Annotated in this window: 425 protein-coding genes, 8 tRNA genes, 1 rRNA gene, 16 pseudogenes, 1 riboswitch and 1 other annotated feature (1 of these 452 only partly in view); of the genes and pseudogenes, 167 read left to right on the top strand and 283 right to left on the bottom strand. The window is 50.9% G+C overall.

Annotated features, from left to right (window positions below; translation table 11 throughout):
• Positions 1–183, bottom strand: the 5' end (the start) of a protein-coding gene (locus On2M_RS04410; RefSeq protein ID WP_210904429.1) for a sugar efflux transporter. It extends 996 nt beyond the left edge of the window; only the first 183 of its 1,179 coding nucleotides appear in the window; the start codon lies at positions 181–183; the stop codon falls past the left edge of the window.
• A 108-nt stretch (positions 184–291) separates the two neighbouring features.
• Positions 292–420 carry a glucose uptake inhibitor SgrT gene (gene sgrT, locus On2M_RS04405; protein ID WP_003018817.1) on the bottom strand — a complete coding sequence of 43 codons (129 nt, stop codon included), beginning with the start codon at positions 418–420 and terminating at the stop codon, positions 292–294.
• A 99-nt stretch (positions 421–519) separates the two neighbouring features.
• On the opposite strand from sgrT, the gene sgrR reads away from it, so the two are divergent.
• The 4 genes from sgrR (at position 520) to thiQ (ending at position 5,617) form a co-directional block, all read left to right on the top strand.
• Positions 520–2,175 (top strand): HTH-type transcriptional regulator SgrR, encoded by a 1,656-nt coding sequence (sgrR, locus tag On2M_RS04400; RefSeq protein ID WP_151224546.1) that lies wholly within the window; start codon positions 520–522, stop codon positions 2,173–2,175.
• Between the two features lie 33 nt (positions 2,176–2,208).
• Positions 2,209–2,332, top strand: a riboswitch (TPP riboswitch).
• A 30-nt stretch (positions 2,333–2,362) separates the two neighbouring features.
• Entirely contained in the window at positions 2,363–3,346 is a 984-nt protein-coding gene (gene thiB, locus On2M_RS04395) for a thiamine ABC transporter substrate binding subunit (protein ID WP_210904428.1), read from the top strand.
• Positions 3,322–4,932 (top strand): thiamine/thiamine pyrophosphate ABC transporter permease ThiP, encoded by a 1,611-nt coding sequence (thiP, locus tag On2M_RS04390; protein WP_210904427.1) that lies wholly within the window; start codon positions 3,322–3,324, stop codon positions 4,930–4,932. Before thiB ends, thiP begins: the two co-directional genes overlap by 25 nt.
• Positions 4,916–5,617, top strand: a complete 702-nt coding sequence (gene thiQ, locus On2M_RS04385; RefSeq protein ID WP_187259108.1) for a thiamine ABC transporter ATP-binding protein ThiQ — start codon at positions 4,916–4,918, stop codon at positions 5,615–5,617. The genes thiP and thiQ overlap by 17 nt, the downstream gene beginning before the upstream one ends.
• A gap of 57 nt (positions 5,618–5,674) precedes the next feature.
• Here the strand turns inward: thiQ and On2M_RS04380 are convergent, their stop codons facing one another.
• A complete protein-coding gene (locus On2M_RS04380) occupies positions 5,675–6,442 on the bottom strand; it encodes a DedA family protein (RefSeq protein WP_151224543.1) in 768 nt (255 codons plus the stop codon).
• 119 nt (positions 6,443–6,561) lie between these two features.
• On the bottom strand, positions 6,562–7,407 hold the full coding sequence (araC, locus tag On2M_RS04375) for an arabinose operon transcriptional regulator AraC (RefSeq protein WP_151216725.1): 846 nt from the start codon (positions 7,405–7,407) through the stop codon (positions 6,562–6,564).
• Positions 7,408–7,747: 340 nt separating this feature from the next.
• Between araC and araB the strand changes: the two genes are divergently transcribed.
• From araB to rluA, 6 genes are all read left to right on the top strand, one after another.
• Positions 7,748–9,457, top strand: a complete 1,710-nt coding sequence (gene araB / locus On2M_RS04370; RefSeq protein WP_210904426.1) for a ribulokinase — start codon at positions 7,748–7,750, stop codon at positions 9,455–9,457.
• 10 nt (positions 9,458–9,467) lie between these two features.
• Positions 9,468–10,970, top strand: a complete 1,503-nt coding sequence (gene araA / locus On2M_RS04365; RefSeq protein WP_151224542.1) for an L-arabinose isomerase — start codon at positions 9,468–9,470, stop codon at positions 10,968–10,970.
• A gap of 97 nt (positions 10,971–11,067) precedes the next feature.
• On the top strand, positions 11,068–11,763 hold the full coding sequence (gene araD / locus On2M_RS04360; RefSeq protein ID WP_151216723.1) for an L-ribulose-5-phosphate 4-epimerase: 696 nt from the start codon (positions 11,068–11,070) through the stop codon (positions 11,761–11,763).
• Positions 11,764–11,854: 91 nt separating this feature from the next.
• Entirely contained in the window at positions 11,855–14,206 is a 2,352-nt protein-coding gene (gene polB, locus On2M_RS04355; RefSeq protein ID WP_210904425.1) for a DNA polymerase II, read from the top strand.
• 131 nt (positions 14,207–14,337) lie between these two features.
• Positions 14,338–17,244 (top strand): RNA polymerase-associated protein RapA, encoded by a 2,907-nt coding sequence (gene rapA / locus On2M_RS04350; RefSeq protein ID WP_151224541.1) that lies wholly within the window; start codon positions 14,338–14,340, stop codon positions 17,242–17,244.
• An 11-nt stretch (positions 17,245–17,255) separates the two neighbouring features.
• A complete protein-coding gene (gene rluA / locus On2M_RS04345; protein WP_187259111.1) occupies positions 17,256–17,915 on the top strand; it encodes a bifunctional tRNA pseudouridine(32) synthase/23S rRNA pseudouridine(746) synthase RluA in 660 nt (219 codons plus the stop codon).
• Between the two features lie 159 nt (positions 17,916–18,074).
• On the opposite strand, the gene djlA is transcribed toward rluA, so the two are convergent.
• Positions 18,075–18,890: a co-chaperone DjlA gene (djlA, locus tag On2M_RS04340; RefSeq protein WP_005124510.1), complete on the bottom strand. Its 816-nt coding sequence runs from the start codon at positions 18,888–18,890 to the stop codon at positions 18,075–18,077.
• Positions 18,891–19,144: 254 nt separating this feature from the next.
• Here djlA and lptD point away from each other — a divergent pair, with 254 nt between their 5' ends.
• The 6 genes from lptD to apaH are packed head-to-tail and all read left to right on the top strand — an operon-like array spanning position 19,145 to position 25,891.
• Positions 19,145–21,505 carry an LPS assembly protein LptD gene (gene lptD, locus On2M_RS04335; protein ID WP_151216721.1) on the top strand — a complete coding sequence of 787 codons (2,361 nt, stop codon included), beginning with the start codon at positions 19,145–19,147 and terminating at the stop codon, positions 21,503–21,505.
• Between the two features lie 54 nt (positions 21,506–21,559).
• The gene (gene surA / locus On2M_RS04330) at positions 21,560–22,846 is read left to right on the top strand and encodes a peptidylprolyl isomerase SurA (protein ID WP_187253711.1); all 1,287 of its coding nucleotides are present in this window, start codon (positions 21,560–21,562) and stop codon (positions 22,844–22,846) included.
• A complete protein-coding gene (gene pdxA / locus On2M_RS04325; RefSeq protein ID WP_151216720.1) occupies positions 22,846–23,838 on the top strand; it encodes a 4-hydroxythreonine-4-phosphate dehydrogenase PdxA in 993 nt (330 codons plus the stop codon). Before surA ends, pdxA begins: the two co-directional genes overlap by 1 nt.
• The gene (rsmA, locus tag On2M_RS04320) at positions 23,831–24,652 is read left to right on the top strand and encodes a 16S rRNA (adenine(1518)-N(6)/adenine(1519)-N(6))-dimethyltransferase RsmA (RefSeq protein ID WP_210904424.1); all 822 of its coding nucleotides are present in this window, start codon (positions 23,831–23,833) and stop codon (positions 24,650–24,652) included. Before pdxA ends, rsmA begins: the two co-directional genes overlap by 8 nt.
• 2 nt (positions 24,653–24,654) lie before the next feature.
• Positions 24,655–25,032, top strand: coding sequence for a Co2+/Mg2+ efflux protein ApaG (gene apaG, locus On2M_RS04315; protein ID WP_003018867.1), 378 nt, complete (start codon positions 24,655–24,657; stop codon positions 25,030–25,032).
• A gap of 10 nt (positions 25,033–25,042) precedes the next feature.
• The gene (gene apaH / locus On2M_RS04310) at positions 25,043–25,891 is read left to right on the top strand and encodes a bis(5'-nucleosyl)-tetraphosphatase (symmetrical) ApaH (RefSeq protein ID WP_151216718.1); all 849 of its coding nucleotides are present in this window, start codon (positions 25,043–25,045) and stop codon (positions 25,889–25,891) included.
• A gap of 110 nt (positions 25,892–26,001) precedes the next feature.
• On the opposite strand, the gene folA is transcribed toward apaH, so the two are convergent.
• From folA to On2M_RS04265, 9 genes are all read right to left on the bottom strand, one after another.
• Positions 26,002–26,481 (bottom strand): type 3 dihydrofolate reductase, encoded by a 480-nt coding sequence (folA, locus tag On2M_RS04305; RefSeq protein ID WP_003018873.1) that lies wholly within the window; start codon positions 26,479–26,481, stop codon positions 26,002–26,004.
• Between the two features lie 198 nt (positions 26,482–26,679).
• Positions 26,680–28,542: a glutathione-regulated potassium-efflux system protein KefC gene (gene kefC / locus On2M_RS04300; protein WP_210904423.1), complete on the bottom strand. Its 1,863-nt coding sequence runs from the start codon at positions 28,540–28,542 to the stop codon at positions 26,680–26,682.
• A complete protein-coding gene (gene kefF / locus On2M_RS04295; protein WP_151216716.1) occupies positions 28,535–29,065 on the bottom strand; it encodes a glutathione-regulated potassium-efflux system oxidoreductase KefF in 531 nt (176 codons plus the stop codon). The genes kefC and kefF overlap by 8 nt, the downstream gene beginning before the upstream one ends.
• 103 nt (positions 29,066–29,168) lie before the next feature.
• The gene (locus On2M_RS04290; RefSeq protein ID WP_003018880.1) at positions 29,169–29,402 is read right to left on the bottom strand and encodes a YgdI/YgdR family lipoprotein; all 234 of its coding nucleotides are present in this window, start codon (positions 29,400–29,402) and stop codon (positions 29,169–29,171) included.
• Positions 29,403–29,492: 90 nt separating this feature from the next.
• Complete coding sequence (locus On2M_RS04285; protein ID WP_210904422.1) at positions 29,493–30,836, bottom strand: MFS transporter; 1,344 nt, start codon at positions 30,834–30,836, stop codon at positions 29,493–29,495.
• A gap of 104 nt (positions 30,837–30,940) precedes the next feature.
• The gene (fixX, locus tag On2M_RS04280) at positions 30,941–31,228 is read right to left on the bottom strand and encodes a ferredoxin-like protein FixX (protein WP_000203736.1); all 288 of its coding nucleotides are present in this window, start codon (positions 31,226–31,228) and stop codon (positions 30,941–30,943) included.
• On the bottom strand, positions 31,225–32,511 hold the full coding sequence (locus tag On2M_RS04275; protein ID WP_187253709.1) for an FAD-dependent oxidoreductase: 1,287 nt from the start codon (positions 32,509–32,511) through the stop codon (positions 31,225–31,227). The genes fixX and On2M_RS04275 overlap by 4 nt, the downstream gene beginning before the upstream one ends.
• Before the next feature lie 49 nt (positions 32,512–32,560).
• Positions 32,561–33,502 (bottom strand): electron transfer flavoprotein subunit alpha/FixB family protein, encoded by a 942-nt coding sequence (locus tag On2M_RS04270; RefSeq protein ID WP_151216714.1) that lies wholly within the window; start codon positions 33,500–33,502, stop codon positions 32,561–32,563.
• A 15-nt stretch (positions 33,503–33,517) separates the two neighbouring features.
• Positions 33,518–34,288 carry an electron transfer flavoprotein FixA gene (locus tag On2M_RS04265; protein WP_151224538.1) on the bottom strand — a complete coding sequence of 257 codons (771 nt, stop codon included), beginning with the start codon at positions 34,286–34,288 and terminating at the stop codon, positions 33,518–33,520.
• 481 nt (positions 34,289–34,769) lie between these two features.
• Here On2M_RS04265 and caiT point away from each other — a divergent pair, with 481 nt between their 5' ends.
• The 6 genes from caiT to caiE all read left to right on the top strand — a co-directional run bounded on the left by caiT (position 34,770) and on the right by caiE (position 41,846).
• Complete coding sequence (gene caiT / locus On2M_RS04260; RefSeq protein WP_151216712.1) at positions 34,770–36,287, top strand: L-carnitine/gamma-butyrobetaine antiporter; 1,518 nt, start codon at positions 34,770–34,772, stop codon at positions 36,285–36,287.
• A gap of 34 nt (positions 36,288–36,321) precedes the next feature.
• Complete coding sequence (gene caiA, locus On2M_RS04255) at positions 36,322–37,464, top strand: crotonobetainyl-CoA dehydrogenase (RefSeq protein WP_005124373.1); 1,143 nt, start codon at positions 36,322–36,324, stop codon at positions 37,462–37,464.
• A 105-nt stretch (positions 37,465–37,569) separates the two neighbouring features.
• On the top strand, positions 37,570–38,787 hold the full coding sequence (caiB, locus tag On2M_RS04250; RefSeq protein ID WP_151216711.1) for an L-carnitine CoA-transferase: 1,218 nt from the start codon (positions 37,570–37,572) through the stop codon (positions 38,785–38,787).
• A 62-nt stretch (positions 38,788–38,849) separates the two neighbouring features.
• Positions 38,850–40,403 carry a crotonobetaine/carnitine-CoA ligase gene (caiC, locus tag On2M_RS04245; protein ID WP_210904421.1) on the top strand — a complete coding sequence of 518 codons (1,554 nt, stop codon included), beginning with the start codon at positions 38,850–38,852 and terminating at the stop codon, positions 40,401–40,403.
• A gap of 54 nt (positions 40,404–40,457) precedes the next feature.
• Positions 40,458–41,243 (top strand): crotonobetainyl-CoA hydratase, encoded by a 786-nt coding sequence (caiD, locus tag On2M_RS04240; protein WP_116360653.1) that lies wholly within the window; start codon positions 40,458–40,460, stop codon positions 41,241–41,243.
• 6 nt (positions 41,244–41,249) lie between these two features.
• Entirely contained in the window at positions 41,250–41,846 is a 597-nt protein-coding gene (caiE, locus tag On2M_RS04235) for a carnitine operon protein CaiE (protein ID WP_151216709.1), read from the top strand.
• A gap of 76 nt (positions 41,847–41,922) precedes the next feature.
• Here caiE and caiF read toward each other — a convergent pair whose 3' ends face one another.
• From caiF to On2M_RS04210, 5 genes are all read right to left on the bottom strand, one after another.
• A complete protein-coding gene (gene caiF / locus On2M_RS04230) occupies positions 41,923–42,318 on the bottom strand; it encodes a carnitine metabolism transcriptional regulator CaiF (protein WP_151216708.1) in 396 nt (131 codons plus the stop codon).
• 272 nt (positions 42,319–42,590) lie between these two features.
• Positions 42,591–45,818 carry a carbamoyl-phosphate synthase large subunit gene (gene carB / locus On2M_RS04225; RefSeq protein ID WP_210904420.1) on the bottom strand — a complete coding sequence of 1,076 codons (3,228 nt, stop codon included), beginning with the start codon at positions 45,816–45,818 and terminating at the stop codon, positions 42,591–42,593.
• Positions 45,819–45,835: 17 nt separating this feature from the next.
• Positions 45,836–46,984, bottom strand: coding sequence for a glutamine-hydrolyzing carbamoyl-phosphate synthase small subunit (gene carA, locus On2M_RS04220; protein ID WP_187253708.1), 1,149 nt, complete (start codon positions 46,982–46,984; stop codon positions 45,836–45,838).
• 455 nt (positions 46,985–47,439) lie between these two features.
• Complete coding sequence (gene dapB / locus On2M_RS04215; protein WP_210904419.1) at positions 47,440–48,261, bottom strand: 4-hydroxy-tetrahydrodipicolinate reductase; 822 nt, start codon at positions 48,259–48,261, stop codon at positions 47,440–47,442.
• 133 nt (positions 48,262–48,394) lie between these two features.
• A complete protein-coding gene (locus On2M_RS04210) occupies positions 48,395–49,402 on the bottom strand; it encodes a LacI family DNA-binding transcriptional regulator (protein ID WP_151216705.1) in 1,008 nt (335 codons plus the stop codon).
• A gap of 187 nt (positions 49,403–49,589) precedes the next feature.
• Here On2M_RS04210 and On2M_RS04205 point away from each other — a divergent pair, with 187 nt between their 5' ends.
• Genes On2M_RS04205 through On2M_RS04185 form a run of 5 tightly spaced genes read left to right on the top strand, consistent with a single transcriptional unit; the run spans position 49,590 to position 53,903 of the window.
• The gene (locus On2M_RS04205) at positions 49,590–51,335 is read left to right on the top strand and encodes a class I mannose-6-phosphate isomerase (protein ID WP_151216704.1); all 1,746 of its coding nucleotides are present in this window, start codon (positions 49,590–49,592) and stop codon (positions 51,333–51,335) included.
• A 4-nt stretch (positions 51,336–51,339) separates the two neighbouring features.
• Positions 51,340–51,768 (top strand): PTS fructose transporter subunit IIA, encoded by a 429-nt coding sequence (locus On2M_RS04200; RefSeq protein WP_151216703.1) that lies wholly within the window; start codon positions 51,340–51,342, stop codon positions 51,766–51,768.
• An 11-nt stretch (positions 51,769–51,779) separates the two neighbouring features.
• Entirely contained in the window at positions 51,780–52,274 is a 495-nt protein-coding gene (locus On2M_RS04195; protein WP_151216702.1) for a PTS sugar transporter subunit IIB, read from the top strand.
• Between the two features lie 10 nt (positions 52,275–52,284).
• Complete coding sequence (locus On2M_RS04190) at positions 52,285–53,085, top strand: PTS sugar transporter subunit IIC (protein ID WP_151224535.1); 801 nt, start codon at positions 52,285–52,287, stop codon at positions 53,083–53,085.
• Positions 53,085–53,903 (top strand): PTS system mannose/fructose/sorbose family transporter subunit IID, encoded by an 819-nt coding sequence (locus On2M_RS04185; protein ID WP_151216700.1) that lies wholly within the window; start codon positions 53,085–53,087, stop codon positions 53,901–53,903. Before On2M_RS04190 ends, On2M_RS04185 begins: the two co-directional genes overlap by 1 nt.
• 40 nt (positions 53,904–53,943) lie before the next feature.
• On the opposite strand, the gene On2M_RS04180 is transcribed toward On2M_RS04185, so the two are convergent.
• From On2M_RS04180 to On2M_RS24170, 9 genes and pseudogenes are all read right to left on the bottom strand, one after another.
• Positions 53,944–54,726 carry a glucose-6-phosphate isomerase family protein gene (locus tag On2M_RS04180; RefSeq protein ID WP_151216699.1) on the bottom strand — a complete coding sequence of 261 codons (783 nt, stop codon included), beginning with the start codon at positions 54,724–54,726 and terminating at the stop codon, positions 53,944–53,946.
• Complete coding sequence (locus On2M_RS04175) at positions 54,719–55,282, bottom strand: glucose-6-phosphate isomerase family protein (RefSeq protein WP_151224534.1); 564 nt, start codon at positions 55,280–55,282, stop codon at positions 54,719–54,721. The genes On2M_RS04180 and On2M_RS04175 overlap by 8 nt, the downstream gene beginning before the upstream one ends.
• A gap of 97 nt (positions 55,283–55,379) precedes the next feature.
• Positions 55,380–56,294, bottom strand: coding sequence for a ribonucleoside hydrolase RihC (gene rihC / locus On2M_RS04170; RefSeq protein WP_210904418.1), 915 nt, complete (start codon positions 56,292–56,294; stop codon positions 55,380–55,382).
• 66 nt (positions 56,295–56,360) lie between these two features.
• The gene (gene ispH, locus On2M_RS04165) at positions 56,361–57,311 is read right to left on the bottom strand and encodes a 4-hydroxy-3-methylbut-2-enyl diphosphate reductase (protein ID WP_151216696.1); all 951 of its coding nucleotides are present in this window, start codon (positions 57,309–57,311) and stop codon (positions 56,361–56,363) included.
• Between the two features lies 1 nt (position 57,312).
• Complete coding sequence (fkpB, locus tag On2M_RS04160) at positions 57,313–57,762, bottom strand: FKBP-type peptidyl-prolyl cis-trans isomerase (RefSeq protein ID WP_003018929.1); 450 nt, start codon at positions 57,760–57,762, stop codon at positions 57,313–57,315.
• Between the two features lie 117 nt (positions 57,763–57,879).
• On the bottom strand, positions 57,880–58,377 hold the full coding sequence (gene lspA, locus On2M_RS04155) for a signal peptidase II (protein WP_003018932.1): 498 nt from the start codon (positions 58,375–58,377) through the stop codon (positions 57,880–57,882).
• Positions 58,377–61,193, bottom strand: coding sequence for an isoleucine--tRNA ligase (gene ileS / locus On2M_RS04150; protein ID WP_187253706.1), 2,817 nt, complete (start codon positions 61,191–61,193; stop codon positions 58,377–58,379). Before ileS ends, lspA begins: the two co-directional genes overlap by 1 nt.
• A 37-nt stretch (positions 61,194–61,230) precedes the next feature.
• Positions 61,231–62,169, bottom strand: coding sequence for a bifunctional riboflavin kinase/FAD synthetase (gene ribF, locus On2M_RS04145; protein ID WP_151216695.1), 939 nt, complete (start codon positions 62,167–62,169; stop codon positions 61,231–61,233).
• Positions 62,170–62,176: 7 nt separating this feature from the next.
• Positions 62,177–62,380 (bottom strand): annotated as a pseudogene (locus On2M_RS24170) (DUF2575 domain-containing protein).
• A 117-nt stretch (positions 62,381–62,497) separates the two neighbouring features.
• Here On2M_RS24170 and rpsT point away from each other — a divergent pair.
• On the top strand, positions 62,498–62,761 hold the full coding sequence (rpsT, locus tag On2M_RS04140; protein ID WP_038637070.1) for a 30S ribosomal protein S20: 264 nt from the start codon (positions 62,498–62,500) through the stop codon (positions 62,759–62,761).
• Between the two features lie 159 nt (positions 62,762–62,920).
• Here rpsT and nhaR read toward each other — a convergent pair whose 3' ends face one another.
• The 4 genes from nhaR to dnaK form a co-directional block, all read right to left on the bottom strand.
• Complete coding sequence (gene nhaR, locus On2M_RS04135; RefSeq protein ID WP_151216694.1) at positions 62,921–63,814, bottom strand: transcriptional activator NhaR; 894 nt, start codon at positions 63,812–63,814, stop codon at positions 62,921–62,923.
• 36 nt (positions 63,815–63,850) lie between these two features.
• Complete coding sequence (nhaA, locus tag On2M_RS04130; RefSeq protein ID WP_187253705.1) at positions 63,851–65,017, bottom strand: Na+/H+ antiporter NhaA; 1,167 nt, start codon at positions 65,015–65,017, stop codon at positions 63,851–63,853.
• A gap of 205 nt (positions 65,018–65,222) precedes the next feature.
• Positions 65,223–66,356, bottom strand: coding sequence for a molecular chaperone DnaJ (gene dnaJ / locus On2M_RS04125; protein ID WP_008786151.1), 1,134 nt, complete (start codon positions 66,354–66,356; stop codon positions 65,223–65,225).
• A gap of 87 nt (positions 66,357–66,443) precedes the next feature.
• Positions 66,444–68,366 (bottom strand): molecular chaperone DnaK, encoded by a 1,923-nt coding sequence (gene dnaK / locus On2M_RS04120; RefSeq protein WP_151216692.1) that lies wholly within the window; start codon positions 68,364–68,366, stop codon positions 66,444–66,446.
• A gap of 383 nt (positions 68,367–68,749) precedes the next feature.
• On the opposite strand from dnaK, the gene On2M_RS04115 reads away from it, so the two are divergent.
• The 3 genes and pseudogenes from On2M_RS04115 (at position 68,750) to satP (ending at position 70,128) form a co-directional block, all read left to right on the top strand.
• Positions 68,750–69,154, top strand: coding sequence for a DUF2541 family protein (locus On2M_RS04115; RefSeq protein WP_210904417.1), 405 nt, complete (start codon positions 68,750–68,752; stop codon positions 69,152–69,154).
• A 72-nt stretch (positions 69,155–69,226) separates the two neighbouring features.
• Positions 69,227–69,413, top strand: a pseudogene (locus On2M_RS04110) (hypothetical protein); the annotation flags it as partial.
• Between the two features lie 148 nt (positions 69,414–69,561).
• The gene (gene satP / locus On2M_RS04105) at positions 69,562–70,128 is read left to right on the top strand and encodes an acetate uptake transporter (protein ID WP_187253704.1); all 567 of its coding nucleotides are present in this window, start codon (positions 69,562–69,564) and stop codon (positions 70,126–70,128) included.
• A gap of 34 nt (positions 70,129–70,162) precedes the next feature.
• Here satP and On2M_RS04100 read toward each other — a convergent pair whose 3' ends face one another.
• From On2M_RS04100 to tal, 3 genes are all read right to left on the bottom strand, one after another.
• A complete protein-coding gene (locus On2M_RS04100) occupies positions 70,163–71,470 on the bottom strand; it encodes an MFS transporter (RefSeq protein ID WP_151216689.1) in 1,308 nt (435 codons plus the stop codon).
• 124 nt (positions 71,471–71,594) lie between these two features.
• Positions 71,595–72,182 carry a molybdopterin adenylyltransferase gene (gene mog / locus On2M_RS04095; RefSeq protein WP_151216688.1) on the bottom strand — a complete coding sequence of 196 codons (588 nt, stop codon included), beginning with the start codon at positions 72,180–72,182 and terminating at the stop codon, positions 71,595–71,597.
• A gap of 110 nt (positions 72,183–72,292) precedes the next feature.
• The gene (tal, locus tag On2M_RS04090; protein WP_151216687.1) at positions 72,293–73,246 is read right to left on the bottom strand and encodes a transaldolase; all 954 of its coding nucleotides are present in this window, start codon (positions 73,244–73,246) and stop codon (positions 72,293–72,295) included.
• Positions 73,247–73,520: 274 nt separating this feature from the next.
• On the opposite strand from tal, the gene On2M_RS04085 reads away from it, so the two are divergent.
• Together On2M_RS04085 and yaaA are read left to right on the top strand one after the other, a co-directional pair.
• On the top strand, positions 73,521–74,951 hold the full coding sequence (locus On2M_RS04085; protein WP_151216686.1) for a sodium:alanine symporter family protein: 1,431 nt from the start codon (positions 73,521–73,523) through the stop codon (positions 74,949–74,951).
• Between the two features lie 77 nt (positions 74,952–75,028).
• The gene (gene yaaA, locus On2M_RS04080; protein ID WP_187253702.1) at positions 75,029–75,802 is read left to right on the top strand and encodes a peroxide stress protein YaaA; all 774 of its coding nucleotides are present in this window, start codon (positions 75,029–75,031) and stop codon (positions 75,800–75,802) included.
• A gap of 43 nt (positions 75,803–75,845) precedes the next feature.
• Here the strand turns inward: yaaA and thrC are convergent, their stop codons facing one another.
• The 6 genes from thrC to yjjY all read right to left on the bottom strand — a co-directional run bounded on the left by thrC (position 75,846) and on the right by yjjY (position 82,111).
• Positions 75,846–77,132 (bottom strand): threonine synthase, encoded by a 1,287-nt coding sequence (gene thrC, locus On2M_RS04075; protein WP_151224531.1) that lies wholly within the window; start codon positions 77,130–77,132, stop codon positions 75,846–75,848.
• A gap of 3 nt (positions 77,133–77,135) precedes the next feature.
• A complete protein-coding gene (gene thrB, locus On2M_RS04070) occupies positions 77,136–78,065 on the bottom strand; it encodes a homoserine kinase (RefSeq protein WP_151216685.1) in 930 nt (309 codons plus the stop codon).
• A 1-nt stretch (position 78,066) separates the two neighbouring features.
• Positions 78,067–80,529, bottom strand: a complete 2,463-nt coding sequence (thrA, locus tag On2M_RS04065; protein ID WP_187259125.1) for a bifunctional aspartate kinase/homoserine dehydrogenase I — start codon at positions 80,527–80,529, stop codon at positions 78,067–78,069.
• 23 nt (positions 80,530–80,552) lie between these two features.
• Positions 80,553–80,679 (bottom strand) — a sequence feature (Thr leader region).
• Positions 80,609–80,674, bottom strand: coding sequence for a thr operon leader peptide (thrL, locus tag On2M_RS04060; protein ID WP_032337689.1), 66 nt, complete (start codon positions 80,672–80,674; stop codon positions 80,609–80,611). Its footprint overlaps the feature before it by 66 nt.
• Before the next feature lie 206 nt (positions 80,680–80,885).
• Entirely contained in the window at positions 80,886–81,572 is a 687-nt protein-coding gene (locus On2M_RS04055; RefSeq protein WP_210904416.1) for a tRNA/rRNA methyltransferase, read from the bottom strand.
• A gap of 398 nt (positions 81,573–81,970) precedes the next feature.
• Complete coding sequence (gene yjjY / locus On2M_RS04050; protein ID WP_042998021.1) at positions 81,971–82,111, bottom strand: protein YjjY; 141 nt, start codon at positions 82,109–82,111, stop codon at positions 81,971–81,973.
• A 95-nt stretch (positions 82,112–82,206) separates the two neighbouring features.
• On the opposite strand from yjjY, the gene arcA (On2M_RS04045) reads away from it, so the two are divergent.
• Complete coding sequence (gene arcA / locus On2M_RS04045; protein WP_001194359.1) at positions 82,207–82,923, top strand: two-component system response regulator ArcA; 717 nt, start codon at positions 82,207–82,209, stop codon at positions 82,921–82,923.
• Between the two features lie 67 nt (positions 82,924–82,990).
• On the opposite strand, the gene creD is transcribed toward arcA (On2M_RS04045), so the two are convergent.
• Genes creD through creA form a run of 4 tightly spaced genes read right to left on the bottom strand, consistent with a single transcriptional unit; the run spans position 82,991 to position 87,012 of the window.
• Positions 82,991–84,355: a cell envelope integrity protein CreD gene (gene creD / locus On2M_RS04040; RefSeq protein WP_151216683.1), complete on the bottom strand. Its 1,365-nt coding sequence runs from the start codon at positions 84,353–84,355 to the stop codon at positions 82,991–82,993.
• Positions 84,356–84,412: 57 nt separating this feature from the next.
• Complete coding sequence (gene creC, locus On2M_RS04035) at positions 84,413–85,837, bottom strand: two-component system sensor histidine kinase CreC (RefSeq protein WP_151216682.1); 1,425 nt, start codon at positions 85,835–85,837, stop codon at positions 84,413–84,415.
• Complete coding sequence (gene creB, locus On2M_RS04030; protein WP_151216681.1) at positions 85,837–86,526, bottom strand: two-component system response regulator CreB; 690 nt, start codon at positions 86,524–86,526, stop codon at positions 85,837–85,839. The genes creC and creB overlap by 1 nt, the downstream gene beginning before the upstream one ends.
• A gap of 12 nt (positions 86,527–86,538) precedes the next feature.
• Positions 86,539–87,012: a protein CreA gene (creA, locus tag On2M_RS04025; protein ID WP_151216680.1), complete on the bottom strand. Its 474-nt coding sequence runs from the start codon at positions 87,010–87,012 to the stop codon at positions 86,539–86,541.
• A 211-nt stretch (positions 87,013–87,223) separates the two neighbouring features.
• Here creA and robA point away from each other — a divergent pair, with 211 nt between their 5' ends.
• Complete coding sequence (robA, locus tag On2M_RS04020) at positions 87,224–88,093, top strand: MDR efflux pump AcrAB transcriptional activator RobA (RefSeq protein WP_151216679.1); 870 nt, start codon at positions 87,224–87,226, stop codon at positions 88,091–88,093.
• On the opposite strand, the gene gpmB is transcribed toward robA, so the two are convergent.
• Positions 88,090–88,737, bottom strand: coding sequence for a 2,3-diphosphoglycerate-dependent phosphoglycerate mutase GpmB (gene gpmB / locus On2M_RS04015; RefSeq protein ID WP_151216678.1), 648 nt, complete (start codon positions 88,735–88,737; stop codon positions 88,090–88,092). The two genes, robA and gpmB, sit on opposite strands and share 4 nt — an antisense overlap.
• A gap of 174 nt (positions 88,738–88,911) precedes the next feature.
• On the opposite strand from gpmB, the gene yjjX reads away from it, so the two are divergent.
• Entirely contained in the window at positions 88,912–89,427 is a 516-nt protein-coding gene (gene yjjX / locus On2M_RS04010; RefSeq protein ID WP_038637026.1) for an inosine/xanthosine triphosphatase, read from the top strand.
• Between the two features lie 55 nt (positions 89,428–89,482).
• Here the strand turns inward: yjjX and trpR are convergent, their stop codons facing one another.
• Positions 89,483–89,809, bottom strand: coding sequence for a trp operon repressor (trpR, locus tag On2M_RS04005; RefSeq protein ID WP_005123945.1), 327 nt, complete (start codon positions 89,807–89,809; stop codon positions 89,483–89,485).
• 89 nt (positions 89,810–89,898) lie between these two features.
• Positions 89,899–91,836, bottom strand: coding sequence for a murein transglycosylase (sltY, locus tag On2M_RS04000; RefSeq protein ID WP_187253700.1), 1,938 nt, complete (start codon positions 91,834–91,836; stop codon positions 89,899–89,901).
• Positions 91,837–92,167: 331 nt separating this feature from the next.
• Between sltY and ettA the strand changes: the two genes are divergently transcribed.
• Positions 92,168–93,835, top strand: coding sequence for an energy-dependent translational throttle protein EttA (gene ettA, locus On2M_RS03995; RefSeq protein ID WP_003019019.1), 1,668 nt, complete (start codon positions 92,168–92,170; stop codon positions 93,833–93,835).
• 99 nt (positions 93,836–93,934) lie between these two features.
• Here ettA and nadR read toward each other — a convergent pair whose 3' ends face one another.
• The 3 genes from nadR to serB all read right to left on the bottom strand — a co-directional run bounded on the left by nadR (position 93,935) and on the right by serB (position 97,592).
• Complete coding sequence (gene nadR, locus On2M_RS03990; protein WP_126319332.1) at positions 93,935–95,164, bottom strand: multifunctional transcriptional regulator/nicotinamide-nucleotide adenylyltransferase/ribosylnicotinamide kinase NadR; 1,230 nt, start codon at positions 95,162–95,164, stop codon at positions 93,935–93,937.
• Positions 95,165–95,229: 65 nt separating this feature from the next.
• Positions 95,230–96,612, bottom strand: a complete 1,383-nt coding sequence (gene radA / locus On2M_RS03985) for a DNA repair protein RadA (RefSeq protein WP_001728171.1) — start codon at positions 96,610–96,612, stop codon at positions 95,230–95,232.
• Positions 96,613–96,623: 11 nt separating this feature from the next.
• Positions 96,624–97,592 carry a phosphoserine phosphatase gene (gene serB, locus On2M_RS03980; protein WP_003019027.1) on the bottom strand — a complete coding sequence of 323 codons (969 nt, stop codon included), beginning with the start codon at positions 97,590–97,592 and terminating at the stop codon, positions 96,624–96,626.
• A gap of 115 nt (positions 97,593–97,707) precedes the next feature.
• Here serB and On2M_RS03975 point away from each other — a divergent pair, with 115 nt between their 5' ends.
• Entirely contained in the window at positions 97,708–98,340 is a 633-nt protein-coding gene (locus On2M_RS03975; RefSeq protein ID WP_151216676.1) for a YtjB family periplasmic protein, read from the top strand.
• 18 nt (positions 98,341–98,358) lie between these two features.
• The gene (gene lplA / locus On2M_RS03970) at positions 98,359–99,375 is read left to right on the top strand and encodes a lipoate--protein ligase A (RefSeq protein WP_210904415.1); all 1,017 of its coding nucleotides are present in this window, start codon (positions 98,359–98,361) and stop codon (positions 99,373–99,375) included.
• Positions 99,376–99,473: 98 nt separating this feature from the next.
• Here lplA and deoD read toward each other — a convergent pair whose 3' ends face one another.
• From deoD to deoC, 4 genes are all read right to left on the bottom strand, one after another.
• Entirely contained in the window at positions 99,474–100,193 is a 720-nt protein-coding gene (gene deoD, locus On2M_RS03965) for a purine-nucleoside phosphorylase (RefSeq protein ID WP_000224864.1), read from the bottom strand.
• A 153-nt stretch (positions 100,194–100,346) separates the two neighbouring features.
• Positions 100,347–101,570, bottom strand: a complete 1,224-nt coding sequence (gene deoB / locus On2M_RS03960) for a phosphopentomutase (protein WP_003019037.1) — start codon at positions 101,568–101,570, stop codon at positions 100,347–100,349.
• A gap of 51 nt (positions 101,571–101,621) precedes the next feature.
• Entirely contained in the window at positions 101,622–102,944 is a 1,323-nt protein-coding gene (gene deoA, locus On2M_RS03955; protein WP_187253697.1) for a thymidine phosphorylase, read from the bottom strand.
• A gap of 107 nt (positions 102,945–103,051) precedes the next feature.
• A complete protein-coding gene (gene deoC, locus On2M_RS03950) occupies positions 103,052–103,831 on the bottom strand; it encodes a deoxyribose-phosphate aldolase (RefSeq protein ID WP_210904414.1) in 780 nt (259 codons plus the stop codon).
• A 261-nt stretch (positions 103,832–104,092) separates the two neighbouring features.
• On the opposite strand from deoC, the gene On2M_RS03945 reads away from it, so the two are divergent.
• Positions 104,093–105,643: a YjjI family glycine radical enzyme gene (locus On2M_RS03945; RefSeq protein WP_210904413.1), complete on the top strand. Its 1,551-nt coding sequence runs from the start codon at positions 104,093–104,095 to the stop codon at positions 105,641–105,643.
• On the top strand, positions 105,615–106,478 hold the full coding sequence (locus On2M_RS03940; RefSeq protein WP_210904412.1) for a YjjW family glycine radical enzyme activase: 864 nt from the start codon (positions 105,615–105,617) through the stop codon (positions 106,476–106,478). The genes On2M_RS03945 and On2M_RS03940 overlap by 29 nt, the downstream gene beginning before the upstream one ends.
• Positions 106,479–106,515: 37 nt before the next feature.
• Here the strand turns inward: On2M_RS03940 and On2M_RS03935 are convergent, their stop codons facing one another.
• The 8 genes from On2M_RS03935 to holD form a co-directional block, all read right to left on the bottom strand.
• Positions 106,516–107,292 carry a metal-dependent hydrolase gene (locus tag On2M_RS03935; RefSeq protein ID WP_210904411.1) on the bottom strand — a complete coding sequence of 259 codons (777 nt, stop codon included), beginning with the start codon at positions 107,290–107,292 and terminating at the stop codon, positions 106,516–106,518.
• Complete coding sequence (locus On2M_RS03930) at positions 107,289–108,362, bottom strand: patatin family protein (RefSeq protein ID WP_187259132.1); 1,074 nt, start codon at positions 108,360–108,362, stop codon at positions 107,289–107,291. Before On2M_RS03930 ends, On2M_RS03935 begins: the two co-directional genes overlap by 4 nt.
• Positions 108,363–108,495: 133 nt before the next feature.
• Positions 108,496–108,657 (bottom strand): DUF1328 family protein, encoded by a 162-nt coding sequence (locus On2M_RS03925; protein WP_003019081.1) that lies wholly within the window; start codon positions 108,655–108,657, stop codon positions 108,496–108,498.
• 127 nt (positions 108,658–108,784) lie between these two features.
• The gene (gene osmY / locus On2M_RS03920) at positions 108,785–109,402 is read right to left on the bottom strand and encodes a molecular chaperone OsmY (protein WP_151216671.1); all 618 of its coding nucleotides are present in this window, start codon (positions 109,400–109,402) and stop codon (positions 108,785–108,787) included.
• 307 nt (positions 109,403–109,709) lie between these two features.
• Positions 109,710–111,299 carry a peptide chain release factor 3 gene (prfC, locus tag On2M_RS03915; protein WP_016151601.1) on the bottom strand — a complete coding sequence of 530 codons (1,590 nt, stop codon included), beginning with the start codon at positions 111,297–111,299 and terminating at the stop codon, positions 109,710–109,712.
• Between the two features lie 92 nt (positions 111,300–111,391).
• Positions 111,392–112,072 carry a pyrimidine 5'-nucleotidase gene (yjjG, locus tag On2M_RS03910; RefSeq protein ID WP_061067189.1) on the bottom strand — a complete coding sequence of 227 codons (681 nt, stop codon included), beginning with the start codon at positions 112,070–112,072 and terminating at the stop codon, positions 111,392–111,394.
• A gap of 14 nt (positions 112,073–112,086) precedes the next feature.
• Positions 112,087–112,533: a ribosomal protein S18-alanine N-acetyltransferase gene (gene rimI, locus On2M_RS03905; RefSeq protein ID WP_151216670.1), complete on the bottom strand. Its 447-nt coding sequence runs from the start codon at positions 112,531–112,533 to the stop codon at positions 112,087–112,089.
• Positions 112,502–112,915 carry a DNA polymerase III subunit psi gene (gene holD, locus On2M_RS03900; RefSeq protein WP_005123886.1) on the bottom strand — a complete coding sequence of 138 codons (414 nt, stop codon included), beginning with the start codon at positions 112,913–112,915 and terminating at the stop codon, positions 112,502–112,504. Before holD ends, rimI begins: the two co-directional genes overlap by 32 nt.
• Before the next feature lie 102 nt (positions 112,916–113,017).
• Here holD and rsmC point away from each other — a divergent pair, with 102 nt between their 5' ends.
• The 4 genes from rsmC to On2M_RS03880 all read left to right on the top strand — a co-directional run bounded on the left by rsmC (position 113,018) and on the right by On2M_RS03880 (position 114,506).
• Positions 113,018–114,049 (top strand): 16S rRNA (guanine(1207)-N(2))-methyltransferase RsmC, encoded by a 1,032-nt coding sequence (gene rsmC / locus On2M_RS03895; protein ID WP_151216669.1) that lies wholly within the window; start codon positions 113,018–113,020, stop codon positions 114,047–114,049.
• Between the two features lie 139 nt (positions 114,050–114,188).
• Positions 114,189–114,275 (top strand) — tRNA-Leu (locus On2M_RS03890).
• A gap of 28 nt (positions 114,276–114,303) precedes the next feature.
• Positions 114,304–114,389: transfer RNA gene (locus tag On2M_RS03885), tRNA-Leu, on the top strand.
• Positions 114,390–114,420: 31 nt separating this feature from the next.
• A tRNA-Leu gene (locus On2M_RS03880) sits at positions 114,421–114,506 on the top strand.
• A gap of 39 nt (positions 114,507–114,545) precedes the next feature.
• Here On2M_RS03880 and On2M_RS03875 read toward each other — a convergent pair.
• Positions 114,546–114,782: a DUF1435 domain-containing protein gene (locus On2M_RS03875; protein WP_151216668.1), complete on the bottom strand. Its 237-nt coding sequence runs from the start codon at positions 114,780–114,782 to the stop codon at positions 114,546–114,548.
• 255 nt (positions 114,783–115,037) lie between these two features.
• Between On2M_RS03875 and On2M_RS03870 the strand changes: the two genes are divergently transcribed.
• Positions 115,038–116,114 (top strand): diguanylate cyclase, encoded by a 1,077-nt coding sequence (locus On2M_RS03870; RefSeq protein WP_151216667.1) that lies wholly within the window; start codon positions 115,038–115,040, stop codon positions 116,112–116,114.
• 108 nt (positions 116,115–116,222) lie between these two features.
• Positions 116,223–117,011 carry a siderophore-iron reductase FhuF gene (gene fhuF, locus On2M_RS03865; RefSeq protein WP_210904409.1) on the top strand — a complete coding sequence of 263 codons (789 nt, stop codon included), beginning with the start codon at positions 116,223–116,225 and terminating at the stop codon, positions 117,009–117,011.
• Between the two features lie 29 nt (positions 117,012–117,040).
• On the opposite strand, the gene On2M_RS03860 is transcribed toward fhuF, so the two are convergent.
• The gene (locus On2M_RS03860) at positions 117,041–118,384 is read right to left on the bottom strand and encodes a PTS sugar transporter subunit IIC (RefSeq protein ID WP_210904408.1); all 1,344 of its coding nucleotides are present in this window, start codon (positions 118,382–118,384) and stop codon (positions 117,041–117,043) included.
• 365 nt (positions 118,385–118,749) lie between these two features.
• Between On2M_RS03860 and On2M_RS03855 the strand changes: the two genes are divergently transcribed.
• Positions 118,750–119,208, top strand: coding sequence for a YbaK/EbsC family protein (locus On2M_RS03855; RefSeq protein ID WP_151216664.1), 459 nt, complete (start codon positions 118,750–118,752; stop codon positions 119,206–119,208).
• Positions 119,209–119,252: 44 nt separating this feature from the next.
• On the opposite strand, the gene bglJ is transcribed toward On2M_RS03855, so the two are convergent.
• A complete protein-coding gene (gene bglJ, locus On2M_RS03850) occupies positions 119,253–119,930 on the bottom strand; it encodes a DNA-binding transcriptional activator BglJ (protein WP_151216663.1) in 678 nt (225 codons plus the stop codon).
• Positions 119,891–120,616 carry a response regulator transcription factor gene (locus tag On2M_RS03845; RefSeq protein ID WP_151216662.1) on the bottom strand — a complete coding sequence of 242 codons (726 nt, stop codon included), beginning with the start codon at positions 120,614–120,616 and terminating at the stop codon, positions 119,891–119,893. Before On2M_RS03845 ends, bglJ begins: the two co-directional genes overlap by 40 nt.
• A gap of 464 nt (positions 120,617–121,080) precedes the next feature.
• On the opposite strand from On2M_RS03845, the gene On2M_RS03840 reads away from it, so the two are divergent.
• The 6 genes from On2M_RS03840 to opgB all read left to right on the top strand — a co-directional run bounded on the left by On2M_RS03840 (position 121,081) and on the right by opgB (position 126,790).
• Positions 121,081–121,857: a threonine/serine exporter ThrE family protein gene (locus tag On2M_RS03840; protein WP_187253686.1), complete on the top strand. Its 777-nt coding sequence runs from the start codon at positions 121,081–121,083 to the stop codon at positions 121,855–121,857.
• A complete protein-coding gene (locus tag On2M_RS03835) occupies positions 121,848–122,321 on the top strand; it encodes a threonine/serine exporter (protein ID WP_151216661.1) in 474 nt (157 codons plus the stop codon). The genes On2M_RS03840 and On2M_RS03835 overlap by 10 nt, the downstream gene beginning before the upstream one ends.
• Before the next feature lie 107 nt (positions 122,322–122,428).
• Complete coding sequence (dnaT, locus tag On2M_RS03830) at positions 122,429–122,968, top strand: primosomal protein DnaT (RefSeq protein WP_210904407.1); 540 nt, start codon at positions 122,429–122,431, stop codon at positions 122,966–122,968.
• A gap of 2 nt (positions 122,969–122,970) precedes the next feature.
• Positions 122,971–123,708, top strand: coding sequence for a DNA replication protein DnaC (gene dnaC, locus On2M_RS03825; protein ID WP_061067183.1), 738 nt, complete (start codon positions 122,971–122,973; stop codon positions 123,706–123,708).
• A 69-nt stretch (positions 123,709–123,777) separates the two neighbouring features.
• Positions 123,778–124,269 carry a DUF2501 domain-containing protein gene (locus On2M_RS03820; protein ID WP_210904406.1) on the top strand — a complete coding sequence of 164 codons (492 nt, stop codon included), beginning with the start codon at positions 123,778–123,780 and terminating at the stop codon, positions 124,267–124,269.
• Between the two features lie 229 nt (positions 124,270–124,498).
• A complete protein-coding gene (gene opgB, locus On2M_RS03815; RefSeq protein ID WP_210904405.1) occupies positions 124,499–126,790 on the top strand; it encodes a phosphatidylglycerol--membrane-oligosaccharide glycerophosphotransferase in 2,292 nt (763 codons plus the stop codon).
• Between the two features lie 42 nt (positions 126,791–126,832).
• Here the strand turns inward: opgB and On2M_RS03810 are convergent, their stop codons facing one another.
• Together On2M_RS03810 and On2M_RS03805 are read right to left on the bottom strand one after the other, a co-directional pair.
• A complete protein-coding gene (locus On2M_RS03810) occupies positions 126,833–128,278 on the bottom strand; it encodes a tagaturonate reductase (protein ID WP_210904404.1) in 1,446 nt (481 codons plus the stop codon).
• A gap of 13 nt (positions 128,279–128,291) precedes the next feature.
• Positions 128,292–129,314, bottom strand: coding sequence for a zinc-binding alcohol dehydrogenase family protein (locus On2M_RS03805; protein WP_151224518.1), 1,023 nt, complete (start codon positions 129,312–129,314; stop codon positions 128,292–128,294).
• A 137-nt stretch (positions 129,315–129,451) separates the two neighbouring features.
• Between On2M_RS03805 and On2M_RS03800 the strand changes: the two genes are divergently transcribed.
• From On2M_RS03800 to On2M_RS03790, 3 genes are all read left to right on the top strand, one after another.
• A complete protein-coding gene (locus tag On2M_RS03800; RefSeq protein ID WP_086550806.1) occupies positions 129,452–130,366 on the top strand; it encodes a GntR family transcriptional regulator in 915 nt (304 codons plus the stop codon).
• Between the two features lie 213 nt (positions 130,367–130,579).
• Positions 130,580–131,941 (top strand): MFS transporter, encoded by a 1,362-nt coding sequence (locus On2M_RS03795; RefSeq protein WP_151216654.1) that lies wholly within the window; start codon positions 130,580–130,582, stop codon positions 131,939–131,941.
• Between the two features lie 52 nt (positions 131,942–131,993).
• The gene (locus On2M_RS03790; RefSeq protein ID WP_171862075.1) at positions 131,994–132,509 is read left to right on the top strand and encodes a GNAT family N-acetyltransferase; all 516 of its coding nucleotides are present in this window, start codon (positions 131,994–131,996) and stop codon (positions 132,507–132,509) included.
• Here the strand turns inward: On2M_RS03790 and tsr are convergent.
• A complete protein-coding gene (gene tsr / locus On2M_RS03785) occupies positions 132,506–134,167 on the bottom strand; it encodes a methyl-accepting chemotaxis protein (protein WP_187253681.1) in 1,662 nt (553 codons plus the stop codon). The genes On2M_RS03790 and tsr overlap by 4 nt on opposite strands.
• A 191-nt stretch (positions 134,168–134,358) precedes the next feature.
• Here tsr and On2M_RS03780 point away from each other — a divergent pair, with 191 nt between their 5' ends.
• From On2M_RS03780 to yjiA, 4 genes are all read left to right on the top strand, one after another.
• Positions 134,359–134,901: a hypothetical protein gene (locus On2M_RS03780; RefSeq protein WP_187253680.1), complete on the top strand. Its 543-nt coding sequence runs from the start codon at positions 134,359–134,361 to the stop codon at positions 134,899–134,901.
• A 289-nt stretch (positions 134,902–135,190) separates the two neighbouring features.
• Positions 135,191–137,341, top strand: a complete 2,151-nt coding sequence (btsT, locus tag On2M_RS03775; RefSeq protein WP_210904403.1) for a carbon starvation CstA family protein — start codon at positions 135,191–135,193, stop codon at positions 137,339–137,341.
• Positions 137,342–137,543: 202 nt separating this feature from the next.
• Positions 137,544–137,738 carry a YbdD/YjiX family protein gene (locus On2M_RS03770; protein WP_003830038.1) on the top strand — a complete coding sequence of 65 codons (195 nt, stop codon included), beginning with the start codon at positions 137,544–137,546 and terminating at the stop codon, positions 137,736–137,738.
• Between the two features lie 12 nt (positions 137,739–137,750).
• Positions 137,751–138,707: a GTPase gene (yjiA, locus tag On2M_RS03765; protein WP_210904402.1), complete on the top strand. Its 957-nt coding sequence runs from the start codon at positions 137,751–137,753 to the stop codon at positions 138,705–138,707.
• A gap of 63 nt (positions 138,708–138,770) precedes the next feature.
• On the opposite strand, the gene On2M_RS03760 is transcribed toward yjiA, so the two are convergent.
• Positions 138,771–139,073, bottom strand: a complete 303-nt coding sequence (locus On2M_RS03760) for a BrnA antitoxin family protein (protein WP_210904401.1) — start codon at positions 139,071–139,073, stop codon at positions 138,771–138,773.
• A gap of 415 nt (positions 139,074–139,488) precedes the next feature.
• On the opposite strand from On2M_RS03760, the gene On2M_RS03755 reads away from it, so the two are divergent.
• The 4 genes from On2M_RS03755 to symE (On2M_RS03740) all read left to right on the top strand — a co-directional run bounded on the left by On2M_RS03755 (position 139,489) and on the right by symE (On2M_RS03740) (position 146,441).
• Positions 139,489–141,108: a class I SAM-dependent DNA methyltransferase gene (locus tag On2M_RS03755; RefSeq protein WP_210904400.1), complete on the top strand. Its 1,620-nt coding sequence runs from the start codon at positions 139,489–139,491 to the stop codon at positions 141,106–141,108.
• A complete protein-coding gene (locus tag On2M_RS03750) occupies positions 141,098–142,513 on the top strand; it encodes a restriction endonuclease subunit S (RefSeq protein WP_210904399.1) in 1,416 nt (471 codons plus the stop codon). Before On2M_RS03755 ends, On2M_RS03750 begins: the two co-directional genes overlap by 11 nt.
• Positions 142,514–142,606: 93 nt before the next feature.
• Positions 142,607–145,873, top strand: a complete 3,267-nt coding sequence (locus On2M_RS03745) for a type I restriction endonuclease subunit R (RefSeq protein WP_210904398.1) — start codon at positions 142,607–142,609, stop codon at positions 145,871–145,873.
• Positions 145,874–146,096: 223 nt separating this feature from the next.
• On the top strand, positions 146,097–146,441 hold the full coding sequence (gene symE, locus On2M_RS03740) for an endoribonuclease SymE (RefSeq protein WP_210904397.1): 345 nt from the start codon (positions 146,097–146,099) through the stop codon (positions 146,439–146,441).
• Positions 146,442–146,529: 88 nt separating this feature from the next.
• On the opposite strand, the gene On2M_RS03735 is transcribed toward symE (On2M_RS03740), so the two are convergent.
• The 4 genes from On2M_RS03735 to On2M_RS03720 form a co-directional block, all read right to left on the bottom strand.
• Complete coding sequence (locus On2M_RS03735; protein WP_210904396.1) at positions 146,530–147,594, bottom strand: DUF2955 domain-containing protein; 1,065 nt, start codon at positions 147,592–147,594, stop codon at positions 146,530–146,532.
• Positions 147,584–148,651: an HlyD family secretion protein gene (locus On2M_RS03730; RefSeq protein WP_210904395.1), complete on the bottom strand. Its 1,068-nt coding sequence runs from the start codon at positions 148,649–148,651 to the stop codon at positions 147,584–147,586. Before On2M_RS03730 ends, On2M_RS03735 begins: the two co-directional genes overlap by 11 nt.
• 6 nt (positions 148,652–148,657) lie before the next feature.
• The gene (locus On2M_RS03725; RefSeq protein ID WP_151224511.1) at positions 148,658–149,122 is read right to left on the bottom strand and encodes a MarR family transcriptional regulator; all 465 of its coding nucleotides are present in this window, start codon (positions 149,120–149,122) and stop codon (positions 148,658–148,660) included.
• A gap of 146 nt (positions 149,123–149,268) precedes the next feature.
• Positions 149,269–149,433 (bottom strand): DUF1127 domain-containing protein, encoded by a 165-nt coding sequence (locus tag On2M_RS03720; RefSeq protein ID WP_151224510.1) that lies wholly within the window; start codon positions 149,431–149,433, stop codon positions 149,269–149,271.
• Between the two features lie 177 nt (positions 149,434–149,610).
• On the opposite strand from On2M_RS03720, the gene On2M_RS03715 reads away from it, so the two are divergent.
• The gene (locus tag On2M_RS03715; RefSeq protein WP_187253678.1) at positions 149,611–151,023 is read left to right on the top strand and encodes a PLP-dependent aminotransferase family protein; all 1,413 of its coding nucleotides are present in this window, start codon (positions 149,611–149,613) and stop codon (positions 151,021–151,023) included.
• A gap of 26 nt (positions 151,024–151,049) precedes the next feature.
• On the opposite strand, the gene On2M_RS03710 is transcribed toward On2M_RS03715, so the two are convergent.
• Positions 151,050–152,012, bottom strand: coding sequence for an Rpn family recombination-promoting nuclease/putative transposase (locus tag On2M_RS03710; protein ID WP_210904394.1), 963 nt, complete (start codon positions 152,010–152,012; stop codon positions 151,050–151,052).
• A gap of 231 nt (positions 152,013–152,243) precedes the next feature.
• Here On2M_RS03710 and On2M_RS03705 point away from each other — a divergent pair, with 231 nt between their 5' ends.
• From On2M_RS03705 to mdtM, 3 genes are all read left to right on the top strand, one after another.
• Positions 152,244–153,059: an AraC family transcriptional regulator gene (locus tag On2M_RS03705; protein WP_187253677.1), complete on the top strand. Its 816-nt coding sequence runs from the start codon at positions 152,244–152,246 to the stop codon at positions 153,057–153,059.
• A gap of 48 nt (positions 153,060–153,107) precedes the next feature.
• Entirely contained in the window at positions 153,108–153,758 is a 651-nt protein-coding gene (locus tag On2M_RS03700; protein ID WP_210904393.1) for a LysE family translocator, read from the top strand.
• A 323-nt stretch (positions 153,759–154,081) separates the two neighbouring features.
• Positions 154,082–155,323: a multidrug efflux MFS transporter MdtM gene (gene mdtM, locus On2M_RS03695; RefSeq protein WP_151216641.1), complete on the top strand. Its 1,242-nt coding sequence runs from the start codon at positions 154,082–154,084 to the stop codon at positions 155,321–155,323.
• 92 nt (positions 155,324–155,415) lie between these two features.
• On the opposite strand, the gene metC is transcribed toward mdtM, so the two are convergent.
• Both metC and On2M_RS03685 read right to left on the bottom strand, forming a co-directional pair.
• The gene (gene metC / locus On2M_RS03690; protein ID WP_210904392.1) at positions 155,416–156,606 is read right to left on the bottom strand and encodes a cystathionine beta-lyase; all 1,191 of its coding nucleotides are present in this window, start codon (positions 156,604–156,606) and stop codon (positions 155,416–155,418) included.
• 31 nt (positions 156,607–156,637) lie between these two features.
• Positions 156,638–157,870: a dicarboxylate/amino acid:cation symporter gene (locus On2M_RS03685; protein ID WP_151216639.1), complete on the bottom strand. Its 1,233-nt coding sequence runs from the start codon at positions 157,868–157,870 to the stop codon at positions 156,638–156,640.
• Between the two features lie 219 nt (positions 157,871–158,089).
• On the opposite strand from On2M_RS03685, the gene On2M_RS03680 reads away from it, so the two are divergent.
• The 3 genes from On2M_RS03680 to On2M_RS03670 all read left to right on the top strand — a co-directional run bounded on the left by On2M_RS03680 (position 158,090) and on the right by On2M_RS03670 (position 161,659).
• The gene (locus On2M_RS03680) at positions 158,090–159,016 is read left to right on the top strand and encodes a LysR family transcriptional regulator (RefSeq protein WP_187253674.1); all 927 of its coding nucleotides are present in this window, start codon (positions 158,090–158,092) and stop codon (positions 159,014–159,016) included.
• A gap of 75 nt (positions 159,017–159,091) precedes the next feature.
• Positions 159,092–160,372, top strand: a complete 1,281-nt coding sequence (locus tag On2M_RS03675) for a DUF445 domain-containing protein (RefSeq protein ID WP_210904391.1) — start codon at positions 159,092–159,094, stop codon at positions 160,370–160,372.
• Positions 160,373–160,471: 99 nt separating this feature from the next.
• Positions 160,472–161,659: an MFS transporter gene (locus On2M_RS03670; protein WP_187259156.1), complete on the top strand. Its 1,188-nt coding sequence runs from the start codon at positions 160,472–160,474 to the stop codon at positions 161,657–161,659.
• 206 nt (positions 161,660–161,865) lie between these two features.
• Here the strand turns inward: On2M_RS03670 and On2M_RS03665 are convergent, their stop codons facing one another.
• The 4 genes from On2M_RS03665 to uxuA all read right to left on the bottom strand — a co-directional run bounded on the left by On2M_RS03665 (position 161,866) and on the right by uxuA (position 166,361).
• Positions 161,866–162,069, bottom strand: coding sequence for a hypothetical protein (locus On2M_RS03665; RefSeq protein WP_151216636.1), 204 nt, complete (start codon positions 162,067–162,069; stop codon positions 161,866–161,868).
• 647 nt (positions 162,070–162,716) lie between these two features.
• Positions 162,717–163,490 (bottom strand): Uxu operon transcriptional regulator, encoded by a 774-nt coding sequence (gene uxuR / locus On2M_RS03660; RefSeq protein ID WP_210904390.1) that lies wholly within the window; start codon positions 163,488–163,490, stop codon positions 162,717–162,719.
• Positions 163,491–163,622: 132 nt separating this feature from the next.
• Entirely contained in the window at positions 163,623–165,098 is a 1,476-nt protein-coding gene (locus On2M_RS03655; RefSeq protein WP_210904389.1) for a fructuronate reductase, read from the bottom strand.
• 78 nt (positions 165,099–165,176) lie between these two features.
• Positions 165,177–166,361 carry a mannonate dehydratase gene (uxuA, locus tag On2M_RS03650; RefSeq protein WP_210904388.1) on the bottom strand — a complete coding sequence of 395 codons (1,185 nt, stop codon included), beginning with the start codon at positions 166,359–166,361 and terminating at the stop codon, positions 165,177–165,179.
• A 204-nt stretch (positions 166,362–166,565) separates the two neighbouring features.
• Here uxuA and On2M_RS03645 point away from each other — a divergent pair.
• Positions 166,566–167,066: pseudogene (locus On2M_RS03645) on the top strand (hypothetical protein).
• A gap of 168 nt (positions 167,067–167,234) precedes the next feature.
• Here the strand turns inward: On2M_RS03645 and On2M_RS03640 are convergent.
• Genes On2M_RS03640 through On2M_RS03630 form a run of 3 tightly spaced genes read right to left on the bottom strand, consistent with a single transcriptional unit; the run spans position 167,235 to position 170,077 of the window.
• The gene (locus tag On2M_RS03640) at positions 167,235–167,927 is read right to left on the bottom strand and encodes a lactate utilization protein C (RefSeq protein ID WP_210904387.1); all 693 of its coding nucleotides are present in this window, start codon (positions 167,925–167,927) and stop codon (positions 167,235–167,237) included.
• Entirely contained in the window at positions 167,920–169,347 is a 1,428-nt protein-coding gene (locus On2M_RS03635) for a LutB/LldF family L-lactate oxidation iron-sulfur protein (protein WP_210904386.1), read from the bottom strand. The genes On2M_RS03640 and On2M_RS03635 overlap by 8 nt, the downstream gene beginning before the upstream one ends.
• A gap of 10 nt (positions 169,348–169,357) precedes the next feature.
• Entirely contained in the window at positions 169,358–170,077 is a 720-nt protein-coding gene (locus tag On2M_RS03630) for a (Fe-S)-binding protein (RefSeq protein ID WP_151216632.1), read from the bottom strand.
• Between the two features lie 556 nt (positions 170,078–170,633).
• Between On2M_RS03630 and On2M_RS03625 the strand changes: the two genes are divergently transcribed.
• Positions 170,634–172,187: an L-lactate permease gene (locus On2M_RS03625; RefSeq protein WP_210904385.1), complete on the top strand. Its 1,554-nt coding sequence runs from the start codon at positions 170,634–170,636 to the stop codon at positions 172,185–172,187.
• Between the two features lie 250 nt (positions 172,188–172,437).
• Here On2M_RS03625 and On2M_RS24365 read toward each other — a convergent pair whose 3' ends face one another.
• The 3 genes from On2M_RS24365 to On2M_RS03615 form a co-directional block, all read right to left on the bottom strand.
• A complete protein-coding gene (locus On2M_RS24365) occupies positions 172,438–172,572 on the bottom strand; it encodes a hypothetical protein (RefSeq protein ID WP_255588889.1) in 135 nt (44 codons plus the stop codon).
• A gap of 12 nt (positions 172,573–172,584) precedes the next feature.
• Complete coding sequence (locus On2M_RS03620; protein WP_187259160.1) at positions 172,585–173,850, bottom strand: aromatic amino acid transporter; 1,266 nt, start codon at positions 173,848–173,850, stop codon at positions 172,585–172,587.
• Between the two features lie 189 nt (positions 173,851–174,039).
• Positions 174,040–175,410, bottom strand: coding sequence for a tyrosine phenol-lyase (locus On2M_RS03615; protein ID WP_151216629.1), 1,371 nt, complete (start codon positions 175,408–175,410; stop codon positions 174,040–174,042).
• A gap of 778 nt (positions 175,411–176,188) precedes the next feature.
• Here On2M_RS03615 and symE (On2M_RS03610) point away from each other — a divergent pair.
• Positions 176,189–176,551, top strand: coding sequence for an endoribonuclease SymE (gene symE / locus On2M_RS03610; protein ID WP_210904384.1), 363 nt, complete (start codon positions 176,189–176,191; stop codon positions 176,549–176,551).
• A gap of 100 nt (positions 176,552–176,651) precedes the next feature.
• Here the strand turns inward: symE (On2M_RS03610) and On2M_RS03605 are convergent, their stop codons facing one another.
• Entirely contained in the window at positions 176,652–176,885 is a 234-nt protein-coding gene (locus tag On2M_RS03605; protein ID WP_196614805.1) for a hypothetical protein, read from the bottom strand.
• Positions 176,886–176,939: 54 nt separating this feature from the next.
• The gene (locus On2M_RS03600; RefSeq protein ID WP_196614804.1) at positions 176,940–177,266 is read right to left on the bottom strand and encodes a helix-turn-helix transcriptional regulator; all 327 of its coding nucleotides are present in this window, start codon (positions 177,264–177,266) and stop codon (positions 176,940–176,942) included.
• A gap of 196 nt (positions 177,267–177,462) precedes the next feature.
• Between On2M_RS03600 and On2M_RS03595 the strand changes: the two genes are divergently transcribed.
• From On2M_RS03595 to dndE, 5 genes are all read left to right on the top strand, one after another.
• A complete protein-coding gene (locus On2M_RS03595) occupies positions 177,463–177,723 on the top strand; it encodes a helix-turn-helix transcriptional regulator (RefSeq protein ID WP_196614803.1) in 261 nt (86 codons plus the stop codon).
• Between the two features lie 144 nt (positions 177,724–177,867).
• A complete protein-coding gene (gene dndB, locus On2M_RS03590; RefSeq protein ID WP_196614802.1) occupies positions 177,868–178,953 on the top strand; it encodes a DNA sulfur modification protein DndB in 1,086 nt (361 codons plus the stop codon).
• Positions 178,950–180,584: a DNA phosphorothioation system sulfurtransferase DndC gene (dndC, locus tag On2M_RS03585; RefSeq protein ID WP_196614801.1), complete on the top strand. Its 1,635-nt coding sequence runs from the start codon at positions 178,950–178,952 to the stop codon at positions 180,582–180,584. The genes dndB and dndC overlap by 4 nt, the downstream gene beginning before the upstream one ends.
• The gene (dndD, locus tag On2M_RS03580) at positions 180,574–182,574 is read left to right on the top strand and encodes a DNA sulfur modification protein DndD (protein ID WP_196614800.1); all 2,001 of its coding nucleotides are present in this window, start codon (positions 180,574–180,576) and stop codon (positions 182,572–182,574) included. The genes dndC and dndD overlap by 11 nt, the downstream gene beginning before the upstream one ends.
• Positions 182,574–182,927 (top strand): DNA sulfur modification protein DndE, encoded by a 354-nt coding sequence (dndE, locus tag On2M_RS03575; protein ID WP_196614799.1) that lies wholly within the window; start codon positions 182,574–182,576, stop codon positions 182,925–182,927. The genes dndD and dndE overlap by 1 nt, the downstream gene beginning before the upstream one ends.
• 132 nt (positions 182,928–183,059) lie before the next feature.
• Here dndE and On2M_RS03570 read toward each other — a convergent pair whose 3' ends face one another.
• The 4 genes from On2M_RS03570 to On2M_RS03555 form a co-directional block, all read right to left on the bottom strand.
• The gene (locus On2M_RS03570) at positions 183,060–184,781 is read right to left on the bottom strand and encodes a DUF262 domain-containing protein (RefSeq protein ID WP_196614798.1); all 1,722 of its coding nucleotides are present in this window, start codon (positions 184,779–184,781) and stop codon (positions 183,060–183,062) included.
• A 32-nt stretch (positions 184,782–184,813) separates the two neighbouring features.
• Entirely contained in the window at positions 184,814–185,941 is a 1,128-nt protein-coding gene (locus tag On2M_RS03565) for a hypothetical protein (RefSeq protein ID WP_196614797.1), read from the bottom strand.
• A gap of 5 nt (positions 185,942–185,946) precedes the next feature.
• Positions 185,947–188,061 (bottom strand): DNA sulfur modification protein DndB, encoded by a 2,115-nt coding sequence (locus On2M_RS03560; RefSeq protein WP_196614796.1) that lies wholly within the window; start codon positions 188,059–188,061, stop codon positions 185,947–185,949.
• A 224-nt stretch (positions 188,062–188,285) separates the two neighbouring features.
• Positions 188,286–188,370 (bottom strand) — tRNA-Leu (locus On2M_RS03555).
• A 220-nt stretch (positions 188,371–188,590) separates the two neighbouring features.
• Between On2M_RS03555 and On2M_RS03550 the strand changes: the two genes are divergently transcribed.
• Complete coding sequence (locus On2M_RS03550) at positions 188,591–189,610, top strand: NAD(P)-dependent alcohol dehydrogenase (protein WP_003839634.1); 1,020 nt, start codon at positions 188,591–188,593, stop codon at positions 189,608–189,610.
• Positions 189,611–189,640: 30 nt separating this feature from the next.
• Here the strand turns inward: On2M_RS03550 and idnK are convergent, their stop codons facing one another.
• Positions 189,641–190,162 (bottom strand): gluconokinase, encoded by a 522-nt coding sequence (idnK, locus tag On2M_RS03545; protein WP_151217477.1) that lies wholly within the window; start codon positions 190,160–190,162, stop codon positions 189,641–189,643.
• A 217-nt stretch (positions 190,163–190,379) separates the two neighbouring features.
• Between idnK and idnD the strand changes: the two genes are divergently transcribed.
• The 5 genes from idnD (at position 190,380) to On2M_RS03520 (ending at position 196,228) form a co-directional block, all read left to right on the top strand.
• On the top strand, positions 190,380–191,423 hold the full coding sequence (idnD, locus tag On2M_RS03540; protein WP_210904383.1) for an L-idonate 5-dehydrogenase: 1,044 nt from the start codon (positions 190,380–190,382) through the stop codon (positions 191,421–191,423).
• A gap of 11 nt (positions 191,424–191,434) precedes the next feature.
• Positions 191,435–192,199, top strand: a complete 765-nt coding sequence (gene idnO, locus On2M_RS03535; RefSeq protein WP_151224499.1) for a gluconate 5-dehydrogenase — start codon at positions 191,435–191,437, stop codon at positions 192,197–192,199.
• Between the two features lie 76 nt (positions 192,200–192,275).
• Complete coding sequence (gene idnT / locus On2M_RS03530; protein ID WP_016155581.1) at positions 192,276–193,595, top strand: gnt-II system L-idonate transporter; 1,320 nt, start codon at positions 192,276–192,278, stop codon at positions 193,593–193,595.
• Between the two features lie 52 nt (positions 193,596–193,647).
• Entirely contained in the window at positions 193,648–194,646 is a 999-nt protein-coding gene (locus On2M_RS03525; protein WP_151217472.1) for a LacI family DNA-binding transcriptional regulator, read from the top strand.
• Between the two features lie 79 nt (positions 194,647–194,725).
• The gene (locus tag On2M_RS03520) at positions 194,726–196,228 is read left to right on the top strand and encodes a helicase HerA-like C-terminal domain-containing protein (protein ID WP_210904382.1); all 1,503 of its coding nucleotides are present in this window, start codon (positions 194,726–194,728) and stop codon (positions 196,226–196,228) included.
• A 38-nt stretch (positions 196,229–196,266) separates the two neighbouring features.
• Here the strand turns inward: On2M_RS03520 and lptG are convergent, their stop codons facing one another.
• The 3 genes from lptG to On2M_RS24165 form a co-directional block, all read right to left on the bottom strand.
• Positions 196,267–197,349, bottom strand: a complete 1,083-nt coding sequence (gene lptG, locus On2M_RS03515) for an LPS export ABC transporter permease LptG (RefSeq protein WP_151217468.1) — start codon at positions 197,347–197,349, stop codon at positions 196,267–196,269.
• Positions 197,349–198,449, bottom strand: a complete 1,101-nt coding sequence (lptF, locus tag On2M_RS03510; protein WP_151217466.1) for an LPS export ABC transporter permease LptF — start codon at positions 198,447–198,449, stop codon at positions 197,349–197,351. The genes lptG and lptF overlap by 1 nt, the downstream gene beginning before the upstream one ends.
• A 62-nt stretch (positions 198,450–198,511) precedes the next feature.
• Positions 198,512–198,562, bottom strand: a complete 51-nt coding sequence (locus tag On2M_RS24165) for a hypothetical protein (RefSeq protein WP_212723231.1) — start codon at positions 198,560–198,562, stop codon at positions 198,512–198,514.
• A 153-nt stretch (positions 198,563–198,715) separates the two neighbouring features.
• On the opposite strand from On2M_RS24165, the gene pepA reads away from it, so the two are divergent.
• The 4 genes from pepA (at position 198,716) to On2M_RS03490 (ending at position 204,334) form a co-directional block, all read left to right on the top strand.
• Entirely contained in the window at positions 198,716–200,227 is a 1,512-nt protein-coding gene (pepA, locus tag On2M_RS03505) for a leucyl aminopeptidase (RefSeq protein ID WP_005134172.1), read from the top strand.
• Positions 200,228–200,371: 144 nt separating this feature from the next.
• Positions 200,372–200,815 carry a DNA polymerase III subunit chi gene (gene holC, locus On2M_RS03500; RefSeq protein ID WP_151217464.1) on the top strand — a complete coding sequence of 148 codons (444 nt, stop codon included), beginning with the start codon at positions 200,372–200,374 and terminating at the stop codon, positions 200,813–200,815.
• Positions 200,815–203,670, top strand: a complete 2,856-nt coding sequence (locus tag On2M_RS03495) for a valine--tRNA ligase (protein WP_210904381.1) — start codon at positions 200,815–200,817, stop codon at positions 203,668–203,670. Before holC ends, On2M_RS03495 begins: the two co-directional genes overlap by 1 nt.
• A gap of 160 nt (positions 203,671–203,830) precedes the next feature.
• The gene (locus On2M_RS03490; RefSeq protein WP_151217460.1) at positions 203,831–204,334 is read left to right on the top strand and encodes a GNAT family N-acetyltransferase; all 504 of its coding nucleotides are present in this window, start codon (positions 203,831–203,833) and stop codon (positions 204,332–204,334) included.
• A 26-nt stretch (positions 204,335–204,360) separates the two neighbouring features.
• Here On2M_RS03490 and On2M_RS03485 read toward each other — a convergent pair whose 3' ends face one another.
• The 3 genes from On2M_RS03485 to rraB all read right to left on the bottom strand — a co-directional run bounded on the left by On2M_RS03485 (position 204,361) and on the right by rraB (position 206,592).
• Positions 204,361–205,191, bottom strand: a complete 831-nt coding sequence (locus On2M_RS03485) for a topoisomerase II (RefSeq protein WP_210904380.1) — start codon at positions 205,189–205,191, stop codon at positions 204,361–204,363.
• A 165-nt stretch (positions 205,192–205,356) separates the two neighbouring features.
• Positions 205,357–206,115 carry a tRNA isopentenyl-2-thiomethyl-A-37 hydroxylase MiaE gene (miaE, locus tag On2M_RS03480; RefSeq protein ID WP_151217457.1) on the bottom strand — a complete coding sequence of 253 codons (759 nt, stop codon included), beginning with the start codon at positions 206,113–206,115 and terminating at the stop codon, positions 205,357–205,359.
• A 51-nt stretch (positions 206,116–206,166) separates the two neighbouring features.
• Positions 206,167–206,592 carry a ribonuclease E inhibitor RraB gene (gene rraB / locus On2M_RS03475; RefSeq protein ID WP_003025845.1) on the bottom strand — a complete coding sequence of 142 codons (426 nt, stop codon included), beginning with the start codon at positions 206,590–206,592 and terminating at the stop codon, positions 206,167–206,169.
• A 163-nt stretch (positions 206,593–206,755) separates the two neighbouring features.
• On the opposite strand from rraB, the gene argF (On2M_RS03470) reads away from it, so the two are divergent.
• Positions 206,756–207,760: an ornithine carbamoyltransferase gene (gene argF / locus On2M_RS03470; RefSeq protein ID WP_210904379.1), complete on the top strand. Its 1,005-nt coding sequence runs from the start codon at positions 206,756–206,758 to the stop codon at positions 207,758–207,760.
• Between the two features lie 90 nt (positions 207,761–207,850).
• Here argF (On2M_RS03470) and On2M_RS03465 read toward each other — a convergent pair whose 3' ends face one another.
• Entirely contained in the window at positions 207,851–208,303 is a 453-nt protein-coding gene (locus On2M_RS03465) for a YhcH/YjgK/YiaL family protein (protein ID WP_151217454.1), read from the bottom strand.
• A gap of 672 nt (positions 208,304–208,975) precedes the next feature.
• Between On2M_RS03465 and arcA (On2M_RS03460) the strand changes: the two genes are divergently transcribed.
• The 5 genes from arcA (On2M_RS03460) to On2M_RS03440 all read left to right on the top strand — a co-directional run bounded on the left by arcA (On2M_RS03460) (position 208,976) and on the right by On2M_RS03440 (position 214,241).
• Complete coding sequence (gene arcA, locus On2M_RS03460) at positions 208,976–210,196, top strand: arginine deiminase (RefSeq protein WP_151224495.1); 1,221 nt, start codon at positions 208,976–208,978, stop codon at positions 210,194–210,196.
• Positions 210,197–210,205: 9 nt separating this feature from the next.
• Complete coding sequence (gene arcC / locus On2M_RS03455; protein WP_210904378.1) at positions 210,206–211,132, top strand: carbamate kinase; 927 nt, start codon at positions 210,206–210,208, stop codon at positions 211,130–211,132.
• Between the two features lie 21 nt (positions 211,133–211,153).
• A complete protein-coding gene (gene argF / locus On2M_RS03450) occupies positions 211,154–212,158 on the top strand; it encodes an ornithine carbamoyltransferase (RefSeq protein WP_151224494.1) in 1,005 nt (334 codons plus the stop codon).
• A gap of 55 nt (positions 212,159–212,213) precedes the next feature.
• Positions 212,214–213,617, top strand: a complete 1,404-nt coding sequence (locus On2M_RS03445) for a YfcC family protein (protein ID WP_187253635.1) — start codon at positions 212,214–212,216, stop codon at positions 213,615–213,617.
• A 144-nt stretch (positions 213,618–213,761) separates the two neighbouring features.
• Entirely contained in the window at positions 213,762–214,241 is a 480-nt protein-coding gene (locus On2M_RS03440) for an arginine repressor (RefSeq protein ID WP_151217448.1), read from the top strand.
• Here On2M_RS03440 and On2M_RS03435 read toward each other — a convergent pair.
• Positions 214,238–214,360, bottom strand: coding sequence for a hypothetical protein (locus tag On2M_RS03435; RefSeq protein ID WP_123268762.1), 123 nt, complete (start codon positions 214,358–214,360; stop codon positions 214,238–214,240). The genes On2M_RS03440 and On2M_RS03435 overlap by 4 nt on opposite strands.
• Between On2M_RS03435 and pyrL the strand changes: the two genes are divergently transcribed.
• From pyrL to ridA, 4 genes are all read left to right on the top strand, one after another.
• Positions 214,340–214,441 carry a pyr operon leader peptide gene (gene pyrL / locus On2M_RS03430; RefSeq protein ID WP_003025819.1) on the top strand — a complete coding sequence of 34 codons (102 nt, stop codon included), beginning with the start codon at positions 214,340–214,342 and terminating at the stop codon, positions 214,439–214,441. The genes On2M_RS03435 and pyrL overlap by 21 nt on opposite strands.
• Positions 214,442–214,477: 36 nt before the next feature.
• Entirely contained in the window at positions 214,478–215,413 is a 936-nt protein-coding gene (gene pyrB, locus On2M_RS03420) for an aspartate carbamoyltransferase (RefSeq protein WP_151224491.1), read from the top strand.
• Between the two features lie 13 nt (positions 215,414–215,426).
• On the top strand, positions 215,427–215,888 hold the full coding sequence (gene pyrI / locus On2M_RS03415) for an aspartate carbamoyltransferase regulatory subunit (RefSeq protein WP_003025816.1): 462 nt from the start codon (positions 215,427–215,429) through the stop codon (positions 215,886–215,888).
• Between the two features lie 199 nt (positions 215,889–216,087).
• The gene (ridA, locus tag On2M_RS03410) at positions 216,088–216,474 is read left to right on the top strand and encodes a 2-iminobutanoate/2-iminopropanoate deaminase (protein WP_000047544.1); all 387 of its coding nucleotides are present in this window, start codon (positions 216,088–216,090) and stop codon (positions 216,472–216,474) included.
• A 34-nt stretch (positions 216,475–216,508) separates the two neighbouring features.
• On the opposite strand, the gene On2M_RS03405 is transcribed toward ridA, so the two are convergent.
• The 7 genes from On2M_RS03405 to mgtA form a co-directional block, all read right to left on the bottom strand.
• Positions 216,509–216,877 (bottom strand): hypothetical protein, encoded by a 369-nt coding sequence (locus On2M_RS03405; protein WP_151217446.1) that lies wholly within the window; start codon positions 216,875–216,877, stop codon positions 216,509–216,511.
• Positions 216,874–217,293 (bottom strand): hypothetical protein, encoded by a 420-nt coding sequence (locus tag On2M_RS03400; protein ID WP_210904377.1) that lies wholly within the window; start codon positions 217,291–217,293, stop codon positions 216,874–216,876. The genes On2M_RS03405 and On2M_RS03400 overlap by 4 nt, the downstream gene beginning before the upstream one ends.
• On the bottom strand, positions 217,286–217,960 hold the full coding sequence (locus On2M_RS03395) for a hypothetical protein (protein WP_247604918.1): 675 nt from the start codon (positions 217,958–217,960) through the stop codon (positions 217,286–217,288). Before On2M_RS03395 ends, On2M_RS03400 begins: the two co-directional genes overlap by 8 nt.
• Before the next feature lie 191 nt (positions 217,961–218,151).
• Positions 218,152–219,438, bottom strand: a complete 1,287-nt coding sequence (locus On2M_RS03390; RefSeq protein ID WP_003830349.1) for a TRAP transporter large permease — start codon at positions 219,436–219,438, stop codon at positions 218,152–218,154.
• A gap of 30 nt (positions 219,439–219,468) precedes the next feature.
• Positions 219,469–219,978 (bottom strand): TRAP transporter small permease, encoded by a 510-nt coding sequence (locus tag On2M_RS03385; protein ID WP_151217442.1) that lies wholly within the window; start codon positions 219,976–219,978, stop codon positions 219,469–219,471.
• Between the two features lie 62 nt (positions 219,979–220,040).
• On the bottom strand, positions 220,041–221,018 hold the full coding sequence (locus On2M_RS03380) for a TRAP transporter substrate-binding protein (RefSeq protein WP_048212839.1): 978 nt from the start codon (positions 221,016–221,018) through the stop codon (positions 220,041–220,043).
• Positions 221,019–221,393: 375 nt separating this feature from the next.
• On the bottom strand, positions 221,394–224,102 hold the full coding sequence (mgtA, locus tag On2M_RS03375) for a magnesium-translocating P-type ATPase (protein ID WP_210904376.1): 2,709 nt from the start codon (positions 224,100–224,102) through the stop codon (positions 221,394–221,396).
• Positions 224,103–224,490: 388 nt separating this feature from the next.
• Here mgtA and treR point away from each other — a divergent pair, with 388 nt between their 5' ends.
• The 5 genes from treR (at position 224,491) to nrdG (ending at position 231,865) form a co-directional block, all read left to right on the top strand.
• A complete protein-coding gene (treR, locus tag On2M_RS03370) occupies positions 224,491–225,438 on the top strand; it encodes a trehalose operon repressor TreR (RefSeq protein WP_210904375.1) in 948 nt (315 codons plus the stop codon).
• Between the two features lie 110 nt (positions 225,439–225,548).
• Positions 225,549–226,967 carry a PTS trehalose transporter subunit IIBC gene (treB, locus tag On2M_RS03365; RefSeq protein ID WP_005134195.1) on the top strand — a complete coding sequence of 473 codons (1,419 nt, stop codon included), beginning with the start codon at positions 225,549–225,551 and terminating at the stop codon, positions 226,965–226,967.
• A gap of 49 nt (positions 226,968–227,016) precedes the next feature.
• Positions 227,017–228,669 (top strand): alpha,alpha-phosphotrehalase, encoded by a 1,653-nt coding sequence (gene treC / locus On2M_RS03360; RefSeq protein ID WP_210904374.1) that lies wholly within the window; start codon positions 227,017–227,019, stop codon positions 228,667–228,669.
• 408 nt (positions 228,670–229,077) lie between these two features.
• On the top strand, positions 229,078–231,216 hold the full coding sequence (nrdD, locus tag On2M_RS03355) for an anaerobic ribonucleoside-triphosphate reductase (RefSeq protein ID WP_187259192.1): 2,139 nt from the start codon (positions 229,078–229,080) through the stop codon (positions 231,214–231,216).
• Between the two features lie 184 nt (positions 231,217–231,400).
• Complete coding sequence (nrdG, locus tag On2M_RS03350) at positions 231,401–231,865, top strand: anaerobic ribonucleoside-triphosphate reductase-activating protein (RefSeq protein WP_210904373.1); 465 nt, start codon at positions 231,401–231,403, stop codon at positions 231,863–231,865.
• Positions 231,866–231,898: 33 nt separating this feature from the next.
• Here nrdG and On2M_RS03345 read toward each other — a convergent pair whose 3' ends face one another.
• The 11 genes from On2M_RS03345 to pmbA all read right to left on the bottom strand — a co-directional run bounded on the left by On2M_RS03345 (position 231,899) and on the right by pmbA (position 241,420).
• Positions 231,899–233,812, bottom strand: a complete 1,914-nt coding sequence (locus On2M_RS03345; RefSeq protein WP_210904372.1) for a PRD domain-containing protein — start codon at positions 233,810–233,812, stop codon at positions 231,899–231,901.
• A gap of 21 nt (positions 233,813–233,833) precedes the next feature.
• A complete protein-coding gene (locus tag On2M_RS03340; protein ID WP_210904371.1) occupies positions 233,834–234,574 on the bottom strand; it encodes a KDGP aldolase family protein in 741 nt (246 codons plus the stop codon).
• Positions 234,571–235,689 carry a DgaE family pyridoxal phosphate-dependent ammonia lyase gene (locus tag On2M_RS03335; protein ID WP_151217425.1) on the bottom strand — a complete coding sequence of 373 codons (1,119 nt, stop codon included), beginning with the start codon at positions 235,687–235,689 and terminating at the stop codon, positions 234,571–234,573. The genes On2M_RS03340 and On2M_RS03335 overlap by 4 nt, the downstream gene beginning before the upstream one ends.
• Positions 235,673–236,806, bottom strand: coding sequence for an amidohydrolase/deacetylase family metallohydrolase (locus On2M_RS03330; RefSeq protein WP_210904370.1), 1,134 nt, complete (start codon positions 236,804–236,806; stop codon positions 235,673–235,675). The genes On2M_RS03335 and On2M_RS03330 overlap by 17 nt, the downstream gene beginning before the upstream one ends.
• A gap of 58 nt (positions 236,807–236,864) precedes the next feature.
• The gene (locus On2M_RS03325; RefSeq protein WP_003830379.1) at positions 236,865–237,509 is read right to left on the bottom strand and encodes a DUF4310 family protein; all 645 of its coding nucleotides are present in this window, start codon (positions 237,507–237,509) and stop codon (positions 236,865–236,867) included.
• Between the two features lie 11 nt (positions 237,510–237,520).
• The gene (locus On2M_RS03320) at positions 237,521–238,297 is read right to left on the bottom strand and encodes a DUF4311 domain-containing protein (protein WP_151217421.1); all 777 of its coding nucleotides are present in this window, start codon (positions 238,295–238,297) and stop codon (positions 237,521–237,523) included.
• A gap of 22 nt (positions 238,298–238,319) precedes the next feature.
• On the bottom strand, positions 238,320–238,619 hold the full coding sequence (locus tag On2M_RS03315; protein ID WP_038636649.1) for a DUF4312 family protein: 300 nt from the start codon (positions 238,617–238,619) through the stop codon (positions 238,320–238,322).
• Positions 238,620–238,621: 2 nt separating this feature from the next.
• Positions 238,622–238,984 carry an SFCGS family glycine-rich protein gene (locus On2M_RS03310; protein WP_103675660.1) on the bottom strand — a complete coding sequence of 121 codons (363 nt, stop codon included), beginning with the start codon at positions 238,982–238,984 and terminating at the stop codon, positions 238,622–238,624.
• Between the two features lie 10 nt (positions 238,985–238,994).
• Positions 238,995–239,303, bottom strand: coding sequence for a PRD domain-containing protein (locus tag On2M_RS03305; RefSeq protein WP_016151467.1), 309 nt, complete (start codon positions 239,301–239,303; stop codon positions 238,995–238,997).
• Positions 239,304–239,633: 330 nt separating this feature from the next.
• Entirely contained in the window at positions 239,634–240,020 is a 387-nt protein-coding gene (cybC, locus tag On2M_RS03300) for a cytochrome b562 (protein WP_151217419.1), read from the bottom strand.
• A gap of 47 nt (positions 240,021–240,067) precedes the next feature.
• The gene (gene pmbA, locus On2M_RS03295; RefSeq protein WP_003830385.1) at positions 240,068–241,420 is read right to left on the bottom strand and encodes a metalloprotease PmbA; all 1,353 of its coding nucleotides are present in this window, start codon (positions 241,418–241,420) and stop codon (positions 240,068–240,070) included.
• Between the two features lie 95 nt (positions 241,421–241,515).
• Between pmbA and yjgA the strand changes: the two genes are divergently transcribed.
• Positions 241,516–242,067: a ribosome biogenesis factor YjgA gene (gene yjgA, locus On2M_RS03290; RefSeq protein WP_008786039.1), complete on the top strand. Its 552-nt coding sequence runs from the start codon at positions 241,516–241,518 to the stop codon at positions 242,065–242,067.
• 99 nt (positions 242,068–242,166) lie between these two features.
• Here the strand turns inward: yjgA and mpl are convergent, their stop codons facing one another.
• Positions 242,167–243,546 (bottom strand): UDP-N-acetylmuramate:L-alanyl-gamma-D-glutamyl-meso-diaminopimelate ligase, encoded by a 1,380-nt coding sequence (mpl, locus tag On2M_RS03285; RefSeq protein ID WP_003839563.1) that lies wholly within the window; start codon positions 243,544–243,546, stop codon positions 242,167–242,169.
• A 175-nt stretch (positions 243,547–243,721) separates the two neighbouring features.
• On the opposite strand from mpl, the gene fbp reads away from it, so the two are divergent.
• Positions 243,722–244,720, top strand: coding sequence for a class 1 fructose-bisphosphatase (gene fbp, locus On2M_RS03280; protein WP_003025742.1), 999 nt, complete (start codon positions 243,722–243,724; stop codon positions 244,718–244,720).
• A gap of 52 nt (positions 244,721–244,772) precedes the next feature.
• On the opposite strand, the gene On2M_RS03275 is transcribed toward fbp, so the two are convergent.
• The 5 genes from On2M_RS03275 to ytfQ form a co-directional block, all read right to left on the bottom strand.
• Positions 244,773–245,885, bottom strand: a complete 1,113-nt coding sequence (locus tag On2M_RS03275; RefSeq protein ID WP_151224482.1) for a methyl-accepting chemotaxis protein — start codon at positions 245,883–245,885, stop codon at positions 244,773–244,775.
• A gap of 103 nt (positions 245,886–245,988) precedes the next feature.
• Positions 245,989–246,990, bottom strand: coding sequence for a galactofuranose ABC transporter, permease protein YjfF (gene yjfF, locus On2M_RS03270; protein WP_151217415.1), 1,002 nt, complete (start codon positions 246,988–246,990; stop codon positions 245,989–245,991).
• Complete coding sequence (ytfT, locus tag On2M_RS03265) at positions 246,977–247,999, bottom strand: galactofuranose ABC transporter, ATP-binding protein YtfT (RefSeq protein WP_151217413.1); 1,023 nt, start codon at positions 247,997–247,999, stop codon at positions 246,977–246,979. Before ytfT ends, yjfF begins: the two co-directional genes overlap by 14 nt.
• A 13-nt stretch (positions 248,000–248,012) precedes the next feature.
• Positions 248,013–249,515, bottom strand: coding sequence for a galactofuranose ABC transporter, ATP-binding protein YtfR (gene ytfR, locus On2M_RS03260; protein ID WP_187253625.1), 1,503 nt, complete (start codon positions 249,513–249,515; stop codon positions 248,013–248,015).
• Positions 249,516–249,599: 84 nt separating this feature from the next.
• A complete protein-coding gene (gene ytfQ, locus On2M_RS03255) occupies positions 249,600–250,556 on the bottom strand; it encodes a galactofuranose ABC transporter substrate-binding protein YtfQ (RefSeq protein WP_005134480.1) in 957 nt (318 codons plus the stop codon).
• Positions 250,557–250,864: 308 nt separating this feature from the next.
• Here ytfQ and ppa point away from each other — a divergent pair, with 308 nt between their 5' ends.
• Positions 250,865–251,392, top strand: coding sequence for an inorganic diphosphatase (gene ppa, locus On2M_RS03250; RefSeq protein WP_003025726.1), 528 nt, complete (start codon positions 250,865–250,867; stop codon positions 251,390–251,392).
• A 104-nt stretch (positions 251,393–251,496) separates the two neighbouring features.
• Here ppa and On2M_RS03245 read toward each other — a convergent pair whose 3' ends face one another.
• Genes On2M_RS03245 through tamA form a run of 3 tightly spaced genes read right to left on the bottom strand, consistent with a single transcriptional unit; the run spans position 251,497 to position 257,350 of the window.
• Complete coding sequence (locus On2M_RS03245) at positions 251,497–251,841, bottom strand: gamma-glutamylcyclotransferase (protein ID WP_029139743.1); 345 nt, start codon at positions 251,839–251,841, stop codon at positions 251,497–251,499.
• 2 nt (positions 251,842–251,843) lie between these two features.
• Positions 251,844–255,620 (bottom strand): translocation/assembly module TamB domain-containing protein, encoded by a 3,777-nt coding sequence (tamB, locus tag On2M_RS03240; protein ID WP_210904369.1) that lies wholly within the window; start codon positions 255,618–255,620, stop codon positions 251,844–251,846.
• Positions 255,617–257,350: an autotransporter assembly complex protein TamA gene (gene tamA, locus On2M_RS03235; protein WP_151217409.1), complete on the bottom strand. Its 1,734-nt coding sequence runs from the start codon at positions 257,348–257,350 to the stop codon at positions 255,617–255,619. The genes tamB and tamA overlap by 4 nt, the downstream gene beginning before the upstream one ends.
• A 212-nt stretch (positions 257,351–257,562) precedes the next feature.
• Between tamA and msrA the strand changes: the two genes are divergently transcribed.
• Positions 257,563–258,201 (top strand): peptide-methionine (S)-S-oxide reductase MsrA, encoded by a 639-nt coding sequence (gene msrA / locus On2M_RS03230; RefSeq protein ID WP_151224480.1) that lies wholly within the window; start codon positions 257,563–257,565, stop codon positions 258,199–258,201.
• Between the two features lie 7 nt (positions 258,202–258,208).
• Here the strand turns inward: msrA and On2M_RS03225 are convergent, their stop codons facing one another.
• Positions 258,209–259,264, bottom strand: a complete 1,056-nt coding sequence (locus On2M_RS03225) for a LacI family DNA-binding transcriptional regulator (RefSeq protein WP_151224479.1) — start codon at positions 259,262–259,264, stop codon at positions 258,209–258,211.
• A gap of 190 nt (positions 259,265–259,454) precedes the next feature.
• Here On2M_RS03225 and On2M_RS03220 point away from each other — a divergent pair, with 190 nt between their 5' ends.
• The 7 genes from On2M_RS03220 to On2M_RS03190 all read left to right on the top strand — a co-directional run bounded on the left by On2M_RS03220 (position 259,455) and on the right by On2M_RS03190 (position 268,113).
• On the top strand, positions 259,455–260,609 hold the full coding sequence (locus On2M_RS03220) for a Gfo/Idh/MocA family oxidoreductase (RefSeq protein ID WP_210904368.1): 1,155 nt from the start codon (positions 259,455–259,457) through the stop codon (positions 260,607–260,609).
• Positions 260,610–260,625: 16 nt separating this feature from the next.
• A complete protein-coding gene (locus On2M_RS03215; RefSeq protein WP_210904367.1) occupies positions 260,626–261,810 on the top strand; it encodes a Gfo/Idh/MocA family oxidoreductase in 1,185 nt (394 codons plus the stop codon).
• Positions 261,807–262,874 carry a Gfo/Idh/MocA family oxidoreductase gene (locus On2M_RS03210; RefSeq protein WP_210904366.1) on the top strand — a complete coding sequence of 356 codons (1,068 nt, stop codon included), beginning with the start codon at positions 261,807–261,809 and terminating at the stop codon, positions 262,872–262,874. Before On2M_RS03215 ends, On2M_RS03210 begins: the two co-directional genes overlap by 4 nt.
• An 11-nt stretch (positions 262,875–262,885) precedes the next feature.
• Positions 262,886–263,908, top strand: coding sequence for a Gfo/Idh/MocA family oxidoreductase (locus tag On2M_RS03205; protein WP_151217397.1), 1,023 nt, complete (start codon positions 262,886–262,888; stop codon positions 263,906–263,908).
• Between the two features lie 80 nt (positions 263,909–263,988).
• The gene (locus On2M_RS03200; protein ID WP_210904365.1) at positions 263,989–265,533 is read left to right on the top strand and encodes an MFS transporter; all 1,545 of its coding nucleotides are present in this window, start codon (positions 263,989–263,991) and stop codon (positions 265,531–265,533) included.
• A gap of 10 nt (positions 265,534–265,543) precedes the next feature.
• The gene (locus tag On2M_RS03195) at positions 265,544–266,614 is read left to right on the top strand and encodes a 1,4-beta-xylanase (protein WP_210904364.1); all 1,071 of its coding nucleotides are present in this window, start codon (positions 265,544–265,546) and stop codon (positions 266,612–266,614) included.
• A 158-nt stretch (positions 266,615–266,772) separates the two neighbouring features.
• Complete coding sequence (locus On2M_RS03190; RefSeq protein ID WP_151217392.1) at positions 266,773–268,113, top strand: hemolysin family protein; 1,341 nt, start codon at positions 266,773–266,775, stop codon at positions 268,111–268,113.
• A 66-nt stretch (positions 268,114–268,179) separates the two neighbouring features.
• Here On2M_RS03190 and On2M_RS03185 read toward each other — a convergent pair whose 3' ends face one another.
• Positions 268,180–268,386, bottom strand: a complete 207-nt coding sequence (locus tag On2M_RS03185; RefSeq protein ID WP_003025710.1) for a DUF1107 domain-containing protein — start codon at positions 268,384–268,386, stop codon at positions 268,180–268,182.
• Between the two features lie 153 nt (positions 268,387–268,539).
• Entirely contained in the window at positions 268,540–268,713 is a 174-nt protein-coding gene (locus On2M_RS03180; protein ID WP_210904363.1) for a hypothetical protein, read from the bottom strand.
• On the opposite strand from On2M_RS03180, the gene On2M_RS03175 reads away from it, so the two are divergent.
• Positions 268,712–269,269 (top strand): YtfJ family protein, encoded by a 558-nt coding sequence (locus On2M_RS03175; RefSeq protein WP_210904362.1) that lies wholly within the window; start codon positions 268,712–268,714, stop codon positions 269,267–269,269. The two genes, On2M_RS03180 and On2M_RS03175, sit on opposite strands and share 2 nt — an antisense overlap.
• Here On2M_RS03175 and cysQ read toward each other — a convergent pair.
• Entirely contained in the window at positions 269,259–269,999 is a 741-nt protein-coding gene (gene cysQ / locus On2M_RS03170; RefSeq protein ID WP_187253616.1) for a 3'(2'),5'-bisphosphate nucleotidase CysQ, read from the bottom strand. The two genes, On2M_RS03175 and cysQ, sit on opposite strands and share 11 nt — an antisense overlap.
• Positions 270,000–270,186: 187 nt before the next feature.
• On the opposite strand from cysQ, the gene cpdB reads away from it, so the two are divergent.
• Positions 270,187–272,130: a 2',3'-cyclic-nucleotide 2'-phosphodiesterase gene (cpdB, locus tag On2M_RS03165; RefSeq protein WP_210904361.1), complete on the top strand. Its 1,944-nt coding sequence runs from the start codon at positions 270,187–270,189 to the stop codon at positions 272,128–272,130.
• A 45-nt stretch (positions 272,131–272,175) separates the two neighbouring features.
• On the opposite strand, the gene On2M_RS03160 is transcribed toward cpdB, so the two are convergent.
• Positions 272,176–272,556, bottom strand: a complete 381-nt coding sequence (locus On2M_RS03160; protein ID WP_005134463.1) for a helix-turn-helix domain-containing protein — start codon at positions 272,554–272,556, stop codon at positions 272,176–272,178.
• 90 nt (positions 272,557–272,646) lie between these two features.
• On the opposite strand from On2M_RS03160, the gene On2M_RS03155 reads away from it, so the two are divergent.
• The 3 genes from On2M_RS03155 to On2M_RS03145 all read left to right on the top strand — a co-directional run bounded on the left by On2M_RS03155 (position 272,647) and on the right by On2M_RS03145 (position 275,443).
• Positions 272,647–273,495 carry an SDR family oxidoreductase gene (locus On2M_RS03155; protein ID WP_210904360.1) on the top strand — a complete coding sequence of 283 codons (849 nt, stop codon included), beginning with the start codon at positions 272,647–272,649 and terminating at the stop codon, positions 273,493–273,495.
• Between the two features lie 81 nt (positions 273,496–273,576).
• Positions 273,577–274,401 carry an AraC family transcriptional regulator gene (locus On2M_RS03150; RefSeq protein ID WP_151224470.1) on the top strand — a complete coding sequence of 275 codons (825 nt, stop codon included), beginning with the start codon at positions 273,577–273,579 and terminating at the stop codon, positions 274,399–274,401.
• 76 nt (positions 274,402–274,477) lie between these two features.
• Positions 274,478–275,443, top strand: a complete 966-nt coding sequence (locus On2M_RS03145) for a DMT family transporter (protein ID WP_210904656.1) — start codon at positions 274,478–274,480, stop codon at positions 275,441–275,443.
• Positions 275,444–275,507: 64 nt separating this feature from the next.
• On the opposite strand, the gene On2M_RS03140 is transcribed toward On2M_RS03145, so the two are convergent.
• Positions 275,508–277,079 (bottom strand): methyl-accepting chemotaxis protein, encoded by a 1,572-nt coding sequence (locus On2M_RS03140; RefSeq protein ID WP_151224469.1) that lies wholly within the window; start codon positions 277,077–277,079, stop codon positions 275,508–275,510.
• 244 nt (positions 277,080–277,323) lie between these two features.
• On the opposite strand from On2M_RS03140, the gene ytfE reads away from it, so the two are divergent.
• A complete protein-coding gene (ytfE, locus tag On2M_RS03135; protein WP_151217382.1) occupies positions 277,324–277,986 on the top strand; it encodes an iron-sulfur cluster repair protein YtfE in 663 nt (220 codons plus the stop codon).
• A gap of 82 nt (positions 277,987–278,068) precedes the next feature.
• Here the strand turns inward: ytfE and cycA are convergent, their stop codons facing one another.
• Positions 278,069–279,478, bottom strand: coding sequence for a D-serine/D-alanine/glycine transporter (gene cycA / locus On2M_RS03130; RefSeq protein WP_151217380.1), 1,410 nt, complete (start codon positions 279,476–279,478; stop codon positions 278,069–278,071).
• Between the two features lie 308 nt (positions 279,479–279,786).
• Positions 279,787–280,407, bottom strand: coding sequence for an FKBP-type peptidyl-prolyl cis-trans isomerase (gene fklB / locus On2M_RS03125; protein WP_003025685.1), 621 nt, complete (start codon positions 280,405–280,407; stop codon positions 279,787–279,789).
• A 219-nt stretch (positions 280,408–280,626) separates the two neighbouring features.
• On the opposite strand from fklB, the gene On2M_RS03120 reads away from it, so the two are divergent.
• On the top strand, positions 280,627–281,277 hold the full coding sequence (locus On2M_RS03120) for an OapA family protein (protein ID WP_151224468.1): 651 nt from the start codon (positions 280,627–280,629) through the stop codon (positions 281,275–281,277).
• A gap of 55 nt (positions 281,278–281,332) precedes the next feature.
• Here On2M_RS03120 and On2M_RS03115 read toward each other — a convergent pair whose 3' ends face one another.
• From On2M_RS03115 to On2M_RS03090, 6 genes are all read right to left on the bottom strand, one after another.
• The gene (locus On2M_RS03115) at positions 281,333–282,256 is read right to left on the bottom strand and encodes a DMT family transporter (RefSeq protein WP_210904358.1); all 924 of its coding nucleotides are present in this window, start codon (positions 282,254–282,256) and stop codon (positions 281,333–281,335) included.
• A 145-nt stretch (positions 282,257–282,401) separates the two neighbouring features.
• Entirely contained in the window at positions 282,402–282,851 is a 450-nt protein-coding gene (rplI, locus tag On2M_RS03110; RefSeq protein WP_003025676.1) for a 50S ribosomal protein L9, read from the bottom strand.
• A 41-nt stretch (positions 282,852–282,892) separates the two neighbouring features.
• On the bottom strand, positions 282,893–283,120 hold the full coding sequence (gene rpsR / locus On2M_RS03105) for a 30S ribosomal protein S18 (RefSeq protein ID WP_000135199.1): 228 nt from the start codon (positions 283,118–283,120) through the stop codon (positions 282,893–282,895).
• Between the two features lie 4 nt (positions 283,121–283,124).
• On the bottom strand, positions 283,125–283,439 hold the full coding sequence (gene priB / locus On2M_RS03100) for a primosomal replication protein N (protein WP_003025674.1): 315 nt from the start codon (positions 283,437–283,439) through the stop codon (positions 283,125–283,127).
• A 6-nt stretch (positions 283,440–283,445) separates the two neighbouring features.
• Positions 283,446–283,841: a 30S ribosomal protein S6 gene (rpsF, locus tag On2M_RS03095; RefSeq protein ID WP_003025672.1), complete on the bottom strand. Its 396-nt coding sequence runs from the start codon at positions 283,839–283,841 to the stop codon at positions 283,446–283,448.
• 158 nt (positions 283,842–283,999) lie between these two features.
• Positions 284,000–284,764, bottom strand: coding sequence for a TSUP family transporter (locus On2M_RS03090; protein WP_151217375.1), 765 nt, complete (start codon positions 284,762–284,764; stop codon positions 284,000–284,002).
• A 298-nt stretch (positions 284,765–285,062) separates the two neighbouring features.
• On the opposite strand from On2M_RS03090, the gene yjfY reads away from it, so the two are divergent.
• Positions 285,063–285,338, top strand: coding sequence for a DUF1471 family protein YjfY (yjfY, locus tag On2M_RS03085; RefSeq protein ID WP_151224466.1), 276 nt, complete (start codon positions 285,063–285,065; stop codon positions 285,336–285,338).
• 132 nt (positions 285,339–285,470) lie between these two features.
• Here yjfY and On2M_RS03080 read toward each other — a convergent pair whose 3' ends face one another.
• The 6 genes from On2M_RS03080 to ulaA are packed head-to-tail and all read right to left on the bottom strand — an operon-like array spanning position 285,471 to position 289,879.
• A complete protein-coding gene (locus tag On2M_RS03080) occupies positions 285,471–286,157 on the bottom strand; it encodes an L-ribulose-5-phosphate 4-epimerase (RefSeq protein WP_210904356.1) in 687 nt (228 codons plus the stop codon).
• Positions 286,157–287,011, bottom strand: a complete 855-nt coding sequence (locus On2M_RS03075) for an L-ribulose-5-phosphate 3-epimerase (protein ID WP_210904355.1) — start codon at positions 287,009–287,011, stop codon at positions 286,157–286,159. Before On2M_RS03075 ends, On2M_RS03080 begins: the two co-directional genes overlap by 1 nt.
• Positions 287,012–287,020: 9 nt before the next feature.
• Positions 287,021–287,671 carry a 3-keto-L-gulonate-6-phosphate decarboxylase UlaD gene (gene ulaD, locus On2M_RS03070; protein ID WP_151217368.1) on the bottom strand — a complete coding sequence of 217 codons (651 nt, stop codon included), beginning with the start codon at positions 287,669–287,671 and terminating at the stop codon, positions 287,021–287,023.
• Positions 287,672–287,683: 12 nt separating this feature from the next.
• Positions 287,684–288,151: a PTS ascorbate transporter subunit IIA gene (gene ulaC, locus On2M_RS03065; RefSeq protein ID WP_151217366.1), complete on the bottom strand. Its 468-nt coding sequence runs from the start codon at positions 288,149–288,151 to the stop codon at positions 287,684–287,686.
• 9 nt (positions 288,152–288,160) lie between these two features.
• On the bottom strand, positions 288,161–288,466 hold the full coding sequence (gene ulaB / locus On2M_RS03060) for a PTS ascorbate transporter subunit IIB (protein WP_003025655.1): 306 nt from the start codon (positions 288,464–288,466) through the stop codon (positions 288,161–288,163).
• A gap of 15 nt (positions 288,467–288,481) precedes the next feature.
• Positions 288,482–289,879 carry a PTS ascorbate transporter subunit IIC gene (gene ulaA, locus On2M_RS03055; RefSeq protein ID WP_151217364.1) on the bottom strand — a complete coding sequence of 466 codons (1,398 nt, stop codon included), beginning with the start codon at positions 289,877–289,879 and terminating at the stop codon, positions 288,482–288,484.
• Between the two features lie 364 nt (positions 289,880–290,243).
• Between ulaA and ulaG the strand changes: the two genes are divergently transcribed.
• On the top strand, positions 290,244–291,308 hold the full coding sequence (ulaG, locus tag On2M_RS03050; protein ID WP_151217362.1) for an L-ascorbate 6-phosphate lactonase: 1,065 nt from the start codon (positions 290,244–290,246) through the stop codon (positions 291,306–291,308).
• 105 nt (positions 291,309–291,413) lie between these two features.
• Positions 291,414–292,169: an HTH-type transcriptional regulator UlaR gene (gene ulaR / locus On2M_RS03045; protein WP_003025646.1), complete on the top strand. Its 756-nt coding sequence runs from the start codon at positions 291,414–291,416 to the stop codon at positions 292,167–292,169.
• Here ulaR and yjfP read toward each other — a convergent pair.
• Positions 292,166–292,915 carry an esterase gene (gene yjfP, locus On2M_RS03040; protein ID WP_151224462.1) on the bottom strand — a complete coding sequence of 250 codons (750 nt, stop codon included), beginning with the start codon at positions 292,913–292,915 and terminating at the stop codon, positions 292,166–292,168. The two genes, ulaR and yjfP, sit on opposite strands and share 4 nt — an antisense overlap.
• Before the next feature lie 181 nt (positions 292,916–293,096).
• On the opposite strand from yjfP, the gene bsmA reads away from it, so the two are divergent.
• The gene (gene bsmA / locus On2M_RS03035) at positions 293,097–293,426 is read left to right on the top strand and encodes a biofilm peroxide resistance protein BsmA (RefSeq protein WP_210904354.1); all 330 of its coding nucleotides are present in this window, start codon (positions 293,097–293,099) and stop codon (positions 293,424–293,426) included.
• 147 nt (positions 293,427–293,573) lie between these two features.
• Complete coding sequence (yjfN, locus tag On2M_RS03030; RefSeq protein ID WP_151217356.1) at positions 293,574–293,849, top strand: DUF1471 family protease activator YjfN; 276 nt, start codon at positions 293,574–293,576, stop codon at positions 293,847–293,849.
• An 85-nt stretch (positions 293,850–293,934) separates the two neighbouring features.
• Here the strand turns inward: yjfN and On2M_RS03025 are convergent, their stop codons facing one another.
• The 22 genes and pseudogenes from On2M_RS03025 to nnr all read right to left on the bottom strand — a co-directional run bounded on the left by On2M_RS03025 (position 293,935) and on the right by nnr (position 316,796).
• Positions 293,935–295,557 carry an isovaleryl-CoA dehydrogenase gene (locus tag On2M_RS03025; protein ID WP_210904353.1) on the bottom strand — a complete coding sequence of 541 codons (1,623 nt, stop codon included), beginning with the start codon at positions 295,555–295,557 and terminating at the stop codon, positions 293,935–293,937.
• An 84-nt stretch (positions 295,558–295,641) separates the two neighbouring features.
• A pseudogene (locus tag On2M_RS03020) lies at positions 295,642–296,809 on the bottom strand (glutathionylspermidine synthase family protein).
• A 2-nt stretch (positions 296,810–296,811) separates the two neighbouring features.
• Positions 296,812–297,453, bottom strand: a complete 642-nt coding sequence (locus On2M_RS03015) for a DUF1190 domain-containing protein (RefSeq protein ID WP_187259217.1) — start codon at positions 297,451–297,453, stop codon at positions 296,812–296,814.
• Between the two features lie 9 nt (positions 297,454–297,462).
• Positions 297,463–297,861, bottom strand: coding sequence for a DUF350 domain-containing protein (locus On2M_RS03010; RefSeq protein WP_006686318.1), 399 nt, complete (start codon positions 297,859–297,861; stop codon positions 297,463–297,465).
• Between the two features lie 17 nt (positions 297,862–297,878).
• Complete coding sequence (locus On2M_RS03005; protein ID WP_210904352.1) at positions 297,879–298,562, bottom strand: YjfK family protein; 684 nt, start codon at positions 298,560–298,562, stop codon at positions 297,879–297,881.
• Positions 298,538–299,605 carry a potassium channel family protein gene (locus tag On2M_RS03000; RefSeq protein WP_151217351.1) on the bottom strand — a complete coding sequence of 356 codons (1,068 nt, stop codon included), beginning with the start codon at positions 299,603–299,605 and terminating at the stop codon, positions 298,538–298,540. The genes On2M_RS03005 and On2M_RS03000 overlap by 25 nt, the downstream gene beginning before the upstream one ends.
• Positions 299,605–300,303 (bottom strand): PspA/IM30 family protein, encoded by a 699-nt coding sequence (locus On2M_RS02995; protein WP_187253603.1) that lies wholly within the window; start codon positions 300,301–300,303, stop codon positions 299,605–299,607. The genes On2M_RS03000 and On2M_RS02995 overlap by 1 nt, the downstream gene beginning before the upstream one ends.
• Before the next feature lie 15 nt (positions 300,304–300,318).
• On the bottom strand, positions 300,319–300,705 hold the full coding sequence (locus On2M_RS02990) for a DUF2170 family protein (RefSeq protein WP_247604917.1): 387 nt from the start codon (positions 300,703–300,705) through the stop codon (positions 300,319–300,321).
• A gap of 141 nt (positions 300,706–300,846) precedes the next feature.
• Entirely contained in the window at positions 300,847–301,578 is a 732-nt protein-coding gene (gene rlmB, locus On2M_RS02985) for a 23S rRNA (guanosine(2251)-2'-O)-methyltransferase RlmB (RefSeq protein ID WP_003830482.1), read from the bottom strand.
• 70 nt (positions 301,579–301,648) lie between these two features.
• Complete coding sequence (gene rnr / locus On2M_RS02980; RefSeq protein ID WP_210904351.1) at positions 301,649–304,111, bottom strand: ribonuclease R; 2,463 nt, start codon at positions 304,109–304,111, stop codon at positions 301,649–301,651.
• Positions 304,112–304,149: 38 nt separating this feature from the next.
• Positions 304,150–304,575, bottom strand: a complete 426-nt coding sequence (gene nsrR / locus On2M_RS02975; protein ID WP_005134424.1) for a nitric oxide-sensing transcriptional repressor NsrR — start codon at positions 304,573–304,575, stop codon at positions 304,150–304,152.
• Between the two features lie 216 nt (positions 304,576–304,791).
• Positions 304,792–306,090: an adenylosuccinate synthase gene (gene purA, locus On2M_RS02970; protein WP_210904350.1), complete on the bottom strand. Its 1,299-nt coding sequence runs from the start codon at positions 306,088–306,090 to the stop codon at positions 304,792–304,794.
• Between the two features lie 102 nt (positions 306,091–306,192).
• Entirely contained in the window at positions 306,193–306,390 is a 198-nt protein-coding gene (locus tag On2M_RS02965) for a DUF2065 family protein (protein WP_006686310.1), read from the bottom strand.
• An 82-nt stretch (positions 306,391–306,472) separates the two neighbouring features.
• Entirely contained in the window at positions 306,473–307,477 is a 1,005-nt protein-coding gene (gene hflC / locus On2M_RS02960) for a protease modulator HflC (protein ID WP_151217347.1), read from the bottom strand.
• Positions 307,478–307,479: 2 nt separating this feature from the next.
• Positions 307,480–308,733: an FtsH protease activity modulator HflK gene (gene hflK / locus On2M_RS02955; protein ID WP_151217345.1), complete on the bottom strand. Its 1,254-nt coding sequence runs from the start codon at positions 308,731–308,733 to the stop codon at positions 307,480–307,482.
• 189 nt (positions 308,734–308,922) lie between these two features.
• Positions 308,923–310,203 carry a ribosome rescue GTPase HflX gene (gene hflX / locus On2M_RS02950; protein ID WP_151217343.1) on the bottom strand — a complete coding sequence of 427 codons (1,281 nt, stop codon included), beginning with the start codon at positions 310,201–310,203 and terminating at the stop codon, positions 308,923–308,925.
• Positions 310,204–310,277: 74 nt separating this feature from the next.
• The gene (gene hfq, locus On2M_RS02945; protein WP_003025584.1) at positions 310,278–310,586 is read right to left on the bottom strand and encodes an RNA chaperone Hfq; all 309 of its coding nucleotides are present in this window, start codon (positions 310,584–310,586) and stop codon (positions 310,278–310,280) included.
• A gap of 84 nt (positions 310,587–310,670) precedes the next feature.
• Positions 310,671–311,621, bottom strand: a complete 951-nt coding sequence (miaA, locus tag On2M_RS02940; protein ID WP_151217341.1) for a tRNA (adenosine(37)-N6)-dimethylallyltransferase MiaA — start codon at positions 311,619–311,621, stop codon at positions 310,671–310,673.
• Complete coding sequence (gene mutL / locus On2M_RS02935) at positions 311,614–313,464, bottom strand: DNA mismatch repair endonuclease MutL (RefSeq protein WP_210904349.1); 1,851 nt, start codon at positions 313,462–313,464, stop codon at positions 311,614–311,616. The genes miaA and mutL overlap by 8 nt, the downstream gene beginning before the upstream one ends.
• Before the next feature lie 9 nt (positions 313,465–313,473).
• Positions 313,474–314,799: an N-acetylmuramoyl-L-alanine amidase AmiB gene (gene amiB, locus On2M_RS02930; protein WP_210904348.1), complete on the bottom strand. Its 1,326-nt coding sequence runs from the start codon at positions 314,797–314,799 to the stop codon at positions 313,474–313,476.
• 16 nt (positions 314,800–314,815) lie between these two features.
• Positions 314,816–315,277, bottom strand: a complete 462-nt coding sequence (gene tsaE, locus On2M_RS02925) for a tRNA (adenosine(37)-N6)-threonylcarbamoyltransferase complex ATPase subunit type 1 TsaE (protein ID WP_210904347.1) — start codon at positions 315,275–315,277, stop codon at positions 314,816–314,818.
• Positions 315,249–316,796 carry a bifunctional ADP-dependent NAD(P)H-hydrate dehydratase/NAD(P)H-hydrate epimerase gene (nnr, locus tag On2M_RS02920; RefSeq protein WP_210904346.1) on the bottom strand — a complete coding sequence of 516 codons (1,548 nt, stop codon included), beginning with the start codon at positions 316,794–316,796 and terminating at the stop codon, positions 315,249–315,251. The genes tsaE and nnr overlap by 29 nt, the downstream gene beginning before the upstream one ends.
• On the opposite strand from nnr, the gene queG reads away from it, so the two are divergent.
• On the top strand, positions 316,795–317,934 hold the full coding sequence (gene queG, locus On2M_RS02915) for a tRNA epoxyqueuosine(34) reductase QueG (protein WP_151224458.1): 1,140 nt from the start codon (positions 316,795–316,797) through the stop codon (positions 317,932–317,934). The genes nnr and queG overlap by 2 nt on opposite strands.
• A 269-nt stretch (positions 317,935–318,203) precedes the next feature.
• Here queG and On2M_RS02910 read toward each other — a convergent pair.
• The 4 genes from On2M_RS02910 to orn form a co-directional block, all read right to left on the bottom strand.
• A tRNA-Gly gene (locus On2M_RS02910) sits at positions 318,204–318,279 on the bottom strand.
• 36 nt (positions 318,280–318,315) lie between these two features.
• Positions 318,316–318,391, bottom strand: a tRNA-Gly gene (locus tag On2M_RS02905).
• Positions 318,392–318,428: 37 nt separating this feature from the next.
• Positions 318,429–318,504 (bottom strand) — tRNA-Gly (locus tag On2M_RS02900).
• A gap of 185 nt (positions 318,505–318,689) precedes the next feature.
• Positions 318,690–319,235, bottom strand: coding sequence for an oligoribonuclease (orn, locus tag On2M_RS02895; protein ID WP_151217332.1), 546 nt, complete (start codon positions 319,233–319,235; stop codon positions 318,690–318,692).
• A 105-nt stretch (positions 319,236–319,340) separates the two neighbouring features.
• On the opposite strand from orn, the gene rsgA reads away from it, so the two are divergent.
• The 3 genes from rsgA (at position 319,341) to mscM (ending at position 324,786) form a co-directional block, all read left to right on the top strand.
• Complete coding sequence (rsgA, locus tag On2M_RS02890) at positions 319,341–320,393, top strand: small ribosomal subunit biogenesis GTPase RsgA (protein ID WP_210904345.1); 1,053 nt, start codon at positions 319,341–319,343, stop codon at positions 320,391–320,393.
• Between the two features lie 92 nt (positions 320,394–320,485).
• The gene (asd, locus tag On2M_RS02885) at positions 320,486–321,454 is read left to right on the top strand and encodes an archaetidylserine decarboxylase (RefSeq protein WP_151217331.1); all 969 of its coding nucleotides are present in this window, start codon (positions 320,486–320,488) and stop codon (positions 321,452–321,454) included.
• Positions 321,455–321,471: 17 nt separating this feature from the next.
• A complete protein-coding gene (mscM, locus tag On2M_RS02880; protein WP_151217329.1) occupies positions 321,472–324,786 on the top strand; it encodes a miniconductance mechanosensitive channel MscM in 3,315 nt (1,104 codons plus the stop codon).
• Positions 324,787–324,851: 65 nt separating this feature from the next.
• On the opposite strand, the gene yjeM is transcribed toward mscM, so the two are convergent.
• A complete protein-coding gene (yjeM, locus tag On2M_RS02875) occupies positions 324,852–326,354 on the bottom strand; it encodes a glutamate/gamma-aminobutyrate family transporter YjeM (RefSeq protein WP_210904344.1) in 1,503 nt (500 codons plus the stop codon).
• Between the two features lie 214 nt (positions 326,355–326,568).
• Positions 326,569–327,546: an elongation factor P--(R)-beta-lysine ligase gene (gene epmA / locus On2M_RS02870; protein ID WP_016149440.1), complete on the bottom strand. Its 978-nt coding sequence runs from the start codon at positions 327,544–327,546 to the stop codon at positions 326,569–326,571.
• 324 nt (positions 327,547–327,870) lie between these two features.
• Here epmA and frdA point away from each other — a divergent pair, with 324 nt between their 5' ends.
• Genes frdA through frdD form a run of 4 tightly spaced genes read left to right on the top strand, consistent with a single transcriptional unit; the run spans position 327,871 to position 331,161 of the window.
• On the top strand, positions 327,871–329,661 hold the full coding sequence (gene frdA / locus On2M_RS02865) for a fumarate reductase (quinol) flavoprotein subunit (protein ID WP_048212906.1): 1,791 nt from the start codon (positions 327,871–327,873) through the stop codon (positions 329,659–329,661).
• A complete protein-coding gene (gene frdB, locus On2M_RS02860; RefSeq protein WP_137384014.1) occupies positions 329,654–330,388 on the top strand; it encodes a fumarate reductase iron-sulfur protein in 735 nt (244 codons plus the stop codon). Before frdA ends, frdB begins: the two co-directional genes overlap by 8 nt.
• 10 nt (positions 330,389–330,398) lie before the next feature.
• Positions 330,399–330,794 carry a fumarate reductase subunit FrdC gene (gene frdC, locus On2M_RS02855; RefSeq protein ID WP_016151401.1) on the top strand — a complete coding sequence of 132 codons (396 nt, stop codon included), beginning with the start codon at positions 330,399–330,401 and terminating at the stop codon, positions 330,792–330,794.
• A gap of 10 nt (positions 330,795–330,804) precedes the next feature.
• Positions 330,805–331,161: a fumarate reductase subunit FrdD gene (gene frdD, locus On2M_RS02850; protein ID WP_103768662.1), complete on the top strand. Its 357-nt coding sequence runs from the start codon at positions 330,805–330,807 to the stop codon at positions 331,159–331,161.
• Positions 331,162–331,201: 40 nt separating this feature from the next.
• On the opposite strand, the gene ampR is transcribed toward frdD, so the two are convergent.
• Entirely contained in the window at positions 331,202–332,077 is an 876-nt protein-coding gene (gene ampR / locus On2M_RS02845) for a LysR family transcriptional regulator (protein WP_210904342.1), read from the bottom strand.
• Positions 332,078–332,208: 131 nt separating this feature from the next.
• Here ampR and On2M_RS02840 point away from each other — a divergent pair, with 131 nt between their 5' ends.
• Together On2M_RS02840 and On2M_RS02835 are read left to right on the top strand one after the other, a co-directional pair.
• Complete coding sequence (locus tag On2M_RS02840) at positions 332,209–333,354, top strand: class C beta-lactamase CMY-179 (protein WP_187259226.1); 1,146 nt, start codon at positions 332,209–332,211, stop codon at positions 333,352–333,354.
• A 92-nt stretch (positions 333,355–333,446) separates the two neighbouring features.
• Complete coding sequence (locus On2M_RS02835; RefSeq protein WP_151217324.1) at positions 333,447–333,980, top strand: lipocalin family protein; 534 nt, start codon at positions 333,447–333,449, stop codon at positions 333,978–333,980.
• Here the strand turns inward: On2M_RS02835 and sugE are convergent.
• Complete coding sequence (sugE, locus tag On2M_RS02830) at positions 333,977–334,294, bottom strand: quaternary ammonium compound efflux SMR transporter SugE (protein ID WP_000118520.1); 318 nt, start codon at positions 334,292–334,294, stop codon at positions 333,977–333,979. The genes On2M_RS02835 and sugE overlap by 4 nt on opposite strands.
• A gap of 256 nt (positions 334,295–334,550) precedes the next feature.
• Here sugE and On2M_RS02825 point away from each other — a divergent pair, with 256 nt between their 5' ends.
• Entirely contained in the window at positions 334,551–335,150 is a 600-nt protein-coding gene (locus tag On2M_RS02825) for a LuxR C-terminal-related transcriptional regulator (protein ID WP_151224454.1), read from the top strand.
• A gap of 30 nt (positions 335,151–335,180) precedes the next feature.
• On the opposite strand, the gene ecnB is transcribed toward On2M_RS02825, so the two are convergent.
• From ecnB to efp, 3 genes are all read right to left on the bottom strand, one after another.
• On the bottom strand, positions 335,181–335,327 hold the full coding sequence (gene ecnB, locus On2M_RS02820) for a lipoprotein toxin entericidin B (RefSeq protein WP_003025482.1): 147 nt from the start codon (positions 335,325–335,327) through the stop codon (positions 335,181–335,183).
• A 107-nt stretch (positions 335,328–335,434) separates the two neighbouring features.
• On the bottom strand, positions 335,435–335,569 hold the full coding sequence (locus tag On2M_RS02815; protein ID WP_151217320.1) for an entericidin A/B family lipoprotein: 135 nt from the start codon (positions 335,567–335,569) through the stop codon (positions 335,435–335,437).
• A gap of 57 nt (positions 335,570–335,626) precedes the next feature.
• Positions 335,627–336,193: an elongation factor P gene (gene efp / locus On2M_RS02810; protein ID WP_003025478.1), complete on the bottom strand. Its 567-nt coding sequence runs from the start codon at positions 336,191–336,193 to the stop codon at positions 335,627–335,629.
• Between the two features lie 41 nt (positions 336,194–336,234).
• On the opposite strand from efp, the gene epmB reads away from it, so the two are divergent.
• Both epmB and yjeJ read left to right on the top strand, forming a co-directional pair.
• Positions 336,235–337,263, top strand: coding sequence for an EF-P beta-lysylation protein EpmB (gene epmB, locus On2M_RS02805; protein WP_210904340.1), 1,029 nt, complete (start codon positions 336,235–336,237; stop codon positions 337,261–337,263).
• A gap of 184 nt (positions 337,264–337,447) precedes the next feature.
• Positions 337,448–338,311 carry a YjeJ family protein gene (yjeJ, locus tag On2M_RS02800; RefSeq protein ID WP_187259227.1) on the top strand — a complete coding sequence of 288 codons (864 nt, stop codon included), beginning with the start codon at positions 337,448–337,450 and terminating at the stop codon, positions 338,309–338,311.
• Between the two features lie 171 nt (positions 338,312–338,482).
• Here yjeJ and On2M_RS02795 read toward each other — a convergent pair whose 3' ends face one another.
• From On2M_RS02795 to On2M_RS02785, 3 genes are all read right to left on the bottom strand, one after another.
• On the bottom strand, positions 338,483–338,836 hold the full coding sequence (locus On2M_RS02795) for a DUF4156 domain-containing protein (RefSeq protein ID WP_151217317.1): 354 nt from the start codon (positions 338,834–338,836) through the stop codon (positions 338,483–338,485).
• Between the two features lie 134 nt (positions 338,837–338,970).
• Positions 338,971–340,617, bottom strand: coding sequence for a chaperonin GroEL (gene groL, locus On2M_RS02790; protein ID WP_003025464.1), 1,647 nt, complete (start codon positions 340,615–340,617; stop codon positions 338,971–338,973).
• Between the two features lie 43 nt (positions 340,618–340,660).
• Positions 340,661–340,954, bottom strand: coding sequence for a co-chaperone GroES (locus On2M_RS02785; RefSeq protein ID WP_000027827.1), 294 nt, complete (start codon positions 340,952–340,954; stop codon positions 340,661–340,663).
• 274 nt (positions 340,955–341,228) lie between these two features.
• Between On2M_RS02785 and yjeH the strand changes: the two genes are divergently transcribed.
• Complete coding sequence (gene yjeH / locus On2M_RS02780) at positions 341,229–342,476, top strand: L-methionine/branched-chain amino acid transporter (protein WP_187253589.1); 1,248 nt, start codon at positions 341,229–341,231, stop codon at positions 342,474–342,476.
• A 40-nt stretch (positions 342,477–342,516) separates the two neighbouring features.
• On the opposite strand, the gene On2M_RS02775 is transcribed toward yjeH, so the two are convergent.
• Entirely contained in the window at positions 342,517–342,996 is a 480-nt protein-coding gene (locus On2M_RS02775) for an FxsA family protein (protein WP_187259229.1), read from the bottom strand.
• Between the two features lie 337 nt (positions 342,997–343,333).
• On the opposite strand from On2M_RS02775, the gene aspA reads away from it, so the two are divergent.
• The 6 genes from aspA to On2M_RS02745 all read left to right on the top strand — a co-directional run bounded on the left by aspA (position 343,334) and on the right by On2M_RS02745 (position 349,197).
• Positions 343,334–344,770: an aspartate ammonia-lyase gene (gene aspA / locus On2M_RS02770; RefSeq protein ID WP_016151388.1), complete on the top strand. Its 1,437-nt coding sequence runs from the start codon at positions 343,334–343,336 to the stop codon at positions 344,768–344,770.
• Between the two features lie 115 nt (positions 344,771–344,885).
• Positions 344,886–346,187 (top strand): anaerobic C4-dicarboxylate transporter DcuA, encoded by a 1,302-nt coding sequence (dcuA, locus tag On2M_RS02765; RefSeq protein ID WP_151217313.1) that lies wholly within the window; start codon positions 344,886–344,888, stop codon positions 346,185–346,187.
• 131 nt (positions 346,188–346,318) lie between these two features.
• Entirely contained in the window at positions 346,319–346,666 is a 348-nt protein-coding gene (cutA, locus tag On2M_RS02760) for a divalent cation tolerance protein CutA (RefSeq protein ID WP_151217311.1), read from the top strand.
• Complete coding sequence (locus On2M_RS02755) at positions 346,642–348,351, top strand: protein-disulfide reductase DsbD (protein ID WP_187259230.1); 1,710 nt, start codon at positions 346,642–346,644, stop codon at positions 348,349–348,351. The genes cutA and On2M_RS02755 overlap by 25 nt, the downstream gene beginning before the upstream one ends.
• A 36-nt stretch (positions 348,352–348,387) precedes the next feature.
• On the top strand, positions 348,388–348,963 hold the full coding sequence (locus On2M_RS02750) for a transcriptional regulator (protein ID WP_210904338.1): 576 nt from the start codon (positions 348,388–348,390) through the stop codon (positions 348,961–348,963).
• A 158-nt stretch (positions 348,964–349,121) separates the two neighbouring features.
• Positions 349,122–349,197: transfer RNA gene (locus tag On2M_RS02745), tRNA-Phe, on the top strand.
• Between the two features lie 208 nt (positions 349,198–349,405).
• On the opposite strand, the gene On2M_RS02740 is transcribed toward On2M_RS02745, so the two are convergent.
• The 4 genes from On2M_RS02740 to On2M_RS24160 all read right to left on the bottom strand — a co-directional run bounded on the left by On2M_RS02740 (position 349,406) and on the right by On2M_RS24160 (position 354,113).
• Positions 349,406–350,389, bottom strand: coding sequence for a site-specific integrase (locus On2M_RS02740; protein WP_210904336.1), 984 nt, complete (start codon positions 350,387–350,389; stop codon positions 349,406–349,408).
• A 161-nt stretch (positions 350,390–350,550) separates the two neighbouring features.
• On the bottom strand, positions 350,551–352,140 hold the full coding sequence (locus On2M_RS02735) for a TraI domain-containing protein (protein ID WP_210904334.1): 1,590 nt from the start codon (positions 352,138–352,140) through the stop codon (positions 350,551–350,553).
• Positions 352,124–353,635, bottom strand: a complete 1,512-nt coding sequence (locus On2M_RS02730; RefSeq protein WP_210904332.1) for a UvrD-helicase domain-containing protein — start codon at positions 353,633–353,635, stop codon at positions 352,124–352,126. Before On2M_RS02730 ends, On2M_RS02735 begins: the two co-directional genes overlap by 17 nt.
• 124 nt (positions 353,636–353,759) lie before the next feature.
• Positions 353,760–354,113 (bottom strand): hypothetical protein, encoded by a 354-nt coding sequence (locus On2M_RS24160; RefSeq protein ID WP_247604916.1) that lies wholly within the window; start codon positions 354,111–354,113, stop codon positions 353,760–353,762.
• Positions 354,114–354,356: 243 nt separating this feature from the next.
• Between On2M_RS24160 and On2M_RS02720 the strand changes: the two genes are divergently transcribed.
• The 3 genes from On2M_RS02720 to On2M_RS02710 all read left to right on the top strand — a co-directional run bounded on the left by On2M_RS02720 (position 354,357) and on the right by On2M_RS02710 (position 356,704).
• A complete protein-coding gene (locus On2M_RS02720) occupies positions 354,357–354,851 on the top strand; it encodes an AAA family ATPase (RefSeq protein ID WP_210904330.1) in 495 nt (164 codons plus the stop codon).
• An 847-nt stretch (positions 354,852–355,698) separates the two neighbouring features.
• A complete protein-coding gene (gene iraM, locus On2M_RS02715; RefSeq protein ID WP_348772779.1) occupies positions 355,699–356,073 on the top strand; it encodes an anti-adapter protein IraM in 375 nt (124 codons plus the stop codon).
• A 346-nt stretch (positions 356,074–356,419) separates the two neighbouring features.
• A complete protein-coding gene (locus tag On2M_RS02710; RefSeq protein WP_210904326.1) occupies positions 356,420–356,704 on the top strand; it encodes a hypothetical protein in 285 nt (94 codons plus the stop codon).
• 669 nt (positions 356,705–357,373) lie between these two features.
• On the opposite strand, the gene On2M_RS02705 is transcribed toward On2M_RS02710, so the two are convergent.
• The 16 genes from On2M_RS02705 to On2M_RS02625 all read right to left on the bottom strand — a co-directional run bounded on the left by On2M_RS02705 (position 357,374) and on the right by On2M_RS02625 (position 371,511).
• Positions 357,374–358,192 (bottom strand): CZB domain-containing protein, encoded by an 819-nt coding sequence (locus On2M_RS02705; RefSeq protein ID WP_210904325.1) that lies wholly within the window; start codon positions 358,190–358,192, stop codon positions 357,374–357,376.
• 53 nt (positions 358,193–358,245) lie between these two features.
• Positions 358,246–359,943 carry a pilus assembly protein gene (locus On2M_RS02700; RefSeq protein ID WP_210904324.1) on the bottom strand — a complete coding sequence of 566 codons (1,698 nt, stop codon included), beginning with the start codon at positions 359,941–359,943 and terminating at the stop codon, positions 358,246–358,248.
• A 19-nt stretch (positions 359,944–359,962) separates the two neighbouring features.
• Positions 359,963–360,589, bottom strand: a complete 627-nt coding sequence (tadF, locus tag On2M_RS02695) for a tight adherence pilus pseudopilin TadF (protein ID WP_210904323.1) — start codon at positions 360,587–360,589, stop codon at positions 359,963–359,965.
• Positions 360,582–361,073 carry a TadE family protein gene (locus tag On2M_RS02690; protein WP_210904322.1) on the bottom strand — a complete coding sequence of 164 codons (492 nt, stop codon included), beginning with the start codon at positions 361,071–361,073 and terminating at the stop codon, positions 360,582–360,584. Before On2M_RS02690 ends, tadF begins: the two co-directional genes overlap by 8 nt.
• A 417-nt stretch (positions 361,074–361,490) precedes the next feature.
• Positions 361,491–361,964 carry a hypothetical protein gene (locus tag On2M_RS02680; RefSeq protein ID WP_210904320.1) on the bottom strand — a complete coding sequence of 158 codons (474 nt, stop codon included), beginning with the start codon at positions 361,962–361,964 and terminating at the stop codon, positions 361,491–361,493.
• 15 nt (positions 361,965–361,979) lie between these two features.
• Positions 361,980–362,519, bottom strand: a complete 540-nt coding sequence (locus tag On2M_RS02675; RefSeq protein ID WP_087052294.1) for a roadblock/LC7 domain-containing protein — start codon at positions 362,517–362,519, stop codon at positions 361,980–361,982.
• A gap of 1 nt (position 362,520) precedes the next feature.
• Entirely contained in the window at positions 362,521–363,066 is a 546-nt protein-coding gene (locus On2M_RS02670; RefSeq protein WP_210904318.1) for a GTPase, read from the bottom strand.
• 18 nt (positions 363,067–363,084) lie between these two features.
• Entirely contained in the window at positions 363,085–363,447 is a 363-nt protein-coding gene (locus tag On2M_RS02665) for a hypothetical protein (protein WP_044329178.1), read from the bottom strand.
• A 13-nt stretch (positions 363,448–363,460) separates the two neighbouring features.
• Entirely contained in the window at positions 363,461–364,633 is a 1,173-nt protein-coding gene (locus On2M_RS02660) for a tetratricopeptide repeat protein (protein WP_210904316.1), read from the bottom strand.
• Positions 364,621–365,466 (bottom strand): type II secretion system F family protein, encoded by an 846-nt coding sequence (locus On2M_RS02655; RefSeq protein WP_210904314.1) that lies wholly within the window; start codon positions 365,464–365,466, stop codon positions 364,621–364,623. Before On2M_RS02655 ends, On2M_RS02660 begins: the two co-directional genes overlap by 13 nt.
• Before the next feature lie 7 nt (positions 365,467–365,473).
• Positions 365,474–366,382, bottom strand: coding sequence for a type II secretion system F family protein (locus On2M_RS02650; RefSeq protein WP_210904313.1), 909 nt, complete (start codon positions 366,380–366,382; stop codon positions 365,474–365,476).
• Complete coding sequence (locus tag On2M_RS02645) at positions 366,379–367,677, bottom strand: CpaF family protein (RefSeq protein ID WP_087052299.1); 1,299 nt, start codon at positions 367,675–367,677, stop codon at positions 366,379–366,381. The genes On2M_RS02650 and On2M_RS02645 overlap by 4 nt, the downstream gene beginning before the upstream one ends.
• Positions 367,678–367,690: 13 nt before the next feature.
• Positions 367,691–368,833 (bottom strand): hypothetical protein, encoded by a 1,143-nt coding sequence (locus On2M_RS02640; RefSeq protein WP_210904312.1) that lies wholly within the window; start codon positions 368,831–368,833, stop codon positions 367,691–367,693.
• A 9-nt stretch (positions 368,834–368,842) separates the two neighbouring features.
• On the bottom strand, positions 368,843–370,234 hold the full coding sequence (locus tag On2M_RS02635) for a pilus assembly protein N-terminal domain-containing protein (RefSeq protein WP_210904311.1): 1,392 nt from the start codon (positions 370,232–370,234) through the stop codon (positions 368,843–368,845).
• 69 nt (positions 370,235–370,303) lie between these two features.
• Positions 370,304–371,185 carry a hypothetical protein gene (locus tag On2M_RS02630; RefSeq protein WP_210904310.1) on the bottom strand — a complete coding sequence of 294 codons (882 nt, stop codon included), beginning with the start codon at positions 371,183–371,185 and terminating at the stop codon, positions 370,304–370,306.
• 62 nt (positions 371,186–371,247) lie between these two features.
• Positions 371,248–371,511, bottom strand: a complete 264-nt coding sequence (locus On2M_RS02625; RefSeq protein ID WP_210904309.1) for a Flp family type IVb pilin — start codon at positions 371,509–371,511, stop codon at positions 371,248–371,250.
• Positions 371,512–371,867: 356 nt separating this feature from the next.
• Between On2M_RS02625 and On2M_RS02620 the strand changes: the two are divergent.
• Positions 371,868–372,291: pseudogene (locus On2M_RS02620) on the top strand (transglycosylase SLT domain-containing protein); the annotation flags it as partial.
• 384 nt (positions 372,292–372,675) lie between these two features.
• Positions 372,676–373,458, top strand: coding sequence for a helix-turn-helix transcriptional regulator (locus tag On2M_RS02615; RefSeq protein ID WP_210904307.1), 783 nt, complete (start codon positions 372,676–372,678; stop codon positions 373,456–373,458).
• On the opposite strand, the gene On2M_RS02610 is transcribed toward On2M_RS02615, so the two are convergent.
• From On2M_RS02610 to On2M_RS24155, 7 genes and pseudogenes are all read right to left on the bottom strand, one after another.
• On the bottom strand, positions 373,445–374,326 hold the full coding sequence (locus On2M_RS02610; RefSeq protein ID WP_210904305.1) for a helix-turn-helix domain-containing protein: 882 nt from the start codon (positions 374,324–374,326) through the stop codon (positions 373,445–373,447). The genes On2M_RS02615 and On2M_RS02610 overlap by 14 nt on opposite strands.
• 806 nt (positions 374,327–375,132) lie before the next feature.
• Positions 375,133–375,729 (bottom strand): dienelactone hydrolase family protein, encoded by a 597-nt coding sequence (locus On2M_RS02605; protein ID WP_210904304.1) that lies wholly within the window; start codon positions 375,727–375,729, stop codon positions 375,133–375,135.
• 84 nt (positions 375,730–375,813) lie between these two features.
• Positions 375,814–376,239 (bottom strand): annotated as a pseudogene (locus tag On2M_RS02600) (hypothetical protein).
• A gap of 95 nt (positions 376,240–376,334) precedes the next feature.
• Positions 376,335–376,886 carry an N-acetyltransferase gene (locus tag On2M_RS02595; RefSeq protein ID WP_210904653.1) on the bottom strand — a complete coding sequence of 184 codons (552 nt, stop codon included), beginning with the start codon at positions 376,884–376,886 and terminating at the stop codon, positions 376,335–376,337.
• A 75-nt stretch (positions 376,887–376,961) separates the two neighbouring features.
• Positions 376,962–377,795 (bottom strand): annotated as a pseudogene (locus On2M_RS02590) (class I SAM-dependent methyltransferase); the annotation flags it as partial.
• A gap of 10 nt (positions 377,796–377,805) precedes the next feature.
• On the bottom strand, positions 377,806–378,063 hold the full coding sequence (locus On2M_RS02585) for a YjhX family toxin (protein WP_109188169.1): 258 nt from the start codon (positions 378,061–378,063) through the stop codon (positions 377,806–377,808).
• A gap of 287 nt (positions 378,064–378,350) precedes the next feature.
• A pseudogene (locus On2M_RS24155) lies at positions 378,351–378,725 on the bottom strand (VOC family protein).
• 344 nt (positions 378,726–379,069) lie between these two features.
• Between On2M_RS24155 and On2M_RS02580 the strand changes: the two are divergent.
• Positions 379,070–379,681, top strand: coding sequence for a hypothetical protein (locus On2M_RS02580; protein WP_210904302.1), 612 nt, complete (start codon positions 379,070–379,072; stop codon positions 379,679–379,681).
• Between the two features lie 308 nt (positions 379,682–379,989).
• Here On2M_RS02580 and On2M_RS02575 read toward each other — a convergent pair whose 3' ends face one another.
• The 5 genes from On2M_RS02575 to On2M_RS02525 form a co-directional block, all read right to left on the bottom strand.
• On the bottom strand, positions 379,990–380,571 hold the full coding sequence (locus tag On2M_RS02575) for a YebB family permuted papain-like enzyme (RefSeq protein ID WP_210904301.1): 582 nt from the start codon (positions 380,569–380,571) through the stop codon (positions 379,990–379,992).
• Between the two features lie 365 nt (positions 380,572–380,936).
• Positions 380,937–382,274 carry an HlyD family type I secretion periplasmic adaptor subunit gene (locus On2M_RS02570; protein ID WP_210904300.1) on the bottom strand — a complete coding sequence of 446 codons (1,338 nt, stop codon included), beginning with the start codon at positions 382,272–382,274 and terminating at the stop codon, positions 380,937–380,939.
• Positions 382,261–384,369 carry a type I secretion system permease/ATPase gene (locus On2M_RS02565; protein ID WP_210904299.1) on the bottom strand — a complete coding sequence of 703 codons (2,109 nt, stop codon included), beginning with the start codon at positions 384,367–384,369 and terminating at the stop codon, positions 382,261–382,263. The genes On2M_RS02570 and On2M_RS02565 overlap by 14 nt, the downstream gene beginning before the upstream one ends.
• A gap of 57 nt (positions 384,370–384,426) precedes the next feature.
• On the bottom strand, positions 384,427–388,590 hold the full coding sequence (locus On2M_RS24360) for a calcium-binding protein (protein ID WP_282096865.1): 4,164 nt from the start codon (positions 388,588–388,590) through the stop codon (positions 384,427–384,429).
• Positions 388,591–388,601: 11 nt separating this feature from the next.
• Complete coding sequence (locus On2M_RS02525; RefSeq protein ID WP_210904298.1) at positions 388,602–388,958, bottom strand: hypothetical protein; 357 nt, start codon at positions 388,956–388,958, stop codon at positions 388,602–388,604.
• A gap of 800 nt (positions 388,959–389,758) precedes the next feature.
• On the opposite strand from On2M_RS02525, the gene On2M_RS02520 reads away from it, so the two are divergent.
• The 4 genes from On2M_RS02520 to On2M_RS02505 all read left to right on the top strand — a co-directional run bounded on the left by On2M_RS02520 (position 389,759) and on the right by On2M_RS02505 (position 393,589).
• Complete coding sequence (locus tag On2M_RS02520; protein WP_210904297.1) at positions 389,759–390,568, top strand: class I SAM-dependent methyltransferase; 810 nt, start codon at positions 389,759–389,761, stop codon at positions 390,566–390,568.
• A gap of 262 nt (positions 390,569–390,830) precedes the next feature.
• Complete coding sequence (locus tag On2M_RS02515; protein WP_210904296.1) at positions 390,831–391,604, top strand: alpha/beta hydrolase; 774 nt, start codon at positions 390,831–390,833, stop codon at positions 391,602–391,604.
• 288 nt (positions 391,605–391,892) lie between these two features.
• Positions 391,893–392,315 (top strand): translesion error-prone DNA polymerase V autoproteolytic subunit, encoded by a 423-nt coding sequence (gene umuD / locus On2M_RS02510; protein WP_210904295.1) that lies wholly within the window; start codon positions 391,893–391,895, stop codon positions 392,313–392,315.
• Complete coding sequence (locus On2M_RS02505; RefSeq protein ID WP_210904294.1) at positions 392,315–393,589, top strand: Y-family DNA polymerase; 1,275 nt, start codon at positions 392,315–392,317, stop codon at positions 393,587–393,589. The genes umuD and On2M_RS02505 overlap by 1 nt, the downstream gene beginning before the upstream one ends.
• Before the next feature lie 493 nt (positions 393,590–394,082).
• Here the strand turns inward: On2M_RS02505 and On2M_RS02500 are convergent, their stop codons facing one another.
• The 15 genes from On2M_RS02500 to On2M_RS02430 form a co-directional block, all read right to left on the bottom strand.
• Positions 394,083–394,409, bottom strand: a complete 327-nt coding sequence (locus On2M_RS02500) for a DUF3085 domain-containing protein (RefSeq protein WP_210904293.1) — start codon at positions 394,407–394,409, stop codon at positions 394,083–394,085.
• A 76-nt stretch (positions 394,410–394,485) separates the two neighbouring features.
• Complete coding sequence (locus tag On2M_RS02495; protein ID WP_210904291.1) at positions 394,486–395,385, bottom strand: hypothetical protein; 900 nt, start codon at positions 395,383–395,385, stop codon at positions 394,486–394,488.
• A 73-nt stretch (positions 395,386–395,458) separates the two neighbouring features.
• Complete coding sequence (locus On2M_RS02490; protein ID WP_210904289.1) at positions 395,459–396,367, bottom strand: hypothetical protein; 909 nt, start codon at positions 396,365–396,367, stop codon at positions 395,459–395,461.
• 70 nt (positions 396,368–396,437) lie between these two features.
• Entirely contained in the window at positions 396,438–398,387 is a 1,950-nt protein-coding gene (locus tag On2M_RS02485) for a zincin-like metallopeptidase domain-containing protein (RefSeq protein WP_210904287.1), read from the bottom strand.
• Positions 398,388–398,474: 87 nt separating this feature from the next.
• Positions 398,475–398,933, bottom strand: coding sequence for a hypothetical protein (locus tag On2M_RS02480; protein WP_000115421.1), 459 nt, complete (start codon positions 398,931–398,933; stop codon positions 398,475–398,477).
• 77 nt (positions 398,934–399,010) lie between these two features.
• Positions 399,011–399,307, bottom strand: a complete 297-nt coding sequence (locus On2M_RS02475; protein ID WP_247604914.1) for a hypothetical protein — start codon at positions 399,305–399,307, stop codon at positions 399,011–399,013.
• Positions 399,304–399,756 carry a hypothetical protein gene (locus On2M_RS02470; protein WP_210904286.1) on the bottom strand — a complete coding sequence of 151 codons (453 nt, stop codon included), beginning with the start codon at positions 399,754–399,756 and terminating at the stop codon, positions 399,304–399,306. The genes On2M_RS02475 and On2M_RS02470 overlap by 4 nt, the downstream gene beginning before the upstream one ends.
• A gap of 17 nt (positions 399,757–399,773) precedes the next feature.
• Positions 399,774–399,983: a hypothetical protein gene (locus tag On2M_RS02465; protein WP_000018145.1), complete on the bottom strand. Its 210-nt coding sequence runs from the start codon at positions 399,981–399,983 to the stop codon at positions 399,774–399,776.
• Positions 399,984–400,353: 370 nt separating this feature from the next.
• A complete protein-coding gene (locus On2M_RS02460; protein WP_210904285.1) occupies positions 400,354–400,734 on the bottom strand; it encodes a hypothetical protein in 381 nt (126 codons plus the stop codon).
• Between the two features lie 95 nt (positions 400,735–400,829).
• Positions 400,830–401,132: a hypothetical protein gene (locus On2M_RS02455; protein ID WP_210904284.1), complete on the bottom strand. Its 303-nt coding sequence runs from the start codon at positions 401,130–401,132 to the stop codon at positions 400,830–400,832.
• Between the two features lie 739 nt (positions 401,133–401,871).
• A complete protein-coding gene (locus On2M_RS02450; RefSeq protein WP_210904283.1) occupies positions 401,872–402,225 on the bottom strand; it encodes a nuclear transport factor 2 family protein in 354 nt (117 codons plus the stop codon).
• 314 nt (positions 402,226–402,539) lie between these two features.
• Positions 402,540–403,448 (bottom strand): integrase domain-containing protein, encoded by a 909-nt coding sequence (locus On2M_RS02445; RefSeq protein WP_210904282.1) that lies wholly within the window; start codon positions 403,446–403,448, stop codon positions 402,540–402,542.
• A gap of 1,157 nt (positions 403,449–404,605) precedes the next feature.
• Entirely contained in the window at positions 404,606–405,202 is a 597-nt protein-coding gene (locus On2M_RS02440; protein ID WP_210904281.1) for a NapC/NirT family cytochrome c, read from the bottom strand.
• 13 nt (positions 405,203–405,215) lie between these two features.
• A complete protein-coding gene (locus tag On2M_RS02435) occupies positions 405,216–405,632 on the bottom strand; it encodes a cytochrome c3 family protein (protein WP_210904279.1) in 417 nt (138 codons plus the stop codon).
• 23 nt (positions 405,633–405,655) lie between these two features.
• The gene (locus On2M_RS02430; protein ID WP_210904278.1) at positions 405,656–407,248 is read right to left on the bottom strand and encodes an FAD-binding protein; all 1,593 of its coding nucleotides are present in this window, start codon (positions 407,246–407,248) and stop codon (positions 405,656–405,658) included.
• A gap of 215 nt (positions 407,249–407,463) precedes the next feature.
• On the opposite strand from On2M_RS02430, the gene On2M_RS02425 reads away from it, so the two are divergent.
• Both On2M_RS02425 and On2M_RS02420 read left to right on the top strand, forming a co-directional pair.
• Complete coding sequence (locus On2M_RS02425) at positions 407,464–409,230, top strand: PhnD/SsuA/transferrin family substrate-binding protein (RefSeq protein ID WP_210904277.1); 1,767 nt, start codon at positions 407,464–407,466, stop codon at positions 409,228–409,230.
• Entirely contained in the window at positions 409,227–409,859 is a 633-nt protein-coding gene (locus On2M_RS02420) for a response regulator (RefSeq protein WP_210904276.1), read from the top strand. The genes On2M_RS02425 and On2M_RS02420 overlap by 4 nt, the downstream gene beginning before the upstream one ends.
• Positions 409,860–410,013: 154 nt before the next feature.
• Here On2M_RS02420 and On2M_RS02415 read toward each other — a convergent pair whose 3' ends face one another.
• Both On2M_RS02415 and On2M_RS02410 read right to left on the bottom strand, forming a co-directional pair.
• Positions 410,014–410,655 (bottom strand): ParB/RepB/Spo0J family partition protein, encoded by a 642-nt coding sequence (locus On2M_RS02415; protein ID WP_165798607.1) that lies wholly within the window; start codon positions 410,653–410,655, stop codon positions 410,014–410,016.
• On the bottom strand, positions 410,640–411,887 hold the full coding sequence (locus On2M_RS02410; RefSeq protein ID WP_210904275.1) for a phosphoadenosine phosphosulfate reductase: 1,248 nt from the start codon (positions 411,885–411,887) through the stop codon (positions 410,640–410,642). The genes On2M_RS02415 and On2M_RS02410 overlap by 16 nt, the downstream gene beginning before the upstream one ends.
• Positions 411,888–412,173: 286 nt before the next feature.
• Here On2M_RS02410 and On2M_RS02405 point away from each other — a divergent pair, with 286 nt between their 5' ends.
• From On2M_RS02405 to On2M_RS02395, 3 genes are all read left to right on the top strand, one after another.
• On the top strand, positions 412,174–412,536 hold the full coding sequence (locus tag On2M_RS02405; protein WP_247604913.1) for a hypothetical protein: 363 nt from the start codon (positions 412,174–412,176) through the stop codon (positions 412,534–412,536).
• A 101-nt stretch (positions 412,537–412,637) separates the two neighbouring features.
• Positions 412,638–413,240, top strand: coding sequence for a LysE family translocator (locus On2M_RS02400; RefSeq protein ID WP_210904274.1), 603 nt, complete (start codon positions 412,638–412,640; stop codon positions 413,238–413,240).
• A 160-nt stretch (positions 413,241–413,400) separates the two neighbouring features.
• Positions 413,401–413,763, top strand: coding sequence for a hypothetical protein (locus tag On2M_RS02395; protein ID WP_247604912.1), 363 nt, complete (start codon positions 413,401–413,403; stop codon positions 413,761–413,763).
• Positions 413,764–413,864: 101 nt separating this feature from the next.
• Here the strand turns inward: On2M_RS02395 and On2M_RS02390 are convergent, their stop codons facing one another.
• The 17 genes and pseudogenes from On2M_RS02390 to On2M_RS02310 all read right to left on the bottom strand — a co-directional run bounded on the left by On2M_RS02390 (position 413,865) and on the right by On2M_RS02310 (position 433,788).
• On the bottom strand, positions 413,865–415,373 hold the full coding sequence (locus On2M_RS02390) for a conjugal transfer protein TraG N-terminal domain-containing protein (RefSeq protein WP_210904273.1): 1,509 nt from the start codon (positions 415,371–415,373) through the stop codon (positions 413,865–413,867).
• 3 nt (positions 415,374–415,376) lie between these two features.
• Positions 415,377–415,709: a hypothetical protein gene (locus On2M_RS02385; protein WP_210904272.1), complete on the bottom strand. Its 333-nt coding sequence runs from the start codon at positions 415,707–415,709 to the stop codon at positions 415,377–415,379.
• Positions 415,706–417,103, bottom strand: a complete 1,398-nt coding sequence (locus tag On2M_RS02380; RefSeq protein WP_237225356.1) for an integrating conjugative element protein — start codon at positions 417,101–417,103, stop codon at positions 415,706–415,708. Before On2M_RS02380 ends, On2M_RS02385 begins: the two co-directional genes overlap by 4 nt.
• Positions 417,104–417,150: 47 nt before the next feature.
• Positions 417,151–417,585, bottom strand: a pseudogene (locus tag On2M_RS02375) (TIGR03756 family integrating conjugative element protein); the annotation flags it as partial.
• Positions 417,585–418,340, bottom strand: a pseudogene (locus On2M_RS02370) (TIGR03747 family integrating conjugative element membrane protein); the annotation flags it as partial. The pseudogenes On2M_RS02370 and On2M_RS02375, both read right to left, overlap by 1 nt.
• On the bottom strand, positions 418,337–420,427 hold the full coding sequence (traD, locus tag On2M_RS02365; RefSeq protein WP_210904270.1) for a type IV conjugative transfer system coupling protein TraD: 2,091 nt from the start codon (positions 420,425–420,427) through the stop codon (positions 418,337–418,339). The gene traD and the pseudogene On2M_RS02370, both read right to left, overlap by 4 nt.
• Positions 420,428–420,446: 19 nt before the next feature.
• Positions 420,447–421,016 (bottom strand): restriction endonuclease, encoded by a 570-nt coding sequence (locus On2M_RS02360; RefSeq protein WP_058111597.1) that lies wholly within the window; start codon positions 421,014–421,016, stop codon positions 420,447–420,449.
• Between the two features lie 9 nt (positions 421,017–421,025).
• Positions 421,026–421,526, bottom strand: coding sequence for an integrating conjugative element protein (locus tag On2M_RS02355; protein WP_058111598.1), 501 nt, complete (start codon positions 421,524–421,526; stop codon positions 421,026–421,028).
• Positions 421,527–421,561: 35 nt separating this feature from the next.
• Positions 421,562–422,248, bottom strand: a complete 687-nt coding sequence (locus tag On2M_RS02350; protein ID WP_210904268.1) for a transglycosylase SLT domain-containing protein — start codon at positions 422,246–422,248, stop codon at positions 421,562–421,564.
• Entirely contained in the window at positions 422,227–422,967 is a 741-nt protein-coding gene (locus On2M_RS02345; protein ID WP_210904266.1) for a TIGR03759 family integrating conjugative element protein, read from the bottom strand. Before On2M_RS02345 ends, On2M_RS02350 begins: the two co-directional genes overlap by 22 nt.
• 18 nt (positions 422,968–422,985) lie before the next feature.
• A complete protein-coding gene (locus tag On2M_RS02340; protein WP_210904264.1) occupies positions 422,986–423,900 on the bottom strand; it encodes a hypothetical protein in 915 nt (304 codons plus the stop codon).
• A gap of 349 nt (positions 423,901–424,249) precedes the next feature.
• Positions 424,250–426,589: a P-loop NTPase fold protein gene (locus On2M_RS02335; protein ID WP_210904262.1), complete on the bottom strand. Its 2,340-nt coding sequence runs from the start codon at positions 426,587–426,589 to the stop codon at positions 424,250–424,252.
• A 618-nt stretch (positions 426,590–427,207) separates the two neighbouring features.
• Positions 427,208–428,503 (bottom strand): putative phage abortive infection protein, encoded by a 1,296-nt coding sequence (locus On2M_RS02330; RefSeq protein WP_210904260.1) that lies wholly within the window; start codon positions 428,501–428,503, stop codon positions 427,208–427,210.
• Between the two features lie 541 nt (positions 428,504–429,044).
• Positions 429,045–430,007, bottom strand: a complete 963-nt coding sequence (locus tag On2M_RS02325) for a hypothetical protein (protein ID WP_247604911.1) — start codon at positions 430,005–430,007, stop codon at positions 429,045–429,047.
• A 976-nt stretch (positions 430,008–430,983) separates the two neighbouring features.
• The gene (locus tag On2M_RS02320; RefSeq protein WP_210904256.1) at positions 430,984–431,859 is read right to left on the bottom strand and encodes a hypothetical protein; all 876 of its coding nucleotides are present in this window, start codon (positions 431,857–431,859) and stop codon (positions 430,984–430,986) included.
• 213 nt (positions 431,860–432,072) lie between these two features.
• The gene (locus On2M_RS02315; RefSeq protein ID WP_210904255.1) at positions 432,073–432,540 is read right to left on the bottom strand and encodes a hypothetical protein; all 468 of its coding nucleotides are present in this window, start codon (positions 432,538–432,540) and stop codon (positions 432,073–432,075) included.
• A 96-nt stretch (positions 432,541–432,636) separates the two neighbouring features.
• Positions 432,637–433,788: a site-specific integrase gene (locus On2M_RS02310; RefSeq protein ID WP_210904253.1), complete on the bottom strand. Its 1,152-nt coding sequence runs from the start codon at positions 433,786–433,788 to the stop codon at positions 432,637–432,639.
• 82 nt (positions 433,789–433,870) lie between these two features.
• On the opposite strand from On2M_RS02310, the pseudogene On2M_RS24135 reads away from it, so the two are divergent.
• Positions 433,871–434,128 (top strand): annotated as a pseudogene (locus On2M_RS24135) (shufflon system plasmid conjugative transfer pilus tip adhesin PilV); the annotation flags it as partial.
• Between the two features lie 83 nt (positions 434,129–434,211).
• Here On2M_RS24135 and On2M_RS02305 read toward each other — a convergent pair.
• The 12 genes and pseudogenes from On2M_RS02305 to On2M_RS02250 all read right to left on the bottom strand — a co-directional run.
• Positions 434,212–434,598, bottom strand: a pseudogene (locus tag On2M_RS02305) (phage tail protein); the annotation flags it as partial.
• Between the two features lie 298 nt (positions 434,599–434,896).
• Positions 434,897–436,309 carry a shufflon system plasmid conjugative transfer pilus tip adhesin PilV gene (locus On2M_RS02300; protein ID WP_247604910.1) on the bottom strand — a complete coding sequence of 471 codons (1,413 nt, stop codon included), beginning with the start codon at positions 436,307–436,309 and terminating at the stop codon, positions 434,897–434,899.
• The gene (locus On2M_RS02295) at positions 436,306–436,968 is read right to left on the bottom strand and encodes a prepilin peptidase (RefSeq protein WP_210904252.1); all 663 of its coding nucleotides are present in this window, start codon (positions 436,966–436,968) and stop codon (positions 436,306–436,308) included. Before On2M_RS02295 ends, On2M_RS02300 begins: the two co-directional genes overlap by 4 nt.
• On the bottom strand, positions 436,965–437,441 hold the full coding sequence (locus On2M_RS02290; protein WP_210904251.1) for a lytic transglycosylase domain-containing protein: 477 nt from the start codon (positions 437,439–437,441) through the stop codon (positions 436,965–436,967). The genes On2M_RS02295 and On2M_RS02290 overlap by 4 nt, the downstream gene beginning before the upstream one ends.
• A 9-nt stretch (positions 437,442–437,450) precedes the next feature.
• Positions 437,451–437,996, bottom strand: a complete 546-nt coding sequence (locus On2M_RS02285; RefSeq protein WP_247604909.1) for a type 4 pilus major pilin — start codon at positions 437,994–437,996, stop codon at positions 437,451–437,453.
• An 89-nt stretch (positions 437,997–438,085) separates the two neighbouring features.
• Positions 438,086–439,171 (bottom strand): type II secretion system F family protein, encoded by a 1,086-nt coding sequence (locus On2M_RS02280; protein ID WP_210904250.1) that lies wholly within the window; start codon positions 439,169–439,171, stop codon positions 438,086–438,088.
• Positions 439,168–440,883 (bottom strand): ATPase, T2SS/T4P/T4SS family, encoded by a 1,716-nt coding sequence (locus On2M_RS02275; protein WP_210904249.1) that lies wholly within the window; start codon positions 440,881–440,883, stop codon positions 439,168–439,170. The genes On2M_RS02280 and On2M_RS02275 overlap by 4 nt, the downstream gene beginning before the upstream one ends.
• Positions 440,884–440,892: 9 nt before the next feature.
• Positions 440,893–441,480 (bottom strand): type IV pilus biogenesis protein PilP, encoded by a 588-nt coding sequence (gene pilP / locus On2M_RS02270; RefSeq protein ID WP_210904248.1) that lies wholly within the window; start codon positions 441,478–441,480, stop codon positions 440,893–440,895.
• Complete coding sequence (pilO2, locus tag On2M_RS02265) at positions 441,461–442,747, bottom strand: type 4b pilus protein PilO2 (protein WP_210904246.1); 1,287 nt, start codon at positions 442,745–442,747, stop codon at positions 441,461–441,463. Before pilO2 ends, pilP begins: the two co-directional genes overlap by 20 nt.
• A 1-nt stretch (position 442,748) precedes the next feature.
• Positions 442,749–444,428: a PilN family type IVB pilus formation outer membrane protein gene (locus tag On2M_RS02260; protein WP_210904647.1), complete on the bottom strand. Its 1,680-nt coding sequence runs from the start codon at positions 444,426–444,428 to the stop codon at positions 442,749–442,751.
• Between the two features lie 14 nt (positions 444,429–444,442).
• The gene (pilM, locus tag On2M_RS02255; protein ID WP_023226735.1) at positions 444,443–444,880 is read right to left on the bottom strand and encodes a type IV pilus biogenesis protein PilM; all 438 of its coding nucleotides are present in this window, start codon (positions 444,878–444,880) and stop codon (positions 444,443–444,445) included.
• Between the two features lie 2 nt (positions 444,881–444,882).
• The gene (locus On2M_RS02250; protein ID WP_210904245.1) at positions 444,883–446,127 is read right to left on the bottom strand and encodes a TcpQ domain-containing protein; all 1,245 of its coding nucleotides are present in this window, start codon (positions 446,125–446,127) and stop codon (positions 444,883–444,885) included.
• A gap of 551 nt (positions 446,128–446,678) precedes the next feature.
• Here On2M_RS02250 and On2M_RS02245 point away from each other — a divergent pair.
• Together On2M_RS02245 and On2M_RS02240 are read left to right on the top strand one after the other, a co-directional pair.
• On the top strand, positions 446,679–447,059 hold the full coding sequence (locus tag On2M_RS02245; RefSeq protein WP_109188218.1) for a protein gop: 381 nt from the start codon (positions 446,679–446,681) through the stop codon (positions 447,057–447,059).
• Position 447,060: 1 nt separating this feature from the next.
• Positions 447,061–448,125 (top strand): beta family protein, encoded by a 1,065-nt coding sequence (locus On2M_RS02240; RefSeq protein ID WP_210904244.1) that lies wholly within the window; start codon positions 447,061–447,063, stop codon positions 448,123–448,125.
• A gap of 23 nt (positions 448,126–448,148) precedes the next feature.
• On the opposite strand, the gene On2M_RS02235 is transcribed toward On2M_RS02240, so the two are convergent.
• From On2M_RS02235 to On2M_RS02165, 15 genes and pseudogenes are all read right to left on the bottom strand, one after another.
• A complete protein-coding gene (locus tag On2M_RS02235; protein ID WP_109188220.1) occupies positions 448,149–448,943 on the bottom strand; it encodes a sce7726 family protein in 795 nt (264 codons plus the stop codon).
• A gap of 408 nt (positions 448,944–449,351) precedes the next feature.
• Positions 449,352–450,290, bottom strand: coding sequence for an Rpn family recombination-promoting nuclease/putative transposase (locus On2M_RS02230; RefSeq protein WP_000368222.1), 939 nt, complete (start codon positions 450,288–450,290; stop codon positions 449,352–449,354).
• Between the two features lie 65 nt (positions 450,291–450,355).
• A complete protein-coding gene (locus On2M_RS02225; RefSeq protein ID WP_210904243.1) occupies positions 450,356–450,892 on the bottom strand; it encodes a single-stranded DNA-binding protein in 537 nt (178 codons plus the stop codon).
• A 12-nt stretch (positions 450,893–450,904) separates the two neighbouring features.
• Positions 450,905–451,123, bottom strand: a complete 219-nt coding sequence (locus On2M_RS02220; RefSeq protein WP_000958171.1) for a hypothetical protein — start codon at positions 451,121–451,123, stop codon at positions 450,905–450,907.
• An 80-nt stretch (positions 451,124–451,203) separates the two neighbouring features.
• The gene (locus On2M_RS02215; RefSeq protein WP_000032520.1) at positions 451,204–451,653 is read right to left on the bottom strand and encodes an STY4534 family ICE replication protein; all 450 of its coding nucleotides are present in this window, start codon (positions 451,651–451,653) and stop codon (positions 451,204–451,206) included.
• 667 nt (positions 451,654–452,320) lie between these two features.
• Positions 452,321–454,315, bottom strand: coding sequence for a DNA topoisomerase III (gene topB, locus On2M_RS02210; protein ID WP_210904646.1), 1,995 nt, complete (start codon positions 454,313–454,315; stop codon positions 452,321–452,323).
• A gap of 36 nt (positions 454,316–454,351) precedes the next feature.
• Positions 454,352–455,230 (bottom strand): annotated as a pseudogene (locus On2M_RS02205) (STY4528 family pathogenicity island replication protein); the annotation flags it as partial.
• A gap of 119 nt (positions 455,231–455,349) precedes the next feature.
• Positions 455,350–455,598 carry a hypothetical protein gene (locus On2M_RS02200; RefSeq protein WP_210904242.1) on the bottom strand — a complete coding sequence of 83 codons (249 nt, stop codon included), beginning with the start codon at positions 455,596–455,598 and terminating at the stop codon, positions 455,350–455,352.
• The gene (locus On2M_RS02195; RefSeq protein ID WP_000144322.1) at positions 455,598–456,155 is read right to left on the bottom strand and encodes a DUF2857 domain-containing protein; all 558 of its coding nucleotides are present in this window, start codon (positions 456,153–456,155) and stop codon (positions 455,598–455,600) included. The genes On2M_RS02200 and On2M_RS02195 overlap by 1 nt, the downstream gene beginning before the upstream one ends.
• Positions 456,156–456,239: 84 nt before the next feature.
• Positions 456,240–456,962, bottom strand: a complete 723-nt coding sequence (locus On2M_RS02190; protein WP_210904241.1) for a DUF2786 domain-containing protein — start codon at positions 456,960–456,962, stop codon at positions 456,240–456,242.
• Complete coding sequence (locus On2M_RS02185) at positions 456,949–457,209, bottom strand: hypothetical protein (RefSeq protein WP_000838568.1); 261 nt, start codon at positions 457,207–457,209, stop codon at positions 456,949–456,951. The genes On2M_RS02190 and On2M_RS02185 overlap by 14 nt, the downstream gene beginning before the upstream one ends.
• Complete coding sequence (locus On2M_RS02180) at positions 457,206–457,409, bottom strand: TraR/DksA C4-type zinc finger protein (RefSeq protein WP_228006604.1); 204 nt, start codon at positions 457,407–457,409, stop codon at positions 457,206–457,208. The genes On2M_RS02185 and On2M_RS02180 overlap by 4 nt, the downstream gene beginning before the upstream one ends.
• A gap of 13 nt (positions 457,410–457,422) precedes the next feature.
• Positions 457,423–458,103, bottom strand: a pseudogene (locus On2M_RS02175) (hypothetical protein); the annotation flags it as partial.
• Between the two features lie 17 nt (positions 458,104–458,120).
• Entirely contained in the window at positions 458,121–459,221 is a 1,101-nt protein-coding gene (locus On2M_RS02170) for a replicative DNA helicase (RefSeq protein ID WP_247604907.1), read from the bottom strand.
• On the bottom strand, positions 459,218–460,252 hold the full coding sequence (locus On2M_RS02165; RefSeq protein ID WP_247604906.1) for a ParA family protein: 1,035 nt from the start codon (positions 460,250–460,252) through the stop codon (positions 459,218–459,220). Before On2M_RS02165 ends, On2M_RS02170 begins: the two co-directional genes overlap by 4 nt.
• A 280-nt stretch (positions 460,253–460,532) precedes the next feature.
• On the opposite strand from On2M_RS02165, the pseudogene On2M_RS02160 reads away from it, so the two are divergent.
• Positions 460,533–460,628, top strand: a pseudogene (locus On2M_RS02160) (GNAT family N-acetyltransferase); the annotation flags it as partial.
• A 115-nt stretch (positions 460,629–460,743) separates the two neighbouring features.
• Here On2M_RS02160 and On2M_RS02155 read toward each other — a convergent pair.
• Both On2M_RS02155 and rrf read right to left on the bottom strand, forming a co-directional pair.
• Positions 460,744–460,944: pseudogene (locus tag On2M_RS02155) on the bottom strand (IS110 family transposase); the annotation flags it as partial.
• A 302-nt stretch (positions 460,945–461,246) separates the two neighbouring features.
• Positions 461,247–461,362: ribosomal RNA gene (gene rrf, locus On2M_RS02150) — 5S ribosomal RNA — on the bottom strand.
• Positions 461,363–461,373 lie beyond the last annotated feature (11 nt).

Raw genomic sequence — 461,373 nt, 5'->3', positions numbered from 1 at the left:
GACAATCGCATTGACGGTATAAAACAGCCCGACCCAAAATGGCTGCACTCCGACTTCACGGCTCAGGAACAGACTCAGAGTGGGTGCCTGCAATGCCCCCGCCACGCCCATCATAAAAGCGACCAGCATAAATGCCGCGTAAACGCCGTTGAGGCGCCGTCCCATGGTCATAATCCAGAGCATATCTTTCCTTTTAAGCGCAGCTGAAACGAAAAAAGCCAGCAGATAATACCTGCTGGCGCGGCGATTAACACCAATACTCAGTCACACATGATGTCTGCAATTTCCAATTCAGGAGTCAGATGTCATCTCCCACTGCATCAGCTCTTCGAGCATCTTTAAGCGCTGCGGTGCGCTCAGGCAAGCCAACCAGGACGATTTTTCTGTCGTGGTAAAGTACTTCAACCAGAACTGACGCATAGATGACCCCTTCGTTGTCTCATCGCTTCATCGGAATCTATTATTGGCTTAATATAGGGATTATAAAATTGCTGAGTTTTCCGCAGGAGTTCCCCTTTTATGTCTTCTGGTCGTTTGCAACAACAGTTCATCCGTCTGTGGCAATGCTGTGACGGCAAAACGCAAGACACGACGCTGAACGAGCTGGCGGAACTGCTAAGCTGCTCGCGCCGCCATATGCGTACGCTGCTTAATACCATGCAAGATCGCGGCTGGTTAACGTGGGAAGCTGAAGTTGGACGAGGTAAACGCTCGCGACTGACATTCCTCTATACCGGGCTGGCGCTCCAGCAGCAGCGCGCGGAAGACCTACTGGAACAGGATCGCATCGATCAACTGGTGCAACTGGTCGGTGACAAAACGGCCGTACGGCAAATGCTGGTCTCCCATCTGGGTCGCAGCTTTCGCCAGGGTCGGCATATCATGCGCGTTCTCTATTATCGCCCCATGCACAACCTGCTGCCCGGCACGGCATTACGCCGCTCCGAAACCCATATCGCCCGGCAAATCTTCAGCGCCTTAATTCGGGTAAATGAGGAAAATGGGGAACTGGAAGCGGACATTGCCCATCACTGGCAGCAAATTTCACCTTTACACTGGCGATTCTTCCTGCGTCCGGGGATCCATTTTCATCATGGCCGCGAACTGGAAATGGCAGATGTTATCGCCTCACTGATGCGCATTAACAGCCTGCCGCTGTACTCACACATCACGCAGATCGTCTCTCCCACGGCCTGGACGCTGGATATCCATCTGGCCCAGCCAGACCGCTGGCTTCCCTGGCTATTGGGGCAGGTCCCCGCCATGATCCTGCCGCGAGAATGGGAAACGCTAAACAACTTCTCCAGTCACCCGATTGGTACCGGTCCGTATGCGGTAATACGAAACACCAATAACCAACTGAAAATTCATGCATTTGATGATTACTTTGGCTACCGGGCCCTGATCGACGAAGTTAACGTTTGGGTATTACCTGACATCGGCGAAGAGCCAGGCGGCGGTTTGACGCTACAAGGTCCCACCGAGGATGAAAAGGCGATCGAAAGCCGCCTCGAAGAAGGTTGCTACTACCTGCTGTTTGATGCGCGTAGCCACCGTGGAGCTAACCAGGAGGTCCGCGAATGGGTAAGCCGCATTCTCTCGCCGACCAATTTAATCTGCCACGCCGACGAACAGTACCAGCGACTGTGGTTTCCCGCGTATGGTTTACTCCCCCGCTGGCATCACGCAAAACCCGGCCATGGTGAAAAACCCGCCGGGCTGGAAACGCTGACGATCACCTACTATCGCGATCACATCGAACATCGGATTATTGCGCAGATCATGAAGACGTTGCTGGCGCAGCATCAGGTGCAGTTGACTATTCAGGAGATCGACTACGATCAATGGCATGCAGGAGAAATCGTCAGCGATATCTGGCTTAACAGCGCCAACTTTACCCTACCGCTCGACTTCTCACTGTTCGCCCATTTGTGCGAAGTCCCGTTACTGCAAAACTGTATCTCGCGTGACTGGGAAAACGATGCGGCCCGCTGGCGAACGGGCGAAATGAGCCTGGCTGCATGGTGCCAACAGCTGCTCGCCACAAAGGCCATTGTGCCGTTAATCCACCACTGGCTGATCATTCAGGGGCAGCGCAGTATGCGCGGACTGCGTATGAATACTCTCGGCTGGTTTGATTTTAAATCGGCGTGGTTTGCTCCGCCGGATCCTTAATTGCTGCTAAGCAACAAAATCATTACACTAACGCCGTTCTCAACGGGGTGCTAAATAAAAACATACACAAAATCATTCGATCTGCGTATGGGCTGAGAGATACCCGTCGAACCTGATCCGGATAATGCCGGCGAAGGGATTTGAGGCTTATCTCAAGTCCTTTGCCACCCAACTCTTGAGGTGCAAAGTGTTTAAAAAATGTCTTCCGCTTTTACTGCTGTGCGCAGCGCCTGTCTTCGCCAAACCTGTACTGACCGTCTATACCTACGACTCGTTCGCTGCTGACTGGGGGCCGGGTCCGACAATCAAAAAAGCGTTTGAAGCTGACTGCAACTGTGAATTGAAACTGGTCGCGCTGGAAGATGGCGTTTCGCTGCTTAACCGCCTGCGCATGGAAGGAAAAAACAGCAAAGCCGACGTTGTGCTGGGCCTGGATAACAATCTTCTGGAAGCCGCTACACAAACTAACCTGTTCGCCAAAAGTGGCGTAGCAAGTGACGCCGTTAACGTGCCCGGTGGCTGGAAAAACGATACCTTCGTTCCGTTTGACTACGGTTATTTCGCCTTCGTTTATGATAAAAACAAGCTGACGAATCCGCCTAAAAGCCTGAAGGAACTGGTTGAAAGCGACCAAAAATGGCGCGTCATTTATCAAGATCCGCGTACCAGTACGCCGGGGCTGGGTCTGCTGCTATGGATGCAGAAAGTCTATGGCGATAAAGCGCCAGAGGCCTGGCAGAAACTGGCGGCAAAAACCGTCACCGTCACCAAGGGCTGGAGTGAAGCCTACGGCCTGTTCCTGAAAGGTGAAAGCGATCTGGTACTCAGCTATACCACCTCTCCGGCTTATCACATCATCGCCGAGAAAAAAGACAACTACGCCGCCGCTAACTTTAGCGAAGGCCATTATTTGCAGGTGGAAGTCGCCGCGCGTACTGCGGGCAGCAAGCAGCCGGAACTGGCCGAGAAGTTCCTCAAGTTTATGGTGTCTCCGGCATTCCAGAATGCGATTCCAACCGGCAACTGGATGTATCCGGTGACGCAGGTCGCCCTACCGTCAGGATTTGAGCAATTGGAAAAACCAGCCACTGCGCTCGAATTTACCCCGCAGCAGGTTGCGGCTCAACGTCAGGCATGGATTAGCGAATGGCAACGCGCCGTCAGCCGTTAATTCCCGGCTGGCTGGTTCCAGGGCTTACCGCCGCCACGCTGATGGTGACCGTGGCCCTGGCCGCGTTTCTGGCGCTGTGGTTTAACGCCCCGCAGGGAGAGTGGTTCTCGCTGTGGCAAGATGACTACCTGTGGCATGTGGTGCGCTTTTCTTTCTGGCAGGCTTTTCTATCCGCTGTGCTGTCGGTTGTCCCGGCAATTTTCCTTGCCCGGGCGCTCTATCGTCGCCGTTTTCCAGGACGTCTGGCGCTGCTGCGCCTGTGCGCCATGACGTTAATCCTGCCGGTGCTGGTCGCGGTATTCGGTATTCTTAGCGTCTATGGTCGTCAGGGCTGGTTGGCCTCACTCTGGCATGCCTTAGGGCTGGAATGGACTTTTTCGCCGTACGGTTTGCAGGGCATTCTGCTGGCGCACGTCTTTTTCAATCTGCCAATGGCCAGCCGTCTGCTGTTGCAGTCGCTGGAGAATATTCCCGGCGAACAGCGACAGTTAGCCGCTCAACTCGGGATGCGCGGCTGGCATTTCTTCCGTTTTGTTGAATGGCCGTGGCTTCGTCGGCAAATCCTTCCCGTCGCAGCGCTCATCTTTATGCTCTGTTTCGCCAGCTTTGCCACCGTTTTATCGCTGGGCGGCGGGCCGCAAGCCACCACTATCGAACTGGCTATTTATCAGGCGCTGAACTTTGATTACGATCCCGCCCGCGCCGCCATGCTGGCGTTGATCCAGATGATTTGTTGTCTGGCACTGGTGCTGCTCAGCCAACGTTTGAGCCGCACCATCGCCCCCGGCACCACGCTGGTTCAGGGATGGCGGGATCCCGACGATCGTCTGCACAGCCGTCTGGCCGACTCGCTGCTGATTATTCTGGCCCTGCTGCTGTTGCTACCGCCGCTGCTGGCGGTGATTGTCGATGGTCTTAACCGTCAGGTACTGGATGTGCTTACGCAGCCAGCACTATGGCAGGCGTTGGGAACCTCACTGCGCATCGCGCTGGCGGCAGGTGCGTTGTGCGTCATACTCACCATGATGCTGTTATGGAGTAGTCGTGAACTGCGTGCCCGCCAACAGATGCTGGCAGGACAAATGCTGGAGCTGAGCGGCATGATGATCCTCGCTATGCCAGGCATCGTGCTGGCAACAGGCTTCTTTCTGCTGCTCAATAATACTGTTGGGCTCCCCGAATCCGCTGACGGCATTGTCATTTTTACCAATGCGCTCATGGCGATCCCCTACGCATTGAAGGTGCTGGAAAACCCAATGCGTGACGTGACCGCGCGTTACAGTATGTTGTGCCAGTCGTTAGGAATCGAGGGATGGTCGCGCCTGAAAATGGTTGAACTTCGCGCCCTGAAGCGCCCGCTGGCGCAGGCGATGGCATTTGCCTGTGTGCTGTCGATTGGTGATTTTGGCGTAGTGGCGTTATTTGGCAACGAGGATTTCCGCACCCTGCCGTTTTATTTATATCAGCAGATTGGATCTTATCGCAGTCAGGATGGCGCGGTGACGGCGCTATTGCTGCTGATCCTGTGCTTTACACTGTTTACTGTTATTGAGAAATTGCCGGGGCGAAATGTTAAAACTGATTGATATCACATGGCTTTATCACCATTTGCCAATGCGCTTTACGTTGTCAATCGCGCGCGGTGAGCAGGTAGCGATACTCGGGCCAAGCGGCGCCGGGAAAAGCACGCTGCTGAATTTGATAGCCGGCTTTCTCACGCCAGCCAGCGGCACCATGATGATTGCAGGTGAAGATCACACCACCACACCGCCCTCTCTTCGCCCCGTTTCGATGCTGTTTCAGGAAAACAACCTGTTCAGTCATCTGAACGTGCAGCAAAATATCAGCCTGGGCCTTAATCCTGGATTGAAGCTGAACGCATCGCAACGGGAGAAAATGCACTTCATCGCCCGGCAAATGGGAATTGACTCACTGCTGGAGCGACTGCCCGGAGAGCTTTCCGGCGGGCAACGACAGCGCGTGGCGCTGGCGCGTTGTCTGGTACGCGAACAACCCATTTTGCTGCTTGATGAACCTTTTTCTGCACTAGACCCTGCGCTGCGCCAGGAGATGTTAACGCTGGTGGCCGAGGTCTGTCGCGATAAGCAGCTTACGTTGCTGATGGTTTCGCACAGCGTCGAAGATGCGGCGCGCATTGCGACGCGTTCAATAGTGGTCGCCGATGGGCGCATCGCCTGGCAGGGCAAAACGGATGCGTTATTAAGCGGTCAGGCCAGCGCCTCAGCGTTATTGGGCATTAAAACCGGATGACAAGTTGGCAGATTTCCCAGGCCGGATAAGCATTAGCGCCATCCGGCAAAAGATTCGTCAGTAACCCACGACTTTACGCAGAATATCGATATACACCGGCATCAGTGGATGTCGCAGCAACGCCACCAACGCAACCACGCCGATGCCGAGCGTCAACGGCGCCAGATACAACAAACGGCTGCGGGGGAAATACGCGGTTAAGCGATCGACAGCCGCTTTGCCGCTGCGCCACAATCGCCAGCAAAACCAACCGCCTACCCACAGCAGCAGCGCCGTCGCCAGCAGCAACCATTTGAAATCCCCGCTCTGCATATCAGCAGGAATATCGATTGCTGCCCCCGCCAGGATACCCGGCAGAAAATAGAACGGTGGCCACAACACACAGCCGATGATATTGGGCACAATAAATTTCGCGACAGGCAGATCCAGCATGCCCGCCACCATCGGCACCAAAGGCCGCGTCGGGCCAACAAAGCGCCCCACCAGGATGGTAAACATGCTGTGCTGATGCAGCGCGTGCTCGGTTTTATCCAGCAACGCCTTGTTCTTTTTCATGAACGACCAACGGTGCAGCGGCTTTTTAAAACGCCAGCCCAGCCAGAAGGAGATCCAGTCTCCCAATAAGCAACCAATGATGCCCACAAGCCAAGCATGCCAGAAGTTCAGTTCGCCACTACCAATCAGCGCCCCCAGCCCCGCCATCATCACGGTACCGGGCAGAATCAGGCCAACCAGCGCCAGCGACTCCAGAAAGGCCACCAAAAGTACGGCGATCAGAGAGTACAGGGCGGACTGGAGAATAAAGTGTTCCAGCAATGCTTGCATAATGTGTCCGTCAGATTTACGAAGCAGGGATTCTGCTAACCCTTCTCAACTTCGTCAAGCCATCAATTGTCTGAATAGATTGCGAGTTATGACAACTTTCAGGACACATCATTCACTTTTTATTCACATCCAGCGCGAAACTCGCTCGGACTGGCGCCGGTACATTTTTTGAAAACGCGCGAGAAATAGAGTTGGTCGTCGAAGCCAACATTGCGACCCACCGTAGCAATGGGCATACGCGTCGTACTTAACAATAGCTTGGCCTGGCTGATACGCTGATCCTCGCGCCAGCTTAATACGCTGATGCCCAACTGTTGGCGGAACAGATGCGACAAACGGGAAGGCGACAGGCAGACGTGTTGTGCGACGCTGGCAATATCAAAATTACTGTCCGCCAGGTGATCGCTGATGTACTGGCAGGCATCGCGCACGCGGTTGTCCATAGGTGGGTGCAGCGATTCATTAATGGCTTCCATACGTCGCAGTAATAACTGCTCCAGTAAATTAATCGCCAGCAGCTCGGAATAGCGGCCTTCTCCCTGCCCGGCGTTGATTATCTGCCCAAACAGTTCGTTAAAATGCGGCTGATGCGCTTCGTCCGGACGAAAAAAGCCAGTCTGGGCGAAAATGGCCGGCCAGGTCAGCCACTCCTGCCAGTAGGCGCGCGGGCGAAAGTAAACCCACTGGTGATACCACTCACTGGCGTTGGGGTGTCGTCCATAGTGGTGAATTTCTCCAGGAGGAAACAGCAAAATATCCCCGGGACGGCAGACAAACTGCTGACCCTGATTATTGATAACCCCTTCGCCACGGATGGTAAGATTGAGGATATAGCCCTTCATACCCAACGGCCTGTCGATAAAAAAATCCAGGTATCCGTTCGCCTCAATGGGGGTTAATCCAGCCACCAAATGCGCGTTAAACGAATAGCCCGGCAGCAGGGGATCGTTTTGCGTTTCAGCCATAATTTCAATACTCCCTATGTTCTGCTAAGAAACAATTTGTCCATATTACGCCAGACATCATCACCATCGCCCCTGCGGGCCGCTGTGTCTGCGGTAATGGACCATCAACCCCGCTTGTGAAAAGCACTTTGTGAAAAAATATGTACCAAGCCAACGTCAAAACCGGCTAACAAAAGTGTCTATAACTACGGCAGAAATGTCCACATTGATTATTTGCACGGCGTCACACTTTGTGATGCCACAGCATTTTAATCCATAAGATTAGCGGATCCTGCCTGACGGTTTTTATCCCTTGTCACTACTGTTTATCCATACCCGTATTTTTGGATGGAGTAAGACGATGGCGATAACAATTGGCCTCGATTTTGGTAGTGATTCAGTACGCGCGTTGGCAGTGGAGTGTGCCACCGGTGAAGAAATCGCCACCAGCGTAGAGTGGTACCCACGTTGGCAGGAAGGTCTGTATTGCGACGGCCCGAACAACCAGTTTCGCCATCATCCGCGCGACTATATTGAGTCAATGGAAACGGCGCTGAAAACCGTGTTGGCCGAACTGAGTGTTGAACAGCGCGCGGAAGTGGTCGGGATTGGCGTTGACAGTACCGGCTCAACCCCGGCGCCTATCGATGCCGAGGGCAACGTACTGGCGCTGCGTCCGGAGTTCGCTGAAAACCCGAATGCAATGTTTGTCCTGTGGAAAGATCACACCTCAGTCGAAGAAGCGGAAGAGATTACCCGTCTGTGCCACACGCCAGGCAAGATCGATTACTCCCGCTATATCGGCGGTATTTATTCCAGCGAATGGTTCTGGGCCAAAATCCTGCATGTGACCCGCCAGGATGACGCGGTCGCAGAGGCCGCGGTTTCGTGGATTGAGTTGTGCGACTGGGTCCCGGCCCTGCTCTCCAATACCGTACGTCCACAGGATATTCGCCGCGGACGCTGCAGCGCCGGACACAAATCCCTGTGGCATGAAAGCTGGGGTGGTCTACCACCAGTCAGTTTCTTTGACGAACTCGACCCCATCCTTAACCGCCATCTGCCATACCCAATGTTTACCGATACCTTCACGGCCGACCTGCCGGTTGGCACCTTGTGCGCCGAGTGGGCGCAGCGTCTGGGGCTACCGGAAAGCGTGGTGATTGCAGGCGGCGCTTTTGACTGCCATATGGGGGCGGTCGGCGCGGGCGCACAGCCCAATACGCTGGTAAAAGTCATCGGCACGTCGACCTGCGACATTCTGATTGCCGACAAACACAGCGTCGGCGAACGCGCGGTGAAAGGCATATGCGGTCAGGTTGATGGCAGCGTAGTGCCTGATTTTATTGGCCTCGAAGCGGGACAGTCCGCATTCGGCGATATCTATGCCTGGTTTAGCCGCGTGCTGAGCTGGCCGCTGGAGCAGCTTGCGGCGCAGCATCCGGAGCTTAAGACCCAGATTAAAACCAGCCAAAAACAACTGCTGCCAGCACTCACCGAAGCCTGGGCAAAAAATCCGTCACTGGATCACCTGCCGGTGGTGCTCGACTGGTTTAACGGTCGCCGTACGCCCAATGCCAATCAGCGTTTGAAAGGGGTGATTACCGATCTCAATCTGGCCACCGACGCACCCGCGCTGTTCGGTGGGCTGATTGCCGCCACGGCCTTTGGCGCGCGTGCCATTCAGGAATGCTTCACCGAACAGGGCATTGCAGTTAATAACGTGATGGCGTTAGGCGGCATCGCCCGTAAAAATCCGGTCATCATGCAGGCCTGCTGTGACGTGCTAAACCGTCCGCTACAGATTGTCGCCTCCGACCAGTGCTGCGCACTCGGCGCGGCTATCTTCGCCGCCGTTGCCGCGAAAGTACATGCCGATATCCCGGCCGCTCAGCAAAAAATGGCGAGTGCCGTGGAAAACACACTGCAACCTCGCCCAGAACAGGCTCAACGTTTTGAACAGCTTTACCGCCGCTACCAGCAGTGGGCGATTAGCGCTGAACAACAATACCTTCCGACTGCCGCTCCGGCGCAACAAGCCCCGGTAGACCTGGCAACCCTGACACATTAAGGACACGACAATGACGATTTTTGATAACTATGAAGTGTGGTTTGTGATTGGTAGCCAGCATCTGTATGGCCCTGAAACCCTGCGTCAGGTAACCCAACATGCGGAGCACGTCGTTAACGCACTGAATACTGAAGCCAAACTGCCCTGTAAGCTGGTATTAAAACCGCTGGGCACGCGTCCGGATGAAATCACCAACCTCTGTCGCGATGCCAACTACGACGACAAATGCGCAGGAATGGTGGTGTGGCTCCACACCTTCTCGCCAGCGAAAATGTGGATCAACGGCCTGACGATTCTCAACAAACCGCTACTTCAGTTCCACACCCAGTTCAACGCTGCCCTGCCGTGGGACAGCATTGACATGGACTTTATGAACCTGAACCAAACCGCACACGGCGGCCGTGAGTTCGGCTTCATCGGCGCACGTATGCGTCAGCAGCACGCCGTGGTCACCGGTCATTGGCAGGACAAACAGGCGCACGAACGCATCGGCTCCTGGATGCGCCAGGCCGTGTCCAAACAGGATACTCGCCATCTGAAAGTCTGCCGTTTTGGCGACAACATGCGCGAAGTTGCGGTCACTGACGGCGATAAAGTTGCCGCGCAGATCAAGTTCGGTTTCTCGGTCAACACCTGGGCCGTAGGCGACCTGGTACAGGTCGTGAACGCAATTAGCGACGGCGAAATCAATGCGCTGATCGACGAGTACGAAAGCACCTACACCATGACGGCGGCCACACAAGTCCACGGTGAAAAACGTCAGAACGTACTGGAAGCGGCACGTATTGAACTGGGGATGAAGCGCTTCCTGGAACAGGGAGGATTCCACGCCTTCACTACCACATTTGAAGATTTACACGGCCTGAAACAGCTCCCGGGTCTGGCCGTACAGCGTCTGATGCAGCAAGGCTACGGCTTTGCGGGCGAAGGCGACTGGAAAACCGCCGCTCTGCTTCGCATCATGAAGGTGATGTCAACCGGTCTGCAGGGCGGCACCTCATTTATGGAGGATTACACCTACCACTTCGAGAAAGGCAACGATCTGGTACTCGGTTCTCACATGCTGGAAGTGTGCCCGTCCATCGCGGTGGAAGAGAAACCAATCCTCGACGTTCAGCACCTCGGTATTGGCGGTAAAGATGATCCTGCCCGTCTGATCTTCAACACCAAAACCGGCCCGGCCGTGGTTGCCAGCCTGATCGATCTCGGCGATCGTTTTCGCCTGCTGGTTAACTGCATCGATACGGTACAAACGCCGCACTCCCTACCGAAACTGCCGGTGGCCAACGCATTGTGGAAGGCTCAGCCCGATCTGCCGACCGCATCTGAAGCCTGGATCCTTGCCGGCGGCGCGCACCACACCGTCTTCAGTCACGCGCTGGATCTGAACGATATGCGTCAGTTCGCAGAAATGCACGATATCGAGATCGCCGTGATCGACAACGATACCCGCCTGCCAGCCTTTAAAGACTCGCTACGCTGGAACGACGTGTATTACGGGTTCAAACGTTAATTGTCGAAACGGATTGCCCGGTGGCATTTCATTTACCGGGCCTACAAATCACCGTAGGCCGGATAAGCGAAGCGCCATCCGGTATTCAGGAGTTAACATGCTAGAAGATCTTAAACGTCAGGTACTGGAAGCGAATCTGGCGCTGCCAAAGCACAACCTGGTGACGCTGACCTGGGGAAACGTTAGCGCTGTCGATCGCGAGCGCGGCGTGTTTGTGATTAAACCCTCCGGTGTCGATTACAGCGTAATGACTGCCGGCGATATGGTCGTTGTCAGTATTGCAACCGGTGAAGTGGTGGAAGGTAATAAAAAGCCCTCCTCCGATACCCCAACGCACCGCCTGCTGTATCAGGCTTTCCCCACCATTGGCGGCATTGTTCACACCCATTCCCGTCATGCAACCATCTGGGCGCAGGCGGGTCAGTCTATTCCCGCCACGGGGACCACTCATGCGGACTATTTCTACGGCACGATTCCCTGCACACGGAAAATGACCGAGGAAGAAATCAACGGCGAATATGAGTGGGAAACCGGTAACGTGATTGTGGAAGCTTTTGAGCAACAAGGCATTGATGCTTCGCAGATGCCAGGCGTGCTGGTGCACTCTCACGGTCCGTTCGCCTGGGGAAAAGATGCCGAAGATGCCGTACACAACGCCATCGTGCTGGAAGAAGTCGCCTACATGGGGATTTTCTGCCGCCAGCTCGCGCCGCAGTTGCCGGATATGCAGCAAACCCTGTTAGATAAACACTACCTGCGCAAACACGGCGCAAAAGCCTATTACGGACAGTAGTCTCTGCCGGCACAGGACAACTGTATAAAACCACAGCAAATCTATCAGAACCAGGCTATAATCATGCCTGGTTTTTTAATGGATACACAGCGTGGCGCAGGCAGGCTTTATCTTAACCCGGCACTGGCGGGATACCCCGCAGGGGACAGAGGTTTCATTCTGGCTGGCAACAGACAGCGGGCCATTGCAGGTCACGCTTGCGCCGCAGGAGTCGGTCGCTTTTATCCCCACCAACCAGACACCCCGCGTCACCACACTGTTACGTACCGAAAAAGGTTATCGCCTGACGCCGCTTCAGCTGCAAGACTTTCATCGTCAGCCCGTTTCTGGCCTGTATTGCCACTCACATCGCCAGCTTATGCGACTGGAAAAACTGCTGCGCGAAAATGGTGTAACGGTCTACGAGGCCGATGTACGTCCGCCGGAGCGGTATTTGATGGAGCGCTTTATCACCTCTCCCGTTTGGGTGGATGGCGACCTGCGTAATGGCGCTATCGTTAATGCTCGCCTGAAGCCGCACGCAGATTACCGGCCTCCGCTGAAGTGGGTCTCTCTGGATATCGAAACCACCCGCCACGGTGAACTGTACTGCATCGGCCTTGAAGGCTGCGGGCAGCGAATTGTTTATATGCTCGGTCCGGCGAATGGCGATGCCTCCGCGCTCGACTTTCAGCTTGAGTATGTGACGAGTCGCCCGCAGTTACTGGAGAAGCTCAATGACTGGCTTACCCGGCACGATCCTGATGTCATCATCGGCTGGAACGTGGTGCAGTTCGATCTTCGCGTTTTGCAAAAACATGCCGAGCGTTACCGCATTCCCCTGCGTTTTGGCCGCGATAACAGCGAACTGGAGTGGCGCGAGCATGGCTTCAAAAATGGCGTCTTCTTCGCACAGGCTAAAGGTCGTCTGATTATTGACGGCATTGAGGCGCTCAAATCCGCATTCTGGAATTTCTCATCATTCTCACTGGAAACAGTGTCGCAAGAGTTGCTGGGTGAGGGGAAGTCGATTGATAACCCGTGGGACAGAATGGACGAAATCGATCGCCGGTTTGCCCACGATAAGCCCGCGCTTGCCACCTACAATCTCAAAGACTGTGAACTGGTCACCCGCATTTTTCATAAAACCGAGATCATGCCATTTCTGCTGGAGCGTTCAACGGTTAACGGCTTGCCGGTCGACAGGCACGGCGGTTCAGTCGCCGCGTTTGGCCATCTCTACCTGCCGCGAATGCACCGGGCGGGCTACGTTGCACCGAATCTGGGTGAAATCCCTGCGCACGCCAGCCCCGGCGGTTACGTGATGGACTCACGCCCGGGTCTGTACGATTCCGTGCTGGTGCTGGATTACAAAAGCCTGTACCCGTCAATTATTCGTACTTTCTTGATCGATCCGGTGGGGCTTATCGAAGGGATGGCGCATCCGGATCGGGAGCACAGTACCGAAGGGTTCCTTGACGCCTGGTTCTCACGCGAAAAGCACTGCCTGCCAGAAATCGTGACCCAGATCTGGCACGGGCGCGATGAAGCAAAACGCCACGGGAATAAGCCGCTCTCACAGGCACTGAAAATCATCATGAACGCGTTTTACGGCGTGCTGGGAACCACCGCCTGCCGCTTTTTCGACCCGAGGCTGGCTTCGTCCATCACCATGCGTGGCCACGCGATCATGCGTCAGACCAAAGCGCTGATTGAAGCTCAGGGCTACGATGTCATCTATGGCGATACCGACTCCACTTTTGTCTGGCTTAAAAAAGCACACTCAGAGGATGATGCAGCCCGGATTGGTCAGGAGCTGGTGAGTTACGTCAATGACTGGTGGGCGCAGTCGCTGAAGCAGCAAAAACTGACCAGCGCGCTGGAGCTGGAATTTGAAACCCATTTTTGTCGCTTTCTGATGCCGACCATTCGCGGCGCAGATACCGGTAGCAAAAAACGCTACGCCGGGATGATTCAGACAGGCGCAGAGCAACACATGGTGTTTAAGGGCCTGGAAACGGTACGAACTGACTGGACGCCGCTGGCTCAACAGTTTCAGCAGGAGCTGTACCTACGAATTTTTCGTAACCAACCTTATCAGGAGTTTATTCGCGAGACTATCGACCGTCTGATGGCGGGTGAACTGGACGACCAACTGGTGTATCGCAAACGCCTGCGTCGCCCGTTAAGCGAATACCAGCGCAATGTGCCGCCACACGTGCGCGCCGCGCGCCTCGCCGATGAGCAAAATGTAAAGCTGGGACGTCCGCCGCAGTATCAGAATCGCGGTACCATTAAATATGTCTGGACGATAAATGGTCCAGAACCCGTGGATTATCAGCTTTCTGCTCTTGACTATGAGCACTATTTGACCCGGCAGATCCAGCCAGTTGCCGAGGGAATACTTCCCTTTATCGATGATAACTTTGCTACACTACTTACAGGGCAACTGGGGTTATTTTGACGCGTGACGAAACCGTCGCCATCCAGTACCATAGCGCCCTTTCCATTCCTGGACCCCAATACACTTGCTGCCCCTTTACTCTGGCAGAGGGTGAGTATTGCCTGCAACTAAAGATATAGAGCCGAACATATATGCCTTTTACACTTGGTCAACGCTGGATCAGCGATACAGAAAGCGAATTGGGACTTGGTACCGTTGTCGCCATGGATGCACGAACCGTCACATTACTTTTCTCTTCGACGGGCGAAAACCGTCTGTATGCGCGCAGTGATTCCCCCGTGACCCGCGTGATGTTCAATCCTGGTGATACGATAACGAGCCATGAAGGCTGGCAACTGCATGTCGATGAAGTAAAAGAAGAAAACGGCCTGCTTTCCTATATCGGAACTCGCCTTGATACCGAAGAAACCGGTGTCACGCTGCGTGAAGTGCTGCTCGACAGCAAGCTGGTCTTCAGCAAACCACAGGATCGCCTGTTTGCCGGTCAGATTGACCGTATGGACCGCTTTGCACTGCGCTATCGCGCACGTAAATTTCAGAGCGAGCAGTATCGTATGCCGTGGAGTGGTTTGCGTGGTCAACGTACCAGCCTGATCCCTCACCAGCTCAACATTGCTCATGACGTCGGTCGTCGTCATGCTCCTCGCGTATTGCTGGCTGACGAAGTGGGTTTAGGTAAAACCATTGAAGCCGGGATGATCCTGCATCAACAGCTGCTGTCAGGCGCCGCAGAGCGTGTATTGATCATCGTTCCGGAGACGTTACAGCACCAATGGCTGGTCGAAATGCTGCGTCGTTTTAACCTGCGCTTTGCGCTGTTTGATGATGAGCGTTATGCAGAGGCGCAGCACGACGCCTACAACCCGTTTGAAACCGAACAGTTAGTTATCTGTTCGCTGGACTTTGCCCGTCGCAGTAAACAGCGCCTGGAGCATCTGTGTGACGCCGAATGGGATCTGCTTATTGTCGATGAAGCCCATCACCTGGTGTGGAGCGAAGACGCGCCCAGCCGTGAATATATGGCCGTTGAACAACTGGCAGAACGCGTACCGGGCATCCTGCTGCTGACCGCAACACCGGAACAGTTGGGCCTGGAAAGCCACTTTGCGCGCCTGCGCCTGCTGGACCCAAGTCGCTTCCACGATTTCGCCCAGTTTGTTGAAGAACAAAAAAATTACCGTCCGGTCGCCGATGCCGTCGCCATGCTGCTGGCAGGCAACCAGCTAAGCAACAATGAGCTGAACATGTTAGGTGACATGATTGGCGAACAGGACATTGAACCGTTATTGCAGGCGGCAAACAGCGACAGCGAAGACGCCCAGAGCGCGCGTCAGGAGCTGGTTTCAATGCTAATGGACAGACACGGCACCAGCCGCGTGCTGTTTCGTAACACCCGTAACGGCGTGAAAGGCTTCCCGAAACGCGAGCTGCATACCATCAAGCTACCCTTGCCAACCCAATACCAGACGGCGATTAAAGTCTCCGGCATCATGGGCGCGCGTAAGAGTGCGGAAGACCGGGCGCGCGACATGCTCTATCCGGAACAGATTTATCAGGAATTCGAAGGCGACACCGGCACCTGGTGGAATTTTGATCCGCGCGTGGAATGGCTGATGGGCTACCTGACCAGCCACCGCTCGCAAAAAGTACTCGTTATTTGTGCGAAAGCCACCACCGCGCTACAGCTGGAGCAGGTGCTGCGCGAGCGCGAAGGTATCCGCGCCGCCGTGTTCCATGAGGGCATGTCGATCATTGAACGTGACCGCGCTGCGGCCTGGTTTAGCGAAGAAGATAGCGGCGCCCAGGTGATGCTGTGCTCTGAGATCGGCTCCGAGGGGCGTAACTTCCAGTTCGCCAGCAATCTGGTGATGTTTGACCTGCCGTTCAACCCGGATCTGCTGGAACAGCGTATTGGTCGTCTGGACCGTATTGGTCAGGCGCATGATATTCAGATTCACGTGCCTTACTTAGAAAAAACCGCGCAATCCGTACTGGTGCGCTGGTACCACGAAGGTCTGGATGCGTTCGAGCACACCTGCCCGACCGGACGTACTATCTATGACACGGTATATAACAACCTGATCGGCTACCTGGCTGAGCCAGAAAATACCGATGGCTTTGATGATCTAATCAAAACCTGCCGCGAACAGCATGACGCGTTGAAAGCGCAACTGGAACAAGGTCGAGATCGCCTGTTGGAGATCCACTCTAACGGCGGCGAAAAAGCGCTGGCACTGGCTGAGAGTATTGAAGAGCAGGACGACGATACCAGCCTGATCGCCTTCGCCATGAACCTGTTTGATATCGTTGGTATTAATCAGGATGACCGTGGTGACAATTTAATCGTGCTGACGCCGTCCGATCATATGCTGGTGCCTGATTTCCCAGGACTGCCGGAAGATGGCTGCACCATTACGTTCGAACGTGATGTCGCCCTGTCGCGTGAAGACGCACAGTTTATTACCTGGGAGCATCCGTTAATCCGTAATGGTCTGGATCTTATCCTCTCCGGCGACACGGGTAGCAGCACAATATCTCTGTTGAAAAACAAAGCATTACCGGTTGGCACCCTGTTGGTTGAGCTGGTGTATGTGGTTGAAGCGCAAGCGCCGAAACAGCTGCAGTTAAACCGTTTCCTGCCGCCAACGCCGGTACGTATGCTGCTTGATAAAAACGGCAATAACCTTGCCGCGCAAGTTGAATTCGAAACCTTTAACCGCCAACTCAGCGCTGTTAACCGCCATACTGGCAGTAAACTGGTCAACGCCGTGCAGCAGGACGTTCATGCCATTCTGCAACTCGGTGAGGCGCAGGTGGAAAAATCGGCTCGTGCGCTGATCGACGCGGCACGTAAAGAAGCGGACGAAAAACTGACGGCGGAACTCTCCCGTCTGGAAGCGCTGCGCGCCGTTAACCCGAACATCCGTGATGACGAACTCAGCGCAATTGAAAGTAACCGTCAGCAGGTGATGGAAAGCCTGGACCAGGCGGGATGGCGTCTTGATGCCCTGCGTCTGATCGTCGTGACGCATCAGTAACGGAGCCATACATGGGGATGGAAAACTACAATCCGCCGCAGGAACCCTGGCTGGTTATCCTGTATCAGGATGAACACATTATGGTAGTCAACAAGCCGAGCGGCTTGTTGTCCGTACCGGGTCGTCTGGATGAACACAAAGACAGCGTGATGACGCGTATTCAGCGCGACTATCCGCAGGCTGAATCCGTCCATCGTCTGGATATGGCCACCAGCGGCGTGATTGTAGTGGCGCTAACGAAAGCGGCAGAGCGCGAGCTAAAACGCCAGTTTCGCGAACGTGAGCCGAAGAAACAGTATGTCGCGCGCGTGTGGGGACATCCTGCTCCTGCCGAAGGTCTGGTTGATTTACCGCTAATTTGCGACTGGCCAAATCGGCCAAAGCAGAAAGTATGTTATGAAACCGGGAAATCGGCGCAAACCGAGTATGGGGTGGTGGAGTTTGCAGCAGATAACACCGCGAGGGTCGTACTGAAACCGATTACCGGACGCTCCCACCAGCTGCGTGTGCATATGCTGGCATTAGGGCATCCCATCCTCGGCGATCGCTTCTATGCTCCGCCCGAAGCACTGGCGTTGGCACCCCGTCTGCTGCTGCACGCCGAAATGCTAACCATCACGCATCCCGAATACGGCAACAGTATGACATTTAAAGTCCCGGCGGATTTTTAAAACGTTGCTGTGACACATTTCGTTTTTACTTATTAATACAAATCATTCGAGATGCATCGAGGCGGCAAACGAAGAAATCCCCAGGAGCACAGATAACTATGCGACTGGGGTTTCACAGTTCAGCCAACAAAGAGGCAGCCTGAAGGCTGCCGTGTATATTTACTTGAAGCCTTTCTGTTCTTTGATTAGCTCGTAAGCCTTTTGAATTTCCTGCGCTTTTTGCTTCGCCATTTCCATCATTTCTGGCGGCAGACCTTTCGCAACCAGTTTGTCCGGATGGTGCTCGCTCATCAGCTTGCGGTATGCGCGCTTAATGGTAGTCGCATCATCGGTCGCTTTCACCCCCAGCACATTGCAGGCGTCTTCCAGCGTCGGGCCACGTTGCGCCTGCTGCCAGCCACCGCCGCCGGACTGCTGCTGATATCCACCGCCAAACTGCGCGCCGCCCTGCATCATACGCAGGAACTGATCAAATTGGGTCCGTGAGATACCCAACTCTTCAGCAATCACATACAGCACTTCACGCTCATTAGGATGCAATGATCCATCGGCAAATGCCGCCTGAATCTGAATCTCCAGGAACATGCGGATCAGATCGAATCGACCAAAACAGACGCTGCGAAACTGACGCATTTTTTCACGTAATGGGTAATTATCCGATTTTCCCACCCGGAAAGCATGTTGTGCGGCCGTACGCGAGTCGCCGTGCAAATTCATCCGGTCCATCAGCTGGCTGGCGATATGAATATCGGCTTCCGTGACACGGCCTTTGGATTTGGTCAGATGCCCCATCACCTCAAAAGTGGTAGCAAAAAACAGCGCCTGGCGTTCACGTTGGTTGGCAAACCACGCCATTTTGCGCATGCGGGCTTTGTCGAACATGTGGCCAACTAACAGGCCCAGAACCACACCCCAGAAGCCGCCGCCCATCATTAAAGCCACGGCTACGCCAATTATCTTTCCCCAATACTGCATAGACTCCCCAAATCTTTCTGCTCTCAGCCAGGCTATGTCCCACAATATAAGGTGCTTTTACCGATTTATGGCAGCGGTCAATTGTGGGACATCGCCTATAATTTGCATTATCATACCTGTCATTCAATGCCGTGCCTAACACCACGGAGCCTTAATCGGCAGGATTAACACTAGCGCAGTGAAGATGAGATAAGTTAGGCTGTGACCGTTTGTCACGCGCGACGCTACTGATGATGGAACAATAAATACAACGTATGAAAAAACGTATTCCCACTCTTCTGGCCACCATGATTGCCAGCGCCCTTTATAGCCAACAGGGTCTGGCAGCCGATCTCGCCTCACAGTGCATGTTAGGCGTGCCAAGCTATAACCGTCCTCTGGTGCAGGGCGAGACCAATGAATTACCCGTCACTATCAATGCCGACAACGCAAAAGGGAATTACCCGGATGATGCGGTGTTTACCGGCAACGTGGATATTGCGCAGGGTAACAGCCGCCTGCAGGCCGACGAAGTGCAGCTTCATCAGAAGCAGGCTGAAGGCCAGCCTGAGCCAGTACGTACCGTCGATGCGCTGGGCAACGTTCATTATGATGACAATCAGGTTATTCTGAAGGGGCCGAAAGGCTGGTCTAATCTGAATACAAAAGATACTAACATCTGGGAAGGTGATTATCAGATGGTAGGTCGTCAGGGGCGCGGAAAAGCCGACCTGATGAAACAGCGAGGCGAAAACCGTTACACTATTCTGGAAAACGGTAGCTTCACCTCCTGTCTGCCGGGTTCCGATACCTGGAGCGTCGTGGGTAGCGAAGTGATCCACGACCGTGAAGAACAGGTCGCAGAGATCTGGAACGCCCGTTTTAAACTGGGTCCAGTTCCGGTCTTTTATAGTCCTTATTTGCAGTTACCCGTCGGCGATAAGCGCCGTTCCGGTTTCCTGATCCCGAACGCAAAATACTCCACCACGAACTATTTTGAGTTCTACCTGCCGTATTACTGGAACATTGCGCCCAACATGGACGCCACCATTACGCCGCATTATATGCACCGTCGTGGCGGTGTTATGTGGGAGAACGAATTCCGCTACCTGACTCAGGCGGGCGCTGGCCTGATGGAGTTCGACTATCTGAACTCAGATAAAGTGTACGAGGATGAACATCCGAAGGATGACAATTCTCGTCGCTGGCTGTTCTACTGGCAGCACGCTGGCGTGATGGACCAGGTGTGGCGTTTCAACGTCGATTACACCAAGGTCAGCGATACCAGTTACTTTAATGATTTTGACAATAAATACGGTTCCAGTACCGACGGCTATGCCACGCAAAAATTCAGCGTTGGCTACGCGGTACAAAACTTTGACGCGACGGTTTCGACCAAGCAATTCCAGGTCTTCGACGCGCAAAACAGTAACAGCTATTCTGCGCAGCCGCAGTTAGACGTCAACTATTACCAGAATGACGTCGGGCCGTTTGATACCCGTATTTATGGCCAGGCGGTTCATTTCGTTAACACTAACGACAACATGCCGGAAGCCACGCGCGTTCATCTTGAACCGACCATCAACCTGCCGTTGTCGAACAACTGGGGAAGTATCAATACCGAAGCAAAACTGCTGGCAACACACTATCAGCAGACTAATCTCGATTGGTACAACAATAACCCGAGTAACGTTAACAAACTCGATGATTCAGCCAACCGCGTCATGCCGCAGTTTAAAGTTGACGGCAAGCTGGTGTTCGAGCGTGACATGCAAATGCTGGCGCCGGGCTATACCCAAACGCTGGAGCCGCGCGCGCAGTATCTTTACGTACCGTATCGTGACCAAAGTCATATCTATAACTATGACTCTTCCCTGCTGCAATCTGACTACAGCGGCCTGTTCCGTGACCGTACTTATGGCGGCCTGGACCGTATCGCCTCAGCCAACCAGGTGACGACCGGGGTCACATCTCGTGTTTATGATGATGCGGCGGTTGAACGTTTTAATATTTCCGTGGGTCAAATCTACTATTTCACCGAGTCTCGCACTGGCGATGACAACATAAAATGGGAGAATGACGACAAAACGGGCTCACTGGTATGGGCTGGCGACACCTACTGGCGCATCTCCGACCGCTGGGGTTTACGCAGTGGGATCCAGTACGACACACGTCTGGACAGCGTCGCAACCAGTAGCAGCAGTATCGAATACCGCCGCGACGAAAACCGTATGCTGCAGTTGAACTACCGTTATGCCAGCTCGGAGTATATCCAGGCTACCCTGCCGTCTTACTACTCTACGGCAGAGCAGTATAAAAACGGGATCTCACAGGTAGGCGCGGTGGCAAGCTTCCCAATCGCTGACCGTTGGTCGATTGTTGGCGCTTACTACTTCGATACCAACGTGAACAAAGAAGCAGATTCAATGCTGGGACTGCAGTACAACTCCTGCTGTTACGCCATTCGCTTCGGCTACGAACGTAAGCTGAACGGCTGGGATAACACCCAGAAACACGCGATTTATGACAACACGATCGGCTTTAATATCGAACTGCGCGGCCTGAGTTCCAACTATGGTCTGGGCACTAACCAAATGCTGCGTTCGAACATTCTGCCGTATCAAAGCTCTTTATGATCTGATTGATTTACAACGTAATCCGCATTGCGGTTAATTGATAATGGAAAAAGTATGAAGAACTGGAAAACGCTGCTTCTCGGTATCGCCATGATCGCGAATACCAGTTTCGCTGCCCCACAGGTGGTCGATAAAGTCGCAGCCGTCGTCAATAACGGCGTCGTTCTGGAAAGCGACGTCGATGGCTTAATGCAGTCAGTAAAACTAAATGCGGGTCAGGCGGGTCAACAGTTACCGGACGATGCCACGCTGCGTCATCAGATCCTGGAACGTTTGATCATGGATCAAATTCTCCTGCAGATGGGTCAGAAGATGGGTGTAAAAATCTCTGACGAGCAGTTGGATCAGGCTATCGCCAATATCGCCAGGCAAAACAACATGACGCTGGATCAGATGCGCAGCCGTCTGGCACAGGATGGTTTAAACTATTCCACTTATCGTAACCAGATCCGCAAAGAGATGACTATCTCTGAAGTGCGTAACAACGAAGTTCGCCGTCGCGTTACCATATTGCCACAGGAAGTGGATGCCCTGGCGAAGCAGGTCGGCAACCAAAATGATGCCAGCACCGAACTGAACCTGAGCCACATTCTGATCCCACTGCCGGAAAACCCAACTTCCGATCAGGTAAACGAAGCGGAAAGCCAGGCGCGTTCAGTAGTTGATGAAGCACGTAACGGTAGCGATTTTGGCAAATTGGCCATCACTTATTCCGCCGATCAGCAGGCGTTGAAAGGCGGCCAGATGGGTTGGGGACGCATTCAGGAACTGCCGGGCATCTTTGCCCAGGCGTTAAGCACCGCGAAAAAAGGCGATATCATTGGTCCAATTCGCTCTGGAGTCGGCTTCCATATTCTGAAAGTCAACGATATGCGTGGTCAGAGCCAAAGCATTTCCGTGACTGAAGTTCATGCCCGCCATATTCTGCTCAAACCGTCGCCGATCATGACCGACCAACAGGCGCGTCTGAAACTGGAACAAATCGCGGCAGATATTAAGAGCGGTAAAACCACCTTCGCGGCAGCAGCTAAAGAGTTTTCTCAGGATCCGGGTTCTGCTAACCAGGGCGGCGATCTGGGCTGGGCTGCAGCGGATATTTTCGACCCAGCTTTCCGCGATGCGCTGACCAAACTTCACAAAGGCCAGATGAGCACCCCAGTGCACTCCTCTTTCGGCTGGCATCTGATCGAGCTGCTGGACACGCGTAACGTTGATAAAACTGACGCCGCGCAGAAAGACAGAGCTTATCGTATGCTGATGAACCGTAAATTCTCGGAAGAAGCGGCAACCTGGATGCAGGAACAGCGCGCCAGCGCCTACGTCAAAGTTCTGAGCAACTAATGACTCGTACTCAACGCGTTGTTATCACTCCCGGCGAACCCGCCGGGATTGGCCCCGATCTGGTGGTTCAACTCGCGCAGCGTGAGTGGCCTGTAGAACTCGTTGTCTGTGCGGATGCAGCACTCCTCAGTGACCGGGCAGCAATGCTCGGTTTACCGCTTTCACTCCTCCCCTACACTCCAGATACCCCAGCCCGACCGCAATCAGCAGGCACGCTGACGCTGTTACCGATTGCGCTGCGAACACCTGTAGTCGCGGGTCAGTTGGCAGTAGAGAACGGGCAATATGTGGTGGATACGCTGGCTCGCGCCTGCGATGGTTGTCTGCGAGGGGAGTTCGCGGCATTGATTACCGGTCCGGTTCACAAGGGCGTAATCAATGACGCTGGCGTCCCGTTTACCGGGCACACCGAGTTCTTTGAAGAGCGATCACAGGCGAAGAAAGTTGTCATGATGCTGGCAACCGAAGAGCTGCGCGTTGCCGTGGCAACCACGCATCTGCCGCTCAGAGCCGTTGCTGATGCCATTACGCCCGCTCTGCTTCAGGAAGTGATCGGTATTCTGCATCATGATTTGCGCACTAAGTTCGGCATTGCCGATCCGCATATTCTGGTGTGCGGTCTTAACCCGCATGCCGGTGAAGGCGGTCATATGGGAACGGAAGAGATAGAAACTATCATTCCGGTTCTCGATGAACTGCGTGCGCAGGGGATGAAATTGAATGGCCCGCTGCCCGCAGATACGCTGTTTCAGCCCAAGTATCTCGACCACGCGGATGCCGTGCTGGCAATGTACCACGATCAGGGTCTCCCCGTGCTAAAATACCAGGGATTTGGTCGCGGTGTGAACATCACGCTGGGCCTGCCCTTTATTCGCACATCCGTCGATCACGGTACCGCGCTTGAACTTGCGGGACGTGGACAAGCAGATGTCGGCAGTTTTATTACGGCGCTTAATCTCGCCATCAAAATGATTGTTAATACCAATGAATAATCGAGTCCATCAGGGCCACTTAGCCCGTAAACGTTTCGGGCAAAACTTCCTCAACGATCAGTTTGTGATCGAAAGTATTGTCTCTGCAATCAACCCGCAGAAGGGTCAGGCTATGGTCGAAATCGGCCCAGGCCTGGCTGCGCTAACCGAGCCAGTAGGCGAACGCCTGGACCAGCTCACGGTCATTGAGTTAGACCGCGATCTCGCCGCGCGCCTGCAAACGCACCCGTTTTTAGGGCCGAAGCTGACGATTTATCAGCAAGACGCCATGACCATGAACTTCGGCGAACTCGCCCAAACAATGGGGCAACCGCTGCGCATATTCGGTAACCTGCCGTACAACATCTCCACGCCGCTGATGTTCCATCTTTTTACCTATACTGATGCCATTGCCGACATGCATTTCATGTTGCAAAAAGAGGTGGTAAACCGTCTGGTTGCAGGGCCAAACAGTAAAGCGTATGGTCGATTAAGCGTCATGGCGCAGTATTACTGCAATGTGATCCCGGTACTTGAAGTGCCGCCATCCGCATTTACGCCAGCGCCTAAAGTCGATTCTGCCGTTGTGCGTCTGGTCCCTCACGCAACAATGCCGTATCCGGTTAAAGATGTTCGTGTGCTGAGCCGTATTACCACTGAAGCGTTTAATCAGCGTCGTAAAACGGTACGTAACAGCCTCGGCAATTTGTTTAGCGTTGAAGTACTGACAGAGCTGGGCGTTGATCCGGCGATGCGAGCGGAAAATATCTCTGTCGCGCAATACTGCCGGATGGCTAACTATCTGTCGGAAAACGCGCCATCGAAGGAGAGTTAAACATGATCAATTCGCCCCGAGTGTGCATTCAGGTACAAAGCGTCTACATTGAAGCGCAATCCTCACCTGATGATGAACGTTACGTTTTTGCTTATACCGTGACTATCCGCAATTTGGGGCGAGCGCCTGTGCAGCTATTGGGGCGTTATTGGTTGATCACCAATGGTCATGGCCGTGAAACCGAAGTTCAGGGCGAAGGTGTGGTTGGCGTTCAGCCCCACATCGAACCTGGCGAAGAGTACCAATACACCAGCGGCGCGGTGATTGAAACGCCGCTTGGCACCATGCAGGGTCATTACGAAATGATCGATGAACAAGGGATCGCCTTTACCATCGACATTCCCGTGTTCAGACTCGCCGTTCCTACACTCATTCATTAAAACAATAGCTATGGCAACATACCTCATTGGCGACGTTCACGGTTGTTACGATGAACTGATAGCCTTGCTGCACCAGGTAGACTTTAATCCCGAGCAAGACACCTTATGGCTCACCGGCGATCTGGTTGCGCGAGGGCCGGGCTCTTTAGACGTTTTACGCTACGTTAAATCGCTGGGCGATAGCGTGCGGTTAGTTCTCGGTAATCACGATTTACACCTGCTGGCCGTGTTTGCCGGCATTAGCCGTAATAAACCGAAAGACCGACTCACACCGCTGCTTGAAGCTCCGGATGCTGATGCACTGCTTAACTGGCTGCGTCGCCAGCCGCTGTTGCAGATTGATGAAGAGAAGAAGCTGGTGATGGCGCATGCAGGGATTACCCCACAGTGGGACCTACAGACGGCGAAGGACTGTGCACGCGATGTTGAAGCCGTGTTGTCGAGCGACTCGTATCCGTTTTTCCTCGATGCAATGTACGGTGACATGCCTAATAACTGGACCCCGGAGCTGACGGGGCTGGCCCGCCTGCGTTTTATTACCAACGCGTTCACCCGCATGCGTTACTGCTTCCCCAACGGTCAACTTGATATGTACAGCAAAGAGTCGCCAGAAGATGCGCCAGCTCCGCTGAAGCCGTGGTTTGCCATTCCAGGCCCCGTTAGTGACGCCTATAGCATTGCATTCGGGCACTGGGCATCGCTGGAGGGCAAAGGCACGCCAGAAGGTATTTACGCGTTGGATACGGGGTGTTGCTGGGGAGGCGATCTCACCTGTCTGCGCTGGGAAGACAAACGCTACTTTGTGCAGCCATCAAATCGCCATCTGAATATGGATCCCGGCGAAGCGGTCAACGCCTGATAATCGTCTGCTGAGAGGTTCAGGCCTGATGGCGCTACGCTTATCAGGCCTACATCGGGCACAAGAGTTGGCCGGATAAGGCATTTCGCCGCCATCCGGCACTTACAGTATTAACGACGTTCCAGAATCTCGAAGCAGTAGCTGTGAGAGTTTTGCGCGTCGGCATCGTGGAATTCGCTGAAAACAGATTCCCAGTCGTCCGGTTCGTAGTCCGGGAAATGGGTATCTCCCTCCACTTCCGCATCAATGTGTGTCAGATACAGCTTCTGCGCTTTCGGCAGGAACTGCTCATACACACGCCCACCGCCAATCACCATAATTTCAGGCTCATCGCCACAGGCAGCAATGGCTTCATCAACAGACTTCACCCACTGCACGCGATCGTCAGTGCCGGGCTTGCTGCTGATGACGATATTTTTACGCCCCGGCAACGGTCGCCCGATGGATTCCCAAGTGTGGCGCCCCATGACGACCGGCTTGTTTAAGGTATTACGTTTAAACCAGGCGAGATCGGCAGGTAGGTTCCACGGCATGGCGTTTTCCATACCGATGACGCGATCTACCGCTAACGCCGCAATCAGACTGATCATTGAATATTTCCCGGATACAAAAAAATTGTCGCCACTATACGGAAAGCGCAATCTTTCGTCGACTAGCCAAAGGAAGATGTGCATGAAAATTTTCTGTTCTGCTGGCGAGTCCGCGACTTCTGAGTGGACTCCCAGCATTACAGTAGTTCAAAAACAGCCAATTAGCAGTAAAGTTTGCAGAACATCACATTTTTTACCCTATGCTGACGGTTTCACTTCCGGTTCATCGGCGACATCGCCCGTATGTTTACCTTCATCCGTGCCTTGCCAGCCATGGCGTTGAATCAATGATAAGTGCTGACGATCTTCCGCAATAATTTCACTTAGCATTGCACTGGTGCGCTTATAAACCGCCGCGCGGGAAATTGCGTCATTTTCCCCTTTCACCATCTCCTCAACCATTAACGTATTGAAGCGGCGGAAGACATCGGCCCGCTCACGCGCTTCATAGCGCCCAAGCCCGAGCCCTTCCAGCGCCAGGCGTCCGGTTTTCAGCGCGCCTTCAAAGGTCTCACGTTCAGGCATGTCCACACCCGCCTGACGCAGACGGATGTAATGATCCACGTCGCGCGCGCGGGCAATAATTTGCAGATGCGGGAAATGCTCTTTCACCATTTCGGTTAACTGCAGGCTGGTTTGCGGATCGTCAATGGCATTAATAATGACTTCAGCTTTCGCCGCCCCGGCAGATTCCAGCAGATCCATCCGGGTCGCATCGCCATAGAAAACCTTCATCCCGAATTTACGCAGCGTTTCGATATGGTCCGGGTCATGATCAAGAACCACCATTTTGACCCCACTCGACAACAGCAAACGACCGGTTATCTGGCCAAATCGCCCAAATCCAGCGATGATCACCCGCGGTTGCTCCTCATCGATTTCATCCGCTTCCCGCGCTTCACCAGTCGCCGATTTTTCCAGACGCGTCAAAATCACCAGCAAAATCGGCGTAGCCGCCATCGACAACGCCACCGCCAGCGTCAGCGATTTCGCCCAGTCAGGATCAAGCACGTTTGCCATTTGCGCCGCGCCAAACACCACGAAGGCAAACTCACTGCCCTGCCCAAGTAATACGGCAAACCATCTGCGCTGCTTGTTCGGTACCTGTAACGGTTTCGCTATCAGCCATAGCATGACGGTTTTAATCACCAGGAAACCAACCAGCAGAATGATGATGCGCAAAGGATTATCAATCAGCGTACCAAAGTCGATAGACATCCCCACGCCGATGAAAAACAGCCCCAGCAGCAGCCCTTTAAACGGCTCAATATCGCTTTCCAACGCGTGGCGATACTCAGAACTCGCCAGCAACACGCCGGCCAGGAACGCCCCCATCGCCATCGAAAGACCAACTTCTTCCAACAGCAGACCAAAACCGAAAACGAGGAACAGCGCGACGGCGCTGAAAACTTCCCGCAGGCCTGAGCGCGCAACAAAACGCAAGGCAGGACGGGTAACATAACGCCCTAACAGCACCACCAGCACCAGCGCGCCAGCTACCTTAAGGGCTGACAATGCAAATGCCCCAAGCGTGGTCGATGCGCCGCTTGCCGCCAGTAAGGGAATCATTGCCACCAGAGGAATAGCGGCGATATCCTGGAACAGCAGCACGGCAAATGCGCTACGCCCCAGTTGCGACACCATCAGGTTACGTTCATTCATCGCCTGCATCGCGATGGCCGTCGAGGAAAGCGCCAGCGTCATGCCGATCAGCTCCGCCACCTGCCAGTGCAGGCCAAGGAACATACAGAACAAACCAATCAAACCGCCGCAAACCACCATCTGTAGTGCACCGCCGCCGAACACCGAAGCCCGCAGTTTCCACAAACGCTGCGGATCCAGCTCCAGGCCGATGACAAACAGCATCAGCACCACGCCGATCTCGGCAAAATGCAGGATTGATTCGGCGTCCGTCACCAGCCTCAGACCCCATGGTCCGATAATGCACCCGGCGATGAGATACCCCAGTACCGACCCTAGCCCCAGCCGCACGGCGATGGGGACAATCAGCGCCGCCGATCCAAGATAAATCAGCGCCTGAATCAGCGTATGACTATCCATGATGAACCTCCTGCCACTCGAGCAGACGCTGTTTATAATGACGCGCCTGCGCCTGCAGCGTCTCGTCATCACAGATAAACGTACAGTGCATCGCAAATGGCGGCAGCCATTTGAGACCACAATATAATGCCGTGGCCTGCAAAGGTTGGGAAAGCACATCAAAGCCTGGATGGGAGCCGATATTAAAGTGGTTTTCACCGCCGCCGGTGGTCACAGCCCACATGAGATGCTTACCGTGCAGCGCAGTACCGTCATGACCGTATGCCCAACCGTGTGCAAGGACCTTATCCATCCACAGCTTGAGTAACGGAGGTGTGCTATACCACTGCATAGGATGCTGCCAGATAATCAACTCTGCGCGCGCCAGGGCTTCCTGTTCAGCGGCAATATCGATATTAAAGTCGGGGTAGAGCTGGTAGAGCGAACGGATCTCCACGCCCTCCAGCGTCCTTGCCTGTTCAAGCATCCGCTTATTCGCATGCGAATGCTGAGGATAGGGATGCGCATAAATGATGAGAATCATGATTAGCCTGTATCACTGCATTATTGTAATAACAGTGAGTTTAGTCAGTTAATCCACAGGCTAACAGTCAATATTATTGAGCAGATAAATGGAAAAATCTGAGCTAGTTATCCAGTTCGCTCATATCCTTAACCTGATCGCGGTTAATTTGTTCCGTCTTACCTGTTTGCGCGTTTTTGTACGACACCAGGCCGGTATCATCATCAACCTGCGGTTTGCCGTCGGTGACGATGGTTTTACCATCGGTGGTTTTCACCGCCTGATTTGAGGAGCAACCGGCTACGGTAAACAGTGCTGCTGCGGTAAAAATGGAAGTGATCAGAATATGTTTCTGCATGGTGTTCTCCCTGCTTTTCAGTCGTTTTCAGTGATATATCCGTTAACTGTAGGCTAACTGACTGAGTTGCAGGGAAAATACAGAACACTCTTAATAGCCTGCCCTGACCACCGGCTTACTACGAATCGTCATTTGGCTGGTTTGCGCCAGCGTCAGACCTCGCGTTTCCGGGGCGAAAGCGATGGACACGAGCAGGCCTACCAGCGAAATTCCCGCGCCCATCAGCATCACATTACTGATCCCGTATTTGGTGATGAACACCGGCAGCGCCCAGGTTGACACAATGGTGCCGATACGGCTTAACGACATAATCACCCCGACCGCAGAGGCACGAATATCGGTGGGAAACAGTTCGTTTGGGTATAGCCATTGCAGGTTTCCCGGCCCCCCCGAGAAAAACGCGTACACGGCAAACGCCAGCACCACCAGCCATGCGCCCATATTAGGGATTAGCCCCAGCACAGCCAGCGCCAGCGTCATCATAATAAAGCTGCCAATTAACAGCGGTCGACGGCCCGCGCTATTGAGCCAGAACATGGGAGGAATACACCCCAGCATAAAGCACAGGCTGATCACCACATTGCCCAACGCGGCGCTTTTCCCGGCGCCGAGCCCCAGTAGCCCAACAATCTGCGGACCAAAGGTATAAATGGCAAACATCGGGATCACCTGACAGGTCCAGATGGCGGCAACAAACAGGACAAACGGGAAATGTCGGCGATTAAACAACTGAAGGAAACGCGTCTGCTGGGGTGCTTCTTCGTCGAATACCACCGGTTCGCCAAACAGTTTGATCATCATCTCCTCGCACTCTTTCACCCGACCTTTACGCAGCAACCAGCGTGGCGATTCAGGAAGATCGAAACGCCCAATCAGGATCAAAATGCAGGGGATCACCGCGCTGCCCAACATCCAGCGCCATCCGCCCTCAACATCATACAAAAAGTAACCGACCAGATCGGCACAGGTGGCGCCGACATACCACATCGCCGCGATAAAACCGATGGAGAAAGCGCGCTGGCGGGTATTGGAGAACTCGGTAATCATTGAGGTTGCGATCGGGTAATCAGCCCCAATCACCACCCCGATCAGCACCCGCATCACCAACAACTCAACGGGCGAGGAGACAAACATGGTTGCCGCCGATATCACGCCAATGGCGATAATATCGATGATAAACATTTTACGGCGCCCGACCTTATCGGAAATGTAGCCAAACAGCGACGTCCCGACAAACAAACCGGCGAGCGTACCAGCCCCCAGCAGACCAATCCACTCGGCATCCAGTTTCAACGCTGGCGTGAGCTGTTCGAGCGCCACGCCAATCATCACCAGCACATAACCATCCAGAAACGGCCCACCGCTTCCCCACAGCATTATCCGGCGGTGAATAGAGGTAAATTTGATGTCATCAAAGTTCCTGGGCTGCTGCATGGCTATATCCTGTTTTATTTTAACTTAATGCCTGATAGCGCCTATCAGGCCTATGAACCGTACCTGTAAGCCGGATAAGGCGAAGCCGCCATCCGGCACCAGGTTTAGCCATAGCGGAACTCCACGCCAAACGTCCCGCGCGGGTATTCCCATTTTTCCAGCGCTGTATCGAGTCCAAGAATTCGACACGTCCCACACTCGAGGCATCCGGCGTAATCAAAGCGTACGCTGCCGTCGTCCTGCTTTTTATACAGTCCAGCCGGGCAGGCCTTAATCAGCACCTCCAGCGCCTGTTTATCAGGATCGGTTTTGAGAATGATGTGTGGGCTGTCTTCATCGACATTGAACTTATTGACGCCCAGTTTGACGTCCACATTGACGGGAGAAGTCATAATACGGTCACTCCTTTCAGGCCATCTTTCATCAGGTTGATGAAGCCCACTTTCTTCGCATGGCGCAGGATTTTTTTACGCATTGGCACCGGGGCGGAACCATCTACGGTGAACAGGTCGCGTGCGATACTGACCGCCATTTCGGGATAAGCGGTAAACATGCGCGGGTTATCAAGAAAAGCGGGCAGCTTTTGATACATACGCATATCACGCATCGGGCCGTCGTCCAGATGCTGACGGTATTCACCCAGCGACTGCTTGCTAAAGTCGTCACGCTTCATGGCTGAAAGCACCGTTTTCGCCGCCGCTTCGCCTGCGGCGATGGCCAAATCCATACCGCGAATAGTAAAGCCGAGGTTCATACACATTCCGGCAGCGTCACCGGCAATCAGTACGCCGTCACCCACCAGTTCTGGCTGCATGTTGATACCGGCTTCAGGTACAACGTGCGCGGCATATTCCACCAGCTTGCCACCGGCGATCAGCGGGGCAACTGCCGGATGCTGTTTGAAATCTTCCAGCATTTGTGGGACCGATTTTTTCGCGTCTTTCAGATGATGAAGACCGCAGACCAGTCCCAGAGAAAGGGTTGTTTCATTCGTATAGAGAAAGCCACCGCCCATCAATCCATCGGTTGGCGATCCGGCAAACAGACAGGCTGCGCCTTCGTTCCCCTGTAACTGGAAACGATCTTCAATCACTGATTTCGGCAATTCGATCAGCTCTTTTACGCCGACGGCAACATGCGATGCCTCGACGCGCTTTGCCATACCCAACTTTTCAGCCAACAGAGAGTTTACGCCATCAGCAAGGATCACTACCCTGGCCTCCAGAATATCGCCATCGGCTTCCACGCCCACGACTTTACCCTCGCGCTGCACAACGTTATCCACGCGAATACCGGTGATGAGCTGAGCGCCCGCCTCCTCGGCCTGTTCCATCAGCCAGGCATCAAATTTGCTGCGTAAGACGGAATAAGAAACCTGCGACGATGTGGCGTCTTCGCCGTTGCAATAATCAATGGACATCGCCCCTTTATCGGTCATAAAGGCGAGTTTCTCGTGGGTGATGACGCGTTCAATGGGGGCCTGCTCAGCAAAACCGGGAATGATGCGCTCCAGGCTATGCGCATACATGCGCCCACCGGTGACATTCTTCGCGCCAGCAGAATTGCCGCGCTCGATAACCAGCACCTGTGCGCCTTCCCGAGCCAGCACCAGCGCCGCAACCGAACCAGCCAGACCTGCACCCACGATGATGGCATCAAAGATATCTTCGGACATACGTACTCCTGTCAGCGGCAGGACACCTTCGCATCCTGCCCGAAATGGTTTAACGCGCTAAGGCTGCCGTCAGCGCAGGCAGGATCTTCAGCGCATCGCCAACGATGCCGTAATCCGCATACTGGAATATCGGCGCATTTTTATCTTTGTTAATGGCGAAAATCGTCTGTGCGCCGTTGGCGCCGACCATATGTTGGATCTGCCCGGAAATCCCCACCGCCAGATACAGTTCAGGCTTGAGCATCAGGTTGGAGATACCGACGTAGCGTTCGTGCTCCATCCACTTCTCGTTTTCCGCCACCGGACGGGAACAGGCCAGCTCAGCGCCAATCGTCTGGCACAGCGCTTCGGCCAGCGAGATATTTTCTTTGCTGCCGATACCACGTCCCACGCTGACCACCAGGCGAGCCTTGTCGAGGTCGACGCTGTTGCTCTGACGTGCCTGAGTTGCCGTACGGGTCACGGCAACGGCCGGAGCCTGCCACTGTACGGTATGCATCTCGCCGCTGCGGGTAGCATCGGGTTGCTGCGCGTCAAACGTCCCGCTGCTGAGTGTAATCACGGCAAACGGCGAAGCGATTGTTTCCGCCCCTATCGCCAGGCCGCCGTAGACCATATGTTTGACCGCCGCTTTACCATCCTGTACGACGACTGCGCTGGCATCGTTTGAAACTGCAGCTGACAAGCGAAAGCCCAGTTTTGCCGCTAGCAACTTGCCCCGACGCGTATTGGGCAGCAGTACTGCGCCGTCCTCGCTGTGCTGACGAATGGTCTGGGCCATCACATCGGCGTAGTCTTCGACCATACGCTCTTCTGGTTTACCGCTGAGCAACCAGACATGATCTGCCCCCAAATGACATGCCGTCGCGCTATCTGCATCGCTCAGTACAAACGTGTTAACTTTTTCACCTAAAGCCTGCGCACCTTTCATCAGTTCCGGCAGACGAGAAGGGGTATCGCTGAATACCCAGATACTGGAAAATTTGTTCATAACATCCCCTGATAATTAAATGATTTTGCGAAGATTCTCGACAAACGCGGCAATCTGTTCTTCACCGTCACCTTCAATCACAACGCGCTGACGCTCGCGCTGCTTCGGCGCAGCAACCTGCTGTGCGGAATACGCCTGCACGCTGTTCAGTCCAATGTCTGCAGGCGACCAAACCTGAACCGGTTTTTTCGCCGCGCCAAGAATGGCTTTCATGGAAGGGATTTGTGGGGTGTTGATATCCGTTGAGACCGCGATGACCGCCGGAAGCGGGATGCTCAGTGTTTCGACTTCATCTTCCAGTTCACGCTCTACCGTCAGCGTGCTGTCGGTAAGAGAGAGGATTTTACTCACGCCGTTAATCGTGGGAACGTTCAGTGCTTCGCCCACCAGCAGGCCAACCTGCTGAGCATAGAGATCGGAAGAACCGTCACCACAGATAATTAGATCGAACCCGGCTTTTTGCGCGGCGGCAGCCAACACGGTAGCCGTTTGTTGTGGCAGCGCCTGTTCAAATTGATCGTCAATCACAACAATCAGTTCATCAGGACCACGGGAGAGCACATCTTTGCGCCCTTTTGCATTGGTCAGCGCTTTGCCGCCGACGCTCATGGCCACAACCTGGGCCTCGCCTGCCTGTTGTTTTAACTGGCAAGCTGCTTCGATCGCATTCAGGTCGTACTGGCTGATTTTGCCATCCGCTTTGCTGAAATCGAGTGAACCATCAGCGTTATTAATCGCAATATCCTGTTCATCAGGTACGCATTTGTAGCAAGTAATTATCTTCATTGCATCTCCAGAAATCATGAAGGAAACGTATTTATATCGGCGGTGTTAAATACAGATATCACGCTCTTTAATTCGGAAATAAAACCTTAATCACCAATATTGAAAATGTCACACATTGAAATTCGTAACTTTCAATAGTGTTACGCACCTCACCAATATTGAAAGAATTACGACAAATATAAAAATTTTCAATATTGTCTGCGGGTTCAACAATATTGAACGCCAGCCACTTAAAAAAGTTAAAAAACCACAGATAACACACTGATTAACAACAAAAAACAGCATGAATTTAAGCAAATTAACCAGCGTAAAAAAGTGTGACACAGATAACAGAATCACCCGAAATGAATACTCATTATGAGTTACTCACTGAGGCGCCCCCAGAGGTTAAAAAGTTATCAACAAATCATTAATAATAAATAAACAAACGATCACACACGGGCACGCTAAATAAATTTCGTTTTCACACTGGAATTCACTTATGAAAAATGAAAAGAGAAAGTCGGGAATTGAACCGAAGGTTTTTTTTCCGCCATTAATAATAGTTGGAATACTTTGTTGGCTAACAGTAAGAGATCTCGATGCCGCTAACGTCGTTATTAATGCGGTATTCAGTTATGTCACCAGTGTCTGGGGCTGGGCATTTGAATGGTATATGGTCGTCATGCTCTTCGGCTGGTTCTGGTTGGTTTTTGGCCCGTATGCCAAAAAGAAATTAGGCGACGAAAAACCGGAGTTTAGTACCGCCAGCTGGATCTTTATGATGTTCGCCTCCTGTACTTCAGCAGCGGTACTGTTCTGGGGCTCCATCGAGATCTACTACTATATCTCCACCCCACCGTTCGCCCTGGAACCCAATTCCACGGGTGCGAAAGAGATAGGTCTGGCTTACAGCCTGTTCCACTGGGGACCGCTGCCATGGGCAACCTACAGCTTCCTTTCCGTGGCCTTCGCCTATTTCTTCTTTGTGCGCAAGATGGACGTCATCCGTCCTAGCTCCACGCTGGTACCATTAGTGGGCGAAAAGCATGCGAAAGGGCTGTTCGGCACCATCGTTGATAACTTCTACCTGGTAGCGCTGATTTTTGCGATGGGTACCAGCCTCGGTCTGGCGACACCGCTGGTAACCGAGTGTATGCAATGGCTGTTCGGTATTCCGCATACACTGCAATTAGATGCCATCATCATTACCTGCTGGATCATTCTGAACGCCATTTGCGTAGCCTGCGGCCTGCAAAAAGGAGTCAGAATCGCCAGCGACGTACGTAGCTACCTGAGCTTCCTGATGCTGGGCTGGGTGTTTATCGTCAGCGGCGCCAGCTTCATCATGAACTACTTTACCGACTCGGTCGGCATGCTGCTGATGTATCTGCCGCGCATGCTGTTCTATACCGATGCCATCGGCAAAGGCGGCTTCCCGCAGGGTTGGACCGTCTTCTACTGGGCATGGTGGGTCATTTACGCCATCCAGATGAGCATCTTCCTGGCACGTATTTCTCGTGGTCGTACCGTACGTGAACTGTGCTTTGGGATGGTGCTGGGCCTGACCGCTTCTACCTGGATCCTGTGGACAGTCCTTGGCAGCAATACCCTGCTGCTGATGGATAAAAACATTCTCAACATCCCACAGCTGATTGAACAACACGGCGTGGCGCGCGCCATTATCGAAACCTGGGCCGCCTTGCCATTCAGCACCGCCACCATGTGGGGCTTCTTCATCCTTTGTTTTATTGCCACTGTCACGCTGATTAACGCCTGCTCTTATACCCTGGCGATGTCCACCTGTCGCGAAGTCCGCGATGGTGAAGAACCACCGCTGTTAGTGCGTATCGGCTGGTCCGTGCTGGTCGGCATCATCGGTATCGTTCTACTGGCGCTGGGCGGGCTGAAGCCAATACAGACCGCGATTATCGCCGGAGGATGCCCGCTGTTCTTCGTCAATATCATGGTGACGCTGTCCTTTATTAAAGACGCCAAAGTGCACTGGAAAGACAAGTAATTCTTATTAACCCAATTGATCAAGAGGCTGAAAGATGGATTTCAACTTAAATGACGAGCAGGAGCTGTTTGTCGCCGGTATTCGTGAACTGATGGCCAGTGAGAACTGGGAAGCTTATTTTGCCGAGTGCGATCGCGACAGCGTCTACCCTGAGCGTTTTGTTAAAGCGCTGGCGGATATGGGCATCGATAGCCTGTTGATTCCGGAAGAACACGGTGGACTGGAAGCGGGTTTTGTCACCGTGGCCGCCGTCTGGATGGAACTCGGCCGCCTGGGCGCGCCAACCTATGTGCTGTACCAGTTACCGGGGGGTTTTAACACCTTCCTGCGTGAAGGGACCCAGGAACAAATCGATAAAATTATGGCGTTCCAGGGAACCGGTAAGCAGATGTGGAACTCTGCGATCACCGAACCGGGAGCGGGATCGGATGTTGGCAGCCTGAAAACCACTTATACACGTAAAAATGGTAAGGTTTATCTTAATGGCAGTAAGTGCTTTATCACCAGTAGTGCCTATACCCCTTACATCGTGGTAATGGCGAGAGATGGCGCATCGCCGGATAAACCTGTTTACACCGAGTGGTTCGTTGACATGAGCAAAGCGGGCATCAAGGTCAACAAACTGGAGAAACTCGGTCTGCGCATGGATAGCTGCTGTGAAATCACCTTTGACGACGTTGAGCTGGACGAGAAAGACATGTTCGGTCGGGAAGGTAACGGTTTCAATCGCGTAAAAGAAGAGTTTGACCATGAACGCTTCCTCGTCGCACTGACCAACTACGGTACGGCAATGTGCGCGTTTGAAGATGCGGCGCGCTACGCCAATCAGCGCGTGCAGTTTGGCGAAGCTATCGGCCGTTTCCAGCTGATTCAGGAGAAGTTTGCGCATATGGCGATCAAACTGAACTCCATGAAAAACATGCTGCTGGAAGCTGCCTGGAAAGCGGATAACGGCACCATTACCTCGGGTGACGCGGCAATGTGCAAATACTTCTGCGCCAACGCGGCATTTGAAGTGGTAGACACCGCCATGCAGGTGCTGGGCGGAGTGGGTATCGCGGGCAATCATCGCATCACGCGCTTCTGGCGTGACCTGCGCGTTGACCGTGTTTCTGGTGGTTCTGACGAAATGCAGATCCTGACGTTGGGTCGTGCGGTATTGAAGCAATACCGTTGATTCGTTCGTTTCGTAGGTCGGATAAGGCGTTAACGCCGCCATCCGGCAATATGCCCGGTGGAGCTGTGCTTACCGGGCATACAAAAAAATGCCAGGAGCAAAATTATGGATCACTTACCAATGCCAACCTTTGGCCCACTTGCCGGGGTACGAGTTGTATTTTCAGGGATCGAGATTGCCGGTCCGTTCGCCGGACAGATGTTCGCCGAATGGGGTGCTGAGGTTATCTGGATTGAAAACGTTGCGTGGGCCGATACCATCCGCGTACAGCCTAACTATCCGCAGCTCTCACGTCGTAACCTACACGCCCTGTCGCTGAATATTTTCAAAGATGAAGGTCGGGAAGCATTTCTGAAGCTAATGGAAACCACCGATATCTTCATTGAAGCCAGTAAAGGCCCGGCCTTTGCTCGTCGCGGAATTACTGATGAAGTGCTGTGGGAACATAACCCGAAACTGGTAATCGCCCACCTTTCCGGCTTCGGCCAGTTTGGGACCGATGAGTACACTAATCTTCCGGCATATAACACTATCGCGCAGGCGTTCAGCGGCTATCTGATCCAAAACGGCGACGTTGATCAGCCGATGCCTGCTTTCCCGTACACCGCCGATTACTTCTCAGGAATGACCGCAACGACAGCGGCGCTGGCTGCCCTGCACAAAGTACGCGAAACGGGCAAAGGTGAAAGCATTGATATCGCCATGTACGAAGTCATGCTGCGTATGGGTCAGTACTTCATGATGGATTACTTTAACGGCGGCGAAATTTGCCCACGCATGACCAAAGGCAAAGATCCGTATTACGCTGGCTGCGGCCTGTATAAATGCGCCGATGGTTATATCGTCATGGAGCTGGTAGGCATCACACAAATCAATGAATGCTTCAAAGATATCGGCCTCGCCCATATTCTTGGTACGCCAGAAGTCCCGGAAGGTACCCAGCTTATCCATCGCGTGGAATGCCCTTATGGCCCGCTCGTGGAAGAGAAACTGGATGCGTGGTTGGCAACGCACACCATCGCCGAAGTGCAGGCGCGCTTTGCAGAGCTGAATATCGCCTGCGCGAAGGTACTGACCATTCCGGAACTGGAAGGCAACCCGCAGTACGTTGCTCGTGAATCTATTACTCAGTGGCAAACGATGGATGGTCGCACCTGCAAAGGACCGAATATCATGCCGAAATTTAAAAACAACCCGGGGAAAATCTGGCGTGGCATGCCGTCACATGGCATGGATACCGCCGCCATTCTGAAAAACATTGGTTATAGCGAAGCAGACATAAATGAGCTGGTCGGCAAAGGCCTGGCCAGAGTTGAGGAATAAACGTGACGCGCTGACCCGCGAGTGGGTTAGCGCTCACGCCTGATTTCAGTGGATAAAGCAATATGGATATCGTTGGCGGACAAAACTTACGTCAGATGTGGGACGACCTGGCCGGGGTGTACGAAGATAAAACGGCGTTAATTTTCGAATCCTGCGAAGGAAACGTTCGGCAGTTTAGCTATGCCTCGCTCAATGAAGAGATTAACCGCACGGCGAACCTTTTCCATTCCTTAGGGATCCGCAAAGGCGACAAGGTCGCGTTGCATCTTGATAACTGTCCGGAATTCATCTTTTGCTGGTTTGGGCTGGCAAAAATTGGCGCCATTATGGTGCCGATTAATGCCCGATTACTGGGCGAAGAAAGCACCTGGATCCTGCAAAACAGCCATGTGAGCCTGTTAGTCACCAGTGCCCAGTTTTATCCTATGTATCGCCAGATACGGCTGGAAAATACGACTCCGCTTAATCATATTTGCCTGATTGGCGAGCAACTTCCGGTTGACGACGGCGTGAGCCACTTTACCCAACTGCAAGCCCGCCAGTCGACTACGCTGTGTTATACGCCCGCGTTATCCACTGATGATACGGCAGAAATTCTGTTTACCTCTGGCACCACCTCACGACCTAAAGGGGTTGTCATTACCCACTACAACCTGCGATTTGCCGGCTATTACACCTCCTGGCAAATCGCCCTGCGTGATGACGACGTCTACATGACGGTGATGCCCGCTTTTCATATCGACTGTCAGTGTACGGCGGCCATGGCGGCATTCTCTGCAGGCAGCACCTTTGTGCTGTTGGAGAAGTACAGCGCCAGGGCGTTCTGGGATCAGGTACGTAGATACCAGGCGACGGTCACCGAATGCATTCCGATGATGATCAGAACCCTGATGGTACAACCCGCGGCCCCAACGGACAGACAGCATCGCCTGCGCGAAGTGATGTTCTATCTCAATTTATCCGAGCAGGAAAAAGACGCCTTTACCGAACGCTTTGGCGTCAGGCTGCTGACGTCCTACGGTATGACCGAAACCATCGTTGGCATTATTGGCGATCGCCCAGGAGACAAACGGCGCTGGCCCTCTATAGGTCGCGTGGGTTTTAGCTATGAAGCCGAAATCCGTGACGATCAAAACCGTCCCCTGCCCGCCGGAGAAATTGGCGAAATCTGCATTAAAGGCGTGCCGGGCAAAACTATCTTCAAAGAGTACTATGCGCAGCCGGAGGCTACCGCCAAAGCGCTGGAACCTGAGGGTTGGTTACATACCGGAGATTCGGGTTACCAGGATGCGGACGGATTTTTTTATTTCGTCGACAGGCGCTGCAACATGATTAAACGCGGCGGGGAAAATGTCTCCTGCGTCGAGCTGGAAAATATTATTTCTGCGCACCCGAAAATTCAGGACATTGTGGTTGTCGGTATAAAAGATTCGATCCGTGATGAAGCCATTAAAGCATTTATCGTGCTCAATGAAGGTGAAACATTAAGCGAAGCTGAGTTCTTTAGCTTCTGCGAAAACAATATGGCGAAATTCAAGGTTCCCTCGTTTATGGAGATAAGAACCGACCTGCCACGCAATTGTTCAGGAAAAATAATCAAAAAAAATCTGAAATAACCCTTCCGGCTGGAATTCCTCCTGCCGGGAAATTTATTTATCTGGAGATGAACTATGAGTGAATCATTACATCTGACCCGTAATGGCCCGATCCTGGAAATTACTCTCGATCGTCCTAAAGCCAACGCTATTGACGCAAAAACCAGTTTTGCCATGGGGGAAGCTTTTCTTCATTTTCGTGACGACCCGGAATTACGCGTCGCGATTATCACCGGCGGCGGTGAGAAATTCTTTTCTGCGGGCTGGGACTTAAAAGCAGCGGCCGAAGGTGAAGCGCCAGATGCCGACTTTGGCCCCGGCGGTTTCGCTGGTTTAACCGAAATTTTCGACCTCGATAAGCCGGTTATCGCCGCAGTTAACGGCTATGCGTTTGGTGGCGGTTTTGAGCTGGCGCTGGCAGCGGATTTTATCGTCTGTGCGGAAAATGCCAGCTTTGCGCTACCAGAAGCCAAACTGGGGATCGTACCTGACAGCGGCGGCGTACTGCGTCTGCCTAAACTGCTGCCACCGGCTATCGTCAACGAAATGGTGATGACAGGCAGACGAATGAGCGCAGAAGAAGCGCTGCGTTGGGGTATCGTCAACCGCGTTGTCAGCCAGAGCGAGCTGATGGATAGCGCGCGCGAACTGGCGCAGCAGTTGGTGAATAGCGCCCCGCTGGCTATCGCCGCACTGAAAGAAATTTATCGTGCGACCAGTGAAATGCCGGTAGAAGAGGGCTACCGTTACATCCGCAGCGGAGTACTGAAGCACTATCCGTCGGTGCTGCACTCAGAAGATGCGCTCGAAGGACCTCAGGCATTTGCAGAAAAACGCGATCCGGTGTGGAAAGGACGCTGATAACCGATGAGCTATTACGCCTTTGAAGGCCTGATTCCGGTAGTGCATCCAGAGGCGTATGTTCATCCCAGCGCCGTGTTGATTGGTGATGTGATCGTGGGAGCTGGCGTCTACGTCGGCCCACACGCCTCACTGCGCGGTGACTATGGTCGCCTGATTCTGGAGGCGGGTTCTAACTTGCAGGATGGCTGCATCATGCATGGTTATTGCGACACTGACACCATCGTGCATGAAAATGGGCACATCGGCCACGGTGCAATCCTGCACGGTTGCGTGGTGGGCAGGGACGCGCTGATCGGCATGAACAGCGTAATTATGGACGGCGCGGTGATTGGCGAAGAGAGCATTGTCGCCGCCATGAGCTTTGTCAAAGCCGGATTTCAGGGGGAAGCAAGGCAACTGCTGGTCGGTTCACCTGCTCGCGTACTGCGTGAAGTCACTGACCAGGAACTGCACTGGAAGCGACTGAACACTAAAGAGTATCAGGACCTTGCGGTCCGCTGCCGGGCAGGTTTACGTGAAACGCAGCCATTAACGCAGGTCGAAGAAAACCGGCCGCGCCTGAAAGGCACGACGGACGTGAAACCCAAATCAGCCCAGTAATCTATGCCGGATGCGCTAACGCTTATCCGGCCTACGAATCAATCACCGTTAACGCTACCATCAGGTAAGCGAATCATTAGCGACGCATACTTTTTGACAGCATCATCTGCCATTTCTGCTCACGGTTGAGCTCTGTTGGCGGAACGCCAGACAGTCGCGGCGTTTTCGCCACACTCACCTTTTTTTCCTGCAAATTGTGGCTCAATCGGTTGTAGAGGTGGGAATCAATACTGATGACTTTCACCAGACGCTGGCACTGGCAGCCCCGGCCTGCAATCTGATTAGGGATCATCTTAACTTCACAAACAATTTCTCCCACTTCCGACAAAATATAAGAGAGCGTATTAATTGCCTTGCAGTGTTCAATATCAAAATGGCGGGAAATTTCCTTTGCGGTGATCCAACGATCTTCAGCCATCATCCAGTCAGCAATTAACAAATAAAGCGGTCTTTCAACATATTTTTCACACATAAGCACACCATTTCACAAATTAAAAATCTGGCTACGGCCTGTCCAAATTAATAAAAACTAAGCCATATTAAAATTGTGGATATAAAAGATAGTATGCGACTTGAATGTTGATTAGTGTGAGCAATATCGTGCTTATTACATTGAAAATGTGGTTATGAAACTGCATTTGGCCAGGAATGACCTTACGAGAGGTAAAAAAGGGTTTCTTTACAGAAACCCTTTCAAGATAATATTACAGGTCCGGTTAACGCAATTATCACCGGCCCCTTTGCTTATGCCTTTTTGATCTGCGCGTGCATTTCCTGCACCGAGGTCACCTTCTCAGTGGCATCGGCATTCAACGCCATCGCCGTCGCGAAACCGCCGTTCAAAGTGGTGTCATAATGCACTTTGTACTGCAGCGCGCTGCGGCGAATCAGCTTAGAGTCTTCAATCGCCTGACGACCTTCGGTGGTGTTGATGATGTAAGTGTACTCGCCATTCTTGATACGATCCTGAATGTGCGGACGCCCTTCATGCACCTTGTTCACCAGACGTGGGTTGATACCCGCTTCGCCCAGCACAATTGCCGTGCCGTGCGTTGCATCCAGCTCAAAACCAAACTTCAGCAGCTTCGCCGCCAGGTCAACCACGCGCTCTTTATCGCCTTCGCGAACGGAGAGCAGTGCACGACCCTGTTTTTTCATGGTGGAGCTGCTGCCCAGCTGTGCCTTGGCGAACGCTTCTGCGAAGGTACGACCCACGCCCATCACTTCCCCGGTAGAGCGCATTTCAGGCCCTAACAGCGGGTCAACGCCCGGGAACTTGTTGAACGGCAACACCACTTCTTTTACCGAGTAGTATGGCGGGATAACTTCTTTGGTGACGCCCTGCTGTGCCAGCGTTTTTCCGACCATTACGCGCGCCGCGACTTTCGCCAACGGTACACCCGTTGCTTTGGAGACGAATGGAACGGTACGTGCCGCACGCGGGTTGACTTCAATCAGGTAAACTTCGTTATTCTTCACCGCAAACTGGACGTTCATCAGACCGCGAACCTGCAGTTCGAAGGCCAGTTTCTGCACCTGCTGGCGCATTACATCCTGAATTTCCTGGCTCAGCGTGTACGCAGGCAGAGAACATGCGGAGTCACCAGAGTGTACGCCCGCCTGTTCGATGTGCTCCATGATGCCGCCAATCAGCACCATTTCGCCGTCGCAGATAGCATCCACGTCCACTTCAACCGCATCATCAAGGAAACGGTCCAGCAGCACCGGTGCATCGTTAGACACGCTGACCGCAGTCTGGAAGTAGCGACGCAGGTCGGCTTCGTCATAGACGATTTCCATCGCGCGACCACCGAGAACGTAGGACGGGCGCACCACCAGCGGGTAACCAATCTCTTTCGCCTTCTCAACAGCCTGTTCAATGGCCGTCACGGTGGCGTTCGCCGGTTGTTTCAGCTTCAGACGGTCAACCGCGTGCTGGAAGCGCTCACGGTCTTCCGCACGGTCAATGGCATCCGGGCTGGTACCGATTACCGGCACGCCTGCTGCTTCCAGCGCGCGCGCCAGCTTCAGCGGAGTCTGGCCACCGTACTGCACAATAACGCCTTTCGGCTTCTCGATGCGCACGATTTCCAGTACGTCTTCCAACGTTACCGGCTCGAAGTACAGACGGTCGGAGGTGTCGTAGTCGGTAGAAACGGTTTCCGGGTTACAGTTGACCATGATGGTCTCGTAACCGTCTTCGCGCAGTGCCAGCGAGGCGTGTACGCAGCAGTAGTCAAACTCGATGCCCTGACCGATACGGTTTGGACCGCCGCCCAGCACCATGATTTTATCGCGGTCGACGGACGGATTTGCTTCACACTCATCTTCATAAGTGGAGTACATGTAGGCGGTGTCGGTGGCAAATTCTGCTGCGCAGGTATCCACGCGCTTGTAGACCGGATGCAGATTGTACTGGTCACGCAGTTTGCGAATTTCCGCTTCGCGAACGCCGGCCAGTTTCGCCAGACGCGCATCGGCGAAACCTTTACGTTTCAGCATGCGCAGGAAGTCAGCGTCGAGGCCGTTGATGCCAAGGTCGGCTACTTTTTCTTCCAGGCGTACCAGTTCTTCAATTTGCACCAGGAACCAGCGGTCGATGTTGGTCAGGTTGAACACGCCGTCGACGGACAGGCCCGCGCGGAAGGCATCGGCGATATACCAGATACGCTCTGCGCCCGCGTCTTTCAGCTCGCGGCGAATTTTGGTCAGCGCTTCAGGATCGTCCAGGCTTACTTTCGGGTCGAAGCCGGTCGCGCCCACTTCCAGACCACGCAGCGCTTTCTGCAGCGATTCCTGCTGGGTACGGCCAATCGCCATCACTTCACCAACAGATTTCATCTGCGTGGTCAGACGGTCGTTAGCGCCAACGAATTTCTCGAAGTTGAAACGGGGAATTTTCGTCACAACGTAGTCGATGGACGGCTCAAACGAAGCCGGAGTGCGGCCGCCAGTGATGTCGTTCATCAGCTCGTCGAGTGTGTAACCTACCGCCAGCTTGGCAGCGACTTTAGCAATCGGGAAGCCGGTTGCTTTGGACGCCAGCGCTGAGGAGCGGGACACGCGCGGGTTCATCTCAATAACAATCAGACGACCGTTTTTCGGGTTTACCGCAAACTGGACGTTAGAGCCGCCGGTTTCCACGCCGATTTCACGCAGTACCGCCATCGAGGCGTTACGCATGATTTGATATTCTTTGTCGGTTAACGTCTGGGCTGGCGCCACTGTGATGGAGTCACCGGTATGGATGCCCATCGCGTCGAAGTTTTCGATGGAGCAGACGATGATGCAGTTGTCGTTTTTATCACGAACCACTTCCATCTCGTACTCTTTCCAGCCAATCAGCGATTCATCAATCAGCAGTTCGTTGGTTGGGGAAAGGTCCAGACCGCGTTCACAGATTTCTTCGAACTCTTCACGGTTGTAGGCGATACCGCCGCCAGTGCCGCCCATGGTGAAGCTAGGGCGAATAATGCACGGGAAGCCAACGTCAGCGGCAACTGCCAGCGCTTCTTCGATGGTGTGAGCGATGCCTGAACGCGCGGTGTCGAGACCAATCTTCTTCATCGCGATATCGAAGCGACGACGGTCTTCCGCTTTATCAATGGCATCCGCCGTTGCGCCAATCATGGTCACACCGAACTCAGCCAGTACGCCCTGGCGCTCCAACTCCAGCGCGCAGTTCAGCGCTGTCTGGCCGCCCATGGTTGGCAGCACCGCATCCGGGCGCTCTTTCTCAATAATTTTGCGTACCACTTCCCAATGAATCGGCTCGATATAGGTGGCATCGGCCATTTCCGGGTCGGTCATGATGGTTGCCGGGTTAGAGTTCACCAGAATAACGCGGTAACCCTCTTCACGCAGGGCTTTACACGCCTGTGCGCCGGAATAGTCAAACTCACACGCCTGACCGATAACAATCGGACCCGCGCCCAGAATCAGGATACTTTTTATGTCTGTACGTTTTGGCATGGCTCTTTTACTCCTGATTATTTCGCGGACTGACGGTATTGCTCAATTAACTCGATAAAGTGGTCGAACAGCGGTGCGGCATCGTGCGGACCCGGGCTCGCTTCCGGGTGCCCCTGGAAACTGAACGCCGGTTTGTCGGTGCGATGAATCCCTTGCAGGGTGCCGTCGAACAGCGACTTGTGGGTCACGCGCAGGTTAGCCGGCAGCGTGGTTTCATCAACCGCAAAACCGTGGTTCTGCGCGGTAATCATCACCACATTTTTATCAATGTCTTTTACCGGGTGGTTACCGCCGTGATGGCCGAACTTCATCTTGATGGTCTTCGCACCGCTCGCCAGCGCCAGCAACTGATGGCCGAGGCAGATGCCAAATACCGGAATATCGGTTTCGAGGAACTTTTGAATTGCCGTGATCGCGTAATCACACGGTGCCGGGTCACCAGGGCCGTTAGACAGGAAGATACCGTCCGGATTCATCTTCAGAACGTCTTCAGCGGAGGTTTTCGCTGGAACCACCGTCAGGCGGCAGCCGCGGTCCGCTAACATACGCAGAATGTTACGTTTAGCGCCGAAATCGTACGCCACAACGTGGAACGGCAGTTCATCGGTAGATTTGGCTTCCGGCAGGTCACCGGCCAGCGTCCAACTACCTTGCGTCCAGCTATACGGCTCCGCGGTGGTGACTTCTTTCGCAAGGTCCATACCATTGAGGCCCGGGAATGCTTTCGCTTTTTCCAGCGCCAGCGCGGCATCCGGGTTATCGCCCGCAATGATGCAACCGTTTTGTGCGCCTTTTTCACGCAGCAAACGCGTCAACTTACGGGTATCAATATCAGCAATCGCCACAATGTTATGGCGCTTGAGGTAGGAAGAGAGGTCTTCGGTATCGCGGAAGTTGCTGGCAATCAGCGGCAGGTCGCGGATGACCAGGCCTTGCGCATGTACCTGAGAAGATTCAGCATCGGCTTCATTGGTGCCGACATTACCGATATGAGGATAAGTAAGAGTGACGATTTGGCGGGAATAGGAAGGATCAGTGAGGATTTCTTGATAACCGGTCATTGAAGTATTGAAAACGACTTCCCCAACCGCCGAACCTGTTGCCCCTATGGCCCGACCGTGAAACTGGGTTCCGTCTTCCAGAACCAATAGCGCTGACTTAATCAAAACACCCTCCAGAGAATATTCACTCACTTTATTTGCATATTAATTCATTTACACATCATGAATCAATGCAAATTTGCTTACCTATGGATTTCTGGCAAACGGCGGCATTCTAGAGACAGCCCACGTAAAAGTCTACCCAAAAGGACATTTTTTATTATTATTTTACGCCACTGGGATAAATCACACGATTTAACAGGCAAAAAGATCAGCTAACTTGGGATGGAAAACGCTTGCGGCAGATAAAGAGTGTAAAAACAGGAAGTGCGATAGTAAAAAGTGGACCATTTGGTCAAAATTCACATTCAGATAACAAAACACCACCACAAAAAACTGGTAAAATTGCATTTAAATGAAAAACAATACTCAAACACTAAAAATTAAAGGGCAATAAAGTATTGCCCCATGTAATCAATTAATTATGATTACAATAACCACATCACGAAGGGTAGTAAAAGCTATAAATTACGTAAATCAAGCACATCTTTCATATCAAAAAGACCATTTGACTTTGATTTCAGCCAAATTGCCGATCTCACCGCACCGTTAGCAAAGGTCATGCGACTGGACGCCTTGTGCGTAATCTCAATACGCTCGCCAATATCGGCGAACATCGCGGTGTGTTCCCCGACGATATCCCCCGCTCGTACCGTGGCAAAACCGATCGTGCCCGGTACGCGCTCGCCAGTGTAACCCTCACGGGAATAGACTGCGCAGTCTTTCAGATCTTGATCCAGCGCCCCAGCAATCGCCTCGCCCATGGCCAGCGCAGTGCCTGACGGCGCATCCACCTTGTGGCGGTGGTGCGCTTCGATAATCTCAATATCGGTGTAATCACCCATCACTTTCGCCGCCTTCTCCAGCAGCTTCAGCATGACATTCACACCCACGCTAAAGTTCGCGGCGAAAACAATAGCAATCTCCTGCGCGGCATCGCGAATAGCCTGTTTACCTGTGTCATCAAAGCCGGTGGTGCCAATCACCATTCCTTTACCGTGCTGGCGGCAAAACGCCAGATGCGTCAGCGTGCCTTCCGGGCGGGTAAAATCGATGAAAACATCGAAATCATCTTTCACCGCTTCAAGGCTACTTTGTACGGTTACGCCCGTTTTCCCGGCTCCCGCCAACTCTCCTGCATCGCTTCCTAATAAGGAAGAACCGTCACGCTCCAGCGCCGCGCCGAGCTGTACGCCATCCATGCCGAGAGTGGCCTGAATCAACTGACGCCCCATGCGTCCTCCGGCTCCCGCGATGGCAACGCGGATTTGTGCATCATGCATAGCTATTCTCTTTTGTTAATTTTACGTAAATCGTTTTCAGATTAACCAGCGCATCGCTGCGCCGCCAGCCCAAAACGTCGATAATTAGAATTTAATGATAAACAGGCAGAGATATCAGTAAAAGGCATGACGATCAGCAAAAACCACATGATTCTCTGACTACCAGCGCAGGTGGCAGAATAATGCGTTTCGGTGGTTCGTCATTTCCCTGAATGCGGCTATAAAGCAGCTCTCCAGCCTTGCGACCAATCTCTTTTGCGGCCACTGAGACGGTAGTAAGCGCAGGTTGCACCAGCGCCGCTTCGGTGATGTCATCGAATCCCACCAGCGCAAAATCGCGCCCCGGTTCACGCCCCATTTTACGTAATGCCTGCATGACCCCAAGCGCTACGATGTCCTGATAACAAACGGCGGCGGTAATTTGCGGGAAACGCAGAAAAAGAGACTCCGCCGCTTTTGCGCCGTCAATTTGGCTGGCCTGCGTGGCGACTATCCATTCCGGATTCGGTGATATCCCCTGCTCCAGCAACGTGCTGGTGAAGCCACCGATACGCTGTGCCCGGCTACCTGAACTTGGGCTCCCCCCAATAAACGCAATATTCTTATGCCCCATTCTGACTAAATGAGTAGTGGCCATTTGCGTACCAAGAAAGTTATCCGTTCCCACAAAATCAAAATCAGGATCGCTGAGGGGGCGGACCACCATGATGGCAGGAATATTGCGCCTTTTCAGTGCTTCAAAAAAGGATGTCGGTGTTTCGCGCGCCGCGCAGAGCACCATCCCGCAGGCATTATTGCGCATTAATGAGTCGACAAATTTTTGCTGCCGTTCTCCTGACTCTTCGCTGTTTGCCAGAAACAGCAGCAGGTCATGCCGCTCCATCTCATGGCTTAGCCCTGCTGTCATCTCACCATAAAAAGGGTTAGTGATGTCGTGTAACAACAATCCAACCTGATTACTGCTCCGGTTACGCAGATTAGCAGCGGTTTGATTATAAACGTAGCCAGCATCGTCCAGCGCTTTAAGTACCCGGTCACGTGTTGCCTGAGAAATGCGTCCCCGGTTACGCAGCACCATTGAAACGGTTGCCGTGGACACTCCCGCGCGTTCAGCAACCTGCGCCAGCGTGACTGTGGTCATGACTTCTCCTGTTTTTTTCAAAGGTTAATCGAATAACCGAAATAATGCCTTTTTACGTGTGATTCACATCACGCCAGCGTGCTTTTCATCGCACTGGTTTCAGATTATGGCGGGTTAATCGCGTTAACCACACTATGAAAATAAGGTTAATCGATTAATCTTAAATAAGCCAACACGGAGACAGAAAATGCATACAACTTATAATAAATTCCCTGAGGTTACCGTTCAGGGCTATGACAACCACGCCTGGCAGGGGTGGTCGTCGATCCATTCAGTGCTTAACGCCAGAGTTTCTGATGCAGCAAAAACCGTATTGATCGTCGATTGCTATCCGGGCGTGCGGCTTGACGAGCTGGAGCAACAGCTCGTTACGACGTTAGATGCCGCACTGGTGCTGAATATTGAATCCGCCCGCCGCGATGAGCAGGCCCTGCATCATTTACTGGCGCGCAACCTGACCGACGATCGCGTATTTGGTGTTCTCTCCTGCCACCATCTGGATGAGTTTTTTGATAGCAATAAACTCCGCCAGCTCCGCCAACAAATTGATGCCGTTACCGAAGGGCTTGTCGTGGTGTACGGCTCTGGCGCTGCGCTGGCACATTCTGGTGACATACTGGTTTATGCCGATCTTCCCCGTTGGGAAATTCAACAGCGTATGCGCCATGACGGGCTGGGAAACTGGGGGGCAGAAAACCAGGATGAAGATATTCTTCGTCGTTACAAACGTGCTTTTTTCATTGAATGGCGGGTATTCGACAGACACAAAACACCGTTACTCAAACGCGCCGATTATTTGCTTGATACCACGGTAGAAAGTAATCCCGCGATGGTCAGCGGTGACGCGCTACGCGCTGGCCTGCAACAAACAACCGAACAACCGTTTCGCGTTGCCCCTTTCTTTGACCCTGGCGTCTGGGGCGGCCAATGGATGAAACAACACTTCGATCTCGATCCCTCAGCCCCCAATTACGCGTGGTGTTTTGATTGCGTGCCCGAGGAAAACAGCCTGTTACTGCGTTTTGGCAACGTGCGGATCGAGATCCCTTCTCAGGACCTGGTATTAACTTATCCGCGCCCCCTGCTGGGTGAAAAAGTTCACGCGCGCTTTGGCGCGGAATTCCCGATCCGTTTTGACTTCCTTGACACCATTGGCGGGCAGAATTTGAGCTTCCAGGTTCATCCGCTCACCGAATACATACAGCAGCAGTTTGGTATGCACTATACCCAGGATGAGAGCTATTACATTCTCGAAGCCGAACCGGGGGCCGTGGTGTATCTCGGGACAAAAACTGGGATCGCACCGCAGGATATGCTCGATGATCTCCGGGCCGCAGGACGTGGCGAAAAAATCTTTGATGATGAGCGATTCGTGAATCAGATCCCCGCGCATAAACATGATCACTTCCTGATCCCCGCCGGCACCGTACATTGCTCGGGAGCAGGAACCATGGTGCTGGAGATCAGCGCAACACCTTATATTTTCACCTTCAAGCTATGGGACTGGGGTCGTTTAGGCTTAGACGGCTTACCGCGCCCTGTGCATCTTGATCACGGTCAGCAGGTTATTGACTGGCAGCGCGACACGCAATGGGTGCACGACAACCTGATCAACCGTATTGAACCCATCGCTGAAGGTGACGGTTGGCGGGAAGAAAGAACCGGGATGCACGAACGCGAATTTATCGAAACGCGTCGCCACTGGTTTACGGCGCCCGTCACTCACCATACCCATGGCGGCGTCAACGTCCTGAACCTGGTCGAAGGCGCGCAGGCCGTTGTCGAAAGCCCGAACGGCGCATTTCCCCCGTTCGTCGTCAACTATGCAGAGACCTTTATCATCCCAGCCGCCGTAGGAGAGTATCGCATTTCGCCTTTTGGCAAAGGCATCGGTCAACAGCTCGCCACGATTAAAGCCTGGGTTAGAGGATAAGCGCATGATTAACGTTATTGTTGCCACCCATGGTCCCCTGGCGGAAGCGCTTCTCGCCAGCGGTCGTATGGTTTATGGAGAATTACCGCACGTTTTCCCCGTCACGCTGAGTGAACAGGCGGGTATTGAAGGGTTTAAACAGACGTTCACCCAGGTTCTCGCGAGTGCGGGAAAAGACGCTGACGGCGTTCTGGTGCTGTGTGACATGCAAAGCGGTACGCCGTGGAATGTCGCCTGCCATCATGCGTTTTCTGCACAAACGGTTCCTCCCGTTGCTGTCGTCGCGGGCGTTAATTTCCCGATGCTGTTACAAAGTGAGGAGATCTGCCATTTAACGGATGTTCATGCCGCAGCCGTCGAGCTGTTGGCGTTAACAGTACCCACGCTGATTAAAGCCGCCCCGGTTTTATCCGTTCAGTCCGACGATTTTTAAAGGAAACCATTATGAGTATTTCTTTTGTACGTATCGATGACCGCGTAATTCATGGGCAGCTCGTGACACGTTGGGCCAAAGAGCTGCCCTGTGACGGGATTGTCGCTATAGACGACGCCGTCGCGGCCGACCCTCTGCTCTCCTCGGTGATGAAAGGCGCCGTACAGGACACTAAAGTCTGGTTATTTGATACGGCTACCGCGATTGAAAAATTGCCGAAAGTCATTGCCAGCGAAAAGCGTTATTTCGTCATTGGCAAATCTCCCGTCACGCTCAAGCGCATTGAAGAAGCGGGTATCAGCCTGAAAAATGCCAACGGCAAGATTAATGTGGGTCCAATGAGTGCTCGTGCTGATACTACCACCATCGGCCCGAATCAGTCGGTCAACGGGGATGAAATTGCCGCCTTTGACTGGCTGACGCAGCATGGACATCTGGTTGAGTTTCGCCTGGTTCCTGATGCCAGTAGCTACAGCTGGCAGGACGCACGCCAGAAGCTGAAATAAGGAGCGTACGATGATTATCGAAGCTACGTTGATTGGCATACTTTGCTATCTCGGCGCCCTCAGCAGCCCCTGGCTTCTGGGACTGACCGGCGGCTGGTATCTGATCACCCGCCCACTGATTTCCGGAATGTTGGTCGGGATTATCCTCGGCGACATTAAAACCGGAATCATGATTGGCGTCGCGGTTCAGGCAGTGTATATCGCGATGGTAACGCCCGGCGGTTCGATGCCGGCCGATCTCAACTTTGTTGCTTACCCGGCAATTGCTTTAGGTATCCTTTCAGGAAAAGGCCCCGAGGTTGCGGTCGCGCTGGCAGCCACCATCGGTATAGCCGGAACCATTTTGTTTAACGCGATGATGGTACTGAATTCCTTCTGGAATCACCGGGCAGATGTGGCGCTGGAACGAGGCGACGAACGCGGTATTTACCTGAACAGCGCCATCTGGCCACAGGTAACAAACTTTGTCCTGCGTTTTGTACCGACCTTTATTGCCGTCTACTTTGGGGCGCAATACATCAGCGGTTTTATGGACAGTTTGCCGAAAATGGTCTTGTCGACGATGAACGTACTGGGCGGCATTTTACCCGCCGTCGGGATCGCGATTTTGCTGAAACAGATCATCAAAAACTACACCATGTTGATCTACTTTCTCGTGGGTTTTGTCTGCATCGTCTTTTTAAAACTCAACATGGTCGCGCTGGTGATCGTCGGTTCGCTGTTGGCGTTGATCCATTACAACTACAAACCGGAACCACAGCAGACCGCGAATGCAAAGTCGGTTGTGGATGATGATGAGGATGAATTCTGATGGAAGAACGTACACTTACGCGTAAAGATCTTCGCCGCTGCTGGCGTGCATGGATGATGCACAACTTGTCATCGATGAGCTTTGAACGTCTGGAATCTTTTGGCTTTTGTCTGAGCATGCTTCCGGTGGCAAAAAAACTCTATCCCGATCCAGCCCAACGTACTGAAATGCTGCGCCGCCACGCCTCGTTCTATAATACGGAACCTCAGATTGGCGCAATCGTAAATGGCATGGTGCTGGGGCTGGAGGAGAAAAAAGCGAACGGTGAGCCGATCGATGGCGAGACCATTAATACCCTGAAGGTTGGCCTGATGGGCCCGATCGCCGGGATCGGCGATTCCATGATCCCTGGGATGTTGATCCCTATCCTGCTCAGTATCGGCATGGCCCTGGCGGCCGGCGGTAACATTCTGGGACCGCTGTTTTATACCGTTGCCTGGCTGGCCATCATCATTCCTGGTTCGTGGTTCCTGTTCCTGAAAGGTTACAAAATGGGATCTGGCTCGGTGGAAATGCTGGTGAGTAGCAAATCTGCCCGTCTGCGTGAAGCGTTATCGCTGCTGGGAGTATTTGTCATGGGAGGCGTAGCGGCAAGCTACGTGAAACTTGGCACCGGGCTGGAATTTATCACTAAAGATGGGGTGAACATTCACGTTCAGCAGATGCTGGACGGTATCTTCCCGCAGTTACTGCCGCTGGTTGTGGTGCTTGGCACCTGGTATCTGATGGCCAAGCGCGGTGTATCACCAGTGAAAGCGATGATTTTACTGCTGATTCTGGCCGCTCTTGGCGTCGCTACGGGCCTGTTTGCGGGTTAATACACAGAAAACATTACAACCGGGGCGATGCCCCGGTTTTTTATGGATGAAAGTTTTGCCACAGTTCGGGGTGTTTGTCCGGACGCGAGATAAATTGAAAGCGCGCTGGATCCTCGATGAATTGCTGGTAAACAGGCGCGGAAGTAATCGAGAACTCCGTATATTGCCGGGGCGTTACGGCCTGCAGTCGTCCGGGAATATAACGGGGATTATGCTGCCAGATAATGTTGTTGCCCTGCAGTAGCGGATACCATGCCAATCCTTTATGTGCACGCACGGCGTCGTACTCAAAACCATATTCACGATCGCACCACGCGCCAAAGGTTAATGGTACATCCGGGTCTGCGGAGATGGTCGCATGTCCCCAGCCGGGCGGTACCAGCACTTTCTCTCCCGGTCCGGCAATGACGGCAAAACACCGGCCAGGGTCATCCTCAACATATTCCTGCATATAAATGATCGCTTTTCCCTGCCAGATTTCGTAAAGCTCCGGCGGAGACCAGCCGCTGTGCTGACTGATACGATGAACATGTCCCTGACTACGCACCGGTTCTTTCCCCAACCTTCCCGCTGCATAGGTCACCACGCCAAACAGCAGCATCCGCTTTTTCAATTCTTCGCGATCCTGCATTCGCGCAACATCCATCGCAATGGCATACACCTCCTGCGGTCCTTCACAGTGCGGATCGCGCAGCGAGGCACGAATGTGATCGAGTTGACGAATCTCTGGCATCGGTCCGGTAACGTCGTCCCCATAGCTAAAACCAAGTGGGTGATGATGGACCGTCATATCCAGGCCGTAAGAATGTGCTAAGTCAGCCATTCTGTACCTCCTTCGCCTGGACCGTCTTATTCTCCTCAAAGACTCTTATTCTGAAGCCCCTGGTGAGCGCCGCATAATCATGACCCGCAATTCCTGGCCATACGGCGAGCGCCGACAGCACCTCTTCCCCGGTGTTGATTAACCGGTGCGCGGTAAAACCGGGGATGATGTGGACAGATCCGGCGAATACCTTTTCCAACCGCGCGTCGCCCTGTTCAGTCTGCAGCAACAGCAGGCCCTTGCCACGCAGGCCAAAATAGACTTCCCCCTGTTCGCGGCGCGCATGGAAATGCCCGCGAGTCATAAAATATTCGCAGCCAACCCGGCCAGGATAAAGATGAGTAACGCCGGTATAGAGTTCGCCTTCAGCGGGAGACGTATCCAGCATTTCAACGTCATACACAACCTGCTCGCCGGTCAACTGTTGACGGGCGATTTCATCGGCAAAAACGTCAGTAAGATCCTGAATACGGGTGGATTTACGCAATAATGGGCCATCGGCTAAAGCGCCGCTTGCCCACGCCACCTGCGGTGGCTGGATAACAGAAAGGTTCATATGTGTCTCCGGCCCGAGGAGAACAACAGCATCAGATTAGCAGATTAATCGATTAACCTGCTAATTCTGTCCGCATATTGCGGACCGGATCACAACCTCACGGGGCCAGCGCCAGTACCTCTGCCACCCACTGCTGAAATCCCTCAACGTCCAGCCCCAGCGCGACCTGCGCATTTGCCTGATGACCTAAACGTCCTTCAATGTCCACCACCGTCGTACCCGAGGTATACTCGCCCTGGGTTTCAACCGCCACGAAGCATGGTTGCAGGGTAAACAGCTCCGGGCGCACCAGCCAGGCAATAGCGCACAGATCGTGCATGCGCAGCCCCGTATTCATACTGCCACTACGGTAATGGCTGAACAGCGCGTGCAGCATTTTTCCCGTCTGGTTAAGCTGAGGCAACGTCGCCAGGTAGTCCGGGGCGAGCATGGCCTGATTAGTGACATCCAGCCCACACATCACAATCTCCAGCCCGCTCTGGAAGACTTTCGCGGCGGCCTCGGGGTCGATAGCAATATTAAACTCGGCGTTTGGCGTGAAGTTTCCGCGCCCGGCAGAACCGCCCATAATCACCAGGCGCTTAATGTTGAACACGCATTCAGGATAATGAGTCAGCAGCAGCGCAATATTTGTCAGGGGGCCAATTGCCACCAGCGTCATGGGCGGTGAGGCGTGCATCAGCACATCGCGAATGGCCTGGAAGGCGGGTTTTGCCATCGCGTGGCGGTCGTGCTCGACAAAATCATACCCTTCCATACCGGACTCACCGTGTACGGAAGCGGCATCACGCAGCGGTCGCACCAACGGCATTGATGCCCCCTGCGCCAGCGGAATATCCGCATTCCAAAAGTGCAGCAGTTGCAACGCATTACGGGTAGTTTTTTCCACCGACACATTGCCTGCGACAGTAGTCATCAGTTGCAGATCCAGCTCAGGGGCAAACAGCGCAGCGGCAATAGCGGCGGCATCATCAATGCCGGGATCGGTATCAAGAATGATCGGTAAGCGCATGGTTTCTCCATAAAAAAATGCCAGACGTTAAGTCTGGCATCTTCTCATAATCGTAACCTGAAAGACTTACTCTACTTCACGAACATCCACACGCAGCTCTTTCGGCACTTCGAAAACGATGTTTTCTTCACGGCCTTCCAGCGGAATAGCTTCCCCACCGCCAAGCTCCTGCAGACGAGCAATCACGTTTTGCACCAGGATATCCGGCGCTGAGGCTCCAGCCGTCACGCCCACGCACCTGGCTTCTTTCACCCATGCTTCCTGGATATCGGTCGCATCGTCAATCAAATACGCCGCTTTCCCCATTCGCTGGGCCAGTTCAGCCAGACGGTTGGAGTTAGAGGAGTTTTTCGAGCCGACCACCAGCACCACATCGGCCTGTTCCGCCAGCGCACGGACCGCTTCCTGACGGTTGGTGGTGGCATAACAGATATCATCTTTGCGCGGCCCGACAATTTTCGGGAAACGTTGGCGCAGTGCGTCAATGACGTCAGAGGTATCATCAACGGAGAGTGTGGTCTGCGTCATGAAGGATAATTTGCCTTCATTTTTCACATTCAGTTTCAGCACGTCTTCCGGTGATTCAACCAGGTACATTCCCCCTTGCGGGTTACTGTACTGACCCATCGTGCCTTCGACTTCCGGGTGACCGGCATGACCAATCAGAATCGACTCTTCGCCACGACGGCTGGCGCGGGCAACTTCCATATGCACTTTCGTTACCAGCGGACAGGTTGCATCAAAAACCGTGAGGTCGCGGCCTTTGGCTTCGTTACGCACCGCCTGAGACACGCCGTGGGCAGAGAAGATCAGGATCGCGCCATCCGGCACTTCGCTGATTTGCTCAATAAAAATGGCCCCGCGCTCGCGCAGGCTATCCACCACATAGCGGTTATGTACCACTTCATGACGGACATAAATCGGCGCGCCGTAAATAGCCAACGCGTTTTCGACAATGCTGATAGCGCGGTCTACGCCAGCGCAAAAACCGCGCGGGTTGGCCAACAGGATCTGCATTTTACGCCTCCAGTGCCGGTTCGACTTCCAGCACTTCAATATCAAAATGAACGGTATGCCCAGCCAGCGGATGGTTGAAATCGACCGTGATCGAGTCACCATTGATTTCGCGGATCACGCCTGGCATCTCACTGCCGTCCATTGCGGTAAAGAGCATGATAGCGCCAATTTCTGGCTCACCCGCGTCCATAAATTCCCGACGCGAGAAATACTGAATTAAGTCCGGACTTGACACGCCAAAGGCGGCATCCGGCTCCAGAGCAAAAGTGGTTTTATCGCCTTCTTTTAGCCCCAGCAGATGTTGCTCCAGCCCTTCAGACAGAGAACCGTCGCCCAGGCGAAACAGCGCAGGCTTGCCGTTATTGCGGGTTGACTCTGCGGTGGAGCCATCGTCGAGCTTAAGGGTGAAGTGCACCAGCACCGCACTGTTACTCTGTACTGATTTAGACATGCAGGTTGCTCTTTAAAATTGCTGCCGCCTGTCTGCCCGGTGGCGCTACGCTTACCGGGCCTACAAGGATCGCAGTAAATTGTCGGCCGGATTAGCATAGCGCCATCCGGCATTTTTTTATGCGGCTTTTTTCTCTTTCGACGGTAAGAAGCCTTCCAGAACAATCAATGCCGCACCGATACAGATCGCCGTATCGGCAAGGTTGAATGTCGCGAAATGCCAGTCACCAACGTAAAAGTCAATCATATCAACCACGAAACCGTGCCACAGGCGATCAAACAGATTGCCCAGCGCACCGCCAATGATTAACGCATACGCGATGTTATTTAGCTTCTGCGTCGCCTTTGAGCGATACATCATCACCATCAGAATGACACAAATTCCGATAGCGATACCGGCAAAGAACCAACGTTGCCAGCCACCGCTGTCAGCTAAGAAGCTAAACGCCGCGCCATAGTTACGCGCATAGTGCAGATTAAGCGATGGAAACAGCGACACCGTATCCCCCAGAGCAAAGTTCTGGAGGATCAGGTATTTGCTGCCTAAATCGATAATCAGCACGACTACCACCAGCCACAGCCAGCGTAGTCCTGTTGAACAAAGAGGCTTACTCATCAGGCAAACTTACGTTGTTCGCCATCACCGGCGATGTTGCTGACACAGCGTCCGCAGATATCTGCATGTTCCGCCACTTGGCCGACGTCGGTAGTGTAATGCCAGCAGCGCGGACATTTCTCACCTTCGGCTTTGCTCAGTACGATTTTCAGACCTTTGAGCAGTTCGCTCTGCTGAGCATCAGCAGGAGCCGCTGCAAAATCCGCAACCGTCGCACCAGAGGTCAGCAGAACAAAGCGCAACTCTTCGCCCAATGCGGTCAGTTTCGCCGCCAGTTCAGGTTCAGCGTACAGGGTCACTGCCGCTTCCAGAGAACCGCCGACTTTCTTATCCGCACGCGCCTGCTCGATGACCTTGTTCACTTCGCCACGCACTTTCAGCAGTTCGTCCCAGTAGGCATCGTTCATCGCTTCGGTTTCGCCTAAGCCAAACAGGCCTTCATACCACTCACCGGTGAAGACGTACTTCTCACGCTCGCCCGGCAGGTAACCCCAGATTTCATCTGCGGTGAAGGACATGATCGGCGCCATCCAGCGAACCAGGGCTTCTGCAATATGGAACAGCGCGGTCTGGCAGCTACGACGCGCCACACTGTCGGCTTTCGCGGTGTACTGGCGGTCTTTAATGATGTCGAGGTAGAACGAACCCATTTCTACGGAGCAGAAGCGCATCAGGCGCTGTACCACTTCGTGGAAGTCATAGGCTTCGTAAGCTTTCAGGATCTCTTCCTGCGCCGCTTGCGCGCAACCTACCGCCCAGCGATCCAGCACCACCATATCTTCCGGTTTCACCATATCTTTTACCGGATCGAACCCGTTCAGGTTCGCCAGCAGGAAGCGCGCGGTGTTACGGATACGACGATAGCTGTCGGCAGCACGTTTCAGGATTTCGTCAGAAACGGCCATTTCGCCGGTGTAGTCGGTTGAAGCGACCCATAGACGCAGAATATCCGCGCCCAGTTTGTTCATCACGTCCTGCGGAGAAACGGTATTGCCGATAGACTTGGACATTTTGCGCCCCTGCCCATCAACGGTGAAACCGTGGGTCAGTACCTGACGGTATGGCGCTTTGCCTTTCATGGCGGTGGAGATCATCAGAGATGACATGAACCAGCCGCGATGCTGGTCAGAACCTTCCAGATACATATCTGCCGCATGCCCTGCAAACTCAGGACGCACGTCTACGACGGATGAGTGGGTTGAACCAGAATCGAACCATACGTCCAGCGTATCCGGGACTTTGACATACTGGTCAGCTTCGTCGCCGAGAATATCTTTCGGATCGAGATCCCACCACGCCTGGATGCCGTCAACTTCAACGCGTTTGGCCACTTCTTCCATCAGTTCGATAGCGCGCGGATGCAGTTCTTCGGTGTCTTTGTGGACAAACAGAGACATCGGCACACCCCACGTACGCTGACGGGAGATACACCAGTCAGGACGGTTGGCAACCATCGATTCAATACGCGCCTGGCCCCAGTCCGGGATCCACTGCACGCCTTTGATCTCTTTTAGCGACTGCGCGCGCAGGCCTTTCTGATCCATGCTAACAAACCACTGCGGCGTTGCACGGAAGATGATCGGCGATTTGTGGCGCCAGCAGCATGGGTAGCTGTGCTGCATTTTTTCAACGTGCAGCAGCGCGCCTTTTTCGCTCAGCAGAGCGACAACAATATCGTTGGCTTTAAAAACGTTCACACCGTCCAGGGTCGGGTAGGTTCCCGCCAGGTAAGCGCCATCCGGACCCACCGGGTTCGCCACTTCCAGACCGTATTTTTGACCGATGACATAGTCGTCCGGGCCGTGGCCAGGCGCGGTATGTACCGCCCCGGTACCCGCATCCAGCGTAACGTGATCGCCCAGGATCGCCGGCACGTCAAAACCCATAAACGGGTGGGTAAAGCGCAACAGTTCCAGCTCAGCGCCTTTCACGGTGCCGAGAATGGTGTATTCAGCCGCGCCAATACGCTGCATGACGCTTTCAACCAGATCTTTCGCCAGAATCACGGCCTGACCGTCAATCTGTACCAGCGCATAGTCAAAATCAGGTGCCAGGGAGATTGCGCGGTTCGCTGGTAACGTCCACGGGGTGGTAGTCCAGATAACCAGTGAGATCGGGCCGTTGACGTCAGAAACGCCAAATTTCGCTTTCACCGCATCCTGATCGACAGCGTGGAACGCCACGTCGATGGACGGGGAGGTTTTGTCGTAATACTCAACTTCCGCTTCCGCCAGCGCGGAACGGCAGTCAACGCACCAGTGAACCGGCTTCGCACCTTTATGCAGATGACCGTTACCGATGATCTTACCCAGCGCGCGAATGATGTTGGCTTCGGTTTTGAAGTCCATGGTCAGGTACGGATGTGACCAGTCGCCCAGCACGCCAAGACGGATAAAGTCTTTACGCTGTCCGTCAACCTGCGTAGCGGCGTATTCACGGCACTTGGCGCGGAACTCAGCGGCGGTGAACTTCTCGCCCGGCTTGCCATATTCCTGCTCTACTTTGAGCTCGATAGGCAGACCGTGGCAGTCCCAGCCCGGAACGTACGGCGAGTCATAGCCCGTGAGTCCTTTGGACTTCACGATAATGTCTTTCAGAATCTTGTTAACCGAGTGACCAATATGAATGCTGCCATTCGCATAAGGAGGGCCATCATGCAGAATGAAGGTTTTTTTGCCTTTTTTGGCCGCACGAATGATGCCGTACAGGTCATCATCAGTCCAACGCGCCAGCATTCCCGGTTCACGCTTGGCGAGATCGCCGCGCATCGGGAACCCTGTTTCCGGCAAATTCAGGGTTGATTTATAGTCACTCATCAGATTCTCGGTTCCGTATTTAAAACTCGTATAGGCATTAAGCCGGTTTTGTTAGCCCAAAAAATTCGCGGGCAGTCAACTCATCACGCGCAATCTGCGCTTTTAGTTCATCCAGCGAGGCAAATCGCTGTTCGCTGCGTATTTTTTTACGCAGCACTACATCTATATGGCGACCATACAGGTCCATTACAACATCCAACAGATGCACTTCCAACTGTTGGCGTACGCCTGCTACCGTCGGACGGGTGCCGATGTTGGCGACGCCGGGGAAAGGTTTGTCACCCAGTCCCATCACTTCAACCGCATAAACCCCTTTCACTGGAGAAACCTGGCGACGAAGCGGTAAGTTTGCCGTCGGAAAACCGATCGTGCGCCCTAACTCGTCACCATGAACTACACGTCCTGAGATAGTAAAAGGATGCCCAAGCAGACTTTCGGCCAGTTGCAGGTTATCTTCTGCCAGTGCCTGACGGACCGCGGTGCTGCTGATGCGCACACCGCCCTCACAGAAGGTTTGGGTGCTGGTGATATCAAAACCATACTCAGCGCCCGCTTCCTGTAATAACAAGAAATCGCCCGCACGGCTAGCGCCAAAGCGGAAATCATCACCAACGGCAAGAAATTGTACACCAAGGCGATTAACCAGCAGATCGCTGATAAAGGTCTGCGCCGTTAATGCGGCAAAACGCCTGTCAAAACGCACGCACAGTACGTAATCCACGCCACATTCCGCCAGATAACGCAGTTTTTCCCGCAGACGAGTAAGGCGCGCAGGCGACTTGTCTGTCGCAAACAGCTCCAGCGGCTGCGGCTCGAAAATCATCACCATTACCGGTAAATTGCGCTTGCGCCCTTCTTCCCGTAACCCCTGCAGTAACGCACGGTGGCCCCGGTGCACGCCGTCGAAATTACCAATAGTCAGCACACACCCATGCGGGGCCTGACTGAGATTATGTATGCCTCGTATCAGCTTCATGTCTGGCTCAAAACAGTGAAAATCGTGAAAGTATACCCTGTACCGCGGTCAACGTTAACCGGCGATTGTTTCTACGAAACAGAAAGAGGATGGTTTTCATTGTTATGAATCAAATTGACGCCCTTCACGGGCACACCAATGCAATTTTTCTCGTGGAAAAGCTGTATTCACGCCACGCAAGCTGGTAGAATCCTGCGCCATCACTACGCAACGAGTGCTGGAATTTAAACGGCGCTTATTTGCACAAATCCATTGACAAAAGAAGGCTAAAAGGGCATATTCCTCGGCCTTTGAATTGTCCATATAGAACACATTTGGGAGTTGGACCTTGGCTAATATCAAATCAGCTAAGAAGCGCGCCGTTCAGTCTGAAAAGGCCCGCAAGCACAACGCTAGCCGTCGCTCTATGATGCGTACTTTCATCAAGAAAGTATACGCAGCTATTGAAGCTGGCGACAAAGCTACTGCACTGAAAGCATTTAACGAAATGCAACCACTCGTGGACCGTCAGGCTGCTAAAGGTCTGATCCACAAAAACAAAGCTGCACGTCATAAAGCAAACCTGACTGCACAGATCAACAAACTGGCTTAATCGCCCGTCTGTTGTCGCTTTGTGAAAAAACCCGCGAAAGCGGGTTTTTTTATGCCTGTTGTTTGTGCAACCAACTTCGAAGGCAACCGCGATCCGCAGATGTAGAATGATTCCGGCTGCGGGAACATACCGCAGCCGGAATCATGACGGCTTTCTTGATTACTGCGGCTTAAATAATGTCGAGTAGTCCGCATTACAAATACGCTGCACAGCCGGATGCTGGATCATCCTCTCCGCAAATATGGCGTGATACTCCTCCATCACATTCTCTACGCGTCCAATTTCAACAATAGAATCATCAGCATAGAAATTATGCGAATACAGCGTAGGCGCAACGAAAATAGCGTTATGCGTTGCGCCAAACGCTTTCATCAGCGCGGCGTCATCAAACTCGCCAAGGATTTCAACGTTCAGTCCTTGTGAGTTAATCCAGTTCAACAGCTTACGTCCGAGCATCGAACGACGTCCAGGGATCAGCAATCGACGCTCTTCCAGACAGGCTGGAAACGGTTTCTCAGGCAGCGGCTTGGTACACCAAAAACTCACGCTGCATTCGCCTATCCGCACCGAGAACAGCCCTTCCTGCTGCGTTGAGTCGATCGGACAATCGGAAATGATCATGTCCAGCTTATGCTGGCTGAGTTGCTCCAGCAGCATCTCGTGCGTTGATTCAAAACAACGCAGGTGGATTTGCTCATTCTCAACCACCGCGGCATCCAGCACGCTGCTGACCAGTTGTTTGGACAATGCATCCGCCACACCGACATCAAACAGCAAATTCGACTCTTTGCGATAGTTCACGATATCCAGCATTTCCTGGCTTAAGGTGAACATTTTGTCTGCATACCGAAAGACTAATTCCCCCAGTTCACTGGGTTCCAGCCCGCGCCCCTTACGCTTAAACAACTTCCCTTGTAAGCGTTCCTCAAGCGCTTTGATCTGCCCGGTAATAGTTTGTGGTGTCAGATAAAGCGCTTCTGCGGCACCTACCACCGATCCTTCTTTATACACATGCCAGAAGTAATACAGGTGGTTGTAATTTATATGAGACATACTCTCTCCCTGAAATTGTCACCAAGAGTTATCTGCTCAGGCTGACGTATTCAACCGGGTACGCAGCCAGCTATAACCGATAACTGCCGACAGCAGAGAGCCGATCAGGATCCCCAGTTTTGCCCAGTTAATCAGCTCTGGATCAACGTTACCAAACGCCAGGCTGGCGATGAAAATCGACATCGTAAAGCCAATGCCGCACAGAATACCGACCGCCATAATTTGCTGGAAATTCGTACCTTCAGGCAGCTGCGCTACCTTGAGCCGTAATGCCAGCCAGCAGAACAGGCTGATCCCCAGTGGCTTACCGATAAGCAGGCCGGCAATAATCCCCAGCGGCAGGATGGAGGTCAACCCGTCCATCGTCACGCCCTGCAGTGAAACACCCGCATTAGCAAAAGCAAACAGCGGCAGGATCAGATAGGCCACCCACGGATGCAGGACATGCTCCAGTCGCTTCGCGGGTGAACGCCCATGTTTTTCCTTCAACGGAATAAAGAAACCGACGATCACCCCAGCCAGAGTGGCATGCACGCCGGACTTCAGCACTGCCGTCCACAGCACGACGCCAACCAGAATATAAATACCGGTACGTCTCACACCACACAGATTCAATGCCGCCAGGACGAGAATTGCGCACGCGGCGACGCCCAGAGACAACAAAGAGAGATCGCTGGTGTAGAACAACGCGATGATCACGATGGCGCCGAGGTCATCGATAATCGCCAGCGCCATCAGGAAGATTTTCAACGCCAGCGGAACACGGCTGCCCAACAGCGCCAACACGCCTAATGCAAAAGCGATATCCGTTGCTGCCGGAATTGCCCATCCTTCACGAGTGATAGGGTCGGCATAGTTGAATGCCAGATACAGCAACGCCGGGACAATCATGCCCCCGATCGCGGCAATGATCGGAAACGCCGCCTGACGCAGGCTGGCAAGCGAACCCTGCATTAACTCACGCTTCACTTCCAGACCAATCAACAGGAAAAACACCGCCATTAACGCGTCGTTGATCCACAGCAGCATATTTTTGTTGATCTCAAGCGCGCCAACCCGCAGTTGGACAGGTGTTTCCAGAAAGGCGTGGTACCATCCACTGGTAACCCCGATATTTGCCATCATCATAGCGACTGCGGCAGCGATGATCAGAATGATACCTCCCGAGGCGTCGCTACTAAAAAAACGGTGCAGATGTTTCACTTTTATTCTCTCTATTGGGTGAATACTTCGTAATTACTATCTTACACCCTCAGAAAGCTCGTTAAAATTAGATTATTCATGATGAATAGATCGGTTTTTACGATCTAAAAGAGCGAAGTTGGTGAAGATTTTCCAGACGTAAAACAGAAATAAAAAAGCCTGAAACTTTTCAGCTCCAGGCTTTTGTCAGAGAGAAAACGGCGAATTAACGCGTCAAATCATCAAAGAATTTCTTCACGCCGTCGAAGAAGCTTTTGGAACGCGGGCTGTTTTGCTCGCCGGTAGGACCACCAAAGCTATCCTGCAGGTCTTTCAGCAGCTGTTTCTGCTTGTCGTTGAGGCCAACCGGGGTTTCAACAACCACACGGCACAGCAGATCGCCCTGTGCGCCGCCGCGTACAGACTTAACGCCTTTACCACGCATGCGGAACAGTTTACCGGTCTGCGTTTCACCCGGAATTTTTAACTTCACGCGACCGTCCAGCGTCGGGACTTCAATCTCACCGCCCAGGGCTGCCATCGCAAAGTTAATCGGCACTTCGCAGTACAGGTTATTGCCTTCACGTTCGAAAATTGGGTGCTGTTTTACCTGCACCTGCACGTACAAATCACCCGCTGGCGCGCCATGCTCACCGGCTTCGCCTTCACCCGCTAAACGAATACGGTCGCCGGTATCAACCCCTGCAGGGATCTTAACAGACAGCGTTTTGCTCTTCTCAACGCGACCATGCCCGTGGCATTTGTTGCACGGGTCTTTGATCAGCGTACCGCGACCCTGACAGTGTGGACATGTCTGCTGTACGGCGAAGAAACCCTGGCGCATCTGCACCTGACCGGAACCGTGACAGGTTGGACAGGTCTGCGGTTGTGTGCCCGCCTTCGCGCCACTGCCGTGGCAGACGTCACACTCTTCCAGCGTAGGGATGCGGATCTCTTTGGTGACGCCACGCACGGCTTCTTCCAGAGTGAGATCCATGTTGTAACGTAAATCAGCCCCACGTGAGGCGCGCTGACGACCACGACCGCCGCCAAAGATATCGCCAAACACGTCACCAAAGATATCGCTGAAGTCTGCCCCGCCGCCAAAACCGCCGCCGCCGCCCATACCACCTTGCTCAAACGCTGCATGGCCGTACTGATCGTAAGCCGCACGTTTTTGCGCATCGGTCAGGATCTCGTACGCTTCTTTGATCTCTTTAAACTTGGCTTCGGCCTCTTTATCACCCTGATTGCGGTCCGGGTGATATTTCATGGCCAGGCGCTTGTAGGCCTTCTTGATTTCACGCTCTTCCGCTGATTTGGAAACGCCTAAAATCTCGTAATAGTCTTGCTTTGCCATTGGTTTTTTTAAGCCCCTTAACATACGAGCACGGGCGAAGAGGAAACCTCTACGCCCGTGCCGATTAACTACCCTGCATCAGGGCGATTATTTTTTGTCTTTCACTTCTTCAAACTCAGCGTCGACAACGTCGTCATCTTTCGCGTTGTTTGCAGAAGCATCAGCGCCTGCTGCACCAGCCTGCTGCTGGGCGTGCTGCTGCTGAGCGATTTCCATCAGTTTCTGGGAAACCTGTGCCAGCGCCTGCATCTTCGCTTCGATATCCGCTTTGTCTTCGCCTTTCAGAGAGGTTTCCAGCGCGGTCAGTGCAGACTCGATGGCAGTTTTGTCGTCAGCCGGCAGTTTGTCGCCTGCTTCTTCAACCTGCTTGCGAGTGCTGTGCAGCAGATGATCAGCCTGGTTACGGGTCTGAACCAGCTCTTCAAACTTACGGTCAGATTCTGCGTTCGCTTCTGCTTCGCGAACCATTTTCTGAATTTCTTCTTCGTTCAGACCAGAAGAAGCCTTGATGGTGATCTTCTGCTCTTTACCGCTGTTTTTGTCTTTCGCGGAAACGTGCAGAATACCGTCGGCATCGATGTCAAAAGTAACTTCGATCTGCGGCATACCGCGCGGAGCCGGACTGATACCATCCAGGTTAAACTGACCCAGATCTTTGTTATCAGCAGCACGTTTACGTTCACCCTGCAGCACATGGATGGTTACCGCAGACTGGTTGTCTTCAGCGGTAGAGAACACCTGGCTGTGCTTGGTCGGGATGGTGGTGTTCTTCGCGATCAGCGGAGTCATTACGCCACCCATGGTTTCGATACCCAGAGACAGCGGGGTAACGTCCAGCAGCAGCACGTCTTTAACATCACCGGTCAATACACCACCCTGAACAGCTGCACCGATTGCTACGGCTTCGTCCGGGTTAACATCTTTACGCGGCTCTTTACCGAAGAACTCAGCGACTTTCTTCTGCACCATCGGCATACGCGTCTGACCACCAACGAGGATAACGTCGTTGATATCAGATACGGACAGGCCAGCATCCTGCAGAGCAACTTTCAGTGGCTCGATAGAACGGTTAACCAGGTCTTCAACCAGGCTTTCCAGTTTCGCACGGGTCACTTTGATGTTCATGTGTTTAGGACCAGTCGCGTCTGCAGTGATGTACGGCAGGTTCACGTCGGTCTGCTGCGCAGAGGACAGCTCGATCTTCGCTTTTTCTGCGGCTTCTTTCAGACGCTGCATCGCCAGCGGGTCATTACGCAGGTCGATACCCTGATCTTTCTTAAACTCGTCAACCAGGTAGTTGATCATACGGCTGTCGAAGTCTTCACCACCCAGGTGGGTATCACCGTTGGTTGCCAGAACTTCGAAGGTTTTTTCGCCGTCAACTTCGTCGATTTCGATAATAGAGATATCGAAAGTACCACCACCGAGGTCATATACCGCGATAGTACGGTTGCCGACTTCTTTATCCAGACCGTAAGCCAGCGCAGCTGCGGTTGGTTCGTTGATGATACGTTTTACTTCCAGACCTGCGATACGGCCAGCATCTTTGGTTGCCTGACGCTGAGCATCGTTAAAGTATGCAGGTACGGTGATAACAGCTTCAGTTACTGGTTCACCCAGGTAATCTTCAGCCGTTTTCTTCATTTTTTTCAGCACTTCAGCAGAAATCTGCGGCGGTGCCAGTTTCTGACCTTTAACGTCAATCCATGCATCACCGTTGTCAGCACCGATGATTTTGTACGGCATGATGGCTTCATCACGCTGTACTTCTTCGTCCTGGAAGCGGCGGCCAATCAGGCGTTTAATCGCAAACAGGGTGTTTTGCGGGTTTGTCACTGCCTGACGTTTAGCCGGCTGACCAACCAGAGTTTCACCATCCTGGGTATAAGCAATGATAGAAGGCGTGGTGCGATCGCCCTCGGCGTTCTCCAGCACACGTGCAGTAGTGCCATCCATAATCGCTACACAAGAGTTGGTAGTACCCAGGTCGATACCAATAATTTTACCCATCTAAACGTCTCCACTAAAAATTCGGTCATCATGTGGTTGTGAATCTGTAATAAGGGCGAAACGTGCGGTTTCAACTACCCTGAATCGTTTTTTTTCAGACTCACCACTGCGGTTGCTTACAAGATGGGGTCGTAACCCACGTCATCAAGGGGGGCATGAAAATTTTTTTTAGCCTTGTGGCAATAAAATCGCAGAAAAAAGGCTAAAAGATTAAAAAATGAATAGTCTCAAATCAAAACTAATTCATAAAACAGATAAATTCAGCACAGCCATTCACATAAAAATTGTAATAAAAAGAAAATATTACAAGCATGAATCATGATTCTGACAGCGGTAAGATGGTCTGAAACGACACACTTTTACAGCCGTCAAAGAGAAATTCCATGAAATCCGTATTAACCCTTTCCGCCAGCCTGCTTATGGGCCTGCTGCTGAGCAGTGCCGCACACGCTAACGATCATAAAGTCCTCGGTGTGATCGCCATGCCCCGTAATGAAACCACCGATCTGACGCTGAAACTACCCGTTTGCCGCGTGGTGAAACGCATTCAACTTACGGCCGATCATGGTGATTTACAGCTCAGTGGTGCATCGGTTTACTTCAAGGCTGCCCGCATGTCCAGCCAGAGTCTGAACGTGCCTTCCTCCATCAAAGAAGGGCAAACAACCAATTGGATCAACATCAATAGCGACAACGACAATAAGCGCTGCGTGAAAAAAATAACCTTCTCCGGTCATACGGTGAACTCTTCTGATATGGCGACGCTGAAAATCATCGGCGACGACTAATTCGCCATACTTTTATTCAGATGCCTCAGAAACATGAATGTCACCTATTTGATGAAGCTAAAAGCTGATAGAGAGTTAACCAAAATTCTGCGAACCCACGCCGCCGTCGGCGTAATCGGGCACGGATTACTGCGCGGAGCCGGACTTGGCGGCCTAAAACGAGGTTAAAGCGGTAAGCGGCAGCGCCTATCGCGTGACGATCCCAGCGGTACTCCACATCGCCTGCCTGCGCAGAATGCTCAACCACACACAAACGTGATGCCCATCACAGGGAAAATAATTCGTTTTCCCTTCGTTAGATCATAGACAGTGCTCTCTCCCCTGATTATTATGCCGCGCCCCGAAGACAGTGATCGTTATTCGGGGAAACTATTTCACCATTCAATCAATGATGATTTTGAGGAATTATGGGCAACACTAAGTTGGCTAATCCGGCACCGCTGGGCCTGATGGGCTTTGGCATGACCACCATTCTGCTTAACCTGCATAATGCGGGTTTCTTCGCTTTAGACGTTATTATTCTGGCGATGGGCATTTTCTACGGCGGTATCGCGCAAATTTTTGCCGGTCTGCTGGAATATAAAAAAGGCAACACCTTCGGTTTAACCGCCTTTACTTCCTACGGTTCGTTCTGGCTGACGCTGGTTGCGATCCTGCTGATGCCGAAAATGGGCCTCGCGGATGCAACCAATGGTCAGTTCCTGGGCGCTTACCTGGGTCTGTGGGGTGTGTTCACTCTGTTCATGTTCTTCGGTACGCTGAAAGCCGCGCGCATGCTGCAGTTCGTGTTCCTGAGCCTGACAGTGCTGTTCGCCCTGCTGGCCGTTGGCAACATTGCAGGTAACGAAGCAATCATTCACATTGCTGGATGGGTTGGCTTAGTGTGCGGCGCAAGCGCCATTTACCTGGCGATGGGTGAAGTGCTGAACGAACAGTTTGGCCGCACCATCCTGCCGATTGGTGAAGCACATTAATCTGATACTATCCCCCCTTCCGGGGGGATAGTTCTTACAACTGCTGTAACTCTGCCTGTACGTTCGAATCGCGATGATAAATATCCTGTCGCAGCCAAATTCCCAAACCAAGCCCTACCAGCGATAACGCCAGTACATACCAGGCCGGAGCCATTGGCGACACGCTCATCAACACCGTTACTGCGATGGGTGTTAGCCCACCGAAAATGGCATACGAGACGTTATAGGAAAAGGAAATACCGGTAAAACGGACTTCTGCCGGAAACGCCCGCACCATCACGTAAGGCACTGCCCCCACGACGCCAACGCATAACCCTACCAGGCCGTACAACCCAAACAGGTATTCGGGATGACTGCCGGTCAGGTGATAGAAAAACCAGCTCGAACAGGCCAGCAGCAGGCTACCGACAATAAAAGTTTTGCTGGCACCAACCTGGTCGACAATAAACCCCGCCAGTAAACAACCGATGCACAGCATAATTGTGGCGACGCTGTTAGCTTGTAACGTCAGCGCCGGCGCAAAGCCATATTGCTTCTGCAACCAGACTGGCGACATCAGGATCACTACCACAATCCCGGCAGAGAGCAGCCAGGTTAGTAGCATTGACACCACCACTGCTTTTTTATGTTTACTCACCACCGATTTCACCGGTAGCTCTTGCGCCAACGCTTTACGCTGCTGCATTTCGAGGAAGATGGGCGTCTCCTGCAGCCAACGGCGTAGATACATTGCCACCAACCCAAACGCGCCCCCCAGCAGGAAAGGGATACGCCAACCATAGTCATGCACCGCTTGCTGCGTAAAACTGGTGTTCACTAACGTCGCAACCACTGACCCCAGCAGAATTCCCACCGTTAGCCCAGCGGTCAACGTTCCGCAGGCGATGCCGATGCGACGCTCTGGTACATGTTCGGCCACGAATACCCACGCACCTGGTACTTCCCCCCCAATGGCTGCGCCCTGCAAAATGCGCATCAGCAGTAACAGCAGCGGCGCCAGGATCCCAATTGAGGCGTAATCAGGCAGCAGTCCAATCGCCAGCGTTGGTATTGCCATCAGTAAAATACTCAGCGTGAACATTTTCTTACGCCCGACCAGATCACCAAAATGCGCCATGATGATGCCACCCAGTGGACGCGCCAGATATCCGGCGGCAAAGATGCCGAAGGTTTGCACCTGACGTAGCCATTCAGGAATATCTGCAGGAAAGAAGAGTTCGCCAACAACAGCGGCAAAGAAGACAAAGATAATGAAATCATAAAACTCAAGCGCACCGCCAAGAGCAGCAAGCGTTAGGGTTTTATAATCCTGGCGATTCAGCGGTCGATTGTGTTGTGACATAGCAAACCATCAGTCAGTGGAGTTATTGAATCTGTCTGTCGATATATGTAAAGCAAAAATTACTATATCGTAAACAATTCAATACTCCACTGTCATTGGCACTTATGCCGCGATCGGGCTACTTTTAGGCGTTTGTATCGCGTATTGCACTTTTTGGACGAAAAGATGCTACAACAGCCGGTGCGGTTTCGACATACGGTCCATCTAATAGCTGTATACAATACGGTACACTAGCAAAAATGCCGGGCACGACAACCTTACCGTCAGCCTCTTTCACGCCTTCCAGCGTTTCTTTGATCGATTTCGGCTGTCCAGGCAGATTCAGGATCAGCGCCTGTTTACGAATTACGCCAACCTGACGGGAGAGGATCGCCGTTGGCACAAAGTGCAGACTTATCTGGCGCATCTGTTCGCCAAAGCCTGGCATCTGACGGTCAGCGACGGCAAGCGTAGCATCAGGCGTCACGTCGCGACGTGCCGGACCCGTCCCGCCAGTTGTCAGCACCAGATGGCAGCTCATTTCATCAACCAGCTCGCATAAGGTCTGTTCGATGATCGCCTGTTCATCCGGGATCAACCGCGTTTGCAGTTCAAAGGGGGTGGTAAGGGCAGACGCCAGCCACTCTTCCAGGGCCGGGATACCTTTATCCTGGTAAACACCGCTGGAAGCACGGTCAGAAATGGACACCAGGCCAATGCGTAAAGTATTCATGATTATTCCGTTTAAACAGTCTCGTTAAACAGAATGATACACTGCGAAAGGAAGGACAGACAGGTTTCAGAAGAGGTAGCGTGACCCATATCCGGGCCACGCTTAAATGATTACAGCAGATCGCCAATCATTTTTTCCAGTTTACCCTGGTCTACAGCAAACTTACGGATACCGTCCGCCAGTTTGTCTACAGCCATCGGATCCTGGTTGTGCTGCCACAGGAACTCAGCTTCGGTGATGCGTGCAGGACGCGCTTTCACTTCGCCGGAGAAGGACAGTTTACGTTCGATAGCGCCTTCGCTTTCCGCCAGCTCTTTCAGCAGTGCCGGAGCAATCGTCAGACGATCGCAGCCTGCCAGCTCAATGATTTCGCCGATGTTACGGAAGCTCGCGCCCATTACCACAGTTTCGTAACCGTGCTGTTTGTAGTACTCGTAGATTTCCGTTACGGAAACCACACCCGGATCTTCCGCCGGTGCATACTCTTTCTTGTCGGTGTTGGCTTTGTACCAGTCAAGAATACGACCAACGAACGGAGAAATCAGGTATACGCCAGCTTCTGCACATGCACGTGCCTGCGCGAAGGAGAACAGCAGAGTCAGGTTACAGTTGATGCCTTCTTTTTCCAGCTGCTCAGCGGCACGGATGCCCTGCCAGGTTGAAGCCAGTTTAATCAGAATGCGATCGTTGCTGATGCCAGCGTCGTTGTACATTTTGATCAGACGTTTTGCTTTCGCGATGGATGCTTCGGTGTCGTAGGACAGACGAGCATCGACTTCAGTGGAGATACGACCCGGGACCAGTTTCAGGATCTCCAGACCGATATTGACTGCCAGTTTGTCGGTCGCGTCGACGACCTGTTGTGCGCGGTCGTTACTCTGCTGCTTAGCCCAGGCTACAGCGTCATCAATCAGCTTGCGGTATTCCGGGATCTGCGCTGCGTTAAGAATGAGAGAAGGGTTGGTTGTGGCATCCTGAGGCTGATACAGCTTCATTGCCGCGATGTCTCCGGTGTCGGCCACTACTGTGGTGAACTGACGAAGGGAGGTCAATTTGTCCGTCATGATAGCGATTCTCTTTAAACAGCTTGTTAGGGGGATGTAACCGATCTTCCCTGATGATAGCACGACGCACTCTCAGCGCAACCGCCTGGATTGTCCGACCAGCCGCTCAGTCCTGATTACGCATCTCAAAGCCTGTGATGCGCAATTGCGGGATATAACGATTGTTATGATAAACTCCCGCAATCACTCTCATGACAAGGTATATACTGGTCGATTATTGGTAGCGCTTACACGGAAATCTTCGCGCTTACCGGCATCAACAAGAGGGATGTTAATGCCTGATTTTTTCTCATTTATTAATGAAATACTCTGGGGATCGGTGATGATCTACCTCCTGCTTGGCGCAGGATGTTGGTTCACCTGGCGTACAGGGTTCGTGCAGTTCCGCTACCTTCGCCAATTTGGCACAAGTCTTAAAAACAGCATTAGCCCGCAGCCGGGCGGTTTAACTTCCTTTCAGGCTCTGTGCACCAGTCTTGCCGCGCGTATCGGTAGCGGGAACCTGGCTGGCGTAGCGTTGGCGATCGCCGCTGGCGGTCCTGGAGCCGTTTTCTGGATGTGGGTTTCAGCGGTCATTGGTATGGCAACGTCATTCGCCGAGTGCTCACTTGCCCAACTGTATAAAGAACGCGATAGCAATGGACAGTTTCGCGGTGGCCCTGCATGGTATATGGCACGTGGGCTGGGCATGCGCTGGATGGGCGTCCTTTTTGCCATTTTTTTACTTATTGCCTATGGACTGATTTTTAACAGCGTTCAGGCAAATTCCGTTTCGCGTGCGCTGACTTTTGCTTTTGATATTCCTCCCCTCGTCTCCGGTTTCGCACTGGCAATCACGTCATTAATTGTCATCGTCGGTGGCATCAAAGGCGTAGCTCGCCTGATGCAATGGTTCGTTCCGATGATGGCACTGCTGTGGGTCGGAGGTAGCATCATCATCTGTCTGTGGCATATCGAGCAGCTTCCCGACATTATCATCACCATTATAAAAAGCGCCTTTGGCTGGCAGGAAGCCGCAGCGGGTGCGGCCGGATATACGCTAAGCCAGGCTATTGCCAACGGTTTTCAGCGCGGCATGTTTTCTAACGAAGCCGGAATGGGATCTACGCCGAATGCAGCCGCATCGGCCGCATCCTGGCCACCGCATCCTGCGGCACAAGGCATTGTGCAAATGATTGGGGTATTAGGCGACACTCTCGTTGTCTGTACGGCCAGCGCGATGATTATTCTGTTGGCAGGCAATAGCACCAGCTATGTCCCTATGGAAGGCATCCAGTTACTCCAGAAAGCAATGGTAACGCTCGCGGGGGAGTGGGGAGCAGGATATGTGGCTTTTATTGTGATTCTGTTTGCCTTTAGCTCGATCGTCGCCAACTACATTTATGCGGAAAACAATCTCGTCTTCCTGAAACTGGACAATATCCGCGTCATCTGGCTATTGCGCATCGCCACCGTTTGCACCGTTATCGGCGGAACGTTTGTCAGCTTTCCGCTGGTCTGGCAGTTGGCCGATATTATTATGGCTTGTATGGCCATCACAAACCTGACGGCGATTCTGCTGCTTTCTCCGGTTGTGCATACCATCGCCAGCGACTATCTACGCCAGCGTAAACTTGGCGTACGACCGGAATTTGATCCGCACCGTTATCCTGATATCAGACAACAACTTGCCCCCGAAAGCTGGGATGAAACGCCGCGCGGATAGCGCGGCAATCACAACCATCGATCAATTCTGTCGTTTTTTTTGCTAAAGTCGCAATAAATCTCCTGCAAGGACTGGATATGCTGATTCTGATTTCACCTGCAAAAACGCTCGACTACCAAAGTCCGCTGGCAACGACACGCCATACGCTACCCGAACTGCTGGATCACTCCCAGCAGCTTATCCACGTGGCGCGCCAGCTTTCTGCGCCGCAGATTGGCAAGCTGATGGGGATTAGCGACAAACTGGCGGATTTGAATGCCACGCGTTTCCATGACTGGCAGCCTGACTTCACCCCGGAAAATGCGCGCCAGGCCATTCTGGCGTTTAAGGGCGACGTGTATACCGGACTGCAGGCTGAAACCTTCAGCGAGGCGGATTTCGACTTCGCTCAGCAGCATTTACGGATGTTGTCCGGACTTTACGGCGTGCTACGTCCGCTGGATTTGATGCAACCTTACCGTCTGGAGATGGGCATTCGTCTGGCCAATGCGAAAGGTAAAGATCTCTACCAGTTCTGGGGAGATACCATCACCGATAAACTTAACGAAGCACTTGAAGCGCAAGGCGACAGCGTGGTGATTAACCTCGCTTCGGATGAGTATTTTAAATCGGTGAAGCCGAAAAAGCTTAATGCAGAACTGATCAAACCGGTCTTCCTTGACGAGAAGAACGGCAAGTTCAAAGTCATCAGCTTCTATGCCAAAAAAGCGCGCGGCCTGATGAGCCGCTACATCATTGAAAACCGCTTAACGCAGCCAGAACAGTTGACCGCTTTTAACAGCGAAGGCTATTTCTTTGATGAAGAATCGTCAGGGAAAGGTGAACTGGTGTTCAAGCGTCACGAGCAGTAGTGTACATGCCGGATGACGGCTAACGCCTCATCCGGCACAAGAATTACCCGCGGGTCATCATCAGCTTACGCAGTTGCGCAAAATCAGCTGGCAGATGATGCGAAAGCAGCGGCAAGTCTGCGCGTTCCGCCAGCTCTTTTGGCAGAGCCAGCTTCAGATCAAGAATCTCCTCAACGCTTTCTTTAAACTTCGCCGGATGCGCAGTACCGAGGAACAGGCCATACTCGCCAGGGTTTAGCTGATCACGCAGCGCACGGTAAGCCACCGCCGCATGCGGTTCAGAGGTGTAGCCTAACTCATGCAGCTCGCGCATCGTTTCCTGTGTCGTGACATCGTCAACGGCGGCGTAACCCAGCTCATTCAGACGCCAGATTTTACGGCGGAACAGTTCTTCCACGCGCGGCCAGTTGTTCGGCTGACTGACATCCATCGCATTCGACAACGTCGCCTGGGTTGCTTTCGGTGCCCACTCGCCTTGTGCAAGGAAGCGTGGAACCGTATCGTTGACGTTGGTCGCGGCGATAAAACGCTTCACCGGCAGGCCCAGTGATTTCGCCAACAACCCGGCGGTCAAATCGCCAAAGTTACCGCTGGGAACGGAAATAACCAGCTGATTTCGCGCCTCTTGCGGCAGTTGCGCCACGGCCTCAAAGTAGTAACAAATTTGCGCCAGCAGACGGCTGATGTTGATTGAGTTAGCCGAATTCAGCCCCAAAGCCACCTTCAGCTCGTCATCATCAAACGCCTGTTTAACCAGCGCCTGACAGGCATCAAAATCACCGTCGATGGCGACAGTTTCAATATTGCCGCCCAGCGTACAGAACAATTTTTCCTGTAATGGGCTGATCTTGCCATTCGGATAAAGGATCACCACTCGCACGTTTTTCAGGCCATAAAAGGCATGTGCAACCGCCGCCCCGGTATCCCCAGAGGTGGCAGTCAGAATCGTGACCGGTTTATCGCCGCTAATATGCGTCAGCATCTGCGCCATAAAGCGTCCGCCAAAATCTTTAAATGCCAGCGTAGGACCATGGAATAGTTCAAGACAGCCGACATCCGCGGCAACCTGAGCCACCGGCGCAGGGAAGGCAAACGCCGCACGTACGCGATCTGCAAGGACTTCCTGTGGGATCTCATCACCAATAAATGCGGAAAGGATCTTAGCGCTGCGGCTAACGAAATCCTGGTTCAGCATCTCATCGATTTCTGTCAGATTGAATTCCGGCAAATCGTGCGGAAAAAACAATCCCTGATTCTTGCCAAGCCCTTGCGTGACGGCCTGCGCAAAGCTGACCTGCTCGTTGTGATCTTTCAGATTATACAGTTTCATTGATTATCCCAGTACCCGTGCGCCCGCCGTGTCCAGCCGGCAAATATGAACAAAGCCTTCCTGATTTTGCAGGTAATTTTTATCCAGCCAGTCTGCGACACGCTGCGCCGTATCCGGCTTGTCGCATAAAGCGAACAGCGTCGGTCCTGACCCGGAGATACCACTGGCCAGCGCGCCGATTTCCGCTACCGCCTGACGTGCCTGGCTAAAGCCTGGCAGCAAACGGGTACGGTACGGCTCAGCAATGACATCTTTCATCAGCTTCGCGGCAAGCGCTGGCTGACGGGAATAGCAGGCATGGATAAACCCAGCCAAATGCCGCCCGTGGGCAATACAGTCTTGTCGGCGATACTGCGCAGGTAAAATCGCCCGCGCTTCTGCCGTCGATACTTTAATCCCCGGATATGCCAGCACCCATAGCCACTCATCAAAGCCTGGCACCTGCTGGCTGATAATGCCGTTTTCTTCAATCATTAACTGCATGCCGCCCAAAAAGCACGGGGCAACGTTATCGTAATGAATACTGCCGGAGATACGCCCTTCCAGCTCGCCCATTATTGCCAACAGGCGCGTATCGTTGAGCGGCTTACCGCAGTGTTCATTCATCGCGACCAGCGCTGCCACAACGGAACAGGCGCTGGAGCCTAACCCAGAGCCAATCGGCATATTTTTTTCCAGCGTCATCGCCACCGGAACGCTTTTACCCAGTTCCTGGCAGAAACGCTCCCAGCACTGGTAGACGATATTTTCTCGCGGCTCAGACGGCAGCTTATTAGCAAAGCGCCCGAGGTTGTTCAGGCTGAAATGGTCGGCCGCCTCAACGGACACCACATCGCCCAACAACGAGCCATCTATCGGGGTAACCGCCGCCCCGAGCACATCAAACCCGACGCTCATATTGGCACTGGAAGCCGGGGCATAAACTCTCACCATGTCAGACTCCTAACTTCCATGAAAGGGTACGTAGCAGGTCGGCGAATACGCCCGCCGCCGTCACGTCGTTACCCGCACCGTATCCGCGCAGAACTAACGGTAACGGCTGATAATAGTGGCTGTAAAACGCCAACGCGTTTTCACCGTTTTTCACTTTGAACAGCGGATCGTTGCCGTCTACTGCCTCTATTTTCACGCGGCAGACGCCGTCCTCTTCAATATTGCCAACATAGCGCAATACTTTCCCCTCATCACGGGCTTTCGCCACGCGCGCGGCAAAGGCGTCATCCAGCTGCGGTAATTTCGCCATAAATGCGGAAACATCACCGGAATCATCAAACTCTTTTGGCAGGACAGGCTCAATAACAATGTCTGAAAGCTCCAGCTCACGACCGGTTTCACGGGCGAGGATCAGCAGCTTACGCGCCACGTCCGTACCGGAAAGATCGTCACGTGGGTCGGGCTCTGTGTAGCCCAGTTCCCGCGCCAGAGTGGTGGCCCTGGAAAAGCTCATCCCCTCATCCAGCTTGCCGAAAATAAATGACAGCGAGCCGGAAAGAATGCCGGAGAAACGCTGCAATTCATCACCTGCGCTAAGCAGATTTTGCAAGTTTTCAATAACTGGTAAGCCCGCGCCCACGTTGGTGTCGTAAAGGAATTTACGCCGGGACTTCGCCGCAGCAAAACGCAGCTGATGGTAGTAATCCATCGACGAGGTGTTAGCCTTTTTGTTCGGCGTAACCACATGGAAGCCTTCACGCAGAAAATCAGCGTACTGATCCGCCACCGCCTGGCTTGATGTACAGTCGACAATCACCGGATTGAGCAGATGATATTCTTTCACCAGACGAATTAAGCGCCCAAGGTTGAATGGCTCTTTCGCGTTTTCCAGCTCAGCCTGCCAGTTTTCCAGATTCAAACCGTGGACGTTGGTCAGCAGGGCCTTCGAATTTGCCACGCCGCACACGCGCAGATCGATATGCTTCTTTTTAAGCCAGGTTTGCTGGCGTTTAAGCTGCTCCAGCAATGCACCACCCACCCCGCCTACGCCAATCACAAACACTTCAATCACCTGGTCGGTGTTGAACAGCATCTGATGGGTTACGCGCACACCAGTGGTGGCATCGTCGTTATTCACCACCACCGAAATAGAACGCTCAGACGAGCCCTGGGCGATAGCCACGATATTGATGTTAGCGCGAGCCAGCGCGGCAAAGAATTTCGCTGAGATGCCACGCAACGTGCGCATACCATCGCCCACAACTGAGATGATCGCCAGACGCTCAGTCACCGCCAGCGGCTCCAGCAGGCCTTCTTTCAGTTCGAGATAGAATTCATCCTGCATTGCGCGTTGCGCACGCGCGCAGTCGCCCTGCGGGACGCAGAAGCTAATACTGTATTCAGAAGAGGATTGCGTGATCAGCACCACTGAGATGCCCGCACGCGACATCGCGGCAAAAACGCGCGCCGCCATGCCTACCATGCCTTTCATTCCTGGGCCGGAGACGCTAAACATCGCCATGTTATTGAGGTTAGAAATACCTTTGACCGGCAAATCGTCTTCATCACTGCTGGCGCCGATCAGCGTACCCGGCGCTTGCGGATTGCCGGTATTTTTTATCAGACAGGGGATCTGAAACTGGGCAATAGGGGTAATGGTGCGTGGGTGCAGAACTTTGGCGCCGAAGTAAGAAAGCTCCATCGCTTCCTGATAAGACATCGATTTCAGCAATCGGGCGTCGGGTACCTGGCGCGGATCGCAGGTATATACGCCATCAACATCGGTCCAGATTTCACAACAATCAGCACGCAAACAGGCGGCCAGTACGGCGGCAGAGTAGTCGGAGCCATTACGCCCCAGCACCACTAACTCACCTTTCTCATTCCCGGCGGTAAATCCGGCCATCAGAATCATGTGGTCCGCAGGAATACGGCTGGCGGCAATACGACGCGTAGATTCAGCAATATCAACGGTAGATTCAAGGTAATGGCCTACCGCCAGTAATTTCTCGACCGGGTCGATGACCGTCACGTTGTGCCCACGCGCTTCCAACAGGCCTGCCATGATGGCGATCGACATTTTTTCGCCACGGCAGATAAGCGCGGCATTGATGCTGTCCGGGCACTGTCCCAACAGGCTGATGCCATGCAGGACGTGCTTAATCTGAGCAAATTCTTGTTCAACAAAGGCTTTGAGCGGAGCCAGCGGGAAGCCCGGTTGTGCGGCGGCCAACCCCACCAACAGCTCAGAGAAAATACGTTCGGCGTCGCTGATATTGGCTAAAGCATCCTGACCACCGATGGTCTTCTCAATCATCGCCACCAGATGGTTGGTAATTTTTGCGGGGGCAGAGAGCACGGTCGCAACCTGCCCCTGTCTGGCATTGCTTTCCAGAATATCGGCAACCCGCAGAAAGCGCTCTGCATTTGCCACTGATGTACCGCCGAACTTCAACACTCGCATGGTTTACCTCATTGCCTTTGGTCGAAAAAAAAGCCCGCACTGTTTAGGTGCGGGCTTTTTCTTGTGTTTCCTGTACGCGTCAGCCCGCACCGTTACCTGTGGTAATGGTGATGGTTGTGGTAATAGTGATGCTGATGCGTTTCATGATGTTGTGTGCTCTGTAATTATTTATTATCTGTCCTGTATTCTTTTAGGGTTAAAGTATCTGCTGACCTAAGTCAATAAATTTTTAAATTGATCACATTCCGAAACTTGTTCACGAGCGACTGCTTGCCCTTTTACTTTCAACCAATACAGCATGTCTCGCCTACTTGAATCCAGAATAAAAAACCAGAAATAAAAATATTTACAGCACTTTATTTTGTAAGATTTTTTTCTATATCATGTAAAAAACGGTGCAACATTGCGGTGTCTCGCTGCTCTAACAGACCCATTCGCTGTTGCAGCCAGTCCGCCAACTTAATGTCGTCAGAAACGTTCAGCGTGGCTAATAAACGCAAAACTCGTTCGCGCAATGCCTGTAGCTGATGCTCATCCGTTACCTCAATGTTTCTGGCCGGTTGTTGTATTAAACCTGCTAATTGATAGCAATACACCATCACCGCCTGCCCCAAATTGAGTGAAGGGTAGTCAGCTACCATAGGTACCCCGGTGAGTACATCCGCCAGAGCCAATTCTTCGTTGGTCAGCCCCGAATCTTCACGGCCAAAAACCAGTGCGGCATGATCCATCCACGTTGATTTTTCCTGCAACAGGGGAACCAGTTCGACCGGTGTGGCGTAATAATGAAACTTCGCCCGGCTACGCGCCGTGGTCGCAACGGTAAAATCAACGTCGTGAAGCGCCTCCGCTAACGTTGGAAAAACATTAATATTATCAATAATATCGCCAGAACCATGCGCAACCCATCGCGTGGCGGGTTCCAGATGGGCCTCACTGTCAACGATCCGCATCTGGGTGAATCCCATGGTCTTCATTGCACGGGCAGCCGCACCAATATTTTCCGCTCTGGCGGGGGCAACCAGAATAATTGTTAAACGCATTTCGATACTCTTTTGGCCTGTGTACAGGTAATAATGTGACGCACATCAACATATTACGCAGCGCGAATTTACATATTTTTAACAGAAGTCACTGAAAAAGCATTTCGCGTTCAGTAAAAAATGCTAAACTATTTCCAGGCTGCACTATTGCCTTATATGTTAACAAAAGTTGCATATCCTTCTGTTTATCCATGATAATTTAATTTAAAATGGTTCGCATTGGTTGGATTCATTACATTTATTAATTAGCGCGTGCAACTAGTTGTAATATTGAAATTTTGTGATGAAAGCAAACATTTGGATACGTTGATTTCATCAAACTGTTAACGTGCTACAATTGAACTTGATATATGTCAACGAAGCGTAGTTTTATTGGGTGTCCGGCATGTCTTAGCCTGTTATGTTGCTGTTAAAATGGTTAGGATGACAGCCGTTTTTGACACTGTCGGGTCCAGAGGGAAACTACCCACGACCAAGCTAATGATGTTGTTGACGTTGATGGAAAGTGCATCAAGAACGCAATTACGTACTTTAGTCATGTTACGCCGATCATGTTAATTTACGGCATGCATCAGGCAGGTCAGGGACTTTTGTACTTCCTGTTTCGATTTAGTTGGCAATTTAGGTAGCAAACATGCAGACCCCGCACATTCTTATCGTTGAAGACGAGTTAGTAACACGCAACACGTTGAAAAGCATTTTCGAAGCAGAAGGCTATGATGTATTCGAAGCGACAGATGGCGCGGAAATGCATCAGATTCTCTCTGAATATGACATCAACCTTGTGATTATGGATATCAATCTGCCTGGGAAAAATGGCCTGCTGTTAGCGCGCGAACTCCGCGAACAAGCTAACGTTGCGCTGATGTTCCTGACGGGCCGTGATAACGAAGTCGATAAAATTCTCGGCCTCGAAATCGGCGCAGACGATTACATCACTAAGCCGTTTAACCCGCGCGAGCTGACTATCCGTGCTCGTAACCTGCTGTCCCGTACCATGAACCTGGGTACTGTCAGCGAAGAACGCCGTAGCGTCGAAAGCTACAAGTTCAATGGCTGGGAGCTGGATATCAACAGCCGCTCTCTGATTGGTCCTGACGGCGAGCAGTATAAACTGCCACGCAGCGAATTCCGTGCCATGCTTCACTTCTGTGAGAATCCGGGCAAGATCCAGTCTCGCGCAGAGCTGCTGAAAAAAATGACCGGTCGCGAACTGAAGCCGCATGACCGTACCGTTGACGTGACTATCCGCCGCATTCGTAAACATTTCGAATCAACGCCGGATACGCCAGAAATCATCGCCACTATTCACGGTGAAGGCTACCGTTTCTGCGGCGACCTGCAGGATTAATTCAATCCTCACAGGTAAAAAAACGGCGCTTTATGCGCCGTTTTTCATTTTTCGTTTCCCCAGCGCCCTATTTCCACAAGCGAAACTCGTCGCTCTTCGCAGGCTGAGGCTCCGGAAGTTCTGTAGACTTTGCCCTAGGTTTTGGCTGCGCCAACGAGTGCCAGTCAAGATGACGCGTCAGAAACATCACTCCGCACAGCGCGAGCAACAACACGCCTGTTCCCAGCAGTAAAGAGCTGTCCTGTGAACGGAGCAGCACCCACATCACACCATCCAGCGCCAGCAACGCCACGGTGAACAACATACTGTTACGCCATCCCAGTATCGCCTGAAGGTACACGCCGTTCATCAACGCCCCCACCAGGCTTGCAGTGATCCACGCGGCGGTAAAACCAATGTGTTCAGACAGCGCCAGCAGCAGCAGATAAAACATCACCAGCGACAGCCCCACCAGCAGATACTGCATAGGGTGCAAACGCAGGCTGGTCATACTTTCAAGCACGAAGAAAAACATGAAGGTCAGCACAATCAGTAAAATGGCATATTTTGTTGCCCTGTCCGTTAACTGATACTGATCTGCAGGCGTGGCGACGGCGACGCTAAACGCCGGCATGCCCAGCCAGCCAATCTTTTCGTCGTCAAAGCGCTCACCGAGGTTATTCGCGAACCAACTGCTTTGCCACTGGGCCTTGAATCCGGATTCGCTGATTTCACGCTTAGCCGGGAGAAAGTCACCAAGAAAACTGGGATGCGGCCAGTTGCTGGTTAAGGTCATTTCACTATTACGCCCCACCGGAACGACCGAGAAATTTCCTGTTCCGCTCAAATTGAGCGACAGCGTCATGCTCAGATTTTTCTCCGCCCAGCTCACGTCGGGTAACGGAATGTGGATCCCTTGCGCACGTCCATCCAGCCCCGTCCCCGGTTCAACCGCCAGCGGCGTTCCATTGACCTGCGGCGTATTTACCACACCAATCCCGCGCGCATCCCCCACGCTAACCACAATAAACGGTTTGCCGACGCTGACATTGGGATGGTTTAAATCACTCAACCGTTCGGCGTTAAACTCGGCCTTCACCGAGAGGTCATTGTGCCAGACCTGCCCCTCATAAATACCGATTTTACGCGCTGCAACGTTCTGATTCCCCTCAACCACCAACGACTCCGGCAGCCAGAAATGGATATAGCTTCGCTTACGCTGGATCTCTTTGCCATCCTCCAGCGAGGTATAAAGCTCTGTGACCGGAATGGCTATCAACGGGCCGACCATCTTTTGCGGTCCGCTGGTGCTCTGGCGGATTGCATCTTCAACGTCATCACGATAATCGGATCGCTCAACGATTATCTGCCTGACCATTGTCAGGGGAATTAACAGCAGCAATATTGCGCCACCTAAGGTGACAACTTTCCAAAACAGGGGTGATTTAAACATAGCGTTCTCCTTTGTAATTTCAGCAAGGTAGAACAGCTATGTGCGCAGAATTTGAAGTTATGTGAAGTGACGGTGAAGTGTAAACGAGGCCTGTGCGCCACCTTCAGGTCGGTTGCATAATGTCACCGTACCTGCATGCAGTCGCGCAACTTCGCTGACAAACGCCAGTCCCAAACCGCTGCTCTTGTGCCCATTCTCACGGGGCAACGAGTAGAAGCGCTCAAAAATACGCGGTAACGCAAAGTCAGGGATGCCGCTGCCGCTGTCGATGACCCGCAACGTGACCTGATCCTCCTGCTGATGCGCGCTCAGCGTAATTACCCCATCCTGTGGCGTGAAGTCGATAGCGTTGTCGAGCAAATTCCCCAGAGCCTGCTCCAGCAACGCAAGATCGGCAGCGACGCTAAGCGATGAAGGCATAATGGTTAACGTGATGTTTTTTGCCGCCAGCTGCACGCTGCGCGCCTCTTTAAGCTGGGTAAAAAGCGCATCTACCGCCACTGGCGTCAACGTAATGTCCTGTCGATTCTCCAGTCGCGCCTGCCGTAGCAAGGTTTCAACCAGCGCCTGCATGCGCGCATTTTGCGTCAGAATATTATCAGTAAAGCGCGCAACCACGTTTGGCGGCGGGCCTTCGCGCAAAATCTCAGCCGCACCGCGAATGGCCGCCAGCGGGCTTTTCAGTTCATGCGTCAACGCATACACATATTGCTCAATATAATTCTTGCCCTCCAGCTTCAAACGCATACTTTCCAACGCCTGCGCCAGTTTACGTAGCTCACTACTACCTAAATCTGGCAGCGGGACGGGGCGATTTTCGGTGACAGAGTCGGCATAGCGCGCCAGTCGGGCAATGGAGCGGTTTATCCACCACACCATCCCAAAGCCAATCACTAAGGCAATGCCCAGCAATACGGCGCTGGCCCACAGCATCCGCCGTTCACTGCGTTTAATCACCGGTGCCATTGCCGCATTCGGCTTACCTACGCTCAGCACCCCGATAATACGCCCGCCGTCCACGATCGGTGCGGCAACGTACATCACTGAACTTTCCGGATCATCCGGGTTTTGCGGCGTACTACGAGCGCCATACTGCCCACGTAACGTTAACCACACGTCGTTCCAGCGGGAGTAGTCCTGACCGACGGCCTGGTTAGCTGAATCAAACACCACCTTGCCCTGCGCGTCCGTCATGTAGACATGGTATTCATTACGTACTTTGTTAATGCCGCTGATATTGGCGCGGAATGGGCGGTTATGCAGCTGTGAAAAGGCCTGCGCCAGCTTGCCGTTGGTAGGTGAGTCAGAGAGTAAGTCATCACGTGCCAGCGCGGCCAGCAGCGTGGCGGTATCAATTAAAGTACCTTCGGTCGCCCGGCGAACGCCTGGCTTAATTTCCTGTACAAAGATCGACAAAACGAACCAGGCGGCGACGGCGACAATCAGAAAATAGCCGAGCAGCAAACGCATACCAATGCGCATCAGACGCTCCTCAGGCTGTATCCCATACCGCGATGCGTATTGATGGGGGAAAGCTCGGGGTTGATGGCCCGCAGCTTGGCGCGCAGCGTTTTGATGTGGGTATCAACCGTTCTGTCAAAGGTATCCTGCGCATCGGCCCAGACTAAATCCATCAACTGCTGGCGAGAGTAGATGCGACCTGGCGACATCAGCAAGGTTTTTAGCAACAGAAATTCATAGCGCGTCAGGTTTAACGGCATACCGAACCAACTGATCTGCGCGGCCAGCTCATTAAGTTCAAAATCCCCACAGCGCGTCGTCGATGAAGGCACGGAGAATTTTTGCACCCTCCGCAGCAGCGTACGCACACGTGCGCACACTTCGCGCGGCGAAAAAGGCTTGGCAACATAGTCATCCGCACCAATTTCCAGCCCCAGCAGGCGATCAACTTCATCACTGCGCGCAGTCAAAAAGAGAATCGGTAGCGCCGGATGGCGTTCCAACAGGCGTCGGCACAGTTCAAAACCGCTGATATCCGGCAGTCCGACATCCAGAACGATCGCATCAGGGCATCGCTGGCGAGATTTTTCCAGCACGGGTAACCCGCGCTCAAACGCTTCGACGCTAAAGCCTTCCTGTTGCAGCATGTAGATAAGCGTATCGGCGATGCCCTGCTCATCCTCCACCAACCAGATCAACGGCTGTTGCATTTTGCTTCCTTGTTATTGCCGCCACGGCATAATCGGTACCGCGCTGATGGCATTTTTGGGCGATCCATCGACCACTTTATCTGAATAGGCCAGATAGGCCAGCGCATTACGTTTTGCGTCGTAAAAACGCACAACCTGTAAAGATTTAAACACCAGCGATGTCCGTTTTTTAAATACCACTTCGCCCTGCGCTTTGCCGTTCTTGATTCTGTCGCTCAGTTCTACCGGCCCCACCTGCTGACAGGAGATCGCGGCATCAGAGGTATCTTCCGCCAGCCCCAATCCACCTTTGATGCCGCCGGTCTTCGCACGACTCACATAGCAGGTCACATTGGTCACATCCGGATCGTCAAACGCTTCGACCACAATTTTATGATCCGGGCCAAACATTTTGAATACCGTATCAACCGATCCAATCTGCTCCGCATGGGCGGCCTGCGTCAACATCAGCAGAATTGAGGAAATGATTAAGCTCTTATATTTCATATTGTTACCATTCTTAAATGTTGCACTGTGTAATAATTCGACATTCTAAGATAAAACGTATACAGATCACAGGATTACAATAATTACGTTTTCGTATGTCCGAAAAAAGCATTTATGAGCAAAAAAAACACTGAATGCTAAAACAACAAAAAATGCTATTATCCACATACCTGACGTCAGGTACTCGTTGTTGAAAGGATGAGGATATTATATGGATCAGGCTGGCATTATTCGCGACCTGTTAATCTGGCTGGAAGGTCATCTGGATCAGCCTTTGTCGCTTGACAATGTGGCGGCAAAAGCAGGCTATTCCAAGTGGCACCTGCAGAGAATGTTTAAGGACGTGACGGGCCATGCTATTGGCGCCTATATCCGCGCCCGTCGTTTATCGAAATCCGCAGTGGCGCTACGCCTGACTGCGCGTCCGATTCTGGATATTGCCCTGCAATATCGCTTCGACTCTCAACAAACCTTTACCCGCGCGTTCAAGAAACAGTTTTCCCAGACGCCTGCGCTGTATCGTCGCTCGCCGGACTGGAGCGCGTTCGGTATTCGCCCACCAATGCGACTGGGTGAATTTGCTATGCCGGCGCATGAGTTTGTCACGCTGGAAGATACGCAACTGCTTGGCACCACACAAAGCTATTCCTGCTCGCTGGAACAGATTTCGGATTTCCGTCATGAAATGCGTATTCAGTTCTGGCGCGATTTCCTCAGTCAGGCTCCTGCGATCCCTCCGGTGCTGTACGGGCTAAACGAAACGCGTCCGAGCATTGAAAAAGATGACGAGCAGGAAGTGTTTTACACCACTGCGCTAACGCCGGAACAGGCCAATGGCTATGTGCCATCGGCGCAGCCTATTCTGTTACAGGGCGGCGAGTACGTGATGTTCACCTATGAAGGGCTGGGTACCGGCGTGCAGGAGTTTATCCTGACGGTGTATGGCACATGCATGCCGATGCTGAACCTGACGCGCCGTAAAGGGCAGGATATCGAGCGATACTACCCGGCAGAAGATGCCAAAGCGGGAGATCGCCCGATCAACCTGCGCTGCGAATTCCTGATTCCGATTCGCCGCTAACGCTGCAGTTCATCCAAAGCAGGGGCGTCAAGATGAGAGATGTCCCCTGCCGTTTCAACTACCCATCCCGGCGCCAGCCACAAACTTTCCTGGTAATCGACACGAGAAATAGAACAGTTGCGCAGACGCAGGCGACGTTCAGCCCATGCCGGTAATCCCAGAATCGTACTCACCAGGCAACCCAGCGCGATACCGTGACTGACCAGCAGCGGACGACTCCCCGGCGGCAGTTCCAGACAGGATGCCAGCGCCGCGTTAACGCGATCGCTCAGTTCCTGCATCGATTCCCCCTCCGGAATACGACCATCAACAGTACCGTTCACCAACTGGCGACGCCAACCCTCTTCCTCCGGCGTCAGCGTATCGATATGACGTTGCTCCAGCACGCCCATATTCAGTTCGCGCAGGCGGGAGTCATAGGCGATATCACAGCCGCAGGCCTGGGCGATGATTTCTGCGGTGCGTCGTGTACGACCTAAATCGCTACTGATGACATGCGTAATACCAAACGAGCGGGCGCGTTCACCCACCTGCATGGCTTGCTGCTCACCTTTAGCGGTCAGTGGGCTGTCTGACTGGCCTTGAATACGTCGCTCGGCGTTCCACTGCGTTTCGCCATGGCGAACAAGGTATACCTGTAACATGCTTTTTTTCCGTTATATACTCGTCATACTTTGAGTAACAGATGCGTTGGTTGCGCTCACTCACCCCAGTCACATAGTTATCTATGTTCCTGAGGATTCCTTTGCTTACCGCCTTTCTGTTACTCAAATTATTTAGAGTAGACTCTGCGATGAATTTTCAAACTGAGCTTAATTATGCACAAGGTTATCTCTGCGACCACCAATCCTGCCAAAATTCAGGCAATTCTGCGGGCATTTGAAGAGATTTTCGGGGAAGGATCCTGCCATATTGAACCCGTCGCCGTCGAGAGTGGCGTACCGGAACAGCCTTTCGGAAGCCAGGAAACGCGCACTGGCGCACGAAATCGCGTTGATAACGCGCGTCGCCTGCACCCGCAGGCTGATTTCTGGGTCGCTATTGAAGCGGGAATCGACGATGACGCCACCTTCAGTTGGGTGGTGATTGATAACGGCGTCCAGCGCGGCGAAGCCCGTTCAGCCACGTTGCCATTGCCTGCTGTCATTCTCGACAGAGTACGCCAGGGTGAAGCGCTCGGCCCGGTAATGTCGCAGTACACGGGCATTGACGAGATTGGCCGTAAAGAGGGTGCAATCGGCGTCTTTACCGCCGGCAAGCTGACGCGCTCAAGCGTCTACCACCAGGCGGTGATTCTGGCGCTCAGTCCGTTTCATAACGCGGTGTATTTATAGCATTGTGCCGGATGTTCAATCGTAGGCCGGGTAAAGCAAAGCTGCATCCGGCGGATCAATTTTTACCGAGCAATACCTGCTCCAGCCAATGACGCAGATCCACCGGTGCGGATTTGAGGCTATTCGAACCCCGCGTAATGGTGGCAATCCCCGCCCCAAGCTCATTTTTCAACTCGCGCTGGCTCATCTCACCGCGCAGCAACTCTTCTATGATCCGCACGCGCGTGCCCAACGCTTCGCGCTCATCCGGCGTTAACATCAAGTTGAGCAGCGGCAGGTGTAAGTCTTGTTCATAGGCGTGTTTAAGCAGATCGACAAAACGTAACCACTCCTGGTGACGCTGTTCTGCCATCTCTGCTGAATAGGGTGATTGCTGAGTCATAAGTTATCGCCATCGTTGCGGGGGGAAGCGAGCTTGCCTCCCCCTTTGTACTCTTTAACGAGTACAATAGCATAACACAACCTACGCGATCAGTAACGACGTTGCCATTCTGCGTCGCTCATCAACTCCGGTTTATCGCCGAGGAAATAGCGATAGTACGCATCATAAGCCAGTACGTTCTTCACGTAGCCCCGCGTTTCTGAGAATGGAATGCTCTCGACAAACGCGACCGCATCGATACGGCCCGCGCTATTGCCAAGCCAGGTACGAACGCGCCCCGGACCGGCGTTATAAGCCGCCGACGCAAAAATGCGGTTATTACCGAATTGCTGATACACATACTGTAAATAGCTGGTACCAATGTTGATGTTGGTATCAGGATCCAGTAGCTGGCTCGGGCTGCTGTAACCCGGAATCGAGAACATTTTCACCGTATGCGTCGCCGTGCCCGGCATAATCTGCATCAACCCGCTGGCGCCAACCGGCGATTTCACCTTCGGGTTCCAGGCGCTTTCCTGACGCGCTATCGCCATCGCATAGCTTGGCGTAATATCCTTGCCGCTGGTATAGCGGGTAAACAGATCCTTGTAGGCCAATGGGAAACGCTCTTCCAGATGATCCCACAACTTACCGGCGATCGTGGCCTGTACGCTTAGATCCCACCAGTGATTGTTGAACGCGTAGCGCGCCAGTTGAGCCTGCTCGGACTTCGTGCGGCTGGTGACCAGATTCGCCCATTCACTGCGTGCAGTATTATCCATGTTCCAGTACATCAGCTCGCGTACGCGCGCCATTTCCGGTCCCTGAGTTAGCGCAGAGTCAACGTTGTCTGGCGCTTTATCCACTTTCAGCGCGTACTCTTCGCCCAGACGCTGTGCCGCAACCATTGGATAGAAACCGCGCTGCTGCATGAGCTGGTGCAGGATCTCTTTGGCTTCCGCTTCACGTCCGCGCTCCAGCAACAGATCCGCCTGCCAGTAGCGCCATTCATCTTTTTCTTTGGCTTCCATTGGCAGGCGCGCCAGCCAGGTATTCAGGCCACGGCGATCGCCGGTTCCCAGCGCCATGCGCACGCGGCGCTCCACAAGCGTCGTGGAATTCGAGCGCATAATGGCATCATCGCGCCATTTTGCCTGCTCGTCGGTAACGTCATTGCCCATCAGCCGCCAGGCAACAATATCGCGCAGCTCCTGGGTTTGCTCGTCATTCAACTGCTGCGCCTGCACCAGCGAGGGGATCATCAGGCGGGCATTTTCCGCATCCTGACGCGCCACGCTTGCAAAGGCAACCGCCGCCATCTGGCGGGTAAAATCAGTAGCTCCAGTGGTGCGAGCAAAAGTCATTACCGAATTCGGATCGTTGGCCAGCGCGATGATCGCTGAAGCGATGGTTTGATATTCTGCGGGCATCTGTCCGGCCAACGCCGTGACCAGTCCGGTATTCCCGGCTTTCATCGCCAGACGAATACGCTCCAGATACGCCAGCGGATCCTGGGTGCCTGAGGCACGCCATACGCCGAATAATTTGTCACAGGCGTTCGGCTGACTTTTTCCGCTCAGCCACAGTTCTTTCGCCCCCTGCCAGGCTTCTTCAGTTTGTCCGGTACTCCATTTCGCGAAGTAATAGTTACATTGCGCTTCGGTGGTGCCCGGTTTTTCTGGGCTGAACGCCAGCAACCCACGCCAGTCTTCGCGGCGCGCCAGTTCATTCACGAAACGCGATTGCAGAGTACGCGCGGGCGGCAGTGTCGGGTTGGCGCGCACAAAATTGGTGACGGTAATGGTGGGCTGATTCATCAGATCGTCAGTGATCTGGCGATATTCCAGATACGGATACAGAGGATAGTTCTTCAGGCCAGGCATCATCTGTTCTACGACATCCATCTGTCGGTTATCCCAGGCCTGCTTAATTTGCGCATAGCGATTGCGCTGCTCATCCAGGGAATCCGCTCGCGCTACTTGACTGACCGTCAGCAGACATACGCTGGCAGCCAGCAGGCGCCAGGTAAATTGTTTGGCTTTGTCCACAAGCTCTTCCTCTTCTCATGTTACGTCTGTGCAGCATCATGCCGCTTAATTCATTCATGCTAACCAGACATTGCAGAATGCGCCACGTCACGGACACTTTTTTACTTTTGTTGCGAGTGAGATCTGCTGGCTGGGATTGGACAATGAAAAAGGCTACACTTCGCCTTTGATAACTATTTACCAATAATTAGCCCTAAATAATTCAAGTTGCAGCAAGGCGGCGAGCAAGTGAATCCCCTGAGCGTACAAAAGTACGTGACTGGGGTGAACGACACAGCCAACGCATCTGCGGCTTGAAGTATGACGGGATAAACATAGAGGCGAGTCCAACGTGGCCCAATTCGTTTATACCATGCATCGTGTCGGCAAAGTCGTTCCGCCGAAACGTCATATTCTTAAAAACATCTCACTGAGCTTCTTCCCTGGCGCCAAAATCGGTGTACTCGGTCTGAACGGCGCAGGTAAATCTACTCTGCTGCGCATCATGGCCGGCATTGATACCGATATCGAAGGGGAAGCTCGCCCACAGCCAGGCATTAAAATCGGTTACCTGCCGCAGGAACCGAAACTGAACCCGGAACATACCGTTCGCGAATCCGTTGAAGAAGCGGTTGCTGAAGTGGTTAACGCGCTGAAAGGCCTGGATGAAGTGTACGCGAAGTACGCCGAACCGGACGCTGACTTCGATAAGCTGGCCGCGCAACAGGGCAAGTTTGAAGAGATTATTCAGGCGCACGACGGTCATAACCTGAACGTGCAGCTTGAGCGTGCCGCTGACGCTCTGCGTCTGCCGGACTGGGATGCCAAAATTGAAAATCTTTCCGGTGGTGAACGCCGCCGCGTCGCGCTGTGCCGCCTGCTGCTGGAAAAACCAGACATGCTGCTGCTCGACGAACCGACTAACCACCTGGACGCCGAATCCGTCGCGTGGCTGGAACGCTTCCTGCACGACTTCGAAGGCACCGTGGTGGCCATTACCCACGACCGTTACTTCCTCGACAACGTAGCTGGTTGGATTCTGGAACTTGACCGCGGTGAAGGTATTCCATGGGAAGGCAACTACTCCTCCTGGCTGGAGCAGAAAGATCAGCGTCTGGCCCAGGAAGCCTCTCAGGAAGCGGCTCGCCGTAAATCCATTGAGAAAGAACTGGAGTGGGTTCGTCAGGGCGCGAAAGGCCGTCAGTCTAAGGGCAAAGCCCGTCTGGCACGCTTTGAAGAGCTGAACAACACTGAATACCAGAAACGTAACGAAACCAACGAGCTGTTTATCCCACCTGGAGCACGTCTGGGCGATAAAGTCGTTGAAGTCACCAATCTGCGTAAATCCTACGGCGATCGTGTGTTGATTGACGACCTGAGCTTCTCGGTACCGAAAGGCGCTATCGTCGGCATCATCGGTCCGAACGGCGCGGGTAAATCAACCCTGTTCCGTATGATGTCCGGTCAGGAACAGCCTGACAGCGGCACCATCACGCTGGGTGAAACCGTTAAGCTGGCCTCCGTTGACCAGTTCCGTGACGCCATGGACAACAGCAAAACCGTGTGGGAAGAAGTGTCCGGCGGGCTGGATATCATGAAGATCGGCAACACCGAAATGCCAAGCCGTGCCTATGTGGGCCGCTTCAACTTCAAAGGTGTGGATCAGGGTAAACGCGTCGGCGAATTGTCCGGCGGTGAGCGTGGTCGTCTGCACCTGGCGAAGCTGCTGCAGGTTGGCGGCAACATGCTGCTGCTCGATGAACCAACTAACGACCTGGATATCGAAACCCTGCGCGCGCTGGAAAACGCCCTGCTGGAGTTCCCGGGCTGTGCAATGGTTATCTCGCACGACCGTTGGTTCCTTGACCGTATCGCGACCCATATCCTGGATTATCAGGATGAAGGTAAGGTGGAATTCTTCGAAGGCAACTTTACCGAATACGAAGAGTACAAGAAACGCACGCTGGGCGCGGATGCGCTGGAGCCGAAGCGTATTAAGTACAAACGTATTTCGAAGTAATTACCGTTAAGCGCCGGATGGCGGCGTGATGCCTTATCAGGCCTACGAGGTTAGTGCGACTTGTAGGCTGGATAAGCGCGGCCCCATCCGGCATTTAAACTATCTCTGCTCGCCCATCAACTCTTTCACCAACTCCACGCAGCGCAGGAAGCGACCATCGTAGTCCGGCTCCTGAACGTGCACAAAATTGATATTGTTCTCCTGCAGCATCTCGACCAACAGCGTCTGAAACGCTTTTCTGTCAACCGAGCTGCCAAGGCTGCGCAAACCATCTGCCACCCATGGGGTGTTGTTTTCCAGCAGGATCACCAGGTCAAAGCGATACTCGTCAATCAGCGCCTGCACAAACGGGTGTTCACGCCCTTCGTACTTTTTGCAGAAGGCCTGAGTAGTCACGAAATCGGTGTCGATGAAAGCCACTTTATTGGCATACTTAACAGCAAAATCAATGTATTGCGCTTGTCCCAGAGCGATTTTATCGTAGTCGGAATACTGCAACGCCATCTCATCGCCGCCCAAATGGGAGAAAACGTAATCACGCCCATATTCCCACGCACTGGTGGTGTTAAAAATGTTGGCAAGCTTGTTTACCAGCGTCGATTTTCCGCTCGACTCCCCGCCGAGGATCGCCACGGTGCGCACGAAAAACGGCTTCACTTCGGTGGGAATATACTCCCAGTAGCGAAACGGGTTCTCACGGATTTGCCCGCCACTGATGCTCATAAACGTCCGCTTGGGATCCACCAGCACGGTTTCGATCCCCAAATGTTCGAGGTACTGCGGAGCATCTGACTCTTCAGAGGTGTAGATCCAGTTTGGCTGGATCCCTTTCTCCTGCATAAACGTTTTTATCCCGTTGCTCCACACATCCCACCCGTGTGGATACGGCTCCATGCCCTCTTCGTTGAAGGCATGAATTCGGATATTTTTCTGATACTTAAAGGTTTGTAGCAGCCAGCGTAGACGATCGGGCACCGTGGGCTGTTGCGACATGGCGCTGTCTTCAAACAAGCTTCTATCGCGCGTGTCGTCATAGCCCATGATGATATGCAGTTCATCAACCTGACTGCAGGCGCGCTGGATAAGATAGATATGGCCGGTATGCAGCGGATAAAACTTTCCGAATACCACACCGATATTTTTCTGCTGGCGTGGAAACTCCAGCCCGAGAAAACGGTGCAACGCCTCCAGCTTTTGCGCGCTGGGGCTTTTAATTTTGGCATTCAACAGTTGGCTTAGATATCCCTTGGTCATGCCACTGGCATCCGCCACCTGTTGCAGGGTACAGCCCTTTTGCTTAATGGCGGTTTTCAGATAATCAAATGACACAAGAGCCTCCTGCTGAAAAAATAAACGTTATACCCAATGCCGCCGGAAAGACGGCGGGTATTTTATTATAGGTCGTCAAACACGCTTAACGCATCTGCAAGCTTCTTAACGCCAAAGACCTGCATCCCTTCCGGCACTTTTTTCGGTACGTTGGCGGCGGGAACAATCGCCCGACGAAAGCCGTGCTTCGCCGCTTCTGAAATACGCTCCTGACCGCTGGGCACAGGGCGGATTTCTCCCGCCAGACCCACTTCACCAAAGACCACCAGATCCTGCGGCAACGGCCTGTCGCGCAGGCTGGACACCATTGCCAACAGCAGTGCCAGGTCGGCGCTGGTTTCCGTAACCTTTACGCCGCCGACCACGTTGACAAACACGTCCTGATCCGCCATCTGCAAGCCGCCATGACGATGCAACACCGCCAGCAAAATCGCCAGACGGTTTTGTTCCAGACCAACCGCCACGCGGCGCGGGTTTGCCATCATTGAGTGATCGACCAGCGCCTGAATCTCTACCAGCAGCGGGCGCGTGCCTTCCCAGACCACCATCACCGAACTACCGGAAGTGACTTCATCGCCACGGCTTAAAAAGATTGCAGAGGGATTGCTAACTTCGCGCAGCCCCTGTTCGGTCATGGCAAAGACGCCCAGCTCATTCACCGCGCCAAAACGGTTTTTATGGCTACGCAGAGTGCGGAAACGCGAATCGGCGTCACCGTCGAGCAACACTGAGCAGTCAATACAGTGCTCCAGCACCTTCGGCCCGGCCAGAGAACCGTCTTTGGTGACGTGGCCGACCATCACAATCGCCACGCCGCGCGTTTTGGCGAAGCGCGTCAGGTAAGCTGCAGTTTCACGCACCTGCGCCACGCTGCCCGGCGAAGACTGAATATCCGCCATATGCATCACCTGAATGGAGTCGATCACCATCAGCTTCGGCTGTTCTTCTTCAGCGATCAGGCAAATTTGTTCGATACTGGTTTCCGACAGCATGTTCAGGTTCGCTGTCGGCAGGCCAAGTCGATGCGCGCGCATCGCCACCTGTTGCAGCGACTCTTCGCCGGTGACGTACAGGGTTTTCATCTGCTCGGCAAGCCTGCACAGCGTTTGCAGCAGCAGCGTTGATTTCCCCGCGCCGGGGTTACCGCCAATCAGTATGGCGCTGCCGGGCACCACACCACCGCCGAGTACGCGGTCGAACTCTTTGAATCCGGTAGAAAAACGCGGCAGTTCCTCAAGGCTGATGTCAGAGAGCTTCTGCACTTTTGCGACGCCTGCATTTCCGGCATAGCCGCTGAGTCGCTCGTTGCGCGCCACCGTTGGCGACGCGGCAAGACGCACCTCGGTTATGGTGTTCCAGGCCTGACAGGCACTGCATTGCCCCTGCCAACGCGGGTAATCGGCCCCGCATTCATTACAAACAAAGGCGCGTTTAGGAGCTTTTGCCACGTTTTACCTCATTATTTCTGATTCATGCTGCCAGAGAGAATGCAGAACACGCCCATCAGGTCAGCGTGACGGATAGTAATCTCCGTCTTTTCATTCACTTTGGGTTTCGCATGATACGCAATGCCCAGCCCGGCCGTTTTGATCATCGGCAGATCGTTGGCACCATCGCCGATCGCCACCGTCTGCGCCATCGGGATCTCATATTCTTGCGCCAGGCGGGTCAGCGTACTGGCTTTATACTGCGCATCGACGATATCGCCGATCACGTTGCCAGTGAATTTACCGTCCATGATCTCCAGCTCATTCGCCACAGCTGCCGTCAGGCGCAGCTTGTTACGCAGATAATCGGCAAAGAAAGTAAACCCGCCGGAAGCGATAGCCACTTTCCAGCCAAGCGTTTCCAGTTTTAACACCAGCTGAGTCAGGCCAGGCATCAGCGGCAATGTTTCTCGCACCTGGTGCAAAATGTTGGCATCAGCCCCCTTCAGCGTCGCCACGCGGCTGCGCAGGCTGGCGGTGAAATCAAGCTCGCCGCGCATCGCGCGTTCGGTGACTTCGGCAACCATTTCACCGGTCCCGGCCAGTTTGGCAATTTCATCAATGCATTCGATCTGGATAGCCGTTGAATCCATGTCCATCACCAGCAAACCCGGCGTGCGCAAATGCGGAATTTTGCCCAGCGGGGCAACATCCAGTTTGGCATCATGCGCCAGTTTTGCCGCACGCGGCGTTAACGAGCCTGCCAGACGAATCACCTGATAATCCTCAACGCACCACGCCGCTACGATCACCATCGCCGCGCCCAGTTTGCTCTGGTATTGCGTTAAACGCTGTTTATCCAGCCCACGACCGTACAGCAGCCAGCCACTGCGGCCTGCGTGGTAATCCAGCGGCATGACTTCATCACCGCTTAAAGAGAGAGGCAGACCTGGCCACAGAGAGACATCTTCAGGTAGATCGCACCAGGTAATGTTAGGCATTAAAGCTCCTGTAAAATCGTTCGGGTCGGAATCATCAGGGGAAAATAACGCATGAGGCTACCCTGTAACCAGCGCTTCTGGCAACATTAAGTCTCAAATTTTCAGCAGGTGGAATATGGCTCGCACAAAACTGAAATTCCGACTTCATCGTGCAGTGATTGTATTGTCCTGCCTTGCGCTGCTCGTCGCGCTGATGCAAGGCGCATCCTGGTTCAGTCAAAGCCACCAGCAGCAGCGTAATCCGCAGCTTGAAGAGCTGGCCCGCACGCTGGCTCGCCAGGTCGCGTTAAACGTCGCCCCGCTGATGCGTACCGAAACGCCGGATGAAAAGCGCATTAAAACGGTGCTCACCCAGTTGACGGAGAGTAGCCGTATTCTGGATGCGGGCGTGTACGATGAGCAGGGAGACCTGATCACGCGCACCGGTGAGAGTGTCAACGTTCGTGACCGACTGGCGCTCGACGGTAAAAAAGCCGGGGGCTATTTTAACCAGCAAATTGTCGAACCCATTCAGGGAAAAAATGGACCACTGGGCTATCTGCGCCTGACGCTGGATACCCATACGCTTGCCACTGAAGCCAAGCAGGTAGATAACACCACCAACATCTTGCGCCTGATGCTGCTTCTGTCACTGGCAATTGGCGTGGTGCTCACCCGTACTTTATTGCAAGGCAAGCGTACTCGCTGGCAGCAATCCCCTTTCCTGCTGACCGCTAACAAACCGGTGCAGGACGAAGATAAAGATTAATCAGAAAAGGAAATCGCTATGTCCACACTACGCCTGCTTATCTCCGATTCTTACGATCCATGGTTTAACCTGGCGGTTGAAGAGTGCATTTTTCGCCAGATGCCCGCCACGCAGCGCGTCCTGTTCTTATGGCGGAACGCCGATACGGTGGTGATTGGCCGGGCGCAAAATCCGTGGAAAGAGTGCAACACCCGCCGGATGGAGGAAGATAACGTGCGACTTGCCCGTCGCAGCAGCGGCGGCGGCGCGGTGTTCCATGACTTAGGTAATACCTGCTTTACCTTTATGGCCGGGAAACCGGAATACGACAAAACTATCTCCACCGCGATAGTCCTCAATGCGCTGAATATGCTGGGCGTAGAAGCTGAAGCCTCCGGGCGTAACGATCTGGTGGTGAAAACGCCGGACGGCGATCGTAAAGTCTCTGGTTCTGCTTATCGTGAAACGAAAGACCGTGGATTCCACCACGGCACGCTATTGCTGAATGCCGATCTCAGTCGCCTGGCAAACTATCTCAATCCCGATAAAAAGAAACTTGCCGCCAAAGGCATCACTTCAGTTCGCTCGCGCGTGGCAAATTTGACCGAGCTATTACCGGGCATCACTCATCAACAGGTTTGTCAGGCCATCACGGAGGCCTTTTTCGCCCACTACGACAAACGCGTAGAAGCCGAGATTATCTCCCCGGACAAAGCGCCGGATCTGCCGAACTTTGCCGAAACCTTTGCCCGCCAGAGCAGTTGGGAGTGGAACTTTGGTCAGGCGCCAGCCTTCTCGCACCTGTTGGACGAGCGTTTCACCTGGGGCGGCGTTGAACTGCATTTCGACGTTGAAAAAGGGCATATCACGCGTACGCAGGTGTTTACCGACAGTCTCAATCCCGCGCCGTTAGAAGCGCTGGCGGGTCGTCTGCAAGGATGCTTGTACCGTGCGGATATGCTGCAACAGGAGTGCGAGGCGCTGCTGGTTGATTTCCCGGAGCAAGAAAAAGAGTTACGCGAGCTGTCGGCATGGATTGCCGGCGCGGTGCGTTAAGCGCAGGCCTGAAAATGCCGGATGGCGGCGACGCCTTATCCGGCCTGCGAGAACAATGTTAAGCCCGGTCAGCGCAGCGCCACCGGGCACAAACAACATTACTCTTTATCGCCCAGCAGAACGGATTCCAGCGCGATTTTGATCATGTCATTGAAGGTCGTCTGACGTTCAGCGGCAGTGGTCTGCTCGTGAGTACGGATATGGTCGGACACGGTGCAGATAGTCAGCGCTTTCGCACCAAATTCAGCCGCAACGCCATAAATGCCCGCCGCTTCCATTTCCACGCCCAGCACGCCGTATTTTTCCATGACGTCGAACATTTCGCCGTCCGGAGAGTAGAACAGGTCAGCGGAGAACAGGTTACCTACGCGCGCGTCTACGCCCAGCGCTTTTGCTGCATCAACAGCGTTACGCACCATGTCGAAGTCAGCGATAGCAGCGAAATCATGATCTTTAAAGCGGATACGGTTAACTTTGGAATCGGTGCAGGCACCCATACCGATAACCACGTCACGCAGTTTGACGTCCATACGCACGGCGCCACAGGAGCCTACGCGAATGATTTTCTTCACGCCGAAATCGGTGATCAGCTCTTTGGTGTAGATGGAGCAGGATGGGATACCCATACCGTGGCCCATTACGGAGATCTTACGGCCTTTGTAGGTACCGGTGAAACCTAACATGCCGCGAACGTTGTTCACTTCACGGACATCTTCGAGGAAAGTTTCAGCAATATGCTTCGCACGCAGCGGGTCGCCCGGCATCAATACGACGTCAGCGAAATCACCCATTTCTGCATTAATATGTGGAGTTGCCATCAATTTATCCTTATTAAAATTGAGAAGAATACCCAAAGGATTTCGCGTTGTAGGAAAGCGACGAATTCGTGAATCCCCGGAAGCATAGATTAACTATGTGACCGGGGTGAGCGAACAAAGTCAACGCATCTACAGCGCGAAAGACAACGGGCATTACAGCATGTTTTTACCGTAGTCCATCGGCGACGTACCAAAGTAGCTCGCCAGCGTCTGGCCGATATCCGCGAAGGTTTCACGGTGACCTAAAGAACCGGGTTTCACTTTCGGGCCGTAAACCAGTACCGGAATGTGTTCACGAGTGTGGTCAGTACCGGTCCAGCTCGGGTCGCAGCCATGGTCAGCAGTCAGGATCAGAATGTCATCTTCACCCACCAGCTCCATCAGCTCAGGCAGACGGCGGTCGAACAGTTCCAGACCTGCGGCATAACCGGCGATATCGCGACGGTGGCCCCAGGAAGAATCGAAATCAACGAAGTTAGTAAAGACGATGGTCTTATCACCCGCTTCTTTCATCTCTTTGATGGTGGCGTCGAACAGCGCGTCCAGACCGGTAGCTTTCACTTTTTTGGTGATGCCGCAGTTCGCATAGATATCCGCGATTTTACCAACGGAAACCACGTGGCCGTCTTTCTCGTCGACCAGTTTCTGCAGCACGGTCGGTGCTGGCGGCTCAACGGCCAGGTCGTGACGGTTACCGGTACGCTGGAAATTACCGGCTTTATCACCAATAAACGGACGCGCAATAACACGACCGATGTTGTAACCACCTTCGGTCAGCTCTTCACGGGCGATTTCGCACAGTTCGTAGAGTTTATCCAGGCCAAAAGTCTCTTCGTGACAGGCAATCTGGAACACTGAGTCAGCAGAGGTATAGAAAATCGGCTTGCCGGTTTTCATATGCTCTTCACCCAGCTGATCCAGAATCACGGTACCGGAAGAGTGGCAGTTACCGAGGTAGCCCGGCAGGTTGGCACGTTTTACCAGCTTATCCAGCAGTTCCTGCGGGAAGCTGTTTTCATGATCGGAGAAGTAACCCCAGTCAAACAGAACCGGAACACCCGCGATTTCCCAGTGGCCGGACGGCGTGTCTTTCCCGGAAGAGAGTTCATGCGCCCAGGCGTAAGCACCAATCACTTCCGCATTACCGTCCATGCCGGCAGCAATTTTACCTGTAGAGCCTTCGTGAGCTTTCACCAGGCCCAGACGGGTCAGGTTAGGCAGATTCAGTGGACCTTTGCGACCATTGTCAGCTTCACCTTTCGCACAGGCTTCTGCAATGTGTCCCATAGTGTCTGAGCCTACGTCGCCAAAGCGATCCGCATCTTCAGTCGCACCAATACCAAAGGAGTCCAGCACCATAATAAATGCACGTTTCATCTTGTTCTCCATACATCTGCGCCGCAAAAAAGCGATCAGATCAGTATACAGTTATTCGGTAATACGACGATAGACTGTCGGCGTAATTTCTGGCGCTTTATCGTCAAGGCTAATTGCCGCTTTGACCGCTTTCGCCGCTTCCTGCCAGCTGGCTTCATCTTTGGCGTGGATCACCGCCAGCGGGCGCTGTCCGTCTACGCTGTCGCCCAGACGCGCCATGTCGCTGAAGCCAACGCTGTAATCAATGGTGTCCGAGGCCTGACGACGACCGCCGCCCATGGAAACGACCGCCATACCCAGCGCACGGGTATCCATCGCGCTGACAAAACCTTCGGTATCAGCATATACCGCTTTGCTGAGCATTGCCGTTGGCAGGTACTTCGAATAATTCTCGACGAAATCGGTCGGGCCTTTCTGCGCTGCAACCATGCGACCAAAAATCTCTGCCGCTTTACCGTTATCCAGCACCGCCTGCAATTTCGCGCGAGCTTCGGCATCGTCTTTCGCCAGCTTGCCGGAGATCAGCATTTCCACGCACAGCGCCATGGTGACGTCTAACAGACGTGGATTGCGGTATTCACCTGTCAGGAACTGCACCGCTTCGCGAACTTCTACCGCGTTACCCGCGCTGGAAGCCAGCACCTGATTCATATCGGTTAACAGCGCGGTGGTACGTACTCCCGCGCCATTCGCCACGCCGACAATCGCTTCGGCAAGGGCTTCAGAGAGCTCGTAGGTCGGCATAAAGGCGCCGCTGCCTACTTTCACATCCATCACCAGCGCATCCAGCCCTTCCGCCAGCTTTTTCGCCAGGATGGAGCCAGTAATCAGCGGGATGGAATCCACCGTGGCAGTAATATCGCGAGTAGCATAAAAACGTTTATCCGCCGGTGCGAGCGAGCTGGTTTGCCCAATAATCGCCACACCCACGTCTTTAATAATTTCACGGAAACGGGCGTCGTCCGGAAAAATGTCAAATCCTGGAATGGCTTCCAGTTTATCGAGCGTGCCGCCGGTATGTCCCAGGCCACGCCCGGAGATCATCGGAATATAACCGCCGCATGCAGCGACCATTGGGCCTAACATCAGTGACGTTACGTCACCCACGCCGCCGGTAGAGTGTTTATCCACAATCGGGCCGTTCAGTTGCAGGCTTTTCCAGTCCAGCACGGTTCCTGAATCACGCATTGCCATAGTCAGCGAAACACGCTCAGGCATTGTCATATCGTGGAAGAAAATGGTCATCGCCAGGGCGGCGATTTGCCCCTCAGAGATGGTGTTGTCACGGATCCCATTGATAAAGAAACGAATCTCTTCATCGCTCAGCGCATGACCATCACGTTTTTTACGAATAATTTCTTGTGCGAGAAACACGGTAACCTCCCGATTATGGGCCGGGTAAGCAGTGCGCTCCCCGGCTAGTCGTATTGATGCCGGATGGCGGCTTACGCCTTATCCGGCCTACGATGGGCAATTCAAACTTAGTAGCTGCTTGCGCTCTTACCGTCGCCGTGACCCAGCGCTTTGAGCAGGCTCGCCAGCAGGCTGGATGCGCCAAAGCGGTAATGGCGGGAATCTGCCCAGTCAGCGCCAAACAGTTCGTCAGCAATCGCCAGGAACTGCTGTGCATCTTCTGCAGTACGCACGCCGCCAGCGGGTTTGAAACCAACGGTTTTAGAAACGCCCATATCACGGATCACTTCCATCATGATGCGTGCGCTTTCCGGCGTCGCATTGACCGGTACTTTACCGGTAGACGTTTTGATGAAATCAGCACCGGCTTTGATGGAGATTTCAGACGCTTTACGGATAAGGGCTTCTTCTTTCAGCTCACCGGTTTCGATGATCACTTTCAGCAGCACATTTGCCGCCGCACACGCGTCTTTACACGCTTTAACCAGATCGAAACCAACTTGCTCATTACCGGCGATCAGCGCATGGTACGGGAACACCACGTCAACTTCATCCGCGCCGTAGGCAATCGCCGCGCGGGTTTCAGCCAGCGCAATCTCGATGTCGTCGTTGCCGTGCGGGAAGTTGGTGACGGTGGCAATACGGATGTCCGGCGTACCCTGCTCTTTCAGAGTCTTACGCGCAATAGGGATGAAACGCGGATAGATGCAGATTGCGGCAGTGTTGCCAACCGGGGTCTTCGCCTGATGACACAGCGCGATCACTTTTTCATTGGTGTCGTCGTCATTCAGGGTGGTCAGGTCCATCAGTTTCAGTGCGCGCAGGCTGCTTGCTGTTAAATCGGTCATAACATTCTCCAACGGCGTCGCCGTATAAAATTTCACCTTGCGAGTTTGTTAGTATTCTAACATCCGCTCGCGATTACACTTCGATATACATCACAGTTAATGAAAACCACATACAGATTTGCATTACTATAATGAGATCCACTTCAAATAAATCACCTTTCCAGAGGGAATGCGGTGGCATCAAGCGCATCCGGATCAAAGGTTGTAGCGACGTTGCTTTCTACAATGGCGTTACACCTTCGGGATAAAAAGGAATCAACGATGCCCACTTCAAGCGAACTCGCGCTGCAACAGCGTTGCCAACAAATCGTGACCAGTCCGGTGCTCAGCCCTGAGCAGAAACGCCACTTTCTGGCGCTGGAGGCTGAAAACGCACTGCCTTACCCGCAACTGCCTGCTGAAGCACGCCAGGCGCTGGATGACGGGGTGATCTGCGATATGTACGAAGGCCATGCCCCGTTCAAACCGCGTTATGTTTTACCCGACTACGCGCGTTTTCTGGCCAACGGTTCATCATGGCTGGAGCTGGAAGGAGCAAAGGATCTTGATGACGCGTTATCCTTACTCACCATCCTGTACCATCACGTTCCGTCAGTAACGTCGATGCCGGTCTATCTCGGTCAGCTCGATGCTCTACTGCAACCATATGTTAGAATTCTAACACAAGATGAGATCGATATTCGAATAAAACGTTTTTGGCGTTATCTCGACCGCACCCTGCCAGATGCCTTTATGCATGCCAACATTGGTCCAGCCGACACGCCGATTACACGCGCAATTTTACGCGCAGATGCAGAGTTAAAGCAGGTTTCACCTAATCTTACTTTTATTTATGATCCGCAAATCACCCCTGACGATCTGCTGCTTAACGTGGCGAAAAATATCTGTGAATGCAGTAAACCACACATTTCCAACGGCCCTGAAAATGATAAAATTTTCACAAAAGGCCACTACGGCGTCGTCAGTTGTTACAACTCACTGCCGCTGGCTGGCGGCGGAAGTACGCTGGTCAGGCTCAATCTGAAAGCCATCGCAGAGCGCAGCACCTCTGTCGATGACTTCTTTACGTGCACCCTACCGCACTACTGCCAGCAGCAAATCGCCATCATTGATGCACGATGTGAATTCCTCTATGAAAAATCACATTTCTTTGAGAATAGCTTCCTGGTGCAGGAAGGGTTGATTGATCCCAAACGTTTTGTGCCTATGTTCGGTATGTATGGCCTGGCGGAGGCGGTAAATCTGCTGTGTGAAAAAGCAGGGCAATGCGCGCGTTACGGGAAAGATGAGTTTGCCAATCAGCTTGGCTATCGCATTAGCGCCCAACTGGCGGAATTTGTAGAAAGCACGCCAGTGAAATATGGCTGGAATCAGCGCGCGATGCTGCATGCACAGTCGGGGATCAGTTCTGACATCGGCACCACGCCGGGCGCACGTCTGCCCTACGGCGATGAACCGGACCCGATCACTCACCTGCAGACCGTTGCGCCGCATCACGCGTATTATCACGCCGGTATCAGCGACATTCTCACGCTGGATGAAACCATCAAGCGTAATCCCCAGGCGTTAGTGCAATTATGCCTCGGCGCGTTTAAAGCCGGGATGCGTGAATTTACCGCTAACGTGAGCGGTAACGATCTGGTTCGCGTCACCGGTTATATGGTGCGCCTGTCGGATCTGGAAAAATATCGCGCCGCAGGTTCTCGCACCAACACAACCTGGCTGGGCGAAGAAGCCGCGCGCAATACGCGCATTCTGGAACGACACCCTCGCGTGATTAGCCATGAACAGCAGATGCGCTTCGGTAAGTAAGATTATCCCTTTCTCCTGCGTCGACGGGCCGGGCAGTCGCCTGGCTCTGTTTCTGCAGGGGTGCAATCTGCGCTGTAAAAATTGCCACAATCCGTGGACGATGGGACGCTGCAATGACTGCGGGGAGTGTGTCCTGCATTGCCCGCATGAGGCACTCAGCCTGAGTGCAGGAAAAGTGTGGTGGCAGTCCGACGTATGCCAGCAGTGTGACACCTGCCTGCACATGTGCCCACAGCAGGCTACGCCGATGGCGCAGACCATGAGCATTGATGAGGTGCTGCAGTCTATTCGCAAGGCAGCACTGTTTATTGAGGGAATTACGGTCAGCGGCGGCGAAGCGACGACCCAGCTACCGTTTATTGTGGCGCTGTTTAGCGCGATCAAAACCGATCCGCAGTTGCAACACCTGACCTGCATGGTAGACAGCAACGGCATGCTGAGCGAAACCGGCTGGCAAAGATTGCTACCGGTGTGCGACGGCGTGATGCTCGATTTAAAAGCCTGGGATAGCGCATGTCATCGTCAGTTGACTGGTCGCGATAACACGCTGATTAAACAAAGCATTACCTTTCTATCCGCGCAAGGAAAACTTGCGGAACTGCGCCTGCTGATTATTCCTGGTCAGGTGGATTATCTCCAGCATATCGATGCGCTGGCGGCGTTTATCATACGTTCAGGTGACGTGCCGGTGCGACTGAATGCCTTTCATGCGCACGGGGTATACGGCGAAGCAAAAGACTGGCCGAGCGCCACGCCGGAGGATGTGGAGATCCTCGCGCAAAAATTGCGCGAGCGCGGGGTGGAAAATTTGATTTTCCCGGCTTTGTATCTGTGAAATGCCGGATGCGATGCAAAAGCGTCACATCCGGAAATCAAAAATCAAACAACGTCGTCGTATTGCGATACAGCGCGTCAGCAATCACGTCCGCAGGTTCCGGGCGCAGCTCGCATAAGACGTCAAACACTCTGACTACCTGCTCCGGTCGATTGGGCTGTCCCTGAAACCCGCTGAGCGGCATATCTGGCGCGTCGGTTTCCAGCAGCAGTGACTCCAGCGGCAATCGCGCCATTACCTCGCGGGTTTTGCTGGCGCGTGGATAGGTAATAGTGCCACCCACGCCAATTTTGTAGCCCAGTTGTACAAAGCGTTCAGCCTGCTGAAAACTCCCGGAAAATCCATGCACCACGCCGGTTCGCGGTAAAGCATGGTATTTCAGGTGCATCGCCAGCTTGTCATGCGTGCGCCGTGAATGCAGGATCACTGGCAGTTCGTAACGCTTCGCCAGTTTAAGCTGCGCCTCCAGAATCCACTCTTGCTTGTCAAATTGCGGATCGTCCCGATACAGATCCAATCCAATCTCACCTACTGCCACCAGCTTTTGCGGACGCTTATCCAGCGCCTGCTGCAGTTGGTCCAGGCAGTCGTCGCTGTGGTGTTCAATCACAATGGGATGCAGGCCCAGCGCGGCAAACAGCGGGGGGTGATTATCCGCCAACGCCAGCACGCGGGAAAAATTCGCCGCCTGGGTGGCCGGGACAATAATACTGTCCACACCGGCTTCACTGGCGCGCTGCAGGCTGGCGGACTCGTCGCCAGTAAACGGCGGAAAATCAAAGTGACAATGCGTATCGATAAAGCGAAAACTCACGCCAAATCCTCATTATCAAACGTGGTGTCATTAGCCTGAGGCGCATTGGTCACCACAGGGGCGTGGGCGTCGTTGGCCACCGGCGCGGGAGGAACCACCACCGGTCCCGGCACCAAAATCTTCGGCGTCTGACGAGGCAGCGGCACGTTTTTCCCCAGAAGTTTGCCGACGGTAGCCAGGAAGTAACGACCGCACAGGCGTCCGGTTTTATAGTCTTCTCGCAGCGCCGGAATACGACTTCCCAGTGCCATACTATGGAGCGGTTTGGGCGGGTAGATCTCAAAGATACGCAGCTTGCCCGGCGGTTTCTCAATAAAGCTCTGAATCGCGTGATAGGTGGCTTCATGGTGCTGCACCAGATTCAACAGCGGTTGTAGGCTGCTTTCGCCCAGCCAACGTTCCATACGCTTGAACCACTGCGGGGTGTAGTACATTTGCGAAGGCACGGTACGAATAACCACCAGCGTTTTTGCCCCCTGCTTCGCCGCTTCCTGCACGGGAATGGCGTCGCTGACGCCCCCATCCAGGTAATTAACCCCATCCAGCGCAACCCCTGTGCGGTAGAACCCGGGAATCGCACTGGAGGCACGAATAAGATCGAGCCAGTTTTGCCGGTTCGGTGAAAAATAGCCCGGTGTGTAGTCATCACCCCGACAGGCGCACATATAAAACGATTTTCCTGCGGCAAACAGGCGCTCGGCGTTATCCATTGCCAGCGGCATTTGGGACGAGGTCGAATCTACCAGCCAGTCGAGGTCGATTAAGTTTCCCCCTCGCACAAAGCGTACCGGGTCAAAAAACTCACGTCGGGTGGTGTAACGCATGATGACTTTTCGCCCGTAACCAGGCTGGTTACAGAGATAGGCTGATAGGTTTTGCGCGCCCGCAGACGTTCCGTAGAAGAGATCAAAAGGATTAAACTGGGCGCGCATGAACTCATCCAGCACGCCAGCGGTGAAGATGCCTCTTTGTCCGCCGCCCTCACACACCAGCGCCATACTGCCTGGTTGAAACGGACGTAACGATAACGGCGCAATATTGCCGAGCGTGACGGGTATTCTCTGCCCCACCTCTGCCTTCCTGTTGTTTTTGTAATAGAACAACAAAGTAACGCAAATTGCCTAGCGCTAAAACCGTAAAAGCCAGTCCGGTGGACTGGCTGAGTAGCAAGTTATCTTTACGGTTTTTCTTTGCAGTTACATGCTAGGGTCGTTTACGACCGGTAAACAGGCTGACCAAAAACAGAATGATCCCCACTACAAATACAATTTTCGCTGCGCCTGCAGCGGTCCCCGCCAGTCCACCAAAACCCAGTGCAGCGGCAATTAACGCGATAACCAGAAATATGATGCCCCATCGAAACATATGCTTCTCCTTTACCATAGTTAATGTCACCGCTTGATATGAGCACTCAGGCTGCCCATCGGCGATATTTTCAGTGTGGTGCACAATACGCCTCCCGACAAACGCCAGGAGGACGAATTAAGTCTAATTAGTGAGTTTTGAGATCGTTTTTAACGCTTTTCACGCCATCAATCGCTTTGGCGATGCTCTCAGCGCGATCGCTTTGAGCCTGCGATTCAACGGTTCCTGAAAGCTGTACCACACCATCGGTGGTTTCAACTTTCACTTTGCGGGATGGGACAATATCATCGGCCAGCAGCTTGGCTTTTACCTCACTGGTGATTGCCGTATCGCCTGCATAGCCTTTTACGGAAGAGTCTTTGCTATCACGCACGTGCAGTTTGTCGCTAACGGAGGTCACACCCTCAACGCCTTTCGCCACTTTCACCGCCTCTTCGGCCTGTGCCTGGCTTTCAACAAACCCGCTTAACGTCACTACTTTTTGATCTGTTTTGACGGAAATATCGGTGCTCTTAATGCTATCGTGGTCCACCAGCGCGGCTTTCACTTTCGCGGTGATGGTGCTGTCATCCATGAAATTACCGACTTTGTTCATAGAGCTATCGACTTTCTGCCCCGCACTTTCGACGCCGGATTGCGCTTTATCCGTCGTGGCGTTTTCTGCATAAGCAGAACCCGTTGCAACAGCGGAGGTCAGCATCACGGCCAGCAGCGTTTTAGAAATCTTAAGTCCTGTCATTGTCATCGATGTATTCCTGTATGTTTTTCTTAAGCGATGCTCTGGCATTAAACGGCCTGAACCAGAGACAAATTTTGTAAGTGAGATGAATGTCAGTTATAGAGGCTGCAACAGGCAGCTTAAGAAGCATTAAAAACCGACATTCATGTCATCACATTGTTAAATATAGTTCACGATTTCGTGATCGCAGCCCGAATCGGCTAAAAAACAGACAAACAAAGAAAAAATGAGAGGATTTAAGAACATTCCGTAAGGGATTTAAAAGACAGGAAAAGTTGCCGGGCACGACGAATACCGTGCCCGGAAAGGTCGATTAGTGTTCGCGCGTTTTGCGGAACTGAACGTCAGGGTAACGTTCCTGGGTGAGATTCAGGTTAACCATGGTTGGTGCAATATAAGTAAGATTATCGCCGCCATCCAGCGCCAGCTGAATTTCGTTTTTACGCTTAAATTCTTCAAATTTCTTCACGTCAGAACACTCTACCCAACGCGCAGTCGCCACGTTGACCGATTCATAAATCGCTTCAACGTTGTATTCGCTCTTCAGACGAGAAACCACCACGTCGAACTGCAGCACACCGACAGCCCCCACGATCAGGTCGTTATTGGCGATCGGACGGAATACCTGCACGGCGCCTTCTTCTGAAAGCTGAACCAGTCCTTTCAGCAGCTGTTTCTGCTTCAACGGATCCTTGAGGCGAATACGACGGAACAGCTCCGGTGCGAAGTTCGGAATACCGGTGAACTTCATCATTTCGCCCTGGGTAAAGGTATCGCCAATCTGGATTGTGCCGTGGTTGTGCAGGCCAAGAATATCGCCCGGATACGCTTCTTCGACGTGAGAACGGTCACCGGCCATAAAGGTCAGCGCATCGGAGATCACCACGTCTTTACCAATGCGCACCTGGCGCATTTTCATGCCTTTCTCGTACTTGCCGGACACCACGCGCATGAACGCCACGCGGTCACGGTGTTTCGGATCCATGTTGGCCTGAATTTTAAACACGAAGCCAGTGAACTTCTCTTCAGAGGCTTCAACGACGCGGGTATCGGTTTTACGCGGCATCGGCGCAGGCGCCCACTCCACTAAGCCATCCAGCATATGATCGACGCCGAAGTTACCCAACGCGGTACCGAAGAAGACCGGGGTGATTTCGCCCGCGAGGAACAGCTCATGATCGAACTCGTTGGACGCACCCTGCACCAGTTCCAGCTCGTCGCGCAGCTGCTGCGCCAGGTCTTCACCCACGGCAGCATCGAGCTCCGGGTTGTTCAGACCTTTAACAATGCGCACTTCCTGAATGGTGTGACCTTTACCTGTCTGATACAGATAAGTTTCGTCTTTATAAAGGTGATAGACACCCTTGAACAACTTCCCGCAGCCAATCGGCCAGGTGATCGGCGCGCAGCCGATTTTCAGTTCGTTCTCGACTTCATCCAGCAGCTCCATCGGGTCACGGATGTCACGGTCGAGTTTGTTCATAAAGGTCAGGATCGGCGTATCGCGCAGACGGGTAACTTCCATCAGCTTGCGGGTACGATCCTCGACGCCTTTCGCGGCGTCAATAACCATCAGACAGCAGTCCACCGCCGTCAGGGTACGATAGGTATCTTCGGAGAAGTCTTCGTGCCCCGGGGTATCCAGCAGGTTCACCAGGCAGTCATGATACGGGAACTGCATCACGGAGGTGGTAATGGAGATCCCACGCTGCTTTTCCATTTCCATCCAGTCAGACTTCGCATGCTGGCTGGAGCCACGGCCTTTTACCGTACCGGCGGTCTGAATCGCCTGTCCGAATAACAGAACCTTTTCAGTAATGGTCGTTTTACCGGCATCCGGGTGAGAAATAATGGCAAAAGTGCGGCGTTTGGCCACCTCTTGCAAATAAGGAGACAACGTCATAGTCAAATCTTCTTAGGTAAGCACGGCAACGGGCCGTGCAAGTTGAATACGAAAAATTGCGGCTATTTTACCCATCAACGGGGGGGAGGCAATCAGTGTTTACACAGGAGCTGCTCCAGTTCGCTTAATGACGTCACCGTCCAGGTCGGCTGAATGCCCGCTGGCTGCTCGCGATGATGCGTATTGAGCCAGCAGGTGGAGAGCCCAGCATTAATACCGCCAAGGATATCGGACTCTGCGGTGTCGCCCACCATCAGCACGCGGGAACGGTCAGGATTGCCCGCCTGCTCCAGCGCATGGTCAAAAATACGGGGATCGGGTTTCGCCACGCCAACCTGCTCAGAAATCACCAGCAGATCGAAATAATCGCGCAGTCCCGTCCGTTCAAGGCGGATTTGCTGCAACGCCGTGAAGCCGTTGGTAATAATGCCGATTTTCGTTTTATCACGAATTGCATTAAGCAGTGAAACAGCCCCTGGCAACGGCGAGCAGATCTCCGCCATCGCATTGATAAATGCGTCATTAAGCTGGCCAGGTTCAACCTTCAGGCGTTCAGCCCAGCTCTGGAAACGGGCGTGCTGCAGCTGTAATGAGGTAATCGCGCCGTTTTGATAATCCACCCACAGCGGTTTATTCACGGCCTGGTAGTCCTGAAAATCTTCAGCGGTAAAGGTAATGCTATAGTCGAGAAACATCCGCTGTAAGCCGGTAAACGAGTCAAACGTAAACAGCGTTTCGTCGGCATCAAAGAAAATCCAGTCCCACTTCTTCATCATTACACCTTGTCTTACATGCTGATTGGCAATGCCATGATAATGGCGTCTTCATGACCATCGGCCGTCGGATAGTAATTGCGCCGGATCGTCGCCTCGTTAAAGCCCAGGTTTTCATACAGCGCGATAGCGGCTGCGTTTGAGGCGCGCACTTCAAGCCACAGCGTCAAAATGCCACGCTTTTCCAGCTCATCGATCAGATGCTCCAGCAGCTCACGCCCCAGCCCCCTGCGCTGAAAGTCAGGATCGACGGCAATATTGAACAGCGTAGCTTCATCCAGCACGACCTGCGTAATCGCAAAGGCCGCCATCACGTCATCAACCCTCAACTGAAAATTGAGGTAACGATCGCCCTGGTTGCTGGCAAATGTTTTTTCACTCCACGGAAAAGCGTGGGCGCGTTTTTCAATCTGAAATGCTGTAGGTAAATCAGTCGGTTCGAGGGAAGAAATCGTGTTCATATGCGCAGATTTGTTGCCATAACGCGGCGCGGGCCGCGGGGTTTTCCCGTAATTCATTAAACGCAGGACTCGCGACCTGAGCGCCCTCCAGCAGCAGCGGCTCTTCGGTTCCCAGCCGCCAGCTATTACAGCGACTGCCTTGCGGCAGCATGGCGACACGGTCAGGCGTCAGTTGTAAAACCTGATCCGGGCTGACGGTTAATGCGCGTAAAATATCGCTCATCAATGGTTCGGTTAGCGCGGGTAACTGTGCAGCAACCATCACCAAACGGACATGCGCAGGAATGGAAATCGCGATTTCGCCCTGCAGTGCGCCAGGACGACGCAACGACCACTGCGTAATGCCCAGTTGCTGTAACTGCCAGTCTCGTCGGGATGTCATAGCGAAACGCTCCTGTAATCAGGGGCGCAAATATAGCAAATTTGTCGAATCCGTGCCATCAAACAACTATAATCCCCCGCTGTACAATTTAAGGAGCACTCCATGTCTGCTTTTACCCCGGCAAGTGAAGTCTTGCTGCGCCACAGTGATGATTTCGAACAAAGCCGTATTCTGTTTGCCGGTGATTTGCAGGATGACCTGCCTGCTCATTTTGAAAGCGCCGCCAGCCGTGCGCACACTCAGCAGCTTCACCACTGGCAGGTGCTTCACCGCCAGATGGGCGACAACGTCCGCTTCAGCCTCGTCGCTCAAGCCGATGACGTCGGCGATAGCGATACGCTGATCTACTACTGGCCGAAGAATAAACCTGAGGCTCAGTTCCAGTTGATGAACCTTCTGTCGCTGTTACCGGTGGGCAGCGATATTTTTGTTGTTGGTGAAAACCGCAGCGGCGTGCGTAGCGCCGAGCAGATGTTGGCCGAATACGCACCGCTAAACAAAGTCGACAGCGCACGTCGCTGTGGCCTGTACCACGGTCGTCTGGAAAAGCAACCGGTCTTTGATGCTGAAAAATACTGGGACGAATACCAGACCGACAATCTGACCATTAAAACGCTGCCGGGCGTATTCAGCCGTGACGGCCTGGATGTTGGCAGCCAACTGCTACTCTCTACGCTGACGCCGCACACTAAAGGCAAAGTTTTGGATGTCGGTTGTGGCGCGGGTGTTCTCTCCGTCGCACTTGCCAGCCACTCGCCAAAAGTGCGCTTAACCCTGTGCGATGTTAGCGCAGCCGCTGTTGAAGCCAGCCGCGCAACGCTTGCCACCAACGGTATTGAGGGTGACGTTATCGCCAGTAACGTCTTTTCTGACGTGACGGGTCGCTTTGATATGATCATCTCCAACCCGCCGTTCCACGACGGCATGCAGACCAGCCTGGATGCCGCGCAAACGCTGATTCGAGGCGCGGTGCGTCACCTCAACAGCGGTGGCGAACTGCGTATTGTAGCCAACGCCTTCCTGCCTTATCCGAAAGTACTGGATGAAGTGTTTGGCTTCCACGAAGTTATCGCGCAGACCGGGCGCTTTAAGGTCTATCGCACCGTCATGACGCGTCAGGCGAAAAAAGCGTAATTGTCTCGCAGCGAACGGTCATTCACGTGGCCGTTTTTGCATCAATCGACCCAGCCTGTACAATTAACTATTGACGAAAAGTTGAAAACAACTAGAATGCGCCTCCGTGGTAACGATACTTTTTGAGTGTCGATGGTATGCGAAGGTGGCGGAATTGGTAGACGCGCTAGCTTCAGGTGTTAGTGTCCTTTCGGACGTGGGGGTTCAAGTCCCCCCCCTCGCACCATAATCCACGTTGATATTGCTCGCACTGGGCGAAGGTGGCGGAATTGGTAGACGCGCTAGCTTCAGGTGTTAGTGTCCTTAGGATGTGGGGGTTCGAGTCCCCCCCCTCGCACCAACGAGGCGATATCAAAAAATAAGATGACTGTGCGAAGGTGGCGGAATTGGTAGACGCGCTAGCTTCAGGTGTTAGTGTCCTTAGGATGTGGGGGTTCGAGTCCCCCCCCTCGCACCAATTATCTTATTTCCCTCTCAATTTTCTTCCCTGTTTTGTTCATCCCTGATTCCAGTTCATCATTACCAGAACAATGCCGCCGATCAGTGCTGCGCATGACGGTAATAAAACAAAGTGCCGTAAACGCTCATGGTATAACATGAGTGAAGTCAGTAGTAATCCTAATACAATCATCGCCTTCCATACGTAGACCGACAGGTCACTAAATGCCATCCCGGCAATAAGCATTCCTGGCAGCAGAACACCCCAACCACTGCCCAGCGTACGTTGCAACATGGTACCACCTATCACACTGATAATGATAACCAATATCATATGATAAATTTTCTCATTTGTCAGCTATGTGGCACTATCAATTATATGAGTTTTACTTAACGATTGATGACATCAATAATTTAAGGTGATAAATTGCTCGCCGGTTAGCTTTTCAACTAAAAACAATAAAAACCTCTGCGAATGAAACCCCGTTCGTTATTTGTTTTATTTACCAACTCACCTTCGTACATTGCAGATAACTAACAATATTTACCTATGACAGTACAATCCTGGCGAACTCTGCGCACCAAAAAATACCAACTTTCTTTACGACTGTTCCTGTTACTCAATGCAGTCTCCGCGCTGTTTACGCTTTTTTTCCCCCTGTTTGCCGTCAAAGCTTTGTCAGCACCGGCTTTGCTGATACTTGTGATGAGTACTTTGTTACTGGCATGGCATGGCAAATATGCGGATAAAAGAATTAATCTTCCTTTTATTTCAATCGTTTTTGGCTTGCTTTGGGCATTACATATTTTCCTGAAATATAACGCGCTAGGCCATAATGATTATTATTTTCTGTTAATCGCGCTTCTCAGCGTTTTGTTTATTGGATCTATCGCTTTTGCCAATAATATCATCGCGTTTACGCTTCACTCATTGCCTTCCGTCGCCGTCTGTTTATGGCTGAACGGCAGCGAGCATGGTTTGCGAATTTTCTATTTTATGGCGTTGCCCATGGCCGGGATCGCCATCCAGCATGTGATACAAAAGCGCTACGACGGCTTCGCCCAGCAACTGATGCACAAACTACTGGAAGAACGGGAAACCCTGAACGGTCTCAGCATGCTCGACCCGCTAACCGGTTTGTACAATCGCCGGGGGCTGCAACACAGACTCGATACACTATTGGCCCTGAGCAACTCGAAGCACTACGTCCTGCTGCTGGATATCGACCATTTCAAAGCCTATAACGACCATTACGGTCATATGATGGGCGATCAGGCGCTAATCCGCGTCTCGGCCGCGATTCGTGACTCCGTGCGTTCCCGGGACGTGGTGGCGCGCTTTGGCGGCGAAGAGTTTATGGTTTTGCTGACCGCGGTCGATCCCCAACAGGCTCAGGCTGCCGCCGAGCGCATTCGCCAGAAAGTGTACGACCTTAAAATTCCCCACATGTTTAATGAGAGCGTGGCAACCAACGTAACTATCAGTATCGGCATTGCGCCTCTGGTTGAGCAGGATATTGAAGCCGCGATTGCTCAAGCGGATAAAGCGCTTTATGAAGCCAAGCACCTTGGACGCAACAGCACGCTGGTCAGCGATGAGCTAAGGGTAAACTGCCCTTCTGCCTGAGCGATCTGTGCGATACCGCTCCGGATGGCGACAAAGATCTTGCCATCGTTCAGTGTCAATTATAGGATTAGAAATCATTATCATTTAGATTAACATCCTTATATCAACATGGCTTATCGTTCCGCTCCGATCGTTGAAGATGTCATCTGGCGTAGTCATCTCCCTGCAAAGATGCCCTCGCTGGCTGTTGCCGTCCGCGCAACGATAGCCAAAACCCGAGAACACCTGCTGGATTTCATTCGTCTGGACGAAACGCCAGTGCCAGGAGCAATGACGCTGCATGAATGGACGCAACCAACGACGCTAAGTTCATTGCTCGCGGTTTATTCAGACCATATTTATCGCAATCAGCCCATGCTGCCCCGCGAAAATAAGCCGCTGATTTCTCTCTGGGCGCAGTGGTATATCGGTCTGATGATGCCTCCACTGATGGTGGCCCTGCTGACGCAAAAAGAGGCTATCGACATCTCGCCAGAACATATGCACGTAGAGTTTCACGAATCGGGTCGTGCAGCCTGTTTCTGGATCGACGTGCATCAGGATCATCAGGCCACGGCTCAGTCTCCCCAACAGCGTATGGAAACGCTGATTCTCTCAGCGCTAACGCCGGTTGTGCAGGCACTGGAAGCGACAGGCGAGATCAACGCGAAGCTTATCTGGAGCAACACGGGGTACTTAATTCACTGGTACTTAACGGAAATGAAGCCGTTGTTAGGTGAAGAATTGCTGAACACGCTGCGTCAGACCTGCTTTTTTGAGAAACAACTCCCCTGCGGCCAGGATAACCCTTTATGGCGTACCGTTGTTCTACGCGAGGGACTGTTAGTACGCAGAACCTGCTGCCAGCGCTATCGTCTGCCCGATGTTCAGCAATGCGGCGACTGCACGCTGAAGTAAGCGAGGAGCCGTAGCCCCCCACCTACACTTTATGCAACCTGCTGATTTTCCTCTTCTATACGCTGTGCTTCTTCATTTTCTTGCGCTAATAGCTGCTTTTCGTAAACCTTAAAGAACGGGAAGTAGATAACAGCCGACACCAGCGCCAGCAGGACAACCAGGAGCGCCGCACGATAATCCCAACCTAACGCCCATGCCGCGCCAACGGGTGCCGGTGCGGTCCAGGGAACCACTGAAATCACCCGCCCAATTAAATCCAGTTTCATCGCCGCCCAGGCCAGCACGGCGTTCACCATTGGGGCCAGAAGGAAGGGAATAAAGAACACCGGATTCATGACAATCGGCGTACCGAAAATCACCGGTTCATTAATATTAAAAATGCTGGGGACCACACTCAACCGCCCAATCGAGCGTAGATGGGCCGAACGACTGCGCAGATAGCAAATTACCAGCCCCATCGTCGCGCCGGAACCGCCAACCACGATAAAGAACGTCCAGAACGCTTCCATAAAGATATGTGGTAAAGGTGTACCCTGAGCCAGCGCCGACTGGTTCATCCCGAGATTGGTGAGCCAGAACATTTGCAGCATTCCCGACACAATCGCGGCGCCGTGAATACCGGCAAACCACAGCAGATGGCCGATCAGTACTGCCAGCAGTATCGCCGGCAGAGAATCGGCGGCGGATACCAGTGGTTTAAAGATGGCCATGATGGCCTGCGGGATCAACATGTCAAACTGTGACTGTATGACCAGGCTCAGCGGGTATAGCGTCAGCACCACCACCAGCACCGGGATCAGCAGATCGAAGGAGTTTTTGATCATCGGCGGCACTTGATCGGGCAAACGAATGCCGATGTTATGCGCCTTCAGAAAACGCATCATTTCAACGCAGTAAATAGCCACCAGGATGGCGGTGAAAATCCCCGTACCGCCCAGGCTATCAACTGGCATCGTGCCTTTAGTTTTTGGCGCAGCAATCAACAGAAATGCCATGATCGACAACATCGCGCACATAAACGGATCTAACTGATGTGACTTCACATAGTGCTTGCCCAGGTTATAAGCAATAGCAGCACATATGTAGACCGACATAATCCCCATCGTCATATCAAACGGTGTAAGTATCTGCCCTTCAAACTGTTTAGCCAAATCCAGCCATGCACGGGCAAATCCCCAGGTGGTATCCGGAGAAAAAGGCGGGTAGGCGAAAACCAACAGAAACGAGCCTACAATCATAAAAGGCATCGCCGAGATAAAACCGTCACGAATTGCCATGACATGACGCTGTGAAGAAATACGCCCCGCGACGGGGCTGACGTAATTTTCAACAAAGCGGAAAATCGCATTAAATACCGCATGGTTAGAAGACATAGCCGTTCTCCCGTTGTGCTAACCCCTGCAACCGTGCTGGTTTCAACACCACCACGTAAAACCCATTCCTACTATTCGCAACCGTGCCAGGAGAAAAACCAGCCTTACCGCTTTTTGAGTTAAGTTTCATAGATGGCTCTTATTATGTGATACAGAGGAAGTGACAACATCAGTATTAATCGCCATTTCAGCATTCTGCAACCGGTTACTGTAACCGGTTTCTTTGATTGTGAAGACGATCGAAAAACTACCAATGTTGCCGTATTGTTACATTTAAATATTTACAGCGAGGTTTACCCTATGACAAATTACGCCATGCGGTTTTTTGCTGTACGGAGCTGCCTGTAGGCTATTTGGAGAGAAGAATGAGTTTGCAATCAGTACGCCAATTTTTAGCGCAACATGCGCCAGATATTGAGATTATCGAATTAGATCAGAGCACAGCCACCGTCGAGTTGGCAGCAAAAGCCCATAACGTCGAACCAGGCCAGATTGCGAAAACACTTTCACTAAAGGTGAAGAACGACATTATTCTGGTAGTCGCCAAAGGTGATGCCCGACTGGATAACAAAAAGCTTAAAAGTACCTTTGGTGCCAAAGCCCGTATGCTGAGTAGCGATGAAGTAGTGAATGCGACAGGTCATCCCGTTGGCGGCGTATGTCCTTTCGGGCTGGAAACGCCGATTTCGGTATACTGCGATGTCTCCCTGAAACACTATGCAGAAGTGCTGCCCGCTGCAGGGGCCATCCACAGCGCGGTTCGCATCACGCCTGAAAGAATGGCTCAACTAACTTCAGCCACCTGGGTGGATGTCTGTCAGTAAAGTTATACGGCCCGTGCCGGTTGTTCACCCCAGCACGTAACGAGTTAAGAAGCCGTCTGTAGAAATGGTGCAGACTCACCTGCGCGCAGATACAACAGAATATCTGCAGCATCCAGCAGTCCGGCATCTGAGCTCACACCCAGTTTGGACATCACATTAAATTTATGTGCCCGGATGGTTTTAATATTTCGTTCCAACTGAACGGCAATCTGCGGCATTGAATAACCATTCGACATAAAGCGCAGTATTTCTCGTTCTGTTGGACTGAGCATACGGCTTTGATTGATATACCAATGGTTTTTTGCACCTTCGGATCCCCGACAGGGAGCATTCAATGCCGTGAATAGCGCATCCTGCAGCACCGTTAACGAAGACGATTTGCTCACAACCCCATCTAACGGCAAGGGCGACAAAGAGCCGATTAATCGCGCCTCTACGTCATCATCAACAATTACCACCCGGCGAATACGCGGAAATTTTTCCGCCAGTTCCATCATATAAGCTAAACCGGCCCTGCGGTCAGTTCTGATTGCAGAGAGGGAAAAAATAACCGCCGAAAACGACGTTTTTAACATTGCCTGACTAAATGCAGGTTGGCTCGAAAAGATATGAAGTTTGTATTGGTCATCCGACATGGTATTAAACAAACTCTTAATACCGACACTACTCATTGCGCACTTCTCTACCAGCGCGACGTTTCTTTTGATGTTTCTGCTTTCCATTCCGTGGTTTCTCCATAGACTGAAGGTAAATTCAGTTCTCGCGATCCTTGAGAACTGTTTATCCAGGCGTACATTTCTGCATTACTATGAATCGACAAACGACGCATAGCACTGTTCTTTTGAGCGCTGATTGTTTTATTGCTTTTCTTTAGCAACGTCGCAATCTGGTTAATTCCCCATCCTTTCCCTAAGAGCCGCAACACTTTCCTTTCAGAAAGGGTGAGAACAATTGACCGCACGTTGTTATCCATTAATTGCGGTATAGCTGGCGGAGAGAGCAACGCCTTGCTGATTCTCTCCGCACGGGTATTCCCCGCGTGGATGACATTTACTAAACTTTCAATCGGTTCGGCGTCAGATAACAGCGAACTAACAGGGCACATTAGCAGTTCAATGGCCAGAGGATAAAAATGACGAGATACAAGAAATACCCAGTGGATATCACGGTATTGGGATAATAAAGAATAATATTGTTCGCAGACTGAACGAGGATGATTACAGTCTCCGGTTAAATCAGCAATAACCAGATTGGCACAACGCAGCTGCAGCAAAGTCAGTTCTTCGACGGAGCGGCAGTAGGTCAGCTCGTAATCGGCAAACTGTGCCTGCATTACACCTTTTAACCCAGTTTGTATAATAGGTAATTTACTAATAATAATTGCGTTTTTGCAGCGTCCTGGCAACATATCCCCTCCACCACTCACCAGTCCGTAATCGCACTTATTCAAAATTCCTTGATGAATTAATAAAATTAATCCACAGGAAAATACTCCGAACAATAAACGGGGTGAATTGTTTATCCTTGGCTTTATGATTTAATTAAACAGACACTTTGGCGCTATAATCCAAATAGCGTCAATCTATCGAACCATTATTACACAATTACCTATAAAAATATTATCTGTACAATTAAAAGTACTACAATAGATCGTTAGCTTGGCTTATGTATTTGCTATCTGGATGAATAACGTTACATTTCGGTGAGAGACTTCTTTATTGATAAGCTGATGAGATGTTCAAATGGCTCAGGCACGCGGCCTGCGTCTTTTTTCAACACAAAAATTGATCTTAGCAGAGCCAACAAGCTCATGCTTCATGATAAAAGTAAACATTCATCACTCCATGAGATCCTTTTCAGCCAGAGCGAGCCATGCAAACAGAGCAGTCGTCACAGCGGACAGTTACACGGTTGTGTATTCAATGCGGTCTTTTTTTACTTCAGCATGGGGCAGAAAGCGCGCTGGTTGACGAGCTATCCACCCGGCTTGGACTGGCACTTGGCATGGACAGTGTAGAAAGCGCCATCTCTTCTAACGCTATCGTCCTGACTACCATTCAAGACGGGCAGTGTCTGACATCAACGCGAAAAAATCAGGATCGCGGGATTAACATGCACGTCGTCACGGAAGTGCAGCACATCGTAATTTTGGCGGAACACAAACTGCTGGATGTTAAAGGCGTAGAGAAGCGCTTTAGCCAAATTAAGCCGCTGCGCTATCCAAGATGGTTGGTCGCCTTGATGGTCGGTTTATCCTGCGCCTGCTTTTGTAAACTCAATAACGGCGGATGGGATGGCGCGGTGATCACCTTTTTCGCCAGTATGGTGGCGATGTATATCCGCCAGATTCTGGCGTCCCGGCATTTACACCCACAAATTAACTTCTGCATCACGGCTTTTGTGGCGACAACGATTTCAGGTCTGCTGCTGACGTTGCCGACGTTTAACCACACCCCAAACATCGCCATGGCCGCCAGCGTGCTGCTGCTGGTTCCGGGGTTTCCGTTGATCAACTCCGTCGCGGATATGTTTAAAGGACACATTAATACTGGACTCGCCCGCTGGGCTATTGCCAGCCTACTGACACTGGCAACCTGCATTGGCGTGGTCATGTCGATGACCTTATGGGGGCTACGCGGATGGGCGTGATCGATTTCATTTTGGCGCTGATGCAAGACATGATCCTGGCGGCGATCCCGGCGCTTGGCTTTGCTATGGTCTTTAACGTACCGCATCGGGCGCTACCCTGGTGCGCGTTACTCGGCGCACTCGGACATGGTTCACGCATGGTGATGATGAGCGCAGGACTTAATATTGAATGGTCGACCTTTATGGCCTCGCTACTGGTCGGCTGCATTGGGATCCAGTGGTCACGTTGGTATCTGGCGCATCCAAAAGTCTTCACCGTCGCGGCGGTGATCCCCATGTTTCCAGGGATCTCCGCCTACACCGCGATGATCTCGGCGGTAAAAATCGGCCATTTTGGCTACAGCGAAGCGTTGATGATCACCTTGTTAACCAATTTCCTGAAAGCCTCATCGATTGTCGGCGCGCTCTCCATCGGCCTGTCCGTACCGGGATTATGGCTGTATCGCAAACGCCCGCGCGTTTAAGCACGCCACAGAGGGGGAATCTCCCCCTCATCTGCTGCTCTCTCTCTTCTCTGTGTTACTATAAAAGCAGTTCCCTTCTCGGTTGTTGTTCAGTATTGAGAAACATTATGCCCTGCAAAATTTTGACGCCGGACGTCACTAGCATTGACGCCTTACTACACGATCACCACGCAGTGCTGGCCAAATCAACGGGCGGCGCCGTAGCCGTATTTGCCAATAACGCGCCAGCGTTTTACGCGGTGACGCCTGCACGACTGGCTGAGTTGTTGGCGCTTGAAGAGAGGCTGTCACGCCCGGGAAGCGATGTGACGCTGGATGCACAATTTTATGAAGAGCCGCAGGCCGTCCCCGTTACGGTGCCAATGGGGAAATTTGCGATGTACGCTGACTGGCAGCCCGATGCCGACTTTCAGCGCCAGGCTGCCCTGTGGGGCGTGGCGCTAAGAGAACCCGTCACCGCCGAGGAACTGGCCTCATTCGTCGCGTACTGGCAGGCCGAAGGCAAAGTCTTTCACCATATTCAGTGGCAGCAAAAACTGGCGCGCAGCATCCAGATTGGCCGGGCCAGCAATGGCGGAATGCCGAAGCGCGATGTGAACAATGTCAGCGAGCCTGACAGCCATATTCCACCGGGTTTTAGAGGATAACGATGAAAAACGTTGGCGACCTGATGAAACGTCTGCAAAAAATGATGCCGCCTAATGTCGAGCCCGCATTTAAAACGGGCGAAGAACTGCTGGCATGGCAAAAAGAGCAAGGTGAAATTCGCGCCGCCGCGCTGGCCCGTGAAAACCGGGCCATGAAAATGCAGCGCACTTTCAACCGTTCCGGTATCCGTCCGCTGCATCAGAACTGTTCGTTCGATAACTATCGGGTGGAGTGCGAAGGTCAGATGAATGCGTTGAGCAAAGCCCGCCAGTACGTTGAAGAGTTTGACGGCAACATCGCCAGCTTTATTTTCTCCGGCAAGCCCGGCACGGGCAAAAACCATCTGGCCGCTGCCATCTGCAACGAACTGCTGCTGCGCGGCAAGTCGGTACTGATCATTACCGTCGCCGATATTATGTCGGCGATGAAAGAAACCTTCAGTAATCGTGAAACCAGCGAAGAACAGTTGCTTAACGATCTGAGCAACGTGGATCTGTTGGTGATCGATGAGATCGGCATGCAAACTGAATCCCGCTACGAAAAAGTGATCATCAACCAGATCGTCGATCGCCGCTCGTCTTCAAAACGCCCGACCGGTATGTTGACTAACAGTAATATGGATGAAATGAACAAACTGCTGGGTGAGCGCGTAATGGACCGTATGCGCCTTGGCAACAGCCTGTGGGTTATCTTTAACTGGGAAAGCTACCGTAGTCGCGTAACCGGTAAAGAGTATTAACGTATTAGGACCACTCTTAAGACAGCCAGCGCTATACTGCGCTGAAAGGCATAACACGAGTTGCTTATCATGATGAAAACACACCAACGTCTGCTGTGCTGTGCGCTTGCCGCCAGCACGCTTATCTCCACCAGCGTTTTTGCCGCCTCCTGGCAGGATTCGCTCTCCAGCGCGGCCAGCGAACTGAGCAAACAAAGTTCAGGCTCGCGGAGCAGCTCGTCGCTCTCTTCCCTGACCAGCCTGCTGAATGGCAGCAATCAGTCGCTGACCTCCAGCAGCATGAATAATGCCGCCGGGATCCTGGAATATTGCGCAAAACAGAAACTGGCCTCGGTCACCGACACGCAAAACGTCAAAAACCAGGTGCTGGATAAACTGGGCCTCAGCGCGCCTGAGCAAAAACAAGACACCAACTATATGGACGGTATTCAGGGTCTGCTCAACGCCAAAGATGGTCAACAGTTGGACCTGAATACCATCGGTAACAGCTCGCTGGCGAAGCAGGTAAAAACCAAAGCCTGCGATCTGGTGTTAAAACAGGGGATGAACTTCATTTCCTGATGCCTGAATTGCCGCGTACAGCCTGCGCGGCATCATTCCTTACGCCAAAACATTCACGTATCAAATAACTAGTTTTTCCCCGCAAAAAATACGCATATCTAAACCAATTCTGAATAACAACGTAATTTAATGTCACTACAATTGCAGCAATGTTACATCGCTATTACATTGTGCTTTCCCCGAATGATTAGCCTGCAAGGCATGTGCCTGGTTTACTGAGGATCGACCGTTGTCAGAATTAATCTCCATTACTCTGTTTCTCGCTTCAGTGCTGATTTACGCCTGGAAAGCGGGTCGCAACACCTGGTGGTTTGCTGCCACGTTAACGGTGCTGGGGATTTTTATTGTCCTGAATATCACGCTGTACGCCAGTGACTATTTCACCGGTGAAGGGATCAATGACGCGGTTCTGTACACGTTGACCAACAGCCTGACCGGCGCGGGGATTGGAAAATATATTTTGCCGGGCGTCGGCATCGCGCTGGTGCTGACGACCGTTTTTGTCGCGCTCGGCTGGATCCTGCGCCGCCGTCGCCATCACCCGCATCATGTGGGTTACAGTCTGCTGGCCCTGCTGCTGGCACTGGCTTCCGTTGACGCCAGCCCGGCGTTTCACCAGATAACCGAGCTGGTTAAGTCGCAATCGCGCGATGGCGATCCGGATTTCGCGACGTATTATAAAGAGCCGTCGAAAACCATTCCCAATCCGAAGCTGAACCTGGTTTATATCTACGGCGAAAGTCTTGAGCGCACCTATTTTAACAACGATGCCTTCCCGGATCTGACCCCGGAACTCGGCGCGTTACAAAACGAAGGTCTGGATTTCAGCAATACCATGCAGCTGCCGGGTACCGATTACACCATCGCCGGGATGGTTGCCTCCCAGTGCGGTATTCCGCTGTTTGCGCCGTTTGAAGGCAACGCCTCGGCGTCGGTCTCCAGCTTCTTCCCCAACAATATCTGTCTGGGCGATATCCTGAAAAACTCCGGCTATCAGAATTACTTCGTGCAGGGTGCCAACCTGCGCTTTGCCGGCAAAGACGTGTTCCTGAAATCTCACGGCTTTGACCATCTGTACGGCGCGGAAGAGTTAAAAAGCGTGGTGGCGGATCCGGCCTATCGTAACGACTGGGGTTTCTACGACGACACCGTGTTGGGCGAAGCGTGGAAAAAATTCGAAGAACTTTCGCGCTCGGGCCAGCGCTTTTCACTGTTTACCCTGACTGTGGATACCCATCATCCGGATGGATTTATCTCACGTAGCTGTAACCGTAAACGTTATGACATCGACGGGAAGGCCAACCAGTCGTTCAGCGCGGTCAGCTGCAGTCAGGAAAATATCGCTGAATTTATCAATAAAATTAAAGCCTCTCCGTGGTTTAAAGACACCGTGATCGTAGTGTCTTCTGATCATCTGGCGATGAACAACACTGCATGGAAGTACCTGAACAAGCAGGATCGCAACAACCTGTTCTTCGTGCTGCGCGGCGACCAGCCGCAGCAGGATACGCTGGCGGTAAAGCGTAACACCATGGATAACGGGGCAACGGTACTGGATATTCTCGGCGGCGATAACTTTATCGGCCTTGGCCGCAGCAGCCTGTCGAGCGAATCCGTATCGGAAGTGTTCATGAACATCAAAGAAAAAATGCTGGCGTGGAAACCCGATATCATTCGCCTGTGGAATTTCCCGAAAGAGATGAAAGAGTTCACCGTCGACCAGGACAAAAACATGATCTCTTTCTCCGGCAGCCATTTCCGCCTGCCGTTGCTTTTGCGGGTATCTGACAAACGCGTCGAGCCGCTACCGGAAAGCGAATACTCGGCCCCGCTGCGCTTCCAACTGGCTGATTTTGCCCCGCGCGATAACTTTGTCTGGGTCGATCGCTGCTACAAAATGGCGCAGCTGTGGGCGCCGGAGCTGGCGCTCTCTACCGACTGGTGCGTTTCACAGGGTCAGTTAGGTGGGCGGCAAATTGTGCAGCACGTCGACAAAGCCAAATGGAAAAGTAAAACCGTATTTAAAGACACGGTGATCGACATAGAGCGCTACAAAGGTAACGTCGATACGCTGAAAATTGTCGATAACGACATCCGTTACAAAGCCGATAGTTTCGTCTTCAACGTGGCGGGCGCACCGGAAGAGGTGAAACAGTTTAGCGGTATATCACGACCCGAATCCTGGGGGCGCTGGTCCAATGCGCAGCTCAGCAAAGAGGTAACCATCGAATACAAGGCCCCGCTGCCGAAGAAATTCGATCTGGTCATCACCGCGAAAGCTTTCGGCGACAACGCTAATCGCCCTATTCCCGTGCGTGTTGGCAACGAGGAACAGACGCTGGTGTTAGGCCACGATGTCACCACCACCACCTTACATTTTGAAAACCCGGCGGATGCCGATACGCTGGTGATTGTCCCGCCCGATCCGGTTGCCACCAACGAGGGCAATATTCTCGGCCACTCGCCGCGAAAGCTGGGGATCGGGATGGTTGAAATCAAAGTAGTGGCTGCTCAGGGGTAAAAAAACAGCGCCCAACACTACACCGGGCGCTGCATGGCAACCTTATTCCAGACTTTTCACTGCCTGGCGCATCCCCTGCGCCAGAATCATCTCCAGGTTGGTCGTTACCTGCCCGGCAAGCCCAGGCAACAACGTCAAATCATCTCCCCAGTGCGCCGCATCTCCGAGCACGGCATCGACCAGCTCACGCAGCGTTAAATCACTGCCAACTCGCGGCCACAGGCTGGCATACAGACTGACCCACTGCTCGTCATCCTGGATCGGATAGCGTTCCCCATCCCGCTCTGCGCGATAAAACGCCAGCAGCGCAGCAAGGGCAAACGTTAACCGCACGGGCCAACGCCCATTTTTCTCACCCGCCAGCAGTTGCGGCAAAATTCGGGTGCGGAATTTGGTCATCCCGTTAAGCGCAATGGAAAGCAACTGGTGACGAATGTAGGGGTTTCGAAAACGCCCGTTCACCGCGCTGGCAAACTCACGCAGTTCATCCGCCGGAAGATCCAATACCGGTATAATTTCCTCGCTAATCGCCTGTTCAACAAAACGGCGGACATCGGCATCCTGCATCGCCTCGCCAACGGTCTCCAGCCCGCACAGCCATGCTACAGGTACCAGCGCCGTATGCGCGCCATTGAGAATGGCGACCTTGCGCTCTTTGTACGGTTTGATATCGCTCACTACACGGATATTCAGCGGACACTGAGCCAGCTTCAGCTCCTCTGCCAGCCACTGCGGCCCCTGGATCACAAACAGGTAAAAATGCTCCGCGGTATCGAGAAACGCATCGTGATAGCCAAGCGCAGCTTCCAGCGCGGCGGCTTCTTCTCGCGGGTAGCCGGTGACAATGCGGTCGACCAGCGTGGAACAGAACGTGTTTGCCGTCTCCACCCAGTCGGCAAACGCCGGAGGAAGATGCCACTCCTGCGCATACCGCAGCACCAGGGATTTGAGCGCCTCACCGTTATAGTCGATAAGCTCACACGGGATAATTACCCAGCCCTTATCCGCCGCCCCAGCAAACTGATTAAAGCGCTCGAGCAGCAGGCGCGTCAGTTTGGCTGGAAAGCTCACCGGCGGCGCATCATCCACGCAGTCTGCCGGGTGATAGCTTATTCCGGCTTCGGTGGTATTCGAAAACACAAAGCGGATATCCGCATTGTGCGCCAGCGCCAGATACGCCGCGAAGTCCTCATACGGATTGATTTCGTTATTCACCGACCGGATAAGCCGCGCCTCGCTCACCGTCTCACCCTGCTCGTTTAGCCCGCGAATAAGCGTGGTATACAGCCCGTCCTGGGTATTCAGCGACGGCGGGAAATTGGTATTAATTGGCCTAACAATGGTCACGCCCGCGTTCAAATCGGTGTATTCGTTGAGAATATCCAGTTGCCAGTCGACAAACGCCCGCAGAAAGTTACCTTCTCCAAACTGGATCACGCGCGTTGGGTAGCTGGCCCCCGCAAAATCACGTCGATTCAATGTATTCATCCTGTTTTCCCTCTCAGAACGTAATCACGCCTTTAATCAGTTCACGGTTGTTGATCACATCCCGCTCGTAGATTTCTGCCAGTGTGGCAAAGGCGTAACGGTGCGTGAGCATCATGTCGGCGGTCAATTTGCCTTCCGACATCAGGCGGCCGACTTTGGCGAAATCTTCCGGTGTGGCGTTGCGACTGCCCATCATGGTGGTTTCTTTCTTGTGGAATTCAGGGTCAGAGAACTGCAAATCACCTTTGAACAACCCAACAAAAACGATGCTGCCGCCATGGCGAATCAAATTCACCGTATTGTTCATCGCATGCTGATTCCCCGTGGCATCAATCACCTTTTGCGCCAGCGAACCGCCAAACTGATCACGCAGCTGCACATCAAAATCGTCAGCGGACGGATCGATAACCGGGAGCCCCAGGCGGGAAACCACATGCTCTCTGCGTGCCGGACTGGTATCGGCGACCACCACCTGTGCGCCATCGGCTTTGGCAATCGCCGCAGCGCCCAGACCAATCGGGCCGGCGCCAACCACCAGCACCTGCTCACCTGGCGCCACCGCCGCCCGACGTACCGCATGCGCGCTGATGGCGTAAGGCTCAATCAGCGCCGCCGCCTGCGGGTCAATCCCCTGCGCGTCCAGTAAGTTGGTCACCGGAACGGACAGATATTCACTGAAACCGCCATCCTGATGCACGCCGATCACTGAAATCTTCTCGCAGCAGTTGGTACGCCCGCTCAGGCATGCCGGACACTGCTGGCAGGCCACGTAAGGAATAACCGCCACCTGCTGCCCATTTTTCAGATTCTGTATATTTTTTCCCAGCCCGACAATTTCCCCACATATTTCATGACCTAATACACGTGGGTAGCTGAAAAAAGGCTGATTGCCGCCCCAGGCATGAATATCGGTACCACAAATTCCTACCGACTTAATTTTAATTAATGCCTCACCCTCACCCGGAATAGGTATTTCGCGCTCTTTCCAGACTAATTTTTTAGGTTCCTGGCAAATCAACGTATTCATCGTAGACATGATTCTGCTCTCCTGTTTTTCTGTTGCCTCAGATATCAACGAAAATAAAAAAGCCGGAGAAAACAGAAACACAATCTGTGAATTCCAGCGCATAAAAATGTTTTAAATCGGGTTTTAATAGGCAAAAAGGAGAAGCCATGAGCCGTTCACAAAACTTACGCCACAATGTGATTAACCAGATAATCGATGATATGGCGCGGGGTCATATCCCTTCCCCACTTCCTTCGCAAAGTGCGCTGGCGGAGATGTACAACATCAGCCGCACTACCGTGCGCCATATGCTGAGCCACCTAGGCGAGTGCGGGGTGCTAACCCAGGTCGGTAGCCACTATGTCATCGTGCGTAAACCTGACCATGATGACGGTTTTGCCTGCACCACCGCCTCCATGACCGAGCAAAACCGGATTTTTGAGCAGGCTTTTTTCACTATGATCAACCAGCGCCAGCTGCGCGCGGGCGAGAGTTTTTCCGAACTGCAGCTTGCCAGAGCCGCGGGGGTAAGCCCGGTAGTGGTACGGGAATATCTTTTAAAATTCGAACGTTACAACCTGATTAAAAACGAAAAACGCGGTCAGTGGAGCATGAAGCAGTTCGATCAGGCCTATGCGGAACAACTGTTTGAACTCAGAGAAATGCTGGAAACCCATTCCCTGCAGCATTTTCTCAATCTGCCCGACGATGACCCCCGCTGGCTGCAGGCGAAAACGCTGCTTGAGCGCCACCGGATCCTGCGCGACAGCATCGGCAGCAGCTTTCGTATGTTCTCGCAGTTAGACCGTGAGTTTCATGCTTTACTGCTCTCCGCTGCCGACAATATATTTTTTAATCAATCACTTGAAATCATCTCCGTGATTTTCCACTTCCACTATCAGTGGGATGAGAGCGACCTCAAACAACGCAACATCATTGCCATCGATGAGCATATGACCATCCTCAGCGCGCTGATTTGCCGCAGCGACCTGGATGCCACGCTGGCGCTATGTAACCATTTGAATTCAGCTAAACAATCGATGATTCGTTCCATCAACCAAAGTCATCGCGCCGCACATTAAGTACCGATAAAAAACAGCAAACTATTACCGGGAGCACGATTTTATAAAAATAAAAACGCCGGAAAAATACCTCTTGCCTATGCTCACGCTAAGTCGACTGCATTAAAAACTTTTGTGAGCAGTGATGAGTAAATTTTTTCATCACTGGTATTTTTTCAATACTGCACAGCCCGGCTGTGTGAATAATAAATTATTGAGGTTCAGGAGTCCGGCGTGGAAAAAAATAATATTACCCTCGACCCGAGTTCTTCGTTTGGCACGTCGTCATCTGCGGATATAAATGTTCCTTCTGAAGGCATGGTGCAACGCAGTAGCCGAATAAAACGCATTCAGACCACGGCAATGATTTTATTATTTTTTGCTGCGGTAATTAATTATCTCGACCGCAGTTCTCTGTCGGTTGCTAACTTAACGATTCGTGAAGAGCTGGGGTTGAGCGCCACGCAAATCGGCGTGCTGCTGTCGGTATTTTCGCTCGCTTACGGTATTGCCCAGCTCCCCTGCGGCCCACTTCTGGATCGCAAAGGTCCGCGCATTATGCTCGGACTGGGGATGTTCTTCTGGTCGCTGTTTCAGGCGATGTCCGGCATGGTACACAGCTTCACTCAGTTTGTGCTGGTGCGTATCGGGATGGGGATCGGCGAAGCGCCAATGAACCCGTGCGGCGTAAAGGTCATCAACGACTGGTTTAACATCAAAGAGCGCGGCCGCCCGATGGGATTATTCAACGCCGCTTCCACCATCGGTGTAGCCATTAGCCCGCCGATTCTGGCTGCCATGATGCTGGTGATGGGCTGGCGCTGGATGTTTATTACCATCGGCGTGCTGGGCATTTTCCTCGCCATCGGCTGGTACATGCTGTATCGCAACCGCGAGCAGATTGCACTGAGCGCCACCGAACAGGCGTACCTGAACGCCGGTAGCGTCAATGCCCGCCGCGATCCCCTGAGCTTTGCCGAATGGCGCAGCCTGTTTCGCAATCGCACGATGTGGGGCATGATGCTGGGCTTTAGCGGCATCAACTACACCGCATGGTTATATCTGGCATGGCTGCCGGGCTACCTGCAAACCTCCTACAATCTGGATTTAAAAAGCACCGGATTAATGGCGGCGATCCCGTTCCTGTTTGGTGCAGCCGGCATGCTGATTAATGGTTTTGTCACCGACTGGCTGGTGAAAGGCGGTATGGCGCCGATTAAGAGCCGTAAGATTTGTATTATCGCCGGGATGTTCTGTTCTGCGGCCTTCACCTTCGTCGTACCACAGGCCACAACGTCAATGGCTGCGGTGTTACTGATCGGCATGGCGCTGTTCTGTATCCACTTCGCCGGAACATCCTGCTGGGGTCTGATCCACGTGGCGGTGGCTTCACGCATGACCGCCTCCGTGGGCAGTATCCAGAACTTCGCCAGCTTCATCTGCGCGTCATTCGCACCGATCGTCACCGGATTTATTGTTGATACCACCAACTCTTTCCGTCTGGCGCTGATCATCTGCGGCTGCGTCACCATGGTGGGCGCTCTCGCCTACATCTTCCTGGTGCGCCAGCCCATCAGCGATCCGCGTAAAGATTAATCCTCACGATGCCCGATAACACCGCGCTTATCGGGCATGTTATGCTCGACAAATGAACATCATCTTACGTTCCACCACGCTGGCAGACACCGCTGCGCTTCCCGCGATCGAACGATCGGCGGGGCAACGTTTTTTACACATCCCGGAACTGGCGTGGATTGCTGACGACCAGATTATGCCGGCTGCCCGGCATCGCGCATTTGCTGCCGCTGGCTTGAGCTGGCTGGCGCAGGCCGATGAGCATCCGGTCGGTTTTTTAGTCGCCGAAGCACTGGATTCATCGCTGTTTATTGCGGAACTGTCGCTGCATCAGGCGTGGCAGGGAAAAGGCATTGGCCGCAGATTGCTTAGCTATGTTGCCGGGCAGGCGCGTGCGAAAGGTTATACGTCGCTCACGCTGACCACCTTCCGCGATGTGCCGTGGAATGCGCCATTGTACGCGCGACTGGGTTTTGAGCTACTGGCTGATGAGACGCTTCCTGTATTACTGCGCCAGAAAAGAGAAGAGGAAGCGGCGCATGGCCTGGCGTATGAATCACGCTGCGCCATGCGCCTGATGCTTACTTAGAACGTTTCCCAGTTATCCCCGGCATCCGTTACCGCAGCTTTACGCGGCTGGACCGTTGACACCGGCTTGGCAGCGGCAACGTCACGTGCGCGTTGCTGGTCATGCTGAATACGGAACACGGCAACGGCCTGAGTCAGACGGCTGGCCTGTTCTTCCAGCGCGGCGGCGGCGGCGGCGGATTCTTCCACCAACGAGGCGTTCTGCTGCGTGACACGATCCATCTCGGCAACAGCCAGACCGACCTGGTCGATCCCGCGGCTCTGCTCGTCAGAAGCGGAGGCGATTTCACCCATAATATCGGTCACGCGGGTCACTGCATTGACAATCTCATCCATGGTTTCACCGGCGCTTTCAACCAGCGTTGAACCGACATCTACGCGGCTGACCGAGTCTTCAATCAGGCTCTTGATCTCGCGCGCGGCCTGCGCACTACGCTGGGCCAGGTTACGAACTTCACCCGCAACCACCGCAAAACCACGCCCCTGTTCACCCGCACGCGCGGCTTCTACCGCGGCGTTGAGCGCCAGAATGTTAGTTTGGAAAGCAATGCCGTCGATGACGCTAATAATGTCGGCGATTTTCTGCGAACTGGAAGCGATGTCACGCATAGTTTGCACGACGTTATCCACCACTTTGCCGCCTTTCTGCGCGGTTTCCGAAGCACTCAGCGCCAGATGGCTGGCCTGGCGCGCGTTTTCGGCGTTCTGCTTCACGGTTGCCGTCAGCTGTTCCATGCTGGCTGCGGTTTCCTCAAGAGAAGCCGCCTGCTGTTCGGTACGCGAGGAGAGATCATTATTGCCCATGGCAATCTCGCTGGCCCCGCTGTAAATCGCGTTGGCACCGTTACGCACATCCCCTACGGTGTTCATCAGCTCACCCTGCATATGGCGCAGGCTTTCCGCCAACTGTCCAATCTCGTTGGAACCTTCCACGTCAATGCGCTTCACCAGGTCGCCGCTGGCGATATGGCGAATGCTGTCGATCAGACGGTTCATTGGGGAGATAAGGGTCAGTTTGATACCAAACCAGACCGCAATGATTGCCGCCAGTACAGTAATCAGCACGCAGACCAGCACCCACATCGCCTGGCTGTAAGAACTGTTGTTATCAGCCACTGCGATGTCATACAGACGATCGTTCTGCTGCATATAGTTGATATAGGCTTTCTCAAAACCATCCTGATAGCTCTGAGTCGGTTGATCGAAGAACGCGTTGATCTTCCCGTCACCCAGTAACTGGATCAGTTCCGCCAACGCACCATGATAGATGTCGTAAGTGCGGTTGATTTCCTGGAATGCAGCTTCGCTTTGGCGCGGATCGCGTGGCAGCGACTCGTAAAGCGCCCAGTTTTTTTCCGTCAGTTTCAGCGCGGTGCTGGCTACTTGCATCAGCTCAGCAACGGTCGCACCGCTGCCAATATTGCTCTGATCCATCATGTAGCGAATACCCGCCCGGTTCAAAGTATTACGTGTTTGCAGCAGCTCAACCCAGGTGGCGTTCAGCGCAGACTGTTGCTGGCGAATGGTTTGCAGAACGGTAAAGTTCTCTTTGTCATTCTTAAGTGAGTTAAAGAACAGGCCGCCCGAGGCGAGCTGTAAAAGGCCAAACAGCGCCAATACCAGCAGTAAGCTGGTAACAATCTTCATTCGTTTTAACATGTTTTCTCTTTCCGCTAGACAGATACTCTGGTTTTCGGCCTGGAAAGAGAAAACTTTATGGTGTCAGCAATTGCCACAGAATTATCGTTTTCGCATTAAATACCGTTCCCTATGACAAATTACGTAAAAAATTAGTCGTTCCGTTGCGCCTTAGGTGTAGGATTCCCGTTTTTTAAGGAAAGGATGCCTCTATGTTAAATCGCGATTTTGATCACCTATCCACCCTCGCGCACCACTTTTTTGAACGCGAAGATATTCGCCAAAAGCTCAATATCATTGATCAGTACAACATCTCCGGTTGGGAAGTCTGGATGCAGATAGAATTCGCTAATCTGTTGGCTTCGACGGGTCATGAATGGTGGCGTGAACAAACCCTCGCTTGCGATCTGCGAAAAAATCCACAGCGATTGTCTGTGCGTGCAGATTTTTTGTTGCGGAAAAAAGGCTGGACGCTGGACAGCTACATTGCACTTGAACTCAAGCAGAACCAGGATCCGACAAGCTGCGTCAGAAATATGATTGCTGATTTGGTTAAAAGCGCCAAAATCAAACGTTCGGAATTAGCGCTGCGTAGCTTCTGGACGCTGGGAGTAACGCCCCGGATAGATAAAGAGCGCCTCAATGAACTTATTGACTACTATTTGGATGAAAAATATTACCTGACTAAATCACGTAAGAAACATGTGTTGCTCAGAGACATCGAACAAACGCCTTATTGTTATATCGTAATCTGAGTCTCCCAATGAAATGCTCTGTCAGTGGAAAAACACGGCATATCAGCAAGCGGACACTATAATGCCGTGATCTCAATCACAAAAACCCCTCCATTAATCCCAACAGCTTACCGCTCGCTGACACTTGGGACCGCTTAAGCTGACATATAACCGCTCACTTATTTACTTTACTTTACGCGCGTAATTATCTGGCAAGATCCTCGCAACATAGCAGTCAATTTACCTCCTCAAACACAAGATCAAACCCACGCGGCTTCGGCCAATTATTAATTAGATACCAGGTTTTACTATGGATACGAAAAAGATATTCAAGCACATACCCTGGGTGATTCTCGGAATCATCGGTGCATTCTGCCTCTCGGTAGTGGCATTACGTCGGGGTGAGCACATCAGTGCCCTGTGGATCGTGGTCGCCTCAGTTTCTGTTTATCTGGTGGCTTATCGTTACTACAGTTTGTACATCGCCCAAAAGGTGATGAAACTTGACCCGACGCGCGCCACGCCGGCGGTCATCAATAATGATGGTCTGAACTACGTTCCAACCAACCGTAACGTATTGTTTGGTCACCACTTTGCCGCTATCGCAGGTGCCGGTCCGCTGGTTGGACCGGTACTGGCTGCGCAGATGGGCTACCTGCCTGGTACGCTGTGGCTGCTGGCGGGCGTCGTGCTGGCCGGTGCGGTGCAAGACTTCATGGTGCTGTTTATCTCTTCTCGCCGTAACGGCGCATCTCTGGGTGAGATGATCAAAGAAGAGATGGGCCCGGTGCCGGGAACCATTGCGCTGTTCGGTTGCTTCTTAATCATGATCATCATCCTCGCAGTACTGGCGCTGATCGTGGTAAAAGCGCTGGCGGAAAGCCCGTGGGGTGTGTTCACCGTCTGCTCAACCGTACCTATCGCACTGTTCATGGGTATCTACATGCGATTCCTGCGACCAGGACGTGTGGGTGAAGTGTCGGTGATTGGTATTGTGCTGCTGGTTGCCTCCATCTACTTCGGCGGCGTGATTGCGCACGACCCATTCTGGGGCCCGGCCCTGACCTTTAAAGACACCACTATTACCTTTACCCTGATCGGCTACGCGTTTATCTCTGCGCTGCTGCCGGTATGGCTGATCCTCGCTCCGCGCGACTATCTGGCTACCTTCCTGAAAATCGGCGTTATCGTTGGTCTGGCGGTGGGGATTGTTATCCTCAACCCGGAACTGAAAATGCCGGCAATGACCCAGTACGTTGATGGTACTGGCCCGCTGTGGAAAGGCGCTCTGTTCCCGTTCCTGTTCATCACCATCGCGTGTGGTGCGGTATCTGGCTTCCATGCGCTGATCGCCTCCGGTACCACACCGAAGCTGCTGGCTTGTGAAACCGACGCGCGTTTCATTGGTTACGGCGCGATGCTGATGGAATCCTTCGTGGCGATTATGGCGCTGGTTGCTGCGTCCATCATCGAACCGGGTCTGTACTTCGCAATGAACACCCCGCCTGCGGGCCTTGGCATCACCATGCCGAACCTGCATGAAATGAGCGGTGAGAACGCCCCGCTGATTATGGCGCAGTTGAAAGACGTTACCGCACACGCAGCGGCAACCGTCAGCTCCTGGGGCTTTGTGATTTCACCTGAGCAGATCCTGCAAACCGCGAAAGACATCGGCGAGCCGTCTGTTCTGAACCGCGCAGGTGGCGCACCGACGCTGGCCGTTGGTATCGCCCACGTGTTCCATAAAGTGCTGCCGATGGCTGACATGGGCTTCTGGTACCACTTCGGTATCCTGTTCGAAGCGCTGTTCATCCTGACCGCACTGGACGCCGGTACCCGTTCTGGCCGCTTTATGCTGCAAGATTTACTGGGTAACTTCGTTCCGTTCCTGAAGAAAACCGACTCTCTGGTTGCGGGTATCATTGGTACTGCGGGCTGCGTAGGCCTGTGGGGTTACCTGCTGTATCAAGGTGTTGTTGACCCGCTGGGCGGCGTTAAGAGCCTGTGGCCGCTGTTCGGTATCTCTAACCAGATGCTGGCTGCCGTGGCGCTGGTTCTCGGCACCGTGGTGCTGGTTAAAATGCAACGCACCAAATACATCTGGGTTACCGTGGTTCCGGCAGTATGGCTGCTTATCTGCACCACCTGGGCGCTGGGTCTGAAACTGTTCAGCACCAACCCGCAGATGGAAGGCTTCTTCTTCATGGCGAATCAGTACAAAGAGAAGATTGCTAACGGCGGCGAACTGACCGCACAGCAGATTGCCAATATGAACCATATCGTCATCAACAACTACACCAACGCAGGCCTGAGTATTCTGTTCCTGGTGGTGGTGTACAGCATCATTTTCTACGGGTTCCGTACCTGGCAGAAAGCCCGTACCATCAACGGTCGCTCTGATAAAGAGACACCGTATGTACCGGTGCCGGAAGGCGGCGTGAAGACCTCTTCACATCACTAACCTGAAGCCGGGTGGCGCGCTGCGCTCCCGGCCTACATCACTTAGTGCCGCAGGCGTAATTGGCGCAGTCAGTTTGGCCGCGGACAGCGCGCAGCAACCGGAGCGTACACGCTGTACGTGAGGATTGCGAGCACTGCCCGCGGTCAAAATGGCAAGTGAAATAGCCTGCATCTACGAGCTCAACATATATCCGGGGCGTTTTATGTTTGGTACTTTAGGTCAGGCAAAAAAGTATCTCGGTCAGGCGGCGAAGATGCTGATTGGCATTCCGGACTACGACAACTACGTCGAGCACATGAAGACCAACCATCCCGATAAGCCGTACATGACCTACGAAGAATTCTTCCGCGAGCGCCAGGAAGCCCGCTACGGTAGCGGCGGAAGCAGTTGCTGTTAGAAGGAGAAGTGAATGACCCCGATTGCAGTTACCCTACTCACCGGTTTTCTTGGCGCGGGTAAAACTACCCTGCTGCGCCATATTCTTAACGAGCAGCACGGTTACAAGATTGCCGTTATCGAAAACGAATTCGGCGAAGTCTCGGTGGACGATCAGCTGATTGGCGATCGCGCAACACAGATCAAAACCCTGACCAACGGCTGCATCTGCTGCACCCGTTCGAGCGAACTGGAAGACGCGTTGCTCGATCTGCTCGACAACCTCGACAAAGGCACCATCAATTTCGACCGTCTGGTGATCGAATGCACCGGCATGGCCGATCCCGGTCCGATTATTCAGACCTTTTTCTCCCATGAAGTAATTTGCGAACGCTACCTGCTGGACGGCGTGATTGCGCTGGTTGACGCGGTGCATGCCGACGAGCAGATGAACCAGTTCACCATTGCCCAGTCTCAGGTGGGCTACGCCGACCGCATCCTGCTGACCAAAACCGATGTGGCAGGCGAAAGCGAAAAACTGCGTGAGCGCCTGGCGCGCATCAACGCCCGCGCCCCGGTGTATACCGTCACGCATGGCGATATCGACCTCTCTCTGCTGTTCGACACCAACGGTTTCATGCTGGAAGAGAACGTGGTCAGCGCCAAACCGCGCTTCCACTTTATCGCCGACAAGCAAAACGATATCTCCTCGATCGTCGTCGAGCTGGATTACCCGGTGAACATCAGCGACGTGTCCCGAGTGATGGAAAACCTGCTGCTGGAATCCGCTGAGAAGCTGCTGCGCTACAAAGGTATGCTGTGGATTGAAGGCGAGCCAAACCGCCTGCTGTTCCAGGGCGTCCAGCGCCTGTACAGCGCCGACTGGGACCGCCCGTGGGGCGACGAACAACCGTACAGCCAACTGGTGTTTATCGGCATTAACCTGCCGGAAGACGAGATCAGAGCCGCGTTTGCGAGGTTGAAGAAGTAGATTTTTCGTAGGCCGGATAAGGCGCCGCCGCCATCCGGCATTCACTGCCCCAGTATATTCTGACTATTTCTTATTTTGCTCGCGCAGCATCGCTTCGCGCAAAATGGCATTAAGGCGCGTCTGATATCCTTTTCCTGGACGTTTCAGCCACTCCATCACATCGGCATCAATACGCACCGAGGCCTGCGTTTTTAACGGACGGAAAAACTTACCGCGTGTGGCCTCTGACCACTGCTTATCTTCGGTCACGGGAATGTCACTGTAATCGATATCATCGTCCGGTTTATTCGCCAGCGCTTTCAGTTCAGCCTTATGCTGAGCACTCAGCGCAGATATGCTGCCGCGTTTATGCTTAACCATGTTCATAATGATTCCTCAGGTTGCTTTGTGCCTTGTTTGCATCCCATTCAAACTCTATTGGCATGTATTTCATCCCTAATTGTATATACAAAAATGTATCTACAATTATCTTATGATTATAGCGAAATTGTTGGAAATAACATCACATTTGCTGTTGATAGGATGAACTTTAGTAGGCCGGATAAGGCGCAGCCGCCATCCGGCAGAGGATGGTTAACCGTAAAGGCATGAGCTATCGCATCACCGATGCCGGACAAACCAGGCCAGGAAAAGCGCCACCGGCACGAAAAAGCGATCCGTGTTAAGCGTTGCAGAATGTGGATTTACCGCTGTTTGATGAGCTGGAGATTGAGTGAGGGGGGCGAATTTCGCCGCTTTTATCGCTACAATAGCCCCCAAATTTTTCCTGATTGAGTTCATCATGGCCAAAGCACCAACGAAAAAAGCCAAAGCAAAGAAAGGCTTTGAAGACACATTATGGGATACCGCGAACCAGCTTCGCGGCAGCGTTGAATCCTCCGAGTACAAACACGTGGTGTTGAGCCTCGTGTTCCTCAAATTTATCAGCGATAAGTTTGAAGCCCGCCGTCAGAAGATGAAAGACGAGGGCCAGGGTGATTTCCTCGAAATGGAAGTCTTCTATCAGCAGGACAACATCTTCTATCTGCCGGAAGAGGCGCGCTGGTCGTTCATCAAGCAGCACGCCAAGCAGGATGATATTGCCGTACGCATTGATACCGCGCTCTCAACCATTGAGAAGCGCAACCCGACGCTAAAAGGCGCGCTGCCGGACAACTACTTCAGCCGTCAGAATCTGGAAACCAAGAAGCTGGCGTCTCTGATCGATACCATCGACAACATCGAAACGCTGGCCCATGAAACTGACGTGGAAGCGCTGTCGAAAGAAGACCTGGTCGGTCGCGTGTACGAATACTTCCTCGGCAAGTTTGCCGCCACCGAAGGTAAAGGCGGTGGTGAGTTCTATACGCCAAAATGCGTGGTGACGCTGCTGACCGAAATGCTCGAACCGTTTCAGGGCAAAATTTATGACCCGTGCTGCGGCTCGGCGGGGATGTTTGTCCAGTCGGTGAAGTTTGTTGAAAGCCATCAGGGGAAAAGCCGCGATATCGCCCTGTACGGCCAGGAACTGACGGCCACCACCTACAAGCTGGCGAAGATGAACCTCGCCATTCGCGGCCTCTCCGCCAACCTCGGCGAGCGCCCGGCGGATACCTTTTTCAGCGATCAGCACCCGGACCTGAAAGCCGACTATATCCTGGCCAACCCGCCGTTTAACCTGAAAGACTGGCGTAACGACGCCGAGCTGACCAAAGACCCGCGCTTTGCCGGCTACCGCACGCCGCCAACCGGCAACGCCAACTACGGCTGGATTTTGCATATGCTCTCCAAGCTGTCGGCAAACGGTACCGCTGGTTTTGTGCTGGCGAACGGCTCAATGAGCTCCAACACCAGCGGCGAAGGCGAGATCCGCGCGCAGATGATCGAAAACGATCTAATCGACTGCATGATTGCCCTGCCCGGCCAGTTGTTCTACACCACCCAGATCCCGGTGTGCCTGTGGTTTATGACCAAATCGAAGGCAGCCGATCCGGCCAAAGGCTATCGCAACCGTCAGGGCGAAACGCTGTTTATCGACGCGCGTAACCTCGGCACTAAGATAGATCGCACCACTTTAGAGCTGACGGCAGACGATATCGCCACCATCGCCGACACCTACCATGCATGGCGCAGCACGCCGGAAGAGCTGGCTGAACGCGTGAAGCGCGGCGACAGCAAGCTGGCGCAGTACGACGATCGGGCCGGGTTCTGCAAAGTCGCGACCATTGCAGAGATCAAGGCAAACGACTCTGTGCTGACGCCGGGCCGTTATGTCGGTGCCACCGAGCAGGAAGACGACGGCGTGGCGTTTGAAACCAAAATGCGTGAATTGTCGAAGACGTTATTTGAACAAATGAAGCAGGCGGAAGAACTGGATAAAGCCATTCGCCAGAACCTGGAGGCGCTGGGTTATGGTTTATAATTCCCCATTAGGAAAAACTAAATTTCCTCTAGCCCCGGTTTCTGATGGATGTACTTTCATATCCGGTTATGCATTTAAGAGTAAAGATTTTACAGATATTGGATATCCTGTTATTAAGATTAAAAATATTCAAGACGGGTTTGTTACTCTTGAAGATAGTCAATGCGTTACTTCCAAAACAGTTGAAGGTCTAAATAAATTCAGATTAAATAATGGTGATGTACTAATCGCAATGACCGGGCAAGGCAGTGTTGGGAGAGTTGGTCGCTTATCCTTTGATGGAGATAAAGTCCCCTATCTAAATCAACGTGTAGGTAAATTCATTGCCGATGAAAAAAAACTCAATATTAGCTATTTATATTATATTTTAACAACTAAGCAGTATCAAAACATATTGTTTAACAATGCTTCGGGAAGCGGACAACCAAACCTAAGCCCTGCAGTTATTCAGTCAATATTAATTCCCTATCCTGAATATCATTTGCAATGTGAAATGGCAAAGATACTGGATGAAATTAACGATCGAATAATTAATAGTAACGCTATTAATAAAACCCTAGAACAAATATCCCAAACCCTGTTCAAATCCTGGTTTGTAGATTTCGACCCGGTGATTGATAACGCGCTGGACGCGGGAAACTCAATCCCGGAAGCGATGCAATCCCGCGCCGAACTGCGTCAAAAAGTACGCAATAGTGCAGATTTCAAACCACTTCCGGCGGATATTCGTGCTCTGTTCCCGGCGGAATTTGAAGAAACAGAGTTGGGTTGGGTGCCAAAAGGTTGGAAAATATCCACTGCTGGCGACGAATTAGTTGTTAAAGGTGGCTCAACACCAAGTACTTCAAATGCAGATTTTTGGGAAAACGGCACTATTCATTGGACATCACCTAAAGACTTAACAGGTAATGATAGTAAAGTATTATTGGATACCAGCAAAAAAATTACAGAGTTAGGTTTGAAAAAAATATCATCTGGTTTATTACCGACTGATACAGTTTTGATGTCATCGCGAGCACCAATAGGATATTTAGCACTTGCTAAAACGCCTATGGCTATAAACCAAGGGTATATAGCTATTCCTTCATCTAAAAATTTATCACCAGAATATATTATCTACTGGCTTGAAAATATTATGGATGATATCAAAGGTATGGCAGGAGGAACGACATTTGCAGAAATTAGCAAAGGCGCCTTTAAAACTATTAGTTTAGTTATCCCGTCTAAAAATATAGTAGATGAATTTACACGATTAGCTCACCAACACTTTGGAAAAGTAGTGAGCAATACAGAACAAATAAACGCATTAACCGCCCTCCGCGACACCCTGCTCCCCAAACTCATCTCCGGCGAGCTCTCCCTGGAGGATCTGCCAGATTTAGTAGCTCAAACCGAACCCGCATAACGCATTTTGCCCCTGAAAAATCAGGGGCTTTCTGTTAAGGTTTTCTCTGTTACAGGAACTCTTACCAGAAATCAGCCAGGGCCGGAGCGAGATATGCATCTCTCATTCAGTGAAGCGAAGTTAGAACAGGCGATAATTGAACTGTTACAGGATCAGGGCTATCAGCACCTGATCGGCGATAATGTGCCGCGTTCCAGCCTCGATCAGGTGATTATCGAAGACGATCTTCGCCACTACCTCGCCGCGCGCTATCAGGCCGACGGCATCACCGAAGAGGAGATCCAGCGGCTGATCAAACAGTTCACCACCCTGCCCGCCTCCGATCTCTATGAAAGCAATAAAACTTTCTGCTCCTGGCTGGCCAACGGTTTCCTGTTTAAACGCGACGATCGCCAGCAGAAAGATCTCTATATCGAACTGCTCGACACCCGGCACCTGCCCGCCGCGCTGCGTGAACTGTTCGATACCGAAGAGGTTCCGCTGCAACAGGCCGCGGAAACGCCGGCAGGTTATTATCTTACCCAGCCGCTGAACCGGGTAAAAATCGTCAATCAGCTGACCATCACCGGCAAAGAAAACCAGCCGCGCATTCCGGATGCCATCCTGTATATCAACGGCCTGCCGTTAGTGGTGTTTGAATTTAAAAGCGCGGTGCGCGAGCAGGAAGCCAATATTGGCGATGCGTATAAACAGCTCTGCACCCGCTATCGCCGCGATATTCCGCAGCTGTTTGTCTATAACGCGCTGTGCATTATCAGCGACGGCGTCAATAACCGCATGGGCAACCTGTTTGCGCCGTACGAGTATTTCTACTCCTGGCGTAAAGTCACCGGCAATGAAAACCGCGAGCAGGACGGCATCCCGTCCCTGCACTCGATGATTCAGGGGTTGTTTCAGCCGGTCCGCCTGCTGGACGTGATTAAAAACTTTATCTGCTTCCCGGATAAAGCCAAACATGAAGTGAAAATTTGCTGCCGCTACCCGCAGTATTATGCGGCGCGCAAGCTGTACTACAGCATCGAACGAGCGCGTAAACCTTTCGGCGACGGCAAGGGCGGCACCTACTTTGGCGCGACCGGCTGCGGCAAGAGCTACACCATGCAGTTCTTAACCCGTCTGCTGATGAAAAGCGTCGAATTCGCCAGCCCGACGATCGTGCTGATCACCGACCGCACCGATCTGGACGATCAGCTCTCGGCGCAGATGTGCAATGCCAAAAACTATATCGGCGACGACACCGTGGTGCCCGTCACCAGCCGCGACGATCTGCGGGAAAAACTGGCCGGTCGCAACAGCGGCGGCGTCTTCCTGACCACTATCCATAAATTTACCGAAGATACCGAACTGCTCTCCGGGCGCAGCAATATCATCTGTATTTCCGACGAAGCGCACCGCAGCCAGGTTAACCTCGATCAGAAAGTGATCGTCGATAAAGAGAGCGGCAAGGTGCGCAAAACCTACGGTTTCGCCAAATATCTGCACGACTCACTGCCGCAGGCCACCTACGTTGGTTTTACCGGCACGCCTATCGACGCCACGATGGAAGTCTTTGGCAACATCATCGACAGCTACACCATGACCGAATCCGTGCAGGATGAGATCACCGTGCGCATCGTCTACGAAGGCCGCGCCGCGAAGGTCATCCTCGATGCCGGTAAGCTGGAAGAGGTGGAAAAGTATTACGAAGAGTGCGCCAATGCGGGCACCAACGAGTGGCAAATCGACGAGAGCAAAAAAGCCAGCGCCACCATGAACGCCATTCTTGGCGATGAAGACCGCCTGAAAGCGCTGGCGGAAGACTTTGCGAAACACTATGAAAAACGTGTCGCCGAAGGCTCCACGGTGAAAGGCAAAGCGATGTTTGTCTGCGCCAGCCGCGAGATTGCCTGGGATTTCTATCGTCAGTTGAAAGACTTTCGTCCCGCGTGGTTTGAGGTGAAACAGGCCCCGGATGGGGTTGAACTGACCGAGCAGGAGGAGAAAGATCTGCCGCCGTCCGAAATGGTCAAGATGGTGATGACGCGCGGTAAAGACGATGACGCGAAACTGTACGAGCTGCTGGGCAGTAAAGAGTACCGCAAAGAGCTGGATAAACAGTTCAAAAACGCGAAGTCGAACTTCAAAATCGCCATTGTGGTGGATATGTGGCTTACCGGTTTTGACGTGCCGGAGCTGGACACCATTTATATCGATAAGCCGCTGCAAAAGCATAACCTGATCCAGACCATCTCCCGCGTTAACCGCAAGCTGGAAGGCAAAAGCAAAGGGCTGGTCGTCGACTATATTGGCATTAAGCGCCAGATGAACCAAGCACTGGCGATGTATTCGCGCATCGACGCCACCAACTTTGAAGATATTCAGCAGTCGGTGATTGAGGTAAAAAACCATCTCGATCTGCTGGCCCAGGTGTTCCATGAATTCGACAGCCGCCCTTATTTCAGCGGCGAGCCGCAGGCGCAACTTGCCTGTCTGAACCTAGCGGCAGAATTTGTCTTGCGCACCCAGAAGCTGGAACGCCGCTTTATGGGGCTGGTGAAGCGGCTGAAAGCGGCCTATGACGTCTGCTGCGGCAGCGAGGCGTTGTCGCAGGCCGAACGCGACCATATCCATTTTTATATTGCCGTGCGCTCTATCGTCTTCAAGCTGACCAAAGGCGACGCGCCGGACGTTACGCAGATGAACGCCCGCGTGCGCGAAATGATCGCCGAAGCGCTGAAAGCCGACGGCGTGGAAGAGCTGTTTTTCCTTGGCGACAAGAAAGCGGAATCGATCGATATTTTCGACGACGATTATCTGGCACGCATTAATAAGATCAAACTGCCGGCCACCAAAATCCAGCTGCTGCAAAAGCTGCTGGAAAAAGCCATCAGCGACTTTAAACAGATCAACCAGCTTCAGGGGATTAATTTCACCCGTCGTTTCCAGTCCATTATGGATAAATATAACGAGCGTCGGGAAGATGACGTCCTCAACGGTGAAGAGTTCGATCATTTCAGCCAGGAGATGACCGACATTATCTACGATATTAAAACCGAAATGGGCACCTATGCCGAGATGGGGATTGATATTGAAGAGAAAGCCTTTTACGACATTCTGGCGCATATGCGCGATAAGTATCAGTTCACCTACGAAGAAGACAAGATGCTGGCGCTGGCGAAGGAGATGAAGGCGGTAGTCGATAACACGTCGAAGTACCCCGACTGGAGCAAGCGTGATGATATTAAAGCGAAACTGAAGGTAGAGCTGATTCTGCTGCTGCATAAACACAAGTTCCCGCCGGTGGCGAATGACGATGTGTATATGGGCGTGCTGGCGCAGGCGGAGAATTTTAAGCTGCACCAGATTAATACCGTGCATTAATTTTATGGCCGGATGACGCTCTGTTTATCCGGCCTGATTTATATTTCCCATCAATTTAATCACCCCATCAATATTTCCAGTAACGTCTTTATTTTTGTCTATTTTCAGCTGGCTTTATTTTTATTTACTGGGTAGATTTACAGGTGTTTTTTATCGCAAGACGCCCGTGCTGCAACACGAGCGCCTCGCTCATCACAATCACTATTTTCAAGGAATAGCCATTATGACTATCGTCCATTCTATTGCAGATCCGTGCGATCCAGAAGTCTCCCCGGCAAATAATCGTCTCGGTACCGTCAGCTATGCGAGTCGTTATCCGGATTACACGCATGTGCCGGCAATTATTATGAAAGGCCAGTGGCTGGCTGTCGCCGGTTTTACCACCGGAACCCCATTCGATGTCAGAGTGATGCCAGGCTGCATCGTGCTGACGGCAAAACTGCCGGAGCCGGAAGAGCCCGCGTTATTGCAGTCGCTGCGTCGGGTGTGCAAGCTGTCCGCGCGTAAGCAACAGCAGGTGCAGGAGTTTATCGACGTAATTTCAGCCAAGACACGCAGACAGGGATAATCCCCGCGCGCTGCGCTTACCGGGCCTGGAAATTCCGCTTCCCGTAGGCCGGATAAGGCGCAGCCGCCATCCAGCACAGGCCCCCCACTCACTCGGTAATCACAAATCGTGTCGCCGCAAAGCAGTTCAAAACGCGGTGCACCAGAAATACCATCGTTAACGTGGCCAGCAGCGCGACGGTAACGGAAGTGATGCGGTAGAGATCGCTGAACACCAGATCGCTGTCCGGGTGCAGGTTCTGGCCGAACATAATGCCGATGGTGGTGATACTGGCAAAACCCACGCCCGCACCGACTTTTTCCATTACATGCAGGCGGGCGCTGAACGCCAGTCCAAGGCCAATCAGCGGCATCATCAACAGCATATGATTGCTGAAATCATACACCAGCAGTTGCACCAGCAGAATGTACAGACAAGCCAGCACCACGCCGACCACGCGCCAGAGAGAGCTCAACACCGCGCCGCGATAATGCATCGGAAACAGGATCAAAATCCCCGCCATCAGCGCCGACAGCGAATCACTCAAATCGCAGATCTGGAAGACCACAAAAATCATTGTCGCTACCGAACCGGAAAGCAGCGACTCGTGGCGAACCCGGGCGTCATCTTTCTCAATGCGCGGCGGCGGCTGGCGGGGTTCCACGTCCGGGATCAGATAATGCAGCAACGCGCTCAGCACCACCGCCATGACGCAGGCTTCCATATTGGAGAACATCAGCGTATGCCAGTTGGTGGTGGGATAGCTCATAAAGTTGAGCATCGTGCTCTGGCACACCACGCCCATTGAGCCGAACAGAAACAGCGGTCCTTTGCTCATCAAACGAAAACGCATCACGTACAGGCCAAATACCACCAGCGTCATAATCAGCGGCCATTGTGAGAGATAGCCGACAATCAGTACCATTTCAACGCAGTTCACCGCCGCACTGAACACAAACTGTTTTGCCACATGGCGGTTGAACACCGGTACCAGCGACAGCAGCATCAGCGGATAAACCACAAAAAACACGCCGTACTGCACGTTGTAGAAGGTCGAGATACTCAGCGCGATTGTCCCGGCAACCGAGATACGCAGGGTCTGGCGAAAATCATTGGCGGTGTAGACAATATTCCCGTGCGGCGTAAAGACGTGAGCCAGGGTGTTAATAGACATAGTGCAGCCAGCTAACGAGGTGGATCTGCGCCCCGGCAAAAGTGCGGGCGAACATCCCCTCGCTGTTATACAGCTGTACCGTGGCGCGCGCCCCGGTCGGTAACGGCGTGTCGAGCGGTTCGTTCAGCGCGACGTGAATACGCATCCGCTGTGCATCGCGCACCCAGCGGGTGGACTGTTCCGGCTGCGACAGTTGGCCGTTAACCTGCTCCTGTCCCGCCAGAATACCGGCATCACTGCTGGTGACGCGAGCAGAGAAAACCTTGCCCGGCATGGCGTCGAACACCACGGCGGCATCGGTATCCACGCGAGTGTGGCGCAGGCTTTTTTCACGAAAGTCGGCCACGATATCAGTCTGGTGGCTGACCAGCGCCAGCAGCGGCGTGGCGGCGGTGGCGTACAGTCCGGGGCTAAGCTGGAGGTTGCTCACCGTGCCATCGGTCTGTGCATACACTTTGCTCCAGCCGAGGTTCAGTTGTGCCTCTTCCAGTGCATTACGGTATTTTTGCAGCGTCACGTTGCGGTTTTCATCGCGCTCGCCGCGTTGGATCAGCAGGTTCTGAATATTGGCATTGAGCGCCGACACCGACTGCTCGCTGGTTTGCCAGGCGGTGCGCACCTTATCGAGATCGGCTTGCGACACGTTCTGCATGGCGCTCAGGCGCTGATAGCGGTCAAAGGTGGTCTTGTCGTTCCGGGCGTTAAATTGCGCGGTGCGCAGATTGGCACGCGCAGAGGCGATCTGCGCATCCAGCTGTTGGTTGCTCAGCTTTGCCTGCTCAAGGGCGATTTGCGCAGCCTCGACCTTATTGATAAACGGCGTCGGATCCAGTTCGTACAGCAAGTCGCCCTTTTTCACCGGGCTATTGTTATGGACATGTACCTGCGAGACGTAGCCGGATACGCGTGAGGCAACAGGCGTTACCACGCGCATCACCGTGGAGTCCGGCGTCAGCGGGATCCAGATATCGGCAACGATAAACCAGGCGAATATTACCAGGAAAGCGGCAATACTCACCCTTACCCAACGGGCAAATTTTTGTTCTGGGGTCATCATAGTTTTTTAGTGTTGATTGTCTTCTTCGCGGATTGTCCGCAAATTGCAGGCGAGTTGATTTAAGGTCGCGCTGAAGGCGGCAAGCTCCGCTTCTGGGATGGTACACGTGACGCGATGTTGGTAGTTCTCAATCACCCGGTTGAGTTCTTCCAGCCTTGCTCGGCCTTGCGCGGTCAGCGTGAGCAGGCGAATGCGTTTGTCATAAGGCGATGTGGAACGCAGCAGATAGCCGTGCTTTTCCAGCTGTGAGAGAGTGCGCATCAGCGGCGGCAGTTCAATACCCTGCACCTGGGCCAGTTCACTGACCGAGACGTTATCTCCCAGTTGATACAACTGCATCAGTACCGTCCAGCTTGACTGCGTCAGGCCTGTGTCAGTAATAGCTGCATCAATAATAGCCCGCCACTGCCGCACCACCATCGCCATGCGCATTCCCATCGGGCGGCGGGCAAACAGTTCATCTTCAGTCATGCTTATTTCCCCTTCATCACTGAGAAGAAAATAATACTTATCATAGTAAGTATCAAGAAACACATCATTCAGAAGCATGAATTGATAAATGCCGTGAATACAAAAGAGGCCGGGGCGATAACCCCAGCCTCTGTCAATGAAAGAAATCACTCCACCTGATCGCGTCGCAGCCCGACGTCCCGCAGCCGCTCGTCGCTCATCTGTTGCAATACGCGCCGCGTTTGCGCTCGCAGCCGCCATGCCTTGTATGCCCGCCAGATCTGCACCAACCCAATAAACGGCTGTTTTGCGTGGTTCTCGTGAAATTCCATACCCCACCTCCTCACCTTGTCAGAGGCTTTATCTTCTCGGATTTACTGCCTGACAATACAGATTCAAAAAGTACTTTTATTTAACATACAGATTGATTAAAACAGTATCTGCACACGGTTTTTTCCACCGTTCTGTATTGGTTTATCAATCTGTATGGCAATAACGAGGGATACAGCATGACGCGTTACCAACATCTGGCCACACTGCTGGCCGAACGCATTGAGCAGGGGCTGTATCGCCATGGCGAGAAACTGCCGTCGGTGCGCAGCCTGAGCCAGGAACACGGGGTGAGCATCAGCACCGTGCAGCAGGCGTATCAGATGCTGGAACAGCGGCAGTTGATCACCCCGCAGCCACGTTCGGGCTACTTTGTCGCGCCGCAAAAAGCGCAGCCGCCGGTGCCGCTGATGTCGCGCCCGGTCCAGCGTCCGGTGGAGATAACCCAGTGGGATCAGGTGCTGAGCATGCTGGCAGGTCATGCAGATAAATCGATAATCCCTTTCAGCAGCGGCGTCCCTGATATCAATCAACCCAGCCTGAAACCGCTCTGGCGCGAGTTAAGTCGCGTGGTGCAACACAATTTAGGTGCGGTGCTGGGCTACGACGAACTGGCTGGATGCCGTGAACTGCGCAATCAGATTGCCCGTCTGATGCTGGACGGCGGATCGGTAGTGGCTGCGGATGATATCGTGATCACCAGCGGCAGCCAGAGTGGAATGTCGCTGGCACTATTGTCGGTCTGCCAGCCAGGAGATATCGTCGCCGTAGAATCGCCCGCCTATTACGGCACGATGCAGCTACTGCGCGGCTTAGGGATTAAGGTTATTGAGATCCCAACCGATCCGGATACCGGCATCAGTATTGAAGCACTGGAATTAGCGCTGGATCAGTGGCCCATCAAAGGCGTGATCCTGGTCCCCAACTGCAATAATCCCCTCGGATTTATTATGCCGGATGCACGTAAACGCGCTGTGCTCGCCCTCGCCCAACGGCACGATATTGTTATTTTTGAAGACGATGTGTATGGCGAACTGGCAACAGAATACCCGCGCCCGCGCACCATCCACTCCTGGGATATCGACGGTCGGGTGCTGTTGTGCAGTTCGTTTACCAAATCCGTTGCACCGGGTCTGCGCGTGGGTTGGGTTGTTCCTGGGCGCTATCATGACAAACTTCTGCATAAAAAATACGCCGTTATCGGCACCAATGTTCCCGCCACGCAGCTGGCAGCGGCAACCTTTGTGCGCGAAGGCCACTATCATCGCCATGTCCGGCGTATGCGCCAGATTTATCAGCGTAATATGGAAATCTACACCTGCTGGGTGCGCGAATACTTCCCCTGTGGAATCTGCGTTACACGACCAAAAGGTGGCTTTATGCTTTGGGTCGAACTGCCATTGCAGGTTGATATGGTCTGCGTGGCTAAGCAGCTCTGTCGGTTGAAAATACAGGTCGCTCCGGGATCGCTGTTCTCCGCATCCGGAAAGTATCGCAACTGTGTGCGCATCAACTGCGCATTGCCGCCTGATGAGAAGCATCGGGAAGTGATGCAAAAACTCGGAGAAGCAGTGAAGGTGGCGATGGAGTAAATCGGTACGCCCGGTTTCGCCTCTGTCTAGTGGCTTAATCCCTGGATATCCTCAGCAGAAAGTCGGGTAATTCTTTGTACCGTGTTGATATCGATACCGTCTGCCAGCATGGTGCGTGCAATACGGAGCGCCTCAGCTCGCTGCCCCTCAATTAGACCTTCTTGTTTACCTTCTTGTTTACCTTTTTGCTGGCCTTCCTGCTGACCTTCGAGCCACCCTTTTTGAAATCCAGCCTCATGCAATCTGTCCGCAATCGTCATCAAATGCTCCTTATGCTGCGGTGAACGTTCGGCAACCCCACGAATAAACTCCCTGAATCGAGGTGCATCGCCTGTACGCAAAATATAATTAAACAGCGTCTTTATCTGACTGTCATTAGTCAGTCCGGTAACTAACAGAGAAACAATTTGCTCAACCAGTCCCATAAGATCGCGCTGGTGGATATGTTTTTGTATTAGCTCTAGCAACGCCATACGCCGATGTTGCACAATCTCATCGTCCGGAATAACCGTAATATCCACCAGCGGAAATGCCGCAGCATACAACTGACGAGCCAATTTCGGACTGGCAAATTCATCCAGCCAGCACAGCGAGTAGGGATACGGGCTTTTAGCGCCGTGATAAAACAACATCGGCACCACCAGCGGCAACTGCTGATGCCCGGCATCTAAATGCTTCTGCATGGCCGCAACCGCATAGCGCATCAACCTGAATGCCATATGCGCATTCGGTGTACTCTGGTGTTCAATCACGACATAAATATACCCATCCCCATCCGTCGTTTTCACAGACCACAGCACATCGGAATAGTACGCACGTAATTCCTCTTCAATGAAACTGTCTGTCTCGAGTTTCAGCGTCTGAAAATCACAAAGTTCACACAGCGAAGCGGGAAGATGTATTTGGAGAAAATCCCGAGCGGTTTCAGGGTGATGCAAAAACGTTTTAAAGACCGCATCATGCGGCGTGGAAGTCGGTGTTTTGTTCATGGCGATCCGTCACCTGGGAATAAGATGCTGTGACTGTAGCGCCGCAAAACCGCCCCCCTCACCTGCAACTTTCTCTCTTTGCGAGACGTTTTCAGAGATAAAAACGTCCCGTTGTAACGTCTGCAATTGTCTGGAACGCATCACGCAGAATCACTATTTCAATGCGCATTCCCGCTTTTTGACCGCACGGCCTGTGTTATAACAAACCATCACTTTCAGGGAGGACACGATGTGACGCATACCCGGGATATTCCACAATCGTTCTGGCGAGACGAACAGCTCCCGTGGCTGGAACTACGCAGCACCTGGCAAAGCCAGCAGGCCTATAAGCGTCATAACCACTCTCAGCTCTCGATTGGGGCGATTCTTGAGGGGGAAACATGCAGCCAGTGCGATGGAAAAGATTATCACCTGAAAGTGGGCGATCTGATTGTGATCCCGCCATTGGTGCCACACAGCTGTAATCCCGTGAACGGACTGTTTCGCAGCTATCACATGCTTTATCTTGATGTCCGGTGGTGTCTTGTCCATCTGCCTGCGCTCAACAACAATCAAATGCTTTGCTCGCGCGATCCCGTTATTCGCGACCCGCAATTATTCCAGCACTATATGAACCTCGTGGCGCTTATGCAGCAACGGCAAACGACGCAGATAACGGATGCCGCACAAGCATTGCTGCGCTCGCTGCCATTGCAATCGGTAACACCGGAAAACCAAAGCACCGCCAGCCAGTATCTGCGTGAACGGTTGCAGACCAATCTGCTGGCTCCGCCCTCGCTGGACAATCTGGCGCAAGAGTGCGGCATGCGTAAAGAAACACTGATCCGTACCTTTAAGCAGGACACAGGACTCACGCCTGCAAGTTATCTGAATATCTTGCGGATTGACTATGCCCGCCAGCGGCTTCGTGCCGGGGACGAGATTGCCGATGTCGGCTATCAGAGCGGTTTTGCCGACCAGAGTCATTTCCACCGCACCTTTGTCCGCTACACCGCAGCAACACCGCGCCAGTACGCGTTGGGACGATCAATTTCAGACAATAAATAGCGTTATGCCAGGCGTAGGGTGATCGCAGGTTCATTCTCTGAGGTCGCTATGTCACTGCTTTCTGTACTTTTTCCATCGGTTTTTCCCGCACTGGCGCTGGCACATTTTGTCGCTCTGCTAAGCCCCGGGCCGGACTTCTTTTTACTGGTCGGTTACGCCGCCCGTTACCGGATGCGCGGCAGCACCGGGCTGTGTGTGGGTATCGCCATAGGCAATGGGCTGTATATCCTGCTGGCGATTATCGGTTGGGGGATCCTGCGCCAACGTCCCCTGCTGTTTACGGTTATTGAGCTTGTGGGCGCGCTCTATTTATTGTGGATAGGCAGCCTGCTAATACGCAGCCGCCCGCAAACCCTGTCCGGAGCAGACGCCCCGTCTACCTGCCCGGGATTTAGCAAACAGCTGCTGCTGGGGTTAGGTTCGTCGTTGCTCAACCCCAAAAATGCGCTGTTTTATCTGGCGCTGATGACCGCACTGCTCGGCCCATCGGTGACGCTGCTGCAACAAGCCGTGAGCGGGATCTGGATGACCAGCGTGGTGCTGGTGTGGGATCTGTTGATCGTTATGTTCATAGGTTTACCGCAGATCCAGCGACGGTTAACCAGAGGAATATTGTGGGTAGAGCATATCGCCGGGGGCGTACTGATTGTCTTCGGCGGTGCGATCGTGCTGCGTTTTCTGCAGAGCATCACTTTCTGATAAGCGAGATGAATTTCTGCAAATAAAGCGGATAAACTCGTTTAATTAATATCCAATCCGCATTACACTTTGGGTGGCTATTATCCATTCAACTAATTCTTCCCGAGGTGCGATGTGCTGATTGTTACCTGTAATCGTTACGTTTTCTGACCCGAGTCTGAAAACGTTTCTCCTGCTTGCGCCTTGCGCGGGCAGCGTTTTTGATTACATGAAATTCAGTACATTTGCAGTCTGCATTTTTCTGTCATCGGCCTGACGTCTCAAAGACGGTATTGAATTTCGCTATTCCCGTTGAGGGTTTTCTCCCGACAAGGAGCTGTTTTATGCAACGGATTTTCGCGTTTTTCTCCCAACGCGCCACGACGCTATTTTTCCCCATCGCGTTGATTCTGTACGACTTCGCCGCCTATCTGTCGACGGACCTGATCCAACCCGGCATCATTAATGTCGTGCGCGATTTCAACGCCGATGTCAGCCTGGCACCGGCTGCAGTGAGCCTTTATCTGGCAGGCGGCATGGCGCTGCAATGGCTGTTAGGCCCGCTTTCAGACCGGATTGGTCGTCGACCGGTGCTGATTGCGGGTGCGTTAATCTTTACGCTCGCCTGCGCGGCCACGCTGTTCACCACCTCAATGACGCAATTTCTGGTTGCGCGTTTTGTGCAGGGCACCAGCATCTGCTTTATCGCCACTGTGGGTTATGTCACGGTGCAGGAGGCGTTTGGGCAAACGAAGGCCATTAAGCTGATGGCGGTAATCACCTCCATTGTGCTGGTTGCGCCGGTTATTGGCCCACTCTCCGGGGCTGCGCTAATGCACTTTGTCCACTGGAAGTTTCTGTTTGCCATTATTGCCGTCATGGGGCTTATCGCCTTCGTTGGCCTGCTACTGGCAATGCCGGAAACCGTCCAGCGCGGCGCGGTGCCGTTCAGCGCGCGTGGCGTGCTGCGCGATTTCCGCGACGTTTTCCGCAACCGGGTATTCCTGTTTGGCGCAGCCACGCTGTCGCTAAGCTATATCCCGATGATGAGCTGGGTGGCAGTCTCACCCGTGATCCTGATTGATGCGGGCGGCATGACCACATCGCAGTTTGCCTGGGCGCAGGCGCCAGTATTTGGTGCGGTGATCGTCGCCAATATGGTGGTGGTTCGTTTTGTGAAGGATCCAACCCAACCCAGTTTTATCTGGCGCGCCGTGCCTGTTCAACTGAGCGGGTTAGCGGTGCTGATCGCGGGTAATTTGCTGTGGCCGCACGTCTGGCTGTGGTCGGTGCTGGGAACCAGCCTGTATGCGTTTGGCATTGGAATGATCTTCCCAACGCTGTTTCGTTTTACGCTTTTTTCCAACAACTTACCGAAGGGCACTGTTTCCGCGTCACTGAATATGGTGATCCTGACGGTGATGGCGGTTTCTGTCGAAATCGGGCGTTGGCTGTGGTTTAACGGTGGCAGGATCTCGTTTCATCTGCTGGCGGTTGTGGCGGGGATCGCTGTCGTGTTCACGCTGGCAGCCTTGCTCAAACGGGTGCGCCAGCATGAGGCGACGACGTTAGCCACAGAGAGCTAACATGCCGGATGGCGCTTACGCTTATCTGGCCTGCATAGTTGCAACAGGCCGGATATGACGTTTGCGCCACATCCGACACAACTCACATCACCTTAAGCAATACGCGCAAATCCCGCTTCGAGATCGGCAATCAGATCGTCGATATCCTCAAGGCCGATATGCACCCTGACCAGCGTGCCGCTGAAATCCACCTCTCCTGCCGGGCGAATGCTGTTCAGTTCCTCCGGCTGATTCGCCAGAATGAGCGACTCAAACCCGCCCCACGAATAAGCCATATGGAACAGCGAGAAGTTATCGAGGAAATTCGCCATCTGCTCGTCGGTAAGTCTCTTTTTCAGCACGAACGAGAACAGACCTGAGCTTCCGGTAAAGTCACGCTGAAAATACTCGTGCCCCGGACACTCCGGTAAGGCCGGATGATTCACCCGCGCCACTTCCGGTCTGGCCGACAACCAGCGGGCAATATGGATGCTGCTTTCCTGATGCTGCTTCAGGCGTACAGCCAGGGTGCGCAATCCACGGCTGCCGTTGTAGGCCGTATCGGCATCCAGCGTTTGTCCCATCAGATAGGAATTTTCACGCAGGCGATCCCAGCAACGGGCGTTGGACACCGCCGTGCCTAACATGCCGTCCGAATGACCAATGGTGTACTTCGTTCCCGCCTGAATGGAAATATCCACGCCATAATCCAACGCTTTAAACAGCACACCCGCTGCCCAGGTATTGTCGATCATAATGACAATCTCCGGGTTCACCGCGCGGATCGCCTTCACCATTCCCGGCACGTCCTGCACTTCCATGGTGATTGAACTGGGGGATTCCAGGAATACCACTTTCGTTTCAGGACGCAGAAGATCGACAATACCCGGGCCGATCAGCGGATCGTAATAGGTGGTTTCAACGTTGAATTTACTCAGGATCTTATTACAAAAATCCTGGGTTGGTTCATAGGCCGCGCCGGTCATCAGGATATGGTCGCCGCTTTGAACAAACGCCAGAATCGCATTAGTGACCGCCGCCGCACCGCACGGGTACAGCGCGCAACCAACGCCTCCTTCCAGCTCGCTCATGGCCTTCTGGAAAGCAAAGTGCGTGTATGTGCCGCGACGACCGTAAAACAGTTCGCCGTTCGCACGATTGGCGGTGGCAAATTTCTTGTCCTTCACGGTATCAAACACCAGCGAAGAGGCGCGTTGGATCACCGGATTCACCGCTCCCTGGGTATAACGTTTGTCGCGACCCGCAACAACCAGGTGCGTCTCAAGCTTCATTGCGTCTTTCATAACATCTCCTGTTCTTAATCCGTGTGAAAATCTATACCACCGTAGCAGTAGAGTTTATTTCAGTGTTGATCTGCTTTTTTCCAGCGAACCGTTCAACAATCTGCGCCGCATTCAAATCATGGATTACGTTAATCAACGTGGCTGGCGCATCGGTAATGGTGCCCAGCACCACCAGCATCGGGATCGCTTCCATTGGCAGACCCAGCGTGGTGACGATAAAGATTTCACCGAGGAACGCCCCGCCCGGCACGCCGCCGACGATAATGGCGGAGAGCACCGCAATCAGCATCGTCAGGAAGAAGGTTTCGGTAGTGAACTCCATGCCCAGTACGGAATAGATAAAGACAATTTTCAGCGCGGCAATCATCGCCACGCCGCCTTTGTTCAGGTTAACCAGCAGCGGAATGGAAACATCAACGATTTCCGGGTTAATCCCCATCGCCTTACCGGCACGCAGGGTCACCGGGAGCGTCCCCAGCGAAGAGCAGGTTCCCAGCGCGGTCGCGGAGGGTTCAATCGCGTTTCGCCAGAAGGCTTTGACTGCTGGAACACCGCCGCCAATGTACGAATAGATAATCGAGCCAAAAACAAAGTAGACCAACGTGGCGACCATAAACAGGCCGATAGCACGGGCAAAGGTTAACAGCAGTGCAGAGTCCTGACTGGCCATGGTGGCCGCGAAATAACAGCCCAGACCAACCGGCGCCACCTTCATAATGATCGAGACGATCTTCATGATCACGGTATTAGCATCTTCCAGCAGCGACGCAATGCGTTTACCGGCCTGATCTGATTGCCCAATCGCCACTCCGGCGATGATCGCCATTACGATCAGCGCCAGAATATTGGACTTAGAAAACAGTCCGATAAAGTCGCTGGTGGTGATCATGCTGACAAAATCCATCTTGCCACTGCCCGCCTGCACCGACTGCGAGAGATCGATAGTGACGCCCTGCGCCGGGTTATACCATAGCGCCAGCGCGACGATCCCGGCCGCCGGAATAAAGGCCATCGCGATCGAAACAATAAAGATTATCGCCATGATGCGCCCTAACCTTTTCAGGTCGGTCATACTGGCGATGGACGACATGACGCTGATCCCCACCAGCGGCACAATAATCATAAATAACAGGTTCAGGAATATCTGACCTATAGGCTGGAGTTTACCTGCAAACGATGGGGCATAAATGCCTAATAAGCCGCCAATCACCAAAGCAACTAATAAAATAATCGACGATCTGTAGGGTTCGAGTCGTGACCACATAATCGGTACCTTTAGAATAATAATTAATGAGATTAAATTCACAATGTGATGAGTTTCCGTTTCGCCTCCTTTTATTTTGTGACGTAACTCACCTAAGTTGTTATTTTTTCATTTTGCCAGCAAGTTGTTTCCTGTGATTCAATAGTTGCATGTTTAAAAGATGAATGTAACGGCCTATTCGTACCGTTTTTGCAAATCACTTGTGAATTTAAGGAAATTATGAGTACGCCGATTTCACTTAAGCATCTTGAGTTTTTTACTAAAATCGTCGACTGCGGAGGATTGTCAGAAGCCGCGGCACAGCTCAACGTCTCGCCGTCTGCGGTCAGCAAAAGCCTGGCGGCGATGGAAGATACGTTAGGCACGACATTAATTAAACGCACCACCCGCAGTATTACCCTGACCGATGCCGGGCAATATCTCTTTAATCGCGCTAACAAGCTGTTGAAAGAATTCGATGAAACACTGAACACTACTTCCGGTTATTACCATAACCCGCAGGGTGAATTACGTATAACCTGCTCCATTGCGTTTGGTTATTCCCGACTGGTGAACCTGGTGGATAAATATCGCTCCCAGTTCCCGGATGTGAATCTGTATATCGATCTCAACGATAACTTTGTGAATCTGAACGAAACGGATTTCGACATTGCCCTGCGAATTTCCACCGCACCGCCGCAAAACTATGCGATGCGCAAACTGGTGCCTGTTCGCTGGGCGTACTGTGCCTCACCCGGCTACCTTGCCAAAAAAGGCATGCCCCAGCGCCGGAGCGATCTGGTAGATCATGATTGCCTGGTTTACCCGGGCCTCACGCCGGTGCTGAAGGTGGCAGATGAACAGGATCGACTGCATCAGTTAAAACTGCATATGCCGATCCAGGCCAACAGCAGTCTGGTGCTGTTGAAATCGGTGTTAGAAGATCAGGGGGTGGCGTATTTGCCCACTTATCTGATTGGCGATCATATTCAAAAAGAAGAGATCACGCCGCTAATGCTCGACGGCACCATCACCTGTGAAACTCACACCCTGTATGCACTGTACTTTCCCAGCAAGTACAGCAACCCGAAAGTGCGTTCGTTTATCGATTTTCTGGTGGCAGAACTCGGCCCCTTACCCGCCTGGGACAACTGGATCCCGAAGTAAGGTCTCTCCGCCTGAAAATGGGACGCGCACCACATTTTTTGCGCGATCCCCCCGTCTGGCTCTATCCTTAAGCCTATGAATAAAATTGCTGAACTCAAACGCGCCAAGCGACTGGCGCTCTCATTGCTGCTGATTGCGGCCGCCACCTTCGTCATCACGCTGTTTCTGCCGCCTAATTTCTGGGTTCTCGGGACCAAGGCGATCGCTGAAGCAGCGATGGTAGGCGCGCTGGCGGACTGGTTCGCTGTGGTGGCGCTTTTTCGTCGGGTGCCGATCCCGTTTATTTCGCAACATACGGCGATTATCCCTCGCAATAAGGATCGGATCGGCGAAAATCTCGGGCAGTTTGTGCAAGAGAAATTCCTCGATACCCAATCTCTGGTAGCTCTGATCCGCCGCCATGAACCGGCGCTTCTAATCGGCAACTGGTTCAGCCAGCCGGAAAACACCCAGCGTATTGGTCAACATCTGCTGCAGATCATGAGCGGCTTTCTGGAGCTGACCGACGACGCTCGCATCCAGCGGCTGATCAAGCGGGCGGTGCACAAAGCCATCGACAAGGTCGATCTCTCCGGAACCAGTGCTCTGATGCTGGAAAGCATGACCAAAAACAATCGCCATCAGGTACTGCTCGACACGCTCATTGCCCAGCTTATTGCCCTGCTCCAGCGCGACAGTTCGCGGACATTTATCGCCCGACAGATAGTGCACTGGCTGGAGACCGAGCATCCGCTGAAAGCAAAGATCCTGCCGACCGAATGGCTGGGCGAACACAGCGCCGAGCTGGTATCGGAAGCCGTTAACTCCTTGTTGGATGACATCAGCCACGATCAAGCGCATCAGATCCGCCACGCGTTCGATCGCGCCACGTTTAAGCTCATCGACAAGCTCAAAAACGATCCTGAGATGGCAGTGCGGGCCGAAAGCATGAAAAGCTATCTGAAGGAAGACGAAGCCTTCAACCGTTATCTTGGCGAACTGTGGGCAGATCTGCGCCAGTGGGTGAAAACAGATATTAACGCCGACGATTCCCGCGTGAAGCAGCGCATTGCCAGCGCCGGGCAGTGGTTTGGCGAAACGCTGGTTGCTGACAGCGCCTTGCGTGCCTCACTCAATGGGCATCTGGAGCAGGCCGCACATAAAGTTGCCCCGGAGTTTGCCTCCTTCCTGACACGCCATATCAGCGACACAGTGAAAAGTTGGGATGCACGCGATATGTCACAGCAAATTGAGTTAAACATCGGCAAAGATTTGCAGTTTATCCGCGTTAACGGCACGCTGGTCGGAGGTTCTATTGGGCTGGTGTTATATCTGTTGTCACAAATTCCGTCCCTGCTGACGCTGGCGAATTTTTAAGGAGAAAGGTTTTTGCGTCGTTTATTTTTTTACTTTTCATTATCATTTACACATGTAATATAACAATCACCCGACTCACTGTGTGAAATCAAGGTGCGTATGTCTCAGGGAAGTCCAGATTCAAATCGCCATGCCATCAGCGTCGCACTCTTTGGCATGCTGGTCTTAACGCTGGGCATGGGGATTGGGCGCTTTCTGTATACCCCAATGCTGCCGGTACTGCTGTCGGAAGGTCAATTTACGTTTGACCAGCTCTCGTGGATTGCCAGCGCCAACTACGCCGGATATCTGGCGGGAAGCCTGCTCTTCTCCTTCGGGCTCTTCCACCTTCCCTCACGCTTACGCCCGATGCTGTTAATTTCTGCACTCGCCACCGCCGGACTGATTCTGGCGATGGCCAGCTTTACACAGCCTGTGCTGGTCATGCTGATCCGCTTTCTGGCGGGCGTCGCCAGTGCCGGTATGATGATCTTTGGCTCGATGATCGTTCTGCATCATACCCGTCATCCCTTCGTGATCGCCGCGTTGTTCTCCGGCGTTGGCGCTGGCATTTTGATGGGTAATGAATATGTCATCAGTGGTCTGCACTTTGCGCTGTCATCACACACGTTGTGGTTAGGGGCAGCGGCAGCCTCGGCTCTGTTCTTTGTGCTACTGGTTATGCTTCTGCCCTCTCGCGACCATACGCTCCCCGCCGCGCCCCCGGTAAAAACAGAGCATCAGCCGATGTCCTGGTGGCTGCTGGCGCTGCTGTACGGGCTGGCCGGATTTGGTTACATCATTGTCGCCACCTACCTGCCACTGATGGCGAAAAGCGCCGGTTCGCCTCTGCTGACGGCTCATCTCTGGTCGCTGGTTGGCATATCGATTATTCCGGGGTGTTTCGCCTGGCTGTGGGCCGCCCGACGCTGGGGAGTATTGCAATGCCTGACGGCGAATTTGCTGATACAAAGCGCCTGCGTGGTCATGACGCTCGCCAGCGATTCCTTGCCGCTGCTGGTGATAAGCAGCGTCGGTTTTGGTGCAACGTTTATGGGCACCACGTCGCTGGTGATGCCGCTCGCCCGTCAACTTAGCGTGCCGCGCAATATTAATCTGCTGGGTCTGGTCACCCTGACATACGGCATTGGACAAATTCTCGGACCGCTATTAACCAGCCTGCTGGGAAGCGGCGCAGTTGCCATCATCAACGCCACACTGTGTGGTGCGGCAGCGCTGCTTTTCGCCGCGTTAATTAGCGCCGCACAATTATACAAACAGCGATTCATCACCGCTAAAAGAATATAATCTTAAGCAGCAACAATATATCCAGGTAAATACCTGTCACGGTTTAAAAAGTATCCCGTAAGCTAATAACTTTGTCAGATTAAACACTCTTGATGAAAAATGGCTATAAATATCTTCCCGATTTACGCCATCAAACTGACTTTCAAAGTGAAGTAGCAAGACATATTTCATTCTTGGGTTTTAAACAAAACCCGGACAGAGAGTCATTACTCTAAACTTTCACTCTTATTAACAGAGCGATGTAACATTAATGCTTCAGCAATAATATCTTGTTTGCTTTTTCGTGTTTCAAATGCCAGCGTTCGCACATATTCCCATAAAGAGGTATCGACACGGGCACTTAAAAGAACCATATCTTTTGATCGGGTCCCTCTGGGTTTTCGAATATCGGGATAGTCTCGAGATGGCATTTTCAACTCCTGAACGTAATGACACGCTTATGGTTATGAAATATGCAGTTAGTGTAAAAACATGTCAACGGCAAAATACAGTCATAATAGTAATGAAATTGTTAATAAAAAGCAGAAAAATGGAACAATGTTTCAAGTGAAAGATGACATGTTTATGGAACAATATGTAATGTTAACTTTACGCTTATTCGATTTTATTCATTTGATTAAAAAACATGAGAAATTTACGTTAGACATACCACAACTCAAAACATCATAATGGCCAATAAGTTACACACCCTCATTAATGTATACATTTACGCGAAACGCTTGTTTTTATGCGTAGTTATGCCGATATGCCTTATCCTGATAACTGCAGGGATCGCGTTGATTCTCACTTTACCCAGATCCGTTTTGTCTAAAAATAAGCACGGAAAGGTAAAAATAAGGTAAATAACGCATTTTTTTGCACGCGAAAATAAGTTGTTTTTAATTGATATAAATCAATTTCCATCGCACAAAGACGGCGGAAAAATGATCATTTGAGGCGATGGAAACAATTTTTTACGTGTCATTCAAAACGTGAATATCGGCCTGGTAGGACAATGAATAAGGATACGTAAAAGTGCGGTGCGGGCCGCAATAGCCCGCTTATGAGAGAAGGAAAATCACGCATTAACTTTATCCAGCGGCCAGGAATCAAACAGATAACCATCAAAATCAATGTCATCTACATTTGAAAACTCCAGCAGGCGCTGTTTGACATTTTCCAGATGCTGCCACATGGCAAGCTTGGCCGCGCGAGCATCTTTTTTGATTAATGCCGCAAGGATCTGTTTATGGTCGCCCATCCATTCTTTGCGGTAATGAGTGTCGTCGAGGTGGCTATGGAGCTGGATCCACATCGGGTTGTTCTCACGCCACTGCCATGACTGGCGAAACAGCTCCACCAGCATGCTGTTATGCGTGGCTTCGGCGATGGCGAGATGGAACTGCATGTCGCCGCTTTCAGAACCGTTTGGCTCGCTGGACGCCAGCTCCCGCTCTTCGAGCCGCAACGCCTGGCGCATTTTGACGATATCTTCGCGGGTAGCCTGCAGCGCGGCAAATTCAGCGATATTGCTTTCCAGCAGCTGCCGCGCCTGCAGCAGCTCAAACGGCCCCGCATCATTGCAATGATTTGCATCCGTACTGTCGATGGTCTGCGCATCCGCATTATCGAGCACGTAGATCCCGGCCCCGCGCCGCACGTCCACCAGGCCTTTAATTTCCAGCATGATTAACGCTTCGCGAACCACCGTGCGAGTGACATTGAGCATCTCGGCAATTTCACGCTCTGGTGGTAAGCGTTCACCGGGCTGGTACGGCGTCTGAACAATCAGATCGCGGATCATGGCACCCACTTCCTGGTAGGGTCTTTGCTGAGAAGTGTTCGATTTCATCGTGTTATGTCCGTCAGATGCGTGTAATCAGATACGGTGAATAAGTACCGAACTATAGCATTTGCGGGAAGCCAAAAACAGAAAATGGGTCAACCAAACCAATATTTTGATTGACCCGTCATAGTTCGGAGCTTATGCGTCAGCGCTTAATGCCGCAACGCACTCACGTGCGCCGTGTTCACATAACTGTTGATACACCGCAATAATGGTCTCCACAAAGTCGGCGTTTTCCGCCAGGTCATAACCAAAAATGCCAGACAGCCCCAGCAGCGCCGTCACGCGCTCGGCCCCCTGGTACTGTCGGTTAATGCGCTGGAATTCAGCCAGCATTGGGTCGACAACATCAATGGCCTGCCCCTGCTCATCCACACCGTGGGTGTAGCGCATCCAGCCCGCCACGCCCAGCGCCAGGTGACGCCAGCCGCTGGCGTTTTGCAGATGCAGGCGCACTGGATCAAGCAGGCGCTGCGGCAGTTTCTGGCTGCCGTCCATCGCAATTTGCCAGGTACGGTGGCGCAGAGACGGGTTGCTAAAACGCTCGATCAGCAGGGTCGCGTAAGCGTTGAGATCGGTGCCTTCCGGCATCGAGAGCGTCGGCGCCTGCTCCTGCATCATCAGCGCAAACGCCGCTTTGCGGTACGCCGGATTCGTCATGGTATCGGCGATAGTTTCATAGCCGCCGAGATAGCCCAGATACGCGAGGAAAGAGTGGCTGCCGTTGAGCATGCGCAGTTTCATCATTTCAAACGGCACCACGTCGGCCACGAACTGTGCGCCAACCTTGTCCCAGTCAGGACGACCGTTGACAAAATTGTCTTCAATTACCCACTGACGGAACGGCTCGCAGGCGATAGCACACGGATCGTAAACGCCCAACTGGTCGGCAATCTCCTGTAACGTTTCCGGCGTCGCTGCCGGAACAATGCGGTCGACCATGGTGCACGGGAAAGTGGCATTAGCTTCAATCCACTGCGCCAGCTGCGGGTCGCGCGCCTGCGCCAGCCCCAGCACCGCGACTTTCGCCACATGCCCATTTTCACGCACGTTATCGCAGGACATCACGGTGAAGGCAGCCAGCCCCTGCTCACGACGCAGGTACAGCGCTTGTACGATGTAACCAATCGCCGATTTCGGCGCGGTAGGATTCGCCAGATCGTGTTTAATCAGCGGGTTATTGAGATCTAACTGACCGCTGGCCGCATCGGTGCAGTAGCCTTTTTCGGTGACCGTCAGCGAAACAATTGCCGTCTGCGGGCGCGCCATAGCCTGTAAAATACCGTCACAGCCGTCAAGGTCCGGGTGCAGCGCTTCTTTCATTGAACCGATCACTTTCAGCACGGTGTTGTCCGCGCCTTTTTCCGCCACGGTATACAGCAGTTGCTGCTTGCGCAGATTTTCAATCAGTACGCAGTCGTTACCCGGCATCAGGTTAACTTCACAGATCCCCCAGTCGCTGTCGGTGGTTTCCAGCAAATGATGGGTGTACAGCGCCTGATGCGCGCGGTGAAAAGCGCCGCATCCCAGGTGAACAATGCGGGATTGCAGGCGCGAGCTGTCCCATGCAGGGCGCGCAACCGGCAGGTCGCTATTGGCAATTGTCGTTGTCATCGTGAACTCCAGAACCCGTTGAAAGACCAACGGATGAGAAAAGAAAAAGCCGGCCAGACAGGTGGCCGGCAACTCGCTTTAGCGGCTGAAGAAAGCGCGCTGGATAGCCATCTCAACGCCGCGCACTTCCGCCAGCCCTTTCAGGCGACCAATCGCGGAGTAGCCTGGGTTGGTTTTCTTTTTCAGATCGTCCAGCATCTGGTGGCCATGGTCCGGACGCATCGGGATCAAATCTTCCTTCCCTTCCGCTTTACGGCGTTGCTCTTCTTCAACGATCGCTTTCACCACTTCGTACATGTCGACGTCGCCATTAAGATGCGCCGCCTCATGAAAGGTTTTCGGATTATCTTCACGCAGCGTGGAGCGCAGATGGGTGAAGTAAATGCGTGGGCCAAACTGTTTAATCATGTCGACCAGATCGTTATCCGCCCGCACGCCGTAGGAACCGGTGCACATAGTGAAACCATTCGCCATGCTGTTAACCGTATCGACCATCCACTGCATGTCTTCCACCGTGGAAACAATGCGCGGCAGGCCGAGGATCGGGCGCGGCGGATCGTCCGGGTGAACTGCCATGCGTACGCCAGCTTCTTCCGCCACCGGAATAATCGCCTTCAGGAAGACGGCGAAATTCTCACGTAGCGCGGCTTTATCGATATCTTTATAGCGCGCAAGATGCTGGCGGAACTGGTCGAGCGTGTAGCCCTCTTCTGCCCCCGGCAGACCGGCAATGATGTTGCGGGTCAGACGCGCTTTGTCTTCATCGCTCATGGTGGCGAAGCGTTCATTTGCCTGAGCAATCTCTTCGGCGGTGTAGTCTGCTTCCGCGCCCGGACGCTGGAGGATATGCAACTCAAAGGCGGCAAATTCAATCTGGTCAAAACGCAGCGCTTTGGAGCCGTCTGGCAGGACGTATTCCAGGTCGGTACGGGTCCAGTCGAGAACAGGCATGAAGTTGTAGCACACGGTACGAATGCCGCACTGGGCCAGGTTACGCAGGCTTTGCTGGTAGTTGGTGATCCACTGCAGATAGTTGCCGGAACGGGTTTTAATGTCTTCGTGGATCGGCACGCTTTCGACGACCGACCAGACCAGGCCCGCCTGCTCAACAATAGTTTTGCGCTTCAGGATTTCATCAACCTTCCACACCTCCCCGTTAGGGATATGGTGCAAAGCGGTGACAACGCCTGTGGCACCCGCCTGACGTACATCCGCTAAGGTGACCGGATCGTTAGGACCATACCAGCGCCATGTCTGTTCCATGTTTTATTCCTCGTTTACGTTATGGACTCGACGATATGGCATATAAATTCCCCCTTTTGGTATGACATGTCAACCTGAAGCGATAAATTGGTTAACCAAATCACGGTTTATGCCGATTAGATCGCCTAATTAAGGCCATTCAGTTCGGTAAGACTGTAAACATGTAACGCAATATGACATTCATCGCATCAATGGTTAACCAATATAGGTAGCATCTCAACCAAAAATCATAATAGTTCAACCAAGCTGGCGATCCCCGCCGTTACCGCCGCCACCACTCACTCGTTGTTCCCGCCACAGCCGGGGCCGGTTGCGCTGGTTAACGCCTACGGCGCGGACATGGGCATGGTCTACATCTATGGCATTCTGGTGATCATTCCGAGCGTGAGCTGCGCCGGGCTTATCCTGCCAAAGTTCCTCGGCAACCTCGATCGCCCAACGCCGTCGTTCATGAAAGCCGACGTACTGGTTGACCAGAACAATCTGCCCTCCTTCGGCGTGTCTATTCTGGTACCGCGCGTGGTCACGACAGGCAGTGGGTGATGAATGCCTTTGAAAACGCAGTGAAAAGCATCGCCATGGTGCTCCTGATCATCGGCACAGGCGGCGTACTGAAGCAGACCATTATTGATACCGGCATTGGCAATACCATCGGCATGCTGATGTCGCACGGCAATATCTCTCCGTACATCATGGCGTGGTTGATAACCGTGCTTATTCGTCTGGCAACCGGTCAACTGGTTGGCGTCGACTCGGCGTTACTGGTGCTGGTGAACTCCGTTGTTGACCTGATTATCGTATTGATCATCAGCTTGATTGCATAACGTCGATACCGCTCTGGCTCTTCACGCCAGAGCGGTTCTGAATCCTGCCTCAACAATCCTCAATAATCAGATATACCGCCTTCACCGGGCCATGCACCCCAACCACCTTGATAAGCTCAATATCTGCCGTCGAACTGGGTCCACTGATAATGTTAATGCACGACGGCATACGCTCACCGGCCTGCGCCTTCTGATGCAGTTTCTCTGCCAGTTGGGCAACGCGCGGCAGGATAGTGCTTTTGCGCAGCACGAAAATCGAGGACTCCGGCAGCAGGCTAATTGAACGCCCGCGCTCCGGCGCGGAAAACAGCACTACGCCGCCGGACTCGGTCAGGCCATACTCGGCATACACCACCCCCACTTTCGCCTGCTCAGCCTCGGCAATATTTTCGCTGCCTCGCGCCGGGTCCCAGACCACGGCGTTGCATTCCTGCTGCAGACGTTCCGTGATGCCCAGTTCCACCAGTCGACTGTCGCCGCTGATAACCACCGGCTGACCCAACTCTTCGCACAGGCGTCGCGCGACTTCTGCGGCCTGTTCCTCGCGGGTCAGTTCGCAGCGGGCCAGCATCACCTCGCTGGCAAACTGGGTAAACGCATCGCAACGCTGTTGCGGGCTCAGCTCGGTCAGGCGCTCGTTGGCATAGTTGTTCACCGGCGCGGCATCCGCTTGCGGCTCAAAACGTAGAGGGCGGCCCAGCGCCTGGGCGATAGTGTTTAAAAACGCGGTACGGTTATCCATTCTTTTTCTCCTGCGCCTGATGTTTCTTAAACCAGCTGCGGAAGCTCTCACCGTCGGCATCAGGAAGATCGCGCGCCTCCATCCAGTCACCAATCGCGCCAACCTTAAGCGGAGTTTTGCCACCATTGATAAACCAGCTCGCCGCATGTGCGCCCGCCATCATCCCGACTTTCCACAGCCCCGGATGGCTATTGGCATACGCGAACATTTTTATCGCCCGACGCTCGGCTTTCGGGGTGATGCCTTCCTCGGCCATCACCCGACGATGCCGCAGGATCAGTTTTGACAGCGGAATCTTAACCGGACAAACGCTGTCGCAGGCCGTGCATAATGAACAGACGTAAGGCAGATCTTTAAAATCTTTATAGCCGCCGAGCAGCGGAGAGATCACCGCGCCGATAGGGCCGGGATAGATAGAACCATAGCCGTGTCCGCCAATGTGACGGTACGCCGGGCAGGTGTTCATACAGGCCCCGCAACGGATGCAGCGCAGCACATCGCGAAACGCCGAACCCAGCACCTGCGAGCGGCCATTATCGACAATCACCAGGTGAAACTCTTCCGGACCGTCGACATTATCCGCCTCACGCGGGCCGGTCAGCCAGGTGTTGTAGCCCGTCAGACGCGCGCCCACGGCGCTGCGCGCCAGCATGGTGATCAATACATCCACATCGGCAAAGGTCGGCGCGATACGTTCCATGCCCATCACCGCAATGTGTGTTTTTGGCAGCGTGGTGCACATCCGTGCGTTGCCTTCGTTGGTCACCAGGCAAACAGAGCCGGTTTCCGCCACAGCAAAGTTACAGCCGGTAATACCGATTTCAGCACTGAGAAAATCCTCGCGGATCTTCTGACGGATAAATAAGGTCATGGCTTCCGGGGTTTCCGGGCCGTCGTAACCCAGACGCTCGTGCAGCACGCGGCGGATCTGATAACGATCTTTATGAATAGCCGGGACCACAACGTGCGAAGGCGGATCCTGATCCAACTGCAGGATATATTCGCCGAGATCGGTTTCGATCACCTGAATTCCGGCATCCTGCAGCACATGGTTGACGCCGATCTCTTCGGTCACCATCGACTTGGACTTCACCACTTTCTTCGCGTTTTTACGCTGTGCAACCTGCAAAATGTAGCGGGTAGCGTCTTCTTTGGTCTTTGCGAAATAGACGTGGCCGCCGTTTTGCGTCACTTTCTCGGAGAGTTGATACAGGTAAGCGTCGAGGTTACTCAGAACGTGATCGCGGATCTGGCTGGCACGATCGCGCCAGTCTTCCCAGTGGCCTAGCTCATCAACCATTCTCTGCCGATTCGCACCAATACGCTCCTGCGCGTTGGCCACGGCTTTGCGCATGATTGGATCTTCGATCTGCTGACGAATGCGCAGTTTAAACTCTACATCGCTGGTTTTTATCGACATCTCTTTCCCCTCAGCGGCTCATCAGCACTTCAGCAATATGCATCACTTTGACCGGCTGGCCCTCACGTTGCAGCCGACCGCCAATATTCAGCAAGCAGCTGACGTCCGCGCCAATCAAATATTCCGGCTTCGCATCCATCAGATGTAAGACTTTCTCTTTCACCATCTCACCAGATATCTCGGCCATCTTGACCGAGAATGTCCCGCCAAAGCCGCAGCAGGTGTCCTGATCGGCAAATGTCATCAGCTCCAGCCCGCGCACGTTTTTCAGCAGCGTCAGCGGCTCTTCCTTCACCCCCAGCTTGCGGGTCAGGCTACAGGAAGGATGATATACCGCACGGCCCTGCAGGCTGGCACCGACATCCACCACGCCCAGTTTGTTGACGATAAAAGAGGTGAGATCCTGCATACGTCCGGCAACCTTCTCGGCGCGCAGCGCCCATTCAGGTTCATCCGCCAGATACGTCGGGTAGCTTTTTACCGCGTAGGTGCAGGAGCCTGCCGGAGAGATAATCGGATCGTCGTTGTCTTCCAGGGCGGCGATCAGGTTTTTCATTCCGGGGATCGCCTCTTTGATGTAACCGCTGTTGATGGCTGGCTGACCACAACACCCTTGCTTCTCGGGGAAATTAACGTGACAGCCCAGTTTTTCCAGTAGCAATACGGAGTCTCGTGCCATCCGTGATTTCAGGGCGTCACCAATACAGGTAACAAAGAAATTTACATTCACAATAACTACTCCATTGCTTCATTTCTGTTTATTGCGCTTGATATCGCTATATCACGCCCAGTCTTCTGTTTGCTGGTTTTGCCGATGTCTGGGTTCATGGTGTTTGTCGGATCATGCTCCTGAGATGGCCGCTCTCCGCTTCTTATATCAGGATCATCTTAAATACCTGTATTTTTATTTGTATGACAAAACCAAATAATCCTCCAATCAACTCGTACATGCAATACCCTGGTTTATTTCTTTCGGCCTCGCTCACATTTTTATATTGAAAATCACCGTGTTATGAGTCGGTTAAAAATAGTTTCAGGTGATAATTATTCCTGTCACCACCATTATTAAAAGAGTTATCAAATAACTATTTATAGGTATTCCACTTGCTCTTTAGTATATTTACCTGGCATTGAATTTTAATTAAAAGATTACAATAGTTACAAAACCATTAATCATAATTACTTTATTCACTGAAGCGATTCAGTTTGCATCTTTTATTTATACAGCAATATAGCCTTCCCGACATAAATATAAATCAGGTTTAATAAACCAATCAGGAATAGCAATGAACGAATATTTTATGTTTGCCCTTGCACTTTCTCCTTTACTACTGATGGTATTTTTAATATTAAAATTGAAAATGCCTATCCATTATTCCGTACTGATCTCTTTAGTATTCACCGCTGCGCTATCGGCTCTGTTCTGGGAGATGCCCGTACAGAATCTCAAAGCCGCGATAGGCTATGGTGCGCTGAAGGGATTATGGCCGATTGTGATTGTGATCCTCGGCGCTATCTTCAGTTATAACGTCATGCAGGCAACCAAAGCGCTGGATATTCTGCGCGATATCCTCGCCAGCATTAGCGAAGATAAGCGTATTCAGGTGCTGCTGATTTCATGGTGCTTTGGTGGATTTCTTGAAGCCGCGGCGGGTTATGGTACAGCGGTCGCCATTCCGATCGGTATACTTATCGCACTGGGTTTCAACCCGCTGAAGGCGGCAATAGCCTCTCTGGTGGCAAATACCGTTCCCACCGCATTCGGCGCAGTCGGGATCCCAGTTTCTATTCTGGCGGAACAGGTTAACCTGCCGGTTTATACCCTGGGCGGAACCATTATTCTGCAGCTTGCGCTGTTTAATATCCTGCTGCCATTTGTGATTATCTGCATTATTGGCGGCGGCCTGAGAGCCATTCGCGGCGTATTTTTAATTACGCTGATTTGCGGTATTACCACGCTGGTTCCGCAGTATTTTGTCGCTATTCATCTCGGTGCTGAATTACCCGCCTTTGCCGGTAGTCTGGTCAGCCTGTTTGCCGTGGCGATGGTTAGCCGTCTGCGCAAAGGGAAAACCGATCCCGAGTGGCGAATTGAAGTCAGCCATAACCGCGAAACCACGCCGCGTTCGGCAAAAGTATTGTTCCGCGTGGGTTCTATCTATCTGTTCATATTTGTCTTTATCCTGTTGTGTTCGCCGCTATTCCCGACGATAAAAGGCGCAGCCTCACAACTGGCCTCGGTGCTGCATTTCACCCTTGCTGACGGCAAAACGCTGGCGCTCAAGGTTGAATGGGTGACCACGCCGGGGATGCTGATCATCTTTGCGACCATTATCGGCGGTTTTATTCAGGGGGCGTCCGCGCGCGGGATGCTGGAAGTGTTTATCAAAACCATTTTCCAGCTTAAAAATTCCATTGTGGCGATTATGGCGATCGTCGCACTGGCCACGGTGATGGATATCAGCGGGATTATCTCCACGTTGGCCCAGTCGATTGTCGATCTGACCGGCAGTTCGTACGTCTTCCTCGCCCCGGTGATTGGTGCGCTGGGTACGTTCGTTACCGGCAGCGATACCAATTCGAACATTCTGTTCGGCAAACTGCAAACCATTGCCGCCAGTAAACTGCATATCGATCCCAACTGGCTGGCGGCGGCCAACACCTCTGGCGCAACAGGAGGGAAAATGATTTCGCCGCAGAGTATCGCCATTGCGGTTTCAGCCACTAAAATGGACGGCCAGGCCAACCAGATTATGTCTGGCACCATGAAATACTGCTGTGCCTACATCGTAATCCTCGGCCTGAAAGTCGGTCTCTTTTATTACTGGTTTATGGCGTAACCCATTGTCAACCCCGTCAAATTCGCGGCAATCGTATTTGACGCAATGGTGAACTAAAAGGTTTACACCGCCCCGGAATCGGAACGATGTCACTGGCTTTACGATTTGTCGGCGCTGACTACAATAGCGCCAATGTTTCAAATCGAGGATTGTTGTTATGTTGTTCTGGAAAAAGATGGTGAAGAAGTTCGACGCCTTTTCCGCGTTGATCCCACCACGCTACTTCCGGGTGTAATGCCAGGCAGGCCTGTCAGCGACAGGCCTGAGTCTTATCTCCCGCTTTTTTCTTACGCAGCCCGCACGTTCTTAACACCACCACCCGCAAGCGCAGCCACGCAAAGCGATAAACCAGCGGATGCTGAAATCGTAGCAATGTCAGAAACATAATTCCCCCGCACTAACGAAACGTTGGCAGCAGACCAAATACATCCAGAACAACCGTCAGATAGACAATCGCCCCGCAGATTATTACCAGATTGAGCACGGTGTTATTACACGGCGCGGTATAGCTGGCAGTCGGAAAACGTTTTCGCGCGGCTTTCACCAGGAACGGCGGCAGGATCACGCTCCAGATGGTAAAGGCCAGACCGGCATAGCCAATCGCATGCACAAAACCGTTCGGGAAGAAGAAGCACACAGCAGCAGGTGGGAAATAGGTCACCAGCGCGGTTTTCAGACGGCCTATACCGTCATCCGGGAAGTGGAACAGGTCGGCGATATAATCGAACAGACCAAGCGTTGCCGCCAGCAGTGAGCTGGCTACCGCGAAGTTGCCGAAGAAGGTCAGGATCAGATCCATATAACGGCTGGTGAACAGCCCGCTGATAGCCTCGACAAACACGTCGATATTGCCGCCTTTGGCGATAATCGGCGGGAATGAGGCACGGCTGATATTACCCATCGTCACACCCAGCCAGAAAATATATAACAGCAGGGCAAACAGCGTGCCGATGATAATCGAACGCGTAATATTCGAGATCCCGCTCGTGCCATACAGCTTGACCAGGCTCGGTACGTTACCGTGAAAACCAAACGAGATGATGCAGAACGGCAGCGTCATCAGGATATAGGGCAAATACTGCGAATTGGGCAACGCCACCGCCACGCTGTCGACAAGTTTTGCCACTTCGATATGGCCAATCAGCCCGGAGAACGTGGCAAAGAACGCCACAAACTTACCGATAATCAGCACGGTAGTGATGCGTCCAACCAGCAGGGAGCTGTACCAGGCAATCGCCCCTACTAACATACTGACGATCACCACCGAAATATTCGCCGGAAAGCGCACGCCGCTGTATTTGAACACGGTTTGCGCCATCACCGCCGACGAACCGGAGATATAGGCATAGGTCAGAATATACAGCACAAAGCCGAAAGCGATACCGACCACGATATTCCACTTTCGGCCTAATAAATCCTGAGTAAAGGTATTAAAACTGGCACCGGCGCCATAATGCAGATTGACTTCAACCAGCATCAGACCGGTTAATAACATCATGATGGCGATAAACAGAAGAATAACAGAGGCACCGGGAAACCATACGCCGGCCATCGCAATCGGCAGGGAAAACATCCCGCCACCCACTACGGTTGCGATAACCAACATGGTTCCGCTAATCAGTCCGGGGGTACTACTCTGTCGCTCAATGGCATTAATATCCATGATAAATGTTCCTGTAGACTATTCGTTATAATTACAGCTGTCATTTGTACATCATGCGGATAATAAAAATGTCGGAGTCAGGGTTTACTTTTTTTAGTTATGCCACGGTAACGGGCACCGCAAAGGCTTCCTGTTCATAGAAAAGGAATACAAAAAAGCCCCATCCTGAGATGGGGCCATAATGATTATTTAGATATAATCAAAGCGCGCAGTAAAGAAACGCAACTGCTTCGGCTCGTAAATAAACTTCAGCCCGCGAATATCTTCTTTGTGCTGGTAAAGTTTAATAATGCCGTCAGCCACGACATCCATATGCGCGTAGGTATAAACGCGGCGTGGAATAGTCAGACGCACGGTTTCCAGTTTCGGTCGGTGGTGTTCACCGGTCACGTTATTACGGCCTGCAGAGATTATTCCGCGTTCCATACTGCGCACGCCAGTTTCCACATAAATGCTCGCCGCCAGGCTTTGCGCCGGGAACTCGTCCTGCGTCAGATGCTCGCAGAAGCGACGCGCATCGAGGAATACCGCGTGACCGCCTACCGGTTCAACAATCGGTACACCAGCGGCCTTCAGCTTGTCGCCCAGGTAGCGAACCTGCTTCACGCGGTGCTCAATGTACTCATACTGCATGGCTTCGCGCAGGCCAATCGCCATCGCTTCCATGTCGCGTCCGGCCAGGCCGCCGTAGGATGGCATGCCTTCGTACACCACGACTAACTCTTTGGCGGCAGAGAACATTTCGTCATCATTCATGCACAGGAAGCCGCCGATATTCACCAGACAGTCTTTTTTACCGCTCATGGTACAACCGTCGGCATAGCTGAACATCTCATGCACGATCTCGGCGATGCTCTTGTTCTCAAAGCCCTGCTCTTGCTCTTTGATAAAGTAGGCGTTTTCAACGCAGCGGGTGGCGTCGTAGAACACTTTAATGCCGTGCGCTTGTGTCAGTTCACGCACCGCACGCATGTTCGCCATCGAGACCGGCTGGCCGCCCGCGAGGTTAACCGTCACCGCCAGGCAGATATAGGCAATATTTTCTGCGCCTTTTTCGTCAATCAGCTTTTGTAATTTTTTAAGATCAATATCACCTTTAAACGCAATATTCAGACCGGCGTCGTGTGCTTCGTCACGAACGATATCGACAAACACTGCACCATTCTTTTCCTGGTGATAACGGGTGGTGGTGAAATACATATTCCCGGCAACATATTGCCCGGGTTTAATTGCCAGCTGCGATAACAGGTTTTCTGCGCCGCGCCCCTGGTGAGTCGGAACAATATGTTTAAAGCCAAACAGTTCCTGCACCGTTCTTTCCAGATGATAGAAGTTTTCGCTGCCCGCGTACGCTTCATCACCCATCATCATTCCGGCCCACTGCTTGTCGCTCATGGCGTTGGTGCCGCTGTCTGTCAGCAGATCAATATAGATATCTTTCGAATTTAACAGGAAAGTATTGTAACCCGCTTCTTGCATTTTTATCAGGCGTTCATCACGCGGGATCATAGATACAGTTTCAACGCTTTTAATACGGAAGGGTTCTGCCGGATAATTCATTTTGTTTCTCCAGTAACAGTGGTCATGTACGTATTAATGTGACGTAAAGCATATCGGGTTCATCAATAAAGTATGATGAAATATAACTATTCGCCTCCTGGGCCAGGGGGAGAAATAATGTGGAGGCACTATGCAAGATTTAATTGATTATGGAAATAGTCCGGTCAACATTAATCACTGGCAATAATTTAAAAAGCTGTAAATGTGAGTGATGTAAATCACACGTCGTTTTTTTACCCGTTCATATTCAACAAGTTTTTTTTTGCGTATTGATTTGCCATTCGCGGTAGTGCGCCCACTGAGGGGGGAAATACTGAAAACTTAACTTTCCAGACTGTGCGCATAATGTATTCGTGAATGAGTACACCCCATTTTGTGAGAGTCGGATCACTTCACGGGGTTATATTTGTGATTCACATCACCAAAAGTGTAAAGTAAAGTGTACAAAACGGTGTTGTTTCAGAGTTTGCTATTTGCTTCAGTGAGTGAGATCGCATTTTTGGCCTGATACAGAGGGGCGTTGTTTTCTGGAAATGGTAGGTATTTGGTGGATTGAATGAGAATGAATTTATACGGTGAATAATACCGAATCTATTGTGATGAGTGGGTTTTCTATTTATTCCGAAAGCGTTCTATTCGCGCTTATTTCATCTTATTTACATCTGGACTTCCCCCAGGATACTGGCGTAATTTACAGGGGTTTTACTAGCGCGATGTGAAGGTGCGCCAACACCTCCGCATCGCTGATCGCAGTAACTATTATAGGAGAATAGTCACCATGACTGATACGCATTGTATTGCAGTTTCATTTGATCCAGAAGTCCACACCGCAGATAACCGTCGCCTGAAGGTAGGTTATGCGAGCCGTTATCCTGATTACAGCCGTCTGCCAGTGAAGTACGTCCAGTTTCCGTCCATCGTGATGAAGGGCCAGTGGCTGAAAGCCGCCGGATTCGACACCGGCACCGACGTTGATGTGCGGGTAATGCAAGGCTGCATCGTATTAACCGCCCGCGCCGCCGAAGCCGAAGAGTCAGAACTAATGAAATCCCTGCGCGCCGTGGAAAAGCTCTCCGTGCGTAAGCAAAAACAGGTGCTGGAGTTTATCGGGGTGATTGCGGGGAAAGCGTTGAAGGGGTGAGAGTGTGATTGTCATTGAGGCGCCTGCGGGCGCCTTTATTGGGAGTGACGATTAATCCCGAGAAAGCACAGTATTATCCAAATGGGTATCTACTCTGTATTTAGTTTTTCTTATCAATTGATTGAATCATACCAAACTTTATCAATGATATTTCAATCTCTGTAATCCAGTGTTCAGGGCACGGCTTAACACGCTGATTAGGATCTCTACGATTATGGGCCTGTCGTTTAGTAAGTCCATGCATATCCTTTACATGAGCAATCCAACAAGGATGATGTATTGTTTTTCCAGTTCTTTCTCGAATATCAGCAGTAATCTCTTTATACGTTGCCATTTAAATAAATCCCCCCAAAAAAACTAAAGCACTGTCGCAACAATGCTTCCACAATCATTCAATAGAAGTGGAAAGAAGAAGATTAAGCGCGCCTTTCCTCCTCACAGCATCAGCGCTATACCAATTTCTTATCATTGAGGCCAAATCATCATCATCGGCATAAAAATAGGCTAAAGGTAACTCCAACACATTAGCAAGTTGTTGAACTATTTCAATATTTGCCTGATGAACCCCTTTCTCATACCGATTGATACGTGGACTTGCGACAAATTCATCGATCCCAGCAAGAATACCAAGCTGTTTTTGTGACAAACCCTTAGCAAGCCGTGCTTCTTTAAGACGCTTACTGAAGGTTCGATTGTGCATTGTAGAATCATTCATAACTACGATAATCGTAGCTATTGAGTTTTTCAGATACTACGAAATACGTAGCATAAGATTACGTTATCTTTTACATACCAATTTCAGCAAAGTTAGATCCTCTTTCCAAAACTACGAAAAACGTAATTTTACCCCTCGAAAAATACTACGAATTACGTAGCATACGTAATGTTACTTAAACAGAGATGAAAGTGAAATGAACACAAATTGGCACAAAGCCGACATCATTGCGGCATTGCATAAAAAAGGAATGTCACTGGCAGCACTGTCCAGAGAGGCAGGATTGAGTTCGTCCACACTGGGCAATGCTCTGGAGAGACCATGGCCTAAAGGTGAAATCATCATTGCTAAGGCAATTGGCATCCCACCAGAGGTTATCTGGCCAGAAAGATACTACAAGGGAGGAGAGTTTATAAATCGTGGTGATTTGATACGTAAGTTCCGTACCCAGATGTAGTTACGTAAAAAAAGACGTAATACAACTAAAAAATGTTCAGACACTTTGTCAGATTATGCTTTAAGAAGAGAAAGCATTTATAAATAGAATGCTTTTACGTAAAATAACACGTAAGAGCTCTAACCGAACAACAGGGAATCCGCCATGGCGAACTTCGACGCTGATTACTGCTATTCTTTCCCCGCTGTACGCGGAGTACAAGCAGGCAGGCCATTTTACATTGCAACCTGCCCTATGCGCATCATACCCAAAATTTTTAGCTTTGATGAAACCGATGTTCCACCAGAGCTGCGTGCTCAACGCATCCTGAACAAATCCAGAATACCTGAGATGGTCAGATATCTACTTGAGAATCCGAAAGATTATGTCTTCTCTGCATTGACAGCGTCTATTGCTGTTGACGTTCAGTTTGATGAGTACGAAAACTCAAATAACCTAGGAACGCTTCGAGTTCCGATGGATGCCCAGATCCTCATTAATGATGGTCAACATCGCCGTAAAGCGATTGAAGATGCTTTAGCCGAGCGTCCAGAACTCGGCCAGGACAACATCCCTGTGCTGTTTTTTGTCGATGAAGGGTTAAGACGTAGTCAGCAGATGTTTGCTGACTTAAATAAATACGCGATTCGCCCTAGCCCATCGCTTTCAGCTCTTTACGATCACCGTGATGTAAGTTCAAATCTGGCACGATATCTGGCAATGACGATAGAGCCGTTTATCGGCCTTACTGAGCTTGAAAAGTCCAGCATCAGTATGCTTTCCAATAAGTTATTTACACTGAGTAGCATTAAACAGGCAACTCGAGCGCTTTTAGGTAAAGACCCGAAAGTAGGCAGTATTGAAGATAACACGGCTATTGCCACGCAATATTGGCAAGCTATTTACAAAGTTATGCCCGATTGGCAGCTTGCTGCACGGAAAGAAGTTTCCCCCGCTCAGCTACGGCAAGACTACGTGCATGCACACGGTATTGGCTTGCAAGCACTGGGACTTTTGGGGCGCTCACTGATCATTGAAGAGCCAGAACAATGGCAACAGAAAATATTGAAACTTAAATCCTTCGACTGGCGTAAAAGCAATCCCGAAATGGTTAAACGTGCAATGCAACATGGCAAGCTGAGTAAGACGGGAACCGCTATTCAGCTCACCTGTAATGCACTTAAACTTGCACTGTCGATTCCCCTCACTCCTGAAGAACAGGAGCTTGAAGCTCAAATGGTTGTCTCATGAGTAAATTAACTCAGGCCTACGATCTGGCCGACTATGAAGAATTCATCAATCAAGAACAGTTTGCAGGACATCCGCTAGCTGAATATGTCGCTGAGGTACAAAGAGTATACTGCGCAGATAAACGTCCATGGGTCATTGGCTATAGCGGTGGTAAAGACTCTTCAGCAGTGATCACTCTTGTTTACCTGGCTTTGCTGGGTCTTCCACCAGAAATGCGTACCAAAGATATATTTGTGGTGTCATCCGATACACTGGTAGAAACCCCCGTTGTTGTCGATTTAATCAAAAAGACAATGCAGTTAATTGAGGCCGGTGCAAAACGTGATGGACTACCAATCACTCAACACGCCGTTATGCCAAAAACTCACGAAACCTTTTGGGTGAATTTACTAGGTAAAGGCTACCCAGCACCAACACGTAGCTTCCGTTGGTGTACAGAACGCATGAAGATCAATCCGGTCAGCGACTTTATCAAGGATAAAGTTAGCCAATTTGACGAGGTCATTGTTGTTCTGGGTTCGCGTAGCAGCGAAAGCGCATCACGTGCCCAGGTTATCGCAAAGCATAAAATTGATGGTTCGCGTCTTGCCCGACACACCACACTGCCTAATGCCTTTATTTACACACCTATAGACACATGGGATGTCGAAGACGTGTGGAAACTTCTGCGTGGCGCATTCCGTTATGCTCCGGAAGATATTGATGAGTGGGAAAATCCATGGGGTGGAAATAACCGCCCACTTTGGACGCTCTATATGGATTCCTCTGCACAAGGCGAGTGCCCATTGGTAATCGATGACAGTACTCCTTCGTGCGGTAATTCCCGCTTTGGCTGCTGGACGTGTACTGTCGTGACTAAAGATAAAGCGATGGAAAGCCTTATTCAGAATGGTGAGGAATGGATGTCCCCACTGCTGAAATATCGCGATCTGTTAGCTTTCACAACTGACCCGGCAAATAAAGATACTTTCCGTAACTACAAGCGTCGTACAGGGAAAGTAAGTTACCAATACGCTAAAGACGGCGAAGAAATCAGTGCCGAACGTAAGCACGTCCCTGGTCCGTACTGGTTAAAATACAGACAACAATGGTTAAAGGAATTATTGGAAATTGAGCGTGATATGAATGCTCAAGGTCATAAAATTACGCTGATAACACAACCAGAGCTACATGCAATCCGTCAGGAATGGTTGAAAGATCCCAACGAACCGGATTGGTATGACTCATTGCCGGGTATTTACCGCGAGGTTTATCAAAAGGATCTGGATTGGGTCATTGACGATCAATCTCGTTTTGATGCCAGTGATGCTGATTTGCTTGTACAAATTGCCCAAGGATTTGACGTTGAACCTGAGATGGTTATGAAGTTAATCGAACTGGAAGTCTCGATGGAAGGCCTGAGCAGACGTCAGGGGGTATTTGATAAACTTGGTACAATTCTCAAACAAGACTGGGGAAGCCTAGAAGAAATTAAACAGCAACAAGAAACATTGCAGAAACGCAACGAGCGAGATATTCATCAAGAGGAAGTCGCAAAGCTGGAAGCGGAGCTTCAGGTTTTACAGCGCAGAATTATAGATGCGAGTGAATCATACTTGCTTACCAGTAAGGAAAACGAACATGCTAATTAAACAACTGGTGCTGCGTAACTTTCGTGTTTTCAATGGGACACATATCATCGATTTAGCGCCCAGAAAACGCCCTAATGATGACAACCCCCGCCCTATCGTACTGTTCGGTGGGTTAAATGGTGCGGGTAAAACATCCATTCTCTCTGCCATTCGTTTGGCGCTATATGGTCGGCTGGCATTCGGCTTATCAACACAAAACCAAGACTACATTAATGAGCTTAGCTCATTAATTCATAATGGAATAAACTCTAGTGAGCAACCCAGTGAGGCTGCAATAGAATTGACCTTTACCTATAACAAAGGTGGCCAGGAAGCAGAGTTCACGGTAGCCCGAACCTGGAAGAAAGGGAAAAAAGACCAACTGTCGCTTTTACAAGATGGCATTCCTTTAGAGGAACTGGATTATGATCAATGCCAGGGCTTTCTCAATGAACTCATCCCACATGGTATTGCTGATTTATTCTTCTTTGATGGCGAGAAAATTGCCGAACTTGCAGAGGACGAGTCGGGTAATATTTTGAAAACCGCAGTTCGCCGCCTGTTAGGGCTGGATTTGATTGCCAAGTTACGCAATGACTTAATGATTTTTATTAAGCGTCAGCAATCGAGCCAACTTGCAGCTACACAGCAGCAGCAACTTGCTGTACTGGAAAAACAAATAAAAGAGTACGCATTCCAAACTGAACAACTGCTTGAGAAAGCGGATTTTTCAAAGATACGAATCGATCTGTTGTCCAAAGAGATTATTCGCTATGAAGGCCTACTCAATGCTCAGGGTGGAGCGTTTGCTCAAACCAAAGCTCAGGAAAAGCAAAAAGTCGAAACGCTGTTGAAAGAAAAAGACCGTCTTGAAAAAGCGTTACGTAATGAATGTGATGGTTCATTACCTTATGCATTGGCTCCAAAAACGTTAACACGATTGCTCGAGCAGATCTCAACAGAAACACAAATCAAGCAAGCCAGAAACTTTGAAAGTGAGCTTGGTCAATTCCTAACTCAGCTTAAAAACGATATAGCGTTCCGTTCCAGCACTTCTGGGAAAATAGCTGCAGAAGCAATTGAGGATAATTTGAAAGATTATCTTGCAACCAAACCAAAGGGTGAACTACTTTTCGACATATCAGAACGTGAAGCAGGCATGCTTCAACAAGCTATCGAGCAAGACAGTAAAAAAGCCTGGCAGCGTTTTGATCTTTATCGTAATCAATTAGTTGAAATTGAAGAACAGCTGGAGCAGGCTGCAGCCAATATTGCTCGAGCACCAGAGGATGATCAGCTTCTTGATATATTTGAGAAAATTCGTGAGCTTGATAAACAACGTGAACTGAAGAAGCAAGAATATCGCGCATTACTTGAAGACGCGAAACGGACAAAACAACAACAGTTAGATTGCGTGCGTCAAGTGCAAAAAGCTCATGATACTGCCCGCAATCAGCACAGTTTTAATAGTGCATTTAATAATGCTCAAGAAACGATTAACTTGCTCGATCGCTACAGTGAAGTTTTAACTCAAGCACGCGTAAAAACACTATCAACAAATTTCGAAGTAGCTTATCGAAAACTAGCTCGTAAAGAAGATTTGCAGCTCAATGCGCACATTAATCCAGAAACATTTGATGTTGAACTTATTGATGAAAAAGGTAATGTAATAAATCGTAAGTTGCTTTCAGCAGGTGAGAAACAAATTTATGCTATTGCAATTCTCGAAGCATTAGCCAAAACCTCTGGCCGTGATTTACCTGTGATTATTGACACTCCATTAGGACGATTAGATTCACAGCACAGAGATAAGTTAATTAATCACTATTTCCCATTTGCCAGCCATCAGGTTGTACTACTGTCAACTGATACTGAAGTAGATGAACGCTACTTTGTGGACCAATTGCGTGACGACATCTCTCATGCCTATGAAATTGTGTTTAATGCGCATACCAAATCATCAGCGTTGAAACCAGGATATTTCTGGCAACTCACTAAGGAGGCAATTTAATGCTCCCGAATCGAATGCAGCTTACTCGCCAGACTGAAGAACAGCTCAAAAGACTAAAAGGATTTACAGGGGTTACTCCAAACGTAGCCGCTCGTATTGCATTTTTCCGTTCTGTAGAAAGTGAGTTTCGTTTTTTACCAAAGAAAGATAATAGGAAGTTAGACGGCCAGCTTGTGCTTGATAAAATTACCTGGCTTGGTGAAACGATGCATACAACAGAACTTGTGCTGAAGATGCTTTATCCACAGTTAGATCAGAAAGAAATGATCAGAGCTTGGGCTGCACATGTTGAAGATGGGATTGCGGCATTAAGAAATTACCGTAGCTTAAAAGATATTGTTAAATCCTTGTGAGTTAAATAATCGATATTTAATAGCAAAAAATATCATTTGAGCCATCTAGATATTCCTTTGCAATCATAAGCCACCTACTTAGGTGGTGGCTTATGCCTCATAATTATAAATTATGGTTTATAATTATATTTTTCATGCGCACATATCAGCATCTAATTTCCATATTTTATTAGCTAAATCTGCTAGATACTCGCATCTTTGATAAATACTTCCTTCATCCCAATTGGTTAATTTAGAGATATCTTTAGCACATAAAAACTCTGAACTAGCAAAGACATCACGTTTAATAACAAATATTGAATTTTTAATTTTTCTATTCTTACCTTTTTCTAATAAAATTACGTTCCCGACAGAATTTACCCACCTATTGTATGGTTTGCTAAAAGAGTCCATGTATTCTCCCCAAACCTCATAATTCTTAGGAAGAATATGTTCAAGATCGACCTCTAAAAAGTCTGGTATCAATGCTTTAGTTGCCCCCAAATGTAAGTCTATTTTACATGCAATATATTTAAGTATAGTTGAACTTTCTGTTTCATAAGAGGAAAAACTTTCAGAAAATGAATTTTGCACTTTTTCAATCAATGGAATGAAGTTACTTAATATTTCAGAATTTTCTTTTTTAGCCTTGAGGTCAGACAAAATCTTTTTGAATAATGAATCAATTTCCCCAATGCCATAATCACAAATAGTAACCCATCTGAAAAGTAGGTTAAGAGATAAAGTAGCTAATCTTTCTAAAATTGACTCATTATTTTTCAAAGCATATAAAAAACAGGGCAAATGAATAGTGTAGCCTAGTAAATTCATTTCAGCTACTTTTTCAGCCCACTTATCTGAAGAGTTTATTTTTGGCCAATTTAAATTCGATTTATTTTTCAATCGATCAAAAGAGTCAGCGTTATTTATTAGTTCTTTTAAAAACTTTCTTGTTGTTACCTCATTGCTACCAATATTTTTCCTAATCGATTGATACAAAGTAGCTTTCGTAACATCCGTTGACTCATATGAATTCCAGTAGATCTTGATATAGTCGACAAAGCTGGCAGGAATCATTTGTATTTTTTTCACCAAATCATCCCATTCACTAAGTGCTGCGTCTTGATAATTACTAGATATATTACTCAATATTTTATTTTTTAATAAGTCCGCTACAGATAAATCCATACCTTTTGAGTTTAAAGACTCAAATATCACATATGCGTCGAAGTCATCTTCAACAGTAATAGTCACAAATTTCAATTTCGTTATGATAAATCGAAAAAATTTCTTCAAATCAATTAACGAATTATTTCGCCCAAAAAATTCTTTTTTTATCTTATCCTGAAAGAATCTTTTGGCTTTTGTTATTCTATTTGATTTATTACTAATGGCAGTTGTGACTTCCCTTTGAGATATATCTAAGGCATCTTCGAAAAATTTCGAATCTTTATTATTCGCACGTAAATAATAATCATCTTGCTTTATATGTCTGTTTACACTAGCAAAAAGAGAATCTGCAGCATCCTCTCTCCGTTCAGAGGAACAATTGAGATCGTTTTCATTAATAGCACCATCTATCACAAGTTTAGAGTAGTCTTGAATCACTGATAATAACAACATAAAACTAATCGTTCTTTGCTGCCCATCGACAATATCATAATGGGATGTATTCTTTTCCTTACAAGCTAAAAGCAATGTTCCCATAAAATACTCTTTACCATCTTTATACGATGATACAACATCATTCCATAATTCATTTAATTCATTATTTGCCGTCCAAGAATAGTCACGCTGGTATCGAGGTATAAAATACCTAGTATCTAATCCATAGAAAATTTGCTCTAAATTTTTACCATCTGCTTTTATGTTCATGTTAGTCTCTAAAATTTTATAAAAAGATAGCATCAAATATCAGTAAAAAAACCGATAACTCTTTCTCTAACTAACTCTCTTGAGAGCGGTTTAAGGGATGATAATGAAATCTTATAAAACGCAACGCATTCTTCTTGTAAGATTAGTCTATCTACAAATTCTTTTGAAGCTTGGTATAATGAGTCATAATCAGCGCTTGAGGGTAAATAAAGTCCATGGGCTAATACACTGCAATTCCTAATGTGATTAAGCTTACGTATTTTTTTTTCAAGATCAGGTTCATTCTTCCTGGAAAAATATTCTTTTATCAGTAAACCAACTCCTTGTATTGAATTACGCTCACCTCTAAAAGAAAGCCTGTCATATTCATTTATTTCTAAAACACCAGAAGATAGATAGAAATAAATTAAAGCCGTTTCAATAGCTCGTTGCAAAAATAAGTAGGCAATAGCAAATTCTTGTCTACTTCGATTAAAGATTGAGATATTTAGAAACAATGCAACGTAGAATAGTAGTGCTTTCACTTCTTTTTTTTTGGAGAAATGCAAGTACATCTCCATACAAGTAATTAAAGAAGTAAACTCAGGTATTCTTTCACTAAATGTTGACAAGTTACCAGATAATTTATTGTGAATTGAAGTATTATTGAGAGACTTAATAAGATTCACATCCATATCTTTAAATTGGCAATCACCTATAGATGTTGTATATAAGGAGTAAATTACTCTATTAAATTTGAATAAGGGAAGTACTGTATTTTTAAAATTTGGGAGGAAATTATACGACTCAATAAAACCATCTGTAATACTTGATGTATGAAATATTAATTTATTCACGTCCGATGATTTTAGATACTCAATTAATGAAATAGCAAACGGATCCAATGTGTTATTCCAGTTATTTTCTCCATAGTACTTCAAATTATATTTACTTGCCCCATTAAGAAAACTAAGCAGGGCAGCAAGCCCTGCTATTTCATTTTCAGACAAAGGAGAAAACCCTAAATACAAAAACTTTTTGGTAAAATCCTTCTTAAAAAAATCCAGACTATCTTTATCTCCATTAATCAACAAATAATCCACTTTTATATTGAGAATATCCTCTTTCACTATAGACTCAACACCTTTATATTTATTTAAGTTTATAGTTAAAATATCCATACTGGTTACTCGTCAATTGACTCGTCTTCAATAATATCATCAGAAACATCGGATGATATATCTTTGACACCAAAAACATCCAATTCCAGACCTAATGATACCCTTAATTCTTCTTGAGCTTTAAGTATATCAATCTTTATACACTCATTCACCATTTCATCAAATCTATTTGTCAGTTTATCCTTTGAAAGGGCTCCGTCTTTGAATTCTTTAAGCTCTCTTTTTTTCTTATTTTCTTCCTCTTGAAGCTCACGACGTAAATCAAGATCTATCGTAGAATCAATCGGATAGTTACTCTTAAAAACTTTCACTCTGTATTTTTTATATAATGACATATAATTATTAAGACTTGCATAGGCTGTATTTCTTATTTCCTCATTAAATGCAGACAATGCCCTATCTTCAGGTTTTATGTCTATTAAGTTAGCCAGACGATCACGGGTGCTTTTACTTGATAACAAGGATAAAATTAAATAAGAGATTCCATTTTTAACTTCATTTGTCGGGTTAACTCGAGCCCCATTAAATATAAAACTCTGGCAGTATCCTTTCTTAAAATCTATTACATCAGAAGGATATGATGCAAACTCATCAATTAATGCAAAAAAATACTGATTAGCAAAATCTTTATTTACTGACACTCGATTGCCAATTTTCAGTATCTCAGACCAAGTCATAAACAATGCCCGCTGGAAAATAGCATGGTTCAGCATGCTAAAGCAATTTTTACTTTTGCAATCTCTAATATCTTCTTCGAACACTCTTAAATTATGTCGAGCCTCTCTATACTTATCAGTTTCAGGAATAGGCATATATTCTAAAAGAGATTCAAGAACCGGACGATAAACAACGCCACCATGCGCATCATGATCTGATTTATTCTTAAGCTTGGCGATCTCTTGATGAAAACAATCCGTTGCGGGTGCATATAATTTACTATTGAAAAAAAGTCTTTCAAGCAAAGGTACAACATGCTGCTGAATCTGCTTTACTATATGTTTCTTTTGCGATAAGGAAAACTTATCCCAAGAAACCTTAGGATAGTCAAGATGATCATCATCTAAAGGAGGCTGAACAGCTTCTTTTATATCCTCAAAACTTATAAAATAGTCGTTTATTGTTTTGAATTTACCAAATGTTTCAGATAATGCTTTTTCTATTACTCCGATACTAGTTATATAATAAGCTCTATTAATTTCAGTAGATAGTTTTTTCTTTTTCTGATTCCATTCAATCTGAGCTAACCCCTCAATACCTTGCGTATTTAATACATGTGCACAAAACAGCCTGCATGCCAAGCTACCCATGTTTCCTTCGGACAGCAAAATATTAAAATGACCGCCAACTTGCTCTGCATTTTTATTTACATCAACAAACAACTGTCTAAAAATTTCTGGAACGCGAGGGATTGTAATTCCATTACTCTCTAATTTATCTGCAACTTCTTTTGTTGAATTTGGTGAAAATAATATACATAATGGCACCGTCATTTCTTTTAGAACACCCTTGCTATCTTCATCATATACTTCTTGAAGTGCTTTTAGACGGTGTTGCCCATCAATTACAATTAATTTAATTCCTCGTTCAATATTATTTGACAAATTTATTTCTATTTGAGATGGTTCCCTAGCCACAGAAATATAATTATCTGGTTCTTCCAATGATGGTAATATTGAATAATTACCATCCTCCATTAACGTCAATTTAAAAAGCTCGTCCCATGTTCTAACATAGAAATTTCTATTTCCACTACTCGTTCTATTGATTTGTTGTCTGCTGTAAAACTCTTCCATAGTATTTTTAGAAACAGGCACTGCAGCAACAAGTAATGGAGGGAAAAATATGGTTCTTGATTTTGAATCCGCATTTGTAATATATGGTTTAATTTCTGTCTCAACCCTTACAATATCCAGATCTCTTTGAAGAAGTTGATCAAAGTCTATTTTTTTACCCGGTTTAATATCTCTTGCAAAAGTAAGATTATGAAGCTCGCTGGCCTTGAGGGAAGTGAGAAAAAATTCTATTGGAAAACTTTCAATTGTTGAAAAACGACCAAACGACCCCGTTTTTTTAAAAGAATAAATATCTTCTTGACCAAAAATTCCGAATGCATCACTCATGCTAAATCACTCCTTTCATAATTATTATCCTATCATACTATAATAAATCATCTATAATATAGGTACATATATTTGATGGAAGCAAATTTCGAACATTAAGCAGCTCATCAAAATTATAACCTTTATCATATTGAGAGCATTATGTCTATATGAAAGGAAAATTCAAATTACGACAGGAATTATGTAGCCACACTGATCGGTTTAACTGAAGATTATCAAACTTTTGGTGCCGAAGGCCGGACTCGAACCGGCACGTATTTCTACGGTTGATTTTGAATCAACTGCGTCTACCGATTTCGCCACTCCGGCACGGAAGGGATGCGGAAAACGTTGTGAATTATACCTGTCGTGCGCCACCATGCAAGCGCCAGCGTGTATCTGGCCTGCTAAGTGTTGAAAATTTCAGCATTACCTTTCCCACCAGCAACCCTCATCACAGTTTGCCCTCTTCTTAATCCCCCCTTCTGCGAAGCGTCCCGTTTCCCCATGCTCTACACTTCCAGTTCAACACCACACTGAGGGAAACACGATGTCGATGATAAAAAGCTACGCCGCAAAAGCGGCGGGCAGCGAACTCGAACTCTATGAATATGATGCGGGCGAGCTCAAGCCGGAAGATGTCGAAGTCCAGGTCGATTACTGCGGTATCTGCCATTCCGATTTGTCGATGATCGACAACGAATGGGGATTCTCTCAGTATCCGCTGGTTGCCGGGCATGAGGTGATTGGTCGCGTGGCAGCGCTCGGCAGTGCGGCGCAGGATAAGGGTCTGAAGGTTGGTCAGCGCGTTGGGATTGGCTGGACGGCGCGCAGTTGCGGACATTGTGACGCCTGTATCAGCGGCAATCAGATCAACTGCCTGGAAGGGTCCGTTCCCACTATTCTCAATCGCGGCGGCTTTGCCGAGAAGCTGCGAGCCGACTGGCAGTGGGTGATCCCCTTGCCGGAGAGCATCGACCTGGCGGCAGCTGGTCCCTTGCTGTGTGGCGGCATCACGGTGTTCAAACCGCTGCTGATGCACCATATCACCGCCACCAGCCGCGTTGGGGTGATCGGCATCGGCGGCCTGGGACATATCGCCATTAAGCTGTTACACGCGATGGGTTGTGAAGTGACCGCATTCAGCTCCAATCCGGCGAAAGAACAGGAAGTGCTGGCGATGGGGGCGGATAAAGTGGTCAACAGCCGCGATCCGGATGCGCTAAAAGCGCTGGCGGGCCAGTTCGATCTCATCATTAACACGGTTAACGTCGATCTCGACTGGCAGCCCTATTTTGAAGCGCTGGCCTACGGCGGTAACTTCCATACCGTCGGTGCAGTGCTGAAGCCGCTGCCGGTGCCGGCATTTACCTTAATTGCCGGGGATCGCAGCATCTCCGGTTCGGCGACCGGGACGCCATTTGAGCTGCGCAAGCTGATGAAGTTTGCCGGGCGCAGCAAGGTGTCGCCTACCACCGAGCTGTACCCGATGTCGCAAATTAACGAAGCTATCCAGCACGTGCGTGATGGCAAGGCCCGCTATCGCGTGGTGCTGAAAGCCGACTTCTGATTCAGGGCTCAGTCCCGCAAGGGGCTGGGCTTATTGCCCGTGACGAAACGCGAGCACCGCCTGGCGGCACTGTTCCGTCACATGCTCAATGTCATGGTTCACGTCGATGCGGGCAATATCTTTCTCATCGTCCTGTGGGCACTCCAGCGCGTCGAACTGACTTTTGAGTAATCCCACCGGCATAAAATGCCCTGCCCGACGCTGCATACGCGCCAGAATAGTCTCGTAGTCGCCGTCCAGCCACAGAAAATGCACATTCGGGCTCCCCTGACGCAATATATCTCGGTACTGTTTTTTTAATGACGAGCAGACAATAAACCCGGTCTCGTTCTTTTTATATAAACTGTATGAGGCGTCATTTAATCGCGCTAGCCACGGCAATCGGTCTTCATCGGTTAATGGAATACCTTCAGACATTTTATCAATATTTTTAGCCGGATGGAGATCATCACCATCAATAAATTTAGCCGATAATACAGCGGCAATTTTGCTACCAATTAAAGATTTACCGCTACCCGAAACGCCCATCAAAATATAACTTTCCCCGGCCATTGAAAAAACTCCTGATTCATATTCCATGGCGCGATACTACGCCTTCCACATTGCAGAATTCACCTTTTTTCGCCGCGACTGAACAGATTTACAGGGCGCATCACGTTATGCGTAACATTGTAGTGTAACAATTTCTCAGCGTGACCTGCATCACAAATAATAACAATTAAAACCGTTTAAATGCTGCCGAGGTTACTACCTGACCAGTGAGGCATTTATGCAAGTCAAAACCCAATCCTGCGTTGTCGCGGGGAAGAAAACTGTTGCCATTACCGACCAAAATATAGAATGGAATAATAAAGGAACGCTGGTAAAAATTACCCGAGGCGGTATTTGTGGTTCCGATTTACATTATTATCAGGAAGGAAAAGTCGGTAATTTTACCGTTAAAGCGCCGATGATTTTAGGCCATGAAGTTATTGGTAAAGTAGTGCACAGCGATTCAAAAGAATTACCTGAAGATCAGTCAGTGGCGATTAATCCGTCGAAGCCCTGCGGCCACTGTAAATACTGTCTTCAGCATGAAGAAAACCAGTGTACGGAAATGCGCTTTTTTGGCAGCGCCATGTATTTTCCCCACGTCGACGGCGGCTTTACTCAGTATAAAACCGTCGATACTGCGCAGTGCGTCCCCTACCCTCAAGAGGCGGATGAAAAAGTCATGGCCTTTGCCGAACCGTTGGCGGTCGCGATCCACGCCGCACATGAAGCGGGCGACCTGCAGGGCAAGCGCGTGTTTATCTCCGGCGTTGGGCCTATCGGCTGTCTGATTGTCAGCGCGGTGAAAACGCTCGGCGCGGCAGAGATTGTCTGTGCGGATATCAGCCCGCGCTCGCTCTCGCTGGCGCAACAAATGGGAGCCGACACGCTGATTAACCCGCAGCAGGACTCGCTCGACGAGTGGAAAAAAGAGAAAGGCTACTTCGACGTCAGCTTCGAGGTCTCCGGCCATCCGTCCTCAATCACCACCTGTCTGGAAGTGACCCGCGCGAAAGGCGTGATGGTGCAGGTCGGCATGGGCGGCACGGTGCCAGACTTCCCGATGATGATGCTGATCGGCAAAGAGATCGCGCTCAAAGGTTCGTTCCGCTTTACCACCGAGTTCAACACTGCGGTGTCGTGGCTGGCGAATAACGTTATCGATCCGCTGCCGTTACTCAGCGCCGAATATCCGTTTACCGAGCTTGAACAGGCGCTGAACTTCGCCGGGGACAAAACCCAGGCAGCGAAAGTCCAGCTTGTTTTCGAAGACATAAAATAAGGAATAGCATGATGAACGATCTTTTTTCACTGGACGGCAAAAACATTCTGATCACCGGTTCGGCCCAGGGTATTGGTTATTTACTGGCGACTGGTCTGGGTAAATATGGCGCGCAGATTATCGTCAATGATATTACACCGGAGCGCGCGGAAGCCGCCGTCACTAAACTGCAGCAGGAAGGGATCCGCGCCGTTGCCGCGCCGTTCAATGTTACGCATAAACAGGACATTGATGCCGCCATCGAGCATATCGAAAAAGACATTGGCCAAATTGATGTGCTGGTGAATAACGCCGGTATCCAGCGTCGCCATCCGTTTACCGAATTCCCGGAACAGGACTGGAACGATGTGATTGCCGTTAACCAGACGGCGGTATTCCTGGTCTCGCAGGCGGTAACGCGTCGCATGGTGGAACGTCAGGCCGGGAAGGTCATCAACATCTGCTCCATGCAGAGCGAGCTGGGCCGCGACACCATCACGCCGTACGCCGCCTCTAAAGGCGCGGTAAAAATGCTCACCCGCGGAATGTGCGTTGAGCTGGCGCGCCACAATATCCAGGTCAACGGTATCGCCCCGGGCTACTTTAAAACCGAAATGACCAAAGCGCTGGTCGAGGATGAAGCCTTCACTTCCTGGCTGTGCAAACGTACGCCAGCGGCGCGCTGGGGCGATCCGCAGGAGCTAATTGGCGCGGCGGTATTCCTCTCTTCTAAAGCATCCGATTTTGTTAACGGGCACCTGTTGTTTGTCGATGGCGGCATGCTCGTCGCCGTCTGATACAACGCAACATCACGCAGCGCCCAGGCGCTGCATTTTTGGCACACCACTCTAAATAATTTAAAGAGAAACGATTATGCCATTAATAATAATTGCGGCAGGCGTCGCGCTGCTCCTGGTCCTGATGATTGGCTTTAAAGTTAACGGCTTTATTGCTCTGGTCCTGGTGGCGGCGGTCGTTGGTTTTGCCGAAGGGATGGATGCCCAGGCCGTTCTGCACTCAATACAAAATGGGATCGGCGGCACGCTCGGCGGGCTGGCGATGATCCTCGGCTTCGGCGCAATGCTCGGTAAGCTGATTTCCGATACCGGTGCGGCTCAGCGCATTGCCACCACGCTGATTGGCACGTTTGGTAAGAAACGCGTGCAGTGGGCGTTGGTGATCACCGGTCTGGTCGTCGGTCTAGCGATGTTCTTCGAAGTCGGCTTTGTTCTGCTGCTGCCGCTGGTATTTACGGTGGTGGCCTCGTCCGGCCTGCCGCTGCTGTATGTCGGCGTACCGATGGTCGCCGCGCTGTCCGTGACCCACTGTTTTCTGCCGCCGCATCCGGGCCCCACCGCGATTGCCACCATTTTCGAGGCCAATCTCGGTACCACTCTGCTGTACGGATTTATTATTACTATCCCGACGGTGATTGTCGCCGGGCCGCTGTTTTCTAAGCTGCTGACCCGCTTTGAGAAAGCACCGCCGGAAGGGTTGTTCAACCCGCATCTGTTCACCGAAGAAGAGATGCCGTCGTTCTGGAACAGTATCTTTGCGGCGGTAATCCCGGTCATACTGATGGCGGTCGCCGCGGTGTGCGAAATTACACTGCCAAAGACCAACAGCGTGCGGGTGTTCTTTGAGTTTATCGGTAACCCTGCGGTCGCGTTATTTATTGCTATCGTGCTCGCCATTTTTACCCTTGGTCGACGTAACGGACGTACGATCGAGCAAATTATGGATATCATTGGTGACTCTATCGGCGCGATCGCGATGATTGTGTTTATCATCGCCGGGGGCGGTGCATTTAAGCAGGTTCTGGTCGACAGCGGCGTGGGACAATATATCTCACACCTGATGACCGGCACGTCGCTTTCTCCGTTGCTGATGTGCTGGACGGTTGCCGCTTTGCTGCGCATCGCGCTCGGTTCAGCCACCGTGGCGGCTATCACTACCGCAGGTGTGGTACTGCCGATTATCAACGTCACTCATGCCGACCCGGCGCTGATGGTGCTGGCTACCGGCGCGGGCAGTGTGATTGCCTCCCACGTTAACGATCCGGGATTCTGGCTGTTTAAAGGCTACTTTAATCTCAGCGTGGGGGAAACGTTGCGCACATGGACGGTAATGGAGACGCTGATTTCCATTATGGGTCTGCTGGGTGTTCTGGCGCTGAACGCCATCCTGCATTAAGACGGTCATCACCGGGGAGCACAGGTCAGCGCTCCCCGGCACTGGAGAGAAAATGAGGAACCACAGAATTTCTTTGCAAGATATCGCCACGCTGGCGGGCGTGACCAAAATGACGGTGAGCCGCTACATTCGCTCGCCGAAAAAGGTCGCAAAGGAAACCGGTGAACGCATTGCGCAGATTATGGAGGAGATTAATTACATCCCCAACCGCGCGCCCGCGATGCTGCTGAACGCGCAAAGCTATACGCTCGGCGTGCTGATCCCCTCGTTTCAAAATCAGCTGTTCGCTGACATTCTGGCCGGTATTGAGTCAGTCACTTCAGACCATAACTATCAGACGCTGATCGCCAACTACAATTATGACCGGGAATCCGAGGAAGAGTCGGTGATCAACCTGCTGTCGTACAATATCGACGGCATTATCCTGTCCGAGAAATATCACACTCTGCGCACGGTTAAATTCCTGCGCTCTGCCAACATTCCGGTGGTCGAGCTAATGGACATTCAGGGCGATCGTCTGGACATGGAAGTAGGTTTCGATAACCGTCAGGCCGCGTTTGATATGGTCAGCACCATGCTGGATAAACGCCAGCGGCGCAAAATCCTCTACCTTGGTTCGAAAGACGACGTCCGCGATGAACAGCGCTATCGCGGCTACTGCGATGCCATGACGCGTCGGGGTCTGATGCCGCTGCGCGTCAATCCGCGCTCTATTTCGTCCATTCATCTCGGCACCCAGATGATGCGGGACGCGCTCACCGCGCATCCGGATGTAGACGGTGTCTTTTGCACCAACGACGATATTGCGATGGGCGCGCTATTGCTGTGCCGCGAGCGTGAGCTGGCCGTTCCGGAGCAGATCTCGATTGCTGGTTTTCACGGACTGGAAATGGGCAGGCAGATGATCCCCAGCCTTGCCAGCGTGATCACCCCACGTTTTGACATTGGCCGCATGGCGGCGCAGATGTTGCTGAGCAAAATCAAGAACAACGACCATAACCACAACACCGTGGATCTGGGGTATCAGATTTATCACGGCAATACGCTTTAAGTCATTTTCTCTCGCCATCGCATACTCTCTTTGATGGACATTGCCTATACTCCAGGCAGGATAAATGGAGGAAATCTCAATGAGCGCACCCCTGCTAATTGCCCGCACGCCGGACACAGAACTGTTTTTGCTGCCAGGCATGGCCAACCGTCACGGGCTGATTACCGGCGCGACCGGGACCGGCAAAACCGTCACCCTACAAAAACTGGCCGAATCGCTCTCCGGGATTGGCGTACCGGTATTTATGGCTGATGTGAAAGGCGACTTAACCGGCGTGGCCGAGGAAGGACAAACCTCTGAAAAGCTGCTCGCCCGCCTGAAAAACATCGGTATTACCGACTGGCAACCGCATGCTAATCCGGTCACGGTGTGGGATATCTTCGGTGAGAAAGGCCACCCGGTGCGAGCCACGGTATCTGACCTCGGGCCGCTGCTGCTGGCCCGTCTGCTGAACCTCAACGACGTGCAGTCTGGCGTGCTGGATATTATCTTCCGCATTGCCGACGACCAGGGCCTGCTGCTTCTCGATTTCAAAGACCTGCGGGCCATCACTCAGTACATCGGCGATAACGCCAAATCCTTCCAGAATCAGTACGGCAATATCAGCAGCGCTTCGGTCGGGGCTATCCAGCGCGGACTGCTTTCGCTGGAGCAGCAGGGTGCGGCGCACTTCTTTGGCGAACCGATGCTGGATATCAAAGACTGGATGCGTACCGACGCCAACGGCAAAGGGATGATCAACATCCTCAGCGCCGAGAAGCTCTATCAGATGCCCAAACTGTACGCCGCCAGCCTGCTGTGGATGCTCTCCGAACTGTACGAACAGCTGCCGGAAGCAGGCGATCTGGAGAAGCCCAAACTGGTGTTCTTCTTTGATGAAGCGCATCTGCTGTTCAACGACGCTCCGCAGGTGCTGCTGGATAAAATCGAACAAGTCATACGCCTGATCCGCTCGAAAGGGGTCGGCGTGTGGTTCGTCTCACAAAACCCGGCCGATATTCCGGACAACGTGCTCGGTCAGTTGGGTAACCGCGTGCAGCACGCCCTGCGCGCGTTCACGCCAAAAGATCAGAAAGCGGTGAAAAGCGCGGCGCAAACCATGCGCGCCAACCCGGCGTTTGATACCGAGAAAGCCATTCAGGAGTTGGGCACCGGCGAGGCACTGGTGTCGTTTCTGGACGCCAAAGGCAGCCCGTCGATGGTGGAGCGGGCGATGGTAATTGCCCCGTGTTCCCGCATGGGACCGGTGACCGACGACGAGCGCAACGGGCTGATCAATCACTCCTCGCTGTACGGCAAATATGAGGAAGAGATCGACCGCGAATCCGCCTATGAGCGTTTACAGCAAGGCGTGCAAGCCAGCCCCGAGCAGCAAAATACGCCTCCCGCCAACGGTAAAGCGGTCGAGGTTGACGACGGTATTCTCGCTGGGTTGAAGGATATTTTGTTTGGCAGTACCGGACCGCGCGGCGGCAAGCGCGATGGCGTGGTACAGAGCGTGGCGAAAAGCGCGGCGCGACAGGTCACTAATCAGATAATCCGTGGCATGTTGGGCAGTTTGATGGGTGGGAGAAAACGCTAACAGGAAGCTCCCCTCCCGCACAGCGGGAGGGGTAGATATTACGATTTACGCAGCATCAGCCACAGGCTTATCAGGAAGAAGCTGGCGCTTGGCAGCAGCGCGCCAATAATCGGCGGAATGCCGTACACCAGCGTCAGCGGGCCAAAGATTTGGTCCAGCACATAAAATACAAAACCGAAGCTAATCCCCGTCACTACACGCACACCCATCGGGACGCTACGCAGTGGGCCGAAGATAAACGACAGCGCCATCAGCATCATGACCGCCACCGACAGCGGCTGGAACACTTTGCTCCACATATTGAGCTGGTAGCGTCCGGCATCCTGGCCGCTCGACTTCAGGTACTTCACGTAATTATGCAGACCACTAATCGACAACGCGTCAGGATCCAACGCCACGACGCCGAGCTTGTCAGGCGTCAGGTTGGTTTTCCAGGTGCCGCTCACCGTCTGCGAACCGGTGATTTGTTTCGGGTCGGTCAGGTTGGACTCATCCACCTGCGACAAACGCCAGACCTTTTGCTCCGGGTCAAACGTCGCGCTGGCAGCATAGCGAACAGACTGCAAACGACGTTTGTCGTTAAAGGCGTAGATGCTGATTCCACCTAGCTCAGCGTCACCTTTCACCCGCTCGATGTAAACAAAGTTGTCCCCGTCTTTCGCCCACAACCCCTGCTGGGTAGAGAGCAGCGAGCCGCCGTACATCTGCTGGGCACGGTAGTTACGCGCCATCTGTTCACCCTGCGGCGCAACCCATTCGCCGATGGCCATCGTCAGCAGCACCAGCGGAATCGCGGTTTTCATCACCGATAACGCCACTTGCATACGGGTAAAGCCGGAAGCCTGCATCACCACCAGTTCACTGCGCTGGGCCAACATGCCCAGCCCCAACAAAGCCCCCAGCAGCGCCGCCATCGGGAAGAAGATCTGGATATCTTTCGGCGCGCTGAGCAGGGTATACAGCCCGGCACCCATCGCATCGTAGCTCCCCTGCCCGGCTTTTTTCAGCTGGTCGACAAACTTGATGATCCCGGAGAGCGACACCAGCATGAACAATGTCATCATGATGGTGGTGAAAATGGTTTTACCGATATAGCGGTCAAGTACACCAAAGGGCTGCATTATACCGCTCCTTTACGCATAAAACGGGCACGTAAGCGGCGCATCGGCACCGTATCCCAGAGGTTGAGCACAATCGCCAGTGCCAGATAAGCCAGGTTAACCACCCACATCCAGAACACAGGATCCAGCTTACCTTTGCCACCGTTCGACTTCAGCGACGTCTGCACCAGGAAGAACAGCAAATAGAGCAGCATGGCTGGCAGCATGGACAGTACACGCCCCTGACGCGGGTTTACCACACTCAGCGGAACGACCATCAGTGCCATCATAAATACGGTGAATACTAACGTGATACGCCAGGTCAGCTCCGCGCGGGCGCGATCGGTGTCGGTCGCCAGCAGCGTACGCATGGTCATCTGTTCGGTATCGTTTGGATCCAGCGCCACGGCCTGATGACCGATAATCGCCTGATAATCCTGGAAGTCGGTAATGCGGAAATCGCGCAGCAGCGCGGTCCCTTCAAAGCGCGTCCCCTGGTTTAGGGTTACGACCTGGGAGCCATCGCGCATCTGCGTAAGATGTCCGGAATCAGCCACCACCACCGAAGGACGGGCGTTACCTTTCGGGCGGATTTGCGCGAGGAACACATCTTTGAAGTTACTGCCGTCGACGCTTTCGATAAACAGTACCGAACCGCCGTTAGTCGCCTGCTGGAATTGCCCCTGAGCGAGCGCCGCCATACCGGGGTTGGCTTTCGCCTCCGCCAGTACTTCATCCTGATGCCGGGAGGACCACGGTCCGGCCCACATCACGTTGACCGCCGCAATAATACTGGTAAACAACGCCAGTACCATCGCTGCTTTAATAAGCACAGTCTTGCTCAGCCCACAGGCATGCATGACCGTAATTTCACTTTCGGTATACAGTTTGCCCAGCGTCATCAGCAGCCCGAGGAACAGGCTTAAGGGCAAGATAAGTTGCGCCATTTCTGGCACGCCCAGCCCCAGCAGCGAGAGCACCAGATTCGCCGGGATGTCGCCGTCAACAGCCGCACCAAGGATCCTGACTAACTTTTGACAAAAGAAGATCAAAAGCAGGATGAATAGGATCGCAAGTTGGCTTTTGAGCGTTTCCCGAACCAGATATCTTATGATTATCACTTTAAATACGCCCGTAAAAACCCGTCTTTTGCCGGAATTTAGCTTGTTTCATGGCTTAAACGTCATTTATTCTCTTGAGTCGTCGAAATCGTCGCTAAGATCATTATACTCAACGGATCCACCTCTCAGAAATTGTTCTGACGTGCCAATGCCGTAATAACGTTAAGATTAACACGAAGTCACCGCAACAGCGGGTATGAGTTACGAAAGCTTGCAATTCTATCCGTAGCCACCGCTGTTGTCTTTAAGATTCAGGAGCGTAGTGCATGGAGTTCAGTGTAAAAAGCGGTAGCCCGGAGAAACAGCGGAGTGCGTGCATCGTCGTGGGTGTCTTTGAACCACGCCGCCTCTCTCCGATTGCAGAGCAGCTCGACAAGATCAGCGACGGGTACATCAGCGCACTGCTGCGTCGTGGCGAACTGGAAGGCAAACCGGGTCAAACCCTGTTGCTGCACCATGTTCCTAACGTTCTGTCTGAGCGAATTCTCCTTATTGGTTGTGGCAAAGAGCGTGAACTTGATGAGCGCCAGTACAAGCAGGTCATTCAGAAAACCATCAATACGCTGAATGATACTGGCTCAATGGAAGCCGTCTGCTTCCTGACTGAGCTGCACGTCAAAGGGCGCAATAACTACTGGAAAGTACGTCAGGCCGTTGAGACGGCCCAGGAAACGCTGTACAGCTTTGACCAGTTGAAGACCAACAAAAGCGAGCCGCGTCGTCCGCTGCGTAAAATGGTCTTCAACGTACCGACCCGCCGTGAGCTGACCAGCGGTGAGCGAGCTATCCAGCACGGTCTGGCGATCGCCGCGGGTATTAAAGCGGCGAAAGATCTCGGCAACATGCCGCCAAATATTTGTAACGCTGCCTATCTGGCTTCTCAGGCGCGTCAGCTGGCAGACAGTTACAGCAAAAATGTGGTGACCCGTGTGATCGGCGAGCAGCAGATGAAAGAGCTGGGTATGCACTCTTATCTGGCCGTCGGTCACGGCTCGCAGAACGAGTCGCTGATGTCGGTCATCGAGTACAAAGGCAACCCGTCCGAAGACGCGCGTCCGATTGTGCTGGTCGGGAAAGGGTTAACCTTCGACTCCGGCGGTATCTCCATCAAACCTGCTGAAGGCATGGATGAGATGAAGTACGACATGTGCGGCGCGGCGGCAGTGTATGGGGTGATGCGTATGGTGGCCGAGCTTCAACTGCCCATCAACGTCGTCGGCGTACTGGCTGGCTGCGAAAACATGCCGGGTGGCCGCGCGTATCGCCCAGGCGATGTGCTGACCACTATGTCCGGGCAGACCGTTGAAGTGCTCAATACCGATGCCGAAGGCCGTCTGGTGCTGTGCGACGTGCTAACCTACGTCGAGCGCTTTGAGCCGGAAGCGGTGATTGACGTCGCAACCCTGACCGGCGCGTGCGTGATTGCGCTGGGCCATCACATTACCGGCCTGATGTCGAACCACAACCCGCTGGCGCATGAGCTGATCGGCGCGTCCGAGCAGGCTGGCGATCGCGCATGGCGTCTGCCGCTGGGTGATGAGTTCCAGGAACAGCTGGAGTCCAACTTTGCGGATATGGCGAACATTGGCGGACGTCCTGGCGGAGCCATTACCGCAGGCTGCTTCCTGTCGCGCTTTACCCGTAAGTACAACTGGGCGCACCTGGACATCGCCGGCACCGCATGGCGTTCCGGGAAAGCCAAAGGCGCTACTGGTCGTCCGGTGGCGCTGCTGTCGCAGTTCCTGCTCAATCGCGCCGGGTTTAACGGCGAAGAGTAATGTGTAAATGCTGGATGGCGCTACGCTTATCCGGCCTACAAAGCAACACGCTGTAGGCCTGATAAGACGTGCAAGCGTCGCCATCAGGCGATAAGGCCGGGTCACCCGGCCTTGTATTTAAATTCACCACAAGAAGCCCCATATATGAAGAATGCGACGTTCTATCTTCTGGATAATGACACTACCGTTGATGGCTTAAGCGCCGTTGAACAACTGGTGTGTGAAATTGCCGCAGAACGTTGGCGGGCTGGCAAGCGCGTGCTGATCGCCTGCGAAAACGAAAAGCAGGCTCTTCGACTGGATGAAGCTCTGTGGGCAAGACCGGCAGAAAGCTTTGTTCCGCATAATCTGGCGGGTGAAGGCCCCAGAGGCGGCGCCCCGGTAGAGATTGCCTGGCCAGAAAAACGCAACAGCAGCCCACGTGACCTGCTCATCAGTTTGCGCGTTGGCTTTGCAGATTTTGCCACCGCTTTCACAGAAGTGATAGACTTCGTCCCTTACGAAGATTCTTTGAAACAATCGGCACGTGATCGCTACAAAGCTTACCGCGTGGCTGGTTTTAACCTGAATACGGCAACCTGGAAATAATGGAAAAGACATACAACCCACAAGATATCGAACAGCCGCTTTACGAGCACTGGGAAAAGCAGGGCTATTTCAAACCTAACGGCGATGAAAGCAAAGAGTCCTTCTGCATCATGATCCCGCCGCCGAACGTCACCGGCAGTTTGCATATGGGTCATGCTTTCCAGCAAACCATCATGGATACCATGATTCGCTACCAGCGCATGCAGGGTAAAAACACTCTGTGGCAGGCCGGTACCGACCACGCGGGTATCGCCACCCAAATGGTGGTTGAGCGTAAGATTGCCGCTGAAGAAGGTAAAACCCGTCACGACTACGGTCGCGATGCCTTCATCGACAAAATCTGGCAGTGGAAAGCGGAATCCGGCGGCACCATTACCCGTCAGATGCGCCGTCTCGGCAACTCCGTTGACTGGGAGCGCGAGCGCTTCACCATGGACGAAGGTCTTTCCAATGCCGTGAAAGAAGTCTTTGTTCGCCTGTACAAAGAAGACCTGATTTACCGTGGCAAGCGCCTGGTAAACTGGGATCCGAAACTGCGCACTGCTATCTCTGATCTGGAAGTGGAAAACCGCGAGTCTAAAGGCTCGATGTGGCACATCCGCTATCCACTGGCCGACGGCGCGAAAACCGCTGACGGTAAAGATTACCTGGTCGTGGCGACTACCCGTCCGGAAACCATTCTGGGCGATACCGGCGTGGCCGTGAACCCGGAAGATCCGCGTTATAAAGATCTGATCGGCAAATTCCTGATCCTGCCGCTGGTTAACCGCCGCATTCCGATCGTCGGTGACGAACACGCCGACATGGAAAAAGGCACCGGCTGCGTGAAGATCACCCCGGCACACGATTTCAACGACTACGAAGTCGGGAAACGTCACGGCCTGCCGATGATCAACATTCTGACCTTTGACGGCGACATCCGCGAAACGGCGGAAGTGTACGATACCAAAGGCGAAGAGTCTGACGTTTACTCCAGTGAAATCCCGGCTGAATTCCAGAAGCTGGAACGCTTTGCTGCACGTAAAGCGATCGTTGCAACCATCGACGCGCTGGGCCTGCTGGAAGAGATCAAACCTCACGATCTGACCGTACCTTACGGCGACCGTGGCGGCGTGGTTATCGAACCGATGCTGACCGACCAGTGGTACGTCCGTGCCGATGTGCTGGCGAAACCGGCGGTAGAAGCGGTAGAGAACGGCGACATTCAGTTCGTACCGAAGCAGTACGAAAACATGTACTTCTCCTGGATGCGCGATATTCAGGACTGGTGTATCTCCCGTCAGCTGTGGTGGGGTCACCGTATCCCGGCATGGTACGACGAGGCGGGTAACGTCTACGTTGGCCGTACCGAAGACGAAGTGCGTCAGGAAAACAACCTCGGCGCCGACGTTGCGCTGCGTCAGGACGAAGACGTTCTCGACACCTGGTTCTCCTCCGCGCTGTGGACCTTCTCTACCCTGGGCTGGCCGGAAAATACCGACGCGCTGCGTCAGTTCCACCCAACCAGCGTGATGGTTTCCGGCTTCGACATCATCTTCTTCTGGATTGCCCGCATGATCATGATGACCATGCATTTCATCAAAGATGAAAACGGCAAGCCGCAGGTTCCGTTCCATACCGTCTACATGACCGGTCTGATCCGTGACGACGAAGGCCAGAAGATGTCCAAATCCAAGGGCAACGTAATTGACCCGCTGGATATGGTCGACGGTATCTCCCTGCCGGAGCTGCTGGAAAAACGTACCGGCAACATGATGCAGCCGCAGCTGGCCGAGAAGATCGCCAAACGTACCGAGAAGCAGTTCCCGAACGGCATCGAGCCGCACGGCACCGACGCCCTGCGCTTTACCCTGGCCGCACTCGCCTCCACCGGTCGCGATATCAACTGGGATATGAAGCGTCTGGAAGGTTACCGTAACTTCTGTAACAAGCTGTGGAACGCCAGCCGCTTCGTGCTGATGAACACCGAAGATCAGGATTGCGGCTTTAACGGCGGCGAAATGACCCTGTCGCTGGCCGACCGCTGGATCCTGGCTGAATTCAACCAGACCGTTAAAGCGTACCGCGAAGCGCTGGATAACTTCCGCTTCGATATCGCCGCGGGCATCCTGTACGAATTCACCTGGAACCAGTTCTGCGACTGGTATCTGGAGCTGACCAAGCCGGTAATGACCGGAGGAACTGATGCTGAACTGCGCGGCACCCGTAATACGCTGGTCACCGTGCTGGAAGGTCTGCTGCGCCTGGCGCACCCGATTATTCCGTTCATCACCGAGACCATCTGGCAGCGCGTGAAAGTAATTTGTGGCAACACCGCTGATACCATCATGCTGCAGCCGTTCCCGGAATATAACGCCGCACAGGTTGATGAAGCGGCGGCTTCTGATACCGAATGGCTGAAGCAGGCGATCGTTGCCGTACGTAACATCCGCGCGGAAATGAACATTGCCCCGGGTAAACCGCTGGAGCTGTTGCTGCGTGGTTGCAGCGCGGATGCGATGCGTCGTGTGAACGATAACAAGAGCTTCCTGCTGAACCTGGCGCGTCTGGAAAGCATCACCGTGCTACCTGCCGATGACAAAGGTCCGGTCTCCGTGACCAAAATCATCGACGGTGCCGAGCTACTGATCCCGATGGCGGGTCTCATCAACAAAGATGATGAACTGGCGCGTCTGGCAAAAGAAGTGGCGAAAATTGAAGGTGAGATTGCCCGTATCGAAGGCAAACTGTCCAACGAAGGTTTCGTTGCTCGCGCCCCGGAAGCGGTGATCGCCAAAGAACGTGAGAAGCTGGACGGTTACGCAGAAGCCAAAGCGAAGCTGATTGAGCAGCAGGCGGTTATCGCCGCGCTATAAAATTGTTTGCAGGATAAGCGTAGCGTATCCGGCACCGCAGACGATAAAAGCCTCTGACGCACCCGCGCAGAGGCTTTTTCTTGAATTATCCTCGCTTGCACTTCCCCTCACCGCAGTGTTATTAACTGCATATGTCTCACTTTTATGTCATGAGTTCGCTATGAGTGTTATCACACCTGTCTCAACGACGCTGCGCCGCATTACCGCCGACGACAACGCCGCTATTGCCCACGTTATCCGTCAGGTTTCCGCCGAATACGGCCTGACCGCCGATAAAGGCTATACCGTTGCCGATCCCAATCTGGACGAGCTGTTTCAGGTTTACAGCCAGCCGGGCGCAGCCTACTGGGTGGTTGAGCAAAATGGTGAAGTCGTGGGCGGCGGCGGCGTTGCGCCATTAGGGTGTAGCGAACCGGACATTTGCGAACTGCAAAAGATGTACTTCCTCCCAAGCGCACGCGGTCAGGGGCTGGCGAAAAAGCTGGCGCTGATGGCGCTTGACCATGCCCGCGAGCAGGGTTTTAAGCAGTGTTATCTTGAAACGACGGCATTTCTGACCGAGGCTATCCGCCTGTATGAACATTTAGGGTTTAAGCATATCAGCGAAGCGCTCGGCTGTACCGGACATGTAGATTGTGAAGTGCGGATGTTAAAGCCCCTCTGACCTCACGCCGAGGGGCTCTGGTTACGTTACTGCATTTCGGCTGAGAGCATCAGCCGAATAACGCCGGCCGCGCGCGCGGTTGGCAGCTTCAGCACCTGTGACCATAAATCTTGCACCATTTCACAGACGACTTTCTCTTTGCCCACGCCTTTACTCGGATCGGCCATGATTTGGATATCCGGTCCAAAGCGCTGTACCAGACCCGGGCTGATGGATTGCAGATCCTGAAGCGCCAGCTGTTTTTCTTCTGCCGTGACCGTATGTTTTTTTGGGCCATGTGAGGCATACATCATGCTCATATCACTCGCCATACGACGATCCATGATCTCACGCGGAATAATACGCACTGGGTTAATCCCACCTTTCACCGCCGGGAACAAAAAGCGAAAACATTCGTCATTGCCCACTTTTGCCACCGCGGAAATCTGCTCGAGATTAATCTTCATATACTCGATCACATTGGCATCAGGCGCCTGCTGCAAACGCGCCATCTGTACCTGCAGGATCTGCGGCTGAATAGCGTCGATAATCTGTTGCTCGCTTTTCCCCGCCTCTTTCAGCTGCGTTGCCTGGGTGAGGATGTTCTGCCACAGCGCAGGCTCCTGCTCCTTAAGCACCTGATAAACGGGCATGGACAGCATCGCGTTTTCAAATTTCTGCGCATCCGTCAGCCCATAATTCGGGCTTTCCCGCGGGATCAGGTAGTGCACATCAAACAGATTCCACGCGACAATTGCCACCACAAAAACCACCGCGCCGGAGAGCTTGCCCAGCCAGCCTTTTTTGCGAAACATGCCGATGACGATAGCAATCACCGCCCCGATATACCCCGCCAACAATACGTGTGTCCAGTTCATTAACCATCCTTATGCCAAATCGTCTCTGTTCTGGGGATATATTTCCCCTTCGCGCGTTTTGATTATTACGGCAGCAGTGAGCGATTGCCAGCCACCAGATTTTGTTAACAGCAACAGGAAGGGTTAAATCGCGCGGCAATGTCTGCCGCGCGTCAGAGAAGGAGGCTAAGCGGGCACCCCGCTGTGAAAACGGAATTCATCGTCGGGAGAGGTAATCAACGCGGCTTCTACTTCGCCAAAGAACCGCACCCGGCTACTGATATCGTCAGCAGAAACCTGCTGCGCCAGCGCCAGATAATCCTGATAGTGCCGCGCTTCAGAACGCAGCAGTGACAGATAAAATGACTGTAAATCGTCATCCAGATACGGCGCCAGCGCGGCGAACCGTTCACAAGAACGTGCTTCAATGTAAGCCCCGCAAATCAGCTTATCGATTAGCGTTAATGGCTCGTGGGTTCGCACCTCTTTGAGCATGCCTTTGGCATAACGGCTGGCGGTGATTTTGACGTAGGGAATATTGCGGCTCATCATCATCTCACGCACCTGCCAGAAGTGGTGAAGTTCTTCTTTGATCAGCAAAACCATGCTGTCGATAAGCTTGCGTCCCCACGGGTCGTCAGTTTGCGGCATCACACTTTTGCTAATCTGTTTATTCAGTGCGATAAAATCCGGTTCATCCCCATCCCTGAAAGCATACGCCTCATAGGGTTTCAGCCAGTCCAGCAGCGCCTGCGATCCCTGTTTATCTGCGACATACTTACGCACCAGCAGCATAGCCGTTTGCGCCGCTTTCAGCTCGCAGACGAGGTGATCGGTCAGTAACAGAGGGAGATTCGCCGGGTCTCGCGCTTTATCAAGCCAGGCCTGGGGCGTTTTACAGTGCAGGAAGTTGTGGATCGGGGAGAGTATTTGCAGGTAATCCATACGTTGTCCTTGGCCTACGGCAGCATACGCCACCGTAGGTCAGCAGATGACTTAGTGACGCACGCCGTCATCATCTTCGTCGACGAGGTCTTCATCGTCGCCGTCTTCACCTTCTTCGCCGTTTGGGTCTTCGAAATAGGTGCCCCAACCGTCGTATTCCACATCATATTTCTCAGCCAGGTTCATCAGTTGCTCAACCTGAGCGTCGATCAACTCGGCATTCAGAGCGCATTCGCTCAGAATGTCACAGCAAATAACCGTGTCACCTTCTTCCACTTCCAGCTCTTCCGGCTCGGTCACTTCATAGCCCAGCTTGAAAGCTTCTACTGCCGCTTTTTCCAGGGTTTCAAAGTCATCCGCAGAAAGGTGATGCTCGATGGTGTACAGCGCGTCTGGATCGCTGCCATCTTCGAGTAACTCTTCAATAATCAAGCGCGTTTCTTCACGCTGTTCTTCCAGTAGTTCCGGGTTTGCCATGGCTCGTTCCTCATAATGTCCTGCCGATACTCTTATTGTCACATACCGCTGTCATTGCCTCCACCTTTCCAGGAAAGATTTGTTAAACAAGGTTGCAAATGAATAAACATCCATATAAATTGAATTTTAATTCAATAAATGGCCTAAGCCATGTGAGGGAACTATGTCTACCTTTTATCAGAAACATTTTTTGAAACTGCTTGATTTCACCTCTGCTGAACTGACGTCACTGCTCCAGCTCGCCGCGCAGCTCAAGGCGGATAAAAAAAACGGCACAGAGGTCGCTAAACTCACCGGTAAAAACATCGCGCTCATCTTCGAAAAAGACTCAACCCGTACCCGTTGCTCTTTCGAAGTTGCCGCATACGATCAGGGCGCGCGCGTAACGTATCTCGGGCCAAGCGGCAGCCAGATTGGTCATAAAGAGTCGATCAAAGACACCGCCCGCGTGCTCGGTCGTATGTACGACGGTATTCAGTATCGGGGCCATGGCCAGGAAATTGTCGAGACGCTTGCGGAATACGCCGGAGTTCCGGTATGGAACGGATTAACTAACGAATTTCACCCTACCCAGTTGCTGGCAGATTTGCTCACGATGCAGGAACACCTGCCAGGTAAAGCGCTCAATGAAATGACGCTGGTTTATTCAGGCGATGCACGTAACAATATGGGTAACTCCATGCTGGAAGCCGCCGCGTTAACCGGGCTGGATCTGCGCCTGGTCGCGCCGCGAGCCTGCTGGCCGGAAGAAAGCCTGGTTGCGGAGTGCAAAGCGCTGGCACAGAAAAACGGCGGCAATATTACGCTGACCGAAGATATCGCCGCGGGCGTGAAAGGTGCAGACTTTATCTATACCGACGTCTGGGTATCAATGGGCGAAGCGAAAGAGAAATGGGCCGAACGTATTGCGCTGCTGCGTAAGTATCAGGTTAATAGCGCAATGATGGCGTTGACTGGTAATCCGCAGGTGAAATTCCTGCACTGCCTGCCGGCGTTCCATGACGATCAAACCACACTTGGCAAACACATGGCGCAAGAGTACGGACTGCACGGCGGTATAGAAGTGACCGACGATGTCTTTGAATCACCCGCCAGCATCGTATTTGATCAGGCAGAAAACCGGATGCACACCATCAAAGCGGTGATGGTCGCAACGCTCGCAAAATAATGATGTTTGTAGGCCGGGTAAGGCTCCGCCACACCCGGCAATCTGCGCCGTTGTGCCTGATAGCGCTACGCTCATCAGGCCTGGCGTCCGTCACTTAACCAATAGCTTAACTACGGCTTTACGTACCAGCGCGGGAGCGCCGACCGCGCATAGCGGTTTATGCACTTCACCCGGATAAAACACCACGAAGTCACCCTCATTCAACACCACCGTTTTCTCCTGTACGCCTTCCGCCACGAAGGCGATGTCTTTATCCGTCAGCCAGTCAGTTTCCGGCGCGCCCGCAGGCTGCGTGCTGAAAGTCATACCTTCCTGACCTTTGAGCAGGATCTGAATATCCAGATACCGGGCGTGATACTCGGCGCGGCGCTGTGCGAACGGTTCCGTCATATCTTCAGCAATCAGATAAAACAAACGATCGCCGTCGATATCATGCTTGCCCTTTTCCGTCGCATCCGTCACATGCGCTTTAATATGCTCAATCGCCTGGCGCAACTCTTCCGGCAGCCAGGCATCCAGGTTGTAAATATTGCCGACAATCATCTCAAACCCCTTAATTAAAACAACGTTTCATTTTACTTGTTATACGAAAAAACGACCTGCCATACCACTGCTATTTACCGATAATTTGCGTCAACGCATGTTTATCGCTGATGGTGTTAAAATATCGTTAACTTGCCACAACTGCTTATGCATAAACACTGCATAACTTCCACCTCGTCATTTTCGAGGAGTTTACTAACACATTGTTATAAAATGTTTTTTTATAAAAACCAGTCTTCCATCACAGTTCACTCCCTTCTCTTTATCTTTGTGCAGTGACATATTTATTTGGTAATCAAGATCAGCGTGCAAATAATAAAATCACAGGTTCGCATAAATATGTATATCATAATAAAAAACACTATAAAATCAGCAAGTTATTGAATTGTTTCATTTTTAAATACGTACAAAAAATTAACATAAATAAATAACAAGACATATTCATGCGTAGTAATTCAGTTACTCTTATTTTTATTTTTTAAATTCTCAGAGCCATCTCATAAATTAAACAACAAAAGCCAACCATCAACCTGACTGTGAAATAAATCACGTTTCTCTACCAAATAAGATCTAAATATAGACTCCGAAATCAGCTGAAAAATCATGACTGCAATAAATATTATTTGCAGGCACCTCCTCTTTATTTTTTAAAATCGTATTAAAGGAATAATGATGGAAAAGCATTATGTCGGGTCTGAAATCGGTCAATTACGTAGCGTAATGCTACATCGCCCTAATCTCAGTTTAAAAAGGCTGACGCCATCAAATTGCCAGGAACTGCTTTTTGATGATGTTCTTTCGGTAGAACGTGCAGGAGAAGAGCATGACATTTTCGCCAACACGTTACGTCAGCAAGGGATTGAGGTTCTGCTACTCACTGATTTATTGACACAAACCTTAGATATCCCAGATGCCAAAGGCTGGCTACTGGAGACACAAATCTCTGATTATCGCCTTGGCCCCGCTTTCGCTGCTGATATTCGCGCATGGCTTGCAGATATGCAGCACCGGGAGCTCGCCCGGCATTTAAGCGGTGGGCTGACCTACGGGGAAATTCCTGCCTCAATAAAAAATATGGTGGTCGATACACACGATATTAATGACTTTATTATGAAGCCATTACCAAACCACTTATTTACTCGCGATACCTCCTGCTGGATATATAACGGTGTATCCATTAACCCGATGGCAAAAACCGCACGCCAGCGGGAAACCAATAACCTGCGAGCAATTTACCGTTGGCATCCACAATTTTCCGATGGTGAATTTATTAAATATTTCGGCGATGAAAATATTAATTACGACCACGCCACTTTAGAAGGTGGCGATGTGCTGGTCATTGGTCGCGGCGCGGTACTCATCGGTATGTCGGAACGTACCACGCCGCAGGGTATTGAGTTCCTTGCCCAGTCGCTGTTCAGGCATCGCCAGGCTGAACGCGTCATCGCGGTCGAATTGCCGAAACATCGCTCTTGTATGCACCTCGATACCGTCATGACCCACATCGATATCGATACCTTTTCCGTCTATCCGGAAGTAGTGCGCCCGGATGTCCAGTGCTGGACCCTGACGCCAGACGGGCGCGGCGGCCTGAAACGTACCCAGGAAAGTACGCTGGTACACGCCCTCGAAAAAGCGCTGGGTCTCGACCAAATAACGCTTATCACCACCGGGGGTGACGCCTTCGAAGCTGAACGCGAACAGTGGAACGACGCCAACAACGTCCTGACGCTGCGCCCCGGCGTGGTGGTGGGCTACGAGCGCAACATCTGGACCAACGAGAAATACGACAAAGCCGGTATCACCGTTTTACCCATTCCTGGCGACGAACTGGGACGCGGGCGCGGCGGTGCGCGCTGCATGAGTTGCCCGCTGGAACGCGACGGTATTTAAGGAGACGTTATGGAAAACAAACCTACCCTGGTTGTGGCGTTGGGCGGCAATGCGCTGCTCAAACGCGGAGAGCCGCTGGAAGCTGACATCCAGCGCAAGAACATTGAGCTGGCAGCAAGAACTATCGCTCAACTCACGCAGCAATGGCGTGTGATTCTGGTGCACGGCAATGGCCCACAGGTTGGACTTTTGGCGTTGCAAAACAGCGCTTATGACCGTGTCACCCCTTATCCGCTCGACATTCTCGGCGCGGAAAGTCAGGGAATGATTGGCTATATGCTGCAACAAGCGCTGAAAAACCAACTGCCACAACGTGAAATTAGCGTCCTGCTGACTCAGGTTGAAGTCGATGCCCACGATCTGGCTTTCAGCAATCCGACCAAATATATCGGACCGATTTACGACGATGCACAGGCTAAAACGCTACACGCGGAAAAGGGCTGGATTTTCAAAGCCGATGGCAAAACATTCCGTCGCGTTGTGCCCTCTCCACAGCCCAAACGCATCGTTGAAAGCGACGCCATTCGCACACTGATCGCCCGCGATCATCTGGTGATTTGCAACGGCGGCGGCGGCGTACCGGTGGTGGAAAAAGCCGATGGCTTCCACGGCATTGAAGCGGTGATCGACAAGGATCTCTCCGCCGCCCTGCTCGCCCGCCAACTCCATGCCGATGCGTTGTTGATCCTCACTGATGCCGACGCCGTATATCTCGACTGGGGCAAACCTACCCAGCGCCCGCTGGCCCAGGTGACGCCGGAACTGCTCGGTGAAATGCAATTCGACGCCGGTTCAATGGGCCCTAAAGTCACCGCCTGCGCGGAATTTGTCTCTCACTGCCACGGAATTGCAGGCATCGGCTCACTGGCCGACGGCCCGGCCATTCTCGCCGGTGACAAAGGCACCTTGATTCGCCTGGAAGCCGCCAACGCATAACCCAACATTAAGGATATTTTCATGACTGTTAACCTGAAAAATCGCAATTTTCTCAAACTGCTGGACTACACCCCAACGGAAATCCAGTACCTGATCGATCTGGCTATCGAGTTAAAAACGGCAAAAAAAGCCGGGCGCGAAAGGCAAACGCTGGTCGGTAAAAATATTGCGCTGATCTTCGAAAAAACCTCAACGCGCACCCGCTGCGCCTTTGAAGTCGGTGCTTTCGATCAGGGCGCACAGGTGACCTACCTCGGTCCAAGCGGCTCGCAGATCGGTCATAAAGAGTCGATGAAAGATACCGCTCGCGTGCTGGGTCGCATGTATGACGGCATCGAATACCGCGGCTACGGCCAGGAGATCGTTGAAGAATTGGGTGAATTTGCTGGCGTGCCGGTCTGGAACGGGCTGACGAATGAATTCCACCCTACGCAGATCCTTGCCGATCTGATGACCATGCTTGAACACGCTCCAGGGAAAACCTTACCCGAACTGAGCTTCGCTTATCTTGGTGACGCTCGCAACAACATGGGCAATTCACTGATGGTCGGCGCGGCGAAAATGGGGATGGATATTCGTCTGGTCGCGCCGAAGTCCTTTTGGCCTGACGAGGCGCTGGTTGCCGAATGCCGCGAAATCGCCAGCGTAACAGGCGCACGCATTACGCTCACGGACGATGTTGCGGAAGGGGTATACGACGTAGATTTTCTCTACACCGATGTCTGGGTTTCGATGGGCGAACCTAAAGAAGCGTGGGCAGAACGCGTCAGCCTGATGACGCCTTATCAAATTAACCAGCAGGTCATCAATGCGACCGGCAATCCTAACGTGAAATTCATGCACTGCCTGCCCGCTTTCCATAATGAGCACACCAAGGTGGGCCGTGAAATCGAAGCGGCTTACGGCCTGAAAGGGCTTGAAGTCACGGAAGAGGTATTTGAGTCAGCACATTCCATCGTCTTCGACGAAGCGGAAAACCGGATGCATACCATTAAAGCGGTCATGGTAGCGACACTCGGCGACTAACCCCTGCGGGCATGTGTCGCCTGGCGGCATATGCCCAAGCTATCCGGAGAACATCATGGGCAAATTCAAATTTCCCAGCGCGTATACCATCCTGTTTATTCTTATTGCGCTCGTCGCCGTTATGACCTGGATTGTCCCGGCAGGGAAATACCAGATGGCGATGAATGCTACCCTCGGCAAAGAAGTGCCGGTTGCCGGTACCTATGCCCCTACAGAGGCGCATCCGCAAGGCATAACCGCTGTCCTGCTGGCACCGATTGACGGGCTTTATAACCACGAAACCTACACCGCAGGCGCAATTGATGTTGCGCTGTTTGTCCTGATCATCGGTGGGTTTCTCGGCGTGGTAAACAAAACGGGCGCCATTGATGCCGGCATCGAACGCGTGACGGTCAGGCTGAACGGAAAAGAAGAGTGGATGATCCCCATTCTGATGGGGCTTTTCGCCGCCGGAGGCACGATTTACGGCATGGCGGAGGAATCACTCCCATTCTACACATTGCTGGTTCCGGTCATGATGGCCGCGCGCTTTGATCCACTGGTTGCTGCTGCAACCGTGCTACTCGGCGCAGGCATCGGCACGCTCGGTTCGACCATCAACCCTTTTGCGACGGTCATCGCCGCAAACGCCGCCGGGATCCCTTTCACGCAGGGAATGCTGATGCGCATTCTGCTGCTGGTCATCGGCTATGTTATCTGCGTGGTGTGGGTCATGCGTTATGCGCGCAAAGTCCGTAATCACCCGGAGTTGTCGATTGTGGCGGATAAAATGGAGGAAAACCGCGCCCATTTTCTCGGTAATCGCGGCAATGCTAACCTTGAATTCACGGCTACGCGTAAGTGGATCCTGCTGATATTCGCCGCCGCCTTTGCGGTAATGATTTATGGCGTCGCGGTACTCGGATGGTGGATGGCAGAAATATCCGCAGTCTTTCTGGCCTCAGCGATTATCGTCGGCGTGATTGCCCGTATGAGTGAAGAGGGCTTCACCAGCACATTCATTGACGGCGCGCGGGATCTGCTCGGCGTGGCGCTGATTATCGGCATTGCGCGCGGTATCGTCGTGGTGATGGATAACGGTATGATTACCCACACCATTCTGCACAGCGCCGAAAATTTAGTCTCCGGTCTGTCCACCACCATTTTTATCAATGTGACCTACTGGCTGGAAGTGTTGCTCTCCTTCCTGGTCCCTTCCTCGTCTGGCCTGGCGGTGCTCACGATGCCCATTATGGCCCCACTGGCCGACTTCGCCCATGTGCAAAGGGATTTGGTCGTCACCGCGTACCAATCCGCTTCCGGCATTGTGAATCTGATCACCCCTACTTCAGCCGTCGTGATGGGAGGGTTGGCCATCGCTCGCGTTCCTTATGTGCGCTACCTGAAATGGGTCGCCCCGCTGCTGCTGGTTCTGACGGTGCTGAACATGGTCGTCCTGAGTATCGGCGCGATGCTGTAGCCGTTTTGGCCGTCGGATCCCGACGGCTTTTTTGTGCGTGCTCTCGTTTTTCTGCACAACCGCCCGTTTGAGCCGTTATTGATACTGCAAATGTGGTGAATTTCGCCATCACATTGATACAAATGATAAATTTAGGGTGTTTTTATGAAGGAACTCGATGATTACTCGACCAAAGAGCAGAAACAGCTGGCGATTTGTCAGCGCCTGATTAGCGAAAAAAGCTACCTGTCCCAGGAAGCGCTTCGCCGCGATCTACAACAGCATGGTTTTACCGGGATTAGCCAGTCAACGGTATCTCGTCTGCTAAAACTGCTGGGTGCGATAAAAATAAGAAATACAAAAGGGCAAAAAATTTATTCTGTAAATCCGCAATCGCGACCCGCTCCTGATGCTGCCCGCTCGATTGCTGAAATGGTGGTCAGCGTGGAACACAATAGCGAATTTATCCTCATCCACACGGCGGCAGGCTATGGCCGTGCCGTTGCCAGAATCCTCGATTATCACGCGTTGCCAGAAATTCTCGGCGTCATTGCCGGTAGCAGTATTGTCTGGGTCGCACCGCGGGTTGTACAGCGAACAGCCCTGGTTCACAAACAGATTAATTATCTATTTAAAATGAATTAAAATTCATAAGAACCGTTTGCGATGAATAAATTGTGCATTTTTCGCTTGATCCCATAACGGAGCTGAGTATAATCGCGGACAATTTGCCGGGAGGATGTATGGTTCAGTGTGTACGACATTTTGTCTTACCGCGTCTGAAAAAGGACGCTGGCCTGCCGTTTTTCTTTCCGTTGATCACCCATTCCGAGCCCCTCAATTGAGGGGCTTTTTTTTTGCCCAGGCGTCAGGAGATAAACATGGCTAACCCGCTCTATCAAAAACACATCATTTCCATAAACGACCTCAGCCGCGATGACCTCAATCTGGTTCTCGCGACAGCGGCGAAATTAAAAGCCAACCCGCAGCCAGAGCTGTTAAAGCATAAGGTCATCGCCAGTTGCTTCTTTGAGGCGTCGACCCGCACCCGTTTATCCTTTGAAACATCGATGCACCGCCTGGGTGCCAGCGTGGTGGGTTTCTCTGACAGTGCCAACACCTCGCTGGGTAAAAAAGGCGAAACGCTGGCCGACACCATTTCCGTCATCAGCACCTACGTCGACGCCATCGTGATGCGTCATCCACAGGAAGGTGCCGCGCGTCTGGCAACAGAATTCTCTGGTAACGTTCCGGTTCTTAACGCGGGCGACGGCTCCAACCAACACCCGACCCAAACGCTGCTGGATCTGTTTACCATCCAGGAGACACAGGGCCGCCTGGACAATCTGCACATCGCCATGGTGGGTGACCTGAAATATGGCCGTACCGTCCACTCCCTGACTCAGGCGCTGGCGAAGTTCGAAGGTAACCGTTTCTACTTCATCGCCCCGGACGCGCTGGCGATGCCGCAGTACATTCTGGATATGCTGAATGAAAAAGGTATTGCCTGGAGCCTGCACGGCACGATTGAAGAAGTGATGGCGGAGGTCGACATTCTCTACATGACCCGCGTGCAGAAAGAGCGTCTGGACCCATCCGAATACGCCAACGTAAAAGCACAGTTTGTTCTGCGTGCCAGCGATCTGGCGGGAGCCAGAGAGAACATGAAGGTGCTGCATCCGCTGCCGCGCATCGATGAAATCACCACCGACGTCGACAAGACGCCGCACGCCTGGTATTTCCAGCAGGCTGGCAACGGCATCTTCGCCCGCCAGGCGTTACTGGCACTGGTACTGAATAGCGAACTGGCACTGTAAGGGAGAAAAAGAGATGACACACGATAACAAACTGCAGGTTGAAGCCATCAAACGTGGCACCGTGATTGACCACATTCCCGCACAGGTTGGTTTTAAGCTACTGACGCTGTTCAAACTGACTGAAACCGATCAGCGCATCACCATCGGACTGAACCTGCCGTCTGGTGAGATGGGCCGTAAAGACCTGATTAAAATCGAAAATACGTTCCTGACCGACGAGCAGGTCAACCAGCTCTCCCTGTACGCTCCGCAGGCAACGGTAAACCGCATTGATGATTACGACGTGGTGGGTAAATCACGCCCTAGCCTGCCGGAGCGCATCGACAACGTACTGGTGTGCCCGAACAGCAACTGCATCAGCCATGCTGAGCCGGTTTCTTCCAGTTTTGCAGTGAAAAAACGCGCTGATGATATCGCACTCAAATGCAAATACTGTGAAAAAGAGTTTTCGCATTATGTGGTGCTGGCCAACTAATTGGGGTTGGTTATGAGATCCCGGCTCCCGTTACACATAAGCATTCGCAATGCATCGAGGCGGCAAGTCCGATTATCACTGGGAGCATAGTAAACTATGTGACCAGGGTAAGAGGACGTAGCCAACGAAGAGGCAGTGTGAAGGATGACGTGTATAATGGGCGGGAACATTCTACTACCGCTGTAATTCAGGAGAAATCATGAGCAAGACTATCGCGACGGAAAATGCACCAGCAGCAATCGGCCCATACGTTCAGGGCGTTGACCTGGGTAGCATGGTAATCACTTCCGGTCAGATCCCGGTCGATCCGAAAACCGGTGCCGTAGCGGAAGACGTGTCCGCTCAGGCACGTCAGTCGCTGGAAAACGTAAAAGCTATCGTTGAAGCAGCTGGTCTGAAAGTGGGCGACATCGTAAAAACGACCGTTTTCGTTAAAGACCTGAACGATTTCGCCACCGTCAACGCCACCTACGAAGCGTTCTTCACCGAGCACAACGCGACCTTCCCGGCGCGTTCTTGCGTGGAAGTTGCCCGTCTGCCGAAAGACGTGAAAATCGAGATTGAAGCGATCGCCGTTCGTCGCTAAATCTTATTAGAGAGCCCTGCTCTGGCAGGGTTCCTTAAGTATTGCAGCCTATAACTGAAAAAATCAATTCTCTTCCATTATTCTTTAAGGTGATGGTTTCATTTTCGATTATCCCCACTCCCCAATTATATAATTCCATTTCCCCTTTTTGCTGTGATTCTATATTCTCTGAGAAACAGGTTTGTCCTAAAACCCAGTACAACCTTGAACTATAAACATTAATTTTGAGATCATCATCATTATCATTTTTCATCTTTTCCAATGTATAAACTATCTTATTGTGAATTTTAAAACTAACAATATTGTTATATCTTTCAACTGAATTAATAGAAAAAATACAGATAAACATTATAATTAGTAAACAAAATGTTTTTATAGTAGCTCGTCTTATAAAAGTGTTCATTGGTCATGTCTCCATAAAAAAGAATAACCAGATGAACCAATGAGCGCTTTATTTTTTTCCTGACACTTAATTACCCCCCATTTCTCTGCGACCAAGGATATATCATTTTCATGTGCAATTTTACGGTAAACGTACCGGTAAGACTGAAATGGATCGTGTAGAGGAGTGTTCATTTCCCTTACAATAATATCCCCAGACGATTTCTCCAAATAAACATATAAACCATGCCAGGATAAATTCTTTGCATAGTGGGTATTTGAATCATCGTTACGGCACCATTGTACAACCAGAAGATAGTGACTTTCACGCACGGGTAACCAGCAAACCGAAATAATATACAGCATATAACAAAAGGCACAAACTAAAGCGAAAGTAAGTATTTTTTCCATGTAAAATAGAGTGCTATGCTCAGTCATGCCATTTTACCTCTGACTCAATGGCACCAAAAATATTGTACTCTCTGGCCAGACACTCCTGATGAAACCTCCCCATAAAAGTATCATTCACCGGAACGATACTACCTAAACGAACGCCAGAATTTGCGACACTAATATTCCAGTTATACCTGTCAAAAAACTTAAACTGAAATGTCAAATCATAACTACATAATCTACTACCATTGCTCATCGTATTTTTATACTTATCTTCGGTAATTTGCACCTGACCTTTGCCCCAGTATTGATAACCTCCTATAGCATAAAACAAGTCTGGATCGCTAGAAATAAAATCATCAGTATTAACATGCTCAGAAGTAAACTCATGCTGGCCTGGCGATAATGTTTTACAAAAACTCTTTGCTGCATCCAATAATTGCACATAATTATCCTTTAACTGGGCTGATTTTCCCATCATATCAGTTAAGTTAATATGTATGTCTTCACCCGTATTTTGCAAATAATGCAGTAAATTTTCTCGAGCAAAAGGATAGCGATACTTTAAATATAAGCTCCCATCAATCAACTGTTCCAGGTAATATTTATAATAATAAAATTGATCTGAAAAATTCCCCGCACTGCACCATTCACCACTTCCAACATCAATACTATATTCAGGATCATCTCTCCCCAATATATAACCGTTCATAATACCGCCTAAGAATAATTAACATGACAAGATATTAACATTTATAATCTGGCGTATTCTGTTGGAAGACACTGGCAATGCCATAATTCAGAAAATATTTAGCTGTATTGGGCGAAAGACAAAAAAACGGGCATGGAAGCCCGGAGTGAATTTAGGTTGGCCCGGTAAGCGTGAGCGCCACCGGGCATTTATCACATTACACCAAACAGTTTCGGCAGGAATAGCGAAATCGCCGGAATGTATGTCACGAGCATCAGCACCAGGAATAGCACGAGGTAGAATGGCAGCATCGCCTTTACCACCTGCTCTATTTTCTGCTTACTCACCGCACTGGCCACAAACAGCACCGACCCTACCGGTGGCGTAATCAGGCCAATCCCTAAGTTCACCAGCATGATCATGCCAAAATGGACCGGATCAATGCCGAGCGCGTTGGTCACCGGTAGTAGCACCGGCGTCAGGATCAGGATCAGCGGCGCCATGTCCATCAGCGTACCGATCAGCAGCAGCATGATGTTAATGCACATCAGAATGACGTATTTGTTGTCCGAAATACTGGTGAAGGCTTCGGTGATACGCATCGGCAACTGCATATAGGTCATGACGGCCCCAAACGCGGCGGCAAAGCCTATCAGGATCATCACGATGGTGACCGTTTTCACCGTGCGGAACATCAGCTTCGGCAGCTCAGACCATTTATAGTCACGATAGATAAACATGGTGACAAAGAAGGCCCAAAGACAGGCAATCGCCGCAGACTCCGTCGCGGTAAAGATACCTGACAAAATGCCGCCCATGATGATCACAACCGTCATCAAGCCCCACAGCGTATCGACGAAAATCTTCAGCGCCTGGCGAAACGGTACGCGTTCCCCTTTTGGATAACCGCGCTTGTGCGCAAAAGCCACGCACATCACCATCAGGCTGAGGCTTAACAGCAGGCCCGGCAGGATCCCGGCGATGAACAGTGCGGCAATCGACACCGTGCCGCCTGTAGCCAGCGAATAGATAACCGAGTTATGGCTGGGCGGCGTAAGAATCGCCTGCACCGAACCACTGGCCGTTACCGCCGCGGCAAAGTCGCGCGGATAACCTTTTTTATCCATTTCCGGGATCATTACCGAACCAATGGATGCGGTATCAGCTACAGACGATCCAGAAATAGCGCCAAAAAAGGTTGATGCCACAATGTTTACCAGCGACAGTCCGCCGCGAATAAAGCCAACAAAAATATAGGCAAAGTTCACCAGTCGCCGCGCAATTCCCCCTTCGGCCATAATAGCCCCAGCCAGAATAAAGAATGGGATCGCCAGCAGCGAAAACTTATTCACCCCGCTGGTCAGTTGGATCATTACCGCTTCCAGCGGAATATCTATGTACCAGGCCCCAATGATGGCGCTAATGCCAACCGCATACGCTACCGGTACCCCAATTGCCAGCATAATGCCGAGCGTAAAGACGAGAATAAATGCATCCATCTGCTTTCCTTTCTGAAATGGGGGCGGTAACTAGCTGGTCGATCCCAGCATGACAACAGGACGTTGGTATTGCGGACCACGGAAAATCTTTTCTGCGATAAACAGCAGCGTTATGGCAGAGCCAAGCGGCAATGGAAGGTAGTTTTGCCCGGCGCTTAAAAGCGGGAATTCGGCCACGGGCTGGCCCCACAGTTCAAGACAGAGATTGGTTCCGTACCAGAGGATAAAAAGGCTTATCGCCACTAACATAACGTCAGCGATTACCGAGCAATAACGGCGGGAAGCCTCACCCAGACGGTCAATCACCATACTTACCGCAATATGCGAGCCTGCACGATAGCTCACCGCCGCGCCAATAAAGGTGAATGTCACCATACACAGAATAGCGACGGGTTCAGGCCATGACAGGGCGTTATTCAGAACATAACGCGCGAATATACCAATGGGGATAATGGCGACCATGACCAATAATGCGATACCGGCAATCCACATTGACACCCGATAAAGAAAATCCATTACCGATGAATAGCATTCACCCATAATCATCACCTCGAATTAATCAAAAGATTCAGGCAGAGGGTTGATATCCTCCACCTGATGAATTACTTCACATCCTGAATTCGTTTGATCAAATCCTGGTGGTCTTTACCGTAATTATCCCGCACTGACTGCGTGGCTTTATAGAAATAGTCCGTATCAATATCGTGGAACTGAACGCCATTGGCTTTCATGGTCTCCAGCGATTTCGCATTATAATCCTGCCAAAGTTTTCGTTGCTCTACCTGTGCTTCTTTGGCGAGTTTAATAATGAGGTCCTGGTCTTCTTTTTTCAACTTATCCCATTTGGCTTTCGAGAACAGAAAAAGCTCAGGAATAATAAAGTGTTTGCTCCAGGTATAGTTTTTCACGACCGGCAAATAGTTATGCGCAACAAACGTTGGCGGGTTATTTTCCGTGCCATCAATAACGCCGGTCTGCATACCGCTAAATACTTCACTAACGCCCATGACAACGGAATTAGCGCCCATCGCTTTCAGGGTATCCAGCGCTATCGGACTCCCTTGAACACGGATTTTCATACCGTGTAAATCTTCCGGTTTCACCACCGGATTTTTGGTGATCAGGTTGCGCGTTCCGGCATCCATCCAGCCGAGGAACACCAGCCGCGATTTGGTGTTGGCCGTCAGGCGGTCGCCAATCTCCTGACCAATCATGCCGTCGAGAACCTTATGCAGATGGTCTTCATCACGGAAAATGTATGGCAGGGTAAACACGTTAATTTCAGGGAGAATAGCGGCGACTGGCGTCATTGAGACACGAATAATATCGATAGCACCTAATTGCGCCTGCTCAATCATCTGCTTTTCGTCGCCTAACACGCCACCGGGAAAGGTTTTAATCTCCAAACGACCGTCGGTGGCAGCGCTAAGTTTTTCCCCCATATGTTTCACGGCAACAACGTTCGGGTAATCAGCCGGATGCACATCTGCGGCGCGAAAGGTTTGTGCCAGCGTTGCATGACTCGCCAGTAATACAGACGCGCCAATACACAGACTTAACAGGTTTTTTGTCAGTTTCATTTGTCCTTCTCCAGAAGTTCATAATATCCATTAACAGGAATAGCTTGCAGAGCAAATGACTGCCGGAATTAAAAACGGGCAGCGAGAAACTTTCTTACCGACGTTACCTGCGCAGACTAACTGGTGTAACAATTTATTTCGATGACTACGTTCACAAAAAATCGCAGACACTTAAAATTTTTAGCACACTGTTTCATTTTTGCAATGCAGATCGTTTTATTGATAAATAAACAACGCAAGGATGGCGATTTGATACTAACAACCCGCGTTAGCATTTCAATAAAAATAAAACACCAATATTTCGGGAGAATATCTTTCGAATGAAAAAGTGAAATGCAGGATGGTATTAACACCATCCTGCAGAGATGTTGAGGATTACTGCCAGCCGTAGCGGCGGCTATAAAAACCTTTCACTAATTGGGTCAATGTCATGTAACCCGCCAGAATCGCAATCAGCCACGGGAAGTAGCTCAGCGGCAGCGCCTGCAATTGCAGGTAGCTGGCCAGCGGCGAGAATGGCAATGCAATACCCACCACCATCACCACCAGCGTCATCAGCATCAGCGGCCATGCGGCGCGGCTTTGGATAAACGGCACGCGACGGGTACGGATCATATGCACAATCAGCGTTTGCGACAGCAGCCCCACCACGAACCAGCCCGACTGGAACAACGTCTGATGTTCTGGCGTATTCGCATGGAAGACGAACCACATCAGGCAAAATGTCAGAATGTCGAAAATGGAGCTGATCGGCCCAAAGAAGAGCATAAAGCGGCCCAGATCGGCGGGATTCCAGCGCTGTGGCTTTTTGATCTGCTCTTCGTCAACGTTATCAAACGGAATCGCCACCTGGGATACATCGTACAGCAGGTTCTGAATCAGTAAGTGCAGCGGCAACATTGGCAGGAACGGTAAAAAGGCACTCGCCACCAGCACACTAAATACGTTACCGAAGTTAGAACTGGCGGTCATTTTGATGTACTTCAACATGTTAGAAAAGGTACGGCGTCCTTCGATCACCCCTTCTTCCAGCACCATCAGGCTCTTTTCCAGCAGGATAATATCTGCCGCTTCACGCGCAATATCGACCGCGCCATCAACAGAGATACCGATGTCCGCCGCGCGCAGCGCCGGAGCGTCGTTAATGCCATCCCCCATAAAGCCGACCACATGACCTTCACGCTTGAGCAGCGTAACAATGCGCTCTTTGTGCATTGGCGTCAGGCGGGCAAACAGCGTGGTGCGCTGGGCCAGTTTTGCCAGTTCGTCATCGCTTAACCCTTCAATGCTGCTGCCAATCACCACATCGCCCGCATCCAGTCCCACTTCATGACACACTTTCGCCGCCACCAGCTCGCTATCGCCGGTGAGGATTTTCACCGTAATACCGCTGGCTTTCAGCGCTTTAAGCGCCGGTGCGGTGGTCTCTTTCGGCGGATCGAGGAACGCGATATAGCCTTCGAGGATCAGATCGGATTCATCAATACGCTGGTAATCGCCCTCACGCGCGGGCAGATACTTCGTTGCCACCGCCACTACGCGCAGCCCCTGACGGTTCAGCGTGTCCGTGACGCGTTTCACCCGACGCAGCATGTTGTCGTCTAACGGAACAATCTCACCATTGTGGCGTACCTGGGTGCAGACGCTAAGGATCTCCTGCAGCGCGCCTTTACACACCAGTTGATGTACATCGGTTTCTTCAGCGACCACCACCGACATGCGGCGGCGTTCGAAATCAAACGGGATCTCGTCGATTTTTTGCCAGCGGGTAGAGAGACGGCGGGCGGATTCTTCGTCCACGCCTTCCAGCACCGCCGTATCCAGCAGATTCTTCAGCCCGGTCTGGTAATGGCTGTTCAGCCACGCAGAATGCAGGACGTGTTCACTGGGCTTGCCGGAGATATCGGTATGATTCTCCAGCACAATTTTATCTTGCGTCAGCGTGCCGGTTTTATCGGTACACAGAATATCCATCGCACCAAAATTCTGGATGGCGTCGAGGTGTTTGACGATGACCTTTTGTTTTGACAGCTTCACCGCCCCGCGTGCCAGCGTTGAGGTGACGATCATCGGCAACATCTCTGGGGTCAATCCCACCGCCACAGACAGCGCAAACAGCGCCGCTTCCCACCAATCGCCTTTGGTATAACCGTTGATGATCAGCACAATCGGCGCCATCACCAGCATAAAGCGGATCAGCAGCATACTGACGCGGCTGATCCCTTTCTGGAAGGCATTCTGCTCGCTTTCTTGCTCGCTGACGCGGCCCGCCAGTTGCCCGAACCAGGTATTAGCGCCGGTCGCAATCACGATGGCCTGCGCCGTACCGCTCACCACGTTAGTGCCCATAAAGCACAGGGTATCGCATTCCAGCGGGTTGCTTTGCTGCGGGTCGCGGCTGGTGGCGACTTTCTCCACCGGCAGCGATTCGCCGGTCAGCGAAGCCTGTGCCACAAACAGATCACGAGCCTGCACCACACGCAGATCGGCTGGGATCATATCCCCTGCTGCCAGTTTGAGAATATCACCAGGGACCAGCTGGTCGATCGGCAGTTCAACCCAGCCGTTCTCCCCTTTCTCGTTGATGACGCGTAGCACCGTCGCGGTGTTACTGACCATTGCTTTCAACGCATCCGCCGCTTTGGTGGAACGCGCTTCCTGCACAAAATTCAGCAGCGTGGAGATGATAACCATCAGCGCGATGACGCCCGCAGCAAACAGATCCTCGGTGGCATAGGAAATCGCACCGAGGATAGTCAGCAGAATATTAAACGGGTTGCGGTAGCAGACCCACAGATGTACCCACCATGGCGACGGCTTCTGCGCCGGTAGCTGGTTCTCGCCATGTAACTCGCGAGCGTTTTCCACTTCTGCAGCGTTCAACCCTTCCGGGTGCGTGCCGAACGTTTTCCACAACGCTTCTTCGTCCATCAGCGCCATTTTCAGGCAATGTTCGCTCAGCGAAGGCGGGATCGGCGTGCTGGCAACGGTCTGCGCATTGGGTAGCGGATCGCGATGCACCAAACGATACGGTAAATGTCGGTTTAGCCGGGCAAACAGCTGGCGAGTAATATTTTTGAACATAGGCAGTCCCTCTGCCCCCGTATAAACAGGGCAGTAAATCCTTCAGGCGTGGCAAATCCTTGCCTGATGGCAATCTAATAATCGTAACAGGGACGTCAGAACGTCACTGTCTTACTGTTCCGGTAAGACAGTGAAAGACAAGCTTACCGGAAAGGGTTGTTTCTCCATTTAGGGAGAGGGGTGGGATCGGGATCCATATAGCCTCCGGTAAGTGAATGATTTGCGCCGCGGATTATACGCAGAAAACCATAAGGTTTGTGGCAATTATGGCGGTATGATAAACCATGGAAACTAAACCAAACGTATACCAGACTTTGCCCATTGCACTGCGCGTGAGTAAAGTTATTCTTTCTTTGGCATAACTTCGCACGCAACACGGGAAAACAGGATGCAAAACCGGCTGACAATTAAAGACATCGCCCGCTTAAGCGGCGTGGGAAAATCAACCGTTTCCCGCGTTCTCAACAACGAAAGCGGCGTGAGCGAACGCACCCGCGAACGCGTTGAAGCCGTGATGAATCAGCACGGATTCTCTCCTTCCCGCTCCGCACGCGCCATGCGCGGACAAAGTGACAAAGTGGTGGCGATTATCGTCACGCGTCTGGACTCGCTTTCGGAAAATCTCGCCGTCCAAACCATGCTGCCCGCCTTTTATGAGCAGGGTTACGACCCGATCATGATGGAAAGTCAGTTCTCGCCTGAGCTGGTAGAGGAGCATCTGGGTATGCTCAGACGCCGTAATATTGACGGCGTGGTGCTGTTTGGTTTTACCGGCATTACTGAATCCATGCTCGCCACCTGGCAAGATTCGCTGGTGCTGCTGGCAAGAGATGCCAAAGGCATTGCCTCCGTCTGCTATGACGATGAGGGCGCCATTCTTACCCTGATGCAACGTCTGTACGATCGCGAGCATCGCCAGATCAGTTTTCTTGGCGTTCCCCATAGCGACGTGACCACCGGGAAGCGCCGCCATGAAGCCTATCTGGCATTCTGTAAGAAACATAAATTGCACCCCGTCGCCGCGCTGCCGGGTCTGGCCATGAAGCAGGGTTATGAGCAGGCCGCCAGTGTTATCACCCCGGAAACCACCGCATTAGTCTGCGCGACAGACACCCTCGCCCTTGGGGTCAGCAAATACCTGCAGGAGCAGCGAATTGAGAACCTGCAATTGGCAAGCGTGGGCAGCACGCCGCTGATGAAATTCCTCCATCCGGAAATTATCACCGTCGATCCAGGATACGCCGAAGCCGGACGACAAGCGGCCTCACAGCTGATCGAGCAGATCAACGGCCGTAGCAAACCACGACAAATCGTTATTCCCTCCAGCCTCTCCTGATTGCTTTCTGAGCGTCAATTTGTGATCTTCGCTGCGTTTCGGGAACGTTCCCATTTTTAAATTTTCATCGACGATATACTCTGGCGGCAGGTCAACAATAGGGCTTAATAATGAGCAAAATTAAACAAGCAGACATCGACCGGCTGATTGAGCTGGTAGGCGGGCGCGACAATATCGCCACGGTGAGTCACTGCATTACTCGCCTGCGTTTTGTGCTGAATCAGCCTGCTAACGCCAGGCCGAAAGAGATCGAACAGTTACCGATGGTCAAAGGCTGCTTCACCAACGCCGGACAGTTTCAGGTGGTGATTGGCACCGAGGTGGGCGATTACTACAAAGCGCTGTTGGCGACTACCGGACAAGCCAGCGCCGACAAAGAGCAGGCGAAAAAAGCGGCGCGGCAGAATATGAAATGGCACGAACAGCTGATTTCTCATTTTGCGGAGATCTTCTTCCCGCTGCTGCCCGCGCTGATTAGCGGCGGCTTGATCTTAGGTTTTCGTAACGTGATCGGCGATCTGCCCATGAGCAACGGCCAGACGCTGGCACAGATGCATCCTTCGCTGAAAACCCTTTACGACTTCCTGTGGCTGATTGGCGAAGCAATCTTCTTCTATCTGCCAGTCGGGATCTGCTGGTCGGCAGTGAAGAAAATGGGAGGTACGCCAATCCTCGGTATTGTGCTGGGCGTAACCCTGGTTTCACCGCAGCTGATGAACGCCTATTTGCTCGGTCAGCAGGTGCCGGAAGTGTGGAACTTCGGCCTGTTCAGTATTGAGAAAGTGGGTTACCAGGCACAGGTTATTCCAGCGTTGCTGGCCGGTCTGGCGCTCGGGTTTATTGAAACGCGCATGAAACGCATCGTGCCAGATTATCTGTATCTGGTGATCGTCCCGGTGTGCTCGCTGATCCTTGCAGTGTTTCTCGCGCATGCCTTCATCGGTCCGTTTGGTCGCATGATCGGCGACGGTGTCGCGTTTGCGGTCCGTCATCTGCTGACCGGCAGCTTTGCCCCGATCGGCGCGGCGTTGTTCGGCTTCCTGTACGCCCCGTTGGTGATCACCGGCGTGCATCAGACCACGCTAGCCATCGACATGCAGATGATTCAGAGCATGGGTGGCACACCGGTATGGCCGCTGATCGCACTGTCGAATATCGCTCAGGCCTCTGCGGTGGTGGGCATCATTATCTCCAGTCGCAAACACAATGAACGTGAAATCTCAGTCCCTGCTGCCATCTCCGCTTATCTCGGGGTCACTGAACCGGCAATGTACGGCATCAACCTGAAATACCGTTTCCCGATGCTGTGCGCGATGATCGGCTCCGGTCTCGCCGGACTGCTGTGCGGCCTGAACGGTGTGTTGGCAAACGGGATTGGTGTCGGCGGTTTGCCGGGCATCCTCTCCATCCAGCCGACTTACTGGCAGGTATTTGGTATGGCGATGGCCATTGCGATTGTTATCCCGATGGTACTGACCTCATTTGTTTACCAGAGAAAATATCGTCTGGGCACATTACAAATTATCTAACTTTTCTTCGGGGTGCAGTTGCGCCCCAACGTATTTCCAGGAAACAACCATGACTATTCCCCACTGGTGGCAAAACGGCGTTATCTATCAGGTTTACCCCAAGAGTTTTCAGGATACCACCGGCAGCGGCACCGGCGATTTACGCGGCGTGACGCAGCGTCTCGACTATCTACAAAAACTGGGCGTTGATGCCATCTGGCTGACGCCGTTCTATGTTTCACCGCAGGTTGATAACGGCTACGACGTCGCGGATTACCTGTCTGTCGATCCGGCCTACGGTACGCTGGAAGACTTTGACGAACTGGTGGCACAGGCGAAAGCGCGCGGCATCCGTATTATTCTCGATATGGTGTTTAACCACACCTCAACCCAGCACGCCTGGTTTCGCGAAGCGCTGGATAAAGACAGCCCGTATCGTCAGTTTTATCTCTGGCGCGACGGCACGCCAGACAGCCCGCCGAATAACTGGCGCTCCAAATTTGGCGGTAGCGCCTGGGGCTGGCACGCCGCAAGCGAGCAGTATTATCTGCACCTCTTCGCTCCGGAGCAGGCAGACCTGAACTGGGAGAACCCGGCGGTCCGCGCCGAGCTAAAAAAAGTCTGTGAGTTCTGGGCCGATCGCGGCGTGGACGGCTTGCGACTCGACGTGGTGAATCTTATCTCTAAAGATCAGGACTTCCCGAATGATCCCGACGGCGATGGGCGGCGTTTTTATACCGATGGCCCGCGCGCGCATGCGTTTTTACGCGAGATGAACCGCGACGTCTTCACGCCACGCGGCCTGATGACGGTAGGCGAGATGTCTTCCACCACACTGGAAAACTGCCAGCAGTACGCCGCGCTCGATGGCAGTGAACTGTCGATGACCTTTAACTTTCACCACCTGAAAGTGGATTACCCCAATGGTGAGAAGTGGACGTTAGCCAAACCCGACTATGTGGCGCTGAAAACTCTGTTCCGCCACTGGCAACAGGGCATGCATAATCAAGCGTGGAACGCATTGTTCTGGTGTAACCACGACCAGCCACGCATCGTGTCGCGTTTTGGCGATGAAGGTAAATACCGTGTCCCAGCAGCTAAAATGCTGGCGATGGTGCTGCATGGCATGCAGGGCACGCCCTATATCTATCAGGGTGAAGAGATCGGCATGACCAACCCGCACTTCCGCCAGATTACCGATTATCGCGATGTAGAAAGCCATAACATGTTTGCCGAACTGAACGGTCAGGGGCGAGATGCCGACGAATTGCTGGCGATCCTCGCCAGTAAATCCCGCGATAACAGCCGCACGCCGATGCAGTGGGATGCCAGCCAACACGCGGGCTTTACCAAGGGCGAGCCATGGATCAATCTGTGTGACAACGCGGTGGAGATCAACGTGGCGGCAGCGCTGAGCAATGCCGACTCAGTGTTCTACACCTATCAGAAGCTGATCGCATTGCGCAAAGCGGAGCCAGTTATTACCTGGGGCGACTATCAGGATCTGTTACCGGACAGCTCGCATCTGTGGTGTTACCAACGCGAGTGGCAAGGGCAGCGGCTGCTGGTCATTGCCAATCTGAGCGATACCTTTCAGAGCTGGCAGCCAGCCCAGACCGATGGAAACTGGCAGGTGCTGATGCACAACTATGCCGAGGTCGCCAGCCAACCTGGGGACATGACACTGCGTCCTTTTGAGGCCGTCTGGTGGTTGCAAAAATAGCTTGCAATTGGCGTCAGGCCCGGTTCATGTAGTGTTGCCGGGCTTCACTGCTGACACTACGTTTACCCTACTGTTTTTGTTGAATAATTAATCAGAATTTTCTGCCTACAATTTACAATCGCTGTACTGCCCGTCATCTGTACGCTCCGATTTTTACTTTGCGCTACATCAAATAAATCGTAAACATCCTTGATGCAAATCACTACATATAGAACTTAAAATGCACGCCGACCCAACATGTTGTATTAATCGACTACAATTGCTACAACTACAATGCACCGTTTAACGGAGAAATTGTGGATAAAGTGGGTCAGGATTGCGGGAAGTCATTGGCAATAGAGATGAATAAAGCCATGTCCGCTTCCCCAACCTCTGTGGATAACCTGTTCTTATAAATATGGAGTGATCATGACACCGCATGTGATGAAACGAGATGGCTGTAAAGTGCCGTTTAAATCAGAGCGCATCAAAGAAGCCATTCTGCGTGCAGCTAAAGCAGCGGGAGTCGATGACGCAGATTACTGTGCCACCGTCGCAGAAGTCGTTAGTAGCCAGATGAATGAGCGCAGCAAGGTCGATATCAACGAGATCCAGACAGCGGTAGAAAACCAGCTGATGTCTGGCCCGTACAAACAACTCGCCCGCGCGTACATCGAATATCGCCACGACCGTGATATCCAGCGTGAAAAACGTGGCCGTCTGAACCAGGAAATTCGTGGTCTGGTTGAGCAAACCAACTCCGCACTGCTGAATGAAAACGCCAACAAAGACAGTAAAGTGATCCCAACCCAGCGCGACCTGCTGGCCGGTATCGTTGCCAAACACTATGCACGTCAGCACCTGCTGCCGCGCGATGTGGTTCAGGCGCACGAGCGTGGTGATATTCACTATCACGACCTCGATTACTCGCCGTTCTTCCCAATGTTCAACTGCATGCTGATCGACCTCAAAGGCATGCTGACGCAGGGCTTTAAGATGGGTAACGCGGAGATTGAGCCGCCAAAATCCATCTCTACCGCGACCGCCGTGACCGCGCAAATTATCGCGCAGGTTGCCAGCCACATTTATGGCGGCACCACCATTAACCGTATTGATGAAGTCCTCGCGCCGTTCGTTACCGAGAGCTTTAATAAGCATCGTAAAACCGCTGAAGAGTGGCAGATCCCGGATGCCGACGGCTATGCACATTCTCGTACCGAGAAAGAGTGCTACGACGCATTCCAGTCCCTTGAGTATGAAGTGAACACCTTGCATACCGCCAACGGCCAGACGCCGTTCGTCACTTTTGGTTTTGGTCTGGGAACCAGCTGGGAATCACGTTTGATCCAGCAATCTATTCTGCGTAATCGCATTGCGGGCCTCGGTAAAAATCGCAAAACCGCGGTGTTCCCGAAACTGGTGTTCGCGATTCGTGACGGTCTGAACCATAAGTTTGGCGATCCGAACTACGACATCAAACAGCTTGCGCTGGAGTGCGCAAGCAAGCGCATGTATCCGGATATCCTGAACTACGATCAGGTAGTGAAAGTGACCGGTTCGTTCAAAACACCGATGGGCTGTCGCAGCTTCCTCGGCGTGTGGGAAAATGAGAACGGCGAACAGATTCACGACGGGCGTAACAACCTCGGCGTTATCAGCCTCAACCTGCCGCGTATCGCGCTGGAAGCACACGGTGATGAAGCCACCTTCTGGAAACTGCTTGACGATCGCCTGGTGCTGGCGCGTAAAGCGCTGATGACCCGCATTGCGCGTCTGGAAGGCGTGAAAGCTCGCGTGGCGCCAATTCTGTATATGGAAGGGGCCTGCGGCGTGCGTCTGAAAGCGGACGATGACGTGTCAGAAATCTTTAAAAATGGCCGCGCGTCTATCTCGCTGGGTTACATCGGTATTCACGAAACCATTAACGCGCTGTTTGGTGACAAACATCTGTACGACAGCGAGGAGCTGCGCGCCAAGGGTATCGCCATTGTGGAACGTCTGCGTCAGGCCGTTGATCAGTGGAAAAACGAGACCGGCTACGGCTTCAGCCTGTACAGCACGCCGAGCGAAAACCTGTGCGATCGTTTCTGCCGTCTGGATACCGCCGAGTTTGGCGTGGTGCCGGGCGTCACCGACAAAGGTTACTACACCAACAGCTTCCACCTCGACGTGGAGAAGAAGGTTAACCCGTACGACAAGATCGATTTCGAAGCGCCGTATCCGCCGCTGGCGAGTGGAGGCTTCATTTGCTACGGCGAATACCCGAATATTCAGCACAACCTGAAAGCGCTGGAAGATGTCTGGGATTACAGCTATCAGCACGTGCCGTATTACGGCACCAACACGCCAATCGATGAATGCTACGAGTGCGGCTTTACCGGTGAGTTCGAATGCACCAGCAAAGGCTTCACTTGCCCGAAATGTGGTAACCACGACGCCGCGCGCGTGTCGGTCACCCGCCGCGTCTGCGGTTATTTAGGCAGCCCGGACGCCCGTCCGTTTAACGCCGGTAAGCAGGAAGAAGTGAAGCGCCGCGTTAAGCATTTGGGTAATGGGCAGATAGGTTAATTTCGACAGTATTATTGCCCGGCAATGCGATGCTTTTCGGGCCATTTTTTCCGCAACGCAATTCACGTCATAGCAAGGCAGCAAATGAGTGGGTCCCGGGGAGCTTACATAAGTAAGTGACTCGGGCGCACGAATGCAGCTAACGCAGCTATGGCGCGAATTGATAAGCGGATGAGAAGCGAAAATGAACTTTCACCAATACTATCCCGTCGACATCGTTAACGGCCCCGGAACCCGCTGTACGCTGTTTGTTTCCGGATGCGTGCATGAATGCCCCGGCTGCTATAACAAAAGCACCTGGCGGCTCAATTCCGGCGAGCCATTTACCAAAGAGATGGAAGACAAGATCATTGCCGATCTGAACGATACGCGAATCAAGCGTCAGGGGATCTCGCTCTCCGGTGGCGATCCGCTACATCCGCAAAACGTGCCGGATATCCTGAAACTGGTACAGCGCATTCGCGCTGAGTGCCCTGGGAAAGATATCTGGGTGTGGACCGGCTACAAGCTCGATGAACTCAACGCCACGCAAATGCAGGTTGTCGACCTCATCAACGTGCTGGTCGATGGCAAATACGTGCTGGATCTCAAAGACCCGGCGCTAATCTGGCGCGGCAGCAGCAACCAGGTCGTACATCGTTTGCGTTAATTTTCAGGCGGTAAACATTCTGTTATCCACCTCTCAAAAACGGCTCACGCACTCCATGGCGACGGTTTTGAACTCGCTGAAATTCTGACATGCGCAGAGCCGCGTCATGGCGCGCTCGCGCAGGAAGGTGACGAAAATATCGTAGATCGCCATCGCTTCTTCGTACTCGCTTTTACTGATGGCGAGGAGAAAGATCACGTGCGCCGTTTCATCGCCCCAGGCAATACCCTGCGGAGCGAGGATAGTGTAGACCACCGTTTTCTTTGCCAGCAGACCGAGGGCGTGCGGCAACGCGATGCCGTCGCCCAGCATCGTGCTGACGATGGCCTCACGTTCAACCACCGAATCAAGAAACTCTACATCGACAAAGCCTTCATTCTGCAACTGCCGACATAGCGTGGTGAACAGCGTTTGTTGATCCATAGGACCGTCGATCACACGAAAATGGGCGGCATCGAAAAATTTATTCAGCATCCACGGACGAGTTCTGTCCACCAGCACCAGTTTGCCAATTTGCTCCAGTTGATAATCGGTCGGGAACGGCGCAATCATCGCTACAGGCTTATCTTTTTCCCCGATCCGCGCGGTAGAGATAACAAAATCCTCGCTAATGCTTTCCCGCTGTTCGTAGTCACGCAGCGTGACGGTATCGACAATTTCTATCTGCGGATACTTACGCGCCAGCACCGCTTCAATCATCCGCGCCATCGCGTTTCCGGCATCGCATACCAGCAGAACTTTCGGCTGTCTCTGGTAACCGATGTTGTAACTACGTTCCAATCCAACGCCAATATGCAGGACCAGAAAGCCAATCTCATTTTCACTGATGGCATATGGCGTATATTTCCCCCATCCCGAGACGGCGGCCAGCGTCATATCCCACGCCATAGGATAGTGCTGTTTAATATTTTCCAGCAGCGGATTGGGGATCATTATCTGGTAACGTACGCGGGTGATCATCGTCTTAATATGCGTCAGCAGATCGGCATGTAACTGTTTGTCATTCAACAGGTTGTAGTTGTACTGCGTGTTGATAAAACGCAGGATGTAATTAACCAGCGCTTCGTCATCATCCGCATTGATGGCGCTGGGGGCGATCTCTTGTACCTGACGGGCGGCGATGTGCACCTGTAGCCAGTTCTCTTCGAAAACAGAAAGCGGTTTGTCTGCCAGTCGGTGCAGGACCGCCGCAATCTCACGCGCGGCAAGGCATACCGATTGATCCGTTTCTTCTGCGGCAAACTCCGGCAATGGATACCCTTCGCTAATCCGCCGTACCGCTACTGCGCTGTACAACCGCAAAAATAGCTCGCCCTCATCGGTCAGGCGAATATGAAAACGAGCAAAAATATCCTGTAAAACGGGCTGTAGCTGCTCAGGGATCCCGGCATTCAGCGCCTCTTGCATCACTAATGGGTGCTGCGGATCCTGCTGCGCCAGCGTCCACAGCAGATCGGTCAGACAGGCGCGGATCGCCATCTCGCTGCCAAACAGCTTCATGCCGTGACGGGGGCGCGTTTCCAGCGTGAGATGATAACGTTGCAAATGTTCACGTACCTCAGCCATATCGTTTTGCAGCGTCGCACGGCTGATAAACCATTCATCAGCCAAATCTTCAAGCTTTAGCGAGAAGGCCGACGTCAGAAAACGAACCACCAGCCAGTGTATCCGTTCCTGGCTGGTTCGCGGGATGCGCAGCAACCCATCAGGCTGCTGCGTTTGCAGGGTATGATAACTTGCCGGATCGTCAATTTTGAGCTGATAACCGTTGCCCCGGCTGAGGACAAACTGCGCGCCGTACTGGGTGAGCAGCGCGTTTAGCGCAGTGATGTCAGCTCGTACGGTGCGTGTGGAAACCGACAACCGCTGCGCCAGCTCGTCCTGTGGAAGCGCTTCGTTTTGCAGCATGCCAAACAGCTGCGCTAAACGTTGGTTGGGGAATCGCACGTCAGTCTCCTCATCTGTCAGTTAGCCTACGCAAGCCCGGGTCATCGCCATCAACTGGCGCACGTCATCCGGGCGGGTGTTACCACTCACCTTATCAATAATCGAACTATAGATGTGAGGAATGATTTTGCTCACTCCGGCATCCAGAGCGATCTGCAGGATTTCAGTGAAATTATCCAGATCGATACCCCCGGTAGGCTCCAGCCAGAAGTCATGCCGGGCACAGGCCTGCGCTACGGCAATGTACTCATCACGGCATTTCAGGCCGCCCATCGGGAAGTATTTAATCGAGCTACCACCCATATCTTTGAGCAACGCAATCGCGGTTTCTACCGGTACAATACCGTCCGATGTCTGGCTGCTCAGCGGACCGGTGGAGATTTTCACCATCCCCGGCGTACCCGTTGGCGAGACCAGACCGTTGACTACCGTCTCCTGCTGGCCCAACAGCGCACGACTGGTTGCCACACCGGTAAAGACTTGATTAACATGCTGCGGCTGTACCTGACGAGAGATCTCACTGACCATCGCCGACTGGTTTGGGTCGCCTGCCCCCAATCCCACGGAGAGCGCATTGTCGATAAGCGCTGCGTATTCACGCATATCCGCGACCGCGCTTGCGACATCCGGATAATTTTTTGACAACACGCCGACCAGCACGTGTCCTTCCGCTGCCGCGTAAATCTCCCGCGCATTTTCTTTGGAGCCCGCCAGCACGTTCAGGCAGACGCGGTCGCGATAAAAGTTAGGGGTCAGTTTCATGCGTTTTTCTCCTGTGAAATCACTTCACCAATTCGACGGGCCACAATTTCCAGTTGCGCGCGATCGACGCTGCGCACATCGGCCTCGATAATGCCTTCGTTGGCTTTGTAACCACGGAAGTAAATCGCGTACTCGCCTTGTTTCAGGGCTTCAACCAGTTCGCCCGTGGCGATACCGGTTACCGCTTCGTCAAACTTAATTTCCGTACGGGCGATGTCGCGCCCAGCGCCATCCCACACCACGCGGGCACTGACGCCATTAAAGGTATTCAGCGCATTAATGAACGGCGTCATTTTCTCGACCATCTCCGCGCCACTCTCTTTTTGCGCGTTCAGATACAGTTCGATAGCGCAGGTCAGGCCAAGAATACCCTCTTTGCCCACCTTCATCGCCCGGCCAATCCCCGCCGTCTGGCGCTTCACCCACTCAACGTACTGGGTTTTGCCGATCACCAGACCGCTGGTTGGCCCTTCAATCGCCTTTGCGCCGCTGTAAATCACCAGGTCCGCACCAAGGCGGTAGTAGCACTGCAAATCTTCTTCCGCCGCTGCGTCCACAATCAGCGGCAGATTATGCGTGCGCGCCACCACCGCGGCCTGCTCCACGCTGAGCATACTTTTCTGTACACAGTGGTGAGATTTGATATAAAGAATCGCCGCCGTGCGCGGCGTAATGGCCGCCGCCAGCTGTGCCGCGGAACATTCATTGGCATAGCCCGCTTCCACCAGCTTACCGCCGCCGAGCGCCACCATAGTGCCTACCGGTGCGCCAAAGTTGACGTTGTGGCCTCTGGGCAGCACGATTTCGTTGTTCTCGATGGGCGTAACGTGCAGATTTTCCAGCAGCCAGTCGCTATCTTTAACCAGCACCGCAGCCACCGACTGGGCGATTCCCGCCGACGCGCAGGAAACGACTGTCGCCCCTTCCACTTCCAGTAATTTCGCGATGTAGTCGCCGGTTTTATTGACCAGATCTTTCATTTCGAAGTACTGATTCATTCCCGCCATCGCGACCTGAACCACTTCTGGTCGCGGCGTGGAGACGCCAAGTGCCGTCATACGGCCTGATGTGTTAATTACCTGTTTTAAATCGTATTTCTCAAAAATCGAAGGCATGTTCCGCGCTCCCTTGTTCGGTCATATAGCCCTTGCCCGCACGTATTGCGGCAAGCGGCACCAGCAGTTGTTCAGCCTGCAGGCTGTCGTTTTCTGCATCTACCAGCACGGTTGGCTGGCGCTTAAGCGTAAAGAGGGTCAAATCAGCATCCAGACCAACCTGCAGTCGCCCTTTCTGTTTCAGACGCAGGCCGTCAGCGGCATTGGCGGTCACGCACTCGATGACCTGCGGGAGCGACATCCCAATGGCGAGAAATTTCGACATCACATTCGCCAGGGAATACACAGGACCGCTGATACGGTTGCGGCAATAAATATCGGAGCTGATGGTGTGCGGCAAAATGCCAAGACCGATAGCGCGTTTTGCCACCGCAAAGCTCAGGCTGGCGGTGCCGTGGCCAACGTCCAGACGGACTCCACGTTGCAGCGCCCGCGTGACAGATGCGCGCAGCTCGCCTTGCGGCGTCAGAATGCGGTTCGGCTTACCGTTGTAGCAGTGGGTAATAATGTCGCCCGCACTCAGGCGTTCGGCGATCTCATCGAGATTCGGCGGGTTGTTGCCGATGTGCACCATCAGCGGCAGGTCGCCATTCTCTTTTTGCATCTCTTTGGCACGATCCAGCGGGGTGATGCCGTTTTCACCGACCACGCTGCTGCTCATGCGTGCCTTCAGGCCGACGATAAAATCAGGATAGCGTTTCACTGCCTGCCGCACCGCATCGGCGTCAATATTGGCCATGTTAGCCAGCTCATTCTGGGCAATAAGCCCAACACGGGAGATGTTCAGCAGCGCATACACTTCAGTCGTCGCTTCCCGGGTCAAGGTGTAAAAATCGTCGATATCATCCGCCCCGGTACTGCCCGCATCCACGACCGTGGTGACGCCAGTCGCAATACCGACGCTGTCCGGCTGGTCGTGATAAATCGGGGATTTCGGGTAACAGTGAACGTGGGAATCAATCCAGCCTGCGCTGACGTAGCACTCGCCGCCGAGCTCAATGGTTTTCAGCGCTGGGCCATCAACGTTGCCCAACGCCGCAATTTTGCCGTCTTTCAGCGCAATATCGCTCACCGTATCGTCAACGAGGCGCGCACGGCGCAGGAGTAAATCAAACATCGCTCTCTCCTTTGCCGGATGGCGGCGTAACCGCCTTATCCGGCCTACAAATCAACAGTTAGCTAATGGCAATCGGGAAGATTGAACCGAGGATCATTGCCCCAAGGATCGCCCCGCCGGTGATCGGTTTTTGCCACAGGTAAAACAGCAGCGCACCTGCCAGCGAACCGATGCCGATAGGGATAGAAGCGGTCATCGCGCTGAGGATAATCAATGGCCCGAGGAAGCGGCCAGAGGCGTTACCGGCCCCCATCATGACGTCCGCCCCGTAGGTTGAATCGCTCTGATTGATGGTGAACTTACGCGCCAGGATGATGATGTAGCCAATCGCCAGGCCAATCACCAGGCCGGTGACCAGAGAGGCGGCGAAGTTGGCGACCGGGAAGATAATGCCCGCGCCCAGCAACAGCGCCGGAACACCTAACCCGACTCCGGTCTGAATCGCGCCGCCGATATCCAGAATCCCCACCAGCGAACCTTCAATGATGCGGGCAAACAGGAAGCTTGCGCCAAATGCCGCCACCGCTCCGTAAGAGCCGGTGTCCATTCCCGCCTTTAGCATCGCCACAAAAGCGACTTCGTTAAATGCGCCGATACCGTACAGGTAGTACATGTGCGTTCCGGCAAATACGCCAGAGGAGAGCAGGCCAACGAAGATCGGGAACGACCAGTCAGCGAACCAAAAACCTTTATTCTGTTCCATGATGGCCTCCGTTATTTGCCGCTGAGTGAGTTATGGATAAGTTCCAACCAGCCAGGCACAGTCAGATGGAAGGATTCGATCATCTTCATATCGAAGCCGCGGAAGAAGCCGCTCAGGACAAACAGTGCAACAATAGCCACCATCATGACTTTGGTAACGTGGTTCCAGCCGCTTTCTTCCACGCCTTTACCGATCAAAATACCAAGGACCAGACCCGGGACGGCGTTGCCCATAATCAGTTGCGCCGCGCCGCCAAAAACGGTGGCCCAGAAACCTGATTTCTTACCGGCATCGATCGCCGCCAGCCAGAAAATCACTGGCATCACGGTGTTAACCAGCAGGTTAGCCGCAGGCACCAGTACCTTGACGGCAGTAACTTGCAGCGCTTCCGGTACGGATGACGCGGTGAGGTTCAGGAAGGTCACGACAATCATCCCGATAACGCCACAGGCAATCGCCATGCGTTTGGGATCGTGCAGCGTTTCGCCGACGTTGCGGTTTTTAACCATCAGCGCGGCGGCGCCCCAGTTGGGGATGATGCGATGGTCAACGTCCTGCGTGAACGCTCCCGCCGCAACGGAAGAAGCCCAGGCGTTAAAGAAGAAGCCCAGGCCGAACGAGAAGTGAGAAGCCGGATCCCCTTCACAGGAATTCAGTTCTCCCAGAGTACGAAACGCGCCCATCCCTTGAGTGGTAGGCGCATGAAACATGCGTGCAGCCCCAGCGCCGACACCGACGCCAACCAGGCCACCAATGATGAGCGATTTTATTAATATTATCAGGAACATATTTATGCCTTTTAATAAAGAATCAGCGTTGCGTAACGAAATCCACCTTGTCGAGATTGATGGCAGTCACGTTGACGGTCACATCCAGCTCCACGCTGAAGGTGCGTCTTTCCCGGCGCAGAAAGAGAAATAAAAACGCCTCTTTGCGCACCGTTTCACGCGCTTGAACAACCTGCACATCCTGTGGCTCAATACGCAGTAAGATATGCGGCGACGCTTTCATCACCGCAGCCTGAACGTGGTTCAGGGCGTCGGCAAAGGCGCGCGCTTTTGCCTCGCCCTTGCCAGTGACTCTCACCGTGGTGGTGAATTGCTCTTTCATGCTTAAGCGCCGTGTTTCTTTTGCCACGCCTGAACCAGGCGTTCACCGAGCTCTTCTTTGTCCATAAAACCGAACCCCAGCACGTTGCAACCTTCGTTGATGGCGGTGACGCCTTCATCAACCGAGCGCATGCCGTATTTCGCCTTGTAGCCGTATTTGTTCTGCGCGGTAATTGCCCCCGCCCCACCGCTGCCGCAAAACGAGATACCAAAGGTGGCGTTTTCCGCTTTCATTACGTCACCCAGCTTCATGTCAGCCGCAACGCCTGGTACCACAACCGCACGGCCACCCGCTTTCTCAACGCCTGCCGCCACTTTCTGGCCTTTACCCAGACGATCGCCAATCACTACGGTAATCTGTTCCATCTTTTGCTCCTTAAAGGTTGTCTTTTGCGACTTCGAAGTGCACCGACAGCAGCCAGGCCTCTTCCTCAGGAAGGTTGCCAAACTCGGCAACCACGTCGCGGGCAAGCGCCATTGATTCGGCAGAAATTTCATCAAACAAGCTGGCATCGACTTCAGGTAAGGGTTCACCCGTTACCGAGCGGTGCGCCATGGCGCGAACATGCGACGTCAGCATCTGTTCCTGTACAGCGTTGGGAATAATGTGGCGTTCACGCAGCAAGGCATACACCTGTGCCAGCATGCGGTCGGCCAGTTCCACCGATTCCCCCATGTCATTCATTACAGCTCCGTTATTCACTCGTCTTACCCCACTAATGGCTCTGGGGATAAATTAGCGGTGGGGGTTAAAAGTTTGTAGCGAGTTGTTTTCCACTTCGAAGTGGAAAGGGGGTCAGCGTTAGTGATCTGCGCCGCAAAATGGGTCGGGTTCACGATTTATCACTGGAAGAATGTGATTGAGATCGCAAGAGTGAGCCGAAAAATGGACGGCGATACGAACAATGAATGGACGATAAAAATGAAAAAATGTGATGGGTATAGCGTTTACTTATGGGGTGTTGTGACGCAGCGTCTTATCCGGCCCACGGTTATGCAGGCCGGATAGCGTAGATTAGCGGAACTTCTTGTGGTTTTCGTTGCGCGTGGTTTTCATGTCTTCCGCAACGGCTTTCGCCTCTTTGACTTTACCTTCGTTCGCCAGCTTAAGCGCGCCATCAATCTGACCGATCAGTGTGTCAAAACCGTGGCGGAAATCCTTCATCTCCGGGCTGTCCGGGGATTTGCTTTCCAGCTTCGGCGGTGTTCCTTTTTGAGCGTCCAGCGCGGCTGCACGCATTTTGGTTAACGCATCTTTCAGTTCAGTCGCATTATCCGTTTTTTCGACGATCTTCAGGTTGTCGTTGAGGATCCCCATGTCATCTTCGAGATCGGCTGCAAACGCAGAAGAACCAAGAACCAGCGTTGAAGCCGCGACGATCGCTAACAGGTGTTTACGCATTGCTCACTTCCTTTTTTATTATTAAAAAATTTACGCCTTAACGAGTATCATTGCCCGGCGATTTTCATCTCCGGTAACAATACCGAACCACACTGAATATTACTGCGCGTTTCAATATCGTTCCCTACGGTCACAATATTGCGCCACATCTCTTTTAAGTTCCCGGCGATGGTAATTTCACTCACCGGATACTGAATTTCGCCGTTTTCGACCCAGAAGCCCGCCGCACCGCGCGAGTAATCCCCGGTAATGCCGCTTACGCCCTGGCCCATCAGCTCGGTAACCACAAGGCCTGTACCCATCTCTTTGAGTAGCTGCTCGAAGCTTAGACCTTGTCCCGGAATTCGCCAGTTGTGGATCCCCCCCGCATGCCCGGTGCTCTTCAGCCCCAGCTTACGTGCGGAATAGTTGGTCAACAGCCATTGAGTCAGCACGCCGTCTTTAATGATGTCGCGGCGTTCAGTCCGTACCCCTTCACTGTCGAACGGCGATGACGCCAGTCCCTTCAGCAGGTGCGGATGTTCTTCAATAGTCAGCCATTCCGGCAGAATTTGTTTGCCCAGCGAATCCAGCAGGAAGGTGGATTTGCGGTACACCGAACCACCGGCGATCGCGCCAACCAGGTGTCCGAACAGTCCGGTCGCCACTTCGTTGGCGAAAATCACCGGCGCTTTCATGGTGGAAAGCTTACGCGGCGACAAACGAGATAAGGTACGGCGAGCACAGTCTGCCCCCACCCACTCCGGCGTTTGCAGATCGCCCATCGCCCGACCAATGGTGTAGGCGTAATCGCGTTCCATATCGCCATTTTCTTCCGCGATCACACAGCTGGAAAGGGAATGACGAGTGGAGCAGTAGCCCTGCAGCATGCCGTGGCTGTTGCCAAATACTTTGATGCCATAGTGGCTGTTAAAGCTGCCGCCTTCGGTATTGGTGATACGCTTATCAGCCTGCAGCGCCGCCTGTTCAGCGCGGGCAGCCAATTCGATAGCTTCGTCAGGCGAGACTTCCGCTGGGTGGAACAGATCCAGATCGGGCGCATCAAAGGCCAGTAATTCTTTATCTGCAACGCCCGCGCACGGGTCCGGTGAGGTGTAACGCGCAATATCCAGCGCAGCCTGCACGGTACGGGCAATCGCCTGCGGACTTAAATCGGTGGACGATGCGCTGCCCTTACGGTTCTGGTGATAAACCGTAATCCCCAACGCGCCATCGCTATTGAATTCTACGTTCTCCACTTCACCATAACGGGTGCTGACGCTAATACCCGTGGTCTTGCTTACAGCGACTTCCGCGCCATCCGACTTACCTGACGCTAATTCCAGTGCCGTCGAGACCGCTTCTTCCAGAATCTTACGCTGCGCTTCAACTTGTGAGATTACTTTCATCGCAAATGCCATAATGTAGAGAGAGTTTCTCTGAAGTCTAACAGAGAACCGTTTTTCAGTGCGCATCTTAACTGGTAACATTAGCCTCTTTTTTTAAGGAGCCTGACATGACTAAGCAGCCCGAAGACTGGCTCGACGACGTTCCCGGTGATGACATCGAAGACGAAGACGATGAAATTATCTGGGTCAGTAAAAGTGAAATAAAACGTGACGCCGAGGAGTTAAAACACCTGGGTGTGGAACTGGTAAAACTGGGGAAAAACGCGCTGGATAAAATCCCGCTCGATGCGGATTTACGTGCCGCGATTGAGCTGGCCCAGCGTATTAAGATGGAAGGTCGCCGCCGCCAGCTGCAGCTGATTGGCAAAATGTTGCGCCAGCGCGATGTTGATCCTATCCGTCAGGCACTGGATAAGCTGAAAAACCGTCACAACCAGCAGGTCGTTGTCTTCCATAAGCTGGAGCAACTGCGTGACCGTATGGTTGACGGTAGCGATGAAGCCATCGAAGAAGTGATGAACCTGTGGCCTGACGCCGACCGTCAGCAACTACGTTCGCTGGTGCGTAACGCCAGGAAAGAAAAAGCGGGCAACAAGCCGCCAAAATCTTCCCGCCAGATCTTCCAGTATCTGCGTGAACTGGCGGAAAACGAAGCGTAACCTCTTCATCTGCCGAAAGTGCCGGATGGCGGTGCAAATACCTTATCCGGCCTATGATCCGTTGTAGGCCCGGTAAGCGTAGCGCCACCGGGCATTTTTTTACTCTTCCGCTTCTGCCTGAGCTTTCTTCGCCAGGCCATCCAGCAGTTTTTGATGAATACCACCAAATCCGCCGTTGCTCATCACCAGAATGTGATCGCCTGGCTGCGCGGTTTTCACCACCATATCCGCCAGGGCATCCACATCGCCACTCCAGTGGGCTGGCTGAACGCAAGCTTCAGCAACTTCTGCTACTTGCCACGGAATATGCGGGGGTTGCAGCAGGAACACTTCGTCCGCACGCCCTAACGACGGCGCGAGGTCATCTTTGCACAGCCCCATTTTCATGGTGTTCGAGCGAGGTTCCAGCACCGCGATGATGCGCGCCGTGCCACCCACTTTACCGCGCAGCGCCGCAAGCGTTGCCAGAATGGCCGTCGGGTGATGGGCAAAATCGTCATACACCGTCACGCCATTGGCTTCGCCGCGAAGCTCAAGACGACGACGGGCGTTGATGAACGAGCCCAGCGCATTGGCCGCATCCGCAGGCACGACGCCCACATGGCGCGCGGCCGCAATCGCCATCAGACCGTTATGCATATTGTGCTCGCCCACCAGGCCCCACTTCACCTCACCGACTTTTTCACCGTCCAGCCACACTTCCCACTCGGAGGCATCGGTGGTCAGCTTTTTCGCCTGCCAGTGGCCTTGTTCGCCCACCAGCTCTTGTTCGCTCCAGCAGCCCATCGCCATCGTCTGTTTCAGATTGATGTCGTTTTCCGGGTAGATGATGCGTCCCTGGCCCGGCACGATACGCACCAGGTGATGGAACTGTTTCTGGATCGCTTTCAGATCGTCAAAGATGTCCGCGTGATCGAACTCAAGGTTGTTGAGGATCAGCGTACGCGGGCAGTAATGCACGAATTTGGAACGCTTGTCGAAGAAGGCGCAGTCGTACTCATCTGCTTCAATCACGAAGAAGTCGCTTTCGCCCAGACGCGCAGAAACCTCAAAGTTACCCGGTACGCCGCCGATCACAAAGCCAGGCTTATAGCCGCAGGCTTCGAGGATCCAGGTCGCCATTCCGGCGGTGGTGGTTTTGCCATGCGTGCCCGCAACCGCCAGTACCCAGCGATCGCGCAGCACAAAGTCATGCAACCACTGTGGGCCGGACATGTACGGGATGTTCTTCTCGAGCACCGCTTCCACGCACGGATTACCACGGGTCATGGCATTACCGATGATCACTAAGTCCGGCTGCGGGTCGAGCTGGCTGGCATCGTACCCCTGAATTAAATCAATACCTTGCTTCTCAAGCAAGGTACTCATCGGCGGATACACATTGGCGTCCGAACCGGTTACTTCATGACCGAGCGAGCGCGCCAGCATCGCCAGACCGCCCATGAAAGTGCCACAAATTCCCAAAATATGAATGCGCATACGTCACTATCCTTTTTTAATCTGGGGGCCATTTTACGCACATGTCCGGCAAGTGAGAAACGCATTTCAGGATATTCCGTAGTTTGCTGGCGCGATTCACCTAAGCGCAACAATGGAAATATTTGTTAATATTGTTGCGGTCGCTTTACTCCACATAAATTGCAGGGAAAGTGTTATGAAAACGTTAGGTGAATTTATTGTCGAAAAGCAGCACGAGTTTTCTCATGCTACCGGTGAACTCACTGCTTTGTTGTCGGCAATAAAGCTGGGCGCCAAGATCATCCACCGCGATATCAATAAGGCCGGTCTGGTCGATATCCTGGGTGCCAGCGGTGCTGAGAACGTGCAGGGAGAGGTTCAGCAAAAACTCGATCTGTTCGCGAACGAAAAACTGAAAGCTGCACTGAAGGCGCGCGACATTGTGGCGGGCATTGCCTCGGAAGAAGAAGATGAAATCGTCGTCTTTGAAGGCTGTGAACACGCAAAATATGTTGTGCTGATGGATCCGCTGGATGGCTCATCCAACATCGATGTTAACGTCTCTGTCGGTACGATTTTCTCTATTTATCGCCGCGTAACCCCCGTCGGCACGCCGGTCACGGAAGAGGATTTCCTGCAGCCGGGCAACAAGCAGGTTGCGGCAGGTTACGTGGTTTATGGTTCTTCCACCATGCTGGTGTACACCACCGGCTGCGGCGTACACGCCTTCACCTACGATCCTTCTCTGGGCGTATTCTGCCTCAGCCAGGAACGTATGCGCTTCCCGGCGAAAGGCAGCACATACTCCATTAACGAAGGCAACTACATTAAATTCCCGAACGGCGTGAAGAAGTACATTAAATTCTGCCAGGAAGAAGATAAGTCAACCCAGCGCCCGTACACCTCGCGCTACATTGGCTCTCTGGTTGCGGACTTCCATCGCAATCTGCTGAAAGGCGGAATCTACCTGTACCCAAGCACCGCCAGCCACCCGGAAGGGAAACTGCGTCTGCTGTACGAATGCAACCCAATGGCCCTGCTGGCAGAGCAAGCGGGCGGCAAGGCGAGCGACGGTAAAAATCGTATTCTGGATATTATCCCGGAAAGCCTGCATCAGCGCCGCTCCTTCTTCGTGGGTAACGACCATATGGTTGAAGATGTAGAACGCTTTATCCGCGAGTTCCCGGACGCGTAATACGTTTTGCCGGATGAGACGTGTTAACCCCATCATCCGGCAAATTTATCCGCTACGCCGTTTGTACTTTAAACACTGCCATTGCTTCAAGCAGCGCATGTGACTGCTCTTCCAGCGAGCGGGTAGCTGCTGACGACTGCTGTACCAACGCCGCATTTTGCTGCGCCGTTTCATCCATCTGAATCACCGCAATATTCACCTGCTCAATGCCGCGACTCTGTTCCTGGGACGCACTGGCAATTTCACGCATCAGTTTGGTCATACGCATGACCTCGGTCGCAATCTCATCCATGGTTTCACCCGCCTGCTGCGCCAGCTCACTGCCTTCACCCACGTGCGTGTGCGAATCGCTGATTAAGGTGCGGATCTCTTTTGCCGCTTCAGCACTGCGGCTGGCCAGATTTCGGACTTCACCTGCGACAACCGCAAAGCCCCGCCCTTGCTCACCGGCGCGCGCCGCTTCAACGGAGGCATTAAGCGCCAGGATGTTGGTCTGGAAAGCAATACCATCGATTACGCTAAGGATGTCGGCGATTCGGCTGGAACTGCCTGAAATATCGCGCATTTTCTCGATCACATAGCACACCATCTCGCTACCGCGATCGGCGGTATCCGACACCGATTTTGCCAACTGATGCGCCTGTTCCGCGTTCTGCGCATTCTGTTTCACGGTCGCCGTGAGTTCTTCCATGCTGGCGGCGGTCTGCTCCAGCGACGTGGCGGTCGATTCAGTGCGTTGCGCCAGATGCTGGTTTCCGGCAGTCAGCTCACGGCTACCAATATCAATTTGCGAACTGGCATCGCGTACGCGTTGTACCGAGTCGCCCAGCGAATGGCGCATTTCATCCATCGCTGCGCTCAGGCGGTTGAATTCAGCGCTAGCCGACAGCGCCGAAACCGGCGACAAATCCCCCGTCGCCAGGCGTTCCAGTTGCTCCACTATACTATCCAGCGGCTTGAGAAACTTATTTCGCAGCATGAACCAAATCACGGCCAGTAGCGCGATAGCAGCCAACATTGCCCCACTCATAATAGCGTGGTAAATCAATGAAGTAATAATACGAGTAGAGGCATATAGCCCCATCCCTCCAGTCAGTAACAGAAGGAACGTCAGCAGCGACAATAACACCAACAAACTTGATCGAATTGAAAGGGATTTTGGCATTGTTATATTTCCGGTTGTAGGGTTAAAACAGACCTGTACAGAACCTATCGACTACAACCGGAAAAAGTTTAGGTATTTAAATGTTTTTAGTAAAATCAGGATGTTACTTTGGTGTTGCTGTCGTACCCACTCGGGTTACCGGCGAGCTTTGACGATTTTCCCATAGCACCGTCAAACCGCGTTGTAACGCTATAAAAATAAACAATAAAATACCAATCGCAATCTTCGTCCACCAGGAACTTAATGTGCCGTCAAAATTAATATAGGTTTGAATTAATCCCTGAATAGCGACGCCAAACAAGGTACCTAACACCGTACCGACCCCGCCGCTCAGTAGCGTTCCGCCGATAACAACCGAAGCAATCGCATCCAGCTCGACGCCAACGCCCGCCAACGCATAACCCGCCTGGGTGTAAATTGAAAACACAATGCCGGCCAGCGTAGCAAGCCCGGTAGACAGCATATAGATACGAATGGTCGTGCTACGGGTTGAGATCCCCATCAGGTTGGCCGAGGTGGCGTTGCCACCAATGGCGTAAACCTGATTACCAAACCGCGTACGGTGCGCAAGGAAGATGCCAATCACCACCACGCCCAGCATTAACAACCCCATCGCGCTCAGGCGACCGCCGCCGGGAATTTTCCATGCCAGGCTTGAGAGCGTGTCATAGATCGGATGGTTAATTGGGATCGACTCTTCAGAGACCAGATAGCTGACGCCACGCAGGAAGAACATTCCCGCCAGCGTAATAATGAACGCAGGGATCTTCAGCGCATCAATCAGTAACCCCATAAATGCGCCAAACGCGCAACCCATCAGCAAAATCAGGGGAAACGCCAGCAGCGGGGAAATACCCCAATAACCAATAGCCTTCGCCAGAAATACGCCAGTAAAGGCGATCACCGAGCCAACGGAAAGGTCGATCCCGCCAGAGAGGATCACGAAGGTCATGCCCACGGCAATAATCCCTAAAAAAGCGTTATCGGTCAGGATATTGCAGATTACCCGAGTTGAAGCAAAAGCCGGAAACTGGGTCAGGCAGTAGAGATACCCCAGCACAAACACGCCGAGAGTAATCATTAGCGGTAAATTACGTTTTATCATGACCACGCACTCCTTTTATCAGGCTGATAAAGCGTTGTGACTGCACGACCAGTACACACAACACCACCACGGCTTTGACCACCTGGTTCAGCTCCGGCTGGAAGCCCGACAGTAAAATCCCGGTGTTCATTCCCTGAATAATCAATGCGCCGATCACCGACAGCAGCAGGTTAAATCGCCCGCCCATCAGCGAGCCACCACCGATGACCACCGCCAGGATGGCATCCAGTTCCAGCCACAATCCGGCGTTATTGGCATCTGCCCCACGGATATCCGCCGTGACGATAATACCGGCGATAGCCGCACACAGGCCGCTCAGTACATAAGTGAGCATCACAATGATGCGGGTATTCACCCCGGCATTTTTCGCCGCACGAATGTTAATGCCCACCGCTTCAATAAACATGCCCAGCGCCGTTTTACGCGTTAGCAGCCAAAAGGCGACCAGCGTCAGCAGCGCGATGATCACCGGCGTGGGGAACAGAAAGAGCGAGCCGCTGCCAAACCACGACAGCTCAGGCGAGTTGAAGGTGACGATCTGGCCAGACGTGATAAGCTGCGCCACTCCACGCCCGGCCACCATCAGGATGAGCGTCGCAACAAACGGCTGGATCTTGAGGATTGCCACCAGAATCCCGTTCCACAGCCCGGCCAGAATGCCGGAACCTAAGGCAGCAAGCAGCACCACCGGCAGACTGTGCCCGGCCACCGTCATCGCCGCGGTGGTCGCACCGGCAATCGCCATCACCGCGCCAACGGAAAGATCAATACCGCCGGTGGCGATCACCAGCGTCATACCAATCGCCAACAGCGCCACGGGAGCGGCACGGTTGAGAATATCAATCGGGCTGCCGAACAGGCGTCCATCCTGCAAAATCACCTGGTAGAAGTGTGGGGCCACCAGGCTGTCGACCAGCAGCACCAGCAGTAGCGCCACCAGTTGCGGCATACCTTTTGGCCAACGGAACCGTCGTTTCGCAGTGTTGGATTGAGGGAGAGATTGAGGCATCACCATAGTCTCCTTAGGCCGCAATGGCATTCATGATCGCCGGTACGGACAGTTCAGCCAGCGGGATCTCGGCCACCTGTTTGCGATCGCGCATAATAATGACGCGATCGGCATAACCCACTAACTCCTCCAGTTCGGATGAAATCACCAGCAGCGCCAGGCCATCCGCGCACAGCGTTTCGATCAGGCGGATGATCTCAGCATGTGCGCCGACATCGATTCCCCGCGTGGGTTCATCGAGGATCAGGAACTGCGGTTTGGTGAGTAACCAGCGCGAGAGCAAAACTTTTTGCTGATTACCGCCAGAGAGAAACTCGATTGGTTGCTCGGCGTTGGGGGTACGAATTCCAAGCTGACGGATAAAACGCTCGGCAATCTCGTTTTGTTCTTTCCTCGCAATAGGCCGCAGCCAGCCACGTTGCGCCTGCAAAGCCAGAATGATGTTTTCCCGCACCGAGGCGGCGGCGATAATACCATCCGTTTTACGATCTTCCGGACAGAAGCCGATCCCCAGGCACGAAGCCTGATGTGGGGATCGTAAGATCTGCGGTTTACCTTTGATCAGCGCACTACCGCTATCGGCAGGTTTAATACCGAAGATCACCTCCGCCGTTTCCGTGCGCCCGGATCCCAGCAATCCGGCAAGACCAACAATCTCTCCGGGACGCACCTGTAGATCAAACGGCGCGATGGTGCCTTTCTTGCCAAAACCGCTAAAGGCCGCCACCGGCTTATCGCTCAGTAACGTGCGTCCCGCACGCTGTAGCGCATGGGTATCCAGTTCGCGGCCCAACATCATTTTGACCAGTTCGATCTGTGGCAACTCGCGGGTTTCGCGGCAGCCAACGAAGCCGCCGTTACGCAGAACGGTGATGCGATCGCTGACCTGATAAACCTGATCGAGGAAATGGGTGACGAAGATCAGACTGACGCCCCGATCGCGAAGATGGCGCATCAGGCCGAACAGCATTTCAACTTCCTGGGTATCGAGGCTGGCTGTGGGTTCATCGAGGATCAGCACTTTCGCGGAGAGATCGATCGCGCGGCAAATCGCGACAATCTGCTGCATCGCCACAGAAAAGCGGTTCAGCGGCTCGCGTACGTCGAGGGAAAAACCGTATGACGCCATCAGCTCCGTGGCGCGTTTTTCCATCTGCTTACGCTGTAGCAGGCCAAAACGCCGTGGTTCACGGCCAATAAACAGGTTATCCGCGACCGACATATTGGGCAGCAGGTTTACTTCCTGATACACGGTGCCAATCCCCAGTTGCTGGGCATGGGCGGTATTTTTCGGGGAAATCTGCTGGCCTTCGAGCCAGATAGTGCCGCGATCGGCGTGGTAAACACCGGTCAGCGCTTTGATTAGCGTCGATTTACCGGCTCCGTTTTCACCCAGCAGCGCCATAATCTCGCCACGACGCAAACTAAAATCCACGTTATCCAGTGCTTTGACGCCGGGAAAAAATTTACTTAATCCTTCGGTGCGGAGGATCTCCTGATGTTGGTCGGTGGTCATGGCATTCCTCCGGTGCGAAATCACGGCGTTTCGTAGGCCTGATAAGCGCAGCGCCATCAGACCTACAGAAGACCGACAGCAAAACTAGTAGCCCATGTTTTTCTTCTTCTCTAACTCTTCTTTCGCCGTATCTGGCAGGTAGAGGATCGACTTGGTGATGGTCAGCTTCTCAGGCATCGTGCCGTCTTTTTTGAATTTCTCCAGCGCATCGAAGGCCGGACCTGCCATATTCGGCGTCAGCTCGACGCTGGCGTTAGCTTCACCATCAATCATCGCTTTGTAGATATCCGGTACGCCGTCGATGGAACCGGTAAGAATATCTTTACCGGGTTTCAGACCCGCTTCTTTGATCGCCTGAATCGCACCGATCACCATGTCATCGTTGTGGGCGTAAACCATGCAGATGTTCTTGCCGTTGTTTTCCGCTTTAATAAAGCTCTCCATCACTTCTTTCCCTTTACTGCGGGTGAAGTCACCGGACTGTGAGCGGATAATTTTGATGTTAGGTGCGTTAGCGATGGCTTCAGCAAAACCTTTTTTACGATCGATCGCTACACTTGCCCCGACGGTCCCTTGCAGCTCAACAACGTTACACGGCTTGCCGTTCACTTCTTTAATTAGCCAGTCGCCAATCAATTTACCTTCCAGCACGTTGTCAGCGGTGACGGTGGTCATATAGAGAGATTTGTCTTTTACATCGATGGAACGATCGAGCAAAAAGACGGGAATGTCGGCATCTTTTGCTTCTTTTAAGACCGGCTCCCAACCCGTTGCCACGACCGGGGCAATAAAGATGGCATCAACGCCCTGCGCCACGAATGAGCGGACTGCCTTAATCTGGTTTTCCTGCTTTTGCTGGCCGTCAGCGATTTTCAGCGTAATACCCCGCTTTTCGGCCTCGCTTTTCGCAACGTTGGTTTCTGCGGCGCGCCAGCCGGATTCAGAGCCAACCTGTGAAAATCCTACGGTTAAAGGGGCTGCCATTGCCATAGACGACATGGCTGCCGAAACTGCTGTGACTAAAAGTAAGCGCTTCCACATAAGTGCGTCCTCGTAGGGTGATTATTGTTGGTTAATAAACCGTCGCGAAAAACTATAGACAATTGAGCATGTAACAGATTGCGTTACATCACACTTCAAAAAAGTAAATAAAACGTTAATCACAACTTTGTAATCGTTTTCATCTCGCTATGAAAAATGCGGCTGAAGATATGGATTTTTCTGTCATCAGAGAGGGGTAAAAAGAAGAAAATGCACGTAGATAAAGCGAAAACAAGCGGAGACATTCAGCGCGAGTTGGCTATAATACCCGCCACTTGTTTGCCATAGCATATTTAAAGGAAACAGACATGAGCTTACTCAACGTCCCTGCCGGTAAAGATCTGCCGGAAGATATCTACGTTGTTATCGAGATCCCTGCCAACGCAGATCCGATCAAATACGAAGTTGACAAAGAGAGCGGCGCCCTGTTCGTTGACCGCTTCATGTCCACCGCGATGTTCTATCCGTGCAACTACGGTTACATCAACCACACCCTGTCTCTGGACGGTGACCCGGTAGACGTTCTGGTCCCGACCCCGTATCCGCTGGAACCAGGTTCAGTGATCCGCTGCCGTCCGGTTGGCGTACTGAAAATGACCGACGAATCCGGTGAAGATGCGAAACTGGTTGCGGTACCGCACACCAAGCTGAGCAAAGAATACGACCACATCAAAGATGTGACCGACCTGCCGGAACTGCTGAAAGCGCAGATTACCCACTTCTTCGAGCACTACAAAGACCTCGAAGCAGGCAAATGGGTAAAAGTTGACGGTTGGGACAACGCTGAAGCCGCTAAAGCTGAAATCGTTGCTTCCTTCGAGCGCGCGAAAAAGTAAGTTTTACTTTTGATGCTTAGCCCCGCATGTCGGGGCTTTTTTATGCCCTGATGCGAGTACGATTGGCACAAAAAACAACGCCACCCGAAGGTGGCGTGTTCACATCAGTACTGGTCTCTGTCTAACCAGTTGCCGCTTTCAATCAGCGTTAAGCCATCAACCGGACGTTGGTACACGTACATCCATGCACTTCCGTACGGCGTTTGAATTAACTGGCGTGCGTATTCACCGCCACGGGTACGCAGAGCATCAAGCTCTGCCAGCGTGGCGTTATCAATACGATAAACTTCCCCGTGTACTGTTCCCTTTCCCGGAACGGCGCCTGGATAGTGGCCCAGGCTATACAACTGGTAGTTGTCGATACTGAAATTCCCCAGCAACAGGGCATTGGTCATCCAGTGGCTGTTGCCTTGTTTGGTTCGTAAACTGCCGTAGACAAATATTCGCATTGCTAAAACTCGAACTGATAGAGCAAATCAAGTGCCTGATCTACGCCAGACACTGCTTCCAGATATAGCTTAGGCATCAGACGATAACGTAGCGTGAGTGTCGCTAAGGAGTCAAATATACCCACACCATATTTCACCTGCAGACCTGGCAGTACGTATCCGCTGACAACTACCTGAGATGAATCGCCCACCCCTTGCGTGTCCAGTGCCAGATTGCTTACGCCAAATGTCTCCCCGATTTTACCCACAACCTGACCACTTTGTGCAACCCCCAGACCAATAAGCATTGAGGTCATCGCCGCGCTGTCACTCTGTTCGCTATCAAGTCCTTGTCCGCGAAGTAGGTAGGAAAGCGCCATTTGCTGCGACATTGCCGGGTCGGAGAAGATCTCCGCCTTCGGTTCATCGGCAGTGCCGGTCACGCGAACACCGGCGATCACGTCGTCTTCGGTGGCATCCGGGTTACGAATCGCTTCAATATTGAGCAACGGCTGATCCGGCGGGCCGGAGAACAACAGCTCGCCCTTACGCACAATCAGATCCTGACCATAGGCATGGAAGCGACCGCTCGGAATATTAATTTGTCCGTTCAGCCCCAGCCCCTGCTTATCCTGTACCACTTTCAGGTCGCCCGTCAGACGCGCTTTCAGACCAAAAGCGTCAATACGCACGTTGTTACCGACGTGGATGTTCAGGTTGCTGTTAATCGGAATACTGGCTGTCTGCGGTTTCTCCGGCTGCAGATTGTTGTTCAGCATGACCATGTCGCTGGAAACCCCTACCGCGCTCTCCGGCAGGTCGTGTACCACGATACGCGCCCATGGCACATCTACGTTGCCATCCAGGGTAAACAGGCTCGGCGTGGCTTCAAAGACCACGTCCGGCGAGACATCCAGGCGAACCATCGGCGGCACGGTAATACGTACCCTGCTGCCTTTAGCCGCGACCCGCGCCCGCCAGTTGTCTATTTGACTCCAATCGGCATCGCCGCTCAGGTTAATTTCTCCCTGCTGCGTGCGCACCACGCCCGCCAGCGTGGAGCGTGTTCCGGTGAAGTTAACGGCTAACTGGCTTGGCTGCATGTCGAACGGCATAAAGTTACCGTCGATATCCAGACCGCTCAGTTGCAGTTGTCCAAGCAGTTGTGGGCTTTGCACATCACCGCCCAGTCGCAGGTTGGCGTTGATCACCCCAGCCGCTTTTTCACCGCGCGAGAAGATGGGGTTCACCATCGCCAGATTGAAGTTGCGAATATTGACGTTACCGCCCAGGTTGCGGCGTCCTTGCGGATCCGTCACCTGTACCTGGCCGTCAAACTGCCCGTTGTTGGTCAGGCGAATCAGCCAGCCCAGCTCGGCACGGTTATTATGCAGGTCAGCAGTCAGATTCAGCGTGTCAAACGCCACCGGAAGCGATGCATCGTTCACGCTTTGCGTGACCTTCACGTTACGTCCATTCAGCGTCACTTGCCCCTGCGGCAGCCCTTCTTTGGTGGTGTCCCAGCTCACATCGGCTTTGCCAGTGAACACACCGCTGGCCTGGGTTGCATCCGGCATAAACGGTTTCAGCATTGCCAGATCGAAGCGATTCAGGTTCACCACCGCGCGCCCTTCTGCACCGGCATCAATGGCTTGCGGTACGCACAGTTCCGCATTCGGGTTGTTCCAGCAGTGCGGCCCAATGCTGATTTTCTGTTCCTGATTACGGTAATCCAGCGCAATAGGGCGGTTCAACGACCACGGACCCACCGGCGTCTGGAAGCGCGTATTGCTCAGCGTCCCTTTCCAGCGCTGTTCTTTACGATCAAAGCTACCCGCTAGATCAAGCTGTCCGGAAACCGGCTCACCCTGAATGCGCAGTTGCAGCTCATGCTGCTTTTCACTGCCTTTGGCGTTAAGCGTCACCAGGCCAATATTCACGTCAGGTTGTACAATCCGCTCTACGCGAACATTGAGATTACCGGCGATTTGCTCGGCCGATTTCACATCGCCTTCGACGCGTACCTGAGCGACGGAAAGCTCTTGCCAGCGCAGACCGCGAGCGGTGATATCCGCCAGCAGCTGCGGCGCTTCAACCGTACCGCGAACTTTTACCAGCCCTTTCGCCGTACCGCCCAGTCCAGGCAGCGCGTTATTCAGGCTCGGGGCATCAATCGTCGCGTCGAGATTGAGGTCTTTGACCCCCAGTTCCCCTTTCACATCCGCGCTGTTGCGCCCCAGTTCCAGATGCAGCCCCGGGATCGTCCACTGCAGGTAACTGTTACCCTTCAGTGAACCATTCACATTGACCTTGTTCTGCTTCACGTTGCCGGTCAGCTTCAGCTCCGGAACCTCCATCTGCCAGCTTCCACCGTACAGACTGCCGCGCGTTTTCACCAGGCCATTCAGTTTTGACGGCCAGTCTGGAATCGCTTTCGCGGTGTTGATGCCATCCAGCGTTAACTCCCCGCGCCAGCTGATCGCCTGCTGCCAGTCCACCAGCGCTTTCAGCTCGGTTTTCCCTTCCAGCGCCGCAACGCTGAGTTTGTCGAGATTGATCTGCTGTTCGTTACCTTTAGCGTCCAGCGTGATGGTAGCCGGAGGAATATCCTGCCCCTTCACTGCGGTACGCATCGACAACGTGTAGTCGGTCATCTTGCCGGTCAGTTTGAGCTTGATGTCATCAGCCTGGAACTGCTTGTCGCCGGTAAACGGCCAGTATATTTGCTTACTCACCACTTCCAGATTGAGCGGCAACCCGGCTTCCGCCAGACGCGTTTGCGCCCGTAGGTCCATATCCACCGGACCAGACAGATTTACGCCGACTTCCAACTGGTCACGCAGTGCGCCGCCGACCTTCAGCTTCACCTTTTCGCCTTTTAACGGGTCGATGTTCAGCGTGCTGTTTAACGTAATATCGACCGGCCATGTGTCGGTGAGCTGCGCCGTACCGCTGGCTTTTACCGATCCCTGATTCGAGTCGATATCCAGCGTATCCAGCTTCATGTTGCCGTCAATGCTGCTCACTTTCAGCAACAGGTTATGTACCGTGAGATCAGTATCCCCGGTGACGCGCAACTGCTCGCCGCGAAATTCTTCAATATTGAGATTGAGCGGCAGATGCACATCGGTCATTTCCGGTAGCACCGGCTTTGAGAACAGATCTTTTAGCGTTTCGCCGAGCGGTTTTTCATCCGGCTGCGGGTTTTGAATCTTTGGTTCGACGACCTCTTCCTGCGCCACTTCCGCCACTTTAGGCAGGGCAATCAGCAGCCCCTGCAATGACGTTGGCTTCAACGTCAGCGTTTTTTCCTGCCAGTTCAGACCAGAGGTAAAGTCCAGCACGGAAACCGTGGTGTCATCGATTTTAATATTGATGTTGTTAAGTGCCACGCGTGAAAGCGTGATTGGGTAAGGCGTGGAAAGGTTAAGCGGACCGTTCTCTTCTTCCTCAACCGGCGCTGATGGCGGCATTTTTTTGCTGTCGATCGCTACGTTGATATTTTTCAGCGACAGATCGTTGACGCACAGACTGCTATTCCACAGGCAATTAAGCCCAACGGCCAGATGTACTTCGCCAGCATTTACTGCCACGCCGGGCTGGTCATAACGGATATTTTTAAGTGATAAATCCCGCCAGCCGCCGGTGACCTGACCGATCTCAAGCCCCGGAACCCAACGATTCGCGGCTTTGAAGATCAAATGCAGGCCCGAGGTGGTGCCGACGAGAAACGCTACTGTGCCTGACAGCAGCAGGATAAAAATCAGTACGCCGAGGCTTATCTTCTTCCATAAACTCATAATTCAGGCCCCAGACCGATGTAAAACTGTAAACCATGTTCATCTTTATCGCCGACAGGGACGGCAAAGTCGAGCTTGATAGGTCCGACCGGCGACTGCCAGCGAACACCGACCCCGGCACCGGTTTTGAAATCGCTTTTGCGAATATCGCTAACCGCTTCGCCGCTATCGACAAACATCGCGCCCCACCATTTTCCGGTCACGTTGTATTGATATTCCAGCGAGCCGGTCGCCAGCTTCGAAGCCCCTTTCAGCTTGCCGTCGCTGCCTTCTGGCGAAATAGATTTGTATTTGTAGCCGCGAATGCTGCGATCGCCCCCAGCGAAGAAACGCAGATCCGGCGGCACTTTGTCGAAGTCACCGGTTTCAATCCAGCCGAGGTTGCCGCGCATCACAAAGCGATGACGATCGTACAGCGTACGGATCCACACGTTTTGCGCCTGGAAGACGGAGAAATCAACGTCTGAGCCCCAGGCTGTGTTGGAGTAATCGATGGAATAACGTTGGGAGTCGCCCCAGACGGGCATCAGACCGCCACGCGAGCGCGTCCGGCTGATCATCACGCCCGGATAAAGCAGCATGGTGGTGTTGGTGACGTTACCCTGGGTAAAGTGGTCGAGGCTCCAGCGCAGGTTAATCGCGCGTTGCCAGCCGCTGGAGAGATCCCAGTAGCGGGAAACCGCAAGCGTCGTGGAGTCCTGCTCGGTATCGTTTAAATCGGTACGCTTAAAGCCCCCCTGCACCAGGTAATACTGTTCCAGCGGGTTCTTTAACAGCGGCATTTTATAACTGAAATCAAGAACCTGCTCTGGCGCAGAGATGCTGGCGCTGGTGGTCAGGCTGTGGCCGTAGGAGTTCATCCACGGCTTTTTCCACGAGGTTTTCAACCGGGGTCCGACGTCAGTTGAATAACCAACCCCGGTTTCGATGGTGTTTTCGGTGCGCGGCGAAACCACGCCTTTCAGCGGCAGCACTTTGGTTTTACGGGCTTTATCAAATTCCGGCGCGACGACCACGGAGTTAAACCATCCGGTTGCCGACAGACGACGGTTCAGTTCGCCCAGATCTTTCGACTCATACTCATCACCCTCTTTAAAGGGCACCAGATTTTGCAGATACTCATCGCGAATTTGCGAGCCTTCAAAGGTGACATGCCCAAAGCGATAGCGTTCGCCGCTGTTGTAATCGATATCCCAGAATGCCTGGCGGCGCTCAAGCGCTATCCCGAGCTGGCTTTTATTAAATTCACTGTCGAAATAGCCTTTGCGCAGCGCCACGCTGGTGAGTGACTTTTTGAAATTGTCATAGTCACCCTGATTCAGCACAGTGCCGATTGCCGGGCGTGTTTTCAGCAGATCCAGGTAATCTTTATCCGTACGTGCGCCACCGCGCAGAATCACTTCTGTGCCGCCAATCAGCACTGGCTCGCCAGGGGTGACTTTGGCAATCAGCACCTGGCGTCCTTTTGCCGGCGGCGGACGCAGTTCAAAATCAATGGTTGGCTCAAAGTAGCCCAGCGCTTTTAGCCCTTCGCGGATGGCATCATCAACGCGCGCACGAAAGCGTCGGTCTGGAGTGACTTCATCACTTTGAATCGTGGACAGCTGCGCACGGACGTTTTTCTCCAGCGGTCCTGATAATCCTTCGACCTGCAAGCGAACATTCGCGGCGGCGGCGGAGCCACTTAAGCACAGTAATCCAACCCAACATAACTGACGGATATGTGGCACATTTTCTCCTGAATATCCTTTTTTCCCACCCCTGGAAAAAAATACTATGCCGTTCCTCGGCTTAACAAAAAATCAACAATAAGAGTTGAAAAACAGACGACAACCCAAATATTTCTTATGTTTAACTCTAGACGCATTCACGCTGTTTATTGTGGGCAAAGACGCGTCTCGTTACAACCTTAACCCAAATGACTGATTTCGGGAGAACGGCCATGAGTTTATTTGATAGAAAGCATCTTGTTACTCAAGCAGATGCCCTACCTGGACGCAACACCCCGATGCCAGTGGCAACGCTGCATGCGGTTAACCAACATTCGATGACCAACGTGCCCGAAGGTATGGAGATAGCTTATTTCGCCATGGGATGCTTCTGGGGCGTTGAACGTTTATTCTGGTCATTACCCGGCGTATATAGCACCGCAGCCGGATACACAGGTGGCTATACCCCAAACCCAACTTATCGGGAAGTCTGTTCCGGCGATACCGGACACGCCGAAGCGGTACGCGTCGTCTATGACCCGCATGTTATCAGCTACGAACAACTGCTGCAGGTGTTCTGGGAAAATCACGATCCGGCGCAGGGCATGCGTCAGGGGAACGACCAGGGTACGCAGTATCGCTCCGCCATTTACCCGTTAACGCCGGAGCAAACCGCCGCGGCACAGGCCAGCCTTGAGCGTTTTCAGGCAGCAATGACCGCCGCAGGCGATGAACGCACTATTACCACGGAAATCACTACCGCAACCCCGTTCTACTATGCCGAGGACGATCACCAGCAGTATTTGTACAAAAACCCTTATGGATACTGTGGGATTGGTGGAATAGGCGTTTGCCTGCCGCCAGAACGTTAATCCTCGATTAACGAGATACCGTCACCCGCGCGGCATGGCGCGTTGCGTGGGTCACGGTGCCTCGATCCGTCACCTTTCCTTTCAGTAACAGGTTAAACACCGGCGCAGAGGGGCGATTAAGACGGTTCTGCAGCAAATGCACCGCTTCCACGCCCAACGCCCGACAAGGAATAGTGATACTGGTTACTGCTGCAACGATATGCGCGTCCAGTTCCTGAACATCCGTCGTCATCAGCGACAATTCACCGGGTATCTCCACGCCAATGTTTTCCAGTACCCGCCTGATGCCCGTCGACATTGATGCCCCGGCGCAGAAAATAACTTCCGGCCACGCTTCACGGGGCGTCTCACGTAGCCAGTTGTCCATCGCCCGGTCTGATTCCTCCTCAGAAAAGCCCTCCGTTACCAGCAGATCGCGCCCGGCATCAAACGGTATTTGATACTGTCGGTAGACCTCCTTGATGCCCTCCAGACGCCAGTACATCGTTTCCCGGCGCAGGCTGGTGACATGGAGAATACGTCGGTGCCCCTGATCAAAAAGATATTGCACAGCACGGTTGCCAATCGCCCGATGATCGGGGGATACCGCATCCAGTAACCCTTCTTTGTCCTGAGAATTAATCAACACGCAGGGTTTATCCAACAGTTGCGCCAGTTTATGCACAGTTGGGTCATCAATGCCGATAAGAATAATCGCATTAATATTCTTATTGTTGGCCTTTTCCTGAAAGACCTTGATGTCCGCACGCTGCTCATCCAGTCCGCAGTAACTCAGGTAGACATCATGCGGCGCTATCGCCTCGGCAATACCGCGCGTCACTTCGAGGTAAAATGCATCGCCACGAGCGGTAAAGGTGCGCAACGGGGCGAAAACAGCAATGCCGTTAATCAACAGCCGTCCGCTGGACAACGAGTCCAGAACCCCCAGTCCGCGCGCGCAACTGACAATCGCCTCACGTGCTTTATCACTGGTGTATGACTTTCCGCTAAGCACCCTCGACACCGTACTCACCGAGTACCCCGTCAGAGCAGCAATTTCGTCCATTTTTAGCTTGCCAGACATTCTGTGACCTCACTCGCAATCAATCTTTGCAATTTTTTGCAAACGCAGTTCATTGACTCTAAAACACTTTTTCAATGACTGAACAAACTTCTTTTTCATCCTGCAACCGTTCTCACAAAATCACATTGTCGATATTCCAGGCGTTTCTTATGTTCCGCATATCCCTTATTTCTGACGAAAAAGGCACGACATGAAAAAAATACGCTTTGGCATTATTGGGGTTGGCAACATTGGTACCGTCCACGCACGCTACCTGCTGACCGGAACGGTACAAGAAGCCGTGCTCGCCGCAGTGTGCGATAACAATCCGGATAAACATCCGGCGATCCGCCGGCTGGTCGGCGAAGAGGTGAAATTGTTCAGCGATGCGCGAGAGATGCTGGAAAGTGGGCTGATCGATGCCGTGATCGTCGCCACGCCGCATTATGACCATCCGGGTTTATCGATGATGGCCATGCGTCTTGGTATTCATACGCTATGTGAGAAGCCCGCAGGGGTCTACACCGCGCAGGTACAAGAGATGAACGCCTGTGCGCGCGAATGCAATGTGGTGTTCAGCATGATGTACAACCAGCGCCCCAATCCGCTGTATCAGAAAGTCAAAGATCTGATCGACAGCGGCGAACTCGGCGAGCTGCGTCGATCTAACTGGATCATTACCAACTGGTATCGTTCACAAAGCTATTACAACTCCGGCGGGTGGCGCGCGACCTGGAAAGGTGAAGGCGGCGGCGTGCTGCTGAATCAGGACCCGCACCAACTCGATTTATGGCAATGGCTGGTCGGCATGCCGGTACGCTTGCGCGCTTTTTGCCAGTTTGGCAAGCATCGTCAGATTGAAGTCGAAGATGACGTCACGGCCTACGCAGAATACGCCAACGGCGCAACCGGGGTGTTCATCACCACCGTCGCCGAAACGCCTGGCACAAACCGCCTCGAAATTGTCGGCAGCAGGGGAAAGGTGGTGGTAGAAGAAGGTCGCCTGCGCTTCTGGCGACTGCGTGAATCCGAAACCGACTTCAACGCCCGCTGGCAAAACGGTTTTGGTGAGCCGGAATGCTGGGAAGTGACCATCCCTACCGAACCGGAATGCAGCGAGCACTATGTCATTACCCGCAATTTTACCGCCGCGATCCTACACGATGAGCCGCTGATCGCCCCCGGTCTGGAAGGCATTCGCGGCCTGACGCTTTCCAATGCGATGCACCTCTCTACCTGGACAGATGACTGGGTAGAGCTGCCGATTGACGAGCAACGTTACTTCCAGCTGTTACAGGAACGTATCGCCTCTTCAGTGGAAAAAAATATGGCCAGCCGCACGCTGGACGCTTCCGGTAGCTGGTAACGCGCAGGAGAAAATCATGCTGAACATTGCAATTGTCGGTACCGGGAATATCTCCCACAACCACATTCAGGGCTATTTACAGTTCACGGATCGTTGTCGGATTGTCGCGTTGGTCGATATCTACCCGGAGAAAGCAGAGGAAAAGAAATCACGCTATGGCCTGAGCGAAGCGCAAGTCTTCCGCAGCCATCAGGCGATGCTGAACGCGGGCATTGCGGTAGATGTGGTCGATGTCTGTACGCCGCCGTACGTACATGCAGCCATCAGCATTGATGCGCTGCACGCCGGAAAACACGTGCTGTGCGAAAAGCCGATGGCCGCCTCGCTCGAAGAGTGCGATGCCATGATCGCCGCGCAAAAGAGCAGCGGAAAGACCTTATCGATCATCGCGCAAAATCGCTTTACTGATGCCTTCTGGCGTCTAAAAACGGTGGTTGATTCCGGGTTGGCGGGCAAGATTTGCCATGCGCAGGTGGATTCATTCTGGTGGCGCGGACACTGCTATTACGATTTGTGGTGGCGCGGCACGTGGCAGAAAGAAGGCGGCGGCTGCACGCTGAATCACGCGGTGCACCACATTGATGCCATTCAATGGATACTGGGTTTCCCAGCCGAAGTGGTCGCAATGATGACCAACGTCGCCCACGACAATGCCGAAGTAGAGGATCTTAGCGCGGCTATTTTCAAATACCCACACGGGGCACTGACGCAGTTGACCGCCTCAGTTGTGCATCACGGTGAAGATCAGAAAATGGTTATTCAGGGCGAAAAGGCGCGAATTTCTGCGCCGTGGCAAGTGCATGCCAGCCAGTCGGCGGACAACGGCTTTCCGCAACCGGAAAATAACGGCGAACTGGAACAGCGTCTGGATACGCTTTTTCACGCGACGCCAGCGCTGCAATGGACGCTGCATACCGGGCAAATCGACAACCTGCTTAGCGCCATCGAACGACAAACCCGTCCGCTGGTCGATGGCGAACAGGGCAAACGTTCGCTGGAACTGATCACCGCTATCTATAAATCCGCCATCACCCGCGCGGTGGTGACGCTACCCATCCACCACACCGATGCGTTTTATCGCACCGGCGGCCTGATTGAAATCGCCCCGCATTTCTATGAGAAATCCGCCTCCGTGAACAATTTTACGGAAGTGGGCGCCATCCCTCTGGGTAAAGACTTAGATTCAGGAGTTAAACCATGAACAAACAAGATGGAATGAACTACGCCCCTATCGGGAAGCCTCAACCGGTCGTGAAGCCTGGCGAGTTTGTCATTGCCGCCGCCACGCTCGACCACGGCCATATCTACGGCATGTGCAACGGGTTGATTGAAGCAGGCGCCACGCTGAAATGGGTTTACGATCCCGATCCGCACAAAATCGATCAATTTTTGCAGCATTATCCCCAGGCGCAGGTGGCCGATTCGCTCGAGACTATCCTGAACGATCGCGAGGTCCGGCTGGTTGCCGGGGCAGCTATTCCGTCTGAGCGTTGTCCGCTGGGGCTAAAGGTAATGGCGGCTGGGAAAGACTACTTCACTGACAAGGCTCCGTTAACCACGCTTGCACAACTGGAAGACGCCAAAGCGATGGTGGCGAAAACCGGACGCAAATACGCAGTCTATTACAGCGAGCGTCTGCACGTTGAAAGCGCTGTCTTTGCCGGTCAGCTCATTCAGCAAGGGACGATTGGGCGCGTGATGCAAACTCTGGGTACCGGTCCGCATCGCGAAGGCGACGGACGCCCGGACTGGTTTTATGACAAACGCTACTTTGGCGGCATTCTGTGCGACATCGGTAGCCATCAAATCGAACAATTCCTGTTTTATACCGGCAACCGCGAGGCACACGTCGTCGCCAGCCAGGTGCGTAACGTTAATCATCCGCAGTACTCGCAGTTTGAAGATTTTGGCGATGCCATGCTGGCGGGCGACAACGGTGCAACTGGCTACTTCCGCTGCGACTGGTTCACGCCGCAGGGGCTCAGTAGCTGGGGGGATGGCCGCCTGACGTTACTGGGTACCGAAGGTTACATTGAGATCCGCAAGTATGTGGATATCACCCGGGGCGAACAGGACGTGGTGTATCTGGTGAATAAAGAAGGAGAATTTCGTTTCCCGGTCGCGGGAAAAGTCGGTTTCCCGTTCTTCGGTGAATTCATTCTCGATTGTCTGAATCGCACGGAAAACGCCATGACTCAGGCCCACGCCTTTAAAGCCGCAGAGCTGTGCGTGAAGGCGCAAATGCTGGCGAATGCCCGCACATAACCGGAGGTGACATGACAACAATCAATGCCGCCATCATCGGCGCGGGGGCGATTCACCGCAGCCACGTTAACGCCCTCCGGCTTTTGCCGGGGGTCACGCTGCGTGCGCTGGTCGATATTGATAGTGCCAACGGTTTGCAACAGGCCATGGCGTATAACTGCCGCTATTACCAGAATTACCGTGAAATGCTGCTGGATAATGACATCGACGTCGTCCATATCTGTACACCTCATTTCGAGCACAAAAACATGATTACCGCCGCGCTTGCCGCCGGGAAACATGTGTTTTGCGAAAAACCGGTGGGGTTGAATTGCACAGAAGTTGCGGACATCGCTAACGCAGCGGCGTCTGCCCAAGGCTTGCTGGGCGTGTGTTATCAAAACCGGCTTAATCCAACCAGCTTACGTATCCGCGACGAACTGGCGAAAAATACGCTGGGTAAAATGTTAAGCATTAAAGCGGTTTTGACCTGGTCACGCTCTAAAGCGTATTACAGCGAAAGCCCGTGGCGTGGACGTTTTGTCAGCGAAGGCGGCAGTTTACTGATCAACCAGGCTATTCACACTCTCGATCTGATGCAGTGGTTCGCCGGCGGTGTGACACGTTTAAAAGGTGTGGTGGATAGCGGCGAACTGGCAGACGTTACCGAAGCCGAAGACAGCGCGATGGCAACTCTGCACTTTGCCAACGGCGCCCGTGGTCTGTTTTATGCCAGTAACTGCAACACCCTCGATTCACCGCTACAGCTGGAGATTCATTGCGAACACGGCATGCTGCAGCTCACGGATAACACCCTCTGGCGCGTTACAACGGATCGTCGCCTGAAGCTGGATTGCGACGGTTCTCCGGACGGTCACAGTAAAAGTTACTGGGGCCTGGGCCACCAGCAGGCCATTCGTCAGTTTTATCATGCTATTACTCATGGAGGTCAAACGGAATATATCAATATTAATGACGCCCGCAAATCACTGGCGATGGTCGATGCTATTTATCATTCGTCTAAAACCCGACAATGGATAACCATTAATAATTAAAATTAACCTAACGCTACAGAATTAAATAACATCAGCCGGATAATACCGGAGTACAAATACCCTACATACTGGAAAATATTATGGTCAAACCAACTGAACGCAGAGTCAGTTATGGTGTAGCGATCGGCTATGGCATTACTGATTTATTTGGCGGCGGTGCTTTCGCCATTATCGGAACCTGGCTTTTATTTTTTTATACCACCTACTGCGGTTTAAGCGTGCTGGAAGCAGGCTCAATATTTGCTATTGCCCGCGTAATTGATGCCGTACTCAGTCCAATTATGGGTTACATCACCGATAACTTTGGCAACACGTGGCTGGGTCGACGATTTGGCCGCCGTCGCTTCTTTTTATTACTTAGTTCTCCTTTAATGTTTCTCTATGCCCTGCTGTGGCTGACCGACATGGGTTACTGGTATTACCTGGGAACCTATCTGTCAATTGAGCTGCTGTCAGCGATGGTGCTGGTGCCGTGGGAAACCCTCGCCGCAGAGATGACCAATCGCTACGAAGAACGCAGTCGCCTCTCCGGTGTGCGCATGATCTGCTCGCAGTTGGGCGGATTTCTTGCCGTCTCGGTACCCGGCATCCTGATGCAGTTCACCGGCAAAGATAATCCCTTTACCTATACGCTAACCGGGCTGATTTTTTCCGCCGTGTTCTGTCTTGCCGTGTTTATAACCTGGCGATGTACATGGGAAGCCAAAGACGTTCAGGAAGAGACATTTCAGGCTGACTTGCAACGAAATAGCGGTCTACTGAATCACCTTAAATATTTAGTACTCGATCTGTTTTCGGCATTCCGCATTCGGGCATTCCGCCTGCATATCATTATTTATATTTTCTCATTTACCGCCATGGATGTATTCGGCTCGGTTTTCACCTATTACGTGGTGTATTGTTTAAACCAGGATGCAGCCTCCGTTTCTGGCTGGTTAAGTATTGCCGCCTTTGCTTCAGTGTTTGGCACCTATGGATTTATGCTATTACTGAACAAACTCAATATCACCCCGTCAGCGGCACTACGTCTTTCTTACACCTGTATATTTAGCGTACTACTATTTTTATTTATTATTTATTACACTGAAACCCAGGTATCCAATATTCTGTTCTCGGCGGTATTTATTCTACTCGGTATGGCGCGTTCCGGTCTTTACTATATCCCATGGAATATCTACAGCTTTATTCCTGATATCGACGAAATGGTTACCCAACAGCGCCGAGAAGGGATTTTTGCAGGTGTTATGGTACTCACCCGCAAAAGTACCGTGGCAATCGCTATTTTGCTTATCGGCATGGTGCTGGAAGAGTCTGGCTTTATAAAAGGCAGCGGCGCACAGCCAGCAAGCGCGCTTCACGCCATAATCGGATTGATGATCTTTGCTACCTCGGCACTGCTGGCGGTGAGTTTCTACACTACCTACAAATTCAAACTCACCCGCGAAACGCACAAAGTCCTGCTTAAAGAGATCGCCCGCCGCAAGCTGGGTGGCAACTACCGCGACTGCGATGAAGAAACTCGGATGGTGATCAAACAACTCACTGGCTACGAGTACGATGAAGTTTGGGGTGGCAGCGCTACGCAACGTGCGATGGGACGCGTCAGTCTCTCAGATGCAGAATAAGGAGCGCATCATGTATAACCCATGGAACAAAGCACGGGCGCAAAGCTGGTATCAACAGCAACCCTGGGGCTGCGGTTTTAATTACTTACCGCGCACCGCGGTTAACTGGCTCGAAATGTGGCAAGCAGAGAGTTTCGATAGCAACACTATCGATCAGGAACTCGGCTGGGCCAGCTTGTATGGTTATAACCAGCTACGAACAAATTTACCGTTTACCGTCTGGCAGCATGACCGTGACGGCCTTCTCGGGCGCATCGACCTCTTCCTGAGCATTGCCCATAGCCACGGTATAAAAGTGATGCTGACGCTGCTCGACGACTGCGCCTTTTCCGGCGATGAGCCGTTTATCGGTCAGCAAAAACCGCCGGTTCCCGGCATTCACAACAGCCAGGCAGCGGGTAGCCCTGGGCGCGCCTGCGTGCTGGACCGACGCTGTTGGCCGCAAATTGAAGCTTACGTGAGAGATGTCATCCGTTACTTTCGCCATGACTCACGCATCAGCGTCTGGGATTTATATAATGAGCCTGGCAACGGCGGGATTTTTTGTCATACCGGCGAATTTTCCCGCTATGACGACAGGCTGGAAATCTACGCCTTAACCTTGATGACCCATCTGTTTGGCTGGGCTCGACAGGAGTCCCCCTCTCAACCGTTGACCGTAGCAGCCTGGCATATTGACGATCGCGCGGCGTGCGGGAGTGCGTTTACGCATCCTGTTGATATAGCCGCGCTGAGGCTTTCCGATGTGATTAGCTACCATGCCTATGTCGATACCCCTGGCCAGCGGTCTCTTCTGTCGCAGTTGGCTGAATTTGGCAGGCCGCTCTTTTGTACCGAGTGGCTGGCACGTCATGTCAATAGCCGAATAGAAGAACAACTGCCGCTATTTCGTGCTCAGCGTGTCTCCAGCTTTCACTGGGGGCTGGTACAGGGGAAAACACAAACCTGGTTACCGTGGCCGGATATCCCGCTTAACGAAACGACGGCGCAGCTATGGTTCCATGATGTGCTGAAGGCGGATGGCTCACCTTATAGCGAAAAAGAGATGCAGATGGTGCGCAGGCTTAACGCCGCAGGATAAGGCCAAAAAAGCTCCTCTGGCGACTTTACAGTACCTTACGCTATACTAGCTTCTGAAATTGCCGGTCCACTCCCTTCGGACCGGTTTTCAATGTGTATTTCACACGGATTTATCAATTTATCCCTTCCGAGGATCTGGCCTTAACGGTCGGATAAGATATGTTAAACAGTATTTTAGTCATTCTCTGCCTGATCGCCGTGAGTGCGTTTTTCTCGATATCAGAGATCTCGCTTGCTGCATCACGCAAAATCAAACTTAAACTGCTTGCCGATGAAGGCAGCGTGAACGCACAGCGTGTTTTGAAGATGCAGGAAAACCCCGGCATGTTTTTTACCGTCGTGCAAATCGGCCTTAACGCGGTCGCTATTCTCGGCGGTATAGTCGGTGATGCGGCATTCTCCCCGGCTTTTCACAGCCTGTTCTCAAAATACTTCGCCCCAGAGCTGTCCGAACAGTTAAGCTTTATTCTGTCGTTCTCGCTGGTTACTGGCCTGTTCATCCTGTTCGCGGATTTAACCCCGAAACGCATCGGTATGATTGCGCCAGAAGCTGTGGCTTTGCGTATCATCAACCCGATGCGCTTCTGCTTGCTGGTCTTCCGCCCGCTGGTGTGGTTCTTCAACGGTCTGGCAAATAACATTTTCCGCCTGTTTAAGATCCCGATGGTGCGTAAAGACGATATCACTTCGGACGACATTTACGCCGTGGTCGAAGCCGGTGCGCTGGCAGGTGTTTTGCGTAAGCAGGAACATGAGCTGATTGAAAACGTGTTCGAACTGGAATCGCGTACCGTACCGTCTTCTATGACCTCCCGCGAGAATATTATCTGGTTCGATCTCCACGAAGATGAGCAAAGCCTGAAGAACAAGGTGGCGGAACATCCGCACTCCAAGTTCCTGGTGTGTAACGAAGATATCGACCACATCATTGGCTATGTTGATTCAAAGGATCTCCTCAACCGCGTACTGGCGAATCAAAGCATGGCGCTGAACAGCGGCGTACAGATTCGCAATACGTTGATTGTTCCGGATACATTGACGCTCTCGGAAGCGCTGGAAAGCTTCAAAACCGCAGGCGAAGATTTTGCCGTCATCATGAACGAGTACGCGCTGGTGGTGGGAATTATCACGCTCAATGACGTGATGACCACGCTGATGGGCGATTTAGTTGGCCAGGGTCTGGAAGAGCAGATTGTGGCGCGCGATGAAAACTCATGGTTAGTTGATGGCGGTACGCCGATTGATGACGTTATGCGCGTACTGGATATCGACGAGTTTCCGCAGTCCGGCAACTATGAAACCATCGGCGGCTTTATGATGTTCATGCTGCGTAAAATCCCGAAACGCACCGACTCGGTGAAGTATTCTGGCTACAAATTTGAAGTGGTGGATATCGATAACTACAAGATCGATCAGTTGTTGGTAACGCGACTGGACAGCAAACCTACCGTTCTGGTACCAAAGCTGCCGGATGCAAAAGAAGAGGCAAAGGCGTCTTAACGCCTGACAAAAACATCAACGGCTCCTGTCCAGGAGCCGTTTTTTTAACTACCGCATAGCACTTGATCAAGCCATCTCAGTTTGCAGACGCAAGACCTGACGGTTAACTTCGGACATCACGGAAAAATGCAGTTTGTCCTTCACTTTTGGGATAAGAATCTTACCCTTATCAAATTCAAAAGCGCCTACATCCTTGATATATAACCGTCCACGAAACAGGATCTTCACGTACTTCGCCACCTGCAGCGGGTTGTATCGTTGGAAAATTTTCATTGTTGTCTCCTGCTGAGCATTACGCCTTAGCGGTACCACAATCGGTCCGACAATCCTCAGGCGCAAATTTTAATGCCCTATGACTATAGACTATCTCGTTGATGTTTCCAGCGTGTATAAGTTTATTTACCTTCAGGTTACAATTATTCAGAATTATCTTTTCAACGCTTCGCTGTCTTCAGTATAAGCCTTCATTTTTTGCAGGATTTGTGCGCCCGTCCGCAAACTGGCATCGCGCTTGCGGGAAAAAGCAGCAATCGCACATATGATTAAATTCCAGACCCAAGTGGTCGGATCACCTGCAAACAAAGAAAAAGGAAAACCCATGACCTTACGAAAACTGCTGGCGCTATCGTGCCTGCTGCTGCCGATGATTGCCTCCGCGCATTCGTTCGAAACTAACCAGCGCTTACCGCCGGTGGGAATCGCCGATCGCGGCGAACTGATTCTCGATAACGATAAGTTTAGCTACAAAAGCTGGAATAGCGCGCAACTGCCCGGCAAAGTCCGTATTGTGCAGCACATCGCCGGGCGCACCTCCGCCAAAGAGAAAAATGCGACACTGATCGAGGCCATCAAAGCGGCCAATTTACCGCACGATAAATACCAGACCACTACGATCGTCAACACCGATGACGCCATCCCAGGCTCCGGAATGTTTGTGCGCAGCAGTCTGGAGAGTAATAAGAAGCTCTACCCGTGGTCACAATTTATTGTCGACAGCAATGGCATTGCGCGTAAGGCCTGGCAACTTGATGAAGAGAGTTCAGCAATTGTCGTTCTCGACAAGGACGGACGCGTGCAGTGGGCAAAAGATGGCGCATTAACGCAGGAAGAGGTGCAGCAGGTGATTGCCCTGCTGCACAAATTACTCAGTAAATAGAAACGCGGAAGCCGGGGTTGAGGAACGATTCACGTGGGGTGTAGTCCAGAGGTTTCCCCTGCCAGTCGTGAACGTGCGCTCCGGCTGCGGCGGCAACCGCGTGGCCTGCGGCGGTATCCCATACGTTAGTGGGCCCAAAACGCGGGTACAGCTGTGCGTGCCCTTCCGCCACCAGGCAGAACTTCAGCGAGGAACCAATCGAGGTGGTCTGGTGCTCACCCAACTGTTGCAGATATTCTTTTAACTCATTGTCGGTATGCGAGCGGCTAATCACCACCAGCGGCGGACGCGCATCACGAACCTGGATTTGTTTGCGCACGCCGCACTCTTCTTTCCACGCTTTACCTTCTGCCGCGCTGTACATTACTTTCATTACCGGGGCGTAAACCACGCCCAGTACCGGCTTTCCGTTCTCGATCAGCGCAATATTGACGGTGAATTCACCGTTACGCTTAATAAACTCTTTGGTACCGTCCAGCGGGTCTACCAGCCAGTAGCGCTGCCAGTGCTGGCGGACATCCCAGCCAGGAGGTGCTTCTTCAGACAGAACGGGAATATCCGGCGTCAGCGCCAATAATCCCTCGAGGATCACCGTATGCGCGGCGATATCCGCCGCCGTGACCGGAGAATCATCCTGCTTGCTGGTAATCTCCATCGGTTTGATTCCATCGTAGACCTGCATAATGGCATCGCCCGCGTTCCGTGCAAGCTGGCATACATGTTCTAACATTCTCCACCTCGTTTCTTTCGTGGTGTTAACTCGTTGTTTTACTTATACCCGATCGCCAGGGGATCCGCCAACTGTGATAGCGTCTGCGGTTTTAAACGCTATATTCATGTCATGATTCACAGTTCTGTAAGCAAGAAGATTTATATACATTTTCTTTTGTGGCTTAGATCTTAAAAGGATGCCCCTGATGATTAAGTTTAGTGCAACGCTTCTGGCCACGCTGATTGCAGCCAGCGTGAATGCCGCGACCGTCGATCTGCGGATAATGGAAACCACTGATTTACATAGCAATATGATGGATTTCGATTATTACAAAGATACACCGACTGAAAAGTTTGGCCTGGTGCGTACGGCTAGCCTTATCAACGCTGCGCGTGGTGAAGTCAAAAACAGCGTGCTGGTTGATAACGGCGATTTGATTCAGGGCAGTCCACTCGGGGATTATATGGCAGCCAAGGGGCTGAAAGCGGGCGAAACTCACCCGGTCTATAAGGCGCTAAACACGCTGGATTACGCGGTGGGTAACCTCGGCAACCATGAATTCAACTACGGTCTTGAGTATCTGCACAACGCACTAGCCGGAGCGAAATTCCCTTACGTTAACGCCAATATCATCGACGTTAAGACCAAAAAACCGCTATTTACGCCTTATCTGATCAAAGACACTGAGGTTGTCGACCAGCAAGGGAACAAGCAGACGCTGAAGATAGGCTATATCGGTTTTGTACCGCCGCAGATCATGACCTGGGATAAAGCCAACCTCAGCGGCAAAGTGACGGTGAATGACATCACCAAAACCGCACGTAAATACGTGCCGGAAATGCGAGCCAAGGGTGCCGATGTGGTGGTGGTGGTTGCTCACTCCGGGCTTTCTGCCGACCCATACCAGACTATGGCAGAGAATTCCGTTTACTACCTCAGTGAAGTCCCGGGCGTGGATGCCATTATGTTTGGTCACGCCCACGCTGTTTTCCCCAGTAAAGACTTTGCCAACATCAAAGGCGCAGATATCACAAAAGGTACACTCAATGGCGTTCCTGCGGTGATGCCGGGCATGTGGGGCGATCATCTGGGGGTGGTGGATTTAGTGCTGAATAACGACAACGGTAAATGGCAGGTCACTCAGGCAAAAGCCGAAGCACGTCCGATTTATGACGCGGCAGCGAAAAAATCACTGGCAGCAGAAGACAAAAAAATCGTTGAGATCCTGAAAGCCGATCACGACGCCACGCGTGAGTTTGTCAGCAAACCGATCGGTAAATCCGCCGACAATATGTACAGCTATCTGGCGCTGGTACAGGATGACCCGACCGTACAGGTGGTGAACAACGCGCAGAAAGCCTATGTGGAACACTTTATTCAGGGCGATCCGGATCTGGCAAAACTACCGGTACTTTCCGCCGCCGCGCCGTTTAAGGTCGGTGGACGCAAGAACGATCCGGCAAGCTTTGTCGAAGTCGAAAAAGGCCAGTTAACCTTCCGTAACGCCGCTGATTTGTATCTCTATCCCAACACTCTGGTGGTGGTGAAAGCCAGCGGTAAAGAGGTGAAAGAGTGGCTGGAATGTTCTGCCGGGCAGTTCAATCAGATTGATATCCACAGCAGCAAACCACAGTCGTTGATTAACTGGGACGGCTTCCGTACCTATAATTTCGACGTGATTGACGGCGTAAATTACCAGATTGATGTGTCGCAACCCGCCCGCTATGACGGTGAATGCCAGACCATCAATCCGCAAGCAGAGCGTATTAAAAATCTGACCTTCAACGGCAAACCTGTCGATCCAAATGCCACCTTCCTCGTCGCGACGAATAACTACCGTGCCTACGGTGGTAAGTTTGCCGGAACTGGCGACAGCCACATCGCATTTGCATCACCGGATGAAAACCGATCGGTGCTGGCGGCATGGATAGGTGCCGAGACGAAGCGCGCCGGTGAAATACATCCGGCAGCGGATAACAACTGGCGTCTGGCGCCGATTCACAGCGATACCAAACTGGATATTCGCTTTGAAACATCACCAACCGAGAAGGCCGCCGCGTTTATCAAAGAGAAAGGACAATATCCGCTGAAAAAAGTCGCGACCGATGACATTGGTTTTGCGATTTATCAGTTGGATTTGAGTAAGTAATTTTCGTGCCGGATGTGACGCAACTGCGTCTTATCCGGCAATACTTTACGCCGCCCGCTCTTCCCGCTGCGCCAGCACCTGCGGCAAATTCAGTTCTATCCAGTCCGCCAGTGCGGCGACTTTATCGCTCACCTGCTCCCCCAACGACGTCAGGCTATACTCCACATGCGGCGGTACAACCGGATACGATACCCGGTTGATAAACCCGTCCTGCTCCAGCGCCTGCAGGGATTGCGCCAGCATCTTTTCACTGACGCCGCCCATCTTACGGCGCAGATCGCTAAAACGGTGCGTACCGTCGCGCAGCGCCACCAGAATCAACACCCCCCAGCGGCTGGTAACGTGTTTTAACACCTCGCGGGAGGGGCACTGCTCGGCGAACAAGTTGCCATCGCGTAACTGCTGAGAAAGCGTGGGTGTGGCCATTTTCATACTTACCTTTTTGTGCGTACTTACTAAAAGTAAGTTTAGGTGTTAGCGTGATTAAACACAAGACCAATACCAAGGAGTCACCCCATGATCGCGATTACCGGCGCCACCGGCCAACTGGGCCAACACGTTATTGAAACTTTGCTGAAAACCGTTCCTGCCAGCCACATTGTGGCCATTGTACGTAACCCTGCGAAAGCGACGGCGCTTAGCCAGCAGGGCATTACCGTTCGTCAGGCGGATTACAGCGATGAAGCCGCCTTTACAACTGCCCTACAGGGTATCGACAAGCTACTGCTGATCTCGTCGAGCGAAGTGGGACAACGCGCCCCACAGCATCGCAACGTAATTAACGCGGCAAAAGCTGCCCACGTGAAATTTATCGCCTACACCAGCCTGCTGCACGCTGACACCTCCCCGCTGGGGCTGGCTGATGAGCATGTGGCAACCGAGCAGATGCTGGCTGAATCCGGTATCGCCTACGCGCTACTGCGTAACGGCTGGTACACCGAAAACTATCTCGCCAGCGCACCGGCTGCTCTGGAACATGGCGTGTTTATCGGGGCTGCAGATGAAGGCAAAATTGCCTCAGCGACCCGCGCCGACTATGCCGCTGCCGCCGCGCGCGTCATCAGTGAAGACGGTCACGCCGGTAAAACCTATGAGCTGGCGGGCGACGCAGGCTGGATCCTGAGCCAGTTGGCTGCCGAGCTGGCAAAACAGAGTGGTAAAAAAGTGGTGTATCAGAACCTGAGCGAAGCTGATTTTGCCGCCACGCTAAAAGGTGTAGGTCTGCCTGCCGGACTGGCGGACATGCTGGCTGACTCAGACACTGGCGCCTCCAAAGGCGGTCTGTTCGACGACAGCCATACGCTGAGCAAACTGATTGGTCGCCCGACCACATCGCTGGCTGACAGCGTCAAAGGCATCGTGTAAATGTTAAAAATTAGTTAATTGTGGTGGCATCCCCGCGCATCCTCTCTGATAATGACAGAATGATGCGTGGGGAGAGAAAACGTGCAAGGTGTACCTGAGCAGTTTATTGATGAGAAAGACAGCGCCCGCTTTCGCCATCTGGCGCAGGTGCCCGGCGTTGAGTTGTATCATGCGCATATCTCGCGTTACGCCTTTGAGCCGCACACTCATGAAGCGTTTGGTATCGGCGCGATAGAAGCCGGAGCCGAACGCTTTCGCTATCGCGGCACGCAGTACGTGGCCCCCGCCCAGTCCGTCGTCACCATGAATCCCGATGAGCTGCACACCGGCGAAGCCGAAACCGCCGACGGCTGGCGCTATCGGATGATCTATCTTGAACCCGATCTTCTGGAGGAGGTCACCGGGATCCGCCACTGGTGGTTCCATGACGTTACCCGTCACGATCCGCTGCGCTCGCGTCAGATCTGTTCATTGATCCACGGTCTGTGGAACACGGAAGATCCGCTGGCGCAAAAAGGATTATTACTCGATCTGATCGACACGTTCCAACCGCTGGCCCGCCATGCGCCGGTATTGCCGGAGGGGGCGCATCGCTTTGAACGAGTCCGCGAGTATCTGCACGATAACTATATGCACCCGGTCACGCTCGACGAACTGGCGCGGGTGGCATCGCTGAGTCCCTGGCATTTTCAGCGCCAGTTCAAATTGCATTTCCACGTCACGCCGCACCAGATGCTGATGGCGATCCGCCTGTGGCGAGCTAAAGGTTTTCTCACTCACGGTATGCCCGCCGCAGAGGTCGCCGCCGCAACCGGCCTCACCGACCAGTCGCATCTCACCCGCGCGTTTACCCATCGCTACGGCATTACGCCGGTGCGTTATCAGAAACAAGTCGTCCGGCGTTGATCAGCAATCTCATACAATACCGCGGCATTTTTCCTGCCTACACTCGACTTATTGTTAAGCGATGTGGATGTCAAAAATGATTAGCGGCGTGTTGTATGCCCTGCTGGCTGGGCTGATGTGGGGATTAATTTTTGTTGGGCCGCTGATCGTACCGGCATACCCGGCGGTGTTACAGTCGATGGGGCGTTATCTGGCGCTGGGGCTGATAGCGTTGCCGATCGCCTGGCTGGGGCGTGTGCGCCTGCGCCAGTTGACGCGTAAAGACTGGATAACGGCGCTGGCACTAACGATGATGGGTAACCTGGTCTATTACGTTTGTCTGGCAAGCGCCATCCAGCGCACCGGAGCACCGGTCTCAACCATGATAATCGGTACCTTGCCGGTGGTGATCCCGATCTTCGCTAACCTGCTCTATAGCCAACGCGACGGCAAATTATCATGGTGGCGTTTGTCGCCTGCGCTGGTGTTAATTGGCATGGGTCTGCTGTGCGTGAATATTTCGGAGCTGAATCAGGGCCTCCCCGACTTTAGCGGCTGGCGATATGGCTCTGGCATCGCGCTGGCGCTGATTTCGGTGGTGTGTTGGGCGTGGTATGCACTGCGTAATGCCCGCTGGCTACGCGAAAATCCGGATAAGCACCCAATGATGTGGGCGACGGCCCAGGCACTGGTGACGCTGCCTGTATCCCTGTTCGGTTATATTGCCGCCTGCCTCTGGCTGAACGGGCAAACGCCGGACTTCGCTCTGCCCTTCGGCCCGCGTCCGGGCGTGTTTATCGGCCTGATGATAGCCATTGCGGTCTTGTGTTCGTGGGTTGGCGCACTGTGCTGGAACGTCGCCAGCCAGAAGCTGCCGACGGTGATCCTCGGTCCGCTGATTGTGTTTGAAACACTGGCAGGCCTGTTGTACACCTTTATACTACGCCAGGAATTTCCGCCGTTGCTGACGATAAGCGGCATTACGCTGCTGATGGTTGGGGTAGTGATAGCCGTCAGAGCCAAGCCGCAGAAACCCAGCGTTGTCGTGGTACCACAATCATAATGTGCCGGATGGCGCTGCGCTAATCCGGCCTGGGGAATAATACCTTGCAGGCCGGATAAGGCGTTTACGCCGTCATCCGACGCGACACTTTAAACACCGCCACTGTCTGATTCAATCGTGCAGCCTGCTCTTCGAGCGCAGCGGCAGCGGAAGCAGACTCCTCCACCAGCGAGGCGTTTTGTTGCGTGACGCGATCCATCTCAGCCACCGCCTGGCCTACCTGATCGATACCCCGACTCTGTTCATCAGAGGCCGAGGCAATCTCGCCCATAATATCGGTCACGCGAGTCACGGCGCTGACAATTTCCGCCATCGTTTCACCCGCTTCATGAACCAGCGCTGTACCGGCATTGACCCGATTCCCCGAGTCATCAATCAGCGCCTTAATCTCTTTCGCTGCTTGAGCGCTACGCTGCGCCAGCGTGCGAACCTCGCCTGCAACTACTGCAAAGCCACGCCCCTGTTCACCCGCTCGCGCCGCTTCTACCGCCGCGTTCAGCGCCAGAATATTGGTCTGGAAAGCTATGCCGTCGATAACATTGGTAATTTGCGCGATTTTGCTGGAACTGGTAGCGATCTCATCCATAGTACGCACCACGCTATCAACCACTGTTCCGCCTTTTTGCGCCGTCTGTGAGGCGTTTTTTGCCAGACTGGTCGCCTGACGCGCGTTATCCGCATTCTGTTTCACGGTCGCGGTGAGTTGTTCCATGCTGGCAGCGGTCTCTTCCAGAGAAGCGGCCTGCTGCTCGGTACGTGAAGAGAGATCGTTACTGCCAGCGGCAATTTCACCCGCACCGGTATAGATGGTGTCAGCCCCGTCACGCACTACGCCGACCGTATTCGCCAGCGCCTGCTGCATCTCGCGGACGTTGCCTGCCAGCAGCGCCATTTCATTACTGCCATCGGCGTTGATGCGGTGCGTCAAATCACCCGCGGCAATGTGGCGAATATGTGCCATCACTTCGTGGAGCGGCTTGAGTAACACTCGCTGCATCGCCAGCCAGCTGGCGATAATCACGCCGACAACAATTAGCATCACTGCGGACAGCAACCAGATTATCTTCTGATAATCACTTTCATTGTCCTGCACTCCGGCAGTGGCCAGCGCCGTTTGCGCGCTACGCCATTCCCGATAAACGGCCTGCATCGCCGTTTGCTTTTGCTCGGCATTCTGTTTGAACATCTCCTCCAGCTTACCTTCAGCCAGCAGCGCGTTCATTTTAGCCAGCGTTGCAGAATAGATACCGTACTGTTCTTCCAGTCGATCGGCCAGATGCTCATCCAGTCCCGGCGTTTCCGGCAAGGCGTAGTAGGTATCGTAATGCTCTTTCGATTCGGCCAACAGACGATTTGCCGTGTTCACCAGTTCCTTCAACTGACCACCATTGATATCGCTGGCCATCGTTCCCTGTAAACGCAGCATGCCCCTGTTGAGCGTAACACGAGCCTGGTTCAGGCTAATCCACGCATCGGTAAACTCAGCCACGTTCTGGCTGGAAAGCTGCGAGACGTTAAAGTTTTGTTTATCATTATTGAGCGCGCCAATAAACACGCCCGCGGAGATGAGCTGCATTGCGCCCAGGGCGAGTAACACAGTGATAAGTAAGGTTATCACTTTAATTCGTTTGAACATCTGTAGCCTTTTATTATGCAGGTATTGTCTGAGGTCTAACTATCGGCAGCGGCGTGCGCTTATTTAACACTGTCGCGTGGCTTTTTTCGCCGTCCCCCTCCTTTCCAATAAGATTCAGCACCTTAACGAAATAAGAAATTCTTGTGACATTCATCACAAAAAAACCCACCCCGAAAGGGTTATATCCTTCACCATAACTTGTATTTAAAATGCATCTTATATTATTGAGAATGAGGTAACGGCAATGTCTTATCGCGATCAACCTTTAGGTGAACTGGCGCTCTCTATTCCTCGCGCTTCGGCCCTGTTTCGTAAATACGATATGGATTACTGCTGCGGCGGTAAGCAAACGCTGGCACGCGCTGCCGCGCGTAAAGAGCTGGATGTCGAAGCCATCGAATCCGAACTGGCAAAACTCGCTGAGCAGCCGCTGGAAAAAGACTGGCGTACCGTGGCGCTGGCTGAAATCATTGACCATATCGTTGTGCGTTATCATGACCGACACCGTGAACAGCTGCCGGAACTGATTCTGCAGGCCACTAAAGTTGAACGCGTTCACGCAGACAAACCGAACGTACCGCGCGGTCTGGCGAAAAACCTGACCATGCTGCATGAAGAGCTGTCCAGCCACATGATGAAAGAAGAGCAGATCCTGTTCCCGATGATCAAACAGGGCATGGGTAGCCAGGCGATGGGGCCAATCAGCGTGATGGAAAGCGAGCATGACGATGCGGGTGAACTGGTGGAAGTAATCAAACATATCACCCACAACGTGACGCCGCCGCCAGAAGCCTGCACCACCTGGAAAGCCATGTATAACGGCATTAACGAAATGATCGACGACCTGATGGAACACATCAGTCTGGAAAACAATGTGTTGTTCCCGCGTGCCCTCGCAGGTGAATAAAAAAGGCGCCCGAGAGCGCCTTCCTGAAGTCCGCATTCGGCCACTGTTTATGTGGCCTTTTTTGTGCCCGAGATGGCAACGCTTAACGCATACCTGCCATACGTTTCTTACCGATAAACAACCAGCCCAGACCCAGCGCGATGAACCACAGCGGTGTCACCATCAACGCCTGACGGGTATCATCTTCTAGCGTCAACAGCACAAGTACGAAGACGAAGAACGCCATACATACCCAGCACATCAGCTTGCCTAACGGCATCTTGTAGATTGATTTTTCATGCAGGTGCGGACGTTGCTTACGGTACACAAGGTACGAGCAAAGAATGATGGTCCAGACGAACATGAACAGAATCGCCGACACGGTAGTGATCATGGTGAACGCGCCAATTACGCTCGGGTTCACGTACAGCATCACCACGCCGCCCAACAGACAGATACAGGAGAAGGTTAAACCTTTCGCCGGAACTGCGCGTTTAGACAGCTTGGCAAACGCTTTAGGCGCAACGCCTTCCTGTGCCAGGCCGAACAGCATACGGCTTGTCGAGAACACGCCGCTGTTTGCGGAAGAGGCCGCTGAAGTCAGCACCACAAAGTTGATCAGGCTCGCTGCGGCAGGCAAACCAACCAGCACAAACAATTCAACAAATGGGCTCTTGGTTGGCACGACCGAGCTCCACGGCGTGACGGACATAATCACAATCAGCGCAAAAACGTAGAACATGATGATACGGATCGGAATCGAGTTAATGGCGCGCGGCAGAGATTTCTCCGGATCCTTGGTTTCCGCAGCGGTCGTTCCCACCAACTCAATACCCACAAACGCGAACACAGCTATCTGGAAGCCAGCAAAGAAACCGCTCAGACCTTTCGGGAACCAGCCACCGTCATTCCACAGATGCGTAAATGATGCCTGAACGCCGGTTGGCGACTGGAAGTGCGTCAATACCATCACCAGACCGACGACGATCAGGCCGATGATGGCGACGATTTTGATCATCGCAAACCAGAACTCCATCTCCCCAAACATTTTTACGGTGGCGAGGTTGAGGCTCAGAAGCAGCACAATCACCGCCAGCGAGGCGACCCAGTCTGACAGCTCGGGGAACCAGAATTGTGCATACGCCGTTATGGCGACAACGTCCGCCATCCCGGTAACGACCCAGCAGAACCAGTAGGTCCAGCCGGTAAAATATCCGGCCCATGGCCCGAGCAGGTCGGAGGCGAAATCACTAAACGATTTGTACTCCAGATTCGAGAGCAGCAATTCCCCCATCGCCCGCATCACGAAAAACAGCATAAAACCGATGATCATATACACAAAGATGATCGACGGCCCGGCGAGGCTGATAGTTTTACCTGAGCCCATAAACAGGCCGGTGCCGATAGCACCACCAATGGCAATAAGTTGAATATGACGGTTTGTGAGATTGCGCCGTAGCGACTGTTCAGTCGATGCCTCTTCAGCGGCGTCGACTTTTACCTGATCTACCATGTTTTTTCTTCCTGTACCTGTCTGTGTTGTTCAGGCTCTACGGCCTTTAGTGTGTCGATGATACGACGATCCTGTTATCAGGACTCATCGATATTAGGTAAGAATTGGCGGGATGAATACTAAGATTTAGATATAATGTTAATTTAATGTTTAAAGTGAGTGTCATATCACTCTGATAGCGCGAAACAGTTCACAAAAATACACGCTGATGCGGCATTTGCAAGATAAAATCTCGACATCGACGTAACAATAGCTTTTCACGCTATTTTTTTGCTCCCCCCGGCCTCGGGGGGAACAGAGTTCACTGCTTACAGGATCTCAAGCAGCTCAACGTCGAACACCAGCGTACTGAACGGAGGGATGGACGCGCCAGCGCCACGCTCGCCGTAAGCCAGTTCCTGAGGAATAGTCAGTTCCCATTTGGAACCTACCGGCATCAGGGTCAGCGCTTCAATCCAGCCTGGGATAACGCCGTTAACCGGGAATTCAGCCGGCTCACCGCGTGCGACAGAACTATCAAACACGGTACCGTCGATCAGTTTACCGGTATAGTGAACGCGAACGCGGTCAGTACGCGCCGGAATAGCACCTTCGCCCTGAGTCAGAACGCGGAACTGTAAACCGGATTCAGTGCTGTTCACACCCTCTTTCTCACGGTTTTCTTCCAGATATTTGACGCCATCAGCCGCCATAGCCTGGAAACGCTCGCGACGTACTGCATCAGCACGTTCGTGGATTTCACGCAGTGCGCGATGCACAACATCGACCGGCACTGCCGGGTGCTTACCTTCCAGCGCGTCAGCGATACCCGCTACCAGCGCTTCAGGCAACAGTCCTTCCAGTCCGGATTCGCTCAGCTGTTGTCCTACCTGCAAACCAATGCCGTAGCTTGCTTGCGCTTCGATAGTGTCAAAAGTCGGGTTAGCCATCATATTTCCTTTCATCGGATGTAAAGTAGCGGGCAGCATATCAGCCATGCCGCATCCGGTAAAACTTTGTCTCGGGAACAGATGACAAATCGCGAGGAAACATAAACAATAGGAATATCCCGCGTTGACGTCACGAAAGCGGGTAATATGACGAACATCATAGCGTTAGCCATCTATACTCTATGATCGAGGAACGAGACGCGGAGCAGGAGGAAAGCCATGCCCGGGCGCTTTGAATTAAAACCAACCCTGGCGAAAATCTGGCATGCACCGGACAATTTTCGCATTATGGACCCGCTACCGCCTATGCACCGACGCGGCATTATTATTGCTGCTATCGTGCTGGTGATCGGTTTCCTGCTTCCTTCCAGTGACACTACTGATGCCCCTGTGGTGACGCGTACTGCCCAACTGGATTTACAGTCACAGTCGCAACCGCCAACCGAGGCTCAGCTTCAGGCACAGTTAGTGGCCCCGCAAAACGATCCCGGCCAGGTCGCTCCGGTTGCACCGGAACCGATTCAGGAAGGAGAACCGGACGCGCAGCCGCAGGTTCAGCAATCTCAGCCGCAGACGCAACCTTTCCAACAGGATAACGGAATTGAGCAACAGTGGCGTTCTTATCGCGTCGACTCGGGCAAAACGCTGGCCCAGGTCTTCCGTGACCATAACCTCCCGCCAACCGATGTGTATGCAATGGCGCAGGTTGAAGGTGCAGGAAAACCGCTAAGTAATCTGAAAGACGGTCAGATGGTGCAGATCAGGCAGAATGCCAATGGCGTGGTGACCGGGTTAACCATCGATACCGGTAATGGCCAGCAGGTACTGTTTACCCGCCAGCCGAACGGCAGTTTTATTCGCGCCCGTTAAGCAGCACACATGTAAGCCTGATAAGCACAGCACCATCAGGCATCAAGGTGAAGCATCAGCGCTTCACCTTATTCACCCACCAGATCCCTGAACAAACCAGCACCAGCGCCAGCGCATATTTCCATTCGAGAATGTTTTCGCCGAGGAATATCGCCGACAGCACCGCTCCCGAAACCGGGATCAGAAAGTTAAACGGCGCAATCATCCCCACGCGGTTATGCTTGAGCAGAATACTCCACAAGGCAAAGGCGACCGAAGAGAGTAACGTCAGGTAGCCCAGAATCGCCACTGAAGATGCGCCATGTAAGGTCAACGAGCCCCCAAAAGCGTAGCCGCCGATAACCAGCGCCAGACCGCCACCGCCCAGTTGATACCCCGTCATTACCGTCGGTTCTACCGTCTGAGAAATGCGTTTACCGTATAACGTGGCGGCCGAAAGAATAAAGGCGGCCATCACCACTGAACCGTCACCTAACAGGCTGAAACTAAAATCCATTCCGCTGCTAAAGTTCACCACCATCACCCCAGCAAAGCCGAGGATACAGCCCAGTGCTTTGTTGTAGCTCAGTTTGTCATTATGGTAGATAAAATGGGCCAGCAGCACGCTGAAGAAGGTCCCGGTCGCATTCATGATGGAGCCTTTTACCCCCGTCGTGAACGCCAGGCCAATATAGAAGAAGATGTATTGCAGCGAGGTTTGCGTCAGTCCCAACAGCGTGAGCTGACCGTATTGACGCGGGCTTAACCGGCCAATCGGTTTACGCTGCGCCATCGCCAACAGTAGCAGCAATAATCCCGCAAACAGGAAGCGATAGCCGGCAAAGACAATTTTTGAGGGAATATCATCCGTGGCAATCTGGAAGATCTCATATCCGCTTTTTATAGCCGGATAGGCGCTCCCCCACAGCAGGCAGCAAAACGCCGCGCTCAGGTAGACAACATTTTTACGCGCAAACAGAGGTTGGTGCGTTGGTTCCATTCCATCACCACTTTGAAATAATGTTTTATTTTTATGATTATCCCGAAAAGGATAAAGAATAGCCAGAGCGAAAAGCGGGGGGGAAACAGAAAAGCAAAACGCCGGCACAGGGCCGGCGCTTTTACGCGGTTATCAGAATAAAAACTTATTCTGCAACTACGTTTACAGTCAGCTTAGCAAACACTTCGCTGTGAACCTGGAAGCTCACTTCGTGCTCACCAGTGGTACGCAGAACGCCGTTCGGCAGACGAACTTCGCTCTTAGCAACTTCAACGCCAGCTGCAGTTACAGCGTCAGCGATGTCGCGAGTACCGATGGAACCGAACAGTTTACCTTCGTCGCCAGCTTTAGACGCGATGGTTACGGTTTCCAGTGCGTTGATTTTCTCAGCACGAGCTTCAGCAGCGGACAGAACGTCAGCCAGTTTAGCTTCCAGCTCAGCGCGGCGCGCTTCGAAAAATTCAACGTTTTTCTTGGTAGCAGGAACAGCTTTACCCTGTGGTACCAGGAAGTTACGAGCATAGCCCGCTTTAACGTTAACCTGATCACCCAGGCTACCCAGGTTTGCTACTTTATCAAGCAGAATAACTTGCATTACCTTATCCTCTCAAAGTCGTATTAATGGACCGTGACCGATTACTGATGACGATCAGTGTACGGCAGCAGGGACAGGTAGCGAGCGCGTTTGATAGCGCGAGCCAGCTGACGCTGGTATTTTGCACGGGTACCGGTGATACGGCTTGGGACAATCTTACCGCTTTCGGTGATGTAGTTTTTCAGCGTAGCGATATCTTTATAGTCGATCTCTTGAACGCCTTCCGCGGTGAAACGGCAGAACTTGCGACGACGGAAATAACGTGCCATATGGCTAGTCTCCAGAATCTATCAATTCAATCTGCTCGGCATGCAGAACCATTTTGCTCAGGCCGTTCTTTGCCTTGTGGCAAGAGATGAACCCCTGAACGGTCACTGCGCTACCGACCGTTATACTGTGAGTAATGGCCTGGTTTTCGTGTCCGCTAATAATAACGGGCATTTGGCACCACGCCTGCCGGTGAAACCCGGCTTCCTCCTGCACAGAACGATGCTCAAGCACGAACTGGCAATGAGGAATTCCTGATGGACTGACCTTTCGAAGGGGAGCCCTGCACACGGTGCCGGACAACGCCAGACGGTTGGTCATCAGAAATTACTCTTCAGAATCCCCAGCTTCAGCATCATCTGCGGTTTCGTTAGCGAAATCATCGCGACGCTCACGGCGCTCGTCTTTCGCTTTAACCATCGGAGATGCTTCGGTAACAGCGTGTTTAGTACGCATAACCATGCTGCGGATAACGGCATCGTTGAAGCGGAAGGTAGTTTCCAGCTCATCGATCACTTCCTGCGGCGCTTCAACGTTCATCAGAACGTAGTGAGCTTTGTGCAGTTTGTTGATCGGGTAAGCCAGCTGACGGCGGCCCCAGTCTTCCAGACGGTGGATCGTGCCTTCTGCACCAGTGATGGCAGCAGTGTAGCGTTCGATCATACCCGGAACCTGTTCGCTCTGGTCAGGATGGACCATAAAAACGATTTCGTAATGACGCATCGAATTGCTCCTTACGGATTATTCAGCCTCCTGTCTGGGTCAGCCGAGGCCCATGGAGGCAAGGAACGTGTTAAAGGTCGGCTGAAAAATGACGCGTCATAATACTGGGGTCAGCCGCTAAACTCAAGGTGATTGTACGATTATTTACCATGCCGCAATTAATACATATCAAGCAGCATTTTGATGCTGATACAAATGGAGACAACGACAATCATCGGCCGGATAACTTTCTTCCCGCGCGTCAGTACCACCGTCGCGCCAAGACGTGCGCCAAGGGACTGACCAGCAAACATCACCAGCCCCAGCGACCAGATCATTTTACCGCCGAAAATGAAGAACAGAATCGAGGCGATGTTCGACGCCAGGTTGATAAAATTCGAGTGAATTTGCGCCTTATCGATGCTGTATCCCCACAGCAGGATGTAGCAGAGCGTATAAAAGGAGCCTGCTCCGGCACCGAGAAAACCATCATAAAACCCAATTCCTCCCCCGCAGATCAACGAGAAGAGAAACAGGGATACCTGCTGCTTTCTTTTCGGTTCGCTAAGATTAGGCGCAGAAATAAAGTAGATGGCGACCGCAATAATCAGGATCGGCAGCAGTTTCTTCAACACTTCTGGTTCAATAAACTGGATAAGCGTCGTGCCCAACGCAGAACCGATAAAGGCAGATAAAAAGACATATTTGTGTTCCTGCACATTAATATGTCCCCGGCGTAAAAAGTAAATTCCGGAGGTCAGCGAGCTGCCCAACGCCTGAATTTTATTGGTTGCCAGCGCATTGGCGGGGGGTAAACCAGAAATTAAGAGAGCGCCAATAGAGAGAAAACCACCGCCGCCCGACACTACATTAATAAAGCCTGCCACCAGCGCGACCATAAACATAATCACAAAGTAGCTGAAATCCATGAATGAAGTATCCATAAGTTTTTGCCTTATTATCATAAAGTTATATTAATTATCCGGCTCACTATAAACGGCGTACTCACCCGATTAAATTGACTATTTGGTAAGAGCTTATGCGCGCGAGGCAGGTATTTTTAACCGCAGCGGAAGGCTTCAGCTGATTGTTAATTAAAGAAAAGATGGCTTTGCGGTAATTTTTTGAACAACTGCATCAGAAATGGTCGCTATCGACTGCGCCGGGAGCGGTTAAAATTAAATCAGAAGTTATCCACTCACAGGAGAGAGCTAACCAGAGACCGCAATCGAGGAGGTACATATGCGAGCCCGTATTTTGCCCCTTCTGGCTGTACTTTTGCTCAGTGCAAATGCAACGGCAGCCATCAAAATTGACAATCATCAGGCCAGGAATATGGATGATGTGCAGAGCTTAGGCGTTATTTACATAAATCATAACTTCGCCACTGAAAGTGAAGCCACTCAGGCCCTGAATGAAGAAACCGATGTACAAGGCGCAACCTACTATCACGTGATCCTCACCAGGGAACCCGGTAGTAACGGAAATATGCATGCCAGTGCAGATATTTATCGCTAGCACCAGAAATAACCAACGAGAATATTGCCACAGTTTGATTTGCCCCCTTATCGGGGGCTTTTTTTTGCAAAAAAGTCCTGAAGCCAGACCGATCTCATCCCCATGAAGAGTTGGCTCCGGAACGTTTTTTTCTTACTTCTGGCCATAATAGGCATTTGGGCCGTGCTTTCGCATGAAGTGCTTATTCATCAGGTAACTGTCGATGGGGCTGAGCGCCGGGTTAATGCCACGCGCAATCCACGCCATTTTCGCCACTTCTTCCATGACCACCGCGTTGTGTACCGCATCGTGAGCATCTTTACCCCAGGCAAACGGACCGTGCTGATACACCACAATACCCGGCGAATGTAATGGTTCTACATTGCCCAGCGTTTCAATGATCACCTTGCCAGTATTCAGCTCATACTCGCCCTGCACTTCTTCTTCCGTCAATGCCCGGGTACAGGGAATATCGCCAAAGAAGTAGTCCGCGTGAGTGGTTCCCAGAGCCGGGATCGCCAGCCCTGCCTGCGCCCAGGCAGTGGCATGAGTAGAGTGCGTATGCACGACTCCGCCCAGCGACGGATAACGCTGGTAGAGCGCCAGGTGGGTGGCGGTATCGGAAGAAGGACGAAAGCCGCCTTCTATCACCTTCCCTGACATATCGACCACCACCATATCATCAACAGTCATGTGCTCGTAGGCGACACCACTGGGCTTGATCGCTACCAGCCCACGTTCACGGTCGATGGCACTGACGTTACCCCAGGTAAATGTCACCAGCCCGTAGCGTGGCAGATCCATATTGGCTTCAAAAATCTGCTGTTTAAGTTTTTGCATTACACCGACTCCATCAGACCTGCGCTGGCCATACGCGCTTTCACCCAATCGCGCGCTTTCGCGACTTCACGTGCCGGATCGTCCGCTGTTTCACTCCACATCTCAATCAGGTATGGCCCGCAGTATCCACTCTGTTTGAGCGTCACAAAACAACGCTCGAAATCAACGATCCCTTCACCAAACGGCACATTTTTGAATACACCTGGTTTAGTATCCTTCACGTGTACCGCGACGATATGGCCTACCCCAGCCTGCAGCTCCATCTGCACGTCGTTGTCCCACGCCGACAAATTACCAATATCGGGATACAGCTGGAACCACGGATTGTTGAGATAGTGAGCATAACCCAGCGCCTTGCTGATCGAATTCATCAGCGGATAATCCATGATTTCCATCGCCAGCGTCACCTGCGCACGGCTCGCCATCTCCACGCTCTCTTTTAGTCCATCGCGAAACCGACGACGCGTTTCGTTATTGGCCTGCTGGTAATAAACGTCGTAACCCGCCAGTTGAATAACGCGAATACCGATATCCTGCGCAAACTGAATGGCTTTACGCATAATCTCCAGCCCCTGTTCGCGCACCCGATCATCTTCACTACCAAGCGGAAAACGACGGTGGGCGCTCAGGCACATGGACGGTACGCGTATCCCGGTTTCGGCGATAGCGGCCACCAGCGCCAGTCGCTGCTCGCGGTTCCAGTCAAGACGCGCCAGGCGAACGTCGGTTTCATCAACCGACATTTCGACAAAGTCAAAGCCCAGTTCCTTCGCCAGTTGCAAGCGTTCCAGCCAGCACTCCCCGCCGGGGAGTGCTTTTTCATAAATACCGAGCGGGACCTGTTTCGACAACATAGTCGCTCCTTATCCCCACAGCTGGGCGATGGAACGTTTGAACTGACGTGCGGCCTCAACCGGAGAAGCGGCGTCGCGAATGCTGCGACCAGCGATAAAGACGTGAATCGGGATCCCCTGGAACAACGGCAGGTCCTCCAGCGCCAGACCGCCGGTCACGGTAACTTTAAAGCCCATATTGGCCAGACGCTTGATCGCGCTGATATCCGCCTCTCCCCACGCCACGCCTGCCGCCTGCGCATCACGACTGCGGTGATAGACAACTTGCCCAATACCCGCGTCACGCCACTCCTGCGCCTGCTCCCAGGTCCAGTAGCCGGTCAGTTCAATCTGTACGTCACCGTTAAATTCTTTCGCCACCGCCAGAGCACCCTTGGTGGTGTTGATATCGGCACAGCAGATGACGGTTACCCAGTCTGCGTTGGCTTCGAAACACATGCGGGAGAGGATTTTGCCCGCGTCGGCAATTTTAGCGTCCGCCAGCACAATTTTATGCGGGTAAAGCGCCTTCAGATCGCGAACGGCACGAACGCCCTCTGCCACGCAAAGAATAGTACCCACCTCAATGATATCGACCTCTTCGGCAATCAGACGCGTCGTTTCATACGCGGAAGACATTGATTGGTTGTCCAGCGCAACCTGCAACATAGGTAATGACATTTTGGTATCCTTTTAAACAGCCGCCGCGGTGGCGTTATCAATTAAATCCAGCACTTCCTGCGCGGTGCAGCAGGCGCGTAAACGGTCGAAATTGGCTTCGTCGTCAAACAGATTCACGATCTGCATGATGCCTACTTCCTGATGCGTGTTGGCATCAACTGCCGCCATCGTTATCAGGATATCGACCGGGTCGTTATCTTCGTGGTTAAACACCAGCGGAGTTTTCAGCGTTACCAGCGCGAAGCCCGTTTTTTTGACGCCCTCTTCCGGGCGACCGTGCGGCATCGCCAGACCGGGTGCGATCACAAAGTACGGACCAAACTGCTCGACTCCGTCGAGGATCGCCTGGTAGTAACGTGGTTCAACCACATCAGCCTTAACCAGCAGATCCACGCCAAGCTTTACCGCTTCCTGCCAGGTGCTGGCCTCAGCCTGTAAAAGGATTGAATTATTGTCTGCCAGCGAATCACGTAATTTCATGGCGTGTCCTTACTTCACGTCCTGTGGGAAATGCGCTTTGATCACTTCCAGCAGTTTTGGTCCAAAATCGGCGGGAGACAGCATGTTGCGCACGCCGACAACATATTTATTGCCAGATACGGTAATCTCGCCGGCAATATGGGTAGAGGCGATGATGATATCTGCGCCGCTCAGTTCACTTTTGTATTCCCCCACGGCACAGCTGTTTACCGTATGGTCGATATTTGACTGGGTTAAAAACTGATCCACCTTCATTTTCATGATCATGGAACTGCCCTGCCCATTGCCACATACAGCCAGAATACGTACGGTCATAATCGGAACTCCTTTTTAAGCAGAGTGTTCTGCCAGTTGTTTTTCTGCGTCTTCCTCAGCGCGCAACGTGCGCCCTGCGAAAAACATATAAGCCAGTGCAATCAGAAGAATGACGACCATAAACACGATGCCGATGGAGGCGAAACCCTGCATCATCGGCGGCGCCAGAATTGACCAGTCCGCCATGCCCATCCAGGCGCTCATACCGGTAAGCTTCACCGCCCAGACGCAGCCGAAGATTTCGATCATCCCCATCACCAGGCAAATCTTGAGCGCCGCTCGCCAGCCGCCAAAGTGATTAGCAAATACGCCAATAGTGGCGTTCGAGAAGAACATCGGGATAAAGCCTGGGATAATCAGGATGGAGGAGCCGCAGCCCACAAGAATGCCCACTGCTATCAGTTGGCCAATGGTGCCCCACATAAAACCCCAGACCACCGCGTTAGGAGCAAAGCTATAAATCGCCGCGCAGTCGATGGCCAGCACCGCGCCGGGAATCAAACGCTGAGAGATACCGTTGAACGCTTCTGAAAGTTCAGCAACGAACATGCGTACGCCCTGAGTGATGATGAAAATAGCGACGGCGAACGAAAAACCAGTTTGCAAGATATAGACCGTCCAGTGGGTTTTACCCGCCATCGCCTGAACCACATCAATGCCAAAAGAGAGCAGGATAGCGCCGAAGAAAATGGTCATCACAATCGCGGTAGAAACGATGTTGTCATGGAAGATATTCAGCCAACCTGGCAGCTTGAGATCTTCCACGCTCTCCTCTTTCTTACCTAAGTAAGGCGCGACTTTGTAGGCAATCCACGAGGCAAACTGCTGCTGGTGACCGATGGAAAAACCGCAACCGTCGGTCACTTCCTGGGTAGGCTTGTACATCATATTGGAGGTAATGCCCCAGTAGAGCGACACCAGCACCGCTGTACAGATGATGGTCGTCCACATGGAATAGCCAAAGATGTAGAAAGAAACGGCGATCAGGCCCGCCTGCTGGAACATGATGTGCCCGGTCAGCATGATGGTGCGAATACCGGTAATCCGCCGTAGCAGTACGTAACAAATGTTTAGCGCCAGCGCCAACAGCACGGCATACCCTACCCAGCTATAGGCATCCCCCATACGTTCGATGGTTGCCATCATGGAAGCATAGGTATCGGAAATCGCACCGTTGATACCGTAAACCTCGGACATCTTCGCCACCACCGGTTTGAACGTGCTGGTGAGAATGCCAGACCCCGCCTGCAGCAGCATAAAACCGATAATCGTTTTGATCGTGCCTTTAATGATAACGCTGACACTTTTACGCAACAGGATATAGCCAAGACAGGTCACAATACCCAGCAACAGCGGGGCGTTGGTCATAACCTGATTAAAAAAGACGGTAAAGATGTTGTAGAGGATCTCCATAACGATCTCCAGTAGACGAAGTTGCCGGGCTTTCCAGATGCCCAGGATGTTGTCCACTCACTGTAATTTTCAAAAGTAATCACAACAAGATTAAATTTGATTAAATGTGATGCAGTACGCAAATAATTACCACATTTAAAGAGTGGATAATTAAGCAGTGCAACGAAAAATATCAAATGTTAATTAAATCAATAAATTACAATAAACCCCATAGCGTAAAACCACCTAAAATCATTACATTACCTTTTCTGTCATTGGTGCAAAGCTCAAAAATCCCCCATTGCCAATATGAAAAAATAATGTCAGGATTAATCAAAACAAATCACAAATTGATTCAATTTGAGTAAACCTGAAGGTAAATGCGATGAGTAAAGTAAAAAGCATCACGCGTGAATCATGGATCCTGAGTACATTCCCGGAGTGGGGAAGCTGGCTGAATGAAGAGATCGAACAGGAACAGGTTGCACCAGGCACTTTCGCTATGTGGTGGCTTGGCTGTACCGGAATTTGGCTGAAGTCAGAGGGCGGGACTAACGTCTGCGTCGATTTTTGGTGCGGTACGGGTAAACAGAGTCACGGTAACCCGCTAATGAAAACCGGCCACCAAATGCAACGTATGGCAGGGGTGAAAAAACTGCAGCCGAATCTGCGCACCACACCGTTTGTTCTTGATCCGTTTGCCATTCGACAGATCGATGCGGTACTCGCGACGCACGATCATAACGATCACATCGATGTGAATGTTGCGGCAGCCGTCATGCAGAACTGCGCCGACGACGTGCCGTTTATCGGACCACAAACCTGCGTGGATCTATGGATCGGTTGGGGCGTACCAAAAGAACGCTGCATCGTAGTGAAACCGGGCGACGTTGTTAAAGTAAAAGATATTGAGATTCACGCGCTCGACGCGTTTGATCGTACGGCATTAATCACCTTGCCTGCAGATCAAAAAGCGGCAGGCGTGCTGCCGGATGGTATGGATGCCCGCGCGGTAAACTACCTGTTCAAAACGCCGGGGGGGACGCTGTATCACAGCGGAGACTCACACTACTCCAACTATTATGCAAAACATGGCAACGAGCACCAGATTGACGTCGCGCTTGGATCCTACGGTGAGAATCCGCGTGGGATTACGGACAAAATGACCAGCGCCGACATGCTGCGTATGGCTGAAGCGCTGAATACGAAAGTGGTGATCCCCTTCCATCATGACATCTGGTCAAACTTTCAGGCTGACCCTCAAGAGATCCGCGTCCTGTGGGAGATGAAAAAGGATCGGCTGAAGTATGGCTTTAAGCCATTCATCTGGCAGGTAGGCGGCAAGTTCACCTGGCCGCTGGACAAAGATAACTTTGAATATCACTATCCGCGCGGCTTTGATGACTGCTTCACCATTGAACCAGATTTACCGTTTAAATCCTTCCTGTGATCCACACAAAATGCCGGGTCATCCCGGCATTTTTCCCTTTTACTTTAGTATTTCCAGGCTATTTCAAATATCATCTTTTCAAATCAATTTGTATCGGAATAGCTCATGACTGAAGCACAAAGACATCAAATATTGCTGGATATGCTGGCGCAGTTGGGCTTTGTTACCGTTGAGAACGTGATTGAGCGTCTGGGGATTTCACCCGCAACGGCCCGTAGGGACATCAACAAACTCGACGAAAGCGGCAAACTCAAGAAAGTCCGCAACGGCGCAGAAGCTATTACGCAGCAGCGTCCGCGCTGGACGCCAATGAATTTGCACCAGGCGCAGAACCACGATGAAAAAGTACGTATTGCCAAGGCGGCATCCCAGCTTGTGAATGCGGGTGAAAGTGTGGTGATCAACTGCGGATCGACCGCTTTCCTGCTGGGTCGTGAAATGTGCGGCAAGCCAGTGCAGATCATCACCAATTATCTGCCGCTGGCAAATTATCTGATCGACCAGGAGCATGACAGCGTGATCATCATGGGCGGGCAATACAACAAAAGCCAATCCATCACGCTTAGCCCGCAAGGCAGTGAAAATAGCCTGTATGCCGGACACTGGATGTTTACCAGCGGTAAAGGGTTGACCGCGGACGGACTGTATAAAACCGATATGCTGACTGCGATGGCCGAGCAGAAGATGCTTAACGTGGTGGGCAAACTGGTGGTACTGGTCGACAGCAGTAAGGTCGGTGAACGCGCGGGGATGCTGTTCAGCCGCGCCGATCAAATCGATATGCTCATTACCGGTAAAAACGCGAACCCTGAAATTCTGCAACAGCTTGAAGCTCAGGGCGTAAGCATTATGCGCGTTTAAAGGTGCTGGCGAAAAAATGTTACCGTCGCAGCCAGCGCTTCAGGCGTAATGCGATGGCGCACGCCCGCTTCCCACAGGCAGGTCAGATTATTGTCCAACCCTGCCTGAATCAGCGCCTGCTGTAAGCGGTAGGTTTCAACCGCCGGTACCACATCGTCTTCTTGTCCATGCCACAGCAGCAATGGTCTATCGGCCAGACGTTGCAGTTGATGCGTAACATCCCATTCGGCTAGCGGATCAATAACGGCATCGAACTCTGCCTGCTGCTCTGGCGTCTGGACCTGCAAAGGAGGAAAAAGCGTACGCGCAAGACGGGTGAAATAGCCTGAACCCATCAGGCTGGCTACACATTTAACCTCAGTGTGGCGAGCCATAATGCCCAACGCCGTCATTCCTCCCATGGATGCTCCCGCAACAGCAAGTCGTTCATCTGATAACCAATTTTCCGCCACCAGCGCCGCACGTAACGTCGTAAATTCCTGCATGTTTTGCTGCAATATATTCCAGAAGCGGAACATTCGCTCCTGAGCATTACCGTTAAAGCGGACACCATGGTCGGGCGCATCTGGCATGACGACGCGAAATCCGGCCTGAGCCAGAGCAACGGCAAAATAACTGTAGACCAGACTTGAAGATGTAAATCCGTGGTAGAAGATAATGCATGGGAGTGAACTTTCACACTTGCCTGCCGGAACGGCGTGCAGGACAGGGATACCAGCCAACTGTCGTGTTTCAATTTCGATCATTTGTCGCCTCTTTCTTTCTGGTATGCCATGCAGCAATACTTAACGCAAGCGAATGTGTTCGGCAATGATTCATAATGTTGAGAACTGGGTTACGCTTTCACAACATTTTCATTCGAAAATCGCGTGAGAGATAACAATTCGGGAACATTCCCCTAAAGGGAAATTGATAAGGCACTACACTATGGATATCAGGAAACGAGATAGAGTTATGCGTCGGTTTGCCTCTTTATTGTTGGTGGTGTTTTTAAGCGCCTGTAGCGTGCTACAGGGAACTCCGCAACCCGCACCACCCGTTGCCGACCACCCGCAGGAGATTCGCCGTGACCAAAGTAATGGGTTACAGCGAATAGGGACGGTTAGCTCGCTGGTAAGAGGCTCTCCGGATGATGCGCTGGCAAAGATCCGTGCCAAAGCCGTCGCGGCTAAAGCTGATTACTACGTGGTTTTATTAGTGGATGAAACCATCGTGACAGGCCAATGGTATTCACAGGCAATTTTGTATCGTAAATAACATTGGGTTGAAATTTAGTCAGCTTTACATTGCTTTGCGCCCCTATGCGTTTACCTGTGCACAATAAACCAACAGCAGGAAGCTTGCGGTTTATTATCGCGATGGAATGCCCTGCCGTGTGTAGGGGTACGAATAATGGAGCTGACGATGAAACAAACACTTGCCTTATCCTCACTGCTGCTTTCTGCCGGACTGGTAGGTACTACGGCGCAGTCTGCCGAGTTCGCCAGTGCTGACTGCGTTACGGGCCTGAACGAAATTGGCCTGATCTCTGTCAGTAACATTGCTGGGAATCCGCAGGATGTAGAACGTGTAATCGCGTTAAAAGCGGATGAACAAGGTGCCTCATGGTATCGGATCATTCAAATGTACGAAGACCAGCAGCCCGATAACTGGCGCGTACAGGCCATACTTTATGCGTAACAGATTGCCGGATGGCGTAAACTTATCGGACCTGGACTGAGCGTAGGCATGATAAGACGCGCCCGCGTCGCCATCAGGCAAGTTATTACCGTAATCCCCCCGTTGCCCGCAGGAGCAAATCGTTCAGCACCTGTTCAGACAATCGTAGTCCGCCCCGCGTATCGAGCATCATTTGACACCAGGCCTGCGCCACTGGCGGAGAGGCATAGCGCAACATCTGTGCCCCGCAGCCGAGCAAGAACAGTTGCTGCGTAATCTCCCGTCCCAACTCCTCGCTGGGTTTACGTAAACGTTGCTGTAGCTGACGTACCATTCGATCGTAATGCCGATCTTGCCCCTTTACCTCCGCAAAAGCTTCGCTGAGCATATCGTAGATGCCGGGTTGTTTTGTCAGTACCCGCAATACATCAAGGCACATAATGTTACCGGAGCCTTCCCAAATACTGTTTACCGGCATCTCACGATACAGCCGCGGCAGCTCGCTCTCCTCGCAATAGCCAATCCCGCCCAGCACTTCCATCGCCTCTGCCACAAACGGCATACCGGCCTTGCAAATGGAGAATTTCGCTGCTGGCGTAAACAACCTGGCCCACAGCGCTTCTTTGACATCAGCACGACGGTCCCAGGCCCGCGCCAGTCGGAACAATAACGCCGTCTGTCCTTCTAACTGGAGTGCCATTCGACCTAATACCTGACGCATCATCGGTTGTTCAATCAATGTCTTACCAAAAACCTGTCGCTGATGCGCATGGTAAATCGCGACGGAAAAAGCACGCCGCATCATGCCGTGACTGCCGAGCGCGCAGTCAAAACGCGTCATCCCGCCCATTTTCAGGATATGGCGGATACCTTCCCCTTCGTCACCCAATAGCCAACCAATCGCATCGTGGAATTCAACCTCGCAGCTGGCGTTGGATCGGTTGCCTAACTTATCTTTGAGTCGTTCAAAACGAATCGCATTCCGGCTCCCATCAGGTAAAAATCGCGGTACAAAAAAGCAGGATAAACCGCCCTTTGCCTGAGCCAACACCAAATGGGCATCGCTTTGCGGCACGGAGAAAAACCACTTATGTCCGACCAGCCGATACGCGCCGTCTGTAAGACGTTCTGCCTGAGTGGTATTGCTCAGCACATCTGAACCACCCTGCTTTTCGGTCATTCCCATGCCGATTAGCAGCCCACGCTTTTGCCCTCCGGGCAGTAAATGCGAGTCATAACGGTCGCTTAGCAGCGGCGTCAACCAGTCGCGAAATTGTGCAGGTAACATTTGGATCAACAGCGGCGTGGCGGCAAACGTCATAGTCACCGGACACAACGTACCCGCTTCCACCTGTGCATGCAGCATGAAGCGGGCCGCCCGGGCAACAAATGTTCCCTGCCTCGCGTCTTCTTCCCAGGCCAGATTATGTACGCGGTTGGCGCACAATCCCTGCATCAGCATATGCCAGGCTGGATGAAAACGCACATCATCCAACCGCTGCCCCTGCGGGTCGTAGCGCAACAGTTCCGGTGGATAAGCGTTAGCCAACCGACCCAATTCGAGCGACTCGGCAGTCCCTAACTGCTGACCAATACTGGCGAGAAGATCGCTGTCCCAGGCCGCGCCTTCGCGATTGACCGCTTCGCACAGAGCCCCATCCGACAGGTACAAATTGCTGTTATTGAGCGGTACAGGTTGGTTAAAAACGGTATGCGTTTGCCAGTGCATTGTGTCTCCCTCCGTCAATGGCCCTCGCCTTAAGTATGGTCAGAACCTCATTATTCGCGACGGAGGGAGATCACAAAAGTGCGGTTAGCCCGCAATATAGTGAGGGACGAAACGAGAAGTATCTTTAGTGATCAACGTATTGTCCTCGCGGATCCCCATACCACAGGCTTCATCATCCACGATCCAACTGCCGATCAGCGTATAGCTGTCGCCAAAGTGCGGTAATGGCTGAAATGCCTGATAGATCATCGGCTCTTCGGCGTAGTCCCCCTCAGCATGTTCAACGACCTGCTGCTGACCATTAAAAATGGTGACGTTTCCCCCCCTCCCGAGAAAATATCGGTTTGCGCACATAACTTTTACCAGCCGCAATTTGTGGCGTTTCACCATCAAACCAGGCGGGAAGCAGATTAGGATGGTTGGGAAAAAATCGCCACAGCAAAGGCATCAGCCCTTTATTGCTGAGCACACTCTTCCACAACGGCTCAACCCACTGTTCTCGGCGATGGCGCAGTAAGGGACCATTTTCATCGCGCATCATCCACTCCAGGGGATAGAGCTTAAAGGCGCGACGAACGACGTTATCGTCCAGATCCGTGAGCACGCCGCCGACGCCAAGCCCCAGTTCTTCGACATAAATAAATCGTGACTTTTGCCCAGCCTGCTGCGCGCAATCCTGTAAATACAATACCGTGGTCCGATCTTCATCGGTATCTTCGCAGCAGCAGAAATAGAAGGGCTCGGGACTATAAAGCTCAGCAAAACGAGAGATCAGCCGCTCCTGAATAGCGTTGTACTGGTCGGCATCGCGTGGGATCACTCCGCTACGACGCGCATCTTCCAGCCATAACCACTGGAAATACGCGGACTCGTAGAGCGACGTTGGCGTATCGGCGTTGTACTCCAGCAGCTTGACCGGGGCGTTATTCCCGCACCAGACAAAATCCATGCGGCCATACAGCGAAGGATCGCGATCGCGCCAGCTTTCGGCAATCACATCCCAGTACAGGGGCGGGATCGCCAGTTGTTGCATAATCTGTTCGTCTTTAACTGCCCGCTCGACGACATCCAGACACATCTGGTGCAATTCTGCGGTAGGCTTTTCGATCTGCTCTTCCACTTGCCTGAGCGTAAAGCGGTATGCCCGACTCTCATCCCAGTAGATTTCGTCATCGATAATATGAAAATCGAAACCATGATCGTAGGCGATCCTGTCCAGAGCGGGGCGCACAGGGACATCATGTCGCAGCATCGTTAACCTCCCCAGTGCCCGCGTGCGCTGGACGAACGTCCGTAGCCACCGCGTGAAACTGTCGAGACTTTTTTCGTCGTATAGCTATGGCTGGTTGCGGTATCACTCTTTCCGCTACCGGAACGCCAACTGTAATCTCCGGAAGGCGTACGCCAGACCGGGCGTGAAGCATAAGAAGAACCGCCGCTGCTGTAGACATACTGCTCGTCGCGATCCTTACGAATAATGCGGCTGAGTAAAAAACCGGTGAATACCGGCACCCAGCTTTGATCGGTGCTATCGAGATAGCAGTCACCAAACTGCGTCTGACAACTCTCCTTGCTCATTTGCTTCGGCAGATCAGCGTAAAACTCTGATTTCGCATTGTTCCAGCCATCGGCACAAACGGTGGCGCTATTGCCACCGTCAATGCATTCGTTCACCGTGGAGTAAAAGGTACCGTCACCGTCGTTATCGGTATTATCGTCGTCTGTGCATCCTTTAAGGATAAAAAATGCCGCTCCGCCCATAATGGCCAACGTCAGATATTTTCCGCTGTAGCGGCTGCGTTTTTTTGCAAAAGGATCGACCGGGCGTCCGATTCGCGTGATGGAGGAATGCCCTGACGTCCTGTTTTTGTTTCCGGATTTGCGTATTCTTGCCATGATCGTCCATTACCATGTCATGCAGGCGGCGTTAAAAATGCCCCCCGCCAGGGCAGCGGTCCCCATAAACATTCCCGCTGCGGTATTGTGATTAATAATTTTCTCACTCAGTGCTGGCATGTATAAACGCACGCCGCCGTAGATAATGAGTTGAATTACCAGCGCAATTGCCCCCCAACAAAAATAATCCGGGATGCTAACAGCATTTATTGCCGCGCTGGATAACGGAATAACGTAGCCCAGCAATGTACCGCTAAAGGCCAGCGATGCTGCCGTATTATTATTTTTAATCAGCTGCCATTCATTGTGCGGTGTAATCTTTGAATAGATGATAAGAAAAATTATCACCATGGCTGCACCAATAAAAAAATAGGCGCAAAAAGCCAGTAATGAATCCAGTATATGCATTGTAACCATCCCTAAAATTAACCAATAATATCAAGCGATGTTAATGAAATATCTACACCCAGCGCCCGCGAAAATACCCACTCAGGCTCTCCCTGCTCATTGAACGACTCTTCACCGTTTAACAACAGGTATTCCCACGTATCATCTGTAACCTGCCGCTGGTAGCCCATAGTAAAATTATGTACATCCCATGTGGCATGCTGATGATTTTCCACTTTCTCCAGCATATAAACCGGTTCAATATTCCCCGGCTCTTCATCGTTAAAAAAGCGCTGCCAGCATATTTCCTGCCAGCTCAGCGTCGGCGTACCTATTGCGGACGGGCTAATGGCAGACTGCCAGTGTTTTTTCTGTGAAATCCCGTAACTTTCTTCATAAACAAAAAATTTGATATCGTCGATATCATCAATATCTGAGCCGCCCGTGGTATTGATTTGCAGAAACTCCTCTCCAGACGTGTAGTAGCGGAAAATCTGGCTTCCTCCTCCCAAATCAATATGGCTAACCGCGGCGACGGTGTACTCCTCACCAGGTAATTCGATCAGCAAAGACTCTTCCAGCAGGCGAAACGCCAGCGTATTGAGCGTAAACCCTGCATTCAGATGTAACCCCAACGGCCCGCGTACTGGCGCATCGGCAGCAGCTTTACCAAATAAACGCTGGAAAAAACTCGTCATTATTTTCCCTCTATCTCCAGCCATGCAATCTCTTTCGCCAGAATGCGGCTATTACCTATCAGATGCAGCCACATACCTCCTTTTACCTCTGTCGAAATGACCGGATTTAATTCCATCCCCCGACCATTTTTACAGCTGCTAATCCCCAAAACCGTGGCATCGTGACGAAGCTTCATATAGCGCATGAGGTCGCCATAACGAATTGAAACCACCTCTTCAGGTATTGGCACGGCAAACCCCGTATCACCCAGCATGGGATTCATGATGGATGCGACCGACTGCGAAGACCCTGGGTCCTGAATGGAGCGAGAAAGCTGCTCAGCGGAGAGATTGCGCACAATTTCAATGCGCGGACAATGAACTTCCAGCAATCCTGCGTAACGCTCATCTTCCATATAAGCAACAACATGGCATTGTTCAGGAATGGAATCTACCAGTGAAAGCGCGATGGTAAACGTGAGTTCATCTGTACGAGCAAATATGATCACACTCTGGCAATTGCATAACCCCATGCGAGCATGCTCTTGCGGGTCATTAAAATTACGGATACGAATGAAATCAACCCAGTTATTTCCTGATAAAGGATGCTGAATATCATCTGATTCACACAGGAGCACCCGCTCAAAAGCGCGCCGGGTGTCATACAGCAACAGCGATATCATTTTTTCCGTCTGGTGGCCTCGCCAACCGACCACCAGCATATGGTTACGCAAATGCTGATAATCTCCCATCCCCATCATTCCTTTCGCTAACATCCCTTGCACCAGGCCGATAACCTTTCCCATTAATGCGCCAAATAAACCAACGCTGACAGGAATTTGCCAGATCGCTGTAAAAATCCGACCTGCCGCAGTTTGCGGACTCATGTCACCAAAACCCAACGTAGAGCCGACGACTGAGCAGTAATAAATAAAGTCGCTCAGACGACCAACCAGTACCGCCTCACCAAGTAACCTCAGCACCAGGTAACAAAACAGATACTGCCCTGCGAATAACCCCAGTAATGCAGGCCAGGTCAGTCTTGAAAGGTGCCGTTGGCACGTTTTGATGACCCAGGTGAACAGCATTACTCGCCTTGCTGACGCTGCAGTCGTGCCAGGACATCCTGAGCCGAACTTTTATTGGTCGCCCCAATGCCAGCTTCGGCCAGCTTCTCGTCGAGGTCACGCCCATCGGCAACCTTTTCGAGTTGCGCAGCGGTATCCAGACGAGCCTGACGCTCTGCCTGCCGCGTTTGCAAACGCTTGAGCGACTCTGCGGCTGTAGACACGCTGGAAGACGCGCCCACTGTCGATGTAGTCACCGCCTGTTGGGCGCGCTGCATCGCTTCTGTTGCCTTTACCACCTCAAGCTGCTGTTCGAACTGCGCAATCCGTTGTGAGGTTGCGTTCACCGCTTTCTCAACGCCATCGCGCGACGCCTCAATGTTAGTAAGTACTTGCTCTTCAGCTGAAATCATATTCTCAAGGCGGGCAATCTCTTCCGCAACTTCATTTATCAAAGATGGATCAACGTTTTTACTCAGCGCTTCCATCGCTCGCGTTTCCAGCGTGGATTTACGGTCGCGCAAATCTTTCAGTTTGTCGTTGCTGAGCTTCACACGCGCCAACAGATCAACCCGTGATTTTCCCGCTTTATCCAGTTCACCTTTCGCGTCACGAATATGCTGCTCCAGCATCCGCACACCCTGTGCTTCTTCAATTGATTCTTCCGCTTGCGAAATCATTGACTTGCCGAGGGTGAACAGACTTTTCAAAATTCCCATTAATAACGTTCCTTGTTATTCGTGCGTGTATTCTTCAGTGATTTCAGCCAGATCCAGCGCATTATCTGCTAACGTTTTCATTTCAAGGACAACATCGTCCAGAGATGAATTAAGCGACAGCGCGCCAAACGCAACGTAATATTCATCTCGCTGAACGCGAGAAATTCCCACAGAGGACAGCGGCAGCAGTTTTTGATGACGTAACAAAAAGAGATTGAATTCGTCATGGTGTTGAATATCATTCACCGGACAAATAATAGTTTCAATTATCATCTGGCGGGAAGTAAATAAAACGTTAAGCTGCAGATCGCCATAATCATCCATTTTAACTATTAAGGATTGCTCATCATTATGAGTTTTAATATTTAAATCATGGATATTCTGCAGCGCAGTAGCGAGCATTTGTGGAGTCCACACTATATATCTTCCATATATTGATTATTTAGGAATAAATAAAATGAATGTTATTTTTACTCGCTTATAATACCCGTTTTAGATAAAAAAAAACCATCCTAAATTGGATGGTTTGTCTGAAAATTAAATTTATCCGCGCTGGCGGACTGCTTCAAACAGGCAGATGCCCGTCGCAACTGAAACGTTCAGCGACGAAACGCTACCTGCCATCGGGATGCTGATGAGTTCGTCACAGTGTTCACGGGTCAGACGGCGCATACCTTCACCCTCTGCGCCCATCACCAGCGCCAGACGCCCGGTCATTTTGCTCTGGTAGAGAGTATGGTCGGCTTCACCTGCGGTTCCGACGATCCAGATATTCTCTTCCTGCAGCATACGCATGGTGCGTGCCAGATTAGTTACACGGATCAGCGGTACGCTTTCTGCCGCGCCGCAGGCCACTTTTTTCGCCGTCGCATTCAGCTGCGCAGAACGATCCTTCGGTACGATAACCGCATGCACGCCAGCAGCATCGGCGCTACGCAGACATGCGCCCAGATTATGCGGGTCAGTGACGCCATCAAGGATCAAAAAGAACGGCTGATCGAGTGTAGCAATCAGATCCGGCAGATCGTTCTCCTGGTACTGACGACCCGGCTTCACGCGAGCAATAATGCCCTGATGTACCGCACCCTCACTTTTCTCATCCAGGAACTGGCGGTTAGCCAACTGAATGACAACACCCTGTGCTTCCAGTGCGTGGATCAGCGGCAGCAGGCGTTTATCTTCACGACCTTTGAGAATAAAGACGTCCTGGAAGCGCTCAGGCGCACGTTCCAGCAGAGCCTGCACCGCATGGATGCCATAAATCATTTCACTCATGAATGTACTCGTTAATTTTTTATGTGTAACGCGGGCAACGCGAAGTTGCCCGACTTACTGTTTATGGCTGTTATTGTGCGACTTTCTTTTTCGACGCACGTTTAGCTTTGGTGGCGGCAGCGATTTTAAGCGTTTTTGCCGATGGCTTTTTCGCTTTTTTGTCGCCTTTCTTTTCAGCCGTTTTCTTATCCGCCTGAGGTTTGGCTCTGCCTTTCTTCTCGCCGCGGAAAGCGCTGTCCGGCTCGAAATTCACCTTTTTGCCCATCTGACGACGTTTACCGGTATTTTTACCTGCATCACCTTTTTTCGCTTTTTCGCGCGCGGTTTTGCCTTCATTGCGCGGTGCACGTTCGCTGGAGATCAAACTGAAGTCGATTTTACGCTCGTCCATATTGACCGCTTCTACACGAACTTCCACCCGATCGCCCAGGCGATACATTTGACCGCTGGATTCACCCGTCAGGCGCTGCCCAACCTGGTCGAAACGATAGTAGTCGTTATCCAGTGAGGAGACATGCACCAGACCGTCGATAAACAACTCATCAAGACGGACAAAGAAGCCAAATCCAGTGACGCTGGCGATCACGCCTTTGAAGACATTCCCTACCTGATCCAGCATGAAGTCGCACTTCAACCAGTCAGAGACATCGCGCGTGGCTTCGTCAGCACGGCGCTCGGCCATCGAACAGTGCTGACCCAGTTGCAGCATCTCTTCCATCGAATAATGGTAGCCACCCGTTTCCGTGGTGTTGCCCTTATGGCCCTGCTCCTGCGCCAGCAGATACTTAATCGCCCGGTGCAAGGAGAGATCTGGGTAACGACGGATCGGCGAGGTAAAGTGCGCATAAGATTGCAGCGCCAGACCAAAGTGTCCGCGGTTTTCCGGATCGTAAATCGCCTGCTTCATCGAACGCAGCAGCATGGTTTGCAGCATTTCAGCGTCAGGACGGTCAGCAATCGACTCCAGCAGCTCCGCGTAATCACGTGGCTCCGGTTTGTTGCCGCCTGGCAGCTCCAGCCCCAACTCCGCCAGTACGGAACGGAACGAGTTAATCGCTTCGGTCGTCGGCTTATCATGAATACGGAACAGCGCGGGTTCTTTGGCTTTCTCAACGAATCGCGCCGCGGAGATGTTCGCCATGATCATGCACTCTTCAATCAGTTTGTGCGCATCATTACGTTGTGTCTGCTCAATACGCTCAATACGGCGTTCAGCATTGAAGATAAACTTCGCTTCTTCACTTTCAAACGAGATACCGCCACGCTCTTCTCGTGCTTTATCCAGCACTTTGTAGAGGTTGTGCAACTCTTCAATGTGTTTAACCAACGGCGCGTACTGCTCACGCAGTTCCTGGTCCCCCTGCAGCATATGCCAGACCTTGGTGTAGGTCAGACGCGCATGGGAGCTCATGACCGCTTCGTAGAATTTAAAGCCGGTTAAACGGCCTTTCGACGAAATGGTCATTTCGCAGACCATACACAACCTGTCCACCTGCGGGTTGAGAGAACACAATCCGTTAGACAGCACTTCCGGCAGCATCGGAACAACCTGCGACGGGAAGTAGACGGATGTGCCACGGCTGCGGGCTTCCTGGTCCAGCGGAGTCGGCGGGCGAACATAATAGCTTACGTCAGCAATCGCCACCCATAAACGCCAGCCGCCGCCACGTTTCTTTTCGCAGTAAACCGCATCGTCGAAGTCACGCGCATCTTCACCATCGATAGTCACCAGCGGCAGTGAGCGCAGATCGACACGTCCGACTTTCGCTTCTTCCGGCACTTCTTCTTTCAGCCCGGCGACCTGTTTTTCGACCGCCTGCGGCCAGATATACGGGATTTCATGAGTACGCAGAGCCATATCTACGGCCATGCTGGTTCCCATGTTGTCGCCCAGGACTTCAACAATTTTACCCACCGCTTTGGTGCGACGAGTCGGACGCTGGGTCAGTTCAACCACGACCACAAAGCCCATACGCGCCCCCATAATCTCTTCCGGCGGGATCAGGATATCGAAGCTCAGGCGGCTATCGTCAGGGACAACAAACCCAACGCCAGCGTCGGTAAAGTAGCGACCGACAATCTGGCTGGTTTTTGGCACCAGGACGCGCACAATACGCGCTTCGCGACGACCTTTACGATCTGCGCCCAGCGGTTGTGCCAGTACCTGATCGCCATGAATACAGGTTTTCATCTGCTCGCTGGACAGGTACAAGTCATCTTTACGGCCTTCAACGCGCAGAAAGCCGTAGCCATCACGGTGGCCAATAACGGTACCTTTCAGCAGGTCAAGACGTTCCGGCAGCGCATAGCACTGGCGGCGGGTGAAGACCAGTTGTCCGTCACGCTCCATGGCGCGCAGGCGACGACGCAACGCTTCTTGCTGCTCTTCACCTTCAATGTTGAGTTCAGCGGCCAGCTCATCGCGGTTGGCCGGTTTTTCACGTTTAGTTAAATGTTCGAGGATAAATTCCCGGCTCGGGATAGGATTCGCGTATTTTTCTGCTTCGCGTTCCTGGAAAGGATCTTGTGACATTGAGGTTCCTCCATTGTCAGCTCTGATGAAGATTTTCGTCACTCCACCAGCAATAATTTATAAAGCGGTTGATTTTCTTCAACCAAATCAGCAAGTGTGTAGTTGTCCAGTTCCGTGAGAAAACTTTGCACTGCCTTAGAAAGCGCCTGTTTGAGTCGACAGGCCGGGGTAATATGGCAAAACTCGCTGCTACAATTGACCAACGATAGAGGTTCGAGCTCGCGAACCACATCACCAATACCAATAGCTTTAGCCGGTTTACCCAAGCGGATACCGCCATTTTTTCCACGAATAGCAGTAACAAAGCCCGCCCGGCTAAGTTGATTGATTATTTTGACCATATGATTACGGGACACGCCGTAGACTTCTGTCACCTCAGAAATACTGGTCATACGTCCTTCGGGAAGTGACGCCATGTAGATTAGCGCACGTAATCCGTAATCGGTGAAACTTGTTAACTGCACATCAACCTCAGGAAAAGGGATAAAACGGATAAACCTGGTGGTATTAATTACATTGATGATAAACCAGCCACCAGCCAGGTCGCTAATTTATTTCAATTCAGGAAGGAAAAAAGCGAGGAACTTACGTGAATTTAAGCCGGATTCTAATACAAAGCGCTCCATCCGGCCTAAGATAGTGCAAGCGCAGCGCCATTCGACGCCACGCTATAACCAGAATTATGCGTCGAACGGGTCGCGCAGGATCATGGTTTCGGTACGGTCTGGGCCAGTTGAGATAATATCAATCGGCACACCGGTCAGTTCTTCAATACGCTTGATGTAGTTCAGTGCTGCCTGCGGCAGACCGCTACGTTCCTTCACGCCGAAGGTGGATTCAGACCAGCCCGGCATGGTTTCGTAAATCGGCTCAATACCTTTCCAGTCGTCAGCTGCCAGCGGAGTCGTGGTCACTTCACGACCATCTGGCATACGGTAAGCGACACAGATTTTCACCTCTTTCAAACCGTCCAGTACGTCCAGTTTGGTCAGGCAGAAGCCAGACAGGGAGTTAATCTGTACTGCGCGACGTACAGCAACGGAGTCCAGCCAACCGGTGCGACGACGACGACCGGTGGTCGCGCCATACTCGTTACCTTGTTTGCACAGGAACTCGCCAACGTCATCAAACAGCTCAGTCGGGAACGGACCCGCACCGACACGTGTAGAGTAAGCTTTGATGATACCCAGAACGTAATCCACATAACGTGGACCCAGGCCGGAGCCGGTCGCCACACCACCTGCGGTAGTGTTGGAAGACGTTACGTACGGATAGGTACCGTGGTCGATATCCAGCAGCGTACCCTGCGCGCCTTCGAACATGACGAAATCGCCACGCTTACGCGCCTGGTCCAGCAGTTCGGAAACATCAACAACCATCGAGGTCAGGATGTCGGCAATCGCCATCACATCATCCAGCACTTTCTGGTAGTCAACCGCTTCAACTTTATAGAAATTCACCAGCTGGAAGTTGTGATATTCCATCACTTCTTTCAGTTTTTCAGCGAAGGTTGCTTTATCAAACAGATCGCCAACGCGCAGACCGCGACGTGCCACTTTGTCTTCATAAGCAGGACCGATACCACGACCGGTAGTACCGATCGCTTTCTCGCCACGCGCTTTCTCACGAGCGTTATCTAACGCCACGTGATAATCAAGGATCAGCGGACAAGCTTCAGACAACAGCAGGCGCTCGCGAACCGGGATACCACGATCTTCCAGTCCTTTCATTTCTTTCATCAGCGCGGACGGAGACAGCACAACACCGTTACCGATGATGCTGATGACATTCTCGCGAAGAATACCTGATGGAATAAGATGGAGGACGGTTTTTTCACCGTTGATTACGAGAGTATGGCCTGCGTTGTGACCACCCTGGTAGCGCACAACATATTTAGCCCGTTCAGTCAGAAGATCGACGATCTTCCCTTTACCTTCGTCACCCCATTGGGTGCCCAGTACGACGACGTTGTTACCCATTTTTCAAAATCACCGTTTGCTTAAAAATGGATTCTACCACCGCTTTTTCAGATATACAGCACTTTTTGCATGCGAAAATCCGCAAAATAGGCTACTAATTGATCAGCCAATCGTTTTCCTCAACATGTAGTAGACCACAACGCCCGCAACCACAAGACCTCCACCAAAACGACGTAAAGTATTTTCAGGAAGCTGCGCCATTGCGGAGATCATTTTCTTCCACGCGCCGGGATAAAGCATCGGTCCCAGGCCTTCCAGCACCAGAACCAGTGCGAGCGCCAGCAAAATTGTTGAATTCATCCATCGTCCTTTTATAAAAAGAAAACCACCGCATCCTGGGGATGCCGGTGGTTTTGCTGGTTTTTAAACCGCTGGAACGCTATTAGCGTGTCGCGGTATTCGGCGTCTTCATGTAGCGGAAGAAATCGCTGTCCGGGCTCATGACCATCACGTCCTGATTACCTTCGAAGCTCTTCTCGTACGCACGCAGGCTACGGATGAAGGCGTAGAAGTCAGGATCCTGGCTGAACGCATCGGCAAACAATTTAGCGGCTTCTGCATCGCCCTCACCGCGCATTATGCGGCCCTGGCGCTCAGATTCTGCCAGCGTTTTGGTGACTTCATAGTCTGCCGTCGCGCGCAGTTTTTCCGCTTCTTCCTGACCTTGTGAACGATGGCGACGCGCTACCGCTTCACGCTCAGCGCGCATACGGTTGTAGATAGCCTCGGACACTTCAGCAGGCAGGTTGATTTGCTTAATACGCACGTCAACCACTTCAATCCCCAATGCCGCCATACTGTTCGGGTTGATGACCGGTACTTTACCTTTCGTTTCAGCCTGAACACGCTCAGCCGCTTCGGCAATTGCGCTGTCCGCCGCCGGCGTCGCGACTTCATCTTCCGTGCCAGCAGAACCGGAGTTCAGCGCGTCACGCACTTCCAGGGTCAGACGACCGCGGGAGTCGGTAACGATGTCTTTCACATCCAGACGACCAATTTCAGAACGCAGACGGTCAGAGAACTTACGTTTCAGCAGGACTTCTGCCTGAGAAACATCGCCACCGCCCGTTGCCAGGTAGTAACGGCTAAAGTCACTGATACGCCACTTAATGTAGGAGTCAACGATCAGGTCTTTCTTCTCTTTGGTGACAAAGCGATCGGCCTGGTTGTCCATGGTCTGAATACGCGCATCCAGCATCTTCACTGATTCAATAAACGGAATCTTGAAGTGCAGGCCTGGTGCAACAACCAGCGGCTTGTTTTCATCGTCACGCAGTACTTTACCAAAGCGCAGAGTAATACCGCGCTCGCCTTCTTTGACCACAAAGACAGACATGAACAGAACTACCAGAACGATGATGATAATCGCAATAACTGACTTACGCATCGTTATTCCCCCTGACGCTGGTAGTCGTTACGCTGCGCATTCGCGCGGCGTTGGTCCATAATATCGCCCTGACTGGTGGACGAAGTATTGCTTGCTCCAGTACTGGAAGTCGCTGCTGGCGGCAGACGCAGCAGGTTTGAACTGCTGTCAGTCTTTGCTGCCGGCGCACTGCCGCCCTTCAGCATTTGATCCAGCGGTAGAACCATCAGATTGCTGCCTTTATCGTTAACCAGGACTTTGCGGGTATTGCTCAACACTTTTTCCATGGTCTCGATATACAGACGCTCGCGGGTAATTTGCGGCGCGGCTTTATATTCCGGCAGAATTTTTGCGAAACGAGCCACTTCACCCTGTGCTTCCAGGATGGTTTGCGTTTTGTAAGCTCGCGCTTCTTCCAGAATACGCTGCGCCTGACCGTTTGCACGCGGCTGCACTTCGTTGGTGTACGCTTCTGCTTCACGAATGTACTGCTGTTCGTTTTCACGTGCTGCGATAGCATCGTCAAACGCGGCTTTTACTTCTTCCGGCGGACGTGCTGCCTGGAAGTTGACGTCCAGCAAGGTGATACCCATGTTGTACGGGCGGATCGTTTCTTCCAGTTCACGCTGGGTATCGCTACGAATAACGGTACGGCCTTCAGTCAGGATACGGTCCATAGTGTATTTACCGATAACACCACGCAGGGCGCTGTCGGTTGCCTGACGCAGGCTGTCATCCGCGCTGGTTACGCTAAACAGGTAACGCTGCGGATCGGTCACACGATACTGCACGTTCATTTCAACGCGTACGACGTTTTCGTCAGAGGTCAGCATGACGCCGGATGCGGCAAGTTCACGCACGGCTTCAACGTTAACCGGGGTCACTTCATCGATAAAGGTCGGTTTCCAGTTCAGACCCGGCTCAACCAAATGGCTGAATTTACCGAAGCGTGTCACCACGCCGCGTTCCGCTTCTTTAATGGTGTAGAAACCGCTGGCCGCCCAGATAATGACGATAGCTGCCGCTGCGATAGCAAAGACCCGACCGCCCAATTGAGGACGCGGGCCTTGCGATGAACTACCGCCGCCAGAACCAGTACCTTTACCGCCACCCAGACCACCGAGCTTTTTGCTCAGTTTGCGGAAGATATCATCCAGATCGGGAGGTCCCTGATCGCGACCACCTTTGTTTCCATTTCCCTCAGAGTTGCCGCCAGGTTTGCTGCTTCCCCACGGGTCGCGGTCTTGTCCGTTATTACCGGGCTGATTCCACGCCATTTTTGTGCTCCATATTTGTTATGCGATGCTATACCTGCGTCTTTTGCGCTGCCGATGCGTTGGCTACGTCCCTCAACTCCAGTCACATAGTTGACTATGCTGCTGGAGATTTCAGGACTTGCCGCCTTCCTGCCGCACAAAATCCACAAGGTATAGAGGCGAAAAAATCTTCAGGCCATATCCGTCAGATCAGACAACATAGTCTTCCAGTGCCGGTTCTTGTTTACAGAGGCGACGCCAGTCTACGATCGGCATACGAACCTGCAGACCTACGCTGCCGTCCTCCTCCATCCACTCTTTTTCTATTGCCTGAAGTTGATAAAACCGGCTTCTCAGACGCCCTTCCTGCGGCGGCAAACGCAACGTATGCTGCGCCACCTCACCGGAAAGTCGCTCAGTCAAAGCCTGAAAAAGCTGTGGTATACCGATTCCCGTTTGCGCTGAAACCCAAACGCGAATCGGTTTATTTTCTTCATCTCTGTCGATACGCGGCTCAAAATCTTCCAGCATATCGATTTTATTCATCACCAGCAGGGTCGGGATCTCGTGAGCATCGATCTCTTCGAGCACCGTGTCGACGGCCTCGATGTTTTCCTGCACACGAAAATCTGCTGCATCAATAACGTGCAGCAGCAATGTCGCCTGACGTGTTTCCTGCAGGGTGGCTTTAAACGCCGCCACCAGGTCGTGCGGTAAATGACGGATAAACCCTACGGTATCCGCCAGCACAGTTTCACCGACGTCCGCTACGTCTATTCGGCGCAGCGTCGGGTCCAGAGTTGCAAACAGCTGATCCGCTGCGTAAACCCGGGCTTCGGTAATCTGGTTGAACAGGGTGGATTTTCCGGCGTTGGTATATCCCACCAGTGATACGGTTGGGACATCCGCTTTCTTGCGCGACTGTCGCCCCTGCTCACGTTGCTTTTCAACTTTTTCCAGGCGCGACTGTATTTGCAAAATGCGATTACGCAGCAAACGACGGTCGGTTTCGAGCTGGGTTTCACCCGGACCGCGCAAACCAATCCCGCCTTTTTGCCTTTCAAGGTGGGTCCAGCCACGGACCAGACGCGTAGCCATATGGCGCAACTGCGCCAGCTCAACCTGCAACTTACCCTCATGGGTGCGCGCACGCTGGGCAAAAATATCTAAAATAAGGCCTGTCCTGTCGATAACAAGACACTGGCACAACTGTTCCAGGTTACGTTCCTGGGCGGGGCTTAGAGCATGATCAAAAATCACCACCGCAGCGCCAGTCGCTTTTACGGCTTCGGCAATTTCGATTGCCTTACCTTCACCAACAAAATACTTCGGGTGCGGTGCTTTACGGCTCCCGGTAATCACCTGCATTGCTTCGACACCGGCGGAAGAAACCAGAGATTCAAACTCCTGGAGGTCTTCCATATCTTTGTCTTGCGAAAAATAGATGTGTACCAGTACCGCCTGCTCACCGGCATCATAACGGTCAAACAAGCGTCAACCCCTTAATATGTATCAACGGGGAACGCAGGATCGCTGGCTCCCCGTGTGTAAAACAGCAGACAACCTTATTCGGTTTCTTCGCTGTCCTGTTGCGCAGATGAACCTTGCGCGTTGCTACCGTGATGGTAGTTGCTGCCAGTGCCGCCGGTGGCATTATTGCTGTGATGAGAAACCGGGCGAGACGGGACAACAGTAGAAATCGCGTGCTTATAAACCATCTGGCTGACCGTGTTTTTCAACAGGATCACGAACTGATCAAAAGACTCGATTTGACCTTGCAGCTTAATACCATTCACCAAATAAATAGAAACTGGAACACGTTCCCGACGCAGTGCGTTCAGGAACGGATCTTGTAAAGATTGCCCCTTAGCCATTCTCTCTTTTCCTTATATGCTTATTTGTACTTTGAACCTTTCGATTCTGAAAAATTGCGCACGATACGTTTCAATTGTACACATTCAGTTCGCGATAGCACCAACAACCTGTAATACTTCGTTTCGCGCCTGGTCAGGCTTTTCACTGTCAAGCCAGTGCACGCCTTCCCAACCACGCAACCAGGTTATCTGTCGCTTCGCCAACTGCCTCGTGGCGCAAACACCTCTATAAACCATTTCATCGTATGAAATTTCGCCTTCAATGTATGACCACATCTGGCGATACCCTACACAACGAATGGAAGGCAAATCCGTATGCAAATCTCCTCGGGCAAAAAGCGCCCGGACTTCTGCTTCAAAACCTGAAGCTAACATCTGATGAAAACGCTGCTCAATTCGCTGATGGAGCAGTTCACGGCTCGCCGGGGCGATTGCAAACTGATGCACCTGATACGGCAAAGCATCTCCTGACGTTTGCGTCAGCTCCGTTAAAGTTTTACCCGAAATGAAAAAAACTTCCAGTGCCCGGGAAAGTCTTTGCGGATCATTTGGATGAATACGCGCCGCTGCCACTGGATCGATTTCCTGAAGCTGTCGGTGCAACGCGTCCCACCCAAGCTCTGCAGCCTGCTGCTCAATTCTGGCCCTGACTTCCGGGTCCGCCGACGGTAACGGCGACAGCCCTTCAAGCAAGGCTTTAAAATATAACATTGTACCGCCCACCAGCAGCGGGATACGCCCCGCAGCGGTAATATCGGCCATCTCGGCTAACGCATCGCGGCGAAAATCCGCCGCAGAATATGCTTGCGACGGATCGCGAATATCCAGCAATCGGTGCGGCGCAGCCTGTAATTCATCTGCATCAGGCTTGGCTGTGCCGATATCCATCCCTTTGTAAATAAGGGCGGAATCAACGCTTATCAACTCTATGGGTAAAACTTTACGCAATTCAATTGCCAGTGCCGTTTTACCAGAGGCCGTTGGCCCCATCAAAAAAATCGCCTTTGGCAGGCTCGCCTTACGGGTATCACTCATGTTTCAGGGCATTCATTACCGAATGTAAATCAACGGGTTGTAACAGACCACCCGGCGGCGCCTTCACGAGTTGTGGGCAAAGCCGCTCAACATCCGCTAACAGCGTAATCGCCTGAGCCATGCTCCACTGAGGATGCTCGCTCATCAGGTTACGTGCAATCCACTGTGCAATATTGCCCGGTTCGAATACGGACTGCTGCGCCAGGTAGCCTATCAGTTCAGGAATCAAGATTTGTAAATTTTGTTGGCGTAAGGGTAAAGGCACCGCCCGGATGGTCACATGCTGTGCATCCAGTTGAAATTCAATGCCCAGCTCAGCCAGTTGGCCCTGCCCTTTTTGCAGCGCCGCTTTTTCATCGGCGGTGACTTTTAAACGTAAAGGGATCAGCAACGGCTGGGCGCAAACGGTCCCCTGGTCTGGCGTTAACTGCGCCTGACGCAGCCAACGTTCCGCCACCGGTAATGCCAGCAACCGAATATGACCATCGCATTCGAGTAACGCGCAGTCTGCGCCGACAATCGTTAGCACCCGTCCAAAGCCCTGAGCGCTGCCGGTCAGCGGTGCCGATGGTGTTTCAGAGACCGGCGTTTTACGCGGCGGAGCCGGCGTCTGCAGCAGTTGCTGATAAATTTCACCCTGCTGCTTTTGATATCCAGGTTGGGCATGAGGCCAGCTAGCCGCCTGACGGCCTGCGCCACCAGCGGACGCGGAGTAACGCGGTGTCGCAGGTTCACGCACGGGAGCCGGTTCGGCAAAATGGTTACGTCCGGCGGCAACGCGGTTTTCAGGAATGTGCCTTGGGGCGGGTTCATCGTCATCAGCCAACGGCAGCGACGTTTCAAGCTGCTGTTGCAGAACACTCAACACGCCCTGATAAATAAAATCGTGCACCAGGCGGGACTGATGAAAACGGACCTCATGTTTGGCCGGATGTACGTTAACATCCACCTGATGCGGGTCGATTTCCAGATACAACACAAAAGCGGGTTGCTGATCGGCTCCCAGCTTATCTTCACAGGCCTGACGAATAGCATGGTTGATCAGCCGATCGCGCATCATCCGGCCATTCACATAGCAGTACTGGATTTCCGCCAGCGCTGCCGTTGTGTGGTTAGGATCGGCCACCCAGCCGCACAACGTTAAATCGCCATGCTGCCATTCAATCGCCAGCGCATGTTCCAGAAACGGCGTGCCGCAAATCGCGCCCAGTCGGCGCTCTTTCTGTCCATCAGCAGCCACTGCACGGTACTGGCGTACCACTTTACCGTTGTGTGACAAATTAATCGTCACATCAAAACGTGCCAGCGCAATGCGACGAATAATCTCATCAATATGATTAAATTCGGTTTTTTCGGTACGCATAAACTTGCGCCGCGCCGGGGTGTTGTAGAACAGATCTAACACCTCCAGTGTGGTTCCCACTGGATGCGCAGCAGGTTTTACTGTCACATCCATGTCGCGCCCTTCAGCATAGGCTTGCCAGGCCTCAGGCTGCTCTTGTGTGCGCGACGTCAGGGTTAAACGAGAGACGGAGCTGATACTGGCCAGCGCTTCGCCGCGAAATCCGAGGCTCACGATGGCCTCGAGATCGTCAAGCGAGGCAATTTTACTGGTGGCATGGCGCGCCAGCGCTAACGCCAACTCGTCTTTTTTAATCCCGCAGCCGTTGTCACGAATACGGATAAGCTTCGCACCACCGCGCTCTATATCAATATCAATGCGCGTCGCACCAGCATCAATGCTGTTTTCCACCAGCTCTTTCACCACTGACGCAGGCCGTTCTACCACCTCGCCTGCGGCAATCTGGTTCGCCAGCTGTGGCGGTAGAACCTGAATCGGCATGGCTAATCCTTAATTTGTTAACGTGTTACCAGGCGATACAGCACTGGCGGTTTGCGCCTGTGCGCCCTGCGGCCCAGTTTGCATTGGGTGCGCCTGGAAATAGTTACGCAATCCTTTGTAAATCGCCTCGGCCAGCTGCTGCTGATAATCATCACTCGCCAACAGACGCTCTTCGCTGTTGTTACTGATAAAGCCGGTTTCAACCAGCACTGACGGGATATCAGGCGAACGTAATACCCCCAGACTGGCATGTTCAGGACGACGCTTATGCATCGAGCCAATACGTTCTAACTGGCCGATCATGCTGGTCGCCACATCATACCCGACACGTTGCGAATGGCCGAATTGCAGATCCAGCACGGCCTGACTGAGATAAGGATCGGACTGACTGTTTGCCAGCACATCGCCCGCGCCGCCCAAAAGCTCTGATTGCTTCTCATGCTGTTCCAGCCAGCCGGCCATCTCGCTGTTTGCCCGACGGTTTGACAGAACCCAAACGGAAGCGCCGGTGGCATCCCGGTTTGGCGCGGCATCCGCATGAATAGAGACCAGGAAATTGGCATTTTGTTTACGCGCGACGTCTGAACGCCCCATCACCGAGATAAAGTAATCGCCATCACGGGTGAGTACGCCTTTAAACATCGGGTCATCATTGAGCAAACTACGCAGTTTGCGCGCCACGGCAATCGTGACGTTTTTCTCACGCGTACCGCCAGGGCCAATCGCCCCCGGATCCTGCCCACCGTGCCCTGCATCAATGGCAATAACCACTTTTTCACTGCTGCTGGTGCTGGCGCGCGCCGCAGGTCGTGTGGAGGTATTACTGTTGGTCACCATCGTGGTGCGATCGTTTTCCGCTTTAAACGGGTTACGCGCAGGCTCGGCAGGACGAGGGGCGACAACCGGCGTTTCAACACGCTTAGCAACCACTGGAGGTGGAGGCGGCGGCGCATCTGCTTTGATGGTAAACACAACGGTATAATTGCCACCGTTCTGACGTTTAACGGCTTCAGCTTTGCCGTTCTCGGTTAAATCCACTACCAGGCGCAGAGACTGCGCATCTTTTGGCGTGCCGGAACGGATAGATTTCACCAGATTATTGCCGCTAAACAGCAGTGGTAAACCCTGAATCACACCAGTTTGTTTAATATCAAACGCGACGGTGCGTTTCCCGTCCTGGGTCACGGCGTATTCAGGATCGCCAATAAAGCTCAGCGTGATCCGCGCCTGTTGATCGCCATTGGAAACCTGAAGATCGGAGAGGCTGGCGGCCCCTGTCTGCGTGCACAGCAGGACCAGGGTTGCCATCAGCCAGTTTCTGATGCAATAAATCATCCCGCCACCCTTAAGGTTATTCGGCTAAACGCGCCAGCAATAATTCACCCGATGAGGAGATTGCGCTTACGCGCGCCTCTCGACCTTGCGCCTGATATTCAATGTGTATTTCGACGTCCGGGTCTGGCAACACACCTTTACCTTGTTGCGGCCATTCCACCAGGCAGATGGCATCATTGGCAAAATAATCGCGGATCCCCATAAATTCCAGCTCCTCCGGGTCCGCAAGTCGGTACAGATCGAAGTGATATACCATCAAGTTATCGAGTGAATAGGGTTCAACCAGCGTGTAGGTGGGGCTTTTTACATTACCTTTGTGGCCTAACGCCTGCAGGAATCCCCGGCTGAAAGTGGTTTTACCCGCCCCCAGATCGCCGTACAAATATATAACCGTCGCGCCGTCACAGGCTTTGGCTACCCGCAGTCCCAGGTCTAAAGTCGCCTGCTCATCAGGTAGTGGAATTACTCGATTCATCATGATAAACGTCAATCACATCAGGGTTAACAATACGCTGTAGCGTGGTAAAGAGATCTGTCGCCAGCATGCCGCGCGTACCAAAACGCGCCGCCAGCACATCCGCCGCCGCTCCGTGCGCAACACATCCCGCACATGCTGCATCATACGGGGTAAGCTTCTGTCCGAGCAATGCGCCAATAATACCTGAAAGCACATCCCCCATTCCGCCGCTGGCCATCCCTACATTGCCAGTATCAATAATACCTAACTCAGTCTGTTCAGCAGCAACAACTGTACCCGCGCCTTTCAGCACAACCACGCCTCCGTACCGTTTTACCAGACGTTGCGCACAAAGTAAGCGATCGTCTTCAATTTCTGCAATGGAACAGCCCAGCAGCCGCGCGGCTTCGCCAGGATGCGGCGTGATCACGCGATTGTGACGTTTATCGGGATTGATTGCCAGCAGGTTCAGCGCATCCGCATCCCAGAGCATCGGTTTGCGAAAATTCTCTACTTTTTGCAGCGCTTTTTTGCCCCACTCCTGCTGACCAAGCCCTGGTCCGATCACCACCACATCCGCCCATGCCAGGCTCTCTTCCAGAGTCTGCGGCGTCAGCGCATCGACCATCAGTTCCGGTCTGGCAGTCAGAACAGGCGCAATGTTCTCACTGCGCGTCAATACTTTGACCAGCCCGGCTCCCGCACGCAACGCCGCTTCACCGGCCATACGTATTGCACCTGCCGTGCCGTGGTCGCCGCCGATAATCACCAGCCGACCGTGGGAGCCTTTGTGTGAGGTGGGCCGACGCGGCGTTAGCCAGTGCGCAAGCTGTTGAGCATCAAAACGTTGCAGCGGCGCGTTCTGCCCCGCCAGCCAGTCGTCCAGCCCGAGTGCGTTAACATGCAGACGTCCGGTGACATCGCGTGCTTTACCGGTGAGCAGACCTGGCTTGAGCGCAATAAAGGTAACGGTATGCGCAGCGTGGATGACTGCCCCCGGCGTCGCCCCCGTCTGCGCAAGCAGGCCGGAGGGAATGTCGATTGCAATTGTAGGGGCTGGGTGGCTATTGGCACGTTCGATCAACGCCGGGAGAGGTTCACGCGGCGCGTTTTTTAAGCCAGTACCTGACAGCGCATCAATAATGACGTCCACGCTGTCTGGCCAGTTAATATCAGCAGCATGAATCACGCCACCAGCGTTAAGCCAGGCGTCGTGCGCCTGCTGTGCTTCCTCGGGGAGCGGTTTATCACTCTCGTGCGCCAGCAACGTAACATTAAAACCCTGCGCTTTGGCAAGCCTTGCCACCACGTAACCATCACCGCCGTTGTTGCCATGACCGCAGAGCACCAGCCAGTGTTGGGCATTCGGATATGCCTTGCGTGTGACCTGAAACGCCGCCTCTCCCGCTCGTTGCATCAGCTCATACAACGTCAGCCCTAAACTGTCTGCTGCCTCTCGCTCCATCCGCCTGATGTCATCGGCGTGCCAGATGGAGTGTGGTATACTTGTGGGGTTTTTCTTCATTGTATGGTCCGTCATGTCAGAGCCCCTCGATCTCAATCAGTTAGCGCAAAATATTAAGCAGTGGGGGCTGGAGCTTGGCTTTCAGCAGGTCGGTATTGCCGATACCGACCTCAGCGAAGCGGAACCCAAACTGCAGGCCTGGCTGGATAAACAATACCACGGCGAGATGGACTGGATGGCCCGTCACGGCATGATGCGCGCCCGACCTCACGAATTGTTACCCGGTACTCTACGCGTCATCAGCGTACGTATGAACTATCTTCCTGCTAATGCAGCCTTTGCCGGCACGTTGAAAAATCCCTCACTCGGTTATGTCAGCCGTTACGCGCTTGGACGCGACTACCATAAGCTACTGCGTAACCGCTTAAAAAAGCTGGGGGAGAAGATCCAACAGCACTGCGCTTCGCTGAATTTTAGACCTTTTGTCGATTCCGCGCCCATTCTTGAGCGTCCTTTGGCGGAAAAAGCCGGGCTTGGCTGGACAGGTAAGCACTCACTTATCCTCAATCGTGAAGCAGGTTCATTTTTCTTCCTCGGGGAATTACTGATCGACGTACCCCTGCCGGTCGATGAGCCAGTCGAAGAAGGCTGCGGGAAGTGCGTTGCATGTATGACCATCTGCCCAACCGGGGCCATCGTTGAACCCTATACGGTAGATGCGCGCCGCTGTATCTCGTATCTCACTATCGAACTGGAAGGCGCGATCCCGGAAGAATTTCGTCCTCTGCTGGGGAATCGAATTTATGGCTGCGATGATTGTCAGCTCATCTGCCCGTGGAACCGCTATTCGCAGTTGACGACAGAGGATGACTTCTCCCCCCGCAAGCAACTTCATGCCCCGGAGTTAATTGAACTGTTTAGCTGGAGCGAAGCGTGGTTTTTAAAAGTCACGGAAGGTTCTGCCATTCGCCGTATTGGCCACCTGCGCTGGCTGCGAAATATCGCCGTTGCGTTGGGTAATGCCCCATGGGATGAAGCGGTTATTCACGCGCTGGAAAGTCGAAGAAGTGAGCACCCACTTCTCGACGAACACATAGACTGGGCGATTGCTCAGCAAATTGAGAAGCGGAATGCCAGCGTAGTTGAGGTGCAGTTACCGAAGAAACTACGTTTGGTCAGGGTCATTGAAAAGGGTCTGCCGCGCGACGCATAAGTCATCCACAGCTTGTGTATAAAAATAAAAACACATTGATATTCAAGAGGGAAAAAATCGTCAAGTGATCGCATTAACAATTTGAAATGATAATTAATTCAATAATTTCAGATGGTTAAAATGATACTATTCACCCAGCGAAGTTTTTTGTATTCGAGGAACAATACCCGGACCTGTGGATAAGTCTGTTTACAAGAGTATGTCAATGACGAAAAAAAACGCCCCCAACGCGATTAGTCGTTGTGGATATTTTTATTGGGGTAAGAATTTGGAGCGGGAAACGAGACTCGAACTCGCGACCCCGACCTTGGCAAGGTCGTGCTCTACCAACTGAGCTATTCCCGCTTGGGTGGTCTGTGCTTTATAAGCACTTTCAAATTTTGGAGCGGGAAACGAGACTCGAACTCGCGACCCCGACCTTGGCAAGGTCGTGCTCTACCAACTGAGCTATTCCCGCTTGGGTGTGTCTTTGCTTTACAAGCATTTTCAAATTTTGGAGCGGGAAACGAGACTCGAACTCGCGACCCCGACCTTGGCAAGGTCGTGCTCTACCAACTGAGCTATTCCCGCAAATTTGTTGCTGTCGTAATTCGCATTTCTGCGTCGTTACGGGAGGCGCATTATACGAGAAATCCGTTTAGCTGCAACCCCCCTGAATACGTTTTTTTCGAAAATCCGTTCAAGTGATTACTTTACAATCAAGCTGAACAATTTAGCGTCAAAAACCCGGTGACGCAAGCCACCGGAGAACAAAATCAGAGCTTAATAAAATGTTCGCGATAGTAAGCAAGCTCGGCAACCGATTCACGAATATCGTCCATAGCCTGATGTGTTCCCTGCTTGGTGAAGCCAGCCAGAATTTCCGGCTTCCAGCGACGCGCCAGCTCTTTGAGCGTGCTGACGTCCAGATAGCGATAATGGAAATACGCCTCCAGCTCCGGCATGTATTTAAACAGGAAACGACGATCCTGACCGATGCTGTTGCCGCAGATAGGTGATTTTCCTTCTGGAACCCACTCTTTCAAAAACGCCAGGGTGGCCAATTCGGCTTCACGATCTCCCATGGTGCTTGCCTTCACGCGATCCACCAACCCGCTACCGGTATGTGTACGTACGTTCCAGTCATCCATTAACGCCAGTTGTTCGTCGGATTGGTGCACCGCAATTGTCGGTCCTTCAGCCAGAATATTCAGGTCGGCATCCGTCACCAGCGTGGCGATCTCAATAATGCGATCGCGCTCGGGATCCAGGCCTGTCATCTCCAGATCGATCCAAATCAGGTTGTTTTCATTGGCACTCATGCTATTTTCCACCCTTCAGCGTCACATTCAGTGTGACTATATTCGTCTAAAATTGCGTGTATCATAAATGTTTTGCCCATCATGGGCGACCAGGAGCCAGTCCGATTGAGTAAGAATAAACTCTCCAAAGGCCAACAGCGCCGAGTGAATGCCAATCACCAGCGTCGTCTTAAAACGTCCACGGAGAAGCCAGACTACGACGACAACCTGTTTGGCGAAACCGCCGAAGGCATCGTTATCAGCCGTTTTGGCATGCATGCCGACGTGGAATCCGCTGACGGCGAGATTCACCGCTGCAATATCCGCCGTACAATTCGCTCGCTGGTTACCGGCGATCGCGTCGTCTGGCGCCCGGGTAAAGCGGCAGCAGAAGGTGTGAATGTCAAAGGCATCGTTGAGGCGGTACACGAGCGTACCTCAGTACTGACACGTCCCGATTTTTACGACGGGGTGAAACCCATTGCCGCCAACATCAACCAGATCGTTATTGTCTCAGCCATTTTACCCGAGCTGTCACTCAATATTATCGACCGGTATCTTGTAGCCTGTGAAACACTACACGTTGAACCAATTATCGTACTGAATAAGATCGATCTGCTGGATAGCGAAGGCATGGCCTTTGTTAACGAACAGATGGATATCTATCGCCACATTGGCTATCGCGTGTTGATGGTATCAAGCCGCACTAAAGACGGTCTGAAACCACTTGAAGAAGCATTAACCGATCGCATCAGCATTTTTGCCGGTCAGTCGGGCGTAGGGAAATCCAGCCTGCTTAATAACCTTCTCGGGCTGCAGGAAGAGATCCTGACCAACGATGTCTCCAACAACTCCGGCCTTGGACAGCATACCACCACGGCCTCTCGTCTGTATCATTTCCCGCATGGCGGTGACGTGATCGACTCCCCTGGCGTTCGTGAGTTCGGGTTGTGGCATCTGGAGCCGGAACAAATCACGCAGGGCTTTGTCGAATTCCATGACTACCTGGGCCACTGCAAATACCGCGACTGCAAGCATGATACCGATCCAGGCTGCGCTATCCGTGAGGCTGTAGAAAAAGGGGCCATAGCCGAAACTCGGTTTGAAAATTATCACCGCATCCTGGAAAGCATGGCGCAGGTAAAAACGCGTAAAAACTTTTCTGATACAGACAACTGACAACTAAGCTAAGCATCGCTAGAATCGTCCCCCTTTTTTCAGGATCCGGCCCGTATGCCGGATCGGGAACAAATTATGGCCTGGAGGCTACCTTGTTAAACTCATTTAAGCTTTCGCTACAATACATTCTGCCGAAACTATGGCTCACTCGCCTGGCGGGTTGGGGTGCAAGCAAACGAGCTGGATGGCTAACTAAACTGGTTATCGATCTGTTCGTGAAATACTACAAGGTCGATATGAAAGAGGCACAAAAGCCGGACACCGCAAGCTATCGCACCTTTAACGACTTCTTTGTTCGCCCGCTGCGCGATGACGCGCGCCCGATCAACACCGATCCAAACGTTCTGGTCATGCCTGCTGACGGTGTGATTAACCAGTTAGGTAACATTGAAGAAGACAAACTGCTGCAGGCCAAAGGACACAGCTATACCCTGGAAGCGCTGCTGGCCGGCAACTACCAGATGGCGGACAAATTCCGCAACGGTACGTTTGTGACCACTTACTTGTCTCCACGCGATTACCACCGTGTACACATGCCGTGTAACGGTATCCTGCGTGAAATGATGTATGTACCGGGCGATCTCTTCTCTGTAAACATCCTGACTGCGCAAAACGTGCCGAACCTGTTTGCACGCAACGAACGCGTAATCTGCTTGTTTGATACCGAATTTGGTCCGATGGTGCAGATTCTGGTCGGTGCGACCATCGTCGGCAGTATTGAAACCGCCTGGGCTGGCACCATTACCCCACCGCGTGAAGGCGTCATTAAACGCTGGACCTGGCCGGAAGGCGAAAGCGAAGGATCGGTGGCGCTGCTGAAAGGTCAGGAAATGGGTCGCTTTAAGCTCGGTTCCACCGTCATCAACCTGTTCGCGCCGGGCAAAGTTAACCTGGTTGAGCAGTTGCAGGACCTTTCCGTGACAAAAATTGGCCAACCAATGGCCATCTCGACCGAGACTTTCGTGACGCCAGAGGCAGAACCTGCCCCGCTAACGAAAGAAGAGATCGAAGCAGAACACGATGCCAGCCCGCTGGTTGACGACAAAAAAGACGAAAGTTAAACATAGGAATCGCTGCTGTGCGCCTGATTATCACTTTTCTGATGGCCTGGTGCCTCAGCCTGGGGGCGTACGCTGCGACGGCCCCCGATGCCAAACAACTCACCCAGGAACTGGAGCAGGCAAAGGCGGCAAAACCCGCTCAGCCAGAAACCGTCGAGGCGCTCCAGTCCGCGCTGAATGCCCTTGAAGAGCGTAAAGGATCTCTCGAGCGAGCCCAACAATATCAACAGGTTATTGATAACTTCCCCAAGCTGTCCGCAACATTACGCGCGCAGCTTAGCAACCTGCGCGATGAACCGCGCAATGTGCCAACCGGACTCACCACCGATGCGTTAAACCAGGAGATCCTCCAGGTCAGCAGCCAGCTATTGGAAAAGAGTCGTCAAGCCCAGCAGGAGCAGGATCGCGCCCGGGAAATCGCCGACTCCTTAAGTCAGCTTCCTCAACAGCAAACCGATGCCCGCCGCCAGCTCAATGAGCTTGAGCGACGTATTGGTGCCGCCAACGCGAATCCCGCGCAGAATCAGGCGATGCAGGCTGAATCCGCCAAACTCAAAGCTCTGGTCGATGAACTGGAGCTGGCGCAGCTTTCCGCCAATAACCGCCAGGAACTGGCACGTATGCGCTCAGAGCTTGCGGAAAAACAGAGCCAACAGCTTGATACTTACCTGCAGGCTTTGCGCAACCAACTCAACAGTCAGCGCCAGCGTGAAGCAGAGCGAGCGCTGGAAAGCACCGAACTGCTGGCGGAAAACAGCGCGGGGCTGCCGGAAGGCATTGTTGACCAGTTCAAAGTTAACCGCGAACTGTCTCAGGCCTTAAACCAGCAGGCGCAGCGTATGGACCTGGTTGCCTCGCAACAGCGTCAGGCCGCCAGTCAAACATTACAGGTGCGCCAGGCATTGAATACGCTGCGAGAGCAGTCCCAATGGCTTGGGGTCTCAAATATGCTGGGAGAAGCGCTGCGCGCGCAGGTATCCCGTTTACCGGAAATGCCCAAACCCCAGCAGTTGGATACCGAAATGGCGCAGCTACGCGTGCACCGTATGCGCTATGAAGATCTCCTCAACAAACAGCCGCAACTGCGTCAGATTCATCAGGCCGATGGACAACCGCTAACTGCTGAACAGAGCAGCATTCTCAACGCCCAGCTACGCACCCAGCGTGAGTTGCTGAACTCTCTGTTACAGGGTGGCGATACCCTGATCCTTGAGCTGACCAAACTCAAGGTCTCCAACAGCCAACTGGAAGATGCGCTAAAAGAGGTCAACGAAGCAACGCACCGCTATCTGTTCTGGACGTCAGACGTCAGCCCCATCTCGCTCTCCTGGCCTGTCGACATCGTTCAGGATTTGCGACGTTTGATCTCATTAGATACGTTTAATCAGTTGGGTAAAGCCAGCATCATGATGCTGACCAGCAAAGAAACGCTGCTACCGCTTTTCGCGGCATTGGTGCTGGTTGGCTTTAGCCTCTCTTCGCGCAAACATTTCACCCGTTTTCTGGAGCGTTCATCAGCGCGGGTCGGGAAAGTCACCCAGGACCACTTCTGGTTGACGATACGCACGGTTTTCTGGTCAATACTCGTCGCTTCGCCGTTGCCGGTGCTGTGGGCAACGCTCGGTTACGGGTTGCAGGAAGCCTGGCCTTACCCGCTGGCTGTTGCTATCGGCGATGGCGTTACCGCCACGGTGCCTATGCTATGGGCGGTAATGATTTGCGCCACCTTTGCGCGTCCCAACGGTTTGTTCATTGCCCACTTTGGCTGGCCACGTAACCGCGTCGCGAAAGCCATGCACTATTACCTGATGAGCATCGGACTGATTGTCCCGCTGATCATGGCGGTGATTATGTTTGATAATCTCAATGATCGGGAATTCTCCGCCTCACTGGGACGTCTGTGCTTTATTCTGATTTGCGGTGCGCTGGCGGTTGTAACCCTGAGCCTGAAACGCGCCGGGATACCGCTGTACCTCGATAAAGAGGGCAACAGCGACAACATGGTCAACAGCATGCTATGGAATATGCTGATGGGCGCGCCGCTGATTGCTATTCTCGCCGCAGCCGTGGGCTACCTCGCCACGTCACAAGCGTTGCTGGCACGTCTGGAAACGTCCGTGGCGATTTGGTTCTTGTTATTGGTGGTTTATCACGTCATCCGCCGCTGGATGCTGATCCAGCGCCGCCGCCTGGCCTTCGATCGCGCCAAGCATCGACGCGCCGAAATGCTTGCGCAGCGCGCGCGGGGTGAAGAAGAACCGCCGCATTCCACCAGTCTTGAAGGCACAATTGATGTTGATGAAAGCGAAGTGGATCTGGATGCTATCAGCGCGCAATCGCTGCGTCTGGTGCGTTCTATCCTGATGCTTATCGCCCTGCTCTCGGTCATTGTGCTGTGGTCAGAAATTCATTCCGCTTTTGGCTTCCTGGAAAACATCTCGCTGTGGGATGTCACCTCTACGGTGCAGGGCGTGGAAAGCCTGGAGCCGATAACGCTGGGTGCAGTGCTTATCGCAATTCTGGTGTTTATCATCACCACCCAATTAGTACGCAACCTGCCCGCGTTGCTGGAACTGGCGCTGCTGCAACATCTGGATTTAACCCCCGGCACCGGTTACGCCATCACCACTATCACCAAGTACCTGCTAATGCTGATTGGCGGTCTGGTTGGCTTCTCGATGATCGGTATTGAGTGGTCCAAACTGCAATGGCTGGTGGCGGCTCTCGGTGTTGGTCTGGGCTTTGGTTTGCAGGAAATCTTCGCCAACTTTATTTCAGGCCTGATTATCCTGTTTGAAAAACCAATCCGCATTGGCGACACGGTGACAATTCGCGATCTTACCGGTAGCGTGACGAAAATTAATACCCGCGCCACGACCATCAGCGACTGGGACCGCAAAGAGATCATCGTGCCCAACAAAGCCTTTATCACCGAGCAGTTTATCAACTGGTCGTTGTCAGATTCGGTCACCCGCGTAGTGTTAACCATCCCGGCACCGTCGGAGGCGAACAGCGAGGAAGTGACGCAGATCCTGCTTACTGCCGCACACCGCTGTTCACTGGTTATCGATAACCCGGCGCCAGAAGTCTTTCTGGTTGACCTGCAGCAGGGGATTCAAATCTTCGAACTGCGTATCTATGCCGCAGAGATGGGGCACCGTATGCCGCTGCGCCACGAGATCCATCAGCTGATACTGGCTGGTTTCCGCGAGCACGGTATCGATATGCCATTCCCACCGTTCCAGATGCGTCTGGAGAGTCTGGGGGGTAAGCAAACGGGTAGAACGTTAAGTTCTGCGGGCAGAGGCAGTCGCCCGGCGGGAAGTTTGTAAACAGACGGCTACAGCGTATCCGGTCTACGAAGATGCTTCTTTGTAGGCCGGATTAGGTAGGATGTTTATTCCACCGCCCACTCAGGTTCGTTGACCTTGCGGCGGCTGTAGTTCTGATAAATCGCCATCGCCAGCAGCGAGAAGAAGATTGGGCCACCGGTCATCCACAATGCGCTGTTCCAGTCCCCGGCTTCAATTACCGGCTGGATGATGGTGAATACGTTGGCAAACGTCACCACCAGTACTACCACGCCTGTTGCCAGTAGCGTCGCCGCTCGGGTTTTAAAGACAACAAACGGTCTTTCCAGACCCGTGCGGGATTTAAAGAACGGAAATGCCAGCGCAAGGAACAGATACGGCAGCGTCATCGAAACGTTCGCCATCAGGGTCAGTTTGTTGTAGAACGCTGAAGCCGTATCGCCGCCAAACGAAACCAGCAGGATAAACAGGCTTACCAACAGACACTGCAACCACATTGCGGTCGTCGGCATTCCCACCGCATTCAGTTTGGTCATCGGTGCGGGCCACAATGCCTTCGGCGTACCCTGAATAATCGCTTTCAACGGCGAGTAGCTGAGCGTGAAAAACGCGCCGGTATAAGCGAGGAACATAGAAAGTCCGGTAATACGCGCGAACCATTCGCCCATCGCCATCGCGGTCTCAGGGGAAAGATGCAGCGCATTACCCAACGTCATCCCAAGGCTTTTCATCAGGATATAAGTAATATTGCCGAGGTTAACCGAGCTATTACTTAATACCTGCTGCCAGTTAGTACTAACACCCCATAAAAAAATAGCCAGCGAATAACCCACAGAAATCACAATCGCGGCAAAAACAATGCCTTTCGCAAAATTCTTTTCGGGTTTTTCCGTTTTATCAACTAATCCACCCACGGCTTCTATTCCACCGTAAGCAAAAATGGCAAATACCACAAATGACAGCATGGCCAGACCGGACTGATATCCCGGATTAGGCGAGGAGATAAAATTAATATCCTGAGCAAAGTGGCCACCAGTTAATAACAAAATAGCGACACTCACTAACAACAGAACTAAATTAAGACACATTACGGCAATTCCGCCTACTGCCGTAATACGGGCAATCTTATTAATACCCAGGGAGGCCACGCAGGTCACCAGAATCATCCAGCCAACGGCGAGCAGTCCGACGACCTGCGTAGGCTCAAGCCCCGCGATACGCCAATGTTGCGTCATGTCTGCGCCAAATAAGAAGGTTGAAAAAGGTACCCAGACTTTCGCCGCAGTGCTGACCATCCAGATAACATAGGAAGAGAACCACATAAAGGTGCCGATAAAGGCATAGCGTGGTCCAACGCTATTATTCATCCAGGAATAGATACCGCCCTCTTCTTTACGATAGGCAGAACCCATTTCAGCCATCATTAAGGCGAATGGAATAAAGAATAATAATGCAGAAAATACATACCATGGAATAGCACTGTATCCCATTAAATAGAAAGCCGATGGGCTATTAGCAAATCCAAAAACTGACGTAAATATCATGAGGATGAGACCAATCAGGCTCATCTTTTTTATTGTTTGGGTCATTAAACCATCCCTTTCTCTGGCAAGCGTTTAACTAACGCCGCTCACCGATTGGCACTGCTCTCTTTGCAGAGTTCAGCGATAGATAAATCAACACAGAATTGATACCTGAACGATATCAAATATCCAGGATTAAATTGTGGCTATTAGAGGGAAAATGAAAAAATATGCTACAAAGTGGCGATTTTACCGCCACGTTGTATTGAAGAAGAGTCAGTTACGCGCGATCGACGGTAAATGCGATAACCTCAGCCAGGCTCTCTGCGCCCAGCGCCAGCATCACCAGACGGTCAACGCCCAGCGCCACGCCAGAACAATCCGGCATGCCTACTTTTAACGCTTCCAGCAAGTTGGTGTCGATAGGTTGCTGCGGTAAGCCTCGTGTGGCACGTTTGCGGTTATCCTGTTCAAACCGCTGCTGTTGTTCACGCGCGTCGGTCAATTCATGGAAACCATTTGCCAGCTCAATACCTTTGTAATAAACCTCAAAACGTTCAGCCACGCGGTGATCTTCGGTACTGATTTGCGCCAGTGATGCCTGACTGGCCGGGAAATGATACACAAACGTCGGTTTGTCTTTGCCAATATGCGGCTCAACGCCCATCGTAAACAGCAGTTGCAGTAAGGTGTCCCGGTCTTCTTCGGTATCAGCGATATTGCTGAGATCCAATTTCGCCGCGACTTCCCGCAGTTGGGTTTTATCCGCAGACAACGGGTCTATCTCCAGATGACGCTGAAAGGCTTGCTGGTAAGAGAGACTTTCCGCAGGCGAGCAGTCCAGCACCTGCTGAAGCAAATCATCCACTTCGTTCATCAGGCGATACATATCGTAGTGCGGACGATACCACTCGAGCATGGTGAATTCAGGGTTATGATGGCGCCCCATCTCTTCATTACGGAAGCTGCGGCACAGTTGATACACCGGGCCGCACCCTGCCACCAGCAAGCGCTTCATATGGTATTCCGGACTGGTCATTAAATAGAGATTCATCCCCTGGGAGTGCCCCGGGCCGACGAAACGCGTTTCGAACGGGAACAGATGGATGTCCGTTACCGTTGCCTGACTCATACAAGGGGTCTCAACCTCCAGCACGCCACGATCGGCAAAAAAGCGGCGAATCTCCGCTATAATTGCTGCACGTTTTAACAGATTGGGGATGGACGCGCTCGGCTGCCAGGTTGCCGTTTCGCTCATGGTTGTTTCTCCGATTTAAGACAAGGGCACGAAGTCTACTCGTATCGCGTTAACGAGACAAATTTCGCGCCCCAGTAATCTGTACAAGCAATTGGGTAAAAAAAGCGACATAGGGTGGTTTAGTAATTAAATTAATCAAATTCAATGATAATTCCCCCCTGTGACACGCTAAAAAAATCGAACACGTCAAATTTCCCGCACATCCCTGAGACTATACTATTGTACCTATAAAGGAGCAGTGGAAACGCGTTCATAACCTGTTTGGAGCCGATGAAGCATCTGATTTCAGGCAGGAATGAAATAACAACAATCTGGAGGAATGTCGTGCAAACCTTTCAAGCCGATCTTGCCATTATAGGCGCCGGTGGCGCGGGATTGCGTGCAGCAATTGCTGCCGCACAAGCAAATCCCAACGCTAAAATCGCACTGATCTCAAAAGTGTACCCAATGCGCAGCCATACCGTTGCTGCCGAAGGCGGCTCTGCTGCTGTCGCGCAGGATCATGACAGCTTTGACTACCATTTTCACGATACGGTAGCAGGCGGAGACTGGCTGTGTGAGCAGGATGTCGTGGATTACTTTGTCCACCACTGCCCAACTGAAATGACGCAACTGGAACAATGGGGCTGCCCATGGAGCCGTCGTGAAGACGGTAGCGTCAACGTACGTCGCTTCGGCGGTATGAAAATCGAGCGTACCTGGTTTGCCGCGGATAAAACCGGCTTCCACATGTTGCATACGCTGTTCCAAACATCTTTGCAGTTCCCGCAGATTCAGCGCTTTGATGAACACTTCGTTCTGGATATCCTTGTTGACGATGGTCATGCTCGCGGCCTGGTAGCCATGAACATGATGGAAGGCACGCTGGTGCAGATCCGTGCTAACGCCGTTGTGATGGCGACGGGCGGTGCAGGTCGTGTTTACCGTTACAACACCAACGGCGGCATCGTAACCGGCGACGGTATGGGCATGGCACTTAGCCATGGCGTTCCACTGCGTGATATGGAATTCGTTCAGTATCACCCGACGGGTCTGCCAGGTTCCGGTATCCTGATGACTGAAGGCTGCCGCGGTGAAGGCGGTATTCTGGTCAACAAAAACGGCTACCGTTATCTGCAAGACTACGGCATGGGCCCAGAAACTCCGCTGGGCGAGCCGAAAAACAAATATATGGAACTCGGTCCGCGCGACAAAGTTTCTCAGGCTTTCTGGCACGAATGGCGCAAAGGCAACACCATTTCCACTCCGCGTGGCGATGTTGTTCACCTCGACCTGCGTCACCTCGGCGAGAAAAAACTGCTCGAACGTTTACCGTTCATCTGCGAACTGGCGAAAGCCTATGTGGGTGTCGATCCGGTTAAAGAACCGATCCCGGTACGTCCGACAGCACACTACACCATGGGCGGTATCGAAACCGATCAGCACTGTGAAACCCGCATTAAAGGTCTGTTCGCTGTCGGCGAATGTTCCTCTGTTGGTCTGCATGGCGCTAACCGTCTGGGCTCCAACTCTCTGGCGGAACTGGTGGTCTTCGGTCGTATGGCCGGTGAACAAGCTGCGGAACGCGCTGCAACGGCTGGCGCTGCAAACAGTGCTGCTCTGGATGCACAGGTTGCTGGCGTTGAAAAACGCTTGAAAGATCTGGTTAACCAGGAAGGTAACGAAAACTGGTCTAAGATCCGTGACGAAATGGGTATTTCCATGGAAGAAGGTTGCGGTATCTACCGTACGCCGGAACTCATGCAGAAAACCGTTGATAAGCTGGCGGAACTGCAGGAGCGCTTCAAGCGCGTACGTATCACTGATACTTCCAGCGTCTTCAACACCGACCTGCTGTACACCATCGAACTGGGTCACGGTCTGAACGTTGCTGAATGTATGGCGCACTCCGCTCTGGCACGTAAAGAATCCCGCGGCGCGCACCAGCGTCTGGATGAAGGCTGCACCGAGCGTGACGACGTGAACTTCCTCAAACACACCCTCGCCTTCCGCGATGCTGACGGCACGACTCGCCTGGAATACAGCGACGTGAAAATCACCACTCTGCCACCGGCTAAACGTGTTTACGGTGGCGAAGCGGAAGCAGCCGATAAGAAGGAGAAGGCGAATGGCTGAGATGAAAAACCTGAAAGTTGAGGTGGTGCGCTATAACCCGGAAACCGATACCGCGCCGCACAGTGCTTTCTACGAAGTTCCTTATGATGAAACCACGTCACTGCTGGATGCGCTGGGCTACATCAAAGATAACCTGGCGCCGGACCTGAGCTACCGCTGGTCCTGCCGTATGGCGATCTGCGGCTCCTGCGGCATGATGGTCAACAATGTGCCAAAACTGGCGTGCAAAACCTTCCTGCGTGATTACACCAGCGGTATGAAGGTTGAAGCGCTGGGCAACTTCCCGATCGAGCGCGACCTGGTCGTTGACATGACGCACTTTATCGAAAGTCTGGAAGCAATCAAGCCGTACATCATCGGTAACCCGCGTACACCGGATCAGGGACCAAACACCCAGACTCCGGCGCAGATGGCGAAGTATCATCAGTTCTCCGGTTGCATCAACTGTGGTCTGTGCTACGCCGCGTGCCCGCAGTTCGGCCTGAACCCTGAGTTCATTGGACCGGCTGCGATTACGCTGGCGCATCGTTACAACGAAGATAGCCGCGACCACGGTAAGAAGGAGCGTATGGCTCAATTGAACAGCCCGAACGGCGTCTGGACCTGTACTTTCGTGGGCTACTGCTCCGAAGTCTGCCCGAAACACGTCGATCCGGCTGCGGCCATTCAGCAGGGTAAAGTTGAAAGTTCAAAAGACTTTCTTATCGCTACCCTGAAACCACGCTAAGGAGTGCACGATGACGACTAAACGCAAACCCTATGTGCGTCCTATGACGTCCACCTGGTGGAAAAAGCTGCCATTTTATCGTTTTTACATGCTGCGCGAAGGCACGGCAGTTCCGGCAGTCTGGTTCAGCATTGAACTGATTATCGGCCTGTTTGCACTCAAGCATGGTGCAGAGTCCTGGATGGGCTTCGTCGCCTTTTTACAAAACCCGGTGGTGGTGATCCTGAACATTATCGCCCTGGCAGCAGCGCTGCTGCATACCAAAACCTGGTTTGAGCTGGCGCCTAAAGCCGCCAACATCATCGTAAAAGACGAAAAAATGGGGCCAGAGCCGATCATCAAAGGTCTCTGGGCAGTTACTGTGGTTGCGACAGTAGTAATACTGTTTGTTGCCCTGTTCTGGTAAGGAGTCCGGAATGATTAATCCAAATCCAAAACGCTCTGACGAACCCGTATTCTGGGGCCTGTTTGGTGCAGGCGGTATGTGGAGCGCAATCATTGCGCCAGTGATGATCCTGCTGGTCGGCATTATGCTGCCGCTGGGCTTTGTTCCTGATGCCTTCACCTATGAACGCGTACTGGCATTCGCTCAGAGCTTCATCGGACGTGCGTTTCTGTTCCTGATGATCGTTCTGCCGCTGTGGTGCGGTTTACACCGTATGCACCACGCAATGCATGACCTGAAAATCCACGTGCCTGCTGGCAAATGGGTATTCTACGGCCTGGCAGCGATCCTGACCGTTGTAACGGCGATTGGTATCCTGACCATCTAATCGCATACGTTAATTTCAGGCCCGCCAGTGGCGGGCCTTTTTATTTGTGCAATACCCCGATCAACCAACGTGAAAACTCGCGCATCGCAGGTGTCTCCTGGCGAGATTGCAAACGCGTTATCCAGTAACTCCCCAGATCAATCTGCGTTAAAAACGGCTGGACGATACGTTCACTACTGAGCAAATGCGTGAACATTCTGACTGGGGCGATTGCCACACCAATCCCCGCCTGCGCGGCCTCCAGCATGGTGACGGACGAATCAAACACCACCACGTTGTGCGTCGGTGGCGGCGGCGCTTCTCCGACGGCCTGCATCCAAAGCGCCCATTCATCACGCCGATACGATCGCAGTAACGAAAATTTCAGGATGTCCGCAGGTACTTTAATCTGCGAAGCCAATGTCGGTGAACACAGAGGAGACATCAACGCGCTACATAAATATTGCGCATCGGTATCGTGCCAGGCACCACCACCATAGCGAATGGTATAATCCAGCCCCTCGGCAGCGGGATCCACGCGGTTATTATGGGTGGAAATGTGCAAATCAATATGCGGGTAGCTGCGCTTAAATTCGCTCAGCAGAGGGAAAAGACAGCCGACCGCAAAAGTCCCTACCACGCCAATTTTAAGTTTTTCCTGAGTCTGTTGAGTGGCAAAACGATCCAGCATCCCCGCCATACGATCGAAAGAGTCATTAAGTACAGGTAACAGACTTTCTCCTTCAGTCGTCAGCATTAACCCACGAGAACCACGCACGAAAAGCTGACAATTCAGCTGCTGCTCTAGTGATTTTACATGCTGGCTAATTGCAGAATGCGTCACGTTGAGTTCAATCGCAGCACGGGTCAAGCTGAGATGTCTGGCCGCTGCTTCAAAAGCACGCAGCGAGTTTAGAGGGATATAGCGACGCGTCATCATCTGGCCTGTTAGAAAAACTTATATCTGCTGCTAAATTTAACCGTTTGTCAACACGATGCAAATCAAACACACTGATTGCGTCTGACGGGCCCGGACACTCTTTCGCTTTTTATAACGGAACTGATTTCATGATGAAAAAATCAATATGCTGCGCGTTGCTGCTGACAGCCTCTTTCTCAACGTTTGCCGCGTCAAAAACAGAACAACACATTGCCGATATCGTTAATCGCACCATCACACCGCTGATGCAAGAACAGGCTATTCCGGGTATGGCCGTGGCGATTATCTACCAGGGGAAACCGTATTACTTTACCTGGGGTAAAGCCGATATCGCCAATAACCGTCCCGTTACTCAGCAAACACTGTTTGAACTTGGCTCGGTCAGTAAGACGTTCAACGGCGTGTTGGGTGGCGATGCTATCGCCCGCGGCGAAATCAAGCTCAGCGATCCGGTCACGCAATACTGGCCAGAATTGACGGGCAAACAATGGCGGGGTATCAGCATGCTGCACTTAGCCACCTATACGGCGGGTGGTCTGCCGCTTCAGATCCCCGACGACGTTACGGATAAAGCCGCATTACTGCGCTTTTATCAAAACTGGCAGCCGCAATGGGCTCCAGGCGCTAAACGTCTCTATGCTAACTCCAGTATTGGCCTGTTTGGCGCACTGGCGGTGAAACCTTCAGGGATGAGCTATGAAGAGGCGCTAACCAGACGCGTCCTGCAGCCTTTAAAACTGGCGCATACCTGGATTACGGTTCCACAGAGCGAACAAAAAGATTATGCCTGGGGCTATCGCGAAGGAAAGCCAGTGCATGTTTCCCCCGGACAACTTGATGCCGAAGCCTATGGCGTGAAATCCAGCGTCGTCGATATGACTCGTTGGGTTCAGGCCAACATGGACGCCAGCCAGGTTAAGGAGAAAACGCTCCAGCAGGGCATTGAGCTTGCGCAATCACGTTACTGGCGTATTGGCGATATGTATCAGGGACTGGGCTGGGAGATGCTTAACTGGCCGGTGAAAGCCGACTCGATAATCAGCGGTAGCGACAGCAAAGTAGCGCTGGCAGCACTTCCCGCCGTTGAGGTAAATCCGCCAGCCCCGGCCGTGAAAGCCTCATGGGTGCATAAAACAGGGTCTACTGGCGGATTTGGCAGCTACGTTGCCTTCGTGCCAGAAAAAAAACTTGGCATCGTGATGCTGGCAAACAAAAGCTACCCTAACCCGGCTCGCGTAGAGGCCGCCTGGCGCATCCTGGAAAAGTTGCAATAACTGACAAAGAGGTCCGGTAAATCGGACCTCCATTCTTGATCTTTTTTTCCTGCTGTCATCTACACTTAACAAAAAACAGTAAGGAAAACACTATGCGCATTCTGCCCGTCGTTGCTGCAGTTACGGCTGCATTTCTGGTTGTTGCTTGCAGTACCCCTACACCGCCGAAAGGCGTTACCGTGGTGAATAACTTTGATGCCAAACGCTATCTGGGCACCTGGTATGAAATTGCGCGTTTCGACCATCGATTCGAGCGTGGACTGGAAAAAGTGACCGCAACCTACAGCCTGCGCGACGATGGCGGCATCAATGTGATCAACAAGGGCTATAACCCTGACAGGGAAATGTGGCAGAAAACCGAGGGTAAAGCCTATTTCACCGGCGATCCAAACCGCGCTGCGCTCAAGGTCTCGTTCTTTGGCCCTTTCTATGGCGGGTATAACGTGATTGCGCTCGACAGGGAATATCGTCACGCGCTGGTTTGCGGGCCGGATCGCGACTACCTATGGATCCTTTCACGGACCCCGACTATTTCAGACGAAATAAAACAGCAAATGTTGGCTGTCGCGACCCGGGAAGGGTTTGAGGTAAATAAACTGATTTGGGTAAAACAACCAGGCGCTTAGTGGGTGCTCAGCTTCAGGCCAATAATGCCGGCAACAATCAGTCCGAGGCTCAGTAAACGCGCCGGGCTGGCAGACTCACCCAGCAGCAGAATCCCGGTAATTGCTGCGCCAACTGCGCCAATACCGGTCCATACGGCATAAGCGGTCCCGACAGGCAACGTACGCATTGCCCAGGATAGCATGGCGATGCTGACGATCATCGCCGCAATGGTAATAATGCTTGGCGTCAAACGCGTAAAACCGTGGGTATATTTCAGGCCAATCGCCCAGACAACTTCGAGCAAACCTGCAATTAATAAAACGATCCAGGACATATCAGGCTCCAGAACAATGGGGCCGTCCCCGGTGAAAGAAGCGTTTGCAGGTCGTCCTGCAAAGCTGATGTGTGAAATGGCATTTTTGCCCGGAAGAAAATGAATTTCAACCTTTTTATTCGCAACCTACTAAAAGCAAGAATTAAGCATAATTAGCGGCGTAGTTCCCGCGTTTGGCGCTCATCGGAGTTCTCTATGATGAAGGGCTTTCTGAATCCAGAAAGTCGATTGCCTCTCTTCTGAATGCGAAAAGGTTATGCTTAAAATTTTAGTGATTGACCGGTGCCACTATACTCGCACAGGGATTGAGGCCTTGCTTAATCATTCCGGCAGGTTCAGCTCCTCATTTCTGGTATCAGGAATAAATAACCTCCTGTTAGCAAAAGAGCATATTTTGCAGTGGAAGCCGCATCTGGTGATCGCGGATTTATACAGTTTTATTAGCGAGACGCATCCCAGCCCGCCAATTACGCCCTTTTTTATGAGCTGCGGCGTCGTTCCGCTGATTTTATTGCAATCAGCTGACAGATTACATCCCTCTCTTGCTTCCCCTCAATCCGTCGCCCATTCGGTTTTAACTAAGCACGCCACTCTGAACGCACTTTCGAACACCATTCAGGAGGCGCTCCAGGTTCGTCCCACCTTAGAAATCGGCGAAAACGCGTCTCCGCTGCTTACGCCCCAGGAAGAGAAAGTGTTATCGATGTGGATGGATGGTGTGAGTAACAATGCGATAGCTGCCGCCCTCAGCATTCATGGCAAGACGGTCTACACCTATAAACGGAATATCCGCATGAAACTGCACCTGGGGAATCGATTCTCGCCGTTTCTCTCACTACCCGAGAAAGGTAATTAACGGTACGACACAACGTCGTACCGTTGATGGTCATTGCTGAGCTTTTGTCGCTGCACCAGAGATGGCGCTACCGCCTTCAGAAATATCCTGCCCTACGCCTCGCGTGGTGTTACACGCGGTTAACACAGAAGAAAGTACCAACACAGAAAAGATCGCAGCAATTGTCTTCTTAACCATAACGTCTTCCTTTTCTAGCCAATATTGTTTGTGTATAGCTACTTAATAATAGACAAGATCCGCAAGGATGATGGATAAACAACCATTTTTAAGACTATGAGAGAGGATTAGCTGGCGGCGTGAGAGATTGAACTGCCAAGATGTTTGATGTCTTCACCAAAGCCGCGCGCGGTATTACAACCCGTCAACAAGGTGCAGGTGAAAGAAATGAGCATTACAAGACCGAGAAGACGTTTCATCATTCCTGCCCTGGAAAAAGTATGGCGCAGTAACCTGCGCCATATAATCAATGAGATATCTTATTTTACGCGAGAAACGTATTCGCCTGAGCGAGTATCCACTTTGATCACTTCGCCGATCTGTACGAACAGCGGAACTTTAACGACTGCGCCGGTGGACAAGGTAGCCGGTTTGCCGCCAGTACCTGCGGTATCACCTTTCAGACCTGGGTCGGTTTCAACAACTTCCAGCTCAACGAAGTTCGGCGGAGTCACGGAGATCGGCTGACCGTTCCACAGGGTCACGATGCATTCAGCCTGGTCCAGTAGCCATTTGGCGTTATCGCCTACCGCTTTCTCGTCTGCAGCCAGCTGTTCGAAAGTGGTGTTATTCATAAAGTGCCAGAACTCACCGTCGCTATACAGGAAGGTCAGGTTCATGTCAGCTACGTCTGCGCCTTCAGCGGAGTCAGTAGACTTGAAGGTTTTCTCTACACGAGTACCGGTCAGCAGGCGACGCAGCTTAACGCGCGCAAATGCCTGGCCTTTACCTGGTTTAACGAATTCGCTGGCTTCAACCGCATAAGGTTCGCCGTCCAACATGATTTTAAGACCAGCACGAAAATCGTTGCTATAGTACGTTGCCATAAGGCCCTCTGAAAATTGTTAACTGGTAGCTAAGCCACAAAATGGCGCATATTGTAACCCTAAATACCCCATCCAGAGAAGATTGGTTATCGCAACTTGCCGATGTTGTGACCGATCCTGATGAACTTCTGCATCTTTTGAATATAGACGCAGATGAAAAACTGTTGGCCGGACGTGACGCGAGACGGCTTTTCACCCTGCGCGTACCACGTGCGTTTATTGCCCGCATGGAAAAAGGCAATCCAGACGATCCTCTTCTGCGTCAGGTACTGACTTCTCAGGAAGAGTTCGTTTCTGCACCTGGCTACTCCACCGATCCACTGGAGGAACAGCACAGCGTGGTTCCCGGTCTGCTGCATAAATATCGCAACCGTGCGCTGCTGTTGGTTAAAGGTGGCTGTGCAGTAAATTGTCGTTATTGTTTCCGTCGACACTTCCCGTACGCTGAAAACCAGGGCAATAAGCGCAACTGGCAGGTCGCTCTGGACTACATTAGCGCACATCCTGAGCTGGATGAGATTATCTTCTCCGGTGGCGATCCGTTAATGGCTAAAGACCATGAACTGGACTGGCTGCTCACGCAACTGGAAGACATCCCGCATATTAAGCGTCTGCGTATTCACAGCCGTTTGCCGATTGTTATCCCAGCACGTATTACTGAAGGACTGATTGAACGTTTTGCGCACTCTTCCCTGCAAATTCTGCTGGTCAATCACATTAACCACGCGAATGAGGTCGATGAGACATTTCGCCAGGCGATGGTCAGACTGCGTGCTGCAGGCGTCACGCTTCTCAACCAAAGCGTACTGCTGCGTGACGTGAACGATAACGCACAAACGCTGGCCAACCTGAGTAACGCGCTGTTTGATGCCGGTGTGATGCCCTATTACCTGCACGTACTGGATAAAGTGCAGGGTGCCGCCCACTTTATGGTCAGCGACGATGAAGCGCGTCGTATTATGCGTGAGCTGCTGACACTGGTTTCCGGCTATATGGTCCCTAAACTGGCACGTGAAATTGGTGGAGAACCAAGTAAAACACCGTTGGATCTGCAGTTACGCCAACAATAGTCATTATTGAGTGTCCGATTTCGGACACTCGCTATCGATCGCGATTATTTACTATCCCTGTAGGTGGAGTCGCACTTTTAATATGTGCTATTTTAACTCGCGGCGCGCAATTTATTATTTGCAAAACATATAAATCAGGTCAAATCTAGATTTTTAATAAATATATGGTTAGGGAGAACCTTTGATGACTATCAGTATTAAAGGTATTAATACCGGTGTTATTCGTCAGAAGAATGAATTTGTTGCTTTGGCATTGAAGATTAAAGAACCAAGAAATAAAGAGTCGTTATTTTTTCTCTCTCCGCTTGGACTAAGAGATCTGCTTATCGCGCTCGAGAGCAGACTCTATACAAAGCACCAGCTTAGCGAAGACGCTCGTTTGCAATATGAAAAAGAACGTGACAAAGCCAGCAAAAAAATGCACGAAAATATCCCTTTAATTCAGGAAGATGAGTTAAGGAACGCGGATATTAACTTTCGCATAAATTCGCTCATGTTAGTGAATAATAAAGGGGAAAACTTAACATTTTCTCTGACGTTGCATGACGGAAAAACGCACGAACTACGGGTTAATGAATTACAGATTCAAGTGCTGGTCCATGCAATTATTCATGCAATAAATAATGCAGGCATGCGGGAGTTGGCGCTACGAATTACATCACTACTGGATTTTCTGCCGCTGTATGATGTTGATTGCCAGCAAAACGACAATCTTGAATACGACTCTTATACACAACCAGAATGGAAGCATAACCTGTTTAATCATTATCTGGCGATTATCTATCGTTATAAGGATGAAAAAGGGAAAGTCCAGTTCTGTGGATCGGTAGTAAAAACTCGCGCCCTTTCCGGCAGCAAAGAAGCCGAAGCCATTACTCGTCGTCTTCTCGATTTCAGCCCTCGGCTGAAAAAAATAGCGGGCGTACCCTGTCAGGTATTTGTCAGAACGTTGACGAGTGATAAGGCGCAAAAGCTCACTCAGGATCAATGCTTGCGCGCACTACATCATTTACGCGTCCAGTCTGCGCAAAAAGTTCAGAATGCCTGATGGCGTTGCGCTTATCAGGCCTATGACCAAGCGAATTTGGTAAGTGCTTTTCATTACGCAAAATCATTCAATCTGCATCACGGCGGCAAGCAAAGAGATCCCCAGGAGCATAGATAGCTATGTGACTGGGGTTTCATAGCGCAGCCAACAAGGAGGCAGGATGAAGTGTAATCAATTAGGGCACTTATAAACCTGGCCAGTCATCTCACTGGCAGTAGGAACAAAGCTGGAAAGCATTCCTTGTGATGGGCTGCTGACGCCATAAATCACGTTACCACCCATTGCTGCGGCCTGGTTACGCAGATCGTTTGCGGCACCACGCATTGAACCACCCTCTTCGCCGTGCTGGCCAGAAAGCCAGTTACTTTGTTTGCCGGTTGCAGTGCCAATCAGTTGACACTCTGCGCCAGGCTTGTCTTCGACAAAGCGTACGCTTTGTCCGGCAGAACTCAGTTCGTTGCTGGAGCTACAACCCGCCATCAGTAGCGCGGCACCAACGATCCCTGCTAAATATTTCACGTGCATGTCATTCCCCATAATCAATTAGCTGGACGTTATGTCCGTAGCTGAATCATATACTAAAAAGATGACCAAAAGAAAAACCCCCGGACATTTCTGCCCAGGGGTTTCTCAATTCTGAGAGATTCAGAACAACATGATTACATCATGCCGCCCATACCGCCCATGCCGCCCATACCACCAGCAGCACCTAAGTCAGGCGCATCGCCTTTCGGCAGGTCGGTAACCATGCACTCGGTGGTGATCATCAGACCCGCAACAGAAGCAGCGTACTGCAGAGCAGAACGCGTTACTTTGGTTGGATCCAGGATACCCATGTCGATCATGTTGCCGTACTCTTCAGTTGCAGCGTTGTAGCCGTAGTTACCGTCGCCCGCTTTCACGGTGTTAGCCACTACAGAAGGTTCTTCGCCGCAGTTCAGCACGATTTGACGCAGCGGGGATTCCATTGCGCGCAGCGCAACTTTAATACCAACGTTCTGGTCTTCGTTCTGGCCTTTCAGGCCAGCAATTTTGCTTGCTACACGGATCAGCGCAACACCACCACCAGCAACCACGCCTTCTTCTACCGCAGCACGGGTCGCGTGCAGGGCATCTTCAACGCGGGCTTTCTTCTCTTTCATTTCAACTTCAGTCGCAGCACCTACTTTGATAACTGCAACGCCGCCTGCCAGTTTCGCTACGCGCTCCTGCAGTTTTTCACGGTCGTAGTCGGAAGTTGCTTCTTCGATCTGCTGACGAATCTGAGTCACGCGACCCTGGATTGCAGCTTCGTCACCCACGCCATCGATGATGGTGGTGGTGTCTTTGTTGATAACAACGCGTTTAGCCTGACCCAGATCTTCCAGAGTTGCTTTTTCCAGCTCCATACCGATCTCTTCAGAGATAACGGTACCACCGGTCAGGGTAGCGATATCCTGCAGCATCGCTTTACGACGGTCGCCGAAGCCTGGTGCTTTAACCGCAGCCACTTTCACGATACCGCGCATGGTGTTAACAACCAGAGTTGCCAGCGCCTCGCCTTCAACATCTTCAGCGATGATCAGCAGCGGTTTGCCTGCTTTCGCAACGGCTTCCAGAACCGGCAGCATTTCGCGGATGTTGGAGATTTTCTTATCAGCCAGCAGGATGAACGGGCTTTCCAGTTCTACTGCGCCAGTTTCCGGCTTGTTGATGAAGTAAGGAGACAGGTAGCCACGGTCGAACTGCATACCTTCAACCACGTCCAGTTCATCCTGCAGACCGGTACCGTCTTCAACGGTGATCACGCCTTCTTTACCGACTTTGTCCATCGCTTCAGCGATCAGTTTACCTACGGTTTCGTCGGAGTTAGCGGAGATAGTACCAACCTGAGCAATAGCTTTAGAGTCGGAGCACGGTACGGACAGTGCTTTCAGTTCTTCAACGGCAGCAGCGACAGCTTTGTCGATACCACGTTTCAGATCCATCGGGTTCATGCCCGCAGCAACGGCTTTCAGACCTTCAGTGATGATGGACTGAGCCAGTACGGTTGCGGTGGTGGTACCGTCGCCTGCAGCGTCGTTCGCTTTAGAGGCAACTTCTTTCACCATCTGCGCACCCATGTTTTCGAACTTGTCTTCCAGTTCGATTTCACGTGCTACGGAAACACCATCTTTAGTGATGGTCGGTGCACCGAAAGATTTATCCAGAACTACGTTACGGCCTTTTGGACCGAGGGTAACTTTCACTGCATCTGCCAGTACATTTACGCCGCGCAGCATTTTCACACGAGCGTCGTTACCGAATTTTACGTCTTTAGCTGCCATTTTCTCTTTCCCTTAAATTCGTATGTTCAGTGTCGTTCGCGGATTAGGCTTCAACAATTGCCAGGATGTCGCTTTCAGACATGATCAACACTTCTTCATTGTCGATCTTCTCAGATTTAACACCGTAGCCATCGTTGAAAATAACGATATCGCCGACTTTAACGTCCAGCGGCTGTACGGTACCGTTGTCCAGGATGCGACCCTTACCGACAGCGATGATTTCGCCACGAGTTGATTTACCTGCTGCAGAACCGGTCAGTACGATGCCACCAGCAGATTTAGATTCAACTTCTTTACGTTTGACGATCACACGATCATGTAACGGACGAATACTCATTGATAGCTCTCCTTTGAGAAAGTCTTTATCAGTTATGGGTGACGCCGGCCCGTAAACGGTTTCCCGGCTAGTGACCAGAGAGATGGGGATGGGGTTTTGTGCCTTCAAGGGGGCAAGCGAAAAAAAATTTTTATCAGCAGAAAATCCCGTCAAAACGCCGACGCGCCTCACATTTCATAACGATTTCAGCCGCGTCGTCATAAGCAAATCCGATTGTGATACCATCAAAAATCTGCGCTGTAGCCCGTCATTGGGCATAACCGGATAACAACTTATGAGCGGACTGAAACAAGAGCTGGGACTGGCTCAGGGCGTTGGCCTGTTGTCGACATCATTGTTAGGTACAGGCGTTTTCGCCGTCCCTGCACTGGCTGCGCTGGTGGCCGGCAACAACAGTTTGTGGGCCTGGCCGGTGCTGATTGTTTTAGTTTTTCCCGTGGCGATTGTCTTTGCCATACTGGGTCGCCATTTTCCCAGCGCGGGCGGCGTAGCGCATTTTGTCGGCATGGCCTTTGGCTCACGCCTGGAGCGCGTCACCGGATGGCTGTTTTTGTCGGTGATTCCCGTCGGCTTGCCCGCGGCATTACACATCGCCGCCGGATTTGGTCAGGCGATGTTTGGCTGGCATGACGAGCAACTGCTGTTGGCGGAACTCGGTACGCTGGGATTGGTTTGGTATATCGGCTCTCGCGGCGCAAGCTCCAGCGCGAATCTGCAAACGGTCATTGCCGGACTGATTGTTGCCCTCATTGTCGCTATCTGGTGGGCGGGCGATCTGAAACCTGGCGAAATCCCCTTCCCTGCGATTAGCGATATTGAACTACCCGGGCTATTCGCCGCGCTGTCGGTGATGTTCTGGTGTTTTGTTGGCCTTGAAGCCTTTGCTCATCTGGCGTCTGAATTCAAAAATCCTGAGCGGGATTTCCCGCGCGCGCTAATGATAGGTCTGCTGCTGGCGGGCTCTGTTTATTGGGCATGCACCGTCGTCGTGCTTCATTTTGGCGCCTACGGCGAACAGATGGCGGCAGCGGCATCACTGCCAGAGATCGTCGTGCAGCTGTTTGGCGTACAGGCACTGTGGGTCGCCTGCATCATTGGTTATCTGGCCTGTTTTGCCAGCCTTAACATTTATATTCAAAGCTTCGCCCGGCTGGTCTGGTCGCAAGCACAGTATAAACCGGAGAGTCATCTGGCACGTCTGTCTCCCCGTCACCTTCCACGCAATGCGCTAAACGCCGTATTGGGCTGCTGCGTGGTGAGTACCTTGTGCATCTATATGCTGCAAATCAATCTCGATGCGTTAATCGTCTATGCCAACGGCATTTTTATTATGATTTACCTGCTGTGCATGCTGGCGGGATGTCGATTACTGAAAGGGCATTACCGCGCACTGGCAGTCATTGGCGGTCTGCTGTGTCTACTGCTACTGACGATGGTTGGCTGGAAGAGCCTGTACGCCCTGATTATGCTGGCTGGGCTGTGGCTGTTTTTACCGAGTCGGAAAATGGCTGAGGCCAAATAAGCAATAAAAAAGCCCGGTAGTACTTACCGGGCCTGCGGGGTCAGTCTCGACGATCGTCGTCTTTATGATCAAGACGGTTGCGCTCATCGTCTTTACGCTGAAATTCACCGTCGAAGGTCTCACCGCCACCGGTTCCAGCGCTAAAACCGCCACCCGGCATCCGCGAAAAACGTAAATACGGCAGCAGTTTCATCGTCAGATGTTTTTGCACCGGAGGTAATAAAAGGAGAAGACCGAGGAAATCGGTGAAAAAGCCGGGCAGCACCAACAGCAAACCAGCGATAATCAGCGACACGCTTTTGATCATTTCTGCAGCCGGACTTTCACCAGCCGCCATTTTTTGTTGCATCAGTAAAAAGTTCTTAAATCCCTGGTTACGAACCAGTGACATACCGATAACCGACGTAAAAATAACCAAAATCAGCGTCATCAGGACACCAAATACATGGGCGACCTGAATAAAAATGGATATCTCTATGTAAACATAGAGAAAAATGGCAATTAGTGGTATCCAGCGCAAGGGGATCTCCTGTTAATAACAGTCGTTTTTTTCAACGCCTGTACGAAAATTATGTGACTCGCATCGGTTTGATATTGTGGTGGTTAGCAAAATTTCAAGCGGCTTGTACACTAATATTTAGGGTTAATCACAAAGGGGTGATCCATTTCACAGAATAATAAATAAGGGGTAAATTCCACGCTTTAAGTGATCCAGATTACGGTAGAAATCCTGAACCAGCATATGATCTCGAGTATCAGACCGATGCAGGGGATAATCGTCGGTCGAGAAACAATCGAAATCACATATATCCTGTGTGTTTAGTCAAATCATTGGCAGCTTGAAAAAGAAGGTTCACATGTTAAACAACATTCGTATCGAAGAAGACTTGTTGGGTACCAGGGAAGTTCCAGCGGACGCCTACTACGGTGTTCACACTCTGAGAGCGATTGAAAACTTCTACATTAGCAACAACAAAATCAGCGACATTCCTGAATTTGTTCGCGGTATGGTAATGGTTAAAAAGGCAGCGGCAATGGCCAACAAAGAGCTGCAAACCATTCCTAAGAGTGTGGCAAATGCCATCATCGCGGCGTGTGATGAAGTCCTGAATAACGGAAAATGCATGGATCAATTCCCGGTAGACGTTTACCAGGGTGGTGCGGGTACCTCCGTCAACATGAACACCAACGAAGTGCTGGCCAATATCGGTCTGGAACTGATGGGTCACCAGAAAGGTGAATATCAGTACCTGAACCCGAACGACCACGTTAACAAATGTCAGTCTACCAACGACGCTTACCCAACCGGCTTCCGTATCGCTGTTTACGCATCCATCATCAAACTGATTGATGCTCTGAACCAACTGCGTGAAGGCTTCGAACAAAAAGCTGTTGAATTCCAGGACATCCTGAAAATGGGTCGTACCCAGTTGCAAGATGCTGTACCGATGACTCTCGGTCAGGAATTCCATGCTTTCAGCGTACTGTTGAAAGAAGAAGTGAAAAACATTAGTCGTACCGCAGAACTGCTGCTGGAAGTTAACCTCGGCGCAACGGCAATCGGTACAGGTCTGAACACGCCGAAAGAATACTCCCCGCTGGCAGTACAGAAACTGGCTGAAGTCACTGGCTTCGCTTGTGTTCCTGCTGAAGACCTGATTGAAGCGACGTCTGACTGCGGCGCATACGTTATGGTGCACGGCGCACTGAAACGTCTGGCTGTTAAGATGTCCAAAATCTGTAACGACCTGCGTTTACTCTCCTCTGGCCCACGTGCTGGTCTGAACGAGATCAACCTGCCAGAACTGCAGGCGGGTTCTTCTATCATGCCCGCAAAAGTGAACCCGGTTGTTCCGGAAGTCGTAAACCAGGTGTGCTTCAAAGTCATCGGTAACGACATCACTGTCACCATGGCATCTGAAGCGGGTCAGCTGCAGCTGAACGTAATGGAACCGGTCATTGGCCAGGCAATGTTTGAATCCATTCACATTCTGAGCAATGCTTGCTACAACCTGCTGGAAAAATGCGTTAGTGGTATCACTGCTAACAAAGAAGTCTGTGAAGCGTTTGTATTCAACTCCATCGGCATCGTTACTTACCTCAACCCGTTCATCGGTCACCACAACGGCGACATCGTCGGTAAAATTTGTGCCGAAACCGGTAAGAGCGTACGTGAAGTTGTCCTGGAACGCGGTCTGTTGACCGAGTCTGAACTGGACGATATCTTCTCTGCACAGAACCTGATGCACCCTGCTTATAAAGCAAAACGTTATACTGATGAAAGCGAACAGTAATCGTGTAGGGTAGTACCGGAGAAGGCACGTCATGATGACGTGCCTTTTTTCTTACTCGAAGTTACTTAAAAACAACAATTTAATATCAACTTGTTAAACAACAAGGAAGGCTAATATGATAGTTTTAGAACTTATCATCGTTTTGCTGGCAATCTTTTTAGGTGCCAGACTTGGGGGTATAGGTATTGGATTTGCAGGTGGGCTGGGTGTTCTGGTTCTTGCCGCTATTGGCGTAAAACCGGGTAATATTCCGTTCGATGTTATTTCCATTATCATGGCGGTTATCGCTGCTATCTCTGCCATGCAGATTGCCGGTGGTCTGGACTATCTGGTTCATCAAACTGAAAAACTGCTGCGTAAGAATCCGAAATACATCACGATCCTTGCACCTATCGTGACCTATTTCCTGACGATCTTTGCCGGTACCGGCAACATCTCTCTGGCTACTCTGCCGGTTATCGCTGAAGTCGCGAAGGAGCAAGGTATCAAGCCTTGCCGTCCGCTCTCTACCGCGGTGGTTTCCGCACAGATTGCGATTACGGCGTCTCCAATCTCCGCGGCTGTGGTTTACATGTCTTCCGTCATGGAAGGTCATGGCATCAGCTACATTCACCTGCTGTCCGTGGTCATTCCATCCACTCTGCTGGCCGTTCTGGTGATGTCCTTCCTGATCACCGCACTGTTCAACTCCAAACTGTCTGACGACCCGATTTATCGTAAACGTCTGGAAGAAGGCCTGGTTGAACTGCGCGGTGAAAGACAAGTTGAAATCAAAGCTGGCGCGAAAACCTCCGTTTGGCTGTTCCTGCTGGGCGTGGTTTGCGTCGTTGTATACGCCATCATCAACAGCCCAAGCCTTGGCCTGGTCGCTAAACCGCTGATGAACACCACCAACGCAATCCTGATCATCATGCTGAGCATCGCGACGCTGACGACAATCATCTGCCGCGTTGAAACTGACTCCATCCTGAACTCCAGCACCTTCAAAGCCGGTATGAGCGCCTGTATTTGTATCCTGGGTGTTGCATGGCTGGGTGATACCTTCGTATCTCACAACATTGACTGGATCAAAGATACTGCAGGTAGCGTAATCCAGGGTCATCCGTGGCTGCTGGCGGTCATCTTCTTCTTTGCTTCTGCACTGCTGTACTCTCAGGCTGCAACCGCTAAAGCACTGATGCCGATGGCTCTGGCTCTGAACGTTTCCCCGCTGACTGCTGTTGCGTCTTTCGCCGCGGTTTCTGGCCTGTTCATTCTGCCAACCTACCCAACTCTGGTTGCGGCGGTTCAGATGGATGACACCGGAACAACCCGCATCGGTAAATTCGTCTTTAACCATCCGTTCTTCATCCCAGGTACTCTGGGTGTCGTTCTGGCTGTCTGCTTCGGCTTCTTGCTGGGCAGCTTCATGCTATAAGACTTTACTGCAGGGTGCCTTCGCACCCTGCAGTTCCTCCTCTTTATCACCCCGCTTTAGCTAACATCCTTCCCTCGTCCGTTGTATAGTGACCACTCTTTAGCTGGTTACTCTGTTCTTTCGAGGTGTTTATGCTTGATGTAAAGAGTCAGGATATTTCCATCCCCGATACCGTTGTGGTGCTCTGTACTGCGCCGGATGAAGCAACCGCCCAGGATCTGGCTGCAAAAGTGCTGGCGGAAAAGCTAGCCGCCTGTGTAACGCTACTGCCCGGTGCGACCTCCCTCTATTATTGGGAAGGTAAACTGGAGCAGGAATATGAAGTCCAGATGATTTTAAAAACCACCGTTACGCACCAGCAAGCCCTACTCGATTGCCTGAAGTCACATCATCCATATCAAACACCTGAACTTCTGGTTTTACCCGTCATTCACGGAGACTTTGATTACCGCTCATGGCTCAACGCATCCTTACGCTGATCCTGCTGCTGTGCAGCACATCTACTTTTGCCGGATTATTTGACGCGCCAGGCCGCTCGCAGTTTGTACCTGCCGATCGGGCGTTTGTTTTTGATTTCCAGCAAAACCAACACGATCTGAACCTCACATGGCAGGTTAAAGATGGCTATTATCTGTATCGCAAACAGATAAGCATTACGCCTTCTCAGGCTGATATCGCCGAGGTAAAACTACCGCCGGGGGTCTGGCATGAAGATGAGTTTTACGGCAAAAGTGAGATATACCGTAAACAGTTGACCATCCCGGTCACGATCAATCAGGCGAAATCTGGCGCAACATTAACGGTCACGTACCAGGGCTGTGCTGACGCCGGATTTTGCTACCCGCCAGAAACCAAAACCGTACCGTTAAGTGAAGTATCCGCCGATACCCAGGCAACACCTGCGCCAGTGCCAGCCACTGTCGCGCCGCAAGAGCAACCGGAGCCCGCAGCCAAACTCCCCTTTACCGCTCTGTGGGCATTACTGATCGGAATAGGCATCGCGTTTACGCCCTGCGTATTACCGATGTATCCATTGATTTCCGGCATCGTGCTGGGCGGCAAGCAACGATTATCAACCGGGCGCGCACTGTTGCTGACGTTTATCTACGTCCAGGGGATGGCGCTCACCTATACCGCGTTGGGTCTGGTTGTTGCGGCCGCTGGATTGCAGTTCCAGGCCGCACTACAGCATCCTTACGTTCTGATTGGCCTTGCCGTCATCTTTACGCTACTCGCGTTATCGATGTTTGGTTTGTTTACGCTGCAGCTCCCTTCATCGCTGCAAACGCGCCTTACATTGATGAGTAACCGCCAGCAAGGTGGTTCTCCCGGTAGCGTCTTTGCGATGGGGGCGATCGCAGGTCTCATCTGTTCTCCTTGTACCACAGCCCCGTTAAGCGCGATTTTGCTGTATATCGCTCAGAGCGGGAACATGTGGCTGGGAGGCGGCACGCTGTATCTGTACGCGCTGGGGATGGGATTACCTCTGATGCTGATTACCGTATTTGGCAATCGCCTGTTACCTAAAAGCGGCCCCTGGATGGAGCATGTCAAAACCGCTTTTGGTTTTGTCATTCTGGCGCTTCCCGTCTTCTTACTCGAACGCATCATTGGCGACGAATGGGGCGCTCGCCTGTGGTCAGCGCTTGGCGTCGCATTCTTTGCGTGGGCATTCATCACCAGCCTGCAGGCAAAGCACGCCTGGATGCGCATCGTGCAGATTGTCCTGTTAGCTGCAGCGCTGGTCAGCGTAAGACCATTACAGGACTGGGCGTTCGGTGCGCCGCATGCTCAAGACCAGACGCATCTTAACTTTACGCCGGTAGCATCGGTAGATGCGCTAAATCAGGCGCTGGCGCAAGCTAAAGGCAAGCCTGTTATGCTGGATTTGTATGCCGACTGGTGCGTGGCCTGCAAAGAGTTTGAGAAGTATACGTTCAGTAACCCACAGGTTCAGCAAGCGCTCGGCAACACAGTGCTTTTGCAGGCGGATGTGACGGCAAACAATGCCCAGGATGTTGCTCTGCTGAAGCATTTACAGGTTTTAGGTTTGCCGACTATTTTGTTCTTTGACGCTGAAGGGAAAGAGCACCCGGAGGCCCGGGTAACAGGCTTTATGGATGCCACGACCTTCAGCGCACATTTGCGCGATCGCCAACCGTGAGCGACACTTGCAACAGGAAATACGGAGGAGAATACCGTGCAACGTGAAGATGTCCTGGGAGAAACCCTGAAATTACTTGAGGTTCAAGGGATAGCCAATACCACGCTGGAAATGGTGGCCGAACGTATCAATTATCCTCTTGATGAACTACAACGCTTTTGGCCCGATAAAGAGGCCATTCTGTACGATGCGTTACGTTACCTCAGCCAGCGGGTGGATATCTGGCGGCGTCAGCTTTTGCTGGATGACACCCAGAGCGTTGAGCAGAAATTACTGGCACGCTACAACGCGCTGTCCGAATGCGTGAGCAATAATCGCTATCCAGGCTGCCTGTTCATCGCCGCCTGTACGTTTTACCCCGATCCCGGACATCCGATCCATCAGTTAGCCGATCAACAAAAAAAGGCGGCGCATGACTTCACCCATGAACTGCTCACGACGCTGGAAGTTGACGACCCGGCAATGGTTGCCAAACAGATGGAACTGGTGCTGGAAGGCTGCCTGAGCCGCATGTTGGTCAATCGTAGCCATGCTGATGTCGAAACAGCACACCGTCTGGCTGAAGATATCCTGCGCTTTGCTCAGTGCCGTATGGGCGGTGCGCTGACTTAAGCGCACAACGCTTATTGGGTGGTGAGAAATTGGCACCACGCTATTTTGTTCAATCTTCAGGCATAAATGCGTAGATTGCCGTAATATTAAGCGGTTGAACGGTTTTTCCCGAAATTTAATTGACTGACAGACGTGAATACGGTTTAATGCGCCCCGTTGCCCGGATAGCTCAGTCGGTAGAGCAGGGGATTGAAAATCCCCGTGTCCTTGGTTCGATTCCGAGTCCGGGCACCACTCTTATCAAAGTACGTTGGTTAGGGCTTGAGAACCTTAACGGACGTTACGTGGAACCCGGAAGGACAATCGATGTAGCAGGTCAGTCTACACATCGAGATGGATTTTAGGGTTTCTCAAGTAAGGGAACTTGTTCGCGCAGGTTCCCTTTTCTCGATCACTCAATATCGTTACAGCTTATCTATTCTTTGTCAACCCACTGTAAATACTATCGCGCATGTGCTGCTTTTAGCTGCATAAACTGCGCTTCCAGAGCTCTCCCCATCACTGCAATATCATTCTCCACATACTCCAGCGTTGATTTCATGTTTGAATGACCCAGCACACTTTGCGCCATATGCAGGTTCTGCTCCGGCATTTTCATCATCTCCGTTGCCAGCGTGTGTCTGAAACGATGAGGACTGATCGCAAACTGACACTCCTTAGACAGACGACGGAAGAATGCTCTTACCTGAGGAGAATCCATATCATCGCCGATGGTGGGATCTTTGCCGGTAAAAAGTGCAATATTGAACAGACGGTCATTGCCTTTTAATCCTTCACTCTGCGCTTTCTCCACTAAGCAGGTAAGTCGGGGACGCAGAAAACTGATCACTGGCACACAGTGTTCTTTGTGATTTTTACAACCTTCCGTAATCAGCCGAATCTGCCCCTCTCTCAAATCAACATCATTCAGCCGAATATGTAATAACTGGTTCTGACGTATCCCTGTGTAATAGAGCGTATCCAAGACAGTGAGCCAGAACCAGGCAGGAAATAAGGCACAGCGGGAGTATTTAAGTCCCAGCCCTTTATTCTCCTGATTCTCATACTGCTCCATAATCTGATAGGCATACTCAATCTGAGCCTGAGTGAGCGTTTTCTTTCTCTTTTTGTCCGGTTTAACTACCGAATTGTTAAACGGATTTTCATCATAGTGCAGCAACCCACGCTGTATTCCATAGTTAAAGATGGCCCGCATATGCGCCACCTTGTTATTCCAGGTGCGTCCGGACAGCTTTTTCTCTTTTAAAAGAAAACGGCGCCAGGCAAGCACTTTGTGATATGTAACATCATTAGGACAGCTTAACGGTCCCATATAATTTACAAATGATTTAAAGACTTTGGTATAACTCCATTCAGATGCTGAGCGCAGAGGTTTTGCAAAAAAATATTCATCAATCAATTGATTCCAGGTAATATTTGTATCCATTTTTATCACCGCTATTGAGCTTTTATTATTAATACACACACAATCTGTGTGTTTAAATTCCCGCAGTTTGATGCGCATGACAAAGCCAAAACATTTCAATTTGTAACAAAAACTGATGCTATGCTAAGATTTTTCTTATATTAAATTTGTTACATTTAATTTCAATTCATGACCTTTAGAAATAAACTGTCGCTGGGAAAGTTACCAACAGCATAAATCTCTGACATCTTTATCAGATACCCTGTTAACTTTTTGTATCTCCCCCTACTCCCTGGCTCTTCATAAAGACAGCATTGCCAGAATCGCCGGGAATCACTGACCCGATGTTTTCGCATCTTCTCAAATGCCGCCTGCACCTGATCCTTCCTCCCGCCGTCTTTCAGACCAGAAGAACAGGAACGCGAATGTGATTTCAAAAACAGAAAAAAAACACCCGGGACGCTGATAAATACGAAGCCACAAGTCAGATGAACACAGGCATCAGCAGTATTTACCGGTATATCCCCCTCACGAAGCCCATCCCTTAGCCAGGACCAGAACAAATCTCCCAGCTCCGCTGAGGAAAGCGATGATACGCCATCCGAGGATGATCCAGTGCATTCAGTGGTAACGGTGTCATTGATAACCTCTTCTGCTGCTGAAGTCTCAAGTGCAACCGCGACTTCCGGAAACGATTCTCCTGCCACCATATCGGTCTCTGTGTTCACGCCTTCCTTTTCAGGCGACTGTGTGTCAGTGTTTGTCAGTCCTCCCAGAATCGACATGACCTGAAGAACATCTGGATCTGTTTCAGCAATAGGCTGCCCTTCCCCACGTTCAGGCTTAGCATCAGATTCAAGGGAAGATAAAAGGACAGCAGTCTCCTGCCCTCCATCAACCATGACAGGGGCATCAGGAGGAGTTGTAGAAGAACCTTTCCTCAACACGGGAGCTACTGTCGCGGCAGGGTTAAGTGTCTCTGCTAATTCAGAAGTCTGCTCTTCCTGTGCAATGGGAAAACCAAGAGGTATCCCTCCGGCATGTACAATGGCCTCATTAACGATATCCGTAATATCCTTTGCATCACTGTAACGTCCGCTAATGAAAGCCAGCAATGTTCTCAGAATATCAGGGTTTTTACCCAGCCACTGAAGAACCGGTTCTGGCAAAAATCTGAGAGCGATCAATTCACCATAAACCTGAGCAGCTGCTATATCGGGTTCTGCTTTAAAACGAAAACGATAAGGTTCTTCCGGAACACTTAATCCCGGGCGCCACACAGCACCACTACGGAGCTCGCCTTCAATATTCCATAAGCGCCCCAACGAGTGGAATAATGCAGCGTAATAAACGACAGCACTCCAGCTGACTGACTGCGCGGATTGTTCCTCTGCAGATGCACCTCGGGGCAGCATATATCCTTTTGATAAACGTACGGCAAAGACCGTCGTCTGTATGACGTAATCCACCATGCCGTCTGTATAGGCAAATTTCCCCTGAGCCGAAGCCGGGAGTCTCTGACATAAACCCACAACGCCGTGTATAGGGAGTAAAAAATAACGTTCGAAACGCTCTTTAGGTAACGCGCTGTTCTCCCACAAAATCCTTAACCATTGCTGCCGTCGTTCATGCTGTAACAAATCTGAAATGGCCGCTGGGTTAAAATATCCATCCGTGACGGGAATAAGTCCCTTCTTCGCATTTCCCGATTTATTTTCTTCTATCTGTCTGAGGTTTTTCTTCTCCATCCATGACTTAACTTTCCGGAACATATTCAGTTCCTTTTTTATCATTTTCCGTACTCACTTCTGACTCACCCGATTTATCCGCAAAAGTTCCGGCTATGTCTTCAGCCCGAGGCTGGATTAGAAGCTCGTGCAATATCGGATCGGTTATAAGTACTTTACGCGCCCGAGTGGCTGCCACATACATGAGGTTAATTTCATCCTGTCGCTGACTTTCCGGCATGTCAGGATCCAGAATATCGGGAAAGTCATCATGTAACTTCACTCTGTCCCATTCGAGCCCCTTACTTCTGTGTGCTGTACATACCGTCACATCAGCTTCAGATTCACTGATGACGCGTTGCTCACGTAACGTATTCAGTCTGTCCGGTAACGGAAAAAACTGTTCAAGAATAAATATCGCCTGCTTCATCTCCACATCACCGGTATCTTCGGCTATCTGCAGATATTCATCATAGTCCCGGTAATCTCGGGTCAGCCTGTCGTGCCGCATACGCTCCGACATATCAATTGAGAACCAGTACAAATCCAGTAAATCCTCAATTCTGTAGCTTTCCATACCACCAACCCAGAATACTTTCCTGCCAGCCAGCGACCAGTGCAATGCCGTCCGGATGACACCACAGACAGATCGGTGAAGAACTGCATGATGGCCAAAATTCCGCGGCATTGTCAGCAGAACACGGTCTGCGCCCCCCTTTCCAGCTATCTGATGCGTTTCCCCCTTCAGGGCTAGCAGCCTGTTGGCCACCTCAGCCACCTCCGGACCGAAGCGAAAGCTGTGGGTCAGCCAAAGATGATCTGCGTTCTCCAGTTGAGGTGCGTGCATGGCATTATCCGCACCACGAAAGCGGTAGATTTGCTGATGAGTATCGCCAACAAGCACGACCCGGCAGATCTGGTTGAGCACAATGGAGCTGATGACAGGATTGGCATCCTGGGCTTCATCAAACAATAACGTGCTATAGCGGGAAGACAAATTCGGTTTGCTCAGTTGGAAAAGCTTTAGATAGGTATCATGAGTCACCGGAAAATCCCCCTGGCGGGCCGACATCATTGCCCAGATTTTCTTTGCTGAAAGCAGGATTTGACCTGGTTGTAGCCCCTTACAGTCGTCAGGATCAGGCATGTGTTCAGGCGTAATATCGGTGGCCGCGCTACACATAAAGCGATTCAGAACATCAAGCGTCAGTCTGGACAGCAACCAGTCGCGGGAGTTTAGCGCCCGGGCGACATCGGTCAGTCGTAGTGAATTAATCAGACGATGACTGTAATGTTTCCCGACCGTCGGCCAGGCCAGTTGATGCGATGTTTTGCAGGTAACGTTGAAGGGGAATTTCTGCTCCGCCTCATCTCTGATGGCTCGGTTATAAGCAATATAGAGCATTCGTTCCGTTGGATTTTCCTCAGCATAACGACGAAGTGTGGTGGTTTTGCCACTCCCGGCAAAAGCACAAACAACCAGACGTTCGCCCTTCCATGCGATGACAGCAGCCTGTTCAGGAGTATCAGTGTGGGACATAATCGGGCTCCGGATAAAAGCATTTTGCTCATCCTGAGAACCCTGCAGACTGTTATCCAGTGCAATTTATAAATCCAAAAAAAAGAATTCTGCAAACCAGCCCTGTACCATCAAGTTCATATCCTCAGCGGAGGAAATGCGTGAAATCCAGCGCAACACACGGAGTATCACCCACTACCCAGGCATCATGATCCTCAGAAACCTCAAATGCTTCGCCGGCATGAATAAGGTATTCATTTCCGGAGCAGTCACGCACCATCATTTCACCGGAAATGATAAAACCAGTATGACGTTCTGACAGTTTTCCCGTCATTGCCCCGACATGAAGAGACCAGCGCCAGCCGGGTTGATATGTGCCTATGCCAATGGCAGAAGAATTTAATCTCACTGAGTTTCTTAAACTACCATCAAGAAAAGTCGTTTCTGAATCAGGATATTGCGTACTCTTTCTTATAAAAAATCGAGTATTGTTGTTCATATTCACTCCGGAAAGACTATCAAGTGTCCTTAGCCCTTCCCCGCTCTGCGGGACTGAACAGGATGACTTTACTGACACAACTTGCCGCAGCTCAAAAAATAATTATGTGCAGATGTTCTCAATTTTTCCTGGGAGATCCGGATGATCCTGTCCAGCCCAGGAGCAGCAGTGATAAATTAGGGAGATCACTGACATACAGGCTGAGATATAAAACTCAATCTGCATACTTAGAGGATTTGAAAAATGTTTATCATCTTTGCCGGATTACCCGGAACTGGCAAAAGCACCATAGCTCATGCTCTCGCGAAGGAACTTGGTGCCGTATACTTACGTATTGATACTATCGAACAGGCAATCCGTTGCGCAGAAAATCATGATAAAGAGACGGGCCCTGCAGGGTATTTTGTGGCATACGAACTTGCCCGGGATAATCTGAAGCTGGGTCTGAATGTCATAGCAGATTCAGTTAACCCACTACTACTTACACGAGAAGCCTATCGGGAGGTTGCTTTATCTACTGGCTCAAAATTCCTGGAGGTTGAGGTGATTTGTTCAGATGTGAATACTCATCGTTCACGTGTAGAAAGCAGGATTTCAGATATCGAAGGATTAAAACTACCGGACTGGAATGCTGTCATCACACGTGATTACGAACAATGGGACCAGGAGCATTTGATTATTGATAGTTCAAAATTATTGGTAAAACAGTGCATTGAAATTATCATTAATGCGTTATAAGGCACATGCAAAAATAAGTGACTTATAAGTAAACTACAAACTTAAACTGTACTGTTCAAGGCTCTAAGGTGCATATATGCATATTAAGACTGAGTTCGGAATTCAATAATACAACCTTGTTAACGACATGAAATCAGAAAAATCGATATATTTTACTTTATGATAATCTCATAACCTTCCTATCACCGGGGATGCCAATTTAATCTCTGTGTTTATTAAACCTGCATTTGCTTTGATTCACAGAATTAGCAGGCGCATAACACATTGATTTAATAATACGTCAAAGTCTGTTTCAAAGTATTATCTATGTAGCAATTTACAATACAAACCGCCAGTGTTAAATGCAGGAATCAGAAAATCCGACCTGAATTCTCCCCGCCCCACCCCCGATCACAACACATATAGTTTCCTAACAATACAAATTAGAGCTACTTATATTTATACCTTTCCAAAATCACATCTTGACCGGCATCAGACATCATCCAAAAATAAACAACTCTTAATAATTCAGAATATTAACCTTCATTTTAAGAGCATTTTTCATGATCAGCACCATCTAACACCCAAGTGAAAACAAGATAATGACTGAAGCAACGTTTAATAATGACGATATAACGTAACCAAAATTTTCGACACTCAAAAAATGATTAAAAAGAGCAATTTGTAATATTTTGTAAGTCGTTTGTCACGCATTTGTGAATAAGCCATTAATAATTAACTCTTTTCCATTACTCACATAAAAACGATCTTTTTCAATAGGTTACGAATTCCTCAAAGTGAACTACGCTGAATTGTTTCCTTAAGGACATGAAGTCTAATTAGTAACCAAAGTGAATATCAAGGTCGTATGATGGAATGGTATGTTATTGATACAGTGGTAAGTCCTTCAGTCGGAGTTTGCTTTTCTTGTATACGTGGCTTTAAAAATCTGAAGTTAACAATTTGGTATCAGGCGGATATTTTTTTGGCGCCGGGCAGCATGATCGAGCCCTACGATAAGGGGGTATTAATAAATGGAAAGGTATACCCCATAACTGTTTACAATGTCACCAGATACAACAAAGAATTATGGATATGTATGAAGGAGAAAAGCCTTTGTCCGGGAAGTCAGTCCATAAATAACAAATATTGTAATATTTACAGAAAATGTATGGTATCGATTTGTCCTTTCGGGCTTATCCGGCAAGATCCTGAAGATAAGATAACCCACGAAAATTTTTAAAACAATTAATCCAGGTAGTATCGGTGCTTTATTAATTCCGAGACTACCTAACCTGAGATCGGCTCGTCCCTGGTGGACATTGAAGGGGGGAATCTGTGTTTATCCGGTAAATCCTATGCACACACTACTCAGGATGGAGGAAAAATAATGCTGACTTAAGTGACTGGCCAGATCCCTATGTGCCTATTCGACAGTACAATAACCCAAGAACGGGATCAGTTTGGAGATCACAAATTATTGCCCTACCTTCCGGCAGCGGTGATAGGTTGGTTCGCTCTACTTACACAGAATCGCAGGGAGCGTTAGTGCCAATGATATAGTCGATTGTCAAGCCAGATTGCGTCAGGTGATCCAGTCGCTGGAGCAGAATTCTGATCTCTCCATCGAAATGCTGGCAAGCAGTGCCTGTTTGTCATTCTACCATTTTCACAGGGTGTTTACGGGCGTGGCAGGAGAGATACCCGGAGAGATGTGTCGTCCTCTGCGTATTCAGCGGGCTGCCTGGCAGCTCCTTTATACCGATGCCAATATCACTGACCATAGCGATGGAGGCGTGACTAGCCAGCTTCCAGGCATTTGCCAAGGTATTTCGCCGTTACTATGGCTGCACGCCGGGAGAGTTTCGCCGTGATAAGAGCAAGAATGGACACCTTATAAGCAAGGATGGACACGCTATTGAGCAGCGAATTCTTATGCTGAAGGTACCTTATCAGCAAGGAACAATACCATGAAGACTCACGAGATGAACGCCCGTACTCTGTCTACATCCGTGTAACCGTCCCTATGGCGAGGGGCATGATTCGGTCTACGGCCAGTTGCATCAATGGACACTTACCCGCAGTTTTGAAGGTGGGGAGTGGATCTAAATCTATAACGATAATCCCGAAATTACTTCGCCAGCCAAGTGTCGCGCTAACATCGGGGTGACAGTGCCTGCAAGTACAGTGGGGACGGGAGCAGTTGAGAACCAGCTAATTCCCGCTGGAGACATTATGCGCCTGATAGCTTTTAGGAATTTCACTCAAATCACGGACTCGAATACAGTAACAACCATTAGAATTCTTCTGGTACAGAATGTCCTTGCAAAGTTGTAGACACTGTGCAGCCTATGAGTAATGATTAAAAAAAGGGGGGAACCACACTCCCCCAAACTCCAAAAGTAAAAATGTCAGAATCCAAGTTATAAATATATTTATTTAATCAGCAAAATCAATATTAATAATCAAATGTTATACATTAATATAGAAATAAAATATTATAAAACTGAAAGATATGATAATGAAAACTGCGGCATACAATGCTAGATTGTTTCAAAAAAAGTAATAATATCATTCTGCACTTTCGCTGAAACCTTCTTAAAATTAGTACCTAGCTCCAATCTGGCTGCTTCAACTCCCTGAGTTTTTAGTACATCAACAACTTGTTTCACACATGAATGGAACATTCGATGACTATTCATAAGCTGGACAAATTCAGGTAAATCCCCGTATTTAGATGTTCCAACCGAATGTAACCATTTTCCAAGGTCGCATTCATTATCAGCAGAGGCCTTATCAATTGGGAAAGACTCATCCAGACCATTAATCATCGCTACAAGTCGGTCACGCCATTTACAGTGTGCATCAAGAGCTGATTTAACATTTAACCCATGATTCTGAACATCATTCTCGTTATAAAGAATAGCAAGAAGGTTTGCTTCAGTATCACTCAAACCGCGTCTTATTAACGCCAAATTAGCTCTGGACCGATCCGCGATTAGATAAATAAATACATCTTTTATTCCACGACATGGATACAGTAAATGATAAATCTGGTCTGTTGAAATTATTATATCTTGTATTTCATCTTCAACCTCAAGTAGCTTAATTGTTTTTAACTCAGATTTGATCACCTTTACAGCACATTCAGTATGGATTTCAGAATTTTTGATATATCCTGATGAAGCCAACTTCATACCACTATTAAGATCGATAAATGCGACCATTAAGACAGAACTGTCGATTCGTAACTGGTCAAGGACAGTATCAAATTTTGCCATTTCATTATTCTCCACTGGTAAAATCTCATGTTTTACACCCCTGTCTTTGGAAAACAGTTGCGTTAAAAATTCGAATATCATACTGATACCATCATTAGTTAGTTGACATCCGTAAAATAATCATTTAAAAATGACTATTTATTAATAAAATGAATATTACCTTTCTGTAATATACCACCAAGAACATCTTTTAGGGTGCTATAATCCAAAGCAGTGAAAGCACCATCAGTTCCAACACAATTATCCCGCCAAAAAGAGAGTCTTTTCTCGTTATTATCAGTGGCAGATAGGGAAATATAAAATATCTTCACACCTTTTGTATCGGAGGATAGTTCCTTCAGCCCATCGACAATTTTCTGGCACATATGAAACTGGGTGTGAAACTTCGTACTAAGTTCTGCAACATCCCTTGTATCTTCACCATCCGTAATTATAATTATAATTTTTTGTGGATTAACGCCACGACTAACAACTTTAGCTGCGGTTAATAACCCAGCAGTAGTATCATTATTGGTCCCAAGATGTACTTTCATTTTTGAAAATTTTTGTAATTCAGATTGGCTAGATGTGAGATTAATTACATAAGCGTTTTGTTTAATTGAAGGTACAATTCGAGGATAATTCAGGTTATTGCTATAGATATTATAGTTAAAGCCAGATGAACACATACCACCAAAAACACTTGAGAAAAAGTATTCGGGTACAAAAGGCACTTCAAAAACTTTATAATCATTACTAAAAAGTACTTTTTTGTCTAAAGTGGCTGAGTGATTGACTGTCATATTTGTCGCAATTGATTGATATGTCATGTTCCCAATTTTTGACATCACACCATATTCATTATTGAATTTACTAAGATTAGCAGGCGTGGTAATATTGTATCCAATACGCTCACACGAAAGTCCAGGCAAGTCAGTTATATTAACACAAATACCAGAATCAATAAGCTGCTTATCCCACATACCCAAAACATCAGTATAATAAGAATATTGTGCTAAATTATTTTCTTTAATAGCTTGATTTGCAGTAAGAAAAGAATCGCCAGGAATTTTGAAAGACCAGAAATCGAAGTCAAGATCATACTTTTGATTAAATTTATAAGGTAAACTACATCCGATTCGGGCTCCCCCTAACGGATTTTTACCAGATAATTCAACAGGTATGCCAAGATCGAAAGGAACTATGCCAATCTTAGTTTTAGATTTAGATTCAATAATATCTTTAGATAAATCTGAGACAACTTTTTGAAGTAATTGCATACGATTCATTGAAGGTTCAGAAGATGCCATCAGCATTGAACCTGAAAAGTCAACGGCAAAAACTATATCACTTTCGACAGAAGACTCATCTATAGTTTTACGAACAATACCATTACTACCGTCAGAAGAAATTTGGACATCCTTTCCAAAACCAGGTAATCCATGTTCCAGGCTTTCAAAAATTGGATTTGAAAGAATCGCAGCATCAGCAATGTAATCAAGACTAACTACACGTGACGTGTCATCAGGATCATATTTTTTCCGTAACGTGACCTTTAAACTACCTGGTTTAATCTTATCGGAAGGAAGATAATAATCAATATATGACTCAAGTAATTGTTCATTTCTCGTAATATCAGTATCTAAACTATTATCGTTCCCAGTTAAAGCGACAGCAAGTGCTCCTTGAGATAAGGCATCAGACAATTTTGCTCTTTTAATTAAAAAACGAGCTCCATCAATACCAATAGAAAAAGAAGCAATCAAAATAGGTAAAACTATAGCAAACATTACTGATACTGCAGCACGATTATTTTGAATGTAAGAAAATTTAAAAAAAGATAAATTATACATTATATATTCACCTCGCACGTCAGCGCGGAACGACCGCATTGCTTGAGATAACTGATGGAGTTATAACACCAATATATGAAAAGGCCTTTAAAAAGTAGCTTTCATCACCTTTGATACATAAAGTTATCTGATATACTGGCAACCAACGTAGCGTCCCTCCTACTTCATTTGACCATACTGACAAATCTGTTAACGTATCGGACTCTATATCTTTAACTGGTGCGCAGATCACTGGATTTAATAAACTTGATTTAGTGATGTTAATCGTTTTGCTACTATCAATAACCTTATTATTTTCTGTTGACGAACTATCAAAATATACAGCCTGTACATTTAAACTTACCTTGTTGGCTAACTGACTGTCGTTTAGCAACTCATTAGTAATATCATAAATCATATCCACCTGAGACTGAGTCACAACCTCATCTTTCCCATATAGTAGCGTTCGTTCACGTAAAACAGACGCCAGAGAATAACCACTTCTAGCCAGACGACTTTCATTAGCATACAAGGTAGTAAAATCTAACAAAATTAAAGCAAGCATAATTAAAACAGGGAAAATAATTGCAAACTCAATTGTTACACTACCTCGGGTACGCCATGCAAGATCATTTAACGTCAATCTAAGAAAGGTTATTTTATACACGCTTTGCCTCCTGAATATAAATAATCTTTCTTGTAAAAAGTGAGTCAAAATGTCCATCGTTAAAAATAAAAAATAAAGGTTTATAATGATATTTTAAAGAATAGAGTGCCAGCATTTTGCTTCCTGCTGTATCATCAATAGTGCAACTACTCGCTGTATTAACCAAATCAGAGATTTTATCGCAATGAAGAACAGTAGCATCAACAGACTGTCCAGATGCTAATAATGGCCATAACACAATATTGTCATTAAGCATTTTATTGAAAGATAGTTCATAATCAGTAACTGATGGCTCAAGTGAGGTATAGCGAGCTGACTCTGCTAACACGAGATCTATAGCGGCTGTAAGGTACATTATTCGGCATAATTCCAAATTAAAAAGTACGGACGCCAAAAAAGGAATGAGCACCAACGAGAACTCAATAGAAGCAGTACCATTATTACTAAAAATCATCCTGCATCTAGATAATAATAATCGAGTCATTTGATATCCCAATGATCAGCGTTAAAAAGTAACCAGTTCCGATTGACAAAGCGTAAGGTACACTCACAAACTTTCCCTTTAACCGAGGAAAAACAAGCATAAAGGTAGCAATAACCCCCCCGCTAAGAGACATCAATAAGAGGAAAATAAACATTAAATCAGAAGGTAATGACAGTGTGAGTGCGAAAGAAAATTTTGCATCGCCGGCCCCCCAAAAATTTAATACAAACAATAAAAAACCAATTATTAACACCATAAATGGAACAAATAGAGATAACTCAGCTCTGCAATAAAATAACAATATAGATAATAAAATGATAATTACAGAATTATAGTTATATATCCTTCTATATATAACATCTGTAATCATCGCATGAACGACGCAGAGGCAGATCAATCCGTAAATGAAAAACATAATTAACGTCTTCTACTTCTTATACCCTTACGTTTCTTTTTAGTAACAGTCTTTTTAATAGACAAAACAATCTGTTCAACAGTGTTACTCATGGATATTCTGTTCTGACTAAGATTGATACCAGAGGATTTTTCAGTGATAATGTGTAAGTAAGAATCAAAATACTGATGAATCAAAGCATCTCGCTCAAGCAGAACTGGATTTAGTGGTATTGCACCAGAAATCATATCGGCATTAACCAAGAAGGCGATATCACAAAGTATACTTTCCCTAATGGAAGGGTCTGAAATATGCTGAGATAATTGTTCATTCCATAAAGTATACTTCTCCGGAACATTTCGTAGATAAAAATCCAAACGTTCTTCGATTAGCTGTTCACGATTATCCAGAACTGGTTTTAACGGTATAAAACCAGAACTCATATCACCTGCACATAAAATCAATGCCACCTTCATGATACTATAGTTGAGTACCATATATATCCTCCAAAGTTAGATATACGATTTAATATCATCGGAAAGTTTATTAATTAACCACAAAGCCTGTCCCAAAGAATCTATTTCTCCAGAAATAGCCATCAGCACAAGTTCCATCGATTTACCCGAAATTAAATAAATAAAAACAGAACGCTTAGCGCTGTTGAGATAAAGATATTGGTATGTCGGGGCACCAATCTCCTGAAGCATTGCAGAGCCAATCGACTGTAGTGAACTTGACATCGCAGCAACGCGACGTAAACTTTCTTTTTGATACTCTTCCAAAACCGAAGATACCTCAAACCCATCAACCGTTGTCAAAATAACATTCTGGATATCTGGATATTTTTTAACAAACATCTTTAAGGTCTGATCGAGGCGATTCTTGATTTCTTCACTGATAACAGACTCATCCACAGGTAGGGGATACTCATGCTCATCTTCTCTTGGATGAAGAGAATTATCTGGCTCTACCTCTTGTTCTGACAGAGGATCAGCTTCTGTACTATTAAATCTGGTACGCAGTGGAAACGGCAGACCTTGTTTGGTAGGCATATCAAGCTCCTGAACCTGTAATCATATGCAACAACTTATTTAGGACATTCTCAATCGTTTCTGAAGCTCTGGCATCAATCCAAAACATCGGAAAATCACCGGCTGTCTCGTCAATGCGGCTTTGTAGTTGCTGTTTCTCTAATGTATTGAGTAAATCATGCTTCATAATTGCGATAACCATTGGCGTTACACCAGAACTCTTCTTAATTGAGTTTGTATAATAAATGATATCGTCAACCAATGATTTATGAGTAGCGTCAGCAAGCAGAATAATTCCGGAACAACCTTTTTGTAAAATTTCCCATGAATAGGCAAATCGTTCTTGTCCAGGTACACCATACAAACGCATTAAATAATTCTGATTGGAATGCTTAACCGTAAATTCCCCATAATCTAATCCAACGGTAGTCGTATTTTTTTGCTCGCTGTAGCCTGTTGTCATTGCCACATCAGTGGCAATGACTTTACTTTGGCTCACTGCATTAATTGCGGTTGTCTTGCCCACGCCCGTACGACCGATGAACAAGATTTTATAGTCATTTTTCATGAACCAAATTTCCAGCAGTTAAATATTTTCGACAGTCCCCTCAACATCCATAACTCTTCGACGAGCAAGAGCCAGGTTACTGTCACGCCGGGAAAGAACCAGATAAATAAATACAGAATCAACCTTCTGTAATGGACGTAAAATATGATACTGATTTTCAAGCGTGATAAGAATATCCTCAATCACTTCATTAATACCGAGAAGTTTAATTGTCTTAATTTTGGCTTTGATTACATCAGTATTACCTGCCGCAGCAATTTCAATGTCAATTCCCGAACCAACATGACCCAAAATCATGCCATTACGTGTATCAACGACTGCAGCACAAATAGCGCCATCAAGCGTCATTAAAGAATCCAGAGAATCAGTTAACTTACTCATGTTGTAACTCCTTTCAATTATAAATTATATCAAAAACTAACTTATTAGTAGAAATTTTAGATAACGCAGAGTTATATACACGTACTCTTTTAATTTGACGTGTTGTATCAAAGCTTAAATCTAGTGAACCACCGACTTCCTTCACAGAAATAGCATTTATAGACCTCGTGAATTTTCTTATATCACCAATAGCTCTATCAATTACTTTATTATTTCTTACATCATTAATTATTAATGAAACATGATTATCTTTCTTCCCTTGATTAGTTATACCTTTAATTGGCTGCGGGCTTATAAAAACAAAACGAACGAATTTACCATGATCTCCAATTAGTATATTAGTAATTTCATTTTCTGTATAAGCTGATAATTTTGAACTTGCCAATTGACTATCTTTTTTTATTGGCATTGGTTTAGTATCCGTATCTTTACTTGTTCGTCTTTCATCTCTTACAAGTGTTTGTTCTGAGTGAGATTTCAATACTGGATTGATATCTGCAAGTCTTGAAGCCAATGCTCCCGTCGTATCATCAAGGGAATTCTGGCGAATCAGAGAATCGGCTGTAACATAATCTCCCTTTTTAATTAGTACAAAAATTAAGTTATGTACTATTTCTGGAGAATTATAACCTCGCGAATATAAAGGCATCAGATATGAATATGCCAATGAATAATCTTGTTCTAAAATAGCAAGCATAGCTAGATTATTATTGACAATCTCTTCTGCTACAAATAATGACCTGGCTTTTTCAAAATCCTTCTTTGCTTCTTCGTATGCACCTTTTCTGGCAAAAATTTCTCCTCTTACATTATAAGCGTCTCCATTATTTGGTTCTTTTTCAAGCGCCTTTTTTACCATTACTAATGCACTATCATCATCCTCAAGAATTAGATAATTTTTAGCAGCTAACAAGTAGGACTTATCAGTAGGCGAATTATTAAGCAACTCACGAAGGCAGCTTTGTGAAGAAGGTATATCATTAACCTTATTATAAATTTCACAAAGTTTAAATCTTACTTCGGTAGTATCTTTTTTACTTAATTGTTCACGATAAAACTGAATTAGCCCCTGATAATTGTTTACTTTTGTTAGAATATATTCCTTGTCATCATTATTCAATCCCTGATTTGTACTACATGCCGCAAGTAAAAAAACAAAACATAAACTTATAATTAATTTGACCATATAGATAACATCCTAATAAACCCAGGGCCAGCCACAATTGCAAGAATCGGAAACATAATAAATAAAATCATTGGTGCAGACATTTTCGCTGATAAACTTGCAACCTTTTCTTCAACAGCAATCAATTGCATCTCCCTTATTTCCTTCGACAGTTCAACAAGTACGGGATAGATCGATGAACCAAACGAAACACTTTGCTGTAAGGTAGAACAAAACATACGAATCTCTGTACTTGGGACCTCCTCATACAGTTGATCGAGAGCCTGCGAGATGCCGTTGACTTCTGTTTTCAGGGCCGTACGTTCAAATAAAATAGCGATATCAGGGTTAATATTATTGATATTCTTAGCTATGTAATTGAATGAACTTTCAATAGTCATACCTGACCTTACACATATTGCCATAATATCAATAGCATAGGGCAGATCTATATTGATTTTTTTGGTTTTTTGAGAAGATATTTTCTTTTTAACCTGCGCAGGGACTAGAATCACCATAAATATTGAAAATGTGCATAAAATGACTCCTGTCTTAAAAGAAAAATTAAATATGCCAAAATAGTGAATTAAAACAGCGATAGTATTAATTAAAACAACAAGAGCAATTTTTAAAAAAGACTGTTCTTCAAAAAAATCAATTGCAGTGATAGCTTTACTGGTACGTTTTTGAATCTTAATTAATACCGGCTCAGGATTTTCTTGATTCGTTTTACTCTTGGCCTTAGCACCAGATAATTTTTCCTTGATAATATTCCGTCGAATATCACTTCGTAATCTATGTATAAGTAGTATAACCCCAAAAATAACGAAGCCGCACATAATCATTGTATACATAGATACCTCAGACTGCTTTATTCATCATATTCCAGACAATGAAAAGTCCGAACAAAACACTTGCTATTGCATAATATAAAATCAGCTGTCCTGTTGGATGATTAATTAATATTTCGAAATTTTCCGGACTTAATATTTTAAGAATGAAAGTAAAACCTACAGGTATACAAGCCAGAACTTTAACTGACATACGAGCCTCCGCAGTCATGGCATATTTTTTTCTCTCCATAACTTTGCTATCCGTAATTAATTTACTAAGTCGTGACATAACTTCTTTCACTTGCCCCCCACCATTAATATTAAGTAGCACAGCAAGTATAAAGAAATAATATTCGCGGTATGGCAAATGTTCATAAGAATCAAGAAATATCTGTTGTGGTTCTTCACCAATACTGAGACGTCGTGACATCATCTTAAATTCCTCACCCACAATTCCAGAAATTTTTTGGCCACATTTATCTATACCATACAATATGGTATTACCTGAACTAAGCGAACTATTTATGATAGTGAGCGCTTCCGAAAACCCATCCTCAAATTCCACTCTTAACTTTTTTTGCCCTTTTTTATAAAAAACAACAAGGAGAAATACAATTAAAACAATCGCCACTACAAACTTATTAAATTTAATATATTCTGTATTTATAAACATTCCAATGCAAAATGCTAATAAATATGGCACTGCTATATTTAATTTAGCGCCTCTTATAATAGAACTGACTCTTCGTTTATATTCAGAAAATATAAATGAAACCCTATCAATCAGTACAATGTATAAGCTCTTACTATTTTTGTTTATGAATATATTTCGGCGTGACTTTTCAGTCTTTATTTTCTCAACTTTTTTCAAATAGATATAAAATGCGAATATATTGATTAAACCAAGTATAATAAGCATTAGGAATAAATATTTCATAATATCCGCCCACCAAATAATTCAACCAGTGTATCAGTTAATCCGTAAACTATACTCTGTCGATATACAACCGAACGTTTTAAAAGACCATGAAATACAAATTCACCTTGAATTTTACCATGTTCATCACGTTCTGCTGCAGGCTCAAAGGTAAAAATATCCTGGAGAATAATATTCTCTCCTTCCATACCCATTACCTCTGTAATATTCATTACTTTACGTGAGCCATCTGGCATTCTTGATACCTGAATTATTAGATGGATCGCTGATGCAATATTCCTTCTAATCGCCATTAGAGGCAATGTTGCACTAGCCATCATTACCATGCTCTCAAGTCTGGACAATGCATCTCTCGGCGTATTGGCATGAAGCGTCGACATCGAGCCATCATGCCCGGTATTCATTGCCTGCAACATTTCGAATGCTTCTTCACCACGGCACTCACCAACTATGACCCGGTCAGGTCGCATACGCAAAGAGTTGATTACTAATGACCGCATTGAAACCACGCCTTGGTTCTCGGAACCAGCCATTCTAGTTTCCAGTCTTACAACATGCGGTTTAATCAGTTTTAATTCAGCCGCATCTTCCAAAGTTACAATCCGTTCGTAATCATTAATATATTGTGAAAGCGCATTTAGAAGAGTTGTTTTACCTGAGCCTGTTCCACCTGAAATAATGATATTAATTTTACAACTGGCTGCAATGACAAGAAAATTAGCTATTAACTCATCGATGCTACCAAAGCTGATTAAATCACCTAAGGTTTTTTTTCCCTTGCCAAATTTACGAATGGACATACTGGTGCCGTCCAAAGCCACAGGAGCGATAACTACATTTAATCGGCTCCCATCGGGCAAGCGCGCATCAACGAGGGGTTGTGAATCGTCGATTCTTCGTCCAACTTTTGATACAAGCCTTCTGGCAATATCAGTAAGCTGCTGATTGCCAAGAAAATATTTATTCGATTTTTCAAGTCTTCCACCAATTTCTACATAGACCTGGTTGGGTCCATTTATCAGAATATCACTGATGGAATCATCTTCCATGAGATCATTTAATGGGCCATAACCAGAGATCTCATCACAAACCATTTTGATTATATTTTGCTGGACTTGATTTGATATAAACTGACCATTATCAAGCGAAACCAGCTGCAGGACATTACTAACTTCCTCTTCCAGTTCAGTTCTGTCATTTTTAACAGCATCGATCTTATCAAGATCCAGACGTCTAAAAATACTTTCTCTGAAGAATCTTAAAACATCAATATCGTATGTTTCGTTGAAGTCCATTTAATGCTCATGCTCAGCTTTTAGATAGAATTTTAAACCAAGAAAACAATCCTTTTCCTGACTCTTTATCTTTTATTTCTTTCGCAAAAATCAGTGAATTAAGGATATTTAATTCTTCATTAAATTCTTTAGCTCTTTTATCAGAATTAATATGGGGAAGATACATATCAACTTTCCTTTCCAGGAAATCTTCAATATCTTCTCTCGAAAATTTATCACGACTTGTTCTAACTGTGTATTCATTGACACATATTATAATTCTTTTGGGTCTACTCTTAGTTCTCAACTCAAATTTTTTATATTCATCTACTATTTTCTTGGCTGTTCTGAATGATGAGAAGTTATTGCCAACTATCAATACAAAAACATTAGTCCTGTTAAAGACAATCTCAAGTTCTTCAGGCGAAGCACGTGAGATATTATGGTCAAAAATATTTATATTATATTGCTGATACACTGGATTGTCATAATCAAAGCGAGCCACTTCACTGTCTATCTTCACTGACTTTGTGGAACTAGTTTTCTGTATTTTAGCCTCTTGTATACTGATCCCTAAATTTTCACTCGATATTAAATCAAGGTCTCGACTTCCGCTACCTCCTTGTATATATAATACAGGTGCACTAATAAACTTATCTATCGAAGAAAATAAACCACTGGCGATAGTGGTATTACCACACCCTCCTTTGCAACCTAATATACTGACGTTTAACGAAATTCTGTCTACTGACTTTCCTTTTGAGTTAAGAATGATATCAGCTACAGAACCTAGTTGTGTATTTTTATACAGGTATCTTGCACCAAACTTCAATAACTCTGAAGAGAAAGTAATTGAATCGGTATCACCGATGAGAACATACATTACGTCATTTGGTATTCCCATGACGATGATGTCGTTAATTATCGATAAATCTTTCTCACTTTCAATGTCAACTATATACCAGCCGGCATCTCTTGTAGTCTCATCTTCACGAAATTCGTTTATGTATTGTTTCTTGGAAACAACCTTTCCGATATTATGCATCTTCAAAATGCTACAAATTTCACTCTGAATTGATGAATTTGTGGAAATTACAACAACTTTATTCTTATCCCGAATAATCTTCGCTTCAAGATCGCTATTTTCAGTTTCATTATCACTACGGAACAATTTCATTTGTATTCTCTATCTCGTGAATCCAACCTTATCCAGGAAAGTAACAACCTCATTCTCCAGCCTATTATCTCGGGCCTTATCGTTAACACCAACATTAAAAAATAACTTTGATGAAGATGTTCTCTGAAAAGATGGAATCTCAATCCTTTGAGATGAAGAAACCGGTTTTACTAAATTCACTGTTGCAAAAACAACCAACTCTGTCTTGGTACGCTCAGTACTTGTTCTTCTTCCTAAAGCGCCTAATACAGGGATGTCCCCAATAAAAGGTACCTGTGTCAATGCTTCTTTATCGGCTTCATTAAGCAGGCCCCCAATAGCAAAGCTATCACCATCCGCTAACTCTATTGTGGAATTTGATTTTCGCGTTTTTAATGTCGGAATCTGGTAATTATTATATCCGTATGTCCCAGTGACACTACTAACCTCATTAGAAATAAACAGTTTTATCTTATTCTTCCGTTCCACTTTAGCAGCTATATTCAATCGTATGCCATACTCTTTATAAGTTACAGTTGTTGAATCTCTGTCCTGCATTAAAATTGGAATTTCACCTCCAACAAGAAAGTTAGCAGACTCACCTGATAGAACTGTTAAATTTGGCTGTGCAAGCACTCTTGCAATATTATCATTTTGTACGGCATTGATTAAAGTGCTAATATTGCGTGCGTCAAAGCCATGTTTGAATCCTAATAGATTAAATGTTCCCGGTGAATTTGCTGTATAACTGTCACCCTTAAGCATGCTATCTAAAGTCAAACTACTCCATTCAATACCTAAATTATCTGTAAATTCTTTACTTACTTCGACGACTGTTAATTTGACATTTACCTGATTTGATGATGGCAACTCAATTTTATTGATTATATTGTCGTACCTTTTATAGCTGGCAAATGGTATGTCATCACTGTTTATCGCCATTTCCATATCAGCTTTAATTTTTACTTCTGTAGGGGTAGTACCAACAAGGCTACCAACCATCTGGTAAATGCTGTCCTTAACTTCCTCACTTTCTGCCATACCGGTAAGGAGATAAGATGATTTTCCATTATTATCATTATATCTCTTTATCGAAACATCGCTCTTCGGATACTGCTGCTTAATTCTTGCTGAAAGATCAGGCAAGAATGGGTCCACACTCAGATTTGCATTATAAATTACTTTAGAAGAACCGTTATAGACTGATATTTCGGCCAAGCCATTTTTTTTGCCGTAGAGAACTACTGATTTTTTGCTGATCACTTTATAATCGGCAATATCAGGGGATGAAATAAAAACTGTTTTTATATTTTCCCTTGTATTGATTTGCTTCGAGCTCCCAGGTTTCAAATAGAGCTGCTCAGCATAACTTGTTGCAGAAATTACCATCATCAGGACGACACAGAACAATTTGGTCCGCATATATTATTCCCTTTAAACTGGACACACGTCAGATAACCATAAAATTTTTTTGGAGTGATATGCTTTTTCCTAGCCTCTTAACTCGTTCACACCACTACCTGTTGTTTTATTATGCATATCGTCTATTGGAACTTCTGGCAATGCGTATTGATTTTCAAACGGACTCCCTTCATAAACAGGCAGGTAGTCATCGATATTGATGTTATCATTGGTAATTTCCTTATCACTTGCTGGTAAGAGTATTAGATGCGTATTTAATTCTAATGCCTTTAGAAGCTTTATATCTTGTTCATTCAGTTCAACAACGATCTGGCTTCCATCTGCAACGTTTTCTATTCCATTTTTCTTCTGCTTATCTGCTCTATGGATACCCAGCACTTTTTTATTCTGAATAATTCGTTTTAAACCTCGCCTCATTACTGATGATGGAGGTGACATAATTTGTTCCTGAGAAATGTCACCACGTTGCTCGAAGCCGTATATCAAATACACATCAATTCCACTTCCTGCCTTTACATTATCAAGCAAAAAGCTATCTGATTTCCCTAAGGAAAAAGTATATATTATATTACCAGGGATTGTGAATAGCTCGTAAAATTCTTGTGTTTCAGGACGAGCTAGATCACCAGAAGATATGCTTAATGTCTTACCTTCTGATACGGCATCTTTTACAGCCCATCCAAGCAAATTTTCTGTATTTTCATTTTTAAATTTTTCAGCATCGGCTTTACTGACTTTTGTTACTTCAATTTTATAATCATTTTTATCGATAATCTTACCCTTGACAAGATTATGAGTTGCCACTGCTTTTTTTACTTCAACTAATACTGCTTGCTCGTTCATGGGAACTTCGGAACCAGCTTCCTTAACTGAGTCATTGCTAAAGCTAAATAAGCCAATTACGCCAACAACAATCATCAATATATATATTATGACAAATTTCCGTTTCATCCTCAGTATCCCATGTAATTAACCGTTCTAGATTTTACTCTTAATTCAACTCAACAGCTCACTTACGGTGTACCGCCACCACTGCCAGCTATAAGAGTTGTAACCTTCGTTTTAAGGCTAGTAAATGTAGTTTTCAGTACATCCTCTACAGGTCCACCAGCGCCAAAAATGGCAATAACAATTGCAGCCACACCTGCAACAACAATTGCATATTCGACAGCAGTTACTCCATCGTTGGTACGAAGATATTTTTTGCATTTCTTGCATATTGATTCAGCAATAATTCTGCCAGTCACATATCCTTTTAGCATCAAGTTTTCTGACATAATTTCCTTCTCCTTTCTTATTTACTTAAACAACCACGCTACCGCCACAAACTGTGCGATGCTTTCTTCTCGCGCTCAGTTCATTTTGTAGTAGAAATACCTTTTATCTTCGTTTTACCGTTCTTCTCATTTACAATATACTTACTTTCAATCTGGATTCTAGTTAACTAACCGTTATTTATATTTTTTTATATTTACCCTCCCCTTGAGACATTTTGATAAATTTATTGCACTTTAGTTTTTTTCTATAAAAACATCTCCTTTTAAACAGCATAGGTAAATAATAAGACGATTGACTAATAATTCGAACTAGTATCACTTTATGAAATATCCTTTAACTTTATTTAACCTTCGTACTGCTCTTTCTCTCGTATTCATTGCTTGCTTTTTTTATCTGATATAGCATATGCAACAAGCTGTTATGTCAGGGCGGGCAGGTATTACAAAATTGATCCAGACCTTCTGTTGGCCATAGCGTGGAAAGAATCCCGACTTGACAAACATGCAATTGGTCAAAACCCTCATGGTGGATACGGAACGGGTCTCATGCAGGTCGATTCCCAGCATTTTAATGAACTGAAAACTTACGGCATTACACCTCACCGGCTTCTGAATGATAGTTGCCTTAACATTTATACAGGAGCATATTATTTAGCTATTGCTTTTAGAAAATTCGGCAGGACATGGCAAGCCGTAGGTGCATACAATGCCGGTTTTAAAATTAGCGAGACTCAAAATCAGCGCAGGCTTCTTTACTCAAATGATGTTAAGCGTATTTATTTAACCATTAAGAAAAAGAAATCATCTGCCATCAGCAGCATTCATCTTACAAAAAAATCTGAACATTTTTACTAATCTTATTATCTTACCCTGCGTCTTATTAAATCTGACTGTTCATAACTAAAAAATGAATTTTCCCCCTATCTCTCAGTATGACCTTAAACCAGACATCCTACCAGTTTAGTATCTTTATTAGCTGCACGTGGCCGTATTGCGCTATCCGATAATTTTATGTGATTTTTCTTCTGTATCATCATTACATCTATTTCTGGCATAGGGAGAGCCTATCTCTTCTGAATCAAACTTTATTTACATTTTTATATCTCGTTATTGCTCTTGATTTCAGTAAGTTAAATACTCAGTCATTAAACAAGGATTAAGTAAATGGACGACACAAAAATTATACAACTAAATAATATCAGAATTCACCATTGCCTCCTCTTCCTTACATCAAGCAAGGGATTAGAGATATCTTTTGATGATACATTAATAGCAATTCCTCCAAATACTCTTGTTTTTGTTGAGAAGAATATGTTATTGAAAGTCAGAGTTTCTTGTGGAAATTTTCCAGCAATAATCTCTCTTGATGACAGCACCATGCGCTTTGTATTTGGTTTTCTTTTGCAAGTTTTTGATATCAAAAGCATTGAAAATATGTCTGGCAAGAAAATTTATTTAAGAGAAACTGTGCCCGAGGATACCTATCTCTTTGACAGGTTAAAAAAATATATTAATGAAGGTATTCGTATTACGAAGCCAAAAGAAACCATGGCTTTAATTTTACCAATTGTTTTACATTTTCTTCTGGAATTTGACATTAATATCATCCGTTCAATCTCTTGTGTAGTCAAACCCACTACAACCGATAAAGTTTTAGATATCATTTCACAAGACTTATCCAAGCCCTGGAAGATTAGTATGATTAGCGAAGAGATGTTTATAAGTGAGATATCTTTGCGTAAGCGACTAGAAAATGAAGGTACTACTTTTATGAATATTCTTACCGATGCACGGATGATGCATAGTCTCAAGCTTCTTACTATGTCTGATTACAATATCAATACCATAGCTTATAAAGTCGGCTATAATTCATCCTCATATTTCATTAAAACATTTAAGCGACACTTTGGCCTTACTCCCAGACAAATTACTCCTACGTTCCAGTAATTTCAGGAGATACTGGAACGTAAAGATCTACTATTAATTTTGTTTTCTCTCGCATGGCACGAATATCGTATATTTCTATATCAAAAGCATTCCTCCTGTTCATATTCAGCATGGGTAATTCGTTCAAGTATACATAGTCTGACAAACTGTTATATTCTCCCCATGTTCCCTCATAATGAAAAAGGTAGTACATCCCAGCGCCAATAGTTTGCCTCTGTAAAGAGGCATCATTGGATGCATCTTTCACTTCAAGCACTGTGACATTTAGAGTAATATTCGATTTTGCACATACACCGATCCTGTATATTATCATAAGGTTACTTTTTTTAGCATTTTTATTATGCAACACTAACGTACGTACGTATCTCTTTATTTCAGCCATATTGTCCTCATCATTACCATTATTATAGTTGCCATCACTAAAATTTACTTTAAACTCCTTATTTGTTGACATAACTTCTAAGCAAGGAAGTAAAACTGGCCTTGATATCATATTTGGTCTCTCTATCGCAGCGTTACCTGTATACCTGCTTAAAAGCCAATTTTCAGCTCTTCTATACCTGGCCGGTGGTATTCCAAATTTAATCTTAAAAGCACGGTTAAACGATTGATAGGAGCCGAAATGATATATGTTGCATATTTCAATTATTGGCATTTTAGTTATTTTTAATAGCTTAGCCGATAAACTTAGTCTCCTGTTCTTTACATAGGTATGTATACCATAACCAAGAAACTTCTTAAATAAGTATTGTACATTTCTCTTACTATATCCTGATTTAGATACAATATCATTCACATCAATATCTTCTTTTATATTTTTTTCAATCCAGATTACAATGCTATCGAATACACATTTTGCTCTTTTCATTTCGTATGACTCCGTTTTTTTATACTTAGCTTACAACAAAGTTATCTAAAATGAGCCATTTTTTTATTACTTTTATTCATTTAAATCATCGTATTACTCATGCCATCTCTTTCCCTTTGCCTCCTATAAAGCTATCGCATATAATCTCATTTTGTTATTCCATAATTATATATCCTTTGTTATAACTGAGATCATCATGATGTTTAGTCATATCTTTATATCGGATTGCGATACACCTCAGTGTTATTATGCTATTAATTTCAAATTAATGGTTATCGATATGGTTAAATATTCAAAAACCTTGTGGTCTCAACTCTATCATGCAGCCATTGAAGCGGAATGTAATGGAGATTACTACCATGCACTAATTCTGTGGAACCAGGCTCAATGGGTAGCAAATCTATCTATTAATAGAAGGTATGCGGAGGCTAAATCAGAAGCTTGTAAGATGAAGTTATATACCAAGGTTATTAATATTTCTTAATTAACAAGTAATTTTTGTAATGGATTCTCATCAACTATATAGCTGACGCCTACAAAATATCCATCACTATCCTTCAGATGCACTCATTTTTGCGGTTCTAATGATGAAAACAAGAAAATTATTGTGTATCAATAAGTTTGCAAGAGTGAGTTGATCAGCGACATTTTTTATCTGAAAGGTTATCTGCATTTGGCACGAGTCTCAGTAGAATGCAAAACTTCCTGAAAACTCTGTACTTTTGACAGTAATTCATTTTTCCGAAACGACCAAATGATGAACTTCAGATGCTTTCATACCTGAAATAATCCCGCATATCATTTTGTTAACTCACAATTTTGTCAACAAACCCATTTGTCAAATTTCTTGCAATCTCTGAGTTTCTGTAGTTATAAGTTTCACTATAAGGATCACAAAAGCCATGATGACTATTGAGTACATGACATGTAACTGTTGTTTTGCCAGCCATTTTTTTTTGCAGATTAGACGGATCAAGCGACTTTTCGAATTGAGCCAGAATAACCAGAACAGGGCATGATGGCATAATATCAGTGTAATCTCTTATACGTGAACCGTAATAACATACAATTCCATCGCATAGGTTACTTTCTCCCGAAAGCCAGGCAATAGTGGCACCTACGCTAAATCCTATTATTATTATTTTTTTGTACCTGCCCCTAATATCACTAAGTAATAGATTTATTTTTGTTTCATTAAAACCACATACATTAACAAAATTTTTGTAAGCTTGCTCCTGTTGCTCATACTTATATGGGATGCAATGTTCAAACAGAGAGGGGCAATAAATATCAAACCCTCTCTCATGGTATTCTGCGCATACTTCTTTTATGTGCTCATTAATACCATATATTTCATGTAAAACCACGATAGCATTTTCATAATTTCTTATTAATTTTAGCATTATAGCACCCTGAATCGTATACCCCCGGCAGCTTTCACCTGTCGGCGGTCTTCTTCGTTAGCATGCCCTTCATTCAAACACGCATCAGCCACCGTATTCACCTGTATATTTATATGTCGTTTCGGCGCAATGGTTAGTTCTGCACGAACTTCCTGTACAAAGTCATCTTCAGTGTTTTCTTCCAGCCAGTCGCGCATAGTAACCCATTTAGCCGCTTCGTATCTGTCCCAGGCGTCCTTGCCTATAAGTACCATTCCCACCAGGTCATAGCCACAGTCGTCAAAAGAGGCAACAAGTTCTGGCATAGTGAAAAAGTCTGACAAGGATAAAATACCGCAAACCTGAGCAATCTCTTCAGTCGCATGGACCTGAGGCCAGTAAGGTTCACCGCGCCCAGGTGCAAAACATCTCTCCTGAGCCGCTGCCAAGATCGAGAATGCCCGTACCAGACTTCATGAGTAATACGCGGCCTAGCGTATCGTATTTTTACGATGTGAACGGATTATGGATGCTGTGTTGACCCTCGCGAATCGTAAAAAGGCGCGGAATATCCATTACTCAACTCCTGTTATGAGGTTATTCATTTGAAGTGCTTAATAAGACTCCTATTCACGCCAGTGCTCGGGTTTCATTAAGGCCTGCGCGCATTGAATTGTCCCGGTACGATTTATTGGCAGAGCAGAAAGTGATTGCATCATCCAGCAGGCCTTGTGTTTCTCGGGAATAGGGTTAGGTGCTGGATACCCTTTGTCTTCAGCACAAGGTATGAATCCATGGCGTGGGTAGTAAGTAGCATGGCCGAGTACAAAAACCAGCTGACTTCCCATCAACCTCAAGTGCTCCAGGCCGGTGCGTATCAGCAATCCCCCCACCCCCATGCCCTGGTATCCAGGAATGACCGCCAGGGGTGCAAGAATATGCATCAGTGGCCCCTCATTTGCACCTTTGAATGTGGCCCGGGTAAACAAAATATGCCCCACCGCTTTGCCTTGATGGCGGGCGAGCAGAGATAAGTTCGGACATGCACTTTCGTCCTCCAATAAAGAGGCCACCAAATCGGCCTCTTTTCGGTATCCAAATGCGCGGGTTTCGACTTCCGAGATAGTACTTACATCGCTCTCATCGGTGATGTGCAAGGTAAAGCTGTGTGTTGTCATAATGCTCTCCTTAACGGTATCCATTCATTCCATCTCAAATGACATATTCAGTGGGCTCACTTGCGGAGATTTTGATTTTTCAGCCAGCAGTGCAAAAAGTTTGCCCTCAAAAGTTTCACCGACCGGCCATTCGTTGCTGTCCAGGCATTGCACCACGCTCAGGCCAGCATTACCGATGAGACAGGCAAAGTCGGCATCCCGCCAGGCCATCATCTGACTACCGAAACGGGTGATACGACATCTTTCATCTATGGCCCAGAACTGTGTCGAGCTTATTTTTCCATCTTCATCCCAGGCATTTTCGGTTAATAGCAGATGAGGAACCGCAAGGAACAACCCATTCGGACAACGCTGCCAGCTCGCTGACGCCATGCCCTGACGTTTAACTTCATCAAAGGTATGGAGTTCAATGAGCAGTTTGCCGTCCGGTTTCAACCACTGCGCGCAACCACTGATAAGGCTTTGAGCATCATTAGCGCTAAAGACATTCAGCTCTCCAAACGTCATCATGATGAAATCGAAGGGTGCGTCCTGCCTGTAATTACGAATATCCTGGTGGATATAATCAATGTTCAGATCAGCGGCCTGCGCCTGCTGTCGTGCCCATTCTATAGAGGCCGGTGAAAAATCCACACCTGTGCACCTAAATCCACGTTCTGCCAGCCGGTGAGTATAAAAGCCGGGGCCACAGCCAAGATCCAGAACGCGTGCGCCAGCAGGTAGCTGACTGGCTATCCATGCAACCTGTTGTTCAATCACTGTCTGTCTGCGACTGGCCCAGTCATGTTCCTGCGACAAATGATTTTCCAGCATGCGCTGGCTGAACGCAGGTTCGTCCCAGGGTATTTTGCTTTCTTCAGCAGAGAGCTGCAGTCGGCCGGAAACAGAAATTAGAGTGCTGAGATCCATAAAGTTTTCCTTAACAGTTATCGGACTGTGAACGAACGTTGTTAAGCCCGGTGGTGTTGATGCGGTAAGGCCGACCCTTGACGGACTTGATCATTTTTTTGGTATTGAGTTCTTTGAAGACGACGAGCGTACAATCGGCAAGCAACAGTCCTTCGTGGCTATAGCATTCAACAGAGGTAACGCGGCCAGGAGCATCACGGACGTGCACAATACGTCCACCTTTTGCGAGCACGTGTAAGGTACGCTGTTCTTGACGGGATAAATTCATACTGGAAAACCTGTTAATCATCATGAGCAAAAACGAACCAACATCCGCAGATGTTCGCGTAAAGTTTAAGCGCAAAGATAATCAGTCCGTTCTGAGTAGTCCGGAAAACTGATTATCTGATGATTACATTCTCCAGCATCAAAGCCTCGGTGAAAGTTGAAAGGTATTTACGCAATAAATAATAACAACTGTTTTATGTAAGGGAAAAACCTGAGAGAAAAAATGTGATCCGGGAGAGAATTTTTGAAGGTAATGCTCACGACATTTGTTACCAATATGTGAACAAGTTAGCCCACATTATCGTAATAGACAAACGTTAACTTGTTTCCATCCGGATCGCGTTCATATGCGCTATAAAATCCTTGGCCATATTGCGGCCTGTGACCCGGAGAAACTTTATCTCTGGCGCCAAAGCTGAGCGCAAGTACATACAATTGCTGGATATGCTCAAACGAGCGGGCATTCATAACCACCATGACGTTCCATTACCCCCGCTCGCCGGCAGCTGATTGAACGGCCTTCCGACGCACAGTCCGTTTGTGTAATTTTCACAAAACATCCCCCGGGGCATTTTCTTCGTTACGGCCTGCCTTTGGATAGCCCAGGAATTCCATCAATGAGTCGTAGAATCTGATGGCACCAGGCAGATCATTAAATTTCATTGATTATCACCATCAATACAAAATACTCATTACACGAAAGCACGGTAATTTTACATCAATGCTGATTTTCAGCATACAAAAGTAATAATTTAGCAACCCCGACAAAAACAAACAATATTATAAATATAAAGATAGATTAAAACGATAAAGATTGAATAAAAAAACATAGTGAATCTATAAAAATGTAAAACCAAGGCCAGAAATCAATGACCTGTCGTGTATGATATTAAGACAATAACTATATATATATTTATAGTATAAAAAGTATTAGTTAGCTAAAACTATCATTGTCTATCAAGTTAAATATTTAAAATACTCTCTTCCAATAACTTACGGCATGCAGCATGAAAAAATTGTTTATCATCAGCCCTTGCGCATTTACCAGGAAAGGCTTTAGTAACCTTGAGTTACACGAGAAAATGTCAGATGTAGAAATCATCAATGTAGAGAGCTACGAAGAAGTAGTAGCCCATATTGAAATGAAAGCCCCCCCTTCCGGGCCAGCACTAATAATTGTGGACATGACTATACGCTTGCGAACATTTCGAACAAGACAACTTGCCAACGTCTGGAATCTGAGACGGATGATGTATACAAATCCAAAACTAAGAAAGATCCCATGTGTATTGTTTGGAATAAAGGAACAGTCACGACTAACTTTACTGCACTGGATAAGCTCAGATAACTCAATCGAATCTTTAATCGGCAGGATAGATAATATATATAAGAAACATGAAGAATACTCCAGTTCTAATGGAATTATGCAAAAAGGTCTAGAAAAGAGGCAAAGGATGTTACTTGAACTACTTATGAAAGGGTACAGTATACAGAAGTTGTCGGTAAAAATGCATACATGTCCACATAGCTTGTTTTACTCACGAGACTGCTTGATAGCAAAATTGGGGCTTTATGACCGTTATGATTTCATAGCTCTTTCAGAAGAGCTCATATTATAATGGCGTTCAAATAGAAACCCAAAAAGAATATATAAAAAGGGGAGGATTCTCCCCAAAAATAAATAGCTCACAAATATGCTCAATTTTGAACATACTAAGTGAGTTCATTATTCGAATGATTTTTTAAACACCTAAAATTCATAACAAGCAATGCCAACAAAAAGTTATACTAGCGACAAAACTAAAACTTTTCAAAATCGATTATATCATTCTGAACTTTAGCCGATACCTTTTGAAAGTTGCCACTCACCTCTAATCTGGCAGCCTCCCCCCTGACTTTTGAGCACACCGACATGTATGTAATTATTTCATTTCCCGACCGTTTCGGGACTGTCATAAATCCGCTCAAGTGCCGGGTGCTGCCATATGCTGGCGGGTGTGACCGTTTTCCTTTCCCACGGAATAAAACCCAGAAACCAGAACCGCCAGAATCTCAGGCCGGCTTCCGGGTTGTTCTTCAGTAGCTGACCAAAGGTTTCAACACTACCAACATGAATATCCAATGCCTCCCTGTAAATATCAAACACGAACTTTGAACAAAACTGCCGGGAAGAATCGTAGTTAAACCCAGTATGGTACAATTTATGCAGATGAGCGGGCATCTGTTGCATAACAGCCAGCTTCTGTTCCACGTTCAGCCCTCCCTGCAGACGACGTACGGAATAACGTTCACCGGCAGAGCGCTGAATGAAAGCAGACAGGGTGGTAACTCCGGAGAATGGAATGCGGCTTTCAGCCACGAAATAATCGTCACGGTTATGTCCAGTGATGATCCCGACATGATTGCACCAACACCGGGAGGCCATTGACACCTCACGGAACAAGGATGAACCGATACAGGTAAAAACAATATCTCCCGTTTCAAACACCGCAGGGTAATTCTTCTTCATATTTTTCTCCGTTCTGTTTCAGAAAACATTTAACGGCTTCACCACAGCCTTCCGGTAGATATCTCCATTAAACTTCGGCATTCATATCATTTCTTCGGAAAAATATCGTGTATGCCCAGTCATTAATGATATCCGTGGTGTATCCCATGCTTCCTGCTGATAATAAAAATTTAGTGAGGCCCGAAGCCCGATACCGAGATCGCCAATATCCTCCAGTGACTCAACCAGTTCTACTTCTACAGTCTATTACGGGTCTTTTCTGAACAATTTTCGTTCGGTTTAATGTTTCCCTTTTGTCTTAAGCGCATCACGATTGCGTTCATTCCCGGGGCGGGAACGCCTTGCATCATCTCACCGAAAACGGCTCAACGCTGCTTCCCCACACCGTCTATCGCCTCCAGAACCGGGCTCAGCAGATAACTCAGGATTGTCCTTTTACCGGTTTTTATCTCCGCCGAGACCGACATCCCCGGCTCCAGCCGGCGCGATTTTCCGTCCACGACCATATCAGTTTCATCCAGTTGAATTACCGCCCGGTAGAGCAGGCCCCGCTCCTTATCTTCCACTGCATCTGCTGACACTTTTATTAACGTACCCTCCACCCAGCCATAGCGTGTAAAATCAAACGTATCCACCTTGACCGTCACTCGCTGGCCCGAGTGTAAAAAACCCACATCCTGATTACTGACCAGAACTTCTGCGCTGAGCTTCTCGCCTTCCGGGACAATTTTCAGCAGTTCCTGCGTCGCCTCTACTGCCGCTCCTGCATCACGGTAAACCAGTGCATCCACCCTGCCACTGACCGGTGCGGTTAACTGGTATAACTTCAGTTCCGCCTCAAGCTGGGCCAGCTGACTTTCAAGTACTGCATTTTCGGTCACCAGATCCGTTCGATCCTGTTCCCACTCCTGAATTTTGCCAGCACGGTAGCTCGCCTCTTCTGATTCAGACAGATCCAGACTGGCCTGAATTTCCCTGACCTTTGCTCCCGCCGCCAGGGCACTGTAATCCGCCTCCAGAAGACGTTTACGGATTTCAAGCAGGCTGTCTTCACTGGTACTTCCCCGCTGAAACAGTGCCTGCAGGGCAGTAAACTGTTTACGGTAGATAACCAGCTGTTTTTCGGCCATATCCTGTTGGGCCAGATAGCCTTCCATCTGTGCATGCAGGGTTTGTTGATTATTACGATAACGCTGTATCTCCCGACGCAGCGCCTCTGCTTCTGACTCCTGACGGGCAGAGACCTGATTTTCCAGAGGAAGTGCCACATCAGACGTTATCCCGTCAGTCAGCCTGTCCGTCGATAAAGGATCGTTCCTGACACGTATCAGCAGCAGTCCGAGTCGCCGGATGTTCAGCCGGTTAATCTGCTGGCGAAGACGGTTTTCCTGACGCCGGGTCGTCAGCTGGCCATCATTGAGCTGGATCAAGAGACTGCCTTTCTCAACATGCTGTCCATCCTGCACGTAAACTCTGGCAATATCGGCTGTCACGGCGCTGCTGACGGGCCGTGACAGCAGGGTGACCACCACTTTTCCCCGTGTGATGGCCACAATATCCACCTGTCCCAGCGCGGCCCAGCAGACGGACAATGTCAGTAACAGCATGACGCCCCAGAGAATAAACCGTCCTGCCGGAGAGGGCGGGGTATCCTGAATCTCCAGTACAGCAGGTAAAAACTCACGATAGTTACGCTTCATCATCCATCTTCGCCTGTAACCGGTGCAGACGGGCATAAATACCGTCACGTTGCAGCAACTGATGGTGGGAACCCTGTTCTGCGATTTCGCCCTTTTCCATCACAATTATCCGCCCGGCCTGCCGCACGGTGGACAGACGATGCGCAATAATAAATACCGTCCGGTTGCGGCAAATATCAGCCATATTGCGTTGGATAATTTCCTCAGATTCATAATCCAGCGCACTGGTGGCCTCATCGAGGATGAGGATCCGCGGTTGGGTCATCAGTGCCCGGGCAATGCCGATCCGCTGTTTCTGCCCGCCGGACAACTGCCCGCCCTGTTCCCCGACGGGGGTGTCGTAACCGGCCGGGAATTCGCTGATGAAATCATGTGCGCCGGCAAGTCTGGCTGCTGCCATCACGCTGTCCAGCGGGGCATCCGGCATGGCCAGAGCAATATTGTCGCGAATAGTGCCGTTGAAGAGCTGCGTCTCCTGGAGTACCACGCCGGTCTGCTGGCGCAGCCAGCGGGGATCGATATTTGCACTGTCCGTGCCATCAATAAAAATCTGCCCCCCGGTCGGGATGTAAAGACGCTGAATAAGACGGGTCAGCGTACTTTTCCCGGAGCCGGAACGGCCCACAATGCCAATCACCTCCCCGGGCCTGACCGACAGTGTCACACGGTCCACAACCGGTGCCATACCGGGCTGATAAGCAAAACTCACCTCCCTGAAGCGAACAGCTCCTTTGATTGCGGAAAGCGTCACCGTGCTGCCCTGCGCCTTTTCCTGCGGCACATTCAGAATATCGCCCAGCCGTTTCACAGAGACGGAAACCTGCTGAAAGTCCTGCCACAGCTGGACCAGCCGCAATACCGGTGCGTTGACCTGGCCGGCAAACATATTGAAGGCAATCAGGGCCCCCACCGTTAATTCCCCCTGAATGACCTGCTGTGCCCCGTACCAGAGAATGGCCACACTGGTAGCTTTACCGATAAGCTGCGCCAGCTGGCCTGCCACATTTCCCAGATTCTGGGTGCGGAAACACCCGGAGACATAGGCCGCGATTTGTTCATCCCAGCGGCGTCCCATCTGATTTTCAACTGCCATCGCTTTTACCGGCTCGATCCCGGTAATACTCTCAACCAGAAAAGCCTGGTTACGGGCCCCCTGCTGAAACTGGACATCCAGACGCCGGCGTAATTCAGGAGTGATCGTCAGGGAGAGAATGGCGTAGGGAACCAGCGAGACAATGACGATCAGAGTCAGCGGTATGCTGTACAGCGCCATCACCACGAAGAAAACAAGGGTGAACAACAGGTCAAGACACAGAGTCAGCGCATTACCGGTAAGGAATTCCCGCACCGTCCTGAGTTCATGCACCCGCGCCACGGTCACCCCCACCTGCCGCTGTCGGAAATAAGCCAGCGGCAACGCCAGAAGATGACGGTACAGCAGAGAGCTCAGGGTGACATCAATACGCTGTGAGGTGTGGGCCAGCTGATAGTTTCGAAGTCCACCCAGCAACACATCAAACAGACAGACACCCAGCATACCAATGGCCAGTACATCGAGCGTGGTCAGGCTCTGGTGCGTCAGCACCTTATCCACAACAACCTGAAAAAACAGCGGCGTGACCAGAGCAAGCAACTGAATAAAAAAAGAAGCCAGAAGGATCTCGCCGAGCAGTTTTTTGTAACGCATAAACGCCCGGGCAAACCAGCGCAGGTTAAATTCCCGCTCAATGTTTTCCAAGGACAGACGGCGTGTGAAGAGAAAACCGGCATAGCGAATATCCTGTCGCGGTGCCAGAATCTCGGCCCCCTCCTCTCCCTGTATCAGCCATTTCCCGTCCCTGATGGCCAGCACCACCACATATCCCCGCTCCGGTACCTCAATTAATGCCGGCAGGGGGATCCTGCAGCCCGCTTCCAGGTTCGCGACATGGCGGCATTTTAGCCCGCAGCTTCTGACCGCCCGGACAAACTGCAGGGTAAGATCATGGTTCTCATCCGTGAAGAACCGGGATCTCAGTGAGGCAATATTGACGGCTGTCTCATGGTAACGGGCAATAATGGCGAATCCCCGCCATAAACTCTGTTCTGAAGGTGACACGTTCAGTCTTTTTCCCTTGCTGATAAAGAAGCCCGGGCATCATGCCCGGGGGTTATCTCAGTAGCCGAATGAAGTTTTCTGAACGGCGGCCAGTACCGGGGCCGTGAACTGTTCAGGTGCCATCAGCAACGTATCAGCATCATCCGCAGCAGCCATGAACTGACTGATTTGCTGTCGCATCAGGCTCACCGGGACAGCACTGTCAGAGCCGGTATCCGCGGCCGGCAGCGGGATACCGTCATCGAGATAGCTGAGCAGGTCGTCGGCCAGCCACAGCGTCCCGTCCGCAAACTGCACCTGCTGCAGGGGATTCCAGTTATCACCGGAGAAGAACCTCTCCACCAGGATACGGTCGGTACTGCCTGCCAGTGTCAGCAGCAGGTTGTCGCTGCCGGAACGCTTCACCGTCACCTGATCCGCGGTGATACCGGCTCCAAACTGCAGGATGTTGGTCTCCGGGGTGGTGTGGTAATCCCCGCGCAGGGTATCCTGGCCGTCACCGCGGTTAAACAGGTAGGTGTCGTTCCCGGCGCCGCCCCTGAGAATGTCGTTCCCGGCGCCACCCGCCAGGATATCGTCCCCGTCACCGCCGTTGAGAGTATCATTCCCCTCCCCGCCGTACAGGGTGTCGTTCCCCGCCTGGCCGTTGAGGACATCATTGCCTGCCAGCCCGTACAGCTCGTCGTCTCCCGACGTTCCGGTCAGGGTGTCTGCCCCGTCGGTGCCCTGCTGCGCACGGGCCACCAGGTCTGCCATCGTCCAGCGCGTCCCGTCGGCAAACTCCACCACCTGCAGAGGGTTCCAGTTATCACCGGAGAAGAACCTCTCCACCAGGATACGGTCGGTGCTGCCTGCCAGCGTCAGCAGCAGGTTGTCGCTGCCGGAGCAGCGAACCGTCACCTGGTCTGCCGTAATACCAGCCCCGAACTTCAGCGTGTTGGTCTCCGCCTTACTTTGATAATCCCCGCGCAGGGTGTCCTGGCCGTCACCGCGGTTAAACAGGTAGGTGTCGTTCCCGGCACCGCCCCTGAGAATGTCGTTCCCGGTACCGCCCACGAGAAAATCGTCCCCGTCACCGCCGTTGAGAGTATCATTCCCCTCCCCGCCGTACAGGGTGTCGTTCCCCGCCTGGCCGTTGAGGACATCATTGCCTGCCAGCCCGTACAGGACGTCGTTCCCGCTGGTCCCGGTCAGGGTGTCTGCCCCGTCCGTCGCCTGCAGCGCCTTCGCCACCAGGTCCTCCACCGTCCAGCGCGTCCCGTCCGCAAACTCCACCACCTGCAGCGGGTTGAAATTTCCATCCGGCCGGTCAGAGGAGAAGAAGTCCTCCACCAGGATGCGGTCGGTGCTGCCCGCCAGGGTCAGCAGCAGACCACTGTAACCGGAACGTTTTACCGTCACCTGGTCTGCGGTGATACCTTCCCCGAACTTCAGGGTGTTGGTCTCCGCCTTACTTTGATAATCCCCGCGCAGGGTGTCCTGGCCGTCACCGCGGTTAAACAGGTAGGTGTCGTTCCCGGCGCCGCCCCTGAGAATGTCGTTCCCGGCGCCACCCGCCAGGATATCGTCCCCGTCACCGCCGTTGAGAGTATCATTCCCCTCCCCGCCGTACAGGGTGTCGTTCCCCGCCTGGCCGTTGAGGACATCATTGCCTGCCAGCCCGTACAGGACGTCGTTCCCGCTGGTCCCGGTCAGGGTGTCTGCCCCGTCCGTCGCCTGCAGCGCCTTCGCCACCAGGTCCTCCACCGTCCAGCGCGTCCCGTCCGCAAACTCCACCACCTGCAGCGGGTTATAGGTGTCATCCGGCTGGTCAGAGGAGAAGAAGTTCTCCACCAGAATACGGTCGGTGCTGCCCGCCAGGGTCAGCAGCAGACCACTGTAACCGGAACGTTTTACCGTCACCTGGTCTGCGGTGATACCTTCCCCGAACTTCAGGGTGTTGGTCTCCGCCTTACTTTGATAATCCCCGCGCAGGGTGTCCTGGCCGTCACCGCGGTTAAACAGGTAGGTGTCGTTCCCGGCGCCGCCCCTGAGAATGTCGTTCCCGGCGCCACCCGCCAGGATATCGTCCCCGTCACCGCCGTTGAGAGTATCATTCCCCTCCCCGCCGTACAGGGTATCGTTCCCCGCCTGGCCGTTGAGGACATCATTGCCTGCCAGCCCGTACAGCTCGTCGTCTCCCGACGTTCCGGTCAGGGTGTCTGCCCCGTCTGTGCCCTGCTGCGCACGGGCCACCAGGTCTGCCATCGTCCAGCGCGTCCCGTCGGCAAACTCCACCACCTGCAGAGGGTTCCAGTTATCACCGGAGAAGAACCTCTCCACCAGGATACGGTCGGTGCTGCCTGCCAGCGTCAGCAGCAGGTTGTCGCTGCCGGAGCAGCGAACCGTCACCTGGTCTGCCGTAATACCAGCCCCGAACTTCAGCGTGTTGGTCTCCGCCTTACTTTGATAATCCCCGCGCAGGGTGTCCTGGCCGTCACCGCGGTTAAACAGGTAGGTGTCGTTCCCGGCACCGCCCCTGAGAATGTCGTTCCCGGTACCGCCATATAAGATGTCATCTCCAGATGACCCCACAATTGCGTCAATATTTTCACTGCCAATGAATGTATGCCTGGGATCAATTCCCAGTTTATCCTGCATGTCCTTCAGATGATTAGAGTAACTAAGATAGGAATAGAAGATATTACTCAGTTGCAGATACTGTTTAGTATCTGTTTTTTTGAGCCCATCAAGATATGCTTCGAAGGCCGCAAAGTTCCAGGTGGCACCGCTCAGATCGGCATTTAACTCCATTGTTATCAGTCCGAACGCTTCACTGTAAAGAGTTTGCGCCAGTAGGTGTGCTTCCACCCAGTCTGAAAACTCAGCAAATTCTGCTTTAAGAACCTCTGCCGCTCCGGAAAGAGGATTTGTCGTACCGTTAGTATTATTTTTATAGGGTTTGCCAGAAGCCGACTCCAGCACAGCCAGTTTTCTGGCGTCAATATACTCTCCCCGGGCGTCTGCTGCTATGCCATCCACCCCGGCCCAGGAGTAGATAATTCTCTCAAGCAACCCGCTGCTTTTTGCTTTTACCGGGTCGGAGATAAACTCTCTTACGAGTGATTCCAGTAGTGCATTTCCGGTCATTGCGACATGAAGATCCGTTATATTTCCGAATCCCCGGACATAGGGCATTGTCCGGATATCATCACGGATATTTTTATCGCCATCGTAGCGGGTATTTCCCGTATCCGTATTGAACCACACATCTGCCGACTGACCTTTACTGCCGTCAGTATAAGTAATGCTTCCTGTTTGTTTATGCAAATTCCCCTGGCTGTCAGTTGTTGATGAGTTTTTATACATGGTATTAATTGATGCAATACCTGCCTGCTTCATCGTTAATAATTCACCCTCATCAACTCTTCCGTTGCTGTTTTTATCCTGCCAGATCTGCAGCTGATTCCAGATGGCATCGTTTTCGTCAAGTACACCGTCATTATTATCATCATACTCTTTCAGGGCATTGTAACCATTTGAAGCATTCGTACCGTCCGCCTGAAGCGTATTATTACCAAACAGTTCGCTTCCATTGTCTATCTGTCCATTGCCGTCCCGATCAAATACCAGCAACCCATCGTCCGGCGATACCCAGCCGGTGCTCTCAGCGAATTTATTACCGTCATGATCGAAGAAAACACCGTTTTCCAACGAAATAGTTTCGACACCATCACGATCGAGATCAATGATAATAGGTGAAGAAGTATTTTCCGCATCGCTCATATCTGGCCCCTCTGGTCCAGGGAACATCTCCATCAGTTGATTATTTGGAGGCAACAACCAGCCACCAGTCTCAGGATCGGCAATACCATATTTTTGAGTCATATCCAGAAGTGTGCGGGCAAAATCATGGAATCCGTCGGAGGTCAAAAACGCTGCGATCCCAAGAACGGTGGCAGCAGTTGCAGCAGCAGGGTTACCGGTATATCCCGCTAATAACATGGAAAGATCGGAACCAGCAGCCAGCCAGTCACTGACGGTGTCTTCCCCGGCCTTATGTTTCGCCATCAGGACCGCAAGAGAAGCCGTGAGGCCGACCTTGCCCAGAACAATACGGTAAATATCAATATGTTTTTCAAAATATCTTTTCCCAAGAGAATGATAAATGAACTGGATCTTATTTGTCACAGCATTCCATTCTTCTGTGGATTCAATTTTATCATTGGAATTGCTTTTCATATTAACATCCATTATACCCCCCCCTGCAAAATTATTTTGAAAATAGCAATTACATCATAACCAATCATTACCACCGTGGCGAAATAAAGACCCACCCCATCAATTTTAAGCAGCAGGGCATCATTTTTATTTATTTTATCCACTTTAATTCGATCTGGCTCGGTTTTTATATCATCGTAAACAAGGAAAGCAGATGAAAAAATTGCAACCATAAACAGAGGGATGGCAAGCAGTGTCAACATATAAATATGACCGTACTGGTAAATAATGTACCCCGTGATTTGAGCAAAAATAGCAGCTATAAAATAGGGCTCACTTCTTTTACTTTCTCTTTTGACCTTTTCTTCAAGTTCTTTATCAGCTTCCATTGTCACCTCAGTTATTTCGGAAAATTTTCATCAATATCAAATCATTGAAAATTTAATTTCACACGTCAAAAAACCCAATATTTAGTGAAATTACCTTCGTTATTTTTTCTCTTTTCAATTGTTCACTCAAAACCTTCTATCTATTTGCAAAATAATATCAAATACTGCAATAGATTATTAAAAAGGAAGAATGTTAATTTTCTAGCATAAAAAAAAGGCAAAAATCTATATATAAATAGAACATTATTAATGGACGGTATAAAATGATAAGCACCTAATTTCCAGCAACTCTGCGATACAATGTAAATGATATAAAATCACTCTCGTAACACATCTTGGAAGATTTTATATTTATATACGACATATTGTGCTTATGATGACAATCTTTGTTACTAAAGAGGCCATTTAGGATATAGAATCTATGGTCATCCGATATCTAACTGACCTCTAAATACAGCGCCAAAGCTTACAGTTCGGGCTCCCCGATTAAGCCAGAAGCGGCTGTAGTGTTAATTGGGTTATCTGGTGCTGAGAGCTTGCTTAGCCGCAAAGCATAAAAACATGTCTCTGGTTGCTCTGACCTTTACCCTGACAACATTCCTTTTCTTCAGTATGGCTGATGCAAAGTGAGAGATAAAATGGGTGTAGTGGATCACGTTGTTCCGATCGCGACATGGATGCAGATTAGGATATAGGTTCATATCAAAGGATAACGCCCGACAGGCATTACCGCGTGCTAACCCCGAAGTATGCCGGGCACACACCAATGTATCGCTAGTCTGAAATACAGGAGAAAGAGGATGCAAAAGCACATTCCCCTTAAGGAAGGGCGGGCTCTGTTTGGCAGAGATACCAATGCCTATGAACAGGGCAGGCCTGATTACCCGTTACCTATATTTGCATTACTTAAAGAGTATTGCGGGCCAGAAATCTGCCGGATGGCTTTCGAAATTGGGCCAGGGACCGGGCAAGCAACGGAACATCTTCTCGATATGGGATATCAGGTAAAAGCAGTCGAACCTGACCACAATCTGGCTATAAGATTAAAGGAAAGGCTGAGTCAGTATTCTCAGGATTCATACTCGATTATTAATTCCACTTTTGAGGAGGCAATACTACAACCGGGCTGCTTTGATCTGGGGATTGCAGCCACCTCTTTCCACTGGATAGAACCCGTGAGCGGACTCAAAAAGATATTCCAGCTTCTGCGCCCCGGTGGATGGTTTGCCATGTGGTGGAATGTTTTTGGCGACCCACATAATGCGGATGTCTTCATGAAAAGAACAGAGCACTTGTTTGCTCCCCTTAGTGCCAGTCCTTCACATAAAGCGGGTCACCACTATCCTTACCCACTGCAAAAAAGAGAGAGGCAAGATGATCTGGCAAAAGCCGGGTTTACCGGAATAATTAGTGATGAGTTTAGATGGGAAGCAGAAATGGATGCCCGACAGACCAGACAATTGATTTCAACATTTTCACCGGTTGCGCGACTAAGTGAGGCAAAACGCAAGCGATTGCTCAATGAGATAGAGAGAGTTGTGAAAAAGGATTTTGGAGGAAAGGTTAGGCGTAACTTTGTTACCGCTATTTACCTTGCAAGGAAACCTTAGACCTTGTAAATAATTCTGTGTAACTGCCCCCTTTTTAAAAAGCAGTCAAACTCTCAGCGAATCGCCGGTGCATCCCACAGGCCGTTTCCCGTCAGTGGCCCACGGCTCCGCACATGATAGACGTTAAACTAAACGTATGTGATCACCATCTCATGCTAAGAGGCAAATGCACAACAAAAGAAAAACAGCGGCCTGTATTAACCATTTCAGAATTCAGTAAGACTGATTTTGTATATTCAGAAAGGATAAAGCAATGCGAATAATGACTGAGGGAATTAACTGGTATTACACACTGGCAGGACAGGGAGAACCAGTCCTTTTTCTGCACGGCGGGCTTGATACCTGCGTCAATTACACGCGTTTACTGACAGAGCTGGAGGACAGGTTCAGCGTCATTGCCGTGGACCGTCGTGGCCACGGCAGAACAGCAGACACGGATGCGCCTTTCGACTGTGCCCTGATGGCCAGAGAACTGGCTGCATTTCTCCGCGAAATGAAACTGCCCCCGGTTCATATCATCGGCTGCAGCGATGGGGCAAACATTGGCCTGCATATGGCAGCAGGTTTTCCGGAGCAGGTAAAAAGTCTTATCGCGGTCTCGGGAAATTATAAAGGACGATCCGGCATGTCAGACGGGTGCCTTGCCATGTTTGACGCCTTGTCAGTGGGGTTTGTGCAGGAAACCATGCCGGACATTCTCAGACAGTATGGCGAACTCAATCCCGCCCCCGAACCGGAAACCTATATAGCAAAAACAAAACGAATGTGGAACCAGGAGAGTGTCATCAGCCAGGAGTGCCTTGCAGGCATAAGTGTGCCTGTACTTATTGTCGGCGGGGACAGGGATATGGTGCTGCCGGAGCAGCTTCTGGAAATGAAAACGCTTATTCCGGATGCCTCCTTACTGATATTGCCGTATTGCGGGCATTATATTTTTCAGGATTTCGCATGGAGCTCCACTGCAGCATCCACCGTACAACTGTTCAAGGAATTTATGACAACGCGTTTCTCCGGGCATAACACGATCTTTATGTGAGGGGGAAGTTTGAAGATCGGAAATTGCGGTATCGCATTTAGGTTATCCGATAAAGGTCAAATTCCTGACAACACCTTATAACGTGGGAGTACACCCCATTGCGATAGGTAAGCCTGTTCAAAAAAGGCTTACCGGGCAATACACGTGGTTCAGTCTTAATGGCAACCTTAGCGTAAACTTTAATTCCCGTTGCTTCAGCCAGTTATCAGAAAAATCCAGTCATCGATTTGAACGTAACAATTTATACCTGCATACTGTATATGCATACAGTTATTTTTGAGGTATAACATGCTGCAATTTATTCCCATAGCCTCCATTCAAGAAGCGTTAAAAATCCCTTTGTTTACAGAGCGATGTGCTGCCGGTTTTCCTTCTCCAGCAGCTGACTATACAGAAGAAGAGCTGGATCTGAATGCGTATTGTATACGTCGTCCCAGTTCGACTTTCTTTGTTCGGGCGATTGGTGATTCGATGCGGGATATGGGTCTACATTCTGGTGATCTTATGGTGGTCGATAAAGCCGAAAACCCCATGCAGGGAGATATTGTCATCGCGGAAACAGATGGCGAGTTCACCGTTAAGCGCCTGCAGCTAAAGCCCCGAATCGCCCTGTTGCCGATGAATCCTGCATACCCCATCCTCTATCCAGAAGAGCTGCAGATATTCGGTGTCGTGACCGCATTCGTACACAAAACCCGGAGTGGAGACTGATGTTCGCCCTGGCTGACGTCAACAGCTTCTATGCCAGCTGTGAGAAAGTATTTCGTCCCGATTTGCGTAATAAGCCAGTTGTGGTGCTCAGTAATAACGATGGATGTGTTATCGCGCGTTCAAAAGAAGCGAAGCAACTGGGCATTAAAATGGGAATTCCGTGGTTTCAATTGAAATCGACCGAATTTCCTGTGCCTGTCGTTGCGTTCTCGAGTAATTACGAACTCTACGCGTCGATGTCGAACCGCGTTATGGCTCATCTCGAAGAATTGGCTCCTCGCGTTGAACAGTACTCTATCGACGAAATGTTTCTCGATATCAGTGGTATAGACAGCTGCATCGATTATGAAGACTTCGGCCGACAGCTACGCAAGCACGTGTGCTCCGGAACGGGGCTGACAATTGGTGTCGGGATGGGGCCTACCAAAACGCTGGCTAAAAGCGCGCAATGGGCATCCAAAGAATGGCCACAGTTCGGGGGCGTACTTGCCCTGACATCACACAATCCTAAACGAACGGAGAAACTGCTCTCACTGCAGCCTGTGGAAGAAATCTGGGGGGTTGGCCGCAGGATATCCAGGAAACTGGGCACAATGGGTATCACTACAGCTCTACAACTGGCACGCGCGAACCCTGTATTTATCAGGAAAAATTTCAACGTTGTGCTGGAAAGAACCCTCCGGGAACTCAACGGAGAAAGCTGTATTTCACTGGAGGAGGCTCCGCCACCCAAGCAGCAGATTGTCTGCAGCCGATCCTTTGGGGAGCGCGTCACGACTTATGAAGCCATGCGCCAGGCAGTCTGTCAGTATGCTGAGCGTGCAGCTGAAAAACTGCGCGGCGAGCGGCAGTTCTGCAGGCAGATTGCTGTATTTGTGAAGACGTCACCGTTCGCGGTGAACGAACCGTATTACGGGAATGTGGCCATTGAGAAGCTGCTGACTCCCACGCAGGATACCAGGGACATCATAGCTGCAGCGGTAAAAGCACTGGATAGGATCTGGGTGAATGGCCATCGATATGCAAAAGCGGGTTGCATGCTCACTGATTTCACTCCTACTGGGGTTTCGCAGTTGAACCTGTTCGATGATACTCAGCCCCGAAGCAACAGCAGTCAACTAATGAGAATCGTGGACGGCATTAACCAGTCAGGACTGGGAAAAGTGTGGTTTGCGGGACGAGGCATTGCTCCTGAGTGGCAAATGAAAAGAGAGCTACTCTCTCCAGCTTATACCACCCGCTGGGCTGAATTACCTGTTGCACGATTGCGCTGAATCAGCTCATTTAGATTCAGCGAAAAAGACTGAATTACGTGGTTGAAAATCATACATCGCCATCTGAAGAACTGTTATTGTTGTGCCGATAACCATTCTTTTAATGTGAGTATGAACAAGAGAGATTTAAATGAGAATAAACATTCTATTACTGACCAGTCTGTTAGTAGCCGGCCCAGCGCTGGCAGGAGAAGCTCACGTTTGTAAATCACAGACGGTAGAGAACTCTGCGGCGAATGCCGAGTTGACTGATAACACGGTATTTAAATGCGGCGAAAGTATTTCCGGAACTATCCCGGCACTAGCCCGGGAGGGGTGGAAAATTGTGCAACAGACAGATCAGGCAGATGTCACCGATCCATCAAAAACATACGCACAATTGATAATCCAGAAAGATTAGTACCCTCTGTAAGTAGCGTTACCCTTCAGTGGCCCCTGACGGGGTTAGTCCCGTCAGGGTAAGATTAACGCGGGTCACAAGACCCGCGCTGGTTTAACACTCGATCTTAAATGACTCGTTACTGGCCGTGATATACAGTGGTTTACTCTCGTTCAGAATACGGTTAATCATGCTTTCCGTCAGATTTATCGACTCACCAAAATCATCACCCCCTACTTCTGCCCGGGCGGCATCCCACCAGGCCTCATCCTTTTCCGGATGGCATCCCTTCGCATAAGCCACTTTTCGGCCTCGCGGAGTGATCTCACCGGTTTCAGACATAATGTAAATTCCATGGTCCTTCACCAGTACCACGCCACAGTGGTTTTTACGGGCCTCAAGCAGTACAGGTTTTAAGTCTTTTGCGCTGAATTTCAGCATGATGTTTCTCCTGTCAAAAATAAGGGGAGAAACACCCCACCGGGGAGTATTTCTCCCCGATGGGTTTATCGTTAACTTATGCAGCCAGTCGCGGCTGCTGTGGTACCGGCTGATCAATCACCGGCGGCTCAAACTGCTCACGTACCCAGCTGATGGCCTGGCTCATCGCCTCGCCGTAGTCCTTGCCGGTTAACCGGTTAATGTTATCCACCTCAGTATCCCAGGGGAACGACGCCAGCAGTGCGCCATTTTTGTAGTACACGTTCACCACAAAGCAGACCGGCGTAAACAGCCCGTCTGCGACTTTGTCGACCCAGGACATGATGTATTCCGGATTGAACTCCAGAATGTCAATTTCATCGATATCCTGCTGTCCCACAAATAAACGCAGTGAACCGTACTCCCCGCGGAATTCGCGCAACTGCCGCGGCTCTGTCGTGCAGTTCGCCACAAAGCGGCACAGTTTCCGGTAGCAGTGCTGCGTGATGTCCTGCAGCTGCTCTGCCAGCCAGGTCTCAAACCGGTGCCAGTAACGCACCGTGTGGCTGAACGTCGCCTGCGGAATACGCCGGTGTGCCGGTAAATCCTGCTGGCCGGTCACCCGCAGATACGTTTCCTCATCCGCCTCCGTCAGCGCCGTGGGGTTCCCCTTCAGCAGCAGGTCACACTGACCGCTGCTGTGAGGATGAACCCGCGGCAACCAGTCCGGTTGCTCTGCCTCCTTCGACAGCGTATCCAGTCCGGCTATCCACAGTGTCAGCACCTGCCGGCAGCGCGCCAGCGTAGCTTCATCACTGTCCAGCCCGGACAGCATAGCCTCCATCACCGCCATCAGTTTTTCCCGGGTGAATAATATCCGGGAGTTTACGTAGTCGGAGTGACTGCCCCGCAGCTGCCAGGTGATATCCTCTTCGGTCACATCCAGGCTCAGCCGTTCTGAATAATGCTGGCTGATGTATTCGTCAATAATGCTCATGGGAAAATCCTCTCTGGTTTTATTAAGGGGATTTCCCTCTCAGGGGAAAATCCCCTGAGGGTAAAGTTGTTAATCAGGCAGCCAGTTTCAGTACCGGCCGGGTTAAAGGTATCAGGGTGAGTGAGGTTCTTTCCTGGCGTATCCAGTCCAGCGCCTCACTGACCACATCCTGCCAGTCGCTGACATGGGGATGCTCCACGTCAATTACGTCGGTGTCACGCGTGAAGACGTTCAGTTCCACATCGTTGCGGTATATCACCCGCACCTCAAAACGTACCGGGGTCAGATTACCGGCCATGATTTCCTCCAGATAATCTTCCAGGGACGCATCGTCATATGCGTACAGATACTGACACTCGTTTATATCGCGCCCGGTCATATGCAGCTCGATGCGCCCGAAGGCCAGGTTAAAACTGCGTACCTTACGGGGCTCCACGTGCAGCCGGCGAAAAAGGCGGCTGAGTTGTACCAGGCAACGGTCTTCCGTCTGATACAGTTCGCGGGCCACCCACGCCATAAAACGCGTCCAGTAAGGCAGCGTCGCGGCAAGCTGTTCCCGGGGGAACTGCTCCCCGGACAGTAAATGACCCTGGGCGGTCAGCCGTAAAAATGCATCATCCGGCAGCGCCAGCAGTGCCTGCGGGTCCCCCGGCAGCAGCCGATCAATCCGTCCACTGCACTCCGAAATTGTCCGGGGCAGTATCGACATATCCTCAGAGGTCATTGCCAGCGCATCAAGGCCGCGTATCCACAGCGTCAGAATACGCTCTGCCTGGCGGCACTTTTCCCGCAAATCCGGGTTGAGCGCCACCTCATCGAGCATAAACTGCATCACGGACAACAGCCGGTCACGGTCCAGAACCATGTCAGTATTGACGTAGTCCGATTCACGGTCATCCACCTGGTAAAAAATCTCCTCAGCGTTCACACTGAGGCCCGGTGTTTTACTGAGTTGCCGCTGAATATAAAAACTGGGCAGCATAAGTGACTCCTGTAAAAGACAGGGTTCTCCCCGCAGGGAGAACCCTGTCGGGGTGAAGTGAAAAAATCAGCTACGCCGCCTGACGTGTCCGTTCTGCCTGCCAACGATGGTGCCAGTGCCCCAGGACAAACATCGGCGTCGCCATTTCCCGCTTAATTGCCACGGTCAGGCTGTTGCCGGTGGCCACAATGGCCGGGATACCCATCAGGGACAGCTGGATGTAACACATCATCGCCGCCACCGGGTCAATATCCACGCAGTACACCATCATCTGTTTCTGAGGATTAAACCCCGCCTCCAGCATGGCTTCCGCCATCGCCACAATCATGCCACCCGCCCCACAGGCCGGGTCACTGACGGTGATGAAGTCACGCTCACCGGAGGTGAGCACCGACAGCCGGTCACTCAGGGTCATACGTGACATCGTGTAACAGACATTGTACGGGGTGAAGTACTGCCCATGACGGGTATTACCCAGCTCAAGGTTCATAAAAATCTGCCCGAGAAAATCTGTCGGACAGAATTCCAGCCCCTCAATCACCTCCGCCAGCAGGCGGGACATGTTATTCGCGTCCTCCCGGGAATAACGGCCCACGCGCTGCATATAGTCCGCTTCGAAAGCTTCATCCCGGTGAATGGCGTTGTACAGCGAGCAGGCTGCCATATGGACAAAATCACTGAAAACCTGCCAGCGATTCTCATCCGGTGCCGTCTGGTTAAACAGGCTGACAAACCGCTGCACGTGCGGGTTGGCCTGCCCCCGACGCGCCGCCCAGGGCAGCGCCACCACATTGTCATTCCCGTCCGGATCATCTGGTCCGTCATCGTTCGCCGCCCCCTCGCCTTCCGACACCACCGGCGCCGGTAACAAAGGTAAACCGTCGGCCTGTTCCGTATCCGCATTCTTCTCCGGCATACCGGAGGGCGCAGGAACGCGGTAACAGGTCAGCAGTTCAGGACGTATTTCAGACAACGTCAGTATTTCACTGTCCGGACCGGCTTCGCTGAGAAACAGCGACCGCTGAGGCTGGTCGCAACGTTCCCACTGGTAAATACGGGCCAGCGCATTAATCGCCATCAGAGGCGTAATACCACACTCAAGATGGTGCTCAACCACACTGCGACAGCCCAGCGTGGTGTCGTCGAGAGGAAAGCCGTAATGCGTTTCAAGAATCAATGAGGCCATCTTCTGCCACATCTCCACCGTGGTCATCGCGGGTCTTCGCCCACACAGCCACGTCATCGCCCTGCGGGCCGCATCCGCCGCCTTAAAAAGACGCCACGTGTCGTCGTTTAAAAATGACGCCCAGGGAGCCACGTCGTGCCGGGAGGGATGTCTGCCAGGCAATCCAAGGGACGCCGTCAGAAAAGCAGCGCCCAGTTCAGCCACCAGGGCCTCATGAACCTCATCGGTACGTGTATCCACTGTTAATCCGAAGCGATGTAAGCGCTGCGGATGTCCGGTAGCCTGAACCAGCAGATTCAGTATGTCCTGCCAGTATGTCTCCTCTCCGGCATACGATGCCGCGGGTGGAAGCTCAATCCGGTCATGCAATGCCCGGTATACCGGCAAAACGTTGTCCCTGTGGATCACGGGAACCCCACTGTTCTGAAGCAGGTCGCGGATCACATTCAGTGACGGCTGAGGTCGTGGAGACAGTGGCCACCCCGGTTGCAGCGTATCCGGCAGACCATCACACTGTTCAGGGTTAATTACCTTGAAAAGCGATAACGAAGGCCGGTAGCGGACCAGTGTGACTGGCTTTTCACCGGATCTGACCTGACCGCCCAGTTGGCGGAGGTCATCTCCGGTCAGCCACCTTCCTGAACGAAGCGAACGCTGCTGCATGGCCTGCCACAATAACAGTACGTTAATACCGGTAAACGGCACGCCCGTAAGCGCGTGTTCCGGTAACCCGGGAATTGTGCCCCGCCACGGTACCTGGCCTGCAGCCAGGCTACTGATAAGTCGGCCGGAGATAAACCGGCTGATATCATCCGGATGTAACGGTGTGTTCATATACTCTCCTGAAAAAAAGGGAGAGCGCCCCACAGGGAGTCACTCTCCCTGCGGGATAAGGTTCAGTAACGCAGGATGCGTTCGTGATTACGGTACCAGCCGGCCAACAAATCCGAGGATACGGCCAGGCAATGTCGCCAGCTCCTGTCCGATCAGCAAAAACTGCTCAGGATGAAAGTGACCATATAGCAACACTGATGTCACCACGCCCGTTAAGGTCATCCCCAGCAGCAGGCGGTTACGCCGCCGCCGGAACTGCGCCTCTTTTTGCTGTACCTGCAGATGCAGGTACAGCCCCAGCGTCTGCAGCTCGGCAAAGCGGGCAAATTCTTCCCGCCGTAAGGCCTCACATGCCTCGTCATAGCGCAGCAGCTCCGTCGGATGGTTCTTCTTCAGAAAGCTGCGATAACCGCCATCCCTCATAGTGTGATAATGTCGGTCAAATTCCGCCTGTAACCACTGGTTGAAACGGTTACGGGTTCTTCGAAAAACTTCCGGTTCTGCTACTGTGGATGCAGGGGTTTCGTTAGTAGTCATTACGCTCATACAGACTCCTTTTGAGTAAAAAAATCTGACGGCGTCCCCCTCACGGGTTTCCCCGTCAGGGTAGGTGGTAAAACTGATTAACGATCGAAAGTGAATGTCACCTGACCGTCTGAATATTCACGTTTAATACATACGTTCTGCCACAGTGGGGCATGAAGGTCACCATCAGGCGGGAGACAGAAATAGCCAAACTCCACTATTCTCTGCCCCAAAGGCACCTGACTGAGTGCCTGAAAACCGTGGTATATCAACCGCTGCAGCCGTTCGTTTTCACAATCCGTAGCCTGGGGGTAATTTACCAGTTGTTCCCAGACCGGCTCCTCGATAGCGACGGCCGGCGGCGTGCTGCTCAGCAGCGCCATCATATCCATCATGCGGCCTCATCATTAACCGGGGCTGTTGTCACTACGTCAGTAACCAGCACTGACACTGGAGCATTCCGCCGGTTCTGCCGCCGGTGCCGGCTGCCAAGAAACCGCAGCAACATCTGCTCAGCCACCATCACGGATTCCCTGTCGTCTACAAATTGTCGCTCGCTGTAATACGGCTCCGCAGCCTCTTCACCGAAGTAAAGCAGCTCCACGCCGGGTTTCAGCGCATCCCTGAGCCGGAGAACAACGGCCCGACCGCAGAACTGGCCATCATCGGCCAGCTGCCAGCGACCGGTATACACCGTTCGGGGGCGCCAGTCGGAGGCCTGCAGTCTGGCCTGTCTTCGACGATATAACACCGAAATACCGTGATACACCGTCAGCCCGGTCCAGCGCATGACGCGCCAGAGATGGTGGAACAAAAATACAAACAAGCGGGTGGTTAACATCATTGTGAATCTCCTTCTTCTCAGAACAGACGCAGCACCAGTAACAACATTGCCAGCATGAGGGTTCCCGCCAGCTTCAGCAGGAGCATCAGGCCAATAAGCTTTATCAGTGCTGCTCGGTCGCGGGAATAACACTCCTCATGCACCAGATGGCGTACGCGGTTTTCCTGCTCCGGAGTCAGTGTGTTGCCGGTTTTTTCACAAACCGACGGAAGGTGAATGTGAGACATAGGATCCCTGTAGAAATAAAGGAACCTGCCCCTGACGGGGCTGGGCCCCGGGGTGTGAAACAAAACAATACGACCCCGTCAGCAACGACGGAAAATATGAATAATGGAATTATCAACCCATATCAGGCCTCCTGCGTAAAATGCGGGAGCCCTGGCGGGCATCCCCGCAAGGGTAAAAAAGTTGATACTATGGCATTCTCGGTCTTTCAACCTCCAGCTGTTCCCTCATCGGGTTGCCACTGACAGACGAAAGACAGGAATGGTTAGCCGGTAATGTTCCAGGGAGCACCGCAAAACAACGGCAGCGCTCAGCCAGCCGACCCAGACAGGCCTGTAGTACAGACCTCAAAAAGTTAAAAACAATCTCATGCTAAGCAGGAACATACAGCCAGCCATCAGCTTCTGCAGCGCATATAGCCCGGTCTGCCCGGGCTTCATTGCGCCCCAGAAGAACAGCCTGTGTCCAGACGGGTTCACACAACATTCTCCCCATATGTTCAATCGAGCCAGTCAGTTCATGTCCGGCTGTTGTCAGAACGTCAATATCTTCTGATTCAAGCCTTTCCATAAATTCACCAAAAGCCATACCACAGTTGAATACCGCACATTCAAGCTCCGGTTCCTCCTGCCTGTCATCATAAAGCGGATATAAACCGGCGTTCAGAGAAGCCTGGATACTCACCAAATCGCCCTCAATCAGTGAAAGCCAGATCAAAACGTCAGTACGGTTTTTCAGTTGATAAACGTTCATAAATCCTCCTGTCAGAACAGCAACAGAGGGATTTACCCCCTACGGGGAAAAATCCCCTGTTGGGTGGAAACGTTAATGCAGTGGAAATTCGTATTCTAATCGGTCAGTTCCCAGGCATAGCGAAGATGTGCAAGTTCAAGTGCCTGGGAGTACGCGGTATTCATGGCACAATGAAATGAATCAAACTCGCCACAATCCACCACCTGTTCATAGCGTGGATTCATCCAGCCGGAACGTTTGTTCACGACTGCGTGAAAATGGTCGTTATCATCCAGCCAGACCTCCGCCTGAAAACGCAGATAACCGGTGTGATTGGCGATCCATTCACTTTTGCCATGACGTATACGTGGCAGTGCCTTATGCAGAATACTGACCAGAGAAGTCAGAAAGATGTTCATAGTTTTCTCCAGAAGTAAAACGGAGAAAACCATCACCGTATCGGGGAGGCTTTCCCCGATGGGCAGGATGTAAGATTTGTGGTTTAAACGTCTCAAAGCGAGCGATACGAACGAGCGCTGCACTGGCTTTTTGTTGCGCTTCCTTCAAAGAAAACACTGGACCAAAATGAGCAACAGTCTGTACCCGGAATACCGGTAAAAAACCTGCCACAGTGGGAAGATTTCCCACCGGAAATGCTGAAAGACGAGTATCGAAGTGTGAGTGTTGAGGATATCTTCATCGCAAAAATTGCGACAGCCATTTCCAAAGATTAAAGGGCTGTACCACCCGAAGGCGTCACCTCTCAGGCTACGGTGACATTGGTGTGCAATCACCCGAAGGCGTTCCTCTCAGATCACTGGAACATTGGTGGTTGCCTCAGGCAACGTTTTAAGCGTTACTATATTAACCAGAGAGAGAATGAAAATTCAAGACCTTAACGGAAGTGTATTAGCTCAGATTTGACCTTACACAGCTATGACACAGACCTGAACCTAATCTGACAGGCAGGTCTGTGCCAATAGTGGACATGCGGCTAAGTAAACTTTCTACGTGCCCTAACACCAGAACTAATAAAACTGGTGTGGCATTAAATTAAAGGCTATATTTTAATATAGCGTTGATATTATAACTATTTTTAAGGGAGATTATTATACCTCCCTTAATGCGCATTATAAGAAATTTTCAAACTATTTCTTTTCATTCAACAGGTAAGTTGTGCTTTTTAATGAAAGATAACTTATCCCAGTAGCCTCTTTGAAATATAATTTTATTATTTACTATTTGAAAAAAACCGCAACCTCTCAAACCTAATGATGAACGCCACTCTAAAATTGCCCATTGTCCATCTTCGAAAATGTTTTCGACGATACAAACCATCTCTGGGATAGAAAAATCTTGTTCAAACATTTTCCTTATAGCCTCTTTCCCAATAACTGGCTCATTGGCAACCTGATGGTTTATTGCATTATCATCATATAATTCTGAAATGATTTCTACATCTGCATTATTAAATGCGTCAACCCATTGGCAAAGTATCTCTTTTGGCTTCATGTAATTCATCTCCAAAACTATAAGGGCTTCCCTATTTAGCATATCATCAAGAAACATTAATTTAACACTTATTTAAAACATAACCGAACTTTTATAGTGCTATAATAACTCCAATATCACGAACCACAGTGTGAGGAGTTTCTCAGTTTCATGTTAAAATCGGGTTCAGGATTTGATTATGTGCTACCAGTGAAAAACGTCAGATCAAACCCAAGCTAATACAACTGAAGTTTTTAACATATCGAAATTCATAATCATGTTCGAACCAAAATCACCCTGACACCTATTAAGATAGTCTTCCTGGTTTAGACGTCTTACTCATCCTCCAGACATTTTTGACTATACACTCGCTTTATATAGTCACCCCTGCCATCACCGTGACCTAAATCAATGGATGTCAAAGCGCTGGCTTCCTTTTGACTGAAACCTTTTTCAAGGTAATATTTTTCCGCATCCTGGGCATATGCATAGCGTAAGGAATGATTTGAATTTTCATATTTCAAACCACCGACCCTGCGCATGACATTAATATAACGATCAAGCGCCTGTTGAAGGGACGGCCTGTCTATTAATTTTCCATTATTTTTATCTGCACAAGAAATCGCGTTATTGATCGCCGATAATACTTTTTCTTTATCAACAACACGTGTATCTCGTGAACGGCCTCCTTTTGTGCCAAATATTACTCTTACTCTTTCGTCACCACGTAATATAGCCTGCCTCCACGTTTTAATTGATTTCACTGCCTGAACAGCTTCTTCATTACGCAATCCCAAATAACGGGAAAGTTGCATTACCGCTGCAACACCTTCATCTTTCGCTTTAATCAGAGCGAGCGCCTCGCGAAAGCGCTCGTCTGATATAGCCAACTTAGTGCCCATACGACTTGCACCTGAAATACCCAACGATTTATTGCTTAATCGCTCGTGATTCGGATCAGCCATTTTAGACTTACCAGACTGATTAAGTATGGTTCGAATTCCGGCCATTTCGTTCTGTAAAGTCCGGTTAGAAATGCCTTCAGCCTTACGACTCTCAATATACAATTCAACATGCCGGACCTTAATCTGTTGCGCAGAACGAATTTGTACATTTAAATCCAACAACCGATGAGATAATCGCTCTGCTATTTTTGAACGATCTGATACTGTTTTAAAGCTACCCTTCCCCTCTCTTGCAAGAATGACGAGCTCACGTTTCAACAATTTACTTCCCCTGGACATGACAACTCCTTAAACAAAACGTACAACAGCAGACCTTCGTTCTCGTAAACGAAAACCTGTTGTTCTGCGTTCAGATGAACGAATATGAAAATTAAATTTTAATAACATATACATCCCTCCCCCGACGACATGGTTTGAATTGCGCCTCCAGCGTCTTAACGGATATCTGTGCATCAGGGAATGCAAGATGTTGAGGTATTGCGAGGTCCCAAATCAGTGAGAACTGACCGCAGCCGTAGCTGTACCCGTCGCCAGGTCGCCTCCGACGTCATTTTTTATGACATCGCCATCGATATCGCGTTAATTATCTCCTTTTCAATAAGTTATACGTAGGCATTACGGTTTCCCACTTCGTACGTTGAGGTTAAATGATGTATCAGGACGTTTTTCCGGTTGCACTACGTATCGTTCAGATTGTCAAACAGATCCGTATGGCCTGATATAGCTGGTTAAATCGTTCGGCGCTTCGCGCGTCACTTTGTCGTCGTTTCACTTGAGCAAAGTGACGCGCTCATCCTCGAAACGCTCAATGCGTCGTCCGGAAGATGCCCCAAATGTTGCGACGTTCGTCGCGCCAAATGGCTGGCATACCCGTACATGCAAAGTTTGTTCGAGCACAAGGCTAAAGAAGTAGTACTAAAAGATACGGAATAAAACCGTAAACAGAAGATTAACTTGTCTACTGACAGTTAAGGCAGGTAAAAACAAATAGCGGAAAACGGTACATACGTAGAAAAATATCTTCGTCGCAGAACAACACGACAGCCGTTTCCAAAGATTAAAGGGCTGTACCACCCGAAGGCGTCACCTCTCAGGCTACAGTGACATTGGTATGCAATCACCCGAAGGCGTCCCTCTCAGATCGCCGGAACATTGGTGTTGTGATCACCCGAAGGCGCCCCTCTCAGATCACAGGGACATTGGTGGGTGCAAGTAATACACCATTTACAACATTGGTATAGTAGATCAATGATGCTCCGTTGATCAATACAACCTGGTCTCTACCTGAACACTGCCGGGGACATAATTCTTCGCCGGAGAGGCTTTGCATTCTCCCTAACCTGCAGGACGGGGTTTCACCGGCCACCTGAAAATTAATTAGCCTCAAACAGTACGCTCAGATGTTCCCCGCCCTGAAAGAACTTTGCATCAGGTAATTATTTAATGTGCCTTGTTTCGTCAGTAAGCCTCTCTTTAAGAAACTTATACTCAGGAGTGGTCTGGTTTAATTCACCCCGTAACGAACCAGCATGACCTACTGTGACATGACAGGATACGCATTTGAGTGCAGAGTTCGTATTGCTCATATCTTTGTAGAGTTTATGCATTTCAAGTGATTTAGGGTTATCAGCCTTCGTCTTATCCAGTAACTGGTTGTGGCACTCTAGACAACCAGAGTCATAAACGTATGATTCTCGCTTTTTACGGTTTTCCAGCCAGTTAATATCAGACGTATCAGTAAACGTTTTTTTAATCACATCATTGGTGCCCTGTACCCCTTTAGAGATTAAGTAACCAACCGTACTGGTATGCGGCAGATGACAATCCACACATTCCGCGCTGAATCCATGTGGATTGTTTCCACCGTGAGTATCCTGCTGATAGGTTTTTACCATTGGCTGCATTTCATGACATGCCCCACAAAATTCCTCATTACCCGTTGTTTTAACGACCTCAACGCCCAACAGGCTTATACCAGTGGCAACCAGAATAGTTACGCAGGCTAATAATATTACAAACCGTGTTCTGCTCATGTTATTTCCTTATTTAAGGCGTAGCCCCAAACCAGTCCCGCGTATTGTCATGGCAGGTCTCACAAAGATTACTTGATGGTTTATGTTCGGCATGGCATTCATAACAATCCAGATCCAGGCCATCATGTAATGAGCGATGAGGATTGGTGTGGTTTACATCCATAAAGCCTGTCCGTTTCGCTACCTTCTCTGCACTGCCATGACAGGCAAGGCAATCTTTAGTTGCGAGAGGCTTAAAGGCACTGACATCTTGTTCTTTATGGCATGCAGCACAAGACAGATTGAGCTTTTTATGATGTGGCTTGAGTGCATAATTTATAGTTGACTCGCTCACGAGGCTTTCACTGCCTGATGCATTATTCTTTTCATCCGCAGCTAATACAGAATAAAACAAACATAATAACGCCGTTAATACCGTTAACACTTTCATTATAATTTCCTGATGTTATCAGATTAACTTTCGGGATTTTCCTTTGCCGCATTCTCTCCGGCAATCATGCCAAAAACGCCGCAATCCAGGCTACCGCAGGCTGTCAGTCGGATATAGCCATAGCTACCTGCAGATGCTTCACCACAAACAAAAATGCCCGGGATCGGTTGTTCAGTGGCAACATCAAGTGGACGAGCTTCACTATTAATCATGGCTCCTCCCTGGCTGTAGTTATACCGGGGGTTTAACCACATTGCATAGAAGGGGGCTTTACCAATATTGACAGAGGTTTTTAGCAGGCTACGTGGTTTGCCAAACTTATCCTTATCACTGGCCATATCTCGGTTGTATTCTTCAATGGTTTGTCTGAGCTTATGAAGATCCATATTAAAATTACTGGCCAGTGCCTCTAGTGTATCGAATTTCCACATGGTACCTTCAGTCCCGTTCTTTCCTTCAAGCGAAAGATTGAGTCTCTGCTTATCATGGTAATTATCAATTCCGGTCTGGTCATAAATCAGAATGATCTGCTCACCATCAATTTTCATGCGTTCGGACAGTATTTTTAAACCCAGCCCCTGGCGGTCATTGTTATTGTATTCATCAACAAAACGTTTGCAGGTTCGTGGATTAACTAATATGCCCCACAGAATATCTTCCGTGGGAATAGGGAACGCAAATCTAAAAAGTGTCATATGGATGGGTTTAAGCCCGGCTTTAATCATCGCCTTTAAGGCTCCGGCAGTTGCTCCGGGGTTAGCTGTTGATACAGAATTATAGAGTGCGCCAACTTCATCCCCTCTGAATTTCCGGTCCTGGTTATACCCTCCGGTTGCCATTACAAGACCGCGTCTGACTCTGTAATACTTTACTGTGCCTGTACTGTTGAAGTCTGGAGAATCATTCAGGCCAAAATCTTTAACTTCACGATTAAATATATAGTTTTCCCTGACTCTTACACCGATTACCCGGCCTGTCTCGTTACGGATAATTTCTTCCAGCAATACCTGTTTGCGAATTTCAATATTCGGCAGGTTTTCTTTCACGTACTTCTGCAAACTTTTGACAATACCACTGCCACCGTTCACTGGCCAGACGCAACGGGGACGAGAATGTCCTCCCAGCGCTTTAATCCCGGTGCCGTTACCCATCGTTTTATCAAATTCAACACCGTGGTCGCACAGAAAATTAAATAGAGATAACGTATTCTGTGCAATGGTTTTTGTGAGATCACTATGGTTATATCCCCGGGCCTCTTTCTCAATATCGGCCAGAAGCAGTTCCCATGAATCATCGGTGATGCCCGCTTCCTTTTGCCACTGAGAACCGACCACCGCCATATTTAATCCCGATATCAGCGATGAGCCACCCAGTCTTGACATCTTATCGGCAATCACGATTTTCATTCCAGGCGTGGTTTCCGCTGCTCTTATCGCAGCCGTGAAGCCAGCCATCCCGGTGCCGACCACTAAAATATCCATCTCCTCATCCCAGTTTATACCAGTACTTTTCCTTTGTGCACTCGCCTGAACCGGGAGAAGAGTGGCCAGTGAGCCTGCCGTCGCGGAGGCAAGGCCGAGTTGAATAAACCGACGTCTGGATGCGTTATTTTTCATATCAACACCTTTCTGAAATTCGCTTATGTGCTGACACACTGCATTAACTTCTCACGCCTCCCTATAGTGGTTTACCGCATAAGTTTTGAATCGTTGATATATATCAAAATAGCCATGGCTATTACAGGTAGTTTAATTCTTACATCAAACAGTTAAGTGTGGCTGATATGAGATGCAGATTTAGTAACTGTCATACCCTGTACAGCATAGTTTTCATGATAATCTTATCATTCTCATCCGTCCTGCACGCTGAATCTTATCAACAGAGACATATCATCCGGGTTGGAATATTATCTTTTGACGATATAAATAAGGGTGTCTCACGGTGGCAACCTACAATAGATTATTTAAATCATACTTTCCCACAATATCAATTCATACTTGTTATGGGGGATGTAAAAAGTATCGATCAACTGGTTGCAAACGGAACGATAGATTTTGCCATAACCAATGGTGTCAAATTACTGCAGTATCAGACCGAGTATAATGCAGTAAGAATGCTGAGTTTAAATCCAGTTACAGGGGATCCGCAGCATGCCATAGGGTCAGCTGTCATCGCCCGCAGCGACATGCCTGAAATTAAGGACTGGAGTGAGCTAAAGGATAAACGTATTGTTGCGACTACACCCCAGGCATTTGGAGGATATCAGATCATAACCCGCGAGTGGGTTAATGATGGTATTACCCCTGTGAAAGATTTATCCCACCTCAGATTTACAGGAATACCCCAGGAAAATCTGCTGTCCCAGTTGATAAATAATGAAGCGGATATTGCCGTACTACCAACCTGTGTACTTGAGCAGGCTATACAGTCTGGTCGTTTCAGGAATACACAATTCAAAGTCATTAAACAAAACAAACAGTCGATGTTTCCTTGCCAGAGTTCAACACCGCTATACCCACACTGGACATTTTCAAGAATGCAACATGTCCATGAGCAACTGGCCAGTGAAATAGCCATGAGCCTGTTATCGATAAAGGCCGGGGATCCCCCTGCAGTTACAGGTGAGTATAAAGGGTGGACTGTGCCCGTTAATGATAAAAGTGTCATAGCGCTCATGCAGGATATTGGACTGTCAAACAATAGCGACCATATAAAGATATTATGGCAAAAATACAGGGGGTGGCTGTTCATTGCACTGGGATATGGCCTGCTTCTGATCGGTTATCATCTGCGGGTCAATTACCTGGTGAAAATAAGAACACGCAAACTGGAAGAAATGATGGAGTTAAACAAAGCTTCAGCCGAATGGATACGTGTTCAACAGGAAAAATTCTATTCCGCACAGCGCTTTTTGTTATCAGGTGAAATGGCTGCCGGTCTCGCTCATGAACTAAATCAACCACTTATGGCGATAAATAACTATGTAGTTGGCTGCAGAATGCGTTTACAACAACAACCGCTGGATATCCAGTCTCTGGATCAGGCACTACAGCAGGCAATCCGGCATACCGCCAATGCCAAAAACATTATTCAGCGCTTAAGATTTTTCATTAAACATCACCCCGAAAAGCAGGAAGCAATCTGCCTGAATGACGTTATCTCAAATGCGTTAGCCCTGTTTTCCAGTGAAATCCAACGCGAGAAAATCACTGTCGTCATACCAGAATCTCCCAGGGTTGTTATCTTTGCCGATGAAATTCTTATTCAGCAGGTTCTTGTTAACCTTATTCGTAATGGGCTTGATGCACTTAAGCTACAAAATTCTCCGGACACCTATCCACAGATAACTTTCACGATTACGGAGTCTGACTCCAGTGTATTGCTGAAAATTCTTGATAATGGTGTCGGGCTTACTCAGGAACAGGCCGAACATTTGTTTGTGCCCTTTGTTACCAGTAAGGACAACGGACTTGGATTGGGTATGGCTATCTGTAAACGCATTATTGAAGCGCATAGTGGGCGAATCTGGGCAGAATCAGTATCTGAAGGGGCCTGCATTTGTATCAGGCTACCCTTGATGAAGAGGGTAACAGCATGAGACAGAAACGTGTTTATCTTGTCGATGATGATCCCGGCATCCGGGAGTCACTGACCTGGCTGCTGGGTGCTGCGGGTATTCAGTTAATCTGCTTCACTGGAGCAGAATCTTTTTTGAAGCAGGCGGACAGCACTCTTCCTGGCTGTGTGTTGCTGGATATCTGTATGCCGGGAATGACGGGCGTTGAGCTTCAGGAGCACTTGTTATGCAAAGAAAATATACTCAGCATTATTTTCCTTACAGGGCATGCAGACGTACCAACAGCCGCACATATTTTTAAAAATGGTGCCTTTGATTTGATGGAAAAACCCGTGGACACAGATGAACTGTTGCGGGGCATACATCTGGCCTTAGCAAGCAGTGAGAAAAAATATGAATGGCATGCTGGTCGACGGCGGTTAACGGAAGCCTGGGAGGAGTTGACTGACAGAGAGAAACAAATACTGCTACTGGTACTGGAAGGTTTATCAAATAAAGTCATTGCCGATCGACTTCATCTTGCTTTGCGCACTGTTGAGATTCATCGCCATAACATGATGAAAAAAATGGGTGCTGACTCTGCTATCCAGTTAGCCCACTCCGTGTCAAAATATATGGACATCAATGAATTCAAGGCTGCCTCGCATTAAGGTAAAGGCAAGTAAGATGCCAGCCAAACCTGTTTGAGAAGCAGGTATAGCGCAACTGAGCGGGACAGGGGACGCGCTAAACCATAATGACAGAATTACCGGATAACATGTCACCGCCCGGAATAGTTATACTGTCGCCAGGATGCTGTCCAGTTTAGCGAACCGTCCATGCCGGGCTGAAATCTTCTTCTTCGAATAATTCAGTCAGTCCACTTATCTGTTTCAGACGAAGAACTTCGTCCCTGTCCATTCCCAGCTCCAGGCCAATACGTTCATCTGCCCATCCGAGACGGGCCAGATCTCTGACAATATCTGACATCGACGCTATCTGATGCTTTCCCCGGGCGCGGTTATGCCTGATTGTGGAGGCAATTCGTTCCGCCTGCCCCTTTCGTTCGGGATTGATGCAGGTGACTGGAAGCCAGCCTTTCAGGCGTTTTCCTGCTCCTGACTCGCGTCTGCCCAGCAGTTGCCGGTGAAAACCATCCACAACCAGATACTGCCCTTTCTCTTCAGATACCACCACTGGCTGGGTAAAACCGTCCTCCTGCAGTGAGCGCTGCAGCAGTTTTTTCTCTCCGGCAGCCATAACATTGGGGTTGTAATCGTTGGCCACCACTTCGCTGGCTTTCACCCACAACACCAGGTCCACTGGCTCCCGGGAAAAGGGACTGAGTTCATGAAGTGTCTGGCGAAAATGATTAAGGGCTGCCACTTTTTCGTCATCTGAAATCGACTGAGTGAAATACCGGGTAATGAGACTGGCCACCTGTTCCCTGGTTACAAGATCCCCCATTCCTTCCTCCTCTGTTTCATACGCTCCTGGTAACGTTCGTAATGCCGGGGCTTATTCGGGCTGAAAGATAATGTCCGGCACCAGAAATCATTTTTAATCAGTGTCTTGCATATCCGACGCCAGGAGGGAATATCCCTGCTGCCCAGGTCATTGTCCTGTTCATCCGGAATATCCTCCGGGTAACCGTGCGTCTGATACCAGCGCAGGTATACCGCTATCTTATTCCGGTAATGCTCGGCTGTTTTTTGTGGCATGACATCGAGAAGAAACATGGCATAGCTTCGCCAGGTATGATGTGCTGGTCTGGAGATACGTTTGCGCAGGGCAAAATAAGCCCCACTTTCATTAGCATAAATGGCCCCGCTGGCCGCGCCGGATACGCGGGCACACATTCGCGCCCAGGTCTCGGGCTCCAGTACATGATAAAGCCACAGACCGCGGCGCTGTTCGGGACCAAAAGGCTCACAGACCCGCATATTCCGCAGGGGGACACCGGCTCTGTACATCAGGTCATACAACGGGTTGTAAATGGCACCCGTGCGGGCGTGGTAAATCCAGATGTCCCGGGCTTTCCAGTCATACAGAGGGCACATCGTGTAATAGAACCCCTCGGGAGATGCGGTGGTCCAGGGTTTGTCATCGGCATAACGAAGCTTTCGCTGGCTGGTAAGGCCTATAAACCGGTTCAGGGATTCATCTGCACGAACGCCGGTCAGTATGGCCACTCCACACTGATTGCCCGTAAACCATGTCGAAAATGCCGGGACAAACTCTTCAAACGTCATGGCATAACGGTAAAATGGAAAATACGCCATATCAGTAATGGCATCTTCCGGTGGCTGACGGACCCATTCCACATCGGGCTCCCAGCAGACCCATTCCGGCTGAAACTGTGAAACACCATTTACCGTCGTCAGCGGGAGAGCCACCCAGAAAAACGTCTCCGTCACATCACTGTAGAGCTCCTTCATTTTCTGAACATGCTCAATCGTGCACTGATACTGGGCTTCCCAGTCAATGAAAAGGACAGAGAAACGCCGGTGTTTCCTGCGGGCTATTGTGGCGGCGATATGAAACAGAACGGTTGAGTCTTTTCCACCTGAAAAAGACAGGCAAACCTGAGAAAAGGTATCAAATATCCACTCCACACGGCTTGTGACCGCAGACAGCACATCCTCCCCGGTTCTGATCTTCTGTATTTGATTACGTTCCATAATGACGTCGTCTGACATAAATACCTGAAGGCCAAAGCCCGGTAGTGTTAAAGTATTTGTTATGTGATCTATTAACCCAAGTGTTATTCTGCTGACAATATTAAGATGAATTTTCTAACTCATATTTGATCTGCCCCCCGAAAATGGAAACGTAAAGTTCAGGAGCCTTAGTTTCCAGAGTATAGGTTAATATTTCTAAAGGTTCATTTGAGATAATTTAATATAAATTTTATCAAGTGTATTATCGTTACTGTCTGAAATTGTAATAACTCCTATATGCATAAGAAAATCTTAAGGATTAGTTATGTCTGGAAGTATTCTCAGGTTCAGAGTCATCTCCGCTTTAATATTTTCCATTCTGGCTCCTTATGTCGCAGCCACTCCTTGCTTCATTGATAACTCTGTGGCGAAAGACACACATATGCTTTCTAAACTCACCACAAACAAAGATTGTAATGATACTGATTCAAATTCACGGAAATCTGTAAGTGAAAAAATCATAAACTCTGTTGCAGAGAAACAGAAGATAAATCAGCAAATTATGACAATAGACCTTGAAATAGGATTATTGCGGACGAAGAAAGGAAGCATGACTGCACAGGATTATGAGAGTAAAATGCGTGAGCTGACAAATAAACGTTTGGCTTTAAAAAGAAAAATTAAATAATCAACGTAATAAAACTATTTCATCTGAATGGAAATCATGTCGAGTCGATAGCCCGTAAACACAGCCTGTATGAGTTACAAACTAATGTAAAGGAGTTGTGCATGAGCATTGAGTATTTCATAACTGTTTTTATTATTTGCCTGTCCCCGGGAATAGGCGTGGTTTATACGCTGTCGGCAACACTAGGCGGTGGATGGAAGGCAGGATTTTGGGCTTCTGTCGGATGTACAATTGCTACCGTCATTCATCTTATAGTCGCTATGGCTGGTTTGGCGGCCGTTCTTCATACCAGTGCAGTATTGTTTCAGACAATTAAATTTTCTGGTGTGGCCTATCTGCTCTGGATGGCCTGGGCGGTACTGAATGACCGCGGAGGACTGTCCGTAAGACCTGTAACGTCGGTAACATCAATGCGACTGGTTAGCAGGGGGATTTTGCTGAATATCCTGAACCCCAAGCTTCCTTTATTCTTTATGGCATTTATTCCGCAATTCGTGCCAGCCGGAAGCAGCCCTGCTCTTTTGGTTGAGCTTGGTATGGTCTTTACCATAATGACTTTTACCGTGTTTATGGGGTATGTCGCATTAGCATCCACAGGTCGTCAGAGAGTGATGCAAAGCGCCACGGCGATGAACTGGCTGCGACGGGCATTCTCTGCCTCTTTTGCTGCTCTTGGGCTTAAGCTGGCAATCGAAAAGACATAATGGGTTGGGAACATGAAGGCGCTGTACATAACGGTGCTTTCATCCCCAAAATGTTAAACCAATCAATAACCCCACATTGATCGCCACAATGAACTTGATGTTTTCTTCGCCAGTTGAGATGCTGAGATTATGAAGATACCCACATTCAGGAGCACAGCAGATGAACGCACAAGCACGCGGTGCCCGGGCCGCAAGGCTTTATAAAAGGGCTAAGTCAAAGCTGATTTCACTCGACCATTTCTGTGTTCAAAAAGCCAGAGAGCATAAGCTGCCCGCCTGGACTGGTCATCTCCCGGTAACTATCCTAACTGGGATTCTTTTTGCTGCAGTGATTTTTGGCTCACTGCTTTTCGTGGGTATAAGCCTGTTTATTTTCGCGCTTATTCTGCTATCTCCAGTGTTATCAAGAAATCTAAATTCTGATCCTTCATACAAAGCCAATTATGAAAAATTTTCTTGGGAAAAAAATAACTATGAACAATTTTCTTGGGAAAAAGAAATGTATGAACGTGAAGATGATTAGCTGGGTATTTGAGCGGCGACTCACTTTTAATGAGTAGCTAGATACGATCATAATTTGTAAAAGTAAAGGCACCGTTTTTTCCTCCAGTGCCCTTATAATAGCTAACCTTTGCTAATAGTTCTCTCTATTACCCCTCCAGCTTTACCACCTGCAGCTTTAGAATCGTGGGAACCAGATTTCAAAGCTTCATTGATAACACCTCCAATCGTCACTCCAGCCCAGGAAAGCGCCCCCATCCAAACTGCCGGCAACACCAGGAACATCGTACCCATAACAAAGTTCATGATCAGGTCATCTGCACTATTCTGAAAACCGGCCACATTCCATCTGCTATGACTGTCGGAGCCATACATGATCTCCAGAAGCCAGCTATCCAGCCAGCGCGCCAGCTCCCACCAGAACGTAAGAAAATGCATCCCAAGCGTCACAAAAGTGAGAGTGACTACTGTCTTATACTCATACGTCCCGAATACCAGCACAAGGGGGATTAGTACGTACATGGCCATCAATAAGAGCGCCTGAACCATCGGTAACGCCTGGCGCATGGCATCAAATGCGGGGAACGCCCCAAGGGCACCCACACTGGTCCCCAGCACCGAAGCCATGCGATTTACAGCATTATCTAACGTAAAATCGGCATTACCGCCATAACCAGCATAAGTACGTCCATTCTGTGACACAGAGAGACTTGTCGGACTGACCAGACGTCGAATTAACGCTTCCGTGTACTCCTCTTTGCTGACCATTCCCTTAAATGCTGCCGCCATGCGTGTCATCGTGGTGGTATTTACCGTATTCAGCACACGGGATTTCAGGCCGGTCTTGTTCTGAGACCACCACTCGCTACACGTCGGATACCCCCCCTGCCCGGTATTTGCGTACCCGTCATCGCGGCTTTGCGACCAGGGGAATGCTGGCCTGGGCAACTTCGATTGCAGCTGCGGGTAGAAATCCTTCAGGAATAATTTCGACCCCAGCCATTCAATATCCCTGAGTACATCAATATCCGTTGTTCTCCCCCCATCCTGCCGTTTCCATAACGCAAAAGCCTGTGAATAACAGTCACTGGTAAAATCCTGCAACTCTTGCGCCAGAGCAGGATTGGTTATCTGCGTATGCTGAACGTCAAAACGCACCTGCCGCAGGTCTGGCCGGCAGGGTAAACTTGCCACAGCCGCCTGAGTGACGCCTTTGGAAATCATATGCATAAATGCCCACCACACCGGTGCCGATGCAGTCATACCACTCATTGTTGAAACCACACTACCGTAGCCTGAATCCCCGGGCTTAACCGGTGTCCAGAAACCACACTGTTTCGCACGGGTTGTATCAAACGTCAGCGTTGTCAGTGACACTGTCTGAGTGGGGACACAGCAGGCGATAATGACAATAAATGCCCCGTAAATAGCGTGCTCCATCCGTCGGGCCGACAGGATACCTTTATTACCCTCATCATCCCCTTCTTCCCGTGTTTTGATCCAGATACCAATGATTTTAAAGCCCAGAGGTAATGCAAAAAGTCCTGTGCCTGTCAGAACATCCCACAAACCGTTATTAACAACCCAGCCCAGAATCGTCAGGATGTACTCAAGATAGCTCGATGTCGTCATCTTCTACCTCAACACTGAATATTCGCAAATCGCGACAAAACCAACAGAAACGACAGCAACCCGCAGAAGACTCTGACGCAGAGCCTGAGAAGAGCCAGGGGAGTGATAACAACGCCATATCCCCCAACCAGTCACGCTGTAAAGCATCAGCCGCCACAGAAGCCACAACAACCAGGTTTCCTTCATCCAGATCCGAAACTGGGCTATTTCAGACTGATAACGAAACCCTAAATCAGCCAGTGCAAGGGACAGGCACGTAAACATAACCAGCATGAACATAAGCGTCAGAATAAATCTCAGAAATGAAGATGTTTTGATTAAGATCCTCAGTTTCATTGGCTGTCCCCTGGTTTACGTGTTTCAAGCTCACTCAGCCGGGTATCAGCATTTGTCTGCGATTCTTTTTGAGGATTGGTGACCGAACGATTTTCTTCGCGCGCAACCACAACCAGCGCGGTATTTTTTGCCACTTCCCGACGCAGTTCCATCTCCAGCTTAAGAGAGTTAAGCTCGCGATCGAGAGCTTCAATACGGCGATCGGCTTCAGCCATTGCCTGAGGCTGATCAGCGGCATTGGGTTCAGACTGGCCAGTCGTTAACATGCGACGCATCGCCAGACCGGTTTCAATCGTGTCGGACATGGCCAGTTCGCCAGCCAGTCTCTGAACCAACGCACCGGCATCAGGATCGCGTTTCAGGGCATCGATGACACCACGCGTTACCTTAAGACTGCCGCTTTTAATTTTATCCAGATTGGCCTGAGTCGGAGCCTCAGTACCATTTACAAGCTTTACCAGCTGTTCCAGATTCTCTTTGGTTGTATCCTCAAGCATGGGAGCAAAACCGGTACCGGCAATTGTCGTTCCCTGGGCATTATCAATCCCGCCGCTTCCGCATTCTGTGGCATCTTTACAGGTGCGAATACTCCGATCGCCCAGAACTTTTACGACCGCAGCTGCAGCTTCTTCAGAGTTTTTAAATTTCTGGCATGCTGACCCCTTGCAACTACCGGCGGATACCGTGCTGTTGCTGGTAACGCTCAGGTTATTCATCATGTTGTATCCTGCTTTAGCCAGATCACGCGTTGGCTGAATGGCAGGCTGGCCTTTCCCTCCGGCTTTCTTCCCGCCTACCCAGGTAGCGCCCTCCTTACCTGAAGCTTTGGTTCTGGCCTCTTCTGCCCGGAGCGCATCCCCGCCACTGGCACTGACCGCCTCCTTGTACTCTTCCCTCACAGCTGATTCTGTCCAGCTGCTCTTGTCACCCAAAGTGTAATCAGCCAGCTTGTTGGCCATGCTTTCACAATTCAGTTTCGATTTATCAAAAGCCAGACCTGCCTGAAGTACACCGTTGGTGATCATTTCATACAAACCCGGATTTGCTCGCTGAAGGATCATCGCCGGCATACTTGAGACCGCCCCGGTCGCACCGGTGATCACATCCCCCATCAAATCTTTGAAACCATTCGTGATGCCATTAAGCTGGTTTCCGACAGTAGTCTTTATATCAAAGTTGCCACACATCAAATCACTGCTCAGTCCGGCATCCAGCCCGATACGTTTCATTCCGTACATCGTCCCGGGAGTGGAAATCACCGAACCACCACCAATGCTGTAAAACAGCTTGTCACTAACCGCGCCATTGACTGACTTTCCATATCCATCGCCACTCAACGTGGGGGCATCCAGTAATGCAGCACTTAACGGTCCCGAACTGAAGATACCCAGCATGAGACAGAGGGATAAAATGGATTGAGATCTCATTTTCGATACTCCACTTAATTTATGTCGGTGCTATAGAGAAACGTTTGCCCACGGCGTTTACAGCAGCTATATGGCTGCCAGAGTGTCCAGGCGTAATTACCGTTTTCCGCAATTTTTCCTGTATCCGGGAATACGCTGCATGACATAGAGAGCGTTGGTGATAACTGCTGCCATTTATGATTTTGCGTGCCGGTATTCTCTTTAACAGGTTCGGGAGGCCAGTAACCGGCAGACGGGTTTCCGGTGAGGGGCTTATAGACGTGGATCTGGTTAGTTCGGGTGATAATGTCAGCTACACGCTGCGCAACGATTGCCCCGGATTTGTAGTCATCCTGCTGAGTAACAAAGCCGCTTCGGGGATAGAGATTTCCCCACATATTTTGTGCCGATGTGGAGCCGATTTCGCGTCTGCCAGGAATGAGTGCCTCAGGATAAACCGATTCAGGCACAGATATTTTTTGAATGTAGATGTCACTACAGTAACCGCCAGTCCCAGTAACAATGCCCCGGGCAGAAGTAACAGATTTGGATAAATCGACGCAGGCCATGACAAGTAAAGTAAGCAAGGGAGATAAACAGCCGGTTTAACAAACCGTTTGGCATGGTGATACAGAAAACTCGACTCATAACCCGCCCCGTAACGTCTCAGGTCACGACGACACAACCCGTCTATAACAGCGACGATGATAACCAGAACAAATAACGGGATGGATAAAACAAGAATTAATACCCTGACGGCAAAAACGACGGTGACATAAACCAGCGCAAGCAGATAATCGCTTAACGCTGATAATAACCAGGCCTGCACTTGTCCCAGAAAAAAAACAACAGAGTCAGAACTGCTTAATGTCTCCCTTTGTTCTTTCTGAATCCAGGTGAGTAATCCACTGTCCACAAATGCCCATTGGTAAGCTGACGAAATCCAGCCCATCGTAGTTACTGATGGTGAAGAAAAAATAAGGCTTTGAGTAAAATCTGCTGATAAATAGCCAAGTTCTTTATTCATAACGGACTGGGAATGCAAAGCTCCCTGATCTGACCAGAAAAAAAACATTCCTGCCCATTCAATAAAAACACCAGCCATCCAGGATACCAGCAGAAAAGCCAAAAGCCTGACTGGCCAGATCCACAAAACAAGGGTCAGCAGACCTGGTGGCTTGCGCGGTGGTGGAGAACTTTGAGAGCTGTTTTTTTCTGTACTCATAGCGCATCCACCAGATTATCTCCGGGGAGCACACTCCCTGACCACCAGGTGTCTCCCGTTCGGTAGTGTTTACGCATTGTAGTGACAATACTCTGCAGGTTTACCGGCATCATTTCATCATCAACGGATGCCGGCAGCGGCATACGAATCTTCCATAATCGCCCTCCTTCCAGCAGTGCAAAAGCCTGCCCTTTAGGTAAATTCATTACTTCTGCAGGAGATAAAAGAGGAACACGTGTACTACTTACTCTGTCCTGAACATTGGATGTGAAATCACTCCCCTGATCCGGATTGGATATATCTGTCACACCGGAAACCAGTGTTTTTGTATAAATTTCAACTTCAGGTAATTGCGTTGTCAGCAACTCAGCTGTCGTTTTCTCTCTCACACGAAGCATAATCATATTATTGAAATTGCCTGTGACCTGGGCAGCTTTAGCTGCATTACCAATTTTGGCCTCAATATCTGACCAGGTCTGGGTATAGGCTGTAACTTCAATACCCGCACCACCGCCTTTATTTATCATCGGAATGAATTCTTCTCCCATTAACTCATTGAATTCATCACAGTGAAGACTGATGGGTAACCGCTGGCTACTCCCTTCGGGCATATCATCAGACACTCCGAACTTATAAATATATCCAGCTGTTGAAACCAGATCGGCAAACATACTGTTACCTACCGCAGAAGCAACTTCAGAATCTGAAAGAGCATCAAGACCGACGTAAACAACACCGCCTTTCCGTATAATCTCCTGCCAGTCTATTAATGGGCGCGGATCATTCATATCACTGTAGTCAGGAGATAATAGTGCCGCAGTTTTGCCTGTGGTCAGTTTTTCCAGAAGAGGTAACAATGAAGCGACTATTTTATCGAAATATGTTCGATCATAACGTACAGCGCTACGCAACCCATCCAGTACGGGATCATATATTTTTTTGCCCTGCTCACTGGATAATGCCACTTCAATGGCCATAACCCGAATAGCATTAACCTGTCCCTGCATCGTACGTGGTAAATCATCCTCAGTCAGGATCCCCATCTGGTTTTGAACCATCAACCACAACTCCGGAGCCTGTTGAGTCAGTAACTTCTCGGCATAGGTCTCATAAAGCTCTGCAATATTTGTTACGTACCGCAGGATAAGTGAATAATCAGGTCGCAAACCAAGAACGACAAGAGCACGAGCGATGATATTGACAAAGCGCCATGCAAACTCTTTAAATGCAGCGTTATTTCCTTCTCCCCCAAGCTGCCCGGCAACACGTGAAGCCACTTCAGATACGCGTCCAAAACGGCCGACTGCATTATAACGGGCACTGATATCTGGCCAGCCAAGATGAAAGATATAAAACTCGTCGCTACGCCCAGCTCGTTTCGTCTCAGCCCACATTCGTTTCAACAGATCAGCATCACCTTTGGGATCAAAAACGATAGTGACATTTCCTCTGCGAATATCCTGCGTAATCAACAGTTCTGCCAGACGGGTCTTACCAACTCGTGTCGTTCCTAATACAAGAAGATGTCCAACGCGCTCGGTCAGACTCATCAAAACATTATCTTCCTCCATCTCGACACCATGTATCGCCGAATTACCACCAACAGGGGGTAATGGGCGTACCGGATTAAAAAATGAATCTCGTCTTGTCAGGCTACATAACCCAGGGAATGTATATTCATACCGTCGTTCAAACTGACGAGCCAGGGAGTAGAAAACTGACGGCTTCAGAAAGGGAGCAACTTCCGGCCGTTTCGTCTCAAGCAAACGTTGGGTATGCTTTTGCTCCCACATAAAGCCTTTCCCCAGAAACAAAAAATGTCGGCTTACCGGTATGGATTCGCTGGACATCTGATACCGGGGTAACCGACGGATATTGCGTCGATAGCGCAAGATGCGCAAACCCTGACGAGTTCTGATTGTTGTGAAAATGGCAAAACCGGCTGCAGTCACATAACTGACCTGTGGTGCTAACGCCATCGACCATGGTGCGACAACCAGAACAAAAGTGGCAGCCCCGCCAGCCGCAGCTGAATAGAGTTCTACTGCTGGCCTCAATAACGCCTCCATGACATAACGGTTACTCATAGCTTCTCCTTTCACACTGTTATGTAATAACCGGCTGCCCGGCAACTGACTTTGTTACTGGCCGGTGGTACCAGCACTGGCGCCCCGCCAGCAAATCAAGTAGTCGCTGCCCGCTGATCAGTTGTATTGTTCGCCAGCACTGCAGGTAATTAACGCTCTTTCTACCCGTCCGCCCTGTATGAATAAAAAATCCACAGCATTGCTCCCGGGTAATCAGTTCTCCGAACTCACGTATATGCTGCGGAGAAATAGTCCGTCTGTAGCGTTTTGCCTGAATTAACCAGCGCTTTCCGTCAATAAAAACCTGCCCATCAAGTCCGCCATCGCTACTGTAGGTCTGGTTTCTCACAACCAGGAGTCCCTGCCTCTCAAACGCCAACAACAGCAGCTCTTCAAACACATACGGGTTAATTTTTCGAAGATACTTTAGACGGGCCCCGTCTGAATCAAGCGCTGTCAGACGGCACAGCACACGCTCCGCGTTCTGTCGGTAGCGCCGGTGCCGGCGGTCGCGTGCGGACGGCATTTTCTTACGCCATATGGCAGGAATGAGAAGACAGAAAAGTAAAAGAAGAATGGCTGTGATCATGAGAGCCCCCTACTGGGCCAGACCGGTGGCGGTAATCAACACCGGGTAGTGGTTGAGATGCAAACGACGCGCTATTTCGCTTGCCGATGCCGGTAGCAGAATGACATCAGGTATGATTTGCTGAAGTTCCGACAATGCGTCCTTATCGCTGACATTCACCACCAGACCTGTAGCATGAAGTCGCTTAAGCTCATCACGCCGCATAGTCAACCACTCGCGTGAAAGCGAATCATCCCCAACAAGAAAGACCGGTGTCATGCCGTTCAGATTTAACTCACGGGCTTCCACTTTCCCTGCACGCATCTCCGGTGTGGTAACGGGCAGCATATCACTTACATCCGCAGGGGCTGCGGGTACAGATGCGCCCGTGGCGTTCAGTGACCTCGGCGGAGTGAACTCGTTGTTCTTATTATTGATGGCATCAAAAAGCGGCGCTGTTGGTTCTCCGCCAAGATCAGCAATCACATTGAGTGCTGCCATCGATGATGTTGTCAGCAAAATACTGACCATGAATGTCCTGAAAAAAAAACAGACAGAATAAAGTTTCACTGACGGGACTCCCTGGGTTCAACCCATTGCAATTCACGGTTGTAGTGTGAGAAATGGCGCTGTGATGGCGATATCTGTGCGATCTGAAGTTCGGAGTACGTTACTGGCGCGTTTAAATCCAGTATTGCCAGCTTGCGTTTCACGATGGACTTATAGATTCGTGCTGGTTTTCCACCTGCAGGATGGTGATAACACCCCGCGGCCTGTATCCAGCTTCCCGGATTGTTGTCATAACAGGATTTAAGAATACGGGCGGCAACCCGAAGGTTGGTATATGGATCCAGCGCTTCGTAGTAACTGCTGAAATAAGTTCCATTCCAGCCCAGGTTAACCTGCGCGATCCCAACATCAATCCGCTTTAACGGATAGCGACGCATGAACGACAACATTGCGTCATACGCTTCCTGGCGGGAGTTATACCGATACCCTTTCCCGGCAACATTGAGTGTCCACGGCCACGGTCGCTCTCCATGTGGTAGTTTTCGGGATGTTTCTGCAAGAGAAACTGAATACAGGGCTTCAGCGGGTACGCCGACTTCAGTTGCCACAAGGTGGTAACCCGGGGGAATTGTTTGCAAACCGCGTCCCTTTTCTGCCGCAGCTGCACTACCAACAGCACCGATAAGAAGGATCAGAACAGGGACGCTGTATCTGGCTGCTGTCAGAATGCTGCGATTTGCCATCCGGAGACTCCCTGCTGAAGCATAACCGGCATATATCCCTGACCATACTTCAGCCAGTTGCCGTTATCGTGGTTGAGGGTTATCTGCCGGCTACGAACTTTATCGACCGGAATATGATGTGCAAGCGCCCACTGGCGAATGGTGTCATCACTGCCGCCACTGTCGACGAGGTAAATATCAACCGGACGGTTGTCTGCCAGAACCGCACTTACTCTGGCATCGCACGGTACACAGTTGCGCTTCACAAATAACGCCAGTCTTCCCTGTGTATCATGGGCAATACCGCTGGCATTGCCCATGTTTACGGAGAGAGTATTGGGATAAAGGCGTTTCCAGGCAGCATCCACTTCCCGCTGAAAGGCCAGCTCCTTTTCAACCCGGGCATACTCTTCCTTCACCCACATTTCAGCAAAACGCCGGCGTTCGTTTGCCGAACCGGCCTCCAGTCCCAGTGCCATCAACGGGTCAATGCCTGGTGACTGAAATGCTCTGGGACCTTTAAGTACCTGTTGATACTGCTGCCATTCTTTTTCGCTGAGTCCCCATGCCGTTCCCGACGTTTGCGTCCTTCCTTCTGTAGTCGTATTTTGCTGCTGGGGTGCGCTTACACTGCGCCCCGTACTCACTGATGCAAGAGCAGGCAGAGTTACGATAACAGCCAGCATGACTGACGCAGTCCACCGTCGGGGGCAATTTAACGTTGATTTCATCGGTTTCATCCAGTATTTCTCCCTGATTCAGAGCGTTAAACGTTGTGCCTGCCCGTTAACCTGAAACTCAGCCTGGTTACCGCTGATGTTCACCAGCATCCAGCCTGACAGACTCTCTCCCGGGCTTACCATGCGCAGCTGTGTCCAGCCACTGTTCCCCGCTGGCAGAATAACGGCGTAAGCCTGCCCTCCCCTGCGTTCAATACTCACCAGTGTGAAAGGCGGCTTAATGACCCGTGGTTTTGACGGCTTTTTTGCGGCAGACTGTCCACCTCCGGGAGACGGGGTCGCCTTCGTGGCAGTCGCCACAGTGCGTTTACTCCACGTGTCTTTCCAGGACGCGAGGGTATCTATACGCGAAGTCTGCTCAGTCAGCGCTTTATGAACAGCGTCGAGCTTCATGCCCGTTTCATCCTGTCGGGCAACCGCCCTGGCAGTCGCCGCCTGAGTCTCTCTAACCTCTGTAAGCAGCGTGGAAAATTGCTGCTCAAACGCGGCAAGGCGCTGCTCCTGCTCACTCAGGCTGAGCTGCCATTTTTCTCCCTGCAGTTTCGGAACGAATTGTTGCTGCCTGTCTTCTATGGCCTGCATACGATCGGGAAGTGTCTGCAGCTGTCCGCTGCGGAACGCCGCATCAAGGGTGGTAAGCTGTATCTGCTGCTGACGTACTGTCAGCCAGAGGAATAAGACAGCGCTCAGTAATACGCAGTACACCAGAACGGATGACACTTTAAATATGAAGGAACGGCGGTCTGAAGAAGGATGCCACAGACGACTCCTCTTTCCCCCCAGTCGGTGTGCAGCTGACTGTGCTGAACTGTCTGTTGTAACAGGGATTTCCGACGTATCAATAGCCGGTCCGGCAGGTTCAGTGAGGTGAGCGGATAAAGGTAAATCATTATCTGACGGAATACCGACAGAAGATGCCGTCGTGGTCGTCATGGTAAAAGTTCTCCGGAAAACGGTTTTCGCCATGACTATGAAAAAACCGTTCAGCGAATACGACAGATAAATCAAAACTGAAAAGTGAAAATAAAGGGATCCAGATAAATGTCAGGAACACAGAAAAACTGCAGCCTCTCTGACAAAATCATATTAGCTTCATCAGCTCAGAGTTAGCCTGACACCAATGTGGCACAGTTCCGGACCTGAGCTGACGATCTCCTCCATGCCAGAATCAGACATTTCAAACGATATGAGACGTTAGGTCAGATATCTAAAATCGCATACTCCACTTAGGTGAGATTTTTGCAGCAGAATGCCTTGATTGAGGTTTTGCTGTTACAGAGTTCTAGAAATCGGAAGCGTCGTTTGGTCTCAATCCAAGCCACTTTTCGAGGTACCTAAGCAGCGTTCGCAGAGCTTCTTCATGCTCAGGAAACTGGGCGGGATTAATTGCATCGCATCTGGCCTTCGCCACTTCAATGCCAATAAAATCGTTAACTGTCTCTCTGTTGAAACTGTTGTGCTGCGTTGAGACCCAATCACCATGCGTGTGGCTCATGCCCCGACTCATTAAGCGTGTGGCAACGGTTGCGAAGCCCTGATCAGTTTGAATAGCGTTCATCATCCACTCTCGTGGCTCGTTAATTGAATCGGTATACTTTTTCCAATGGTAGAGCAGGGATAGGAGATCCGGTTCAGCCATCAGCGCGTCGCCATCTGCTGCTCGGCCCCTTATCAGCCGCAGCCATTCTGTCTTCATTGCCACAACGGTATTGAGATCTAACGCTGGATCGAAGGGTCTACTATCAGCCTCATTCCGATCGGAGGGATCACTGAGATGAATCAGGATCGAGGCAACGGATAGCGCTTCGGTTTTACGGAGTGCATCGAGTGCTAAATGGCTTCGAACATTCTCAGGTATGCGCTTCAGATACCAACTAGTCGCTCTCCATGCTGCCATATATGGCGAGTCGAAAGTGCCGCTGTTCGTGCCTGCGAATTGTTCAGCGAGTCCAAACATCCCTGGGAGCAAAACTGCAGCGTGTTCGGAAGGTAATCGGTCGACGGATTCGTCGAGCCTCGCAACGAGCGAACTCAGCAGCCCGTCAGTTTCGATGGTAGAGATTGACGCAGAGAATTCGTCCTCTGTCGCTGTTGCATCGAGAAAATCAACAAAACGGCGCTCAGATAATTCTCCGACCATCGTCTGGAGCTCAAAGTAACGTGGGAAGTAGCGTGATGTGCATACTCGTTTCTCCGCCAACCAGTGGCGATGGGAGTCGTCTGCATAGCTTGTCCCTCCATATGCCCATTCGAGGGGAGGAAATAAATCTTTGAGCACATCACGAATGATATTACGGCGCTCCTCTGAGACTGTCTCAAGGAGCGCTTTAGCCTCTGCCTGGTCTAACTCCCGCCGACCATCATTGTAAAAACGCCTTTCCTGGAGAACCAATCCTCGGTCACGGAACAGTGCTTCGTGGAGGTCTGGCTCGAAGACCCGCAGTGTCTCCAGAAGCAAGAAATCTACAATGTTCACTTCGAAAACGTCGCCAACCACATGCAGTGGCATGTGTACAGCAATGGACGAGATGAGGCGACGTGAATCACGCATGTTACGAAGCAGGGGCTGGATACAGCCAATGCAAGCGTTCCCCCATCGTCTCTGAGAGAACCCGTTGGCCTCAGTTGCGTAGGGCCCCACTATTGCAGAGAGTTCTTCCTTGAAAATACGATGCACGAACGATGCCGGGAAGGCCGGTAAATCAAAGCTAACCTGTACGATCTTCTCAAGGAATGCTCTGCCGTCCCCATCAGCGACCGGATCGAGTGCCCTTTCTACAATACTGGGCTGGAACAGGAGCACAAAAACAATATTCGGTAGATTCGCATTCGCCTTTACCTGCCGAAGCAGCATCCTGATCTGCTCAGGCTCGAGTCGGTCAATGTCATCAACGAAGACAACCAGCGGCCGGTCAAGTTCGCGAAGGCGGGCTTCAAGCGATCTACGTACCTTATCGAGTGACTCGTCACTATGATCACGCCCGAGATACGACAGCACGCGTCCGACAAAAGTTACTCCAACCGAGAGAAAAGCAAGAATAATCGCAACCTTTGCGACCGCCGGAAGGCTAAATCCAATGGCTGACGCGATCGCTATAACCGAGGTATTTGTTAGCACCATCGAGGTTAGAGAGCCTTCCCCCCCAGCCTCTTTAAGAGGCTTACCCACCCCGGTGAGGAGCGCGCCATAGCGTCGCAGTGCTTCGGCACGATCAAGTGCCGCCTTTGAATGCTCGCCTCCCAAGCTATTTGCTATCTGGCTAAATAGCGCCCCGGCAATTGCATCGCCGTCCCCCCATTGCCAGGGGTTGAAGTCGAGCCAGTCAGCCCCGCTGCTCTTGGCATCGAGGCGTTCGGTGATGAGGTTTTTCAGTGATGATTTGCCAAAACCCCATCCCCCGCGAATTGCAAACACTCGGCCCTCGCGCAAACTAAGCTCCGAAAGCACATCAGCTATACGAGCCGCGAATTCACCCCTTCTGAGGCGATCTTCGGATGCTGTCCGTATAGGCACCTCCGCTCCAATCCCTTCGTCCGGTCGCTCGGTCCTTGCCACATCAACGTCAGGCTGCGAACAACGACGAGCGCACCATGCCGCCAGATGGAATAACAGCTTACTCATCGCACACTATCTCCCAATAATGCATGTTCCAAGCGTCCAATTGCCAGAAGCTTCACTGGTCGAACTTTGTCTACGCCAGTTAACTGAAGAGAGCTCGCTGCCGCAATTGCAAGCCAGTATAGCGGTTTTGTTTTCCCAACGTGGAATGGAGCTCAGACAACTACATCAACTGAGCGAAAAATACTCAGAAGAAACTGACAGGTGTGAGTTATTACCGATCCGCTTCCCATAGCTCAAGATACCCCAATGTCAGTATTCATTCCGAACATCCACTTCTCGCTCAAAGCCTCCCGTCAGGCCTGGTTAAAAATCAGGTTTACCGTAGGCCATATTCTGTTTTCCATGTGGTCCCCTGTATTGACGTTATGCGTTCGCCTCGCAAATACAGTCGCTACAGGTGTAGCCCAGTCGATGGTAACAGGAAATACCTCTTCTTTTCAGGACTCAGCATGGTTACCTGGCCAGATGCCGGATTATGCGGACAATGCAACAGATGCCCACCCGGTAAGGCTTAAAACTGTCTCCTAAAAAGTATTTGCCCAACTTGTTGATTGGGGGAACAGAAGATATACGCCAGAAAGTGGGCAAGCCCCAATTGTTTTTAGCACCATAATACAGTCAGGAAACACGCTTAGAAGCTATTTCATCTTCATAACTTTTCCAGAAAGCTATAATAATTTCAACCTGTTGCCAGTATTCGTCTGCTTCTAAAGCTTTTTTATGACTATTTCTTTTTAAATAATCCCGGCATTCTTCGTCAAATGAGTATGAAAAGTAAACTAATGGCAATCCTCTTTCATTTAACTTGCAAAACAGTATATTTTCATTACTTTTATAATGAGGTTCTCTATACTTTTTCAACTCTTCAAGAATATAATTTTTATCAACCAGAGGGGACTCTTCTAACTTGTCAGAGGATAGATTATTATTTTCATAGATTTCATATTTTTCCTCGGGTGTAGTGAGGATCGCGTGCCTATCAAGGAACCCTTTGAAAAAATTCTCAATTTTTAAATCATCGTTCAACTTCTTAAGAAGTATTGACTTTTGATGGTGATATTTTACGGAAAATTCATTATGTAAATTAAACAAATATTCCTCAGAAAATCTATGCGATGGATTTTCATACAGCGAGGAAACAACAAGCGGGAGTGGAAATTGTATTTTACTTTTTCCCACCGATTTCCCCTCAATAATCCTTTCAATTGTTGACATGATATCCTGACTATTTTTAGATTTAATATCCTCAAATATCTTTGTTACACTTACACTTTCATTTGCCAGTGTTTTATAAAATTGCGCGTGTTCAAAAAAAGAAAACTCATGTAGTAATTTCTGATATTTAGCATATTGATTTAGCTCACCCAGGTCATTCGTAAAAGCTGAGTTCAATGCAACCAGATACAACACGTCATTCCGTATGAGCGAGCGAATCAATGATGAGAAACCTTTTTTCTCTTCAGGAAGGGCATCTGGTTTATAAAACGCTTTATCGATGTATTTCAATAAATGATAGAGAACTCGCATGTAGGGACTGATGTAACTATGGCCATGCATTAACTCATGAGCTTGCTTAAGGGTAATCGAATCTCTTACAGACTCAAAAAATGCTTTACCATCTCTACTATCCAGATAGTCCTTAACAATCTCAAGTTGGTCATTATGCTGTTCAAGTAATAGCGTGAAATGGCGGGTAAACTCATCACGACGCGTGTTATTCATCGTATGGTCGAGGGCTTCCTGGGCTACTTTAGTGCTCTTCGATGCCGCCCTGGCTGCTTTTGCCGTATACACTAATGCCAGGGCAGTGACAAGCGCCCCAATTGCCGTTACAACACCTACGTAGGGGTCAGGTTTATTGAAATATACACCCCAGGCGTGATGCACCCATGCCATAAAAGCATCAATGAACATTTATTATTTCCTTGCGAAACTATTGCTGCGCGGGTCAACAAAATGCTGAACCAATATTGAAATCCTTAAGACATATTACACGTATTATTCGCCCGAATACTCATGCTTTCTACTGCTCCATTTAGCAGGTCAGACACATCCAAGAGGAGAAGATGAAAGGAGAAAACCTGGATGTGGTGTACATATGAAAGATGAAATAAGCTCTGCAAAGCCCGCATTAAGCGAGCCTCTTTGAGTTTAACTATTACATGCGGTAGCAAGGACCTCAATCGGTTCTGATATATGCTCTATTGGCTTTGTCGGCCCATACCTCGGCATACCATTTAGGCACGTATGTAGGCGTTGTCAATCGTGCGAAACAGTTCAGCTATGGAGCAGAATGTATCAGCTCTCTCCTGACATTTAGCACGGTAATCGAAAAAAATACACTCCTAACTCATAGCATACATGATGACCACCGCCAATCTGCTGAGAACCACAGACGGTTATGCACAGCCATTTGTCGGGATTGATGGTAGACAGCGCACAGCTTAAACCAAATTCATGTTTTGCTTGTCTCCGACCGCTCAAGAATGTTACTCAGTTCTGGGTGTGAAATGATTCCAGACTTACAGGCGAGATAAAACGGGAGATCAAGATAAACCCCAGTTTTAAGAGCGCGTACGAGCACCAGGATCTGCCCATCCTCAATCTTTGCAAAATCATCTGTCGTTAGATTTTCATTGGATGCACACAAAATAGTCCAATTTAGTTCTGAGTTTATATTTAGATTGAGTGAGACGCCGTCCTGGTTTGAAAGCAACACAAGGGTTACGGCATTAGGGAATCCAACAAGGCGATTGAAGTCCGGGTTGCCTTCCCTGGAGAAGCATGTGCTACCACGAATTTCAGGTTTATCATCGCCTTCTCGATGCCAGAGACCTTTGTATAACTCTTTGCCGTAAGCTGAATCCAGTACTTTAGATCCAAAAAGACAAAACGCAACGCCTATTGCAAGTTTACAAAGAAAACGCTGATCAAACCTCTTGTGAACCTGGACCTGCATTTTCCGCATTTGCCTACCTTCAGTATTGGCTATGAAAAATTCTTTGCGTGCAATATCCAATTGATCAGGTTGCTCAAATCCAATGCTGGCAGGATCAACACCCCCAACCTCACCGCAAAGAACCTTTTTGACCCTCCGGCCACGAAATGCTTGCTCAAACGACAGCCATGTCTTGAGCGGATCCTTGGATGTATTTTCGGAAAATAAGAAATACGCTCTTGTATCAATACTTTTCATGGTCCGCGGATTTCCGCCCACATACGCAGATAATCTCTCGTCGTGCGGACGAAGCCAAAACACCTGTTCACCATGCGGTCCCATCCACATTTCACAGACATGACCCTCTGGAAGATCGGGAGGACAAAGGTCAGTGTTGCCCATGCACGAAAGAGACACCCCTACTGGATTATCCTTATCATAAAATGCTGATGACGCTTGTTGCAGCCAATTAGTAACCATCCAATTCTTCTCGAAAGACGCATCCACAAATAACCCAAGGTTACTGTTACAGCTTTTGCACACGCTCCGAGTCTTCAGAAAGTCGGGAGCATACGCCCCCCCCAGAAACTGCGGGACAACGTGCTCCAAAGTAAACTCACTATCATCTTTTTCTTCACGGCAATATATGCAATGTCCCATAGGTTTTTCCCACAAGTCTAAAAATAAATTGAGGGTAACACTTAATCGCCACGGCTTCGAGACATGAGCCTCAGTGAATGGATATAGGATATAGTCTGTATTAGCGAAAGCAGTTTTTACCAGGGTCTGTTTGTTAATGCAGAATGGAATTCTGCGACAGGGAAACCCTTAAATTACGTGAAATGACGTTAAGGTGACTTACCGCTGCTGAACGCACTTATATTGATGAACATGTAACCTGATAAATTGAATGACAACACTTCCTATCCTGCAACCGAGGTGACCTTCATCATCAATGAGAGCGATGGCAAACTTCCGCTTGCTCATTGCGGGTATTAGCTCAGACTTTCAATCTACTACTGAGACGGCCAGAGCGTTTCTGGCGGCTCGACGGTCAAAACAGTAACAAACCACCCGAAGAATGCACGCCAGAAACGCGACCTAACAATTTACTCTATGGCTGGATATGTACTCAACAGAATCAGTTCTGATTTCAATCCGATTTATCAGATTCACCACATTTTTTAGGTAATTTCGGTGATTTCACTTGCTGATAACTTTGCGTGCGACGTGAAATCCAGGGAGGGTCTGTATCAGGTAACAGCTGCCAGGTGGCGATTCTGTTGGTGACTAATCAGGCAGAGGTCCTCCTGCAGTTAAAACCGCCGTGATTTGAATTTCTTTTTTCATCTTTAACAACAATATAAACGCTACATATTTAAGATAAAAAGACATCCTGACCGATGCTGCGTCGGAAATTACTGGCGCCATTTTTTAATAATAAAAAATTGATTAATCAGGGAATACCTGGATATTCACCCTTAGATTTATCGAATATCATGGCAGGAATAACCGCCCCATTATCCAATGCCTGCATTTGTCGCGCTGAGAAAGTGAAATAACGCATTCGGATAGGAGGATATTTTTCTACTTTATCTTTTGTATACCCGCCAGGAGTGATACAGGTTATACGCCGCAATTGATTATATGCCTGCTGAACCTGCTCATCCTGCCAGTCTAGTGCCTGATATACCCTGAGGAGCCCGATCGGCTCACCTGAAATAAGGGGGCGATAGCGCAGACACAAACCCACACTTTGAGGTTTACGCCCCTGCTGCCAGAAGAACATTAACTCAACCGGACCCACTGACTGAATTGACTGCAGACGGCATAACAGAGAGGGGGTCTGCACAGCCCAGTCGCGCTGCCCGTCAGCCATGTCTACCGGATAGGAAGAGTTTCCCAGCAGCCAGTTAACATCCACATCAAACCATGTCGACAATTGCTGCAGCAAAGGTTTGTTCAGGAGATCAAGCGTCCTATCCTGACTCGCTAATACACTGGCCCTTATTCCCCAGGAAGCCAGTAGCTGTGCCTGTTCGATAACATTTAATCCATGAGCATCCAACAGCAGACAGAATCGCTCATAAAGCGTCGACGTTCTGTCCGCTATACTCTCTCTCGCCTCTGCTACAATGCCATCAATACACATACCAAACATAGCGGCCCGGGATATACCCAGATGCTCTGCGCACCTGTCCAGAAATACCCGAGTTTCCGGCCGTATTCTTACTGAAAACTGTGCACTGGATGCAGGTACTGATGCCCCCGATTCAAGTGGTATTTCACCAGATCTCATTAATGCAATTAGCGCGTTATAAGTTGCATTCATATTGACAACCTTAAATATTTTACTGGATACAAAAGAGTGAAATTCAACTCATTTCATTTTTTCAAGTTCTGCGCTCCAATGTAATAGAAAGATTAATCTCATTTATTCATCAGGTATAATGAAATATTTCGATCGGTTTGATCTAATGTATGAAGAAGATTAAAACCATGTCGACGTGAAATCGACAGAAAAATATAATTCTGAAAAAAAGATTTACTCCGGCAAACGATGAATGACTACCATGATCCCCTCTTCAGAAGGCAGTTGAATAAGCCGCCACTCCTGTAGCAGCATTTGTGCAACAATAGCAATACGTTCCCAGCGCGGAAGCGTAATGAGAGCGATCCGACAGCGATATCCCGTCCTGTGTGAAAGAACCTGACAGGCAAGCGCTACCTGGGCTGGCCGCATAAGGTGTGAACGGAAAAAAACGGGACACACCGGCCGCGCCATCAGGGCTGTCTCCAGCGCCTGAACAAATGCCTGGTGATAGCGTCGGGCCTGGCGGCGGTTCATCGCCCCCACCCGATCAAGCAAGGCAAGATGTATAGCCCAGTATTGACGGCGACGATGCGTTACACTGAATACAGCAAACCCTTTCCAGGGCGTGAACAGCGCAATTAACGTAAAACACGGGCAATACAGCGCCAGACAGAACATCACAAACAAAGCGTACTCCACCCCTCCGTCCTTTTTTGCAGATAATGAACGGCAGCAGCGTACCTCCTTAACGACGAGAATAAATCACGTAAATGACTATCCGTAACGGCAAATTTATCAGGCAGCACTCAAAAGAGGATGGATCATTACCCGCTCATGCTTGCCTTCCGGCAAATCGCCGGGGCGAGGCACACGCTCTCCCCGCTGAGCCGCATTAGCCAGCGTTCGTAGCAACAGAACACATGCAGCCTCCAGCGCACTTTCCCTCGATGCCGCTGACACTGAAAGATTATCAAAATCGGGTAGGTGAACACGAAAACCACAACAGCCATCTGATCCTTCATTAACGGATTCAATACAGGCAGGATAAGGGACAAAATACGGAGCAATCTTTTGTGTTTGTCTTTGGCGAGCGTCAAGTTTACTGACAAGCTGGTATGCTCTGAGATGGGTATAACGTCTGAGCATATTCAGGGAACGGTGGCCGGAAATAGCAGCCACTTCCATAACGTTGAGTGTACCCAGTTCAAACAGTCGGCTAATTGCTTCATGACGCAGATCGTGAAAATGGAGATCGACGATATTCAGGCGCTGCAGAGCCACCCTCCAGGCACTTTTAAAACCAGATGATGAATAGTGAAAAACATTGCCGCTAAGTGCGACCGTCATTCCCTGTAGCAAATGGCGAGCTTTGCGGGATAAGGGAACATCTCGCGAACTGCCGTTTTTTGTCATTGGCAGATGGGCAACGCCATGCTGCAGGTCGATATGTTCCCATCGAAGTGACAAGATCTCTCCTTGTCTCATCGCTGTTTCAATGGCGAGGTGAAATATGGCGTGAAGGGCTGGATTCTGTTCCTGAAAGTAGCGGGATAAGCGCCGTTCCTCTTGTGATGTTAAACGTCGATCCCGTCCTCCTGATATTTTTGGCTTACGAACCATTTCAACGGGGTTAGTTCTGCATGTTCCCCACTCTACACTGGCCAGATTATACAGTGATGACAGTAAAGCGAGTTCGAGCCGGACTGTGTTTCCTGAAATACACCGTCCGGTACGCGTATTCACCTGAGACAGCCGATCATCGCGGTAAGACGCAATATCCACTGTTGTGATTTCATCCATCATCTTCTCGGCTAGGGGATGTCGCTGAATGACCCTAACACGATAGAATTCCTGCTGATGCCCCCGTTTATGCACAGACACAGTAGCGTAGTACTTATCTAGGGCTTTCGACAGAGACATTTTTTTTATGCGTTGTGGGCGAGACATTGCAGATACCTTTGCGAGAAGAATTGAGGTTTTTCTCCACCGTAACGAAAAACTCTAATGCCCTCAATAAACGTAAGGACATGCGTGCCAATCCGGTCTGTGGCAAGGCATTAAATTTTCATTCAATATCGGGGGGACATTCCAGGTCTGGCCTGGGCAAACAGTAAATCTTGGGCGGTTTAAACTATGTATTAATACATACCGCATTGACGGCCGCGAGTTGGCCATTACTGAACTAATTCCTACCGATGGCCCCGACGAAAACGGTTATATGAACTGGCGAGCTACGAACGCAACTCAATACTCACCTTACTATATGGGTATTCACTGCTTCATTTGATGTGCTCATCGAAAGAACATAGCGTAGGCAGCTTGGACATAAGTTGCCATTGATACAGACGAGATACAGCTTTCTTAGCGCGATCAACCGGCCTTTACAATGTAATTAAAAGCGATATTTTTGGGCCTGACTTCACGAGTGTCAGTATGATAATAATGGGCCATCCCACTGTGATGTCCCTGAAGATGTCCACCCGGGTTATAGATCATATCGCTCTGGTCAGCCTGATAACTCAAAATCGTTCTTCCGTTATCAAGACCTCGTCCATTATCCCACCCCCGGATAAAAGCCCCCCGAAGATCGGGTAAAACGCACCCAGGGTATACACGAGCAAGTCCGGGATAGGAGCCGCAGGGAAAGCGTTGTCCGGCCATTAAAAAATATCCAGGGGGAGGTGTTACAGAGGGCCATGGGATGGGACTACCGATGGGGTAACCTTCCAGTTCTCGCCACAGACCGGATTGGCACGTTTGCCCCAGTGCCAATCCGGTATCTGGACATCGAGTGAAAAAATGTCCTTATTTGAAATGGCTACAGGTAATGATGCGTGTGGGAAGTACATTTACTCAAAGGCCTACTGCCCCACAGGAAAACAGCTAGTCTCCGGAGGTTTTATCCTTTCAAAGTGGAGTGGTGGTAGCGGCTGGAATAGTCCCGATCTATCCATGCCGTCACCATCAGAGAATGCCTGGCAAATATATACGGGTGGTGGTGTTACGGGGGGAACATGTCTGCGCGCAATTGCATGGTGTGCCAAAAATTAAAAAGCTAATGATATCGAAATACGCTGAAAGTACCGTAATCACATCCATAGGCCATCATGCCATTTGATGTAATCGAAAATGATGCTCCATTAGGTACATCAAATGAAAAACTTCCAGATTTATGCCACTCAGAATTCCCATCTACTAAGTTTGCCACCGTCAAGCCTCCCACACTGGCAGTCAGTGAAAACGTATTTGCACAGTTATCAGAGTTACCGAAGTTGATTTTTCTCGGGGGAGGGTTGCCTCCCCATACATAGATTTTAAATTGCTTTCCGGTTGTGTTGTTTCCGCTAAAAACCCCATTAAAAGCACCAAGATATGCGTAACTACCATCTTCTGGGTCAGAGGAACGCCACAGACCGGATTGGCACGAAAGTGTGGCACCTGCTGTATCACGACTTATTGCACCATTTACAGGACAAGCAGTGCCGGCAACATTAATCTTATCCAGCGTTAAAATACCGCCTGCCGATACGTCCCCATCCGCGCGAATTTTCCCACCGCGAATTTCACCACCGGTATAAAACCCCTTGTTATTCAGGATCCGTAACCAGTCGTTATCTGACATATACAAACCACCACCATGGGTCTCATCCATCCAACCTTTACCACTGCGGGTTACAATCCATCCCCCTGTGCTTCGAATATCTCCCCCCGCAGTGATCGGACCATTACTGACCAGACTTACGCCAAAATTCCCATTCTGGCCTGCCACATTACTGGCCGTAACAGTGCCGACGCTATTCAGGTTATTTCCTCCCATATCAATAGCTGTGTGCATCTTGTTCAAATCCGGACGACCATTGACCTGAAAACGATACAGCCTGTCCCCGTCTTCACGCGCACCTGACAGGTCATCCGTGCTCAGCATGACGGCCAGATGACCTCTTCCGGTGCTGGTCCCGTAGGAGGACAGAGCAATTCGCCAGCTGCGCATCGCTCCCACCGCCGTTTGCCCGTCTTCAACGTATCCCCCGAAGCCGGCGGTAATGTCTTTCGAGATCTGGCTTAGCGCTTTAAAGGGCATAGCATGACCACCGCGGCTGACCACCATGCCCTGAAGCAACTCCTGATTTTGCTGATTCCGGACTATCATCGCCTGATACTGCTGGCCATAACTGTTGCTCTCACTAAAGCTCGCCGGCAGCAAACCTGTATTCTTCAGCATTTGAGCTGTTACCACGGCAGGTGTAGTTGTGGTCGCTGATGCCAGCACCGTCGGATAAAACTTTCCGACATAGGATGAGACTGCCTGAGTGAAACGATTGGTTTGCATGGCTACGACCTGCCACTCACGGGATTTCAGATAATCTCCCATATATCGGGCAGCCAACGAGGCCATCACCAGAACAATGAGTAACCCGGCTCCCACGCTCATCGCCACAAAGCCGCCATCATGTTTTTGTTTTTTCATCTCAGTATCCACTCAGGCTGGTACAACCTATCCACAATGACTGGTATGCACCCTGCACACAGCCAGGGGCCCAGAACCCCACAACGCAGAAAGTCCCGATGGACTATCCACTGCCACAACATAAAACCACTCAGCCCAAAAAACGCCGCCTGCAGTGCATCCGTTATCCCCATCCAGCCTACCAGGGCACAAACCAGCCAGACATCTCCCACGCCAAGCTGAGGTCGCCGTCGGTTAACACCGTGACAAATAGACCCCATCACCACCGCCATCGCAGCAGTTTCCATAAAGCGAAGTTCCGGCTCCCGATGAAAAGCGAGACAGAACAATAATCCGCTACATAAGCAGGCTGCGGTAAACGGGCGGGGCAACCAACCGCTGGTCGCATCCATCACCCCCAGTTGCAGCAAAAAACTGCACATAAACAGCATTCCGATACGTGTCATCCAGACCTGAGGTGCCATAAGTATCAGCAAACCCGTTACCGCAAACAGCCAGATACCCACCACGACGGCACAATGGCGTGAGATATCCACCTCCGCTGCGGCCAGACAAAGACGTACCGGCCTTAAAAGTACCGCCCCGAAAATGGCACACCCGATAAAAGCAGGTATGGCATACACAGGAGGAAAAATGGTACCGATAAGAGAGACTGTCATTGAGCCCCCGTTTGCCGCTGATAAATTTTCCAGATCCGGTTTGCATAACGCTCCCGTGTTTCATGCCGGTCAGGCCGGAAACCTGCGTTATATGAGCCCAGGCAGTTCCAGCTCACCCCACAGACCTGAAAATGTTTCGCAAGGATCCACGTTCCAATCTGCACATTCAGGCAGGGTTTATTCAGTAAATCATTTTTGTCCCTGATGACGCCCATCGAGACAAGACGGGGAATATGCGTCGAATTAACCATCATCAGTCCATAATCCGTGCTTTTGATTTTCCCCGTTTTTTTGTCCCGGTTATCATTTGTTGCATGCGGATCGAGATTACTTTCACCAATGGCCATGGACTTAATCAGCAGCGGGGAGACATGGTATTTCGCCGCAGCGGCATCAAAGCAGAACGCCTGTACCCACAGCGGCACACTGCACAGCGTCATGACTAAAGCCAGTCGGGAAAAATATCCACACATCCCGCCACCTCAGCCGTTGTAGGTAAAAACCAGCGTATTGGTACCGGACCGGCCATTATCTGCCGTGCATTCACTGCTCGCGATCTCTGCCGTTACTTTCGCATCGGTGTGGTTATTGCCGTTGATTTTAATACCGGACGTACCACCTGAACGGCTCATACCTGTTGAAATGGATACGCATGCCGACTGCGGAACTTTATTCGTGGTAATGGTGAACCCATTATTAAACCCGGTTCCCCCCGCTGTATCCGGCGCCACTACAATCTGGCCCCCCCATGAGTTCCACAGTGTCGCGGAACCTGAAGCAGGGTCTCCACTGACAGTCATCCCTTTTGCCGCCCCGGCCTGAATTAACGTGCCGGTCATTTTTGCGCCACTGGTAAACGCATAACCGTCAACGCCTTTCATCATGCCAATGGTGTTCGTGGCCAGGGTCTGATAGTTTGTCAGCTCCGTACCCGCATCCTTTTTGCCCCACATCGACCAGACCGCCGCAGCTATCACCCCAATGATCACCAGAATAAACAGTGCAGTGGCACCGACATCTGCGGACATTCCCCGGTCAGGCCTGTTGCATGGATTTAATGTTGATACCTCATTCATCATCTTTCCCTCTGTTTCATTTTTCATTGAATTACTTAACATCAGTACTGCCCCATACTCTCAGTCATCGAAGTCACCTCCATCACTGCCACGACCACAACGCCAATAAGCGCAAATAACATCACCATTGAGAACAGCATCACGGCTATTCCCCGTCGGTTAACTCGCTTCACAGTTTCCTCGAGCCATTCCTGCCCAAAGCGCGCAATCATCTGAGCAGCCCCGTCCCCACTGACCATAGAGAGATAGTTCACGGCTTCTTTTGAGGGGAAGGCATAACCACATTCACGCAGCGCCATACCAAAAGAGGCCCCCTCCTCCACTTCCTCCATCACCGCGTTCAGACGGACAACGAGCCAGGGAGAAGCAAAGCGGTGGATAACCTGCAGCGCAGTCAGGGTTCTGACCCCGGCGCACAGCAGAGCCCCCATATTGATGAGAAAAATCGCGCCCTGAATATCACTGTAAACCGACCAGGGTACATGTCTGTCCGCAAGACGCCGCAGACGGTCCGGACGTATCCAGTTCGGCAGGGACCACTTCGTCCATGCGACCAGCAGTGCCAGCCCGGCCCCCATCACCACGCCATGCTCAGCAAAAAAAATCAGCAGGCCATGAAGGCTTCCCAGCACTCCGGTCCATGTCTGCGGATCTGACATCCCGGCCAGCGTTGGAATAAGCTGCGTCTGAATAACACCCAGCGTGCCACCGAGCATCGCAATGCAACCCAGGGGATAAATAGCCATCCTCAGGACCGCCTGTCGGATACGCCGCCGGCAGTCAATCAGGATTTCCGCCTCAGCAAGCGCCTCCGGTAACCGGCCACTGAACATACCCGCGCTGATGAGCGCCGCCTCCTCCGCCGGAACCCAGTTCGCAAGAGCATGCTCAAGGGAGTTATCCCCGCTGTTGTCTGTGAGTGCAGCCCGGCAGTCGTCTACAAGAAGACCGAATCCATGGGTCCGTTGTCCAAAATCGGTATACATATTGCTGATTTGCTCCAGCGCCTCTAACAACTTCACGCCATTTCTCATCTGCAACGACAGCATGCGGTAAAAACGCAGACGATATCCGGACGTAAAAAAACGTCGCGCCAGCGCCCGGCGAAGACGGTATAAAGGACTCATGCAACCTCCTTCAGCGCAGCCATCCCGGCAGCAACGCCTTCTTTAATGGCTTCCTCAACGCCCTGCTTCAGCCCCTCTCTGACGCTGGCTGCAATTACCATGGCAAGGCGTTCAATCAGCGACGTATCAATGTCACTCGACGATGCAACCTGATCACTTACCACCTGCATCACCTCATCCTCATCAAGAGGAATAATCAAATCGGCATCCAGTGGGTCAACCAGCCCGTCATTCAGTTTGTGAAGCAGATGAATGCGACGGGTAATCCCCCCCATTTCACGGATCCAGTAAGCTTTTGCAGCTTCCTTACCCTGCTGTAATAACAGCCTGAAAAGCGTGGAATCCGTGCGAACCACCTCCGCCACCACACTACGTCCGGCCACCCCCTTACCGACTGTTGCCACCTGTTTGCCACCGATAATGACCGCCTTCCGGCAGGTCGGGCACCCCTCCTCATTTCTGAAATGAAGATTTTCGGGCTGACAAACCCCCTCCACTGAACAGTACTTTTCCAGATATTCACGTTCTTCGGTGGTGAGATGTTCTTTTTTAACCGACCAGGGAATACGGCACTCGGGACACAGCACCTGAACCAGACGCTGGCTGATAAGCCCGACCAACAACTGGGCATCTGCCACCAGTCCGGCATTTGCACCCATCGTTATCATTCGCTCAGGGATGGAAAAGGCCGAGTTTGAATGCAGGGTACTCAGCACCAGATGGCCGGTTTGGGCGGCAAAAATCCCGGCCAGAATGGAGATAAGGTCACGAAGTTCACCAGGTAAAATGGCATCCGGATCGAGACGTAACGCTGAGGTCAGCGCCCGCTGCCAGGCCAGCCTGACTTCCGCCTCATCGGCTTTGTCACAGATAATAGGAGTCTGTATTGCCCCAACGATGCGTCCCTCCGGCGGATCTTCAACCGTCAGCAGGCGCTTTTTATACCGGGTACGCTTCAGATAGAGGTCGCTGCAGGCACGCAGGGTGGTGGATTTCCCGGCTCCGGTCGGGCCGGACAAAATAATCATCCCTTCCGGCAGGCGCAAAGTGCGCTTTATCAGGCGGATTTGTTCCGGCAGAAAACCGAGTTTTTCGAGCGTGGGAACCACATCACCATCATCCGGGATCACGCGCATCACAAAGTGAAGGCCATCTGCTGTCGGGGTGTGGCTGTAACGGGCGCCAAATAACCCCACCTTTCGCAGAAACTTTGCAGCCACACGACCATCCTGTTTTCGGCCGGCGTAGAACTGGGGTTCGGTCACATCACACATGGAAAGGATGATGGTGGCCGCCTGTGCTTTTCCGTCTTCTTCAGCCAGTTCCGAAACGGTCTCCAGTTCACCGTGCACACGAATCTCGATGCGCGTCAGTCCTGGCCGGGTGGTACCGTGAATATCAGACGCGCCGATATCTTTCGCGACCATAAAATAGTTGAGAACATCGCCCTGACGGCTGCTGACCTCTTTTTTGATGTCCTCAAGGCGCAGTCCTTTTTCTCCCTTTTCTGACTGCTGGCGAGCCATTTCACTGTACCTGAGCAACTCTGAACGGGTGACCAGCCTCATTGTGACACCGGGGTTTTCCTCCATCAGAGACATCACCTTCTGCTGCACCGCCACGTCGGTACGCCGCTGGCTGTCAACCAGCAGCTCGAGGATCGTGGTGTCCGGGTTGTGGTAAAGCAGAACCGCATCGTTGTGTTCAGACATAATTCGTCCCTAAAACGTCAGTTGCTGACCGTCGCTGAGCGTGACGGATGAGAGCGTTATTGCCTTAACCTTCAGCGACGTCCCGGGCACCAGGCTGCCTGTGTGTACCTGACTTTGTCGGCCATCCGGAAATGACAGCGTGGCCTGCAGGGCGTTACCACGGCCACTCACTTCCAGAACCGTAATTCGGCCAGTTGCAGGGGGGGTGTGAACAGGAGTCGCATTCATGTCTGCCGGCATTCCCATAACGAACGGACTGGCCGAGGGCACATAGCCAACATCCCCCGGAGTTTGTGCCGAAGTCAGCTCTTTTAGCAGCCGGGCTGCCTGAACCTTTGCCTCCAGGAGCAGATTTTTCCCCTGCAGCGCCTCCAGCTGTCCGGCCGTCACGCTGTTACCGGGGAAAATGGGGACTGTCTCTGATAAGTCTGCAGAGGATATCGATGCCTCTGCTTCCGTAGCGGGTTCACTGGCAGACATTGCAGAAATCACCTCTGCGGAAGGAGGGACTGCGGGTGTGGGCTGCGAAAATGCCCCTGCGCTGAACGCCATCAGGAGAACACCACTGATGAAAACACTATTTTTTGGCATAAGCATAAAGATGCCCCTCAATCTGATAAGTAAACTGTCCCTGAGGACTCAGGGTATAGCCCACAGAACTCAGCCGTACCCCCTGCATATCGAGTCCCTGTAAAATCCACTCAGGCATGTGTTTATCAGTGATACTGAACGTGTATTCATGCCAGTCCTGTATCGGCTGGGGCGCATCGTTGCCGATGCCATCACCGGGCATCGCGGGAGGAGTTTTCACTTCGGACAGAGAAAAACTGACCTGGCGTGACTGAAACCACGACACCGCCTGCATCAACTGGGTCCCCGCATCCGGCGCAGTCTCATCCTGTAATGTGAATTTCGCCCATGGAATAAACACCACACCTTCGTTGCCACCTGAAACAAGATTGAATACTGGTGTACGCTTAAATACCTGCTTCACCCGTTCCGCAAAGCGTGCCGCCGTCCCACCGGGCTGCCGTTGGTACACCGTCTCCAGCCCCTCAGCACTGCAACGAATCCGTTCGAGACGCCAACGGTCAAGACTTACAGGAACTGCGGCGCGCCAGCGCTGACAGCGGTTCAAAAAATGTCTGGCCACCGGCATATCTGCCCAGGGATGTGGAAGGTAAACAGGTTCAGGCGTTTTTTTAAACACGTCCTGCACCGGTGCTGGTAACTCCTGCACGACAGGCACGACCGGAGGTTCGGGTAACCTGCTCCACCAGACTGCACCACCAACTAGGGCAGTCACTGACAGCATTCCCGCCCCGTATGCCCGCAAAGGATTAGACACGCCCGCCACTCTGGCAAACCGGAGCTGTGCCGAAGATACCTGGCGGACCAGAGTGTCCCAGGACAGGGGAAATTCCGGTGATGAAGGTATCGTCCATCCGTCCTCAGGAGCAGGATTGAAGGACAGAAAGAGCTCTCTCGCCCGGATAATTTGATCTGGCGTTCCGATCACATCTGCCATTGGAGATGGCATCCCCTTCACCGTGGCCAGGAAGACCTGCCTGCCATCATCAAGCTGGTACACACCATAGCCATTGGGTGTACACTGCTGGCTGAACAGCGCCGCCAGGGAATACAGCTTCTGGTGACGCCAGCCGACCTCAATTTGCCCCAACGCGGTCAACCGGCTTTTACCCTGCTTCACCGTCAACACAATGTTCAGAACACCGCGACGTTGTGCAGGGGGACGACGTACCGACTTTTGCTTTTCTTCCCAGCGAAGCCCCACTACCCAGTTCTGGCGCTGCCAGCGCAAAACCTGCGTACGGGGCTTGCCGGATAACGGAATATCTGCCATATCAGCCACCGTTCCCCATCAGCTCCGGGGTGATAATAATGACCAGCGTACTGCGAGAATCATCGCCGTCCCGACCTCCACCCAGCAGGAAATTACCCGGGGTAAAGGTGCCGTTTTTGGTCATCCGGGTATTACTCTGATCAAAACCTGTCAGCACCAGTGCCTGCCCTGCGCGAAGGTTAGTTTTCTGGCTGAGCGAGCGGAGTTTCGTGTACGGCATCTCGATGTACGAGTTGCCGTCTTTGGACGTAAAGTTACGAATAGTCGGTGGATCAGACAGGTTGAATGCCACCTGCAGTTGCACGTCACCACCATCCTGAATCAGTGGCAGTAACGTCATGTTGAAGCCGGTAGTCATCATACCCGGCGTCAGGGATGTGGTTGCACCCACATCGGTTGTGGTAGTAGTTGAACTCTGTGCCACGTAGACCGTCTGGTCGGCCATCTGAATAGGTACAGGTGTAAGGTTCGTGGTCACGCTACCCTGCGAGGTGACCACACTGACATCGCCCTGCTCTGACAGAGCTTTAATCAGCAGACTGGAGCCGGCAAATTTAGCCGCACTTCCGGTTGCTGAATCCAGAATAGATACCGACGCCGACGTGGCGTTGGTGATATCACCGCTGACATTATTGAGTGAAGCACCGGCTGAGCGCAGGGACTTGTAAACGATATTCCAGTCCAGTCCCAGTTGCTCCTTACGTGAAGTACTGACACTCAGTACCTGAACGTTGAGCCTGACCTGGCGGTTCATCTGACGGTTCTGCTGCTCAACATACGTCGCGATACTGTTGAGTACAGAAGGGGTATCCGTTACCGTCAGCGTGCCGGTACTGGTCGACAGCCAGAAACGTCCCTTTTGCGGAGTCACCATGGTTTCCAGCGTCTTTTTCATATCGTCATAGACATTACGGCTCTGGTCGACCGTCGTCTGCTGCGAAGAGCTTGAATCCCCTGACACCGAACTGTTTGTACTGCCACCACTGGTTCCCATACTGCTTGTTGAACCCGAGGTAACACTGGCATTACTGGTAATATTGGTATTCAGAAATGTGAACTGGAAAGTACGCGTCTCCAGGAGTGAAAACAGAATTGCTCCGTTATCCATACGGGGGGTGAGGCCTGTCCTGGCCGAAATCATGTTCAGCAGGCCGGACAGTTTGCCCTGCCAGCGCAGGCCATTCAATACCACAGGCGTGGCGGTCACGCGTGCCGAATCAACAGCGCCGCCCAGTTGTTCCAGTGGGATCCGTCCATTGTTATCCGGTGTCGGCAGCGGGCCATTCAGTGCCCGCGTTGTACCGGATGACTGTCCGACAGCCAGTGCATCGGGTGAAAAAATCACCCTGACGCCGCAAAGTGCCGTAATACGCTCCCCGATTTCGGGCAGCGTCAGCCCATCCCGCGCCAGCGTTATCTGGCAGTCAGGGAAGTTTTCCTGAGGGATACCCCGTGACACTGTCGGGACGGGTTTGAGATTGACCCAGGGTTTATCCGTCCAGACCAGCGTTCCCTGTGAGGATCGCATCTGCTCACTGACATGACCGCGGGCAATATAACCGCTGGCTTGCGCACTGCGCGACATCCTGTCCATTTCCTGAAAAGTACAGGCCGACAGCGAAAGTGCGGCGGCGATTGCTGTAGCTGCAACACGGAGCCTGACTTTGTAATATTTTCTTATCATTAAAGATTTTCCTAATTGAGGTAGACCACATCCCCGTTCTGAATACCTGCCGGTAAAGGCAACCCCGAAGCCACACCGGATAACCAGACCAGTTGCCCCTGCGTCACCGTGCCAGTTAATGCCGAACCACCTGATTGTTCACGCAGCGCATCCACCAGACCCGGGACTTCAGGCATCCAGACCCACAGCCGGTTAGCCACAATGACATGTCGGATACGGCTGTCAGGAGCCACCGGCAGGGCCAGTTCTGACAAGGCGACCGTTCCGTCCGTCAGGGTATGTCGGTAGCGCCAGTCATTAATGCCCGCGGCCAGCAATAACATCTGCCGGGCCAACAGATACGAACTCCCCGACTGCTGCGCTTTGACAACCTCGCTTCGCTGAGTGGTCTGGACATGTCCGACGACAAGCAGAAATACTGTGCCCAGAGCGACAATGAACCAGCCCATAGCTACGACCGGTCAGCCGGTTTATCCGCAACTGAAACCAGGCACTGCAGGCGGGAAGCTTCAGCAAATAAGGGCTTGTCAGCTTTCTTATAAAGGTCAAACACCTGAACCAGCGCCGTCTCAAAGTTGCCTTTAAATACCAGCGGTGCGTCAATGCGGTAATCCGTAGGGGTCTGCCAGATAACCACCCAGTGTCCTCCCCCTGGACAGTCAGCTCTTCCGGCCCAGTCAGTAAGGGACTCTTTGAGCGTGCTGCCGACAACCGCCTTCCACTCAGGGCCACTGGCCACTGCAGCTACAGGCGTGCCGGTTAACGGTTTTGTTGTCGTGGCCAGTACCGTAGCCGTCGCCGGATTTACAGCCTTAACGGTTGAGGGAGACGGTGTTTTGGCCTGAGCCTTCTCTCCCACAGGCGCCGGTGAATGAGACGCCGACAGGGTGGTCTCGGCCAGGTTTTTTCCTGTGAACGGATTGCGCGGAGCCGGAGAAGAGACTTGTTTCACGGAGGGGGCAGAGGACACTCCTGACATTACCGGTGTCCCACCAGGTCTCAGGGCAGGGACAGGAAGTGACTGACTGACCGGTTTCAGTTCAGTACCTTTCTTCGCCGCCAGGTGCTGGCCGGCGATCACGGGTTCAGCTTTATTCCCCGGCAGAACGCCGGTATAAGGATTGCGGGTGGTTTCCGGGGAGGAGGTTCTTGCGGCGCCGGTCACGGCGGGTGTGACAGATGTCAGTGCTTTAGTTTTAGCCTGTACCCGATATGCATCACGCAATACGAAACAGACTTCCCGGTTGACTTCATCCACGGACATTCGCCATGCAGGACCGGCAACCACCTGCAGTGCCTCACTGAGTCGCATCGGCCCAATTTTGCGCTGAACGGCCGGCAACGGCCGGTTCAGCAGCTCAGAAAAGTCAGCGCCATAATGTCCGCACAGGGAATAACCAGACTGAAACAGCAGGTAGCGAAATCCGTCGCCGACTGAGTTAACCAGTTGCCCTGGCATAGTAATATCGATGAGCTGGTTGAGCGGTTCCCGCTGCGCATCCTCACTTTTAATACTGACCAGCGTGTAACGCCCGCTGCGAGTCACCTCCGGTGATCGCTGGTAAATATCAGAGAAGACGGAAGGCTGCTGACTGTGTGCAAATGCGCTGTCGCGAGCGGTTTGGGTGGAGGTCTGCTGTGCACACCCGGCAATCACCAGCGGCAGGCTCAGGCAGAAAAGCGCTTGTGTGTTCATGAAAAATCCCGTGGATGACCGTAATTACGGCAATCGTGCGGAGATTTGGCTTAGCGCTCAATAAACAACTCTTTATGCAAAAAAGAAAAAAAACGCAAGCATCATTGCTGGCATTCTGCATACATGGATTTACTCAAAGTAGAGAAGGTCGATAACCCTCGATGTTAATGACGCGGTTGTTCCAGCGTTTCGCGGCTCAGACCTGTGGATTTAATAATCACTTTCAGGCTGGCCTGACGCTCCTGCTCAATACCCTTCTGGAGACTCTTATCTTCAATATTCTATGAGATTGCTCTAAAAATCAACCACTTACACTCCGTGATCTCTGCGGCCAGTATGTATACCCGAAAGTCTTCAAAACTGCAGGGAAAGATGGTCATGAATGGAAATTGGAACCGTAAGCGCCTCGATACGAAAAATTTAGCAAAGTGGCATAATGGTGAGATAAATATGGCATTATCTCCTAAATATATGTAAAAAATAGTGATACCTATACACACCCTTTTCCGCTGCTCTTTCAAGGACAAATCTCAGGTTAAGAGAATCATAAGATGCTAAATCATATTTATGGAATTGTTGGTATAGTTGGAACATTAGTTACGATTATTAGTAGTTACATTAGAAACCAAGAATTATCACAATGGTTACTTATTTGCTCTGGTTGGCTTGCGGCATTGATGATAGGTTGGTTCACACATAGAACTATTAAAATCCTAAGTAATAATCATAAAGAAACCATCATTAGCAATGATGGAGTAAAGCAAGCTCTTATGAAACGGAATGAAACATTAACCACACAACTTTCTCACGCATTAGAGCAGAAAGAAAAAATGGAAGGAATCGCAGCTTATTTAGCTACTCAGAACCCACAAATTAACGCCATGCCCAGAGCCATCGCACGACAAGAAAATACTGAGCCAGGAGGCAATTAAGATGAAAGTAAATTTTGATAGTTACTCATATTATCCTGCATTACGAACTCGAGCTGCTGAAATTCTTGGTTTGAGCAATCTGGCTTATGATAAAAAAGAGAAAATACTTCCACTTATAACTTTAGGCAAGTGGCCTCGCTCAGATGAAATTAAAGTTTCTCTTGATAAGAGCCTAGAGGCAATGAATAAATTGCCTTTCATCCTAGATGTTACCCAAGAAAATAAGCATCATTGTGCATCTAGTTTTGACCTTCTTTCTTCAGAAAATAATTTCTCAAACTGGATTTCTTTTTGCTCTAATAATGAAAACATTATCCCTGTAGTTCAAATGCCTGCATCAGCCAGACTGAGGGATATAGTGCAGCAAGCTAGAATACTTGAAGAAAATAAAGGGTCCATTGCATTCAGGATAAAAAATCTCAACACTGATATAAACAAAACAGTAGCATCACTAGTGTCTCTCAATTCTCCTGAAAATTCTATTATATTCATAGACTTGGGATATATTCGCGGTCATGTATCTACTATGACGTCAGCTGCAATTAGCGCAATAAACCAAATAAGGACAGAAATACCCGAAGCTATAATAAGTGTGCTGTCGACTAGTTTCCCTAGCTCGGTCGCAAACTTTGCAGGAGAAAATGGCCAGTCTGGTTATATCGACATAATGGAACGAGAATTCCACCAAACCATCGGTGGGAGAGGGGTTTCTATATACGGAGATCATGGCTCAATCCATTCCGTAGTATATGATGATGTCGGTGGACGTTATGTTCCGAGGATTGATATTGCCTTGGATGATGCTTGGTTTTTTGAAAGAAGACCAGGTCTTGATAGCAAAGGTTACATTGAAGCCGCAAGAGCAATTCTAAAAAGATATCCTAATTATCTTGAAGAAGAGTCCTGGGGTGCGCAGATGATTAAAAACGCTGCATCGGGGGATATTGCGGGTATGGGAAGCCCAGCCAAATGGATTTCAGTGCGTGTTAACCTCCACATAACAAAACAAATCGAACTATCAGAAGCACTTAAAACAGATTACGATCCTGAAGAGGATTTCTTCTAAAAAATAAGGGAGGTTTCCCTCCCTTATTTCACGACCCTTTTCAATACTTTGATGGGGGGGATGTTCCCAACTTCTCCGTGTTTTTTCATAAACATCTCAATATCGACTGTATAAAAATCATTAAATGTTTCGTCATTCCTATCATCGAAATCTATAAAATGATTATATTCCCGTCTCTTTTTTGATTTGCTTAGCAAGCTCAAATCACTAGTATTAGAAAGCTCATTAGCAGCTAATTTCTCTAAATAATCATTAGAAGTTTCTTTATAACGCTCTTTAATTGCTTCTAGAACGAAGCCCCTAATTCTAGATAAAGATATTTGTTCAGCCACGCGTTCTAAAGCCTCGCGACCAGACTCGAATAAAAACCGCTTCCCATTTTGAATAAGAAGTAATTGCAACTCTTTTTTTAACAAAAAATTAATATAAACCTTCTTATTACTAATTATTGCCTTACGGCCACGCTGAACTATTTTAAAACGAATACCTTTATTAGTATTCAGGTATTCGATAACACCAACATCTGGTGAAACTTTCTTCGAAATTTCATAGGTGAATTTTGGCGCACAAACAACCGTTACCTTTTCAAAACGAGAGGTAAATGTCTCTAGCTGACCATCCAATCTTTTTAGAGAGTCAAAATCACTTTTTATTTCAAAGGCTTGCAAGTGTCCATTCGCCACAGCCAGATCTGCCCGGCGGCTCCAATTCGCAACAACCATTTCATTAATAATAGTTGCATTCTCTAACAAACCTTTTCTAAAAAGCCAGTCAATAAATGCGACTTTTACATCTTGCTCTCTTAATAAACCTGACATAATCTCGTCACACCCTTAAAAAATATCAATTAGTATAGCAAAAAAAACAAATATTATCTACAAACTACATCCATAACAATTCTGTATTGTCTTTCTTAATCGACTGTTGTAGTGATGAACTTCATTAGGGAACAAATTTCTAATCGAAGTTAACATGATCCTAATTATGTCCTCAATGTCATTCAAATTTCAATGAAGCATCGTGTACAACTTAGCCCATATGCTTATTAACAAATAGATTGCTTATTTCTAATTTAACCTTTCCGTAGAATCTCAGAAGATTCTTATTATGCGAAGACTTGATTCAATAAAAGCACCTTTTATCAAGTCAAAAGAACGCCAGCATAATTGCTGGCGTTCTGCATACATGAATGTACTCATTATAGAGCGGGTCGATAACCTTCGATGTTAATGACGCGGTTGTTCCAGCGTCTCGCGGCTCAGACCTGTGGATTTAATCACCACTTCCAGGCTAACACCATTGTCAAGCAAGGCATACGCAGTTTCCAGTAACGTCTTCTGCTCACGCTCAAGGCTGGCCTGACGCTCCTGCTGAATACCCTGCTGGATACCTTCTTCTTTCAGTTGCTGTGCAATTGTGCCCATGATCAACTCCTTATACTCCGGGATCTCACCGGCCAGTTCGTATAAAAATGGCGTGATACTCTCGCTTGTCATGCCATTGTAGATAATATAACACAGGACGGCTTCCACCTGCTCCCGGGTATTTCCGGCTAGTCGAATCAGCTGCACAACATCACGCAGCAGCGATGCAGCGTCGCGATGCCGGATATCCCGCTGAACCAGCTCCAGTAATGCCATGCGACGGTGAGACTGCAGGTCGCAGTCCTCCATGACGCTGACATCCACCAGGGGCCACGGTCGGGAGTAAACCTCCCGCGCCAGCGCCGGTACATCGAAACAGTCCATCCAGTCGGTACTGTATGGGTAAGGCCGCACCGTTCCCTGATAAAACAGCAACGGCACCACCACCGGCAGTGTCCCGTTACCCTTTTTCAGGTGGGCATCCATCACTGCCATCGAGTAACGCATCATCCGCCAGGCCATCATCCGGTCTGCGGTCGACTGGTGTTCCACAAGACAGTATATGTACCCGGCGTGACCTTCTGCGGTCTCCACCGAATACAGTACATCCGAGTGCAGTTCGCGAAGCTTCTGATCCACAAAACTACCCGGTTCAAGCTTCAGCGTATCGAGACGAACCTGCGCGCGGATATCTGCGGGAAGATGAACTGCCAGGAAATCCCTCGCAGTGTCCGGCTCACGCAGAAAAAGCTTAAACAGGCCATCGTGCCCGGGCCGGTTATGGCCCTTTTCGTTATCCATTCCGTATCCTTCATATGTTCAAAACATAATGCCTTCCACAGGAAGGCATTATTCAGCGACAGTCTTCAGGACAGCACATAAAGCGCATGTCTGGCCACACTGTGCCCGAACGGCGCGAACGGGATATCATCGTCGAAGTCCATTGGCGGCTCATTTGCAGGATGCTGTTGAGGTGGCGTCCCGCTGTGAGAAGGCGCTGCTGGTTGCTGAGGCTGACCCCAGCCGCCCTGTTGCTGCCCACTTCCCGCACTATTTCGTCCGCCCAACATCTGCATCGTACCTGACTGGCTGACGACCACTTCTGTGGTGAACTTTTCAACGCCAGACTGATCCGTCCATTTGCGGGTGCGTAATGCACCTTCGATGTATACTTGGGAGCCCTTACGCAGATACTCACTGGCAATTTCGGCCAGCTTGCCGTAAAGAACCACCCTGTGCCATTCAGTGCGCTCTTTTTTGTCACCGGTCTGTTTATCTGTCCAGGTATCTGAGGTTGCCAGACTGAGGTTTACCACGGCACCGCCATTTGGCATATAACGCACCTCAGGATCCTGTCCCAGATTTCCCACCAGAATAACTTTGTTTACACCTTTAGAAGCCATGAGTATCTCTCCTTAAGCCTGTTCACGCTGTGACCATGTGCCCTGTTTGAGCGCATGTTCTGCCTGAGACTGAGTCGAAAAGTACTCAACAGATTCACGGGATACCGGCCCTTCTTCATTTTGCGTGCCGATGTAATATCCGGCACCACTGCGAAGGACCTGTAAAGGTAAGGATAACCCGGCAAATTTTGCTGCCAGTAAACCAGTAGAAGATGATGGTGAAGTTAACATTGATTGTTCCTTTTACATTAAGTCAGGAACACACCTTCCTGACGGAAAGTGTGTTTCCATCAGGAAGGGTTAAGTAGAACTCAGAACGAATCTTCCGCGTACTGCTTCTGCGCGGGCTGGCTCTGGGCCGGAGGAGTGGAATCCGGTTTTTCTGCCTTATAGGCAATTGCACCGTCAATTTTTATCCAGTCAACCCGGATGAGGCGAGTCTTCAGGCTGACACGGTTTTCACCGGCATGATCACCTTTTGCAAGGGTAAAAATATCGGATTTGATCCCACTGAGAACAAAACCGATCATTACTTTTTTGTCCTCATCACAGGACTTCTGGCAGCGGTTAATTAAACTCGTTGCGTCTTTGCCTGCGACTGTGACATCAAAGCGGGTATAGTCTGCATTATCTGTCGGACCACTAAGCGCATTCAGCGTACAACAGGTAAACTTACTGTTACCGTTGACAACCTGACGTACATTCGTGATATAGCCCAGACCGTTGATATTCAGATTAAAGTAGTTAGTTTCTTTAGACATGATGTTTCTCCATGGAATGAAATCGTTGCGGAGAAAACATCTACCCTGGCGGGATGATGAATTCCCGCAGGGATACCAACGCTGGCTAAACGCTGATGATCAATAAGTTTAAAATATCTTCATCGCAAAATGCTGCGACAGCCGTTTCCAAAGATTAAAGGGCTGTACCACCCGAAGGCGTCACCTCTCAGGCTACGGTGACATTGGTGTGCAATCACCCGAAGGCGTCCCTCTCAGATTGCCGGAACATTGGTGTTGTGATCACCCGAAGGCGCTCCTCTCAGATCACTGGAACATTGGTGGTCGCTAAGCGACATAAGATTCGCGACCATTTTTAGAACATTAGTTAACCCTGTCAACCCGTTAAATATTTTTTGTCTCGCCATAAAAAAATGGCCCTCGCTAACGCGAAGGCCATTTCTCAACCAAACTGTTGCACCAGAACATGAGGTAAAATCAAATCTCCGAAGCCGGTCAATGGCTCAGCGCGGTTTTCACGGAGTGATTGCGCTTTGAGGACGGATCCTTCGAGTAAAGATCGTTCTCCTGACTGGAGTTGCGAAAGGCATGCAAAGCTTTCGAACCGTTCCACAGCCATGGGTGCTGCTCTTATCAAAGCGATATAAGGCTACCAGAATTCAGCGAAAGAAAACAACCCGTTAGTCTTCTAGGCTGGCGAAGGTTTTCGTCTGCGTCCTCTGGGACCCTTGTTACCATTGTTCACGATACCTTTGCACTCCGGATATTTCAGGCAGCCCCAGAACAAGCCACTCTTTCCAATGCGCTGCAACGTCTTGCCGCCACATACAGGACAGGGGGGTGAAGGTGGCGCCTGCATAGTCAGTGGCTGTGATCTCCCCTGAGCGACCAGCTGACTGACCCACTGACTTTGCTTTGCCATAAAGTCATCCAGGCTCACCCTGCCTGCAGCTACCTCATCCAGCATCTGTTCCCACAGTGCCGTAAGTCCGGGATTCGTTAACGTTCCTGGCAACACATCCACCAGGTTACGTCCAAGAGGTGTTGACTTAAGCGTCTTTTTCTCACGCACCAGAAACCCACGCTTCAACAGCGTGTCGATTATCCCGGCCCGTGTTGCTTCAGTTCCTATCCCCGCATTCTCTTTGAGCACCTTTTTCAGCGCGGCGTCAGTAACGAACGCCGCCGCATTGGTCATCGCGGCAATAAGAGTTCCATCGTTGTACGGAGCAGGCGGTTTTGTCTGCAGTATCTTCTGCTCAGCGCCCTGCACCTGGCAGACCTGGCCCGCCTGCATGGCGGGCAGTGTGGTTTCACCAGTATTGTCCTCATCATCTTTGGACATTTTGCCAAACAGAGATTTCCAGCCGGGTTTCACCAAAACGTTACCACGGGTACGGAAAAGCTGACCGCCAATATTAAATGTGGCCTCAGTCGCGTCAATTTCCATCTGGGGCAGGAACTGGGCCAGGTAGTGCAACCTGAGCAGCTGATAGACATTGCGCTCAGCATCACTGAGTTTGCTCAGATCACCAGTATGTTTTGTCGGAATGATACCGTGATGAGCGGTAATTTTTTTATCATTCCAGATACGTGACACAAACTGAGTGTCCAGACTCGCGACCACCGGCTGTAACGCCGGATCAGTTCCGACCACAGCAGACAGTACCTGTGGGATTTCTTCTCGCATCGATAACGGCAGATAACCACAGTCAGTTCTGGGATAGGTCGTCAGTTTGTGGGTTTCATATAACTTCTGGGCGATATCAAGTACCGTCTGGGCTGGCATCCCCCAGTGTCGGGAGCAGGCCTGTTGTAGTGTGCTCAGGCTGAATGCCAGCGGCGCTGATTGTTTTTTCCTCTCTGTCTGGCAATTGATTATCGCAGCCGTTGGCGTTTGCCGACACAACTGAACCACCTGTGCCGCTACACCCGACTGGATACAACGCTTCTCTTCATCGCAATACTGTGCAGCCGGTACCCATTTGGATGGAAAAAACACGCCGTTCACGGCCAGCATGGCAATAACTTCGAAGTACGGTTTCGACACGAAGTTATCAATTTCACGATCACGATTTACCACTATCGCCAGCGTTGGCGTTTGTACCCGGCCAACTGAAAGAACGTTACCGATACCCGCCTCACGCCCCAGAAGTGTAAACAGGCGAGTCAGATTCATACCGATCAGCCAGTCAGCCCTGCTCCTGCCCACGCCAGCATAATAAAGCGATTCAGTTCGGGAAGACGGCCACAAATCAGCTAACGCTGACCGGATACTGGCATCATCCAGAGCTGACATCCACAACCGGAATACACGCCCCTGAAACTTGCAGTAATCCAGCAACTCACGGGCGATTACTTCCCCTTCCCGGTCAGCATCCGTGGCAATTACCACCTCATCTACCTGTTTAAGCAGACGGTTAATTACCGCGAATTGGGCTTTTGCATCCGCTTTGACTACCAGTTTCCACTGCTGTGGTAATAAAGGAAGCACATCGGTGCGCCATGGCTTACCATACTGTTCGCCATATACTTCCGGTTCAGCTGTCTCCAGCAGATGGCCGCGAGCCCAGGTGACTGTAACTCCCGGACCACTCAGGAATCCTTCGCCTCTTTGAGTGGCGCCAAGAAACTTCGCAATATCTCTGCCCTGAGAAGGTTTTTCACACAACACCAGACGCATGATAACACTCCTTTCAGAAAACCAGCCTTGTTCACTTTCCGGCAGGATGGACTGCAGACCATCAGGCCACACGAACCCCTCGGGTATTCCGGGAACCGCATTTTTGCCATTCTGGTGAGATACGTACGTTTTTTTAATCACACTTTGTGTGAAAGAACGTACGTTATTGCAGTCCGGTTGCCGGACTCTGTCGTAACTGTCTGATTTCAGGCTGAGTCTGCTATCCGGACTCGGTGATTTCTCCCCCCTCTCACTACTGGGTCTGTTTACCGGACTAAGTGATTTATGCTCATTTTTTATGCTATTCAGACTGAGTCCGGTACCCGGATTTTGATTAGTGCGGGCAACATCACCCACCTTGGACGGGCGGGTCAGACGTTCCGCAATTTCCGTCATCCGCGAATGCCTGTGACGCATCATCGGATCATCAAGTATCCCGTTCAGTACATGAAAGGCCGTGTCGCTGACCTCTCTGTATTTGTGCTGGCAGGCTTTACCCACCATATCCAGCCATCCCGGGTCAAACATCTCTGCATCCTTCGCACTGACTGGCTCATCATGCTGGGCGTAAATATTTCCCCGTACCCGGCCCCCGGTATCACGCACCCGCTTGCACAAACTCAACCAGCCCGTTAGTCGAAGCATGGTCAGCGCACGGCTCACCGTATCGCGTGACGCCTGTCCGGAACCGGGGGAAGAAAGCAGTTTCTGAAGTTCATCATATGAGGGGAAGATGGCGCCGTCGTTCTGCAGGGCATACTGCCGTATCATTATCCAGCACATTTTATCCAGAGGAGAAAGGCGCATATCCAGGATTAGCGCCCGCGGGTAGGCGTCGTGAATATTACCTGTAAACAGCAGCCCGTTACGCTCCTGCCCCGACGAACCCGGCGTACCGTCAAGCCGTGCCTGCATCTTCGACAAGGTGTAGTCAATGATATCATCTGCAGGCAAACGGTGAACGGATGAACCGGGTTCTTCCATCACCTGAGCCGGAGTTTGCATCGTTCTTTCTGTTGTTATCGATGCGTCTCTCATCGTTTCAGTTCCCGGTTATAGGTCTGGTGAGACATAAATAACCAGCTTTTACCTGCATCCTTACTCAGCAGACGCCAGCGTAATCCCAGATCAATCTTGAGATAACCTGTCTGTCCTATCTGGCTGTAGACTCGCTTTCCCTGCTGGTACAGGGAAAGCAGTGTACGCGCCTTTGACATGACAGCTTTACTCACATTTCTCGGGTCAGTACGGTAAAACTGAAAGGAGGGTGCCAGTGAATCCATCAGGCTACCTCCCCCGTACACCAGTTTTTGATTAATCCCCAGATCACCGTGAGACTGACATCAGCCTCTTCCGCAATAAGCATCATAGTTTCAAGAGAGTTAAGACTTTCTATATCGCTGATATTGGCCTCATGCCAGAGACGCCATATCTTCGCTTCACACTCCTCATCAGGTGACTGACAACGTCCCTGACGTGTCTGGATCCCCTCTAGCCGCCGTTTAGAACTGACATCTGAAGCATTCAGACCAAAGAAGATCCCCATCATCTCTATTGATGCACCAAGAGCAATAGCACGATCAATGCGTTCGCTACGCTTTTGCTCTCGATTGGCCTGGTCCAGCATTCGTTTTAGATTTTCATGATGTATTGCTACATTTAAAACAGAAACAGGGCTGCCTGACAGATAGTGCAGTTCTTCCATCGTCAGGCTTCTGAGGAGACGCATTTCTTCAGGTTTCAACCCCAACGCCTCACATCGCCGAATGTTTCCACCTCTCAGTTCCATAACCAGATTAAACAAAAGACTGTTGGCACCCTGTGCAAGTGAAAAAGTCATATCGCCTCCTGAACGTGAACACTTTCATTATCCATGACAATTAATTGATTAGAGGCCCCTGGAGCGAGAATAAACGCCAGAACGTTAACCATTGGATACCTCCTGAAGCGAATGCTCCTCACTGCGATAGTCCATAGCCGGATAAATCTCAGCCTGCCTACCAGCTGTCCATGCAGCCTGCCTCACTTTTTTGGCGTTACGACACCCTTCCGGCTGCCGTACTTTCGCAGGGGTCAGATTGCGCTGCTGTTGTGTTAACCAGCGGTCGAGTAGAACTTTTTCTGATGTTTCAGGTTCAAATGACTCCAGAACCGTCCATACTCCGGCCACCCAGTACAAACGGTATTCATCCATACGGCGACGGATAGTGGAAAGTTTCAGTAACGGATGTGCGCACGCGGTATGGTGATAATGTTCGGCATCACGCTTCAACTGACGGGAGACAACGCCAAACAAATAACCCGCCACCGCCGGACGTTCACCAAGCCCGTAAAATGTTACGCTGCGACGCTTCTTATGATCACTGTTCTGATACCAGCCGTAATAGCTGCGACAGCCCGCGGTCATGCAAACCACTGTAACCAGAGCATTCAGCCAACCCGGAACCGAAAGAGCATTACTGGGAATATTCCTGCAGGTCTCACTTGTTATTTCTCCCGGTACCACGCTCGCCGGGGTTACATCGTATTTCATCATCAATGCCTGGGCCTGCCGTAAAGCCACTGATGCCTCATAGGGATTACCTGTTTTTTCGGCCAGTACCATTAGCTTCTTGATACGTGAAAGAATTTTTTCATTCGCCGACACGAGTTACCTCCTCAATTTCCGGATATGCCACAATATCAAGCATCTCAGGACGAATACGGGTCAGCCTTAGCTGAACACCGCAACACGGGCAGGCATCAAATATTACCGACAGCCCGCGCTTTGCTGCATTCACAACGCCTCGACTTCCGACAGGAATAACCGCCAGTCCACTGCTCAGCTCCTGTGTGGTAACAACCGTGGCACCGACCCACTGGTAATGCGAGCGGGGCTTTTTCAGACTCTTCATTGTTTTTTGTCTCCTGATTCTCGCCATTCCTGACAGTGCATGCACAGGCTTACCCCGGGGATGGACTCACGGCGTGAGTCAGGGATTTCATCACCACAGTCCCGACAATGTCGTCGTGATACATGTCCCTGAATCCGAAGAGCAGCCCGGATTTCGGCAAACCTGCTGTCAATGTTTACCTGCGATTCGTTCTGAGCCATCGCATCATCAACATCAATGCTCATGCCTCCTCCCGTCATTTTGTTCAGCCGCCATATTTCTCTGCAGCTCGCGCAGACGGCGAATAACACGAATAAGGCGCAGACTCTTCACTACATGCACATCGTCAAAAACAGGCGTATCTCCCGCTGATTGGGAGCCAAAGAAGTTGAGACAGAACATAAACATGTTGAATTGTTTATTCGGCACGTGACCGGAAAGCCCTGCCAGAAAAAGAGCAAATTCTCCGCCGTGTTTTGAAACAGAGAACCCGGCCGCACTGGCATTTTTATCTTCACTGACATGAACCTCACAGCCCATCGCCTCTGCAAGTTCATAAGCAAGCCGGTAAGCCATGTCCTGCAGATGTTCGATATCATCCTGCAGAGCCGGAATGGCCCAGATATCAGTAACAGGCTCGAGCCCTACGTTGGCAAACTCAACTGAGGAAAGTGCTGGTTCTGTGGGTAAAAGTGAGAGACCTGGCATCTCGCTGGCAATACTAACGGCGTCAGAAGGAGTATCCGCAGTCAATCCCACCTGAGCGCCAGCGAAAGCTGATGCACTGGCAGCGATATTTCCGGCGTCGGGAATAAAGTGGTACTCATCAGGAATAACATCACCGGTTAAAACTGAGGGTCCCCCGAGGAAATCGTTCTGGACTTCAGTTTTAGGTAAACGAGGTGATCCACAAGAACCGAACCATTCGCCGGTCACATCATCGTTAAAGCTGCCACAGGGCACCTTATCTCTTTGGCCAGTGACTTGAGCGAACGGGAAATCTCCTGAATTTCCTGAGTGCGGTTCTCCCGGCCAGGACAACTCATTAACTGAAGATAATCGACAAGAATAAGTGAGGGCTGACCATATTTACGCACATTACGCCGCGCGCTGATACGTAACGTGGAAGGCGTCTGATAACTGGTATCGTCTATCAGCAAACGTCCTTCCCAGGAGGTCAGTTTTGCTACGGCATCCGCAAGTAAACTCCACTGCCCTTCTCTCAGCAGACCTTTGCGCAGGTTATCGAAGGGCACTCTGGCCAGCATTGAAAGCAGACGCATTATCAGCTGCTGGGTTGGCATCTCTATGCTGTAGAACTGAACGGTCTTGCCGGGACTGCCTTCCAGCGCAGCAACGGCATGTTTCAGCGCTTCTGCCGTTTTCCCCATTGATGGCCGGGCACCCAGTAAAATCAGGTCACCGTCCTGCCAGCCACAGGTTTTCTCATCCAGTTCAGCAAAACCTGTCGCTGTACCGGTCACACCGCTTCCCCCACTGACCGATTCCAGCCAGCTGACCGTGTCAGCGACCTGAGTCGTTACGCTCAGACAAATGTCGGGGTCACAGGCCTGCTGAGCCAGACTAAATAACTGCTTTTCGGCCTTTTCAATCAGACCGGGTATATCCACATCGCCGACTGAGGCCAGTTGATGTAGCTCATGCCCCAGCTTAACCAGTCGTCGCTTACGACTGTACTCGCGCACAATTTCGGCATAAGCAACGATATTGGCGGCGCTGGGCGTGTTTTTTGACAGTTCAGCCAGATAAGCGAACCCCCCGCACCGCTCCAGCAGATCTTTTCGCTCCATGGATTCGGACAGGGTTATCAGGTCAATGGGCAGGCCGGCACTGACCAACCGTTCTATCTCCCGAAAAATGGTCTGATGCTGGCCATAATAAAAATCTCCGGAATTCAGAAGCGGCGCAATTTCATCCCAGCGGTCGTTATCGAGCATCAGTCCGCCCAGAACACCGGTTTCAGCTCCGACATTAAACAGCATGGATTCTGCAGAAACAGATTTATGGCTCATAACTCATCCGCCCCCTGACCAAATCCGGGCTGAGGCCGGTTAACCAGAACCGCATCAAACTTATCTTTCCATTGAGGAAATAACTCACAGACCAGGTGGTGCATGGACTCCGCTGCCGGCAGGCTTACCCGGTCAGTTTTATATTCGAGACGATGAACTGGCTGCCCGCACGCATGCCCACGTTTGTAGACTTCCAGTTGCTCTATTTCGGTATTCAGCATTGATATGGCAATACGGTCTGACTGGGGGTATTGACCTTTATCCACGATTGCCTTGAGTTCGTTGAGGGTGTTTCGATCCAGTACAGTGGGTTCAACACAGTTGGCGAGAATTCGAATATCGGGAATATGGATACCGTAGGGTTCCAGAACCAGAAGTTTGGATAAAAGACGTACAGTGCCGCGCAGGAACTCACGTACATCGGGTAAAATCGGTTTGATAACACCCATGACGCTTTGAGTCGCAGCGAGCACCACGAGCTCCACCATCACCCCGCCAGCGCCTTTGGAATCGACGATTATGACGTCATATTGTCTGAAAAGAGGATGCTGCAGGACATTACGCAGACGCATTCTGCCATCAGCTGCATGCAACATATCATTGGAAAGACGATCATCGGGATCGTTGGAAATGATGACGTCAAGATTGGGAATAACCGTGCGGGAAATGATGCTGTCAGGGTTGTTAAGGTCAGCAGTCTGCATGAGTAATTCATACAGGCCGCAGGGTGCTTCATAGTGAAGTTTAAAAATACTGCTGGCTGTTGGCTGATTATAATCACCATCGATTAGCAGTGTTTTCAGACCAGCATCGGCGGTGTAACCCGCAATATTGCCTGCCTTGGTTGACTTCCCTTCTCCGCCCTTAGTGGATACTACTGGCAATACTACCGGGAATTGTTGCTCATCAGGGAGTAACAACGATTGTGGTGAAACCTGCTGTGCCAAATGAATACTGGCGTCTGGTTTTCTTTCTACAGACTCCCCGGTTGAAACCTGGGGGGAACACTTAACGCGAGATACAGTTTGCATGCAATACGCTCGAAATTTATTCGAATGTGTTCGCCTGCCTGCTACCAATTCAAAAAGTCAAAGCGGCATCTAACTTTTTGACAAGGGGATTGAAAATCCCCGTGTCCTTGGTTCGATTCCGAGTCCGGGCACCACTATTTAAAGAACCCGCCCTAAAGGCGGGTTTTTGCTTTTATAGTTTCTGATACTTTCCAACTGTTCATCTCTCAATATCCTTACAGAGTTTCCCCGCTCACAATCCATATATAAAATAGCCATGCCAGTTAACAAGAAGACATCTGGGCTCTATAAGAAGATGGGCTTTAAAGTGACGGGACGCACGGAAGTAGTCGATCTCGGACGACCGTATCCGCTACTGAAACTGGTGCTCGGGTAATGATGTAGACTGTTGTCGATACTGTTATCACCTGCAAGCATTTTGATGTTCCGGCATTCCGGATTGAAGACATGACAACCACAGCGCCGTCAGGCGCTGTTATCTCCCGCGCTTTTCACCACGCTGTTACGGCTATGTGTCTGCTCACATCGAACGACTCACCTGATTTCAGCACCCCGTAAGCCACCTGCGCCAGCTTGCGCATCATCGCGCCGATTATCACTTTCCCTTTCTTTCCATTCCCTGCCAGACGCACCCGGAATGCCCGTCCCCATTCTGTTTTACTCACCGCCACCATCGCAGGCATATACACTGCGGTGACGGCCATCTGGCCGCAGCACATCGACATCCAGCCAGGCTTTAGAGACGTCGATACCGATAAAATGAAGTTCCTGTTCCATAGTGAGACCAGCCTTGTGAATGCGGATTACCGGGAAAAGCGGTCCATGATACTGTCCGGTTTGTCACTTGTGGATAACGGCAGTCCGCTGCATAAATCTACAGCACAGGTTATGAACCTAAGGCCGGATAAGGCGCTGCGCCGCAGCCGGCAGATTTCACGGCGCACAGACGCAAAAAAGCCCATCCGGCAGGATGGGCTTTTTCACTTTATTTGATGCCTGGCAGTTCCCTACTCTCGCATGGGGAGACCCCACACTACCATCGGCGCTACGGCGTTTCACTTCTGAGTTCGGCATGGGGTCAGGTGGGACCACCGCGCTACAGCCGCCAGGCAAATTCTGTT

The sequence above is a fragment of the Citrobacter sp. On2M genome, assembly GCF_018035235.1.
GTDB lineage: Bacteria > Pseudomonadota > Gammaproteobacteria > Enterobacterales > Enterobacteriaceae > Citrobacter > Citrobacter meridianamericanus.
The sequence above is the reverse complement of the archived record's forward strand: the minus strand, read 5'-3'. Positions and strand labels throughout refer to the sequence as shown.

Excerpts from the sequence above, each read along its gene's own strand:
- On2M_RS02425 (WP_210904277.1), top strand. The coding sequence starts at position 407,464 with ATGATAATCTTATCATTCTCATCCGTCCTGCACGCTGAATCTTATCAA.
- On2M_RS02605 (WP_210904304.1), bottom strand. The coding sequence starts at position 375,729 with ATGCTAAAATTAATAAGAAATTATGAAAATGCTATCGTGGTTTTACAT.
- nrdD (WP_187259192.1), top strand. The coding sequence starts at position 229,078 with ATGACACCGCATGTGATGAAACGAGATGGCTGTAAAGTGCCGTTTAAA.
- On2M_RS03670 (WP_187259156.1), top strand. The coding sequence starts at position 160,472 with ATGTCTCAGGGAAGTCCAGATTCAAATCGCCATGCCATCAGCGTCGCA.
- On2M_RS04190 (WP_151224535.1), top strand. The coding sequence starts at position 52,285 with ATGATTATCGAAGCTACGTTGATTGGCATACTTTGCTATCTCGGCGCC.
- On2M_RS24360 (WP_282096865.1), bottom strand. The coding sequence starts at position 388,590 with ATGAAAAGCAATTCCAATGATAAAATTGAATCCACAGAAGAATGGAAT.
- nhaR (WP_151216694.1), bottom strand. The coding sequence starts at position 63,814 with ATGTCTCATATAAATTACAACCACCTGTATTACTTCTGGCATGTGTAT.
- caiF (WP_151216708.1), bottom strand. The coding sequence starts at position 42,318 with ATGTGTGAAAAATATGTTGAAAGACCGCTTTATTTGTTAATTGCTGAC.
- On2M_RS02215 (WP_000032520.1), bottom strand. The coding sequence starts at position 451,653 with ATGTCTAAAGAAACTAACTACTTTAATCTGAATATCAACGGTCTGGGC.
- thrB (WP_151216685.1), bottom strand. The coding sequence starts at position 78,065 with ATGGTGAGAGTTTATGCCCCGGCTTCCAGTGCCAATATGAGCGTCGGG.
- On2M_RS02275 (WP_210904249.1), bottom strand. The coding sequence starts at position 440,883 with ATGTCTGAACACAACGATGCGGTTCTGCTTTACCACAACCCGGACACC.
- rluA (WP_187259111.1), top strand. The coding sequence starts at position 17,256 with ATGGGGATGGAAAACTACAATCCGCCGCAGGAACCCTGGCTGGTTATC.
- pmbA (WP_003830385.1), bottom strand. The coding sequence starts at position 241,420 with ATGGCATTTGCGATGAAAGTAATCTCACAAGTTGAAGCGCAGCGTAAG.
- On2M_RS02490 (WP_210904289.1), bottom strand. The coding sequence starts at position 396,367 with ATGCTGCCCAGTTTTTATATTCAGCGGCAACTCAGTAAAACACCGGGC.
- pilO2 (WP_210904246.1), bottom strand. The coding sequence starts at position 442,747 with ATGGCAGATATTCCGTTATCCGGCAAGCCCCGTACGCAGGTTTTGCGC.
- symE (WP_210904384.1), top strand. The coding sequence starts at position 176,189 with ATGACTGATACGCATTGTATTGCAGTTTCATTTGATCCAGAAGTCCAC.
- folA (WP_003018873.1), bottom strand. The coding sequence starts at position 26,481 with ATGATCAGTCTGATTGCGGCGTTAGCGGTAGATCGCGTCATCGGTATG.
- On2M_RS03090 (WP_151217375.1), bottom strand. The coding sequence starts at position 284,764 with ATGGATACTTCATTCATGGATTTCAGCTACTTTGTGATTATGTTTATG.
- On2M_RS02840 (WP_187259226.1), top strand. The coding sequence starts at position 332,209 with ATGATGAAAAAATCAATATGCTGCGCGTTGCTGCTGACAGCCTCTTTC.
- On2M_RS02325 (WP_247604911.1), bottom strand. The coding sequence starts at position 430,007 with ATGGTTACTAATTGGCTGCAACAAGCGTCATCAGCATTTTATGATAAG.
- dndC (WP_196614801.1), top strand. The coding sequence starts at position 178,950 with ATGAGTAAATTAACTCAGGCCTACGATCTGGCCGACTATGAAGAATTC.
- yjeH (WP_187253589.1), top strand. The coding sequence starts at position 341,229 with ATGAGCGGACTGAAACAAGAGCTGGGACTGGCTCAGGGCGTTGGCCTG.
- On2M_RS02290 (WP_210904251.1), bottom strand. The coding sequence starts at position 437,441 with ATGTGTGGATATTTTTCCCGACTGGCTTTAGTCATGACGCTGTGCAGT.
- On2M_RS02570 (WP_210904300.1), bottom strand. The coding sequence starts at position 382,274 with ATGATGAAGCGTAACTATCGTGAGTTTTTACCTGCTGTACTGGAGATT.
- On2M_RS02740 (WP_210904336.1), bottom strand. The coding sequence starts at position 350,389 with ATGGATACAAATATTACCTGGAATCAATTGATTGATGAATATTTTTTT.
- On2M_RS03790 (WP_171862075.1), top strand. The coding sequence starts at position 131,994 with ATGAACATCATCTTACGTTCCACCACGCTGGCAGACACCGCTGCGCTT.
- msrA (WP_151224480.1), top strand. The coding sequence starts at position 257,563 with ATGAGTTTATTTGATAGAAAGCATCTTGTTACTCAAGCAGATGCCCTA.
- On2M_RS02450 (WP_210904283.1), bottom strand. The coding sequence starts at position 402,225 with ATGAAGCCAAAAGAGATACTTTGCCAATGGGTTGACGCATTTAATAAT.
- osmY (WP_151216671.1), bottom strand. The coding sequence starts at position 109,402 with ATGACAATGACAGGACTTAAGATTTCTAAAACGCTGCTGGCCGTGATG.
- tsaE (WP_210904347.1), bottom strand. The coding sequence starts at position 315,277 with ATGATGAATCGAGTAATTCCACTACCTGATGAGCAGGCGACTTTAGAC.
- On2M_RS03625 (WP_210904385.1), top strand. The coding sequence starts at position 170,634 with ATGAACGAATATTTTATGTTTGCCCTTGCACTTTCTCCTTTACTACTG.
- fklB (WP_003025685.1), bottom strand. The coding sequence starts at position 280,407 with ATGGCTAACCCGACTTTTGACACTATCGAAGCGCAAGCAAGCTACGGC.
- On2M_RS02380 (WP_237225356.1), bottom strand. The coding sequence starts at position 417,103 with ATGCTGGGTATCTTCAGTTCGGGACCGTTAAGTGCTGCATTACTGGAT.
- topB (WP_210904646.1), bottom strand. The coding sequence starts at position 454,315 with ATGCGTCTGGTGTTGTGTGAAAAACCTTCTCAGGGCAGAGATATTGCG.
- On2M_RS03855 (WP_151216664.1), top strand. The coding sequence starts at position 118,750 with ATGAGTTTGCAATCAGTACGCCAATTTTTAGCGCAACATGCGCCAGAT.
- On2M_RS03800 (WP_086550806.1), top strand. The coding sequence starts at position 129,452 with ATGAGCCGTTCACAAAACTTACGCCACAATGTGATTAACCAGATAATC.
- ytfE (WP_151217382.1), top strand. The coding sequence starts at position 277,324 with ATGTCTTATCGCGATCAACCTTTAGGTGAACTGGCGCTCTCTATTCCT.
- uxuR (WP_210904390.1), bottom strand. The coding sequence starts at position 163,490 with ATGAAATCGAACACTTCTCAGCAAAGACCCTACCAGGAAGTGGGTGCC.
- On2M_RS02200 (WP_210904242.1), bottom strand. The coding sequence starts at position 455,598 with ATGGATTCACTGGCACCCTCCTTTCAGTTTTACCGTACTGACCCGAGA.
- On2M_RS04115 (WP_210904417.1), top strand. The coding sequence starts at position 68,750 with ATGAAATCCGTATTAACCCTTTCCGCCAGCCTGCTTATGGGCCTGCTG.
- On2M_RS04210 (WP_151216705.1), bottom strand. The coding sequence starts at position 49,402 with ATGACCACAGTCACGCTGGCGCAGGTTGCTGAACGCGCGGGAGTGTCC.
- On2M_RS02445 (WP_210904282.1), bottom strand. The coding sequence starts at position 403,448 with ATGTCCAGGGGAAGTAAATTGTTGAAACGTGAGCTCGTCATTCTTGCA.
- On2M_RS02165 (WP_247604906.1), bottom strand. The coding sequence starts at position 460,252 with ATGCAAACTGTATCTCGCGTTAAGTGTTCCCCCCAGGTTTCAACCGGG.
- caiT (WP_151216712.1), top strand. The coding sequence starts at position 34,770 with ATGAAAAATGAAAAGAGAAAGTCGGGAATTGAACCGAAGGTTTTTTTT.
- On2M_RS02835 (WP_151217324.1), top strand. The coding sequence starts at position 333,447 with ATGCGCATTCTGCCCGTCGTTGCTGCAGTTACGGCTGCATTTCTGGTT.
- On2M_RS04180 (WP_151216699.1), bottom strand. The coding sequence starts at position 54,726 with ATGGCTGACTTAGCACATTCTTACGGCCTGGATATGACGGTCCATCAT.
- On2M_RS02610 (WP_210904305.1), bottom strand. The coding sequence starts at position 374,326 with ATGAAAAGAGCAAAATGTGTATTCGATAGCATTGTAATCTGGATTGAA.
- pilM (WP_023226735.1), bottom strand. The coding sequence starts at position 444,880 with ATGGGCTGGTTCATTGTCGCTCTGGGCACAGTATTTCTGCTTGTCGTC.
- ytfR (WP_187253625.1), bottom strand. The coding sequence starts at position 249,515 with ATGACCACCGACCAACATCAGGAGATCCTCCGCACCGAAGGATTAAGT.
- On2M_RS02385 (WP_210904272.1), bottom strand. The coding sequence starts at position 415,709 with ATGAAACTGAGGATCTTAATCAAAACATCTTCATTTCTGAGATTTATT.
- On2M_RS02995 (WP_187253603.1), bottom strand. The coding sequence starts at position 300,303 with ATGGGAATTTTGAAAAGTCTGTTCACCCTCGGCAAGTCAATGATTTCG.
- idnT (WP_016155581.1), top strand. The coding sequence starts at position 192,276 with ATGCCATTAATAATAATTGCGGCAGGCGTCGCGCTGCTCCTGGTCCTG.
- On2M_RS03675 (WP_210904391.1), top strand. The coding sequence starts at position 159,092 with ATGAATAAAATTGCTGAACTCAAACGCGCCAAGCGACTGGCGCTCTCA.
- On2M_RS02170 (WP_247604907.1), bottom strand. The coding sequence starts at position 459,221 with ATGAGCCATAAATCTGTTTCTGCAGAATCCATGCTGTTTAATGTCGGA.
- On2M_RS03190 (WP_151217392.1), top strand. The coding sequence starts at position 266,773 with ATGTTAAACAGTATTTTAGTCATTCTCTGCCTGATCGCCGTGAGTGCG.
- yjiA (WP_210904402.1), top strand. The coding sequence starts at position 137,751 with ATGACCCCGATTGCAGTTACCCTACTCACCGGTTTTCTTGGCGCGGGT.
- On2M_RS02465 (WP_000018145.1), bottom strand. The coding sequence starts at position 399,983 with ATGTCTCACATTCACCTTCCGTCGGTTTGTGAAAAAACCGGCAACACA.
- On2M_RS03490 (WP_151217460.1), top strand. The coding sequence starts at position 203,831 with ATGAGTGTTATCACACCTGTCTCAACGACGCTGCGCCGCATTACCGCC.
- On2M_RS04285 (WP_210904422.1), bottom strand. The coding sequence starts at position 30,836 with ATGCAGCAGCCCAGGAACTTTGATGACATCAAATTTACCTCTATTCAC.
- On2M_RS03925 (WP_003019081.1), bottom strand. The coding sequence starts at position 108,657 with ATGTTTCGATGGGGCATCATATTTCTGGTTATCGCGTTAATTGCCGCT.
- On2M_RS03730 (WP_210904395.1), bottom strand. The coding sequence starts at position 148,651 with ATGATGACCCCAGAACAAAAATTTGCCCGTTGGGTAAGGGTGAGTATT.
- hfq (WP_003025584.1), bottom strand. The coding sequence starts at position 310,586 with ATGGCTAAGGGGCAATCTTTACAAGATCCGTTCCTGAACGCACTGCGT.
- deoB (WP_003019037.1), bottom strand. The coding sequence starts at position 101,570 with ATGAAACGTGCATTTATTATGGTGCTGGACTCCTTTGGTATTGGTGCG.
- dapB (WP_210904419.1), bottom strand. The coding sequence starts at position 48,261 with ATGCATGATGCACAAATCCGCGTTGCCATCGCGGGAGCCGGAGGACGC.
- ulaG (WP_151217362.1), top strand. The coding sequence starts at position 290,244 with ATGAGTAAAGTAAAAAGCATCACGCGTGAATCATGGATCCTGAGTACA.
- On2M_RS03145 (WP_210904656.1), top strand. The coding sequence starts at position 274,478 with ATGATTAGCGGCGTGTTGTATGCCCTGCTGGCTGGGCTGATGTGGGGA.
- On2M_RS02355 (WP_058111598.1), bottom strand. The coding sequence starts at position 421,526 with ATGGTCAGTATTTTGCTGACAACATCATCGATGGCAGCACTCAATGTG.
- On2M_RS03385 (WP_151217442.1), bottom strand. The coding sequence starts at position 219,978 with ATGGGTGAATGCTATTCATCGGTAATGGATTTTCTTTATCGGGTGTCA.
- lptD (WP_151216721.1), top strand. The coding sequence starts at position 19,145 with ATGAAAAAACGTATTCCCACTCTTCTGGCCACCATGATTGCCAGCGCC.
- ribF (WP_151216695.1), bottom strand. The coding sequence starts at position 62,169 with ATGAAGCTGATACGAGGCATACATAATCTCAGTCAGGCCCCGCATGGG.
- On2M_RS02455 (WP_210904284.1), bottom strand. The coding sequence starts at position 401,132 with ATGAACATCTTTCTGACTTCTCTGGTCAGTATTCTGCATAAGGCACTG.
- yjfY (WP_151224466.1), top strand. The coding sequence starts at position 285,063 with ATGCGAGCCCGTATTTTGCCCCTTCTGGCTGTACTTTTGCTCAGTGCA.
- dcuA (WP_151217313.1), top strand. The coding sequence starts at position 344,886 with ATGATAGTTTTAGAACTTATCATCGTTTTGCTGGCAATCTTTTTAGGT.
- On2M_RS02245 (WP_109188218.1), top strand. The coding sequence starts at position 446,679 with ATGCTAAATCATATTTATGGAATTGTTGGTATAGTTGGAACATTAGTT.
- On2M_RS02730 (WP_210904332.1), bottom strand. The coding sequence starts at position 353,635 with ATGTCCCACACTGATACTCCTGAACAGGCTGCTGTCATCGCATGGAAG.
- yjjX (WP_038637026.1), top strand. The coding sequence starts at position 88,912 with ATGCACAAGGTTATCTCTGCGACCACCAATCCTGCCAAAATTCAGGCA.
- epmB (WP_210904340.1), top strand. The coding sequence starts at position 336,235 with ATGGCGCATATTGTAACCCTAAATACCCCATCCAGAGAAGATTGGTTA.
- araB (WP_210904426.1), top strand. The coding sequence starts at position 7,748 with ATGGCGATAACAATTGGCCTCGATTTTGGTAGTGATTCAGTACGCGCG.
- hflC (WP_151217347.1), bottom strand. The coding sequence starts at position 307,477 with ATGCGTAAGTCAGTTATTGCGATTATCATCATCGTTCTGGTAGTTCTG.
- cysQ (WP_187253616.1), bottom strand. The coding sequence starts at position 269,999 with ATGTTAGAACATGTATGCCAGCTTGCACGGAACGCGGGCGATGCCATT.
- symE (WP_210904397.1), top strand. The coding sequence starts at position 146,097 with ATGACTATCGTCCATTCTATTGCAGATCCGTGCGATCCAGAAGTCTCC.
- sgrT (WP_003018817.1), bottom strand. The coding sequence starts at position 420 with ATGCGTCAGTTCTGGTTGAAGTACTTTACCACGACAGAAAAATCGTCC.
- rimI (WP_151216670.1), bottom strand. The coding sequence starts at position 112,533 with ATGAACACGATTTCTTCCCTCGAACCGACTGATTTACCTACAGCATTT.
- kefC (WP_210904423.1), bottom strand. The coding sequence starts at position 28,542 with ATGGATAGTCATACGCTGATTCAGGCGCTGATTTATCTTGGATCGGCG.
- On2M_RS03320 (WP_151217421.1), bottom strand. The coding sequence starts at position 238,297 with ATGTTCCTGATAATATTAATAAAATCGCTCATCATTGGTGGCCTGGTT.
- On2M_RS04100 (WP_151216689.1), bottom strand. The coding sequence starts at position 71,470 with ATGTCACAACACAATCGACCGCTGAATCGCCAGGATTATAAAACCCTA.
- On2M_RS03005 (WP_210904352.1), bottom strand. The coding sequence starts at position 298,562 with ATGGCTGGAGATAGAGGGAAAATAATGACGAGTTTTTTCCAGCGTTTA.
- bsmA (WP_210904354.1), top strand. The coding sequence starts at position 293,097 with ATGGATATCAGGAAACGAGATAGAGTTATGCGTCGGTTTGCCTCTTTA.
- tal (WP_151216687.1), bottom strand. The coding sequence starts at position 73,246 with ATGACGGACAAATTGACCTCCCTTCGTCAGTTCACCACAGTAGTGGCC.
- dndE (WP_196614799.1), top strand. The coding sequence starts at position 182,574 with ATGCTCCCGAATCGAATGCAGCTTACTCGCCAGACTGAAGAACAGCTC.
- On2M_RS03710 (WP_210904394.1), bottom strand. The coding sequence starts at position 152,012 with ATGAACAAAACACCGACTTCCACGCCGCATGATGCGGTCTTTAAAACG.
- On2M_RS03635 (WP_210904386.1), bottom strand. The coding sequence starts at position 169,347 with ATGTCGATAAAAACCAGCGATGTAGAGTTTAAACTGCGCATTCGTCAG.
- On2M_RS02815 (WP_151217320.1), bottom strand. The coding sequence starts at position 335,569 with ATGATGAAACGTCTTCTCGGTCTTGTAATGCTCATTTCTTTCACCTGC.
- On2M_RS03840 (WP_187253686.1), top strand. The coding sequence starts at position 121,081 with ATGCAAACAGAGCAGTCGTCACAGCGGACAGTTACACGGTTGTGTATT.
- On2M_RS02230 (WP_000368222.1), bottom strand. The coding sequence starts at position 450,290 with ATGGATAACGAAAAGGGCCATAACCGGCCCGGGCACGATGGCCTGTTT.
- On2M_RS03335 (WP_151217425.1), bottom strand. The coding sequence starts at position 235,689 with ATGCCTTCGATTTTTGAGAAATACGATTTAAAACAGGTAATTAACACA.
- holD (WP_005123886.1), bottom strand. The coding sequence starts at position 112,915 with ATGACATCCCGACGAGACTGGCAGTTACAGCAACTGGGCATTACGCAG.
- mutL (WP_210904349.1), bottom strand. The coding sequence starts at position 313,464 with ATGCCGATTCAGGTTCTACCGCCACAGCTGGCGAACCAGATTGCCGCA.
- ytfQ (WP_005134480.1), bottom strand. The coding sequence starts at position 250,556 with ATGTGGAAGCGCTTACTTTTAGTCACAGCAGTTTCGGCAGCCATGTCG.
- rlmB (WP_003830482.1), bottom strand. The coding sequence starts at position 301,578 with ATGAGTGAAATGATTTATGGCATCCATGCGGTGCAGGCTCTGCTGGAA.
- On2M_RS03120 (WP_151224468.1), top strand. The coding sequence starts at position 280,627 with ATGCCCGGGCGCTTTGAATTAAAACCAACCCTGGCGAAAATCTGGCAT.
- On2M_RS02405 (WP_247604913.1), top strand. The coding sequence starts at position 412,174 with ATGTCTGGAAGTATTCTCAGGTTCAGAGTCATCTCCGCTTTAATATTT.
- caiC (WP_210904421.1), top strand. The coding sequence starts at position 38,850 with ATGGATATCGTTGGCGGACAAAACTTACGTCAGATGTGGGACGACCTG.
- On2M_RS03390 (WP_003830349.1), bottom strand. The coding sequence starts at position 219,438 with ATGGATGCATTTATTCTCGTCTTTACGCTCGGCATTATGCTGGCAATT.
- On2M_RS02495 (WP_210904291.1), bottom strand. The coding sequence starts at position 395,385 with ATGAGCATTATTGACGAATACATCAGCCAGCATTATTCAGAACGGCTG.
- kefF (WP_151216716.1), bottom strand. The coding sequence starts at position 29,065 with ATGATTCTCATCATTTATGCGCATCCCTATCCTCAGCATTCGCATGCG.
- frdD (WP_103768662.1), top strand. The coding sequence starts at position 330,805 with ATGATTAATCCAAATCCAAAACGCTCTGACGAACCCGTATTCTGGGGC.
- On2M_RS03860 (WP_210904408.1), bottom strand. The coding sequence starts at position 118,384 with ATGTCTTCTAACCATGCGGTATTTAATGCGATTTTCCGCTTTGTTGAA.
- mdtM (WP_151216641.1), top strand. The coding sequence starts at position 154,082 with ATGCAACGGATTTTCGCGTTTTTCTCCCAACGCGCCACGACGCTATTT.
- On2M_RS03245 (WP_029139743.1), bottom strand. The coding sequence starts at position 251,841 with ATGCGAATATTTGTCTACGGCAGTTTACGAACCAAACAAGGCAACAGC.
- ppa (WP_003025726.1), top strand. The coding sequence starts at position 250,865 with ATGAGCTTACTCAACGTCCCTGCCGGTAAAGATCTGCCGGAAGATATC.
- On2M_RS03305 (WP_016151467.1), bottom strand. The coding sequence starts at position 239,303 with ATGAATGACATGGGGGAATCGGTGGAACTGGCCGACCGCATGCTGGCA.
- lptG (WP_151217468.1), bottom strand. The coding sequence starts at position 197,349 with ATGCAGCCCTTTGGTGTACTTGACCGCTATATCGGTAAAACCATTTTC.
- dnaJ (WP_008786151.1), bottom strand. The coding sequence starts at position 66,356 with ATGGCAAAGCAAGACTATTACGAGATTTTAGGCGTTTCCAAATCAGCG.
- On2M_RS03160 (WP_005134463.1), bottom strand. The coding sequence starts at position 272,556 with ATGGCCACACCCACGCTTTCTCAGCAGTTACGCGATGGCAACTTGTTC.
- fixX (WP_000203736.1), bottom strand. The coding sequence starts at position 31,228 with ATGACTTCTCCCGTCAATGTGGACGTCAAACTGGGCGTCAATAAGTTC.
- mgtA (WP_210904376.1), bottom strand. The coding sequence starts at position 224,102 with ATGTTCAAAAATATTACTCGCCAGCTGTTTGCCCGGCTAAACCGACAT.
- araD (WP_151216723.1), top strand. The coding sequence starts at position 11,068 with ATGCTAGAAGATCTTAAACGTCAGGTACTGGAAGCGAATCTGGCGCTG.
- On2M_RS02350 (WP_210904268.1), bottom strand. The coding sequence starts at position 422,248 with ATGGCAAATCGCAGCATTCTGACAGCAGCCAGATACAGCGTCCCTGTT.
- On2M_RS03570 (WP_196614798.1), bottom strand. The coding sequence starts at position 184,781 with ATGAACATAAAAGCAGATGGTAAAAATTTAGAGCAAATTTTCTATGGA.
- yjjG (WP_061067189.1), bottom strand. The coding sequence starts at position 112,072 with ATGAAGAAGTGGGACTGGATTTTCTTTGATGCCGACGAAACGCTGTTT.
- On2M_RS02965 (WP_006686310.1), bottom strand. The coding sequence starts at position 306,390 with ATGAATTCAACAATTTTGCTGGCGCTCGCACTGGTTCTGGTGCTGGAA.
- On2M_RS03810 (WP_210904404.1), bottom strand. The coding sequence starts at position 128,278 with ATGAATACATTGAATCGACGTGATTTTGCGGGGGCCAGCTACCCAACG.
- rpsF (WP_003025672.1), bottom strand. The coding sequence starts at position 283,841 with ATGCGTCATTACGAAATCGTTTTTATGGTCCATCCTGACCAGAGCGAA.
- On2M_RS02505 (WP_210904294.1), top strand. The coding sequence starts at position 392,315 with ATGTTCGCCCTGGCTGACGTCAACAGCTTCTATGCCAGCTGTGAGAAA.
- fhuF (WP_210904409.1), top strand. The coding sequence starts at position 116,223 with ATGGCTTATCGTTCCGCTCCGATCGTTGAAGATGTCATCTGGCGTAGT.
- yjjY (WP_042998021.1), bottom strand. The coding sequence starts at position 82,111 with ATGACTAAAGTACGTAATTGCGTTCTTGATGCACTTTCCATCAACGTC.
- creB (WP_151216681.1), bottom strand. The coding sequence starts at position 86,526 with ATGCAACAGCCGTTGATCTGGTTGGTGGAGGATGAGCAGGGCATCGCC.
- On2M_RS04200 (WP_151216703.1), top strand. The coding sequence starts at position 51,340 with ATGATTAACGTTATTGTTGCCACCCATGGTCCCCTGGCGGAAGCGCTT.
- yjeM (WP_210904344.1), bottom strand. The coding sequence starts at position 326,354 with ATGACCCAAACAATAAAAAAGATGAGCCTGATTGGTCTCATCCTCATG.
- On2M_RS02345 (WP_210904266.1), bottom strand. The coding sequence starts at position 422,967 with ATGAAACCGATGAAATCAACGTTAAATTGCCCCCGACGGTGGACTGCG.
- dnaT (WP_210904407.1), top strand. The coding sequence starts at position 122,429 with ATGCCCTGCAAAATTTTGACGCCGGACGTCACTAGCATTGACGCCTTA.
- On2M_RS02360 (WP_058111597.1), bottom strand. The coding sequence starts at position 421,016 with ATGATCACAGCCATTCTTCTTTTACTTTTCTGTCTTCTCATTCCTGCC.
- miaE (WP_151217457.1), bottom strand. The coding sequence starts at position 206,115 with ATGGATTACCTGCAAATACTCTCCCCGATCCACAACTTCCTGCACTGT.
- gpmB (WP_151216678.1), bottom strand. The coding sequence starts at position 88,737 with ATGTTACAGGTATACCTTGTTCGCCATGGCGAAACGCAGTGGAACGCC.
- On2M_RS02825 (WP_151224454.1), top strand. The coding sequence starts at position 334,551 with ATGCTTAAAATTTTAGTGATTGACCGGTGCCACTATACTCGCACAGGG.
- On2M_RS02680 (WP_210904320.1), bottom strand. The coding sequence starts at position 361,964 with ATGGTACTCAACTATAGTATCATGAAGGTGGCATTGATTTTATGTGCA.
- creA (WP_151216680.1), bottom strand. The coding sequence starts at position 87,012 with ATGAAATATAAGAGCTTAATCATTTCCTCAATTCTGCTGATGTTGACG.
- On2M_RS03175 (WP_210904362.1), top strand. The coding sequence starts at position 268,712 with ATGACCTTACGAAAACTGCTGGCGCTATCGTGCCTGCTGCTGCCGATG.
- araC (WP_151216725.1), bottom strand. The coding sequence starts at position 7,407 with ATGGCTGAAACGCAAAACGATCCCCTGCTGCCGGGCTATTCGTTTAAC.
- On2M_RS02195 (WP_000144322.1), bottom strand. The coding sequence starts at position 456,155 with ATGACTTTTTCACTTGCACAGGGTGCCAACAGTCTTTTGTTTAATCTG.
- On2M_RS02615 (WP_210904307.1), top strand. The coding sequence starts at position 372,676 with ATGGACGACACAAAAATTATACAACTAAATAATATCAGAATTCACCAT.
- On2M_RS02185 (WP_000838568.1), bottom strand. The coding sequence starts at position 457,209 with ATGAAGAGTCTGAAAAAGCCCCGCTCGCATTACCAGTGGGTCGGTGCC.
- pyrI (WP_003025816.1), top strand. The coding sequence starts at position 215,427 with ATGACACACGATAACAAACTGCAGGTTGAAGCCATCAAACGTGGCACC.
- On2M_RS02330 (WP_210904260.1), bottom strand. The coding sequence starts at position 428,503 with ATGTTCATTGATGCTTTTATGGCATGGGTGCATCACGCCTGGGGTGTA.
- On2M_RS03015 (WP_187259217.1), bottom strand. The coding sequence starts at position 297,453 with ATGGCAAGAATACGCAAATCCGGAAACAAAAACAGGACGTCAGGGCAT.
- On2M_RS02435 (WP_210904279.1), bottom strand. The coding sequence starts at position 405,632 with ATGAAAGTGTTAACGGTATTAACGGCGTTATTATGTTTGTTTTATTCT.
- On2M_RS04380 (WP_151224543.1), bottom strand. The coding sequence starts at position 6,442 with ATGCAAGCATTGCTGGAACACTTTATTCTCCAGTCCGCCCTGTACTCT.
- yjfP (WP_151224462.1), bottom strand. The coding sequence starts at position 292,915 with ATGATCGAAATTGAAACACGACAGTTGGCTGGTATCCCTGTCCTGCAC.
- On2M_RS02705 (WP_210904325.1), bottom strand. The coding sequence starts at position 358,192 with ATGATATTCGAATTTTTAACGCAACTGTTTTCCAAAGACAGGGGTGTA.
- On2M_RS03000 (WP_151217351.1), bottom strand. The coding sequence starts at position 299,605 with ATGCTGTTCACCTGGGTCATCAAAACGTGCCAACGGCACCTTTCAAGA.
- On2M_RS02645 (WP_087052299.1), bottom strand. The coding sequence starts at position 367,677 with ATGGACTTCAACGAAACATACGATATTGATGTTTTAAGATTCTTCAGA.
- On2M_RS03750 (WP_210904399.1), top strand. The coding sequence starts at position 141,098 with ATGGTTTATAATTCCCCATTAGGAAAAACTAAATTTCCTCTAGCCCCG.
- rapA (WP_151224541.1), top strand. The coding sequence starts at position 14,338 with ATGCCTTTTACACTTGGTCAACGCTGGATCAGCGATACAGAAAGCGAA.
- rsmA (WP_210904424.1), top strand. The coding sequence starts at position 23,831 with ATGAATAATCGAGTCCATCAGGGCCACTTAGCCCGTAAACGTTTCGGG.
- On2M_RS02650 (WP_210904313.1), bottom strand. The coding sequence starts at position 366,382 with ATGAAATATTTATTCCTAATGCTTATTATACTTGGTTTAATCAATATA.
- On2M_RS02595 (WP_210904653.1), bottom strand. The coding sequence starts at position 376,886 with ATGACAACACACAGCTTTACCTTGCACATCACCGATGAGAGCGATGTA.
- On2M_RS03445 (WP_187253635.1), top strand. The coding sequence starts at position 212,214 with ATGGGCAAATTCAAATTTCCCAGCGCGTATACCATCCTGTTTATTCTT.
- fkpB (WP_003018929.1), bottom strand. The coding sequence starts at position 57,762 with ATGTCTAAATCAGTACAGAGTAACAGTGCGGTGCTGGTGCACTTCACC.
- On2M_RS02320 (WP_210904256.1), bottom strand. The coding sequence starts at position 431,859 with ATGAATGCAACTTATAACGCGCTAATTGCATTAATGAGATCTGGTGAA.
- yjgA (WP_008786039.1), top strand. The coding sequence starts at position 241,516 with ATGACTAAGCAGCCCGAAGACTGGCTCGACGACGTTCCCGGTGATGAC.
- thiQ (WP_187259108.1), top strand. The coding sequence starts at position 4,916 with ATGTTAAAACTGATTGATATCACATGGCTTTATCACCATTTGCCAATG.
- pyrB (WP_151224491.1), top strand. The coding sequence starts at position 214,478 with ATGGCTAACCCGCTCTATCAAAAACACATCATTTCCATAAACGACCTC.
- On2M_RS03770 (WP_003830038.1), top strand. The coding sequence starts at position 137,544 with ATGTTTGGTACTTTAGGTCAGGCAAAAAAGTATCTCGGTCAGGCGGCG.
- On2M_RS03870 (WP_151216667.1), top strand. The coding sequence starts at position 115,038 with ATGACAGTACAATCCTGGCGAACTCTGCGCACCAAAAAATACCAACTT.
- On2M_RS03155 (WP_210904360.1), top strand. The coding sequence starts at position 272,647 with ATGATCGCGATTACCGGCGCCACCGGCCAACTGGGCCAACACGTTATT.
- On2M_RS04275 (WP_187253709.1), bottom strand. The coding sequence starts at position 32,511 with ATGTCCGAAGATATCTTTGATGCCATCATCGTGGGTGCAGGTCTGGCT.
- purA (WP_210904350.1), bottom strand. The coding sequence starts at position 306,090 with ATGGGTAACAACGTCGTCGTACTGGGCACCCAATGGGGTGACGAAGGT.
- thiP (WP_210904427.1), top strand. The coding sequence starts at position 3,322 with ATGGCAACGCGCCGTCAGCCGTTAATTCCCGGCTGGCTGGTTCCAGGG.
- holC (WP_151217464.1), top strand. The coding sequence starts at position 200,372 with ATGAAGAATGCGACGTTCTATCTTCTGGATAATGACACTACCGTTGAT.
- groL (WP_003025464.1), bottom strand. The coding sequence starts at position 340,617 with ATGGCAGCTAAAGACGTAAAATTCGGTAACGACGCTCGTGTGAAAATG.
- On2M_RS02335 (WP_210904262.1), bottom strand. The coding sequence starts at position 426,589 with ATGAGTAAGCTGTTATTCCATCTGGCGGCATGGTGCGCTCGTCGTTGT.
- On2M_RS03600 (WP_196614804.1), bottom strand. The coding sequence starts at position 177,266 with ATGAATGATTCTACAATGCACAATCGAACCTTCAGTAAGCGTCTTAAA.
- yjeJ (WP_187259227.1), top strand. The coding sequence starts at position 337,448 with ATGACTATCAGTATTAAAGGTATTAATACCGGTGTTATTCGTCAGAAG.
- hflK (WP_151217345.1), bottom strand. The coding sequence starts at position 308,733 with ATGGCGTGGAATCAGCCCGGTAATAACGGACAAGACCGCGACCCGTGG.
- caiD (WP_116360653.1), top strand. The coding sequence starts at position 40,458 with ATGAGTGAATCATTACATCTGACCCGTAATGGCCCGATCCTGGAAATT.
- On2M_RS02400 (WP_210904274.1), top strand. The coding sequence starts at position 412,638 with ATGAGCATTGAGTATTTCATAACTGTTTTTATTATTTGCCTGTCCCCG.
- ispH (WP_151216696.1), bottom strand. The coding sequence starts at position 57,311 with ATGCAGATCCTGTTGGCCAACCCGCGCGGTTTTTGCGCTGGCGTAGAC.
- On2M_RS02660 (WP_210904316.1), bottom strand. The coding sequence starts at position 364,633 with ATGGTCAAATTAATTATAAGTTTATGTTTTGTTTTTTTACTTGCGGCA.
- bglJ (WP_151216663.1), bottom strand. The coding sequence starts at position 119,930 with ATGGAAAGCAGAAACATCAAAAGAAACGTCGCGCTGGTAGAGAAGTGC.
- On2M_RS03275 (WP_151224482.1), bottom strand. The coding sequence starts at position 245,885 with ATGCCAAAATCCCTTTCAATTCGATCAAGTTTGTTGGTGTTATTGTCG.
- robA (WP_151216679.1), top strand. The coding sequence starts at position 87,224 with ATGGATCAGGCTGGCATTATTCGCGACCTGTTAATCTGGCTGGAAGGT.
- yjfF (WP_151217415.1), bottom strand. The coding sequence starts at position 246,990 with ATGATAAAACGTAATTTACCGCTAATGATTACTCTCGGCGTGTTTGTG.
- On2M_RS03835 (WP_151216661.1), top strand. The coding sequence starts at position 121,848 with ATGGGCGTGATCGATTTCATTTTGGCGCTGATGCAAGACATGATCCTG.
- deoC (WP_210904414.1), bottom strand. The coding sequence starts at position 103,831 with ATGACCGATTTAACAGCAAGCAGCCTGCGCGCACTGAAACTGATGGAC.
- djlA (WP_005124510.1), bottom strand. The coding sequence starts at position 18,890 with ATGCAGTATTGGGGAAAGATAATTGGCGTAGCCGTGGCTTTAATGATG.
- tamB (WP_210904369.1), bottom strand. The coding sequence starts at position 255,620 with ATGAGTTTATGGAAGAAGATAAGCCTCGGCGTACTGATTTTTATCCTG.
- On2M_RS02470 (WP_210904286.1), bottom strand. The coding sequence starts at position 399,756 with ATGATGTTAACCACCCGCTTGTTTGTATTTTTGTTCCACCATCTCTGG.
- On2M_RS03225 (WP_151224479.1), bottom strand. The coding sequence starts at position 259,264 with ATGTCTGGCAAGCTAAAAATGGACGAAATTGCTGCTCTGACGGGGTAC.
- priB (WP_003025674.1), bottom strand. The coding sequence starts at position 283,439 with ATGACCAACCGTCTGGCGTTGTCCGGCACCGTGTGCAGGGCTCCCCTT.
- On2M_RS03405 (WP_151217446.1), bottom strand. The coding sequence starts at position 216,877 with ATGAACACTTTTATAAGACGAGCTACTATAAAAACATTTTGTTTACTA.
- On2M_RS03380 (WP_048212839.1), bottom strand. The coding sequence starts at position 221,018 with ATGAAACTGACAAAAAACCTGTTAAGTCTGTGTATTGGCGCGTCTGTA.
- On2M_RS03720 (WP_151224510.1), bottom strand. The coding sequence starts at position 149,433 with ATGGAATTTCACGAGAACCACGCAAAACAGCCGTTTATTGGGTTGGTG.
- On2M_RS02300 (WP_247604910.1), bottom strand. The coding sequence starts at position 436,309 with ATGAAAAAACAAAAACATGATGGCGGCTTTGTGGCGATGAGCGTGGGA.
- rihC (WP_210904418.1), bottom strand. The coding sequence starts at position 56,294 with ATGCGCTTACCGATCATTCTTGATACCGATCCCGGCATTGATGATGCC.
- rnr (WP_210904351.1), bottom strand. The coding sequence starts at position 304,111 with ATGTCACAAGATCCTTTCCAGGAACGCGAAGCAGAAAAATACGCGAAT.
- On2M_RS04175 (WP_151224534.1), bottom strand. The coding sequence starts at position 55,282 with ATGAACCTTTCTGTTATCCAGCCACCGCAGGTGGCGTGGGCAAGCGGC.
- serB (WP_003019027.1), bottom strand. The coding sequence starts at position 97,592 with ATGCCTAACATTACCTGGTGCGATCTACCTGAAGATGTCTCTCTGTGG.
- ulaR (WP_003025646.1), top strand. The coding sequence starts at position 291,414 with ATGACTGAAGCACAAAGACATCAAATATTGCTGGATATGCTGGCGCAG.
- ulaC (WP_151217366.1), bottom strand. The coding sequence starts at position 288,151 with ATGAAATTACGTGATTCGCTGGCAGACAATAATTCAATCCTTTTACAG.
- cybC (WP_151217419.1), bottom strand. The coding sequence starts at position 240,020 with ATGCGTAAACACCTGTTAGCGATCGTCGCGGCTTCAACGCTGGTTCTT.
- creC (WP_151216682.1), bottom strand. The coding sequence starts at position 85,837 with ATGCGCATTGGTATGCGTTTGCTGCTCGGCTATTTTCTGATTGTCGCC.
- On2M_RS03805 (WP_151224518.1), bottom strand. The coding sequence starts at position 129,314 with ATGTCTACGATGAATACGTTGATTTGCCAGGAACCTAAAAAATTAGTC.
- On2M_RS02420 (WP_210904276.1), top strand. The coding sequence starts at position 409,227 with ATGAGACAGAAACGTGTTTATCTTGTCGATGATGATCCCGGCATCCGG.
- On2M_RS03200 (WP_210904365.1), top strand. The coding sequence starts at position 263,989 with ATGGTCAAACCAACTGAACGCAGAGTCAGTTATGGTGTAGCGATCGGC.
- satP (WP_187253704.1), top strand. The coding sequence starts at position 69,562 with ATGGGCAACACTAAGTTGGCTAATCCGGCACCGCTGGGCCTGATGGGC.
- On2M_RS03875 (WP_151216668.1), bottom strand. The coding sequence starts at position 114,782 with ATGTTGCAACGTACGCTGGGCAGTGGTTGGGGTGTTCTGCTGCCAGGA.
- dnaC (WP_061067183.1), top strand. The coding sequence starts at position 122,971 with ATGAAAAACGTTGGCGACCTGATGAAACGTCTGCAAAAAATGATGCCG.
- On2M_RS02735 (WP_210904334.1), bottom strand. The coding sequence starts at position 352,140 with ATGTTCCGGAAAGTTAAGTCATGGATGGAGAAGAAAAACCTCAGACAG.
- apaH (WP_151216718.1), top strand. The coding sequence starts at position 25,043 with ATGGCAACATACCTCATTGGCGACGTTCACGGTTGTTACGATGAACTG.
- On2M_RS03310 (WP_103675660.1), bottom strand. The coding sequence starts at position 238,984 with ATGGAACAGATTACCGTAGTGATTGGCGATCGTCTGGGTAAAGGCCAG.
- miaA (WP_151217341.1), bottom strand. The coding sequence starts at position 311,621 with ATGAGTGATACCCGTAAGGCGAGCCTGCCAAAGGCGATTTTTTTGATG.
- On2M_RS03605 (WP_196614805.1), bottom strand. The coding sequence starts at position 176,885 with ATGGCAACGTATAAAGAGATTACTGCTGATATTCGAGAAAGAACTGGA.
- prfC (WP_016151601.1), bottom strand. The coding sequence starts at position 111,299 with ATGACGTTGTCTCCTTATTTGCAAGAGGTGGCCAAACGCCGCACTTTT.
- On2M_RS03735 (WP_210904396.1), bottom strand. The coding sequence starts at position 147,594 with ATGTCTATTAACACCCTGGCTCACGTCTTTACGCCGCACGGGAATATT.
- pyrL (WP_003025819.1), top strand. The coding sequence starts at position 214,340 with ATGGTTCAGTGTGTACGACATTTTGTCTTACCGCGTCTGAAAAAGGAC.
- On2M_RS03525 (WP_151217472.1), top strand. The coding sequence starts at position 193,648 with ATGAGGAACCACAGAATTTCTTTGCAAGATATCGCCACGCTGGCGGGC.
- On2M_RS02250 (WP_210904245.1), bottom strand. The coding sequence starts at position 446,127 with ATGAACACACAAGCGCTTTTCTGCCTGAGCCTGCCGCTGGTGATTGCC.
- On2M_RS02640 (WP_210904312.1), bottom strand. The coding sequence starts at position 368,833 with ATGAAATTGTTCCGTAGTGATAATGAAACTGAAAATAGCGATCTTGAA.
- On2M_RS02670 (WP_210904318.1), bottom strand. The coding sequence starts at position 363,066 with ATGAAAAATGACTATAAAATCTTGTTCATCGGTCGTACGGGCGTGGGC.
- On2M_RS04290 (WP_003018880.1), bottom strand. The coding sequence starts at position 29,402 with ATGCAGAAACATATTCTGATCACTTCCATTTTTACCGCAGCAGCACTG.
- ampR (WP_210904342.1), bottom strand. The coding sequence starts at position 332,077 with ATGACGCGTCGCTATATCCCTCTAAACTCGCTGCGTGCTTTTGAAGCA.
- idnD (WP_210904383.1), top strand. The coding sequence starts at position 190,380 with ATGCAAGTCAAAACCCAATCCTGCGTTGTCGCGGGGAAGAAAACTGTT.
- treR (WP_210904375.1), top strand. The coding sequence starts at position 224,491 with ATGCAAAACCGGCTGACAATTAAAGACATCGCCCGCTTAAGCGGCGTG.
- On2M_RS02395 (WP_247604912.1), top strand. The coding sequence starts at position 413,401 with ATGAACGCACAAGCACGCGGTGCCCGGGCCGCAAGGCTTTATAAAAGG.
- On2M_RS02795 (WP_151217317.1), bottom strand. The coding sequence starts at position 338,836 with ATGCACGTGAAATATTTAGCAGGGATCGTTGGTGCCGCGCTACTGATG.
- lspA (WP_003018932.1), bottom strand. The coding sequence starts at position 58,377 with ATGAGTAAGCCTCTTTGTTCAACAGGACTACGCTGGCTGTGGCTGGTG.
- On2M_RS03715 (WP_187253678.1), top strand. The coding sequence starts at position 149,611 with ATGACGCGTTACCAACATCTGGCCACACTGCTGGCCGAACGCATTGAG.
- On2M_RS03780 (WP_187253680.1), top strand. The coding sequence starts at position 134,359 with ATGTTAAATCGCGATTTTGATCACCTATCCACCCTCGCGCACCACTTT.
- On2M_RS02295 (WP_210904252.1), bottom strand. The coding sequence starts at position 436,968 with ATGACAGTCTCTCTTATCGGTACCATTTTTCCTCCTGTGTATGCCATA.
- treB (WP_005134195.1), top strand. The coding sequence starts at position 225,549 with ATGAGCAAAATTAAACAAGCAGACATCGACCGGCTGATTGAGCTGGTA.
- carB (WP_210904420.1), bottom strand. The coding sequence starts at position 45,818 with ATGCCAAAACGTACAGACATAAAAAGTATCCTGATTCTGGGCGCGGGT.
- On2M_RS02515 (WP_210904296.1), top strand. The coding sequence starts at position 390,831 with ATGACTGAGGGAATTAACTGGTATTACACACTGGCAGGACAGGGAGAA.
- On2M_RS03845 (WP_151216662.1), bottom strand. The coding sequence starts at position 120,616 with ATGTTGCCAGGACGCTGCAAAAACGCAATTATTATTAGTAAATTACCT.
- On2M_RS02675 (WP_087052294.1), bottom strand. The coding sequence starts at position 362,519 with ATGCCTACCAAACAAGGTCTGCCGTTTCCACTGCGTACCAGATTTAAT.
- yjfN (WP_151217356.1), top strand. The coding sequence starts at position 293,574 with ATGAAACAAACACTTGCCTTATCCTCACTGCTGCTTTCTGCCGGACTG.
- On2M_RS02785 (WP_000027827.1), bottom strand. The coding sequence starts at position 340,954 with ATGAGTATTCGTCCGTTACATGATCGTGTGATCGTCAAACGTAAAGAA.
- On2M_RS02720 (WP_210904330.1), top strand. The coding sequence starts at position 354,357 with ATGTTTATCATCTTTGCCGGATTACCCGGAACTGGCAAAAGCACCATA.
- On2M_RS03685 (WP_151216639.1), bottom strand. The coding sequence starts at position 157,870 with ATGTGGTCACGACTCGAACCCTACAGATCGTCGATTATTTTATTAGTT.
- On2M_RS02625 (WP_210904309.1), bottom strand. The coding sequence starts at position 371,511 with ATGTCAGAAAACTTGATGCTAAAAGGATATGTGACTGGCAGAATTATT.
- On2M_RS04205 (WP_151216704.1), top strand. The coding sequence starts at position 49,590 with ATGCATACAACTTATAATAAATTCCCTGAGGTTACCGTTCAGGGCTAT.
- nnr (WP_210904346.1), bottom strand. The coding sequence starts at position 316,796 with ATGACGGACCATACAATGAAGAAAAACCCCACAAGTATACCACACTCC.
- On2M_RS02990 (WP_247604917.1), bottom strand. The coding sequence starts at position 300,705 with ATGCTCGCTACTGCGCTGCAGAATATCCATGATTTAAATATTAAAACT.
- argF (WP_151224494.1), top strand. The coding sequence starts at position 211,154 with ATGACTGTTAACCTGAAAAATCGCAATTTTCTCAAACTGCTGGACTAC.
- On2M_RS02525 (WP_210904298.1), bottom strand. The coding sequence starts at position 388,958 with ATGGAAGCTGATAAAGAACTTGAAGAAAAGGTCAAAAGAGAAAGTAAA.
- On2M_RS03520 (WP_210904382.1), top strand. The coding sequence starts at position 194,726 with ATGAGCGCACCCCTGCTAATTGCCCGCACGCCGGACACAGAACTGTTT.
- On2M_RS04085 (WP_151216686.1), top strand. The coding sequence starts at position 73,521 with ATGCCTGATTTTTTCTCATTTATTAATGAAATACTCTGGGGATCGGTG.
- On2M_RS03550 (WP_003839634.1), top strand. The coding sequence starts at position 188,591 with ATGTCGATGATAAAAAGCTACGCCGCAAAAGCGGCGGGCAGCGAACTC.
- araA (WP_151224542.1), top strand. The coding sequence starts at position 9,468 with ATGACGATTTTTGATAACTATGAAGTGTGGTTTGTGATTGGTAGCCAG.
- On2M_RS03025 (WP_210904353.1), bottom strand. The coding sequence starts at position 295,557 with ATGCACTGGCAAACGCATACCGTTTTTAACCAACCTGTACCGCTCAAT.
- ileS (WP_187253706.1), bottom strand. The coding sequence starts at position 61,193 with ATGAGTGACTATAAATCAACCCTGAATTTGCCGGAAACAGGGTTCCCG.
- On2M_RS03755 (WP_210904400.1), top strand. The coding sequence starts at position 139,489 with ATGGCCAAAGCACCAACGAAAAAAGCCAAAGCAAAGAAAGGCTTTGAA.
- aspA (WP_016151388.1), top strand. The coding sequence starts at position 343,334 with ATGTTAAACAACATTCGTATCGAAGAAGACTTGTTGGGTACCAGGGAA.
- pilP (WP_210904248.1), bottom strand. The coding sequence starts at position 441,480 with ATGCTTATGCCAAAAAATAGTGTTTTCATCAGTGGTGTTCTCCTGATG.
- On2M_RS03620 (WP_187259160.1), bottom strand. The coding sequence starts at position 173,850 with ATGGATATTAATGCCATTGAGCGACAGAGTAGTACCCCCGGACTGATT.
- On2M_RS02755 (WP_187259230.1), top strand. The coding sequence starts at position 346,642 with ATGGCTCAACGCATCCTTACGCTGATCCTGCTGCTGTGCAGCACATCT.
- On2M_RS03760 (WP_210904401.1), bottom strand. The coding sequence starts at position 139,073 with ATGAACATGGTTAAGCATAAACGCGGCAGCATATCTGCGCTGAGTGCT.
- deoD (WP_000224864.1), bottom strand. The coding sequence starts at position 100,193 with ATGGCAACTCCACATATTAATGCAGAAATGGGTGATTTCGCTGACGTC.
- On2M_RS03940 (WP_210904412.1), top strand. The coding sequence starts at position 105,615 with ATGAACAGCAGATGCGCTTCGGTAAGTAAGATTATCCCTTTCTCCTGC.
- On2M_RS03075 (WP_210904355.1), bottom strand. The coding sequence starts at position 287,011 with ATGTTGTCGAAACAGGTCCCGCTCGGTATTTATGAAAAAGCACTCCCC.
- rpsR (WP_000135199.1), bottom strand. The coding sequence starts at position 283,120 with ATGGCACGTTATTTCCGTCGTCGCAAGTTCTGCCGTTTCACCGCGGAA.
- On2M_RS03115 (WP_210904358.1), bottom strand. The coding sequence starts at position 282,256 with ATGGAACCAACGCACCAACCTCTGTTTGCGCGTAAAAATGTTGTCTAC.
- On2M_RS02655 (WP_210904314.1), bottom strand. The coding sequence starts at position 365,466 with ATGTATACAATGATTATGTGCGGCTTCGTTATTTTTGGGGTTATACTA.
- caiA (WP_005124373.1), top strand. The coding sequence starts at position 36,322 with ATGGATTTCAACTTAAATGACGAGCAGGAGCTGTTTGTCGCCGGTATT.
- On2M_RS04185 (WP_151216700.1), top strand. The coding sequence starts at position 53,085 with ATGGAAGAACGTACACTTACGCGTAAAGATCTTCGCCGCTGCTGGCGT.
- On2M_RS02520 (WP_210904297.1), top strand. The coding sequence starts at position 389,759 with ATGCAAAAGCACATTCCCCTTAAGGAAGGGCGGGCTCTGTTTGGCAGA.
- On2M_RS02460 (WP_210904285.1), bottom strand. The coding sequence starts at position 400,734 with ATGAACGTTTATCAACTGAAAAACCGTACTGACGTTTTGATCTGGCTT.
- On2M_RS03435 (WP_123268762.1), bottom strand. The coding sequence starts at position 214,360 with ATGTCGTACACACTGAACCATACATCCTCCCGGCAAATTGTCCGCGAT.
- yaaA (WP_187253702.1), top strand. The coding sequence starts at position 75,029 with ATGCTGATTCTGATTTCACCTGCAAAAACGCTCGACTACCAAAGTCCG.
- On2M_RS04265 (WP_151224538.1), bottom strand. The coding sequence starts at position 34,288 with ATGAAGATAATTACTTGCTACAAATGCGTACCTGATGAACAGGATATT.
- On2M_RS03820 (WP_210904406.1), top strand. The coding sequence starts at position 123,778 with ATGATGAAAACACACCAACGTCTGCTGTGCTGTGCGCTTGCCGCCAGC.
- amiB (WP_210904348.1), bottom strand. The coding sequence starts at position 314,799 with ATGATTTATTGCATCAGAAACTGGCTGATGGCAACCCTGGTCCTGCTG.
- On2M_RS03205 (WP_151217397.1), top strand. The coding sequence starts at position 262,886 with ATGACAACAATCAATGCCGCCATCATCGGCGCGGGGGCGATTCACCGC.
- rplI (WP_003025676.1), bottom strand. The coding sequence starts at position 282,851 with ATGCAAGTTATTCTGCTTGATAAAGTAGCAAACCTGGGTAGCCTGGGT.
- dndD (WP_196614800.1), top strand. The coding sequence starts at position 180,574 with ATGCTAATTAAACAACTGGTGCTGCGTAACTTTCGTGTTTTCAATGGG.
- On2M_RS02500 (WP_210904293.1), bottom strand. The coding sequence starts at position 394,409 with ATGCTGAAATTCAGCGCAAAAGACTTAAAACCTGTACTGCTTGAGGCC.
- On2M_RS03220 (WP_210904368.1), top strand. The coding sequence starts at position 259,455 with ATGAAAAAAATACGCTTTGGCATTATTGGGGTTGGCAACATTGGTACC.
- queG (WP_151224458.1), top strand. The coding sequence starts at position 316,795 with ATGTCAGAGCCCCTCGATCTCAATCAGTTAGCGCAAAATATTAAGCAG.
- umuD (WP_210904295.1), top strand. The coding sequence starts at position 391,893 with ATGCTGCAATTTATTCCCATAGCCTCCATTCAAGAAGCGTTAAAAATC.
- On2M_RS03330 (WP_210904370.1), bottom strand. The coding sequence starts at position 236,806 with ATGTTTGATTTACTCCTGCGCCGTGCGCGCCTCGTTGACGATACGGTG.
- On2M_RS03560 (WP_196614796.1), bottom strand. The coding sequence starts at position 188,061 with ATGAGTGATGCATTCGGAATTTTTGGTCAAGAAGATATTTATTCTTTT.
- On2M_RS03465 (WP_151217454.1), bottom strand. The coding sequence starts at position 208,303 with ATGATTGTCGGCAATATTTACAACCTGGATGCCTGGCTGCCGGAAGAG.
- On2M_RS04195 (WP_151216702.1), top strand. The coding sequence starts at position 51,780 with ATGAGTATTTCTTTTGTACGTATCGATGACCGCGTAATTCATGGGCAG.
- On2M_RS02700 (WP_210904324.1), bottom strand. The coding sequence starts at position 359,943 with ATGTATAATTTATCTTTTTTTAAATTTTCTTACATTCAAAATAATCGT.
- sgrR (WP_151224546.1), top strand. The coding sequence starts at position 520 with ATGTCTTCTGGTCGTTTGCAACAACAGTTCATCCGTCTGTGGCAATGC.
- On2M_RS03665 (WP_151216636.1), bottom strand. The coding sequence starts at position 162,069 with ATGCCATCTCGAGACTATCCCGATATTCGAAAACCCAGAGGGACCCGA.
- On2M_RS03140 (WP_151224469.1), bottom strand. The coding sequence starts at position 277,079 with ATGTTCAAACGAATTAAAGTGATAACCTTACTTATCACTGTGTTACTC.
- On2M_RS03325 (WP_003830379.1), bottom strand. The coding sequence starts at position 237,509 with ATGGAACAGAATAAAGGTTTTTGGTTCGCTGACTGGTCGTTCCCGATC.
- idnK (WP_151217477.1), bottom strand. The coding sequence starts at position 190,162 with ATGGCCGGGGAAAGTTATATTTTGATGGGCGTTTCGGGTAGCGGTAAA.
- uxuA (WP_210904388.1), bottom strand. The coding sequence starts at position 166,361 with ATGGAACAGACATGGCGCTGGTATGGTCCTAACGATCCGGTCACCTTA.
- On2M_RS02410 (WP_210904275.1), bottom strand. The coding sequence starts at position 411,887 with ATGTCAGACGACGTCATTATGGAACGTAATCAAATACAGAAGATCAGA.
- cutA (WP_151217311.1), top strand. The coding sequence starts at position 346,319 with ATGCTTGATGTAAAGAGTCAGGATATTTCCATCCCCGATACCGTTGTG.
- On2M_RS02430 (WP_210904278.1), bottom strand. The coding sequence starts at position 407,248 with ATGAAAAATAACGCATCCAGACGTCGGTTTATTCAACTCGGCCTTGCC.
- thrC (WP_151224531.1), bottom strand. The coding sequence starts at position 77,132 with ATGAAACTGTATAATCTGAAAGATCACAACGAGCAGGTCAGCTTTGCG.
- On2M_RS02630 (WP_210904310.1), bottom strand. The coding sequence starts at position 371,185 with ATGAAACGGAAATTTGTCATAATATATATATTGATGATTGTTGTTGGC.
- trpR (WP_005123945.1), bottom strand. The coding sequence starts at position 89,809 with ATGACTCAGCAATCACCCTATTCAGCAGAGATGGCAGAACAGCGTCAC.
- On2M_RS03315 (WP_038636649.1), bottom strand. The coding sequence starts at position 238,619 with ATGAAAGAGCAATTCACCACCACGGTGAGAGTCACTGGCAAGGGCGAG.
- On2M_RS03745 (WP_210904398.1), top strand. The coding sequence starts at position 142,607 with ATGCATCTCTCATTCAGTGAAGCGAAGTTAGAACAGGCGATAATTGAA.
- On2M_RS24365 (WP_255588889.1), bottom strand. The coding sequence starts at position 172,572 with ATGTTTCTGACATTGCTACGATTTCAGCATCCGCTGGTTTATCGCTTT.
- On2M_RS04055 (WP_210904416.1), bottom strand. The coding sequence starts at position 81,572 with ATGCGTTTAACAATTATTCTGGTTGCCCCCGCCAGAGCGGAAAATATT.
- On2M_RS02480 (WP_000115421.1), bottom strand. The coding sequence starts at position 398,933 with ATGAGCGTAATGACTACTAACGAAACCCCTGCATCCACAGTAGCAGAA.
- dndB (WP_196614802.1), top strand. The coding sequence starts at position 177,868 with ATGGCGAACTTCGACGCTGATTACTGCTATTCTTTCCCCGCTGTACGC.
- On2M_RS03945 (WP_210904413.1), top strand. The coding sequence starts at position 104,093 with ATGCCCACTTCAAGCGAACTCGCGCTGCAACAGCGTTGCCAACAAATC.
- On2M_RS03615 (WP_151216629.1), bottom strand. The coding sequence starts at position 175,410 with ATGAATTATCCGGCAGAACCCTTCCGTATTAAAAGCGTTGAAACTGTA.
- On2M_RS03655 (WP_210904389.1), bottom strand. The coding sequence starts at position 165,098 with ATGACAACGACAATTGCCAATAGCGACCTGCCGGTTGCGCGCCCTGCA.
- On2M_RS02310 (WP_210904253.1), bottom strand. The coding sequence starts at position 433,788 with ATGTCTCGCCCACAACGCATAAAAAAAATGTCTCTGTCGAAAGCCCTA.
- ulaD (WP_151217368.1), bottom strand. The coding sequence starts at position 287,671 with ATGTCATTACCTATGTTGCAGGTTGCGCTGGACAACCAATCAATGTCT.
- arcC (WP_210904378.1), top strand. The coding sequence starts at position 210,206 with ATGGAAAACAAACCTACCCTGGTTGTGGCGTTGGGCGGCAATGCGCTG.
- On2M_RS24160 (WP_247604916.1), bottom strand. The coding sequence starts at position 354,113 with ATGAACAACAATACTCGATTTTTTATAAGAAAGAGTACGCAATATCCT.
- On2M_RS02485 (WP_210904287.1), bottom strand. The coding sequence starts at position 398,387 with ATGAACACACCGTTACATCCGGATGATATCAGCCGGTTTATCTCCGGC.
- On2M_RS02585 (WP_109188169.1), bottom strand. The coding sequence starts at position 378,063 with ATGAATTTATCCCGTCAAGAACAGCGTACCTTACACGTGCTCGCAAAA.
- ulaA (WP_151217364.1), bottom strand. The coding sequence starts at position 289,879 with ATGGAGATCCTCTACAACATCTTTACCGTCTTTTTTAATCAGGTTATG.
- On2M_RS03495 (WP_210904381.1), top strand. The coding sequence starts at position 200,815 with ATGGAAAAGACATACAACCCACAAGATATCGAACAGCCGCTTTACGAG.
- On2M_RS03680 (WP_187253674.1), top strand. The coding sequence starts at position 158,090 with ATGAGTACGCCGATTTCACTTAAGCATCTTGAGTTTTTTACTAAAATC.
- cycA (WP_151217380.1), bottom strand. The coding sequence starts at position 279,478 with ATGGTAGATCAGGTAAAAGTCGACGCCGCTGAAGAGGCATCGACTGAA.
- On2M_RS02225 (WP_210904243.1), bottom strand. The coding sequence starts at position 450,892 with ATGGCTTCTAAAGGTGTAAACAAAGTTATTCTGGTGGGAAATCTGGGA.
- On2M_RS02285 (WP_247604909.1), bottom strand. The coding sequence starts at position 437,996 with ATGTCCGCAGATGTCGGTGCCACTGCACTGTTTATTCTGGTGATCATT.
- caiE (WP_151216709.1), top strand. The coding sequence starts at position 41,250 with ATGAGCTATTACGCCTTTGAAGGCCTGATTCCGGTAGTGCATCCAGAG.
- On2M_RS03975 (WP_151216676.1), top strand. The coding sequence starts at position 97,708 with ATGGCTCGCACAAAACTGAAATTCCGACTTCATCGTGCAGTGATTGTA.
- On2M_RS02280 (WP_210904250.1), bottom strand. The coding sequence starts at position 439,171 with ATGAGTCCTTTATACCGTCTTCGCCGGGCGCTGGCGCGACGTTTTTTT.
- On2M_RS03700 (WP_210904393.1), top strand. The coding sequence starts at position 153,108 with ATGTCACTGCTTTCTGTACTTTTTCCATCGGTTTTTCCCGCACTGGCG.
- rsmC (WP_151216669.1), top strand. The coding sequence starts at position 113,018 with ATGTCTGCTTTTACCCCGGCAAGTGAAGTCTTGCTGCGCCACAGTGAT.
- On2M_RS02575 (WP_210904301.1), bottom strand. The coding sequence starts at position 380,571 with ATGAAGAAGAATTACCCTGCGGTGTTTGAAACGGGAGATATTGTTTTT.
- On2M_RS02440 (WP_210904281.1), bottom strand. The coding sequence starts at position 405,202 with ATGAGCAGAACACGGTTTGTAATATTATTAGCCTGCGTAACTATTCTG.
- On2M_RS02580 (WP_210904302.1), top strand. The coding sequence starts at position 379,070 with ATGAAAAAATTGTTTATCATCAGCCCTTGCGCATTTACCAGGAAAGGC.
- On2M_RS02240 (WP_210904244.1), top strand. The coding sequence starts at position 447,061 with ATGAAAGTAAATTTTGATAGTTACTCATATTATCCTGCATTACGAACT.
- On2M_RS03340 (WP_210904371.1), bottom strand. The coding sequence starts at position 234,574 with ATGAAACTGACCCCTAACTTTTATCGCGACCGCGTCTGCCTGAACGTG.
- creD (WP_151216683.1), bottom strand. The coding sequence starts at position 84,355 with ATGTTTAAATCACCCCTGTTTTGGAAAGTTGTCACCTTAGGTGGCGCA.
- On2M_RS04270 (WP_151216714.1), bottom strand. The coding sequence starts at position 33,502 with ATGAACAAATTTTCCAGTATCTGGGTATTCAGCGATACCCCTTCTCGT.
- mog (WP_151216688.1), bottom strand. The coding sequence starts at position 72,182 with ATGAATACTTTACGCATTGGCCTGGTGTCCATTTCTGACCGTGCTTCC.
- cpdB (WP_210904361.1), top strand. The coding sequence starts at position 270,187 with ATGATTAAGTTTAGTGCAACGCTTCTGGCCACGCTGATTGCAGCCAGC.
- On2M_RS03565 (WP_196614797.1), bottom strand. The coding sequence starts at position 185,941 with ATGGATATTTTAACTATAAACTTAAATAAATATAAAGGTGTTGAGTCT.
- sugE (WP_000118520.1), bottom strand. The coding sequence starts at position 334,294 with ATGTCCTGGATCGTTTTATTAATTGCAGGTTTGCTCGAAGTTGTCTGG.
- On2M_RS03215 (WP_210904367.1), top strand. The coding sequence starts at position 260,626 with ATGCTGAACATTGCAATTGTCGGTACCGGGAATATCTCCCACAACCAC.
- On2M_RS02180 (WP_228006604.1), bottom strand. The coding sequence starts at position 457,409 with ATGGCTCAGAACGAATCGCAGGTAAACATTGACAGCAGGTTTGCCGAA.
- pdxA (WP_151216720.1), top strand. The coding sequence starts at position 22,846 with ATGACTCGTACTCAACGCGTTGTTATCACTCCCGGCGAACCCGCCGGG.
- ecnB (WP_003025482.1), bottom strand. The coding sequence starts at position 335,327 with ATGGTTAAGAAGACAATTGCTGCGATCTTTTCTGTGTTGGTACTTTCT.
- On2M_RS02475 (WP_247604914.1), bottom strand. The coding sequence starts at position 399,307 with ATGATGGATATGATGGCGCTGCTGAGCAGCACGCCGCCGGCCGTCGCT.
- On2M_RS03195 (WP_210904364.1), top strand. The coding sequence starts at position 265,544 with ATGTATAACCCATGGAACAAAGCACGGGCGCAAAGCTGGTATCAACAG.
- frdC (WP_016151401.1), top strand. The coding sequence starts at position 330,399 with ATGACGACTAAACGCAAACCCTATGTGCGTCCTATGACGTCCACCTGG.
- efp (WP_003025478.1), bottom strand. The coding sequence starts at position 336,193 with ATGGCAACGTACTATAGCAACGATTTTCGTGCTGGTCTTAAAATCATG.
- ytfT (WP_151217413.1), bottom strand. The coding sequence starts at position 247,999 with ATGCCTCAATCTCTCCCTCAATCCAACACTGCGAAACGACGGTTCCGT.
- frdB (WP_137384014.1), top strand. The coding sequence starts at position 329,654 with ATGGCTGAGATGAAAAACCTGAAAGTTGAGGTGGTGCGCTATAACCCG.
- On2M_RS03595 (WP_196614803.1), top strand. The coding sequence starts at position 177,463 with ATGAACACAAATTGGCACAAAGCCGACATCATTGCGGCATTGCATAAA.
- fbp (WP_003025742.1), top strand. The coding sequence starts at position 243,722 with ATGAAAACGTTAGGTGAATTTATTGTCGAAAAGCAGCACGAGTTTTCT.
- On2M_RS03080 (WP_210904356.1), bottom strand. The coding sequence starts at position 286,157 with ATGCAAAAACTTAAACAGCAGATTTTTGAAGCCAATATGGATCTGCCA.
- ridA (WP_000047544.1), top strand. The coding sequence starts at position 216,088 with ATGAGCAAGACTATCGCGACGGAAAATGCACCAGCAGCAATCGGCCCA.
- idnO (WP_151224499.1), top strand. The coding sequence starts at position 191,435 with ATGAACGATCTTTTTTCACTGGACGGCAAAAACATTCTGATCACCGGT.
- iraM (WP_348772779.1), top strand. The coding sequence starts at position 355,699 with ATGATGGAATGGTATGTTATTGATACAGTGGTAAGTCCTTCAGTCGGA.
- On2M_RS02665 (WP_044329178.1), bottom strand. The coding sequence starts at position 363,447 with ATGAGTAAGTTAACTGATTCTCTGGATTCTTTAATGACGCTTGATGGC.
- metC (WP_210904392.1), bottom strand. The coding sequence starts at position 156,606 with ATGAAAGACGCAATGAAGCTTGAGACGCACCTGGTTGTTGCGGGTCGC.
- On2M_RS03185 (WP_003025710.1), bottom strand. The coding sequence starts at position 268,386 with ATGAAAATTTTCCAACGATACAACCCGCTGCAGGTGGCGAAGTACGTG.
- On2M_RS03400 (WP_210904377.1), bottom strand. The coding sequence starts at position 217,293 with ATGACTGAGCATAGCACTCTATTTTACATGGAAAAAATACTTACTTTC.
- On2M_RS02635 (WP_210904311.1), bottom strand. The coding sequence starts at position 370,234 with ATGCGGACCAAATTGTTCTGTGTCGTCCTGATGATGGTAATTTCTGCA.
- On2M_RS02390 (WP_210904273.1), bottom strand. The coding sequence starts at position 415,373 with ATGACGACATCGAGCTATCTTGAGTACATCCTGACGATTCTGGGCTGG.
- surA (WP_187253711.1), top strand. The coding sequence starts at position 21,560 with ATGAAGAACTGGAAAACGCTGCTTCTCGGTATCGCCATGATCGCGAAT.
- On2M_RS03395 (WP_247604918.1), bottom strand. The coding sequence starts at position 217,960 with ATGAACGGTTATATATTGGGGAGAGATGATCCTGAATATAGTATTGAT.
- On2M_RS02220 (WP_000958171.1), bottom strand. The coding sequence starts at position 451,123 with ATGTTAACTTCACCATCATCTTCTACTGGTTTACTGGCAGCAAAATTT.
- On2M_RS03010 (WP_006686318.1), bottom strand. The coding sequence starts at position 297,861 with ATGCATATACTGGATTCATTACTGGCTTTTTGCGCCTATTTTTTTATT.
- On2M_RS02415 (WP_165798607.1), bottom strand. The coding sequence starts at position 410,655 with ATGGGGGATCTTGTAACCAGGGAACAGGTGGCCAGTCTCATTACCCGG.
- treC (WP_210904374.1), top strand. The coding sequence starts at position 227,017 with ATGACTATTCCCCACTGGTGGCAAAACGGCGTTATCTATCAGGTTTAC.
- mpl (WP_003839563.1), bottom strand. The coding sequence starts at position 243,546 with ATGCGCATTCATATTTTGGGAATTTGTGGCACTTTCATGGGCGGTCTG.
- On2M_RS03725 (WP_151224511.1), bottom strand. The coding sequence starts at position 149,122 with ATGACTGAAGATGAACTGTTTGCCCGCCGCCCGATGGGAATGCGCATG.
- arcA (WP_151224495.1), top strand. The coding sequence starts at position 208,976 with ATGGAAAAGCATTATGTCGGGTCTGAAATCGGTCAATTACGTAGCGTA.
- argF (WP_210904379.1), top strand. The coding sequence starts at position 206,756 with ATGTCTACCTTTTATCAGAAACATTTTTTGAAACTGCTTGATTTCACC.
- arcA (WP_001194359.1), top strand. The coding sequence starts at position 82,207 with ATGCAGACCCCGCACATTCTTATCGTTGAAGACGAGTTAGTAACACGC.
- On2M_RS03640 (WP_210904387.1), bottom strand. The coding sequence starts at position 167,927 with ATGGATAACCGTACCGCGTTTTTAAACACTATCGCCCAGGCGCTGGGC.
- On2M_RS02690 (WP_210904322.1), bottom strand. The coding sequence starts at position 361,073 with ATGACTCGATTATTATTATCTAGATGCAGGATGATTTTTAGTAATAAT.
- thrA (WP_187259125.1), bottom strand. The coding sequence starts at position 80,529 with ATGCGAGTGTTGAAGTTCGGCGGTACATCAGTGGCAAATGCAGAGCGC.
- epmA (WP_016149440.1), bottom strand. The coding sequence starts at position 327,546 with ATGAGCGAAACGGCAACCTGGCAGCCGAGCGCGTCCATCCCCAATCTG.
- On2M_RS03485 (WP_210904380.1), bottom strand. The coding sequence starts at position 205,191 with ATGAACTGGACACACGTATTGTTGGCGGGGTATATCGGGGCGGTGATT.
- dnaK (WP_151216692.1), bottom strand. The coding sequence starts at position 68,366 with ATGGGTAAAATTATTGGTATCGACCTGGGTACTACCAACTCTTGTGTA.
- btsT (WP_210904403.1), top strand. The coding sequence starts at position 135,191 with ATGGATACGAAAAAGATATTCAAGCACATACCCTGGGTGATTCTCGGA.
- ulaB (WP_003025655.1), bottom strand. The coding sequence starts at position 288,466 with ATGACCGTACGTATTCTGGCTGTATGTGGCAATGGGCAGGGCAGTTCC.
- rraB (WP_003025845.1), bottom strand. The coding sequence starts at position 206,592 with ATGGCAAACCCGGAACTACTGGAAGAACAGCGTGAAGAAACGCGCTTG.
- On2M_RS03180 (WP_210904363.1), bottom strand. The coding sequence starts at position 268,713 with ATGGGTTTTCCTTTTTCTTTGTTTGCAGGTGATCCGACCACTTGGGTC.
- pepA (WP_005134172.1), top strand. The coding sequence starts at position 198,716 with ATGGAGTTCAGTGTAAAAAGCGGTAGCCCGGAGAAACAGCGGAGTGCG.
- lplA (WP_210904415.1), top strand. The coding sequence starts at position 98,359 with ATGTCCACACTACGCCTGCTTATCTCCGATTCTTACGATCCATGGTTT.
- On2M_RS03440 (WP_151217448.1), top strand. The coding sequence starts at position 213,762 with ATGAAGGAACTCGATGATTACTCGACCAAAGAGCAGAAACAGCTGGCG.
- On2M_RS02340 (WP_210904264.1), bottom strand. The coding sequence starts at position 423,900 with ATGACGACCACGACGGCATCTTCTGTCGGTATTCCGTCAGATAATGAT.
- traD (WP_210904270.1), bottom strand. The coding sequence starts at position 420,427 with ATGAGTAACCGTTATGTCATGGAGGCGTTATTGAGGCCAGCAGTAGAA.
- nrdG (WP_210904373.1), top strand. The coding sequence starts at position 231,401 with ATGAACTTTCACCAATACTATCCCGTCGACATCGTTAACGGCCCCGGA.
- apaG (WP_003018867.1), top strand. The coding sequence starts at position 24,655 with ATGATCAATTCGCCCCGAGTGTGCATTCAGGTACAAAGCGTCTACATT.
- orn (WP_151217332.1), bottom strand. The coding sequence starts at position 319,235 with ATGAGTGCCAATGAAAACAACCTGATTTGGATCGATCTGGAGATGACA.
- On2M_RS03210 (WP_210904366.1), top strand. The coding sequence starts at position 261,807 with ATGAACAAACAAGATGGAATGAACTACGCCCCTATCGGGAAGCCTCAA.
- On2M_RS02235 (WP_109188220.1), bottom strand. The coding sequence starts at position 448,943 with ATGTCAGGTTTATTAAGAGAGCAAGATGTAAAAGTCGCATTTATTGAC.
- tsr (WP_187253681.1), bottom strand. The coding sequence starts at position 134,167 with ATGTTAAAACGAATGAAGATTGTTACCAGCTTACTGCTGGTATTGGCG.
- caiB (WP_151216711.1), top strand. The coding sequence starts at position 37,570 with ATGGATCACTTACCAATGCCAACCTTTGGCCCACTTGCCGGGGTACGA.